Here is a 461,373-nt window from a genome sequence, read left to right as displayed (position 1 = left end):
GCAATTGCGCAAATACAAGCGGATCAATATTAGCTGCTTTTGCTTCATCCTTCAATGTTTCGAAGCGTTCGAAGACTTTATCAACATTCGCACCATAACGGCTCACTACTTTAAGTGCATCTTCAGCAGAAAGACCGATTGCTTTACCTTCATCTACTTTGCGCTCTCTGAAACGTTCGAATCCTTTGGAACCGCCAACTTCACCGCCAGAAATCGGAAGGTTTTTCGTGTCTGCTTTTGAATACAGAATACCTTCTTCTTTCTTGAACTGGTCCGCTACAAGGTTTACTGCTTCGATAGCCATTTTACGGTAACCGGTCAGTTTACCGCCTGCCATGGAGATCAAACCGCTGTCAGAAACGAAAATTTCGTCTTTACGAGAAATCTCACCTGGCTTTTTGCCTTCTTCTTGTACAAGCGGACGAAGACCTGCCCAGCTGGATTCTACATCGTCTTTTGTAATTTCTACAGTTGGGAACATGTAGTTAATGGAATCGATGATATAATCACGATCTTCCACTGTCATTACTGGATGCTTGATGTCGCCTTTGTACGTTGTATCTGTCGTACCAACATACGTTTTACCTTCACGCGGAATTGCGAACACCATACGGCCATCTGGTGTATCGAAGTAAATAGCCTGACGCAATGGGAAGCGCTTATTATCAAATACCAAGTGCACACCTTTTGTCAGATGTAATGTTTTACCTTTTTTAGAGCCATCTTTTTCACGAATTGTATCTACCCAAGGGCCGCCCGCATTGATTACTTTTTTCGCAAAGATACGGTGCTTAGCGCCTGTAATTAAGTCTTCTGCTACAACGCCAGTCACTTTACCACCAGCATCATAAATGAACTCCGTCACTTTTGTATAGTTAATCGCGTTAACGCCTTTTTCAACCGCTTTTTTCAATACTTCCAATGTCAGACGAGCATCATCCGTTTTGTATTCTACATAACGGCCGCCGCCAAGAAGGTCTTCAGATTTAACTAAAGGTTCTCTGGAAGTTACTTCATCACGAGACAGCATCGTACGACGCTCTGCTTTTTTAACACCTGCAAGATAGTCATATACGCGCAAGCCAATGTTTGTTGTGAATGGGCCGAAATTACCGCCTTTATGGAATGGAAGCAGCATCCATTCTGGTGTTGTTACGTGAGGACCGTTTTCATATACGATTTCACGCTCTTTCCCAACTTCTGCTACCATTTTCACTTCGAACTGCTTCAAGTAACGCAATCCGCCGTGTACTAATTTTGTAGAGCGGGAAGATGTACCTGCCGCAAAATCTTGCATCTCTACAAGACCGACATTCATTCCGCGCATTTTTGCATCTAAGGAAATACCAGAACCAGTGATCCCGCCACCAATAACAAGTACGTCCAAAGGTTTATCCGTTAAGTTTGCATAAATTTCATTACGTTTTTTACTAGAGAAAACAGTCATGCATGAACACTCCTTTTTAGATTCGGCGCTCCCTTATATTTCTATACCCCAATATTGTAGAAGTCATGTATAGAAAACAGAAAGAGACCGCAAATAATCCATACAACGTATAGATATTTACGGTCTCTCCAATATCTCGGGCCGAATCATTAACTTGTGAATTCAGTATAACACGTTCGGCCGAAATTGAAAAGGTATATTACTTGAAACTACGTGTCGCTTCCACAGCTTTTTTCCAGCCTGCGTAGAGCTGATCTTTTTCTTCTTTGGAGCGGTTTGGTTTGAACGTGCGATCAATCTGCCATTTGTTGGCGATATCTTCACGGCTCTCCCAGTAGCCGACAGCTAAACCAGCCAAGTAGGCAGCACCTAATGCTGTTGTTTCCTGGATGACTGGACGCTCTACGTCTACATCAAGCATATCACTTTGGAATTGCATGAGGAAATCGTTTTTCACGACGCCGCCATCAACGCGAAGCTGCTTCACGTCAATACCGGAATCCTCAATCATAGCATCCACAACATCTTTCGATTGGAATGCCAAGGATTCGAGTGTTGCACGAGTGATATGTGCATCTGTTGTACCACGCGTGATACCAAACATCGCACCACGTGCATCACTATCCCAATATGGTGTACCAAGTCCTACGAATGCCGGCACCACATAAACACCGCCATTATCGGTAACACTAGTAGCAAGGCGCTCACTTTCAGGAGAAGATTCAATAATCTTCAGGCCATCACGAAGCCATTGAATAGCAGATCCTGCTACGAAGATACTTCCTTCGAGTGCGTATTCCACTTTTCCATCAAGTCCCCAAGCAATTGTTGTTAACAGACCATGATCAGATTTAACAGCTTCCTCACCTGTATGCATAAGAACGAAACAGCCTGTGCCGTACGTATTTTTCACCATACCGGGCTCATAGCAAGCTTGACCAAACAGCGCTGCATGCTGGTCACCAGCAATACCCGCGATTGGCACTTCTTCACCGAAGAAATGATAATCAATTGTGTTTGCGTATACTTCAGAAGAAGGTTTTACTTCTGGAAGCATGGATTTCGGAACACCAAGAATATCAAGAAGCTCATCGTCCCATTTCAATTCATGGATGTTGTACATTAATGTACGTGCTGCATTGGAATAGTCCGTAACATGTGTTTTACCGCCGGAAAGCTTATGCACAAGCCATGTATCGATTGTACCGAATAACAGGTCGCCATTTTCCGCTTTTTCACGAGCACCTTCGACATTATCTAAAATCCATTTTACTTNCAATTCATGGATGTTTTACATTAATGTACGTGCTGCATTGGAATAGTCCGTAACATTTGTTTTACCGCCGGAAAGCTTATGCACAAGCCATGTATCGATTGTACCGAATAACAGGTCGCCATTTTCCGCTTTTTCACGAGCACCTTCGACATTATCTAAAATCCATTTTACTTTTGTACCAGAGAAGTAAGCGTCCAGCAGAAGACCTGTTTTCTCACGGAACAAGTCGTTGTGACCCTGCTCTCTCAATTCATTGACGATGTCAGCTGTCTGACGGGACTGCCATACAATCGCTTTATAAATCGGACGTCCTGTATGTTTATCCCAAACAACTGTTGTTTCGCGCTGGTTTGTAATACCAATAGCAGACACTTGTTTAGCGTCAACATCTGCTTTGCGAAGTACTTCTGCCATACAAGCTGAAACAGAAGTCCAGATTTCATTTGCATCGTGCTCTACCCAGCCAGAATGCGGGAAGAACTGTTCGAATTCTTTCTGTGCTGTTTCGACAATGTCACCATTGTGATTGAATAGAATTGCACGTGAGCTCGTTGTACCTTGGTCAAGTGCCATAATAAATTTTTCCATTATTTAATCCCCCTTGTTTTTGCTCCACTATTATTCACTGCTTCCGCATTTGCTTTTGCAAGTTCCCCTCGGACAGCAACAATAATGATAACTAGCATGACAGCAGACATAATCCAGAAACCTATTTGCATATCGTTCTTGAAAAATGCGAGATAGAAGAATGCACCGTATGCGCCGCCTAGCAATGGACCTACAACTGGAATCCATGCATACTTCCAATTGGATGAGCCTTTACCTGGAATCGGCAGCAAAGCGTGTGCAATACGCGGGCCTAAGTCACGAGCTGGGTTGATGGCATATCCAGTCGGACCGCCAAGCGCCATCCCGATAACAACAACGAGTAAACCAACCAACATTGGATTGAATCCTTCTGCTAAAGAGTTGCCTCCAATAAATAGAATACCAAGCATTAGGGCGAAAGTGCCAATGATTTCTGTCAGCATGTTTGAAATTGGACTGTCGATTGCCGGATCTGTAGAAAAGACGGAAAGCTTTGCCATCGGATCAGACGTTTTCGCCCAATGCGGCAAGTAAACTAAGAATACAAGTATTGCTCCTAGGAACGCTCCAAGCATCTCAGCAGTAAGGTAAGTCGGAACTTGCCCCCATGTAATATCTCCATTGATTGCCAATCCGAGTGTCACAGCCGGATTTAAATGGGCTCCGGAAAAACCGCCAACTGCATATGCTCCCATTGCTACGGCAAGACCCCATGCAATTGTGATGGTAATCCAGCCTGTGCCTTCCCCTTTAGACTTGCTCAAATTACTTACCGCTACTACCCCTCCACCGAAGAGTATTAGTACCATTGTACCGATTGTTTCGGCTGCGAAGATACTCATTGTGATTGTCCCCTTTGTTGATATTTTTTGGAGAGCGCTTTCATAAAGCTCCCAAATTAACTGCACTCCTGTGTATTCTAGAAAATAGCTGCTTTCATCTAAATATATTGTTAGGAAGCGCTGTCTTTTTGGATATGAAAAATCCATTACCAATATAACATAGACAGCCAGTGGCTTTCTAATAAAAAGGTAATGGATTCTCCGCATCTCCGATCATTGATATTAACTTATAAGTAGACTTTACACCTAATTGAAAGCGTTGTCAACAACTTACCATAAACTTTTTTTCGAAGTGGAGACTGCTGTTGCACCCGCTTTCAATGCGGCTTCAATGTGTTCCGAGCTGCGAATTAGGCCTCCAGCAATAACCGGAATACGTGTATTTTCGGCTACTTCTTTTATCATATGAGGAATTAACCCCGGTAGCACTTCGATATAATCAGGCTGTGTCTTCTTAATGAGTGAAAGATTATGATTAAGTGCATGCCCGTCAATTAAAAATAAACGCTGAACTGCAGTTATCTTATATTTTTTAGCTGCGTTGATGACATTCGTACGCGTGGAGATTACGCCATCAGGTTTTAAACGCTGACAGACGAAATCCATTCCTGCATCATCTGTTTTTAAGCCTTGAATTAAGTCCACATGTAAAAATACTTTCTTTCCAGCTTTCTTCGCATATTTAATCTGGGAAGGAAGCTGCGCAATTCTTGTTTCGAGCAGGACCATCATTTTCATATCGTCTCGCTGCAGCAATTCATCAAAATCTCGTTCATTCCGTGCAGCAGGCAAAATCCGCTGTCCTAAATCCATGTTATTCCTCCTTATAAAACAAGCAGACACACTAAGTTGTCTGCTTGTTCTTGCGTTGTTCTGCTGTATAAATCAATTGCATCGGATTGCCGCCGACCAGCGCACCAGGCGGGACATCCCGGTTTACAAGTGTCGCAGCCGATACGACTGCTCCATCACCAATTGTAACCCCCGGCAGGATTGTCGTATTCGCACCAATCATGGCATTATCTCCAATAACGACATCTCCGATCCGGTATTCTGTCGTCAAGTACTCATGCGCAAGAATCGTTGTATTGTAACCGATAATGGTATTTCTGCCGATTGTTATGCGCTCCGGATAAAGAAAATCTGGAACGACCATGACAGCCATAGCTGATTCATTCCCAATCTTCATTTTGAGCGTTGTCCGGTACAGCCAATTTTTCACACCGAGAAAGGGTGTGTAACGGCCAATCTGTATAACGACAAAATTTCTTACTACTTTCCAAAAAGAAATTGTCTTGTATAGCTGCCACAGTGAATTTGGCCCTTTAACGGGATAACTTTCCGTTTTCCGCATCTGCTTCTTCCTTTACAATCTCCAGTAAATCACGCATATCCTCCAGCATATACTCTGGTCTGTATGCCTCTAGGGTTTGTTTGCCTTTAATCGACCAAGCCACTCCCGCTGCCTTCGCACCGGCATTTTGACCAGATTCAATGTCATGGTAATTGTCACCAACCATAATTGCTTCCTCCGGCGTGCTGCCAAGTGCCTCCAGCGCCTTTAAAACTGGTTCAGGATGCGGTTTAGGCTGATTGATATCATCATACCCGATAACCACATCAAATAGTCCATCCAGTCCGCATACCGTGATACCGCGCTCCGCTGTCTCACGAATTTTCGTGGTGACAATCCCCAGCTTAAATCCTGCCTGTTTTAACTGTTGTAACGTTTCCACTACATACGGGTAAGCTTCTACATACTCATCATGATGTTCCAAGTTGTGTTTCCGGTAAGCTGCAATCATGTCATCTGCTCGTGCCGGATCAATATTCATAAAGACATCCTTAAGCGGCGGTCCGATAAACGGAAGCAATTCCTCTTGCTCATATTTCCGCCCTGTAAAATGCTCCAAGGTTGCTGTATAAGAGGCTAGAATAAGTGTATTGGACTCAATTAACGTTCCATCCAAATCAAATAGCAATGTCGTAATGGGCATCATGAGACCGCCTTTCTACTTTTTGTCTTTGTAACGAGGTGTATTCGCCCCCGGGCGACGTCGGATAACACAAATAATCACGGCTAGCACAATACCGATAATCGAAACAACCTGTGCCGCACGTAAACCTTCTGCTACCAAACTATCTGTACGCATTCCTTCTATGAAAAAGCGTCCGAAGCTGTACCAAGCAAGATAGAACAAGAACATTTCCCCGCGCTTCAGATTTACTCTCCGTAAGAGCAGCAAGATGACAAATCCAAGAATATTCCATAATGATTCATAAAGGAACGTAGGGTGATACAAGACCCCATCAATACACATTTGATTATTAATAAAGTCAGGAAGATACTGAATGAAGTTTTGGTAAGCTTCTTGTGAAACAGGTCCGCCATGGGCTTCTTGGTTCATGAAGTTCCCCCAGCGCCCAATCCCTTGTGCAAGAATCAGACTTGGCGCCGCAATATCTGCAAGCTTCCAAAATGAAATCTTCTTCACACGGCAGAAAATAAGGGCCGTAATAACAGAACCAATTAAAGCGCCGTGGATGGCGATACCGCCTTCCCATATCGCAAAAACTTTCCAAAACGGACCATTTGCATAGTTTTCCCACTCGAATGCTACATAGTAGATTCGCGCACAAATAATGGCAGCCGGAATAGCAAAAACCAGAAAATCAACAAATGTATCTTTATGTAATCCTAATCTTTTGGATTCGCGAATTGCCAACCACAATCCTAGGGCAGCTCCTACTGCGATAATGACGCCGTACCAATAGATTGTAATGGAACCGAGTTGCAGAAACACTCGGTCCAATGCTTGTCCTTCACACATTTCCATTTGTAAGGTCGCCTCCATCGTCTTGTCCGTTCTCAATCATTTTCGTAAGCCGCTGTGAAAATTCCTCTGCTGCGTTTACCCCCATCCGTTTCAGCCGGTAGTTCATGGCAGCAACTTCAATGATAACGGCCAAGTTACGTCCAGGACGAACAGGAACTGTCATCTTCGGCACATCCACATCCATGATTTTCATCGTTTCTTCATCGAGACCAACTCGATCATATTGTTTTGATTGATCCCACGTCTCTAAGTTCATGACAATAGAAATCTTCTTATGACTGCGAACAGCTCCAGCACCAAACAATGTCATCACGTTAATAATGCCTAACCCGCGAATCTCCAGCAAATGCTCAATCAAAGAAGGTGAATTACCAATGAGCGTATCATAATCTTCCTGACGAATCTCCACGCTATCATCAGCTACAAGACGGTGCCCACGCTTCACGAGCTCCAATGCTGTTTCACTCTTTCCGACGCCGCTTTGTCCCGTTATGAGAATACCAATTCCATAGATATCAACCAATACCCCATGCACAGCTGTGAAGGGTGCAAACTTCGCTTCAAGGAAGTTGGTAATTCGGCTGATCACTCGCGTCGTCTTATGCGGAGAGCGCAAAATTGGAACACCTGCAGCTTGTGCTGCTTGCATCATTTCTGTTGGCACTTCTTGTCCTCTCGTAATGATAAGAGCTGGTGTTTCCTCTGCACACAGTTTAAAAAAACGGTCTTTCTTTTGTTCTGTTGTCAGTTCCTCCAGAAAAGAGAGCTCTGTTTTACCGAAAAGCTGCAGTCGATCTTTTGGATAATATTTGAAATAGCCTGTCAATTCTATACCAGGACGGGAAATATCACTCATGAAGATTTCTCGCTGAACACCTGCTTCTCCTGTCAATAATTCCAGATTGAAACGATCTAATAAATCCTGAATGACTACTTTTGTCATACGAACCCTCCATCCTAACAATTCTTGTTTATTCTAGCATAATTCCTCAAACGATAGATACCAAGGCATAAAAAAAGCCTTGCAGCTTCATGCTGCAAGGCCGCTCAATCTGTGATACGGTCCCGAATGAGCCAGTTGAGTATAAGATTCAGCAGCGCAAGAATAATGGCTGCAATAATTGCCGTCCCAAAGCCATCAATGACAAAAGCTTCCCCAATCAACCCCTGTGTAATCATTAATGTAATGGCATTAATAACAAACAGAAACAGACCGAAAGTGACAGCTGTCAGCGGCAACGTCAGGACAACAAGAACAGGACGCACAATGAGATTTAATATCGATAAAATAAAACTTGCCAGAATAGCAGTCCAGTAGCCATCCAAATAAAATGCATCAAACAAATGGGCTACAATAATAAGCGATACGCCATTCAACAGAAGCGTCAAAATCCACCTAAGCATAAAACTCCTCCATCCTATGGCAGCACCCAGACAGATCCCGTTTTCGTGTTCGCTTCCAAATGCAATTTTTCATGTGCAGCAGGATGCGTCTCGAATTTAAGTGCCTTCTTGACGACTTCCTTTGCTTCCTCAATCACAATATATTCATCCAAATCACAATGCAGCGAACCAATATTCGTTGTAATTCGCCCATTCAGCGGGATAGCCGCCAATGATTTTAAGCGAATACTGCCATTCGTCGCCTTAAAGAACGCACTGTCCGGATCTTCGTTATGCCAGTCGCAATGTATACTGCCATTGAAAGTCTGCGCATCCAGCTTGCGAAAGCTGCCTTCTAAACGAAGCGAGCCATTGACAGACTCACAAAGCAAATCCCTTGCTGACACTTGCTTCAGCTTAATACTGCCGTTGGATGTCTCGGCACTCACGATGGAGCCGCCGCCACCTTGCAGATCAATATTTCCATTCGTCGTCTTGCAATACATCGTCACGCTGTTGACAGACTCCGAGCGAATCGTGCCATTGAATGTTTTTATCATACATTCATCATACACTGCTTCTGGCACGTATAACGTGATGTCCGGCTTAATTCGTTTATCTTGAAGGGAAAACTGCAGCTTGCCATCTGATACAGCAAAATAAGCCTTGTCGATGAACCGCTTCCGAGCAGCCTGTTCATCTTCCTCTGAATAGACCTTTGCATTTGTTTCCAGCCTAGCCAAGGGTTCATTCCAACTTTTAATCGTCAAAGAACCGTTATAAATTTTCAGCTCCACTTTTCTGAATGGCTCATCTGTCTGAAAAATATGATCCACTGTATAATGATTGCCAAAGTTCAAATCCAAATCAGCATTCTTAATTTTAGTGAATGCTTGCTGCATATATTGCAGCACCTTGGGTCCGACTGGCTTTTTCTTAGCAGTCTTGCCTGTGCGCTGCGATTCAGATTCTTTCCCCGCTGAAATCAGCTCCTGCACGACCGGCTCCTGGTCTTGCTCTTTCTTTTCTTCCTGAACAGCAGCACCAAAGGCACGTTCATCCAGTGCGGCAAGCTGCAATTCTGCTTCTTCTGCAGTCAGATTTCCTTCTTCCAGCTGCTTTAGGATACGCTTTCTCTCTGTTCTCATACACAGCCTCCTTTTCACATATACGAATTATATGCTTTTGAAGTTCCAAGTATAGAAAGTCTCCTCTTTAAAATGCTCCATCGCGATTGCTTCCATGTTCTCTTCCGTTAGCTGTTCACCAGTAACGTTTCCGAGCACCCCTTGTGCTTGAGATGCATGGCATAGAATCGTCTTCACTTTTGTTTTAACGAACGGGCGAATGTCTTGCACGACGTCAGGCTTCCCAAGAATTTCTTGGTAGCCGCGCATGAATGCCTGCGCCCAAACAGTTGGACGAATGCTTTCCTCCATCTTAGAAACTGCATCAATCGCCGCTGCGCCAAGTGCATTATGATCTGGGTGTACAGCATATTCTGGATAATGCGTAATTACTAATGACGGTTGGATTTCATCCAGGAATCCTTTCAAATGATCACTAACTTTTGAAAGATCCTCGAATTCTAGTACTTTATCGCGGTAACCGAGCATTTTCAATTCAACATCCATTACTTTGCAGGCATCCTGCAATTCCTTTTTGCGAATTTCCGGCAGTGACTCACGTGTTGCAAATGTCGGGTTTCCCATATTACGGCCCATTTCACCTAGTGTACCGCACAAGTATGTAACCGGCACACCTGCTTCTCTGAACTTGGCAATCGTACCAGCTGCTCCGAAAGCTTCGTCGTCCGGATGCGGAAAGATGACTACTACGTGTTTTTCCATAATTATTGCTCCTCCTTAGAACGCTGTCTCGCTTATTTCCAATGCAACCATCAAACGGCCTTCTCGATCGTGACCAGCCATCAACAGACGATTTTCATCGTCCATTTCCCAGGCATTGAGTCCTTCTGCATACACCCAGCCATTCTCTGTCTTCAAACCAACACGGTATGCAGTGCCTGCACCTTTAATCTTGCCATGCTCATACGTCACCTGTGCATTGCGGATAAATGCACCTACATTGTACGCTTTTTCATTTACATGATTAGCATATGCACCATTTGTCGTTTCAAGATGTATAAACACTTTTTTACCAGCAAATTCATCTATATGTTGTTGCACTTCATTCATATCAATTGGCTTCAACTTAAGTCGCTCCTTCCAAGCATATCTAAACAAATATTTTACTACAAATTCAAATGGAATGCTCCTATTGTTGATTATAGGTACAAATTATACCCAAGAGAGCTTCTCACTGAGCTGCATTGTCGTATTGCGAACTCATATGTTCTTGTTGTTGTCCGCACTTCTTCCCTCTCTGGCTGCACAAATTATCTAAAGTATAACTTCTCAATCTTATTCTTGTTTATATCCTTTGTTAAATCCACAAAATAAGCCGCTTGCCATTGCTGTGTTTTATATGCGTTCTTATTTAAATCTGCTTCCCAATCGGGATACACTCTTATCGCCATCTTCCCCTTATTGTATTCATCTCTTAAAACTCCCTTTTTGTATAAGATAGATTTGGGAAAGATAAATTGACCTTTAAGATGATGATCCATAATCGTGATGATGACCTTTTCTGGACTTTCCTCGTAAGTAAACGGTTGATTCTGGTTATTGGCGTTTTTCTCCCAAAAAACTACAAAGTATCCTTTCTTATTTGGTGTTAACTTAGCCAGCCGACTCCGATATCCCAAGTGTCTGATTTGGAAAGTTGCACCTTCATATTCCGTGTTCTGTGTTTCATAATGTATGTTATGTAACTTATCTTCTCCAAAATTAGCTAGTAATTCATCTATCACTTTTATTGATTGAAACATCAAGTCCCCTCCCTGTACATTGCAGTTCCGTTATAAATTAAGAAGCTAGGATATAACTGTTTAAGCTATATAAAAATCCAAACAATACTGCAATTAACAGCAGCATTGTTTGGATTTATTTGCATTGGAAATACACTCCGTTGATTTGTGTTATGGGAAACCTTCACTCGTGTAGGGTAGAATACGAAGACTCCTCGAAAATAAAAAGCGATTTTCTTATCGATGTCTTAATTCAAAAGCTATTTTTGTCCAACGTTAACAGCTAGAGTTGGAGAGGCAGCAGCCGTCGGTGGACTGCATTAAAAGAGTATGGATGAATTAATCTTGTTTTGTCCCAAGCTCTTGCTGTATCACTTTATTTTTCCGCTACTTGTGCGGCATATTCGATTTCGCTTGTTGTTCGTTCTCTGTCGCGTTCAAGAATTGGCTTCAAGTATTTGCCGGTGTAAGAAGCAGGCACTTCGGCTACTACTTCTGGAGTGCCGGTGGCTACGATTTCACCGCCGCGGTCGCCGCCTTCTGGACCGAGGTCAATGAGATAATCTGCTGTTTTGATAACATCTAGATTATGTTCAATAACAAGAACTGTATCGCCGTTCTCCACAATCCGTTCAAGTACTTTTAGCAATCGGGCAATGTCATCTACATGCAAACCAGTTGTCGGTTCATCTAAAATATAGAATGTTTTTCCGTTGCTGCGTTTATGCAGTTCACTAGCCAGTTTCACACGCTGTGCTTCCCCGCCGGACAGTGTTGTTGCAGGCTGTCCGAGTTTCACATATCCAAGTCCGACATCTGCAATTGTTTGCAGTTTGCGCTTGATTTTGGGAATGTTCTCAAAGAAATCTACTGCTTCTTCGATTGTCATATCCAATACATCCGCAATGCTCTTGCCTTTATACTTCACTTCAAGTGTCTCACGGTTGTACCGCTTCCCGTGACATACCTCACATGGTACATACACATCAGGCAGAAAGTGCATTTCAATCTTGATAATGCCGTCGCCTCGACATGCTTCACAGCGTCCGCCTTTGACGTTGAAACTGAAGCGGCCTTTCTTATAACCGCGTACTTTCGCTGCATTCGTGCTGGCATACACATCCCGAATATCATCAAATGCACCTGTATACGTAGCCGGGTTCGACCGTGGTGTCCGGCCAATCGGAGACTGGTCAATGTCGATGACTTTATCCAAATGCTCTAACCCTTTGACTTGTTTATGCTTACCTGGCTTCTGCTTGCTTCTGTTGAGCTTTTGCGCCAGTGTTTTGTGCAGAATTTCATTGACGAACGTACTTTTACCCGAGCCAGATACACCCGTCACCGCATTGAACAAACCGAGCGGAATTTTAGCAGATGCTTTTTTCAAGTTATTCTCTTCTGCACCAACAACTTCGATAACACGATCCATATCTGGTTTACGGCGTTCAAATGGAAGCGGCACAAACTTTTTACCTGACAAATACTGTCCTGTAAGCGAGCGCTTATCTTTCATCACTTTTGCAGGTGTGCCCTGACTGGAGATCTGTCCGCCATGCTCGCCGGCTCCCGGTCCTACATCAATCAGCCAATCAGCTTCCATCATTGTATCTTCGTCGTGCTCAACGACAATGAGCGTGTTACCTAAATCACGCATCCGTTTCATCGTTTCAATCAAACGGTCATTATCGCGCTGATGCAATCCGATAGATGGTTCATCCAGTACATATAGAACGCCAGTTAACGCAGAACCTATTTGTGTTGCAAGACGAATACGCTGTGCTTCTCCGCCGGATAAAGTTCCTGCTGCACGAGATAATGTCAGGTAATCTAAGCCAACATTGTTTAGGAATGTAAGTCTGTCTACAATTTCCTTCGTAATCATGAAAGCAATTTGACGTTCTTTTTCATTCAGTTCAAGCTCTTCCATGAATTGTTTTACTTCTAATACAGACTGCTCGGTAACGTTGCTAATATGATTACCATTAATAAGGACTGCTAAAGACTCTTCCCGGAGACGATGTCCTTTACATTTTGGACAAGGGCGTGTGTTCATGTATTTTTCCATTTGTTCACGAATGAAATCAGACGTGGTGTCACGATAACGACGTGCGATATTTGTCAGTACACCTTCGAACTCAATGTTGCTTTCACGTACTCTGCCAAAATCATTTTCATAACGGAAATAGATTTTATCTTTTTTCTTTCCGTTCAGCAAGATATCCAGCTGTGCTTCCGGCAGCTTTCCTACCGGCACATCCATATCAATACCAAAATGACTGCTGGCTGCTTCCAGCAGTTTCGGATAATATTGTGAACTAGTCGGCTCCCAAGCTGCAATTGCTCCTTCGCGCAGTGTTAGTTCTTTATTCGGAATAACTAAATCAGGGTCGACTTCCAGTTTCGTGCCCAAACCATCACATGTTGTGCAGGCACCGAATGGGCTATTGAAAGAAAACATCCGCGGTTCCAATTCGCCGATGGAAAAACCGCAAATTGGACAAGCATGATGCTCACTAAATAGCAATTCTTCCACGTCCATTACGTCTACAATGACTCTGCCGTCTCCTAGTGTAAGAGCTGTTTCCAAACTATCTGTCAAACGGCCAGTGATGCCTTCTTTGATAACAATCCGATCGACAACTACTTCAATGGAGTGCTTCTTCGTTTTCTCCAGCTTGATGTCATCTGAAATCTCCATCATTTCGCCATCTACACGAAGACGGATATACCCTTCAGCACGCAGCTTTTCCAGTACTTTCACATGCTCGCCTTTTTTACCGGACACAACAGGCGCCAATACTTGCAGGCGAGATCGTTCTGGAAATTCAAGAATTCGGTCAGCCATCTGCTCAACGGATTGGGAACTGATCTCAATCCCGTGCCGCGGGCAAGTTGGACGCCCGACTCTTGCAAACAACAGACGCAAATAATCATAAATCTCCGTTACTGTTCCGACAGTGGAACGCGGATTTTTGCTTGTTGTTTTCTGATCGATACTAATTGCTGGTGACAGTCCTTCAATGGAATCAACATCCGGCTTGTCCATTTGACCAAGGAACTGGCGGGCATATGCAGATAGAGATTCCACATAGCGCCGCTGCCCTTCGGCGTAAATTGTGTCAAAAGCGAGCGATGATTTACCTGAGCCAGACAAGCCTGTCAACACGACTAGACTGTCTTTCGGAATATCTACATCAATATTTTTTAAGTTGTTAGCGCGTGCGCCTCGGACTGATATATGTTTCTTCGCCACTTGCTTCACCCTTCCGCTTTAAGTTCCAATACAAGATCACGAAGCTCGGCAGCACGTTCGAAGTTGAGATCGCGCGCAGCCTGTTTCATCTCTTGCTCCATATCAGCAATAACTTTTTCTTTTTCTTTTTTCGTCAGCTTCGTCAAATCCGGCGTATCCTTATTCGGTGCGCCGCTCTCTTCAGAAGTGATGGTCGCTTTAATCACATCCCGCACTTCTTTTCGGATTGTCTGCGGAGTGATGCCATGTTCTTTGTTATACGCTATTTGTATTTCACGACGGCGGGTTGTCTCGTCAATTGCTTTCTGCATGCTGTCCGTAATTCTATTCGCATACATAATGACATGACCGTTTTCGTTACGTGCTGCACGTCCCATTATCTGAATGAGAGAGCGTTCAGAACGCAAGAACCCTTCCTTATCCGCATCTAGGATAGATACTAAGGACACTTCTGGTATATCCAATCCTTCTCGAAGCAAGTTGATCCCAACAAGCACGTCATATTTGCCGACTCGTAAGTCACGAATAACCTCGATACGTTCCAATGTTTTAATTTCCGAATGAAGATAAGCAACTTTAATTCCAATATCTTTTAGATAATCGGTTAAGTCCTCTGACATTTTCTTCGTGAGCGTTGTAATTAAGACACGTTCATTCTTTTCGGTACGTTTATAAATTTCACTGATAAGATCGTCAATCTGGCCTTCAATTGGCCGAATATCTATTTCTGGATCAAGCAGCCCTGTCGGACGGATAATTTGCTCGACCATCTCAGGTGTATGCTCGATTTCATATGGTCCCGGTGTTGCTGATACGTACACAAGCTGTTCGGTCTTCTTCTCAAATTCAGTGAATGTCAGCGGACGGTTGTCCATTGCTGACGGCAGACGGAAGCCATGGTCAACAAGCACTTTTTTTCGGGCTTGGTCACCATTGAACATTCCCCTGATTTGCGGCAGTGTAACATGGGACTCATCAACTACTACAACAAAATCATCTGGGAAGAAGTCCAGCAATGTGTACGGCGTTGCTCCCGCATCACGGAAGGTAAGATGGCGGGAATAGTTCTCGATACCAGAACAAAAGCCCATCTCACGCATCATTTCCAAATCATAGTTTGTACGCTGTTCCAAGCGCTGCGCTTCCAGCAACTTGCCTTGCTCATTAAATACAGCGAGCTGTTCTTTAAGTTCTTCCTCAATATTGCTAATCGCTTTCTTCAAGTTCTCCTCACGAGTTACGAAGTGGGAAGCCGGGAAGATGGCAACATGCTCGCGGTCGCCGATTATCTCACCTGTTAACGCATCTACTTCGCGAATACGATCGATTTCATCGCCAAAGAACTCAAAGCGAATACAATGTTCTTCTTTTGAAGCGGGAATAACTTCAACAGAATCACCGCGTACGCGGAACGTACCACGCTGAAAGTCAATATCGTTTCTTGCATACTGGATATCAACAAGGTTGCGAAGCAGTTCATCCCGGTCTTTCTCCATCCCGACACGGACGGAAAGTACTTGGCTCTTATATTCCTCCGGGGAACCTAAACCATAGATGCAGGATACACTTGCTACAATCAGCACATCATTCCGCTCGAAAAGCGAAGATGTTGCAGAGTGGCGCAGTTTATCAATCTCATCATTGATGCTGGCATCTTTCTCGATGAATGTATCCGTCTGCGGTACATAAGCTTCAGGCTGGTAATAATCATAATAACTAACAAAATACTCTACAGCATTGTTCGGGAAGAATTCCTTAAACTCACTGTACAGCTGGCCTGCTAGCGTCTTGTTATGGGCTATTACAAGCGTCGGACGGTTTATTTCCTTCACCATATTCGAAATGGTGAATGTTTTACCAGTACCTGTCGCTCCAAGCAATGTTTGGTGGCGCTTTTGCTGGTGAATACCATCGACTAAGTGATCAATTGCCCGCGGCTGATCACCTTGCGGACTATATTTGGATACTAACTCAAACGTTTCATTTTCCTTCAACGCCAATTTCCTCCGTTCTCTTGATTACTCATATGATAGCATAAAATATATAAAAATACGAACAAACATTCGTTTAAGATTCTGTATATCTGCTAATATAGATGTTTACCTAATATAAAAAACATAAACACTGCAGATAGCAAAAAGCCGTCAAAAAATGACGGCTTCATCTATTAGTTAGCAGTTTGGTCGTATTGGTTGACCTCAAACAGATCAATCAAATCGATTTTCGGGTTTTTATCCGTGAACCAGCGAAGGGCAAAATCATTCTTGAACAATGCCAAGTATTCTCCTTCACGATCCTGTGCGAGTAAACTGCGCTCGTCAAACAGACGTTCATCCACTTGCTCAGCTTTCAGCCAGCGCGGAATGCGTTCTCCCATTGATTCCAATACTACTTCTACATTATACTCGTTTTTCATTCGATATTCGAATACTTCGTACTGCAGCTCTCCAACTGCGCCAAGGATAAAGCTGTCATCACGTTTACCACGGAACAGCTGAATTGCTCCTTCTTGCACAAGCTGCTCAATCCCTTTTCTAAACTGTTTTGCTTTCATCACGTTTTTCGCTGTTACCTTTTTAAATACTTCCGGCGGGAACTGCGGCAGCTCATCGAATTCGAAGTTCGCTTTTCCTTCTAGCAGTGTATCCCCGATTCGGTAAATATTTGGATCATATATACCGATAATATCTCCAGCAAAAGCCTCTTCAACTGTATCACGGGAAGAAGCAACGAACTGCTGTGACTGCGAAAGTTTAATCGGTTTTGCAGAACGAGCAAGCTGCACGCTCATCCCTCGTTCGAACTTCCCTGAGCAAACGCGTAAGAAAGCAATCCGGTCACGGTGGGCCGGGTTCATGTTTGCTTGAATCTTGAAAATGAAACCGGAGAATTCTTCTTTCTCAGGTGATACGACGCCCTCCGTTGTCCGGCGGCCTCCTGGAGAAGGTGCCATGCTGACAAATGTGTCAAAGAAAGTCTGCACACCAAATGGCGCTAGGGCGCTTCCAAAGAACACTGGCGTCTGCTCACCTGCAAGTACACGATCGAGTGAGAATTGGTCGCCAGCTTCTTCTAGCAATTCCAGCTCTCCTTTTGTGTCTTCAAAGGCAGATTGACCAGTCAAATCAGCATAAGCCGGATCATCCAGCTCGTCATACGGAATATACGTTTCTTCTTCATTTCCGTTAAAACGGACAAATTGCTCGTTATGACGGTCGAAGATACCTAGGAAACGTTTGCCCATGCCTGCTGGCCAGTTCATTGGATATGTCTCAATATCCAATACTTGTTCAATCTCTTCCAAAAGCTCCAATGGCTCTCGGCCCTCTCGGTCAAGTTTATTGATGAAAGTGAAAATCGGGATACCGCGCATACGACAAACTTTAAATAGCTTCAGCGTCTGTGCTTCGATACCTTTTGTTGCATCAATAATCATGACAACACTATCCACTGCTGTTAATGTTCGATATGTGTCTTCACTGAAATCTTCGTGTCCCGGTGTATCCAGGATATTCACTTGATAATCTTTATACGGGAAGTTCATTACAGATGATGTAACGGAAATTCCGCGCTGTTTCTCAATTTCCATCCAGTCGGATGTTGCGAACTTACCAGATTTCTTCCCTTTAACTGTACCCGCCGATCGAATAAGGTTACCAAAGACGAGCAGCTTCTCTGTCAGTGTCGTTTTCCCGGCATCCGGGTGGGATATAATTGCGAAAGTCTTACGTTTTTGTACTTCTTCATTTATTTTCATCGGTTCATTACCTGCCGTTCTGTTAGCATTCGTAGAGCGTGTCTATCAACGTGGGCGTTTTTTATCACACTGCGTTAAACCTTCTTTCCGCTCAAAAATCAGTCTTTCTCTACTATACCTAATGTTAGTTGCTTTAGGCAATATCTTCTCGCAGATGGTTTTTATTGACCTGCACGGAGAAAGCGCTTTACTATAATACTAATAAGATTTTCAACAAAATACGGTTTATTCTGAGGAGAGACAACCATGCTAAAAAAACTATTCGGCAAAAATGTTACGGAAGAAAGTTTTGTAAGCCCTGTCACTGGAAAAGTCGTCCCGTTGGAAGAAGTTCCCGATCCTGTATTTGCTGAAAAAATGATGGGTGACGGTGTAGCGATTGAACCGTCCGATCAAACAATTGTCAGTCCGATTGACGCAGAAGTCGTACAAGTCTTTGAAACAAAGCACGCCATTGGCCTGAAAACCGAAATGGGCTTGGAGCTGCTCGTGCATGTCGGACTTGATACCGTTAATTTAAAAGGAGAAGGCTTCGAAACTTTCGTTAAAGTCGGAGATAAAGTTTCTGCCGGAGACAAACTAGTTGCCTTTGAAAAGCCAGTAATCGAAGCGAAAGCAAAAAGCAGCATCACACCAGTGATTGTCACAAACTTTGAAGAAAGTGATTTCACACTGGAAGCACTCTTCCCCGAGCAAGCCGTCGCAGGTGAAACGCAGATCTTTCAAGTGAAAAAGAAGTAATTTCAGGACGGCAGTTATACACTGCCGTTTTTTATTCTGCCTGGTTGGGGAAGGCTATTGTCATATCTGTTATAATGATAGGATAATGAATTTTTTAGACTGGAGACTGGGCTTTTATGCAATCTTATTTTCTCGATAAACAAGATATCATCAAAGTGACAGGTGATCGTTTCTACCGCAGAGGGTTGGACTATGCCAACAAAGGCCGTGTACAGGGGCTTAGCTTTACACCTTCCATCAATCAATGGAAGGCTGTTGTTCGTGGCACAGAAATCTATCCAGTACGGATCTTTTTCTTTGAGGATGATGACCTAGATGGTGTTTGTTCTTGTCCGGCATATCATACCCACTATACGTGCAAGCATATCGCAGCTGTCTTGATCGCAATTAGTAAGAATCGCTTTGACAGCAATGGCTATACGATAACTGAAGATACATCTGCCCCCGCAACAGCTCGGCAGACGGATTTCACCGATCGGCTCGTACAAACCTTCGCTTCCTCGGATGAACGCCTGCCATCAAAACAGCCGGAAACATTAAAACTGGAGTATAAAGTAGAACAGCGCTTTTTGCAGACAAATGGCAACACAGTGCTGGAGGTCGAACTCAAAGCTGGTACTTCCCGTACATATATTGTCCGTCTGGCAGAGGATTTTCTCCGGAGTGTGGTGCACCATACGCGCTACCAGCTGACACCAAGCTTTGCATTTGATCCGAATGTACATATTGTCTCACCAGAGGACAGAGCCATACTAGGACGATTATTAGAGGCTTGTGAAAATAGCTTTATCCATGACTTCGCAGCGTCTTCGCTTCAGTCGGAAAAACGCGCTGTTAAACTGACGCCTTCTTTGGCGAAAGACTTGCTGCCAGAGCTTGCTGAAGCTGGTGCATCCCTTCATCTTCTTCATACCGATGCGATGAATGCATTCCATGTGAGCAGCCAGCCGGCACGCTTGGATTTTTACTTATCAACAGATGAACAAGAAATGCTGCAATTCGGTGTACAGGACATTGCCGCCTATGAATACATTAAAAACTATCATTATCTCGTAAAGGACGATGTGCTCTACCCGGTTCCGCCTGAACAGCGGGAACTAGTGAAAGAACTGTTCTCGATACTGCCTTATCGGCATGATACGCCACAGACAGTTTCCGATAAGAACGTGAATCAATTTGTATCCCAAGTTGTTGGGAAGCTCGAACAAATTGGTCATGTGCATATAGCCGAAACGGTTCGCAGCAAAGTAGAACTGGCACCTCTCACGGCAAAAGTATACTTGGATGAAACAGATGATGTGCTGCATGCCAGCGTCGCTTTCCATTATGGTGATCATGTGATTCAGCCGGGACAAAAGCAGACAAATCTTCCTGTCATCAAACGTCAATCTGCTCAGGAAGATGCCGTTTTGCAGCAACTGCACACATCCGGCTTCCGCTTTTCTAAAGGACGCTTTCATTTGCTAAACATGGAGTATATTTATCAATTCCTCCATGAACACCTGCCTGCTTTGCAGCATCTAGCAGAAGTGTATATTTCCGACCGGGTACAGGCGATGAAGGCAGACGATCAGCATGAAGTGTCTTCTTCGGTTCGCTTACAGCAGGAAAAAGGCATGCTGGAAATCAGCTTTGATATCAATGGTCTATCCGAGGCTCATATCAGCAATGTCTTGCAAGCAATGATTGAGAAGAAAAAGTATTATCGCATTCCAGACGGCGCCTTGCTCGATCTGGAGCAGGATTCGATGAATAACTTCCAAGACTTTCTGGAGCAGCTCCAAATTCGGAAAAGTCAGCTGGATAAGCAACAGATCTTTGTTCCAGTCGCACAAAGCATGCAAGTCGAGGAAGCACTTCAAGGAGCAGCGATGGAAGCTGCTTTTCAAACACTTATTGAACGGCTTCGTCATCCGGAACAAATCGATTTCGACCTGCCAGCCGGACTGAATGCCGAGTTACGTGACTATCAGCTAACAGGCTTCAAGTGGATGAAAACACTCGCCTATTATGGCCTTGGCGGTATTCTTGCTGATGATATGGGGCTTGGGAAAACATTGCAGACGATTGCTTATCTCACATCTGAGCGCGAAGCCAATCCAACATCCCGCCCTTCGCTTATCATTGTGCCTTCTTCCCTGCTTTATAATTGGCAGAAGGAATTCGAGAAATTCGCACCTAACATGCGGACATTGGTTATTTCCGGATCGGTAACAGAACGGCAAAGTCAGCTCGCATACTTGGCGGATTATGACATTGTCATTACTTCTTATCCATTATTGCGAGTGGATCATCATGTGTATGCAGGGCAGTTATTTGATAGTTTAGTGTTAGATGAAGCGCAAGCAATCAAAAACCACAATACACAGACAGCTAAAGCTGTCGGGCTTATCCAGGCCGGAAATCGGTTTGCTTTGAGCGGAACGCCGATTGAAAACAGATTGGATGAGCTGTGGTCCATTTTCCATACCATATCGCCGGGATTGTTCCGCAGCCGCAAGACGTTCACAGAATTTGAACCGGAAAAAATCGCACAAATTACTCGCCCCTTCATTTTGAGACGGGTGAAAACTGATGTGCTGCATGAACTGCCAGAAAAGATTGAAACAACAACGTATTCTGATCTGACACAAGAACAAAAAGAAATTTACGTTGGCTATCTCGAACGGATTCGTCGTAAAATTGACCAAACAATTGCTGAAAAAGGCTTTGACAGAGGTAAATTGGAGATACTCGCTGGACTGACCAGGTTGCGGCAGATCTGCTGTCACCCGTCACTATTCATTGATAACTATACCGGGCAGTCCGGTAAACTGGAACAGCTGCTGGAAGTGATTCGTGAATTGAAGCAAAATAATAAACGTTTCCTTATCTTCTCGCAATTCGCCAGCATGCTGCAGATTATCCGGCAAGCACTGGATGATACGGACGTCTTTTACCTGGACGGCAGCACACCTTCTAAAGAAAGAATGCAAATGGCAGAAGCTTTCAATGAAGGAGAAAACGATGGCTTCCTGATCAGTTTGAAAGCGGGAGGTACCGGCCTGAATTTAACTGGAGCAGATACTGTTATACTCTTCGACCTGTGGTGGAACCCCGCAGTTGAAGAACAAGCAGCAGGCCGCGCTCACCGAATTGGACAGAAAAATGTCGTGCAAGTTATCCGCCTGCTTACCCGCGGGACAATTGAGGAACGAATTTTCGAACTGCAGCAGCGTAAACGCGCACTAGTAGATCAGATTATTCAGCCAGGGGAAACAATGCTCAACACTCTAACAGAAGAAGAAATTCGCAGCCTGCTATCAATGCAAGAAATATAGAAAAAGGAGCAAGCCCCGTCGGCTTGCTCCTTCTCTTTATGGTTCGCATAAAATCAATCGTATTATTGGATGTCGCAAAGAGCTACTGCCGATTATCGGTGTAAGTGCCATAAAAAAACACTAAACTGGTTATCTGAATTAACAATTAACACTCATTTCCTCGTTATTTTCTTCTCGTTTAATTTACGTCTTTTATAGTTAATTCTTGTTCTGGTGTAAAACTAACGTAATAGTCATAAGTTTCTTCACCATTGATGACGCTGCTATACCCTACTTCAGCTAAATGATAATCGATAGATTTACTATTCAATTGCTTCTGTATTTCCTGGCTCTGTTGCAGCATTTGTTCTTTCGTCAAATCTCCTTTTTCAATTTCCAGTATAATGGTGATCGGCTTTGGTGTTTTCAACTGCGGTGTCCATTCCTCGGCAACTTTGTTGTATACTCCCACATCCGTTACCACTGAATCGACTTGCGGCACTTTTTCCTTGAGGAGCGTTAGAATATACCGCTCTGCCTCAGCATTTAGCTTTTCAGATGCCTCTTTGTCTATGTTGGATTCATGAATCGTATCACTATAAACTTCATACGGTTCGAGAGCGGAGACATAGAACGGATAGGTGGTCTCAACTCCAATAGGGTCCTTTTTCACTACATTAAATTGATAAGTGCCATCGGTCCATCCATACCCTACTGACCGCTTGATCTCATAATCCATGTCGGGATAAGTTTGTTGTAAAAATGCTTCCAGGCTCTCCTTTGCTTTGTGTTTGTCAGTTGTATTTCCGCTCATTTGCATGTAAGCGAACACTATGGCAGCAATTAATGAAAATGCAATCACACTGTATATTATTTTCTTTTTCATAATCAATTTTCCTCTCTTATTTTAACAATGCAGAAGCCGATAATGATTCCGATAAAGGTAATGAAAAGGTGGATAATTAAGGTCGTCAGTGCTATTTGAAGAGCCTCCGAAAAACTTTCAGCATATAACTCGCCGAACCAATCCGTTATATATAGCAAGCAATTCCATATGAAGTTCGGTACGCCCGCTAGCAGGACAGTAACGAGGACCGACCGGTAAAACAGATATGTGACCGCACCTAAAATGGCATAAGTCAGGATAAAGCCACTATTGTCATTCATAATGGTCGTGCTCATCGCCAATATAAAAGCAATTGCTACAAAGAAAATCTGTATTGTCGTTAATTTCACGGTAATTTTACGCATCATTTTTTTAGAAGTACCGCCGGGTTTTACTTCTGCAGGCAGTGGAATTTGTGCTTGCTCTGTGACATGGCCGCATTCATGGCAGCTTTTCAAGTGTTCCTCGATAAATTGCTTTGTCTCCAACTGTAACAAGTCTTCTTCATATAAAGGCAAAAGGTCTTGTACAATCGTACATTCTCTGCTCATAAATCCACCTCCATTAATTTTTGGATCTTTAGTTTCAACCGGTGAAAAGTCACACGCGCATAGTTCTCTGATTTCCCGATCAAGATTCCAATCTCTGAAAAACTCAGTTCTCCGTAGATACGCAGCAATATGATTTCCCTTGAGACATCATCCAATTTCGAGATATGATGTAAAAGTATTTTTGTATCTTCATTGATTTCCGCCAACTCTTCCAATGAATGGATTTCAGTCTGTGGAATCTCTGCAAGTTTTTGCATTAAGCTTTGCTGATACTTGTTTTTTCGGTAATATTTTTTTAGTAAATTTGTCGCAATCTTGAACACCCATGTCGACAAGGTGGAATGTCCATTAAAAGATCCAATGTTTTTACAGGCCTCGTAAAAGGTATCGTGGCAAAGATCCTGAGCAGTCATCCGATTTCCTGTTTTGGAATAAAAAAATGCATAGATTTTCGGATGAATCTTTTCATATTCTTCCTCGAGCTTATTCATAACTGCCCTCACTTTCTTGTTGTTCGTAGTATTAATACCTTGAGCACCTATTTCGTTACAATCATTTTTTAAAAAAATATCTTTTTTCCTCAATTATTGGGCTTCCGCCTAGCTTATGACAGCCATCACTCCGCTGATTCGAAATACAATTGGATTCCCTATCAGGCAGAGAAATGCTAGTATTCCAAACACCTGTAACACGTTCATTTAGGAACTTATCCCCCCATTGTATTTACTATATTCTTTATCATTTCAATGGCTACTTATATCTATCAATCTGTATAAGATATTGTACGTTACTAGTTTCAGATACTTGTAGATAAAGAAAACCACTTATCCTTGATAGAATAAGTGGTTCAACTTAGCTGCTAATCGGTGCAGCTTGCTTATGCTGTTCTTGTACAAATATGATGCCCAGTTCGTGTGGTTCACCTTCGTACATGGCGCGTTGTTTGATTCGTATTTCGCCTTGCTCGTCACGGATTTCCATTTTGCAATATTGGCTGTTTGATTGAATTGCTTCATAAAATGTGCGTTCTGTCGCTACACGGATACCATTGACTTTTTCGATTCGCTCACCAGGAAGCAGGCCGAGTCTGTCAGCCGGACTATCTGGTACAACAGCTAGCACAAACATTCCTTCGCTGCTTTCTGTGTAATAAAAGGCCCGTTTCCGATCTTTGTTCCGGAAGAAGAGTGTAATAGCTTCTCTGCCGATAAGTGCCACAACAAATGCAGCAATAGATAGGTAATACGCATAAGTACTAGCTGCACTTAACGCGAGCGTAAACAGAGCTAATACCAAAATCGCCTTTCCTTGCTGGCGTGCTTCGACAAAAGCTGGACGACCTTTGGCAATACCATTGATGCCTGTGAGCAATGGCACAAGCAGCAAGCCGTAACTTGTTCCGTTTAGGTGGAAGAATGGCCACCAAGGCGCAAACGGTTCAATTGCACCAGCAGGTACGAGCAGAAAGAACGGTATGAACAAGAGCTTACGGAAGCGATGCTGTCCAATCCAGCGGCCGCGCGGACCTTTAACCAGTTCTGGCAATGTATCTTCCCGCTTGGTCTTTAAAAGCAAGATTGCTTCCGCTAGCATGATAATGCTCATAACGAGTGCAAAACTAATCCAATTTAATCCTGCAATATCCTCCGCCCAGCCAGCCTGCAAATAATCACTAGCGTATGGCGCAGCACCTACAGCAAGCAGGAAACTGAATCCGAATATGTAAGCTGCCGACAGCCATGTGAACTGCAGCAGTACTGTCAGCACAATTGTCACAAGACTCAGCAGCAATACAACAGGCGGCGCTATCACAATCCCGGCTCCGATACTCACTGCTGTGAGCAAGATTCCAAATATGACGGAGAGAGGCCATGTGCCTGTCCACTCTTTACGGAATGCAAACACCTTCGTCCCGAAGTTAATACGCTCTTTACGGATTCTGCGACTCGACACAAATAACGTAAGCAGCAGGGTCCAATAGAGCAGCGGATTCAAAAAGAAGTTCCCGACCCCATATAGAAGTTCGGTCAACCAATCATTCACCATTATGTGTCTCTCCCTATAACCATCTCTTATGTATACTGTCTATTTTAACATGCCAAGCGGTGTTTTCCTATGTACAACAGAAAAAGCCTCCCATATTGGAAGGCTTCCTATTATTGAGCGAACAGCTCCTGCAATGCTTTGTCCATTTGGTTATCATGCTTGCCATCGCGTATTTGCTCGATGATCTTCGTCTGTAGCAAGTCAGCTGTTTCCTGATTTACTTCTCCAGTAGCTTGAAGGTTTTGATCCTGCTGGAACTGCTTGACTGCTGTTTCTGTTTTTTCGTTGAAGAAGCCATCTTTCCGGCTTGGATCGTAGCCTAGGCCATCCAGCATAATTTGCAAGTTTTTAATTTTGTCATTATTGTCATTGAATTTCAATGTTTCCTTTTCATCCAACTGAATTGGCGTACTATAAAAGTATTCCGGCTGCTCCACTTTCACTGTCGGCTTGATACCTTTTTCGTGAATCCAATCACCATTTGGTGTCAGCCATTTATACAAGGTAAGCTTCAGCATTGATTCATTCTCCAAAGGCACTGTCTGCTGTACAGTTCCTTTACCGAATGACGTCTTCCCAATCAGTTCGTAGCCGCCAGCCTGATTCATCGCACCAGCAAGAATCTCGGATGCCGACGCACTGCCTTCATCAATAAGCACATTGATTGGGTAGTCCTTCTTCTTATCTAACTCTGTATAAAACTTCTGCTTCTTACCATCTTTATTTTCAATCTGTAAATATGGCTTCTCACTTGGTACAAAGTTTTTCAAGATTTCTTCAACAGTTGTCAGAATCCCACCAGGGTTTCCACGTACATCAATAATCAAACCATCAATTCCATCTGCCTCCAGCTTCTTCAACGCTGTTTCAAATTCACCTGCTGTGTTCTCAGAGAAGGAGGTAATCTCAATAATACCAGCAGTTTGACCATTCAATTCCTTTGTATCCGTGTAAACCGTCTCGACTGGTATTTCATCACGTGTTACATCAATCTTCAATTCTTCGGATACTCCCGGGCGTTTTACAGATAGCGTAACAGTTGTCCCTTTTTCACCGCGAATCTTGCCAACAGCTTCCTGTAAATCAAGTCCTTGCAAAGAATCTCCGTCTACCTCGAGCACTTGATCATTCGGCCGCAAGCCTGCATCTTCTGCCGGTGAATCTTTAATTGGCGCTACGATTGTCACATTGTCCTCGACCATGCTTACCTCAGCACCGATACCTTCAAACGATGACTCCAGCTGCTGATTCAACTGCGTAGAAGATGCTTCATCTAGGAAAGAACTATACGGATCGTTCAGTGTTTCGAGCATTCCTTGAATAGCTCCATTCTGCAGCTGCTGCGCGTCTGGCTTAGCAAGTGCATTATTCTTAATCAGCTCATAAGCATTCCCTACCTCAGAAAGGTTTTCTGAATCCCGTGAGGCAGACTCTAATCCCGCCTCGTCACCTGCATATGATGTATAGGCATAGCTGCCTCCTGCCCCGACAACCAATGCCACAATAATTGCAATGATAAATGTTGCTTTTTTTATCTGCACCTTCGCCTCTCACCCTTTCCTCACTTGTCCCATCCGTTACTCTTACTACTATGCTACTCTCCCTCTATCTTATCACTAAAAGAGAAAGATGATGTGAAAAAGGCACCCCCATATTGGAGAATGCCTTTTTTGATTTTGGTATTAGAAATATTTCATTGGGTCTACTGCGTTACTTTTCGCACCGTTCCAAGAACCATCTACATGAATTTCGAAATGTAGGTGAGAACCTGTAGATACACCCGAGTTACCCATTTTCGCAATTTCCTGTCCGCGTGAAACACTCTCACCAACAGATACTTCACGCTTGCTCAAATGTCCGTAAAGCGTACCATATGCGCGGCCATTGATAGAATGTTCCACGATGATAACATTTCCGTAGCCATTCATTGTACCGCTGTAGGAAACACGGCCGCTTGCAGCTGCGTGAACAGGTGTTCCGATTGCATTAGCAATATCAACACCGTAATGGAACGTTCCCCAGCGAGCTCCGAATCCAGATGATTTAGTTCCAGAGGCTGGCCAAGAGAAGATACCAGCTTCTGCAGACTTCACTGTAGAAGTACTAGCAGAACTGCTTTCTGTTGTTGATTTGGAGGTAGATGCATTAGAGCTTGAAGAGCTTTCTTTGCTCTCGGCAGCTTTTTGTGCTGCTGCTTTTGCTTCTGCTGCCGCTTTTTTCTCTGCTTCTAAATCAGCTTGTTGAGATTGTGCATCTTCTTTTGCTACACGAAGGGCTTCTGCTTGGTTTCTTACAAGCTCCTCTTGCTCTTCCGCAGACAAGATTTGATCTTCAAGCTCTGCATATTCATCCTCAAGCTGCTGTTTCAAGTCTTCTTGTTCTGCTGCTTGGGATTTTAAATCTTCTTTAATCGATACAAGTTTATCTTTTTGATCTTGCAAGTTTTGCTTTTCATCTTCACGCTCTTGTTTCTGGTCTTCAAGTTTCTGCTTTGCTTCTAAGTAACCGTTCAATAGTTCTTTGTCAGAATCCATGATTGTTGTAACAGCATTCAGACGGTTGATCATGTCGCCAAAGTTCTTAGATCCCATTAATACTTGCAAGTACTGTACGTCGCCGCCGTTCTGCTGCAAGCTGACAAGGCGATCGGATAGTTTATCCTCACGCTTATCAATATCTTTTTCAGTATCGACGATTTCACCAGAAATTTTTTCAATCTTTTGGTTTGTCTCGTCAATTTGCGTTTCTTTATCTTCTAATGCATTTTCATTTTTATCAATCTTGTTATTCAAGCTGTCCAATTTAGCTCGTAAGCTGTCTTGCTCAGCCTGATTCTCAGATTGTTTGGATTCTGCATTATCAATTTGGCTTTCCAATTCACTTTGCTTACTGTTATTCTCCTGCTGTTTCTCTTGCAGTTCATTAATCTCACTCTGCAGTTCAGAAGAGGATTTTGCGGACGTTTGAATCGGAGTATGTAGGATTGCTCCTGCAGCTAATACAGCTACAAGAACAGGTTTGATCGTCTTCTTCATTCTTCTCTCATTCCCTTTCCTTCTAAATAAGCTTTGTATACTAGTTGATTTAGACTTTAAGAAATTTACGGACACTCATGACGCTGCCCCAGACTCCAATTACTGCGCCAATTGCCAGCAATAATCCTGAAAGCTGGAAAGCGAATGGTGCGTAAGGGAGAATTTGCACAAATCCTATGTCAATATTTTGTGATACATTGTTTGACAAGTAATAATAACCGCCGAGAACAATCGCAATCGGTATAATCGCACCGAGCACACCTAGCATTAACCCTTCAATAAAGAACGGCCAGCGGATAAAGGAGTTGGTTGCTCCTACCAATTTCATGATGCCGATTTCTCTGCTTCTGGCGATGATTGTAATCTTAATAGTGTTTGAGATTAAGAAGATGGCTGTAAATACCAGACCGATGATTAATACAGCACCGATGATTCGGGAGTACTTACTAACAGTAAAGAGACTATCTACTGTTGATTCGCCGTAGTCCACTTTGTCAACACCATCCAGTTCGCCGACTTCATCAGCTACCGAGGAAATATCTTGCGGCTTCGATGTTTTTACAACATACGTATCACTTAACGGGTTGTCTTGTTCGAACAAGTCCCATTCTGTTTGCCCCATATCTTTCATCAGCTGGTTTAACTGTTCTTCTTTCGAGGAATACTTCACTGAACCAACTTTATCTATTGATTCTAGCTCTCCTTGAATTGCTTCCACTTGATCTTTCTCAAGTGTCGGATCAAGGTAGACACTCATTTCTACATCCGATTCAACGTTGGAAGCGAAATTATTTAAGTTAAATACGAGAGCCAAGAAAACGCCGACTAAGATGAGCGTAACCGTTACTGCTCCAATAGAAGCAATGGTCATCCAGCCGTTACGGAATATATTCTTCGATCCTTCACGCAGATGGCGTTTTGCGGTGTTAAGCTTCATATCCGTAATCACCTCCTGCTTCATCTCGGACAATACGACCGTTTTCCAGGGCGATGACACGTTTCTTAATTGTGTTCACAATCTCTTGGCTGTGTGTTGCCATAATAATAGTTGTTCCAGTTTGATTAATATCTTCCAGAATCTTCATAATCCCCCAAGATGTATCGGGATCCAGGTTTCCGGTCGGTTCATCAGCAATCACAACTTTAGGTTTGTTGGCAATTGCCCGGGCAATTGCCACACGCTGCTGTTCTCCTCCTGATAATTCATCAGGGATTGATCTGGCTTTATGCTTTATTCCGACAAGATCAAGTACTTCCATGACACGGTCACGAATCAGTTTTGGTGACTCTTCTATTACTTCTAATGCAAAAGCAACATTCTCATAGACTGTTAGTTTTGGCAGTAACTTAAAATCTTGGTAGACTACGCCGATCTTTCTTCTGATTTGCGGTATTTGTCGTTCTTTATATGTGCTCAAATCAATATTATCTATTTTTACAGTTCCTGTGTTCGGCTTCTCTCCACGGAAGATCATTTTGACAAATGTGGATTTACCGGCACCGCTTGGGCCAACTAGGTACACAAATTCCCCATTATCGATATGCACGTTGACTCCATTCAGCGCAGATACGCCATTGGCATAATCTTTATGCACATCTTTCATATCTATCATGTTTAACTCACCTTTTTTATTATTTCATAATCTGTTAAGTATCAGTTGTTTTATGTCGAACATTGTTGAAAGCAATCGAACCAGCTCTCAAACCCAAAACTATTATAACATCTTCTTTCTCTTTTTTTAGACATATTAATATTACATTTGTGTTTCAATATATGACAATAGGCTCGCTTTTTGAAACAATTGATGCAGTTTTCTGTCGTTTCCACTTGTTCCCAAAGCTGGATACACAACAAAATACCCATACAGACGTCTGTATGGGTATTTGCTATATTGCTTTTACTGCTGTTTTAGCAGCCAGTCGGCGATTTTCTCCGCCTCTTCCCCTTCAGCTTGCCCGGCAGGCATGCCGCCTTTGCCGTTTTCCATAATATCGACAAGTTCTTCTTGTGTATAATCAGATCCCAGGTTATCCAACGCTGGGCCGCCGTTTCCGCCGCTCAAGTCCTGACCGTGGCACATGGCGCAATTATTCTCATAGGCTCCTGCTGGTGTCTCTGCCTCATTGTTGCCGCCGCAAGCGGTTAAAAGAAGAAGAAACAGGAGGCTGCCGCTGACTATTAACTGTTTTTTCAAGAGAATCGCATCCTTTTTTTGTAAGATGGAATAACGGTTCAGCTTGTTATGTTACAAGAGCGTTACAGAAACGCTTATAATGTGGAACGCAAGTATGCATTAATAAATGGATCCAGATTCCCGTCCATTACAGCTTGTGTATTTCCGGACTCTTCATTCGTTCTGTGGTCTTTTACCATCGAATATGGGTGGAACACATAAGAACGAATTTGACTGCCCCAGCCGATTTCCTTCTGTTCACCCCGGATTTCGTTCAGCTCTTGCTGCTGCTTCTCAATCTCAAGCTGATACAGCTTCGCTTTCAGCATCTTCATTGCGTGTTCCCGGTTTTTAATCTGAGAACGTTCAGATTGGCATGTTACAACTGTGTTTGTCGGAAGGTGCGTAATCCGAACCGCCGAATCAGTTGTATTGACGTGCTGTCCGCCGGCACCGCTGGAACGATACGTATCAATTTTCAGATCTTCTGTACGAATATCTACATCAATATCGTCATCAAATTCAGGCATAACATCACAAGAAACGAAGGATGTATGACGTCGGCCTGAGCTGTCGAACGGTGAAATACGGACAAGACGATGTACGCCTTTTTCCGCTTTCAGATAACCGTATGCATTAAGTCCTTTAATCAATAGCGTTACACTTTTAACACCAGCTTCTTCACCTGGAAGATAATCCAGTGTTTCCACTTTGAAATCACGCTGTTCTGCCCAGCGCGTATACATACGAAGCAACATGCTCGCCCAGTCTTGGGATTCGGTGCCGCCTGCACCTGGATGCAGTTCCAAAATAGCATTGTTTCTGTCATATGGTTCACTCAATAGCATAAGCAACTCGAATTCATCAACTGATGTACGCATTGCAACGATTTCTTCCTCTAATTCCGCGCGAAGATCTTCATCTGCTTCTTCCTTCACCAATTCGAGGGAAACTTCCAAGTCTTCATGACGGGAAACAAGTTTTTCGTAGCCGTCGACTGACTCTTTCAAGCCGTTCGACTCATTGATTACTTTTTGCGCTGTCTCTTGATTATCCCAAAATGTCGGATCCAACATTAGATCTTCAAGCTCAGCAATACGAGCTTTCTTCTGATCTAAGTCAAAGAGACCCCCTAAAGTCTGTTAGTTGTGTTTCCATTCGGTCAATTTCATTTCTAATTTCTGCTAATTCCATATTCTTCACCTCATTAGTTTCTCTGACAAATCCTATTATACGCTATGACCGCGACAGAACCTGTGCAACAACCTGCACAGGTTCGTAGGCGTCACTGCCCGTGGCAGTTTTTGTATTTCTTGCCGCTGCCGCATGGGCACGGATCATTTCTCCCCACCGTATCAGCTTTCACAGCTGGCGTTTTTTTCTTTTTCTTCTCTGCTTGCGTATCGTCTCCGCTGACAGCTTGAACGCCTTTAGCAACTTGCTCACGCTGCAAGTTATCGCGTATTTCTGCTTTCAGCACATAACGTGTTACTTCTTCTTTAATGGATGTTACCATTTCTTCGAACATGTTGTAGCCTTCCATCTGATATTCACGAAGCGGGTCATTTTGACCGTAAGCGCGTAAATGAATACCTTGACGCAGCTGATCCATCTGATCGATATGATCCATCCATTTCGTATCAACTGTACGGAGCAGAATAACCTTCTCAAATTCACGCATTTGATCTGGGGTCATTTCTTCTTCTTTTTGTTTCAGATGCGCATGAATTTTCTCCATGAGCAGTTCTTCGATTTCTTCTTCATCTTTGTTTTTCAGTTCATCAACAGTTAGCTTGTCCTGCGGCAGTAAGTTTGCATGTGCATATTCTACTAAAGCATCTAATGCCCAAGCTTCCTCAGACTCTTCTGCTGTATGCGCACGTACAACCATATGAACTGTATCTCTCACCATTTCATCGATAATCTCATGCAGATCTTGGTTATCGATTACTTCAAAGCGCTGTTTGTAGATAATCTCACGTTGTTCACGAAGCACATCATCATAAGATAGAACCGTTTTACGAGAATCAAAGTTATTTCCTTCTACTCGTTTCTGAGCGGATTCTACCGCACGAGACACCATCTTACTCTCAATTGGTGTATCGTCATCCATACCAAGACGCTCCATCATATTGCGCATATTATCTGAACCAAAACGGCGCATCAGCTCATCTTCCATCGATAAGTAGAACTGCGTAACACCAGGATCACCCTGACGTCCGGAACGTCCGCGCAGCTGGTTATCGATTCGGCGTGATTCGTGACGCTCTGTCCCGATAACAGCAAGACCGCCAAGTTCCAGCACACCATCACCAAGCTTAATATCTGTACCACGTCCGGCCATGTTCGTTGCGATTGTTACCGCACCTTTTTGACCGGCGTCTTCGATAATTTCCGCTTCCCGGTGGTGGTTCTTCGCATTCAAGACGTTGTGCGGAACACGGGCACGAGTCAGCATTTTGCTTATCAGCTCAGATGTTTCTACCGCTACAGTACCGACAAGCACAGGCTGTCCTGTTTCATGACGCGCCTTGATTTCTTCTACTACTGCACGGAATTTGCCTTCCATCGATTTGAAAATGTAGTCCGATTTATCTTGACGTGTAATTTCCTTATTGGTTGGAATAACAAGTACGTCCATATTGTAAATGTTGCGGAATTCTTCTTCCTCTGTCTTCGCCGTACCAGTCATACCTGCAAGCTTTTTGTACATACGGAAGTAGTTTTGGAACGTAATCGATGCGAGTGTCATGCTTTCATTCTGGATTTGCAATCCTTCTTTCGCCTCGATGGACTGGTGCAGACCATCACTATAGCGGCGGCCTTTCATCAGACGTCCAGTAAAGCTATCGACGATCACTACTTCGCCTTCTTCTACCACATAATCCGTATCCCGGTGCATGGTCACATGTGCTTTCAACGCTTGATTAATATGGTGCGTAATGGCAACATTTTTCAGGTCGAATAAGTTTTCAATACCAAAGAACTTCTCTGCTTTGTTGATACCTTCTTCTGTCAGCAGAACAGATTTCGTTTTTATATCGTTCGTATAATCTTCTTCATTCTTTAGCACACGTACAAAAGAATTCGCCTGTGTGTACAAACTAGCTGACTTCGCTGCTGAACCGGAAATTATCAGCGGTGTACGCGCCTCGTCAATTAAGATGGAGTCGACCTCATCGACAATAGCGAAATTAAGCGGTCGCTGTACCATTTGATTTTTATACAGCACCATATTATCACGAAGATAGTCGAATCCTAGCTCATTGTTCGTGCTGTACGTGATATCAGCTGCATACGCTTCTTGTTTCTGTTCCCGCGTCATACCGACACTATTCAGTCCGACAGTCAATCCAAGGAATTCGAATAAAGGACGGTTATTCTCAGCATCACGGCCAGCCAAATAGTCATTGACTGTCACGATGTGTACGCCGTCATTGGATAATGCATTCAAATACGCTGGCAGGGAGCTGGCGAGTGTTTTACCTTCCCCTGTCTTCATCTCTGCGATATTTCCATTATGTATGGCAATACCACCGAGCAGCTGCACATGGAACGGACGCATGCCAAGCACACGTTCGGCTGCTTCTCTTACTGTCGCAAATGCTTCTGGCAGCAAGTCATCCAACGTTTCGCCTTTTTGGTAGCGATTCTTGAATTCTGTCGTTTTTTCTTTTAATTGTTCATCTGTATATGCTCTATATTCATCCGCTAAACTTTCAATTTGTTCGGCTGTTTTCTGGGCACGGCTGACTTGTTTTTGCGTGCCGTCACCAAACACCCGTTTCAGTAGTCCACGCATAATAACGCTCCTCTTTAAATCAAAAAAGTATAGTCCAAAAATAATAATAACACTAGGTTTCGCGGTTTACAAGAAAGGGAAATCGACCCATCTGTAAAATTAAAAAATCAGCGACACCCAGTCCCGGGGGCGTCGCCTTCATTTAAGGAGTTATGACGGATATTCGCAATACTTGTAATCCTTGCAATTGCTACATTCCGCTTGAACGCCACCGGTATTGGAATGCGCAGCCTCAAGAGGGAAAGGCTGCGGCATTCTGGTGGAGTCTTGCGGGGAAAAGGATGACTGCCCCTCAGAAGACACGTGATTTGGAGGACAAATCACGCTGCATTTGTTCGATGCACCAGCGCTCGAGCTGCTGCTGCTTCCATTGAAGTTCCGCGAGTCTTCGATTGGTCGCTGCAATAATCTCAAGCAGCTGTGTGATCGTCTGCTCATGCTGTGTGAGTTGTGGATGAGAGACTCGGTCGACAGCATAATCTGAATTTCTGATGGTCAGTACCTCCTTTGTTGTAGCTAACTTATTTATATCACCTGCGTCTCCAAACGAAAAACAGCCGTTTTACGAAAACGATGAGAGCCTTTCTTCACAAAACAAGCAAATTCGGCACTTTCCGACAGATTTCATCTCATTTTTCTAGTAATTTTGAGATATTCTTTCTTTGTTTTCGTAAAACGAGCTAAATTATGTTCTCGTATGAAAAAAGACAGACGCATATGCGTCTGCCCGTCTCATATGTTTTCATTAATTAGGCTCAATCAGCCCATATCTGCCATCTTTTCGTTTATAGACGACATTTGTATCGTTCGTCGCCGAGTTTGTATAGACGAAGAAGCTATGCCCAAGCATATCCATCTGTAAGATTGCTTCTTCTGAATCCATTGGTTTCAAGTCAAAACGCTTGTTCCGTACAATTTCGAATGAGCTATAATCTGCTTCATCATCCGGCTCCGTCGTCACCACTGCATTTGTTGCAGTCGCAGCACCTTCGTTTTCCATCTCAGCGAATGCATGCTTTGGTGCAGAACCATTCTGACGGGATCGGCGGTTCACTCTCGTCTTATGCTTTCTGATTTGCCGCTCAAGCTTCGTTACAACCAAATCAATCGCAGCATACAGATCAACATGATTATCCTCAGCCCGTAAGAGCAAGTTCTTCATCGGAATTGTCACTTCAATCTTCGACTCATTGTTGTGCACACTCAAGTTCACGTGAACCTCAGAATTTACCGGAGAATCAAAATATCTCTCCAGTTTGCCAACCTTTTTCTCGATGTAGTCTTTGATTGCCTGTGTTGCCTCGACATTCTCGCCACGAATATTGTACTTCATAACAAGTGTCCTCCTTTCATCCTTATGAGGATACTTTCTACATTCCCTTTACAATTCCTTCATAAACCATGAAAGTAATCAGAAAAATAAGAAATATAGTCGAAAAACGTCACAAGTTGGACAAGAAAAATTGACATGAAGAAAACGAGGCTGGGCATAACAGTTTAAGCTATATAAAAATCCAAACAATACTGCAATTAACAACGGAATTGTTTGGATTTTTTGGATTGGAAACTAAGATGAGAGCACCGCTTCGGAAATACACTCCGCTTTCCTGCAGGAGTGTATTTCCTACACTGATTTGTGTGTTCCCTAAGTGTATGCGCAATAGGAAGACTCCTCGAACATAAAAAGCAATTTTCTTGTTCGTGTCTTACTTTAAAAGCTATTCTTAGCCAACAGTAACAGCAGAGTTGGAGAGGCAGCAGCCGTCAGAGAAATTAAGTAAAAGTATGATGTATTATACGTTCGCTTTTATTCTGAATTAATCTCGTTTTATTTGCGTTTATCTAGAAATCTGCCGTCAAGCGTCTGCATGCTCGCGTACGGATTGATATACTTCTTGCCTGATTGTTTCTGTTTCTTGATGATCCGCATGTCCACTTTCAGCTGGTCGAAAATTTGCTGCACATTGGAGCTGATTCGCTCATTCAGAGGTAGCAACGCTCTACCTAGTTTCTCCTCCTCTGGAGAGAAGGGCGGCTGCAGCTCCTCCATCTGTTGGGAGCGTGTTTCCATCAACTCTGTTAAGGATTGCACGACATCTTCCCGATTTTCCGCTGTTACCTGCTGCGAAACGAGCGTATCGAGTTCAAGTGTCGTATCATACAATGCTTGCACACGGTTCATCAGACACTGGCTCCGTTTCCAAATTGCTGCTGACGTGTTTGTTTTACGACTTCTTTCCACGTGTCACGGAAGTCAATTAAGAGTTCCATCGCTGTGTTTAGTGCTTCTTGATCATTCTTTGTGTTTGCTTGGATCAGCTGCTGGTTTATAAAATCATACAAAGGCATGATTTCATCTGTAATCGGCACTTCTGGATCAAGCGTAATCATCAGCTCACGCACGATATTCTGCGCTTTCTGGATATTCTTGTTCTTAGCCGCAATATCCTGCTTCTCGAATGCCTGCTGCGCGAACTTGATGAATTTAATGCAGCCGTTATAGAGCATAAGTGTCAGCTCCCCCGGGGAGGCAGTCTGAACGGAATTCTGCTGGTACGCTTGATAATTTTGTACGGACATTTTTATATTACTCCTTTTTCGCTCTATCCTCCGAAGTTGGACATCATATAAGAGGATTGTGAATTCATTTTGCTGATGGCTTGTTCCATTGCCGAGAATTGGCGCCAATAACGATCTTCAGTTTGGGTTAGGTAATCTTGGAAGTCATCAATACGCGTTTGAATTTCAACCAGACGTCTTCCTAGTGTAAACTGCTGGTTTGTTTGATCTGCCTTACCTGCACGATGGGTTATGTTATCCATCGTCACTTGCAATGTATCTTCAATGCGGTTGATAATTCCACGCCCTTCTCCCTCTGCGTTATTGGAAAAAAGCTTGTATACATCACGGGGGCTTTCACGCAATGCCGCCTTTAACTTATCCTCGTCAATAACAAGTTTCCCATCATCAAGATAGTTATCGGAAGTCGTTATTCCAAGCTCCGCCAGATGCGAATATTTCCCTTCATTGTCAACTTTGTTATACCAAGCGGAGCGAAGGGAATACATACCTGACTGAAGTGCCGTCTCTCCTTTTAGTAAACCACTTTTAGCTTTTTCTTCCCAAAGCTTAATTTCATCTTCAGACATTTCTTTTTTCTGTTCATCCGTTAACGGTGTATAATCGCGATACACTTTTTCGCTAAGCTTTGTGTTAACATTTTCTACAATTTCATTGTAAGAATCGATAAAGTCTTTAATTTTATTAAAAGCAGCGTCCACATCATTATTGACAGATACTTGAACAGCCTGTGTCGTTTCTTGGGCGAACTGGAAGCTTACGCCGCTCACCTCATAGCTATTCTTATGGGAAGTAAGGGTTAGTTGTCCATTGTAAGTGAACGTAGCATCTTGAGCTCCTTTTTCATTCACTTGATCAAGCTTTAAGAATGCAGTGAAAAACTTGTTGTTATCGGTACTAAATTCAATTTCTTTACCATCTTTGTTAAATTTTCCGGTATCTTTCTTTTCCAGCACAACCTGATCAGACTGCTTATCATAAAAAGCTCGCACTCCAGCATCAGAGTCAGTAATCTTTTGAAGTATGCTGTTCAAACTGTCAGTAGTCTTAAAGTCGTTAAACTGATGAGGAACAGCCGTTCCGTCCTCATCATATGTTGTGAAGGAAAATTTCAAATCATCTGCTACCACTCTCGCGGTCCCACCATCAACAACAAAGTCTTGTTCGCCAATAGGCGCATCTGGGTCAAAGGTCCTCTCAGCAGCTACAGCTCCGCTACTTATATTGATTGCTGCCTTTGCAAGATGTTCCACCTGAATGGAATAAGATCCATTAGATGCAGTGGAAGATGCAGTTGCAGTAACTGCAGAACTTGTTGAGGCAGTAGATTTAACATTGTAAGCAGTAGTTTTTCTCATTTCAAATGCTGCAGTGTCGAAACTTTTCAGCGATGTATTCACTTCGCGTAAAGCATCCTGTTTCCAAGTTAATTTCGTTTGGTCTTGTTGCATTTTGTATAATTTCTGCCGTTCGGCATTCATCAATTTCTCCACAATGGAGTCTGTATCAATTCCGGATGCAAGCCCTCCTACTCGCATGGAATTGCTACTTGAAGATACGCTATCTACCATTTGATCACCAGCTCCTTATATTCTCTCATCTACGAGAAGTCCCATGAATTCTGCCATTTTTGCATAAGCATCCAATAACTTCTTTGGTGGGATCTCTTTTATAACTTCTTGTGTTTCAGAATCTACCACTGCCACATAATAACGTTCCAATTCTTCGTGAAGCTCAAACTTCAGATTGGTATGGGCAGATTCAAGAACCTGATTCATCGTTTCAACTTTCTTTTCTATCTCCGATTTATTGAAATCGGTATACTGGTTACTTTTTTGTGGAACAGCATTTTGTTGAAGTAAGATTTCTGCTGCGGGACTTTTTTCGTCCGGCGGGTGTATGACATGTTGTGAATTGGAAGACAATTTTTCTATCATCAAATGCCAACTCCTTGCACATGTGTTTCTTTTTATATCGGCAATATCACTAATATGTGTAGGCATGGGGAATAAAAAAACACAAAAAACGAGCACAGTAACCTGTACTCGCTCTCTCAATATATAATTAGCTATAGACTATCCTGCCATTCTTATCCTGTCATATAATTAGAGTCTTCAGATGATAGATAAGAAACAAATTTTGCTACATCTTCTGGGTCTTGACTGCTGCCCAGCACTATATTACCAATGCATTTATCGAATGCTTCTTCTTGTTCACGCCCCATATAAACGACCATATTTTCCGTCTATTCGTTCCCACATGCTCGTGCCGCAACACCCGGGAAATACGCGATAACTGTGATTTTATCCTGTGCCATTGTTCTGCAACCTGAGTTAACCCGCGTACTGCAAATTTCGTTGCCGAATACAGCCCGAGCAAGCTAACCCCTTTATGCCCGATAGTGCTGACATTAATGATTTTTCCGCCGCCATGTTTATTTCATTTGCTCAGCAGCAGCTTGCATATTAAAGACTGTTCGTTCATATTGATGCTGAAGATTTTATCCAAACTCTCTTCCTTCACTGCTGAAAGCGGAGAAAATCGCGCTTGATTACGTTTGCTGGGATACTTGTTGTTTCGGTACCGTTATCCTTCAATTCTTGCGCTGTTTTAGATGCTTTGTCTTCTAGAAAATCACTGATGACAATGTTAAAACTATCTTTGCCAAGATGCATTGCAATTGCTTTACCAATACCTTGTGCTGAACCAGTAATTACTGCTGTTTTTTCTACTTTCATCAGTTCTTTTACAAGTAGTCACTAGGAGAAAAGGATGGAACAAGAAATAGCATTATTTTCAAATCAATTAATAGAGATCTGGTTGCTTGTGCGGATTGCTTGTGTTAACGTTGCTGTTGTTTTGGCATTAAAACTTACGCCAAGTTGAACCGCTGTCTGGGCTATCTCTGGACGCATGCCCGAAATAACGGTTTCCACTCCCACCAATTTAAGCGCATCGACTAAATAGAAAATCTGTTGCGCTACCATGGTATCAATGATAATGACACCAGACAGATCTATAAATAACAAGTCGACATCCATTTCCGTGCATTCACGAAGTGAATTTTCTAATATAAGCTTTGCACGATTTGTATCAATATCGCCAACTAACGGCAATAGTGCGGTTGTATCATTTAATAAAATGACTGGCGAGCTAAGCTCATTAATCATTTCCTGCTGTGCTTGCAGTTTTTGGTTGGAATAATAGTGCGTTTCCTCCGTAAATTTCAAAATAACATCATCAAATGCTTTGATGATAATGCGATTCCACATTTCAAATATATGATGTTCAATTGTATCTTTATGTAAGTTATAAAATTCTCGAATTAGATCCAAATGCTGTCCACGCGTAATCATAAATTCTCGGATAATCTCATGAATAGGAGTATTTAGATGGTTCTCATCCCGTGCAGTATCCAAAATCCACTCTTGGAAACTCTTTTCAAACGTCTCCTTGTCTTCAATAAAGATGCGGAAAAAATGAAGGTGAAATTCGTAGTTTTGTTGTTTGAGGTGATCTACGGTTTCTGGGTCCGTCGCAGCATATACACCAGAGCTGCTTGTTTTATCCAGCTGTTCATACCATTTCTCATTAAGCTCCTTCGCCTTTTTCTCTAAAAACACATACAAGTCCTTGTTCATATGCATAGTCCTGTTCCTCCCGAGGCAGATTTGACTCCTGTCTATACCCATTAGTATCATGTTTAAAACCATTTTCTCTTAAAAGTAAGAATCTGTTTTATTAAAAGACCTTATCAATTAGTCTTATGTTCTCTACCTATCTTTTGGGACGGATAAAGGAGTTTTATGGTCGAGTTATTCTTACGTTAAGAACTAGAATTTTTTTTGTGATAACATGCTCCAATCTAGATAGAACGACAAGAAAGCTTATGATTTTGTACCTATGAAGAATAAAAGCTGTCGCCCGTAGCGACAGCCAAAATAAAAGAATATGCGTATAATTTAATTAGTTTATTACTTGTTCACTAGTTTTACTTTTCACTGTCTTAAAAATGAATATTAACATCTGCTGAGATGTTGTATCCATACTCGGAAAGAATTGTTTAACTTCCTCCAAAAGCGAGTTGAAACTGTTTATCGTTTTGCGAATATATTCATTCGGTAGCTCTGTAATCCAGTCATTTAGCAAGTTTAAAGTCAGATGTCTTTCCGGTATATTAGTTAGTGTCAGAGCTTGACGGAAAGGACCCCAAATATCACGCAACAAACAAGATTCAAAGTAGAAAAGCTTCAGCATCTCTTTTTGTGTCAAAGAAAAGGAATTAATACGATCCTCCACTATTCCCCAAACACGAATGGAGCTTTTCAGCGCTTTAGAAGTGGACGCTGTTTTCGTTATTGAATCTCTGCGATTCCTATAATGATAAGTGATTTCTGAGATGTTATATATCCTTTTCGCCCATAACATAGCTGTTATTGTAAAAGTTTGATCTTCACCAAAGCTAATATCCTCCGGGAAAGAAATATTTTCTGCCATAGACTTTTTATATAGCTTCCCCCAGCAAAAGATACTGTACAGAATAGAAGGATCCTTGAGAATGTCTATGTGCCCTTCCATGCTTAGCTCAGGAAAAACTCTTGTTAGGCCAGCTTCTTCGAGTTCTCCCTCTGTCAGTTTGTTAAAGGGCGCGGTGACTAAATCAGCTCCCACCCTTACTGCAGCTTGATACAGATTTTCCAGCGCATCATGCGGAAGCACATCATCTGAATCAAGAAAGAAGATATATTCTCCATTTGCATTACTCAAGCCAGTATTCCTGCAAGCCGAAACACCACTGTTGACTGGCTGTCGAATCAGCTTAATATGTGATGGATATACTTTTCTCTGTTGCTCAGCTAGCTGCAAAGACATGTCTGTTGAGCAGTCATCTACAATCAATAATTCTATCTCATCAAATATTGTTTGAGAGGTTACCGAATCGATTGTTTCGTTTATATAAGTCTCCACATTGTACATCGGTACAATTACTGTTACTTTATAATCCATTATTTATTTCGCCTCTGCTTTTTGTTTGTCTCCTTGCATAAGAGAGTTTTACGGATATTGTTTGTTCATTATTTTACGGAAAGAAGCGATATCTTTTTTATCTCCGTTAAGCTGCAAACATTCCAAAGTCATTTGGTACACTTTGAAATTAGCAACCTCATTTTTAATCGCTTTGAATCCGAATATCAAGGCCTGCTCCACATTGTTACTATCAACAGCAAGCTCCATTACATTGACATAGTCTTGTTCATTAAATTTGCTTGCATCTGAACTTGCATAAAATTCAGCACTTAACTCTTTATGCCCATGCTCATACAAGACACGTGCAATGATATGATTACACTTGTACGATTCAATGGCGCTAATGATCCTTTCGAAGGAATCAAATAATTGTAATTTAATCAACCTAGACAGCAAAAGTTCGACAACTGCGGCATATTCATCCAATTTGGATAATGTCATAAGAGCTTCTAATATCCGATAATCCTTCCGACCCAGGGAAGCTTTCACTCTATCCAAAAACGTTTTGTCGTCCAATTCCAATGAAATAATGACAAGGTCGTACAAATCGAAATAACTATCTCCAAATATATGTAGAGTGGAATAATCCTCTATGAGAGATTTAATTGACTCAAAGTCACCTTTGTTTAACAGCAGCTTTAATTCTAAACCACTAGTCTTCATTATTTTCTTTCGTTGCATGAGCAATTCAACCAGTGAAGCAGCTCCCATATCCAAAAGCGCTTTAATATAAACTCTTTGTGAAGTCGAGCTAATCATTAAATTATTTTTTTCAATAAAGTCAGCGACCTCTTCCTCTGTGTGATGGTTTACCAATAATCCAAATAGACGTTTTATTGTATCAACATCATTTTTATTGAAGTTAAGTGCTTTACTGTAGTTTTGTACAGCATTAGCTAAGTCTTTTTCTTCCTCATATATCTTTCCTAAGGTGTGATAAGGCACGTATTCTAGGTAGTTTACGTTGTTAACTACCTTCCACTGTTTTCCCCAGTCTAGGTATGCCAATTCTTGTTTTGTTTCCTCGTATCTGCCTTGTGAATAAAAAATCAAAGCTTTCTGTACACGAAAGTCAATTGCACCTGACCACAACTGAATTGCTTCATCCACAATCTTTAAAGCCTCTTTATACCTTTTAAGAAATCCTAAACAATGGATCAGCCTTTCTACTGCAAGTGGCACCCATAGATAGTGAATAGAGTCTTTCGTTTGGAATGCTTTTTTATACAATTCAGCAGCTTTCGCTATTTTTTGCTGTGAAAGCATTTCATTTCCTAAGTTAAAATAATCGAATCCGGATGCTTGCCCTTTTAATTCTGTATTAATCAAAGGCATATTACGTGAATTTTTATCTTTCTCTTTCATCGTTCTAGCTAAATAACCAGAGTGGTAAATAGATAGGTTCAGCGAATTTACTTTCAATTTACCATTTTCCATTTTCAGCTGTTCATGGACTTTACGGTAGAAGCTAATAGTAGGGAGATTTTTATAGATACGTATTGTAGAAGTGTTTGTAACACCTTCTCCAAATTCACCTAAGAAGTTCACTTGCGTTACCAGGAAGGCATTTGCTTTATCATCATCTATATTTTTAAGTTTCGTTAGGACATCCTTTAAATTCTCTTCATCTACATATTCATCAGCATCCAGATAAATAATCCATTTTCCTGAAGCTTTGGATTGTGCGAAGTTACGAGCAGCAGAAAAGTCGTTCACCCATTCAAAGTCGTATACATGTTCCGTATATGCTGCTGCAATTTCTTTTGTACGGTCAGAAGAACCTGTATCTGCAATAATAATTTCATCTACTAACCCTTTAACAGAGTCTAGACATCTATTTAAAACTGTTTCTTCATCCTTTGTAATCATGCAAAGCGAAATGAAAGGCTTCATGTTAATCCCCCTATATGAAATAAAAATATCGTATCAAATAAATTGATACGATATTTTTATAAAGGAGCAAAATGCTCCTTTATAGTAAGATTACTGTAGCAACTGAAGAACGCCTTGTGGCTGTTGGTTAGCTTGTGCAAGCATAGACTGAGCAGCTTGAGAAAGGATGTTGTTCTTAGTGAACTCCATCATTTCTTTCGCCATGTCAACGTCTCTCACACGAGATTCTGCAGCAGTCAAGTTCTCAGAAGATGTGTTCAAGTTGTTAATTGTATGCTCTAGACGGTTTTGGTTTGCACCAAGGTTAGAACGGAAGCTAGAAACATCGTTGATTGCATCATCAATTGTAGAAATGACATCAGAGATTTCAGATGCAGAAGCAGAGCTAATATCTAAGCTTTCTACTCCAAGAGCTGCAGAATTCATTGATTCTAGTGCAACTGTTAGAAGCTGACCACTGTTAGCGCCAATTTGGAATGTAACTTCTGTTGTAGAACCATTAAGAAGTTTTTTGTTGTTGAACTCTGTATCTGTAGAAATACGATCGATTTCTTTTGACAATTCGTTGAACTCATCTTGTAGAGCAACGCGGTCTTCTGATGCTGTGTTTGTGTCGTTAGAAGACTGAACAGCAAGTTCACGCATACGCTGTAGGATAGAGTGAGTTTCGTTCAATGCACCTTCAGCAGTTTGGATTAAAGAAACGCCATCTTGTGCGTTTTTCGCAGCCATGTCTAGGCCACGGATTTGACCACGCATTTTTTCAGAAATTGCCAAACCTGCAGCATCGTCACCAGCGCGATTGATGCGAAGGCCAGAAGAAAGCTTTTCTAGTGCGCCCTGTGTAGCAGAGTTGTTAGAGCTTAGTTTGTTGTACGTGTTAAGTGCAGAAATGTTATGGTTAATTCTCATTTTAAAATTCCTCCTTGAGTATAGTACAGCCCACATCCTTGTGGTTTCATGGTTTGCATCGGTCGGCCGCCCGTGCTTCCCTTGCTGTATTACTTATATCGGAGGGTTTTATAAAATGTTAAGCTTTTTTACTCATTTATTTTTTAATAAATTTAGCAAGTCAATAGAAGTCTCAGCTGCGGCACTGTTTTCCTGCTCAATTGCTAGATAGATTTCTTTTCTATGGATGGCAATCTCCCTTGGAGCATCAATTCCCAATTTGATTTGTTCACCATCTATACTAAGAATCTTTAATTCAATTTCATCACCAATTTTAACTGACTCGCCAACCTTTCTTGTAAGAACTAACATTATTTCACCCTCGCTTTCTCGGATTGCAAAGGCGCACGGAAAGCGTCTCCCTCAGTCAAGATAAGTTGTTGGCCTCTTAGTGAATCGACATTGATAATAAGCGGCGCTTGTAAATTTATCGTGCTACCCACAAACGGATCTCGTAGTGTCAATATTGATAACACCATCACTTGTTCCTTCTTTGTAATAGATAAGTTATCCTTGGATTGGTTGTCTATCTCAAAAGCAAAGTCTTGATAAAAATGATAGGGATTAGCCACAACAAAAGCTACATGTGATGTATTCGTACTTTGGAGAATTTGAAACACTGGATTATCTGGAAAATCAATCAATACAAATGCTTTCTCTTCCCGAAATCCCGGTAACCCTTTTTCAAATTGGATAATTTTCTCTTCGTCTACTTTCATATTGCCAAAATATTTTGTTTCAATATTCATTATAAAACTCCTTATATATTCATCTCGAATCCATTGACTCCAAAGAATTCCAAGTCTTCAAAATCCACCTGGAGCGATTGATATTGTGCGATACCTGTATCAACTTGACCGCTCTGATAGTTGTATTGTGGTTGATGCGGTTTATTCTGTATTTCAGGACGATGAATTTCCACATTAATATCCACTTCAGATGGCTGATAATCAATCTTGACTGAAAAGTGGGATGGTATCCATCCAAGCCCGAATTCTTTCATCTTTCGTTCATCCATTCGTTTCGCTTGCGATACAATGGGGTCTCCCCCTTTTTCTATCTCCATCATTTCTTTACCTTCCTGGACACGTCGAGCAATACCCTCTAAAAGTGATTTTCCACCCAAATTAGCGAAATCCTCTGTTCGCTTAAAAACAGATTTTAAGTCCATATCTTTCCATGCTTGCGTCTGATCTATCGTCAGTTTTGATGGTGTCGTATGCATTGTGATCTTAGCTTGCGACTGGTGAATAGATTGTTCTGCTTTTGGCTGCTGCATTTCCACTTTTGCATTATTTGTTCGAAGACATATTTTAGCTTGCTGGGATTGTAACCGCACCTGTGGTATTTGCATATATATCGTTCCCCTCTATACAAAAAGCTCCGCCAGCTGGCAGAGCTTTATCTATTTATCGTAAGAAATCCATTAAAGTTGGCTGAATGATACGTGCACCTGCTGACATGGCAGCTCGATGTACTGCTTCTTGAGATGTAAGATTCATGATGACTTCTTCCATCTCAACATCTTCGTTATCAGACATTAATTTCGTTGCAGAAAGCTCTTGATCAGCCAAGCGTGATTCCACTAAATCCATTCGATTCATACGAGCCCCCAAATCAGCACGTTCATTCACAAGGTTATTGATATTCTCATCAAGAGTACCTATGTACTGATCTAAATCTTCATCCGAACCGTCCGATCGTAGCGCAGCCGAGAAGTTTTCCAAGTCATTGAACAGCTTCTCCCCAAACGCCGCTTCTCCGTCAGCGTTCATTTTTACTTCCACGCCTTTGGATAAAGTAAGGCTAATTGCATTGGTATTAAAATCCACTACAGCACTGCCATCATCATTAATAGTCACAGGTGCTGTATCCGTAGCAGATCCATTAAAGATATATTTCTCATTTACTTGCGTATTCGCAATAGAAGCTAGCTGTTCTTTCAGCTGATCAACCTCTTGCGCAATATTTCCTCGTTGTCCTTCTTCATACGTACCGTTGCTTGCTTGAACGGCTAATTCCCGAATACGCTGAAGCGCACTTGTTGCATTTCCCAAGGCAGAATCCGAGTTATCAATCCAAGTCTGGGCTTCGGATAGATTTCGCTTATACTGCTCCACGTCACGAACCTCGGTACGATAGCTCATACCTTTTGTGGCAACAACCGGATCGTCGGAAGGTTTTGTAATCTTCTTACCTGAAGACAACTGTTCAGAGTACTTATTCAAGTCACTATAGCTGTTGCTTAAATTACTAAGCATTCTGTTAGACATCATACTTTGTGTTATGCGCATGTATTACTTACCTCCCTACTAATCCCATGTTGTTGATGATGGTATCAAGCATCTCGTCGACAGCAGTCATGCTGCGGGCTGCAGCGTTGTATGCGTGCTGGAACTTGATCATGTTTGTCATTTCTTCATCCAAGGACACACTGGAGACAGATTGACGCTGCATGTCAGCTTGGTCTACTAAAGAAATAGAGTTGGCTGCTTGTCTGTTTGCTTCCTGTGCTTTAACACCTAGTGTTCCAATCATACCTTCATAGAAACTGCTGACAGAAGTATTACCTAACCCATCCATCGGCGTGCGCATTGCTTCTGAGAGTTTCTTCGCATTTTCACCGTTCCCAGAAGTTCCGTCCGCGCTCGCTGCGATAAGATCAGGGTTGCCATCGATAGCATCAGAAAGACTGATATTCGCTGCTGCTCCGTAGACCTCGTTACCAGCATCGAAGAAATCAATACCAGATAGCTCGCCAGCTTTTGTATAGCCTGCTTGCTGCACTTCATTCAGCGCACTAGCGAAACTAAATGCCATTTTATCAAGATTTTGCATCATCTCTGGATACGTTCCTTTAACAGAACTATCTTCCAAGTAGCCATAAGAATCGATCAGCCCTTTAAGCTCACCCTTGGATGTAAAGTCTTCTACAGCAATTTTTGTATCGCCAAATGTTACGCTCTCTACTGCTTGCATACCGTTTTCGTCTTCCCCATATTGCACGGAGAGTTCCTGGAAAGTTTTCGTTTCTGGATCAACCAAAACTGCTTGTGCGGCACCTTGCTCATCAACCAATGTAATCCTAGCAATTCCCTGCGCCGCTTGAGGTGCTAAGCCCCCTGATTTCTCATAATCCACCTTAATGTTGATCATGGAAGACAGCTCATCAATCAACACATCGCGTTTATCATATAAATCATTCGATACCATGCCGTGCGGTTCCATATCGGCAATTTGCTTGTTCAGTTCATTAATCTGGTTCATGTAAGAATTGATACTCTTTACAGACACATTATCCATCTGATCCTTCAAATCAGTTCGAACGTTACTAAGACTGTTGGAGATATAATTGAACGATTCTGCAACAGCTTGTCCCTTCTGCAAAGCGACAGAGCGAGCTCCAGATTCTTCTGGCGTAGCGGAAAGATCCTGAAGGGAACTCCAGAAATCATCCATGACAGCTGAAAGTCCTGTATCAGAAGGTTCGTTGATAACACCTTCCATGCGGCTTAGTGCGTCGGCCTTTGTACTCCAATAAGATGCTGTACCTGTTTGGGAACGGTACTGGGAATCCAAATATGTATTTCTAATTCTTTCAATTGAACTCGCTTCAACACCTGTGCCTTGCTGGCCAACGACTTGCGGACGATTACGTCCCGCAGCGGGGTAAGGTGAAATCTGTTCAAAATTAACACGCTGTCTTGTGTAACCATCCGTATTAGCATTGGCTATGTTATTGCTTGTCGTATATAGTGCCGTTTGCTGCGCAAATAGCGCAGAACGGGCAATTTCTAATCCTTGGAATGTAGATCCCATCTATTTTTCCCCTTTTACCGATAGCTTTTCCGTATCTGTGTTATGCTTTGGAGTCGAATAATGAGCGATTCTGCGGTCGCTGCTCGTGTTGATTTGGTGTACCGTAATTCAATGATGAGATGGAGGGAGCAAGCATATCCAGAGAAATTTGCACAAATTGCATCGACTGCTCGAGCAGCTGCTGATTGAGCGCTTCCTGCGTCTTGAGCTCTGTTACGGCTTCGGTCAGTCCGATTAGTTCAGCTTCCAATTGTTTTGCAGCTGATTCATCGGTTATCGTTTGCAATAATTCTGTCACCGTAGCAGGCACCGGAATACCGGCAGTAGCAGCCCACATCTCAGTTTGCTTGATGCGCAGCTGTTCTATCTGCGCTGTTGCCTGGACATGCTTCTTTTCTGCCAGCAGCTGCTTTTGCAAGCTGTCCATATCATTCGCTTTCAAATGCTTTGTCTTCAAGCGGCTGATTTCCAGCAGACTGCGGTGCAAGGTATGCAATTTGCTAATCGTTTCTAGTAAAACTTGTAAAGCCATGGTTGCTCCTCCTTGGTCTTATGACCAAAAATCCATCATTTTCTTGGCGGTCTTCTCTGCATCGACTTTGTAATCGCCGTTTTGTACTGCGGCTTTTATCTGTTCCACATAGCTCTGGCGGCTTGCCTGAATTTTGTCGCCTTCCTGAAGCCGTTTTGCTTCCGAGGAAATCTCCAGTTTATCCTGACGCTGACTTGCTTTTTGCAAATCGGCCTGCTGTTTGAGCTGTTTTGTGTACGGATTGAAACCGGATTGGTTCGGACCTTGTATTTTCAAAGATCAGCACCCCTTTCCAACTTCTTAACACTCTTACAGATAGTATCGGTTCATATCGAGGAAATGTTAAGCAATTTAACTGATTTATTTCACTTATCGGTTTCCATTATAATATACGCGCTGTTCATTCGCTTTGGCTGTTTCCCGTTTTTGGTCTAATTCAAGCGCTACATTCAGCTCTTTGCGCATGTCGTCTTTGCAATCTGCACACATTTCGCCTTCGGTAATCTGGTTGCTGCAGTTGCGGCAAGAATAAGACAGCATCGGGAATTGACTCGGCTGCAGTCTCTTTTCACGAACAAATTTAATAATCAACGATTCTGGAACTGTCGTTACTTCCGTAATTTGCTGAATCGTCGCTTGGCGATTCTCTCGTTTTCGCAAGTATTGATGCACCATCTGGAAGGAACGTTCTTCCTCTCGATGACAGTTCGGACAAATATCCCGATAATCTCTTGCAAAAACGCTTCCACAGCGGACACAATTTGCTAGTTCTAACATAAGCTAACGCCCTCCTCCTAGTATAATAGGAACACCAGAAAGTGTCCTGTTTCGTATAATTATAGCACGTAAAGGTACTAAAGCCGCGGTTTCCGCGACATTTGGCATATGGGAAAGTTACCCCCTGATTAAGGTACAGGCAGCTATTTTTCGCGCTCCATTTTCCTTGAGAACCTGCGCTGCATGCCTCAATGTGGTACCTGTCGTATAAATATCGTCGATTAGCACCGCATATCGAGGTACTTCTCCTGACAGATAAAATGGGTTGTTTGCCTTCATCCTGTCCCACTTCCTGCGTTTAGATTGTTTTTCCCCATGCTTTCTTGCCAATGCATCTATTGCAGTGGCTCCCGTAAAATCTGCCAGCTCGGCGGCCTGATTGAATCCCCTCTCTTGCATGCGCTCGTCGCTCAACGGAATCGGCACAGCCACATACGGCTGATTGCTGAAATGCTGCTGAAAAAGCTGCTGGAAAGTGTGTTCAAATACTTTTCCAAGTGCATAATCACCGCGGTATTTCCATTGCGCAACATAGTCACGCATAAAATGATCATAGCCATACAGCGATACATTCCTGTCCAATACAGCTTGGTAATCTGAAGTTTCCCATTGTAAACAATCACTGCATGTATCTGACTCAGCTTGTTTCATACAAGTTGGGCAGCCTTGCTCCGTTAATAGGTGAAAAGAACTTGCGCAGGTTGCACATAAAGACGTGATGCGTTCCGGCCAAAAAAATGTTGCCCACATCGGTTTAGCATTTTTCAGTTCGCCGCAGTACATACAACTGTTCATAATTTACTCGCTCGATGGTTCATGTCCTGAATTGCCTTAACTGCTTGATCCATCGCTCTGCTTCTTCCTTCATGAAAAAAGACTACTTCCCCCGTCGGATCAGCAGGACTGCGGCCAGCGCGACCGGCAATTTGCACAAGTGCAGCTTCATCGAACACGTCATGTGCGGCATCTAAAACGGCCACATCAACAGACGGGAATGTGACGCCGCGCTCCAGGATAGTAGTCGTTAAGATGATAGCAATTTCACGATTCCGGAAGGCCTGAACCTTCTCCTCCCTTTCTTTATCGGCAGCATGTACCGTCCTGATAAGCGTTTCTGCAGGATTTTTTGACTGGATTTTTTTAGCAAAGGGGTATAGTGCTGAGATAGCATCTTTCTGCAGCGAATCAGCAAGTGCAACCGTCGGCAAAAACAGAAGCACCTGGCGTGTGGGATTTGTACGTTTTTGCAGCCACGTTAGTAGTCCTTTCGGCAAGTTTCCCTTCTTCAGTTTCTTGTTTAACCCAAAGCAAATTTTAGAAGATGGCACAGGTAGCGGCTGGCCGTGGAAGCGTAGCGGAACAAACACATGAGGCAGCGTGTTGGCTTTGATGGCTTGTTTTTCTTTTTTTCGTGGTGTTGCAGTGAGGAAAATAGAGGCACACGCTGTTTTCTTTGCTTTATCAGAGGCAAAATGAAGCATGGAATCAGCATGGTAAGGAAAAGCGTCGATTTCATCAATGATAAGGACATCAAAGGCTTGGTAAAAACGGAGCAGCTGGTGGGTCGTAGCTAGAATAAGCTGACCGTCTCCTGTCTTATCCGGGCTGCCGCCATATAAAGCCTGCATCGCGACACTGGGGAAAGCCTCACGAAAACGCGGGAGCAATTCCCGCACAACATCGGCTCGCGGTGTTGCCAGGCAGACGCGTTTGCCTTTCTGGAGGGCACTTGTAATACCTTGAAAAAGCATCTCCGTTTTCCCTGCACCGCAAACTGCATGGATTAATAACCTATCATTCAGCTGTATGGCCCGGTCAATCGCATTGGCTGCAACTTGCTGATGCACAGTAAGTTCCCCGTTCCAAGCACAAGGAGTAGTATGAACGGGCCACGCCGGTTCAGGTCCCGTCCATTCATAAAGCTGCTCACAGGCACTGACTCTGCCCATTTGAATACAGTTTCGGCAATAAAGATGGGTTTGGTCACATTTTTGACAGGCAATACTTTGCAGATGAGCGTCACTAGCATTACAGCGATTGCAGTATGCATGTCCTTTTTCTTTGCGGATACCGGGGATTTTCTTGAAGCAATGCTGCTGCAGCGCCTGTTCAAAGAGGGAAGATGAGAGAGGGATTTCACGACGCAATAGCTGCTTGCCACCATAGCGTTTTGGATCAATTTCCATATAACTGCTCCTTTCCTATTAAAAAAAGGGAAGATAAACTCTCCCCTTTTACACTTTATACCACGTCAGTCCGATGGCACCTTCTCCAAGATGGGTACCGATGACTGGACCAAAATAAGATACATCAATTTCTGAATTTGGATATTCTGCTTGCATCTCCGCTCGAAGTGCTTCCGCTTCTTCGGGGCGATTGGCATGAATAAAGCAAGCTCTCATTTTATCTCCACCTGCTGCTTGTTCAGCGAATAAAGACTTGATTCGGCTAAGTGCTTTTTTCTTGGTCCGAATCTTCTCAAATGGGACAATGACTTTATCTTCAAAATGAAGCACTGGCTTCACTTGAAGCAAGCTGCCGATAAGTGCTTGAGCACCATTCAGACGGCCTCCGCGCTGTAAGTTGGATAAATCATCTACCATAAAGTAAGCAATCATCGTTTGTTTCATTTCATCCAGCCGTTCCAGGATTGCTTCGACGGATGCGCCTGTGTTTACCATTTGAGCCGCTTCCATTGCATAATAGGCTTGCGGCATACAGCTCAATTCGGAATCATAAGCATACACATCAATTCCTTCGACCATATCATCAGCCGCCACCATCGATTGGTACGTACCGCTTATGCCGCTGGAAAGGTGAATGCTAATTACAGCATCGTATGTTTTGCTCAGTTCTTCCAGCTTCTCAATCACTTTCCCCACAACAGGCTGCGACGTTTTCGGCAAGCTTTTCTGCTGCTTGATTTTCTCATAAAATTCCGCAGTGCTAATATCGACTTCTTCCTCATACGTTGCATCGTCAAAGACGACCTGCAATGGAATCATATGTATATCAAAAGCTTCTCGCTGTTCTGGCGTAAGATATGCTGTACTATCTGTCATTACAGCAATTTTCATACTTATCGGTCTCCCTTACATTTTTTCACTCTTTCTGTTTATCTTACCCTATGCGTGTCCTTTTTGCATCCTTCTACTGGACAATTCATTCTCTGCAAGGTGTGTATTTTTTGCGTTTTTCTTCAGGATTACGTGGTTTCAAATTTATTTCTGTTGTAGAAAACAGAAAAAAGCCTAGGACACAACTAGATTAAGTCATCCTTTACGCGAACAATTCATACATCCCTACTATTTTAATGCAGTCCTCCGAGGGATGCTGCCTCTCTAACTCTTGCTGTTACCATTGGAAAAGAATAGCTTTTGAAGTAAAACACCGACAAGAAAATCGCTATCTTTTTCGAGGAGCCTACGTATTCTCCCTTTACTATTGAAGGTGCCTCATAACACAATCAGCGTAGGAAATACACGGAGACTCCCGCGGGAGGAAGGCTAGGCGAGACCCCGCAGTGCGTTTTTTTGCATGAGGAGGCTCACCAGCCGCCCGCAGGAAAGCGGAGTGTATTACCGAAGCAATGCTCTCTCTCTCCAATCAAAAAAATCCAAACAATACTGCAAATAACAGCAGTTGTTTGGATTTTCAAATAGCTTAAACAGTTATGTCCAAGCCTCTTCACTTTTTACAAAACTTCGACCCAGCCGTTGCGGATTGCCGTTACAACTGCCTGCGTGCGGTCGTTTACGTTCATCTTTTGCAGGATATTACTCACATGGTTCTTGACTGTTTTCTCACTAATGTATAAAGCTTCCGCTACGCCGCGGTTGCTCTTGCCGTCTGCAAGCAGCTGCAGCACTTCACATTCCCGGCGTGTCAGTAAGTGCAGCGGACGGCGATGCTCGCCAATTCTACTGGAGATGGACGAGTTGTTTTCCTCTGCTAAGCGACGGTATTCCTTCACAAGATTATGTGTCACTTTCGGGTGCAAGTAGGAACCACCTTCACTTACGACTTTAATCGCATCAATTAAAGAATCTGCATCCATTTCTTTCAGCAAGTAACCTTGTGCTCCTGTTTTCAACGCATGTGTGACATAGTTTTCGTCATCGTGGATGGAAAGGATAATAACATTAATATCCGGACGGTGCTTGATTAGATCAGCTGTTGCTTGTACACCGTTCGTAGTAGGCATGTTGATGTCCATTAGGACGACATCCGGATTGTATTTTTCGACGAGTTCAAGTGCTTCTGAACCGTCATCCCCCTCTGCGACAACCTGGAAAGCTGGTTCAAATTCGAGAATGCGCTTTACTCCCTCTCGAAATAGCTTGTGGTCATCAATCAATAATATCCCAGTACTCATGTGGTTCGCTCCTCCTACAAGTTCATGTCTTTTTTTCTTTTTTAACTGCATGTTAAATTGTTTAAAAGTATTAATCGTTTTAAATAAGTCCGTTAACCAGTCTTACATATCGGATGACGTTAGTGGCATGCTTTTAATTATAAGCATAATTACCTGTCTCCTGCCACTTTTTATCCGTCTGTGAGCGGGACTTTGATTAAAACGCGCGTGCCTTTCCCGATTTCCGAATAAAAATTGATAGATCCATCGAGCATTTCGACTCGCTCCCGCATTCCAATTATACCGAATGAATTCTCTTTCTTCTGGGTAATATCAAAGCCTCTCCCATCATCAATGATACTGATGACGACGAGTTCCTGCATTACTTCTAAACGAACTTTGATTGTTGTTGGTTCCGCATGCTTAACAGCATTTTGGACCGCTTCCTGTGTCAAACGGAACAGCGCTACCTCGTACTTCGGATTCAAGCGCTTTTCTGCTTTCAGAGCGGTAAACTCAATGTGAATATTATTAAATTCCTCAATATTGTTCAAATATTTTTTGATGGTAGGCAAAAGTCCAAGATCATCAAGCGCCATCGGACGAAGATCATAAATGATACGGCGAACCTCATACAGAGAGCTGCGGACCATTTTGCGCATATTCTGGATTTCCAGCAGTGCCTCTTCCGTGCTCCTTTCGCGGAATGTCCGATCAACAAGCTCCGATCGAAGCAAGATATTGGCTAGCATCTGTGCAGGACCATCATGCATTTCTCTGGAGAGGCGGCGCCGTTCTTCCTCTTGTGCTTCAATAATTTTCAATCCAAATTCCTGTTTTTCCTTTGCATCATGAATCAGCTGGGAAACTTGTTTGAAATCATCGTTCAAATAGTTAAGAACAACGCTGATTTTGCCTACAAGTCCCTCTGCGCGCTTCATCTTCAGCTCCAGGCTTTGCAGTCGCCGCTGCGTTTCATCACGCCGCTCACGAAGAATTTTTTCCTTCTCACGAGACATACGAAGTTCACTTTGCAGCTTATGCGTCTGCTCGTACACTTCTCGAATTTCTTCTTCTGAATAGCGGTCGAAATCGCGGCTCACATCAGACAGACGCATCTTGGAATAGCGGACCTTCTGTTCAAGCTGATCACCTTCTTTAATCATGTCAGCCACTTTTTCCTTCGTGAGCTGCAGATCAGCAAGAAGCTGTTCATATTCCATGCGCGATTCTTCTCCTATGTAAAAAATCTCATCCTTGCTATTCTCGACAGCTTCCACCATTTCATTGATGATGGAATCGAGCGCTTTGTCTTCGATTTTTTTTGCCATTTTCATTTTCTCCACCAATCTATTATGCTATATCATTCGAATTACCTAACTGCTTTTGGGGGTGTACGGCATACTTTTCTGTGTAATTCGACACATTTTCTGCTATCTTTATATAATGAGTGCTCAAGGAGGTAAAACGCAAGATGCTTACTACTTATTTTACCGTAAAAACGGAAGGCGCACACGAAATTGTCATCCAAAAATCCCGTTTTATTGGTCATGTAAAGCGTGTCGAGACGGAAGAAGAAGCTATCGCTTTTGTACAAAAGATAAAAAAGGAACATAAAGATGCTACCCACAATTGCTCTGCTTACATGATTGGCGAGCATGATTTGATTCAAAAGGCGAGTGACGACGGTGAACCGAGCGGTACAGCTGGCGTACCGATTTTGGAAGTGCTGAAGAAAAAAGGGCTGAAGGATACTGCAGTTGTGGTAACAAGATATTTCGGCGGCATCAAACTTGGAGCTGGCGGCCTTATCCGTGCTTATTCGGGTTCTGCATCTCAATCAATTGATACAATCGGTGTAGTAGAAAGACAGCTTATGCAGCTAGCCGAAATTCATATCGATTACACATTACTTGGGAAAGTTGAGAATGATTTGCGGCAGTCTGCTTACACATTGCAAAACATTGATTATGCTGACCGCGTTATCCTGCATGCTGCGATGGAATCAGGACAAGAGCAGGAATTTGAAGCATATATAACTGATTTGACCAATGCTCAAGCTGAAATCAAATTCGGCGGACAAGAATATGTAGAAAAAGATGTGTAAACGTCATCGGACGTCTGCACATCTTTTTTCGACAAAATTTATTCCCCGGGAAATTAATTAGTTCCCAGCTTGATAGTCAGCAGCTTTAAGCCCGCTCAAAGCTCCTTGATCCGCTATTATCGTCACATTCGGGTGCTCCTTAATAATCGAGGCCGGGAATGCTTCCGTTACATCCCCATACACAAGTCGTTCCAACACCGCAGCTTTTTGTTCACCAGATACAAGCAGCAGCAATTCTTTGCTTTCCATAATGTTTTGAATTCCCATCGTAATGGCATGTGTCGGCACAGCATCCAAGTTGGGAAAGAACCGGGCATTTGCTTCCCTTGTGGTTTTGTCTAATTCGACGACATGAGTCCGCTGATCGAACGGTGTATATGGTTCGTTAAAACCGATATGCCCGTTCAGTCCAATGCCAATCACCTGCAAATCTATTCCGCCAGCAGAAGCGATCTGCTTCTCATATTGGGCGCAAGCTGCATCTAAATCCGCTGTTTCGCCATTTGGTAGGTGCGCTGCAGCCTCTGGTAAATCAACATGACTAAACAAATGCTTGCCCATATAGCAGGCATAACTATTCTCATCACTCGGATGAATCCCAACGTACTCATCCAAATTAAACGTCGTTGCTTTTGCCAAAGAAAACCGTTTTTCTTTGTAGGCCGCAACCAAAGCTTCGTACAAGCCGACCGGGGTTGAACCAGTGGCAAGCCCCAGAACCGCTTCGGGCTTATGGGAAAGTTTCGTAATAATCTTCTCAGCAGCCATTTGGCTTAAATCTTTATAATCTTGTGCTTTCTCCATTGTAAGCATTGTCATTTCTCCTTCTGATAAGCCAATTTTCCTCTGCAATAGGTTGTCTGTAATGTCAGCTCGTCATCCAGCAGGACAATATCTGCATCTTTCCCTATCTCAAGAGAACCTTTTCGATCATAAATGCCAAATTGCTTTGCCGGATTTTCAGCTGTCATTTTTACAATATCCGCAACCGACGCTCCTGCAAAGTCAGCCATATTGCGAATGGCGTCTTTCATCTGCAGCATACTGCCAGCCAGCGTCCCATCTGGCAAGAGTGCTTTGCCCTCTGTAACGGTTACAGCTTGTCCGCCTAGATCATACATGCCGTCTTCCAAGCCTTTTCCGCGTAGGGAATCCGTAATAAGCAGTAATCTCTCTGCACCGACATTTTGGAAAATCAAACGAAGCATCTCTGGTGCAACGTGAATGCCGTCAGCGATTAGCTCACAAGTTAGCGAAGAAAGCAGAAACCCTGCTCCTACCGCTCCAATATCACGATGATGAATACCATTCATTTGATTACACAAATGCGTCAGCTGGCTAACTCCATGGGCAGAAGCTTCTTTTATTTCTTCAAAAGTACTATCTGTGTGTCCTGCCGTGGCAATGACATTTTCTGAAGCCAGCATTTCTGTCAGCTGATAGTTGTCGTCACATTCCGGCGCTAATGTAACAACCTTGACCTTACCTCCAGCTGTTTCCTGCCATTTAGAAAACAGCGCCCTGTCAGGTTTCTGAATATGCTTTAGCGGCTGTGCTCCCGCTTTTTTTTCGTTCACAAATGGACCTTCTAAGTGCACACCAATCAATTCAGCCTCACCTTGCTTGTTCTCAAACAAGCGCACCTGTTCCAGCGCGGATTCGATAGCTGACTGACTTTGGGTTATTGTCGTAGCTAAGAAAGTCGTTGTACCTTCATTCGGCAGCCATGCTGCTATTTTGTGCAAGCTTTCCTGCGTGGCATCCATTGTATCGGCACCTGCCGCTCCATGAATATGTCCATCAATAAAGCCTGGTAATGCCAAGCGGTGCCCTCCATCCACTTCTTGCGCATATTCTATAGTAGGATTATTTTCACCCATCTCTACTATTACCCCATTTGCCATACCAATATAACCGTCAATCATGCTATCAGGCGTGCAAATACGGATATTCCGAAGCAATATGTCACCCATTCCTGTTTCCCTTCTTTCCTTATTATCACCTACAGCCTAGCATATTGCGAAGGAGAAAGAAATAAGTTTGAAAACGCATTCGTAAACTTTGAGGGATAAACAAAAAAGAGCAGCGCCGATTGTCGGTTCGCTGCTCTTTTAATTATGGCTTGCTGTTCGATATGATTGTAATTCTTGGATTAGCTTTGTCATCATGTCACTTGTGTCATTGATCTGTTTATTCTCCGTTTGAGAGATTAATTTTACAAGGATGTTCTTGTAGATTTCCTGCTCTTTCACTATGTCACCTCGTTTGGTAAATCGATACTATACGATATGTACGCAAACTGTATCGCGTTACACCTAGTGACTATACCACATTTTATGCAAGAACATGTCCAAATTTGTAAAAAATAAGCACATTGACGCAATCAGGAGCGCTTCCAGTAGAGATGGTACAAGTTCCTCCCGATAATGATGACAAGAAGACCTGCACCCGCACCGATTGTATCAATCACAACATCACCGACATAAGGTGTCCGGCCAGGTGTTATGCTTTGGTGAAACTCATCAAAACACGCATACACAATGGAAACCACTAGCGCTAGCTGCAGCGATACACGGTACTTAAAGCCAAACCCTTTATATAGTGCCATACATGCCAAAATGGCAAGAAAGAAATAAACGGTAAAGTGAGCTCCTTTTCGGATGAAGAACTCTACAAAGGAATAAATGCCTACTGCCTCCACACTAACTTCGTTACCATGATAGGTAAACTGAATGGGTGACAAATAAGGCACGAGCGGACTCAGATCAATATGGGAAGCAAGCATCGGTTTAATATCCTGCTCCTGATAGGGAGTGGCGGAAAATAGGAATATAATGATGATGCATGCCAGCGGCAGCAACCCATAAGCCCATTTTTTCATGCTCATTCTTTCCCCTCCCTTTTTCTGGATAAGATTTGATTATAGCATAACGAATCGCATAAGGGCAGTGTATCCTATGCGTTGGTTTACTAAACATTTACATGAAACAGCTTTTCCGCTGGAAATTATTTATATATAATGTAACTAGAAAAGCTAGCCAATAATGCTTGTACACTAAAGGAGAACCTATGAAACAATTCGCTGTCATACTAGTCATTGCTGGACTGCTATTAGTCGGATATGGAGGCTTTGAATGGTATTCGACCTCCCAAGCACAAAAAGATTCCTTGTCAGCTGCTAAATCAATGCTTCATGAAGCACACGCGGCAGAAAAGCGCACTCCCGAGGAAGAGAAAGAGGAAGCACGCAGTTTTGAACCTGGCCAAGGCGATGTTGCCGGTGTCCTGCATGTCCCTAAGATTGATGCGGAATTACCAATTGTGGAAGGAACAGATGCCAACGACCTGGCGAAGGGAGTCGGTCATTATAAAGGAACTGCTTATCCGCTTCAAAATGATCAGATTGTTTTATCCGGTCACCGTGACACGGTATTCCGCAATATGGGCGAAGTGAAAGTAGGCGATACATTCGTCGTTGAAATGCCATATGGTTCTTTTACATATAAAGTCGAAAACACAAAGATTGTCGATAAAGACGATTTGACCGTTATTGTGCCAACAGCTCCTGATGAAGTGTTGACGGTAACAACTTGCTATCCATTTTCATACGTAGGTGATGCACCAGAGCGATTTGTCTGGACCGCAGTACCTGTAGAAACAGAGTAGAGACTGGAACAAAACAAGATTAATTCAACCTAAAAGCGAACGATGACCAGATTCATACTTTTTAATGCAGCTCACAAACGGCTGCCGCTTTCCAACTTTAGCTGTTATCGTCGGATAAGAAGGGCTTTTGAGTAGACACCGACAAGAAAATCGCTATCTTTTTCGAGGAGTCTACGTATCCTGCCTGCACGGGTGAAGGTTCCGATACAAAAATCAGCGTAGGAAAAACACGGAGCCTCCCGCGGGAGGAAGGCTAGGAGAGACATCGCGTGCGTTTTTTGCATGAGGAGGCTCACCAGCCGCCCGCAGGAAAGCGGAGTGTTTTTCCGAAGCGATGCTCTCATCTTCGTTTCCAATGAAAAAATCCAAACAATGCAATATTGTTTGGATTTTTATATAACTTAAACAATTATGTCCCAGCCTCTTCATTTCGTTTAGTTCTTGCTCCCTTGCGATTCAGTTACCAGGATTTAATTTCTTCTCTACATTCCGCAAATGAATCAAACATTGCAGACGTGCCAGCTCTGCTTCTCCAGTATTAATTGCTTCATAGATCTCTTTGTGCTCCATGTAAATCACCTGTTTATTGCGCAGTAGATCTTCTTTATCTTCAAATGACAAAGCCAGTGCTCGCTTATAGACTGTATCCAAATTAGCAAAAGTTTGGACCATGACCGGATTGTGTGTCGCCTTCATCACAGCTAGATGAAAAGCAAAGTCCGCATCCCGCCCTTTATGCATTTCTGTACTATCCGCATCCTGCATCAGCTCCAACGCTGCACGCATCTCAGCAAGTTCCTTTTCTGTACGTCGTTCTGCTGCCAGCATAGCTGCTTCTGGTTCGAGAATTTTACGCATCTCGAATAAGTACCGAAAACTAGCTAAATCCGATTCATCTACCATCACTTGATGAAAATATTCACCGTGAAATGCCTGCTCTACATATGTTCCGCCGCCTTGCTTCGAAGAGACGGCCCCTTGTGCTTTTAATTCGCTTAACGCTTCTCGAATGGAAGCACGACTCACACCATATTTTTCACATAGCTTCTTTTCAGTTGGAAGTTTTTGACCGGGTTCAATTTCCCCTTCTACAATTTGTTCCAAGATTTCGGCTGCAATTCGATGCGCCATTTTCTCCTTCTTCATAATTACGTTCTTTATCTCCTTTTTGTCTGACAAATATTTTTTGCGGGATTTATTAATTACTATCTACTATATCTTTTCATTACTAAACCGTTGATATATCGCTATTTTTTCTACTCATTTTCTATTTTATCATGCCTTTTTCATACATCAAGATTTTTTTGCCTTACAAATTTATCTTGCAAACTATCATTTATACCGTTTACAATCACAATAGCGAGGGGGTACGCGTATGGAAAGCGAATCGAAACAGTTAGCACAAACTGGTCCTATTCCTCCGAAAACCTTCGGACAAAAACTCCGCAACGTCGGGCCGGGCTTCGTCACGGCAGCCACGGGTGTCGGAACTGGTGATCTTATCGCCGCGCTTGTAGCTGGTTCAGGCTTCGGCATGATGCTCGGCTGGGCAATTATATTAGGTTCTATATTCAAATTTTTCCTCACCGAGGGTGTTGGCAGATGGCATCTTGCTACCGGCAAGACCATGCTGCAGGGCTGGCACTCACTTGGTAAATGGGCAACAAGTTATTTTGGCGTCTACAGCATCATCTGGGGTGTGCTTTACGGAGCAGCAGCAGGTTCCACAAGTGCGCTGATGATGCGCTCCATGTTCCCGATTATGCCGCTTTGGGCGTGGGCAATCGTACATCTTTTGGCTGCGTTCGCATTAATCTGGACTGGAAAATACCTGCTCTTTGAACGATTAATGCTCGTTTTTATCGGTATTATGTTTATTACAGTAGTCGGGACAGCTGTCATCCTGCTTCCCGATATCGGCAACATCATCCAAGGAATTGTAATTCCAAGAATGGATGCTGGTAGTCTCTTGCTTGTTATGGGATTGATTGGAGGCGTCGGCGGTACAATTACGATGGCTTCTTATGGCTATTGGCTGCAAGAAAAGAAATGGAAAGGGAAAGCTTGGATTTCCATGATGCGCGTTGATAATAGCGTTGCTTACATGGTAACCGCCATCTTCACCCTGTCGCTTATGGTAATCGGTGCAGAGTTCCTGCACAGCTCTAGTATCAAAATCGAAGGTGAAGAAGGCTTAATCATCCTGTCAGGAATGCTCGGAGAATCTTTTAATGGAGTGGTATCCTGGATGTTTATGCTCGGTGCTTGGTGTGCCGCCTTCTCCTCTTTGCTTGGCGTATGGAATGGCGTACCGTATCTGTTTGCAGATTTCATTCGTACAATCCGGAAAAAGGGACAGTCTGAGAATCAGCCAATCTCTGAAAAAGATCCCGCTTATCGTTTCTATCTTTTCTGGCTTACATTCCCGCCAATGCTGCTGCTATTCTTCGATAAACCAGTCGGTCTCGTACTGCTTCAAGGGGCACTTGGCGCATTCTTGATGCCATTCTTAGCCATCACACTTATGTGGCTCCTTAACTCGAAGCGGGTGGAACTAGATTATCGAAACGGTTGGGTTACAAACGGCATATTAGGCATTAGCGTCGCATTGTTCTGCGGTTTAATGATCAACGAGTTGATCAATATGTTCTAATATGTCGAGGGAAGGCACAATGTGTGCCTTCCCTTTCTGTCAGCTTTCAAAATTGACAAAAAGTCAAAATAGTAATTATCATTACTATTGGCACTCTTATACTTACATCACGGAGGACACAACATGAAGCGTTTTAAAATTGGACTAGCATACCAGATTTTAATCGGACTAGTGCTAGGTATTATTGTTGGTGCAATATTCTATGGCAGTGACACTGCCGTTAATGTATTACAGCCTTTCGGAGACTTATTCCTGCGAGCAATTAAGATGATCGTTGTACCGATCGTTATTTCTTCAATCATTGTAGGAGTTGCTGGTGTCGGTGACATCAAGCAAGTTGGTAAACTAGGTTTTAAAACGATTCTTTATTTTGAAATCGTTACAACGATCGCTTTAATTGTTGGACTAGCTTTCGGTAACGTCTTTCAGCCAGGTGCCGGCATTGACCGTTCTGCCTTAGAGACGACAAATATTTCACAATATGAAGAAACAGCAGAATCTCAGGAAGATCATTCTGTTGTAGATACATTCTTAGAAATCATCCCGACAAATGTGTTTCAGTCTATTGGAGAAGGTGATATGCTCGCAATCGTATTCTTCTCTGTTTTATTCGGTGTTGGGGTAGCCGCGATTGGAGAGCGAGGAAAGCCTGTACTTTCCTTCTTCCAAGGCGTTAGTGAAGCAATGTTCTGGGTAACAAACCTTGTAATGAAGTTAGCGCCAATTGGTGTATTCGGCCTCATCGGTGTAACTGTTGCAAAGTTTGGCGTTGAATCTTTAATTCCGCTTGGTAAGTTGGCAATTGTCACGTATGGCAGCATGATTTTCTTTGTAATTGTCGTATTCTCCATCATCGCTAAAATTTGTGGAGTGAATCTTTTCAAAGTACTTCGTATGCTGAAAGATGAATTATTATTAGCATATTCTACGGCTAGCTCTGAAACGGTTCTTCCGAAGATTATGGAGAAAATGGAACGCCTCGGTGCTCCGAAAGCCATCACATCCTTTGTTGTACCGACTGGCTATACATTTAACCTGGACGGCTCCACGCTTTACCAGGCTTTAGCAACACTCTTTATTGCACAAATGTATGGAATTGATATGTCAATTTGGGATCAGCTGCTTGTGCTTGGTGTCCTAATTGTTACGTCAAAAGGAATTGCCGCTGTGCCCGGCGCAAGCTTCGTTGTTTTGCTTGCAACACTGAGCGCAGTTGGACTTCCGGCAGAGGGCCTTGCCTTTATTGCTGGTATTGACCGTATTCTCGATATGGGACGCACTGCAGTAAACGTTATCGGTAACTCTTTAGCTGTTATTGTTATCTCCAAATGGGAAGGCAAATTCAAATTAAATGAAAAAGCACTAGAAAAAGCAAGCTGAGCCTAATCAGCTTGCTTTTTTCATACCCACAAAATCCGAAAATGTGTGCCGCCTTTTATATAGTACAAAAGCGGTAAATCCTCAGCGACTACTTGACCGATTACATTGACTTTATTATCCTGCGGCAACGTGCGTCTGGCGATTTGGATCTCACCTTTGTAGCGCAAATACAAATCATTGTCGATTGTAACAGCACCCTTACTCCGCTCAATGCAATTGGATGGCTCTATCTTTACATTCTTGAACATCCCACTCATACGAGATTCTTCAGAACGAATAACATCACGCGCATTATCAGGGCGATTGTGTGTCCCTTCAGCGAGCAGTTGATACGCATCACTTCTAGCGCCGAGAGCTTGGGCGCGAAGTGTGAGGGTCCTATTAGCCAGTTGCTCTAGCACCTCCCCCGAGACATTCGGATCACCAATCAAAATTTTATCTACTCCATATGCTTTCAATTCCGTATAAGCAGCAAACGTACCATAGGTGCGGTGCTGCTCTAGTGTCGTCAGACCTTGATACAGCGGACCGCGCCGGTCACGATCGCCTGGAATGAAAGCTTGCACCTTTAGTCCGTGCGCCTGAAACATACGGTTCTTATCTAAAAAGTCACCAAGAGCCAATCCCGTTTCTGGTCGAGGATAAAAGTTATGCCACACCTCTGTATGTGCTGTAGATAAACCTTTCTCTATCAATCGAACTAATTGTGCTTCCGTCAACGTACTTGCGTTCAGTGCAATTGTCATCCACTGCGATAACCGGACAATCACCTCTTCTTCGATCCCATAATCAATTCGCAAACCCGTCAAACCCCAGTCCAAGACTGTTTCAGCAGATTGCCAATCCAAACCGAGCTTCTCCATGCTGGCAGTGGAGATATCAGCAATAAACTCCATACCTAATGACGAAGCGATTGATCCGATGAACTGCAATTTCGTTCGATACACAGATGCGTCTTCTTCCGGAATGTGCAAGGAAGTGAACAGGCTCCGGAACCCTGCAGCATCGTACTTTTTAATGTTTTCTTCCTCAACTGAATCATTTAAGTAGACAGCTATCCCTAACATGGTCTTCCTCCTATGTAGAAAGGGCGCCAGCTGACGCCCTTCTTCTTAAATATCTTTCGCCATCTCTTCTTTGAAACCGAAGAAATAAGTGAAAAGAAATCCAGCAATATACGCGACAACGATACCGATAATATATTGCAAGTATTTCTCTTCTGCAATAAGCGGGATTAACGAGAGTCCTGATACGCCAATGGCTTTTGCACCAGTTGCAAACAATGCTTGTACGGCACCGCCAGCAGCAGCTCCTAAACAAGCTGTTACGAACGGACGGCCAAGTGGCAAGGTGACACCGTAAAGAAGCGGTTCTCCAATCCCAAGAAAACCAGCAGGCAGCGCTCCTTTGATAATGTTTCGCAGACGTTTGTTGCGCGTTTTAACGAAGATGGCAATCGATGCACCGACCTGGCCGCCGCCAGCCATCGCCAATATAGGAAGTAATGCTGTAAACGTAAATGTCTGGATCAGCTCTACATGAATCGGAGTCAAACCATGATGCAATCCGACCATAACGAGCGGCAGGAAGAACCCAGCCAGCAAAGCACCAGCGACAACGCCGCCTACATCCAGGACAGCATTAATTCCGGAAGTGATACCATCGGACAGCACACCAGCAACCGGCATAATCACAATCAAAGAAGCTACTCCGACGAACAGTACAGTTAAAATAGGTGTAAAAATAATATCAATACTATTTGGCATAAACTTGCGCACGCGTTTTTCGATAAAAGTCATCAGCCAAGCAGCGAATATGACACCAAATAGCCCGCCTCGACCTGGTACAAGTGCCTCTCCGAAAAGGGTAATATTTGCGAGCGCAGGGTTGAAGAGAATCATCCCGGCAATGGCACCAAGCACTGGCGAACCGCCAAACTCCTTCGCTGTATTCCATCCGACCAGGATTGCGAGAAAGCTGAATAAACTGCCGCCAATCAGCTGAAGAATCTGTACAATAGCAAGTGTCGGATCAGCACCAGCGTTGACCGCAAAGCTCACCCCACCATTTATGATACCGGAAGCAATCAGCCCAGGAATAAGCGGAATAAAGATATTCCCGATACGCCGCAGCAGGAATTTAAGCGGTGTTTTATTCTTTTCTTTCATCTTTTCCCGTTTGATTTGCGCCTTTTCCTCAAATGTCAGATTATCTATTTCAGCAGCTTCTTCTCCAACACCAAGTCCGGTCATACGGCTAATCTCATCTGTCACTTTATTAACTGTTCCGGGACCAACAACTATTTGAAGCGTATCATCTACGACAACACCCATGACGCCATCAATCTGTTTTAATGCATCAAAGTTAACCGATGCATCATTTTTCACTCGCATGCGAACTCGCGTCATACAGTGCGTTAAAGAAACGACATTCTCCGAACCGCCAACCTCGCGAAGGATTTGCTCCGCCAATTGATTCATCTTCGCCATCCTGATTCCTCCTCTTTACGCTTTTATCGCTGATCGAACAAACCCTCCTGCTTCTTGCAGCTTCTCTGCGGCATCCTCCTTTTGCAGATCAAGCAGCAGCATGACAATAGCTGTCTTCACATGACCATCTGCTTTGTTAAACGCATCTTCTGCAAGACTGTAAGAAGCACCTGTCGCTTCCATAATAATACGCTTGGAACGCTCCTGCAGCTTATCGTTGGTTGGTTTTACATCCACCATCAAATTTTCATATACCTTCCCAATGCCAACCATACTGGCAGTAGAAATCATATTCAGCACCAGCTTTTGTGCTGTCCCAGCTTTTAATCGTGTCGATCCAGCCAGCACCTCAGGACCAGTTTCTACTTCAATTGCAATACGAGCATGCTTTGATACAGCCGCGTTCCGGTTACAAGCTATGCTGACTGTAGCAGCACCCACAGCTGCTGCGTAATCAAGTGCGCCGATTACATAAGGCGTCCTGCCGCTTGCCGCAATGCCAATGACCGTATCTTTGGCACATAATTCTATTTCCTCCAGCTCCCGTGCTCCAAGACTCGGATTATCCTCTGCTCCTTCTTTAGCTTTCCGAAAGGCCGACATTCCGCCTGCCAGCAAACCTTGCACCATATGATCCGGTGTGCTGAAGGTTGGCGGACATTCAACTGCATCCAAAATTCCAAGTCGGCCGCTCGTTCCCGCACCTGTGTAAATCAGTCTGCCGCCTGCTTGGAAGGTGGCGATCACTTGTTCCACTGCTGCTGTGATTTCTGGCAAAGCTGCTTCTACCGCTAGCGGGACAGTTTGATCTTCTTTGTTCATAAGCTGCAGCACTTCTTTTACAGAAATCTGATCCAGCTGCATCGTGCTTGGATTACGTTTTTCAGTCATCAATTTTTCTAGCATTTTCTTCCCTCACTTTTGCTCTGTTTGGAATGTTTGCTGTATTGCCTGACGTGATCTTTCGAGCGCTTCGATAGTATGATTGTAATTTCTTCCAGCTACAGCAGTATACATAATATCCATTACGTACATTTGCACAATTCGCGAGCTTGTAGCTGCACTGCGTATTTGAGCTTCTCTTGCAACAGTAAACAGCTTGATATTAGCTAGCTCCTGGAGCCGATTTTGTCCTACTTTCGTCATTGCAATTGTTGTAGCACCTGATTTCTTCGCCTGCTGCAGAACAGGAAGCAGCTGTTCCGTTTCCCCGGAATAACTAATCGCAAAGGCTACATCATCTGCTGTTAAATTTGCAGCAGAAGCCAGCTGCTGATGCGCGTCACTATATGCCGTACACCACTTGCCAATCCGGCCAAATTTCTGTTCTCCATCTTCTGCCACTAAATAAGAAGCGCCTACACCATAAAAATCAATTTTACGAGCATGAGCGATTGCTGATACTGCAGTTTCCATTGCCGCTGCATCATTAACCAGCAGTGTCTTTCTGATAGACTGTGTATGCTTCTCTGCAATCGCCTCCATCAAATGTGCAACCGTATCATTCGGCTTGATTTCATGAAATGCACCTATGTCAGCGCTTACATTTTGCAAATCACCAACAATCTTCAGCTTCAGATTTCTGTATCCTGTCACACCAATCGATTTGCACAGACGGATAACCGCCGCTTCACTTGACCCACTCCTATCTGCCAGCTCTTTCACTGTAAGCTGGACCACTTCAGCAGGGTGCGCAAGTATGTAATTGGCTGCATGCTTTTCAGAAGGTTTAATTTGCTGTAGATTTTCTCGAAGCAGTGTTAAACCGCCCTTCATATAGATCACCCGCTTTCTTTTTAAAATTTAGATTCATAGTTAGAGTATATTACTAAAACAAAATTTCATGAAGGGGTTTGGGAAGATTGTTTACGGAGTTTTTTCATTGATGGTGGAGATGCAGTAGTTTGATGTGGATTAAACTTAAAAGGATTGAACAAAGTGGCACAGTGGTACGTACAGAAAAAGCGCAGCAGTTTAAAGTTCCGTTGCAGTCTGTCGCACTGCCACCCTTACCTTTCTTCTTTATCTATTTTCCTGCTGACTAAAGCAATCATTGCTACTAGCACAAAAACGGATACAGATATTATGTCTTTTAGAGCTGTATTATCTGATGCAAAACCTGTAACGGCTGATATAGCCAGTAAAATCAATATAAGTCTATAACTATGTTTGGCTACTAACTTCAAAAAATCTCCTCCAAACCAAAGAGTATGCATATGGTATAATTTCCTCTCATAGATAGGTGCGTTTGTCCTTTCTATTGCTAAGCATCTTCGTATATAGATTACTTCTCAATCCTTAAAACACACCCTTTCTCTTCAATAAATTCTTTGTACTCTTCTTTGCTCTCGTTAACTACAGAAAGTTCTCCTTTAATTTCGTCAATGCCAATCATTATATAAGCATTTTCTTCTTTCACTTTTTCGGTTTTCTCTTCTACTGATATTGTTGTTTTATCATTAGATATCTCCGATTCCGAAAAACTGAGAACCTGTTCACTTGAACCAGTTGAAACAACTACCATCTTGGATCCTTCTGATATTGTGAAAACCTTATACCCTTTAAAATCTGGATAATCACTTTGAAGCTTATCTATATAATGCTCTATATCTGGAGCTTCACCTAATCTATCTTTCTCTAGCACCCAAGTATTATTACAAGCACTTAAAGAAGTTATTGCTAAAGCAATTAATATAAGAGGAATTTTCTTCATTATAACTATTCCTTTCAGAAATGATTAGAAATTCAATGAACTGTCATTTCATATACCTTTCAACTAGCTCACAGCATCTCTCTTTGGTTATAGTTGTTTTCGTCGCCACTAATTCTAGTGCCTCCATCGTACCGCCTTCATATTTTAGAGAAGCCTCTTTTGCTTCTTTGTCGCGTTCTTTGATCCAAGTTCGTTGTTTTTCTTTTAACTCACTCATTTCGGTTGCGGACAATTGTTCATTAAGTACACCGTATATCTCATTCAGTTTGTTATCCCATCTTTTATATTTTTCATTTTCTTGATCAATCATATCTTTTGTTGTTGATTTAGTCTCTGCATTCTTATCTGCTTCTTCCATTGCGTTCAGTTCTTCTATGTATTCGTCTTTCCCTGAAGCATCATTATTTTCTGTAGCAGCGGAAGCCTGCCAATCTTCATAAGTCCCGTTTTGATAAACTTTATAGTACCCTAGGTTACCAGTTTTATCAGAAACTCGTATAGATACATCAACTAGTTGTATTACATAATACGAACCTTTCTGATCGGTCAAAAGCTTTCCATCTGTACCAAAAGATATATCTTCATCTTTTCCCTCTGCCATTTTTTCCTTCAAGAATGCTACAGCTTCATCTCCGCTAGAGATTTGAACGTTGTCTTCAGCTGAAGTTGAAGTTTTCTTTTCAGTCTCGTTTGTACCCGCTTCATCATTTGCTGAACTTGTATCTGTTAAATCATTTGATTTATCTTTTACAGAAACATTGTTTATTTCAGCTTCCCCACTATCTGATGTGGTCTGTTCACCTGTCGAACCACAAGCAGCCGATATAAGCATAGCTATAGCAGACATCAATACAAAAATCATTTTTTCATTTTTCATTTTACTTCTCCCTCCATTGAAAATATTACCATAATTACTAGTAATATTTCACAAAGAAGTCCGTCTGCTTAACTTAAATCAGTTTGTCATCACAAAAACAGCACTTGCCATTACGGCAAGTGCTGTTTTATCACGACCACCACATCGTAGTAGCAGGCTCTGTAATCACTACATTCTTCAAATTATCTACAGCTCGCTGGAAGCCTTCTTCAATAGACATGAGGGAATCTTCATGCTCGATGCTTACGACATAATCGTAGTCGTAGGTGCGGAGTGCGCTGATCATGTTATTCCACTCTTCTATGCTGTGGCCGAGTCCGACGGTGCGGAAGTTCCATGCGCGTGTTTTGATGCTGCTGTATGGCTGCATATCGGTTAGACCGTACATGTTTACATTATCGGGATCAATGAATGTGTCTTTGGCATGGAAGTGATGAATGGCGCCGGCTTTGCCGAGAATTTTAATGGCAGCGGTTGGGTCAATGCCTTGCCACCACATATGACTTGGATCAAAATTGGCTCCGATTGCTTCACTTGTGCGTTCGCGCAGCTTGAGCATGGTGTATGGTGTGTGCACGAGGAATCCGCCATGTAATTCTAAGGCAATCTTCACTTGATGTTCTTCGGCAAAGGTACCGAGTTCCTTCCAATAAGGAACAAGCTTTTGCTCCCACTGCCAGTTTAAGATATCGCCATATTCAGTCGGCCACGCTGTTACTGGCCAGTTTGGCTTTGTGGCACTTTCCTCTGAACCAGCTACACCTGAGAAACAGTTTACAACAGGAACATCCATTTTTGCGGCAAGCTTAATCGTTTTGCGCAAAAGCCAATCCGATTCCTCCGCAAACGCTTTGTCTGGAGAGATGGGATTAGCATGACAGCTGAACGCGCCAATTGTTACGCCGTACTTTTCAAAAGTATTTTGGTATTGCTGGAGTGCTTCCTCACTTTCCAGCAGCTCATCAATTGGACAATGCGCATTGCCAGGATATCCGCCGGTACCGATTTCCACGGTATCTAATCCAGCTTGTGTTACACGTGTCAGCATATCTTCTAATGACAATTCTTGAAACAAAACGGTAAAGACACCTAGCTTCATGCTTGTTCCCCCTTTTCTACTGCTTCGTCCGTCAGAGAGATAATCTTTTTCGTACTATTAGAGTCCAATGCTGCAAGGATGACCGCTAGTGCAGAGCGTCCTTTTTCCGCGGTAATTGGACAATTCGTACTGTTCTCAAGTACACAGCTAGCAAACGCGTCTACCACGCCCGAATTTGTCTGTGCGTCTGCGTCATTTGTCTGAATTGCACCAAGTGAATGGTAGCTTCTATCGCCATTCTGATACTCGACTACCATGGAATAATCCGGGCTGTCCTCTAGTCGGATTACACCTTTTTCGCCATAGATAATCGTAGCGTTATCTTCCTCTGCAACATACGACCAGCTTGCAGTGAGTGTGCCGATAATACCCGATTTTGTACGCAGCACAGCTACCGCATTATCATCTACGTTGGCGTAAGGTTTTGCCAGCGTGTCGACAAACGCCGCCACCTCTTGAATAGGTTCATCCAGCAGGAATTCAATTAAGTGGGATTTATGCACGCCTAAATCCCCGAGTGCTCCAATGTATGCTTTCTCTTTTTCAAAGAACCAGCTGTTTTTTCCATCAATACTCCATTGTTCGGGACCGCCATGACCGAATGTTGTTCGGAAGCTGTAAATCTTGCCAAGTTCGCCAGCTCGAATCAGCTCACGTGCTTTTTTATGGGAAGGAACAAAGCTTTGATTATGCCCAATCAACAGCAGCTTCCCGCTTTCCTTTTGCGCAGCAATCATGTCATCAGCTTCCGCAAGCGTTGTTGCCATTGGCTTCTCACAAAGTACATGCTTTCCTGCCTGCAAAGCTGCGATGCTAATAGGGGCATGCAGATGGTTTGCTGCACAAACGATGACAGCATCGAGACGGGGATCTTCAATTAATTCTTCGTATTCCGTATAAGCTGTTGCTTGATACTCTTTGGCAATTTCTTCTGAACGACTTGGCACGACGTCACAGACGGCAGTGATTTCAGTATGCGGATTTTGTTCCAATTCCGGCAAGTGGCGATTGCGTGCGATACTTCCTAGTCCGACAACTCCTACGCGTAATGTTTTCATAAGTTAAACAGTACCTCCAAGTCTATTATTCTTTAACAGATCCGCTTGTCAGTCCAGCAACAATTCGGCGCTGGAACAAGAGGACGAGAACGACGATCGGGATGGTCACAATAACGGTAGCGGCTGTAATATCTCCCCAAGGAACACTAAATTGACTTTGATAGAAAGAGATACCGACCGGAATCGTACGCCAGCTATCTTCGGTATTAATTGTCAGCGCAAATAGGTATTCATTCCACGCTGCGATAAATACAAGAATAGCGGTTGTAAATACGCCTGGTGCAGCCAGCGGGAAGATGATTTTCCGGAAAGTCTGGAATGGGGTTGCTCCGTCCAGCTTTGCCGATTCTTCCAGCGAAAGCGGAATTTTAATAAAGAATGTCGACAATATCCAAATAGCTAGCGGCAGACTAATCGTAATATACGGAATGACTAAGCCAAGATAGCTGTTGCGCAAACCAGCATCCGTTACAAAGTTGAAGATTGGTGAAAGTACGGCGATCTGCGGAAACATGGACGCTGCCAGGACGAGTCCGAGGATCAATCCTTTAAACTTTATTGGCAGCCGGGTAACCGCGTAAGCTGTAAAAGATGCAACAATAATAGAGATGATCGTGGTGAGTGTTGCTACAACAAAACTATTCAGCATGTACAGCAGCAGTGGTCGTGTTTCCAAAGCAGATACATAGTTTTCGAATGTCATGTTACTTGAAAACCATTGGAAGGAAGAAAAGATTTCTCCTTGTGGTTTAATTGATGTCAGAAACACCCATATGAACGGAAACATGACTAAGAATACGAAAATAATCAAGAAAATGTAGAAACCGATACCGGCACGTTTTGCCATTTTATTTTCCTCCCCTGTCTTATTGTTTTAACCTTCCGCTGAACAAATCAGAACCGATTAGCTTGATGAATATCGTACTGAGCAAAGCAACACTCAAGAATACGATCACACTCAATGCGGAGCCGGCACCGAAATTCTGCTGTTCGAACAAAAGCTTATACGCGTAGACGCTAATGGATTCCGTTGAGTTTGCTGGTCCGCCCCCTGTAAGAACGTAGATCAAGTCAAACACACGGAATGCGTCCAATGCGCGGAATAAGACAGCCACCAAAATTGCCGAGCGAATCATCGGCAATGTAATCGAGAAAAATTGCTGGAACTTATTAGCTCCATCAACCGCCGCTGCTTCATACATCGAACGCGGGATTGTCTGCAAGCCAGCCAGCAGCAAAAGTGCCATATACGGCGTTGTTTTCCAGATATCAGCAAACATGACCGAAAACATACCGCCCGCTCCCGTAGAAAGCAAGACGCCCGGATCATCAATGATACCAAGCTGCGCCATATAGTGGGCCATGATGCCGGATTGTCCGTCAAAGAGGAACGTCCACATCATCGCCGCAACTGCTGTCGGTATTGCCCAAGGCACTAATACAGCAGCCCGAACAAGTCCGCGTCCGATAAACACGCGGTTTATCAGCAAGGCGACTAGCATACCGACGGCAAGCTCAACACCAACTGTTACGACGGTGAACAACAGCGTGTTCAACATTGCTGTCCATGTTCGGCCATTAGCAAGATACTGGGTATAGTTGTTGACTCCGACAAAGTTTGGTTCCAAGACGGCATTTTTCGTATTTGACAGCTGGGACTCTAAATCTGTCAACGGCTGAATGGCACCCTCCGGCGCATCTTCCCGCAACGTTTGAACTGCTGCGGTTTGCTCATCCAGCGTAGCAGTGAAGCCATCTGTCCATGCTTCCGGAATTTCTGTCAGCCGGAGATCATCATCATTGACAGGCTGATAATTTTCCAGCATAGTGTTGACTTCTTCATAGCGATCGGCAAGTCCTTCATCTGTTTTTAACAAAGTTTCGTGCTGTTCATCTAATGCGGAGGTAATGTTAGCTAATGTACTTTCTGCTTGTGGCATTGTGTCTCTGACATCTTCCATCGTGTCATAAACAAGATAGCGATTATCGGCATATGTTTCGAGATTGATACTCAAAGAGGTAATTCTCTCCGCTTTGGAAGGGTCATTGAGTCGGTAATCGAATAAGCTGTTCCAGGCGGATAATAGGATAGGCCAAATGATGATAACTGCAATAAGAATAATAGACGGCGCGACCATCGCATAACCAAGCTGCCGTTCATTCAGCTGGAACCGTCTCTTTTTCGGTTGCTTCATACGCTCAGCTCCTTTATTGGTTTACGGATTCCAACGCAGCTTGCATTTTCGTCTCCATACGTTCAACCGCTTCCTCCGCCGTAATCTCGCCAGTTAGCGCACGGGAAATTTCAATTTGCATAATGTCAGATATTTCTGGGTAAATAGGTGTGATTGGGCGGGGTATGGCGTTTTGTAAAGAGTTATAAAAGTCATCGCTCGCAAGAACTGCACTCACATCGGTAATCTCTTTATCCTCGTATAAAGCTTCAATTGTCGGAGCCTTTCCGCCTTCAAGCGCGCTGATTTTTTGACCTTTTTCTCCGCTCATCCATTTAACAAAAGTCCAAGAAGCTTCTACTTCATCTGAATAGCGGTTAATCATTCGCATCCAGCCACCTAGAGCAGAAGCATTTCCGTCGCTGCCGGCTGGGATTGTGGCAATACCAACGTTGCCGGCTACTTTTGATACTTTTTCGTCATTTGCTGTATCATTCATGTAAGGCCAGTTCCTCGCGTAAACGGCATTACCTTCATTAAATGAAGACTCTGTGTCAATCTCTTTAAAGTTAAGTACGTTGTTCGGGACAAAGTCACTATTTGCTATGTCGATCATTTTATTCAGACCTTCAATCGCTTCTGGACTATTGATTACCACATTCCCATTCGCATCCAGCACTTGTCCGCCATAGGAATAAATATACTCAATCGCATTTGTCACGATTCCTTCATACTGTGCAGCCTGCATTAAGTAACCAAATTTCGCTCCTTCTTTACCCATATTTTCCTGAGCCAGCTTCTCGAGTTCATCCCATGTTTTGGGTACTTGATCAGTTATGTCTGTTCGGTAATAAAGAAGTCCAGCATCTGCATAACCAGGCATCGCGTATTGTCTGCCGTTATAACGGCCAGCTTCAACTGTAGCCGGGAAATACGCGTCCATATTGATTTGATCTCTTTCAATCAGACGATCAAGCGGCAGCACATAGTTTGCCTGACCGAATTCCGCCGACCAGACAATATCGGCATCAAATACATCTACTTCCGGGCTTCTGCCGCTGAACATTGTCACATACTGATTATGTGATTGCCCCGAATCAGATGGCATTTCTCGTACAACGACGTCAATATCTGGATGATCCTTTTCAAACTCTTTCACTAATACGTCTGTGGCGCCAGTCGTATCTGTCCCCCTCGCATATGTAATCTGTACTTTGTCATCACTCGTACTATCTCCGCCCGTCACAGCCGAGCAGCCTGCCAACCCTAGACCGGCCAGTAAGGCAACCATCAGAAAGCTTCGCTTCATCACAGCTCCTCCTCACAATTTAGTAAACGCTTTCATAAGTCTTTATTCCAGTACCCTAATCCTGGAAAACTTAATCACAATCATTTTGTATGTCCTTTTAATTCCGGATTACTAACAATGCAAAACCACTTATAAACACTATTCATATGCTGCTTAAAAAGAATTATCCCTTACCGCACGGGTGAGCAAACTGTGTATTTGAAATAGGTAAAGTAACGCATCTCCTAAGAAAATCGTTTGTAGAGCTAGTTGCAGCTAGCGCTTGAATAGTGAGCTATAAGGATTCTTATTCATCCCCCTCCTTGTTTAGTTATATAAGTTAAAATAAAAAGATGGGGAAAGGAGCTCTTATGCGGAATTACTGTAGGTTATGATCAATATTCATCATCACTTAGCTGGTTGGATTAGCCTTGCGAGAGATTCACTATAATTCAAGAATTTTCGGGAACACAAAAAGAAGACTTAGGCAAAAATAGTTTAGCTCAGAAGTCTTCTATCATTTACATAATTATTTCATACCATTTTTCAAACAAGGGCTGCTGACTTCTTTACCTTATTTTATATCTTGGATTAACGTGACATGAAATTCCCCATCGTAAGAGACCCAATTAACCGATTCAATATGTAGATTGCTATTTATTTCAGGTAAGTCTCTTATGATAGCATTTGCTGTTTTATCCAGCTTATCTGTTCTCTCATCTTCGTAAAGACCTATATTACTATGAAATACTTCGTTTAATTCATTACTATATTCTTTCGTATCAGGAAGGATGTTAACAATGCATTCCACTTTACCTGTTTCTTTATTTTCCCAAGTATCTGTAACATAATGAACACCTTCTATCGCATAGTTAGCATCTAAATAGTTCTTTATATCAAAGGTATTTTCACTATTAGAATCCGTCACAATCTGCTTATCTTCATTCCCAGCGCTTGATTCGCTGGCATCAGTAGGTGACTCCTCCTCTGATGCTGCGTGACTTGCATCCGATTTGTCTTCCGCGCTATTTTTATCACTTTCTGTATTTTTATTTGTATCCAAGTTTTCAGAAGTCCTTTCCTCCTTGTCGCTATCTACTTGATTATGCTTTTCCGCATCAGGGTTGCTTGAAGATACGGTCTCACTCATCTCTTTCTTTTCTGTGTCTGCAGCAGATGAATTATCTTCGCTTGAATTGGAGCATGCTCCTAATACACTAACAATTAATGAAAGCAAAACAGCAAAGAAAAATTTATTTCTTCTTTTCAAGAAATGTCACCCTTCCCTTTTATGGTAAATATAGCATACCATAACCAATTACTAGGGAATATGTAAATCAGCCTAGCCTCCGCCTATTCGACTACAGTATTACCTCCCTATAAAAAACGAAGAGAAGAATCCTAGTTCAGATTCATCCGCTTCGTTTTTGTTGATTTCTATTACTTATGATTAAACAGTAACATCATATCCCTGGTCTTCAATAGCTTCTACCATTGTATCAATTGTAACGTTTACTTCGTCATAAGATACAACGACTGTACCAGCTTCTAGATTTACATCTGCTGCTGATACGCCATCAAGTTTCTGCAATGCTCCTTCAACGGATGCTTTGCAGTGACCACAAGACATGCCTTGTACGTTTAGTGTCTTTTCCATGCTATTTCACCTCCTTTAAAGTTGCGGCTTATAGATTTGCTCGTTTTAATCGCAGGGCATTAGCGACAACACTTACAGAACTCAATGCCATTGCGGCTCCGGCAATCCAAGGTGCAAGCAGTCCAATTGCTGCGACTGGAATTCCCGCTGTATTGTAGCCGAAAGCCCAAAAAAGGTTTTGACGGATATTGCGAATCGTGCTATGACTGATTTTTATCGCTTTTGGCAGAAGCAGCAGTTCACCGCCGAGTATCGTGACGTCAGCTGCTTCGATGGCTACTTCTGTTCCTGTCCCGATGGCAATCCCAATGTCAGCTGTTACGAGTGCGGGTGCGTCGTTGACACCGTCTCCAACCATGGCGACCTTTTTGCCTTGTAATTGAATTTCTTTTACTTTTTCCGCTTTTTGTTCTGGCAGCACTCCAGCAATAACTTGGGTAATGCCAACCTGCTTGGCAATCGCCTGCGCTGTTCTTTCGTTATCTCCTGTCAGCATGATTACTTCCATGCCGAGCTCTTGTAATTGTTTGATTGCTTCAGGTGCCGATTCTTTGATCGTGTCTGCCACCGCTACGATACCGCGATAATTCCCATCAATAGCAAGTAACATAGCTGTTTTTCCGCTTGTTTCGTACCCAGCTAACGCTTCTTCAGCGCCTTCTATGTCAATGTGACGGTCATGCATCAATTTTCGGTTTCCAACAAATATTTGTTTTCCGGCGATTTTTGCTTCAATACCATGCCCGGGTATCGCATAAAAGTCATCTACATCCAAGAAAGCGAGGTCGTTTTCTGTCGCATGTGCGACAATTGCTTCTGCCAATGGATGTTCAGAGCCTTTTTCCGCACTGGCTAATAACTGCAATGCTTCTTTATCACCAGTGAAATCTGTTACTTCTGGTTTTCCTTTTGTGATTGTCCCTGTTTTATCGAGCACGATTGCTTCTAATTGATGCGTTCTTTCTAAATGCTCTCCGCCTTTAAATAGAATGCCGCTTTCTGCCGCCAGGCCTGTTCCGACCATGATAGATGTAGGCGTTGCAAGGCCTAATGCACATGGACAAGCAATAACAAGCACAGCAATAGCCGCTACTAAAGCAGGTTCAAATTGACCCCGTTCGACGAAGGCAATCCAAATCACAAACGTCACAAGCGCAATACCAATCACAATCGGCACAAAATAACCGGAGATAATATCAGCGAGCCGCTGAATTGGCGCTTTCGAGCCTTGTGCTTCTTCAACCACTTTGATAATCGATGCAAGAGCCGTATCTTTTCCGACTTTTGTTGCTTCCATTTCAATGGACCCATTTTTATTAATGGTGGAACCAATGAGTCCTGCTCCGGTGTCTTTTTCAATCGGGATTGATTCTCCTGTGAGCATCGATTCATCTACTGACGTTCTGCCTTTCACAACGATACCGTCTACCGGTATTTTTTCGCTCGGCTTTACAAGTAAATGATCTCCCGCTTCCACTTCTTCTACAGGAATCATCGTCTCTTTGCCATCTCTTATAACCCGTGCTTCTTTTGCTTGCAGATGCAGCAATTTGGATAAAGCATTTGTTGTTTGGCTTTTTGCTCTAGCCTCTAAGTACTTTCCAAATAAAATTAACGTAATTAAAATAGCGCTTGTTTCAAAATACAAATGCGGCATATAGCCAGGGTTTCCAATGGTTTTCCCTGCTTCATACAAACTGTAAAAATAAGCAGCACTTGTGCCGAGTGCAACAAGCACATCCATGTTAGCTCCGCCATTTTTCAGGTTTTTATAAGCGCCCACGTAAAATTGCCAGCCGATAATAAACTGAACAGGCGTCGCTAACGCAAATTGAAACCATGGATTCATCAATATACTTGGCAAGCTGATGCCAAACAAATGGATAAGCATTGTAAGCAATAACGGCGCAGATAGAACAGCTGAAATGATTAATTTTGTTTTCTTCCGTTTTAATTCTTTTTCTTTCTGCGACCGGCTTTCTTCCGCTTCTGCTTTTGGCTTGGCATCATAACCAATATTGCGGATTTTCTCAATCAATGCTTGCTGTTCGATTAAGCCTGTATTGTATTCGATAACGGCACTTTCTGTCGTTAAGTTAACGGAGGCATTCTTTACGCCATCTTGCTTGTTCAGTACTTTTTCAATTCGGCTGGAGCAGGCGGCACAAGTCATGCCAGTGATATCGAACTCGGCTTTTTCGGTCATAACGCCATAACCAATCGCTTCGATTTTTTTGGTTATGTCCTCTATCGATGCTTTGTCTGCATCATAATCAACGGTGGCTTTTTCTGTTGTTAAATTGACTTGGGCATCAACACCATCCATTTTATTCAGCACTTTTTCCACTCGATTCGAACATGCAGCACACGTCATGCCTGTAATACCAAGCGTTGTATGATTCGTTTCGCTCACGTTACTCCCTCCCTACTTAGAAAATTGCTTCATCACGCTCATCAATTCTTCAATCGCTTCTTTTCCTTCACCTTTTGAAATGGCATCACTAACACAATGATTCATATGGCGCTCTGTCACCGAGAACCCGACATTCTTCAGTGCAGACTGAATTGCACTAAGCTGCACTAAAATATCCATACAATAGCGGTCTTCCTCCACCATCTTCTGAATACCGCGCACTTGTCCTTCTATTCGTTTTAAACGATTTATCACGTTTTGCTTTTCATCTTTTGTTCTAGGTGTACTAGGGTGATCATGCAGAAACTTATCCACAGTCATTCCTCCATTTCGTTTATACATATACCATACCCCCCTATGGTATAAATGTCAATTAAAAGCGTCCCAGTTATCAGCCTTACTAGTTATGCTCCGTCTTCATCTATTTTAATAGCAAATTCATTAAACGAAAAAGGCCACAAAAAATAGACTGCCTTTAGGCAGCCTATCTTGTAAGCGATTACGTTGTATGCAACAGCAATTCCAGTAAATCATAACTTGGCTGCTTGTCGGTTTTTTCGTCCAGCATCGTTTTCAAATCTTTTTGAATGAGCTGATTAGACTTAATCCCGATGGCATAGCCAGATTCACCTTCCATTAACATCTGCACAGCTTTGACACCCATTTTGTTCGCAAGGATCCGGTCAAATGCGGAAGGTTCGCCGCCGCGCTGGATAAATCCTAATACAGTTGTTCGTACCTCTATATTCATATTCTCCTCGATATACTGCTGCAGTTCATCCAAATTGTACATCCGCTCTGTCACGACAATGACATTATCATTCCTGCCTTTACCTATTCTATCCTGCAGTTTCTCACAAATTTGTTCGAGGCTTAACTTATATTCTGGTGTGGAAATGATATCACCTTCACCAGCTATTGCAGTAAACAGCGCCAAATCGCCGCAATGTCTGCCCATTACTTCGACAATGGTCGTTTTGTTATGCGATAAGCCCGTATCTTTGATTCTGCCAATCGAACTTAATACAGTATTAAGTGTTGTATCAAAGCCGATGGAATAATCGGTGTAATCCAAATCGTTATCAATTGTTCCTGGAATTCCAACAACTCTAACGCCTAATTCATGCAGCTTTTGTGCACCTTGAAGGGATCCTTCCCCGCCGATAACAATAACATCTGCGATACCATAATTGCGCAGCACGTCTACTGCCTGTTTTCTTCCCGGTTCATCCATGAAAGCCAGAGAACGTGATGTCTTTAGTATCGTACCGCCTTTGTTGGCGATTGTCTCGACATCTGGTGTGCGCAAAATGGATAGTTTATCTTCAATCAACCCTTGGTATCCGCCTTCTACACCGTAAACTTCAATATCGTGGTAGTTTGCACTTTTCACAATAGCACGTATGGCCGCATTCATTCCTGGTGAATCTCCTCCGCTAGTAATGACTGCTATCTTATGTATCATTTTCTTCACCTCTCCACTATATGTCTTATACTTATTATACAATAGTACAAGTAAAAAGAAGTACAAAAGACAGGCAATGTGCCTGCCTTTTGTTTATACAGAAATAACCAGCTTCCCGATCATACTGCCTTCTTCCAGCCGCTTATGCGCTTCTTGAAGGTTTTCTACTGTAAGACCTTCCAATTCTTCCGCCTTTGTTGTACGCAGACGCCCTTCTTCGAGAAGCTGCGCTACTTTAGTCAAAATCTCGCCTTGCTTATATTTACTGTCGGTCTGATGCAATGTACGAGTAAACATGTACTCCCAAACAAGTGTCAAACTTTTCGAAGTCAAATCGGTCAGTTTGATTCCTTCCACCGGTCCTGTAATCGCCGCGATAATGCCTTCTGGTTTGATGACCTCGATAATGTCATCCCATGCCTTGTCCAGCTGGTGCATACAAAATACATAATCGACAGTTTCAATACTTAATGCTTCTAGCTGCTGGTGAAGCGGTTTATGGTGATTAATTGTCTGTTCTGTTCCATGCTGATTGGCCCATTTTTCCGTTTCTTCACGTGAAGCAGTGCCGACAACATGCAATCCATGCAGTTTTGCAAGCTGTGATGCAATGGAGCCTACACCGCCAGCTGCATTAATCAACAAAATCGTTTTCCCTTTGTTTGCTTCGATATCAAGTGGGATATGCATTTTCTCAAACATTGCTTCCCATGCAGTGAGCGCCGTTAAAGGAAGAGCAGCCGCATCTGAAAAGCTAAGGTTGGATGGTTTCTTCGCAATCACTTGATGATCGACGAGCTGGTATTCGCTATTCGATCCTTGACGTGCAACAGATCCAGCATAAAAGACCTCATCGCCAGGCTTGAATCCTTGTACATCCTCGCCTACTTCTTCAACGATACCAGCAGCATCGAAGCCAAGAATGCGGAAATTCCCATCATCTTCTTTCATTTTTCGCTGCTTCGTATCAACTGGGTTCACACTCACTGCTTTTACTTGCACCAAAACGTCTCCGCCTTTTGCAACAGGCTTGTCCAACTGTTCTTCGCTAAAACAATTCGCCTCATCCACAGATGTGTTCTTATAAATACCAATAGCTTTCATACTTATCTCCTCCTTTTTTTCTCTCTGTTTATGTAAAAGCCGTCATCTCAACAGACGGCTTTGTACGCTCATTTCTTTGCTAAGCGTAAGATTGGCTCCAGGGCTTCTGTTTTTCCGTAATTAGGGACCACAGCTGATGGTGCCGCTGCCCATTCCACTGCATTACAGATAACGGTTTGCACATTTTTATCGTAGTAAGTCGGGTACGTTTCATGACCAGGCCGGAAATAAAATATCTTTCCTTTTCCTCGATTATACGTGCATCCGCTGCGGAATACTTCACCGCCTTCAAACCAGCTGATAAATAAGGTGTGATCCGGTTCAGGTATATCAAAATGCTCGCCGTACATCTCCTCTTCCGGAAGCTCGAAATACTCATCCAGCCCTCGTGTAATTGGATGACTCGGCTGCACAACCCAAATCCGTTCTTTCTCCCCATCCTGTCGCCATTTCAAATCACAAGTTGTTCCCATTAAGTTCCGGAATATCTTACTGAAGTGACCGGAATGCAATACGATTAATCCCATGCCTGCCAAAACACGCTGTTTCACACGCTCGACCGCATGATCATTCACTTCTGAATGGGCTTTGTGCGCCCACCAAATCAATACATCTGTTTGCTGCAATGTTTCTTGATCCAATCCTTGCTCTGGATCGTCAAGTGTGCGAGTTTGTACAGTATATCCTGCTTGATCCAAAAATTCGGCAATTGCTCCATGAATACCTCGGGGATAGATGCTTCTCACTGTGTCGTTTTCCTTCTCATGACGACATTCGTTCCATATGGTAACGCGCATAAGATGCTCCTTCTTCCTTTTTTTATCCTATTTCCCCATGCTAATTAGCTACCCTGTTCTTTACTAGATTATGCAGTGCATCTCATTTTACTAATTACATTAGCCCTTTTACCGCTAACTCCTGCCTAGAGAAAAAAATCCTGCTAAAATTTCAGCAGGATCTAACCAATTAAAACGGCACCGTATACGAGTGCTCCCAAAATAACAAAAGCCGGATGCACTTTCCATCTTTCCATAAGTAAGTAGCTTGCTGCCACAAGGATAATAGTATGAATCCAGCCCGCACTTTCATAAGACGTGTGGAAAAAACTGATTGCCATACCCGCCAGCAATACGGCAATCGTTGGGCGAATATAAGCTGTCATTCTTTTTACCCGAGGAGAGTCTTTGAATTTTGCTAACAGACTAAGCAGTCCGATCATTAAAATAAGCGACGGCGCTACAGTGGCAAACAAACCAATTGCTGCCCCAAGTACGCCTGCCTGCTGGTAGCCGATCACACCAGCGAGCTTGGTGGCTATTGGTCCTGGCAGCGCATTTGCCAGTGCTAATGTCTGGCTGTAATCTGCTGTAGACATCCAGCCATATCTGTCTACCACTTCATTCTCGATGAGCGGAATTGTAGCAGGCCCGCCGCCATATCCGATAATCCCCGGAATAAAGAAAGCCAAAAATACCTGCCAATAAATCATGCGCCTTCCTCCTTCTGTTTCTCCGGTTTGAGCAGCGCAAACAGAAGAAGTGCAAGAATAAGAAAGGCTGGATGAATATGCAGCAGTTCAATTAACACAACGGACGCTAGCAATAACGCGACAATTTGCCAGCTTTTTAGTCCATTACGTGATTTCTTTAAAAAATCAATAGTCATAACTGCCAGCATCACCCCAACAACCGGAATAACGGCAGTCGTCATCCCGTTAATCCACGGCTGATTGCTCAATGCCTCCACAAAAGAAAATAAGATAATTAAGAGCACAACAGTGGGAATAACTGTTGCCACGAGCGCACAAATCATGCCAATCCAGCCGCCGACTTTGTAGCCGATATACCCGGCCAGCTTCGTTGCAATCGGTCCTGGTAAGCTGTTGCCGAGTGCTAGCGTATTGCCGAATTCTTCATCATCCATCCATTTATACTGTTTGACGACCTCTTTTTCCACGAGAGGAATCGACGCTGGTCCTCCTCCGTACCCAAGAATGCCGACACGGAAAAATGCTAAAAATAAGTTCCAGTAAATCATGTTGCTCAACCTTTCTAATACGAAGCAATACTGCCGTCTGCTCGTGCTTCGGTTCCTCCATATAATGTACCCGTATCGGGATCGCGCCATATGACTTGGCCGCGACCGAATGTGGAACGATCTGCTTTGACCTCGATATTATGTCCTTTCCGTATGAGCGCTTCGGCGATATGTTTCGGAAAGTCCGCTTCCACATGAAACGTTTTGCCTTGAATCCACTGCCAGCGCGGTGCGTCTAGTGCAGTTTGCGGATTAAGACCAAAATCCAGCATATTCATCACCACTTGAGCATGTCCTTGCGGCTGCATAAAGCCACCCATTACGCCGAAAGGACCAATTGCTTGCTTATCCTTCGTCAAAAAGCCTGGAATAATCGTATGGAATGTCTTTTTCCCGCCTTGCAGACTGTTCGGATGGGCTGGATTCAAACTGAAGTTGTGTCCGCGATTTTGCAGCGCAATACCTGTTCCCGGTACAACAAGCCCAGAACCAAAGCCATGGTAATTACTTTGGATGAAGGAAACCATATTGCCTTCGTTATCAGCAGCGGCCAGATAAACCGTTCCACCTTGCTTTGGCTCTCCCGCTTCCGGCTCTTTTGCGAACTCCTCGATTTGCGCCCGTCTTTGCGCAGCATATGTATCAGACAGCAGTTCCTCTACGGTCACAGTCATATGCTGTTCTTCCGTCAAATAAGCATGACCATCAGCAAACGCAAGCTTCATCGCTTCCATTTGCTTATGGTATGTATCAATTGATTCTTTTTCATGGAATGTAAAGCCCTTCAGAATATTCAGCGCAGACAGCGCCACTAGGCCTTGTCCGTTCGGAGGAATTTCCCATACATCATACCCTCGATAGTTCACCGAAATCGGTTCTACCCATTCTGGTTCATAAGCAGCCAAATCATCAGCCGTTAGGAATCCGTCATTATCCGCAGAAAATTCCGCCAATTTAGCTGCTAGTTCACCTGTATAAAAGTCCTTCGCATCTGTGCGGGCAATTTGACGCAGCGTTTCTGCATGATCGGGTGATTTCCATACATCTCCGATTTTCGGATAATCACCATTGGGGGCGAACGTGTCAAACCAAGCATTGTACATGCCATCCGTACAAGTGGTACTGAACTTCTTGTATGCACGTTCCCATAGCTTGGCAACTGTTGGTGTTACAGCAAACCCATTTTCCGCATAGTAGATAGCCGGCTGCAATACGTCCACTAAGGAAAGCTTGCCGAAACGCTTGCTGAGAGCAGCCCATCCTCCTGGTGCACCTGGAACGGTTACCGGGATAAAACCATGCAGCGGCATTTCTTTATGTCCCAGCTGCTTTACTTTTTCAATGCTAATAGATGTTGGTGCAGGTCCGCTGGCATTTAATCCATACAGCTTGTCCTTTATCCATACAAGCGCGAATGCATCACCGCCAATTCCATTAGAAGTTGGCTCTACAACCGTAAGCATGGCGGCTGCTGCAATAGCTGCATCAACTGCATTGCCGCCCTTTTTCAGCATATCCAATCCTGCCTGTGCAGCAAGCGGCTGCGAGGTGGCAACCATGCCTTGCCGGGCTATAGTTGTGGTGCGCTGTGAATGATACGGGTAATACAAATGATCTGTCTTCATTCTGTTTCCCCCTTATGTAGGAAACCCGGAAAACCGGGCTTATGACCATCCTAGCAAATGATGGATCGCTTTTGCTACCCCATCTGCTTCATTTGTATCTGTCTGGTAGTTTGCCACTTCTTTTACTGCATCTTGCGCATTTCCCATTGCTACACCGCAGCCAACTGCTTGAATCATTTTAATATCATTCAAGCTATCGCCCATAGCGATGACTTGCTCCATGTTGATGCCAATACGGTCGCATAACTTTTGTACTGCTTCTGCTTTGTTGATACCGACAGCATTGACTTCAATATTTGTCAGACTAGAGTTAGAAAGTTCTAGTTCATCTTTATCGGAAAGCGCCTTAACGATAGCGTCACGCTTGCTATCATCTGGTGTGTCAAAGCCAAACTTGAGCCAATCATATTCCTCCATATTTGCTGGGAAATTCCCGCGGAATACATGCTCTGTGCTAACTGCCCAAAAATGTGTCTCATACTTGTCTGACAGCCGCTTCATCTTTTTGATCAAGTCATCCTCAATTAAGACGCGCTCCAGCAATTCTCCATCCGCTGTCCAGATTTCACTGCCGTTAACTGTTACAAGATACGACTGTAAACCAAGCTCATCTGCATAAGGCTTACAAGTCCGAATACCGCGGCCTGTGCTAAGAATAACGTGTATACCTTCTTCCTGCGCACGCTGAATCGCTTGTTTGTTTGCTTCCGATATTTCATCCTGCGGGGTAAGCATCGTGCCGTCCATATCAAGTGCGATCATTTTATATTGGTTCTGATTCTCCGACACCGTATCCACTCCTTATGTATTTGCTTCGTCCTTGTCTAATATTGTATTGCTGTCTTCGCTTTGTTTCTCAGATGGTTGCCAGTTTCCAGCAAGCGCCGGTAATACACGCCAATTGCTGAAGCTTGGCACACCCTCTAGTTTACCGCCAAACAAGACCGGCTGCAGGCCAGCGTTCCTGCTCCCGATGATATCATTTTCGATATGATCTCCGACGAAAAAGGTTTCCGATGCACGAGCTTCTACCTCCAGCAATGCCATTTCAAAAACAGCCGGATCTGGTTTTCGTAATCCAACAGCTTCTGAAATAAGGAGGCTTTGACAATGCCAATACAATCCAAGCTGCTCAATGACCTGCTGCTGCAGCAAAGTTGGTCCATTCGTAACGATGCCCAATGTATACGACATACTTAGTTCCTGCAGCGTCTCCAACGCATCTGGATAAGCGACCGCAAACTGTGCCAACCGCTCAAAATAATCCGTTGTAAGTACTGGCTCTAAATTCGCATCCAAAGAGAATTGCGTTAGCAGCTCCTTATAAACAATCGGCTTTTCAACATACCCATGCTGATCCAGTTCAAGAAATGCCTCTTTGAATGCAGGCAGATCAACTCCAGCCAAGTCCGCTTGAAATCGGTTGTATTGATCTTCCAGAAATCGATGTAATGTCGACTGCCGATCATGAATAGTTCCATCCAAATCAAAAAGAATTGCTTTCATTCTGTTGCTCCATTCCTTTTTCTCCATCATACGCTTTTCAGAAAGGAATGTCAGCAATTTGGTATACTGGCAGCAGAAGATAAGAAGATGAAAATAACGATTTATTACGTGTGCCAGCCTAAGATCACCGATACACGCGGCTTTCCTTTAGCTCACCCTCTATTAATCAAATGGTTGCCGCGACCAAACTAATCTCCAATCTTTCCTAACGCAACTTTATACAAAAAAAATCGCCAATGCTCATGACATTGGCGATAACTTAATTGAGCTCTTACAGAGATGCGTGTTGTTATGGAAATACACGCTCTTTTCCTTTGTTATTTTACTTACTTACAACATACTTCAGTTATACAGCACAATTCAGTTACGTACAGCAGTAATCTCAACCCCATTTACTATCCCTGTCGTACCTCCAAACGCAAAGTTTAGTTGACCATCCTCAACAAGAACCTCTGGTACAACTCTTGTAGTATAATTGTTCTTGGAGGCTGAAATCTGACCATAGTCTTGCCCCTCAATAACTAAATTGGTTCTGGCTGAACCGGACATGTCTCCAACATATACCTTTACCGCGTATATTCCATCGGGCACATCGACGTTGAATTCCCAACCTTTTGCAAAATAACCTATCCAATCGCGAACTATATCGTCCCCTGCATTGCGATCGCGTCCAATCATGTTTTCAGCATCAACAATTCCGTATCCGCGTTCAGCTGTATATATCGTGCTTAGATTAACTTCCTCGAACCCCTCTTTTACCGGGCTCCCGGCTAAACCAAAATCAAATTTTTTCATCGCTTTACTTGTCGTAAATTGTTTCACCTTCGATACTGCAGATTCTCCTTTCCCATTAACTGCTGTCACATAAACATCGTAGCTCGTTTCCTCATCCAAGCCTGTCAAGAAAAGCTGAGGAACTGTTGAAGTGCCGACTAATTTATATGCATTGCTGGTTGAAGGCTTGCTGTAAATCCGATATATATCTGCCTTCTTTACTGTTTTCCAGGAAATCATAGCACCTGCATTACTAATTTTACTTATCGTTAATTTTGAAGGTTTGGAGGGAACCTTTTTAGGAGGTTCTATCTGTTTTACATGCTCCGATAATGGAATTTCCAGGTTGCTTATTTCATCTGCTACCAAACGCGCCAGCTGAATAGCACCGTATTCCTGAAAATGTGTGTTATCTTTTGACCCATTTGGAAAAGCAGGATAAACACCAGGATCTGTATACAAGAATACAGAAAGTGTTCCTTCTGGACCAATGCTGTTGTAATAGGCAACACTGCGTGCACTTAGGTCAACAACTTTCACATCTAATTCATCAGCCACTTCTTTCATACCCTGCACATATTCTGAGAAGCTGACACGGAACTCGCCCGTCTCTTCGTTAAAATCTCTCCTGCCCATTGGCGTGACTAAGATAGGAATAGCACCCCTCTGACGGGCTCCTAACACATAAGATTTTAAGTAATTCTTATAATCCAGTACAGAAGCATAGCGTTCGGGCACACTGATTGTGGCATCATTATGTCCAAATTGAATCAGAAAGTAGTCATTCGGTTTTATCGACCTTAAAATGTTATCTAAGCGCCCTTCCTTGATAAAAGTCTTAGAGCTTCTTCCGCCAATGGCGTGGTTTTCAAATTCGATATCGGAAGTAAAAAATTGCGGAATCATCTGACCCCAACCAGCTTCTGGTCTCCAGTACTCATCATACGTTTGCACTGTGGAGTCTCCTGCCATATAGACAGTCGGATTAGCACCTTCCGTTCTTTCTGGAATCTTCTCAATAATTATCGCGTTAATTTTGGAATTTGCTTCTGTGAATTTAAAGTTTAGCTGTCCATCTATAAGTGAAATTTCAAATTCATGTTCCTCATATTCACCACTTGCCAGATGCAAACTTTGCACCTTTTGAATACCCTCTACTTGAATTCCGATGTCTGTTTCTTCTTCCTCGTCACCAGAGAGAATTGTAACAGAATAATCACCATACGCTAAATCTACGTTAAAAGAAGTATCAGTGGCGGAAACAAAATCTGATTTTAAAGGATCTGACGTATTTCTGTCTGTTGCGCTCACTTTCGATACATCTTCAAAGCCATAGCCAGCTGTCTTTGAGTATGCCATTTCAGAAGTGACAGCCGTATACCCATCTTGCACAGAACTTGCAGCAGTTCCAAAGTCAAATTTGGTAGGTGAATCTACTGCAGCCTCCGTTTGTAAAGGGAAGGTACAAAACGAAGTAAAAATAATTAGAAAGCTAAGTAAGAGCGCCCATAATTTCTTTTCCTTACATTTTCTCATCAATCTCTCCCTCTCTTTTTTGATAACGCTTACATTTTATCTTACCTTCTACGCTACATTACATATAGATGATAATCAGACTATCCTGTTTAGTAATCAGTGAAATTTTTAAAAAAACGAACACAAGCAAATTCTTATAGTTGAATTCGCATGTGTTCGTTTTTTTTGAACCTTTTACCCTTATATTTTCTGCAGCTTTCCGAAGGATTCATTTGTGGCGTGATATCCACTCCCTTTGCCGGTAAACCTCCCCAGCTCTTCTTCTTCCTCTTCGGTTGCTTCTCCGCGGATAGATAGGAAGTAAAGTATGCTAACGTCTACATCTTTATCTTCTCCAGCTCCCTCTGTCTCGCTTTGATGCGTACGAAGTTCTTCTGCATCTGCTTCCATGCCCCATTTAATATGGTGATACAAGTTTTCGAACGTTCTTTCTGCTGCCGGGGCAATATTTTCAGCCATGTATTCTTGTTTTATATGATCAAGGTCATGCTTGCTGATAAACTCAACAAAGTCCTTTCCATCACCATACTGGAAGAATTCTCCCCATATCTGAGGTGTGCGTTCACCTAATTGGAAAAGCATCAAATACTTAACTTCAAACCGCTCTCTTTCTTCGGCATGGCGCTCTCCGCGTTCTGATGCATCCTCTGTTATTTCACCATCAAAGAAACGAAAACAAAAATCCTGGTATTCTTCATCAAATCGACGCATTACTTCCCATAGACGGTGAACGTCCTTGTCAAACAGTTCTTTGCTGCGAAAAATGGATGCCAGCAAAAAGAAGCGGAACATGCCGCGGAATTGGGTGTTAATTTTAGATTGGCTCCAATCATAATTTTCCTGCCGAAAAGCGTCATTGATCTTTTCCAAGTATGATTGATCCAATGCATCTTTGAGATGTCCAACATGTTCTTCGTCCACTAAAGCAGTAGGTCTTACTTTCAATGTATCCCACTCCAGCTTCAGCTGTTCCCGGTGCCGATCGGCATTTTGCATCGGCCGTTTTCGCGCCCCCGTATTATAAAATATAGCGACACCAATCAGTATGACAGCAACGCTAATCCCGATTATAGTCAATACACTATTCAACTTTTTTCCTCCTGCCTACTACAAATAGAGCTGACGTAACCTGTCAGCTCTATTATCTTCCTTTAATCTTGCAATACTCGTAATAACTCTGAATTGAATTTTTCTTTTTCATCGAACAACAGTCCATGACCACTATGCTCAAATGGAATAACAGTTGAGTTCACAATTCCGCCTGTTATTTCATTGGCAAAATCAAATGGGCAAATTTCATCTTTCTGTCCATGGAAGATATAAGTCGGTGCACTAATATGCACTAATTCGTCGCGTAGATCTTCATCGCGCAATGCTTCCATTGCTTGAATCGTCCCGTGTCCGCTTGCCACAAGACCGAGATGGAAGAACCACTTCATAAATGACTCGGAATGTTCCTGGGCGAAGAACATTTCTCCAAAATTATGCAGCGTTTTAGGTCGGTCTGTTTGCAGCTGGGCAATCATATCATCTGCTTCTTCTTTCTTCATGCCAAACGGATAAGCATCACGCTGTGTAAATACAGGAGCTGCTGCGGACAGTAATAGAAGTTTATCTACTTTTGCAGCACCGTATTTATTTGTATAACGGATAGCAATCGGTCCGCCCATAGAAAAACCGACTAAGACGAAATGGTCTAACCCGAGGTGCTCGACTACTTCATGAACAGCCTCCGCTTGTGCATCATATGTGTACGTATTCCACGGTTTATCTGATTGTCCGAAACCAAGCAAGTCAATTCCGATAAAGCGATATCCTTGCTTTGGCAGTTCATTCATTTGATATTCAAACATCTTATGATTTACCGGCCAACCATGCAGAAATACAACTGGTATGCCTGTTCCGATGTCTTCTGCGAAAATAGTATGTCCTGTTCTTGTTTTAATGTGATGACCCATGATTAGCTCTCCTCACTATTATAATCTCGTTCTCTTGGTTCTTTCTTTTCTCTTGCTCTTAACTCACGGAATAAAAAGAATGCTCCTGTAACACCGGATAGTACAGTGAGTATCAGAAACACTGTATAGGCGGTGAAGGCAAAGAGCAGTAAAAAGCCAAGCGCCAGGATAAAGAATCCAAAGTAGCCAGCCAGCTTCATATAGCCTCACCCTTTCCTGCAGTCTAGTAGGTATATACCCGCTAGACGCCTTTTTTAAGCAAAAGAAAAAAGCATGCCTCTTTTTCGCATGCTCAATGCGTATGCATTAACACGCCTTCTGAATTCATGAATGCAATCTCCAGCTCAATCTCCCGATTGATATCATCTTCTAAATCATGCGCTTTCAGTACATCCACTGCCTCTTCTTTTACTTCTTCCCAAACAGGCAGCATCGTATGATCAACTGTTTCCACTTCTATTTGGATACGCAGGCTGATAATGCCCTCTGGCTCAAATCCAGCACCTAATACTTCATACGTATCATAAACAGCAAGTTCCTCAACCGCTGTATCATTCACTTCTTTTAATGCATGACGAATCATGTCTTTATGCACCTCATTATACGGAACAGGATGAGTAGAGCGATCAGTGAAGAAAAAAAGCAGCCCAGCCATCACCATCGTCCCAGCTAGAACAAGACGCAATCCAAAGCTTCGTTTCATCCGCATACCTCCATTCCCTGCTACTATATGCTAGCAGACACAGAAACTTGTCCATAAAATAGAATAGGAAAAGTAACAACAGTATACAGAGAAGATTATTTTTTTATTGGAGAAGGTGCTGTGTTTCTTCTTACGCTCGGGTAGGTTTCACGTAACGTAAATTAGCGCAGGAAATACACGGAGACTCCCGCGGGAGGAAGGCTAGGGGAGACCCCGCAGTGCGTTTTTTGCATGAGGAGGCTCACCAGCCGCCCGCAGGAAAGCGGAGTGTATTTCCGAAGCGGTGCTCTCATCTTAGTTTCTTTCTAATGCAAAAAGATCCAAACCATACTGCTATAAACCGCAGTATCATTTGGATCTTTAACTAGCTAAAAACATTCTGCTCTCAGCCTCTTAGTTCTTTTATTCGTCATCCCGCTTCCGTTTAAACGGCCACCAATTCAGCTCACCAAGTGTGACAGCGATAGCTGGGATAAGCAATGGCAGAATAACCAGTCCGTACAGAAGCAGACCGATAATAATAACAGTAGCAACTTCTAGCAGTGTTAATACACCAGATGGCATCATAGCAGCGAATGTACCTGCCAAAATGATTGATGCGGTAATGATAACCGATCCCATCTTCTTCATCGAGTGAATCATACCTCCGTTCAAGTCGTCACGCGCTTCTTCCGTGAAACGATCGAGCAGGAAGATTGAATAATCCACCCCGAGAGAAATAAGAATAACAAAGCTAAAGAATGGTACCGCCCAGCTTACACCTGCGTAATCCAAGCCGTTCACAAAGATTAATTCTGTAATGGATATTGCAGTGTAGTAAGTAAGCAGCAAGGATCCAATCATGTACGCCGGAATAATCATAGAACGGAATAGCAAGGTTAAAATGAGGAACAAGCCAACCATCATAATCACCATTGTCCGAGAAAGGTCCGTAGTGGACAGCTCCTCTAGATCAGCGTTCGTACTTGTAACGCCCACATAAACAATTTCTGCATTTTCATACGGTGTACCTTCCACTTCTGCACTTACACGTTCTTTAATCGTATCCAATGTACGGATTGCTTCCTCCGAGTACGGATCTGCATCCAAGACGACATCAATGGTGACACCTTCCCCATCATTGAACGCATACGTATCAATGCTTTCTTGGAAATCACCTTCTAGCGCATCTTCCGGAATATACATCCCTGTATCACGCACAGACTCACTGTCACTAATCGCTTGCAGTGTATCCGCAGCTGTTGTTAGTCCGTCGGAAACTTGCGTCAAACCTTCATTTGCAGAACCAACACCATCAGCCAGCTGCTGCAAGGAATCTGTTAGTGTGCCAACTTGTTCTTGCTGTCCTTGCAGTTGCGTATTCGCCTGTTCAAGACCAGCTTGAATTTCTCCTAGTTGTTGACTGATTCCTGTCAGCTGAGCAGATGCCTGCTGCACATTACCTGTTTGCTGCAGCTGCGTTGAAACTTGCTGTAATGCTGTATTGACTTGCCCCAGACCTTCTGTTGCTTGAGAAAGCCCACCGCCTGAAGAGCCGCCAGCATTACCTGCTTGCCCAGTTATTTGGTTCAATCCATCTTGAACCTGTGTCAAACCATCTTGTACATCGCCAATTCCAGTAACAGCATCATTGATACCGTCAGCAATTTGGCCGTTCTGAGCGTCTACATACAAGTCGTCAATTTTATCACCTGTCGGCTGTGTTGCTGTCCGCACTTTTTCAACATGATCAATTTTGTTGATTGCATCACTCAACGGATCAAGATAAGGCAATGTATTGCTTGTAGTGAGATTTTCATCATCTTTGATGACGATTTGAATCGGCATTGCTTCGCCTTTACCGATTGCATCACCAATCGCATTTAGCCCTTTAATTGACTTGTAATCACTGCTAATTTCCTCTGTTGAGTTAAAGGAAACTTGTTCGTCATAAGTCAATACAAACGGAACCGTAATCACAGCTGTTATGGCCAAGAACAACACCGGTCTGGCAACTGAGTGGCGACCAAGGAAATGCCAAAGCTTATTGTCTCCATGAGAAGCTGCTTTTTTCGAAGGCCAGAATAACTTCTCTCCTAGCGTTACCATAAATAGCGGCAGCACCGTTACAAGAACGATCAGCAGAACAGCGACCCCGACTGCCACACCTACAGCAGACTGGAAGATCGCAAATTTAGCAAAGAAGATGGACGCAAATCCTACAAACACTGCTATTGCACTAATGAGCAGTGTACGTCCAGCAGTCCGGTAAGCTGTAACAGTTGCCTCGACCTTACCATGCCCGTTCGCCAGCTCTTCTCGGAAACGGCTCAGCAGCAGGATACAATAATCGGTACCAATACCGAACAATATCGCGACTAGGAAGGTCTGTGTAAAGGTAGAAATCGGGAAGTCCAGTGTATCCACTAAGATTGCCAGAATGCCCTGACTAATCAAATACGTTATTCCGACCGTAATTAATGGTACAAACGGCGTTACAATGGAACGGAATACGACTAACAGAAGCCCTACAATGATGAAGACTGTAATCAGCTCTGTTTTCTTCAAGCCATCTTCAGATGTATTAGCGAAGTCTTGGTTGATTAACGACGCGCCAGTTACATATGCAGTTGTGTCTTCTGGAACAGCTTCATAAATTTCATCTGCAATTTTTTCTATTTCTTCATCTGAACCTTCTACCGTTATCGGCATCATGACAGTCTTTTTATCTTCAGATGTCATTTGATCCTGAATGTCTTGGTTATCAGTCAGCGGTGTTGTAATCTCGTTTACACCGTCAATTTTTTCAACCTTATCAATAACTCCCTGTATCATTTTCTCGCTGTCTTCATTTAATGCTTCATCAAGCACAAACACAGCACTTAACGAGTTGCTGTTCTCTCCGGCATTTTCGAGAATCTCGCTTGCCCGGATTGAAACAGCATCCTCTGGCAGCTGCGTTTGCCCTTTTTCAGAGGCAAGCTGCGTCAAATTCGGCGAGAATATAGTTAATCCTATCGCAAGCAAGAGGACTACAACTGCAATGAGCCACTTAAAACGAATAATTGTTCTCAAGTTTCCTTCTCTCCTTTTTTAAGCTGTTCTTTTACATCGGTGAAAATGCGAATAAATGCTTCGACATCCTCGCTGCTAATATTCTGGAAGAGCGTGCAAAATTCATCATAGATTGCTTCTTCTGCTTGTTGCAGCATGCTCTCCCCTTCTGCAGTAATTTCAACAAGCTTTGTTCGTTTATCTCTCTCTGAATCAATCCATTTTACAAACCCCTTTTCATGCAGCTTTTTCAAACGATTGGAAATTGCACTTTTATGTACTTGCTGCACAATTGCCAGATGACCAGGAGAAGCAGGGCTGGATAGGCTTAGGAATTTTAGCAGCTCTACCTGCTGTGGTGAAATATGCTGGAAGATATCATGTGAGGTGCGTTTATGAAAAACCTCTGTGGCCATGAAGGATACCTCATGGAACAAATCAATTGCATCCTTTAATCTGTTCAAAATCGTTCACCCCCTATACCAATGTAGTTTATACCCTAAACTACTTACGGTCAATCCTATTTACCTAAAAAAAATTACAAATTCCCGGGATATCAATTAGAAGATCATGATAAACAATTTTTAAGGACGTAAGGTGCAGGTAAAACAACGTACGCACCAAGAATCAGTCCACTTTTATCCAAAAGGTAGGCTATTATGCCGGAAAGAATATATTGCCATTACAGGGAGATTACAAACATCCGCAGCACGTACTGTATTTATACAAGAATTCTCCTTTTGATAGTGTATAAGTCGCTCAAATTACTAAAAGTGAAACAAATAGTTTCGCTTATTTCCTTATGATTCCCGATTCCGTAGCATTAAACAAGGAACAGACGCCGCCACGTCTGTCAGCCATTATATTTTAAGGAGTGGGTATTATTTTGCATAAGCTTAGACGCTTACCTATTATCGGATTTATTGCTGTACTACTAGCGGGTCTGCTTGTTCTTCCATTCCAAGCATTCGCAGCTGACACGTCAGCTAAACCTTGGATGGATGAGAACGCATCCCCAACAAAACGAACAAATCTGTTATTAGATGCCATGTCATTGAAGGACAAGGTAGATCTTATTACAGGAAACGTAAACAATTATTATGGCTTTTATAACAAAGCTATGGAGAAATACGCTATTCCTGCATTGAAAATGGCAGACGGTCCTGCCGGTGTCAGAATTGCCAATCCAGATATTCACAACAAACAATCTACTGCAATGCCAGCGCCAATCGCACTGGCTGCATCATGGGATACAGAGGCAGCAGAAGCTTACGGAGATGTGCTCGGCAGCGAAGCCTTCAACACAACACATAATGTCTTGCTTGGACCTGGCTTGGATATTGCGCGTAACGCATTTGGCTCCCGCAACTTCGAATCACTAGGTGAAGATCCATTGCTGCAATCTCGTATAGCCGTTCCTTACATAAATGGAATACAAGATAATCATGTCATGGCAACAGCCAAACATTATTTGCTGAACAACCAAGAAACACTTCGATTCACCAACGACTCACAAGCAAGCGAAAGAGCCATCAACGAAATTTATGCTCGCCCGTTCGGAGCTGCAATTGAGGATGGAGAGCTAAGCAGTGTGATGTGTGCTTTCAATAAAGTAAATACAGTAACAGCTTGTGACAGCAAAGAGCTAATGACAGACTTGCTTCGCGACCAGCTTGACTTCGACGGCTTCGTCATGAGTGATTACGGCGCCAACTTGAGCACTGTAGAATCCATCCAAGCTGGACTGGATCTTGAAACACCAGGAGAGCCATATGGCAAATGGGGAGAGCAGCTTCTTCAAGCTGTAAACGATGGCCGCGTTAGTGAAGATACAATTAATACAAGTGCTTTCCGTTTGTTGTATCAAATGTTCGATAAAGGACTGTTTGATAACCAAACAAAGAACAAGCAAATCGACACAGCAGCTCATGGCCAAATTGCCCGTGAAATTGCAGCTGACAGTATGGTCCTGCTGAAAAATGATAAGAATGCATTACCTATTGAAAAAAACACTGATTCTATTGCTGTTATCGGTCCAGATGCAGATAACGCCTCTGCTGCAGGCGGCGGTAGCTCTCTTGTTAACCCAACGTATACAGTAAGCCCGCTTGAAGGGATTAAGAATCATGCAGGAGATGATACAAAGATCAGCTACACAGCTGGTACCGATCCTATTAGTGCTGGAGATGTCATGCCAGGACCAGACGCTGTTCCATCTTCCCTGCTTCATCCATCTTCAGAGACGGAACAAAATGGACTAAAAGCGGAATATTGGACAAATACGAACTTCGACGGAAACCCGTCGCATGAACGGACCGACCGTCAAGTGAATATGAATCTTGGTTTCTATAACTACGAAGGCTTTAATGCACAGTCAACGAAACTGGAAAAACTGCCGACCGACTTGAACGGGATGATGTCTGCCCGCTGGACAGGTGTGATCGAGGCACCAGCTGATGGCACGTATAAACTGTCCACAACAAGCTTTGGGACAAGCGAGCTTTACCTTGATGGCGAGCTGCTCGTTCAAAATGCCGGTGAAACGCTTGGTACAAAATCTGTTGAAGTCGAGTTGAAAAAAGGTGAGCAACACGACATAAAAATCGAGTACAAAACAGATTATCCGAAAGAAGGCGGCCGCGATTACGGCGGTCAGATACGATTTGGCTGGGAACCTGCCAATGGCGCTGTAGATAGCCAAATTCAAGAAGCAGTAAAAGCGGCGAAAAAAGCCGATAAAGCTGTCATCGTAACTCGTACGTATGATAGTGAAGGATATACAGACCGTTCTGATATGGAACTAGCAAACAATCAGCAGCAGCTTATTAAAGAAGTGGCAAAAGTAAATCCAAACACAATCGTTGTAAACGAAAGCGGCATTGCCATTGAAATGGGCGATTGGGAGAAAAATGTAAAAGCAATTGTCCAAGCATGGTATCCTGGTCAAGAACAAGGGAATGCTATTGCGGATGTACTATTCGGACAAGTTAATCCTTCTGGTAAACTCCCAGTGACATTCCCAGTAGATGAAGATACAACACCTACAAGTGCTGCAAGCCAGTTCCCTGGAACAGACGGTGTAAATAGCTATTCAGAGGGTGTATTCGTCGGCTATCGCGGTTATGATAAACAAAATCTGAAAGTCGCATATCCATTTGGATACGGACTGTCTTATACAGACTTTAGTTATAAAAACCTTCATAGCAAAGTAAAACAGAAAAAAGGCGACACATCGATTGAAGTAAAACTTCATCTTCGTAACACAGGAGATGTAAAAGGCGCTGAAGTTGTCCAAGTGTACGCTGGACAATTACCAACAAACGCTGTCGAAACGCCAGAAAAACAACTGGCTGGTTTCGAAAAAGTAGAACTGAAAGCTGGTAAACAGCAGCCTGTAAAAATCAAGCTTGATCCAAAAGCCTTCTCTTATTATGATGAGGAAAAGAATGAATGGGTAATGCCTTCTGGTGAGGTGCCAATTTATGTTGGCAGCTCGTCCCAAGACACCCGTCTCGAAGGTACAATCACTCTGCCATAACAAAACACTGAAAACATCCTGCAGATTTCCTGCAGGATGTTTTTGTAAAGGAGATACAGATGAATAAACTTCTATTCTTTATCTTGCTTGCACTCTGTCTATTCCTGCTGTTACTCCGTTTAGAAAATACACCTCCTGTCGCGCACAGCTGGCTGACAACTGGGGATGAACGGCATCTTCTTGAAAAACAGTCGGACAGGCTCTTACAAGACAAAAAGCAGCACATACAGACAATAACCATTGATAAGCACAAAACTTATCAGCAGATGGATGGCTTCGGTGCCGCAATGTCCGGCTCGAGCGCTTACCTGCTTTCAAACAAACTTTCCAGTCAAGCACGTGACACGCTTTTCGCTGATTTGTTCTCAGAAAAAGGCATTCATTTATCTTTTCTTCGTCATACAATTGGTTCCTCAGATTACAGTGTCGATGCTAATGGAAATCCAGCAACCTATACATACGCAGATCAGCAAGGTCCGCCAGAAGAACCGCTGCGTTATTTCTCTATCGCGCGTGATCAAACTGTTATAACTATGCTGCAAAAAGCAAAACAGCATAATCCCAGCCTGCAAATCATGGGCACACCGTGGACTGCCCCGCCATGGCTGAAATACGGCGAGCAGACATGGAATGGCTTCTATCTGGATTATACGAACCAAAACACCTATCAAATTTATGCGGACTATTTCGTTCAGTATCTGAAAGCTTATCAGCAGAAAGGACTGCCAATTAACTTTTTATCTGTCCAGAATGAGCCTTTATTTTCTACAGATGCTTATCCAAGTATGACAATGAATGCAGCCGAGCAGCAGCACTTTATCCAAAACTATCTTGGACCGGCCTTGCAGAAAGCTGACTTAGACCCATCGATCCTGGCTTATGACCATAATTGGGACAAAGGTAAACCCTATGCAGAGACAGTGTTAGACGGCGCTTCCGCATACACAGCAGGAACTGCCTTTCACTGCTATGCGGGAGATCCTGAAACCGGCAGCGACGTGCATGAGCTTCATCCGAAAAAAGGGATTTACTTTACCGAATGCAGCGGCGGTGCGTGGAGTAAGGATTTTGGCAACAACTTAAGCTGGCTTATGGACAAGGTCATAATTGGAGCAACGAGGAATTGGTCGAAAACGGTACTAATGTGGAATTTAGCGTTAGATGAAAAAAACGGTCCTACAAACGGCGGCTGTTCCAATTGTCGCGGTGTTATTACCGTTAACAGTCAAACGGGAGCTATAAAGAAAAATGTGGAGTATTACGCACTCGGTCATCTCAGTAAGTTTGTTCAACCTGGCGCAATACGCATTAGCAGCACCCAGCTGCCAAACATAAATACAGTTGCTTTTTATGATAAAGAAACAGAAGAAATCATATTGCTAGCAGCGAACACCAGCAGCAAAAAGGAGAAATTCCAACTAGCCGAAGGGGAGCATTATTTAACATACACGCTGCCCCCTCAATCAGCAGTTACATTAACTTGGGAAGCGTCTGGGACAAAATAATAGTAAACAATTTTAAAAACGAACGATTACTTTTAGTATGCGGTGCTCAGGCGGCCGCTTCGGCAGAATACTTCGCTTTCCGCGGGCACGGCCTCAGCCTCCTCGCGGAAATTTCACCGCTGTGGGGTCTTCGACTCGTGCTGTTCCCGTTGGAGTCTACGTATTCTGCCTACGCTAATGTAGTTTTCTAGACGACTCTGATCACCTTGAAAATAATTGTATGCTGACATGCCATTGGAGCGATTCTTGTCCACTGTGTGGAAAGAAGCTGCCGAAGAAAGGCGTCCTCTTTCTTCATAACTTGACTATTTTCATCATTCCATCAACGCTAAACTCCGCTCCAGCCATTGTATATAACCTTTCTCTCGTTCAATGGCTCTGGTAAGTACTAAATAATGGCCAAATTCGGGAGAAGAAAAATGCATGGGGGCTTTTTGTTCTGCTTCTAGTTCTGTTAGGATTTGCTCCAGTTCTTCTAGCTTACGCTGCCGGCTATTTAATTGGTTCGAAAATAACTGCTGTGCTTCTTGCTTGTCCATTGCTGCGATGAAGTAAGTCTTTAACATAAATTCATCTTTGTGAGAAACGTTAACTGCTTCTACCTGTTGGATCCATTCCGTTAACTCTGCTATTCCTTTGGCTGTTAAACTGTACAGTTTCTTTTCCAGCTTTTCCCCTTGAATTACTGTTTCAAATTCAATTAATTCTTCCAGCACTAGTTTCTTGAGTTCCGGATAAATCTGGCTGTGTTTGGCGCTCCAAAATTGTCCGAGTGCTCCTTTAAAAGCTGCTGTAATATCGTAGCCAGTCATTTTCTCTTGTTCCAGCAATCCTAGAATCGCAAATTTTAATACACGCATACACGGTCTCCTTCTTGATGATTTGACAGTAGCATAACATCTATAAAGGGATGTACAAGATGAAGCCTGATTTAGAGAAGATTGCTACACTCACAATCGATGTAGCACAACCAGTCAGCGCTGGCCAAACAGGACTTGGTTTACGACGGTTGATTCCCATTGAATCCGGAACCATTACAGGCAAAATTGAAGGACGTATTTTGCCTGGCGGTGCCGACTCGCAAATCATTCGCCCGAACGGACGTACAGATTTGTCTGCTCGTTATCTGATTGAAACAGAAGATGGGGACATTATTTATTTAGAGAATAACGGCATACGCCAAGTCGATACTGCCTATCGCAAACGCGCTGCCCAAGGAGAAATCATCCCGCCGGAGCATGTGTATTTTCGGACAGTCCCGGTTTTTGAAACCGGCAGCGAAACGTACAACTGGCTGATGGACAAGATATTTATCGGGGCAGCAACACGACTGGAAAATCAAGTATTGGTGGAAGTTTATCAAGTAAATTGAGGAGGAATAAAACATGCAAGAATTTATTGGAAGTCATATGATTTATACGTATGAAAACGGCTGGGAATATGAAATGTATATCAAAAATGAAGATACAATCGATTATCGGATTCATAGCGGTATGGTTGGCGGACGCTGGGTGAAAGATCAGAAAGTCGATCTGGTTAAACTAACCCAAGGTGTCTACAAAGTTTCTTGGACTGAACCTACTGGCACTGATGTATCATTAAATTTCATGCCAAACGAGAAAAGAATGCATGGTATCATCTTCTTTCCTAAATGGGTGCATGAACATCCAGAAATTACAGTCTGCTATCAAAATGACCATATTGACCTTATGCATGAATCCCGTGAGAAATATGATACGTATCCGAAACATGTAGTACCGGAATTCGCGGATATCACATACCATCACCAAGCTGGTGTGAACAATGAGAAAATTGTGGCTGAGGCACCTTATCCCGGCATGACAGACGACATTCGAGCAGGGAAATTGCAATAAACTATAGAAAAGGCGGTCTGCTAAAACGCAGCCGCCTTTTATGTTTCCGCTGGTGTTCCTTGGTGGAAAAGCATCCGCCAGCCTCCTGGCTGATAACGCCAAATGGAGCTGCGCAGGTGTTCATGACCAGAAGTTGTGTCGTACGTCCGAAATGTGGCTAGAACGGTATCCTCAGACAAAACGCGCACATTAAAATCTTTTATATCGAGCTGAACAGAACCCAAACCGTCTGCTACGAGGTCTTTCTTTGTGACACTGCGGCCTGACGAGCCGTGCTCGAGGAAATCATCTGTTAATAGATTACTAAACGCGTCAGTAGATAATCTTGTTTCATCTGCCAACAGCAATCTTTCCATTTTAAGAATTGTTTCTTTTACTTGCAGCTGTTCATCCATGTTTCTCCCCCTTCCTTTCCTACAATAATACGCTTACGTCTAATCTATGAAAAGGGTTTCAAAATAATTAAAAAAAGACACAGGAATCGCATTTGTATACAATTGCGAAAACTGGTACAGTATTAAAAAGATGAGGTGACCAAATGGAATTCAAAAGAACGCCGCTCATAGCGGCTGTGTTGAGCTTTCTATTTACTGGTCTGGGCCAGTTTTATAATCAGCAGCATCTGAAAGGTACAATCTTTGTCTTAGTCAATCTGCTGAATCTGTTCTTAATGTGGTTTGTCGTCGGGTTGTTTACCTTTTTCATTTTTTGGATTTACAATATTTATGACGCTTATAAGATGGCGAAACGGGCGAATATGAAGCTCGCACGCCAAAAAGGGCAAGTAGAACCTTCCCCTAACTAAGACAGCTGTCCTATTTGGAAGCTGTCTTTTTAGATGGAAACAAGTGTGTGATGAAAGGCTTCATAAGAACTTGCCTCCAGCAAACGTTGTACATGATCAGGATGTTCAATAATTCGGACAAGCTGCTGATACATACTCGTAAAATCTTCTTCGCTATCTTTCTGAATACATAACAAACAGACAAATCGCACCGGCTTGCCGGACCAGTCGATTGGCTTTTTTAAGGTGCAAACAACCCACAGCGTTTCCTCCACTTGCGCTTCAATCGGATGCGGGACAGCTACTAAATTGCCAAAACTGGTCGGCGCCATCTTCTCTCTTTCATACACCGCATGAAGAAAACCTTCTCCAACCTTCCCATCCTTACCCAACATCTCCGCCATATGCGCGAGCACATCTTCCTTGCACGTATATTCCTGCTGAAGATATACATAAGCCGGCTGAATGTAGCGTATCTCCTGACCGGATTTTAAAAAAGCTTTCAATTTAGCAATTGCTTGCGTATCCAAGATAACTGGCACTTGGATGACTGGCAATGGTGATACATCTGCCTCAATCGGCACGGTGCTGATTACCACATCCGCGTCCCACGTTTTAGTAGAGATCAAACGGTAGTATTCAATCGTATCAACAATGTCTAATTTATCCGGAAAAAGAGATTGCAATTTATAGCGCAGCAACTGGGCACTGCCATGTCCCGATGCACAAACAAGTAAACATTTTGTCTTCTGCTCTTTTTGCTGCACCCTCTCCAAAGCAGCGCCAATGTGCAGCGCCAGATAGCCGATCTCCTCCACCGCCAGCTGAATTCCCATTTCCTCTTCTACTGCACATGCACCGATTACCGCTGCTTCAAATGCAAGGGGATAATGCTGCTTAATGTCTTCCAATAAGGGGTTCCGAACATTCATGTCGTACAAATGCCGATGAATAGCTGGCTTGAGATGTACCGCCATGCCATGAAGCAAGTCCAAATCATGACGAAGATCCAGTCCCGTTTTGTCATGTATCCTGACTACAATTGCTTCTGCTAAGTCCGACATCCCCATGTACGTTTGCATATTCCCTTGTGCGCCATACTCTGTACCCATTAAATGAATCGTCATATACGCCACTTCTACTTGCGGAAAGAACAGATGCAGTTCTGCCTCCAGTGCAGCAGTGAGTTGGGCCGCTTCCCGAAACGCTGGCTGCTGGATCATATCCTGCAAAGCATCGGGAGCAATTTCTACATATTGTTTATCTCTGATTCTTCTGCAGGCAATCGCAATATGGGTCACCAAATTTTGCACCGCTACATCAGATAATGCGAATTGCTTATCCGTCACAAAACGGTGCACGATGTTATGGACAGCTTGAATGTCACTTTCTGATATAATCGCATCGGGTAAATTATATCCTTTCTGCCAACCCGATTGAGTTGAAAAGAATGCCGATAAGAAATACCGCTTCTCCGTCTCTGTTCCTTTAATTCGAATACCATATTTCGGTCTTTTCTCTAAATCCAACCCTGCCTTCTGCAGCATTTCTCTCACTTGTTTGAGATCATTTTGCACCGTTGGAAAACTGACAAACACTGCTTGCGCCAAGTCCTCCATCTTCTGATAGCTGTCAGACAAAAGCAGAAGTTGGAGCAGATGATTTACTCTTTCAGCTGGTGTCTCCACTCTTGTATACAGACAATTTTGCCTTTCTTGAATTTCTTTCTGTAAATACTGCTGAAATAACTTCTCATTCGCAACAATCAATCGATAACCTTGTCCTCTAATCGAGGCGATGACAGCAAGTTCCTCGGCAAGCTCCTGCTGCAGCACCTTCATATCGGAGCGAATTGTCCGCTCCGAGACCGCTAGTTTTTTTGCCAGTTCTTCCGCTGTTTTTATACTTGATTCAGAAGCTAAGAAAGTTAATATTTCTAAAAGCCTTGGCTGCAGCATAAAGCCACACCTCCATATCCCTATGCTATGCAAAAAAGGCGATCTGTTGACCGCCCTTAAAAATTCCTCAGACCGAATCGCGAGCTGCAGCTTGTTTTGCTAATGCATCATGCAGATAAATGATTTCTTCTGCCATTTCTCTGACCGTCATGGCATTCATCAGATGATCCTGCGCATGCACCATCAAAAGACTTAACTGTGATTGCTGTCCGCCTGCTTCTGCTGTGATAAGTTCTGTTTGAATATGATGTGCCTCATTAATAGCCTCTTTGCTTAACTGGATTTTTTGCTTCGCTTCTTCAAACTTCTGCTGCCTTGCAAGTGTCATAGCTTCCATTGCGTAACTGCGGCCATCGCCGCCATGCAGTATTAACTGAAATGCTTTCTCCTCTATATTCATCGCTGCCTCCTTTGGATGCTAAATGAATTTCTTATTCGTCTGTTTTCGTTGCAGCCAGTTCACGTTGTCTCGCTTCCTCTTCTTTCTGCTGGTTTTTCTCTAATATGCGGAAGAAAGGATAATAGATCGCCATTGCCATTGCTAAATTGATCAGCTGCATCACAGCGCCAGAGAGTTTCCCGCCGGTTGCCAAGTAACCGGAGATGATCGGCGGCATTGTCCAAGGAACTACGATACCAGCAGGTTTTGCCACTAATCCTAAACTCATCCCGACATAGGTTGTAATAACCATTAAAATCGGAATCGTGACAAATGGAATAATCATTAATGGATTCAATACGATTGGTAAACCGAAGATAATCGGCTCGTTGATATTAAATAACGCTGGACCAGTTGCTAGCTTACTAAGCTGTTTATTTTGCTGCAGCTTCGCTCGCCAGACCATCATCAGCACCAAGCCTAACGTGGCACCAGAACCACCAACATTAATAAATACTTCAAAGAACTGCGCGGTGAAAATATGCGGCAGCTCCTGGCCAGCTGCAAAAGCAGTTGCGTTTTCAGCAGTTGCTTTCAGCCAAATTGGAGACATGATTCCGCCAACAATGTTGGCACCATGAAGTCCGCAAACCCATAGTAAAACGACCATTAGTTCTGCAATGATACTGCCGATTAAAGAAGTACCAACGAGCGTTAGCGGCGAGCCTATAACTGTCGAAATCAAATTATGAATATCACCAAATGGCGTTGCTTCGACAGCTAATCGAATAAGCCAAACAAGGATGATAACAGCAAAACCAGGAATAAGTGCTATGAATGACCGAGATACCGCTGGCGGCACACCGTCTGGCATCCGGATAACGATATTCCGTTTCACAATGAAACGATATACTTCTGTAGCAAGCATAGCTACAAGCATTCCGACAAACAAACCGCCGCTTCCGAGTAAGGAAACTGGCACGAAATTAGCTGCAGCACCTTCTACTTCAAACGGGCTGAATGGTGTTGCCAGCAAGAAGGCCGCCAAAGCGATGGCACCTGAAGATAAGGGATCTACACCATCTGATTCATAAGCTTGCGCCAATCTGTACGCGATACCAAAACAAGCAAAAATCGCCATCACATCAAACGTGACATTTACCGGGTACTGCAGCTTCGTGTTCCACGACTCACCGAAAATATTCGCCATAAAATCGGCATACCCCGGTATTGGCAGGTTTCCGAGAATAAGGAATAAGGAGCCGACGATAATCAATGGCATTGTCAGGATAATACCATCCCGCAGTGCCACGAGATGCCGCTGTGCAGCCAGTCGGCCAGCAAACGGCATCACTTTCATTTCAAGAAAGTCATTGAATTTGCTCATGCTCTTCACCCCTTCTTCGCAACGAGCGATTCAGCATGATGCAGCACATTTTTTCCATTACCAGTTCCATAATCCACACTGTTGATTACTTCCACTGGAATCCCACGCTCTGCGCCTACCTTTTTCATTTGTGGCAGCATATAGCGAATTTGCGGTCCAAGCAGCAGTACATCTGCTTGTTCAATATGTTTTTTCGCCTGATCAGCGGATACAGCTTGAATTTGATAACCCTTTGCTTCAGCTTCTGCAGCTTTCTGCATTTTAGAGACAAGCAGACTAGTAGACATGCCAGCGGCGCAAACAAGTAAGATATTCATTTCGTTATCCCCCTTTTTGTTCTTGCTTTTACTATACGATGAAAGCGTTTACATTTCCTGCTAGTCTTTTGCCGTTTCGCAACGGAAACGTATTTAAATTAAAAAACCAGCATGCAATTCTGCAGCCGGTTTTCTCCTACAATACTTTTATTTCCAGTAATTGCGCTAATTCAGTACGCAAGCTTTCTAATTCACTAATTCCTTTAAAATTGGCGAGTAACCCTTGGATAAGCAGCTTTTTGGGTTCCTTTCCTCGCATCTCTTCTTGAATTAGCTCCACTACTCCTTGCAGTTCTTCCATTTCAATGTGTGCCGAATCGAGCTTCAAGATGACAGCTTGCATCCGGTGCAGCACTTGCATGACTTCTTTATCTCTTAACTCGTTCTCAAAAACAGACGATGCAACAGGTGTATCTTCCGTCACTAGCGGTTCTGTCTTCCGCTTCAGCAAACCAGCCACCATATCATCCATCCGTTCCAGGATGTACGCTGCCGTCCGATCCAAATCAAGCAGCAGTCCGTAAAGCAGCATATCGCCAATAAACTGATAGAGCATGCCTTCCAAAAGAATGCGCAAATCCTTTAAATACGGCTTACTTGCATCTCCATAAACATCCAATAAATCTAATTCTGTCTTCCGTCTGCCTGTTTCCCTCACTTCAAGGAAAAACAGCTCCATTTCTTTTCCTATATCCGAATCAATTTCATGCCGCTGCATGACAATAAAATTTCCCCGTTTAACCATTTCTCGCATAATTGTCGCCAGCTTCAATTTTGCTTTATCACGGCTATTGTGCATGACTTGCTCATCAACTTTTTCAATTTCCTCGGAAATTAAACGAAAATGATACCGTACAATCTCTGCCAGCAATTCATCCTTTGATTTAAAGTAAGAATAAAAAGCGCCTTTTGAAAGTTTGCTTGCCTCTGCAATTTCTTGAATACTGGCAGCATGATACCCTTTCTTGGCAATAATCTCGGTTGCACGCTCGATGATGATTAATTTTTTCTCCTGCATATTGCCGTCCCTTTCGACTGACCGGTCGGTCATAATGTATTAAAAGTTCATAAACATTTCGTTAATTCTATGATAATTACATGAAATCAGCTATTAATCTTTCCAATAACCCTGTTATAATTGTTGCATTAACTGGGTGATACTACTATAGTATAGAGGAAGAATGACCAGTCGGTCAAATAGGGAATAGAGGAGCTGGACCGTGAGAAAGTTTATCAACTTTTCGTTAAAAAACAAAGTTGCCGTATGGTTGCTGACCATTATGGTTGTCGTGACGGGAATCTATGCCGGCACAAATATGAAATTGGAAACACTGCCTGATATCAGTGTTCCGGTACTTTCTGTAACCACTACATATCCTGGCGCACCGCCAGAAGAAGTATTGGAAAATGTAACAGAGCCGCTTGAACAGGCGGTACAAAGCTTGGATGGTGTAGAGAACTTAAGCTCCACATCCATGCAAAACGCTTCCACTATTCAATTAGAGTACGCGTACTCGAAAGACTTGGATGAAGCAGAAACAGAACTTAAGGACGCACTGGAAAAAGTGCAGCTTCCAGATGATGCAGAAGAACCAGCAGCATCACAAATGAGCTTCGACGCTTTCCCAATTATTACGTTAAGTGCTTCAAACAGCAATCAAAGCATTGAAGAATTGACACAAACAGTTGAAAGAGACTTACAGCCTGCACTAGAAGGCATTGAAGGCGTCGGTTCTGTAGGTATTTCCGGACAGCAGGTTCAGGAAGTACAGATTACGTACGATGAAGATGCACTAGCTGAGAACGGTTTGACACAGGATACAGTCGGTCAGATCATTCAAAACAGCAGCGACTCTTATCCGCTTGGACTCTACCAATTTGGAGACAGTGAAAAGAACGTCGCTGTTGATGGAAACATTATTAATCTTGATGACTTGCGTAATCTAGAAATCCCGTTAACTGGCGCGGCAAGCGCACAGCAAGCAGCAGGTGCACAAGGCGGGCAAGCAGCGGCACAAGCTGCACAAGCACCGACTGAGCTTCCAACTGTTCAGCTGCAAGACATTGCAGAAGTGGAAGTAGTTGGCGAAGTTGAATCCATTTCCCGTACTAACGGAGAAGATTCCATCGGGATTGATATTACAAAAGATCCTAACGCAAATACAGTAGAAGTTGTAAATGCTGTAAAAGATCAAATGAAGCAATTTGAAGAAGATCATGATGGTATGAACATCGTATCAACGATGGACCAAGGAAAACCGATTGAGGATTCCGTCCATACGATGGTAAACAAAGCCCTCTTTGGAGCTATCTTTGCCGTCATTATCATTCTCTTGTTCTTGCGAAATATCCGTTCTACGATTATTTCCGTTATTTCGATTCCTTTATCGATTTTAATCGGATTAATCTTCCTCTATGCAATGGACATCAGCTTGAATATCATGACATTAGGTGCCATTACGGTGGCGATTGGACGGGTAATTGATGACTCCATTGTTGTAGTGGAGAATATTTACCGACGTATGTCCTTAGCAGATGAAAAACTGCGCGGAAAGGAATTAATTATTGATGCAACACGCGAGATGTTCATCCCGATTCTTTCCTCTACTGTTGTTACAGTAGCCGTATTCCTGCCGCTTGGATTGGTAGAAGGACAAATCGGAGAATTGTTCCTGCCGTTTGCATTGGCAGTTGTATTTTCTCTATTGGCATCCTTACTCGTTGCTATAACCGTTGTCCCAATGGTCGCTCATACGCTGTTCCGTAAGCGATTGGATCGCGGCACTACAGCTGAAGAAGCAAATACGTATAAACATAAAGAAGAAAAACCTAGTAAACTGGCGAACTTCTACAAGCGAGTCCTCAACTGGACGTTAACACACAAAATTATTACTTTCGCCATCGCGATTGTTTTACTAGTCGGAAGCTTGTTCTTAGTCCCTGCCATTGGTGTCAGCTTTATTCCAAGTTCAGGTGAGAAGATGGTTGTCGCATCGTATTCTCCAGAACCTGGTCAAACTCGTGAGGACATTCAGGCAATTACAGAAGATGCAGAAGAAATGCTGCTTGATCGCGAAGGAGTAGAAACACTGCAGTATACAATCAGCAGCGGCGGTAATCCAATGGCATTGTCAGCTGGTGACTCCGCACTCTTCTACTTGGGTTATGAAGATGACTTCGAGGATATCCAAGCAGAGACAGAGGCGGTTGTTGAAGAGCTGCAAGGAATGACGGATCAGGGCGAGTGGGGATCAATCGACATGACAGGTACTGGCGGCAGCAGTGCGCAGTACTACGTGTATGGTGATAGTGTCGAAGATATCCAAACTGCATCGCAGCAGATCATGGACGTCATGGAGAACAATGACGACTTAACGAATATCGACTCGGACGCTTCCGAACAATATGATAAATATACTATTGTAGCCAATCAGGAAGAACTGGCAGCACTTGGTCTGACAGCAGCTCAAGTTACCGGCCAGCTTACCAATATTGGCAGTCAGCCATCACTTGCAACAATTCAAAACGAAGATGGCGAATCATTGGATGTTTACGTCCAAGTAGCAAATGAATCGTTTGAAAATAGAGAAGACCTGGAGAATACAACCATCCAGACTTCCCTAGGAACTGAAGTTGCTTTGAACGAGATTGCAGAAATCGAAGACGGCCAGTCTCCAAATACATTGCAGCGCCGTGATGAAAAACTTTATGGTACTGTATCTGCCGATATTAAGAGCAGCGATGTTGCATCCGCTACTGCAGCGCTGCAAGCAGACATTGATGAACTGGAACTGCCAGATGGTGTAAGCATTGATCAAGGCGGAACTTCCGAACAAATCACTGAATCGTTCACACAGCTTGGCCTTGCTATTCTAGCAGCCATTGCGATTGTGTACTTTGTCCTTGTGCTGACCTTCGGCGGAGCACTTGCACCATTTGCTATCCTATTCTCCCTGCCGTTTACGGTTATTGGAGCATTAGTAGGATTGCTTATCGGCGGTGAAACAATCAGCGTATCTTCTCTAATCGGAGTACTGATGCTGATCGGTATCGTTGTTACAAACGCTATCGTGCTCGTTGACCGAATTATTCATAAGGAAAAAGAAGGCGTCACAACTCGGGAAGCAATTCTCGAAGCCGGAGTGACACGTCTTCGCCCAATCCTGATGACAGCCATCGCAACTATCGGTGCCCTTGCACCACTTGCCTTCGGATTTGAAGGCGGCGGATCGGTACTTATTTCCAAAGGACTAGGTATTACCGTTATCGGCGGTCTCATCAGTTCTACCTTGCTAACACTTGTTATCGTGCCAATCGTGTACGAAATGACAACACGCTTCAGCCTGCAAGAGCATCATAAAGCAGAAAGACAGCGCCGCAAGGAAAGAAAACAGGCAAAAAAAGCAGCAAAAAGAGATAAATAATAAATAAACAGAAAAGCCTGCAGCACTTGACTGCAGGCTTTTCCTTTATATGGAGGTAAGATGATGAAAAGGAAGAAAGATCGTATTTTATATACAGATGCACCTGACACCCTCAATTTCCTGCAATTTGTTCATAATTACGCCAAGCAGGATGCACACGTATTTCCAAGCATCCCAAATAATCCATGGGAAGTACAAGAACCAAAATTGCTGAAGCCCATGCTAAAACAGCTATGGAACGAAACATTATTGTCACCTAATCCTTCTATTCACATGAAGAACCATAAAAAAGATTTTCAAGCACTCTTTAAAGATGATGAAAGCTTTACTAGCTGCTTAGAAACTTTCCAATCATGGTGGGGAAACATGGCTGGTCAAATGGCCGTTGAACGTTTTATCGGTGATCAAGAACAAACTTCTTTATACACCTTTTTCCTGTTAACAGATAAGGATGAACTTACGATACATCTGACTTATGACAATGAAATTCTAGACAAGCCCTCAGTTGAAGGGCGTATCGTACTGACTTTAAGAGAAACATTCATACAAAAGGAGATGCTGCAGACTGTGCGCGCACGTCTAAAATAATCATCACCACTTAAAAAATTGCATATATTCGTATGCAGTTATTCCATAGCTGTGCTTAAAATGTCTATTCATATGAGCTAAATCAACAAATCCGCATGCAGCCACAGCCATATAGACATCACGACTTTTCTCAAGAATGTGTTTAGCTAGCTCTACCTTTCCATTTAAAAAGTATTGATAAGGAGAAATACCAGTATGTTGTTTGAATAATCTAATAAACTTGAATTTGGAAAGCTGAAGTTCCTTACATATCTCATCAAGCTTTAGAACGCTATGTAAGCTAGCGTGCATCATCTCCTTAGCTTTTGAAACGAAGGGATCGGCTTTTCGGTAACTTGTTTTCATTTCGATTAAGGTAAGACTATCTATCAGAGAGACAAGCAGTTCGTAGCAAAGTGCTTCATCTCTTTGGTTTAACACTGCGGTCGACAAATTAACAATCTTTCGCTCCAGCTCTCCATTGTAAACAATCGGGTTGGAAAATAAGAAAACTTCTTTTTGCTCTGTCATTTCTAACATTAACTCCGGCTCTATATACAGCATGACATAGTCAAGACCGTCGTCATCATAAGCCATTCCGTCATGTGGCTGTTCCGGATTAAAAAGCATCACACCATTTGGGTAGGATAATTGGTTATGACCGTCCAAGTTATATTGTTGAATACCTCTTAGCGTAACTCCTAATGCGTACTCTCTGTGCGCATGTTTCTTATATGTGAAATCTTTCATACTTACTGACAAAGCTGTGACACCTGCTGACTTTCTATAGATGAACTTTTCCATTTCTTCACCTCTGAATTTTGGCTAAACCCACATCATACAAGTCGCATATAGCAGAAATACTGCTAATACAATATTCACTATTCTTGTATGCTTTTGCAAGAATCTTTTAAACACCGTTCCGAAAAGTACCCAAGCAGCAAATGCGCAGAATCCAATGGTTGTGATCACCACGACATATAACAGTATGACGGAGCTTTCCTTGTATGCTTGCATAACGAAGGACGGAATTACTGTCATCGTGAAAAGAATTACTTTAGGATTCAGAAATTGCATAAGAAAGCCTGATAGAAAGCTGCTGTTCTGATGTTCAGAAGTTTTAGAAGCATTTGATTTATAAATTTGATAGGCTAGAAAAATCATATACAAGCTGCCGATTGCTTGCATGAATAATAATACTCTCGGCAAGACCGTTACAAGCAATGCATTCAACACAGCCGATATACATAATAACAAACCAAAAGCAATAGTGGCTCCGTATGTATACTGCATAGCTCTTTTCGCCCCGAGTCGATGAACAATCGATAGAATAACAATATTAGTAGGCCCTGGCGTAAAGGTGACAATAAAGCAGTAAATGAGAAAAGAAGTGATATTCATGTTGACTCTCCTTTCAAGTAGTCTTACATGAATATAAACGAAAGCAGCTTTTTCTAGATAGTACATTATTGCAAGTGTTGGAATAGTGTGAACGCACAACCATTCACCCAAGCAAAAAAACCACCATAAAGCTGGTGGCTTTCCAATGATTTAAGAAGGTATATTTGTATTTTTAGATTCTACGTAACGGGCTGCTGATATACCTGCCGTTTTGCCAAATACCGCCCCAGACATTAAGCCTGAGCCTCCAGGATAATTTTCGTAAAAGATACCGCCAACCATTTCTCCAGCAGCGAACAATCCTGCGATTGGTTCTCTATTTTTATTTAACACTTCACCATCTGTGTTTACTGACACTCCTCCAAACGAAAAGGTAATCCCGCATGTAACAGGAAAGGCATAGAAAGGTCCTTCTTCTATTGGTAGTGCCCAGTTTGTTTTCGGCGGCGTAATGCCTTTTGTAGATTTGCCATCTTTTACAGTTGGGTTGTAGTAGCCTTCTTCCAGTGCATCGTTATATGCTGAGATAGTGTTTAAGAATGCCTTCTTGTTCACCGGCAGTTTTTCAACTAGTTCTTCTAGCGTATCAGCTTGATAATAAGTAGCTTCTTTCAGGTTATATTCTTTGCGTAACATGGGACGGACTTGCTGGTCATAAATTTGATAAGCAACATGACCAGGCTGCTTTAGGATTTCTCGGCCATATTTAGCGTAAGTATAGTTTCTGAAGTCAGCACCTTCATCGACAAATCGTTCTCCTTCTTTATTAAGCATGATACTTAATGGGTAGGAATGTTTTTTGAAAATATCGCCAGGTTTCGTGAAGTCTCCTACTTTTGGAGCGTTATAATCTGTGCCGATTGAGTGGCAGCCAGACCATTCCCCATTTTTTTGGGCTCCGAGAGCTAATGCCATCGTTAGTCCATCACCTGTATTATATTCCGTGCCGCGGACAATTGCTGCTTCCCATTCTTCACCAATCTCCTCAGCGCGCATTTGTTTATTGCCTTCAAAGCTTCCGCATGCTAGGACACAACTTGAGACAGAGACTTCAATCGTTTGGTCGTTTTGCTCAACTAAAACAGAAGAAATCCTGCCGTTCTCCGTTTTTAATTCAATTGCGCGGGATTCGTACCAAATATCAACTCCAAGCTCTTTTGCTCTGGAAAACAGCGTCGTCATTAACCCCATTCCAATGTTTTTTGTTTTTACGGGGAGACCGCCCCAGAAATGGAATTGCCCGTCTTTTTCATAGGATTGGTTATTATAGTTCAATTCAAATTCCACACCGTGCTCTTTCATCCAGGAAATCGTATTATAGGATTCGCTGACTACATGGTTCGCTAATGCTGGCGTGCTTTTCCCACCAGTTACGCGCATGATATCTTCATAATAATCTCTTGTACTATATTCTGGCATGACAATCTTGTCAGCTTCTTCATCTGATAAGAGAGGAATGAGTTTTCTTATGTCACGGATATCGTTGTACGCAAAACGGATTGCACCATCTGTAAAGTACGAATTCCCACCGCGTTTCTGTTCGGGCCCTCTTTCAAGAACTAGTACAGTTATTCCTGCTTCACGTGCTGAGATAGCCGCGCATAAAGCAGCATTACCAGCACCCACAACGACTAGATCATAGCTTGATTGGTTCGAGATAACGATCGCCTCCCTATTTTCTTAGTATTAAGATGATTTAGAAGCCTGATCTGGATTATTGACTCGACTTCTTTTTTTGAAGAACTTGAAAATTAACGGGTAAAGTAAAGACACTATAGTTAGTATGACTAGAGCAATACTAACTCCAGATGAGAAGAAAATGTCGAAACTGCCATTTGATGATAATAAAGCTTTTCTGAAGTTTTGCTCCATTTCCGCTCCCACAATCAAAGCAAGAACAAGTGGAGCTAGTGGGAAGTCCATGACTTTCAGGAGCAAACCAAAGAATCCAAAAATGAGTAATAAGAAAAAGTCGATTGTAGAGTAGCTTAACGTATACGTCCCAATAAAAGCTAAAATTACAATGATTGGATACAGCACTTTGGATGGGGTATCAAGAATTTTCACGAGTAATCCAACCAGCATAATGTTAATAATGATTAGAACAATATTCCCGATAAACATACTATTGATCAAAGCCCAAGCTGTTTCGGGTTGTTGCTCAAATAACAGTGGACCAGGTCTAAGACCAAGCATGACAAGAGCTCCAAGCATAACAGCGGTTGTCCCGGACCCTGGGATACCCATGGTTAGGAGCGGAATCATAGCCCCAACAGACGCTGCGTTGTTAGCAGATTCTGGCGCAGCTAGTCCTTCGGGTGCACCTTTCCCGAATTCTTCTGGTTTCTTAGAAATCTGTTTTTCTGTCGTATAACCAATCATCGATGCAATCGATCCCCCGGCACCTGGTAGTACTCCAATAAGAAAACCAATAGGCCCGCTCCGTAAGATCGGCCATTTCGATCTTTTCCATTGTTCCTTTGTAAACCAAACCCTTCCAACCTTCTTCTTTTCCTTTTTCTCTCGATCAATTGTTAATAAGTTATAAAGCACCTCACCAATTGCATACACACCAATGATGACAATTAGGAAATCAATACCTTCACTTAAATGTGGGATATCCATGGTAAAACGGTAAACGCCTGTTTGCGTATCGATTCCCACCGTACTTAAGGTAAGCCCCATCATCATGGCGAGAAAACCTTTGACCATTTTACCGATTGATAGAGCGACAATAGCTGAAAGAGTCAGCAGCATTAATAAGAAATATTCAGCTGGCCCAAACTTTAAGGCAAAGGTAGCTAAGGGTTCTGCCAGAAATATAAATCCCACAACAGCTATCAAACCACCTATGAAAGAGGCGACCGCTGATATGGCTAGCGCTTCACCCGCCTGCCCTTTTTTCGCCATTGGATAGCCATCAAAAGTCGCAGCAATAGCGGAACCATCTCCTGGCGTGTTTAAAAGGATTGAGCTTCGTGATCCGCCATACATCGCCCCATAATAGATCGCAGCCATCAATATGATTGCACTGACAGGATCCATTCCGAATGTAACGGGTATTAAAACGGCAACAGCAGTCGCTGGACCTAGACCAGGAAGCATTCCTACAACTGTTCCTAAAAATCCACCTATGATAATCCAGAATATGTTTATTGGCTGCAAGGAAAGCATAAGACCATCTACAAAACTGCCTCCATCCATCTGACCACCTCCTAAGGTAAACTCACTCCAAGTAACACGCTAAATGCGTACCACGATATAAAGGAAAAGACAATTGTTACAATGATATTAACCATCCATTTCTTCACCCCGTTGATATAAAATAGGAGGGCACCCAAGTAAATGATGGTAGAGGAAAGAAATCCGATACGTTCGAATATAAAGCTGTAAATTATCCCTAACAAGAGTGTAAATCCTATCAGCTTCGGCGTTCTTCCAGAAAGCATCTCCTTAATATATTTGTTTTCTTTATGAAGTTTTTTTAGTTCTTGGAACAGATAGATGACACTAAAAAGGAGCATGATTATGCTTAATCCAGCCGGAAAGTAAATGGGTGCATTTGGATTTCCTAAATTCGCCTTGGGCAAGTTAAAGGACGCAATTAAGAAAACCGTGCTAAAAAGTATAAAAAATATAGGAACGCTTAGTTTAATTGCTTTCATCTTACATTCACCTCTTTTGTTCCTATTTAACTAATCCGGAGTCTTCTATTAAACCCTTATACAACTTGTGCTGCTCTTCCATAAACGCTTTGGTCTCTCCACTATTTTTATAGAACCCTTCCCAGTCATTGTTTTCCAACACTTTTTTCCACTCGTCGGTCTCGACCATTTCGCCTAATTTTTCATCCCAATAAGCAATTTCTTCTTCTGTCATATCTGGCGGACCCATGATTCCTCTCCAGTGAGGGAATACCAAGTCAATTCCCTGATCTTTCCAAGTGGGCACATCTTCAATTTCTTCCACTGGTTTATCAGATGAAACCGCTAGAATATTGAGTTTGTCCGCTAGATACTGATCTTTAACTTCAGATAGTGATGTTGTAACTGCATCAACATGACCACCAAGCAAAGCAGTTACAACATCGCCGCCACCTTCATATACAAGGAAGTTTAACTGGGAAGGGTCAATACCAAATTCACTAGCTGCTTGCACAATAGATAAATGATCATCATTCCCTAATCCTGGTCCAACACCAATTTTGATAGAGTCTGGATCTTTTTTAATGGCTTCCAATAATTCGCTAGCAGATTCAAATTTAGAATCAGGAGGAACAGCAAGGGATTGCCATTCCGTTGCCAGTGTCGCGATAGGAGTGAAACCCTTATAAGTCAGTTCACTTTGACCGAGAAGATTATTCGTCAGTACTAGACTGGAATTGATTGCTAGAGAATGGGCATCTTGGGATTCTAGGTGTTTCCAACCCACTTCTCCGCCACCGCCTGGCTTGTTAACGACAGACATATTCTCTTCGACCAGATTTTGGCTTGATAACACATTTTCAACTGAACGTGCTGTCAAATCCCAACCACCACCTGGTGAAGCTGGCGCTATGATTTCTAGATTTTTAGAAGGATATTCAGCACTTGAGGAAGTGCTGCTTGAACAGGCCGTGACAAAAAGAAGAAGAAACAACATAACTATCATTCCGAACTTTTTCATATAAACACTCCTTTTCATTGTTGTCATCTCATCTTTATCACAAGATGTAATGACTTCGTGCATTTATCTTAGCTTTTCAAATAATTAATGTAAACGTTTTCAAAATTAAACACTTTATATACTTAAAGAACGTTTTGTTCATTAAGTTCACAAGATGTATCTCAAGTACGCTACTTATTTTTCACCTGATTATCTAGATAATATCGCCGTTCAGGACGACCAACAATTCCGTATACTTGTTCAACTTTCACTTCATCAATGCCGACCAAATATTCAAGGTATCTTCGTGCTGTTGTTCTTGACGCTCCTATTTTTTCTCCTGCTTTCTCAGAAGTAATGCCATCACTTTCCTTCTCTAAAATATTTTTAATTTTCTCCAGTGTCCTAAAGTCGATTCCAGTTGGAAGAGGGGCTTCGGATTGATCGGGCTGGTGTGACCCAAATACCTGCTCTAGAATTCCTTTGTTAACCTCAGAAGCAGATTGTAACAGCTGCCTTTTTTTAAGATATCGAGATATCGAGTCTTTGAATTGGTCAATCATAACTGGCTTTATTAAATAATCTTGGACACCATAGCTCATTGCTTTTTTTAAGAAAATCTTATCGGTGGCCGCTGTAATCATGATGATATCTACGTGCGGGTGTAACTCCCTGATTTTAGGCAATAATTCTGTGCCAAGCTGGTCAGGCATATAAACATCAAGCAGCACTAAATCGACAGTGTGTTTCTCAAGCAGTTGAAAGGTCTCTTTCGCACTCCCTGCTTTTCCTACTAATTTGAGATTCGGCATTTTAGCTAAGAACTCTTCATGAATTTGTGCTACACGAAAATCATCTTCGGCAATGATAACCCTATACATGAGTGATACCTCCCAAATATTTCATTCCATTTCCTTTGGCAGAATAATGGTGAAAATTGTACCTTCTTGCTCATAGCTCCCAATCTCTATCGTTCCTTGCAATAATTCTATTTCTTCTCTGACATGGGCTAAGCCGTATCCTCGATTTTCCCCTTTAAGAGAAAAGCCTTTTTGAAAGATTTTCTGCTCGGTACCTTTTTCAAGACCCTTACCATTATCAGCTATCTCGAACACAATATCCCTTCCTAAGTCGGTGACGAAAAAGGAGACAATCTTTTCTTCGTTATCCATAACTGCATCGAATGCATTATTTATGACGTTACCTAAAATAATAATAAGTTTTGACAGTGGGATATGGTCAGGCAATGGCTCGAGAGAACTGCCTTCTTCAATCTTAAAGTTGACTTTCTTCTCAGAGGCTTTAGCCAATTTACCCAGTATGATAGCCTGAATCTTCTCATCCCGAATATCTCTGAAAAACATTTCTGTTACTTGTTTTTGAGATTGCGTTTCTTCCTGAATCAGCTCAATCGCTTCTTGAAGTTTATCTAATTGAATTAGTCCTAAAATAACATATAATTTGCTTGTAAATTCATGAGCCTGCGCTCTTAAATCTTCCGTATACTGTTTGACTTCTGAAAGCGCATCAACCATTTTCTTTATCTCGGTTTTATCTCTAAAACTAATAACTGTCCCGACTATGTCACTTCTCCTGCGTATCGGTCTCGTATTAACAATCAGATTTTTGTCTTTATAGTGGAGCTCTTTATTTGTAATTCCTTCTATAGAAGCGACCATTTCCAGGAATTGCGGAGAAGTTATGACGTCATATACAGTCTGACCTTCTGCATGATTAGGAAGGTGCAGCAGCTCTTGTGCTGAAACATTGACCATTGTTATGATGCCTTTTTGATCAATAGCGACAATACCTTCTTTAACAGATTGGAGAATAGCCTCTCTCTCTTGGTATAGGGTTGAAATTTCATATGGTTCCAGTCCAAATGTATCCTTGCGAATGCTTCGAGCTAACAGGAAGCTGCCTGCAATCCCCAAGATAAATACAGCACTAGATGCTGTGATAATCCTCTTAATATCCGTTTTCGTTTCGTTATGTATGTCTTGCATTTTGAATTCCGCTATAACGGCACCTTCCATTTTTTTGTAGTCACCATAGTCAACAATGATCGGTGCAATCCCTTTGAGAATCTCCTTATCACCTTTCCCCGTATAAAGAATGTAATTACTGCCATACACTACAGCTCGATAATAATCCCTGCCTGTTGTTTCTACAGTCGATTCTGTTTCGGTTGCCCCTACTGTTTCTCCTGACCGGGATACTACTCTAATAGCTGAAGCGTCGACTTCTTCTTGAATTTGTTCCGAAATTGCATCAATGCTTTCCATACGTCGATTCTGGATAATTGTTTCTTGGACTATTGGCATGTAAGAAACCGTTTTGGCCGTCTGCAATGCTAAATACTCAGCATTTTCTACATCTTCATTTGATTCCATATAGACAACCATGCAAGTGACTAGGCTTAAAACGAGAAGCAAGAGAAAAATGACCAAGCCTAAAATTTTTATTTGTAACGATACGCGAAAGAATTTCTTCATACTTACCTCCTTTGGTTTGAATCGCGTGTTTTCGAATCTCGATGAAGCGAGGACCTCCATTTGTATTTTAGCAATCTTACAAAAGCTCAACAATTCAAAATGATTACGCTTACATAATGAAGCTTATTTAAAGAGTACGCGTTTTAGCAGTGATTATAGTAGTTCACCTTGTCGTTCTATGGATAAAGTGACTACCCAGGTTCCTCCTTTCGAGTTGCCTTAGACTCTATTGATTATCCACTATAACACTACCGTATACAAAAAACTGGCTGACATGAGTCCGGTACAGTACCGTTTTCATGCCAGCCAACACGCATTTTAACTTATATCATTTAGGGTACAAATTAACCCTGTTTTCTTTTCGTCGCCAAACTCACAACAATCATAACTACAACATTCACAACCAATGCAATAATCCCCGTATTCACATCATTCCATGCCGATGGTAAGAACGGGAATAAATCCACTAGGGTAGTGTGTGTCGTCGTAATATAAGCGACAACAGTTAATCCAGCAATAATCCCTGCACCTGCACCATACTTGTTAACGAAATTCCCTTTCCAGAGACTAAAGAACAACGATGGAGCCAACTGGGTCATTAAGCTGTAGCCCATCAAAATGATATTAGACAATGTTGCTCCGCCATGCAGTGTGAAAAGAACAGCGACTAAGCTGACAACAGGAACAAGCAGCCGTGCTAGTTTCCCGATTGTTTGTTGTGATGATTTCGGAGCAAATACGTTATAGATGTTCTTTGCTAATAACGTGGCTGTGCTCATTATCAGCAAGGAACCAGGTACTAGTGCTGTCAGTAAGCCTGCTCCTCCTATAATGCCGATAACCCAAGGATCAAAGGTTTCCATTGAAATCCGAATTAAGGCCAGATCCACGTCTTCTCCTTCCAATCCAGGCACCGTCAAAATGGCGGCGGTTCCTACTAAAAAGACAAACAGAAGCATGAGTGTATACAACGGACTGATGATCGCGTTTTTTCGGAATACGCGTGCATTTTTCGCTGTATAAGTAGAGCTGAAGACTTGCGGCCACATGTAGAATCCCAATACAAGCAGCAAGACGGTCGAAATAACCCAAGTGACGCTATTGCCATCGTCCGGAAACCTTAAGAAGTCCGGATTAGCTGTATGGACAGCTTCGAACATTGGCTGAAAACCGCCAAAATAATGTAACGGCAAATAGATACCTAGAAAACAAATAACAACGACCATTACGATATCTTTAATTAAAGCAGTCCAAGCTGATCCGTGCACGCCAGAGAGCATCACGTATATCGTTAAACTGATTGCGCCAATCCATACAGCTGTTTCCATGGAAATAGCGCCGTACGAAGCTTGGGACACGATAATTCCTAATCCCTTTAGCTGTACGACGATAACAGGTATCATGCCGATAACCCCGACTAATGCAACAAGTACGCCGAGATACGGACTGTTGTATTTTTTCACAAAGAAGTCAGACTGTGACACAAGCTTATGTTCTTTTGCATATCGCCAAATGACCGGTAACAGCCAGTACGAGACAACATAAGATAAACAGATGTACATCAGTACATATAGTGCTGGTGCTCCTTTTCCGTACGCCCAGCCGCTGCCGCCAAGGAAAGAGAACGTTGTATATATCTCCCCTGCCATGAGCAAGAAGACGAAGATGGCACTAAAACCTCTCCCCCCGACTGTCCATTGCTCGAGGTCCATTTGTTTTCCTTTGGTAGACCGAATGCCTAAGAAAACAGCTAACAGCAGAAATCCTAATATGATAATAAGTGCACTATTCATTGTTCTTCATCCTCTTTATTTCGTGGGTCCAGCTTGTAGATAACAGCCAGAATAATACTAGTAAGTACAGTCCATAAAACAATCCAAAACATAACAAACGGCATGGACAGCACAAATGGCTCCACTCTGTTCACGAGAGGAAGAAATCCTAACATCCCGACAAAAGGCAGGATCGTCAGAAAATATAATCGTTTCATGATGTGATCACCTTCCAAGATAATTAGAACCTATAAAGTTCATGAAGCTATCATATGCTTTCTTTCGACAATTAGCAAAGACCTTACTTCATGATGACATAAAGAAACGAGCCTGGGACAAAACAAGATTAATTCATCCTAAATGCGAACGATGACTGGATCCATACTTTTTAATGCAGCCCTCTGACGGCTGCTGCCTCTCCAACTTTAGCTGTTATTGTCGAACAGGAATGGCTTTTGAAGTAGACACCGACAAGAAAGTCGCTATCTTTTTCGAGGAGTCTACACATTCTCCCTACACTAGTGAAGGTTTCTCATAACAAAAATTAGCGTAGGAAATACACGGAGGCTCCCCAGCCGCCCGCAGGAAAGCGGAGTGTATTTCCGAAGCGATGCGCTCATCTAAATTTCCAATGCAAATAATCCAAACAACGCTGCAGGTAATTGCAGTATTGTTTGGATCATTATATAGCTTAAACAGTTATGTCTCAGCCTCGTATCGTTTACTAGATATGCATCAAACAAAGAGATCCATAATCAATACGCCGCCAAAAGCAACAAATGCAAGAATGGTCTCCAGCACTGTCCATGTTCGGAATGTCTCTTTCACTGTTAAGCCCAGATATTCTTTGACCATCCAGAAACCGGCGTCATTGACATGAGATAACATAAGCGAACCCGCTCCTGTTGCGATGACAAGCAACTCCAAATTCACACCACTCATGTGGGTAATGATTGGCGATACAATACCTGCCGCTGTGGTCAGCGCCACAGTCGCAGATCCAGTCGCAACCCGGATCAGACCAGCAACAAGAAATGCCAGCACAATTGGAGAAAGAGATAAATTCGTCGACATTTGTGCAATTGTGTCACCAACACCGCTGTCGATAAGCACTTGTTTGAATCCGCCGCCGGCACCAATGATTAAGATGATAGAACCGACAGGCAAAATGCATTCTTCTGTCATTTTCTTTAATCGATCACGGTCCATCCCCTGACGGAACCCAAGGAAGTAATAAGCTACAAAGACCGCAACCAATAATGCTACTAATGGACTTCCGATGAAAGCGAGCAGTTCTTCTGCCAAATTAGGAAGTTTCATGTAAGGTCCAACTGCTGACAAAATCATTAACAACACCGGCAGCAAAATGACAAAGAAACTAATGCCTGTTCCCGGTGTGCTTTCCGGCTGCGTCACTTTAATGAGATTCGGCTCGCCTTGCGGAATGACCCGCTTATGCACCCATTTCGCAAATACCGGACCGCCAAGAATTCCAGCTGGTATCGCAATAACGAGGGAGTACAGTAATACCATACCAAGATCTGCTTCATAAATGCTAATAGCTGCAAGAGCTCCTGGATGCGGGGGAACAAGTCCGTGCACGATGGAAAGACCAGCTATGACTGGCAAAGCAATCAACAAAATGTTTTGCTTTGTCGTTTTATAAATACTGATTACAAGCGGTAGTACGATTAATATACCTACTTCAAAAAAGACCGGGATACCAATAATAAAACCGGCTAAGAACATGGCCCATGGCAATCTTTTTGGTCCGAACTTGTCTACAAAGAAATTCGCCACTTGATTACCCGCACCAGAATCAGCCATCATTTTACCAAGTATCGTTCCTAATGCCAGAATACCGACAAGGTGGCCAAGCACGCCGCCGACGCCTGTTTCATAAGCTTTTACAATTTCATCGAATGAAAGACCTGCCGTGATGGCCAGGAAAAGACTTGCGACAGTTAAGCTGATAAAAGCATGCCATTTGAAAACTGTAACACCGATAATAACAATAACGATAGCTAATAAGGTCATAGATAAAAGATAGATCTCCATCTCGATTTCCCCTCTTCTTTGTTGTTTAAGCGCTTTCACAGACTAAGGCAGAGAAAGCCGCATTATTGCAGCATTCTCCGCTGGAAATCAGCAATTCGTGCATATTCTGTTTCAAAAGTCCGAGACAACTGAATATAAATGCTCATCAGTTCTTGATAAACATCCACACACTCCGGATTTGGTGTATGGTGGTGCGTACGTCCAATCATGTCATTGACAACATCAAATGACTCAATATCGCCGAGACTATACAAACCGAGAACAGCTGCTCCAAGACAAGAACTTTCGTAGCTTTCCGGGATATGCACTTCTTGATCAAAGATATCTGCCATCATTTGTCTCCATAAGCTTGATCGTGCGAAACCGCCTGTAGCTTGAATCTTTTTCGGGCTGCCTGTCAATTCTGTCAACGCTAACAGTACCGAGTAAAGATTGAATAAGACACCTTCCAGAACCGCACGAATCATGTGCTCTTTCTTATGATGCAGCCCAAGCCCGAAGAAGGAACCGCGAGCATTGGCATCCCAAAGCGGTGCGCGCTCTCCTGCTAAATAAGGGTGGAATAACAGACCATCTGATCCTGGTTTTACGAGTGAAGCAATCTTGGTAAGCACTTCATACGGATCAATACCGAGCCGTGCTGCCGTTTCCGTTTCGGCTGCACCTAGCTCATCACGCACCCAGCGAAGTACAACCCCGCCATTATTCACCGGTCCGCCAACGACCCAATGATTTTCCGTCAGCGCATAACAGAAGATACGCCCCTTTGGATCTGTTGTAGGCTTGTCCGTTACAGCACGAATTGCTCCGCTCGTTCCGATAGTGACGGCTACAACGCCTTCTTCTACTGCACCTACCCCAAGATTGGACAGAACCCCGTCACTTGCACCGACGATGAACGGTGTTTGCCGCATCACACCTAGTTCTTCTGCCATCTGTTCTGTCAGACCGATAAATTGATACGTCGTTGATACCGGTTCGGATAGCTGATTGGCAGTAACACCAGCAACCTCTAGCGCTTCCTCATCCCAATCGAGCTTCTCCAAGTTGAACATGCCTGTTGCAGAAGCGATCGAATAATCAACTTTATAGCTGCCGAATAGCTTAAAGAAAACATATTCTTTTATGGAAATGAATTTAGCAGTCTGCTGGAAAATAGCTGGATGTTCTTCTTTCAGCCAGCGCAGCTTCGACAACGGCGCCATTGGATGAATCGGCGTGCCAGTACGCTCATAAATGCCATGGCTGTCTGTTTCTTCTTTGATTTTCTCCGTCCATTTTGTTGCTCGGTTATCAGCCCAAGTGATGCATGCCGTGAGCGGTTTGTTGTCAGCATCGACAGCAATAACGCTATGCATGGCAGAACTAAAGGAAATACAGCGTATCGCTGCTGGGTCCACACCGCTAATGCGAATCGTATCTTTAATGGTTGAAACTACAGCTTGGTATATCACTTCCGGATCTTGCTCAGCTGTTTCCGCTGTTGGCGAATGCAACGGATATTCAATACCTTCCTTTGCAATTACTTCGCCAGTTGTTGTGAACAGGACGGCCTTCGTACTTGTCGTCCCCATATCTACGCCGATCATATAGGAAGCTTGCAACTTCTTCCCCTCCCTTTTGTTAGCGTTTCACCACTGCGTGACCGCCGAATTCATTTCGCAATGCTGCGACTACTTTTCCAGAGAACGTATCTTCATCTAATGAGCGATAGCGCATCATGAGTGACATCGCGATAACAGGTGTTGCTGCTTGCAGCTCAAGTGCTGTTTCAACTGTCCATTTGCCTTCACCAGAAGAATGCATCACACCGCGAATGGCATCCAGTTGCGGATCTTTGCTAAATGCGGATTCAACAAGTTCCATCAGCCAAGAGCGGATAACTGAACCGTTGTTCCATACTTTCGCAACATGCTCATAATCAAAGTCAAAATCACTTTTCTCTAATACTTCAAAGCCTTCTGCAATCGACTGCATCATACCATATTCCACGCCGTTATGGACCATTTTCAAGAAGTGACCGCTTCCGCTTTTGCCCGCGTAATGATAGCCATTTTCTACACTGATTGCTTGGAAGATTGGTTCAATTGTTTTGAACACTTCTGCGTCTCCGCCAATCATTGTGCACACGCCGTGACGCGCTCCATCCGTTCCGCCGCTCGTACCTACATCAAAGAAATGAATGCCATGTTCAGCAAAAGCCTTTGCACGTTCCACTGATTCCTTGTAGTTGGAGTTTCCGCCGTCCATCAGAATATCTCCTTCAGATAGATAGCTCTTCAGCTCATCCAGCACTTTTTCCGTGATTTCTCCAGCAGGAACCATTGACCAGATAATCTTAGGGCTTGGCAGTTTTTCTGCTAATTCTTTCAAAGAAGACGCAGCCTCACCATTCGTCTCAGCAAATTTCGTGCGCGCTTCTTCACTTACATCAAAAGCAACAACCTCAAAATTATTGTCCAACAAGTTCAAACCAAGATTGAATCCCATTTTTCCAAGACCGATTAATCCAATATGCATGATATATATTCTCCTTCAAAATAATTTTCAGTTTATGATACCATAATAAGAAAATAATTTTCATATTGCAAGCGATTACAGTAAATTTATGCTATACTACTGCTAACAATTAGGACGAAAGCGAGCTGATTTTCTTGGCACAGCAAGGTTTAGCGGGCATTCGCTCTCACTATCCGAGATTAAGTGATAAAGAAAAAAAGATAGCCGATTTCATATTGAAACAGCCCGAAACGATCGTACACCAGACAATTAGCCAAGTAGCCGACCACTTAGATGTGGCTGATGCTACGGTATCCCGTTTTTGTAAGCGAATTGGTTATAAAGGCTACCAAGCATTAAAAATTGCATTAGCTCCTGAGATTATTGCACCGAACGAAATGCTGCACGAAGACATCACAGACAGCGATGATGCAAAAATGGTCGCCGAAAAAATTTTTCAATCAAATATACGAACGTTGGAAAACACTTTGCAAGTACTCGGTGAAAATGAGCTTGAACAGGCAGCCGACCTGCTTCTTCGTGCCAATAGAGTTGAATTTTATGGTTTTGGCGGGTCCAATGCGGTCGCAATGGATGCGTATCATAAATTTGTCCGCTCAGGCGTACCTGCCTTCGCCTTTCCTGATGCTCATTTGCAGCTGATGTCTGCTTCGCAGCTGTCTAATAAAGATGTCGCATTTATCTTTTCTCATTCAGGTGCCAGCAAAGATGCTTACCAGCTGCTTCAAACGGTCAAAAAGTCCGGAGCCAAAACAATCGCCATTACTGGGTTTCCAAAATCGCCTATTGGCCAGCAAGTAGATGTCGCCTTACATACAAGCTCCGAAGAAACAGCTTACCGATCGGAAGCACTTGCTTCCCGAATTGCGCAGCTGAGTATTATTGATGCATTGTATGTCACTGTTATTATGCGCCAAAAAGACAAAGCGCAAGCATCCGTGGAAAAAGTTCGGAATGCAATTGCTGCAACAAAAATGTGACCCGTCAGAAAACTGACGGGTCACTTGCCATTAATATTCACTGTTGTAATTTCGAACTTATCGAATCGATGCCTTGCAAAAGAATACTCGAACGCAATGCCAGTATTGAGATAAGCAACCTGCTCGATGACAAGGACAGGCTCTTCTTTCGATAACCCCAATTCTTTCTGATCAAGTTCAGTTGCCTGCTCTGCTCTGATACGGCGGCGGGAACCAGCTACTTTCAATCCTAGTTCCTCCTTCATATAAGCATATACAGATTGATTCAATACTGAAGGTGTAATACCTGGCACCAATGTTATTGGCATATATGTTTCTTCAATAACATGTGGATTATTGTCCACACAGCGCACCCGTATATGGTGATAGACTGAAGTTTCCTCTGAAATAGCTAAATAGGAAGCCACTTCCGGTGTAGGTGCTATTATTTCAAACAAAAGCAGCTTTGATGTGACCTTTTTTTCCTGCATCAGGCTTGTAAAACCAAGCGTTTCATTGGTACCAACATGAATATAGTCAGACTGGAAAGAAGACTGTACAATGAAAGTCCCATGCCCTCGTTTTCGGTAGACAATCCCTTCTGCTGCAAGTACGTCAAGCGCGCGCTTCACTGTCATTCTGCTGCAAGAAAACTCTTCGACAAGGCTATGCTCATCTGGTAACGGCTGATCGAGAGGATAGAACCCTGATTCAATACGATGTCTGATTTCTTCTGATATCGCCTGGTATTTCATATGCATTCCTCCTCTGCTGGTGCCGATCTATTTATGTTAGCTTATCAAAATACTGGTAATACAGCAATTAAGCATAAAATGGCGGCCATATCGGCCGCCATCATCAGAAACCATTTTGCTGCACCACTTTTTTTATCCATTCTCCGCTCTTTTTAACCGTACGTTCTCCGCCTTTTTCAAGATTTACAGATACGAATCCATAACGGTTTTTATAGGCGTTCATCCATGACCAATTATCCATAAATGTCCATAGATGATATCCTCGTACATTCACTCCTTCCTCTAAAGCTTGATGTGTCCAGCGCAAATGATCTTGGATGAATTTAATTCGATAATCGTCTTGGATAATTCCTGAATCGTCACGGAATTTTTCCTCTCCTTCGACCCCCATGCCATTTTCAGAAATAAAACAAGGAATGTTTCCATAATTATCTCGCAAATTAATTAAGATATCATAGATTCCTTTTTCATATATTTCCCATCCACGATGAACATTCATTTTCCGTCCAGGCATCTCATAGGAATCAAAGAATCTATCCGGCATAAATGGTGCATCTGGATGAACAGCATTCTCTTTTGCTTTAACTCGCCGGGGCTGATAGTAATTCACCCCTAGTAAATCAACAGTGTTTGTACGTATAATTGCTACATCTGTTTCTGTATAGGACGGCATATACCCCTCTTCCCGAAGAATGTCCAATAGATCTTTTGGAAACTCCCCTTTCACAGAAGGATCCAAGAATGAACGATTAAAGAACGCGTCTGCAATCCGTGAAGCTTCCAAATCTGCTGGATTGTTGCTCCGGGGATAGGACGGTGTCAAGTTCAGGATAATACCAATTTGACCGTTTTGTTGTTGTTCTCGGTATTTTTGAATTGCAAGGGCACTAGAAAGTTGCGTATGATAGCCAACTTGTACAGCGCGCCTAAAGTCAATTACATTTGGATAATGGAAATCATATAAATATCCACCTTCCACCGGTACAATTGGTTCATTATGCGTGAACCATTTTTTTACCTTATCTCCAAATAGTTCAAAACAGATAGAGGCGTACTCACTATATGCATCAACAACCTCCCTGCTTTCCCAGCCGCCTTTCTCCTGCAAACTCATCGGCATATCAAAGTGGAACAAGTTAACAAACGGCTCGATATCATGATGTAACAGTTCATCAATTACATTCTGATAAAAAGCTACCGCCTTTTTATTTACCGCTCCAGTGCCATTCGGGATTAGTCTCGACCAGGAGATTGAGAAACGAAAAGAATTATGGCCGATTTGCTTCATGAGGCGAATATCCTCTTTATAACGGTAATAGAACCCAGAAGTCTCAGCAGGACCAATCCCATTGTGAAAACGGTTTGGCTCCTGTTCATACCAGTAATCCCATATATTTTGGCCTTTCCCATCCATAGCGGCTGCACCTTCCATTTGTGTAGCTGAGGACGAAGATCCCCACCAGAAATCCTTCGGAAATTCGTAATCTACTTGTTTTTGTTTCTGTTCTGTTACTTCCATATCAAATCTTCTCCTTTGGTGCTTGCATATCAGCTGCACGATTCTTCTGTTCTGCTTCCCGTTCTTGTTTCATATTCATGCGGTCTATAAACTTAAGGAATGGGAACCAAATGGCGAATACAATCAAAACGTTCACGAGTTGCAGTAGGGAACCTGCGATTGAATTCGTTGCGAGGAAACCACTTATAAAAATAGGCACTGTCCAAGGAATCGTAACTCCAGTTGGCGGTGGAACCAAGCCAATTGCCATTGCTGTGTAGCTTACAACCGTCACAATCAATGGTGCGATAATCCATGGCAGAAGAATTAATGGATTCATTACAATCGGCAGCCCGAAGATCACCGGCTCGTTCACATTAAAAATCCCAGGTCCGATTCCCAGCTTGCCGACCTGCTTCATCTGCTTACTTTTCATAAATAAGAGAATTGCGACCAGTACGGCCAGCGTCATCCCTGTTCCTCCTGCTCCAACGAGATAGACTTCGATGAATTGTTTATTAATAATATGCGGTAGTTCTCCATTGCTGGTATAAGCTTGCAAGTTTTCAAGTGACAATGTATTCCAGATTGGGTCCATCACCGAATTGATAATAATCTGTCCATGCAGCCCGAAGAACCAGAGAATTTGAATAAAGAAGACAGCAATCAAAGTAGCTGGCAGCCCTCCGCCAAGTCCCACAAGCGGTGCCTGCACCGTCTTAAAGATGACATCATGCAAGTTTGTATGAAAACCTTGTGTGACAATAATATTGAGTATTAAAAATACTGATAACGTCACAACCGCTGGGATTAAAGCAGCAAATGATTGCGATACAGCTGGCGGTACACCGGCCGGCATATTAATTACGATTTTCTTCTGTGTGATAAGACGATAAATTTCTCCAGAAAGAAACGCGACGATCATACCAAGGAACATGCCTTTAGCTCCCAGCCGATCAACAGCAAGCACATTACTGACTACTTCCCCGCTCTCTGTTGAAACAAAGAATGGGGTCAGTAAAAGAAATGCAGTCAAAGCTACTGCTCCTCCAAAAACAGCTTCAACCTGGTAGCTTTTTGCTAAATAATATCCGATACCAAAGACAACAAATACAGATGCAATATTCATTGTCGCATTTGGCGCAGATCCTAATGACTCCTGAACACCGGCTAGCATTGTTTCACTTAGCACATTATCCAAGAAGGGCAAATTAGCCAGCACGACCATAATAGAACCGAAAATTGTCAGCGGGAATGCCAGCATGAAAGCATCACGCAGGACTCCAAGATAACGATTGTTATTCAATTTACCGGCAATAGGAATTAAGAATTTACTCAATTTATCGAACATGACTGTTTCCTCCCTTATCCCTTCATTTGTTGAAAGATTGGTATCAACTCTTTAATCATTTCTTTCATGGTTAATGTCGACATGAAATGATCTTCTGCATGCAGGAATAAAAGAGACAACTGCTGCTGTTCTCCAGCAGCTTCTTGTTGGACCATTTGAAAATGTACTTTATGCACAAGCGCCAAGTCATCTTCCGCATCGACAAGCATTTTATCAACTTCCTCCATTGAGCCCTCTCGGTAAAGTCGTAAAGCCTGCAAAATTTTGCTTCTAGCATTGCCGCTATGCAAAATCATCTGAAAGCAAATTTGTTCGTTAGTCAGTTCCTCTATCTTCAACTCATTCATGATGTTGCTCCTATCAGACTGATTGCCTGTTTGTATGCTTTCTCCCCATCTGCCATTCCATAAGCCATCATATCGATTACTTCGACTTTGATGCCATATTGCTGGGCTTCTGCAGCAAGCTCTCCTTTTAAGAAACTCATTTGTGGGCCAATTAATACAACATCAGCATTTTCCATCTCTTTCTTCGCTTGTTCCTGTCCAACTGCCCAAATTTCAGCGTCCTCATCAATCGACTTTGCAAACGCTTGCATTTTTGTAACCAAAAGACTTGTGGACATACCGGAACTGCAGGCTAATAAGATTCTATTCATAATAGATAACACTCCTTAAATTTTATTAAAGCGCTTTCAAATGTATTATACCTCTAAAAATTTAAATGTCTAGACATTTAAATAAAAATGTCTAATCTTTTATTACGAACACCTTCACTAACTATTCACTTTAATAATCGGTAAAAGAATATGATATGGTAAACTAACTGTATTCTATCGGGACGGTCACAAAGCTGTTTAACTCCAACAGTAGCTTTGTTCTTCTCTGCCTTGACTCACTAAATGAGCCGTCCAGCATATTAAACTACTAGGAGTAACTACATATGGCTGTTATGGAAAGTACGGAACAATTGATTAGCCTCATGCGGAATTGGCATAAGACAATAAAATCACGTAATCGGAGTAAATCAGCCAATCTTCGTGAAGAAGTGTATGCTGCTTTACAAGCTGGTGATTTTAAAGATGTCGCATGGAACGGCTATTTGCTGCTGGATGCAAGGTATGATTTATTGATGGGCCATGTAGTGCTTGCTGAAGAAAAACTTTTGCAGCTTCAGCCTGATAAGTTGTTTGATCTTCAAGCCTTTTTCTATTATTGTTTCCTGGCCCTTGTAAAGTTTCATAGAAAAGAATACCTTGCTGCAGTCGACCTTTTTGAAAAAGCGGAAAGTTATATGCACGCAGTTAACGACGAGGACGAACATGCCGGACTGCATTATAATAAAGCGATGCAATTCTATTACTTGGATATCAATGCGTTATCCAGTTTTCATTTGGAAAAAGCAATCGCTATATATGAGAAGAATCCAACGTATAAACTGAAGGTGGCGAACTGCAAGTCCCTGCAAGGTTTAAATCAAATTGACTTGCGGGAATTTGAAAAGGCAGAAACCAATCTTGTAGAAGCATTGTCTATTGCTGCAAGCGAAGGTCAAGAAGATTTGGCTGTTGTATGCCAATTCAATCTTGGACTTATGTATCATAAACAGCAAGCAGATGCGAAAGGTATCTCTTATTTGCAGCAGGCCATCGAATACCCTGACCATCCGTTATACATCCAGGCACTGTACACATTAACACGTTCGCTTTATATTCTGGAACGAACAGAAGAAGCGGAGAGTTATTACCGAACAGGGATAGAAGTGTGTGAGGAGAGGAACAACCAGGAGTATTACTGGCAATTCGCCATATTATGGTCGAAATATATCGATCATAACAGCATGAATGACGTATATGGTGCAGCCATCCCCTACTTTAAAGAACACGGCTTATTTCACCTAATGCGCACACACGCACGTGATTATTCGCAACATCTTTGGGATACACAGCAAAGTGACACATTCCCTTACTATCATAAATTATCCTTATCAAACGAATTTCAGTGAAAAGGACGTAATAGAACCTGATATAGATTTGCAGGATGGTATTGAGCCAAGAAAAAATCCAAACGACTCTGTATTTTAATAACAGTATCGTTTGGATTTATTCCATTATAGAGTATAGGAAACTGCTTCGGGAAATATCACGCCGCTAATTTGTGCTAATTGCTTTGATGTAGGAAAACGAAAATAGCGTAGGCAGAATACGTAGACTCCAGCGGGAACAGCGCGGGTCGAAGACCCCGCAGCGGCGAAATTTCCGCGAGGAGGCTGAGGCCGTGCCCGCGGAAAGCGAAGTATTCTGCCGGAGCTGGGCCGGAGCACCGTACAAAAAAACCTAATAACGATTGTGTGTTATTAGCAATCCTTCCTTCTCGTCATCAAATCCAGAAGCAGTTGAAATTTTTGCATGACGTCTGTCATATCCAGCTGTAATGCTTCGTTGATTTGATTAATTCGGTAATTGACTGTATTCGGATGAACAAAAAGAGCTGCGGCAGTCGGCTTGATCTTACAGTTATGCAGCAAGTACAGTTCCAGCGTTTTTAGTAACTCTTTTTTATCATTTGGGTCCAGCTTCTGTATCTTTTTTAGATCTTCACTTTCATAGTCAAGTTCCTTATTTTTATCGGATATTGCTTGCAGATAACGGTAAATATGCAGATCCTTATAATACAACGGTACTGGCCGATGGGTTAATTTCATTGCTTGAATAACTTCTCTTGCCTGCGCCGCGCTTGTTAACATCGCAATCGAGTCGCTGTACACACTTCCAACACCGCTAAGGATACAAGCTCCTTTATCCTTCGCATAATCGCGGATCCTTTGAATGACTTCCCTAGCTAATGCTTCAATCGGTGCATCAGCTTTCTTACCGCCATGGACGATTAATAACGTATCATCCTTGATGAGCACGTGGTGTAATTTATCCTCGAGCTGAAGTGTCGTTTGAGCTACTTGCTGCAAATCATACAGCAGCTGCTCATCCTGCTGCGGCAGTTCAACAGCTGCAACAGCAAAATAATTTGGCAGTACAACACCAAATTCCTTTGCCCCCCACTCTAAATCAGAAGAGCGTTTATACAAATTATTGAAAATATTTTGATAAAAACGATCTTCCTTTTCTTCCTGTTTTAACTTCGACTTCTGGATATCATAAATCAGCCGACCAATATGGAAAGAAATCTCATAAAGAAAATTAACATCTGATGCTGACAGCGGCTGCTCCATTTCCTGTATCCAGACATAACCCATAACACGTTCTTTATGCTTGGCACTCACAACAATACGTGTATTCAACCCAATCTCCGGCATTGCCAAAACGGTGAATGGGCGTTCGTATGTTTTCAGCTTATTCACAATCCCTGCCTCAATAAATCTTTCGTAAATTGGCAGCGTCCATTTCTTTGTGAATATTGTCTGCTGGTTCGCGTCATCAAAATGGTGTATATAGTGCGAATTGTACGCTAGCAAGGTATAATCGGCACTTTCAACGATCACCGGTCTTTCCAGCTCAAAGCTTAGCAAATCGATGACAGCATCCAAATCGTTAATGGATAAAACACGATCGAATAACTCCATAGCTCATGTCCCCTAAGCATTTTCTTCTATCATAACGGACTCTATACGTTTTGCCTAGTCTCTTCCAATTTTTCCAAAAGAAATAAAGAATTTAATATAAATCTCATTAGAAAGCGTTATCTTCTTTTTTAAATGAATTTTATAGCTAAAATGTACTACATATTCCTTTCTTCCTACCGATAATAATGTGTAGCCAGTAATACAGCACAGAGAGGAATAAAAGATATATATGGAAGAAACAAAAAAGAGAGGTAATTTCTTTACCCGAAAAATTTTACGCAAGATCATTTATCCGATTGTTGCGATGTTTATTTTATCAGGACTCGCAACTGCCTATTTCGGTTACCAATTCAGCCGCACGACGATGCTGGAATCTCAGACAGAACAAATGAAAGATCAAACTGTTGTGCAGTTAAACAGTATTTACGACTTATTCCTTGAGAATATTGAATCTAGTCTGGACAGCATTAGTAAGATGCAATCACTACGAAATAACAATATGGACAGATTGGCTGCAACATTAGAAAGTTATGCAAAAGATAATGACAATATCGAGTCACTTTTCTATCAGCCAATTGATGGAGAAATGCTATCTTATCCAGAAACTGCTCTTCCGGAGGACTTTGACCCAACAACACGACCGTGGTACAAACTTGGTTTAGAGCTACAAGAAAAACCCGGCTACACGGACCCATATGTATCAAAAACCACAGGCGAACAAGTCGTCGATGCGGTTCAGCCTATCTTTGACAATAACAACCAGTTAAAAGGAATGCTGATTGTTGAATTTAAACTTTCTTCATTGAGAAAGCTTACCGAGCAAGTGCAGGTAGCAGAGACAGGCTATGCTGTTGCTTTTGATTCCTCAGGTCATTTCCTTTCTCATCCGAATGAAGAGTATCTAGGAACAGATGCGACGGAAAATGACTTCTGGGAAAAAATGATGGCTTCAGGTCGCTCTGGAATTGTCCATTATGAATTCGAAGGCGAAAATCGCGCACTAGCCTTTACAACAAATGACCGCACTGGCTGGACAATTGCAGCAATTGTACCGACAAAAGAATTCAGCGACTTAGCAAGCGGGATCATCCTACCCCTTGTAATCACCGTACTTGTCGTTCTTGCAATAGCAATTCTTGTTACATTCTTCGTCGTCAATTCTGTCGTACGACCTATTCGGGCACTTCGCGATAAGATGAAGCATGTAGAAGATGGTGACCTGACTGTTCGAATGGATACAAAATCCAATGACGAGATTGGCGACCTATCAAACAGCTTCAATACAATGATTGGCAACATACACGGCATGATGCAGCACAATACTGAGATTTCTGCTAATGTGCAATCTGCATCCCAAGCTTTGTCTGCTAATGCGGAAGAAAACGCTGCAACGTCTAGTGAAGTAGCAGCAACAATGGAAGAGATTTCGGCTGGGACGCAAAGCTTGGCAGAAATCATGGAACGCAATGCCGTTGCAACAGAGGCTCTCTCTCAGAATATAAAATTAGTAGAAGCACACAATCAGCAAGTGTACGAAGAAGCGCTTGTTATGACCGAGTCTGCTAAAGTCGGTGGCTCACAAATGCAAGACTTAATCGTGCAATCGAAGGATGCTATTGAAGCTACTGGTAAGATCGAAGCAGCTGTTAAAAGTCTGCAGCAGAAATCCAGCAATATTGGCGGTATTGTGAATACGATCACCGACATCGCTGGGCAAACGAACTTGCTCGCTCTTAATGCAGCAATTGAAGCAGCACGTGCTGGTGAAAGCGGAAAAGGCTTCGCTGTCGTAGCAGATGAAGTTCGCAAGCTAGCAGAACAAACGGAAACAGCATTACGTGATATAGCATCTATCGTACAAGAGATTCAATCGGAAACAGCTGAAACAGCAGCTTTCGCTTCCAAAACTGGTGACGTAGTAAGAGGCCAGGAAACGGCTGTAAATAGTACGAAAGAAATCTTCATTCAGATCCAAGAGGCAATCGCCCACAATATGGAGCTGACTGCACAAACGAAGGAAGAAATGAAGTCCATGATGGAACGGGAAGCAACGCTCGCAACAAATACTGGTGAAATTTCAGCAATCAGCCAGGAAACGGCTGCCGGCACAGAAGAGATCACGGCTTCCGTAGCGGACCAAAGCCAATCAATGGAACAATTGAAAGAACTCGCTGAAAAACTAGAAGCAGATTCCAATACGCTTCAAGAACAGCTGCAGCAATTTAAATTGTCATAACAAAATTATGATTTAAAACAAAGAAGGAGGCTGGGACATAACTGTTTAAGCTATTTAAAAATCCAAACAATACTGCACTTAACAGCAGCATTGTTTGGATTTTTTGCATTGAAAAGGAGGACGAGAGCATCGCTTCGGAAATACACTCCGCTTTCCTGCGGGCGGCTGGTGAGCCTCCTCGTGCAAAAAGCGCACTGCGGGGTCTAACCTAGCCTTCCTCCCGCGGGAGTCTCCGTGTATTTCCTACGCTGATTTTTTCATGGGAAACATTCACTAGTGTAGACAGAATACGTAGACTCCTCGAAAAAGTATAGCGATTTACTTCTCGGTGTCAAATTCAAAAGCCACTCTTGGCCGACGATAACAGCTATAGTAAGAAAGCAGCAGGTCAGAGGGCTGCAAAGTATGAATCTAGTCATCGTTCGCTTTTAGGATGAATTAATCTTGTTTTGTTCCAAGGACTTTTTCTATCATTTGCACCCAAACATTATCTCTCTAATCTGTTCCACCGGCATATCTTCTCCTGTGAATAACTTATATGCTAATGCTCCCTGCCAAAGAACCATGCCTAAGCCATTTATTGCTGTAGCCCCAGCGGCTTCTGCTTGTGCGAGCAATTTGGTTTTCATCGGGTTGTAGACTACATCACTCACAGTCAAATCAGCCCGCAGTACATCTAGCATACCATCCAAAATACTAGATTCATCATGTGGCTTCATTCCTAAACTTGTTGCATTTGTTAGAATAGCACTCTCGGAGATTTCTTTTCGAAGCGCAGTTTTATCTTCGAATGGAAAAACAGTTGCCGTTACACCGAACGCTTTCATCTCCCTGTTAATAAACGATACATTGTCTTCGGCATTTGCAAAGAGACTGTCTTGTCTGGCAAATACACTGAGTTCTTTTATTCCTGATTGTGCTAACTGAATGGCGATTGGAGCGGCCACCCCGCCCGATCCGACAAGTGTTACCTTGATTCCTTCCAGAGGTACGGCCTGTTCTTTTAAATTCATCACATATCCCAAACCATCCGTATTATAGCCGATTAGTTTTCCATCTTGATGGACAACTGTATTGCTTGCACGAGCCAGTCTAGCCGAATCATCCAGCTCGTCCAAGTACTGCAGAATTGCTATTTTGTTCGGCATGGATACATTAAACCCTGCTGCACCTAATGCTTTCATTCCTTCCACAGACGCACACAAATCTTTCCTTCCAACATCAAAAGCCAAATAAGCATAATTCAGACCACTGATTGTGTAGCCTAAATTATGCATAGCAGGTGTCATACTATGACCGATCGGTGACGCAAGCAACCCTATTAACGTCGTTTTACCATTAATTTGAGCAAGGTTTTTATCTTTTATGACCAATTAGGAACCTCCAATATAAGATAATATTTTCCCTGGCTTACTAATACCCTATTGTTTGGAGGTTTCTCTCATGCCTTTATCTTATTAAGAGAACAGTAGCTGCTAAACAAAAGCAGGCAGCGGATCTTCGAATGCAGGGAAATCTTGCTCCATTTCCTTATCCGTTAACAAACACAGATCCAGCTCATGCGTGATTTTCTCTTTATTCATCCTAATGCCGATAAACACGATCTCCGTCATTTTGTCGCCATAAACAGGATGCCATCTGCTATTCAAATCGGGATCCTCTGCACGCAGCTGTTTTTGTTCTTTTTCCGAGTACGTCACCACCCAAGGACCAGCAGCTTCCAGCGTCAGTGATTGCCCAGCTTGTGATAGTAAACCACTCGTGTCCGGACGTGAAGCCAGCCAGAAAAATCCTTTTGATCGTACCACTTCCGTTGGCCACTGCTCCAGCCAATTCTTCCAACGCACGGGATGAAACGGACGTCTGCTTCGATAAACAAAAGATGCAATACCATACTCTTCTGTCTCCGGGATATGTTCTTTGTTCAGTTCTTTAATCCAGCCGGCAGACTGACTTGCTTTTTCAAAGGAGAACATGTTTGTACCAAGCACCAGGTCTGGATTGATTTCGCCATAAGTTGTCTGATGTATTGCTGCGTCTGGATTCAATGTTTGCAGCAAGCTGTACAGCTGGTTAACTGCCTCCTGTTCCAGCTGATCCATTTTATTGAGCAGAATTACATCGGCAAATTCAATCTGATCAAGCAGCAAATCGGAAATTTCCCGTTCGTCTTCTTCGACTGCTTCTTGCTGTCGATCTAACAGTGTTTCTCCTGATTGATAGTCGTGCCAGAAGCTGCCCCCGTCCACAACCGTCACCATCGTATCCAAACGGGTTTTGGCAGACAAATCAATGCCCAGCACATCCTCTTGCAGCGTAAAGCTTTGCGCTACAGGAATTGGTTCAGAGATTCCCGTGGATTCTACAATAATATAATCTATATCCAAATCAGCGAGCTTATCAATCTCGACAATTAAATCTTCTCTTAACGTACAGCAGATGCAGCCATTCTCCAGCTGAATCAGTTTTTCATCTGTACGTTTCAGCCCGCCTTGTTCTACTAACTGGGCATCGATATTAATTTCACTCATATCATTCACGAGCACACCTATTTTTACATGCTGCTTGTTGGAAAGCAGATGATTTAACAGTGTTGTCTTACCTGCCCCTAAATAACCACTGAGCACGGTTACAGGTATTTGTCGTGTCATGCTTTACCAGCTCGCCTTCTTCACTCCCGGAATTTGCCCTTTATGTGCATACTCACGAAATTTAATACGGCTCATGCCAAATTTACGCATATAACCGCGCGGTCGTCCGGAGATTTCACAGCGGCTCTTTAATCTGGTTGGAGATGAATCACGCGGAAGTTTTCGCAATGCTTCATAGTCTCCCTTTTCTTTTAACTCTCTGCGCAGCTCTGCATATTTTGCTACCATTTCTTGTCGTTGCTTCTCTTTCGCTACTTTTGATTTCTTAGCCATTTTCTATTCCTCCTAATTTAATTTGCAGTTTGAATATTCCATTGAAATGGATCTGGCAGTTGTGACCAATCACCTGCAAGTTCTGTTTCGGTCAATAAACAGCGATCTAATTCTTCTGTGATCTCTTTTTGATCCAAATCGGTTCCTATGAAAACAAGCTGTGTCATCCGGTCGCCATACGTTGGATGCCAGACTTTATCCAGTGATGGATTCTCCCGGCGTAAAAATGCTTGCCGATCTTCATCCAGCGTGGCAACCCAGTAAGAAACCGGCTCCATATTTGCTGCTGGTCCTGCCTGAGAGAGCAGCAAAGCAAATTGATTACGCGTCGCACACCAAGTAATACCTTTAGAACGGACAATATTCTCCGGCATCGTCTCGACAAACTGCATAAAACGCTGAGAATGGAACGGATGCTGGCGGACGTAAGTAAATGATCCAATTCCATATTCTTCGGTTTCTGGTGTGTGCTGCTCTGGTCCATTTTCTAATTCTTTCAGCCAGCCTGCGGAAGCACTGACTTTGTCAAAATCAAAGGATGCTGTGAACAAAATCTCTTTGGGGTCAATTTTCCCATGTGTTGTTTCAATGATTTTTGCTTCTGGCTGTAATAGACGAAGTACGTGTTTCAATTCTTTGAGCTGTTCTGCCTCTACAAGGTCGCATTTGTTTAAAATTAATACATTGCAAAATTCAATTTGATCGAGCAGCAAATCAGCAATTTCTCGTTCATCGTTTTCCGCAACTTCCTGCTGCCGATCCAGCAGGCTCTCTCCAGAACCAAAATCATGCCAAAAACGATTTGCGTCCACTACTGTTACCATCGTATCCAGTGTTGTAAAATCGGAAAGGTTGATGTTCGACTGTTCATCAATGTACGAAAACGTCTGTGCAACAGGCACTGGCTCACTTATCCCACTAGATTCAATCAAGATATAGTCGAACTTGCCTTCTTTCGCCAGCTTTTCTACCTCAACGAGTAAATCATCACGTAACGTGCAGCAAATGCAGCCATTGGACATCTCAACTAGCTGTTCATCGACACGTGACAGCGTGCCTTCATTCTCCACTAGACCAGCATCAATATTGATTTCGCTCATGTCGTTTACGATAACCGCTACTTTCAACCCATCTCGGTTATGCAAAACATGATTCAGTAATGTTGTTTTGCCAGCACCTAAATATCCGCTCAGCACGGTCACGGGGATTTTCTTTTCCATACCTTCACCTCAATGTGTAATTATTACGATTTAAAATCAACTAAATTTTTTTTACTCATTTAAGCACCTTTAGATTGGAGCTCGTCCAAATCACCTAGACAAAATGCAAATCCCATCTGTAATTCTTCTTCATTCAAATCCTTGCCGATAAAAACAAGCTCACTTTGTTTTGCTTCTCCCTGCTTCCACTCTCGGTCCATATTGCTGGCAAAAAGCATATGTACACCTTGAAACAGAACACGACGCTTCTCCCCTGCCACATGAAGTATACCTTTATACCGGAAGAGACTTTCACCCTTCACTTGGACTAAATACGAAAACCATATATCCAGACGCTTGGAATCAATTGGACGGTCGTCTCTTAACACAATCGCCTGAATATCATCATGATGGTGATGATGGTGCTGCTTGAGGAAATTTGGACGAATGTGGAGTGTGTGATCGAGCGAAAAACTGTACACATGCAACAGTTTATCTAGCGGTACATCACTGTTTTGTACGTCATATATTTCTGCCTCTGGGTTCATGTGCTGCATTCGCAAGATTAATGCATCTCGTTTGTCTTGTGAAACCAGATCTTGCTTATTCATAATGATTCGATCGGCAAACGCAATTTGCTCGCGCGCAATCTCATGTTCTGTAAGCTGCTTCTCTATGTGCAAGCTATCCACTACTGTACTCACGCAATCTAATTCGAACCAATAGCGCATCACATCATCCATTAAGAATGTTTGAATCACAGGAGCTGGATTGGCTAATCCTGTTGTTTCAACAATTACCCTTTGCAGCTTTGTTCCTTCTTGATGCGCACGTACAAGCAGATCTTTGAGTATTCTGATTAAGTCACCACGCACATTACAACAAATACAGCCATTGTTGATTTCAATAATCTCTTCTTTTGTTTCTTCTACAAATTTACCATCAATACCGGTTTTGCCGAACTCATTGATAATGACAGCTGTATTGCTGCTGCGCACATCGAGCAGTATTCGATTTAATAACGTTGTCTTTCCAGAACCAAGAAACCCAGTAATTATGGTTACTGGAATTTTCTTTTGCTCGTCCGCCATGTTACACCTCACCTTTTCAATTCGTAACGGTTACGATTTATATCGTACAACAAGCATTCCCCGTTTGTAAAGTCAAAGTCAAAAAAATAATGCGTAAGATAAGTTTACAAAGTGTTTGTTAGATTAATGAAGAGTCTGTAAAATTGGTTTTAATATATCCTAGCTCGGGTATAATCAAGGGTGACTACGAAAAGGAGAGAATAGAAATGAAAAGCAAATTAGACGAAACACCGAAAGTAATTCACTGCAAGGATGACGCAGAATTCAGAGACTGGCTCACAAGATTGAGTGACGATCCAGAGAACGAAGAAGAGTTAGACGGTTAACCCCCTTCTCCTCTATCTTCCTTCTTTTTTTATATCTTCTAAAAAAAGCGTGCCCACTGGGCACGCTTTCCTCATTTTTGGACAGGTTATTTTTCGATGGAGTGCTGTCTAGCTGCAAAAGCCAGGAACTACGCTGTAAGCGGTCTTTTCCGCTTTTCTTTGATGTCTAGCTACAAAGACCAGAAACTGCGCTGTAAGCAATGAATCCCTATGTGGGAAATTCGCCCACTCCGGGCTCCCTTGCTTATTCCTCCGTTTCTAATCGGTTTTCTACGCTTTTCTTTGATGTCTAGCTCCGAAAACCAGAAACTGCGGTATAAGTGATGAATCCCTATGTGGGGAAAATCACCCACTCCGGGCTCCCTTGCTTACCGCTCCGTTCCTAAGCGGTCTTTTCCGCTTTTCTTAATACATTTCACTTACTGTCTTTGCTAGCATATGCAGTTGCAGATAGTCTGGGCCGCCGGCTTTGGAGTCGGTGCCGGACATCTTGAAGCCGCCGAATGGGTGGTAGCCTACGATGGCGCCGGTGCAGTTGCGGTTGAAGTATAGGTTGCCGACGTGGAATCGCTGTTTGGCGTATTCGATGTGGTCGCGGTTATTCGTGATGACCGCACCAGTCAAGCCGTACTCTGTGTTATTTGCTACATCAATGGCTTCTTCAAAGCTGGATACTTTCGAGAACCCTAGTACTGGTCCGAAGATCTCTTCTTGCATCAATCGGGATGTTGGTGACAAGTCAGCGAAGATGGTCGGCTGGATAAAGAAGCCTTTACTGTCGTCACTGGACCCGCCGCTAACGAGTTTTCCTTCTTCTTTGCCGACTTCGATATAATCAGTAATTTTATCAAATGAAGCTTGATCGATGACTGGCCCCATGTACACATCGGCACTTTCCGGAGCTGCGGTAATGCGAGACTCCGTGATTTCGATGACACGCTGCAGTACAGCGTCATACACTTTTTCATGCACAACAGCTCGAGAGCCAGCCGAGCATTTTTGACCGGCGAATCCGAATGCTGATACAGCAATCGCATCTGCAGCAAGTTCGATGTCTCCATCTTCGTCCACAACAACCGTATCTTTTCCGCCCATCTCTGCGATAACTTGTTTTAGATGCTGCTGTCCAGGCTGTACTTTAGCTGCTTTTTCGATAATACGTGTACCAACATCGCGCGATCCAGTGAAAGTAATGATACTCGTTTTTGGATGCTCTACTAGATAATCGCCAACTTCGGAGCCGCTTCCTGGCACGAAATTGATTACGCCCTTCGGCACACCCGCTTGCTCAAGCACGTCGACAAACTGTGCTGCGATAACTGGTGTTGCACTTGCCGGCTTCAAAACGACGGTATTACCTGTGACGAGCGGTGCGACGGTTGTTCCTGCCATGATTGCAAACAAGAAGTTCCACGGTGAAATAACGACAGTAACACCAGTCGGCGTATAAACATAACGGTTCGATTCTCCTTCACGAGATAAAATTTCTTTACCTGGTGCAAGCTCCATCATCTGACGGGCGTAATATTCCATAAAGTCAATCGCTTCTGCTGTGTCGGCATCTGCTTCTTTCCAAGGCTTACCGGCTTCCTTTACAAGCAAAGCAGAGAAATAATGTTTTTTACGCCGAACGATTGCTGCCGCTCGCATGAGAATGTGCGCGCGCTCTTCTGTCGTTGTGTAGCGCCATGTTTCAAACGCTGTCGCTGCTGCTTCAATGGCACGTTCTGCATGTTCTTGAGAAGCCTTTGAAACCTCTCCGACTACTTCTTCTTTATTTGCTGGATTAATGGAGACGATTTTTTCATCAGTCGTTACCTTTTCGCCGTCGATGACAAGGGGGTACTTGTTTCCCATCACATGTTGTACCTGTTTCAGCGCCACTTGGAAAGCCTGCTGCTCTTGTTCCTGTGTAAAATCAGTGAACGGTTCGTGTTTATAAGGTGTTGTCATGATAGATCGCTCCTTTGTTTATTTTTTGGTCATACCTTTCAGTGCAAATGCAATGTTTGCTGGTCGCTCTGCCAGCCTGCGCATGAAGTAGCCGTACCAGTCATCCCCATAAGGCAAGTAAATTCGTACCTTATAGCCTTGCTTTACGAGCTCTTCCTGCAGCTGCTGCCGCATACCATACAGCATCTGAAATTCAAATTTTTCTTTCCCTATTCCTTTTTCCAGTGCATAATGTTTAGCAAAGGACACCATGCGCTCATCATGCGTAGCAATAGCTGTATAGCTACCGCTGTCCAGCTGCTTGGCGATTAATTTACGATAGTTGGCATCAACGTCCCGCTTGTCTTGGAAAGCAACGGAAAGCCGTTCTTTGTAGGCACCTTTCACCAAGCGGACGAATGGCTGCAAATGCTGCATCCTATCCAAGTCTTCACCACTTCGGTAAAGATAAGCTTGAATGACAGTGCTCACATTTTGGTAATCAGCCTTCAGCTCTTGAAACAGATTCAATGTTTGCGCACATCGCGTTGAATCTTCCATGTCAATCGTCACCATGACATCGAGACGATCCGCAGCTGTCAAAATCCGGCGTAAGTTCAGGCGGACAAGCTCTTCACTAATATCCAGCCCAAGCGCGGTCAGTTTCAACGAAACATGCGCATCCAGATTTTCTTTCTTAATCATCTCTAGCGCTGCGACGATTCCGCTTGTACGCTCTAGAGTCGTTAGGGGATCATCCACATATTCACCTAGATGATCAACTGTTACACTCATGCCAGCTTTGTTTTGTTCCTGGATGAATGGAATGGCTTGATCGAAGGATACACCACCTACGATTTTCCCTCTCACCATTTTAATGCCATATTGACTAGCCAATTTGTTCAACTGCTGGTTCTTTGATAGATACAAGAAAAAATTGCGAGATAAAGCTTCCAACTGTAACACCTCCCAATTCACTTGCACATGTGCTATACGTTCATTGTAGTCGGATAGGAAAAGGCTTACAATATGCAGGAAAGACAAACATTTCACCTGTTTTTGTGTATTTCACACAAAAATTAGACAGTTGCAGAATTATCTCCGTTTGAATGGTTTACTTGTCTGTTCTTACGGTTACATGTACCTATTAACCGTTCGATTCATCTCGAACAAACGTGGAGGGCTTTTCGATGAAAAAGCGTAAATGGATCTGGATGGGAGGAGTTATCCTTCTTATCGGGATTGCACTAGGAGGGTATATGATGGAAAGACAAACTTTGCGGAAGCTCGCAGACGATGAAGATTTACGCATTGGCTCTTCCATTCAGTATGATGCACTCATGGAAGATACGAACTACCAAGAACTTGCAACGACTGAGTTTTCCAGCTGGACGATTGAAAATGAAATGAAAATGGATGCCATGCAGCCTGAAGAAGGTGCTTTCAATTATGTCAAAGTGGATAAAATGATTGAGATGGCCCAGGAGCATGACATTGAAATCCGCGGTCATGTACTCGTTTGGGGAGAAGCACTGCCAGCTTGGGTGCAGGATCAAGCCGTCGACCGGGCATCAGCTGAACGAATTCTAAAATCACATGTCCAAAATATCGTAAAACAGTATAAAGGCAGAATTGACACATTTGACGTTGTAAATGAAGCTTGGCATGATAATGGCACGCTTCGGGATACCATTTGGCTGCGTACAATTGGTCCTGATTATATTCCGCTTGCTTTCCAATGGGCGCACGAAGCCAACCCCGATGCCAAACTTTATTACAATGACTTTGGCACGGAAATGTCAAACGAAAAATCAGAAGCGATGCTGGAAGCACTAAGCGCTTGGAAAGAAGAAGGCGTACCGATTGATGGCATCGGCACACAGATGCACCTAGACGCTGCCGATCCTCGCTTCTCCAAAGACCGTATCGCAGAATGGTTCAAGCGAATCGAGGATGCTGGATTCCAAATAGCTGTCACAGAGATGGATGTGAAATTACAGAACTTGAATAATGGAGACGCTAAAAATATACAAGCAGAACGGTACGGGGATGTAATGGAAATCTGCCTGGATACAGCAGCCTGCGAAGAATTTACTGTTTGGGGTATTTCCGATAACTATAGCTGGGTTACCGAACAAGAATCCGCTGCTGGCAAGCCATTGTTGTTTAATGAGAATAGCCAGCCCAAAAAGGCTTATCATACAATAAAACGAAAGCTATTATTCTGATCAGCTTCTAAGATAGACTATTGCGGTAACTGCATAGTCTATTTTTTATTCTCATTTTCCTCTTCCTCTCCCTCTTCCAATAAAATTATACAACTTATGACATAAGAAGAAAGAATGAAGGGAAGAAGAAAACAAGCTTGAATCCAAGCGATGCTCGATAAAAATACTAGAAGCAAAGGAAGTGATGCATGTTGCAAACGTCAGAAATCATTTGGCTGGCTGCTTCTACAGCAGTATTACTTGTATTATATCTGTTTGCCCGGAAACACATAGCTGCCAAATATGTATTGCTTGCAGCCTTCTTAGGTTTGAACCTTGTTTACCTTATCTGGCGGACGGCCTTTACGCTCCCGACCGTCGGTATTATAAGCTTAATTGTCGGCATTTTGCTGTTAGTTACCGAATGGGCTGGCTACCTCCAGTCTATTGTTTTTACAGTTCTGTCTTGGAAGCCGTTCCAGCGGAAAACGATTCCGCTGTCTGCCTTTGAAGAACTGCCAACAGTGGATGTGTATATTGCTACTTATAATGAGCCCGGCGATCTTTTAAAGCGAACGATTGTGGCGAGCCAGATGATGCACTATCCGAAGGAAAAGCTGAAAGTCTACGTGTGTGATGATGGCAGACGAGCAGCTATTCGAGAGCTAACGGAATCACTGGGTGCTTATTATTTGGACCGCCCGGATAACATGCATCAAAAAGCCGGCAACTTGAACGCTGCTATGACAAAAACGGATGGTGAGATTATTGTCACAATGGATGCTGATATGGTTCCGCGTGCTAATTTTCTGGAGCGAACAATCGGTCATTTTACAGATGAGAAAGTCTCCTTTGTGCAAGCACCGCAAGTGTTTTATAATTCCGACGCATTTCAGTACAACCTATTCTTTGAGGAAAACATCACGAATGAACAGGATTTCTTTATGCGTCGGCTGGAAGAAGGTAAAGACCGATTTAATGCGACGATGTATGTTGGCAGCAACGCTCTATTCCGCCGTTCTGCTTTAGAAGCTATTGGCGGTTTCGCAACAGGTGTCATTACCGAAGACATGGCAACCGGCATGCTGCTCCAAACAAAGGGCCAAAAGACTGTCTTCGTCAATGAAACGCTGGCTGTCGGACTATCACCAGAAACATATGCAGACTTGCTGAAGCAGCGTGACCGTTGGTGCCGGGGAAATATCCAAGTTATCCGAAAATGGAACCCGCTTACGATTAAGGGGTTGAGCTTTATGCAGCGTCTGTTGTATATGGACGGCATTCATTATTGGCTTTTCGGCATTTATAAGATGGTCTATTTGCTGGCTCCGCTGTTATTCCTGCTGTTCGGTATTTATAGTTTGCAAACAGATTTCTCCACCTTGGTGCTATACTGGCTGCCGGCATTTTTGTCATCCCAGCTGGCATTCCGCCGGATGGCAGACAACAAACGAACAACATTGTGGAGCCATGTTTATGAAGTAGCACTTGCTCCTTACATGGCTTTATCGGTTCTGACAGAGCTCTTCTTACGAAAAACGATCAAATTTAATGTCACCCGAAAAGGAATCCTCAATAACCGGCGTCATTTTCTATGGCGAACGAGTACGCCGTATGTCATTTTGCTCGCAATGAGTCTTGCCAGCCTAATTATGATTGGGATTGATTTATGTACACCAATTCAGCTGTACCATAATGTCGAGATGCTATATATCAATATTTTCTGGGTACTCTATAATGCTGTTGCACTTGTGATGGCGCTAATTATCGCAGTGGAACGTCCGCGCTTCCGAGAGGCAGAGCGTATCGATATCACAATAGAAGCACAGATGGAAAATTCACTTGACGGCGCTGCGTATCCAGCAAGAATTATCGACTTGAGCGAATATGGCGCTCGTTTAGAATTGCTTGATGTAAAGTCTGCCCACATGCTATCAGCTGGTGCTGCTCTCACACTGTGTGCCGGGCCGCTTCAAGACGTACAACTGCGAAAACATTGGGTTTCCCAGCAAGGGACAAGCTATTATGCCGGCGTCTCGTTTCAGGATGTCACTCAAGCGCAATACCGCTCACTCGTCCAAATGTTGTTCGTTGATGCAGCAGATATTTATTCTAACCGGGAATATGTGAATTCCACACTCTGGCGTGCAGCAACTCGTTTCTTCCGCCAAACAAAAGCAATACCGAAACAAGCAGAGCGGCAAAGCATTCGAGAAACGATCGCTGTCCCGGGCATCTTGCATACAGAAAGAAATCACAAAATGGAAACGACATTACTGGATTACAGTTTAAGCGGCTGCCAAGTAGAACTGAGAAAATCATTAAAACCAGGACAGATTTTGCGTTTGTACACGAATCATAATAATTTCTATGAAAGTGACGTTCGCGTCCAATGGGTTCAGAAACGCGGACGTAAATATTTAGCTGGGTTGCGATTCCTGACCGAGACTGCTGATTCAGATTCGGCTTAAACATATAGATCTGGTATACGGTTAGGATAGCGTGTTTCCGAGCACCTTTTTTATTAATATTTTTAACTGAAAAACAACCCTGCCTAATTGGAAGGGTTGTTTTGATGAAGAAAAATGATTTAGCGTGTTTTTAGGTAAAAATCCTCAATCTGGTGTTTCTCTTTTAAGTGACTTCTTACGTAACCACATTTACACGAATCTGTAATTGTATCAATCTTATGCCGTCCTCGCATTTTACAGGCGAGCTTATAGAAAATCTTCATGATGACACCCACTTTCTAAAATACGGTAAAAATATCAGCTATTCATCCCAATTTCCAAGCGTAAAAATCAAACCTTTGTAATAGGTGTTTATGCTCACGTATGTTGTAAGTAATCCAGCATATAATCTAGCCCTGCAAACAACAACAAACATTCGCACATAATAGTATGTTTTTAGACCGTTATATAGAAGTGAAATTAGCATGAATATTTAATCTTCACATTTAAATAGGAGCTTATTAATTTCTTTATATTCAATATGAACACAACTTGTGATAGTGAAGGTAGATGTATATAAATAATGAGACAGCAGATGAATCTGAACAAAATAAAAAAAGCAGAAGGACCTTATCCTTCTGCTTTTGCTTTATCCCTTAATATATTCATACAGTTCTTGCGTCTCGGTCTCTGCACCAAATGCCCGTGTTGCATCCCATATCTTGTCCACATTCGCCCCATTGATTTCTGCGTCTAAGTCATGGAAGATACGGTGCACATAACGTAAGCTGTTCACATCTGCACTGTCGGTTGCAATGCGCATAAATGCTTCTGCGTTCCACATATCGTTTACCGCTTCAGAAGCTGCAAAGCCTTCTGTGCGCAGACGTTCTACATCCTCCTTCAGCTGTTTCCATTCTTCGGATTGAGCCAAATAATCAATGTCTACGGTTTTAATATGGCCCCATCCGGTAAGATCGTTCAAATAGGCATGCTGTTCGCTGATAAGTTGTTTGGCGAGCTCTTCATTCTTATATGCCACTGACGTATCGTATTGTTTATATGTTAGTGTGGAAAGAAAATCTTTCGTATCACCAGAGAGATCGGTGAGCTGTGAGGCGCCATCTTCTTTTTCTTCCACAGGCTCGATCTCAACTACTTCTTGTTCTTCTTCCGCTGCTGCTTGCTCAGCAGCTGTCTGTTCCTTCTGCTTTGAATCCGCACTGCTTTCTCCATCTTCTGATAAGTAAAAGTAAGCTCCTGTACCTATGATGGCTACTAACACAATACTTAATAATGTAATAAAAAATGCCTTCAACGTACTGCCTCCTTGTTGGAACTATAAAATTAGAATAAAAAATTGCTAGATTCCATTATAACAATAGTTACCAGTAAATTCTGTCGAAACATAGAAGAGATTGAAAAACTAGCTGTGCAATTTTCCTAAGCAAGATCGTGCAACGCATTGATATATTAAAAGAATCCAAACGATTTTGCAGTATCGTTTGGATTCTATATAATCTGAATACTTTTGCCTCAGCTGCAGTTCCTTCCTATTCTTCATCCTCCATCACGTGATGATATGCTTCAGCAAACAAGGTCATCTGGCTATCAATCAGCTCTTCGTTGTCTCCTCGTATCACATAATGATAGACACCGAATTCATCCTGCTCTCTCGCTTTGCTGTTATCTTGAAGCATCAAATCAAGAATATTGCGAATACGACGTTTGATCGGTCCGTCATAAATCGGGAATAAGATCTCCACTCGCTTCTCCATATTTCGTGTCATCATATCCGCTGAAGACAACTGCATTTTCTCTTCGCCGCTATGATGGAAATAATAAATGCGTGTATGCTCTAAGTATCTTCCGACAATACTTCTGACCCGAATATTTTCACTGATTCCTTTTATTCCCGGCCGTAAACAACAGATTCCTCGGATGATCAAATCTATTTGTATGCCAGCAATGGATGCTTCGTACAGCTTCTGAATGATCGGCTTATCCGTAAGCGAATTCATTTTCATGATAATACGTCCATTGTTATATCGCTTATGCATCTGGATTTCATCATCAATCATCTTAATAATATCGACTCGGATATCAAATGGCGCTACCGACAAATGATGGAAGGTTGGCTTCTCGGTATATCCACTCAAATAATTAAAGAAATTCGTCGCATCAATACCCATCTTCCGTTTCGAAGTGAACAGCCCCATATCTGTGTATAGCTTGGCCGTCTGATCATTGTAGTTGCCCGTACCAAGATGAACAAAGCGCTCAATTCGGTTATGTTTTCTCCGTACGACTAGTGTAATCTTACTGTGGGTTTTCAAGTGTGTCATCCCATAGATGACATGACAGCCGGATTTCTCCAGCTCCTTCGCCCATTGCACATTATTCTCTTCATCAAAACGCGCTTTCAATTCGAACAAAACAGTCACTTGTTTGCCTTTCTCGGCTGCTCGTTTTAACGCATCAATTATTGGCGAATCGCCGCTTACACGGTAAAGCGTCTGCTTAATGGCCAGAACGTCAGGATCATCTGCTGCTTTTGAGACTAACTCGACAACGGGCTCAAAAGACTCGTAAGGATGGTGCAGGAAAATATCCCGGTCGTTAATAGCATCAAATAAATTTTCATCCGTCTCAATCTCTGCCGGCGGCTGCGGAATAAGGGTTTCGTAAACGAGATGTTCTCGTTTTGGTGCTACTAATTTATAGAATTGCATCATTTTTGTCAGGTCAATTGGTCCATCAATTTCATATACATCTTTGCGGTGTATATCTAATGTTTCTGTTAAGAAGGTAACCATGCTAAGGTCATATTCCTGCTTCGGGATTTCCAGCCGGACGGCTGCGCCCCATTTACGCTTCTTTAGTTCTTTCTCGATGACCTTTAATAGGTCACGAGCTCCTTCTTCATGGATTGTCAGGTCTGCATTCCTGGTAATTCGGAATACAGTGGATGATTTAATCTGATAACCACGGAAGAGCTTGTGGATATAATGGCTGATTACATCTTCCAGCAGAACGAAATGCAGCGCATCTTCAGCTGTATCTGCTAGTGGAATAAACCGATCCAGCACGGCAGGTACTTGTACAATCGCTCGCTTATGCTGGTTCGTCTCGTCAAGCTCCCTTTCATCTAGTAAGGAAACCGCTAAGTTTAAGCTTTTGTTGAGCAGCATTGGAAACGGCCGGTAAGCATCAACTGCCATCGGTGTGAGGACAGGAAAAATCTCTTCTTCGAAAAATGTTTCCATACGTTGCAACTGCACACTGGAAAGCTGCTCCATTTTCAGCAGTTCTACATTTTCTTCTCGCAGTTCTGGAATGACACTCTCTTGGAAAACACTATTTTGCACTTCTACAAGACGGTGCGCCTTGGCGCCTATTTTCTGAAGCTGCTGCTTCGGCGTCATGCCAGCCTTATTCTCCGGCCGATTGAAACCAGCTTTTACTTGATCTTTCAGACCAGCTACTCGCACCATAATGAACTCGTCCAAATTGGAACTGAAAATTGACAGAAACTTTAGCCTCTCCAACAAAGGGTTGCGCTTATCAAGCGCTTCCTCCAGCACTCGTTCATTAAAAGCAAGCCAACTCAATTCCCGGTTATTATAATAATTCGGGTTATTCAATTCTACCCGCAGCTGTTCCTCTGTTCTCAATCCCACGCACCACTTTTCGACAATATTCTTCCCATTTATTATAACAGCTGCGCCTCTTTCAGCAGTCAAAACAAATGTAAAATTTGTGTAAAGATTAACTTATATAGGAAGTTGCGTCCTCCTGAAATGCGAGCTGGATATTACGGCGCAGCTGCTTTTCGAGGTGTTTCTTTTGTTTTTCCACCTGGTAGCTTTCTGCACGCCAATCTTCTTTACATGTAACTGTCAGAACAAGCTCCTCGCCTTCTTGCTGCATATCAATAGCTGATATAATATTGCGCTTTGTCGCATGCAGACTGCTGGCTAACTTAATTACGGCTCCAAGCAACCGGTAATGCGCAAGCTCCTCCTCTTGGAACCAAGTTTGGAACACTTCTGCATTTCGGTTGTAGAAGGATTTATTTTTGAAGGATGCAAGCAGTGCTAAAATAATTCGATCTTTATGCAGCAGGCCATCAATTGTACGATTGGCCAATAAATAAAACGAATGCTGATTGCCCGATTCTGTATCAATGTACGCGCCAATGTTGTACACATACGCTGCATATCTCACTAAAAAGATATCATGGTCCGTTAAAGTTACCAATCCTTGCTTCTCTACAAGCTTCGCCAGCTGCAGTGCTGTTTCCTGCCGATTTTTTGCCTTGTTGACATCAATTTCAAAATCCTTCGCCAGCTCATCAAAACTGCGATCGAGAACGTCGGTAAACAGCGTCATCTCTTCTCGACGATGCAGTACTTCAAACAGCAGTCCATCACGAAGCCCTTTTCGGCTTAGTACAAAATCACTTGTGCCGACGTAATCAAGCAGGCAGCGGAATACTTGCATCGCTGGCAAAATAATATCCGCCCGATCTTTGGACAGTCCGTCGACTTTCTGCAACTCAGCAAAACTGAGCGGCGTAATCTCATCTTCTATTTTCTCGATATCCTGCTTCGTCATCTTATATTGATGCAAGCCTGCTAACGGATAGCCGACTTCTTCTTGGTGTATTTGGACGACATTACGCGCGCTGCCTCCGATAGCAATAATCGGCTGCTGTTTGTCTTCCAACCATTCCAAAGTTCGAAGCTGCTCACAAACATAGGTATGAATTTGCTTCAGTTCTTCTTCTGTCGGTTTTTCTCCAGCTACAAACTGCCGTTTTAATGATAAAGCACCGAATGGAAAACTATAATAGAAGCGCAATTCTTTACTTTCAAAATACGTTACTTCCGTACTGCCGCCACCGATGTCAATTGTGATTCCATCGCGAAATGGCGTACTGTTCGTTACTGCCAAATAGCCAAGATACGCTTCTTCATAATCAGACAGCACCTTGATACGGAAATCCGTCTTTTGCTCTACCAAATCTAAGATTTCTTGCTGGTTCTTCGCGTGACGCACGGTCGCTGTCGCTACACATGTTGTCGTCTCCAATTCATAAAAACGCGTCACTTCTTGGAAACTCTGCAGTGTTTTGATTAGCGTCTTGATTCCGTTCTCGTCCAGTACACCATCTGTACCAAGATAGTTGCGCAGACGTGCGACAACCTTTACATTTTCTCTTTCTTTAATACGACCGCTTTTATCTCGCACATACACTACAAGTCGCATGGTATTTGAACCAATATCAATAATGGCATAATACTTGGTTTTCATTCTACATCCCCTCACATCTTCAGCCTTTGTCTCCATATTACCCAAAGTAAGTGCAACGTAACATTTTGCCTAAAAGAAAAGCCGCACATTTGTACTTGTGCGACTGGCGGGCATTACCCTACTGCCTTAATTTCCTCTTTTTCTTCCTCTTTATCTTGATTTGGTTCAGATTCCGGTTCCTCAGGTTCTGGTTCTACCTCAGGTTCGGGCTCCTCTTCCTTCACCGGTTTCTCTTCCTTCACTGGTTCTTCAGGCTTCGAATCGGCTTTAGGTGTCTTTACTGGTTTTTCTTCCCGTTCAGGATTTTTTTGCTTTGGCTTCTCTTCGGACTCATCCGCTTCATCCTTACTGCTGGATGAAGATCCGCTGCTTGAAGACCCGCCACTCGTGCTGCCTCCGCTATAATTCGATGAACGGCCACCGTTATAGCTGGAGGAGCTGCTGCCAGAGGAACTGCTCGCCGGAGCTGTGTAATAGTATGCTGGCGTTTCATATTCAGAATCAGAGCTGTATGTATCGTCTTCTGTTTCTGCTGCTTCTTCTGTCTCGGCCACCTCTTCCGTTGTCAAAACTTCTTCGGTGTCAGCCTCTTCTTCAAGCGATTCAAGTTCTTCTTCTACTGCAATCATTTCTTTTTGAAGGGCAAATTCTCCTTCGATATGTTCGACCTTCACTTCTTTTGGTGTTGCTGATAGTTTCGCTTTCGCCGCAAGCGTCTGCTCTTTCTGTTCATTCGCTTTTAAGGAGCTGCTTGTAACAGATTTGTTTTGTATATAAAAGAAAGCGGAGACAGCAACAGCAAGAAAGAGAATAAACGTACCGATTAACAGTGTTTCTTTCTTCACTTCGCTTCTCCTCCCTCTTCATACAATTCTATCGGCAGTCCATCTGGATCCTGGAAAAAAGTAAAAGCTCTCTCCGTGAAAGGATCAATGCGTACCGGCTCTGTTTTTACACCCATTGCTTCTAAACGTGCCGCTTCTTGCTCGACATCATGAACGGTAAAAGCTAGATGCCTAAGACCGGCAGCTTCCGGATAGCTTGGACGGACAGGCGGATTCGGGAAGGAGAATAACTCAATCACATATGCATCTCCTAGTGCTAAATCCAATTTATAAGAATCTCTTTCTTTTCGATAGACTTCTCTTATACTCTCTAACCCTAATATCTCTGTATAAAATCGTTTGGATTCTGCATAATCCGAACAAATAATTGCAATATGATGCACAGCTTGCAGCACAGCGCTGCCTCCTTCCGACATTACCATTTCTTCCATTCTACTACAAAAACTTCCTCTAATCAGCATATTCTGCAAAAGATATGCGCAACTTTACAGTATCTCGGAATAATCTAAGCCTGCTGCAATTTCCTTTGCTTGTTTGCGATTTTTAACGCCGAGTTTCTCATAAATACGATGGAAGTAAACTTTCACTGTACCAAGTGATAATGCCAACTCTTGCGCTATCTCATTATTGCGTTTGCCTAACTGCAACTGATAAACAAGCTGCAATTCTCGTTTTGTCAGCTTGCTCTGCAATTGTTCATCTTGCGTGCCTTCCGTCCAATAGGAAAGAAGTTGTTCGATATATTTTATTTGCTTTTTTGGCACTTCTTCTCTTCGGCTCAGCTCTTCGAACATGGTTCGGGCTGTTTCCCCGCCTAGCCAGTACGTACGCAGGTATTTCGAATCTGCACTAAGTCGTAAAGCTTGTTTGAGTGATGCAAAGGCTGCTTCTGTATCTTCCGTATACAACAACACGGCCTGTGTAACAAGAAGGTCAATCTCCGCACTTATCCGCCCTCCGAATTTGACGAAGGGTATTAATTTCTTGATATAACGGAGCGCAGTTTGCCTTTCATCCAATGCTGCATAAGCATGAACGAGTGTAATGTATTCATATAAGCTCTTTTGCTGGATTGGCAGTTCCTGAAGTACAAATAGTGAGAGCCAATTCCTTATGCGATCTGTATCGTTTTGCTGGATAGCTATATGGACGCGAGCGGCTTCTGCTTTTTTAAACCAATCGGATGGCGCATTGCTTGTTGTTAGCATATCTTTCAATGCATGCAGCGTTGCTTTCGCAGCTTGTGCATTTCCTTGTTGCTCAACCTCCAGGCGAGCCTTTAGTAGATAGACAGGAACGAGCAAACCTGGAAGGCCGAACAAATCTGCAATCATGAGTGCTACATCTAAGTGGCGTTTTGCTTTCCCAGACATGCCCCATTCATAAGCAATCTCTGCTAAGCAGATGTGATAGTAACCACTGAACACAGATTCTTTGGTTATCTTTGGCGCTAAGCATTCATATAAACGATGAACAGAACGCAAATCACCGCCACCGCCAATTGTGGAATGTAAAATCGTCGCGTCGTGACGATTGTAATCAAATGAATGAGAAAAATATCTGCTCGTAATGGGGCTGTACACAAGTGCCTTATTGGCATTGTTAAGTGTACTTTTCACATCATCCTGTAATATCGAAATAAATGTCTTCAGCGTATACACATCGGTAAAATATCGCTTTTCTTCCGCTTCGGTCAGCTGCAGTTCGCGACGGAGCAGCTGCTCCTCCATCATATGTGCTTGCCGCTCGGCAAGCTCCGGCTGAAAGCGGAAGCAGACGACCCATCCGTAAATGGTACCAAGATCCGGCTGATATATATATTTGCGGGGCAGCATGCTCAGCCATTCTTGCAGCTGTGCTACACGCCCTTCTTGCAGGAGAGCAGGCGCGGCTTTGATAATTAGCCGTTTCATTCGTTCCTGATCACCAGCTTTTGCGGCATAATGAATAGCCATGACGACTGTCTCCTGCGTTTCATACCAGTCACTTGCCCGTTTATACAGTTCCTTGACGTCGATTTTCTCTTGCATATCAAGCATTTCTCTTAAATAGCTGCGAAGATGTCTATTTAAGGTAAACCATCCCGATTCTCCTTCTTCCTCAACGAGAAGACCTTGTGTTTTCAACCGTCTAATGATGACTCGCCCGCGCCGTGTCCCGGCAAGATGGTCACATAATCGAATATGCATCGTGTTCAGAACGGCCGAACACAGCAAATAACGCTGCTCATTTTCCGATAAACTATAGACGATTTCCTGAATAAGCTGACGTGCAACCGTCACATTGGAAAATTGTAAATCAGCGTAGTCTTCACGAAGATGCTCATACATGTGAACTAACTGCAACCCTGCAGGCCAGCCTTTTGTCTGCTGCATGATGTTCGCTATTGCCTCTTCAGATGGCTCTCGATGAAGATACGTTACAATATACTGCTGCAATTCTTCTGCTGAGAAAATAAGATCTTGCTTGGTAATCTGCAGCACTTGCTGATGACGCAGCAGTCGCTTGAGTGATACACCTGCAAAAGACTGTCCCGAAACAATGATATGGTATGTATCTGGCATCTCTTCAATAAAGGTTATCAATTCACCCAGCTCTGGCGAATCCGCCATCATATGAAAGTCATCAATGACTAACGCACCGCTCAATTGATATGTTCGAAGACATGCACAAAGCGTAGCAATAAAATGGGTTGGCGAAAAAGAAGTGCTCTGGAGAATATCCAGCAGATTAATCCGTTCCTGTTCCGGCAAACCCGGCATATGTACAATTACTTTCTTCCAAAAGGCGACACGCTGAATATCTTCTTCTCCTAAACTGATCCAACCGACTTCCAGACTGGTTTTACCCGCCCATTCTCTTAAGATTGTGGTCTTCCCATATCCGGAAGGAGCCGTCACTGTTGTCAGCTTACAAGTTTCGAGATTGGCCCATACACTGCCAGGCTTAATACGCTCAATTTCCATCCGTCCGATAGTGCCTGTATGTGCCAATTGATTCAAAGTAAGTTTTCGTTCCCTCATCGCCATCAACCTTCTTCATCATAGTTACCTTAAGTATAGCAAAAATTGTAGAATTTTGTGGTACAATCTAGCACTTTTGTATCTATAATGACAAATATTAATAGTATATTGGATACACTTCCAGTAAAATCAAAAAACACCTTACCGCTAAAGCAGCAAGGTGTAATTTTTATGATAAATCTTGTCCATTCGTCTTAATAACACGCTGATACCAATCAAAACTCTTCTTTTTCTTTCTTTCCAGCGTGCCACTTCCATCATTATCTCGATCCACATAGATAAAACCATAACGCTTACTGAGCTCTGCCTTAGAGGCACTGACTAGGTCAATTGGTCCCCAAGTGGTATAACCAATTAAATCGACACCATCTGCCACGGCTTCGCGCATTTGTTCAATATGTGCCCGCAAGTAATCGATACGATAATCATCCTGAATACTGCCATCATCTTCTACTTCATCAAAAGCACCTAGGCCGTTTTCGACAATGAATAATGGCTTCTGATAACGGTCATACAGCACATTCAGCGTCGTGCGCAACCCTTTTGGATCAATCTGCCAACCCCAGTCGGAAGCTTTCAAATAAGGATTTCTAATACCAGTCATCAAGTTCCCTTCGGCTGCTTCTTTTAGCTTCGCTTCATCTGTTGTAGCAATAAACGTCATATAATAACTAAAGCCAATATAATCAACGGTATGCTCCTTCATCAATTCCTCATCGCCTTTTGCAATGTGGAAATTGATATCATGCTCTTTAAAGTAGCGCTTCATATATCCTGGGTAGAAGCCACGCACTTGCACATCCGAAAACTGCAACGTCTTGCGGTCCTGCTCTAATGCTGCAAACACATCATCCGGATTTGGCGTTAGCGGGTAAGTTGTCATTGTTGCAATCATACAGCCAATTTGTGCTTCTGGATTGATTTCATGAGATGCTTTTACCGCTAGTGCGCTAGCAACAAATTGGTGATGCGCGGCTTGGTACATGACGTTCAGCTTGTTTTCGCCTTCTTCAAACTGTAAGCCGCCGCCAGTAAACGGTGCGTGCAAGACGACATTGATTTCATTAAATGTCATCCAATACTTTACTTTGCCTTTGTAACGTTCCAGCACCGTGCGCGCGAACTTCTCATAAAAACCAATAACTTTCCGATCGCGCCAGCCACCGTACTGCTTTACGAGATGCAGCGGCATTTCATAGTGCGAGATTGTAACTACTGGCTCGATGCCATGTTTGAGCATTTCATCAAACAAATTATCATAAAACTGTAAGCCTGCTTCATTTGGTTCCGCATCATCGCCATTCGGGAAGATACGTGTCCATGCGATTGATGTACGAAAGCATTTGAAACCGAGTTCGGCGAATAAAGCCAAATCTTCTTTATAGCGATGATAAAAATCGATTCCTTTATGATAGAGATTCAGTTCACCAGGATCTTCAGATGGCGGGTACATGATACCGTTTGGTGAAACATCGGCAGTAGACAAACCTTTGCCGTAATCTTGATAAGCCCCTTCCAGCTGGTTGGCCGCTACGGCGCCGCCCCATAAGAATTTCTCAGGAAATACTTTCTTCATTTCTGCCATGTTTCGTTTCCTCCCGTTTTTTCGTATTGTAGTAAGTAGTGGTAAAGTGCCCCATATAAATTGGCATCGCTTTGGTAATGACAACAGACAATATGGGGTTTTGCTACATGCATCGGATTAACTTTCTTCAGCTCTTCTACAGCCTGCTGGATACGTTCTGTGACAATGGGCTGCGCACTAATACCGCCGCCGATGCTAATGACTTCTGGATCAAGTATGTACTGCAAATTGATAATCTGTGCAGCAATATGGAAACAAAACGTATCAAATACCGTATTCGCATCTTCATCACCTGCCAGAATAAACGCAAATGCCTTTTTCCCATCCGAGATGTCTGACCATTCTTTTTGCTTATTGATTGCATGAATCATCTGTACAGCAGAACCGCTTGCTCCAAAAAAGTCGGCTTTGTTCGATTCGGACTCCACTGCTTGCATGACATAACTCATTTCTCCCGCTAACAGGTTTTTGCCATGACGCAACTTGCCATCCAAAATGATACCGCCGCCTACTCCGCTTCCTAAGACAAGAACAACAGCATCCTGTTTCCCTTTTATGCTGCCAAGCCATAACTCCGCCAGTGCCGCACAGCGACCATCATTCTCCACCGCCACGGTGACGCCGTATTTGTCAGCAAGCTTTTTCTGCAAGTTCACGCGATGCTGAAACGGGAAAGAGCCGCCGTTATAAATGATGCCGGTCTCCACATCGACCGCCCCTGGCGTACTTACTGCAATGCCGCGAATGTCATCGCTGTAAAAGCTATCTATGGCTGCATATAAAATAGTGTCAAATGCCTCGATATTTTCCCTGGAAGCAGGACGGGTGTCTTTTTTGATGATTTTCCCGCCTCTGTCCATTAAAGCAGTCTTCACTAACGTACCGCCTATATCTACGACTAAGTACATCTAGCTCACCTCCCAGCTCTGTTCTGTTAAAAACTGTGCATCTTCATGGTATAATGATACCGATTACATTTCTGGTATTTTCTTTTGTTTTTTGGTAGTTACTTTTCATTTTCTATCATGGAGGTTATTCCAATGGTAAACGATTATGCCGCCGTGATGCGGCTGCTTCAAGAAACGTACCCGATACATATTGCTTATGAGCAAACACAAATATTCTCTGATCCATGCTTGATTAAGGAGAAGTCTGGTTATGCTTTATTGCTCCCACTTCTGCAAGATGGGGAAGTAACAGGCACTTTGCAGCTCACAACAGCCAAAGGTCAGGATGTTACAAGTGACACATTAATGGCTATCGGCTCTGTGGCGTATTACATGTTGTATCAACAGGAACTGGATCGCAGCAAGTTACATGCGCAACCGGACCAGCAGCCATTTGTCCAAGCAGCAGAAAACCGACAGAATGTGATGTATCACCATTATCCTTATATGGAGGAAAAAGTCTTCGACTGCATTCGAGCGGGCCGGCTGGATTTAGTGCGAGAGCAGCTTGAAAACTTTCCAGATGGATTAGAGGGAAAGCTGGCGCGACAAAATGAATTGCGCAGCCGAAAGAATTTAGCTATCACTGCGATCACGTTAGCAACAAGGGCTGCCATTGATTCTGGACTGCCGTCCGAACTCGCTTTTACAATGAGTGATATGTATATTCAGCAAATCGAGGACCAAAAAGTGAGTGCCTCTATTAGAAATCTGGAAATAGAAGCGATGTGTGCGTTTGCGGCAAGAGTAAGTGAACGGAAAGCAGGCGCTTATTCCCGCAAAATTGCCCATTGTACCCACTATATTTATCAAAATATTTACGAAGCGCTTAACCTGCAGCAGCTTGCGGATATGCTGCAGATGAATGCGGCGTACTTATCATCCTGCTTCAAACGAGAAGTTGGCATGCCAATTCGTACTTATATCCAGCAGCTGCGAATTGAAGAAGCCAAGCTGCTCGTCCGATTAACAGATCAACCATTACTCCACATCGGAACACTGCTGCATTTTCATGACCAAAGCTACTTCACTAAGATATTCAAAAAACATACCGGACTTACACCGCGTCAATACAGAGAGCAAACATAAAACAGAGTTTGGAACAAAACAAAATTTAATTCATCCTAAAAGCAAACGATTCATACATGCCTACTTTTTTAATGCAGTCCTCCGACGGCTGCTGTCTCTCCAACTCTTGCTGTTGCCGTTGGCCAAATTTTGAAGTAAGACACCGACAAGAAAATCGCTATCTTTTTCGAGGAGTCGACGTATTCTACCCTACATGAGTGAAGGTTTCCCATAACACAAATCAGCGTAGGAAATACACGGAGACTCCCGCGGGAAAAAGGCCTAGGTGAGGCCCCGCAGTGCGTTAGCACGAGGAGACTCACCAGCCGCCCGCAGGAAAGCGGAGTGTATTTCCGAAGCGATGCTCTCATCTAAGTTTCCCATGCAAAAAATCCAAACAACGCTGCTGTTAATTGCAGTATTGTTTGGATTTTATATAGCTTAAACAGTTATGCCCCAGTCTCTACAAATTAGTTAGCTGGCTGATTGGATTTACCTGCCCGAATGACAGACGGACGTCCAATGGAATAATAATCAATATTTGCTGTTTCTACATAGCTGAGCGGGTAGCAGTTACGGCCGTCAATGACGATCGGCTGCTTCATTTTTTGTTCGAAAACTGTTAGCGGAAGATCTTTAAATTCATCCCACTCTGTTACGATGAAAGCTACATCTGCATCTTGCAGTGCTTCTTCTGTTGATGCTACATAATGAACAGATTCTGGGAGCAGACGTTTTGCATTGTCCATGGCGATCGGATCAAATGCCGTAATGTTTGCACCAAGGTCTGCCAATTTGTGTGCCAGAACGATACTCGCTGATTCGCGCATATCATCTGTGTTCGGTTTAAATGCTAAACCGAGCATCGCCACTTTCTTGCCTTCCAAACCGCCACGTACGACCATGTGTGCGATATCAAGCGGAAGCTGCTGCTGCTTGTTGTTTACATTGATCACAGACTCAAGTAAATCAAATTTGTGATTCACGCCGCCGGCAATCTGGATAAGTGCTTTTGTATCTTTCGGGAAACAAGAACCGCCGTAACCAATTCCGGCATTTAGGAACTTATCGCCAATCCGTTTGTCCATGCCCATTCCTGCCGCAACGTCTTCAATATTCGCCCCGAGCTTGCCGCAAATGGTACCAATTTCATTAATAAAGCTGATCTTCGCTGCCAAGAAAGCATTGGACGCATATTTGATCATCTCCGCACTCTCGATATCAGTACGGAAAACTGGTACACCAAATGGTTTATTAATTGCTTCAATCAATTCAGCTGCTTCTTCTGATTCCGCTCCAATTACGATACGGTCTCCATTATATGTATCATAGACAGCAGAACCTTCGCGAAGGAATTCTGGATTTGAAACGACTTCGATGGTTATATCACGGTCAAGTGCTTCGGTAATCCAATGTTTCACAAGTTTATTTGTTCCAACAGGCACTGTACTCTTCGTAACAACAACTGCTCCTTGATTCGATACATTGGCAGCAATATCTCTTGCTACTTGCTGTACGAAGTCAAGATTTGCAGAACCGTCTGCTCGTTCTGGCGTGCCTACCGCAATATAAATCGCAGCTGCATTTTGGAAAGCGATGCTGTGGTCAGTTGTAAAATGAAGATTGCCTTTTTCGATATTTTTCGTCATGAGTTCCGATAGGCCAGGCTCATAAATAGGAGATTTACCCTGGTTCATTTTAGCTACCTTCGTCTCATCGATATCTACACATGTCACATCATGACCGATATCTGATAGCGCCACTCCTGTAACTAAACCTACATATCCTGTTCCAACAATTGCAATTTTCTTCATTTATACGATCCTTTCTTATTTCCAAAGTGAATAAACACTTCTACTAAGCTATATTTTACAGCTAATTATTCGAAATGATAATGTTAATAGTTTACTATAAATTATCCAGTTTGCGGTCATAATTCACGAGATTTTTTCATTAAATTTACAATTTTAACATTAAGTAAAGGGTGCAACAGATGCACCCTTTACTTATTATTTATTATTCTTATATTCCAATATAAACGGCTGCTCCTTGAGTTTGCGATTCACTTCACGTCCCCAATTCTTTACTGCATCGACTGTCGTATTCTCGATACGAGCAATCTCTTTTATTGGTAGCTTGTTTTTGATGCGCCAGTACACATATTTATACTGCTTATCAGTTAATGTACGTTTAACGTTTTGCCAAAATTCCTCTTTCTCCAGAAAATCCAGTTCTTGCTGAATAGCTGCTTGTGTGTGGGCTTCATTGATAATGAGGTCTGTCTTTTCTTGTTCGCGGATGATTTTTCTGAGGTAGTCGATCAATCGATAGCGGATCATTCTGCTTACATAAGAATCAAAGCTGCCTTTCGTCTCATCATATCCTTTACAGGCGAGGAATAAAGCCATAATACCTTCTGACAGAAACTCATCATGCGGATCACGAACTCGCATTCGGTGGATGTGGTAGTGAATCATGTTTTTGTACTGTTCCAGAATTACATCAAAGTCTTTACTACGAATATCCATTATTTCATCCACTCCTTATATTTTCATTGGGTAAAACAGCTTATGAATGACGCTCCTCCTTTTCCTTAATTTAGGACTTTTTGTTCATCCACAGCTATTCTGTCTTATAATCGATTTTTTTGCAATAAAAGGGCGGATTTACCAGTTTCGACATCATGAAGCAAAAACAGGGTGTTTTTACAGTTTCTTAACTGCAATATTTGTCGCCTGAAAGCGAAACAAAAAGAAAACACGCGTTTTCCATTAAGAAAGGCGTGTTTAAGAGGGCATATTAATATTTTGTAAAACAAAAATTTGGACTAGCCTTCTTGGTCGCTGAATAGGCTGTATTAGTCAGCCAAAAGGAGGCCAAGCATGGGAAGTATCTTTAATTATATCTTGTTAGGAATCAGTCTTTCGGCACCAGTCGGTCCAGTTAACGCCGCTCAAATGGAAAAAGGCATTCGAGGTGGTTTTCTCCAAAGTCTGTCTGTCGGCGTTGGGGCAATGCTGGCAGATATCCTTTATATGCTGCTTGTGTATCTGGGGTTTTATCATGTTATTATGATCCCCGTTGTGCAGTCCTTCCTCTATTTCTTCGGAAGCTTTGTCTTCCTTTATTTAGGTGTGGAAAGTGTGCTGAAGACCCGAACATTGACACGTGCCAGCATGACAACTGTCGCACCGCTTCAAGGGCTTCGCTATGGATTCTTGCTTGCACTCGTCAATCCAATCAGCATTATGTTCTGGGTCGGGGTATACGGCTCTGTATTGGCCAAGATCGTCGAGCAAGGCGAAGGAAACCATTTATTATTGTATACGATCAGCATCTTCGTCGGTGTATTTCTTTGGGATAATATCATCGCTTTGCTTTCCAGCAGTTTACGCCGATTCCTAAGTGATAAACTGCTACGAGGGATTACGCTCGTATCCGGTTTGTCATTACTTGGCTTTGGAGCTTATTTTGGCTATTTAGGCGTGCTTAGCGTTTTGTGATTTCTTGCGTTTCACCCAAATACCAATAATTAAAATCAAAACGATAGCTCCGCCGCTTGCATATAAGCCGGGTCGCACTTCTGCTTCAACAGCCGTTCCGCTAATACCAGCAAGCAGCAAAAGAGCTCCGATAACTGACAACACTTTGTTGCCTATTTTATACTTTTCATTCTTCCAGGCAGACGCTAGGATGAACAGCCAGTTATACAGCAGCAGCAAACCAGCTGCTGTGGTAATGTACTCATATATTTTCCCGGGCAATAGTAAAGCGGTAATAATACTGGCAAGAAGCCCGACAGCAGCGAGCAGCATACTCGCCAGGGGCAAGTCTTTAAACTTCAATTTCTTTGCAAAGAGTTGTGGTGCGTCTTTGTCTTTCGCTAACGTCACTAATAAATTGGTAACAGCGAATAGAGCTGCACAAAGTGTAGAGAATCCCGCAATAATAACCGCAGCATTAAACACATGCGGGAAAAATTCGAGCGGCGTTTTTTCCAGTGCCGTAACAAACGGACTTTCATTCGTATGAAAACCATGTGTGCCTACCAAACTGCACGCCAGGAGCAGGGAAATAATATATACAATTGCAAGACCTATCAGCATGACAGTTCCTGCCTTGGCTGCTTCTTCTTTTTTCTTCAGCTGCATCGCCATCAGTCCGATAACCTCGATCCCCCCAAACGCATAAAACGCGTAGATTAAGGAAGCCCATAAGCCTTTGAATCCATCATGAAGAAACGATTCCTGAAACGGTTTATACGTTGATTCTGTTGAAATACCGCCGAATAGGACAAGCAGCGCCAAAATAATAAACATCGTGATTGCAGCTGTCTTTACGACTGCAAACACATTCTCCATTTTATTAAAGCCTTTTGCACCAGCAAGGACAACAACGATAGCCAGCGCAGCGTAAATAGCGGAAAACACCCACAATGGGACATTTTCAAACCAGAACTTACTCAGAAGGGAAATCGCCGTCAGCTGGCTGCCCATAATGAGGATATTGGAGCACCAATAGCTCCAGCCGCAGCTTAAGGCTGCCCATCCGCCAAAGGCTTTGCCCGCGTAATAACAAAAGGAGCCTTCCTGCGGATCGCTAGCTGTCATTTTTGCTAGGGATAGAAAGACAATAAGCGTACCGGCAGCTGCCAATGCAAACGAAATAACAATCGATGACCCCGTCAAATGAATACCAATTACTGAACCAAGAAAGTATCCCGTTCCGATGGTACAGCCAATCCCAATCAATGATAGCTGCCACCATTTCATATTGCCTGAATTAGATGTTTTACCTTGTCCTTTATTACCTGGATGCTTTTTCAAACCGTTCCCTCCTCGTTTCGTTAGTATGAGGAGTAATGATGGAATTATGTAAGACAAGCGTGGTAAGATAAGATTATTCTATCTATGCAAAAGGAGCATCAGGATGCCGTCTAAAGGAAAAAAAGCCTTTTTCTATACTATGCTATTTTTACTCGCTGTAATGATGATTGGAACGATTTATATCGTATTTAACGGATACAAAAATCTGCTTTGATTGGAAAGAGCTGCCACAAAAGGACAGCTCTTTTTTCTTGTATTTCTCCAATCTTTTCCTATTAATTGGTCACTTTCTTATAGAAAGCCCTACTTTTGTAAAGCTTTTGTAAATACTATCAAAATTACCTTTACATAACTTTCACAATTAGACATAATAGGCGTGTTTGCGACAGATTATAAACCTTAGGGGTGACGATAGTGGAAATTAACGTACAAGAACTGATCTTCTCGTTTATCGGGGGATTGGGTATATTCCTATTTGGGATAAAATCAATGGGAGACGGACTGCAAAGGTCAGCAGGAGACAAATTACGTGACATTTTGGATAAATTAACGACTAACCCAATTATGGGCGTACTTGCTGGTATTCTTGTTACTGTATTGATTCAAAGCAGCTCAGGTACTACCGTTATTACTGTTAGTTTGGTTAGTGCCGGATTTATGACACTTCGCCAAGCAATTGGCGTTATTATGGGTGCCAATATTGGTACAACCGTTACAGCCTTCATTATTGGTCTTGACGTTGGCGCTTATGCACTGCCAATCCTAGCAGTTGGGGCCTTCTTGCTATTCTTCTTTAAAAATAAGAAAATCAACAACTTAGGACAAATCTTCTTTGGCTTTGGTGCTTTATTTTACGGACTAGAGCTAATGAGCGGAGCAATGAAACCACTCCGCAGCTTAGATGCTTTTCATGATTTCACCTTACAAATGAGCGATAACCCAATCTTAGCAACATTAGCAGGTACATTGTTCACTCTTGTCGTACAAAGCTCTAGTGCAACGATCGGAATTCTGCAGGGACTTTACTCAGAAGGACTTGTTGACTTGCAGGCAGCATTGCCGATTCTTTTTGGAGATAACTTAGGAACAACGATTACCGCTGTTCTAGCCTCTATTGGTGCATCCATTGCAGCGAGAAGAGCTGCTTTCACACATGTGTTGTTCAACGTTATTGGGGCAGCAATTTTCTTGATTTTACTTCTTCCCTATACGGCTGTCGTTCAGTGGATGCAATCAACATGGGATTTAAATGAAAGCATGACCATCGCATTTGCACACGGAACGTTTAATATTACAAACACACTCATTCAGCTGCCATTTGTTGCAGTACTTGCTTGGGTGGTTACCAAACTAATCCCTGGAAAAGACAAACTAGCTGAATTAAACGCCAACACATTAGATCCGGTTATGATTCAGCAATCACCATCCGTAGCATTAGGAAATGCGAAACAAGAAGTCATCCGCATGGGTGATGTCGCTGTCCAAGGTTTGGAAGCAACCAATCAATACTTGCAAACCAAGTCAGTCAAACATGCTGACAACGCGTATCAGCTCGAACAAGCGATTAACAACTTTGACCGTAAGATTGTAGACTATCTCGTACAAATCTCCGCTGAGTCGCTGTCTGTACAGGAATCAGCGGAACATGGTGCCCTGCTTGACGCTGTGAGCGATATCGAACGTATCGGGGATCACTTCGAAAACATGATAGAACTTGTCGAGTACCAGCAGTCAAACAAAGTGAAAATCTCTAGCTCTGCAATGGAAGATTTAACGGAGATGTTCCTGCTTACAACAGACACCGTAAGAGATGCCATGCTCTCCCTGCAAAACAGTGATAAAGAGCAAGCAAAACTCGTTATCCAGCAAGAACATAAAATTGACGCAATGGAACGCAAACTCCGCAAGCAACACATCCAGCGCCTCACAGAAGGCTCCTGCAGCGGCCAATCCGGTATTATCTTTATCGATATGATCAGTAACCTAGAACGTATTGGAGACCATGCTGTGAATATTGCTGAGGCAGTGCTTGGGGAATCGAAGCATATGCATACAGTGAATAACTAAAACAAATAGAGCTCCTGGCAAATTGCCAGGAGCTCTATTTGTAATTAGGAAATCATATCATGCACTTTATCTTGTTCATTCTGCGGAATCTCATAATAATAAACGCCATCAATTTTTGTACCAGTACCTTGCATCTGGTAATTCTCCGCATTTTGACGAACATTACGATAGTTCTTAAACAAATCTGTCATGGTTGAGAAATCCATGTTTGTTTTCACGTTATTACCTAGCGCACCCAAGATATTATCAACTTTGTTAACTGATTTGATGCTTGCACCTTTATCGATAACAGCTTGAATAACCTGACGCTGACGAGCATTACGACCGAAGTCGCCATCTGGATCTAAGTGGCGCATACGAACATAGCCCATTGCTTTTGGTCCATCTAACTGAATTTCACCTTGCGCATAGTGATAGCCTTTTTGGTAATAACCTTCATCAATCCAGTCAAGCTGGTTATTAACTGTAATGCCGCCAACAGCATCAACGAAATCAGACAAGCCCTCCATGTTCATTTCAGCGAAATAATCCACTTCCATATCCAAGAAGTTCTCTACCGTAGCAACTGACATATCAATACCGCCGAATGCATACGCATGGTTGATTTTATCTGTTGTACCGTGGCCGACAATTTCTGTACGTGTATCACGTGGGATACTTATAATTTTCATCGCATCATTTGCCGGATCAAGTGACATGACCATTAAGGCGTCCGAACGACCTGCATCACCATCACGCTGATCGACACCAAGCAGCAAGATATTTATTTTCTCTTTTTCTTTTACTTTCGTTGTTGATTGTTTTTTATCAATCGTATCTGTATTTTTCTGCATTGTATTAACCGTTGTTTTTGCTTTATTGGTAGCATAGAAACCTGTAGCTACTACGGCAATTACTAAAATTGCAACTATACTTAATAGCACTTTCAGCCAAGTCCGTTTCTTCTTACGCTTCTCTTTCCTGCCCAAAACCATATCCCCCTTATTCTGTTACCACTGGAAATCTGATTATATCATAAAAACCTCTTCTTTTTGTTAAATCTTTCAAAAAAGAAGAGGTTTCTATTACTTTTTACTCACTTATTGATTCAGGAAAGTCTGGGCTTCTTGGGCGTTTTGTTCCAAGCCGCCAACATTAAACTCCAGCACAGCACCGACATCATAACGGGCATCATGATAGCTGCCATCCACTGGAATACGCATCGTTTGCATATCTTCTGTTTTACCGCGCAGTACGTCTGTCCCCATCGATAGCAGCAAGCCATTCCTTACATTCGTGCTCACATAACCATTTGCTATACCAATCAGCTTCGGCAGCTTAGAAAGCGTTGTAACACTCGCTACTTCCTCTTTTAGCTTCGTTAACACTTCCTGCTGGCGCTGCACTCGTCCATAGTCACCATTTGCATCATGACGAAAACGACTATACGCTAAAATCTCCTTACCTTGCAGCTTTTGCGTACCTTCTGTTAACTGTACACCTAAAGCTTTCTGGTCGGTTGTCATCTCAGGGGTTACCGTCACTTCAATCCCATCTGGTGCTACAGCATCGACTAGTTTCTCAAAGCCTTTAAAGTCTATTTCAGCGTAATAGCTAATATCTATACCAAAGTTTTCTGTAACTGTTTTTCGCATCAGCTCTGGTCCACCTAGGGAATAAGCAGCATTGATCTTGTTATATCCATAACCAGGAATATTCACATAGGTGTCTCGCATGATTGAGATGAGCTTCGGCTGTTTTGTATCAGAGCTATAATTAGCAATCATAATGGTATCAGAACGAGCGCTATCTTCTCCACGAGAATCACTTCCAAGTACAAGCACATTGACGTTATCAACGTTTTCATCTGAACCATTGAATTCCACGTCATCACTTAAATTGTTATCTGCATTTGCAGCATTAAAATATTGAAATGCCGCATAGCTTCCGATTGCTATAAAAGCGACGAGAAATACAACCATAAACACTCTAAATTTGCGCACTTTTTTCTTCTTGCGCGTCTGACGTTGTAAGGTCACGTTGATCCGCCTTTCTTAGAAATACCTATTAAAGATAATAGCATGAAATGTGTTGGCAGAATATAGTTTTATTCATAATGTAAATAGTATCCATTCCAATAAATTTCAGCTTTTTATAGTTTTGTTAACAACGTTTTAAAATTCCCTGATTTCAACGAATCAAATTCCCAATTATCTACGAATTTTGCCTGGCTGAATGCCAGCCTTTTTCTTTTCCCACAGACGATTAGAGTCTCCTCTAAATATTAAAGGTCGTGGAATGAGGGATTAGAAGATCCAGAATAGCCGTTGCTAAAACTTCATCATTAAAGTCTTTCCCCTTTGAATAATTGTTGCGCCGTGTTCGTACCTTCTTGATATGATTTTGAAAAGTGTGTTGCGTTTAGTTCATCAAAGGTAAAGTAACCTAATTCATCAATAATTAATAATTCCGGACGCTATATTGTTTTTATATTCCGTTGGATTTATCACTGTTTGTCTGCCTTTTGGGATTCAGTTATAAAATCATTGGCTGTAAGAAAAAGTACTTGGTGTCAAATTTGTGATAGCCTCAAAAGACATGGAAATGGCTATATGTGTCTTTCCTACCCCGGGTGGACCAAGGAGTAGGATATTATCTCCATTATGGATGTATCTACCCGTTAGCACTTCTTTAACTCTTCGTTCATCTATACTAAGTTGAGAACTAGAGTCGAAGTCATGAATGCTCTTAACATAGGGAAGCTTCTCTTTCTTTAGACATTTATCTAACGCTGCCTTTTCCTTCTGTTCGATTTCTTGTAATAATAGAGTGATTAAGAAGTCCAAATATGGTTTATTTTAGATGCGATTTCAAGCAGACCATCTATTTGATCGGCGGTGTTATACCAACCGATTTCTTTTAAGAGTTCAATTAAAGGTTTGTGGTTATGAGTGATAGCCTCCTGCTAGTTGTTCATAAATTTGAAGGGAACATTGTTCTACTTCAATATCAAGGGACTGTAAACAGTTGGGATCGGCAAACCATCAGTAGTCGTTTGCAGTCCTTTATAATGTTCTAGTTTTGTATAATCTCGTACCTTGCCGATCATAAATTTAATAGTCTAACGTTTTCTTTTATTTTTAACTCTTGTCCAACGTACCGAAAAGGTGCGGAATACCTCTTGCCATGGTAGGACCAAAACAATTCTTACTCACCTTCCTAATTTCCATTAGTGGATAGGGAATAATGGTTTCGTATTTGATTTCATTAAATGCTTTTGTTCATGTTGGAAACTAGTATAAAGTGATTCAAGCGTTGTCTGATGAACCTTAGGTGACGCTATCTGACCTACCCACACTCTTACATCTTCATTTAATGCCAAGGTAGGTTGATGTGCGCTGCAAAAAGTTCTTATTTAAATTTCCAACCACATTTTCTATCTTCCCCTTCGATTGTAGTCGGTGTGGTTTACATGCCTTTGGAACAATTCCATAGTAAGCTGAAAACTCTTTGAACTTCCGGTTTAATCTAATTTCCACTGGATTATGCCTGAGGAAATCAGATTTCATGTTGACATATATAATCATCAGTTACTCCATTGAAATAAGCAAAAGCGTTCATTTGGCACTTCATTAACGTTTCTAGATGCATACTGTCTGTAAACTCAACATATTTAAGGCTCGAATAACTTAATAAAATAACCAAAGCATAACTTTATTTCATCATCAACGGTTGAATTTGCCAATGTGACCCTAATGATTTGAGCTTGTTTACCAGAAGGGTCAAATCCAGTCTCTTTGAGATAGCTGTGATTGATCCCCGCTTTTGAAATAGTTCTCTAATCATTAAAAACTCCCCAATCTTGATTATCATTTCTACACTCCATATCTTTATCTAGTATAGAAATAATTATCTGTTATTATTGGGGATTTTGAAACCGTTGTTCACAAACTTATCTCAATGAGCTAAATTTATGCCTACAAGGCTAGATAATTATATTGAGATCCTTGTTCTTTCATTTTGTTGTTTTAAATCCTGGAATTTTAAAGAGGACCTTATATTATATATATTATTAAATAGTACTGTTAATTCAGCCACTAATAGTGACAAAGCCATTCCCACCTCTACCAGAAAATTCGTCATTATTATAGTAGAAATTAAGAATGTTACAGCAGCTATAGAATATCCTCTATTAACTCTTGATTTCATATTCATAGAATATGAAATTCTTGCAAAAATTGTATTCATCATTGCCAAGAAGACTATTACTGAAAAGATTTTGACTAGAATTATAATTTTGGGGTTGCTTTCATCGGTAACAAATTTTGTTATAAAATCAGCGCCAAAGAAAAGTAGTCCAGCTGATAATAACGATAAGATTAAAAATAAAAATACTATACTTTTCAGTTTTTTTCTAAACGCAACTTTATTATTTTCGAACAAATTACATAGATAAGGGTATATGGCCTGACTAAACGGTAAAGAAAGACCATAAAATGCGCCCATCAATTTTTGTCCTATTCCAAAGTATCCTGTAGCTGTTGCCGTAGCGAAAAAACCTAAGATAATTAAAGGACCTTGACTATAGAAATTTATCCATAAATTAGTTAAGAATATGTGTTTTCCTCTGTTTATTTCTCTTCTAATAGAACTCCAGCTAAAGTTAATCTTTAGTTTAAATTTCATCTTTAGATGGACAAAAAATAATGCTACTACTCCCGGTAACAAGTATGAAAAAGATTGGAAAAGGATTGCTAAATAAATATCATTTTCTTCTCTAATGAATATAAATATTAGCCCTGTTACCACTAATTTAATTAGGATATTAAAATAAGTTATATACTTCATTTCTTCTAGCCCCTGGAATAGCCAAATAGGAAATAGAAGGTTACCTATTAAGATTAAGAGACTTATGATAAAAACTACTTTATAATCTTTAAAATTAGAAAATAGATTAAATATAACTAACAATATAGATATTACTAACAAACTAAGAGCAATTTTAGTACTCATCACGTTATTATAAATTTCATTTATCTTACTAAAGTTGTTTTTATGAATAGATATATCCTTCGTAGCAGTGATATTATAACCATAATCCACAAATACACAACAAAATTGCATTAATGCAATTGCAAATACAATTACACCATATCCCCCTTCTGATAAATTTTGTACTAAGAATGGGAATGTTAATAATGGAAAGATATAATTACTGCCTTGTAGTACAATTAACGACATGATATTTTTGAAAAGCTTATTCTTTAAAAAGTTCATGGTTATCCCCTTGTTTCCTTTATTAACAATCATAAAAGTAGAATTTTTTTAAATACAAAGGTAAACATAAGACAGTATACAAGAGGCAAAAACAAACCCGCAAACATGAACATATTTTCGAATAAGCTTAATATTAATATTGTACAAATAACCGCATTACCAATTATGAACATAAAAGGGTTGCTTTGTCTCAGAAGTATGAGTACTGCTAACAAGGAAAGAATTAATATTGCAGCAGTTATTATAACTCCTACCCAGCCATAATAAACATAACTACCTATATATTGTGTTCCCACAGTTAACTCTGGTGTTATTAATGCAGAATTTGCTAAAGATGGATCAATATTATACAAGTTTACAAGTCTATCTGACACAAAATCTGGTGTTAACTGCGTAATAAAAAAGTCTCCAAATGAATCTCCAGGTTTCACTAAATCAATAGCATTTTGTAGATTCGCTATAGGTGATGTTGCGTACAGATATGTCCAAAAGTAAAGATTAGTGAAATCATTGTTCCACATTTCCCCATTAGCTCCACCAATCATTAAAATCAATTTACTGTCCATCACAGTAGTTTCATAGTTATAATCAGAGTTAAGTCTAGCATTACCCATCAAACCAAATAAAAAACCTGCAATTATTATTGTTATGCTTCCCCACAAACACTTCTTGAAATCAATCTTTATGAATGATAATAAAATAAAGAAAGATATAGTAATAGTAATAACTAATAATCCTCTACTTACAATAAGTATAAAAGGTAACAAAGATATTATATATAACAAGGTGCTTTTATTAAATAATCTTTTTCTATTTTTTGATTGGGTCAATTGACCAGTTAAAATTATAAAATTTGAAATGAAAACATTAAATGTAACTAGGAAAACATGAAAAGTAGGTATTCCAAACTCTTTATAATTTGTTCCGAGATCTAAGAATGTATTCAATAGTGGGATTTGTCTTGAATAGATAAACTCCATAATATATCCCACAATCAGAAATATCATACTTTTTTTAAGATTCCCTTTATTTATTCTAATTGGTTCTATTTCCATTTTTGATTTAAAGATAATGCTGTAAACTAAACTGTATATTAATAAAGTTATAAGTAAGCCACCTAAGAATATGAACATACTTAAACTTAACGCTGGATAAAATCTAGAAAGGTTGAAGTTGTAGAATACGATTACTATAAGAGTTAAAGAAAACAACATAAAAAAGGGGTTGATATTTTTAACTTTTCTTTTCATGGTTATCACTCACTATGTAAGAAGTTAGGTTAACATAGCAGTAGATAGTCACTATCTACTGCTAATAACAATTGACTTAAAATTGATATTGTTTAGCAAAATATTCTCTATATTTACCTTGAATTATATTGTTCCACCAATTTTCATTATTGAGATACCAATTAACAGTTTGTTCAATTCCAGTCTCAAAATTATATGTTGGTTGCCAACCCAGTTTTTCAAGTTTTGTTGGATCTATAGCGTAGCGTTTATCATGACCTAAACGATCCTCAACGAATTCAATCAAATCATTAGATTTTGATAGTGCGTTTATAATCGTTTTAACAACTTCTAGATTTGTTCTTTCATTATGGCCGCCTACATTATAAACTTCACCTAATTCTCCCTCATGTAGTACTAGGTCTATTGCAGAACAATGATCCTCAACATGTAACCAATCACGTATGTTCTTCCCATCTCCATATACAGGTACCTTTTCATCATTAAGTACTCTTGAAATAGTTAAAGGAATAAGTTTTTCTGGAAAATGATACGGGCCATAATTATTAGAGCATCTAGTAATATTTATGGGCATATTATACGTTTCATAATATGCACGTACAATCATATCTGAAGATGCTTTACTAGCGCTATAAGGACTATTAGGTTGAAGTGGCGTATTTTCAGTAAAGAAAGTATCCGGATCGAAATCCAATTCTCCATATACTTCATCAGTTGAGACATGCACAAATTTCTTCACGTTTATAGATTTAGCTGCATCAAGTAATACCTGTGTTCCCAAAACATTTGTTTTTATAAAAATCTCTGGTTCTTTTATTGAACGATCCACATGACTTTCTGCTGCAAAATGGATTACATAATCGAATTTCTCATTGTTGAATATTTCACTAATGACTTCCCTATCTGCAATGTCTGCTTTTATGAAAGAATAATTCTCTCTCTCCTCTATATCGCTGTGCTTAGTCAAATCACCAGCATATGTTAGTGTATCTAAATTAAATACATGATACTTCGGGTACTTATTCACCATGTATTTAACAAAGTTCCCACCAATAAATCCTGCCCCACCAGTAACTAGTATTTTCTTCATACCTTCGTCTCCTCTTTTCTCATTGCCTCCAGATAGTGATTCAATGCAGACTTCCAATCTGGCAGTCTGTTAAAACCATTAAGCACTAGTTTATCTTTAGACATTCTGGAATTTTTTGGCCGAACAGCTGCGGTAGGATACTCTTCAGAATTAATCCGCTTGATTTCCATTTTCTTATCAGCAAGTTTAAATATCTCTTCAGCGAAATCAGCCCAGCTACAATAGCCTTCATTAGATGCATGATATATACCATATTTATCGGTTTCTATCATATCTAATATTAATTTTGAGAGGTCATATGTATAAGTTGGTGATCCTATTTGATCATCAACAATATTTAGCTCACTTCTATTATCAGCTAGTTTAAGCATTGACTTAATAAAATTATTCCCATTGATTCCAAAAACCCAAGATATTCTACAAATAAACCACTTAGACAAGTTCTCTTGAATTATCTTTTCGGCTTCTAATTTTGTATAGCCATAGTACCCAACTGGAGAAGGCAAGTCTTCCTCCCTAAATGGCTCTTGGCCTTTGCCATTAAATACATAGTCTGTGCTTATTAAAAGAAACTTTGCACTTAATTTCTCTGCAACATTTGCAAGATACTGCGTGCCATTAACATTAACGTTCCAACATGCCTCTTTGTCCTCTTCGGCTTTATCAACTGCCGTATAAGCAGCACAATGAATAATTGCGTCAGGCTTATAATTAGATAAAACACGCTCAACATCTGATTTAATAGTAATATCTAGATCTCTTGAACCTAAGCCGAGCATTTGATATCCGCGACTCTTACCCACACGAACAACATCGTAACCTAGTTGACCAGTAAATCCAGTCACAAGAATTTTCATTATTAAATTTCCACCTTAAAGTTGTTATCAACGTCTTTTAAGAGAGGGGCATTTTTATCTTTTTCTGATAAAATCACATCAAGCAGCGGCCATTCAATTCCGATCTCAGGATCATTCCACAAAATATTGCGGTCATGTTCAGGTGAATATACTTCATCTACTTTATACTGAACTTCTACGTCATCCGTAAGTGTTATAAAACCATGAGCAAACCCTCTAGGCACCAACAATTGCTTCTTATTTTCTGCATTTAGTTCTATCCCATACCACTGTTTAAATGTCGGACTATCAACTCTAAGATCAACAGCCACATCATAAATACTGCCTTTTGTACATCTTACAAGTTTAGTTTGAGCCTTTGGTGATAGTTGATAATGTAAGCCTCTTAGAGTCCCTTTTTCACTTGAGAATGAGTGATTATCCTGTACAAAATTTAGTTTTATGCTATTCTCACTTAATTTCTTTGAACTGTGAGTTTCCATAAACCATCCACGATTGTCTCCATGTACAGTTGGGGAGATAACAACTACGCCTGATAGTTTGGTTTTTTTAATTTCCATTGTAACACTCCTTTAATATCTAATTTCTCCGTTGGCAACTTTAAGTAAGTATTGCCCGTATCCTGTCTTAGCAAACTTTTCTCCGGATTGTATTAGTTGCTCTTTTGAAATCCAACCATTTAAGTAAGCAATCTCTTCAGGTGCAGAAATCTTTATTCCTTGGTGTTCTTCGACAGTTTGTACAAAGTTAGTTGCTGAAGTAAGGCTATCATGAGTACCCGTATCTAACCATGTATAACCTCTACCAAGTAATTCCACATCTAAATCACCCATATTTAGGTAGGCCTCATTAATGGATGTGATTTCCAACTCTCCTCTTTCTGAAGGTTTGATGTTCTTAGCAATATCTACTACTCTGTTGTCATAAAAGTATAGACCTGTGACAGCATAATTTGATTTTGGTTCGGAAGGCTTCTCTTCTACACTTAATACTTTTCCATTCTCAGAAAATTCTACAACACCAAACCTTTCAGGATCAGGAACATGATAGCCAAACACAGTTGCTCTATTTTCTTTTTGACTTGCTCTTAGCAAGCTATTACGTAATCCACTTCCATAATATATGTTGTCTCCAAGTATCATAGCTACCGAATCATCACCTATAAATTCTTTGCCAATAATGAAAGCTTGAGCTAAACCATCTGGACTATCTTGTATCTTATACTGCAAGTTCAAACCAAATTGAGATCCATTGCCAAGCAATTCACTAAAACGTGGTGTATCTTCAGGTGTAGATATAATTAATATGTCTTTTATCCCCGCTAACATTAATGTAGATAGAGGGTAATAAATCATGGGTTTATCGTAAATTGGTAAGAGTTGCTTGCTAGTCACCATCGTAAGCGGATAGAGTCTTGTACCACTCCCACCTGCTAATATAATTCCTTTCATTTTATAACCTCCTAGGTTTTTAGTTTAATCAATAGCATTGATAAGACTCATCATTCTATCAGATATTTGCTCCCAAGAATTCTTTATTAATAATTTATTTCTACTTCTTTCTTTATTATAATTAACTTGTTTAAGTCTTCTAATTATATTTATAGACTCATTCCACTTTTGGATGTTATTCGCAATATATACCCCTGGTATATCTATTACTTCATCCGCAGGGGGGACAGGTGTTAAAATTATTGGCTTATTTGATGCCAGATACTCGTAAAACTTTAAAGGACTCATAGACTGAGTAAATTTATTTATTTTATGAGGGATAATACAAACATCATATGATGATAATACCTTTGGGATGGAGTTGTAGCTTACAGGTCCATCAAAAGATACGTTATCTAGCATATTTAAATCCTCGACTATTTCCTTGCATGACTCTATAACTATGCCTGTAAACTTAAATTTTACGTCTTTGTTCACTCTGGCTAACTCTTTAATTAGATCAAAATCAATTCGACCCTCAATAACACCTATGTAGCCACAAACAATAGTGTCTTCTTCAAATAAATTATGTCCTGGCTTGTTGTTAAATCGAGTTAAATCTACACCATTAGATATATAGTATTTGTTTCGAACCCTATCAAATAAGCTCTCTAAGTTATCACGAGAAACCGAAAAAACAGTATCAGCATAGTTATTTATTACTTTATAGTCATCTTTTATTTTGTTATATTTTTTAACATAAGCACTATGTTCCAATAAATTATCAATTGAATCAAAAATCATATGACTATCAAAGTTATTTTTCTTAATTTCTTCGAATATATAAGCTCTTGAGACATCGCTCGACCAGAGATATGTACTTGTAGAATCTAAATCTATTTCTAAATATGCACTAGCTTTTAGTATAGTTCTAAACACAAGTTTCTGTATAAGTCTAAATGATTCTAGCTCGTTATCACCCTTATTATAAAGGAAGCCAGGTAACTCTAACGAGAACATCTTATCGGTAATCTTATATAACTTTGACCCTAAGAATGTATTACATAATCCACCATTTGCCCATATTTCTTCTTCTATCTCCATTCCAGATTTATTAGATAGAAGTTTTTGCTTAAAATTAGGAGCTTTATTTACGAGAAGTACCTTTCTAATGTTATCCTTTTTTAACAAGGCCTTAAGAATGTTACTTTCTCGAACTCTAAATCCTTCTTTTCTAATCTGGTGGATATCTCTCCATGGAATATATACTATATCTTTCATGTTATCATCCCTGAATATAATGCTTTTCTCTTCCGTAATATTGCCTTTCTTAATTTTATTGTTCTAATCCAGCTTTTTATATAAACCTTCGGTTCAACAAGTATTGAGAACCCTGCTTCTAGCACCATTCTTATAGCTATACTAAACCAATTTTCATAAAGGTGCTTTGATTTAATGTTCTTCATAATCATTAGCCTCTGATTAGAAAGTGAAAGTTCTCTCAAAAAAGCCGATTGTCTCTTCCTTCTTTTGATCATGTTATAAATACCATGACCACTAATCTTTTCCATTCCCCTACCGTGAAAACCAATTGCTTCTGGAACATAAATGAAACTATAGTCTAGATTAGTTAATCTCCAACTAAGATCCACGTCTTCTTTATATGCAAGAAAATCTTCGTCAAAATACTCATTTTCATATGCTGCTATTTTGAGAATTTCTTTTTTATAAATTGCTATTGCCCCACATATACCAAATATCTCTTTTTCTTCATCATATTGACCTTGATCAATCTCTCCTTGACCTCTGTCAAACGCTTTAAAGTTCTTCTCTAAGTGAATACCTGTAGTATCTATTAATCTCGTTTGGCAATCATTCTCAAAATCGTATTTCAATATTTTCCCTGTTGCTCCAACTCTATTTTCACTCTTATTCAACTCAGACAAGATTCTGTATGAATATGAACTTGTTAAATATATATCTGCATTCAAAATGCACACATTTTCATGTTGAGCAGCATTGATTCCGTAGTTTGCTCCCCCGCTATAACCTAGATTGTGTTCTTGAGGAAAATAAAGGATTGTCCCCTCAGTATATGTTCTAATTAATCTGTGTATAATTTTTTGTGATTCTAGAGAAGGCGCATTATCAACTATTATTATTTCACTTTCAACATCTTCTTGTTTTAATACCGAGGGGAGTGATTTCTCTAACAACTTATAATCATTATAGATTACAAATATGTAACTAATATTATGGCTCATTGTATTCTTCCCTTTTTATCAGTAATCATTTCATATATGCTGACAACGCACGCTTTAATTTTTGAGGGAATAGATAATGTTTTTTTCCCATGTAATATCCTGAGAATTTAGCTAAATTTTCGAATACCGCTATTATAATATACCCAATCTTTTTATCTTTCCATAAAGATCCAAATTGACTTTTTATCATCTTGAATCCCTCTTTTTCATTCGAAGCATATTTCAGAAGGAATTCCGTATCATGAAATGCCATACCAATGTCGAAATACCGTTTGAATTGTTGTTTTAATTTATAATTATGCGAGTGAAAAACCTTTGCATCTGAAGCGTACATAACTGAATAGCCTTGTAAAATAACATTCGAAGATAATATCATATCTTCATTCAAAATAATTTTTTCTGGAAACCCATCAAATTTTTCAAAAACTTCTCTTTTATACATACTACAAACATTTGAATTGAAGAAAGTCTTAATACCTAGTTTTGGTAGGAGTTCCTTCTTTTTCTCTATTGACTGAGGAGGATAATTATAACTCCTGGCAAATTGTTCTAAAGGGGAGGCATCCTCTTTAGGGATTTGCCTAGCGAAACTTATTAAACACATTTCATCCTTTAAGGGGAATGAAAGATTCTTTAATAAATAATCATCAACTGGAATTGCGTCTTGAGTCATAAATAACAAGTAATCACCTTGAGCTACACTTGCTAGTAAGTTACGGGTCCCTCCATGATCAAAGTCATCATTTCTTATAGATATAAAATTGACACTTGGATAATTATCTGCTATAAGATTAGGTGTGTTGTCTGTAGATGAAGAATCCACAATTATTATTTCTAATTCAATACCTTTTAAAACTTGACTTAGAAGTCTGTCTAAAAGTTTTTTGATTTCTGAACCAGGGTTATATGTTGGTATTAAGACTGAAATTTTTTTCATACGAATCCCTTTCTCTATGATGCCTTTTAAAAAGCATCTTTTGATCCAAAGAGTACTTTAAATGTTAAAACAATTAATTTTATATCCAGTACAAAACTCCTTTGCTTTATATATTTGAGGTCTAATTCAACTTGTTCTTCAAATCCTATATTACTCCGACCTTGCACCTGCCAATAACACGTTAAACCTGGTAATACTGTTAATCTTTGTCGCTGATATGTATTATATTTATTCACTTCTCTCGGTAAAGCCGGACGAGGACCTACAAGAGACATTTCTCCTTTAATAACGTTTAATAATTGCGGTAGTTCATCTAAACTTGTTTTACGCAAGAACTTACCTACTTTAGTTATTCTTGGATCATCTTTCATTTTAAATAAAGGACCCGTAGCTTCATTTTTGTCTAACAACTCCGTTAATAAGTCTTCAGCATTAGATACCATAGTTCTGAATTTGAAGATTTGAAATGTCTGGCCTTCTTTTCCAACTCTCACTTGTTTAAATAGAATTGGCCCATCTTTATCTTCTAACTTAATAAGTAAAGCTACTAATATAAATATAGGTGATAGAATAATTATGCCGATAAAAGATAGTGTTATATCAGTAATTCGCTTTAATATTGTATAAAATCTACTTCCTTTTTTTAACTCAGTATTAGCTTCTAAGACATTGAGTACATTCTCTTTTAATTTTCCCATTCATTGACCTCCTTTTACTAGTTAAATAATCCAAAAAACTTCTTTTTTTGAATCTTTGACGGAACATCTCCAACTACTGTATCTCCAGCAATAATTCTTTCTGCATTTTCCTTTAAAATAGAAACCAACTCGAAACCATAGATGTTCTCAAGCTCTTTAAAAGCATCTTGCATCATAAATCCTCGACTCTTTACATTGTGAGCATCAGAGGCAATAACATGGGTTAAATTAGCCTGTAGTATATCATGGCTAAAACTCCTGATTTTCTTTCCAAACTTACCCACTAAACTAGCAGCTGTAACTTGAGTTAGTACACCACTTTTAACTAATTCATAAAGCTTATCTGGTTTAGATAATAATTCACTGTTTCTCTCTGGATGTACGATAACTGGGGTATAACCTTCTACCTGTAAATCATAAAGCAGTTTATTTGTATACTTAGGAACAGAAGAAGTTGGCAATTCAACAAGTATATAAGGAGTATCTGAGTTTACAGCCAGAATCTCTCTAGTTTCCAAACCTCCAGATAAATCACCATAGATTCTCGTCTCTTGACCTGGAAGAATATTAACTGGTATATTCTTTTCTTGTAAAATTGCATTTAACTTGTCAACATGCTCCAAAATATTAACTCTCAAATTATCAAATTGATTGTTTCTGTGATGAGGGGTTGCAACAATTGTATGTATACCTTGTGCCACAGCTGCTTTTGCCATTTCAATACTATCTTCTAAATTACGGGCCCCATCATCAACTCCGGGTAGTATGTGACAGTGAATATCAATCATATTATCCGCCCCTTTCTACTGACATTAATATAGAAATAACCGATGACCTTTTTCCTAGATAGAATCCGAAAATATATCCTCGATATTCGAGGATAAATAGAGACATTGTTAACTTCCGTAATAGTAGTATGTGTTTGATTTTTTCTGCGCAACATCGTTTAGCACAATACCGAGCAGCTTTGCATGTGCTGGCTCCATAAGCTCCTTTGCCTTCTGGATAGCTTCATACTCTGTTTGTTCACTTCTTGCGACTATTATAGAACCATCGCATATATTTGCTAAAATTTGGGCATCAGTAACAGCTAATACAGGCGGTGTATCAAAAACTATTACATCGTACGTTTCTTGTGCTAGATGCAGCATTTGCTTCATCGATTTAGACCCTAAGAGTTCAGATGGGTTAGGCGGAATAGGACCGCATGTTAAAATGTCTAAATTAGGAATATCTGTTTCTTTTACTGCTTCTTCTAAGGTTTTCTCACCTACAAGTACAGTACTAAGACCAATTCTATTATCAAGCTTGAATGTATAGTGCACTGTCGGCTTTCTCAGATCTGCATCAACTAAAAGTACTCTTTTTCCTTGCTGTGCAAAAACAACACCTAAATTAGCAGTAGTAGAAGACTTACCTTCCGATGGACCAGAAGAAGTAACAAGTAAAATACTCAATTCTTGATCGACAGATGCAAATTCGATGTTTGTTCTAATGGTACGATACTGCTCAGAAATTGGAGACTTCGGATTGAACTTTGTAATGAGAGACCGGACATTTGTTTTAAACTGTTTTTTTCTTTTGGCCATTATAACCTCTCCTAACTTGACTGCGTTCGTTATTCGGTGATCGTTTGTTTGTTTGCATATCTTCTTCGGTCATGTGATTAATAATCCCAATGACTGGTACACCAATACGCTTTTCAATATCCGCTTCAGTTTTAACGGTATTATCCAGATATTCCAAAAGGAATGCTAGCCCAATACCTACCATAGCACCTAAAACAAGTGCAATTACTGTATTTAGAATGACATTCGGACTTGCCGGGGATGGATCGTTTACAGTCTCGGCTAAGGACAAGGGCTTCACATTCTCTAAATTCATCAAATCTGGAATTTGATTTTGAAAAACATCTACTGTTGTGTTAGCAAGTTTAGCTGCTGCTTCCTGACTAGTATCAGTTGCTGTAACGGTAATAATTTGGGTATTTGCTTCAGAAGCAACTTCTAGCTTCTCCGCTATTGCGTTAGATGAGAGAGAAAGATTCATTTCTTTTGCTACTTTATCTAGTATTACTGGACTTGTCATTACAATTTTATATGTATTTATCAAGCTAATATTGGATTGAATCGCATTATTTAAGCTGGAAACATCCACGTTTTCTTCCTGATTGACAACTACAGAGGCACTTGCCTTATAGGTCGGGGTAATCAAAAAATAACTAACTAACAGTGCAATTGCTGTAAAAGCTATAATCAGTGATAAGATCATTAGAAATCGTTTTCTTAACACTGCAAATATTTCCTTTATAGAGATTGTCTCTTCCATTCATGTCCCTCCGATGAGTATGCTTAATAATTATAAGTCCAAAGACAAAGGACTATACTAACTTTTGAAGTATAAGTACCTATTTATTATATCTAGTTTAAAACGTCATGCAATGTCTGATTTTGTCGAATAAAGTTAAGAGACAAAATCAGAGCTTACATTCTACTAAAACAAGATATAATATATAGTACAATTTTCTTAGTTAGCTCTTAAAAACAAAGTAGAGTATACCACATAATTCCCAGACAGAACATAGATTTACCAAAATATAATAAAAAACGAGTCTAACAAAGTAGACTCGTTTTTAAAGTGAAATTATTTACTCTCTGCTGCTACAAACTGATTTAGATAATTCTGCAGTTGGTCTTTCAAATCCGGGCGATCTAATGCAAATTCAATTGTTGCCTTGATAAATCCGAATTTATCTCCAACATCATAACGATCTCCACTGAACTCACATGCATAAACAGCTTGTTTCTTATTCAATTCCTTAATCGCATCTGTCAATTGAATTTCTCCACCAGCACCAGCAGGGAGCGTTTCTAGAATATCAAAGATTTCAGGAGTTAACACATAACGACCCATGATTGCATAATTAGAAGGTGCTTCTTCTCTCTTCGGCTTCTCTACTAAGTCACTTACCTGTAATAGGTTAGGTTCACTAGTTGATCCCTGAGGAGCAACCACACCGTATTTTGATACTTCAGATTCAGGTACTTGTTGTACACCTACAATTGAACCGCGGTATTTTTCAAAAGCATCTGTCAATTGTTTTAGTGCCGGTGTGCCTTCTGTTTTCACAATGTCATCACCAAGCAATACTGCGAATGGCTCGTCTCCGATAAATTTCTTCGCAACAGAGATGGCATGGCCAAGCCCTTTTGCTTCTTTTTGGCGGATGTAGTGGATATCAGCAAGGTTTGAAATGCCTTGAATTTCTTCAAGCATCTTCATTTTATCTTTTTTAATTAACTGGTCTTCTAGTTCGTAAGACTTGTCGAAATGATCCTCAATTGCACGTTTACCGCGACCGCTGACAATAATAATGTCCTCAATACCAGATTTAACTGCTTCTTCGACAATGTACTGAATGGTTGGTTTGTCCACAATCGGAAGCATTTCTTTCGGTTGTGCTTTCGTTGCTGGCAGGAAACGTGTACCTAGACCTGCAGCGGGGATGATGGCCTTTTTGATTTTCATACGTTCTGCACCTCTTTATGTAGTGTATGTAGTTGGAGTGTAGAGTGTTTCGTACTTATGATATTTCCCGATATAAATACAGTAAAACGTAAATAAAGAACGTCTCGTACGAAAGTCCTTACCCACTTACTGAAACTGTAAAAATAGTAACATACTAAACTAGTTCACTCAATAACTTCCTTTCTACATTTCCCTCCATTATATGCGTTTAATATTACAGTTAGATTACAATGACGTAAATTCTGGTAAATTAGGTGACAAAATATGCTATAGTATGATTAATTTCTTGGAATATGAAAATAAAGGAGCACATTACTAGAATGAAAAAGACGATTGTTACACTTGCTGCCTCTGCGGTTATCGCTAGTTCTTATGCCACAACAGTTGACGCTGCATCCTATAAAGTTCAGAGTGGTGACTCGCTTTGGAAGATTGCTAGCAAATACGACACGTCCGTTTCCGAATTGAAGAAGATTAACAACTTAAAAAGTAATATAATATTCCCGAACCAAGTGCTACAGACTTCTGGTTCTTCTAAATCAACAAGTAACTCTACTACGAAGACTTCTACATCATCTTCTAGCAGTGCATCTACTTATACTGTTAAATCTGGTGATACGTTAAGTGGTATTGCACATAAACATAATATTTCTTTAAACAACTTAAAGAAATGGAATAATATTAACGGATATTTAATCTATCCTGGTGACAAGCTAAAAGTTTCTGCAGGAGGTTCTTCTTCATCGTCGAACAGTTCTTCCTCTAATTCTAGCAGCTCGTCCAACACCAGCACTAGTTCCAGCTCTTCTTCTTACAAAGTGAAGTCTGGTGACTCTCTATGGAAGATTGCTAATAATAACGGTGTTTCTGTTTCAAACCTGAAATCATGGAACAACCTATCATCTGATATTATCTATGTTGGCCAAACATTGAAGATTAACGGCAAAGCAAGCAGCGGTTCCTCTTCTTCTACGAAGCCTGCAACAAATACAAAAGTAGACTCTGCGCAAACGTCATCGTCTTCTAAGAGTGTGAGCAAGCTAATCAGCGTTGCGAAATCCCAGTTGGGTGATCCATACGCTTGGGGAGGTTCTACACCAGGAGGATTTGATTGCAGCGGATTTATCTATTATGCATTCAAAAACGCTGGCTATGATATTTCTCGTACATCTGCGGAAGGTTACTTCAACCGTTCTCATTATGTAAGTTCCCCGCAGCCAGGAGATTTAATCTTCTTTAAAGGAACTTATAAAGCTGGTATCTCTCATATGGGTATCTACCTTGGCGGCGGTCAGTTTATCCACGCGGATAACGACGGCGTACGCATTACAAGTACAAGCAACTCTTATTATGCGAAACACTTCGATAGCTACAAGCGTTTCTATTGATTCCAAGAGCTTGGGACAGATCTTTCTGTCTCAGGCTTTTTTTGTTTGCTTTGAGAAGTGATAAGCTGAAGCAAATCGGTAAGCTGGCGAGATGCGGCAACGACTAGAAACAGCATGACGAGAACACCTAGAATATAGAAAACCATCTGAAACATTTGTTTCGCCTCTTTTTTGTGTTGTTATGTAGTAAGACGAATGAGCAGACAGTTTAGTTTCATTTTCATATCTTATTCTTATGCCTATTTTATCGGTATACATAGTTCACAATAATGCCTGCTTAACAATTCTTCCTTATACCGTTCGACAATTGGGCGATTGTCTGCTTCTAGCCCATGCCTTATCAACTCCTCAGCAGCTGTTGCCCATGCTTCTTCAATAGCAGCTACTGTATGCTCTACTATAACACAAGCATACTTCCCTCCTGCTGTTTCTCCTATAGCAACCGAAGTGTCCGTTTCTAGATTATCGGCAATGACAATAGCGGCATCGTATCTGCATTTTTCTGCTAAAGTCGATGTTGGGTCATCGTGTGAAATACCGAGTATAATAGATGTCTCTGTTAATAAATCCTTTTCTGCTGACCATTGCTTCAATTGTTCCATCGTTTGGTAATTAGCAGCTCCATAAGCACCTATTCGGCGTATGTAAGCGACTAGATAATTTGGCAAGACTTCAATTTGCATTTGCATGCATTTCATCTCCACTCTATTTATTTTCCTTACTTTTCCAATCTATATCATTATAAAAAAGAATGCACCTAATTTTTTATAAGTAGTTATTTCTCCCCATACAAAAAGAACGTATCCCTATATTTGGAATACGCTTGTTGATTTTACGATTCGGTATTTTGCCACTTGTACACATGTTCCTTCTTGTGGAGAAGATGTGATGTCGAAGTTGTCCATGAGCCGTTTGACACCTGGTAGCCCTCTTCCTAATCCGCCGCCTGTTGTGTAGCCATCTTGCAGTGCGTCCTGTAGGTTCTCGATGCCAGGACCGTTGTCTTTTGCGGTGATGAAAATGCCGATCCTTCTCAAATCTTGTTCACTGTTTATGCAAATCGTTCCACTGCCGGCGTATTTGTAAATATTACGGGCCAGCTCAGAGATAGCTGCTGTGATACGAGCCTGTTCTACGGCACTGAATCCGAGTTCTGCTGCTAGCTTCCTGCCTTGCGATCTGCTGGTGACAATATCCTTTTCGCTTCCTATCTGCATTTCAGACACCTTCCCAGGAGCTGACGCTGCTTGTAGCTTACTAATATGAATATACAGGTCCCCTTTATTTGGTTAAACCATTAAAAAAAGCCAAAGCAAGGACAGGTAGTGCTGTCCTGCTTTGGCTTATCGCTAGTTCTATGCCCAGCTAATGTTGACCAAGATATTTTTATTCTGTTCTATTTGGATCGATAATAACGACGATCATACTTCGATCCGCTTCGAATGCCCAATCTACAAAAACTTCTTGCGCAGCACCTTGCAGCAATTGACTTTCTTTATCAAACGCCTCACGCAATGCTCGCCTCTCTAAACTTCTCTTTGCCCGACGCAATACCTTCGTTTCTCCGACGCGGATAATTTCCTTCTCGATGTTGACAAGTATTCCCTGACGATAGATGACTAAGGTTCTATTATTAAGTCTAACAGATTTCACCTTGTCCGGCAATCTCTCTGTTTTCTTTGTAACATTTGCAACGATTTCATCAACTTCTAGCAAGTCTGGATCTTTTGGCAGACTGCCGAATTCTTCTGTGGCAGCTACGATGACACCACCATTGGTCTCCATATTCCAATCGTAATAAAAATAGGGAAAATGCTGACCCGTTTCTTCTTGAAATTGCTCTTTTAATTCGGGTAAGCATTTTGCCATCAAGCTGTCTCGTGTTTCATAGAGCAAGCTGTACTGGTCATTCTCGATCAGCACCTTCTCAACAGGAGTCTGCAAATCTCGTAAATAAATACAGATGATGCCATCTCCTACGGAAACGAAGACACTTTCTGGCCCCTTGCCAAAATGTTTACGTAATAATCTTGCTGTGAAACTTGATAAAACTCTCTGTTGATCTCTTATCTCCATTTTCCTGTACCTTTTTCCGTTTTATTTTCTTTTATATTGTACTGTATAAATGTCGCGATTTGAATAAAAAAAAAGCCTACACTAACGGATTTTAATCGTCATGGTGTAGGCTTCGTCATTTTGTTCCATCGACATCGACAACTCTTCTCCTTCAAGAATGATACGCGACATATCATCTAGTGTTCGTTTCTCTTTTGGGTTTTCGTAAATGAATGATTGCGGCATAAAGAACAGACTGTTTTTACCATCCTTTCCTTTCTCCAAAACAACATCATGGAGATCAGGTATTTCAATATGATGATTTCCTATATATATCTTTGCCACAATTGGCTTGTGATTAAAAACGAAAAAGTAATTATCGTTGATGGACGAACCTCTCTTTGTTTTTGTGACAAAATCCTGCACACTTATTGTCAATGAAGGGCAAGCCATTTCTTACCACTCCTTCCCTGCTTGAGCAGATGCAGTGCTCCTCTAAGTTGTGCTTGCTACTTACTATTTACCCTGCAAACGGAAAAATAAACCACTTATCCACAGGTTTATGAAGCTTTTGTACCGGGGCAAATGTGCTTTAAATCAGGGGTTTGTGGTACACTAAGGTTTATGATTTCACATTTTTCGACATTGGAGGAAGACCATGTATCCGACGAACACACTACGAGAAAAAGCTAGCCTTTTCTTTCATATATTATGGCCGATTCTAATTACACAGATCAGCTACAATCTCATGACCGTTATCGATACGATGATGTCCGGCCGCGCTGGCACGGATGATTTAGCCGGCGTTGCCGTTGGCTCCAGTCTTTGGATGCCTGTGTATACAGGGCTAACTGGAATCATGCTTGCGATAACACCGATTGTCGGACAGCTGATTGGCAATAACAAACGCAGCGACGTCGGCCGCACCGTAACGCAAGGCTTTTATCTAGCAATTTTAATTTCTCTTATTGTGCTGGCTGTTGGTTTCTTTGCATTGCAGCCTGTGTTAGGCATTATGGATTTAAGCACTGACGTACATACCGTTGCTACTGATTATTTACACGGACTCAGCATCGGGATTATTCCGTTATTCGCTAGTGCCGTGCTGCGTAACTTTTTTGATGCGCAAGGCTACACACGTGTGACGATGATCATCTTGCTTCTGGCATTGCCTGTTAATGCATTGCTTAACTATCTGCTCATCTTCGGGAATTTTGGCTTCCCAGAACTTGGCGGTGCTGGTGCTGGTTATGCAACAGCAATTACATATTGGTTCATTTTTGGTGTCAGTGTGTTTCTGACATTCCAAGTGAAGGAAATGCGCACTCATTATTTATTTGTGCGCTGGTATAAAGTCTCGTTTCAAGCTTGGAAGGAGCAGTTAAAAATTGGTGTACCCATGGGTCTCAGCACCTTCTTCGAGGCAAGTATATTTAGTGTTGTCACGTTATTGATGGGTTCTTTGTTCGATACGAACATCATTGCCGCCCATCAAACTGCCTTAAACTTTACAACACTTATGTTCATGGTGCCGCTCAGCATCTCAATTGGCATGACCATTGTGGTCTCGTATGAAGTTGGCGCCCGCCGTATGGAGCACGCTAAGCAATATGCCATTCTTGGTGTTAGCTCTGCATTGGTCATCATTGGTATATTGAGCTTGTTCCTATTCCTCTTCCGGGAGCAAATCAGTTACTTGTATACATCTGATCGTGCTGTTGTGCTGCTCGCCATGCAATTCATGCTGTTTGCGATTATGTATCAATTCTCTGACGCAGCCCAAGCTTCGTTGCAAGGCGTCTTGCGTGGCTACAAAGATGTGACAGTTCCATTTATCATCGCATTTATCTCGTATTGGATTGTTGGTTTGCCGAGCGGCTATATGCTGGCCCGTTATACGACGCTTGAGCCATATGGTTTCTGGGTCGGTATCACATTAGGGCTCACATGTGCTGCAATTGGGTTCTTTTTGCGGCTGCGGTTTATTCAGCGGAAGGAAAAGCAAGCGGCTGTTTAACGTTTTTCTGTAATGGAACATCTTTTAACGTTTTGTACTGTATATTTCTCTTATAGCTTTTAACTAGGAGAAATGACTATGACACGCAAACGATGGATAGATATAGCGAAAGGGTTAAGCATTATCTTAGTCGTTATTGGGCATTCGGGCCACTTGGAAATCAATCATTTTCTAGCTTGGTTCCGCATGCCCTTTTTCTTTTTTGTAAGCGGACTTATTTTTAAAGGGATTAAAAAGGCGGATTACTGGAGTTGGAGCAAGCTGCAAATCAGACAACTGATGGTTCCATACATGTCTTACGGTATCCTGTTTATTCTCCTATTCTATGCTTTTGATCCGACGAATGGCTATTTGATTAATACGGCTTCCAATTTTCTTTATGGCGGAATGGTTCTGGAAGGTGCCCATACTGTATTCTGGTTTATTACTTGTCTTTTATTAACAAGGCTGCTTTTTGGCTTTCTGCTTCGTTATGCATTATCTGTCCAGTTAAGCCTTATCGGCAGCGGCTATATACTTTCTCATGTTTTAGCTAGTTACTACCCAAGTCTATCTTTCCCTCTGAATGCAGATGTGACACTTGTTACAGTTGGCTATTTTGCAATTGGCTATTACATGAAGGGCATTATTACCCAATGGATTACGAGTAAAAGATTGATTGTAACCAGCCTCTTGATTTGTTTTGCTTTTATCGTGTTAGATGTTAGCGGCACACTTCGCTATACACTTGATTTGAAATACAGAATCTTTGAGCACATGCTGCTTGATATCCTTATTCCGATCTCTATTGTTCTTCTCGTTCTTTCTCTTTGCTATTATCTAGCAAAAATTGCGTTCTTTGATTGGATAACCAAACTCGGAGAAAGCACTGCAACCATTATGTATATGCATGTACCGCTTAATACGCTCGTTGCTTTGCTAATCGGTTATCAACCTGGAGTCGTGCTTTACACTATAATTGGTATGAGTATCCCTTTGCTGCTAGGATATCTATTCAAATTATCTTCTTTGCTTTCTTTCTTATTTTTAGGAAGCGGTCCAGTGCGCCATCAGAACGAGAAAGATAAACAACATATCTCATGAGCATTATGTCAGCTTCCGCTATTTTAACGGGAGCTTTTTTTAATTAACTTGAATAACTTTCCTAATGGAGTGGATTTATGGCGAAAAACAGTAAATAAAGTCATAAAATTCGAGCTACTTTCCCAATAAAAAACAAACTTGAGTCATGCTATGCTAGAGACAGGCAAAAACTTACAGACTAAGGAGTGTAACAGATGCGTTCTGACGTCACGTTCAACTCAGAAGAACTAAAGGAACTGCTCAATTTGTGGTACATGAACATCAAATTGAAAAAGGTCCGAGCAGCGGACAAGCTGAAGTCGGAAGTATCCGAACAGCTCGCGAAAGGAGAAGCGACTGACGACGTCGTCAAGCTTGCACTTCTGATTCATAGCCGCCACCACATCCTCTGCAAAAACTATCCAGACGCGGACAAGCTCATTCGCCAAGTGGAAGGCTTCTCTCCTTACCTCAAGGAAGAACATCTCTACTACCTGCACCTATTCAAAGGCATGTACCTTTATTCGACAAAAGACTATTACAACGCCATCGAGGAATACGGCCAAGTTGAGCCCTACCTGACTTACATACAAGATGAAATCGAAAAAGCGGAATTCTTCGACCTGTTTGCATCCGCTCTCTACTACTTGGACTACACCAATCGATCAGCCATCTATGCGGAGAAAGCCATTTATATTTATCAGCTGTATCCGACATATGAGAAAAAACTGACGAGAATGAAGAATCTAATAGCACTTAATTATATTGATATGGGTGAGTATGATTTGGCGGAAGAGTATTTGCATTCCGCTTTACAAGATACTAATACAAAACAAAATGTGGCGGTACAGATGAGTATCTATCATAATCTTGGATTGTTATATGAGAACAAAGGTCTTTATTCTGCGGCCAAGCGATATCTGGAAAAGACATTGCCATATGAAGAATTTGACGACTATATACCTTCTCTTTACCTTTTAGCTAAAATCTCGTTTGCAGAGCAGCGTATAGAAGAAGGACAACAACTATGCGAATTAGGCTTGGAAAAATCAAATACGGAGAGAAACTGTGACTACTACTGGCATTTCCAAATACTTCATACAGCTAATATAAACCCTAGCACTTATGCAGCCACACTTAAGAATGCCATCAATTATTTCAAAGAACATAACCGGATTTATGAGCTGCAAAAGTACGCGGATGAGATGGCAACGTTCTACAATAAGGAAAAGAACTTCGAAAGAGCAAATCATTATTACAGATTGGCTTTGGGTTACCAGAATAACGTGGTTATGTTCCATTCAAGGAGGTGATAATAATGACAAAGAAACGCATCGCAGCATTTCTAGTACTTGCAGCTATAGTTAGTTCTGTAGCAGGTTATTCATTCTCTGATCAAGCAGTAAAAGGATCTCTGCCGAACGCACCTGTACTTACAGATTTCTAATACTTAAGCGGCAAAAAACCGGCGCAGTTGAACTGCACCGGTTTTTCTTATTTCCCGAATTTATAGCTCGGCGCTCCTACTACATCTGTTTCATATACAAAAATGCCACCAGAAAGCGGTTCTTTCTTTAGTTCTTCTTCTGTCAGATTCTGTCTCGCTGTTGTGATATATAGTGTCTTTCGTTCCGGACCGCCGAATGTACAGCTCGTTACGGAACTGACTGGCAAGTGAACTTCTTGCAGCCGCTCTCCTGTTTCCGGATTCCAGCGTGATACTTTAGATCCGCCATAGTGGGCGATCCATAACTTGCCTTCTTCATCAATAGTCATTCCATCCGGTCTTCCGTCCTTGATTGAAATAATTTTCTGCGGATTCGTTATTTCGCCTTTCTCTCCATCATAATCAAATCGTTGTACTTCCCCTGTAGGTGTATCAATATAGTAAAAATACTTGTGGTCAGGACTCCAAGCAAGTCCATTTGAGTTTCCAATACCATCAATGACCCGTGTTAATGTACGATCTACTTCCATACGATAGAATGCACCTTTGTAATCGCTGCCTTTTTTAGGCATTGTTCCCGCCCATAATCTGCCGTAAGGGTCAGCCTTTCCATCATTAAAACGGTTGGAAGGCCTGTCTTGCTCCGGACTGTGAAGAAGCACTTTCGCTTTGACATCACTGTCTGTCTCGTAAATGCCTTCTTCCATTGCCATAATCAATCCGCCGTCTTTCTTTAAAACAACTGCACCGATTTTTTGGTCAACTGGAATTTCTCGCTTCTCTTCTGTTTTGGTATTGTAGATGTGGATGGATTGCCCGTTAATATCAACCCAATACAGCTCTTCCGTCTCTTCCCGCCAAAACGGACCTTCAGCAAGACTATGCTTTGTATCTAGGAATAATTTCGCTTCTGCCATCTTCCCCACTCCTCTGTGTATGTATGAACTGTTATAGTAATAATAACACTATATGACTAACTATTACCTGAATTACCACGAACAAAGCGTCAATTACTAAAAAGGAGGAATTAATTTCTATTATGGAAACAGACCGTCTGTTCATCAGGCCCTACACAAATGATGACCTGCCGTTCTTGGAAAGCTTAGTCTCAGACCCTCGCGTTGTCCGTTATATTGGAAACGGACAACCCCGAACGAAAGAAGGCGCCCAATTATTTTTCAATTGGAACTTAACACTCCGAAAAGAAAATGAGCAGCTCGGGCTGCAAGTATTAATCGAAAAGGAAACAGGAGAGAAAATCGGGCATGCAGGTCTTGTGCCGCAAGAAGTAGACGCTGCGACAGAGATGGAAGTCGGCTATTGGATCGCACCAGCGTTTTGGGGACAAGGCTATGCAACCGAGGCTGCATTAGCTTTCAATGACTTTGCTTTTAATCAATTAAATATGGCTCGTATCATCGCTTTGATTTACCCTGATAACCTCGCTTCTTGCCGTGTTGCAGATAAATTAGGGATGCGTGTTTGGAAGCGAATTGAACGCTATGATAAGGAAGTACTTGTTTATGCAAAAGAAAAAACCCCTCCTAATTAGGAAGGGGGTAAGAACTTATGCCTCATACCCATTCGGACGGTTCTGATGCCATCTCCACGCATCGCCAATGATGTCTTTCATATCCGTGCGTGTCGGGTTCCAGCCGAGTACGTCCCTTTCTATATCTATAACAAATAAAAGAGATATAGACATTACTCACTTACTTACCGAAACTCAGTTTATTATCAATTTCATAGTAAGAAGCCGCTTTCTAGTAGTAAGATACTATATAATAGACTTACAATCTACTAATATTTGTTAGAAAATAGATGTAAGGAAGGAAGGTTTGAATTGATCCAATTTAACGAAGAAGAATTTGATAATGCATATGAGACCGAAATTAAACTAGTAAATGATCAGTTAGGAAAAGAAATAGTCTTTGCAATGATTGGAGATGTTAATTCCGGGAAATCATCCACAATAAATAAATTAGTAGGCGCTGAGGTTGCAAAAGTAGGAGCCAAACCTGGGGAAACTGTAGAGATTGACCGTTATTCATATAAAGGAATAATCTTTGCAGACACTCCTGGATTAGATGACATAAATAAAAAAAATTCAGAGGAAACGTATAAATTTTACAAAGAAGCTGACATTATACTATTCTTTTTGAATGCTGCAGGTACGGTCTTCTCTGCTGGAGAGAAAAAGTCATTCGATGAAATTAAAAAAGTAAACAAAAACATAATAATTGTCTTGAATAAGATTGACGCTGCGGATGACATAGCTGATCTTGTCAGCTATATAAGGAAACATTCTAAGAACAAATTCGATATTGTCCCTATATCCTCCAGAACAGGTGAAAACATTGATGAGCTAAGAGGCGCAATCTTGGATATATTAAAACGCAAAAAAAAAGATATTCTCTTCACAAAAAAGATAAAAGAAAAGTCCGCTATAGCCAATAAATGGATAGTGGCCGCAGCGACCTCTGCTGGTGCAGTAGGAGCTACACCTATCCCTGGCTCCGATATAGTGCCCATTACAGGTATACAAGTTGGCTTAATGGTAAAGTTAGCTACATTATATGAAAAACCAATAAGTAAAGAACGAGCAAAGGAATTAACGATCACTTCATTGACAGGAAACGTTGGGAAAAGTCTATTTCGTCAAGTAGTCAAATTAATTCCAGGAGCAGGATCTGTAGCCGGGGCAGGCGTAGCTGGTGGTATGACTCTGACACTGGGTTACGCTTTAAAGTATGCTTATGAGAATGATATAAATTTAGATGCTGAAACTTTGGGATATTTATATAAAGCATATAAAAAAGCAGATTGACTTATGTGGACCTACACTAACTTATATTTAATCACTCAAAATAAAGGCTGCCCAACATGTGGCAGCCTTTATTATACTGCTATTAGATTTAGAAATACTTACGCATCATACCCATTCGGACGGTTTTGATGCCATCTCCAAGCATCGCCGATGATGTCTTTCATATCGGTACGAGTCGGGTTCCAGCCGAGTACGTCCTTCGCTTTGGCGGAGCTTGCGATAAGCACTGCTGGGTCACCTGCGCGACGCGGGCCGACTTGTGCTGGAATCTCTTTACCGGTCACTTCACGCGCCACGTCAATCATCTCTTTTACAGAGAAGCCTTGGCTGGAGCCGAGGTTGAAGATATCACTCTGACCGCCTTTTTCCAAGTACTCGAGCGCCAATACATGCGCATCAATTAAGTCTATAACGTGAATATAGTCGCGGATGCATGTGCCATCTTCCGTTGGATAATCCTCACCAAAGATGCTGATGTGATCACGCTGACCAAGTGCTGTTTGCAAAATGATTGGTATTAAATGTGTTTCTGGCTGATGGTCCTCACCGATCTGACCATCTGGATGCGCACCGCCAACATTGAAGTAACGAAGCGATACGAACTTAATGCCATATGCCTGGTCACACCATTTCATCATTTTTTCCATCATCAACTTGGATTCGCCATACGGGCTTTCTGGGTTTGTATCCAGATCTTCTGTTAGCGGCACAACATTTGTATCGCCGTATGTAGCTGCAGTAGAAGAGAAAACGATACGTTTCACTTCGTGCTTGTGCATCGTCTCAAGCAGCACCTGCATGCCGTAGACATTATTGCCAAAGTACTTTAATGGATCCTCAACAGATTCTCCAACGAGGGAGCTTGCCGCAAAGTGGACAACTGCATCTACTTTCTCTTTCCCAAATACGTCATCCAAGAAAGCTGCATCTCGCAAATCCCCTTCATAAAATACCGCTTTTTTATTAACAGCATCTAAGTGGCCGGTTAGTATACTATCAACAATAACAGCTTGATGCCCTTTTTCCAGCAGCATGGCTACTGCATGAGAGCCGATATAACCGGCACCGCCTGTAACTAGTACTTTCATCGATTGTACCTCGATTCTCTTATATTATTGTCACCTATTATATCATGCTTACTTCTATAAAAATGGTAATTTTATACCTTATTCCATTCGTGCAAGTGTAAGCTGCGTACACCATTTACGACATAAGGATCCTGCTCCGCCAACGTTCTCGCTTCTGTCTCATTTTCCGCCTGATAGATTACCAGACCACCTACTTCATTCGCTAACGCACCTCTGGCAAAGATAAATCCTTTTTCTTCTAAATCAGCTAAATAATCTAAATGCGCTTGGCGATAAAGCTGATTCAGCTCCGGCTTCTCCATTTTGATAAATGCCGCATAATAATTCATCTTGGTTTTCCTCCTCTTTTAACGTGCATCTTTCGCAAGCATAAGCGCACCAACGATACCTGCATTGTCTGCTAAGCCTGGTGCTGCTAAGTAATTGTCTGGCAGCGGGACATATCGCTGCATAAGATTTTCCAACTCTTGCTGCACCATGTTATGCAGGCCTTCTTTTTTCATGACGCCTCCGCCCATGATGATTTTCTCGGGACTTAGCACCAAGGTGTAACTCATGATTGCTTGCGCCAAATATTGCGCTTCTAATTGCCACACTTCTTCTTGATGATACAGCTTTTGTGCTTGCTCGCCCCAGCGCGCTTCAATGGCAGGACCAGCAGCAAGTCCTTCTAAACAATCGCTGTGATACGGGCATTTCCCTGGATAGGCATCGTGCGGCTGACGTCTGATGAGTAAATGCCCCATTTCTGGATGGGAAAAGCCTTGCACTGTTTCTCCGTTTACAATGGCGCCAGCTCCGATACCCGTACCGACCGTAATATACAAGCAGCTTCCTGCATCTTTTGCAGCGCCGTGCATATACTCCCCTAAAGCAGCTGCATTCACATCGGTATCGAGTTTGACAGGTACACCGAGCTTTTCTTTTAGTACAGCTAGCAGCGGATAGTCCTTCCACTGCAATTTCGGTGTGTTGCCGATGGTACCGTAAGTCGGACTGTCCGCTTTTACATCAACTGGTCCAAATGCACCGACACCAAGTGCTTCTATTCCTTTGTCTTGGAAAAAGCTGAGCACGAGCTGCACTGTTTCTTCCGGTTTGGTCGTTGGGAAGGAAACTCTTTCTTCTACATGGCCATGCTCGTTACCAACAGCACAGACAAATTTTGTTCCGCCTGCTTCAATTGCTCCTAGTTGCATGTTTCTCACCTCATTTGTCTCTCTTATTTCTACTATGTAAGTTTTCCTTTTCTTCGTCAATAAAAAGCGCACCCTATACAAGCACTAATTTTGTTATAATATAGAAATATAATAATCTTGTAAACACGATTCGTTTAGCAGAAAAGGGGGATGCATGATGACTGCTCTGCAGGCAGTGACTGCATTTGCACACAAACAAGATTTACGTAAGAGTTTTAACAAATTAGCAAAAAAGACGTTCGGCTTTGACTTTGAAGCCTTATATAAGAGTGGCTTATGGAATGAGCGCTATCACACGCACGCTTTTGCTGATGATACACAAATTGTCGCAAACGTCTCTGTAAGCGCCATCACCGTACATATTCAAAAGGTAAAAAGACGGGCAATACAAATCGGTACTGTCATGACGGACCCCGCTTATCAGCATCGAGGATTAGCTACACAGCTCTTGCAGCGTGTGATCAAGCAATATGAAGCCGAAACAGATCTGATTTACTTATTCGCTCGCCCTGGAACAGAAAGTTTCTACGATAAACTCGGACTGACAGCAGTAAAAGAAAAGTTATTTTCTACTCCAGTTTCGCAACGACAGCGCCCTGTTCCAGACTTTCGCAAGCTAACACCAACAGCCAACCCACAAGACATGGTCGTATTGCTGGATCGGTACGGAAAACGCTATCCGCAGTCTCATTTGCTTGATGTGTCCGACGGGCAGCATATACTCGGCTTTCATACGCTATATGACCCAGACCTGGAAATCATTGAGCTGTTGGAGCCCGATGCATTGCTCCTTTATAAAAAGATCGGCCAAACGATGCATCTCTACGAGGTAATCAGCCAGAGCCGGATTTCCTGGCAGCAAATTGAAAGCTATGTCACACAGCCAGGCATCACAGAAGTCATTTTCCATTTTACACCGACTTTTCCGGATCTCGAACCATTCGTTCATCAGCACACCGAGCGTGATGCACTGTTTGTGAACAAACCAGAGCTTCTGCCCGCTGACTTTCAGTTCCCAGAATTGTCTCATGCGTAATATAATAGACAAGAAGCTGTGACAGAAAGGAACGAAAGCTTATGTTAGATTTAGAAATGCTAAAGGACAAAGTCGAATTCTTTGAAGCAAACGACTTGTCCACACTGGAGAAAAAAATCAATGAACAAATCCAGCACAACAAAGCGATTTTGCTGGAACTGCATCATGTCTCACATAATATGCATGTAGATGAAAACGGTCGCCGTTTTTATAGTGCTGTTGCGCATTTTAAAGCAAAATAAATGATTTAGGCGTATCTATTCCTGAAGTGAACTCTCCCAGGAGATTCTTCAATTCCTGAGTTAAACGTACGAAATAAGAAATACCGCCCAGCTACAGCCGGACGGTATTTCTTATTTTTTATTATTGTAGGAATTATTCACTTTGCTTCTTTTTCTATACCCATTTCTTTGCCATTAAATATAGCTGTAAACTGATCAGGAGCTGACTTCGCCTTTATCTTCATAGCTATATAATAAACAATCCCCGTCATGATTAACGATTGAACTGCTGGTATACCGAATGGTGCCAGATATTGAGTAACATAACCTACTGCCGCACCTACAACCATTGCCAGTGTCGCCATCCAATTCCATCCCTCATTATTTTGCCATGTCTGTTTACGGATGAAAAAGAAGTCTACCATCATAACTCCTGCTATAGCGGGATAAACAATCGCTGTCATATTTAAGAAATCAGTGAAATAATCCAAGATGCCTGATAGCGCCACGATTATCGCTATAATTGTTCCAGCAAGGGTTAGCCACGCCCTTCCTTTACTAGAATTAATATTTAACATATTTGCCAAAGCTAGACCCATGCTATAGTTGTTTACAAGCTGACTAGTCCAGGTTGCTATCCAGAGAATTAAAAATCCCCATACAGGAAATCCAAGATTCATCATAACATTAACAATATCTGCCTCACCTACACCTACCGACATTACATAACCAACAATAAACAAAGGTAACCCTACCAGGATAATTCCACTAGGGATAAGCAGGTTATCTTTTACTTTGGGTTTTGCGTAGCGCGTATAATCAGACGCGATTACCCACTGTGACACATTCGCACCAATTACAATACTTATTCCTGTAAGAAATGTCATGGATGGCTCTGGATTCCATGTTGAAATTGTTTCCCAGCCAGTGTTTCTGAGCGCATAGTAGATGCCTCCGATTACTAATAGTATTCCTGCTGGCACAGCTATATAATCTGTCCACTTCATGGAGTTATATCCAATAATAGAAGGGATAGCAAATAGCAGACCAGCTATTACAGTAATCATCGCCCATATTCCCCAGTCTGTTGTGTAGTCAACCTGAAACATAGCCGCTATCGCATTACCTGCAACAGCGGTTTGAACTGCCCACCATCCTAGTGAAACGATAAAGATTGTTAATCCTACGATAAATCTGGCTTGTAGAGAACCAAAGCTTGACTTTGCAATAACCGAACTGGTTCTACCTGTTTTTGCACCTATATAGCCTTGCAGCGCATTTCCAGCCCATTGAATACCGAATAGAGAGATAATTAAAATGATAAACGTTTCTGTGAGTCCAAAAGCAGCTGCTAGTGTCGCTCCAATCATTAACACTGGTATGGTAAACTCCAAACCGCCAAAAATCATTGCTGGTGTCAACCAGTGCTGCCGTTTATCCTCCGGAATTTGAAGAAGTGCTTGATCCTTTTCAGAGGTATTTGGGGTCATATCACTCATACTCCTCACTCCTATCTAGTTTATGGTAGAAACGCCACTATTCAATTACCTGAAAAGGACCAATCTGTTAGAGTCACATTGTATTCTCGTCCTCTACCACCAAATAAAATTACACCACTCTTCTCTCTCTACTGTCGTATGTCTAGTTCCATATAATTAAATGTTGCAGAATCAATATCAACCCCAAACAATTCTCTTGCTTCAGCAACGGTATAATACCCATTCCGTACATCTTTTGCTACTTTATCAGCTGGTCGCTTTAAAGGATTTCCATAACCTCCACCTGTACCTGTTACCAGTTTTAAGACATCATTCTTCTGCAGTGGATAGCGGGCGTAGAATCCAAATGGCCCTTCTACTTCACCATTAGCTTTTTCTACAAAAAATTGATTCGGTGATCCTTCTCGTCCGCCATTCGTACCCCATGGATTAAACTTATTACGTCCGAAGGTTATTGTAGCAGCCTGGTTATCGGTGAGCGCTCGGTATGACCTAATAACACCTCTTCCACCAATAAATTCTCCCGCTCCAGCTCCATCGTTTGTTCGGAGACTGTATTCGTCTACAAGAACTCCATACTTCGTCTCTGCAACTTCGACCGGTACATTATAGGTTTCTCCGTCTGAGATACAAAATTGTCCGCTAGCACCATCCTGTCCGCTAGCACCACCCCAGCCACCAACTGAGGGTTCTACAATTAGAAACGGCTCGTTTGTATCGTGATGAAGTCCGGATAACGTTACAGAACAAATCGACATAAGATGACCGGCTGCCAGGCGATCTGGTAAATGAGGAGCTAGCGCTTTCCATACCAAATCAAGACTGCCTACAAGTGTCTCAAAATAATTAGAAACTGGTGCTGGCCGTTCTGCAGACATAATTGATTTTTCATCAACAATTATCTTCAATGGTCGAAAAACACCATCATTTACATCCTGCTCCGGATTTGTTACAGCGAGAAAGATAGCTCTGACTGCAGATACGAGACCTGTATACGAACAGTTCATAGGACCTGGCACCTGCGGGCTGCTCCCCCGGAAATCACAAATAAATTCACTATCGGTAATGGTTACCGCTACTTTAATAGGAAATGGCCCATTTCCTAAGCCGTCTGTATCTACAAAACTGTCTGCATAAAATGTTCCTTTTGGCAGTTTGTTGAGCTCTTTTCGTGAAATCGATTCTCCATGATCTAATAAATTTGTGATAGAAGAGAGAATGGTACTCTGCCCATATTTATCACATATTTCCATCACTCTTTTTTCACCCGTTTTCAGTGCGGCAACTTGTGCCCACATGTCACCTAGCGAAAGATCCGGGAATCTCACATTATATTTAATCATATCCACAATACCTTCATTTAATTTTCCGCCGTCATACAATTTGACGCATGGGAACTGTAAACCCTCTTGAAAGATATCTGTAGAATCATTGGTAAAAGAGCCTGCATCTTTACCTCCCACCTCGGTCCAGTGCGCTTTGTTTGCCGAAAAAGCTATTAGTTCTCCTTCATGAAAGATAGGCATAACCAATCCAACATCAGATAAATGAGAACCGCCGCCCCCATATGGGTCATTAATAATAAGTACATCTCCCGGCTTGAGGTTCCCATTTGCACCATATTTACTGAGTGTCTCTTTAACCATAAAACTCAGCATTCCAATAAAACCTGTTACGCCATTCCCTTGTGTTAGTAATTGTCCCTTGGCATCAGTTAAGCCGCTAGCGTAATCTAGCACTTCGTAAATGATAGGACTCATAGACGTTTTAGCTAAAGCTATAAACATTTCGTCTCCGATCGACAACAAAGAATCTTTCACTATCTCCAATGTAAACGGATCAAGTTTTGTATCTCTTATCATTACATAACCTCCGATTCTATAATCAGGTTGCCAAAATCGTCTACTTGTAATGACTGACCTTGATATATGACGGTTGCAGCTGCTTTCTCTTCAATAATTGCTGGTCCGCTAATTACTTCTCCCAGGGGCAATAGTTCTCTCTGATAAACATTCGTTGCAAGCCAGCCTCTAGGATCTTCATAATAAACTTCTCTGGTTTCTATTTTGGCTTGTTTTAGAGTAGTGTCTCTTTTAATTCTATTTAGCTTTGGCTTCTCAACTAGACCGAAGGCCGTTACATGCAGACTTACAATCTCTGCTTCCGTACCATCTAAACTAAATGTATAATTTTGCTCATGTAATGCATGGAATTCATCCATAATTAGTTTTGTAGTCGTATATTTCCAGTCACCGTTTGGTACAGGAACTTTAACGGTGTGCTCCTGACCAACATAACGTATATCTGCGAAACGTCGGAAAGTTATGTTTTCACGCTCTATCCCCTCGTCTCTAAATTGTCGACATGCTTCCTCTTCAATAGTATTCCATTCTTGGTTGATTAGATTTATATCCAAGTGTCCTAACCGCTTTATATACGTTTTAATATAGTCATGACGGATATCACTCATTAACATTCCCCAAGCAGAAAATACGGGTGAAGCAATGGGTATAATAATTTTGTTTATGCCTAATTCCTTTGCAAGAGCAGGGGCATGCATGGATCCGCCGCCACCAAAAGCTACTAACGTAAAATCTTTAGGATTATGTCCTTTCCTAATTGAAATCAATTTTAGAGCATTCAACATATTAGAGTTTGCTATTCTGATAATTCCAAGAGCTGCCTCTTCCGCACTCATACCAAATCTATCTCCAATTTCTTTTCTGATGACATCTCGAACCATTTCTAAATCAACGTCATAATCAAAATTGTTTGCAGATAACCTTCCAGTCAATAAATTAGCATCCGTTGTTGTAGGTTTGACACCGCCTTGACCATATGCAACAGGACCAGGTATTGCGCCTGCCGATTCAGGACCTACTTTTAAAGAACCTGCATCATCAATCCAAGCAATTGATCCACCACCATTACCTATTTCAACTATATCTACAACTGGTGTTTTAATTGGATATCCCGCACTCCTATTATTTTTTTCGATATAATAATCAGTCGATACTTTTACTTCCCCATTTTCGATAAGAGAACATTTTGCGGTGGTTCCTCCTATATCAAAGGCGATAATGTTTTTATCTCCTATCATCTCTCCAATTACTGCTGCCCCAAATATACCGGCAACAGGGCCAGATTCCACCATGCTTATCGGTGTCTTTTTGGCTTCTTCAAATGTGGTTGTTCCGCCATTTGACTGCATAATAAAATCCTGGCTTGATCCTCCACCAAACTTGTCTAACTCATCATTCAAATTATTCACGTATGTGGTAGCAATTGGCTGCACGTAAGCATTGAGAACAGCTGTGTTCGTTCTTTCATATTCCCTCCATTCTTTGGTAACCTCGTGTGAAGCAGTAATATATACTTCAGGCCATAAATCTTTAATTAACTTAACTGTTTCTATTTCATTCACTGGATTTGCATAGCTGTGTAAGTAGGATACAGCTATTGCTTCAATACCTTCCTTTTTGAAAAATGCTACTGCCTCTCTCACTTGGTCAATTCTTAATGGGGACAGTATTTCTCCTTTATAATTCAGCCTTTCTTCTACCTCAACACGATAATATCGGTCAATAAAAGGTTTTGGTTTCTTATATCGTATATTAAATAAATCAGGCCGATTCCCCCTAGCAATCTCTAAAATATCTCTAAAACCTTTGGTAGTAATAAGACCAGTTTTAACTCCTTTTCGTTCTGTTAATGTGTTTATCACGACTGTAGTACCATGTATAAAGGTATTAATAGCATCTTTTTCAAGCTTACTTTTCTCAATAACATCCATCACCCCATGCTCAAAATTTGGGGGAGTTGTATGACTCTTTGCAACTTGAACATCGCCGTTAGCATCGATGTATACCAAATCTGTAAACGTTCCGCCTATATCTGTAGCTACTTTCATCATCTAATCATCCTTCCATTGGTATAATGTTTTTTCAAAATATCTTAGGCGTGACTATACTAATAAGGATTACTTCGTCTTGAGTAGGATTTTTCCATTGGTGAATCTGGTTAGACGGAAAATGAATAGTATCTCCTTCTTTTAATTCATATTCATTTCCTTCTATCTTAAAAACTACAATTCCTGATAAAAGGTAGTAAAATTCTTCTCCGTAGTGCTGAACTTTTTCACGATAATCTTCTGTTGGCGGTAAGCTTACTAGCATTGGTTCAATAACTCTTTGCGGAAATTTACCAGCCATCCTTATATAGCTGACATCAGATCCGTTTACAGTAAAGCTTTTTCGTTCAATTTTTCTAGTTGTATACTCTCCGTTTTCAAAATCTGAAAAGAAGTAAGACATAGTAACATGAAAGGCATCAGCGATTTTCTTTAATGATGTGATCGCTAAAGAGCTAGTTCCTCTCTCTATTTGTGATAAAAAACTCACCGATAACCCCGTGACTGCACTCAAATCTTTTAAGGTCATTCCATTCTTCATACGAAGTTCTTTAATTTTGAGATGTAATTGGTCCATTGATCAAACCCTTTTCTTATAATTACAGTGAAAGTGTATTTTTTATAACCGTATCACAAATCAGAAAATTTAAAATATTATTGTTACATTCTCTTCCAAATGAATTTTTAGGGATATGACGAAGTCCTGTGCAACCCATCTGAGCTGAATATACCCCTTTTGCTTATTAGCTGTAGTCCTTTGAAACAATACCGCCCCATACGAAGAATACTGATAAAGCTCTGCTTGCATTCCAAAGACCCAGAAACATTACAATTGATGGAACTACTGGTCTAGCAACATATACAGAAATATTTAAAGCAGCATAATAATACCCCTCCAATTTAGGAGGGGCTTTTCATATATAAGAGTTTTTTAATATTTTAATCTAGTCAATGTAGTCCTTTTAGTCTATAATACTAAAGGTTCAATTAACCATTAATATCCAAGACAGGAGATTGGAATCAAATGAAGAAATTATTTTCTATTTTATTCTTAGCATTTATTCTTATTCTAAGTGCATGCGGTAAAGATGAAAGTGCAACAGAAAGCAATACAACTGACGCAGCAAGTGCTGAATTCACATCTGATGAAGCAGCTGGTGTAGAAGAAGCTCCGCCTCAAGTATTAGAATTACAAGAAAAAATTGACCGAGTTGGCGACAAGGTATTAACAGATGGCAAAGAATTTTATATAGTGAAAAAAGATGAATATACATATTTGATACAAGAGGGTCAGCGTGGAGAATTAGTAGTCTCAGTCGAAAAGGATAATGAATGGGTAGCCTTTGAAGTAACTTCATCTATTTTTGAAAAAGATAAAACTATGGCTCAAAGAGGAATTCCTTATTTTCCTAGATTTATGAGTTCAAGTGATTCTCTTTTAATGTCAATGGAGACCTCGGAAGGTCTAACTCACTACAATTCTGTATATAACGTGACCTTCTCACCTGATGGAAGTGCCGATTTTAAACTAGTAAAAGACACAAAGCTTACAGAAGGTACTGATGCTGATCACCATATAGCGCTTTTACATGGAACTAGTGGAAAAGCATTTATATCTCAAGGACTATCGGATACTACAAGCGAGCTTTATGATGATAACGGTGAGAGATTATATAGTTTATCAAATGTAGGCGTTACACATACTCTTACTATGGGAGAACAGCCTCCGTTACTTTTTGATGAAGATCGTAAGATTTTACATGTGGATAATAGCATGTACGATCTTGAAGAAGATAACTGGGTATGGGATGATATGGGTGCTGAAAAAGAATATGATTCAATTTTAACTAAGAATGTCTATAAGCCGAATGAAAATGGTATATATTTGTTTGGAACAAACGAGGGTGGCTATGATTATACTTTAAGTTACTCTCTACTCGGAGAAGATACATTAATTGAATCAAGCTCTTATGAAATACCGTGGGATTTATATCCTAAGGATGCAGCTATGATAGTCAATAAAGATACAATCGATATATATGAAATTGCAGAGTTTCAAGGTGAAAATTCCCTTCAGAAATATACATTTAATAGAATTGACTAACAATGTATAAAATTACCTCTCCTTAATTGGAGGCCACTGAAAAAGTCCAAATTCTAATTAACGAGGGTTTTCTCGATGAAATCGAGAAAACCCTCGTTTTTATTTTCATGTATAATGGAGACAACAATTAGCCCCTTTATGGAAAATGCAGGGAGCAATGGTCATATTTACAGTAAACATAAAAAGGATAATGAAGCTGATAAATGAACAAAAAGAATAAAACCAAGGGAAAAGGGGCTCTGTCCGTTCAATTCTGAACGGACAGAGCCCCTTTTCTTTATTATTTCTTACGTTTGAAAGACGAAAGAAATAGTTTTTCAGTGGCCTCCTTATGCGGACGGTATTTTTTGTTGCTTAGAATATGATACCCGTAACAATCGCTACTGCGATGACGGCAAATGCGGTTCCTGTCGCCCACAAAATGGTGAAGCGCTGGAATTCTCCGAAGTCGACTTTCGACATTCCGACCAGCAAGTATGTAGCCGGAACAAGCGGGCTCAGCAAGTGGACAGGCTGACCAAGCAAGGAAGCACGTGCTATCTCTGCAGCTGAGAAACCGTAGTTAGCAGCAGCTTCTGCTAGAATTGGCAGAACACCAAAGTAATAGGCATCATTAGACATGAAGAATGTAAAAGGAATACTTGTAACAGCTATAATGATACTAAAAGCAGGACCCCATGCATCCGGGATAATGGAGATGAGACTAGATGCCATCGCATCGACCATTTTTGTACCAGACAAGATTCCTGTGAAGATACCTGCGGCGAATACTAGGGAAACAACAGCAAGTACGTTACCTGCGTGATCCGCAATCCGTTCTTTTTGCTGCTTCAAATTCGGATAGTTGATTGTAATCGCAACAGCGAAAGCGAGCATGAACAATACCGGAAGCGGCATAATTCCTTCAATTAATCCGAACATTAGCAAAATTGTGAGCGCAAAGTTGACCCATAATAGTTTCGGGCGCTTTAACGACGCATCCACTGTTGCTGCTTGCTGCTGCAGCGTGCGCTGCTCGGCATCATTAAATGTTACAACACCAAGACGTTTCTTTTCTCTGCGCCCCATAATGAAGGCCGTGAAGAAAATCCAGATTGCTCCGCCAATCATCGTTGGAATAAGCGGCACAAATACATCGCCAACATCTACATTAAGTGCTGCTGCAGCTCGTGCTGTCGGCCCGCCCCACGGCACCATGTTCGTCAAACTTACACACATAACGGCGATAGCCGGTAAAATGAGCGGATTCATCTTTAACCGCTGATACAGTGGAAAGAAAGCAGACACAGTGATCATGTAGCTTGTTGTTCCATCTCCATCGAGTGAAACAACAAGTGCCAATGCAGCCGTACCCATAACAATCTTGGTCGGGTCTCCTTTAACCGCTTTCAAAATACGACCAACTACTGGATCGAATAAACCAGCGTCAATCATAATTCCAAAATAAAGGATTGCAAATAACAACATAATACCTGTTGGTGCCAAACTTGTGATTCCTTCCAGTGACATCTCCCCTAAGTCACTGGCATGCCCGGTCAGAACAGCAAAAATTGCCGGAATGATCATCAACGCAATAAGCGCAGAAAGCTTTTTGGACATAATTAAGTACATGAATAGAAAGATCATCAAGAAACCCATTATTGCTAACATGCTCAAATCCCCCTCATCGTCTCCTGTAACAATTCCCCCAAATCCTAAGCAGCATTGTATAATATGTTACATCTATTGTATGCGCTTCCAAATATATTTTCAATAGTTTTGTTACTTTTTTAAGTAAGAAAAGGAACCAACAAGACATAATGGCTTCATATCAACAATTCTCTTAAGAAAATAGGTGAAATAACCTATGTATAGCTGTTTTTAGTTTCTTGTTAAGCTCGTATAGTATAACTCATTTTCAATAAATAAGTTATACTATTTAACCTTTGTTCATTTCGTGTTTTAATAAAACCTATTAGTTATTACCTTACGAATATTTTATGTCGATAATAAAATATTTGTCACCCAAACAAAATCCCCGCCAGGTATACAACGAAGGTTACCGTGATACTGCTTATGATCGTTGTAACGAGAACTGTCTGTGCTGCTAAGTCAGGATTATTATTATACTCCAGCGCAAAAATCGAACTATTTCGGGAAGTAGGGAATGAACTGGCGATAAACAGTGACTGCGCGACTGTCCCATCAAGTCCAAGCAGAAAAATGATTCCCAATGCGGCAGACGGCCCGATAAGAAGACGGGAAGCTGTACTTAAATAAAGCACCATATGCGGCCTTTCCAGCTTAATCTGCGCAACTTGAGCACCAAGCGTAATCAAAGCAACCGCCAGGAAAGCATCCGCGATTGATTGAATCGGATTCCAAATAAGATTTGGAATCTCAACATGTAATGTCGCACAAAGTACACCCAAAATAATTGCATAGATCATCGGCAGGCGAATGAGTTCCTTTAAAATGGCATTGCCCTGACTTTTGACGCTCACCATATTGTAAAGCCCGTATGTAAAAGTGAGCAGATTCTGAAATACCATAACAATGAGCTGGATAGATACGCCGAGCGGATTCGATTGGAATACAAGCTGACTAACCGGGATACCGTAGTTGCCAGAGTTCATCAGTACTACGCTATTTTTATAGGTAGCAGCGATTCCGCGATCCAGTTTCAGCAGCCTGCTCGTAATCTCTGTGAAGCTGATGGAAAACATCGTAAAGATAAGTAGAAATAAAATGATTTGTCCAAACACTGCTATCGGCATACTGCTTTGATACATATTGATAAAACCGTTTACCGGCAGAAAGCAATATGTCAGCAGCTTGGACAAGGTCCCAAGATGTAATGAAAATTTTCGCTGCAAAATGACACCAACGCCAAGCAGCAGCAATAAAGGCGCAATTACTTCCAAGAAAATAAGCGATAATACAGCCATAAGTCCCCTCCTCATTTGAAAGCGGATACACCTGTATTATACTGCTACCTTTTTTAAATCTCTATAAGATTATTAAAAAAAGCAGCCACCAATTGGCGGCTGCTTACATTAAGCACGTTTGCGAAGCTTGTTGATTACAAAGAATATAACACCTGCAGCAATTACGCCAGCTCCCGCTAGCATCCAGTTGAACACGTTTGTACTAGTATTCGGCAAGTGCTGTCCTTTCGGTTTTTCACCTGCGTCGGTGGCAGCCAGGGCAGTTGGCACAGTCTCTTGCTCAGTCGCTTCTGTTTCGTCAGTTGTTGTTTCCGTGTTTGTCTCTGTTTTTACTTCTTTTGTTTGTTCTGGCTTTGGTTCCGTCTCTCCAGCTAGTTGTTCTTCGTTCGCTGTCTCTTCTTCCTCTGCCTGTGCAGGTGTTTGTGCTGTTTCTTCCTCTTTTTTGTCTTCTGGTTTAGGCTCTTGTTGTGCAGGGTCCTTCGGCTCTGTTACTGGCTGCTCTGTCTCTTCTTCTGGTTCCGGCTGTACTTCGGACTCTTCGCCAAGTGCATAAGCAGCAATTGTACCAGACACCTCATGTGCTGCTAGAAGGATTGGCTGACCTGTCGGGCTTTCATCAGCTGCGATATATGTCAGCCCTTCTGGTGCGACATCACCACTTGCGCTATCGACTGCCGCTTCATCTCCTTGGTAATTCCGGCTCGTGAAATAAGTAGAAAATGTTGGACTAGTCGGGTTTGACACATCATAAGCCATAATACCACCTGTACGCTCTAAGCCGATAAATGCATACTTTTTGCCGTCTACGTCACCGGTAATCACGGTCTCCGGCTCTGGTCCTTTATCGTCACTGCGGTTATCCAGCTTATCTTCATCATTTGTCGTATTAAAGTAGTGTGGGATTGCTCCTGCTGTGATCTTCTCAAAGTCTGAACCGCTATCGTACACCTGCTCTAAGGAATCCGCATCCCAGACCGAGAACCCGCGACCGCCGTACGCGTATACTGCTTCGTATTTGCCTTCCTCATTTTTCGGAGCCACAATGCTTGTCTTTAGACGGCCTAACTGCTCGTCTTCGAACAAGCCGTTTTGGACAAGCTCATCCAGCTGCTCTTGCGTATATCCTTGATAAAGATCTGCATTCAAACGATAAGCATCTTCTGCTGCCAAATCAGCTGCACGCGTTTCTTCTGAGAAGCCATCCCAATCCTGGCTGTCTCCTTCGTTCGCAGTTAGAATGTAAGTCTTCCCACCAGAAGCGAAGCTTGTCATTCCATCCGGCATGTACATGCTCAGTACCGGCCAATTGCCAATTGCAATTCCATCATCTTTATTCGATGGATCAAGTTCTACCCCCTCTTGAGAGAAGTCTTTATACCCTAAGCTTTTTACCGTCGTAAAACTGTTTGTCTGCAGATCCAGCTTGGCAATCGCATTGCTTTCCTGAATCGCTACATATGCAAAACGATTGTCTTTATCAACCGTAATGTATTCTGGCTCCAAGTTCTCTGCATAAGAGGAATTTTCCGGATCTGGATTTACTTTTCGTACAGTAGAATCCACGATCTCATCGGTAAATGCTGCTGTTTCGGCTGACAAATTATCCGTGCCACTTGCAACATTGATAATACTGACAGAGCCTTCTGGATTTACCGTGTAGTCACTGGAAGGTTCTCCTTCATTGGCAACGAGTAGCTTAGACCCATCCGGCGTAAAGGTTACCATATCGGGTAAAGCACCTACTTCTACACTTGCCAATGTGTTCCCGTCTGTATCAAGCAGCACCACATGTCCCGGGTCGGTTTTCACTTGACTCGGCACCGCGACTGCGATGTAGCTGCCATCAGGATGAATCGCTACGCTCGTGACATCCGAGGCACTGACGTTAAAGGATTCCAATGATACACGCTTTAGTAGCGGTATCTCTGTCTTTCCATCCTTTAATCCATTCAAATCAAGAATGTCCAATGATTCAGCAGCACCATTAACAGAAAAAGCACGTTTTGTGTTTGCATCATACGCTACAATCTCTGTACCACCTTCACCTACTGCTGCACCACTCGTATAACGTCCGATTTGTTCGATTTGAAGTGCTTGTCCTGGATCTTGGCTGTAAACTTTCAAATCATCTGCTGCATGCCCAACAGCCGGTATAGCCAAAGTCACTGCCGCCAGCGACATGGCTGTGATTTTCTTCCACTTGTTCATTTTCATTAACGCCACCTTTATGAACTATGTATAGAAGTCATCATAGCGGACTGCCGTGAAGTTACTGTTAACTTTGTCTAAATTTCTTGTAATGTCGCAGAGAAAGCAAAAAGAGATGCCGGTTAATGGCATCCCTTGTCACTATTTCTGTTAATCTCGCACTCTGTCCGCTCATTTCCCCATCCCACTGAAGGAAAAGCGGAAGGAACTGCTTTTGGTTGGTGCAAATAAGGCCAGCACCTTTTTTTAGTGCAGAAACACTGTCCAATACATAAACAGTACTCCTGCATATACCAAAATGCTAACGAAGAATGCATTCCATAAACCAACAAAAAAGTCGCCTTCCTTGTAAATCATTGGTTCGTCCTTTCTTCGCCATATGAAGCTTCGAATCAGCGCGATTGTTTAGGATTTTATTCAGCATAAGAACATTCCGGATTTAGCTGTTTTGGACAACCTCGGTTAGTTTCCCTGTTACTGCTACCCGCTGCTGGCCAGATAGTGTACAAGTAACTAACGTAATCTCTGGTTTATCTTTATTATTCAGAATGTCGACTGCTTCTGGGTTGACGATTTCTACGCTGGCCACCTCGTAAACATAAGTTGCATCTTTATCCTGCAGTTTAATTTCTGCTCCTGGCTTCACTTCAGGAAGCTGCCGGAAAAATCGACCGTCGCGGTATCCTCTATGACCGGCGATGGTGAAATTATCCTTTGCAGGGTCTTGGTCTGTTTTGATTTGTGTTAAGGCGACAGCTAAATTGTCTTCTGTTGTTTCATTGAGCACATATTGCTCCAAATCAATAGAAGGAATTTCTAGCTTCATTGTTTCTTTTAGTTCTTCTTGTGACCATTTCTTACTAGACTCTCCCTCTGCTTGCGGAGCATCACCGGCCTCGATACTTGCAAAAGCTTTCTCCAATTCCGTCACTTCTTTGGCATGCATCTTTTCCATAGTGAGGGGAGTGGCAACGAGTGCCACTCCAATCAGCAGAAAGACAATTCCTGTGATCAGTTTTCCTTTTTTCATCTTACTTCCTCTTTCTGGCTGTCTGCGTACGGAAAGCATTCCAAATGAATGTTCCGCCTATGCCGACAGAAAGGATACCAGCCATCCAAAGCATGGAAAGCAGCTGTTCTCCAGTTTGCGGCAAGCTAGCAGGCAATCCTTGCTGGTTAGTCGCTGCCGGTCGAGCATTTGTTCCATTGCTCGGTGTTATAGCTGCAGCAGGTGTTACAGACGATCCTGACTTTGGATTCTCTGTTACTGTACCAGTATTAGTAGGTGTTTCTGGTTCTGTTGGTGTTTCACCATTTGTTGGTTTTTCTGGTTCTGACGGTGTTTCACCATCTGTTGGCTGTTCTGGCTGTTCTGGCTGTTCTGTTGGTTCTTCCGGTTTCTCTGGAGTCGGCTCTATCGTGTTTACTGCTGTGACGATAACTGGCGTTTGCTGTGCTATTTCGATTGTGAACACAATCGGCGTGTTATCCAGCTGATAGCCAGCTGGCGCTTTCGTTTCAACGAACTGATAATCGCCTGGCTGCAATCCTTCCACTGTAATCCGACCTTCTTTGTCTGTAACAAGGTCTTCTTTTACAGCGTTACCTTTTTCATCAAACAAGCTGAACACTGCACCTTCTAAGTGCTTGGTGTTAACTTCTGCGTCTACTTTTTCCAACATGACGGTTCCTGGTGTTTGTTCATTCACTGCTGTTACCACAACAGGTTCTGTTTGCCCTTTTTCCACTGTTACGTCAATTGGCGTGCTATCCAACTCATATCCTGTTGGTGCTTTTGTTTCGATGAACTGATACGTTCCTGGTTTCAAATCTTCCACTATTATCTGGCCGTTTGCATCTGTCACAAGCTCTTCTTTCACTATATTCCCAGCTGTATCTACCAAGTTAAATTCCGCACCTTCCAACAAGTTGCTGCTATCCGCTGCATCTGCTTTCTCCAAGACGATACTTCCTCGGGTTAATTCGTTTACGGCTGTTACAGCAACAGCATCCTGCTGACCTTTCTCTACGGTTACGTTAATTGGTGTTGCATCCAAATTGTAACCTGCTGGTGCTTTTGTTTCGATAAGCTGGTACGTTCCTGGTTTCAGGTCATCGATGAGAATCTGACCAGCGTCGTTTGTCACAAGCTCTTCTTTTACCGTGTCGCCTTGGTCATTCACTAGCTTGAAGACCGCACCTTCCAATAGAAGACTGCTATTATCTGCATCTGCTTTAGTCAAGACAATGCTGCCACGAGTTAGTTCATTTTCTGCTGTAACAACAGCTGTTTCTTGCTGGCCTTTTTCCACCGTTACCTGGATTGGGGCCGCATTCAGCTCATAACCCACTGGTGCTTTCGTCTCGATAAACTGGTACGTTCCTGGTTTCAATCCATCGACAGTTATACGTCCATTTCTATCGGTCGTGAGTGCTTCTTTTACTGTGTCACCTTGTGCATTAACCAGTTTGAAAGCTGCACCTTCTAAAAGAATAGAACGATCCTCTGCATCTACTTTTTCAAGTACGACACTTCCTGGAGTCAATTCATTTACAGCAGTTACGACTGCTGCTTCTTGCTGGTCTTTTTCTACCGTTACGTCGATTGGCGTGTCATTCAACTCGTAGCCAGCCGGTGCTTTCGTTTCGATGAATTGATAACTGCCTGGCTTCAAGTCTTTGACTGTAATCCGACCATTCGCATCGGTCACAAGCTCTTCTTTTACTGCATTACCTTTGCTGTCTACCAGCTTGAATGCTGCGCCTGCCAAGACAATAGAAGCATCATCTGTATCCACTTTTTCCAATACAATACTGCCTGGTGTTAGCTCATTTACAGCTGTAACGACAGCTGCTGCTTGCTGGCCTTTTTCGATTGTTACGTCGATTGGTGTTTCATTCAGGTTGTAACCTGTTGGTGCTTTTGTCTCGACGAACTGATAGTTTCCTGGTTTCAATCCCTCAACTGTAATGCGGCCATTCGCTTCTGTAGTGATTTTTTCTTTTACTGTATCGCCTTGCTCATTTACTAGTTTGAACACAGCGCCTGCCAATTTAATCGCGTCATTGTCTGCGTCCACTTTTTCCAGCACTGCTGTTCCAGTAGTTAATTCGTTTCCTGCTGTCACAACAGCTGCTTCCTTCTGGGCTTTTTCAACGGTTACGTCGATTGGCGTTTCATTCAAATCATAACCGGCTGGTGCTTTTGTTTCGATAAACTGATAGTTTCCAGGCTTCAGATCTTCGACAATAATACGACCATTTGCTTCTGTCACAAGATTTTCGTGTATTGTATTGCCTTTACTATCTACCAGTTTAAATACCGCGCCTTCCAGCGTTACCTTATTGTTCGCTGCATCAACTTTTTCAAGGATGACCGCACCTGGTGTTAGTTCATTTACAGCTGTCACTACAGCGGCTTCTTGCTGGTTTTTCTCCACAGTCACATCAATTGGTGCCTCATTAAGCTGATAGCCTGCTGGTGCTTTTGTTTCAATGAATTGATAGTTTCCTGGCTTCAAGTCATCAACCGTAACGCGGCCTGTTTCGTCCGTTGTAAGGTTTTCTCTAACCATGTCACCTTTTTCATTGACCAGTTTGAACACTGCACCTTCCAAAAGAATAGAAGCATCATCTGCATCGACTTTCTCTAACACAGCTGTTCCTGGTGTGAGTTTGTTCTTTGCTGTCACAACCGCTGTTTCCTGCTGACCCTTCGCAACGGTTACGTTAATCGGTGTTTCATCTAAGTCATAACCTGCTGGTGCTTTTGTTTCGATAAATTGGTAGTTTCCTGGCTTCAATCCATCAACTGTGATCTGTCCGTTCTTATCAGTAACGAGCTTTTCTTTTACTGCGTCACCTTTATCGTTCACAAGTTTAAAGACTGCGCCAGCTAATTTTACTGTGTTGTCATCTGCATCGACTTTCTCAAGTGCGACGCTCCCTGGTGTTAGTTGGTTCTCTGCTGTAACAATTGCCGTTTCTTGCTGGCCTTTCGCAACTGTTACATTAATTGGTGTTTCATCTAAATCGTAACCTGCCGGTGCTTTTGTTTCGATAAACTGGTAGTTTCCTGGCTTCAAACCTTCAACTGTGATTTCACCGTTCTCATCAGTGACGAGCTGTTCTTTTACTGCGTCACCTTTATCGTTCACTAGTTGGAAGACTGCGCCAGCTAATTTCTCTGTGTTGTTGTCGGCATCGACTTTTTCAAGCTTAACGCTTCCTGGTGTTAGTAGGTTCTCTGCTGTAACAACTGCTGTTTCTTGCTGCCCTTTATCAACTGTTACGTTGATTGGTGATGCATCCAAGTCGTAACCTGCTGGTGCTTTTGTTTCGATAAACTGATAGTTACCCGGCTTTAGATCTTCCACTGTGATTTGCCCGTTCTCATCAGTAACGAGCTGTTCTTTTACTGCGTCACCTTCTGCGTTCACAAGTTTGAAGACCGCGCCTTCCAACTTCACTTCATTGTTGTCTGCATCGATTTTCTCAAGCGCGACACTTCCTGTTGTTAGTTCATTGACAGCCGTCACAACTGCTGCTTCTTTTTGACCTTTTTCTACCGTGACGCTGATAGCTGTGTCATCCAACTCATACCCTGCTGGTGCTTTTGTTTCCACAAATGTGTAGGAACCTGGCGCTAAATCTTCCACGATAATACGCCCTTCTCCATCTGTGTGCAGCTGCTCTTTTACTGTGTTTCCTTTTTCATCTAACAATTTAAATTGTGCGTTCTCCAGATGAGTTTCTGGATTGTCTTTGTCTACCTTAATTAGTGATACGATACCTGGCTGCAGTGTATTTTCTGCAGTGACAGGAAGGGCTGTTTGCTGTCCTTTTTCAATCGTGATAGCAATTGGTGTGTTATCCAGCACATAATTCTCTGGTGCGCTTGTTTCAATCAACTGGTAGTTACCTGGTTTCAAATCGGTAATTGTCAGTAAACCATCACCGTTCGTTGTTAACCCTTCCTGCAATGTGTCACCGTTGCTGTCCTGTAAACGGAACACTGCATTGGAAAGCATTATATTGTTATCTGCGCTGTCGACTTTCTTCAGCTGAACTGCTCCCGTGGAGAGTTCGTTTTGAAGCTGGACGACTGCTGTTTCTTGCTGGCTGCGCTCAATTGTTACCGGTTTAGCTGCCGGATCTAGATCGTATCCAAATGGAGCTTTCGTTTCTTTAATGAAATAGCTGCCTGGAACGAGATCTTTGAAAACAAGCTTTCCTTCTTTATCTGTTGTACCAGACGCAACCTTATCTCCTTCAGCTGTCAGTAGGTCGAATGAAGCTCCTTCCAGACCTAGCTTCTCATCGACGCTGTCGAGCTTCACAATTTCCAACGATCCTTTTTTCAGATCATTTTCCGCTGTAAGTGTCACTTTTTCCTGCTGACTTCTTTCAATTACAAAACGGATTGGTGTTTGATCTGTTACAAAGTCTGTCGGTGCTGCGGTCTCAACAAATTGGTAGTTTCCTGGTGCCAAATTATCGACGGTCATGCTGCCTGATTCGTCTGTCTTCAAGTCTGCTTGCATTACCTTGCCATCTTGATCTTGCAGTTCGAAAACAGCTCCTGCCAGTTTCTCTGCACGATCGTGTGTATTGATTTTCGTTAATTCCACACTGCCTGGAATTAGTTTGTTTGCTGCAGACACAACAAGTTTCTCTTGCTGATTCTTGCTAATTTCAAAGTCGATTGGCTTTTCGTTGAGCGCATAATCCGCGGGTGCTTTTGTTTCAATAAACTGATAAGCACCTGGTTTCAAATCTTCTACAACAATTCTGCCGTTCTCGTCTGTTGATAGTTTTTCTTCAATCGTATTACCTTTGCTGTCTACAAGTTTGAATGCAGCGCCTGCTAGTGTGATGGATTCATCCACACTGTCTTTCTTCTCTAAGGCGACGCTTCCCGGAATCAGCTCATTCTCGGCACGCACAATAGCTGCTTCCTCTTGACTGCGCGTTACTTCCACGTCAATTGGTGTTTCATCTAGCACATAGTTTTCTGGTGCTTTTGTTTCGATAAATTGATACTTTCCTGGTGCCAGGTTCGAAACGATAATGCGGCCATCCAAATCGGTAACCAGCTTTTCTTGTATCGTTGTACCTGCTGCATCGACTAATTTGTATTCCGCTCCTTGAAGCGGCACACCTTCATTGTCTTTATCTACTTTAATCAAGGATACAGCACCTGGTGTAAGTGTATTTTCCACTTCCACTGTCGAAATCACTTGCTGTCCTTTCTCAATTGTAAAGATGATTGGTGTGTCATTCAGCACATAATCTGCTGGTGCTTTTGTTTCCACTAACTGATAATCGCCCGGCTTCAAGTGTGTGATCGCCAGTTCACCAGCTTCGTTTGTTGTTAGACCGGTTTGAAGAACTTTTTCGTTGTCATCTTGCAGCGTAAATTCTGCTCCTGTTAAGCCAATTGTGTTTTCTTCACTGTCGACTTTCTTCAATACAATAGATCCTGTTGAGAGTTTGTCGACTTGCTGTTTTGTTACTGTTTCTTTTTGGCTGCGTTCTACTGTAACTGGAATCGGTGTGCTATCCACGTCATAGCCAAAAGGTGCTTTCGTTTCCACGATCACATACTCACCTGGAAGCAGATTATTAAAACGAAGTGTTCCTGTTTCATCTGTCTTGCCAGACTCAACGGTTACCCCGTCAGTTGTACGAAGCTCGTATTCTGCTCCTTCCAAGCCTTTTGCTGTATCATCTTCTCCAACCTTCTTAATTTCTGCTGCGCCTCGTTTTAACTCATTCGTCGCTGTTACAGCAACTGTCTTTTCTTGACTGCGCGCCACTTCGACTGTAATTGGTGTGCTATCCAAAACAAAGTGTTTTGGCGCTTTTACTTCTTCAAATTGATACGTACCTGGTGCCAAATCTTTTACAGCTATTTTGCCATCTTCATCTGTAATCAGATTGTCTCTTACGATAGTGCCTGCTGCATCCTTCAGCACGTACACTGCACCCGCTAAAGCTTCTTCTGAATTGTGTTTGTTCACTTTCTTCAGTTCCGCTGAACCTGGCGTTAACGTGTTTGTCTGCTGGATGACAAGTGCTTCTTTCTGACTCTTGTCTACCGTAAAGTTAATTGGTTCTTTGTCTAATTCGTAATCTTTTGGAGCTGTTACTTCAATAAATTGATAGTTGCCTGGCTTCAGATTTTCTACTACAATGCGTCCGTCATTGCCAGTTTTCAATTCTTTCTCGATAACATCGCCTTTGCTGTTTACAAGCTGGAAGACTGCTCCTTCCAGTTTGATGTTGTGATCAGCGCTGTCCACTTTCTCTAAAACAACACTTCCTGGGATGAGCACATTTGTCGCTGTCACGACAGCTGCTGCCTTCTGTCCTTTTTCCACTGTTACTTCTATTGGCGTGTCGTCAAGCTGATAATGTTCAGATGCTTTTGTTTCTACGAAGGTATACGTTCCTGGTGCCAAATCTTCCACTACAATTTGCCCTGCTTCATTTGTAATCAGTTTCTCTTTTACTACGTCACCTTTCGCATCCAGCAGCTTAAACTCTGCTCCAGCCAGCTTCACGCTGTCATCATTTTCGTCCGTCTTAACCAACGACACTGCTCCTGGCGTCAATGTGTTCGTTGCTGTTACTTCTTCAGCAGCGAGTTGTCCGCGTTCGATCGTGAATGGAAGTTTTTCTTCATTCAGCTCATAATTTGCTGGTGCTTTTGTTTCTTGGAAATAATACTTACCTGGATGCAAATCAGCAACAGTCAGTTTGCCGTCTGCATCTGTTTTAAGACCTTCTTTAACTAGGTCACCATTCTCATGATAAAGCGCAAATTCTGCTTCAGCCAAGACTGTGCCGTCCTTGTCATCGACTTTTGTCAGGATTACTTCTCCTGGTGTTAGCTTATTGCTGATTTCACGTTCTACTTGAATTTTTTCTTCATTGCTTTTTTCAATCGTAAACTGTATTGGTGCAGCATCTACTTGGTAACCGTTTGGTGCCGCTGTTTCAACGAGTTGGTAGTTGCCCGGTGCTAGCTGGTCAACTAGCAATACACCTGCAGCATTGGTTGTCAGGCCTTCTCGTAGTGTCTCTCCGTCTGCTGTTCGCAGTTCAAAGACTGCGCCTTCCAGTAGGCTCTCTTTCTGATCAGCATCCACTTTGGTTAGTTTAATGCTGCCCGTTATTAATTTATTTTCAATGGTACCTAAATCGACTTGCGCTTCCTTATTTGGATCAATTGTAAACTTATGCTCTGTTTGATCTAGCTGGTAAAATTCTGGTGCTTTTGTTTCGACGATTGTATAGGTGCCTGGACGAAGGTCTTTCACTTCTACCAAACCATTCTCGTCGCTTGTGATGCCTTCTCTTACTGGATTTCCATCAGCATCTTTTACTGCGAAAACAGCACCTTGCAGCGGATCGCCCGCTTGGTCCATCTTTTGCAGTTTTACACTACCTCTTTTAATTGCGTTATCCTTGGTAACTTCAGTCACCCACGTTTGATTGTCCTGGATATTGAAATACACAGGATCTGCATTCAATTCGTACAATTCTGGTGCCTCTGTTTCGACCCAGCGGTAGTTACCAGCATCCAAATCTTTGACAGAAATAATCCCATCTTCATTTGTTGTTAGATCTTTTTGGCTTTGTTTCCATTCTCCATCGATTTGCTGCTGAAGTTCAAATACAGCACCTGCGATAGGTTTGCCTGTTTCTGCATCTTTTTTCGTTATTTGTGCATATCGCGTAATTTCTTTATTTTCAATCGTAACTTTTGATTCGCCTTCTACCGTTACTTTCTTCGTATCCTGGATACCTACTACATAACCTTCTGGCGCTTTAACTTCTTTTAACAGATAGTTATCGTATAGAAGGTTTTTGAAAACGGCTTTCCCATCTTCGCCTGTAGTCACACTGCGGATAGCAATCTCACCTGCGCTATCGTACAACGTGAAGGTTGCACCCGCTAGCGGATCACCTGTAGCTGCATCCACTTTGGAAACTTCCAAACTGCCGTATTCGCCGGATCCAGAACCACTGCCCCCGCTTCGTTTAACAATGATTGTTTTACTTGATTCTACAGTTTCTGTCGTAATATTCTTTCCTGAGAATACTGCTTTATTGCTAACCTCCTGCCCATTGGCTGCATTGATATAGGATTGATACTCCAAGATGTAAGCACGATCGATATCTTCCAAGAAAGATAGTACGAACGTTTGGCTTCCATCATCAGCTGTCTGGATATCTAGCTTGTAGTCACCCTTTGGAACTTCTTCCCCTTTTGAAAGATTGCCTCTTCCATCAACATTTGTTGCGTAAAGCTTGAAGCTATCTTCTAAAAGGATTTGATCCGCTCTTAGTTCATCCGTCACCTTAGCTTCCGTAACATGGGATTGCCCTTTATTAATATCGATTCTCCAATTAATTGCATTCCCATTTTGAGATCCATTCTTTACGTTATAGCTGCCTCCATTGTTGACAGATACATGCGCATCTAGATTAATAGATTCCAGATCATCACTATCCAGCGTTGCGGTATTATTGTATCGATTGACAATCAATTCTCCAGCAAGGCTGGTTTTGTATTCAATCCAGTAAGGCTTGCTGTTATCTTTCAATATTTTCACTTTAAAGCCTGGTTCACCTTTAGCATTGGTTACCTTTTCAACTGTATAGTCTTTTCCTTCTGCTAAAAGCTCACCTTTATTTACACCATTCCACCAACCCATAAGCTGTGTGTCATATACCTTAATTGAATCTTCTACTAACTGTTGCTGACCTTGGATATAGTCAGTTACCGTGATATTCTTCAAATCTTTTAGATCATAGTTAACTCCGACGTTCCAAGTAATTTCTTTCGTTACAGCATTATAGGAACCATTCTTAAAACCGTTGTTCTTTGTATATTCATCTGGATAGAACTCTGCTGAAGCTTCTTTGGTTTGCTCTTTCTCCCATTCATCCGTCCAGTCCAGCTGTACATTGTTTTTAAATACTTTATGTTCCGTTAAGCTGTCATAATTAAAATCAGTAGAATACGTAATTTTATGCGGTGTGTTGATTTGATTTTTGAATTCTACTGTAAATCCGTCTGGTGTAACGGTTAGTTCATACTCGTCTCTGGATACCTCTTTATTGCCATCGATATTAATAATCTTGAATGTATCCTCTTTCATCGTAAGACCCTTATTTGGGTACGTATCCGTAATAACGACATTCTTCATTTCATGGGAATCTTTATTGAAGTCAATGGTCCAATCGCTCGTTTTCTTTTGGTAATTGACATTAGAACTGAACTTGGAAAGCACTTGCTGTTTGATATCTCCGCCAGCACCCTTCTCATACTCTCCAGTTGTCACCGTATTATTAATTCGGCCATCCTCTAATACGCGTCCTTCTGCTTTTGTTTGATATGTGATTTTATAGGCATTTTGAATGTTCTCATCAAATTGCAACTGGAAGCCGCGTTTTCCATCTTTGGCTGTCAATTCGTCTATATGATAGTTCTTAACTTCTGCTGCTGATACTTCTTCTCCGTTCTCTCCAATCGTAATTCTTTCCACAATAATATTGTCAAGCAGCACATGACTGTCATCAAACAAATCTGTTAGTACTGCATCCTGCTGCTTAATTGCTTTTTCATTATAGTTGTATTCTATTTCCCAAGTGATGATTTGCTTTTTCTCATCATAATGAGCGTTGGTCTTCTTCAACGGTTCTCCACGCCTTACATTAACAGAGGCTTTAGCAGATAAGTCCTTCTCAAGATTAGAACCCGTTAATGTAGCAGTGTTTGAATAATTTCTGCCGTCAGCGTCAGTAATATCTGTTGTAAACTCAACCCGATACGCATCCTTCAGCTGGCCAAAACTAATGCTAAACGGTTCTTCCTGCACCTGGTAATTAGAAGGATCCACAAGTTCTCCTTGCTTGACCGTTCCATCCAACTGAACATCGAGTTTATATACGTTAATGGAACCCGGCTGCAGCTGCAGGTTTTCTTGAAGCGGATCATGCAGCACAGCATCTTCAATCGTCGCCAGCTTTTTGTTGAAATCTACCGTCCATGTAATTTCTTTAGCATTATAGCCACGGTCGGTTTTGCCGGCTTTATCGATTGCAATTTCTGTTTTTGGTGTGAATCTTATCGGAATAATGTCTATCGCTTCTTCTTTAATGGTGAAAACAATTTCCTGCTCAACACTTCCCACAATCTCTTCCTTGAATTCTGTCCACAAATGCAATGTCCCTTTTACGTTGGACAGCTTGCTGATGTTGTCATTGAACGTCATCACGACCGTGCCATCCATTTTCATGACGTAAGATCCGACACTATCATTGCCAAATGCAAGCTCACCTTTCACATCATTGTAAAGCTTGAAATAATCCGGCAGGTTGAAGGTAAAGGTAGATCCTTCCCCATACGGATGCCCATTTTGCAATGCCCACTCCATATCAATCGTGACTGCTTCTCCTAATGTTGGCTGGTTCTCAGGGTTTTCATCGGCATCAATGATATCCCCTTTTTCGTCTTTCATAACAATACTTGTGATGATGTTTTCTTCGATTTCACCAGTTTGGCGTTCTGCTACTTCTGGTGCTGCTTCCTCTTCTGTTTTCTTTTCTTCTGTATCTTCCTTTTCTGCTTCCGTTATCTCGTCAGTTTTCTCTTCTCCTGCTTTGTCTTTTGCAGGATCTTTTACTTCCTGTTCTTGGTCAGCTGGCTGCTCTTCAGCTGCTTTATCCTCTGCTGCAAGCTCTCCATCTATCGGTTCGTCTGGTGCTTTCTCTTCACTTGCTTGCTCTTGTTCAGCAGGCTTTTCTGCCGATGCATCGTCTGCAGGTGCTTCTTCTGTTTGTTCTTCGTCTGCTGCTGGTTCCGCTGGCGTTTGCTCTGTCTCAGCTGGTACCGTTAAATAGAACGGCACAAGCTGCACGTTGCTTCCGACAGCGAAAGTTAGTTCCACTTGTTCTTCTTTGCTTTCTTGTACCGCTTGATTGCTGCTAAATGGAACTTCTATCGTCCCTTTAGCAGGTTCTTGCTCTTCGTTCGTAAATTGGAAAGATAAAAAGCCATCTTTTAGGCTATACTTTCCTACCTCTTTATTCTCTTCATTTACTAGAACGGCAGATTCTACTGCCTCAAAATCCAACTGTTCTGGCAGTATGATCTGGTATGTATCTTCATCTGATGTGTGCTGGGTTTTGTTCCAATTCACTTTCAGTTTCAGTTTCGCGTCTCTTTCTGCACGGTGTTCTTGACTGATTGGATTATCTTCTTGGTCAGTCAACTCGATTTCTGCTTGAAATGGCTCTGCATCTGTTCCTTCTGCAAAAACCTGTGCTGTCCCGAGCGAACCGGATAACACCGTTTGCATAAGCAGAATCATAATCAGCATCATTACAGGAATTTTTCTCTTCACTGCATCTTTCTCCTTTGCGCTTTTCTAGTCTTTGAAATACTGAACTCCAAAGCTTTCCTCACATTAGCAAAGCTTTCTGAACAAAAAACTGTACATTTTATCCAGAAATGCACGGAAATAGACCTGCAAAGATTGTCGAATGGCAAAAAATCTTCCAAAATTAGGACGTACATATTGTAAAAATTGTTATAATACAGATAGGAAAACTACATGCGGGAGGCTTGATTATGAAAGTTATGTTAGTTGATGATGAGCCGCTGGCACTGCAATTTTTAGAATCACAGTTACATAGCATTGGGGACTTTATAATCGTGGGAGCTTATGACTCTGCGCGGGGACTAACGGAAAAAATTATAGAACAGCAGCCAGAGCTGCTTTTTTTAGATATAAAGATTGGTGCGGTCAATGGTGTTGAGCTGGCATCAACGATACAAGAAGTGAAACCGGATCTCCCGATTGTCTTTGTAACGGGGTTTCATGAATACGCAGTCCAAGCGTTTGAGGTAAATGCGCTGGATTATATTATGAAACCGATACAAAGAGATAGATTGATCAAGACAATTCAACGTCTGCAACAGGATGAAATTACCGAAAGTGCATCAAAGGCACCTATTCAAATTATGTGCATGCCTACTTTACAGTTCATTCAGAATAACGTATCGATACCTGTCCAATGGCGGACGTCGAAGGCAAAAGAAGTGTTCTGTTATTTGCTTCATCATGCAGGAAAGCCTGTGCGTAAGGATGTTCTTATCGAAGAATTTTGGGGAGAGACGGAACTAGCCAAATCAACTACACAGCTGTATTCCACCATCTATGTTATCCGGAAAACATTAGCCGCTTCACTGCCTTCTATATCATTAAGCAGTAAGGATCAGTGCTACCAACTTCATGTAGGAGATACCAAGATTGACGTGGAAGAATGGCAGAAGCAATTACATCAATTGCTGCCATTACAGCAAGATACATTGCCTAGCTATCAAGCACTTCTGCGACAATACAACGGAGATTATTTTGCTACAGAAGGCTATGGATGGGCGGAGACGAAACAAAGATATGTGCAGGAGCTTTGGTATAAGACCGCTGCTCAGGTAGGAAAATGTCTTGAAGAACTGCAGATGATGGAAGAGGCGCTCTCTCTATACTTCACTATGCAAGCAAAATTCCCGTATATTACACATAGTTATCACCGTATTTTGCATCTTTGTGATGCATTAGGGGAGTCTGGTGAAGTAGTGAATCAATATGAACGTTTAGAAATTATGCTGGCGGAAGAATACGGCGTCAATCCCGATTCAGAAGTAACAGAATGGTATGAGTCATGGAGATTGCAGCATATGTAGAAGCGTACAGGAGGAACATGATGAGAGGTAGAACAAAGCTGCTCCTTATTTTAGCATTTGCCATACTGCTGACTTTGGGCAGATTCGTCTGGTATCACTTTCAGACACCGGCTATACAGCCGACGGCAGCCGACGGACAATTGGATGCACAAGAAATTGATTTCTCCAGCAGTCATTCGATTGAATTGAGTGGCGATTGGAAGATGACAGATGCTGCAGATTCCGGCACATCTGCCCAGCTGCCAGCATACATGGAAGCCGATGCAATCGGCGCTTATGAATTAGACATACATACAGGAGACAGTACAGCGCAATACGCGCTCTCTTTGCGTGCGCTCTATGCAGATGTTACCGTGTTTGCTAATGACAAGCTCGTCTACCGAACACCCGATTTCCATCAAGGCCCAGGAACACCTATTGCTATAACTAATTTAAAAACAGATAAGGACGGATATATACGGCTGCATGTGCGGTTCCATGCATTTCATGGAAATGACCATGCGAAAGCAATGATTGAGACAAAATTTGGCTCCAGCAAGCAAATCCAACAAGAAACGTTTTTAGCCGCAGGCGTTCAATTTTTTGTTGGAGCTATTCTGTTTATCCATGCTGTTTATGCCTTTGTCCTTTATGTGATGAGGCCAAAGAAAATAGGCACGTTCTATTTCTCTATCGCTGTCCTGCTGACCAGCATAGCTGTTGTTACTTCGGATTACAATGCCTTAGGGTATGTAATTAATCTGTCTTACGACTGGCACGTGCGAATCGTCTATTTTAGTTATGTTGGGTTGAGCTTCTTCTTTTTGCTATTTGCCGTAGTCACGTTCACGAACGCGGCAAACAAGTGGCCATTTCGCTTTCTTTCTTTGTTGTTTGCCGCTTACCTAATCTATCTCCTTTTAGCGCCAATTGATTTTGTGCGTTACGTGCTTGGTATCGGCATTTCTTTAATGATTGCTTTCTCCATCGTATGCTGGATCCTATTCCGGACCGTTATTACTACTGGGGAGAGAGCACTGCCGCTGTTTCTAGCCGGAGCGGCAGCTGTCTCACATGTTGCTTGGACTGTTTTGATCGGAAATCTTCCCTTCATTGATAAAGCGTTGCAAGCAGCAATTAAAAGCGGCTTTTATCCATTCGATATTACCGTCGCCTTCGTTTGTTTCTGCAGCTTTTGGTTCATCCGTTTTTTTCAGACAGAAACAGAAAACGAACGGTATATTGAACAACTGGAATTGGAACAAAAGCGGAAAGACCAGTTCCTGGCTAACACGTCACATGAGTTGCATACACCACTTCATGGGATGATGAACATGGCTCAAAGTGTAATTGAACAGGAAAGTAAGCTGAACAATCAAAGCAAATATAAGCTGCAGCTGATTCAAACGATTAGCCGGAAGATGTCTTATCTTCTGAATGATCTAATTGATGTGACCCAGATGAAGCAAAATCGACTGCGACTGGAGCCTGCAGCTATGCAAATCGAGCCTCTTCTTATTGGAACTGTAGACATGCTTCGTTTCATGGCTGAGGAAAAACACGTGGACATTCATGTAGACATGCCAGATTCACTTCCTTGTGTGTATGCTGACGAACACCGCGTTACACAAATTGTGACCAATATGCTCCACAATGCCTTGAAATTCACACATGAAGGCAGCATTCACTTGGTTGTCTCAGCGGATGAGACACAACTTTATGTAAAAGTGATTGATACGGGGATTGGGATAGATGAGCATACGCAAGCACGGATTTTTCTTCCTTATGAAAAGGGAGATAATACAATTTCTGAGAGTGAAGGCATCGGCCTTGGTCTCGGTATTAGTAAACAGCTGGCGGAAATGCATGGCGGAACGTTAACTGTCGATTCCGAGTTAGCTAAAGGTTCTGCCTTTACATTATCCTTGCCATTAGCTGCTGATCAGCAAGTCAGCTCTCCCCCCAAGACAGCAACCTATACAGAAGTTGCCTCTGCTGTTGCAGAAAAAATAGAACCAGATCTAGCAACGACTTCTGACCGTCGCATTTTAGCAATAGATGATGATGCGGTTAACTTGATGGTTTTGAAACAAACATTTGAATCAAATGGATACCACATCCATACGGTTTCCACAGCCACTGCATTCCTAAAGTGCTTAACAAAAGAAAGGTATGACCTGCTCATCATTGATGTGATGATGCCGAAAATATCTGGTTTCCAATTAACAGAAATAGTCCGACAAACATACAGCCTGAGCGAATTACCTATTTTACTACTTACAGCCCGTTCTCAAGTTACGGATGTGTATGCAGGTTTTCGGGCAGGCGCTAATGAATATGTCATGAAACCAATCGACATTGTAGAACTGAAAACTCGAGTCAACTCCATGCTAGAACTCAAAGAATCGATAGAGGAACGCTTGCGCATGGAAGCGGCGTGGCTGCAAGCCCAGATTCATCCACACTTCCTATTTAATACGTTAAATACAATCGCGTCATTAAGCACAATTGATACAGATCGCATGATGCGGTTGCTTCAGGAATTCGGCAATTATTTGCAGTCCAGCTTTAATGGAAAGAATATATCCAGCTGTATTCCGATTGAAGAAGAACTGGATTTGGTCCGCTCCTATCTGTACATCCAGCAAGAACGGTTTGGCAGACGCCTTCAAGTGAAGTGGCATATCGATCGGCATGTGCAATTCCGCATTCCTCCACTCACCCTTCAGCCATTAGTGGAAAATGCCGTACTTCATGGACTGCAATCAAAAGAGGACGGCGGCACCATTTTTATTGAGATTCTTAAAGAGGAGTCAACAGCAGTTATTTTCATTAAAGACGACGGCATTGGCATACCTGTTGCTAAACTGCAGAATTTATCTGTATCCAGTGAACAGAAAGATAGTATTGGCTTGCTTAATACACATACACGCCTGCAAAAAATTAATGGTTCCGGATTACTTGTATGCAGTGAGGAAGGTGCAGGCACCACGATTCAAATTCGCCTTCCGTTAACTGAAAGAAACGAAGAAGACAACAATCAATAAATCTTAGTGCTTTTGCCAGATAACCTAACCACTAAAAAGGCAGATGAAATCTACAATTTGTAGATTTCATCTGCCTTAATCGATTACATAATATCATTCAACCGTATCCGCTATAACAGCTGGCAATGTAATTTCCCAGCCCGCTTGGGACGTATAGCTGTAGCTACCATACACTTCACCATAAACAGTTACGATATCCTCGTCAACAAAGTCGGTGTACCCTTCATACTCTACGTACACGATATCATCTGAATTGTATCCATAAGAATCTTGCGTAACTGCCAAACGGATATTCGTAATGTTGTCTCCTTCTTGAATTTGGACAACTTGCCCCTGGTACTTAACATATTCTCCTGTGTATCTGTCAGGATTCTTTTCCAGTTGTGCATATTCTATTGGTTGCGCGTTTTCTTTCTTTTCTTTAGCTTCTTGTTCTGCTTTAGCTTTCGCTTCTTCAGCTTCTTTGGCTTCTTTTTCAGCTTGCGCTTTTGCTTCTGCTTCTTCCTTAGCTGCCTTCTCCTCTTCTGCTTTCGATTCTTCAGGAGTTTTCTCTGCTTGATCATCAGAAGATTCTTCTGTGCTAGCATTCGCATTTTCAACCGACGGAGAGGAAACTCCAACAATAATAATACCTATTATTAGTAGAGCAAATGCGCCGCCAGTGATTCCAAGATGTAATTTTCCTTTTCCATTCTTCTTAAAAATAGAAATGATTCCCAAAACAATAAACAATAAAAGTGAAATAAAACCGACAATCATAAATAATGCTCCTACAGCAATCACGATATGATTCTTCCTCTCGTTTCTTTTTTTGAATGTATTAGTTAACTTGGAATAAATCCCCTAACTAACCAACTGATATAATACCAAATTACTAGGAAAAAAGCATTATTTATTTGAATTGTTTTTGATATTATTCAAAATAAGTGTTTCTATAAAAGTTAAAAGTGTAAACCTTAAAAACCAAGACAAGAAAAAAAGATGCCCAAAGGCACCTTCATTTCAATTTCTCCGGCAAACTGTGAATGGAAGCAATCAGTGTGTTTAATTTGTTTTCGATCCGGTGCATCAGGTAAAAGGTGACTGCCGCCGGAAACCCAAATTCTTTTATGATTGCAAGCCATGGTTCCATCAGAACCGCCTCCTCTCCTTATTGGAAAAGGGGTGCAGCTTCGAAAGCTGCACCCCTTGGTATCAGAATATCTCCTGGACAGTGCGATCAACGATGCGGGCGCTTTTTTTTGAGACCAATTCCCCGCCGCTTGAGGCGATGACATTTTGAGCTATAATGGTATCCATTGCCTCATTAATAAGTGCTTCATCAGCAGGTTCTACCGGCTGCTCTAAACTAATCGTTACCGTTTTGCCAGTTTCATTCAAAAATTGCAAGTCTAGTTTCTTCATATTTTCCTGCCTCCTTCATTTGTCGAATTATGTGTTACGCAAAGTGGATTGATCGTTTTTCTCTACTGTATACAATTCACGCTGTTGAAGTGGCACTAATGCACTAGTGAATGCGTACAGCTCTTCCGGTGTTGCATCCAGACGTACGTTGTTAAATGATTTCGTTTTGTATTTGTCTTTGCCTGTTTCCGCATCTACTCCATCGTTTAGCACGATGCTGAGTCGCGTTTTGATATGGGATGATGTAACTGCCATGTCTCTCGCCTCCTTTCACCCCTATAATCGGTGCTCCCGATAAAAAAGTGTGGAAAAAGTTTAGAAAAATGACTGAAATCACTGCAGACCCCGTACAGGAGCAGGCTCTGCTTGTAATCTAATAGTAATTTTACGTCGATCGGCTTTCATAGTACAATAAGGGGTAGCGTATATGACTTTAGGCACCATTTTCTAATAACAGACAACGAATAAATATACAGATACATTCACATAAAGGAGCTTAATTATGTCAAGAAGGTCACCCTATCAATCTCAGCCTCCTAGGCGAAAAGTAAAGAAGAAACTCAAAAAAAAGCGAATTCTAATGCTCATACTCCTCCCGATTTTAATTCTGGGAGCTGGCGGTGCAGCCTATGCGGCGCACTTGTACACTTCTGCTGCCAACGCCATTGAAAAATCACATGTCGCAGATGCTCGGGAAAAATCCGAGTTACGCGAAGCAGCAGTCGACCCCGTTGAAGACAATGTTTCGATTTTATTTATGGGAGTAGACGATAGCGATACAAGAGATCAATCAAATTCCCGTTCGGACGCCATGATTCTGGCTACTTTCAATAAAGATGAGCATAGTGTGGACTTGTTAAGCATTCCGCGTGACTCGTACGTGTACGTCCCAGAAGTGGACAGAAAGACGAAAATCACGCATGCACATGCTTACGGCGGCGCACAAGCCAGCGTTGAAACAGTTGAAAACTTCCTTAATGTTCCGGTCGATTATTACGCGGAAATCAACTTCAACGCCTTTATGGACATCATTGATACGCTTGGCGGAATTGAAGTAGAAGTACCTTATGAACTGTACGAACAAAACTCAAAAGACCAGAAAGATGCCATCCACTTAGAGGAAGGCTTACAAGAACTCAATGGAGAAGAAGCACTGGCACTTGCACGCACCCGCCACTACGATAATGATATCGAACGCGGGAAACGTCAGCAGGAGATCATTAAAGCAATGATCAGCAAAGCCTCTTCTGCAAGTTCTATCTTTAAATATGATGATTTAATTCAAGACGTTGGGGACAACCTAACTACGAGCCTGACATTTGATCAAATTAAGAGCTTTGTATCGTATGGTACAAGCAACAAATTGACAATTAATACGCTGAATCTTGACGGTACCGGCGGCAAGCTGTCCGATGGTATTTGGTATTACCAAGTCGATCCGGCATCCCTAGCTGATACACAGAAAGAGCTGCGTGAGCACCTTGGTTTATCATTGGAAGTAGACACTGATAGCGTCGAAACTGGCAGTAGCGGTGTTTATGACAGTACGGGGCCGACTGGTGAGACAGGCAGCACTGGTACTACTGATTCTACTGGAAACACTGGGTCTGCAGGATACACGGAAAGCAGCACTGAAACTGACTCAGCTTATGACAGTACAGGTACTACCGACTCTACTGGGAGCAACGGTTCTGCTGGTACATCCAGCTACGATACCGGTACTAGCGGCTCTTCCAGTTCATATGACGACACGAGTCAAACATATGGCACGTCAGGAAGCACGACAACCCCATAAACTAATAAAACTGCCACCTCATTTCGGGTGGCAGTTCCTTTTGTCCATTGCTTTCAAATGTAAAGGCAATGTAAAATAAAATTGTTTTCTAGCATTGTTGCTAGTATAATTTAAGAGGTCTGAACAAAAAGAACATCCTAGCAGGAAGGACGCTTTTATGAAATCAGCATTTACTGTTCTAAAAGAACAATTCAAGCATTTTAATCTCATTCGACGCATTTCACTTTATGAATTAAGGAATAACAATAGTGCTAACTATCTTGGTTTGGCTTGGGAGATCTTGAGCCCTCTCATTCAGATTGCAATTTACTGGCTCGTGTTCGGCTACCTAATCAACGGAGGCGACAAGAAAGTAATAGATAACCCATCAGGCGGAGAACCCATTCAATTCTTACCGTGGTTAATCACCGGGCTCATTCTTTGGATGTTCTTCCAACCTGCTGCTACCCAGGGGGCCAAATCAATCTATACAAGGCTGCGCTTGTTGTCTAAAATGAACTTCCCAATGAGCGTCATCCCTAATATCACGATTTTTTCTAAGTTCTATCCGCATATAATTTTAATCGTGATAGCACTGATTATCGCGCAAATAACTGGTTATACACTTAGCATCTATATCCTCCAGTTACCTTATTTTGTATTCGCGGCATTTGCATTTACGTATGCATTTGCTTTACTAATGACGACTTTGACTACACTAATACGTGATATACAGTTATTGTTACAAGCAGTACTACGTATGGTATTATATTTAACACCAATATTGTGGACATCCCAAAATCTTCCCGGTTTTCTGGATACATTAATGAAGCTAAATCCGCTTTATTACTTAGTGGAAGGCTACCGAGCAGGTTTGCTTGGACAGCATGGTTGGTATTTGATCAACTCCTGGCAATACTCCATCTATTTCTGGGTAGTAACGATCATCCTGTTTACAATAGGTTCAATATTACATGTCAGATTCAGAAGACACTTTATAGACTTTCTTTAAACGAAAGGGTTTATTATGGAAAAATCAATTATTGTGGAGAACGTGAGCAAAAAGTATAAATTATATAGCAAGAGTTCAGACCGCATTAAGGATATTATCTTGCCTAAAAGTTATGGTGAAGATTTCTATGCACTGCGCAATGTTAACTTTACAGCTGAAAAAGGAGATGTAGTAGGGTTTATCGGAATAAATGGTTCTGGTAAGTCTACCTTATCCAATATCATTTCAGGCATTGTTCCAGAAACAACTGGAACTGTTACACTGAACGGTGAAGCAGCTTTAATTGCTGTAGCAGCTGGATTAAAGGGCGATTTGACCGGTAGGCAGAACATTGAATTAAAATGCCTGATGCTCGGTTTAAATCAAAAAGAAATACGCAAATTAGAACCGGAAATAATCGAATTTGCAGAGCTCGAGAAATTTATCGACCAGCCTGTTAAAAATTACTCCAGTGGGATGAAGTCTCGTCTCGGTTTTTCAATTTCGGTCAATATAGATCCGGAAATACTAATTATTGACGAAGCTCTCTCTGTAGGAGATAAAGCTTTTGCTGAAAAGAGCTTGGCTAAGATGCAGGAATTCAAAGATAGAGGTAAGACAATGATTTTTGTAAGTCACTCTATCGGCCAGATGAAACAATTCTGCGATAAGATACTTTGGCTCGAGTTTGGACGCGTACGTGAATACGGTACAATTGAGGAAGTAATTCCTAAATACGAAGCCTTCTTGAATGATTACAAGAAGAAAACAAAAGCAGAAAAAGACGCATATCGACAAAGCGTCTTAGAAAGCAAATAAGGCAGGAAGCTTCAGCTTCCTGCCTTATTTTTGTTTCGGCCGAGAACAATCCGGAACATAAATTCAAATGCTTTCAATATTCTTTTCCAGCGGAATGGCTGTTTTATTAAGCGATACGCCCACTCCAAATTCAACTTGATCCAAATACGCGGTGCACGGCTAACCTGTCCAGCTAATATATCGAAAACACCGCCAACTCCCATAAAAACGCCTTTTTCAAATATATGCTGATGCGCAGCAATCCACTTTTCCTGCTTCGGAAATCCGAGTGCAGCAAAAACGAAATCAGGTTTAGTTGCAGCTACATGCTTGGCAACTTCATCATCATTTGTAAAGTAGCCGTTGTGCCTTCCAGCAATAACGATTCCTGGATATTGAGAAATCACATGGTTAACAGCACTCTCATTTACCTCTTCAGTAGCTCCTAAAAAGTAACAGCTCAAGTTATGCTTGTCTGCATAACTAAGCAGTCTGAACATCAAGTCAAAGCCTGTCACACGTTCTTCGATTGGATTCCCTAGTATTTTCGATGCAACTACGATACCAGCACCGTCAGGGATAATGTAATCTGCGCTTTGTACGCTCTCTTTATATATATGATCAATGCGTGTCTGCATCACAATTTCAGGATTTGCTGTTACAATAAATGTCCTTTGTTCCTTCTCTATACGCTTATACAAATGCTTCTGTAACAATTCCTTCTGGGTTAGTTTATCAAAAGGAATTTGCATTATTTCAACTTTTTCATTCTCCAAGTCCTAACAACCTTTCAAGACTATAACAGACTTTTTTTAGTCTCTAGAATAGACTTTCCCATTATGCCACGAAAACAAAAACTTTACAATTATACACAATAACTTTACATTTCTATTCCTTAAGATCCAAATGAAAAGAACACAACGAGCACGATTAGCTGCTCGAATGTGTTCTTCTTTTTTGCTGGTGTTTACTTTAGTAAGTACCTTCTTACTTCGTGATATCCCAGCTGCTTATTTCGGTTACTTTACGATTTGTGATCCATATATAAATAAGAACTTATTTACAAAGTAAAATAGCTGTACTATGTCCATCATTATCTGACATAAGATGAGTGAATAAATACATTCTTACCATGCAGTATTCCTCGGTACCATGTATTGGTTCCGACTTTTTCTGTCAGGTTAACTTCAAACTTTTCTCCCTTTAAAGAAGACAGTGAATAAACTTTGTTTTTTGAACCGCCCCATGCTTTTGTAAAAGCTTCGCCAGTTCCTTTTACATACAATGTTTTTCTGTTTTTACTAATTGACTTATGTGTTCGATGATTAAATTCAGACGCTTTTACCCAGCCGACTACCCCTGAGATACTGCTTGGCTTTGTGCTTATTTTATAATACATTTCTCCATTTAGCTTCGCTTGTCTTTTTGCGTAGTAAACAGCATTTGTAAAGCCCTCTCTCCTCGCAATTTTGTACGAAGAGAGATTGCTTAGATTTGTATAAATACGTGTATTGTTCCCAAGATGACCCAGCATGCTTGTCGTGCTCTCGATAGTATCGCTGACAAATGCAGAATGTATAAATACATTCTTACCATTGAGCATCCCACGATACCATGTATTGTTTCCAACTTTTTCTGTCAGATTCACTTCAAACTTTTCTCCTTTTAGAGATGAAAGATTATAGACTTTGTTTTTTGAACCACCCCATGCTTTTGTAAAAGCTTCGCCAGTTCCTTTCACATACATCGTTTTTCTGTTGTTACTGATTGATTTATGTGATCGGTGGTTAAAGTCAGAAGCTTTTACCCAGCCGACAACACCTGCTGTGCTGCTTGGCTTGGTGCTTATTTTGTAATACAATTCACCATTCAGCTTCGCTTGTCTTTTTGCGTAGTAGACGGCATTTGTAAAGCCATCTTTCTCTGCAACTTTGTAGGAAGAGGGATTAGACAGGTTTGTATAAATACGTGCATTATTCCCCAGATGTCCTAACTGGCTCGTCTTAACTTCCATACTTGTAGTAACGAATGCGGAGTGTATAAATACATTCTTACCATTCAGCTTTCCTCGGTACCATGTATTGCTGCCGACTTTTTCTGTAAGGTTTACTTCAAACTTCTCTCCTTTCAGAGAAGAGAGCGTGTAGATTTTGTTTTTTGATCCGCCCCAAGCTTTACTATAAGCGGTACCTGTTCCTTTGACGTAGAGTGTTTTAGGTGCTTTGGATACTCCCTTATGCTCGTGTACCGACATATCTGTTGATTTTACCCAGCCTAATGTACCTTTAGTGCTGCTCGGTGAATAGCTGATTAAATAGTACTTTTCACCGTTCGAGTCTATTTGCTTTTTGATATAGTAAACTTGATTAAGATCCTTATTTCCGGCAATTCGTACAGTACTAGGCTTTAAAGGGTCTTTGTATATCTTAGCATTGCTCTTCAAGTGCCCTAGCTTACTTGTATAAGATGTTTTCCCCTTTGCTGATACATAGCTAGAGTGTACCCATACCTGCTTGCCATTCAATGTTCCTCGAAGCCATAAATTACTGCCTACTGCTTCTGATAAATTCACGTGAAGTGTGCTTCCCTTGTAAGAAGAAAGATTATATACAAAGTTCTTAGAACCGCCCCAAGCTTTTGTATAAGCTTTTCCATTTCCATTAATTATATAGTCTTTCTTTGATTTATCGATGGATTTGTGGTTGTAAACCACTATGTCACTAGCGCGAATCCATCCGATTGTACCCGAAGTACTGCTTGGCTTCGTACTAAGAAGATAGTAAAGCTGTCCATTACGCTTTGCTTCTTTCTTAATATAATATACTTGATTTGTGTATGTGCTGCCCGCTTTCTTACTAGGTTGCAGCGTTGCAAGATCGGTATATATTTTGGATTGACTGGATCGGATGTGACCTAGCTTGCTAGTAGATGATTCTTTTATCGATTTAGCCGCATATTTTAGTTTTACTAATTCCACAAACTCATCCCAACTATAACCCCATCTTCCGAAGTAGCTAATTGGATCCGTGTGATTTGTTCCTCCTAAGAACTTAGAAACTGCATTATGAGACCAGAGTGTACCAGTGCCATTTCTTTCTGCATCTGTTACACCAAGATTATATTTATATAAGACCGATGCTAGATAATCAGAGTAGTTATTAATAGACTTAGCAAAGTCTACAAATCTATCTTCTTCTACTAGTTCCACATGCACAAAGCGTTGATTAGCAAAGAATCCTGCTCCCCATGCTGCACGATTTGTCGGATGAATCTCAATAATGTTACCGTGATCAACAAAGGCATGTACAAAAGCATTGTTATGATTTCTTGACATAAAGTCTATTTCCGAACGGATAGTAGAGTGTGGATTTGCTGTTTCATGTGCTACAACACCTTCTACCTTGCCATAACCATATCTATAGTTGAATTGTGCAAAGAAATTTTTATACTCATACTTTACATTTGCAGTTGACGGCGTATTCTTTAAGATCCAGTCATTCACATCTGGATATGCACTTTTCGAATAGAATTTTGGCTCCTCAGAAGATTCAGCTTCTTTTTCCTCTATACCATCCCGCCAATCTTTTGGTATGTATTGAAGCTCTTCTTCTGTTAATTTACTAATATCCATTCCGTAAACCATTGTTCCTTCTTTTATTCCAAATTCATTAACCTTTGCTTCACTATCTGTTGTATCTGTGCTCTCAGGTTCAGAGACTCTCAGTTCTTCTGTTTCAACCTCGGTATCTTCCTTCTCTGTACTCTCTTTACTCTTTTTTACAGCTTCTGTTTCACTTGCTGTATCTTCTGTCTTATTTTCATTTTCAGCTTCAACATTATTTGTTTTTTCTTGATTTAGACTTTCTGTGTCCTCTGATTGCTTTGTGACATTGTCTGAAATTAGCTCTTCAGCACTTTCATCATTTGTGTCATTGTTTTCTGTTGTATTCTTTTCGGCAGGTACCTCTGCCTCTACTATGTTACCCTCTTCTTCTCCTACATTTTGATTGTTGGTTTCTTGTGAACCCTCTAATATATCTGCAGGTTTTTCTGTGTCTTTTGGTATGGACTGCCCTTTTACATCTATTGGAATAGAACTAACTACTAATATGGCAACCAAGATGATACTTAATACTTTTCTCATAAACAAACCCCTTATGTTAGATTAAGTCTAAGATAGTTATAAAACTATTTCCTTCTTTAGGCCTACAGAGGGCATATCGCTCATTTCCTCACCCCTCCATACCTATTTATCGGTATTTCGCTTTCAATTTAAAGTTATAAATGCAAAAAAAATACATTGCCCTGTTTAGGACAATGTACTTTTTATTAATTATAGTGTGGTATGTCTAAGTAAAGTGTGTAAACACCAATTTCTTGGTAAAGGTTAAACATAGTTGAAACTTGTTTGGATGCCCATCCAATATCTGTTGCATATTGGTGACTAGCTTTGCCTAAATTAGCCATTGCATTAGGATTCCAGCGCATCTTGTACAATGTATTTTGACCATTTTTTATATAGTCATTTCCAATGTATTGTGCTCCCCCTACTATTGCATCATAAGGTGTAAACCAACCTTCCTCATATGCTCGCTTCACACCACATTCAAGAGGACACTCATCAAAAGCACCGATACCATACATATTGTATACCGTCTTACCTTTGTAGGTATTCCCTTTAGCCAATGACGATGTTCCATTTCCTGTTTCTAATAAAGCATGAGAAACTAGGTAAATATCATTAATTCCATACAGCTTGCTAGCCTCAATGAAAGCTTCTGCTTGTCCACGCAACGTACTGTCTTTCGGGGCTTTTTTCTCAATGTAAGCATTTAGTGTTTCTTTATCAATCCCACTTGAGCGTGTTAAGTCCAGAAATTGAAACTTTTGTTTCTCATTATCCAGAAAATTATTTGGATTTAAGTAGTAAGCAATATCGCTAGGGCTGGCATTCACCCATTGACGATCGCCGGTAAATTCGATCTTATACCAGCTGCCTGATTTACCAATAATATTTACTTTGGAATCTTTGCTTAGAGTCCCTAGAATCCAATAGTCTTTACTTGGACCTCCTCTTACATTAAGTAAGTCAGCGGTCACTTTACTATTATCGATATATTCCATTGATACATAAGCACTATACTCATTATCTGTTTGAGCGCCTGCTTCTTTCTGAATATCGATCGCTTCTTGGAGAGTCAAATCATATTGCGTGCTTCTTTGGTAACTTTCGGTAACAAAAGACTCGTGAAGCCACATTGTTTTGTTATTCATCACACCTCGGTACCAAACATTACTTCCTACTCTCTCCGTGAGTGTCACAGAGAATGTTTCGCCCGCATAATCGGATAAATCAGTTTTAACAATATCTTTTGATCCGCCCCAAGCCTTGGTATAGGATGTGCCTTTCCCATTTACATAAAAAGTTTTATGTTCTTTATCAATTCCTTTATGAGAACGGCTGTTTAAATCACCGCTTCGCACCCAGCCTACAACTCCGTTTTTCGCACTCGGTTCTAAACTGATCAAATAAAACACTTCGTCAGCTGCCTGCACTTGACGTTTAACGTAGTAGACAGTATCCGTAAGGTTTGCCTCAGAGGCAACTCTTCCTTCTGACTGATCATACCAATGCTTATAAACAACTGCATCTTTTTTCAAATGTCCTAATCGGCTTGTAGAACTTTCAACACCAATGTCTTTATATGATTCTACATAGGAAGAATGGATAAATACATTCTTGCCATTAAGCATTCCGCGGTACCATGTGTTCGTACCAACAGTTTCAGTCAGATTAACTTCGAACTTTTCTCCTTTTAATGAAGACAGCGTATAAACTTTGTTTTTAGAACCGCCCCATGCTTTTGTAAAAGCTTCGCCACTTCCTTTTACATATAAAGTCTTTCTATCATTGCTGATAGATTTATGCGTGCGCTCATTAAATTCTGATGCCTTCACCCAACCTACTACACCATGTGTGCTGCTTGGCTGCGTGCTAATCTTGTAATATAATTCTCCATTTAGATCTGCTTTCAGCTTTGCATAATACACTGCATTTGTAAGTCCAGCTTCTTTAGCAACTTTGTATGAAGACAGATTAGATAGATCCGCATATATACGTGAATCGTTGCCAAGATGTCCTAACTTACTCGTAGAACTTTCTTTTGCCACAATTTCTTTAACATAAGAAGAATGGATAAATACATTCTTACCGTTTAGCATTCCACGGTACCATGTATTGGTGCCTACAGTTTCAGTCAAATTAACCTCAAACTTTTCTCCTTTTAGTGAAGAAAGCGTATAAACTTTGTCTTTAGAACCGCCCCATGCTTTTGTAAAAGCTTCGCCAGTGCCTTTTACATACAAAGTCTTTTTATCATTACTGATAGATTTATGAGTGCGTTCATTAAACTGAGACGCTTTTACCCAGCCCACTACACCATGTGTACTGCTTGGCTGTGTACTAATTTTGTAAAATAACTCACCATTTAAATCTGCTTGCTGCTTTGCATAATATACTGCATTTGTAAGTCCAGTATCTTTGGCAACTTTGTATGAAGACAGATTAGATAAATCCGTGTATATACGGGAACTGTTACCAAGATGCCCCAACTTACTTGTTGCACTCACTGTAGCACCCTTGGGACTAGTTGTAAGGTAAGCAGAATGGATAAATACATTCTTGCCATTGAGCATTCCGCGATACCATGTATTGGTACCAACAGTTTCAGTCAAATTAACCTCAAACTTTTCTCCTTTTAATGAAGACAACGTATAAACTTTGTCTTTAGAACCGCCCCATGCTTTTGTATAAGCTTCACCAGTTCCTTTTACATACAAAGTCTTTCTATCATTGCTGATAGATTTGTGAGTGCGTTCATTAAACTCAGATGCTTTCACCCAGCCTACTACACCACTATGCGGCTGCGTACTAATTCGATAAAATAACTCACCGTTTCTTTTTGCTTGTTGTTTTGCATAATATACCGCATTTGTAAGTCCAGCTTCTTTGGCAACTTTGTATGAAGATAGACTAGCTAAGTCTGCGTATATACGCGAGTTGTTTCCAAGGTGTCCTAGCTTGCTTGTAGAACCCCACTCTAGTACGTTCTCAGCTTCTGATATGCTGGATGAAGAAACCGATTTCTTCTCCGGAACTTCCTCAGTTGCCTGTGTGTCTTTGTCTTCTGATGTTGATGCTTCTTGTGCATTTTTTTCATCTTCGGACTTCTTCTCTTCAGGAGCAGAATTTACTTCTTCATCATTTTCAGTCGCACTATTGTTCTCTTCTGATAATGATTCGGGCGTAACTTGTTTAGTGGATGCCTCTTCAGTTGATTTTTCCATCTCTGTTTCAACTGGTTTTTCAGCTTCTGTTTTCTCCGCCTCAACAGCTTTTGTATCTTGCGTTTCCACTTCGGCTTCTAAATTTACATCATCTTGACTAGTTACAGGGACAGCCTTATCCTGATCAATGACTTCTGATGTTTGGGATGATGTTTTTTCAGTGTTTTCTGCAGCTGAACTATAAACAGGTGCAGCTAAGTTTAATAATAGCAGCAGTACAATAAGACTTGCGACTTTTCTCATAATTCTCCCCCAACGGCTTATTTGATTTTCAATGTGCAAAGAATAGAGACTAGTATGTATGTCTATCTATAAAACTGAGACTATAAGAGCACCACCTTCGGAAAATTCATAGGTATAAAGTCTATACGCATATAAACTTACCAATGTTAATTATATTACAAACTTAAACAAATTTTAACAATAATCATCAAATATTTACTTGTTCGACCAACTTATTGACGAAAATATATATACAAAGACATAAAAAAGGTTGTTTATGTATGCTATTAAGCGTTCTTTCCTAAAAAAATATATGGTACAGCTTAAAAAACAAGGATAGTTATTTTACATAGAACACTGTAGAACGTGTTAACAAAATAATTCTTTTGCGTTATCTCGGTAAGATTCCGCTTTCCAGGCTCCGCTAACCGTACGAAAGCAAAGCAGCATCTTACACCTAGATCAAATATAAAAAATCCAAACAAGCTGCAATTAAAGGCAGTATTGTTTGGATTTTCAGTGTAGCTGAAGTACTAATGTACCAGCGTCTTTTTATATCATTAATTTATCTTAAAGCTTAAATTACCATGTTTCTCAGTGAAATAAGGTTTGACTTTACGGTTTGATATCTTACTTAAGTCCCCTTTTACATCTCTTTTATTTCCTACTCTTATATTATGATAAGTAGTTCCATCTTGAACTTCAATACTAAAATCGTATGTTTCATTTTTTTGCATAGATTTTGCATCAAAAGTCACAGAATATATCTTCTTTCCTTCTCTGCTGTCTGTAAGTTCTGCATTTAAAGCAACGTACTCTCGTTTTTCTTTATTTTCCAAAGTTGATCGTAAATAAAACAGACCTTTAATTGTCGGATGCACATCGCGTTCCGTCTTACACGCTATTTCTACTAGAACCTTGTATACATACTTATTACTTTCTTTAATATCTAATAATTTAATGCTTACATCATATGGGCTAACCTTCTTTTCATTATCTCTGAATAACTGCAGCCACTTCTCAGCAAACTTTTCATGGGTGAAATCCTTAATATATTGCAGTGCTTTTTCTTGGAACATTGCTTTTTCATCGTGGCTCAAATTTAAATAATGTGTAATCTTCTCTGCTAATCTTTCCACATTCTTATCTTCCACCAGAAAACCATTCTCTCCATTATGAATCATATCAGATGGACCATATTTTATATCATAAGCTATAACGGGCGTCCCATTTGCAAGACTTTCCTGTACCACGAGCCCAAATCCCTCATAGTTAGATGTAAGTATTGAACAATCTGCTTTTTGCAGTACCTCATCAACGTTACTGGAATATCCTTTTAAAATTACATTATCTTTCACTTTTAAGTCTGTAATTAACTTGTCTAAAATAGTTCGATGCGGGCCATCACCGTAGATAAGAAGTTTCGCATCATGCACCTTCTTACTAACTATGCTGAAAGCTTTGATTGCATCTTCTATATTTTTTTCTTCATGTAATCTTGAAATAAGTACAACTTCGTTATTACTTTTCTTTTGCTTTATTTCTTTCTCTTCAATAGAATGCGGTATAACATAATAATTGCTTCGATTTCCAAATCTATTAATTACATCTTTTTTTTGTTTTTCCGTGAGCAGTACAAGGGAATCAATATCATTTAAGTTATTTAGTACGGGTCTATTACCCGCTCGGATAATATCTGTGCCCGGGCGAATATGTATACTGTGGGTCATAAATACTTTTCTTACACTTTCATTGTCTATACTAAGTATAACCGAATCCAAACCTCTGGCTTCTCCTACTAAATAGGTTAACGGAGTTTCTACAAATTCCATAACAAAATATTTTTTAAAAGCATCAAAATCAGTAAACCTTTGATAACTTCCATTCGAAAAGAATAATATAATACTCTTGATTGTATCTTTACCGTTTGCTGCATCGAACTCTCTGGTCAAGTAAACAGACTGATCTTTCCTATATAAAACCTCTCTTGATATGTAACCATTCAAATAAAAGCTTCTGGAATATAGGTAACTATCTGGATCCAGAGTTTCTTTTTTATACATTTCGTTATTGGGATTGAAATATAATAACTCTGTTATGTTTCCATTTTTATATACTTTTTCCATTACTTTAATACCATCTTTGTAGAGCTCACATTTGGTATTTGAAATGTTAACTTCTAAAAAGTCATCTTCCAGAATACTGAATTTAGTATTGTCATGGAGTTGGTTCCTGTTTCTGTAAAAATCATTTATATTCTCTATACGAATATTATTTGATAGATGATAACGTGCTGCAATTTCTTTTTTAACTTCTGTGAATTTTTGATCCAAATGAAAAGTAAGTATAGTTGATCCTAAGTTCTTCAATTCATCCAATATCCTGGCTTTATTAAGTAATGAAGCCGTTAGCCCACCATGATCCTTGTCCAACCTGCTCGTAATGTATACTACATTCATACTAAGACCTCCATGTTATGTGTAAAATGAACGAACGCAATTATTAATTATACTATTTCCTCTAACTAATAAGGGAAGAACTTATACTATAAAGCTTACACACAAAAGCGTAAACTTAAAAGTAGTTTCATTTTGTTAAGTGTTTGCATTACCGCCTCTGCTTTAGGTACGTCCGCATTTTCTAAATTTTTTCTATGTATTATATTACAAAGAAACCGACCAACGAATATATTCGATGATCGGCTTTTCTAGTATCACTCTTCTTCTTCTTCATTCTTCTGCATTGATCGCTCAAATAACTCTATGCGTGAAACTGGAGGAGGTAAAATTACCTTCTCTTTATCAATTACTTCGGGTTTATTCTCAAGGCCCGGCAGTATTAGCTGATCGACAACATTTCGTGAAGCTTTACCGAGTGTATCATCGAAGAAGTAATCGACGAAAGGTTTAATTTTATGCATTTCGAATTCCTCATTCTTAATTGCATAGATCATCTCATCTGTTGTTTTTAAGAGAGGCCCAGGGATAAACTCAAAGAAGTTATAATAAAAATCTCTGTCCTGTATATATTTCTCTACGTCGAAACCAAAGAATAACATAGGACGATTTAGCAAGGCAAATTCAAAGCAAACGGAAGAATAATCAGTAATCAAAATATCCGTTACAAGTAACAAGTCGTTAATTTCCCGATACTCACTAAAGTCATAAAAGAAATCAGCGTACTCATATGGTATTGTGAGGTTATTCTTTACGAATGGATGAATCTTGAATAAAAATACATACTCTTCATGCAGCTGCTCATAAAGCTGCTTTAAATTCAACGTTTCAAAAGGATAGTGAGCAGATGCCTGTCCGTTTCCTCTAAAGGTAGGGGCAAACAATATCACTTTCTTCTCTTTTAAATGAGGATACTTATCAAAAAGTCGATTTCTCACATAGGCTTTATATTCCTCATCACTAAAGATGTCTGCACGCGGAACACCTGTTGGAACTACTTTATCTAAAGAAATGCCAAATCCTTCTGAATAGTTCTTTCGTACACCTTCACTGCTGACTACAGCCTTTGTATAGTTGCGATGATTCTTTGAGTGCGGAGATGGTCCGCCTGGACGTCCTATTCTGCTATAACCAAACGTTTTGAACGCCCCTGCCGCATGCCATATTTGAATTAATTCTGCATTCGGTCTAATCTTCAATGGATATATTAACGGATAAAAATCATCTAGTAAAATAATCTTCGAAGTAGCGAAATGATAAGCCATCTTCAACAAATCCGTAATCGTTTTTTTGTTATTTATTCGTTCATTGAATAAAAACAAGATATCCAAATCCATATTTCTTCGATGTAGTTCTTCATAAACAAAATAAAAATTACCATCTAATTCCGATCTACTGTCAGAAGCAAATACAACTTTCTTTGATTTAATTGGAAACAGGCAAAACAGCATATAAAATAGTCTGAAAAATCGTCTCTTAAATGCTTTGACAAGTCTATGCTCTTTTGTTTCTTCGTTATCCGGCATGTTTCTTGGGTCATACGATTGTAAGAGGGAATTCTTTAGATTTAATGTCTTCGTATATGTGTTAAAAGAAATAAGTAGGTTATACTTCTGGACCTTTTTTGCTGAAAAGTACTCCAATTTTGTTGTCAGGAGGTCACTTTTAAAGAATGTCTTCACATTTGACAAAGGAATAATTTTTTCGTACTTTGTTGTATCCTCTTCAGCTGCCATCTGCTCCAATTTAATAAAGCAATCGTACTCCCCTGCCTGAAGTGGTTTTCCGTTATGCATTGCCGATAGGTTAATAACGCCCTTAAAACCATCCAATAAGTCCATATCCTCTGTAATAAAAGGATCAACGTTCTTAAGCTCCCCATACTTACAGTTATCTAATGCGATAGTGATTGTATGCATTTCAAGTATTTCCATTGGATCTGTGTCTTGTAGATTTTCGTTATCTTTTTGGAGCTTCTCAATATCAAGATTCGGAACAAGTAATAAAGATTTTCGTGTACGGTCTTCTGCATACGTTTTAATATCTTTTACAGATGCATACCCTTCTATCTCTAGATAAGGTCCATTTATACTTAGATCTGTAATATCACTCTCGACGATAGCATTCCTATCAACCGGTATATTTTTATTATCAATAGAGGAAATAAACAAAGGTAACGCCTCTCTCTTTTACTTAAAGTCACGGACTATTAATTCTGAAACTCGACTTGTGTTATCGAAATTCAGTGATACCATCCGTGAAGAATCAAAGTACTCATTTTTACTTCTTGCGTTAATCCATTCGACCAGCTGCTCACTTGTTTCCAACATAGCACCATCCGAGATGACTTCTAATTGCTGATATAATCCCCGATTTGTTTCGTATTCATGCAAATCTGGAATAAAATGAGCGAATGGTTTCTTTAACAAGGCAAATTCGAAAACGGAAGAAGAATAATCTGTCATAAATGCATCAGCTATCAGCATCCATTCATTAATGGAACCAGACGAAGCGACTAGTACATTACTGAATTCTGCAAGCTTATCCAGTTCTTCAACAGGTGTATACGGATGTGCTTTGTAAATAATTTGAACGTTGGGGTTAATTACTTTAGCAATATCTTTGATTACCTTCTCCATGTTCAAATTTGATTCTCGCTGCGCTCCTCCTGCTCGGTAAGTAGGAGCAATTAACACACGAACCGTATCGGCATTGTCCCAAATTGGAAAGCTGCTGAAAAGTTTCTTTTCAACAGCTTCAACGTCCTCAACGGAAGTAAATAGATCTGTTCGCGGAACTCCAATAGGAATAACACGTTCTTGCGGCAGATTAAAAGCTTCTGCATAAAAAGGTACAACGCTTGTAGAAGAAACATACACATGTGTATACGTGGCATGAATCGGTACAAGCTTTAAATAAGCTGGATTAGGGCCGAAATTGGTTCCTATTGTGCTGTATCCAAACTTTTTAAATGCTCCTGCAGCATGCCATAATTGGACTATCTTAAGGTTTTGGTCTTCCTTAATCAAGTACACTGGCAAGTAGTAATCATCTAAGATCACACATTTAGCTTCAGCAAGATAGGGAATCTCTTTCAGCATGGAGAGATTCCATTTATTTGCCCCTCTTATAAAGCGAACCTTTGCATTCGGCACCTGGCGCAATAGTTCATCATATACATAACCCAGATTGCCTTCTGGTTTATCGGTTCTATATAGAGCAAATAAATAGTACTCTCTCTTCCCTTTGTTCTTAAAACTATAAAGTTTATAAGCAAAACGGAATAAACTTCTATACAGCCAGATAAAAATTCTCTTCCATGGTGACAGAGAATCCATTTAAATAAGCCACCTCATAACAGTCTTACCCCATGAATTGGACAAATCGCTCTCAAAAGCATCTGTCGCATCTTCAATTTTTTTAACTTCGTGAACATCCCCTATGATTGTACTAAGGTATTCCACAATTTCTGGATAATCTCTGTATATATCGACCGTTCTTTGGAAATCAGCTGCTCCGCTGCGGCTGCTTCCAAGCAAAGTCAATCCTTTTTCCAGTACCATTCTTGTGTTCACTTCAATAGGATATTCACTAACTCCCAGTAAGCAAACAGTACCTTCAGGCTTGATATGATCGATAATCTGATCTAGCGCATACTGACTGCCTTTCCCGCCTGCACATTCAATTGCATGGTCAATGGAAACTTCATCCGGAATCTCGTCAATCTTGTACGCATTATCTACGAAGGAGAACCTTGCCAGCTTGTAGTCCGTCTTGCCAAAAATAGAAACCGTGCTTTCAGGGTACAATTTTTTTAGAAGAAGGCATGTAATGAATCCTAGATTTCCATCACCCCATACACCAAACGAATCCTTCTGTATGTGTGATTTCTTCTCAAACCTGCTAATTGCATGTACTGCAATTGTAACCAATTCGGTAAAGGCAGCAACGTTCATATTAATATCTTCAGGAAGTTCTACGATACGATCATCATCAAGAAACACGTAGTCTTGCATGAATCCATCATATCCACTGGAGCGAAATTTACTTGATCGTAAATAATTTTCTGCAATTACTTCATTTTTTTCTGTCGGAGTGTTTGGTACCAATACGACTTTCGTTCCTACTTTGCGTTTTCCGGTAGGATCATAAACAACTTCTCCAACGCCTTCATGAATTAAAGCCATTGGCAGTTTCTTTTTCATCGCTTCTTTTCCTCTGGTGCCTGTATAGTATCTTTGATCAGCAGCACAGATAGAGAGATGCGTAGGTCGAACCACAACTTGATTACCCATTACGGTTTTATCTCGGTAGGTTACTTCAAATTGTCTTGGAGAGACAAGACGGTATACTTGATTAATCATTGGTTCAAGCTCCCTTTAATAATAGCATTCGAAACATTCAAATCATAAGGTGTTGTTACTTTTATGTTAAAGATCTCACCTTGTACAAGTTTTACTTGTTCGCCTTTTAAAGAGAAAATCTTACAAGCATCGGTAAGAATTGTTTTCTCTTCTTGTGATAACTTGCTGTATAGATCTTTAAATACACCTATTTTAAATGTTTGAGGAGTCTGTCCCTGATACATGTGATCTCTTCTAGGGATTGAAGTAATATAATCCTTATCCTCCGACTCTACAATCGTATCTATTGCAGGAATCACTGTATCAACGGCACTATTCTCAAGACCATTTTCGATGTTCTCTTGAATGATACGATGTGTCAAAAATGGACGAACAGCATCATGTGTTACTAGGATATCATCATCCGTAAGTTCATTCTCTTTTTCAATATAATTCACAATACTCATAATCGTTTCGTTTCGATCACTGCCGCCGGTAATTACTTCTACCACAGGAAGGTTAAGTTTGTACTTCTTTAAAATATCTAACGTATGATTAACCCACTCTTTGGGCGTTGCGATGATAATTTTGTCAAACTGACTATTTAAAATAAACTTTTCTACTGTATGCACTATAATCGGTTTCTCGTTTAATAACAAAAACTGCTTGGGCATTGGTACATTTCCCATTCTTGTACCTTTTCCACCTGCCAATATTCCAGCGTAAATCATATAGTCACCTCTTCGGTAAATTTTCTCAAGACTTTAACTTAAATAATGATTCAACCACTAAGCTAATCATTTACGTTTGCTTCACAATTAAAATGGATTTTGTTCATTTTTTGTAAAATAAAATATCCAGATAAATGATATATGATTTCAAAACGTTTGGCAACGACAACACTGTAACATTCTAGCATTACCTGTAACATAGATGTAGTATTTGTCGACAAACAGACACTTATTCTCATATATATAAACAGCTTTTCTTCCAGTATCAGCCCCCTCTTAAAGAACTTTATTAAGATGGTGAGATGAGGTTGTCTAATTACTATAGAAAAAAGAAATCTGCAATTTGCTTATCTGATTAGTATTTTGAGGCTTCTCAACGAAGCACGGTAAGAAAAGAAGACCTTTTAATCTGCATAACTTGAAGATTCTTATCAAGTTGGATTAAAAAGCAAAAAAAAGTTGTACTGACAAATTAAGCGTATTCTATAAAAAAATCCAACAAGTTTTAATTTTACCATTGTAAGGGTTGTATCTTCACATGAAATTAATGTAAAGTAAAGAGTTTACTTGATATTTAAGCCAAACGTTAATATAATGTTAAGGAGGTGTAAATCGCTCATATATGATTTACGCCTTTTTATTTAACTTAATAATATTCCATATATATTTCTATAAATCTGGAAGGAGCTTCTCAATGAAAAAGGTGTTAACGTATGGAACGTTTGACTTGTTGCATTGGGGCCACGTGAATTTACTTCATCGCGCGAAAGAAATGGGCGACTATTTGATTGTCGGTATTTCTTCTGACGCTTTTAATAAAGAAAAAAACAAGAAATCTTATCATAGTTTTGATAATAGAAAAATGATCTTAGAGTCTATTCGCTACGTTGATAAAGTGATTGCTGAAGATAGCTGGGAACAAAAAATTGAGGATATTAAGAAGTATGAAATTGACACTTTTGTCATGGGAGATGACTGGGAAGGAAAATTTGATTATCTAAAGGATTACTGTAATGTCATTTATCTTCCTAGAACGATTGGAATATCTACTACTAAAATAAAGGGTGATTTGTTGGACGTGGATAATGGTTAGAGAGCTTGCCATTTCTCTTTATCTACTTTTCTTCAAAATAATTTTCATAGTATGTAAGTTATTTCCTCAAAAGAACAAAACCACTCTGGTTTCTTCTTTTGGGGATAATATCTTATATACGGCAAAATCGTTGGAGAAGTGGAATGCAGGAGAAGTAGTTATATTAAAAACCCCTTCTTGTCGTGAAGATTTTAGTAGTATTCAATCAAAAATTATTCCTTTTTCCTTAGTAAATTTCTCAGCATATGTAAAAGGCATCTATCATCTAGCAACTTCTCGTATTGTAATGGTAGATAACTATTTTGGATTTTTAGCCGTAACCGATTTTAAAGAGAATGTGGAGTGCATACAATTATGGCACGCAGCTGGTGCACTTAAAAAATTTGGATTAATGGATCCTTCTGTCGAAATGAGAACTATCAGAGCGCAGGAAAGATTCAAAAAAGTGTATAGCAAGTTCTCTTATGTCACAGTAGGCTCTGAAAAGATGGCCGCTATTTTTAAAGAAAGTTTTGGGCTATCTAATACGAACATATTGCGTACTGGTATGCCTAGAACGGACTTCTTTTTCAATCAGGACAATATAGCAGCTTGTGAAGCGAGCTTATTAGAACAGTATCCTGTGCTAAAGAAGCGCAAGGTCATTATGTACGCGCCAACTTACCGTGATGACGAATTGGACAAACCGAAGATAGCACTGGATATTGAACGCCTATACCGGGAACTAGGTCAAGAGTATGTCTTATTCCTGCGTCTTCATCCTGCAGTATCTTGGGATTTGGCTAATGTTTACCCAAACTTTGTTATTGATGTAACACACCATAAAAATATCAATCCGCTTTTATTAGTGACCGACATTTTAATTACCGATTATTCCTCTATTCCATTTGAATATTCTCTGCTAAATCGGCCGATCATCTTCTTTACCTATGACTTGGAAGATTACCAGAGGAAACGTGGAGTACCGGATGAATATCTCGAATCTTTACCTGGTCCAATGGTAAGAGATACAAAAGCAATAATTAAGGCGATTAAAAAGAATGATTTCCAATTAGAAAAAGTGCAAGCTTTCGCTAAACAATGGAACCAGTATTCCAATGGCCATGCGAGCGACCAGCTCGTCCAAGCTATGTATTCGTCCCATACGGCTGTTGCTGCAACAGTAAAGCCGTCTGCACAGACAACACGCTAACACGCTGATTTTATATCAGCGTGTTTTTTTGCATAAAAAGACCCCTTCTCCGATTGGAGAAGGGGTCTTCCTATTATTGATGCTGTCGTTTACGTTTTTCTTCTTCTGTTTGTTTATGAAAACCAACCATGTTGAGTAACGGACGATAGCGTTCGCTGATGAGTCCTGTAATTTCAACGATTAGTTCAATGAGTATTGCCAGAGAAATAATTAGGATAGCCGATCCCCACATCGTTGCTTCTGTATACAGCACACCTGTAATACTGAAGATACCGCTAATTGCATAAATGACGATAACGGTTTGACGATGAGAGAATCCTAGATTCAACAGACAGTGATGCAGGTGAAACTTATCCGGCGCTGATAATGGTTTCCTTTGCACGATCCGTCGAATGATTGCGAAAGTCGTATCCAAGATGGGAACTCCCAGAATGATAATCGGTACAATCAAAGAGAACAATGCGACGTTCTTGAACAGCCCGCTGACAGATAGTACGGCTATCATGTAGCCAAGAAACAATGCTCCTGTATCTCCCATGAATATCTTCGCTGGGTGGAAGTTAAAGACTAGGAAACCAAGCGTGCTTCCCAATAGGAGCACACCCATCATTGCAGAAAGCGGGTTCCCCATGCTGATTGCGATCATAGAAATCGTGAACAAAGCGATGGCGGAAACGCCTGCTGCCAATCCATCCAATCCATCGATTAAGTTGATTGCGTTTGTAATACCGACAATCCAAAGGATCGTAATAGGGATTGCCCACGCTCCAAATTCAATTCGGTCAACAAATGGCAGTGTTACAAAATCAATCCGAATGCCGCCAAGGACTGTTATCGTCGCTGCTGCAATCTGACCGATAAGCTTTACTTTTGCTGATAAGATGAATTTATCATCCAACATTCCAATTAGTGTAATCATTGTTGCACCAATCAAGATAGGTGCAGTATTCGAATCATTTGGCATGAAAATCAGATAACCAAGGATGAAACTGATGTAAATGGCCAGTCCGCCAAGCCGCGGCATAATTTTCTGGTGTACTTTTCTAGCGTTTGGTTTATCTGTTGCTCCGATTGCCAATGCCAGCTTTTTCACCATAGGTGTCAGCACTAGCGATAAAACGAAGCATGCTGCCAACGCTATGATTAAAGGCGTTATGTGTACCATTCGTATCCTCCTAAATAGCTTGCTTGCAAACGTATTTGAGTATTCTTTTATTTTTCGAGTATTATAAGCTACTAGATTTCGACAGTATTCTATTCATGCTCTGTACTATTATAATGTTTCTGCTAGCAAAACTCAATTACATCCAATGTAAAGTTTGTATGACGGCGGTGTGACGGCTATTTACATTTTCTTAACATTCATTATGCTTCTTTAATAAAATTGGTTAGAATGGAGAACATTTTCTCTTTACCAGATTTGAACGGGACTGGCTCAAAGCTTACTGTCTGTTTCATTACCTTACTAAGATCTTCGCCTTCTCCCCAGCTCAGAATATGCTTTTGCTCCAGAAAAATAGATAAAAGCTGAAGCTGGTGATCATCATTATGTTCGCCATACTTTTTCAGCCGTGCTGCTGCAATTACCTTCTTCCCCTTTTTTAAAGCAGAAATAACAGATCCTGTGCCTGCATGTGTAATTATAACGCTAGCATCTTCCATTAGCTGATCCATTACTTCGTAGTTAACGAATGGCTTGATGTTCAGCACATCACTTTCGTACTTCGTATGGCCGGCTTGGACGATGACTTCTTCCGTTATAAAGCCTTCCTTCTTCAGCCGCTCTACTTCTTCCAGGAGACGTGTGAAGGGAAGTTCATGGGTTCCTAAGACAACGAGTATCAATAGATGGACCCCCCATAGACGGCTTTCGGATAAATCTGCTTCATCGTTTCCCATTGCACGATAAATAAGTCAGCAATTGGATAAATCATCTTCCCTGAAATAGTGGGTGACGTAGACTTTGCAAAGCTTTCAATAAAGATAACTCTTTTCCCAAAAAGTTTAGCGATATAGCACATCGGAACGGATGTATGCGCACCTGTGGAGATAACGACATCCGGACGATGTTTCAAGAATAGAAAGATTGACTTGATGATGTTATAACTGAACTTGAAAATATAGCGAAAAGGATAATTACGTGCCCCGTAGACAAGAAAGCTCATCGGGTGCTTCCCTTTCATCTGTTCCGTAATTTCGGATTTCTCCGTCACGATATGATAGTCATATTCCTTAAACAATGGCTCCAGCTGCAAAAGCTGCGTTAAATGTCCGCCGATGGATGAGATCAGAAGCAGTTTTTTCTTTTTCATCAACAATTCGCTCCATTCCATTATGGTTAGATGCTATTGAAAGAACTTCTCCGGTTTCTGTCTGAGTAATCCATATAGGAACCCGAGGAGCAGTGCCAAATAAAATCCGGATGCCGGAGATGACAGAATATGACCAGCTATAAACGCTGCTCCGAGCCCTATACAAGCACCGGCACCTGTAAATAATGCCGTGGCATTTAAAGTCCGGAAACGCTGCTTGAAAATAAATACAAGAATACTGCCGATAACAAACAGTAAAGGAAGTATGAGAATGATTGTGCCTAGATAACCGAAGCCAAAGAACCAATCAAGAATATCCATCTCGATAATACGCGGTTTCTCTCCTGTGTAGTTCCCGCCAATACCCATTCCAAAGACTTTTTGGATGACTGGTGCATGCTCAAAGTAGTATAGAACTGTACCGAAATACTCCTCCCGGCCGTTTAAGGCCATGAGCTGCCAGGAACTCCACTGTCTGACACTGCCCGGAGGCGGGACCTCACCTTCTTCCACTTCTTCTGGAAGCGGTGTTGTTGCTAGTGCTTCTTCCTGCTTCTGTGCTTTTTCATTGGCCATTTCAACGGATAAACCAAGGTTATTGCCGATCGGCATTTCTGGTGTGACAAATACGGTGATAGCCAATAATACGAGTACAACACCTGCCTGAATGAAGTTATTTCGCTTTACAATGGCTTGTATGAGCAGCAGAACGAACGCAAACCCTAAAACAACGAAAGCAGCTCCAAATGCAACCTTTGTACCGATTGTCAGCATTGCCCATATCATGACAGCTACAAGTGCTGTGCAGATAACTTGTGCGAGCATCCCTTTTTTAACGAACAGGTAGTAGATGATTGCTCCGCAGAAACCCATTCCTAAAATGGCACTGATTTCATTCCCTGAAAAGAACCAGCCAGAATGACCTTGCTTGGCCAAGTAGTCGTAGCTGCGCTTGCCTGTTCCCGTTAACTCGGCAATCAGCATAACGACGCTGACAACGCTTGTATTGATGAACAGATACTTTGGTATCGTGACCTTCCAATCACGATTCTCACCAAGATGACGGAATATCATGACATAAACGAGCAGAGCTGTGATGAAGAAGAAAGTCTTAAGAATGAACGTCAGCTCTTCCACAGCCGATACAGGATCTTTCCATATCATATTGATAGCAAAATTGGCTGCAAAATAAACGGCAAGAACAGCCATGTAAATGCATGTATTTCTGCTCCACCGTTTATCCGGGTAACTAAGCATGTACAGCATGCCTATTGGAATAACGAGAAGTCGTATCGGATTCGAAACCGGTATGGAGAAATACGCCAGCAAATCAAGAAAAGGCTGGGCTAGTATAAAGAAAATGAATAATTTTTCTAATATATGATGATTAGCTTTAAGTCTTTGCATCAACGCTTGCAACTGAATGTCCTCCTTCGTGCCACTCTTGCCAATTTACTTAGCAGCGGAGCCGCCTCTTCCCAATAGGATGTAAAATGATTGTATTTTCATCAGGAATACGCAGAGCAGAAATACGATGACTCCACTAACTGAACAAAGCAGGATCGTGAAAATCGGCTGCAGCTGATCAACTGCGTCTTTTAGCAGATAAACAGCAATCCCCATGATAAGTACACTGATTGTCGTTTTCGCAACATCTAGAAGCATCTCCCTAAGTGGAATGCCCCCCATAAGTTTGCGGAACAAAAGGAAACAAGTCAGCGCATAGATAAAGCCTGTTACCGATGACGACAACGGAATGCCGATAAAACCGAAACTTTCTGTGAATATGTAGTTAAGGACGAGCTTCAAAGCGATGGACAGAAATCCGAGGCGCATCATGTAATGCCCTTTTTCCATTGTATAAAAGCCATTGTTAACGATGATAACCAAGCTGTAGAAAAGTATCGTTCCGAAATAATAATAAGCTGCAATGCTCGTCTCTTCTGTATGCAGTGCCGTGAATTTACCATTTTCAAATAATATAGAAACAATCTCGGGCATCAGCAGCATCATTCCTGTCAGTACTGGCAGCAGTGTGAAGTACATAATTTGCAAGCCTCGTGTAATATTCGCCTTGAACCCCGGCATATCTCCTTTTGTGTATGCAGCTGCCAGAAGCGGAAATACAATCGTCCCTATCGTAACCCCCACAATATTCTGCGGAAATTGCGTTAAATTCTTGGCGATATTCAGATATGTAACAAAGCTGTCTCCAAGCCTATTAGCAAACGATGTATCAATGGTTAATGTAATCTGTCCAATCATGGCAGTGAGTGCTACAGGTATGAAAATGCGGAAAAACCGCTTGTTCTCTGCCCAATTAATCTTGCCTTCCAATCGAAGGGTGCGTTTGGGCAGCAGCAGTAGTAATTTAAAGAGCAAGCTCAAAATAACACCTGCTAAATTACCGAAAGCAAAAGCATAAGCTCCGATTTTATCAGCAAAGAGTAAAGCACTCCCGATTGTTCCTAACAAGACAATCGCTTGGGCTAGAACGGATAAGTAATATTTGTTCTCTGCATCAAAATACGCCTCAAGCACAGCATTGACTCCGACAAATAAAAACGAAGAAAGAAATATAATTGTCATGATTGTTGCCATCTGTGCTGTATCACCTGTCAAGTTGGGAAACAGAAGCTGGATATAAACAGGTGCAATGACAATGAACAGAATGGATAGGAGCAAACTGAACAGCAGCGTGCCTTTCCATACATTTTGAAGATGAGACAACCCTTTATTCTTCTCTTCATATTTAATGAAACTAGGTACAAATGCGCTCTTCATTCCTGTTGTCAGGAACAGAATGAACATATTTGGTAATGCAAATGCCGCATAGTAAGCATCTGCTTCACTGGATGCTCCGAAGTAAAAGGTAATCAGCTGATCACGAATCAAACCGGATACCTTCAGTAAGAGCGTCACCAATAACAGCAGCAAACTGGCGATGCGAAGTTTCGACTTCATGATAGGACCTCTCTCTATATGCCCATACAGCGTGCAGCTGATGAGATGCGTATTGCTTGCTAAATTATAAGACTGAATCGAAAGCTGTTTCAAGGCAATTTACAGTAACTTAACGTTTGCTGTTGTGCTCAAAATGCCCGAACCCTTCACTCTATTGATCTCGGGGATTTCTTTACAATACATTCGCAAAAATAAACTATTTACAATTACTTCACCATTTATTAACAGTTGCATAATAATCCTTTGCTAGACTTGGTTCGACATATCCTAGAAAAGGAATGGAGTGTACGTATTGAAAATAGCTGTATTGATTCCATGCTACAACGAGGAACAGACTATCGGTGACGTTATTGAAGCTTTCAGGAAACAGCTGCCGAATGCAGATATATACGTGTTCGACAATAATTCAAAGGACAAAACAAGTGAAGTGGCACGAAAGCATGGTGCGATTGTCCGCCAAGAATTCCAGCAAGGAAAAGGACACGTTGTTCGTACTATGTTCCGCAATATTGATGCTGACTGCTATGTAATGGTGGATGGAGACAACACGTATCCCGCTGAATTTGTACATGATCTAATTGCGCCAATTCAAGAAGGACGAGCAAATATGGTCATTGGTGACCGACTGTCAAATGGTACGTATGTGAAAGAAAATAAACGTAAGTTCCATAACCTTGGCAATACGATGGTAAAGAACTGTATCAACTTTCTTTATAAAAAGAAACTTAACGACATTATGACCGGATACCGCGCTTTTGACCGCTTGTTTGTTAAAACAATGCCGATTATGAGTCCTGGTTTCGAGATAGAAACAGAAATGACAATCCATGCGTTAGACAAGCGGCTTTCGATTGTCGAAGTGCCGATTTTGTATCGGGACCGTCCAGAAGGAAGTTATTCAAAACTGAATACATTAGCAGATGGGCGCAAAGTTTTGTATAAGATTTTCACGCTATTCAAGGAGTATAAACCGATGCTATTCTTCACAGCATGGTCCATGCTGTTTCTTGTGCTCGGTTTAGTTGTTGGAATACCAGTTATCGTTGAATACTTTAATACGCAATTCATCACTCGTGTACCTTCTGCTATTCTGGCTGTCGGGTTGGTTGTACTATCGGTGCTGAGCTTCGGCTGCGGTGCCATACTGGATACTGTGGCTTCCAATCAGCGAAAGCAGTACGAATTGGAATTGAATCGAATCCAAGCTGAAACGAAACCAATACCTGTCCAAGGTATGACTAGAACTGGAGGCTCTATGTAATGCTGCAATTCCGAAACCTTTTGATAAGTGTGGCTGCAGGTTTTGCAGCCACTATTTCTGTATTAGCTGTTATGCAGGAAAGACAGGATACATCACTTTTGAAGTATGCTGTTCTTACTGGGATTAGCATCTGTTTCTTTTTTGCTTTCTTGACGTTTCGCAGGGGGATAACCCATGCGATTCTGGAACGTCGTTACATATTAGCTGGTATTACGCTGCTGTCTGTATTCACATTAATCAGCTTAATTGACTGGCCGCTGTTTCTTAATCGTCCTTGGTATGAGACGGTTATTATTGATTTCCTTTCACTGGCAACTATTTTCTGTTTCTTTTCCTTTATTGCCTTTCTCCTATTGAGAGGGGGATATGTTTGGCAGCGTTCTGAAGTAAGCAAGTGGACGATCGTATGGTATATGCTGCCGATGCTCTTTGTCTGGATGTTTTATTTGCTGGCCTTCTTCCCAGGGAATATGAGTCCGGATTCTTTGAACCATTGGCGGCAAGTGGAGAACATGGAATTTAACAACTGGCATCCATTTGCTTATACAATGGTCATTCTAGCATTAACGCAAATTTGGGATTCACCAGCTGTCATTGTTGTTTTCCAAATGCTGCTTCTGTCTTTTGTTTATGCATATGGACTTTATTCCTTCCGCCAATATGGCCTTGGAAAGAAAATTGCGTGGGTAGCGGCTATACTTTGGGCGGTACTGCCAATCAACGGTATCTTCTCCACCATTCTCTGGAAGGATGTTGTTTATAGTACTTTTATCGTTTTCCTGACAATCTTTGTTATGAAGACTGTATTACAAGAAGGGAAAAATCTGCGCACATGGAGCGGAATTGCTACCTTTACAGTCGTGTTATTAGGAATTGCATTTTTCCGAAATAACGGATTGCCGATTGCCATTCTGACTGCAATTGGCATGCTTATCGCCTACCGCCGCATTTGGAAGCAGCTGCTGACACCGCTTGTGCTCGTCTCTGCTCTTTATGTGATTGTTACTGGACCAGTGTTTACAGCATATAACATTCAATCAGCCAATCCGAATGAATCCTTGAGTATCCCAACACAACAAATAGCTGCTGTTGTCTCTCAGGACGGAAATCTGTCAGAGAAACAGCTTACTTACTTGGATACTATTCTGCCGATAACTGACTGGGATGCTTATAATCCGTATTTAACAGATCGAATCAAATTCCACGACAATTTTGATGATGAAGTTATCGTAGAAGATATGGGTAAATATCTATCCGTGTGGTTCGATATTGTGAAGCAAAATCCCGCCTTGGTGATAGAGGCTTATTTAAAACAAACCTCATTAGTATGGCAAATCAATAAACCAGTTGATGGATATACGAATCCTTACACAATTGATGTGGACCCTAATGACATGGGACTTGAAACAAAGCCGGTCAGCCAAGCATTGTACGATTCTGCAGACTATTTACTAGAGACATCTCGCTATCATACAGAAGAACTTTTCTGGCGCCCTGCTGTATTCAGTATTCTCATTATCTTTTTCAGCTTGATTGCTTCTCGTAAGTTAGGAGCAGTAGCTTGGCTGCCGATCTTACCAGTTCTTTTTAATACAGCGACAATCTTTGTCGGCTTGCCAGCACAGGATTACCGTTACCTTGTAAGCAATGCAATGGTAAGTATCTTCTTCCTGCTCTTTGCTTGTCTGTATAAGAAAGGAAAGGAGCCAGCTTATGGCGTACACGCAGCCCGAAATTAATCCGCAGCATAAGCCCAAGCTTGGCCTTGCGTTGATTCTGCTGTCTGCAGCTTTCACAAGTGTTGGGCAGTTACTATGGAAGATTGCGGATGGAGAGATTAATCTTCCTCTCCTGATTGGCTGCATTTGTTACGGTGCAGGAGCGGTAACAATGATAACGGCGTTTCGATTTGGTAAGCTAAGCGTGCTGCACCCGATGCTAAGCCTTGGTTATGTGTTTGCATTATTCATGGGGGCGTTTTTCTTAGAAGAACATATTTCACCAATGCACGTCTTTGGCACTGCATTAATTATTGTCGGTGCCATTTTGATTGGAGGCGGAGACAATTAGCTGGATATTATTAATCTCTTGCACACTGCTCGGAGCATTTGGCGGATTCTTCTTCAAACGAGCCAGCGACCCGCTGGTAAACACTTACCGTGCTTTGTTCATCGGGCTTGCCTGCTATGGTTCAGCAGCTATAATCAATATCTATGTGCTGACGCTGCTTCCCTACTCGGTCGTCTTCCCGCTGACGGCGATTACGTATGTGTGGACGCTCTTACTTTCGTATTATTTTCTCAAAGAACATATTAAATTGCGGCAAACTGTCGGTGTCGGACTGCTTGTTGCTGGCGCCGCATGTCTTGTCCTTTAAAAAAAGACTCCCATTTCATACATCATAAATGGGAGTCTTTTTCTTCTGCTATATTCGTATTAATTAACCTGTAAGGACGAACTCTCACCAGCTCGGTGAATTGCTGTGATACATGTAAGGTGGAAAACTTAAAGTCTGTATCTGCCCACCTCATGATGAAACCAACAGTAGCTGCCATTTGAAAATGAATCATCAAATCATAATCCACTGGGATACTCGGTTCCTCCGTTTTCATATAGAAATCTCCAGATAAGCATGCAACAAAAACGTTCAGCATCTTGTCATGTATATCTGAATACAAGATTCGCAGTGCCTGTAAAACGCGTCTCTCCTCATAGATATGTGTGAAAATCCGCATCGTTGACGGAGCCTGCTCTTGTAAATTAACATAAGCACTATTTTTATAAGGCTCTAGCAATGCTATTGCAATGCCATCCAAAAAATCCTGCAAAATTCTTTCTTTCAAGCTCTCCTTATCGGCAAAGTGCTTGTAAAAAGTACCGCGATTATAATCTGCTTTATCAGCAATTTGCTGAATACTGATTCGTTTCTCTTCTTCAGCTAAAACCAAGTCAACATATGCTCGCTTAAGCGCGTTTATGCTCCTCTTGCTACGACGATCTGTCTTCCCATTCATCAACAAAACAGTCCTTTTTGTTTGTTTATTATCATTCTGCTGTATTATTTTTATACAAGTGTTGATTAGGTTACATTACCCAGATTATTGCGTATTGTTACTTCCCTGTCAATGCGCTAAGATTACTGTAACAAGGTATACATTGATTTTTCTGTTCGAAATTTAGGAGGCTAAGCACAGTGAAGGAATTTCATAATAAGGTCGTATTGATCACTGGTGCTGCCGGTAGTATCGGGTCAGCTGCAGCCCTAGCTTTTGCTGATGCAGGTGCAAAGCTTGCTTTAGTTGATCTATCACAAACAGCTTTAGAAGAAGCTGCTGCTTCTATTGACACTGAAAAGCTTCTGCTGCCGGCTGATGTGACGAGTGAACAAGATACAGAACGTTACGTCCAAGAAACAATTGATCATTTTGGACGTATTGATGTGTTTATTAATCACGCTGGAGTAAGTGGTGATTTTCTTCCAATAACGGAACAAACAGCTGAAAGTCTTCAAGAAGTGCTCCAAGTAAATGTTGTTGGTGCTTTTCTTGGATTAAAGCATGTGCTGCGCGCGATGATTCAACAAAAAGGCGGTGCCGTCGTCAATACTGCTTGCGCTGGGAGCTTGCTAGGCGGTCCTGGTATGAGTACGTATGTAGCTTCCAAGCATGCTTTGCTCGGCTTGAACAAAACTGCCGCTTTAGAGGTAGCGGAGTATGGAATACGCATAAACGCGGTATGTCCTTCGGCGGCTGATACAGAGTGGATGGATGCGATTGAAACAAAAGCCGCCAGCGGGCACGAGGAAGCCGCTCGCCGCGGTTTTGAAGCAAGTGTACCTATGAATCGTTATGGAAAAGTGAAAGAGATAACCGACGTCATGCTCTTTCTCGCTTCTAATAAGGCGAGCTTTATTACCGGTTCTTATTTCCGCATTGACGGCGGTCAAGGAACAACTTCCGTATAAAAAAAGAAAGACGAGCGACATAGATTGTCAGTCTCGTCTTTTTTATTTGGTCTCCAATTCATCTTTTAATTTATCGTAAAGAATACGCGCACCTTCCGGACTAAGGTATAAATTATCTGCATACTGCTTATTCTCTGATGTAATCTCTCCGGTTATCGCACAAGTAAAACCAGGCTGATATTTTCGGAAGATGATCTTATCACCTTCAACGAAAATTTCCACTGGATCTTTCTCCTCAATGCCGAACTCTCTTCTAATTTCTTTCGGCACAACAACACGGCCAAGATGGTCAACACGTCTCGTTATTCCAGTGCTTTTCATGAAAACGCCTCCTTTACTGTGATAGATTTACTATACTATATTTTTCTAATTATTGAAAATCTTATGGTTGAGGAAGGAGCACAAACATCGCTATGTTCGTGCTCCTTCCTAATTACTGCAGAATATGTTGAAGCTCACTGCGTGTACGTTCAGCTATTGCTGCTTCTGATCCGAGATAAAATATCTCTGGCTGCTTGCCAATCTTGCTTAGGAGTTCTCTTGTTGGTTTCGTTACTGCATTTGGCCTTGTTAAAACGATAGGAGCATCGTACTTTGCTCCCAGTGGCGCACCGGACAGGCTATCTACTGTCGTCTGACCATTAGCAAAGAAGACTTTATCCGGATTAGATTCGTAGTACTTCTTAATAACAGCCGCATTGGTTGCATAGCGGTCAGGCCCATAAACACGTTCGACAGAAGCACCAAGTAGCTGAATCTGGTTTACTACACGTTTTGAGACGACTGTTTCACTACCGATGATTGTTACTTTTCTAATGCCATTGTTTGTTATATACTTCTTCACTTCCTCATGCAGTGTGCCCGTTCTTGTCAGCAAGATTGGGATACCTTCTTTACCAGCATGCGGTCCAATTGTCAGCGCATCTGGTGATTTTTCATCTCCGACAGCCAAGAAAATCTCTGAAGGCTTACTAGCCACCTCCGTCACTTCTTTCGCTACCTCAACAGCTGTTGCATACCGGTGCGAGCCAGCAATACGTTTTATGCTGCTCTCCGGGAAATGTTTACGCAGCTCGCTCTCCACGTTACTCGAAATAGCCGGTTCCGCGCCGATAATATAAATTATGGATGGATTTAGTCTATCAATTTCCGTAATTGTCACTTGTTCTAGTTCATCTTGATCCGTCAGTAAAAGTGGTGAATCTAGCTGTGCTGCCAAGACGCTTCCGGTAAATGCATCAATCGGCAAATCACTGCGCCCCAGCACTACTGCTTTCGGAGACTCTAAGTGCCAGCCGTAATTGGAGATACTGGCACTTGTCGCATTACGTCGGGCACCTTCTAAGTTGTGCACGACAACAGGCGCTTTGGTTAAGTAGCCGCTGGCAACATAACCGTTTTTCCCGCTGCTTGTTCGAACAGGGTACCAAACGTAGTGATTCACATTAGAATCATTTGTTTGGTAGTTTCCTGTTATTGTTAGTTTCTCTCCTCTAGGCAGTGATCCGATTTTAGAGCCGTTGGGGCTGCTGCGAAATGTCAGACTATTAGCCGTAACATAAGCTGTACTGCCTTTCTGGAAGTTCTGCGTGCTTTCGTGCAAGGGGCCTGGAGTAGTTATGTGATCTGTTTGGAACGAGAAGTACGATCCAAGCTTCCCTGTGATTCTTCCAGGAGTGAGTAAGTGCGTCGGGAATGGTGTCGTAGAAATCAACGACTGATTCTCCATCTCCTTATAAACAAGCTCCTGATACGCTGTCTGCGGGTTAGCAATCGGATCATTGCGCTCTAATCTGCCGTTATAAGCTAGAATAGCAAAATACCAGTTTTCCAGTTTATCAGGGTTTCCATCGTTTACTATCGGAATTAAATGATAAGGTAAGCTGGATTCAGCTTTTGCATTGGCTTCGTTCCACTTATCCTTCAGAATCTTCATTCCACGCTCAATGTTGTAATCAATGTCATACATCAGACGTTCTATCTCGGCCTTATCATCGCGATTATAATCGGAGACCTGCATAATACCGATTCCGATACAATCATAGCCTATCACGACATTCGAACCATCTGCGATCGAGCATGACTGCTGATAGGAAGGCGTGCTGCCAGTCCAGTACTGCTTCCAGCCGCTTTCGCGAAAGGCGATCGACTTCACAATCTCCGGCGGCACATTGTACGCATTGGCGGCATCCGTCAGCTTTTTGCTAATTTCAGCGTAGCTTGGATTCGCATGATCCGCAGAACTTGCACGGAACATACTCCTTTTTACACCTTTATCTGCCGCTTCGGTACGCTTTCCTTCTTGCTGTACTTGCTGCGGTGTAACTGTAAATGCTTCGATATACACTTCCGTTGGGGCTGCCAACGGTACATTCTGCTCTATCTTTGGATAGCTGACTTCAACTGTTGCTTTTGCTTCATCTACTGTCAGTCGAGCTCCTTCAAATAATTCAGATTGATAAATGCGTTCCAGGTTTTCTGCTGTGACATGTAAAATGTCGAACTGCAGCGCTTGTGCCGTACCGTGCTTTCGATACTCCACAATCAAATAAGAGTCATTCTTAATGGTCGTTTCTTTAATGGAAGCTACATCTGTATCCGGGATAGTTGATGTATAAAGTTCCTCTGCATCTCCAGTAATTTGCAGCGAGCTATTCTCTGCGTTTATCACCTTAGCTACTTTTCCATCCGACAATTGCACGGTGTCTGTACCCGCTGCAAAAGCATAGAAGCTTTCCTCGGCTTGTACATCTAACGGCCGAAGCACTGCTAAGCAAGCAAGAAATAGACCTGCAAAAAGGACACTCGCCAACGTCGATCTGTTCTTTTCCACCTGTTACCCTCTTTCTGTTCCTAGATTCGCAGTTCAATGGTTTCTGTCGAATTATGTAACTGCTTCTTTTTCACTATAGAAAGAGCAGGTGGATTTTACTAGGCACAAAGACAAATCTTAACATTCTATCATACGTTTTTACATTTAGTTAACAAAATAAAGCCCAACTGATTGTTGGACTTTTTTGTTATTAAACGGAAAATATCTTTGTTAGACGGGGCTTGATTGCATCCACCTCATAAGCGGCTGCAGTTTTTTGGGCACCCGCTTTTATCACCTGTTTGGCTTCTTCCGGAAGATCCATATAGGTAATGATACTGGCAGCCAGTTCTTCCGCCGAACCAGGTTCAAAGAAAAAGCCATTTCTGCCATTTTCCATGTAATCAAGCAATCCAGCCATGCGGCTGCCAATTACAGGTGTGCCGCAGGCCATCGCTTCCAACCCAACGAGACCAAGGCTTTCCCCTTCGCGCATGGTGGGAAAACAGAAGATCTCCATACTATTGTAGACACTGTTCAGCTTTTGCTGGGACAGCAGTGGGAAATGAACGAGCACTTCCCGAAGACCGTAGCTGTCTACCATCTTCTCAAATGCTTCCTTTTCTAAACCATCTCCGATGAACAATAGTTTGTAGTTGTCCAATCTGCCTTGCTTCTTCAAAATTTTTGCGGCTTTCAAATACACGTCCCAGCCTTTTCCTCGATCGATGCGGCCAACAAATCCGATATATTTGCAGGAAGTATCCAACTCTAATTCTTGGTAAGCATGCAGCGGATTCTTTTCATAGAACGTTTCCTTATTAATACCGCCTGAAGGAAAGATCTCAATTCGATTGGTCAACCCGTATTTTTGCAGCACAAGCTGCTTGTAATACCCGCTTGGCGTAATAACAGTGTCGGATACCTCTAATAGCCGCTTTACATAGGGCTGATATTTCTCTCGTTTTTTGAATTCCGGTACTACATCACTGCCATGCACATTTGTATAAATAACCATATTTTTATTGAGCTTTTTCGCTATTAACACAGGAATAGAGTTATGCGTGGCATAGTGCACATAGGTGACGTCATATTTCCGAAAGATAGTTTTGCCGATTATGCGGAAAAAGTGACTTCCGTATGCCAGCAGCTTTCCCATGGAGCTAGATTGTTTCGTGACGACAGTACGGTCAAATGTCACACCTGCTTGGGCAAGTATCTTTTCTGTATTTTCGACAAACACACCATAGTTGGGATGTTCTTTGCTTGGATACATATTAGCGATTAAATGAACTTTCATGAATGAGCCCCTTACGTACGTGATTGTAAACAAATTGTACGCTTATTCACCAATTGTTGCAGTATGATTGGAGATAACTTTAAAAACAATTTACAATCAATGATCCAATAATCTAATCTAACCATCTAATCCAACAATCAATAATCCAACAACCCTAGCAGAAATTCATAACTTGTAAACGACTCCCGGAAGTCTGACCAATTGATCTGCTGCGGTTTCCACGGTGTCACAAACGGCTCGTTTTCATAATAATCATCTGGCTGAGCCGGTATCATTGTACCCGGTTCAATTCCTGAAGTTATAGCTGCTTGCTTGTCATTCTTAGCTCCGACTTTGACTTGAGTCGTGAAGGCCTGTCCGTTAGCCATTGTCCAGACCTTTCCATTTTTTATTTGATCAGGTTTTACTGCAGGAGCTTGACTTGCATAAGCAAGCAAAATATCCGTCTTGAGATGATAACCCGCCACTAACTTATCAGCTTGTTCTTCATCCGATTGATACGATGCCTCGAAGGTATATAAGCTTGTCTTATCCTTGATGGATTTAGGCTGATCCGCCAACTCGGTAATTTCGCCTTCTAAAACAGGACCATCATCTGCTACTGCTGCTTTTACTGTCATACCGCTTTGCACCAATTTCCGTTCTGTTTCTTCCAGCTCACCAGAGATAATCAAGTCACTGCTATCAATCGTCATGACCTTCGCTTCTCCAGGCTCGGCAATGTCGTTGATTGTGCCAGAAGCCGGACTTGTGACCGTAACATATTCTCCTGTAGCTTCTAACTCTGCCAGCTGGTCTTCCGTTGCTGAAAGTGTCGCCTGTTTCTCAGCAAGCTCTTTTTCCAGACTGATGCGATAATGTTCCTGTATTTGAGCTGTCTGTTCTTCTGTGGCCTGCTGTAATGCTTCACTTATTGCTTCGGCACCAGCATTCTCTTCATTTTCCACATCTACATTCTCAAAGGATTCCGGAATAGTTATATCTTCTGGTAACGCTCCTACAGCTGCATCTGTCTCATCTATCTGGTTCATTGCCTGTTCCACTGCTGCAGCCTGCTCTTCTAGCGTTGTAATGGATGTGGAGAGTTCTTGATGTGTTTTTGGATAATTATTAACCTGATATGTAAAGAGTTCATCTCCCTCTTCGACTGCATCCCCTTTATCCACAAGCATTTCCGATAACGAACCCGAACCTGCTTGGAGGTATACTGGAATTTTATCTGCGGAAGCAAGCACAGCAGGAGCGGATAACGTTTGTTCCACATCCTGGGCCATCACCTGCTCCCAGTCCTGAATAAAATTCGTTCGTCCAATACGGCCTTCATCATCCCAGAACAGAAGACCGATGTTAAGTAATACAAGGACGACTGCTGCTGGCAGAAAAATTTTCTTGATCATCCTTTTAGCCCTCCTATGCAAAGATGAATGCGACAAGTTTATTTCCAATACCGCCAAGCAAGGTAAGTAACAACACATAACAAAGATACATCATGCTTACGACAATCCATACATGCCACCGTTTTGCTGGAAACAAGACAAGCAGGCATCGAGTCTGAAAATATAAAACGAACAACTGGAATATAGACACAGCACCAAATAAACTAATCAGCCATTGTTTATCTGTAAACAGGTCTGCAAGCACACCGAGCGAAAATGGCGACCGATTCCATTCCAATCCGGCAGCTGGTAATAAAAGCAGCCAGGTTAATGCTTCAAATAAGAAGACGATACCGACACTTAGCTGCACCACCACAAGCTTTTGATACGGAATTTCATAAAATAAATAGAATACAAGTGATACGACGAAAAAGACTAGGAGACCTGCTGCCAAACCAAACACTAGCCGTCCAATTACAAACCAAAGTTTGGCGTATTCATAGTCAGCTCCAGCATAGTCACCTCTTAATTGATTTAATGTTTCTGTCCCCGCTCCGATCCATCCAAGTGCCGCATAGACGATGCAAAAAGCAATCAGGAGCAAAGTCGTCCATAGCCAATGTCCCCGCAGAGTTTCCGCTTCCCGCAGCTTGAATAATGTCTCTTTCGGACTAGTCAGGAGGCGGAAAGGATTTGTATGATATGTCATGTTCGGTCATCCTTTTTCTATGTATATAGTAAAAGATTAACTTAATTTCTTAAAATTTGCACATTATTTTACAATAAAAAAATAGACTGGCGAAATACCAGCCTATTTGGCGAATGTGTTGCTCGGTCTGAGTGCTCTGTTTGTTTTTGCCTGACGGGGTACAACCGGACTGCGTAGTTTTGCTTTTACATACTGCAGCAATATATACGTAACAAGCGATAGTCCGTATAAGATTGGTGCATATAGGAGCCCCCAAGCAAATGTATGAATAAATGGTGACTGATCCAATGCTTGATCAAAGATGCTGCGCCATAATGTGTGGATCAAATAGATTCCTACTACATTTTTGGCGACAATACCTACATAACGATGCTTTCCGATATTCCGTGTTTTCAAGGTGAACAACAGCAGGAACACAGTTAACGGTATCGTACTAATGAGGTACTCTCCTTGCGGTAAATCCATTTTGTAATGAAGAATGAACCGCTCAATTAGATGCAGTGCAAAGCCAGATACTGCAAGCATCCCAACCGTTCTTGCCTGCACGTTGCGCATTGCTTGCACAAGCTGCTTTTCATATAAGCCGAAACAAGCTCCAAGCGCCGTATAAAACAATCCGAAGTAAATCCCATTCCGCGTTGTCTCCTCCATCGTAACATGGAAAAGCGGGCCATATGATTGCCCCATCAATCCAATTAGATTGAGTAAAAGACCAGCCAATAATGTCAGTTTAAGCAGGTGCAGACGGTACGCTGCGTAAATGATGATTATGGAAAAGATTAAAGCGAACATAAACCACAGCTGGTATTGCGTATAAGAAATGCCGTCCAATAATGTACGCCATTGGAACGTATCTTGGAAATAAGCTGTGAGTGCTGCTTTTTGTTCACTCATCGTTCCAGTTGAAGTGGTGATAATCTTAATAAAGTCATATATCCAATAAAAAGCGAACCATGCTGCCAAAAGTCCAATTAGCTTGCCGGTATAGCGCTTGAAATAAGCAAATGTATCTTCCGTGCGTTCCAGTTTCATAGCAAATAAATAGCCGGATGCAGCAAAGAAAAATGGTACAGAGAAGCGTGCGAGTGTGTCTATGATGAATGCCCAAGTTTCCCCGTTTCCAAATGGAACAGCCGTATCACGAAACGTGTGTGTATGGATACAAACCACGCCGAAAATGGCTAGGCATTTAAAGAAGTCGATGGAGTAATTTCTCGTCATGTGCATCTACCTGCTTTCTTTGTTCTACAAAATACTATCCGTCCTTCCTCCTTTATATACCCCCTGCTCCCCTGCCCACAAGGCTTTTAACAGAACTGTAATGACAATACAATCTAGATGCAATATGATTACAAACTCTATCCACTGGACCTTATTTTTTCCACAAAAAAAGCACTTACTCTCGTAAGCACTTAATTGGCAGTCACTAATGCCTTCAAATACAGATCCAATTTCTTAGCACGGCTCGGTGTTTCACAGCCTGACTGCGTGACATGTTCATCAAATAAATCAGACAGTTCATCGAAGCGGCTGTCCTGTAAAATAGCTTGGTTCCACTCGAATAGCTGGCTGTATTGTTCAATATACCGCTTCATCTTCTTCTCAAATCCGGCCAAATGGTTTGCTGATGGCATACCGAAAAACGTAGCTCGCGCCGGATCGAATATTGGGTAATGTACATTCAGCAAATGCAAAAGATGTGTTACTTGCGGAAACTGCATAGAAGGATTGCCACGGCGGTTTTTCACTTCATACAGCGCTCCTGTTAAATCGATAATACGCCGCTTGTCCGGGTTCCTGGCAGCCTCTTGAAACAACTGGTAAAAGGTCTGTTCGAATTCCTCGGTCAAATTCGGATTTACTAAACCTATGTAATGCTTTAATACGTACCGGAATACCGAGTGGTGTTCGCTTTTTCCAGCTTCCCGGCGTAAATACGCATCAAGCGCGATGTCGTCTTGGCTGATAAATGTCAGAAGCTGTCCTTTATGCAGCAGCAGCTGCTCTAAAAGGCCCACTTCCGTGTATGTGTCGCGCATAAGACAGTTGTCCTCCTCCACTTCTAAGCTACTATTGATAGTTTACATGATAACATATCCAGCTTAGGAAGAAGAAACAATGCGATAGCATTAAGACAAGCTTTGTCCAGCAAAAAAATGTTCGTTATTCAGTAAAGCAATAACAGTGCCAGTCCGTTTGTACTGCTGATCAAAAGAACGCTCAGACGTTTCGACAAACAAAGCCGTGCCATTATAAAACCCTACTTGGGTGCGGCTTTTTGTTTCTTTATAAGATTGAATGTGATAGAAGGATAGCCAGACGCAGTGTGAATTCGTAGGTGAGGAAGTTGGGAGCATAAAAACGCCATGTGCTGGATGTACTGGAATCGGCACCTTCTTATCTGTCCGCAGCAGTCTGCCAATCGCATGTACCCTGCCTTCATAGGAGGAACCATACTGCATGCAGCTATGGTCGATAATGGAGAGAGGTGATTGTTCGACTAGAATTTCCCTGTCTGCTTCCAAGACGCGGGATTGATAAATTGGATCATACAGACGAAGAATTGCTACGGTATTTCGTGTGATTGTATACTGGTCCCTTTTTTCTGTGTGCATGGTTTCCTCCTTCAATAATCGCTTGTACAAGACTATATTACTATAAAGGAGGTTTTTAAAACGTAAATTGAATGTAAAAAATAGTAAAAAAGGACGAAGCATGTCGCTTCGTCCTTTTATTTAATGGCAAATGTAATTTCTGCTTCACAAGCTAGCTCGCCGTCCACTGTAGCAGTTGCTTTTCCTTTGCCGATAGGCCCTTTCAGACGGATGATCTCCACCTCGAGCTTCAATGTATCGCCAGGCACTACTTGGCGTTTAAAGCGGCATTTATCGACACCTGCAAGGAAACCAATCTTTCCTTTGTTTTCTTCTTTCATCAGCATCGCAAACGCACCAGTCTGCGCTAGCGCTTCAATAATCAGTACGCCTGGCATTACAGGATAATCTGGGAAATGGCCTTGGAAGAATGGTTCATTGATGGTCACGTTCTTCTTCGCAACAGCGCGTTTGCCTTCTTCAATCTCCGTTATTTGATCCACGAGTAAAAATGGATAGCGATGCGGGATTATTTCTTTGATTTGTTGTACATCATACATAATATGGTGAGCCTCCTGAATGGTTGTCTTTCCTAAGGTATTATAACAAAAACAAAGCCTGTATGTTTAGCTTGTCTCTCTTGCAGGGTATGTTTTTGTAAAACAGTTGTAAGGAGGTAGCCAAATGCTTAATTTATTATTATGGATTGGCATCATCGTCGTTGCTTTCTGGCTTCTTGGTGTCATTTTTAATATTCTTGGAGGAATAATTCATATTCTTCTTGTCATTGCGGTTATTATGTTTGTTATTTATGCGATTAAGAAGAGCAGGGGTAAGCGATAGAAATAGACATCTCTAGGATGCGAGATATTGCACAAGCCTGAGAAGACTAATTCATTAAGAACTTAAAGAAAATAGCTTAACTTCGTCTAACTAAAAAATCCGAACTCAACTAAATTCTTCTTAATTAAGAATTTACAGTAGAGTTCGGATTTTTTTGAGGACAAACGAATCATTCAATTTATTGATTTATGATTTCTCATTAACTAAGTTATAAATATGTGTCCATGTATCTCTTTTCAGAACATCAAAGGCATTGCCGTCGCCTAGTACGCCATATCCGAAGAGCATACCAAGCAGAAGGAAAATGACCAGAACGACCGGCACGACAAGTAACCGAAGCCAAATTGGAAAGACTCTTCTGCGCCGTTTTTTTGGTGCTTTCTCCCCTTCAGCCTGCTTCTTTTTGTCGTACTCTTCTTTTGTTTGAAGTTTGGATGCATTATCCGGCATAACGTACTGGCTCCTTACTATTATCTAATCTGGTTGATAAGGCCGCTCATCTGATCACTCATGGAGATGGAACGAGCGTTAAACTGATAAGCTCGCTGCGTATTTATCATCGCTGTCATCTGTTGACTGAGATCAACGTTTGATCCTTCCAAGCTTCCTGCCTGCAATTCCACTTCATCTTGTGCTATTGCTTGGGCAAGTGCTGGATCAGCCAATGTAAAGTTATTGTCTCCTGTGCGTGTCAAAACGCGGGGATTATCAATGGCTGTTATTGCTAAATTTGCTTCAACAGCATTTACCCCATTACGACCTACCACAATCTCTCCGCGGTCATTGATTGTAATACTATCAAAATCAGCTTGCAATGCAATAGGACCTTCGGCACTGTTCACAAAATCTCCATCAGCAGTCGTTAAGGCAACTGTTCCATCATTTTGCGGCTGCAGATAGAAATTTCCAGCTCGTGTATATTGTTCCTTCCCATCTTCTGCTGTAATCGTGAAAAATTGGTTGTCATTCACAAGTGCCGCATCCAAGTTACGGTCTGTTGTCTTGATTGTACCCATTGTCATGAGTGGGTTGGTACTGCTTAGATAAGATCCAGTTCCTATATGAATTCCGTCACTTGTGGCCCGATTTTGCTCATTCGCTTCATCAGCGGGCGGATTGTTCATCTGCTGAAAAAGCAAGGAAGAGAAATTCGCGTTTTGTGTCTTGTAGCCAGTTGTATTCGTATTCGCCATATTATTGGAAATAAGGTCCAATCGATTCTGCAGCTGCCCCATCGTGACCGCTGCTTGTGTCATCATTCTGCTCATGTTACTCTCCCTCCTTTACAGCTTCCCAACTTCATTTACTGCTTTTCCTAAACTCTCATCGTATGCTGTCATTACTTTTTGGTTCATTTCAAATGTCCGGTAAGCCTGCATCATGTCGGCCATCGTCTGCTGCAAGTTTACGTTCGATCCTTCTACTGCACCTTGGACAATATTGTAAGTAACCCCGTCCGTCGCTCGAGCATCTGCCACTTGCGCTTCCTCGCTCGCACTATATACATTTTCTCCTTGCTTATCCAGCAGATTCGCATCTTGCACGTACGATATACCAAGCTGTATGTTACGGCCGTCAACAAACTGCATTGTACCATCTGCTGTCAGCGTATACGTTTGATTGTTTGTCTGGATTGCATTACCTTCTGTATCCAGAATATAGCTGCCTTGGTCATTCGTCAGAAAACCTTCTGCATCAATCGTGAAATTACCATTTCGTGTATAAGCTTGTCCTTCAGCTGTTTGTACTGCGAAGAAGAGAGAGCCATTTTCATCTGGGACATTACCGTCTACAAGCGCGGCATCTGTACTAATACCAGTCTCTCGCAAATCTCCCTGAATGAAATTCGGAATAGTTTCTTGTACGTATACACCTGAATTGATGCTGCCAATTTCTTTAGACGTGGTTGTATAACGTGATCCGTCCATAGCGGTCGGCTTACTTTCCATGGATTTCAAAAGCATCTCAGGAAAAGCACGCAGCTGTCCTTGGTCTGCTTTGTATCCATTCGTATTCACATTGGCTAAGTTGTTGGACAGAACTTCTTGTCGGCGCTGCTGGGCAAGCATACCGGATGCTGCTGTATATAATCCTTTTAGCAAAGTGTAAATCCTCCTAGGTTTATCAATTACAATGTTATCTGTTTCTCTCCCCTATATATCGGCAGAATGCTAAAAAAATGAAACCCCTTCTGCAAACAGAAGAGGTCATTTTTTAAACTACTTTGCGTTTTTCCAACTTATCAATATTCTCCAGCATGATACCAGTGCCTTTTGCTACGCAGTCCATCGGTTCTTCAGCAATGAAGACAGGAACCTTCAACTGCTCCGCAAGCAGCTGATCAATACCGTGCAGCATAGCTCCGCCGCCAGTCAAGATAATACCGCGGTCAATAATATCAGCCGACAGCTCAGGAGGCGTCTGTTCCAACACTATTCGTGCCGCTTGTACAATCAATGCTACTGATTCACGAAGTGCTTCTTCGATCTCTTCTGAATATACTGTAATAGTACGCGGAAGACCGCTTACCATGTCACGTCCTCTAATCTCAATTGATTCTTGGCGTGAGCCTTGGAATACAGTTGCAATCTCAATCTTAATATTTTCTGCTGTACGTTCCCCAATCAGCAGTTTGTATTTACGTTTGATATACTGCAGGATTTCTGCATCAAACTTATCTCCGGCCATTCGGATTGATTGCGCTGTGACAATATCGCCCATTGATAGGACAGCTACGTCTGTTGTACCGCCGCCAATGTCAACGACCATATTACCGCTCGGCTGAAAGATATCCATTCCAGCGCCGATTGCAGCTATTTTCGGCTCTTCTTCCAAGTAAACTTTCTTACCGCCTGATTTCTCCGCTGCTTCCTTGATTGCTTTTTGCTCGACTTTCGTGATGTTTGTCGGGCAGCAGATCAGCATGCGCGGTTTGGAAAGAAAACCTTTTACATTGATCTTGTTGATGAAATAGCGAAGCATTGCTTCTGTTACATCAAAATCAGCGATTACGCCGTCTTTCAACGGACGAATCGCCTCAATATTGCCAGGTGTTCTGCCTACCATGCGTCGTGCTTCTTCCCCAACTTCTAATACATTCCCTGTATTCCTGTCCATCGCGACAACGGATGGTTCATTGAGAACGATTCCTTTTCCTTTTACATGTATGAGTACGTTTGCCGTACCGAGGTCAATTCCTATATCTCTTGCCAATATCCTCAGATCCTCCCTGTAAGATAGAAATTTTGTCGCATCCGTTCGAGAACATAATGCTACTTAGTATATATTCTAGCATAAAACATGGAGAATAGTAGCAAATTATGAAAGAAAATAAGGATAAAAGTAGCAATGCCAGGAAGAGAATCGTTGTTCGTTTACAGGATAAAAGTTGTGTTTCAAGCAGGAGATTCGGTATTCGTTTCGACACTATATTTCAACTTGGTAGCTTCTCCGCCGCGTAAATGGCGAATCGCTTTATGATAATCTAGGATTTCCTTTACTTCGTTTGCAAGATCCGGATTGATTTCAGGCAGCCTTTCTGTCAAATCCTTGTGCACCGTACTCTTAGATACACCAAATTCTTTTGCAATTACACGTACCGTTTTCTTCGTCTCCACAATGTGCTTGCCTATGCGCACCGTGCGCTCTTTAATATAATCATGCACAGCTCATGCCTCCTTAAGTTGACGGTTCTTGATGTTCGTGAGACAAGATGAGAAGCAGACGTGAATCATATATGTACAATTTTATGAGGAGTCTAAGATGATGGCGTGTCCGCGGCGTTGAGCGCTTCACACTCGTTCCCTTCAATCATTTGCATTGGTTTGTAACATCTTATTAGCTGCTTCTTTCTTTTATGCCACAAAAAAGACCTTCTCAGCGTGGAGAAGGTCTGCGGTTATCCATATCTTGAATGGCATACATCGGCAAGCGAGAAAAATAGAAGTCTTTATGTCGTCGGATGAATTGATGATAGGAGTCAACAAGAAAATCTTTCTTTTGATAAATGAGGCCATAGAAGTATTTATAAAACGCAGTCTGCTTTTCAGGCTTCCAGACAGGATAGCGCTTTCTTGCGCTGTCGGTCTGCCCGAGCTGGAACTCGATATAAGCGAGTGCATACGGGTCGTCTGTCACGAACCTATGCGGCAAATCAAAGTGAGCAGCTACAATCGGCAGCACTTGTCTCTCAAGCAGCGGGGCTAGAAAAGTGATCTGGTACTGTTTGGCTAGCTTACTTCCTTCAGACAGATGTGAAAAGCTCGCAATCTTATCATCAAAGAGGAAGGTGAGTCCCATCTTATAATGCTGCATCGCTCGCTGGCCTGGCAAATATGTATGTTCCAGAATATTGTTGCTGTGCTTTCGAGCAATAATCAGTTCGTTTCGCTTCCAATGATATTGAAATAGCAGCTTTTCCAGCCGAACCTTCATCATTTGCTGCAGCATGTAATCTTTAATATGCAGGATGGTCTCCTGAAGATCATCGAGATAATAACCGAAAATATGGTAGTCAGAGTAATAGAAGTGCTGATAAATCTTGCCTATTAGAATAAGTGCCTTCGCTTCTGGAAAGTCAGCATTAACTCGGCTCGTTTGTCTTTCATACTCATCCCCTGGCAGTTTGTATATTTGGTACTGAATAATCAATTCGTATAATTGCGCATACGATTTATTACGCGCATGTAAGGAATGCTTATTTTTGTCAATCAGCAGCTGCAGTTCTTTCTCATAGAAATTCATCCCTAGGAAGTCTATTCCCGCCAGCTGAACGTCAGCGGAAGCGGATTGTAAACAAAATCTGGCGGCTAAGTCAGCAGTCTGCTTCACCTCATGGCTCGGTTCTACTAGCTGGATAAACGACCACAGGTCTGTCATCCGGCCAGATGCCGCAGATAACTTGCCCAAGTCAATCGCTTCTTTACGTACACTAGATTGATTCAACTTACTTTTCTCCTCTCACATTCCCAATATTACCCCCATAAAGTCACTTGACTTCGACTTTCTATTTATGCATGGCACCTTTACATTATTCCATCTTTTCAGATAATTACAACCTCTTTCAAGTTTGATTCGTTCGACAAATTACTGCTTTTCCTATTCATTTTGTAGGGCGGCTTTTTGCCTAAAAATGCCGTACAGAATAAATGTTTCACTTCCTCGTAACCACTACAAAAAATACTTCGCTAGTGTTGTAACTTGCTGTTAGAGAACTGTAAAATTTAAATAGAATCGCAAATACACGGAGACTCTTAGACAGTAACAAAACAATCTATCGTTTACTAAGAGAAACATCTTCACTTTCTAAACAACAAAAAACCGAACTACTGTAAATCCTTTTGAGGATTCAGCTAGTAGTTCGGCATTTTCTATACAGTCTATGCTTGCTTCAAATCAAGTCTGAGCGGAAGAGCGAGAAGAAGTTGCATCTTCTTCTGGCTGTTTCTCGTCATCTTGTTTAGGAGCTTCTTCTTCACCAGCATCAGGCTTTGGCTCTTCTTCTTCTTCAGAAGGTGTTGCCTCTGCATCTGTGTTTTCATCTGCCGGAGCTTCTGCATCTGCTTGCTGTTGTTCCGTCTGACCAGCTGTATCCGCTGCATCTTCTTGTACTGCTTCTGATTCAGCTTTTGCTTCTTGAAGCTTGCTTACAGGCTGATTTAGGAATGTTTCTGGGTTCACGGCTGTATCACCGTTACGAACTTCAAAGTGTACGTGCGTTGCTTTATCTTTAGCAAACAAGCTTTGTCCAGCTGCTGCCAATACATCGCCTTGCTTCACTTCTTGGCCTACTTCAACTTTTACATCTTCCAAGCTAGCATAATACGTTGTAACACCATTCTTATGCTCTAGCTGAACAACATTACCGTGCAGAGCGTCTTCTTTCACTTCTGTGACAGTCCCGCTTAATGCTGCGAGGACTTCAAAAGAACCGCCATCTGCTGCAGCGTAATCCACTCCGGTGCTTTGATAGTATTTGTTGTCGTAGAGTACGAGTGCATTCTCTTGGGATTCGCTGTCTGCTTTGTTGTCATAGAACTTCGTTACGACTGTTGCTTCTGCATCTTCTGCTACAGGCGACTTCACAACTTCATCCTGTTCTGCTACAGGAGTTGCTTCCTCATCACCATCAAAAGATAGAGAGTCGAAGATACCTTTGTCTTCTTCTGCTTGATCGGCGTCATTCGTGCCGCTTTGATACCACAATACCGCGGTTAGAAGCAAAGCGGAAATACCAAGATACAATGCTGGGAAAAACCATTTTTTACGGAAAAGACGTTTCCATTTGGATTTTGAAACGTTATTTTTTTCCTTCATAGATCATCACCTCTGCAACCATTGTGGTCACAAAGCTAGATTCCTATACCTTGTATACAGAAAAAAATTCCAATACTTATTTAGATACTAATTTCGCACCATTTGCCGGCAGTTTACTAATCTCCGTATCCGTATAGTAGTGTGTCAGAATATCTTGATAAGACTTACCCTCGCCCGCCATGCCGTTCGCCCCATATTGACTCATCCCAACTCCATGGCCGTATCCTTTTGTCTTAAAAATAAGATGACCATCTTTCATTGATATAGTGAAATCTGTCGATTTGAGTCCTAACTTTTGCCGTATGTCTCGGCCAGTGAACTGTTTGCCACCGATTTCCACTTCCGCAACGCGCTGGCTGTCTGTAAGCTTCACGTTACCTGGCGGCTCATTTGGATTGATTTTAACGCCTAGCAGTTTTTCTGCTTCTGCTATCTCAAAAATCTTTTGATCAGCAAATTTAGGAGATTGCTTATCCCATGGGCTTTCGACTGATTTTAAATAAGGCAGGGCATTTTCCCAATAGTCTTCTGCATTTTCGGTGTAGCCATTACTCGTCGAGAAAAAAGACGGGGTGATTGGTTCTCCTTGATAGGTAAGTATCTCTCCGCTTGTTGCTTCCACTGCTTTGGACAGCTTTTCCATTTTCTTATCGTATTCCTTGCCCCAAGTCTGCCTGAGCTCTTCTTCATTCTTATATACTTGATGACTGACTGTGTCAGATACTTCAATTGCTTCCGGTTTTTCTGCCTGATGATCTTCCATATAGCGTACCACATAGGTTCGTGCTGCAACTGCTTGTGCTTTAAGTGCTTCTAGTTCGAAATCAGCCGGCATTTCAGATGCCACAACGCGCGTCACATATGTCTCCAAAGGTACGGTTTCAACGGTATTGCTCGCTGTCCGGCTCACCTCAACTGCCACATTGGCTGTTTCTTTCACTTGCTTTTCTTGTTCCATTGCTGTCGCCGTCCTCTCACTGCCGCCAGGGTCTATAAATGGTACTACAATTAACGTAGGGAGTGCCACAATGACAGCAAACAAACAGGCTATGAGCATGCTGATGAGAATGTGTGACTTCAGGCGGCGTTTTGATCTGCTTTTTTTGGACATAGAGGACCTCCTTATCTGACTGGTCTACTCTTTACTCTATGTAACTGACAGGGATTGCTAGAACATTTGCGCCTAAAAAAATAGAGCGCACGATGCACTCTATCAGCTCCAATATCTTCTAACCGCACAAAGCTCGGTTTCATACACCGTACCTGCCATGTTCAGAACTTCAATTCGCCTGCCTGTCTTCGGTGCATGCAGCATCTGTCCATTACCATAATAAAAGCCAACATGGTGCACGCGACCTTTCCCCTTGTCATAAGCAAAAAATAATAAGTCGCCAGGCTCTGCTTGATTCAGCTGAATGGAGCTGCCTTGTAAACATTGCGCACTTGCATCACGCGGAATGGTATAGCCGCCAGCAAGATGCATGTTATAGCTGAACCCTGAGCAATCGTAACCCCAGCTGCTCATACCGCCCCATAAGTAATCCAAACCTAGAAATTGCTCTCCGTATTTGAGCAATTCCTTTCCACTGGCTGCTCGCGTTGTCCAAAGGCTGCTCGCTGATTTCGAGATTATCCCGGTGCCGTATGGTGTCAAAACTTTATATGCAAATGGTGTATCTTCTATATAAGGCAATTTGGTCAAAAAGCTAACCGGTACGATTTCACGCTTCTTTTCCAGGATTAAATCAGTCTGCTTCGCCCGCACCTCAATCAGCCGTTCCGTTTTCGGAAGCGGTGAAGCGAGCTGATGTGCTGGTATCCAGCCAGGATAGCCGCTTGCATCTTTTGGTGTTGATTGAGTCGGAGCAACCACTTTTACCCAGTCTTCTCTTCGATCCACTTGCCATACCGACGTACCGAAAAGAAGCTGCGATTGAACCAGATTGTTCTCATGGAGTTCTAAACGGTCTGTATGCGAGAGCTGATGCACCCAGGCGGATGGATCAGCAGGATTAGAAATAATGCAGGCATCTACTTGTCGGGGAGCGGCCGGATTTGTCCACAGATTCGCGACAGCTACTGCAACAGTATATTCTTTCATGTTACATTCTCCGCTTGCCCATCTACCGTTACAATACCAAGTCCTGGCGTATCATTGAGTATCAGCTTGCTTCCTTCATATCGCACACCACCTGTTACGATATCGTTTTGCAGCATGAGCGGCGCATCAAAGTCCACTCGCGTTACCTGCACCTGACTGGCAGCCAGATGTGCTGCCGCGCTAATACCGATGCGAGATTCAATCATACAGCCAACCATACATTCCACTCCGTATGTTCGCGCGATTCGAGCGATGTCTAAGCTCGGCTGCAGGCCACCTGCTTTCATCAACTTGATATTAAGCAAATCAACTGCACGCATTTCCAACAATGTGCATGCATCTTGGGGTGAAAACAGACTTTCATCTGCCATAATTGGCGTTTGCACATGCTGGGTGACATATTGTAACCCTCGCAGGTCAGTCGCTTGGACAGGTTGTTCTACTAATTCGATATCCAATCCGATATCTTCCATCCGGCTGATGGCGCGGACAGCAGTTTTGCTGTCCCAGCCTTGATTGGCATCGAGCCGCAGTACGACACTTTTTCCTACCGCTTGCCGTATTGCCTGGAGCCGCTCGATATCCGTATCTATATCGTCTTTGCCAACCTTGACCTTTAATGTCTGGAATCCCTCTTTCACATAAGACGCTGCATCTCTCGCCATTTCTGCCGGGTCGTTTACACTCACTGTATAATCTGTCTCCAGTGTCTGATGTGCCCCGCCAAGCAGCTGAAAAAGCGGCAGACCGCTGTATTGGGCAATGCAATCATGCAAGGCAATATCGACTGCTGCTTTTGCACTTGTATTGCCGACGATGCAAGACTGCAGTTTTCCAAACAGTGCATCGCGCTCCAACAGCGGCATCCCAATTAAGATAGGCTTAATAACCGCTTCGATGCTATAACGGATACTCGCCAAGCTGTCACCGGTAATAACATGTGTCGGCGGAGCCTCTCCCCAACCGACAATTCCATCATCTGTTGTGACTTTTACCACAATTGCTTCCGCTTCCGTCACAGTGCGGAGTGCTGTCTTAAAAGGTTTCTTTAGAGGAACGCGCGTCTGAAATAAATCAATTCGTTCGACTTTCACGCAGATACTCCTGCCTTTACACGCAATACCTTTGCTTCGGTATCCATTGTTGCTTCTGTCCCAAGCGGAACCGTAATATTCGGGTTGCAATGGCCGATTCGAAACCCTTTCATAACCGGCTTTTGCAATTCGGTCAGATAATCAACAAAAACTTGATCATAAGATAGTAAATTCTCCGGATCTTCCGGGATGCTAGTTCTAAAATCACCAATGATAATACCGTTCGCCTTCTCCAGCTTGCCTGCCTGCTTCAATTGATTCAGCATGCTGTCAACCCGGTAAGGCGGCTCCTCGATATCTTCTAACAGAAGCAGCTTGCCTGCTGTATCAATTTCATCGGGCGTACCAAGTGTACTCACCAGCAAAGACAAATTGCCGCCTACTAGCGGCCCACAAGCTTTGCCATGTACAATCGCTTCTAGCGGAGAGATAGCTGACGTATACACCACATCTGTTGGGGTGAAAAACTGCTGCAGCAGATCATAACTCAATTTAGCGAAATCAGATTCGCCCATGTCGGAAGCAACCATTGGACCATGGAAAGTAACCAACCCTGTCCGCTGCCGTATGCTCGTATGTAGATAAGTGATATCGCTGTATCCGAGCAGCACTTTCGGCTTTTGTTTAATTAGTTGATAGTCTAGCAATTCCACTATTCTTCCGCTCCCGTATCCACCGCGAGCGCAGATGATACCTTTTACCTCATCATCTTGGAACATCTGATTCAGGTCAGCTGCACGATCAGCATCGCTGCCGGCCAGATAACCATATTTGTCATACACATGCTTTCCGAGCTTAACGGAAAGACCAAGTGATTGAATTATCTCTATTCCTCGCTGCAGTTCCTCTTGTTTAATAGGACCTGCTGGGGCAACAATCCCGATTGTATCTCCTTTTTTCCATGCTGACGGCTTCATACGCACATCTCCTCCTTCACTTATATGTATGGGGGTAAAGACGGAAAAGAAGTGGTTTTCACCACTTCTTCCGAGTCTGCCCTATTCGATATCAGCCCACTTCAACTCTAAATAACCGACCGGGTGCATCACGACATTTTTGACATTTGGTTTTTGCAGGTACACATGCTGGTAGAAATGCAATGGCATAATCGGCATTTCTACCAGCAAAATCTTTTCGGCTTCCATCATCATCTCATAGCGCTTCGCTTCATCACTCTCTGACTTGGAATCTGCAATTAGCTTATCATACTGTTCATTGGACCAGCCTGTGCGGTTCGAAGAAGATTCGGTTGTGAAGCTTTCCAGGAAATTGACAGGGTCTCCGTAATCCGCCAAGAAAGAACCGCGGAAGAGCTGATACACGAGCTTGGTCTGCTCTTCGCTGAACACGCTCGATTCAACAGTTTGCAGCTCCACGTCGACACCCAAGTTTTCTGAAAGCATACTCTGAATTCCTTCTGCCAAGCGTTCGTTGGCTGTATTTGTTCCGTACGTCAATGTTACGTCCGGCAGCTCATCCCAGCCTTCTTCTTCCATTCCTTCTGCAAGCAGCTTTTTCGCTTCTTCCGGATCATCTTGAACTAAGTCTCCATTTTCTTCACGGAAATCACCGCCGCTTGGTGTCTCGAAGCCATACGGTACGAACCCGCGAGCCGGCTGTTCCCCAATACCGCGAATATACTCCGCAATATCATCACGGTTCATTGCCATCGCAAAAGCTTTGCGGATCTTTTCATTGGTGAATGGTTCCTTTTGAACGTTGAAACGAAGGAATTGATCGCCCGCCTGTACCTCGGTCACCAACTCCTCACTATTCATCAAATCCTTGGCATTGTCAGCTGGAATAGACGAACGATCCAAGTCCCCGCTTTGATACATTTGATATTCGGTATTCATATCTGCTACCATTGCCCAATTCACTTGATCGAGTTTTACCGTGTCAGCATCCCAATATTCTGGATTTTTAGCCATGATAAGCTCTTTGTCATGCGACCAGCTATCAATTTTAAAAGGTCCATTGCTCACATAGCTGTCCGCTTCAGCAAACCATTCTGGATTTTCCTGTGCCACCTTTTCATTCACCGGGAAGAACGCCGGATTGGTGAGCAAGTTCAGGAAATAGCCAGTCGGTGCTGTCAGTGTTACTTCAAACGTCTTGTCATCCACCGCCTTGATTGCGACGTCATCAGCACTAGCTTCCCCGCTGTTATATGCTTCTGCTCCTTCAATGACATATGCCAAAAATGCGGGCTGATAAGCCTGCTCTGGATCGAGCATATGCTTCCATGCATAAACGAAGTCATTTGCTGTTACATTGTCGCCATTGGACCATTTTGCATCGTCACGCAAATGAAAAGTATATACTTTGCCATCTTCACTAACATCCCAATTTTCCGCCATTGCCGCCTGCGGCTGATGGTTTTCATCCAGACGTGTTAGTCCTTCCATTAAGTTGTTCACCATTACCCAAGAAGCACTATCGAAACCTTCTGGAGGATCAAGGGAGGTAGGTTCCTGCCCGTTGTTGAGACGTAATACCTTCTTATCTTCTCCATCTCCTTCTCCGCCGTTTCCGCTTCCGCCAGCACTGTTATTTGCGGTACAAGCAGCTAGCAAAAGAACACATGCAGCCAAACAAGCAAACATAGATACTTTCCAGTTTCTTTTCATCTCTTTTCCCCCTTTAGCGTTTCATCAGACTGGCTGCCCTATTGGCGCGTGCATCCTGCAGCCAGCATTCCACTTGGTGTGACGCAGACAAATTGGTCGCAGGTGGATACACGTTCGCACATACTTGCATCGCATGCGCGCATCGTGCGGTAAATGGACAGCCTTGTGGCGGTGCAAACAAATCTGGCGGTGTTCCATCAATCGGCTGCAGCACCGCTTCTTGCATATCAAGACGCGGAACAGAATGCAGTAAGCCAACTGTGTATGGGTGCTGCGGATTATAAAAGATAGCATCTTTGTCGCCGGTTTCTACAATCTTGCCGCCATACATCACAGCAACCCGGTCCGCTACTCGGGCCACAACCCCTAAATCATGTGTGACCAGAATAATTGATACACCTGTTTTCTCCTGAATCTCACTGAACAGCTCCATGATTTGTGCTTGGATAGTAACATCAAGTGCCGTCGTTGGTTCATCTGCAATTAGAAGATCTGGTTCACATATAAGTGCCATCGCGATAACAATACGCTGCCGCATCCCACCACTGAATTGATGCGGATACTGCTTGAATCTGCTTTCCGGGTCAGTTATCCCTACAAGCCTGAGCATATCTATCGCTTTTTGCTTTGCGCTATCGGTGCTAATCGATGTATGCTGTTTTAGCCCTTCTGTCAGCTGATCACCAACAGTTAATGTCGGGTTAAGTGCTGTCATCGGGTCTTGGAAAATCATCGAAATATCTACACCGCGAATCGCACGCATCTCCTTCTTTGACGTTCGAACTAAGTCTCTGCCTTTAAATCGGATTGAGCCTTTCACAATTTTCCCAGGCGGCGACGGTATCAGCTGCATGATGCTATTGCTCGTCACGCTTTTACCGCTGCCAGATTCTCCGACGATAGCAAGTGTCTCTCCTTTGTTTAAATACAGACTTACACCTCGGACAGCCTGCACGGTTCCGCCATATGTCGTGAAATGTACATGCAGATCATCAATTTCAAGTATCTTTTCCATTTTGTCACCTCCTCAGCTTTGGATCGAATGCATCCCGTAAGCCATCGCCAAGCACGTTGAAGGCGAACATCGTCAAACTGATGAATAGCGCCGGGAAAAACAACAGCCACCAATCTCCAGAAAGAATAGCGGACAATCCATCATTGGCCATTGACCCCCAACTGGCATTCGGCGCTTGGATTCCAAGGCCTAAGAAGCTGAGGAAGGCTTCCGCAAAAATGGCGGACGGAACAGTCAATGTAATTTGTACGATAATTGGCCCCATCGTATTCGGTAAAAGATTTCTTCGGATGATTCGAGCCGTACTCGCTCCGAGTGTCTTGGAAGCAAGGACGTATTCATAGTTTCGCAGCTGCATTACTTGTCCGCGCACGATTCTGGCCATTCCGATCCAGCCGGTAATTGTTAGTGCAATAATAATTGTAAACAAACTCGGTCCCATCACGACAAGTAATAAAATGACAACGAGCAAATGCGGAAGTCCGTAAAGCACCTCAATAATGCGCATCATCGCACTGTCGGTACGACCGCCTTTGTAGCCTGCAATGCCGCCATAGATAATACCAATAAAGAAATCGATTAATGCGGCCGCTATACCCACAAACAACGACACACGGGCTCCATACCATAAGCGGGTAAACACATCACGCCCTAAACTGTCTGTACCGAACCAATGTGATGCAGTTGGTGCCAGGTTTTGATTTCGCAAAGCTCCTTCTGAAATGGAATATGGCGAAAGGATCGGCGCCAATATTGCGGCAAGGATTAGTACGATTAAGAAGAATAAACCTGTTACAGCCAGCCGATTTTTCTTCAGACGAATCCACGCATCTTTATAAAAAGACAGGCTGGGACGTGCAACTTCTTCCGCTTTGTTTAAATCCTTCTCGATTGGCTGAAACCAGTCATCTGGTATTTGCTGTACTGCTGTCTCCGTTGGCCGATTCGGATATTCCATCGTTAGCTGCCCCCTTTCTTGTGCAGCTTAATCCGCGGATCAAGGATACTGTAAACGACATCAACCAAAAACAGCATAAAGATAAGAAAGGCACTGTAAAATACGGTCGTACCCATAATCACCGGGTAATCGCGATTATTAATACTTTCAACGAAATACTTGCCCATCCCCGGTATCGCAAAGATGCGCTCAATCACAAATGTACCTGTTAAAATAGCCGCTACAAGTGTTCCCAATATCGTCACAACAGGCATTAGTGCGTTGCGCAGTGCATGCTTAATAACAATCTTTGCTGGTGACAGTCCTTTAGCACGTGCCGTCTTGATATAGTCTTGTGTCAAAACCTCCAGCATACTGGACCTTGTCAGTCTGGCAATGATGGCTGTAGGACCAGTAGCCAGCGCAATGATGGGCATAATCATATGCATCGGCGAAGACCAGGTGGCAGCAGGCAAAAGCTGCAAGTTAACAGCAAGCTGCTGAATTAATAAGGTAGCCAGAATAAAGTTCGGTACCGAGATACCAAGCACTGCTAGTGTCATAGCTATATAATCAATAATGCCATTATGCTTTAGTGCTGCCAGCACACCTAACGTGATGCCAGATAAAAGGGCAATCGTAATTGTCCACATACCAAGCTCAGCTGAAATTGGAAAACCTCTGCTAAGCAGATCATTTACCGTTTCGGTCGGCTGTTTAATTGACGGTCCAAAATCAAACGTCATCAGGGATTTGAGCCAAATACCATATTGAATGAGCATCGGTTCATCCAGATGGTAATGTGCATTCAAGTTTTCCTGGACAGCTTCGCTTGTACTTCGATCCTGGGTCGTGAATGGATTACCAGGTATACTGTGCATCAAGATGAAGGTTAAGGTCGCAATTACGAAAATAGTTGCAATCATAATCAGAAATCGGCGAATCAGATAAATCGCCATGAGTCCTCACTCCTAACGGAAGATCTTTTGCAGCGAGCGACAATATGGTAAAAGCATACATGCCGCTTCGTTGATTTCTTTCTCAATTTAAATCTGTAAGTTACATGCAGAAGTAACGATAATTCATAGATAAGTGGCGGTCGCTTCCATGTCTTGAATTGGTTTCGGTGTTTGAAGCATGAAAGACTTGTGTCTTTCAGCTCTGATTGGAAGCGTTTTCACTTATCTTTACTATTAAATAAGCCTCTTCATGTAACTTTTCCATCAACAGATAATTCGATTTTAAGACTGTGTATCTGGTTTTCGGCTGTTAATCACGCAGCCACCGTGAATCTCTCGGTCTGTATGCTTGAAGCTGCAGTCATATGTATCGTCTAATAATGCTGGGATGCTTGGCATGTTTTGCCGAATATTTTGTCCTCTCTTCCAATTTTCAGCATTTGGTGAATTTTCTAATTATTATAGCACAGCCTATCTACGTTCGGAAGGAAGATTCCTATATTGTGCGGAAGGTTATCTTACAAAGCCCAAAAAAATAAGCCTCTTTTTCAAGAGGCTTATTCCTATTTCACTTTAATATGTTGTTTCTTCTACAGCTGCTGCCGCTTCTTCAAAAACTTCGTCGTTAACGCGTTCAATTTCCGCACCCAGCTTAGCAAGTTTACCGTGGAAATCGACGTATCCGCGATCCAAATGCTTCAGTTCGGTTACACGTGTATAACCATCGGAAATCAATCCTGCTAAAATTAGAGCTGCTCCAGCGCGAAGATCCGTTGCGGCAACTTCAGCACCTTGCAAATCTGTTGGGCCTTCCATGATGACGCTGCGGCCTTCAATCTTAATATTTGCATTCATACGGCGGAATTCTTCCACGTGCATGAAACGATTCTCAAAAACAGTTTCTGTAATTATGCTAGTGCCTTCTGCACATAGCATCAATGCCATCATCTGCGATTGCATATCGGTTGGGAATCCTGGGTGTGGTAATGTTTTAACATCTGTTGCTGTTAACTTTTCAGGACCGATGACATGTATACCATTCGCTTTCTCTTTAATGGAAACACCCATCTCTTCCATTTTGGCAGCAAGCGCACTTACATGCTCCATCTCCACGCCTTCGATTAGGACATCACCTTTGGTAATAGCTGCTGCAACCATGAATGTTCCCGCTTCAATGCGGTCGCCAATCATTGTATGCTCAGCACCAACTAATTCTTCGACACCCTCGATGCGGATTGTTTCCGTACCGGCACCGACGATTTTGGCACCCATCTTATTCAAGTAGTTAGCCAAATCGACAATCTCCGGTTCTTTCGCGCAGTTCTCCAGAATCGTCGTTCCTTCAGCCAATGCGGCAGCCGTAATGATGTTCTCTGTCGCACCAACACTTGGTACATCCAAATAGACTTTAGCACCCTGCAGGCGGCCTTCTGTACGTAATTCTACATAACCATTCCCTACTTGCACTTTTGCTCCCATCGCTTCGAACCCTTTCAGGTGCTGATCGATAGGTCTGGATCCAATTGCACATCCGCCTGGCAATGCCACTTTCGCATGACCGAAACGAGCTAGCAATGGTCCAAGTACCAAAACAGATGCACGCATCTTCCGAACATATTCGAAAGGCGCTTCTGTCGTCATTGGCTTGGCTGCATCAACAGTGATTGTTCCATCGCTGAAATTAACCTCTGCATTCATGCTGCGCAGTACTTCATTAATCGTATAAACATCGGCTAAAGCCGGAACATTGTGAATAACACTTTTCCCTCTACTTGCAACTATACTTGCTGCGATGACAGGCAGTACGGCATTTTTCGCACCTTCGACCTTGACAGATCCCTTCAGCTGCCTTCCACCACGGACGATGATTTTTTCCAAGTTTCATTCTCCTCCGCGTCCAATTTCACTATATTAATATTCAGTCGTTATGATAGGCGTTCCTACAGTTATTGTTGATTGCCCATTCCCTTCATGTAATGCAAGCTGAACATTCATGTTGTCAGCTAAGGAATGGCTGGCTTTCAATTGTGTTGTATACCCTGTTGTAGTCGTGTAAACGTTATCTTCCGTATTCGTGAGTTGTTGAACATCTAATTTTTCCATGACATTCTGAAACAAAATATCCTCGCTTATTTTATCACCGAAACCCGCTTTCAGACAAGCGAATTTTTTTGCACTAGTCGTGAAATATCGAGATTCTGCCTCATCTGTCAAGTCTTGGACAAATGCTTGCGTCTTGTCCGTCCATTCTGAACCGGAAACACTATAAACGATTTCCGCTTGATACGCCTTATCAGTCGGTACTACTAGCAATATACGTTCGACAGCAGCAAATGGTTTATGGGGGGTATGTACCACAAATTTTGCGGCATTTTCCGAAATTTCCTTGGAAATATGTCCATGCTTCTCCATTAATGTCAAAACTTCTTGTGTTTCTGCCTGCGAAACTGCTTCTCGCAGCGTAACCTCAAAATTAAGCAGGTCTGCCCCTTCGCTTTTCAAAATAGTGTGCATCCGATCCACATCTTCTGTTACTTGAACTGCTTCTGCTGCATATGACTCTATACCATAACCGATAAGCATACATATAATTACGATTAATGCGAGATAATGTTTCATTTTTGTTTCTCCCCTGTCCCTGTATTGTTAGGAACAGTATGAACACAAAACCAATCATATATACAGAGCCTGCTAGATTACTAGAATGAATACCTTCTTGACCCAACTTACTAGTATCAGTACTGGAGTTGCTTGATCCATCCTCCTAGAACAAGTACTGAAGTTGCTTCGTCCAACTTACTAGCTGAAGAAATACATTGCTGACTGTTGTCCCAATAACAATAGTCAAGAAGATGATTAGCATTCTCGCTTCAAATACTTTTCCTTTTTTTATTAATGCGTCTACATTGACCCCCATCAAAATACGCCACGTAAGTGCCATAAAAGCAATGTGGGAAGCAATCCCTAGCATCGCATCTTGGCCTAATACAGCAAACATATGCTACACTCCTTAGCGGATAAGCAGATATATGCTGACTTTCTTATCACATAATACCTAGTTATCCTTATTTCCGTTCTATTAAACACGTTTCATCAAATTATACTGGTAATCTTCCTGCTTCGCTATGTTTATTGCCCAGGAAATAGACCTTCTTATAAAAAAAACAGCATTCCTTGTCGGAATGCTGTTTTCATTATCGGGAATGTGATGCGACATCAAGTCGGTTGATTGCCCGATTAAGCGCCTGTTCAGCGCGGATTTGATCTAAGTTAGCCTGCTTGTCCTGCAGACGTTTCTCAGCGCGATTCTTCGCCTGTTCTGCACGGTCCACATCAATATCAGCTGCGCTTTCGGCAGTCTGAGCAAGAATTGTGATCCTGTCTGGACGGACTTCAAGGAATCCGCCGCTGACAGCAACATAATCCGTGCGGCCTTGGATCTGTAGACGAACCGAACTAACCTTCAATGGCGCTACAAGCGGAATGTGTCCTGGCAAAATACCAAGTTCCCCATTCTCCGCTGTACAGCTAACCATTTCATAGTCTGCTTCCAGAACAGGGCCATCAGGAGTAACAATACTGGTTGTTACGGTACTCATCCGGAGCCCCTCCTATCCTACTATTACATGATTGCTGCTTATTTGTTAACGCCAGCTTTTTCAAGCACTTCTTCAATACGGCCAACAAGACGGAAAGCATCTTCCGGCACATTGTCGTATTTGCCTTCAAGAATTCCTTTGAAGCCTGCAACTGTTTCTTTAACAGGTACATAAGAACCTTTTTGGCCAGTGAACTGCTCGGCAACGTGGAAGTTCTGAGAAAGGAAGAACTGCACACGACGTGCACGAGAAACGACAAGTTTATCTTCTTCACTTAGCTCATCCATACCGAGGATGGCAATGATATCTTGCAGTTCACGATAGCGCTGCAAAGTCTGCTGCACTTGACGTGCTATTTGATAGTGCTCTTCTCCAACAATCGCCGGATCTAATGCACGAGAAGTGGAAGCAAGTGGATCCACCGCAGGGTAAATACCTTGCTCGGAAAGCTTACGATCCAAGTTTGTCGTCGCATCAAGGTGTGCGAATGTTGTTGCCGGAGCCGGGTCTGTATAGTCATCCGCTGGTACATATACCGCTTGGATAGATGTTACAGAACCTACGTTTGTTGATGTAATACGCTCTTGCAGCATACCCATCTCTGTTGCAAGTGTCGGCTGGTAACCTACTGCAGACGGCATACGACCAAGCAATGCAGAAACCTCAGAACCTGCTTGCGTGAAACGGAAGATGTTATCGATGAACAGAAGTACATCCTGACCTTCTTGGTCACGGAAGTGCTCTGCCATTGTCAAACCAGTCAAAGCAACACGCATACGCGCTCCTGGCGGCTCGTTCATCTGACCGAATACCATTGCTGTTTTTGTGATAACGCCAGAGTCCTTCATCTCGAAGTACAAGTCGTTACCTTCACGTGTACGCTCTCCAACACCAGCAAATACGGAAATACCGCCGTGCTCTTGTGCGATGTTGTTGATCAATTCCTGAATTAGTACCGTTTTACCTACTCCGGCACCACCAAAGAGTCCAATCTTACCACCCTTAATGTAAGGAGCAAGCAAGTCGACAACTTTAATACCTGTTTCAAGAATTTGCGTTTCTGTTGCAAGGTTCTCAAATTCTGGTGCTTCACGGTGAATTGGATCTTTTTTGATTTCGCCTTGCATAGGCTCATCCAAATCGATTGTTTCACCTAATACGTTGAAAATACGTCCTAGTGTAGCTTCGCCTACAGGTACACTAATTGCTGCTCCTGTATCAACTACTTCTTTTCCACGCTGTAAGCCTTCTGTTGAAGACATCGCGATTGTACGAACACTGTCATCACCAAGATGAAGTGCTACCTCCAATGTGAGGGTAGTCGTTTCATTTATTTGGACAACAAGTGCATTATAGATGGCAGGCAGGTGGCCGCTTGGGAAACGTACGTCCACAACCGGTCCCGTAACCTGTGTAATGATACCATTGCTCATCTGGAACCCTCCTATCTTAATCCTTATGATTGCAGCGCTGCCGCTCCGCCGACAATCTCACTAATCTCTTGTGTAATAGCTGCTTGTCGTGCACGGTTAAAGGTTAGCGTCAGACCATCAATTCGTTCGTTTGCATTATCTGTCGCTGCTCTCATTGCTGTCATACGTGCTGCGTGCTCACTTGCTTTCGCATCAAGCAGGGCGCCGTAGATCAAGCTCTCCGCGTACTGAGGCAGCAATACTTTTAGAATACCTTCTGCATCCGGTTCGAACTCGTACATGCTTTGTACAGAACGTCCGCTTTCCGGCGTAATATCTGTTAATGGAAGCAGCTTCTGAGAAGTAACTTCCTGAGAAATAGCGCTGTTGAAATGGTTGTAAAACAGAACCAATTCATCGATCTCTTCTTCTAAGAACATTTCTACAGCTTCGGATGCAATCTGCTTGATATCAGCAAAATCTGGCTGATCAGGCAGTCCGATGATTTCTTTAGCAATCGGCAGGTTGTTCTTTTTGAAGAAGTCCCGACCGAAACGACCTGCAGCAATCACCGTATATTCATCCGTTGAAGCGTGCTGGTGCTGAATTGTGCGGTAAACTTCTCGAATGACGTTGTTATTGTATCCGCCAGCCAATCCGCGATCGGCAGTGATCACAAGGTAACCCGTCTTCTTGACAGCCCGCGTTTGCAGCATGGGATGTGTCGCATCACCTGAAGCGGCGATTTGTGACACAACCTCCTGCATCTTTTCACTATATGGAACGAAAGCTTTCGCATTCTGCTCCGCTCGTGTCAACTTAGAAGCGGATACCATCTGCATTGCTTTCGTAATCTGTTTAGTCTTTTTGGTAGAGTTAATTTTACTCTGAATATCTCTTAAGGATGCCAAGGCGCATGCAGCCTCCCTTCGCTAAGGAATACGTGCAGCATTCCGTTATTTATAAAGCATTATTTTACGACGAAAGTTTTCTTGAATTCCTCGATTGCACTGTTAAGCTTGTCAGAATCAGCTGGCTTACCAGTTTCACGGATGCCTTTTAGCAATTCAGCTTGATTTGCAGCGAACCATGTATGGAATTCATTTTCGAAGCTCACGACTTGTTCTACAGGAATGTCATCTAAGAATCCATTAACCAATGCATAAATGATTGTAACCTGCTTCTCTACTGAAAGCGGCTGGTGCAAACCTTGCTTCAGAACTTCTACTGTACGAGCACCGCGGTTTAAGCGAGCTTGTGTAGAAGCATCCAAGTCAGATCCGAATTGTGCAAAGGATTCCAGCTCACGGAATGCAGCCAAATCAAGACGCAATGTTCCGGCAACCTTCTTCATTGCTTTAATTTGTGCAGAACCACCTACACGGGATACCGATAGACCCGGGTTAATCGCAGGACGTACTCCGGAGAAGAACAGGTCGGACTGCAAGAAGATCTGTCCGTCTGTAATTGAGATAACGTTTGTTGGGATATAAGCAGAAATATCGCCTGCTTGTGTTTCAACGAATGGCAATGCAGTAATAGAACCGCCGCCTTTTGCATCACTTAGCTTCGCTGCACGCTCCAATAGACGGGAGTGCAAGTAGAAGACATCCCCTGGGAATGCTTCACGACCTGGAGGACGACGAAGAAGCAAGGAAAGCTCACGGTATGCTGCTGCCTGTTTAGAAAGATCATCGTACACGATTAGGACGTGCTTGCCGTTGTACATGAATTCCTCACCCATTGCAACACCAGAATATGGTGACAAGTAAAGCAATGGAGCTGGATCAGATGCACCCGCAGCCACGACGATTGTATAATCAAGGGCGCCATGCTTACGAAGTGTTTCTACTGTACCGCGGATTGTTGATTCTTTCTGACCAATGGCAACGTAGATACAAATCATATCTTGATCGTGCTGGTTTAAGATTGCATCGATTGCAACAGATGTTTTACCAGTCTGACGGTCACCGATGATTAACTCACGCTGTCCGCGGCCGATTGGTACAAGTGCATCGATTGCTTTAATACCAGTCTGAAGCGGTTCATCTACTGATTTACGGTCCATTACACCAGGAGCTGGTGCTTCAATTGGACGAGTTTTGCTTGATTCGATTGGACCTTTGCCATCGATTGGCTGTCCTAGCGGGTTAACAACACGGCCGATTAGTTCGTCACCTACAGGAACCTGCATGATGCGACCTGTACGACGTACTTCGTCACCTTCACGGATGCCTCTGTATTCACCTAGAATAACAACACCGACGTTTGATTCTTCCAAGTTTTGTGCAAGTCCCATGACACCATTTGAGAACTCGATAAGTTCTCCGGACATAACATTATCCAGGCCATGGACACGTGCGATACCGTCACCAACTTGAATAACAGTACCTACATCACTTACTTCTATTTCAGTGTCATAATTCTCGATTTGCTGTTTAATCAATGCACTGATTTCTTCAGCTTTCATGCTCATGCGGTCTCACCTCTATCCTTATTTGCTCACATTTACTAAATTACGTTCGATACGTGTCAGCTTGTTTTTAATCGTGCTGTCGTAGATTGTATTGCCAATCCGTACTTTTAAACCGCCAAGCAGTGTCGGATCAACTTTGTTATCTATAGAAACAGCTTTTTTGCCGAGTTTTTGGGCGAATGTCTCAGCTACTGTCTGTTTCTCCATCTCAGATAGTTCACGTACAGAATAAACTGTTGCCTGGGCAGTGCCTTGGCTTTCGTCATACAAAGCTTGAAAGCTGTCTGCTACTTGGGGAATACTGTCGATTCGTCCAGCATCCAATAACAGCTTTAATGTATTACGAACTTCGATGCTTCCAGCAGCGAAGCTTGTTTCTATCAATTCCTTCTTCTTATCCAAGCCAATCTTCGGCTCTGAAAGGAAACGGACAAAAGCAGCATCGTTCTGTGCCACTTGCTTCGCTGTGTGCAATTCGGATCGCACGCTCTCGACGATATCACGATTTACTGCCACTTCGAACAGTGCTTCTGCATATCGTTTTACAATTGTCACATCACGCATGGCTTATCGCCCCAATTCTTTCACATATTCACTGATAAGCTTGTCTTGATCTTCGGAAGAGATCTCCTTCTCGATGATCTTGCTTGCAATCTGAACGGAAAGGCTTGCCACTTGTGCTTGCAACGCTTGCATTGCTTTTTCCTTCTCGTGTGCGATATCTTCCACAGCGGCCTCTTTCAGGCGCTCTGATTCACGGCGTGCTGCAGCAATAATATTTTCTTCCTGCTGCTGCCCGGCTTTTCTTGCTTCTTCTATAATAGCTTGTGCTTCTGCACGTGTTTGTTTCAATTCTTCTGCAGCTGTCTTTGCTGCTGTTTCAGCTTCCTTGCGGCTTGCTTCTGCCATATCGATTTCATTCGATATATATTCCTGACGGTCCTGCATGACTTTCAATAATGGTTTCCATGCGAACTTTTTCAAAAGCAAGAGCAGGATGATAAAGCTGATTAGTTGGACTAACATGCTACCGATAGGTAATCCACCTACTGCAGCACCAATCGTAAGTGTTTGCAACTGTGCCACTCCTTTCGAGCTGAACTGTCATTTTCCCAATCATTCGGGCTTTACAAAAAGAATGGCGAAGATTCAAGATATAGAATTTCGCCATTCATTCAAATTATAGAGTACTTGCGATAGGTGAATTACATTACCATGAACGCGATAACTAGGGCGAAGATAGGGATAACCTCTACTAGTGCAACCCCGATGTACATTGTCGTTTGAAGTCTTCCAGCAAGTTCTGGCTGTCTAGCGATCCCTTCTACTGTGCGGCTAACGATTAGACCGTTACCAATACCTGCGCCTAGTGCGGCTAAACCAATTGCAATTGCAGCTGCTAATGAACTCATGTTAAATTTCCTCCTTGTATTTAAAAACTGATTAATGTGCTTTTGAAACTTTGTGTGACATGTAAACCATTGTCAGCACTAGGAATATATAAGACTGAATTGTCCCGATGAATAAACTGAAGCCCTGCCATGCGATCATTGGCACGAATGCCGCAATCGTTGTGAATGGCGGATTGACGCCAGCTAGAGACTCCCCAATCAGAGATAACAATACTTCTCCTGCGAAAATGTTACCGAAAAGACGAAGTCCGAGTGTAAGTGTATTCGCAGCTTCTTCAATTAAATTCAAAGGAAGCAGGAACGGCACCGGCCGGATATAGCCCTTCAGATATTCTTTTCCGCCAAGTATCTTGACACCATAGAAGTTGGTGAGCAAGATGACCATCACTGATAATGTGAGTGTGGATGCTGCATCGGATGTCGGTGATTTCCACCAAAGATCGTGACCTACAACAACCATGATCATGACACCAAGCATGTTACTGATAAAGATGTACATAAAGAGCGTCAAACCCAATGGCAGGAATTGCTTTCCTGTCTTCCAGTCCATTGCGTCGCCTATTACTTTCTTTACGAAGTCAACTAGCATCTCCATCACGTTCTGGAAAGCACGAGGTCTGCGCTGCAGATTCCTGCTGCCCAATACACAAATGATAAAGACGATAATAGAGGAGATGATGGTCATCAAAGATGTCGACAAGTTAAAGTCGAGCCATTCGATACCGAATGCATTATTCCACATTGGTGATCCGTGATTCAATTAATTTCACCTCTTTCATTACTAGTCTTTTAAACTCGTGAAGAAACTATCTATAAAGATAATGATGTAGCCAGCAGCCAATCCAATAACTACTGCGATAAGATGGAAATAAGCGTCAAAACGCAGTGCGAGCATTACTGCAAGCACAGACGCTGCCATGCGGGAAAAGGTGCCTAAGGCAGGCATTCTGCCATGTGTTGCAACAGCTTCAGTGAACTGTCTGACTTTCCGTTGGAGAAGCCACATGGAGAAAAAACTGACTGAAGCTCCAAGAAACAAGCCGAGGAAAATGCGCTGGTACGGGGTAAAACCCGCTCCAAGCATCAAAAGTGCCAGTAAATATAGCATCCATTTGCTTTGTCGTGCATGTATCATCTTATTGACCTGCTGCATTTTCATTACTCCCATGCGTGTAAGACGTACATTTACTGCTTATACTTATGTATGGAAAGCGGTAAATTCGTGAAGCTCTTGGATCGACCTGCAAACCACAAAGTACATATAATTGCTTGTCCACCATTATAGTCTTCTGCACTGGTACATAGATTGCTCTGTCTGGGCGCTGCGCGCAAACCACGCCACACACTTGAAGCAGATTACCCACCATGTGCAAGTTATAGAATACAATAGGGTTAATCGCAGTGTCAATACAAGATTGTGAAATAACTTACAAAGTTAACAAAAACCTACACGACAACGTTGGATGCGCTTCCACAGAAGTGGTTAAGGAAAGGTCTACTCGTATTAAACGTATAGGCCTTTCCATATCATTATATCTGATATTGCACATTTTATATATGACAATTTTGTGACACATGTTTCACTTGGCTGTACTATTTCACCCGCATCTGCTCTGACAAATAAAACGGCAGTTCAGCACTTACCAATTCGCCATCTAATGTACGAAGCTGGATTAATGCCAGGTACTCACCTTCACTGCCTGCTTTCTGTCTCGTCATCGTTCCCTTCAGCAGTCCAGGCTCTACTTGTTTTGCTGCTAACAGCCGTCTCTGGTAGATTAACGTATTCGGATCATACAAGTCGATTTGCAGAAAAGCTGCCCCTTCTGGAAGATAAATCTGATAACGGTATTCTCCCCGTCTTGACAATGGCTTCCATTCCATCTCTAAGCCCATTGCCTTTGGATTATCCGCTTGCTTGACAACAAACAAATATGGAAGTTTTATATCTTGCTCTCCAATCCGAGCGGATACATATCCTTGGTGAACACCTGATGTCTGAATATCAGGATTGACAGAAATGCCTACTTTTATTCGTTTTGTCTCACGCGGAGCTAATTCGATTGTCATAGGCAGCTCCCAGCGAACCCCGGCAGACGCTTTCGGCTGATCAAAACGAATGAGCTGTCTTTTGCTGCTTGTGTTATAAACTGTCAGCTCATATTCAGACTTTTGCTTTGTATCAATCTTCCCAAAGCGAAGCAGTGGATTCTCGATGATTACAGGAGCTGCGATGGCTTTCGCTGGCTGCATTTTTCCCATTCCTTGTTCTACCGGTGCATAAGTGCTGCCATCTGGTTGCAGCAAAGGCTGTGCTGTTGTAAGCAATGCGCCTATTTGCTGCTCGTTCGTCCATTCTGGATGGGCTTCTTTTACAAGCGCAAGGGCTCCCGCCACATATGGCGCTGCCATACTAGTTCCTTGCAGTGCCTGGTAACTGGAATCGGGCACCGTGCTCCAAACCGGCGCACCAGGAGCAGAAATCTCTGGCTTGATTGCCCAGTTGCGTGTAACAGGACCTCTGGAGCTGAATGCAGCCATTTGATTTTGCAGCTGTATTTGCTTTGCGGCTAACTGCACTGTTTTTTGTTTTTCCAAAAGCCACTGTCCATCCTGTTTGGTAACTGCAGCTACAGGAATAGTAATCGGCTCTCCCCCATCCTCAAGTGAGGCATTTAATGCTCCTGGCTGGTCGTTGTAGATTAGAACAGCTGCCGCATTCGCACGCTCAGCCATCCGGGCTTTTTGGGCGAAAGGTATCTTTCCGCGTCTGAATAACACAATGCTCCCAGAAGCATCCTTCAGCGTTTTTTCTCCCGTTCCGGCATCTATTACGGGCAATGTGGGACGCTGTTTCCAAGGGACAGTTCCTTGAAGAGGCTGAATCGGAATCATTTTTTTGTAAAAGCGCTCATATAATACAGCTGTCGTTTGTGGTGTGGTGACTGCCCCTACCGATAAAGCCTTTGTAGCGGTAGCGGGGGACCCAACTGTCCAATTTGCTGGTCCTTCATTGCCATTAGCGGTTACAACACTGACGCCTAGCTCCACTGCTTTATTTACGGCTAAACTTGTTGGCCAATCAGGACCATTTACGGAACTCCCCAGCGAAAGGTTAATGATATCCATCTTATCTTCAACTGCTTTTTCAATTGCCGCGATGACTTGGACAGATGTACCTGTCCCTCCTGGCCCTAGAGCTCGGTAACTATATATGTCAGCATCAGGTGCAATTCCCTTCATCTTCCCGTTTGCTCCAATAATACCAGCTACATGCGTACCGTGAATGGTAGCTCCTTCTTCTTCTGACGGTGTTTCCATCGGATCCTCATCCCAGTCCACCACATCAAAACCGCCTTTAAAGTTGGGTTTCAAATCTGGATGATTGTAATCGATTCCAGTGTCAATAATGCCAACTTTAACTCCCTTACCAGTCACACCTGCAGTTTTTGTGCCAAGAAAATCTTTTGTCACAAAAGGTATATCGACTTTCTTAGCTGTCGCTTTGTACGTATGTACCTGATGTATGTTCAGCAAATGGCTATGCTCGGACAATGCATGTAATTGGTCTTCGGTTGCACGAAGCGCCAGCCCATGAAACAGCGTATCAAATTCATCGACAACTTCAATAAAGGGGTAGTGCATTTCTACATATTGACGGTAATCGGCAGCATTGCCATCCAATTCTACAATGACTGTCTGCTGATCTGCTGCCTGTGCCGGCATTTGAAAACTGATTATAAAAAATGATGACAAAAATAAAATGAACAAACGTTTCACAGACTCTCCCCCTCCGTGCCATTAGCATGCACGAGAAAGAATCCCCTATACAAAAAACCAGCTGACATTAATCAGCTGGTTTAAAAAAAGCAGGTGGTTCCGTCTGGAAACCGAAATAATATTGAAGATACGCAGCAATACGAACGGAAGCATGTCCATCTCCGTATGGATTTGATGCTTTTGCCATCGCTTCGTGTGCTTCACCATCGCGAAGCAGGTGATCTGCCATTTTAAAGATGTTATCTTCATCGGTTCCGGCAAGTTTTAATGTCCCTGCCTGGATACCTTCCGGTCGCTCCGTTGTATCACGGAGCACCAAAACAGGTACTCCTAAAGAAGGAGCTTCTTCTTGGACGCCACCAGAGTCCGTTAAAATCAAGTAAGAACGCGAAGCAAAGTTATGAAAATCAATTAATCCAAGCGGCTCAATCAGCTGGATTCGTTCATGATTACCTAAGATCCGATTCGCTATATCACGAACCGCCGGATTTAAGTGCATAGGATAAACAATTATTGTATCAGGATATGCATCTGCAATTCGTCTGATGGCAGCAAACATATGCTCCATGTTATCGCCAAGATTTTCCCGCCGGTGTGCCGTTACAAGCACTAAACGCTTTCCGGCAGCTTGTTCTAATATCGGATGCTCGTAATGAGCATCTACAGTTGTCGACATAGCGTCAATCGCTGTATTTCCTGTCACAATTATTGCTTCCGTGTTCTTATTTTCATCAAGCAGATTCTGACGCGCCTGGTCAGTCGGTGAAAAATGTAAATCCGCAATGACACCTGTGAGCTGCCGATTGAGCTCTTCAGGGAAAGGAGAATACTTATTCCAAGTACGCAACCCTGCTTCCACATGTCCAACCGGAATCTGGTTATAGTATGCGGCAAGCGAGGCTGCAAAACTTGTCGTGGTATCACCATGGACTAGCACGATATCCGGCTTAACCTCCTGATACAGCTCATCCAAGCCTGCCATCACCTTTGTCGTGATATGCGTCAGGCTCTGACGTGCTTTCATGATATTTAAATCATAATCAGGGGTGATGCCGAATATAGTGAGTACTTGGTCAAGCATCTCTCGCTGCTGCGCCGTCACCGTGACAATTGTTTCGAATTGCTCCGTCCGTTTTTGCAGCTCAAGTACAAGTGGCGCCATCTTGACCGCTTCAGGACGTGTCCCAAAGACAAGCATCACTTTCTTTTTATTTCGTACCATACAAACGGTCCCCAGCATCTCCTAGACCTGGAACGATATAGCCATGATCATCAAGCTTCTCATCCATAGCTGCCAAATAAATATCGACATCTGGATGTTCTTTCTGAATTACTTCTACACCCTCAGGTGCAGCAATCAGGCACATCAGGCGAATTTGTTTCGCACCGCGCTTTTTCAAAGAATGAATTGCATCATTCGCAGATCCGCCTGTCGCAAGCATTGGATCAATGACAATCAATTCACGTTCTTCAATATCAGAAGGGAGCTTGATATAGTACTCCACCGGCTGCATCGTCTCTGGATCACGGTACATGCCGACATGTCCAACACGTGCAGCAGGAATCAGACGCAGGATACCTTCTGTCATACCAAGACCAGCACGCAAGATCGGCACAAGTCCAATCTTTTTACCTGCAAGTACTTTCGTTTTCGTTTCTACGACAGGTGTCTGGATTGTCGTCTCTTCCATCGGCAGATCCCTCGTAATCTCAAACGCCATTAGCGCCGCGACCTCATCAACCAATTCACGGAATTCCTTCGTACCTGTATTCTTATCACGTATGTACGTAAGCTTATGCTGAATTAATGGATGATCTAAAACAAAAACATTACTCATTTCCGAACACTCCCTCTAAAAATATTCAAATCTTTACTAGTATACAGAAGATAAAAGCAAAAGAAAAGAGGGACAAGGGAAAGGAAAAAGGAGAGCAGAAATTACCGCTTCGGCAGAATACTCCGCTTTCCGCGGGCACGGCCTCAGTCTCCTCGCGATTGGCTAGCTCCAAAGCACAGAAACTGTGGTATAAGCAATAGCCCTGCAGGGTAACAAGCACCCTCTCAGCCTCTTCTTGCTTATTCCTTCGTTTCTGAACGGTCTTTTCCGCTCTCCGTTTTATACGAATTAAGATATTTTCAAACTCCAAGAAGTTTACAAACAAAACACCCAAAAAGTTAGTTGTTAAGCTAACTTTTTGGGTGTTCTTAAAAACTTATTAATTAGTGCAGCTGTGAAATGGCTGAAAGACTGCTGCTTCAGCCTATTCTTCCCTTACTTATAAAGTGGGAAACGATCGGCCAATGTTTTGACACGGACTTTTACTTCTTCTAGTTTCGCTGCATCTTCATGATGCTTTAATGTATCTGCGATAATGCTCGCGAGCTCATCCATTTCTTCAAGCTTGAAACCGCGCGTTGTAACGGCTGCTGTTCCGATACGGACACCACTTGTGATGAATGGACCTTCTTGATCAAATGGAATTGTGTTTTTGTTGGTTGTGACGCCAACTTCATCCAAGGCATGCTCTGCATCTTTGCCAGTAAGACCAAGTTTGCTAACATCCAAAAGAAGCAAGTGATTGTCTGTCCCGCCAGAAACAAGACGTACGCCTTCTTTTGTTAAGCCTTCCGCAAGACGCTGCGCATTTGCAACGATTTGCTGTGCATATGCTTCGAAATCATTGTCGAGGATTTCTTTAAAGCTCATCGCTTTTGCTGCAATAACGTGCATCAATGGACCGCCCTGCATAGCTGGGAAGACAGCTTTGTCGATTTGTTTCGCGTATTTCTCTTTTGTAAGAATCATACCACCGCGAGGTCCGCGCAATGTTTTATGTGTTGTTGTTGTTACAACATCTGCATAAGGAACTGGCGTTGCGTGCACACCGGCAGCAATTAGACCTGCGATATGCGCCATATCAACCATAAGGTAGGCACCAACTTCATCTGCAATCTCACGGAATTTCGCGAAATCAATTGCACGCGGGTAAGCACTTGCGCCAGCTACAATCATTTTTGGCTTTACTTCAAGCGCTTTAGCGCGAACTGCTTCATAGTCCAGCTGCTCTGTTTCCTGATCCACACCGTACTCGGTGAAGTTATACAGCTTACCGCTGAAGTTCACCGGGCTGCCGTGTGTCAGATGACCGCCGTGACTGAGGTTCATGCCAAGTACTGTATCGCCTGGTTCCAAAAAGGCGAAATAAACAGCCATGTTTGCTTGTGCACCAGAGTGCGGCTGTACGTTAACATGCTCCGCTCCGAAAATTTCCTTTGCTCGGTTGATTGCTAGATTCTCTGCTACATCAACATATTCACAACCGCCATAGTATCGGCGGCCCGGATAGCCTTCCGCGTATTTGTTTGTTAGTACGGAGCCTTGCGCTTCCATCACAGCCTGTGATACGAAGTTCTCAGATGCAATCAGCTCGATTTTATCGTGCTGGCGCCCTCTTTCGTCTTCCATAGCTTTGAATAGTTCTGGATCATTCGCTTGAATATGTTTCATCGAAACATGCCTCCTCGAGTATGGTTGATGTATGTCGTAGCCGGTGTTAGTCAGGGTACACAGCTCTTACGCCGCCAATCAGTTTAGGTCTTGTATAAGCTGTATTGACCCGGGCACCGCCAATGAATCGCTGCTGTAATCGAAAAGGCACTGCAACTGACTTCAAATGCATTCCAATCATCGTCTCTCCGATATCAATTCCGGCATGCGCCTGGATGTCTTCAACCAACACCGGATCCTGAAACTGCTTATAGGCGTACGCAGCCATAGAACCTCCGGCTTTTGCAACAGGTATCGCGGAAACTTCGGTCAAACCGTATTGCCGACTGATTTGCTTCTCTACTACAATAGCACGATTTAAGTGTTCACAGCACTGAAATACGAGATTTATATTCGTTTCTTTTCGAAGCCATTCCAGCTGTTGGAAAAGCAGATTGGCAATTTCCATATTTCCGGAGGTGCCGATTCTTTCTCCAGCTACTTCACTTGTTGAACAGCCAATCAGAAACAAATCCCCTGCGTGCAAGTGTCCACAAGAGACAAGCTCTTGAACAACGGATTTCATATGATCTGCGATTGCTTTCATGTACACCCTTCTTTTCTTACTTGTTTTCGTAATCTGTAATTTTGTTTACACGATTTTGATGACGCCCAGCTGTAAATTCTGTTCCAATCCACGTTTGAACAATTTCACGAGCCAAACCAGCTCCAATAACACGCTCTCCCATTGCCAGGATATTGGAGTCATTGTGCTCCCGCGTTGCTTTTGCACTGAATACGTCATGTACAAGCGCTGCACGAACACCAGGTACTTTATTTGCCGAAATACTCATACCGATACCTGTACCGCAAATAAGAATACCGCGATCGAATTCTCCATTTGCTACTCTCTCTGCTGCGGGAATGCCATAATCCGGATAATCAACGGAACCTTCACAATCACATCCTGTATCTACAAACGCAACACCTAATTCCGTCAAAAGATCTGCTATTTCTTTACGAAGATTTACTCCACCATGGTCCGATGTTAGAATTACTTTCATTTTCTTCATCCTTCCTTCCGAATTCCGCATGATGCACGGATGTTTGTTGTGTAAATTGGAATTGCTTTAATTGTTCCCTCAGCGTGCCCGCTTGTTTTTCGAGTGATGCGGCCAAGTTCTCGAGGTTATGCATGACAGACGCTTGATCCTGCACAGAGGCACTTACTTCTTGTGCTCCGGCTGACGCCTGTTCTGCCAGCTCTGCTACATCTTTAGACTGACCTGTTACCGAAGCGATTTCTTCTTTCTGCTGCTGTGTGAGCTTGCCAATCTCCTCTATTGAAGAAACGACTTGTCCAATAGCAGCCGTCATCTCTTCCATGACAACACTGCTCTCAGAACCCTTTTCTGCTTCGTTCCGCGCCAGTGCCAACTGTTCGTCAATTTCCGTTACAACTTGTCCAATGTTTGACTGAATTTCCTTGATGTTCACTGTAATGTCTTGGGCAGCTTGTCTGCTTTCATCAGCAAGCTTCCGTACTTCGTCGGCTACTACTGCGAAACCTTTTCCCTGTTCTCCAGCTCGTGCTGCTTCAATGGAAGCATTAAGCGCTAACAGATTCGTTTGTTCCGCTATGTCGCTAACGAGACGGATGATTTGTTCAATTTCTGAAGCATTCTTTTCGAGCTGCTTTACATTCCCGATTGAATGCTCCTGTTTCTCTGAAATACGCTGAATACCTTCTACCAGTTCCATCACCACAGATTGGGAACTGTGCAATTTGCCAACCATGCCATTGGAAAGATCCTGGGATTGATCTGTCTTCCTGCGAACTTCCTCTGACATAGCTGTCGCGTTATCGAGCGACCTGACGATTTTGCCAACAGCGCCTGAGGTTGATTGAGCTCCTTCAGCCATTGTCTGCATAATCCCGTCAATCTCAATCACTTTTTCCGATGCCGTCATTGTCTCGGCCTGGATTTGTTTGGCATACTGGTCATTTGCTTTTGCATTTGCATCGATATCACTGATCATTGATTTGAGGTTGTGCATCATTTTTTGAAAAGCGCGTGAAAGTGCTCCAATCTCATCATTGGAAGGAACGGCTTCCCATTCGCCTTCCAAGCTGCCGTCAGCTGCTTTCGTCGCCACTGCTTCTAAATCCTTTAACGGTTTCGTAATGAAACGGGCTGCAGAAAACGCTAAAATCCCTGTCCATAATACACCTAAAAATAGCGTAAGAAGCACAAGTACGGCTGCATCAATATTCCAATACCGCTGCACAAAGGGATGTACAATATAAATGAATACAGCACTCACGCTATACGTGACCAATGCGAGAACTGTGGCGAAAATCGCCAGTTTAAAACGCAAGCTAAAGCTTTTCATGACATAATCCAGCCTCCATGCTGATATTTTGGTACGAGAGTCTTTTTACCTACTTCTCATTGTGAATCTTTTCTGCCAATTTATCAACATAGAATTCCAATTCCTTCAAGGTTTCTCGATACACGTCAACTGAGCGGCCAAACGGATCCATGATATCTGCAGCTGGCATTGCAGCCTCTAGCTCCTGGATATGTGTCACTTCTCGCTCATGTGCTTGCATAAATTCGCTTTGGAATCGGTTCGGGTCACCTTGATAGCCGCTTGCAAAATGGACACGTTTTGTTTCCAAGTCTGCATACGCTTCTTGCAACAGCTTCCAGGATGCACCTGCATCCTCTGAAGCGAATTCAGGAAAAGTATAAAGCTTGCCGGCAGCGTGTGGATATTGTTCCAGCAGCAGCTGTTTATGTTGTTCTGTCATTGTCAGAATCAAATCAGCCCACTCCACTCGCTCTCTTGTTACAGGCTTGGATTGGTGACCGAACAGCACGCCGGTTTCTTCCATAACAGTTACCGCCTGGTGAGAAGCAGGTGAACCGTCGCTGGCAAAAATACCAGCAGACTGTACTTTCACCTGCGGAAGCCGCTTCCGCACAAGTGCTTCTGCCATTGGACTTCTGCACGTGTTGCCGGTACAAACGAATAATAATTTCATCGAGAATTCTCCTTGCTTTTAAAATAGTGCTAGCATTAGTATACAACAGGACAGACAATCTTACATGCTTCGATTTATGCAACTTGTCTAACAAGGAAAGCTGCCTGAAGCTATACATGGTGAAATAAAAAAAAGACGCACCAAATTGATACGTCTCCCTGCTTACATACTGCCTGTCGCTGCCTTCTCAAGACGGTTCATGATAGCAGCTCCAACATCTTGTTTTGGAAAACTTTCACATAAAATGACGGATACATCTGATTTCTTGAAATGACGCAATGCATCATACAAATGCTCTGCTACGGTAGCTAGATCCTTTCTTGTTCCACAAATCTGAATCCGCTCACCGTCCAGGGTCTCTGCCAGTTCTTCTGTCGCAATGATGCCGACATTTTCCCCGGCTTTCGTAAGTTTGTCCGCTTGCTGCTGCATATTATCTTCCACTAAATACAGTGGAGCTTCCGGTGCATAATGCGTATATTTCATACCTGGCGCTTTTGGTTTTTCTTTCTGCTCCACAGCTAGGCCTGGATCAATCATTACTGTCCCAATCACTTTTTGAATCGCTTCTGCCGTCACTCCGCCTGGCCGCAAGATGACTGGTACAGCTTCCGTACAATCCAAAACGGTGGACTCCAAGCCAATGCCTGTTGGCCCGCCATCCATAATGCCGGCAATCCGCCCATCCAAGTCATGCACAACATGCTCTGCTTTGGTTGGACTCGGCCGCCCGGATATGTTCGCACTTGGTGCCGCAATCGGAATAGCTGCTTCCTCCAACAGTCGCAATCCTACTGGATGGCTCGGTATGCGAATACCAATTGAATCAAGACCGGCACTGACATTTGGTGCCACAGCACCCTTGCTTTTCAAAATTAGCGTAAGCGGACCAGGACTGAATGCCTCCAAAAGTTTCTGTGCAACATCTGGAACCTCTTCAACAAGATCTTCCAGCTGATTTGTATTCGCCACATGAACGATAAGCGGATTATCGGAAGGCCGTCCTTTGGCTTCGAATATCTTCCGGACAGCTTGTACGTTTGTTGCGTCTGCGCCAAGACCATACACAGTCTCCGTTGGAAAAGCGACAGCTTCCCCTTGCTTAAGGAGAGCTGCGGCTTCCTTCATTGCTTGTTTATCGAAAGACTGCTCTGACACAGTCCAATGCTTTGTTTCCATCATGGATCAGATACTCCTTCTCATGTATATCACTATGAGCTATGATACCACAGAGAAAGCGATTCCCCAATGTCAGAGCGCCTTCTCCCACCAGCCTTGCTTCGCTTCAAAACCATACAGCGAGATGAGCTGATCCAACGCCTCATGATGGCTGATCAGCCGCAGATGGCTTGCTTCTCGGCGTCTCGCTTCCATGCTGGCAAGTTCCATACACGTTAATATGATGGTGCCGTTTGCCGGCGGCTTCACATACATGGAATGGACACGCAATGCCAGTTCGTCTTGTTCCAGACAGAAAAACGCACGCCACCCGTCATTTGTTTCCAACACATAGCCTTCTTCATATAATTTCTGCTGCTCTTGTTCCCAGCGGGGCAAACTGTCCCCCAAAAAAGCTTTCAATTGCGTCAGCTCGAATGCTTGAGCTGGTATCAACTGCATGATAATTCCTCCTGTCTAATTCTAGTTAATAGATTATATGAACAGGAGGAACAAGATATGATGCTAGCTGAACCATTCTAATAGAAAGAACTTCACTTTTGGTTTTTCCTCTTTTGGCGGTTCTTCTGCTGCGATATCCATTGGTTCTGCATCTGCATTTGTCTCCGCTTCTGCTACACTCGTTCCGCTAGAAAAATCCAAGAAACACAACGGCGGAAACAGTACACACCACCAGTTCTCGCCTTCACCTTCTCCAAGTGTGATCAAGACTGCTTCATACTGCCCTGCCGGGTACAAGTAAGTTCCATAAAGCTTCGCCGGAAATGAAATGTTTTCACTGTACTTCACGTTAAACTTCTGGCTCTTTCCTTCCTCATTCAACACGCGTGCTACGGTTTTCTTAATCTCCGGCAGTTGTTCTTCAATGATCTTCCTTGCTTCTTCAATATCCGAAATATCCTGTACCCACTCGTTAATTTGTTTATTCACTTCATCCCGGATCAAACGCTTCAGCTGCTGATCCGCTTCTGAATCACTATTCGCCAAGATACGAAGCCGAATTGCTTCATCAGGAATTTGCTTTACTGCCTGCGAATTATTGCTCACTTGCGCTTCTGTATTAGTTCCTGGATAAAAGATATATACAAATAAAAGACCGATTGCGAATAGGAATAATAAAAGCTTCTTCATACGGTAACCTCTTTTCTTTTGGTTGTTGGTAACAGTATGAACAAGCTGAATGGATTTAAACCTATGAATCTAGTTTTACGGCAAAAAAGGAACTGCGCCTTTGCACAATTCCTTCTTTATTGCTCTATCCAAGCAAACACCATCCGGTCTTTGCCATTCATATCTTTCCGCACTTCCACTTCTGCAGCGTGGAACCTCTTCTGCAATAGCATTCGGACTGCTTCTCCTTGCTGCCAGCCTATTTCAAAGCCGACAACAGCTGGTAAGGCAAGCACATCTGGCAAAGCCTGAATAATCTCTTTATAGGCAGCCAGTCCATTATCTTCAGCAAATAAAGCGATTGTAGGGTCAAAATCCTTCACTGTATCTGCCATCTGTTCTTTATCCGCTTCATCAATATAAGGAGGGTTGGAAACGAGCACATTCACCTTTTGCTCCAATTGGTGAATTGGTTCCAAATAACTTCCCTGCTTCACAGTGATGGAGGCACCGAGTGTCTTGCTATTGCTCTTTGCGACAAGTAAAGCGCGCTCGGATATATCGGTTGCGATAACGTTAGCTGCAGGAAACGCTAACTTTAACGAAGTTGCTATAATACCGCTGCCCGTGCCGATATCTGCAATTGTCAGCTGCTTTCCGGGAAGTCGCTCTTGTATCATTTTTTCCATTCCTAAAACGAGTTCCTCTGTTTCGGGTCTTGGAATCAGCACATCATGATTCACATAATAACGCCGTCCGAGAAATTCTTCTTCTCCAGTAAGATGCTGCAGCGGAATTCCCGTTTTCGCGTGCTCTTCCAAGTCCTTTCGAAAAGCAGCATAAAGAATAGGATCCACTGATTCTCGCAGTTTCATCAAAAGCTCCGTCTTTTTAAGACCTAAGTGATACAGAAGTAAAAGCTCTGCTACTCGCTCTTCACGCTGATGTGATTGCAAGAAGGCTGCCGCTTCCTTCAACGTCTCCATGATAGTAGGTGTTTGGTTGTTATTCTCCAATTTGCTCAAGCTTCTTCGCCTGCTCTTCCATAATTAAAGCATCGATGACTTCATGGAGCTTTCCTTCTAGAATCTGATCCAGCTTTTGGATTGTAAGACCGATACGGTGATCAGTAACACGGTTTTGCGGGAAGTTGTACGTTCGGATACGTTCAGAACGGTCCCCTGAACCGACGGCAGACTTTCGTGCATCATCGTATTCAGCTTGTGCTTCCTGCTGGAACTTATCATAAATTCGAGCACGCAGAATTTTCATCGCTTTCTCTTTGTTCTTGATTTGGGATTTTTCATCCTGCATAGACACAACGATACCAGTCGGCATATGTGTTAATCGAACAGCAGACATCGTCGTGTTAACGCTCTGTCCTCCAGGTCCGCTGGAAGTGAATGTATCAACGCGGATATCTTTTTCCTGGATATCTACTTCCACTTCTTCTGCTTCTGGCATAACAACCACCGTTGCTGTCGATGTATGAATTCGGCCGCCAGACTCTGTTTCTGGTACACGCTGCACGCGATGGGCACCGTTTTCATATTTTAAGTTGGAATAAGCATTTGCACCGTTGATCATGAAAATGATCTCTTTATAACCGCCTACCCCAGTAGATGTTGCTTCCATCATTTCTGTCTTCCAGCCTTGTGCTTCTGCATATCGGCTGTACATACGATATAAATCGCCGGCGAACAGCGCTGCTTCATCTCCGCCTGCTGCTCCGCGAATTTCCATGATAACGTTTTTATCATCATTCGGATCCTTCGGCAGCATTAGAATGCGCATTTGCTCTTCTAATTCCGGAAGACGAGGAGATAACTCGGAAATTTCAGCTTTGGCCATTTCCAAGATGTCTGGATCTTTCTCTTCGGCAAGCATTGTTTTCGCGTCCTCAACTTGTTCACTAATATCTTTGTACTCGCGATAAGCTTGCACAACATCCGTCAAGCTTGCTTGCTCTTTGGAAAACTCACGTAATTTATTTGTATCACTGATCACATCTGGATCGCTTAACAATTCGTTCAGTTTATCGTAACGGTCTACTAATGCCTGTAAACGGTCTAGCATATCGACACCTCTTTCTTTGCTTTATTATAGCTTCTCTCCCGGAGCCTAGCAATCGCCGAGAGAATCGCATTGTCATAGCGGCGGATTGCTGTGGCATTTGCGGCAGACAGGATAATACGAATCGTTGCCGCCAATTTGGATTTGATCACCTGTATAAACGGGTTTGCCATTATCATCCACCCGCAAATTCATTGTTGCTTTACGAGCACAGAACCAGCAGATCGTCTTCATTTCTTCAATCTTATCCGCATAAATCAGCATATAGCGGCTGCCTTCGAACAATTCATTCTGAAAATCATTTTTCAATCCAAAGCCCATGACAGGAATTCCGAATGTATCTACAATTTCTGCGAGCTGAAGCACATGCTCTTTACTCAGAAATTGTACCTCATCGATCAATACACAATGCGGCGTCGGCTCCTGTTCTTTGACGTATTGCAGGATATCTGTCTCTTCAAAAATCGGAATTGCTTTGCGGCGCAATCCGATGCGGCTGGAAACATAGCCGACTTCATCTCTTGTATCGATACCCGAAGTGAAGATAAGCACAGACTTATTCTGCTCTTCGTAATTGTTGGCTACTTTTAATATTTCAATCGATTTTCCGCTGTTCATCGCGCCATATTTGAAAAATAGTTGTGCCATGTCATTTCTCCTTGTCAAATAAAAAAGATAGTGCAGCTGTACACTATCTTGATCTATACTATATCAAAACCATTTATGTAAATCTGGATGGTCAGTGTACATATAAGGCTATTTAAACTGGTTATAAAGCAGAAAAAACAGGCAAAGGGTGTTTGCCTGTTTTCGTCATATCTTAAGCTATTAGCCCAAGTTGTATTTCTTCTTGAAGCGATCTACGCGGCCGCCAGCTTTGTCAGCTTTTTGTTTACCAGTATAGAACGGGTGAGAAGCTGAGCTGATTTCCACACGAATCAATGGGTAAGTGTTGCCATCTTCCCATTCAATTGTTTCGTCGGAAGACTGAGTAGAACCTGTCAAGAATTTGTAGTCAGAACTAGTATCTAGAAATACAACTTTGTTATATTTCGGATGGATTTGTTCTTTCATACGTTAAGCACTCCTTTTTGCCCTGAATCCTTTGGAAACAGAGTTTATTGTGAGAGACCGATAACTGTCGTGAAAGCTCACATAACGTGATTATAACAGTCCGATAATCCCATTGCAAGAGGAAATCACTGTAATCAGGAGCGCTTGTTCGTGCCTTTACGCTTCATCTCTTCTTCCATATTGGCGAGAAATTCCTCGTTATTTTTCGATTGCTTCAGACGGCGCAGGAAGCGGTCGGCAAAGTCATGGGAATCCTGCATTGTTTTGCGAATTGCCCACATCTTATCCAGCTGTCCTTTTGACACGAGCAGCTCCTCTTTTCTCGTACCAGAGCGTACCATGTCGATTGCCGGGAAGATACGTCGCTCTGCCAAAGAACGGTCCAGATGCAGCTCCATATTCCCTGTGCCTTTAAACTCCTCATAAATAACATCATCCATACGTGAGCCTGTATCAACAAGTGCTGTCGCCAAGATGGTAAAGCTTCCGCCTTCTTCAATGTTACGAGCCGCTCCGAAGAATCGTTTCGGACGGTGGAATGCAGCAGGATCGATACCACCGGACAGCGTACGTCCGCTTGGCGGAATAACTAGGTTATAAGCACGTGCTAATCGTGTAATACTGTCCATAAGTACGATGACATCTTTTTTATGCTCTACAAGACGCATCGCTCGTTCAAGTACAAGCTCTGATACTTTGATATGATTTTCCGGTACTTCGTCGAAAGTAGAACTAACTACATCAACATCCGGATGTACGGAACGTTCGATATCTGTTACTTCCTCCGGGCGCTCATCTACGAGCAGGATGATTAATTTAGCATCTGGGTGATTTGTTGTGATACTGTTGGCAATCTGTTTCAAAAGCATCGTTTTACCTGCTTTTGGCGGCGCAACAATCAAACCACGCTGTCCAAAACCTACTGGTGTCATCAAATCAATAATCCGTGTGGAAACTTTGCGTGTTTCCGTTTCCAGGTTCATATGCTTATCCGGATATAGTGCCGTCAGTGCTGGAAAATGCACACGTTCCTTCGCTACTTCCGGGTCTTCATTGTTTACTGCATCTACATGGAGAAGGCCATAGTAACGTTCATTTTCCTTCGGCGGACGAACCTTACCGGAAACCTTATCTCCGTTACGTAAATCGAAACGTCGGATTTGCGATGCACTAATATAAATATCTTCTGCGCTTGGCGCATAATTAATCGGTCTTAGGAATCCGAAGCCCTCGGAAGGGATGATTTCTAAAATACCGTCCATGAAAAGGAATCCGTCCTTTTCTGCCTGCGCTTTCAAAATTGCAAAAATCAGTTCACGTTTCGTTAATTTTGCATAATAGGAAACGCGGTATTCGCGAGCCATCGCGTATAAATCTTTTAATGTTAATGTTTCTAGATGAGAAATCGATAGTTCAGCCACAAAATCACCACACCTATTGTATTTAAGGACTTGTCCTTATCTGTTTGGCTGTTGGATGTAATATCCTAACATTCTTACTCTAAACTGTTGGAATCTAATTAAGCTGCTGGCCATCAGTCTTGGCCGAAGAGGTGCAAGAGAAGCTATTGGCATCTATGCATGTCTCTAGAAGAAAAGGAAGGATGGTAGTGTATAACTAGAATAGAAGATTATAACTATCATTTTTTACCACAATACAGCTTTTTTAAACCACTTTATCATTGCTGCGTATTTTTAGCATAACTAATCATACATTTTCAGTCTGTAATATTCAACTGTATTTTTGGCGGAAAATCGGTTTTTTTTAAGCTGTTAGAGGCTGATAGTAAGTAACGGAGAGTGATTTTACGTTATTGCTATGGGTTTAATATACGCTGCTTTCATTGAAGAGTCTCCGTATATTATGCACCAAAGACGTGCTTTGTCTATAAGACTCAAATGAAGTTTTAACTCTGCTTGAGATGAAACGGTTATCCCATAAGAACACGCTGCTAGCATACAACAGATGACGAGAAACTCCGAACTTACGGCAATTCAGTCTTTAGAATTCCACCGCAGTTCGGAGTTCTCTCTCAAAACACTTATTTAGTATCAAGAATTCTGGAATTGCTCGACTTCTTGTTCGCTCATTTCTTCTCGCCAGATGTTGGCTCCGAGTGCAAGCAGTTTTTCTGTGATGCGTTCGTATCCTCTGTCGATATGTTCTACTCCAGTTATCTCTGTAATACCGTCAGCCATCAATGCTGCGATAATCAATGCTGCACCTGCTCGGAGATCGCTTGCTTTTACTTTTGCTCCCTCCAGCTGGACAGCTCCAGTGACAATGGAAGCACCGCCTTCCACCTTGACCTGTGCATTCATACGGCGAAGCTCGTCAATATGCTTGAAGCGAGCCTGATAAATTGTGTCCGTCACAACGCCAGTACCTTGTGCTTTTGTCAAAAGTGCTGTGAAAGGCTGCTGCAGATCGGTCGGAAATCCAGGATAGACAAGTGTTTTGACATCCACACTTTTCAGTTTCTCCCGCGTCCTTACCGTGAGCTGCTCTTCCCCCTCAATGATTTCTACTCCCATTTCACGCAGTTTAGCTAATAACGATTCCAAATGCTGCGGAATGACGTTATCAATAACTACTTCTTCTCCTTGGGAAGCTGCTAAAATCGTGTACGTACCAGCTTCAATCCGATCCGGTATGATCGTATGCTGACAGCCGTGCAGCTGATCAACACCTTCGATACGAATGACATCCGTACCTGCTCCCTTAATTTTCGCACCCATGCTCGTCAGCAGTGTGGCCACATCAATTATTTCTGGTTCTTTAGCTGCGTTTTCGATGACCGTCTTGCCTTTGGCACGTACTGCCGCAAGCATGATATTGATCGTAGCACCAACACTCACAACATCCAGATAAATTCGGGCACCGCGGAGCTCATCAGCTCGCAAGTAAATCGCACCTTGCTCATTCGTCACTTGTGCTCCTAACGCTTCAAAGCCCTTAATATGCTGATCAATAGGTCGAGGGCCTAGATAACAGCCGCCTGGCAAACCGATAACTGCCTGTTTGAATCGTCCGAGCATTGCACCCATAAAATAATAAGATGCCCGGAGTTTCTTCACTTTTCCGTTCGGCAGAGGCATGGATGTCATATTGGCAGGATCGATTGTTAGACCTTGATCTTCTTCCTTCGTTACTACACCGCCAATCTCTTCAAGCAAATGACTCAATGTCTCAACGTCTGATATATCGGGCAGCCCTTCTATCGTTACAGGAGATTCAGCTAGAATTGCAGCTGGCAACAGTGCTACTGCACTGTTCTTCGCTCCGCTGATTTTCACTCGTCCTTTTAAAAGGTTTCCGCCCTCTACTAATATTTTCTGCATAAGGAACTCCTCACATTTAGGATAACAGCAACGTTAGTTTTCGCTATTTTACCATTATTATACTATATACGACTGTTCCAGTCTGCAAGAAATCGTTTGATTCCAGCATCAGTCAGAGGATGCTCTGTCAATTTTCTCAGAATATCGAAAGGAACTGTGGCAATATGCGCTCCTTGCTGTGCAGCTTCGGTGATATGCATCGGATGGCGGATGGAAGCAGCAATGATCTCTGTCTCAATTGCATGCTGATCAAAAATCGCTGCAATCGTACCAATCCGATCCATCCCGCTATGGCCGATGTCTTCAAGCCGCCCAATAAATGGCGAGACATATGTAGCTCCTGCACGCGCCGCAAGTAATGCTTGATTGGCATTAAAAATCAAGGTCACATTTGTTTTAATGTTCAACTCGGAAAGAGACTTGACTGCCTTAAGACCTTCGAGTGTCATCGGAATTTTCACCGTTATATTCGACGCTATTCTAGCGAGCTCTTTTCCTTCTTCTACCATATCATTGGCTTGCTCTGAAATGACTTCTGCACTGACAGATCCAGGAACTATTTCTGTTATTTCACGGAGCCTATCATGAAATGATGCGCCTTCTTTTGCCACCAGCGTGGGGTTGGTTGTTACCCCTTCCAATACGCCAAGTGCGTTAGCAAGCTTAATTTCCTCCAAGTTCGCAGTATCCACAAAGAATTTCATTTTCCCTCTCCTTAAGCGCTCCGATATAGTTTATGCAACTTTTCCTTATATGGCATAGGATTGCACAACTTTCCCGGAATATCAATTAATTCGGGCTTAGACAGAGAAAGCTGAAGCCTAAGATCGGATGCAGAGCTCCACTTCGGAAATACACTCCGCTTTCCTGCGGGCGGCTGGTTAGCCTCCTCGTGCTAAAGCACTGCGGGGTCTAACCGAGGCCTTTATCCCGCGGGAGTCTCCGTGTATTTCCTTCGCTGAATCGCGTTAGGAGAAACATACACTAACGTAAGAGGAATATCGAGACTCCAAAGTGCTAAATCCAACAAGGAGGCATTGAACTCAACAATCTTACAGTTACTTTTGAAATGAAAAAGAAAAATCCGAACTGATGTTATTCTGCAAGAAGAATTTTCATCATAGTTCGGATTTTCTTTGGACTAAAACATGTATGTTCTAGTTAAATGAGCTTACGCTTTACCTGAAGAACCAAATTCACGCATTTTGCCGATTACTGTTTCTTTAATCGCTTCACGAGCTGGTCCTAGGTATTTACGTGGATCATATTCGTTAGGTTTTTCTGCTAGTACTTCGCGAACGCGTGCAGCAGAGGCAATTTGATTCTCTGTGTTTACGTTTATTTTAGAAGTACCAAGGGTAATAGCTTTTTGGATATCTTTTGTTGGGATTCCAGTACCGCCATGCAATACTAATGGAAGATCTGTTGTGTTGAAGATTTCTTCCATACGGTCGAAACCAAGGTTTGGTTCACCTTTGTAAGGGCCGTGAACAGAACCTAGTGCTGGTGCAAAGCAATCAACGCCAGTTTCTTCAACAAGCTGTTTACATTCGGAAGGAATTGCATATGCAGCTTCTGCATCACTTACTACAAGATCGTCTTCCTGTCCGCCGATACGGCCAAGCTCAGCTTCAACGGATACACCATGCAAGTGAGCTAGCTCAACAACTTTCTTCGTAAGTGCGATGTTTTCTTCCAATGGATGATGGGAACCATCGATCATAACAGATGTGAAACCAGCATGAATTGCTTTCGCACATGTATCAAAGCTTGAACCGTGATCAAGGTGAATCGCAACAGGTACAGTAATGCTGTAGTCCTCTAACAAACCTTCTACCATCAAGACAACTGTTTTGAAGCCGCCAATATATTTAGCTGCACCCTCGGATACACCAAGGATGACAGGAGAGTTTTCTTCCTGCGCTGCTTGCAGAATTGCTTGTGTGAACTCAAGGTTGTTGATGTTAAATTGTCCTACCGCGTAGTTATCTTTTTTCGCTACTTCTAGCATTTCTTTCATTGAGACTAAAGGCATAACAAAGTTCCTCCTTCAAAGTTTGCACGACGGTCAGCTACTATGTATATCTAGTCGTGTTAAATCGCTTCCATACTAGAATACCAAGTCACCGGTCATGGTGCAACATTTCTCGACGTTTATACTTGATTTGTACCTTGATTTACTGCTTGATTAACCATATTCCGCACTTTTAGAATATCGAAAGGCTTGGGAAGCACATCGATTAAGAAGTCATACCTTTGGCGAAATGTTTCTATCTCCTCTGCCAATCCGCTCATCATGATTGTCGGAATTACCAGACCTTGTTCCTGCAATCTATCCAATACTGCTGGTCCATCTAATACGGGAAGCTTATAGTCAATAAGCAAAAGATCTGGAACCTGTTTTTTAATCTGATCAAGCGCTTTTGCTCCTGTACAGACAGAAACGGCCTCGTATCCTTCATCCCGAATGACTTCCTCCAGTAAAATTCGTATGCCTGGCTGGTCATCCACTATCAGAACGCGTTTATCCATCAGTAATCCCCCTAGAAAACGAAGCAAGCATTTGCTTGCTTCGACATAATGTTCACTGCTTTGACGCAATGACACTTTTTTCTAGTAAAAAGCTTTAAATTCCTGCTTTTGCCGCGAAATATTGTATCCGCTTCTATCATTTGCCTTCTTTGTTCTGTAAAGAAGCACCAACAAAGCCATGGAATAGAGCATGCGGACGATTTGGACGGCTCTTGAACTCTGGGTGGTACTGAGAAGCGATGAACCAAGGATGATCCTCTAATTCAATCGTTTCGATTAAACGTCCATCTGGGCTTGTACCAGAGAACACAAATCCTTTTTCCTCCATTTGCGCACGATACTGATTATTAAATTCGAAACGATGGCGATGACGCTCGTAAATCACGTCTTCATTTCCATAAGCTTCTTTCGTCTTCGTTCCATCTTGCAGACGGCAAGGATAAACGCCTAGACGCAACGTGCCTCCAAGGTCAGATATATCCTTTTGTTCTGGCAGCAAATCGATAACTGGATGCGGCGTTAGCGGGTCAATCTCGCTGGAATGAGCTCCTTCAAGCTGCAAAACATTCCGAGCAAATTCGATCGTAGCCAGCTGCATACCAAGGCAAATACCAAGGAATGGAATCTTTCTAGTTCGCGCATAATGAATAGCTTCCAGTTTTCCGTGGATACCGCGGTCACCAAAGCCTCCTGGTACTAGAATACCATCTGCATTACCAAGTAGTTCTTCTACATTATCAGCTGTAACTTCTTCTGAATTAATCCACTTCACTTCAATATCCGTATCATATGGATAACCTGCATGCTTGAGCGATTCCACTACAGAAATATAAGCATCCTGGAGCTCCACATACTTCCCAACTAGGGCAATACGAACTGTCTTCTGCAAATTAGTTACTTTCGCAGCCATAGCAGACCATTCTGTCATATCAGCAGCAGAACTTTCCAATTGGAAATGATCACATACGTACTGATCGAGATTTTGACGCTGTAATGCAAGCGGTACGTCATAAAGAGTTTCTTCGTCTTTCGCTTCCACAACTGCATTTATGTTCAAATCACAAGATGCTGCAATTTTTTCTTTCATGTCCTGGCTGATTGGCATTTCAGCACGCAGAACGATGACATCTGGCTGAATACCAAGCGAGCGCAGCTCTTTTACGCTATGCTGTGTTGGTTTCGTTTTAAGTTCGCCTGCCGCTTTGATGAATGGAACGAGTGTACAATGTAAATACATCACGTTTTCACGACCGATATCGGATTTAATTTGACGAATCGCCTCTAAGAATGGCAGAGATTCAATGTCTCCAACAGTTCCGCCGATTTCTGTAATAACGATATCTGCATTTGTCTGTTTGCCGGCACGGAATACTTTATCTTTAATTTCATTCGTAATATGCGGAATAACCTGCACTGTTCCACCCAAATAATCACCGCGACGTTCCTTTTTCAATACAGTAGAATAAATCTTCCCTGTTGTTACGTTGCTGTATTTATTCAAATCGATATCGATGAAACGTTCATAATGACCAAGGTCTAAGTCAGTCTCAGCGCCATCTTCTGTAACGAAAACTTCACCATGCTGATAAGGACTCATTGTCCCTGGATCAACATTAATGTATGGATCAAATTTCTGGATTGTCACTTGAAAACCTCTATTTTTAAGTAAACGGCCCAGAGAAGCCGCTGTGATTCCTTTCCCTAGAGAAGATACAACTCCTCCTGTAACAAAGATGTACTTTGTCATCGTAATCCCTCATTTCTAGCATTTATTTATAGAATACCCATGTCCGTCAAAAAAGTTATATAAAAAATAAAAAGCGCTCCCTTTTGTAAGGGAACGCGTCTTTGGACAATTAAAGAGCCCAAATAAAATATTACTGATTCTTTGCGTCAAAGTCAATAACAATCAGCGATTATTAGCTTAGCGGTTTTCCTCGTCATTGTCTTCGTCTTCGTCACCAGTCAGCTGCATATCTTCGTCGACAACTTCGCGAGTTCCTTCGTCGGTATCGTCACTTTGATAATCACCTTCGTAATCATCCTCTGCGACTTCATCACCGTCAACATCATCTTCTTCGTCACCAAAATCTTCATCGAAGCCTTCTTCATCCAATGTGAAGTCTTCTTCCAAATCATCAAGATCTTCTTCTTCGTCTGCTGCACGTTTCTTTCTTTTCTTCGTTGGTTCGACTGTAACGTCTTCGTCAAACTGATCTACTGAATACCAGCTTTTCAGTCCCCAAAGATTGGATCCTCCAGTCATGAAGCGTCCATCTACGTTTAGATCTGTATAAAACCGCAGCAATTCGTCATCACGTTGATCTGCACTGAATTGCTTAATCTCTGCAATCTTGTTGAATATATCTCTATAATCGGTTGCTTTGTTTTCGTCCTCAAGAATTAAGTTCGTCAATTCCACGAGGGAAAAGTCAGCAAGCTCTTCTTGGCTGTATTCTTTCAAACCCACTGTCACAGCACTCCCTTTGTCAATAAGTTGGTTATGTTCACGTCTTCCGTTTTTGAACCATACCTTACATTATATTGCCAGGCCTATCAAAATGCAATATTTCTTAAAATCAGCGGCTTTTTCTGCTCTGTTTGACATGTTTAGACAGCTGCTTAAATTGCTTGCGCTGCTCCAGCTGTGCTTTTACAGACGACTTCCCATCAAGATACTTCAGTTCGCGCTGCAGTTTAAAATAGCTTTGCAGACGCGCTGCATCTAGCTCTCCGGCTTGTATTGCATGTTGTACTTGGCAGCCTGGCTCATTCTTGTGGGTACAGTCCCGAAAGCGACAACGTTCTCCGAGCTGTTCAATATCCGCAAATGCAGCTGACACGCCATCCTGCTGCTGGTCCCATAACTGCAGTTCGCGCATGCCAGGGGTGTCAATAATCATTCCGCCGCTCGGAAGCTGTACAAGCTCCCGGTGCGTTGTTGTATGCTTACCTTTGCCGTCATCTTCCCGAATATCGCCGGCAAGCTGCACTTCTTTTCCGTACAGCATATTGACGAGTGTCGATTTACCCGCTCCTGAGGAACCGAGAAAAGCTGCCGTCACACCCGGTTGAAGCTGTTCCAGGATAGTATCGATACCTTGCCTATCAACAGCGCTTGTAATATGAATTGCCACACCTGGAGCAATCGCTTCTACTTCCAGCACTTTCTCTGAGATGTCTTCGCATAAGTCTCCCTTGCTTAATATAATAGCAGGCAATGCGCCGCTATCATAAGCAGCGAGTAAATAGCGCTCAAGCCGGCGAACATTGTAATCCTGATTCAGCGCCATGACGAGAAACACATAATCCACATTTGCGGCCACAATCTGCTCCCTCGTCACATTGCCTGCTTCCTTTCTGGAGAACTTGCTCTTCCGCGGCAGTAAACGATGAATCGTCGCCTTCCCTTCATCATGCCGAGCGTCGACTAATACCCAATCACCGACCGCTGGATATTCTCCGTTCTGCCGGAACTTTCCTGACGGTGTTGCCAGCAGTTCGCCGTGATGATCTACTACTCTGTACATGTGCTTATGCTCTAATACAATACGCGCAGGGGTCCAGTCGTTCGCATACTCCTGCCTTGCTGCTTCTAATTGATCATTCCATCCTAATAGATTCCATACTTTGTTCATGTTTTCCTCCTAGTGATAGCTTTTTTGGCCATAATAAAAAGGACTGTTTGCACAGCCCTTCCACTAGAAGCTAGAAAAGTACAGGAATACCCTGTTAATTCAGCCAGACAGAAGGGATGTGCATTGCGACGGACAACTTTAATTCAATCGTACGTGTCAACATAAACATCATCCCTTTCTGCATCCGGCATTGCCGAATTGCGTTGATTTGTTCTTATCATACATGAGATTGGCTATATTTGTAAAGCCTATTATCACCTAAAGAAAGGAGTACGGTATATGTCGATTTTCTTCCTTGTGCTGGCGCTTTTGTTCCTTTTAGCCGTGCTAGTATGGGTGGATTTATTACTTGGCAAAAAGCAGAGCAAAAGAATGGCTGTCAATCGGCTGATTGGCCATAAGCAAGCATTCATTTCCCTATTTGGTGACGGTATCAGCTTTTATAATGCACTACTACGTGATATAAAAGCTGCCAAGCATTCTGTAGACATTCAATTCTTTCTTGTAAAATGGGATGAACCAACACAGCAGCTGACGGAACTATTAAAACAGCGAGCACAGGAAGGGATTGAAATCCGTTTCTTACTGGACAGAATAGGCGGTTATCGGCTGCCGCGCAAAGAGCGCAGACTTCTGCGTCAGGCCGGTGTTATGCTGCGGTTCGCCAATATACCGCGTTTTCCTTATCTGCTGTATAACCTTAACTTCCGCAATCACCGAAAAGTGACAATTATCGACCAACAGACCGTTTATGTCGGGGGATTCAATATCGGGAAAGAGTATTTGAGCAAGGAGCCGCGCTTTGGTTTTTGGCGAGATGCCGTCATCAAACTGGAAGGAGAAGCTGTTTACACCTTCGTCCAAGTATTCGCCTCCGACTGGGGCCAGCGCTTTCCTACGTTTCCAAAAGAAGCTCCTGCACTTGACGGGGCTCAAGTGGAAATTGTCATAACCGAAGCAGATGGTTATGAAGATTGGCTGCTGCATCAAATTCATCAAGCGAAAAGGTATCTTTATATCGGGACACCTTACTGCGTTCCTACGAAGCGTGTAGAAGCAGCCCTCAAGCGGGCTTCCGACCGTGGTGTGGATGTTCGGCTGCTTTTACCTTACAAAGTTGACCACTACATCGTTAACCAAGTATCCTTTCACTTCGCACGGCGGCTCCTCCGTTATGGAATACGTGTCAATTTGTATCAAAACGGTTTTTATCACGCTAAAATCTTGCTTAGTGACGGGGAAAGATGTGCGGTTGGTTCTGCTAATCTAGATGGTCGGAGTCTGTTAATTAATAAGGAACTCACGCTCACAATCCGCCAAAATGACCTCTTTTATGCCCAGATGCTGGCACTTTGGAAGAAAGATGAGCAGGCCAGTATTTCGGCATCAATCGCTGTCTTTCAAAAACGCCGATTACTCGCCAAGCTGACTGGCATCCTTTTCCGGCCACTGCGTCATTATCTGTAAAAAAACGACCCTGGACAAAACTAGATTAATTCACCCTAAAAGCAAACGATTAACTTTTTTAATGCAGTCCTCCGACGGCAGCAGCCTCTCTAACTCTTGCTGTTCCTGTTGGACAAGAAAGCTCTTGAAGTAAGATACCGACAAGAAAATCGCTTCTTATTTTCGAGGAGTCTTCGTATTCTCCCTACACTAGTGAAGGTTTCCCATACACAAATCAGCGTGGGAAAGCGGAGTGTATTTCCGAAGCGGTGCTCTCATCTCCAATGCAAAAAATCCAAACGAAGCTGCTGTTAATAGGGGACTGACCCCATACGCTGAGACAAATAAAAAACACCTTCAAGGTTGAAAACGGACGATTGTTATCCGAAATAATACTTGGAGGTGTTTTTTCTATGGGAACTAGAGTCAGTTATCCAGTGGAGATAAAAATGAAGGCAGTTGAAATGCGCTTGGCAGGCGTACCTGTAAAAGAGATTTTGAACGAACTAAATATTAAGAGTAGATCGCAAGTGAAGACATGGGTCAGATGGTATAAATCTGAAGAGACGCATCGTTTTGAACAGCCAGTTGGCAAGCAGTACACCTACGGGAAAGGGCCAGCCTATTCTTCAGAAGTAGAGGAATTACAAGCTGAGAACCGATTTTTAAGGCAACAAAATGAAGTTTTAAAAAAGTACAAGGAATTGGAAAGGAAGTTGATAGAGAAACGGCAGTCGAACTTGTAGAATCACTGCATAACACAATGACAATACAGGATATTTGTGTACATTTAGGTATCTCGAGAGCATCTTATTATCGCTGGAAGAACAAAGAGAAAGACGATTCGAAAGAACTACTTAAAAAGCAAATTGGCATATTGTGCCGAGAACACAAGTATCGGTACGGTTACAGAAAGATTACTGCCTTACTGAGACAGGAGCAATGCATTAACCACAAAGTCGTGCAGCGAGTAATGCAGGAGAATCAATGGCAGTGCCGGGTTAAAGTGAAGAAACGTAAGAAAACTGGACAGCCATATGCCGTCGCAGAAAATTTATTGGATCGGAACTTTCAGTCTGATCGTCCTCTTGAGAAGCTCGTAACCGACATTACATACCTGCCTTATGGTCAGAAACTAATGTATCTTTCCAGTATAATAGATTTGTGCAATGGCGAAGTAGTGGCGTCCTCTATTGGAGATAAACAAGATACAGCTTTCGTGTTGGAGACACTCGATCAGCTGCCACCATTGCCTGAGAACTGCATATTACACAGTGATCAGGGGTCGGTGTACACATCTTATAAGTACCAAGAAGCTGTAAAAGCAAAAGGCATTACCATGAGTATGTCCCGAAAAGGAACGCCCGCTGATAATGCCTCTATCGAATCGTTTCATTCCATACTAAAGTCTGAAACATTCTATCTTAACAGCATAAATCGAACTTCGACTGCCATCGTAGAACGTACTGTTGAAGAATATATTTATTATTATAACAATATTCGTATCCAAACGAAACTAAACAACCAATCACCGATACAATATCGGCAATCGGCTGTTTGAAGGTTTTTTGATCCCTGTCTCAGAAACGGGGGTCAGTCCCTAGCAGCCTCGTTTGGATTTTTAATTTAGCTCAGGCACTAATGTCCAAGCCTCGTTTTTCGTCTTACATTTTCTCCGGTGCTTCTACACTGATCAGTTTCAATGTATTTTTAATAGTAATTCGAACTGCTTTCATTAACGCGATACGCGCTTTTGTTAAAGCTTCATTTTCCGGGTTCAATACTTTCTCGGCGTTGTAGAAGCTATGAAGTGCGCCGGCAAGGTCAAACGCATATTGTGTCATTCGGTGCGGCATCCGTTTTTCCGCTGCATCTGCGACAACTTGCGGGAATTCACCAAGGCGTTTCAAGAGATCTAGTTCTTTTTCTGCAGTCAGAAGACTAGCATCAAAAGAACCATCTGTTTGGAAGCCTTTCTCCGCAGCTTGCGCAAGCATCGTGCTAATTCGCGCGTAAGCATATTGTACATAATATACCGGGTTTTCATTTGATTGCGATTTAGCCAAATCCATGTCGAAGTCCAAGTGCGTATCACTAGAACGCATAACGAAGAAATAACGCATTGCGTCAATGCCTACTTCGTCCATCAATTCACGCAGCGTTACGGCTTTACCAGTACGCTTACTCATCTTCACTTTTTCGCCGTTCTCGAATAAGTTTACCATCTGAATAATCGTTACTTCCAGCGTATCCGCATTGTTACCTAGTGCTTGAATTGCTGCACGCATACGCGGGATATAGCCGTGGTGATCAGCACCCCAAACGTTAATTAGTTTGGAGAATCCGCGATCAAGTTTTGATTTATGGTACGCAATATCTGGCGTTAAGTATGTGTAGCTGCCATCTTGTTTGATTAGTACACGATCTTTATCATCACCAAAATCGGTCGAGCGGAACCAAACAGCTCCGTCTTTTTCAAAGACATAACCATTTTCGCGAAGCGTCGCTAACGCTGTATCAATTTTTCCATCTTGATATAAAGAAGTCTCTGAATACCATACATCAAATGGCACGCGGAAATCGGCAAGATCTTTTTCAAGCTTTTTCAATTCATATGTCAGGCCGTATTCACGGAAGAACGCAAGACGCTCTTCTTCCGGTTTTTCAGTCAAGCTATCTCCGTGTTCGTTAGCAAGCTCTTGTCCAATGCCAATTATGTCTTTACCGTGGTAGCCATCGTCCGGCATTTCAGCATCTTGTCCTAATGCTTGCAAGTAACGTGCTTGTACACTGCGTGCAAGATTATCGATCTGATTCCCTGCATCGTTAATATAATATTCGCGGCCAACCTCATACCCGGCTGCATCAAGAATATTACTAAGCGCATCTCCTACAGCTGCGCCGCGGGCATGTCCAAGGTGTAGGTCACCTGTCGGGTTTGCAGAAACAAACTCAACTTGTACTTTTTCGCCTTGTCCTGTATTCGTGCGGCCAAAATCGTCGCCTGCATCTAAGATTGTTGATACAAGCTCCCCAAGATAATCATTTCTCATAAAGAAGTTGATAAATCCTGGACCAGCAATTTCAATTTTCTCAACTGGTGCATTTTCATAATTGAAGTGCTTTTGCAGGTCTTCTGCAATGGCGCGTGGTGCTTTTTTTGCTACACGTGCAAGCTGCATCGCAATATTTGTCGCATAATCGCCATGCGCTTTATCCTTAGGCTGCTCCAAAATGATTGCTGGAATGGACTGTTCATCAGCCAGACCTGCTGTATAAACGGCGTCTTGAATTGCCGCTTTTAATTTTTGTTCCGTTTGTTGTACGATGTTCATCCGTTACTCTCCTCCTGCACACGCAACGTCAATGCATGCTTCCGTGTCTGCACTTGATTGAGTGTTACCGTATAGCTTATTGTAAGCTCTGCCGGGCTGTCAGCAGCCAACGGCGAGAACTGCATCGCGTGTGTGCTTGTTTCCATATGCATTGTACCATAAGGATGCCGGTACACGTTCTCTGTCGGCTGATTTCTTACAAAAACTTGTTTCATTTCAAAGCCGCCAGTACGTTTGATACTCACCTTATCTGCAGTGATAGTTATCATCGTGTTTGTATCTTCGACTTCTTCCGATTTCTCTGTAAAACGCACAACTGTCAGTCCGCCATTTGCGGAATACGTACCGGCTGTTTGCAAAGTTGTGTTCTCAGTATCTTCTTCATCTGTTATTGCCGTATCCATCTCGATCCATACTGGAATCTTCGTCTGACTCATGCAGCTTCCCCCTTGCAGCAAGAAAAACGCTCCCTTAGGAAGCGCCTCTCTTTTTTATTTTAATAGATCTTGTACAAATTTCGGCAGTACGAAAGCAGCGTGGTGCAGCTCTGGCGTGTAGTATTTCGTCTCTACGTGCTGAAGACGTGATGCATCCACTTCTTTTGGATGGTGTACCTTACTTCCCATTGTAAATGTCCACAAACCGCTTGGATAAGTTGGAATATTCGCCGTATAAAGCTCTGTAACAGGGAAAATTTCTTTTACATCTTTGTTTACTTGTGCAATCAAATCCGCCTTGAACCACGGATTATCTGTCTGCGCTACAAACAAGCCGTCTTCCTTGAGCGCTTTCGCAATACCAGCATAGAATCCTTTGCTGAAAAGATTCACTGCAGGTCCTACCGGTTCGGTTGAGTCGACCATAATTACATCATACACATTCTCACTCTCCGCAATGTGCATGAAACCGTCTCCTACACGCACATCCGCTCGCGGGTCATCCATCATGCCAGCGATAGTAGGTAAGAATTTCTTGGAGTATTCGATTACCTTGCCGTCGATATCTACAAGTATTACTTTTTTTACTTTGTCATGCTTTAGCACTTCCCGAATAACACCGCCATCTCCACCACCCACGATAAGTACGTTTTCCGGGTTCGGATGTGTGAACAAAGGTACATGGGCCAGCATCTCGTGGTAAACAAACTCATCACGCTCTGTCGTCATAACCATGCCGTCCAATGTCAGCATATTGCCCCATTCTTCTGTTTCCAGCATGTCCAGCTTTTGAAATTCAGTCTGTTCGCTATGCAAAGAGCGCTTCACTTTAGCTGTAATACCAAAGCTGTCTGTCTGTTTTTCTGTATACCAAAGTTCCATTAGCTACTCAAAACCCCTCTGTGTATATAATCCTATATCATCTCGCAACTAGTGTTGGTCATTTTTATAGCTTTAAACAATCAAATTATAGTGAAAATCCGAAAAAAAGCAACCCTTTGGAAGGTTTATTATCCCGCATGATGCCGATACTGTTCTAGACACCATGAAGGAAGCAGGCGATAGACATGATTCGGATTCCCATACGACGTTGGCATAAATGGCTCCGGCCGAAACGACTGCTCTTAATCGGCTTCGGAAGTATCGCTGCGGCAATCACCGGACTGCTTCTCATCTGCTATTTGATGGGACCGCCGCCAATGACAAGCAAGTGGAGTACGACATTTTATGCAAATGACGACACCATCCTTGGAGAGCACTATGGCAATACACCAAAACGCTGGAAGTCGTTGGAGGAAGTATCTCCTCATTTAATTCATGCTACCATTTTGGCAGAAGACAAGGATTTCTACAACCATCACGGTTTTGCTTGGAAACGTATCTTTGCTGCCGCCTTAAAGGATCTCCAGGCCGGTGCCAAAGTAGAAGGTGCCAGTACCATTACGCAGCAATACGCGAAGAACTTGTATCTTACCAATGATAAAACGTGGACTCGAAAACTTAAAGAAGCGATTTACACAATACGCTTGGAAATGTTTTATTCCAAGGATGAGATTTTGGAAGGTTATTTAAACAGCATCTATTATGGGCATGGCATGTATGGCATCAAAGCTGCCAGTGACTATTATGTAGACAAAGATCCAGCTTCTCTGACAGCTGCAGAAGCTGCGCTGCTTGCCGGCATACCGAAAGGACCTTCCTATTACTCTCCGTTTCAGAACAAAGAGCTTGCTAACGAACGCCAAGCTTATATTTATGGTCTGCTGCAAAAGGAAGGTTATATTACTGAACCTGAAACACTGCCTGCTGTATCTTTATCGACTGAACAAGATCGCGAAACTATTAAACGCGCAGGTTACTTTCAAGATCATATAACAGATGAACTTGCTGACGTTTTAAAGATGAACGAAGACGAGATTTCCGATGCTGGTTACCGCGTCTATACAACGATGGATCCATTGCTTCAGCAGCAGCTTGAACATCAAGTGGCAAATACAATACCATCTACCACGGATCTTCAAACGGGGGCTGTAGCCATGAATCCAAAGACCGGCGCCATCGCTGCTATGGTTGGAGGAACGGATTATAAGGCAAGTACATATAACCGGGCCATTTCTTCCAAGCGTATGCCTGGTTCCGCCTTTAAGCCTTTCGTCTATTACACAGCGTTAAAACACGGATTTACACCTACAACAAAACTGCAAAGCGAGGAAACAACTTTCGATCTGCCAAATGGCGAAGTGTACGCTCCTGGCAATTATCATGGCTACTATGCCAACGAAGAAATCACAATGGAAGAAGCAATTGCGATGTCGGATAATATCTATGCTGTGAAAACCAATATGATGGTTGGCGCAGCGAATGTGGCAGCTGATGCGAAAAAGCTTGGGATAATGAGTGACTTGCAAGCTGTTCCTTCACTCGCGCTCGGGACCTCGCCGGTGACTGTCGAGGAAATGAGCGTCGCCTACAGTCGGATTGCCAATGGTGGTAAACCAGTAGAAAGCTATACAATTGAAAAAGTCGTTGACCAGCAAGGAAAAACGGTTTATACGCATAAACAGCCCAAGCAGAAAAACCGTCTTGATACGAAGAGACTGTTTGTTCTCACCAACTTAATGACTGGCATATTTGACGACACGCTGAGCAGTTATATGCGTGTAACAGGAGCTACCATTAAAGACCAGCTGAGCCGTCCTTATGCAGGGAAATCCGGCACAACAAGCTCTGATAGCTGGATGGTTGGGTTTAGTCCTAACTTAGTGACAGCTGTCTGGACTGGCTATGATGATAACCGCTCTATGGATAAAGTGAAAGAGCTTACCTATAGCAAACAAATTTGGGCTGGTTTTATGGAGGATGCACATAAAGGACAGCCGGTTGAAGCATTTCAGCCGCCAGCCGGCGTACGCGGTGTCTTTATCGATCCCGATTCAGGTCTCTTGTCCACACCTTCTTGCGAGAAGCGACGTTTCACCTATTTTGTGAAAGGAACAGAACCGAAGCAGCATTGTCACGCTGATATAGACAGGGACCCGCTGCATCCGGATGAGGATGCTCCTGCCAGACGGAAGCGCTGGTTTGACTGGTTGTTCTAAGAAAAAAGCCGCTGTCCATAGCAGACAGCGGCTTTTTAGATTATTGAAGTTGGTTTTCCAGGTCTTTCGATGTTCTTTCCCAGAATTCCGGTTTGTATGTCTTGAAGAATTCAAGCAGCAATTCTTTCGACAAATCATCCATATGTTCCAGTACGTACATTCCTTTCATCGATTGCTCCATATGTTTAACATGTTCTGGCATAGACTTATACGCAATTCGATTTGGACGGTCAACGATAATTTCACTGGCAGCTGCACCAAGATAGTAAGGGCCTTCTTTACTATTTTGTACCGTTACCCAAACAATCCAATACCGTTTGCCGTCATGCACTTTTTCTTTGTCGTTCTGGAAGCGCACGCGTCTTTCCACCTGGCTGCGCGCATGCATGGCTGCCATATCTACGTAAGCCGTCTTCTCGTGCGGGTCCACAATAACTGGGCTCATGTTCTCCAGACTAATCGCACCGACGCCGTAACCGCCATGCCCATCTGTTGAGTCATCTTTCATGATCGTGAAAGCATTATTTTTCTTCTTTTCCACATCTACCGCTCCCTCGACTTTTGCTTCTATAGTAGCATGCGACAGATTATTACTTCAATTCAATTGTTTTATCATGGAAGTGAAAGCCCGAAGCAGTGCTCTCTATCCAAGAAAAAATCCAAACGACCTCTTCTTAACGGAGCATCATTTGGATTATTTTATAGCTAAACATTATTGTCCTAGCTTTTTCATCGAAGCGATGAATTCCCATGCTTGGGTCATCTCTTCGTCTGTATAGTTTTGTTTCTTCTTAACTGTCCGTACCTTCTCTTCTACTTCCTCTTGCTGAAGCTCTTCGAAATATAACATCGTCGAAACAAGTTCCAAGAAGCGGGAGCTTTTTTCTTTTAAAAGGTGAACTGCCTCTTGGTAATCAGGAAAGTGGTTATCATAGTGGGTGAGGAACTGCTGCCCCTCTTCTGTCATCGTATAACGGTATTGAATATAACTGCTTTTATCTTCTTTTGTCTCCTGGAGTAATCCAAGATTGCTCAATTCATCTACACGCAAAGATAATTCTTCTGAATACGGTCCGAATAAATGGAATTCATATTTCTCACCGAACGGAACTCCATTCTTCTTCAGTATGTAGATCATCTTTTGCAATTTCTTCCTGCCTACTACTTCTTCCGCGGAAGAAAAGAACTGCAGGAGATTCGCATGATTGGCTAGCATAGCTGCTCCTCCTTATTGAAATAAAATCTCAAAAATCCGCTGCTTTTGTCTGCTGTCATCTGGCAAGGCTTCTAATATATCTTGTGGAAAATATAATTTATGGTCTGTTCGTTTCTTACCCGAAATCGCTTCTACTATATCCGATTGACGAGATAATTCCTTCAATTTCCCATTTGGAAGCTGCAAGTGAATTGGAAGCCGTTCCTCTTCTTCTCCTGGTCTGTAGAAGTCATACGGCAAGTCCGAAGATGAATCATCAATCAAGTAATATTCAGGATCAATGCCGACTTCATAGAAAAGCTTAGACAACTCTACCATTTCTTTCATATGCAAGAGCGGGTTGAACTCCACATACTTGAAAAGCCTGCGGTTAAGGAATCTTTCACATAAGTCCCTTAGTATATCATCATCTTCCTCCAGCCAAGCTTGGAAATAAAATCCTGTGACGTTCTCATCAAGACGAATATAATCTTCCAGCGTTATATCTCCGTCGAATAAAGAAATAAAATGCTCTGGACGCAATTTAAACGTATAATCACTTAAATAGAGCGCTTTGGCACGGTGCAAGATTTTCGTCAGAATAACCTCCGCGCTGCGCGTAACAGGATGGAAATAAACTTGCCAATACATTTGATACCGGCTCATTATATAATCTTCGACTGCGTGCATCCCGGACTCTTTAATAACAACTTGATCTTCACGCGGCCGCATGACCCGGAGAATACGCTCCATATCAAAATGACCGTAGCTTACGCCAGTGAAATAGGCATCACGCTGCAAATAATCCATTCTGTCTGCATCAATTTGGCTTGAAATAATGCTGACAATCAATTTGTCGTCATACGTTTTATTGATAACTTCGGCTACCTTTTTCGGGAAGCTGGCGCTCACTTTTCGCAGTACATGATTCACACCCGTATTACCAAGAATAATCTTACGGGTGAATTCCTCATGATCCAAGCCGAATACCTTCTCAAAAGAATGAGAGTAAGGTCCGTGCCCTAAATCGTGAAGCAAAGCAGCACAAAGCACCAGCAGGCGCTGTTCCTTTTTCCAATTCAGGCGGTTCTCGAAATTGCCGACAATCCGTCTGACAATCTCATAAACGCCCAGAGAGTGGTTAAAACGGCTGTGTTCAGCACCATGAAACGTCATATAAGAGGTGCCAAGCTGCTTAATCCGGCGCAGGCGCTGGAACTCAGGTGTTGCGATTAAATCCCATACCACCCGGTCGCGGACATGCACATAACGATGCACAGGATCTTTGAAAACTTTCTCTTCCTCTAGCTTTTCATCTCGATACGCCATTTCCTCTGCCTCACTTTATGTCATTGAATCTCGATTATTTTTGTCCAATAGACTTAGTTTATAGAATATCGCTTGTTACGTAAATAACTTAAAGTAATTTTTACTCGTTTCTTGTCTACCCAGTTTTTTGCTATACTATGTATTGGCGTTTTCATGCCATATTGTTGAAAAGGAGCGCGTATGACGTGTTGCATACATTATTTGAATCACCTGAATTCCGCATCATTGACCATTCCAAGGAAGACGGTCCCGATCAGGCAATGGCTTCTTTTGCCATTGATGATGCACTCGCAATATCTGTTGGGGAAGAATTAGCTGTACCAACAGCAAGATTATGGATCCATGACCGGACTATTATGCTCGGTATTCCCGATTCCCAGCTGCCACATATAGAAGAAGGCGTAGCTTATTTAGAGGAACAAGGTTATAAAGCAGTCGTTCGAAATTCAGGAGGACTAGCTGTTCTTTTAGATAAAGGCGTCGTCAATTTATCTTTCATCTTCCCAGATGCAAAGCATATCGGTATACATGATGGCTATCAGGCAATGGTATCCTTCATTCAATACATTTTCCTGGATTTAACAAAGAAAATCGAAGCCTTTGAAGTAGAAGGTTCCTACTGTCCGGGCACCTATGATTTAAGTATAGATGGCCGCAAGTTTGCCGGTATCTCACAGCGCCGTGTCAAGGATGGTTCAGCCGTACAAATCTACCTATGTGTAAACGGCAGCGGTGCTGCGCGTGCCGAAATAGTTCGAGCATTTTACGAGCGAGCAAAACAAACTGCTGAAACCCGCTTCACGTTCCCAGAAGTAGTGCCTGAAACGATGGCATCTTTAGAAGAACTGCTGCATGTCCCGATAACAAGCGAGCAAGTATGTAAACGAATCGTTGAGGGGCTTGCCTCGATCACACGCATTGAACCTTCCGGCAAGATGACCGAGCAAGAAATCCAGTGGCAGCAAGAACGAATGAAGCTCATGCTAAAACGAAATGAAAATTTCCAGCAAAAAAACCGCTAAACCGTTCCCCGGTCAGCGGTTTTTCTCTTTTTCAAGGAAGCTTAATGCATGCTTTACTGTTGAATAGAACGGGATGTCCTGTTCATGGAAATCTACTCGTTGCACACTTTCCATCGCCATCTTCGGATGAAAACCTGTCACAATCAAGCGAGTCCCCATTAACTCAAGTAGCTGATGCAGGCGAAGCACACCATCATGTACACCGCTGTGAAATCGGATGATCCCTTGCAGGTCAATAATGAAGTTTTGCTCTCCGGTCTGCTGCACATGCTCCCCGACTCTCTCCAGTATCTGATTGAGTCTGCGGTCATCAACATCACCAATCAATGGCAAAATCGATGTTGTATCCGTAATTGGTACGATGGGCGTTGACAGCCTTGATACTTCCTCTAAATAATGCGCAACAAGCTCTTCATTGAGCTTTCGTTCAGTTACATCCTTTTGCACCCCGACGAAAAATGTCTTTTTCTTATCATCTAGATAAATTGGATAAATCTCCAGCTCATTCCAAAACATCTCGCCATCTTTGCGGTAATTTTTTAATTCGACAACAACGGGATCTTCTTGCTCTATAGCATTGCGAATGATTGTGACATCATTCTTACTTGTATCTTCACCTTGCAGAAAACGGCAGTTATGGCCAATAATCTCCTCGGATGTATAACCAGTCAGCTCTTCAAAGCCTCTATTCGTATAAATAATCGGATTATCAGGTAGTGAAGGGTCCGTGATTACCACTCCTGCACCTACGTAATCGATAGCATGTTTTACAAATTGATCAGTTACTTCGGATGAATAGCGGAAATCTTTAACCAAAAACACTCACTCCTTTAACCATGTAAACAAAGCCATTTTACTATAGCTAGGTAGAAAATACAAAAGATAGCATTTTGTGTCGATTGATAGATAAACACATTAAAAAAATCCAAACTTATGTGAACTCTTGTTGAGATTCACCATCGTTTGGATTTTTTGAGCACTTCCTAGCAAGCAGTGCTTATTGTACAGATTGTGCAGCAGTGATTAGTGTAAGCTTGTACACGTCTTCTGCGTTACATCCGCGAGATAGGTCGTTTACCGGGGCGTTAAGGCCTTGCAGAATCGGACCTACTGCGTCAAAGTTACCAAGGCGCTGTGCGATTTTGTAACCTATGTTTCCTGCTTCCAGGCTAGGGAATACGAATACATTCGCATCACCTTTAAGTACAGCATCTGGAGCTTTTTTCGCTGCTACAGATGGGACGAAGGCAGCATCGAATTGGAATTCTCCATCTACAACAAGATCAGGATTTTTCTCCTTAGCGATTGCTAGTGCATCGGATACTTTCTCTGTTTCCGGAGATTTCGCGGAACCTTTTGTAGAGAAACTTAGAAGCGCAACTTTAGGATCGATGTCAAACATAGCTGCTGTTTCAGCGCTAGCTACAGCGATTTCTGCAAGATCTTGGCTGTCTGGCGCAATGTTGATTGCACAATCTCCAAATACATAGCGCTCATCGTCTCTTACCATGACGAATGCACCAGATGTTTTTTTGTAACCTGGCTTCGTTTTAATAATTTGAAGCGCTGGGCGAACTGTATCAGCTGTAGAATGAGCCGCTCCGCTAACAAGACCATCTGCTTCGCCAGTGTAAACAAGCATTGTACCGAAGTAGTTTTCATCTTTTAGCATTTTCTTTGCATCTTCTTCCGTTGCTTTGCCTTTGCGGCGTTCTACAAACGCTGCGACTAGTTCATCGAATTTCTCGTAAGTATCTGGGTCGATGATTGTTGCATCATGCAGGTTGATAGACAATTCTTTTGCCTTGCTCTCCACTTGTTCTTTATTACCAATAAGAATCGGTGCAATAATGCCCTCTTCTGCAAGCTTTGCAGCTGCTTCCAAAATACGTTCGTCCAAGCCCTCTGGCAAGACGATCTTTTTATTTTGGCCTGTCACTTTTTCCCGCAATGTTTGAAATAAATCACTCATCTAAAAACCCTCCTAGAATATGTCTGCTTTTCTATAGTAAATCTTTTTGTTTTACTTTTAAAGTCATATAGACCGCCGTTGATTTTTTTAATTAAAATAACCACCTCTATAGATGTTCCCTTTTTTGTCAAAGTATACGCGTTTTACTGTGTTCACTCTTGGTATAATAGAGATAGAACAAGTGAGCACAGACAGGGATGCAGCAAGGCTGTTTGTGTTACACTATATTGAAAATGTGTACGAAAAAAGGAGTGTTTAGGCATGGCAGAAGCAGTAGAAACCATGGACGGCTGGTATTGCCTGCATGATTTCCGTGTAATGGATTGGACAAGCTGGAAACTAGCATCTAATGAAGATCGCCAAGCGGCAATCGAGGAATTTCAGAATTGGATGTCTGATATGGAACAAGTAGAGGAAGCAAATAACGGCAGCCAATTAGTCTACAAGATTATCGGTCACAAAGCTGATATCATGTTTATGATTTTGCGTCCGACAATGGATGAGCTGCAAGAGATTGAAACAGCTTTCGATAAGACGAAGATCGCCTCTTTCATGACAAAGAGCTTCTCTTACTTATCTGTTGTGGAACTTTCTAAATATATGAGCAAACCAGGCGTTGATATTGAACACAAACCAGAAGTACAAGCACGATTGAAACCAATCTTGCCTCGCTGGGATTACATGTGCTTCTACCCGATGGATAAACGTCGGATGAACGATGATAACTGGTATTCTCTAGAAAAAGATGCGCGTTCAAAACTCATGTACGAACATAGTAAAACTGGACGCAAATATGCTGGTCAAATTAAGCAAATTATAACTGGCTCATTCGGATTCGATGATTGGGAATGGGGCGTTACGCTGTTCGCACACGATCCGCTGCCAATAAAAAAACTTGTATATGAAATGCGTTTTGATGAAGTGAGTGCGCGTTACGGCGAGTTCGGTGATTTCTATTTCGGTAATATCATGGAAAAAGATGCCGCTGCAACTTACTTTCATATTTAATGACAAGCTGGACCAATAGGTCTGGCTTTTTTATTTGCACATGTTCTACTCCCCGCTTTGCCTACATACCTTGTAAGAGAACAGGCATGAGTTTATCTGACAAAAGAGGCAAACGGCTGACCTGCCGCATCAGTCGTCTGAGCGCCTTTGAATGAAGAGGATATGGAAAGGGGATTTAAAAAATGAGTAAGAACCAAAACCAAGAGAACCAAACTCCGAGCACTCCGCAATTCCAGGAACAAAACCAGGCTTATTCGTACCCGCAAGTTCCTAACTTCAGCTATCCGTATCGACAGCAGAACCAGCCGTATTATCCACAGCAGCAGCAACAGCCAATACCGCCTACAACAGCAGGCGGCAATATGGGATTCCCGCAAGGCGTTGGAGGAACCGGACTTCCAGTAGAACAGTCTTACATCGAAAACATTTTACGTCTTAACCGTAACAAACTAGCTACTGTTTATATGACTTTTGAAAATAATGACCGCTGGAATGCGAAAATTTTTAAAGGCGTTATTGAAGCTGCTGGACGTGATCACCTTATTCTGCGTGACCCAGAAAATAACCGCCGCTACTTACTATTAATGATTTATCTTGATTATGTAACTTTCGACGAGCCGCTAAATTACGAGTATCCATACGCCAATCAAGGCAATATCGCGACATATCCTCCAAGATGAGAAAAACCCTCTGCCAGCGGCAGAGGGTTTTCTTTATAAGTGTTTCATTGCGGTATAACCGAGCAGAATCCAGCCGATTAAGAACGCGACACCGCCAACTGGTGTAATTAAAGCGAACAACGTAATCCCGCTGACAGCGTATATGTACAGTGTTCCTGAAAACAGCAGAATACCCGCTATGAAGAAACCGCCCGCAGTTGTCAGTGTGCCTGCTTGGATTTTTTGCAGCAATAATGCAACACCAATTATCGCTATCGTGTGAAACATTTGATATTGGACTGCTTTTTCCCACGTAGCAATGGCTTTCTCAGACAATCTGCCCTCCAAACCATGCGCACCAAATGCGCCCAATGCAACAGTAATAAATCCACTGATAGCTCCTATTAGCAATAAAGCCTTCATCATCCTGCTCCTTTATTAAAAATCAAACAATGACTTGCCGTTTGATTCCTCATCATCGTCTTCGAATGTCTTTTTCGGCTGCTGAACCGGCCATTCACCTGTCATCGCTGCCCACTCTGCTGCTGAGGGCTCTGCAGATGGTTCCGACCGTTTAGGTTCAGGCGTCTGTACTTTAGCCGGCGAATCACCTTGCATAAATAGATCACACATAGAACGGACAGCACGTACATGCTCTCGCTGCTTCTGAACATCATCCATATGCAGCGCCCGCTCCAGCTCCTCTTTCATCTGCCGCAGCACTGCCTTTTCACTTAACAAACCGAACACCTCCATCATGTACTTCATTATGCATTATAACAGATTCGCTCGTGAAAAATTAAATGACGAAATCCGCACAATTAACCAGCGTTTTTCACCCAACTAACTTGTAACAAAAAAAGCCCGCCATAGTGGCGAGATTTCTTGTCATTAAAGCGCTTGTTTCAGTATATCTGACCGTTCGGCAACGTATTGTTCATGCATCCATTTGAGAAAGTCGTATTCTGTGGCTGTGGAGGGGCGCTTAAGTTCCTCTTCCACTTGGTCGACAAAGGATAAAAAGCTAATCATTGCTAATTACCTCCTCTGGTTATAGCCTCTGTATTCCATTTTAATGGACAAAGCTGTGCTTGACAATAAGTTTTCGAAATATTCACTACAAATTAACATTCGCCAAATATCTTGTTATTCTTCTGTATTTTGCAAACGAAGCTCCAAATGGCTGATTCGCTGCTTTAATTCATCAACATCCGCTTTTGTCGCCAAACCTAGTTCATTCACTTTCTTTTGCATATTCTCCTGATTCTTTTCGTTCCACTCACTAGATTTCGCTTCTCCTTTTTCGACAAAACGCTGGATCAGATCCTTCGCCTGCTGAGGTGATATCTCTCCTTTTGACACAAGCTCCTTCAATTTAGAATCCAGAACTTCTTTCCCAGTTAAAGCCGCACCAACACCTAAAAGAAACCCTTTGCGTAATAAATCTGCCATATTTATAACCTCCTAGTCTTATTTATGGAACGAAGCATCAGAACATGCTTGATAAATAAAATCAACCACAATCCAAAGAAAACGAATGTAAGGATAAATCCAACGAGTATCAGCCATAGCATATGATGGATAATACCTTGAATGCCTGTGTATACAGATCCAGCAGTCAAAATTAGAAGCAGTATCGTATAGAAGAAATAGAATTGATGCAGTAATTGATTCTTCTGTTTATCCCGCTCCCACCCACGCTGCTTTTCTCCGTCCGTCAGCCAGTCGACAACTGCTCTTGGCAGCGATAAAAATGGACGAAGAGAATTGGTGAGAATACCAGTATAAATTGAACGATGCCGCTTTGATCCCCGCATCCAGCGCAGAATAACGGGCTTTCCCCATTCAACAAGGTCTGCTTGAGGGTATACAGCGGCGACAAGACCAATTGCTAAGGAGACCGCTCTGCCTAAGAACGCAAAGTCTGCTGGCAATTGAATTGGCTGTTCTTTCACAATCGCTTGCAGTTCTTCCATCAGCTGCAGAAAAGAATCTGTGTCTCCAACATCAAGCTGTCCGCCTTTGTACAAATCCACTGTCTTCCGAATGATTCGCTTTACTTTGTCTGTATCAGCGGATGGAAGCAAAAACTCCATCTTGTAAAGTGCTTGAATGACTGCATCATAGTCATCGAGAACAACTCCCTGAATTGCTTCTCGTAAATAGTCTGTATCGGAGGACTTGATTTCTCCTACCATACCAAAATCAAGCAGCACAATCATACCGTCAGGCTGTATCATAATGTTACCGGCATGCGGGTCAGCATGAAACGTGCCACTGTTCAAGAATTGATCTGAAAAGAAATGGAATAGCTTTTGTGCAACTTGCTCACGTGAAATTTTTTGTGCATCCAGATAATCCGTATCCGTCACTTTCCGTCCTTCCACCCAATCCATCACCAGTACTCTTCCTGTACAAAACTCTGGATAGTACGTAGGCACTTTGATATCCGGATTATCTTGCAGTCTTTTCTTAAAATAATTGGCATGCTCTAATTCTTTCCGAAAATCCAGTTCTCGGCTGATAATTGTAACCACTTCCGCGTAGAGCGCCTTCATATCTGACTTCTTCCCGATACTTGTTAACTTCCGAAGCAGAAAGAAAACAATTCGCAGTGCCTTAAAGTCTTGGTGAAAGATCTCTCTAACATTGTGACGTTGTACTTTAACAGCTATTTTTTTGCCATTCTTTAAATAAGCTTCGTATACTTCCCCGATAGAAGCAGATGCTACAGCATGCGGATTAAGATGCTGGATTTCTAATTCATAACGGCTGCCCAGTTCCTTTCGCAATATAGCTTCCGAGTATGTAAATGGTGTTGCTTTCACTCGGTCGACAAGTCCTTCCATCTCCCGAATAAAAACCTTGGGCAGCAAGTCGGCACGCGAGCTGAGGAACTGACCTAGCTTAATCAGTAATCCGCCCATTCTTTCTGCGTTCTTTCGATATTCTTTTGCCTGTTTGGTGAGCAATGCTTCCCATTCCTGTTTATCTTGTTCATCCCACACCCGGCTGTGCAGCAGGTAAAATTTATAAATCTGAAACATAAAACGGATGACCATCCATACGATAGTCAAAATACGGCGGGTGGATCTGACACGCATGGTACACCTCTTTTTCTGACAATTGCCTTCTTTCTTACTATTATAGCGAGTCTTTTCCTTCGTTGTCTATTATTCTGTCAAGGTGTCATAAAACCTAATAATTAAAGATTTATAAATATTTTTTAATAAAACAGTTTATTTTTCCGCGGAAAACGCTTACAATGTTGATATATACGACTGATGATAAATCCAATAAACCTTAACGGAGGTATAGTATGTCTAGCATATCTAAAAATGCTGTTCTGCCCGAAAGACGTCCCGCGGAAGAAGTAAAGTCAACAAAGCAATATCTGTACCCTTCTTACCTGCTTGAAAATCAACTGATGGAGGCGGTCTCCAACGGTAATCTTTCGGAGGCATTGTCCATAATTGAGAGCCTATCCACTTCAGAACGCCCGAAGTATGCCTTTCAGCCGTTACGTTCCGCTAAAAATCAATTAATCAGCATTTGCACGTTGTACACACGAGCTATCCTTAGAGGTGGCGCGTCCCAAGAAGTTGCCTCTAATTTAAACATGACGTACATGCTGGAAATCGAAAACTGTCAGACCGAAGAGGAACTCACAGAGCTAGAGTATGATATGCTCGTCCGTTTTATTGAAGGGCTGAACAGAAGCAGAGCCACGCAGTATTCGAATATCATCAATGAAGCGATTGCATATATCCAGTCTCATATTCTCGAGGACCTTAGTTTGCAGGCAATCAGCTCTCATTGCAATGTGAATCCAAGTTATCTTTCTCATCTGTTTAAGAAAGAAGTTGGTGTATCCACTGTCCAGTTTATTAATCAGAAAAAGATTGAGGAAGCAAAATACTTCCTTCTCCATACAAGTCAGTCCATTGCGGACTTGGCGAAAAAATTCAACTTTTGCAATCAAAGCTATTTCACTGCACAATTTAAGTTTTACACATCAATGACGCCAAAACAATTCAGGGATGCACGCCCAAGCTGAATAAAAAAGTCCGAACTAAGTCAAATTCTGCTTTAGAGTTTGAACATAGTTCGGGCTTTTTTTGATTTCTATATTTTTCTCAGCTCTTATGGACTTTTCAGTTCTATTAACGGCTTCCAAATACGGAGCATCCAGCGCTGCGATAGGATCCACACGATGCTAAAGGTGACAAATAGAAGTCCTAGGACATCGAGTGTATTGCTGACTTCGAACAAGTCTTCCACACGGATATATTGAATAGCGAAGCCATGCAATAGATAGACATATAAGGTACGCTGCCCGTATTTTGTAAATACTGTTTTCTTTGCTGGTATAAGGGACAGCACACTTGCCATCATCGCTGCCGATAGTACATAGACAAGCATTCGAATCAATCCTCCAGATTCGCCAGCACCTATTTCTGTAAAGGATTTTGAGCCTAACAGCCAGCCAGTCGATAGATCAGGAAAGTGATACAATACGACACCTGCAGAAATAAGTACCACACCAGCTCCTATCCGAATCGGCATGCGCCTGAGGACGGCGAGCTGCTCTTTTGTTGCCCAATAGCCAATTAAGAAAAACGGAAAGAAAACGAAAGTGCGGGAAAGACTTAATTCTGACCCGATTGTATCAAGATAACCTGCCAGCACACCGATTAAAACGGCAAGCGGGATGCCAAGGAGCGGTCTTACATACTTGAAGGGAATTAACAGCATGTGCCAGCAAAATAAGCTGAGCAGGAACCATAGTGCCCATTGCGGTATCAATACGGACTGCAGCCAGTCTTCTTTACCAATTGCATAATAGAAGATTGTGTAAATAACCTGGAAAAATAGATACGGAAGCAGCAGCTTTTTCACAAGCTTCTCAATCCCTGCTTTGTGCCCCATTCCTCTGGCAAAGAACCCAGCCAGAAAAATGAAAACAGGCATATGAAAGGTGTAAATCCATGTATAGCTTGTTTGCAGGATTAACATGTCCTGATATGGCTGAATCAAATGTCCAAATACGACGAAGGCAATCATAAGCCATCTTGCATTATCAAAATATACATCACGTTCCATACTTATCGCTTCCTTTTTCCTGCTTGTATGATCTCATCATACGGAGCAAAAGGCAGGAATGCTAGCACTTGCGCTGATTCTTCATCCACTTGTAAGTATGCTGTTAAACCGCTGTTATACCTGCAATCTGTGTGTAATGAAAGGTGCAGAATTATCCAGCTTCCGGCTTCTTTTTTGCTCTCGTTGTCGTTTTTCTCTTGGTCGGCTTTTTCGTTGTCGCCGGTTTATCTTTTTTCGCCTTATCCAATGAAGCTTGTAAAGCATCCATCAAATTCGTTACATTGCTTGGCTGCTTTTTCGCTGTCGGAATATGGACTTCTTCATGATCTCGCTTAGATTGGATCAAATCGAGTAAAGCTTCGCGATAATCATCGTTGTATTTTTCAGGATCAAAGGTTGCTGTCAGTTGTTCAATAAGCAGCTTGGCCGTTTTTAGCTCTTTGTCGGCAACGGAATCTTCGGCCGGAATGTTCGGTACATCTGCTACATCTCGCACCTCATCCGGATAGTGAATTGTTTCTACAACTAGTACATTTTTGTATACGCGAATAACAGCCAGCTGTTGTTTGGAACGTATAACCATAGAGGCAACACCAATTCTCCCCGTCTCCTCCAGCGCTTTACGGAGTAAGCTGTACGCTTTCGTGCCACCTTCATTTGGAGATAAATAATAGCAGCGCTCAAAATAAATTGGGTCGATTTCCTCCAGACTGACAAAATCAACTATTTCCACTGCCTTATCTTCCTGCTCTTTCTGCAAAGCCTGGAGTTCCTCTTCATCCAGCACAACAAATTTATTTTTCGTGTATTCGTAGGCTTTCACAATATCGTCTGTTCCCAGTTCTTTCTCGCAATGCGGACAGACTTTTTCATATTTGACCGGCGTCTTACACGCTTTATGCAGCTGCCGCAATTTCACATCTTTATTCTCCGTAGCAGCATGCATTTTGACGGGAATATTCACAAGCCCAAAGCTGATGGTTCCTTTCCACATCGTGTGCATGTTCTGTTTCCTCCTTTTTTGGCTAGTTTGTGCGATTGCAGCATGTTTAATTCTGTGACAATGTTCTCAAACTAGAACAAGAAAAGGAGCGCGATACTATGCAGGTTATGAAGCCGATTTACCGGGACACCTATCCTGTTGGCGAGGAATGGATTTATGAAGTGAAATATGATGGGTTTCGAGCTGTGTTAACAGTCACAGATGATCACATCTGTCTGACAAGTAAAAATGGTGTTGACTTAACTGCCCAGTTCCCAGAGGTGATTTCGTACTGTAAGCAGCAAAAACAGCTAGTTCAGAAACATATTCCCTTCTCCATTGATGGGGAACTTATTATACCGAAAAACAAACTTAGTGGTGATTTCGGCTTACTGCAGACACGCGGAAGAATGAAAGCGGCGGATCGTATTCAGCAAACCGCATCCAAACGCCCTGCCGTTTACATGGCATTTGATTTACTTACCGACAGCGGAAAGAGACAGGAGAAGCGCCGACTATCATCGCGGAAACAAGCACTTCAGGAACTAATCGAGCTTTTTAATGCGTACCCAGCGGCTATCCGCTATGTTGACTATTCACAAAATCCAGAAACGTTATTACATGATGTTGTGCTGCATCAAGGAGAAGGAATTATAGCAAAGCGATCTGCCAGTACGTACAAAACAGGAAAACAACATCATGACTGGTACAAAATCAAGAATTGGCGGACCATTTCAGCGGTACTGACAGCCTACGATACAGTAAATGACTATTTCCATGCACAGCTGGCTGATGATGAAGGCAGGTTTGTACCAGTCGGAAAATGTAAACATGGGCTTGAAGATAAAGAGCGGAACACACTGACCGCATTTTTTAAAGAAAACGGAAAAGCAGTGAACAATCTCCTCACCCTCCCGCCAGCGATTTGTGCAAAAATTCATTGTTTAGGACAGTCAGATGAAGAATTACGTGAGCCTCGTTTTCAAGGCTTGTCCCCGCAAACTACTGCTTCTGACTGTACTGTTCAGCAAGCCTTTCTAGACTTGGCGCAGTTCCCGGAATCGGTGGAATTGAGCAAACTGGATAAGCTATATTGGGAGCAAGCTAGCATAGAGAAGCTGCGTTACCTTTTGTATATCCGGACGGTTGCTCCTTTTATGCTTCCCCATATGGTGAATCGAGAGCTGACCGTTATCCGCTGCCCAGATGGCGTAGAAGCAGATTTTTTTTATCAAAAGCACAGGCCGGAGTACGCTCCAGACTTCATTCCTAATTCAAAAACACTGCAGTGTCCTGATTTGCAGAGCTTAATTTGGTTCGCCAACCACGGCAGTATTGAGTTTCATGCACCTTTTCATTATATCGAGGCGGACTATCCGTGCGAGATTGCGATTGACTTAGATCCACCTACGGATGATGCACTTCCTTTGGCTATTAAAGCTGCTAATTTGCTGAAAGAGTGGCTCGATCAAATGGAACTGTATACGTTTATTAAAACGTCAGGAAGCAGCGGCCTGCAGCTGTTTATCCCGCTGCCTGAAAAACAGCTCTCCTATGAAGAGGCTGGCACTTTTACAGAAGCACTGGCCAGATTGCTCGTACAGCAGCATCCAGATCTTTTCACCATCGAAAGAATGAAAAAGAACCGCCATGAGCGATTGTATATTGACTATGTTCAATTCGGAAAAGGTAAAACACTTCCTGTCCCATACACTGCTAGAAAACGCAGCGGCGGAACCGTTAGCGCCCCTTTATTTTGGGAAGAAGTGAAAGAAGGTTTAACACTGAAAGACTTTACTATATATACTGTTCCGGAGCGGATACGGCAAAAAGGCTGTCCCTTCACCTCCTATGAAGAAGTGCGGAACAGCCAAAAGCTTGATTCTATCTTGCAGTTGGTATGATTATTTAAATTCGAATGCCCAGGCACCTTTGCGGAATACTGCTACAACTGTGCCGTCTTCTTTCACGCCGTCAATGTCCAAATCGGCAGACCCAATCATAAAGTCTTCATGCATGATGCTGTCATTCACTCCCGCAGCGTCCAGCTCAGCTGCTGTCATGTCATTGCCACCTTCGATACAAGTTGGATAAGCTTTTCCTAAAGCAAGGTGGCAGGACGCATTCTCATCAAACAGTGTATTGTAGAAGATTAAGCCAGATTGTGAAACTGGTGATTTATGCGGTACTAATGCTACTTCACCAAGACGTTTCGCACCAGCGTCCGCTTCGAGAAGGTTTTTCAGTGCAACTTGGCCTTTTTTCGCTTTGTAATCCACAACTTCACCATCTTTAAAAGTCAGTTCGAAGTCTTCAATCAGCTGGCCATTAAAGTTGTATGGAAGTGTACTGGATACGGTACCATTAACACCATTTTTATGCGGCATCGTAAAGACTTCCTCTGTAGGGATGTTGGCATTAAAATCAACACCTGCTTCTGTTGGACCCGAACCACCGCTCCAAATATGGCCTTTCGGAAGCTCAATTGACAGATCCGTTCCTTTTGCTTTATAAATTAGTTTTGAAAACTGCTGTTTATTTAAATAATTCGCTGCTATATGAAGCTGTGCGTTGTGTGCCTTCCAAGCAGCATTGGGATCTTCATTTCCAGTCACACGGCTGATGCGCAAGATTTCTTCCATCATGGCTTCCTGTGCTTCTTCAACAGGTTTATCCGGAAATACTTTTTTGGACCAAGCTACAGTTGGGTACGCAACAATGGACCATTGCATTTTATCTTTCATCATAAATTCACGATATGGCGTCAGGCCTTTACCAGCTGATTTCATGTAGGCAGAAACCTTTTCACCATCCACTTTTTCCAAAAGATCTGGATTCTCTCCTATGATGTTCAAAACAGCGTAATTATCTTTTACCATTTCATTTCGTCCGTGGAATTTCCAAGCTGGCACATTCTCTAGCGCTTCTAGTGGGGCATGCGTATAGCGCTGCACGACTAGCTCTTCATCAATCCACTCTGTATGTACATCTTTAGCTCCTGCTTTGTATGCTTCTTCGGATACCATCCGGACAAATCGAACAGCTTCTATCGGTGCAACAAGCAGCAAACCTTGTCCTTCTTGCAGATTGACTCCTGTCTGGATAGCCAGTTCAGCAAATTGCTGCAATTGTTCTTCGAATTTCTTCATGTTTATCCCTCCAATAACATTTATATCAGTTCATTATACCTTTAAATTAGAATATTCACGAAACATAACATTGGAGAAATATACTTCTGCAAGGATATGAGGTTCTTTTCGATGATAGCAACTCAAATAAAAAAATCTGAACTTGAGAGAATTCCTGATTCTCATCACCGTTCAGATTTTTGTTAGCTGAGGACTAGCATCCCAGTTTATTTATTTGTCAGTGCTTGCTCCAGCGTTTCGATATTGTTATTCATAAGACTAAAATAATCTTCCCCTTCATTAGCTTCTTCTTCAGTAATTGTCTCCAGATTATGAATACGCAACACATCTGCATCAATTTCATCTTGTACAATCGATGCTACTTTCGGGGATACATTTTGCTCAAATAAAACATAATTTAGCTTGTTATCTTCTGCTGTATGAATGATATTCTCTAGTTTTTGCTGAGAAGGTTCATTGGTAGGAGACAATCCAGTAATGGCGATCTGTTCAATACCATAACTGTCTTCCCAATACCCGTAAGCAGCATGAGAAACAATGATTTTCTTATTTTTCTTGCCTTCGACAGCTTGCTGGAACTTCTGATCAAGTTCGTCCAGTTTTTGTGCTACTTCTGTATAGTTTTCTTCGTAAGCCGCTTTGTTGTCTGAATCCAGCTCGACAAGTGTATTTTTTATATTTTCGGCCATTTGTTTTGTGCGCTCTGGATCAAGCCAGTAATGCGGGTCGATGCTGCCATGATCATGATCGTGTTCTTCTTCTGTTGCTTCATCCTCATGGCTGTGGTCATGCTCTTCTTCCGCTGCTTCATCTTCATGGCTATGATCGTGTTCTTCTTCTGCTGCTTCATCCTCATGGCTATGATCGTGTTCTTCACCAAATGGCAATAAGTTAATATCTCCCGCCAACTGCTTAATTGTTACATCTTCATCGCCAATTGCATCAGCTATTGTTCCAGCATACGTTTCCAGCTCGTCACTGGAATAAAGAAATGCATTAGCTTTCGCGATGTCAACAATCTGATTGGATGTTGGTTCAAAGCTGTGTGCATCACTTCCCGGTGGAAGCACAGACTCAACTTCTACTTGGTCGCCGCCGATTTGCTCCGTGAAATATTGAATTGGATAAATAGTTGTGTAAATTTTCATCTTACCATCTTCCGTGCTGTCTTGACTGCCGCCGTTCGAGCAAGCTGCAAGTAAAACAAGCAGGAGAGTGGTACTAATAGCAAATAATGATTTCTTTAACATAATAATCCTCCCGTTGGATGATAAACTCTATTGGGATTATATCGTAACCATTACTATTTGTAAACAGTAATGGTTACGTTTCTTCATAAAAAAACTGCCCATCAATAGATTATTGACAGGCAGGACAAACGCCATACACTTCAAAATTATGATTTTCTATCGTATAACCACCCGGCAGCACGGTCTGCACATCAGCTATCGGACAGACATCAATTGCTTTTGTTATGCCGCACTGCTTACAGATAAAGTGGTGATGGTGCCCCTCCACATTGCAGTGGTAACGGAAATGCTTATCTCCGTCAATTGTTGTCATCTCTAGAATACCGAGCTCAGCCATTGTATATAAATTGCGGTATACAGTATCGTAACTGGCACTTGGAAAATCTTCTCGAAAGTCCTTCCAAAGATCATTTACCGCGGAATACTGGGACCGTTTCTGAAAAATATCCAACAGTTTTTCGCGCTGCTTTGTCTGTTTAAAGCCATTCTCTTTCAGAATATGCATCGCACGTTCACTATTCATACGCTTTCCGTCCTTTATTATAAAGTAAAGCTTTGTCAGGAAGTTTATTCGATGTTTAAATCAGCTTCCAGACTCACTTCCACATTTCCTTTTATTGCTCTTGTAATCATACAACTTTCTTCTGCTTTCACGGCCAGTCTTTCCAGCATCTGAAATTGCTTATCTGTAGCTTCTGCTTTTAAATAGACAGTCGGCCGGTGAATGATCCGTTTATAGGTTATAACTCCATTCGTTTCGTCAACAATGCCCTCTGACTCCAATTTCATTGAAGAAAGCGGCAAGTCAGCTCGTTCTATCATCGCCGCCAAGGTAATGACATAGCAAGTGGCTGCTGCACCAAGCAGCATTTCGTCCGGGTTTGTACCAATGCCAGGTCCACCCATTTCAGGCGGAATACTAATTTCCGTCTTTAGATTTCCTGCTTCTATTGTACCAGAGCTGTTTCTTCCTCCTGGCCAAGCTGCTGCTAAGTGAAAATGATGTTCTGACATGGTCTGCATCCCTTTCTTTATCTTCTCTTTCTTTTATTTTAACGCTTCTATGGTAGAAAAACAAAATGTCTGATTAAAAAACCCTTCTGCAAAAATTAGCAGAAGGGTTTGCTGTTTCATTATTCTGTTCCCTCAGTTGAATCCTCGTGCTTGCGCTCCACTTTGTTTTTACCGGAGACAATCCAGCCGATAACTGCAATCGCAACAAGCACACCATAGAAGATGAGCTTCCATATAGTCGAGTGTGCGAAGTCATGCGGCAAGACCCCTAGGGAATCGTGGGAAAGCGTACTAACAACTAACTTCACACCTACCCAGCCGACGATGATAAATGCGGCAACTTCCAAAGCTGGTCGCGTATGAAGCAGGTCCACAAATACATTTGCTGCAAAACGCATGATAATGATACCAATCATACCGCCAGCTAAAACAACTGCGAACTGCCCAGTATCCAAGCTGCCAACGTTCCCCCATCCTGTTGGAGGAAGAGCTACTGCAAGTGCTACAGCGGCAAGAATGGAATCGACCGCGAACGCTAAATCAGCAAGCTCTACTTTGAGAACAGTCATCCAGAAGCCACTTTCCTTTTTTGGCTTCTTATTAGCGACATCATCGTTCTTCGCGCTGAATTTATCATACAAGTTCTTGATAGAAATAAATAACAGATACGCTGCACCAATCGCCTGTACCTGCCATACATCAACAAGGAAGGAAATGACGAATAGAGAGGCAAAGCGAAGTACAAATGCTCCTACTAGTCCGTAAAATAGTGCCTTCTTTCGTTGTTCTTCAGGCAAATGTCTTACCATGATTGCAAGTACTAATGCGTTATCTGCGGCTAGAATTCCTTCAAGCCCGACAAGGACAATCAGCACCCATCCGTACTCAAATAGTAATTGTGCATCCATGTGGTTACGCTCCTTTTAAGTTTAGTATGCGATTCTTTTTGCAATCGTACCCCTTCTCGGCTAAGGCGTAACACTTTTTTCATAAAAAAAGCGAGACCTTTACCAAGAAGGTAAAGGTCTCGCTAACAACGTCTGAGTTGCCAATAAAGCCGGAGATTTCTCTCGGAATGACGACTTTATTGTGTAGCTACTCCCCTTTAAAAGCAAATTGCACTTATCACAAATTTAGTGTAGTCGAAATTCCCATTAAAGTCAACTATTACTGCAAGTACTTCGAAAGGTCCGCTTTGAGCTGTTTCAATAGTTCTAAGCTGCTATCATAGCTTGCGCTGCTGACGCCATAATAGCTCTTAATTTTCGGTTCCGTTCCTGATGGACGCAGACATACCCAGCTGTCTTTTTCGAGGAACAGCTTGATAACATTTTCTTTTGGCAGTGTCAGCTTCTCGTCGCTGCCGGAGTCAAAATTATGTCTTGTTTGTGTTGCATAGTCTTCTACAGCAAGCACTTTCAAGCCGCCTAGCTCTTTTGGTGTATCAGCACGGACAGCATCCATCATGCTGGCAATCTTAGCCGCTCCGTCTTTTCCTTTTAATGTAATCGAATGCAGATCTTCTAAGAAGAAACCGTGCTTCTCATACAATACATGCAGTGCTTCTAGAAGCGTCTTGCCTTGGGCGCGCCAATGAGCAGCCATTTCACAAGCGATCATTGCTGCTTGTACGGCATCTTTGTCACGTACAAAGTCACCAATTAAATAGCCGTAGCTTTCTTCATAACCGAATAGGAATTTTTCGGATGTCGATTCAAACTGCTTGATCTTTTCTCCGATGTATTTGAAACCAGTAAGCGTGTCTATTGTATCAACACCGTAAGATGCAGCTACAGCGCGGCCCATTTCAGTTGTTACAATTGTCTTTACTAGCTTCCCATTACGCAAGTCCTCTTCTGGCGCATTTGTAAGCACGTAATCAAGCATTAGCGTACCGAGCTGATTACCTGTCAGCACCTGATAGGCACCTTTTCCATCTTGAACTGCCACACCTAGACGATCCGCATCAGGATCTGTTCCGATGAGCACATCGGCACCGATTTCTTTACCTTGTTCCATCGCAAGAGCAAATGCTTGGTGTTCCTCCGGATTTGGCGATTCAACAGTTGAGAACTCAGGATCCGGCTGTGCTTGCTCTTTGACCACGTGAACATGCTGGAACCCTAGCTGATCTAAGCCGCGAAGGACAGAATCATGTGCTGTACCATGTAATGGCGTGAAAACAATTTGCAGCTTGTCCAGCTGCTCTTTCGCAGAATCAGACATGTTGGAGATTGTTTTTAATTCTTTTAGATAAGCACTGTCCACATCTTCTCCAATTACATGAAGCAGCCCATTATTGCGGATTGTCTCTAAATCAGCCGCTTCCACTGCTAGTTCATCTTCCACTTTCGCTATTTCACCAATGATTGCTTCGGCTTGTTCAGGAGGAATTTGACCTCCATCTTCGTTATATACTTTAAATCCGTTATATTCCGGCGGATTATGACTTGCTGTAATCATAATACCTGCAGCTGCCTTCAGATGGCGGACAGCGAAAGATAATAGCGGTGTCGGACGCAAAGATTCGAACACATGAGCACGAATTCCGTGCGCACCGAGCACACGAGCAGTTTCGTCTGCAAATTCTGGTGACATATAACGAGAATCATAGGCAACTGCTACGCCTCGCTCTTTATAATCTGCGGCATTGGTCTCCAAATACATAGCTAAACCTTCCACAGCTTTCCGAACAGTATAGATGTTCATGCGATTTGTACCTGCTCCAAGCACACCGCGCATACCGCCGGTACCAAATGTAAGCTCTTTATAAAAAGCATCTTCTAAAGCTGTTTCATCGTTTGCGAGGTTTGCTAACTCCTCTTTATATTTTGGATCAAGTGATTCAAAGGTACTCCACTTCTTATATGTATCTTGCCATACCATATATGCTTCCTCCTGAAAATAAGTATAGTCATATCCTACCACATTCAGCCCGAAAATGGCGCACAATTCCACCTTACTGGAAATTTAATAAATCCTTTTTATAAAAGGTTACGACATCGTCCCGCTATGCTATGCTAGGCTATATCATTAAACGCGGAAAGGTACTGATTTACATTGACACAGAAAAAATGGTTTCAAGGCTTAGTCGCCGCTGTACTGACTTTCACACTGATTCTCTTAATCGCGAAAGTCGATTTTATTTTCCAGCCGCTATTTACTTACATAAGTGCAATAGCATTTCCTATGATTGCAGCCGGCCTGCTCTTTTACATTACAAAGCCGCTTGTGCTGCTGCTAGAGAAAATCCGCTTTCCTAAGTGGGTGGCCATCCTGACAATATTCCTGCTGCTCATCGGCTTGGGTTATCTTGTCTACAAATTTGCGGCCCCAATCGTTCAGAATCAATACCAGTCACTTGTAAGCAACATCCCTGCGATAACAAACCAGCTTACAGGTCTTGTTGATTTTTGGCAGAACAATCACTCCTCTTTGCCAGATCAAGTGGAAAATTCTATTGAGAACTATGCCAGTGATTTACAATCAAAATTACAGGATATTCCTGGTTATCTGATTGGCTTTATTTCTAGCTTGGTCAGCTTCTTGTTCACCCTAGTTCTAGTACCCTTTTTCTTATTCTTTATGCTTAAAGACGGAGATAAATTGATTCCATTTATAACAAAATTCTTTGATAAGAAAAAAGGAACTAGTGTAAAACAGCTGTTAGAAGATGTCAATCACACACTGGCATCATTCATCCAAGGACAACTATTTGTAAGTTTTTGTGTGGGAACCATGCTCTTCATTGGCTATTGGATTATCGGTTTAGACTATGCGTTAACACTAGCCGTTATCGGTCTCGTATTCAATGTCATTCCGTTTCTCGGACCTTATTTAGCAGCTGTACCAGCAATTCTTATCGGTTTCTTCCAGGAACCAAAACTGGCGATACTAGCAGCTGTTGTTATGCTGATTGCGCAGCAAATTGAATCAAACTTGATTTCTCCAAATGTCATGGGTAAGGCGCTCAGCATTCACCCATTGACAGTCATCACGCTAATATTGGCTGCAGGAAATGTGGCCGGTTTCCTTGGGCTATTGTTTGTTATTCCGTTTTACGCAGTTTGCAAGACGATTATCACCCACTTTTATAATGAATGGGTCAATTCTAGATTGAACAAAAAATCTGCTCAAGCAGAATAGGAGGACACCACATGCCAACGCAGCCTCCTTTATGGACGAAGGCTTTCATTTTCCTCTTACTTGGCAACCTGTTCACTTTTATGAGTTTTCAAATGCTGCTGCCTAATTTGCCGCCTTATATTGCTTCGATTGGCGGCAGCAGCTTGCAGGTCGGGCTGGTAACAACGACATTTTCTATTGCCGCCATACTGATTCGTCCTTTTATCGGGCATGTCTTACTAACGAAGAAAAGGAAGATGCTGATCCTATTCGGCTCCTTCCTGCTCCTCGTTTGTACGATTCTTTATCCTTTCACTCAAATTGTCACACTACTATTAATTTTTCGTTTTCTGCACGGCGCAGCTTGGGGATGGAGCACAACGACAAACGGAACAGCTGCTGTCGACTTAATCCCAAGAAAGCGAGTCGGTGAAGGAATGGGATACTTTGGTCTCAGCATCACGATTGGAATGATTATGGCGCCAAGTATCGGCATTTACCTTTACCAAAATTACAGCTTTCGTACACTTATCACTGTATCCATCTTGCTTGGCATTGTTGCTTTTTTGTTTCTGGCGCTTACCCGTTACGCAGAACCTGAATCTCTAGCTCGCAACCAAGCCCAGCCACCAACATTTTCTTTTTTTCATTCTCTCATCGAGAAAAAAAGCGCTTATCCTGTACTCATCACTTTCTTCACATCTTTCGGATACGGATCTATCGTTACTTATCTTGTCTTATTCGGAGAAGAACAGCAGCTTACCGGAACATTTCTCTTTTATTTGACCAATGCATTGTGTGCGACAATCAGCAGACCGTTTACAGGACGTTTATTCGATGCAAAAGGACCTTGGCTGTTAATCATGGGATGCGCCATCGTTGCCTTTATCGCGATGTGGATTCTTAGTATGGCAACAGCCAATTGGTACTTCATTATATCTGGGGCTTTATTCGGAATTGGCTACGGGTCGATGATCCCCGCTCTGCAGGCTTGGACGATTTCCAAGACGGATGTGGAAAGAAGCGGTATTGCAAATGGCATGTACTATTCGTCTATTGATTTTGGTATCGGTCTAAGTGCTGTTATTCTCGGTATCTTCCATCAGTACGTTTCGACAGCTATTTTGTTCCAACTGTCGAGTTTCCTGTTTTTATTGGTATTCCTGTTTACGCTGTTGGATTATCTCGCCAAACAGCGTAAGGATAAACAGAAACTTCATGTAAAAAAAATATAAATATTATGCTGTAACCTTCTATAAGTATTGATAAAAGGGAATCTGGTATTATCGTCCTTTTTTCTGCATACTTTTGGGCTTTCATTTGTATTTATTTATAAAAGCATGTAGTATAGGGATAATATTTTCAACATTGCTTTAATTCCAGCTAACAATGTTGATGCTGAAGTTTTTCATTAACCTGTATCAGTACGAAAGCAGTTTGCAACAATTTCTTCGGGAACTTGGAATACATGCAGGTATGATAACTGGTTCCGTCTGGATGGGCTAATGAAGGCAAGTTAAAGCTATTTTATACTTATAAGGAGGATCTATTTATGCAGACAACAAATGTTTTGGAGCTGAAAAAGCAGTATGAACAAACACATTTTGAGCTGTTGAAATTGTTGAACGACCAAGCAAGCTTGAGGCAGCAGCTGAAGGATCTTCCCGAGAGTGAGCGCAGCGAAACAGAAAAACTGCTGCTTGCAGAACTAAAAGCACAGAATGAATCTGGCGTGCTTGGAGATGCCGCGATGGACGCCATTTTTAAAGCAGTTATGCAGGCCAAAACAAAAGAAGAAGAAGCGGAAAGCAAGCGACCAATGCTCGTTTCTCGCGCTTATAAGAATGAAGATACCGTTATCGATTTGAAAGGCGAAAAAATTGGTACTGGTAAAGCCAGTTTTGTTTTCGGCCCTTGTTCTGTCGAAAGCTACGACCAGGTAGCCACTGTAGCAGAATCCTTGAAAAACAAAGGACTGAAATTGCTTCGCGGCGGGGCATTCAAGCCGCGCACATCTCCATACGACTTCCAAGGACTGGGCGTGGAAGGATTGGAGATTCTGAAGCGTGCAGCAAATGAATACGACCTGGCTGTTATTAGTGAGATTGTGACACCGCATGATATCGAAAAAGCACTTGATTATGTCGATGTCATTCAAATTGGCGCACGCAACGCCCAAAACTTTGAATTGCTCAAAGAAGCGGGGCGTACCAACAAACCAGTTCTGCTCAAACGTGCTTTATCTGGAACAGTCGCAGAATTTATCGCTGCTGCTGAATATGTACATTCAGAAGGAAACGGACAAATCATCCTCTGCGAACGCGGTATCCGCACATATGAGACAGCAACACGCAATACGCTTGATATCTCTGCTGTACCGATTCTGAAGCAAGAGACACATCTTCCTGTCATGGTCGATGTAACGCACTCTACTGGCAGAAAAGACATCATGCTTCCTTGTGCGAAAGCAGCTTTAGCTGTTGGAGCAGATGGTGTCATGGCAGAGGTACATCCGAACCCAGCTGCTGCCCTATCTGATGCAGGTCAGCAAATGGATCTTCCAACATTCGATACATTCTATAATGAGCTTGCCAGCTTCCAAGGCAAGATCTAATACTACAAGGACCGTCATAAATGCATGACGGTCCTTGTTTATGTGAAATTAATCGCACAGCTTTCTGCCACCCGCTTATATCCGATTCTTTGGTAGAGCTTGTTTGGACCATCATTATTGGCATCCGTAAACAAACAGCAGAAATGCTTCCCATCTTGGAGCAATTTAGCTGATAATTGTCCAACTAGCGCTTGTGCGTACCCTTGCTGCCGATGTTCTTGCGGCGTAAAAACAGCATTGATTACAATACCGTTCCTGCTTTCTCTCGAACATCCCGCCATACTGACAGTTTGGCCATCTACCTTCCAAATGTACATTCTCTGCTGTGAAATCAGTCTGCCAATCGTTGCATCTGCTTGCTCTTCTGTTCTCTTTTCTCCCAACTCTTTCCCAAATCGTATAAGCCAATCTCGCAACAGGATGAAGTCAGCAGAACGCGCCACTTGTATTTCTCCTTTTGCTTTTCCTGTATTCTCTACGTAATTAAGCTGATAAATAAACTGGTTCATATGCAGTTCTGACTGTTTACCGCTCAGCTGCTGCCAAGCATGTGCAAATTGCTTTGCTTGCACTATTGGACCAATCACACCTGGAAGATCTGGCGTTAATGTCTGAACAAATTCCACCAGTCGCACTGCATCTGCCTCTTGCCACAATAATCCGTGAGATAAAATAAGACGCTCACCCTTTGTATGCAGAAAAACTGTTCGTATTTCTCCGTCTTTTTCGCCGTATCCAAAGGAAGCTTCCATATCCTCTCCATCTGCTATTCTGCTTAAAAGACCGAGGAGTAAATTATTCTCTGCCTCATGCTGTACTAACAGCGGTTCAACTGCCGCTAATAGTCTGCTTGCATCGTGTTCTTGAATAAAACGCATTGCCTTCCCTCCCGCTTGACGCATTGGATTATTATTCCTATTCTTAGTGTAGAGGTGATGACATGAACAAACAAGATTTGGAAGCAAGATTAGCCGAATTAAAAATGACATATAGCAGCGTTTCAGCTGATGCTGATAAGCTGGCAGCAAGCGGAGCCGGTGCATCACACATGGAAAAGCAGTTAGAGCTAATTGAAATGGAAATAAAAACGCTTCGGCAGCAGCTGCGAAGCTTGGAATAATTCCCAATTTGAAGGATATACTACAATACATGCAAAGGCTTTGGATTGTTAGAAGAAAAAGCGTATAATCTATATTATAGATACGCATTTTTTGCGTTTATTAAAGGGAGAGATTTTATACATGAATAGTCCGGATGATCCTGGGAGTCCAGTTATACTCCAGCTCGTATTGATTGGTATCTTAACTGCACTGAATGCTTTTTTTGCTGCAGCAGAAATTGCATTGGTATCACTAAATAAAAACCGCATCTCACAGCAAGCAGATGATGGCGACAACAAAGCAGCAATGCTAGAGAAGCTAATCGCGGATCCAAGTAAGTTCATTGCGACGATTCAGGTTGGTATTACACTGGCAGGATTCTTCTCCAGTGCCTCTGCCGCTACTGGTCTTGCCGACCGGTTTGCTGGCGTGCTGGGAGATATCCCTTATGCGCAGCAAATTAGTGTTGTAGTCATTACAATATTGCTGTCTTATGTGACACTTGTGTTTGGTGAGTTATTCCCTAAAAGGGTTGCCCTTCAAAACGCGGAGAAGATAGCTAGATTCTCTGTTACACCGATACTATTTATTAGCAAGGTCGCAATGCCGTTTGTAAAATTCCTATCCTTCTCCACGAATATGCTCGTTAAAATTACACGAGTAGGAAACAATGCGGAAGCTGAGAAAGTCTCCCGTGAAGAGATTAAGCTTCTAGCGCAGACGGGTCAGGAGGAAGGAATTCTGAATGCGGATGAGTTTGGGATGATTAAAGGTGTATTTGACCTTGATGACAAGATTGCCCGTGAAATTATGACTCCGCGTACAGATACGTTTACACTCAGCATTGATACCCCGCCAGACGAATTGGCGGATATCCTGCTTGAACAAAAATACTCCAGGATACCTGTTTATCAGACAGACAGCGATACGATCGTTGGTATATTGAATATTAAGGATTATTTCAAAGCAGTCAGGGAGCACGGGTTTGACGGCGTCCGGCTTGAATCGATATTACGCGAAGCACATTTTGTTCCTGAGACGAAGTACATTGATGATCTGCTGAAGGAATTGCAGCAAACACATAATCACCTAGCAATTTTAATCGATGAGTACGGCGGCTTCTCCGGAATTGTAACAATGGAAGATATGATTGAAGAGATTGTCGGAGATATCGACGATGAATATGATGAGATTGAAGGAGAGTTAACACGTATTGATGATAATACGTATTTAGCGAATGGCTCTCTCCAGATTGATGAATTTAACGATTTCTTCGATACAGACATCGACGTACCAAACTTTGATACGATTGCAGGTTTCATTCTCGATCGTGTAGGATCTATACCAGATGAAGATGCGGATACAGTAGTAGAATATGAAAATATGCTTTTCACCGTAGAATCAGTGCGTGATAATCGCTTGGAGAAAATTAAAATAGAATTAAAGCGCCCAACAACAGAGGCGACAGTATAAAACAAGAAACTGCCTGTTCCATTCGGGCAGTTTTTTGATTTTTCGACTAAGAAGCGAACTTGCCTGTAATCATGTTATGCTATACATAATGAGGATCGAAGAAAGGATTTTGAACGTGGAAGCTACAGCCCAGCAAATACTGAAAGATTATTATGGCTATGACACCTTTCGGACCGGACAAGCTGATGTGATTGGACATGTTATGAAGCATCATAATACGTTAGCAATTATGCCAACAGGCGGCGGTAAATCAATCTGCTATCAAGTGCCGGCTTTATTGAATCAAGGGACCGCCTTAATCATCTCCCCCCTTATTTCCTTGATGAAGGATCAAGTTGATGCACTAACAGCAATGAATATACCCGCTGCTTATGTTAACAGCACATTAGAAGCTGCTGAAATGGAATGGACGATGCAGCAAGCGGAGCACGGTGCATTCACATTTCTATACGTAGCGCCGGAGCGTTTAGAAAATCCGCGCTTTCTGCAAACGATACGCCACCTCTCGATTAGCTTAGTTGCATTCGATGAAGCCCACTGTATTTCTCAGTGGGGACATGATTTTCGCCCAAGCTATCGGTCTGCTGTTGCCATTCTGGATAAACTGCCAGAAAGGCCACCGGTCATGGCACTCACTGCAACAGCAACACCCCAAGTTGCAGATGATATCCAAAGACTGCTGCAAATAGACGAAAATCATACTGTGCGTACCGGATTCGCGCGGGAGAATTTGCGGTTTCAAGTAGTAAAAGGAGCAGATAAAGAACGGTATATCTTTGACTTCATTCAAAAACGAAAGCACGAAACGGGAATTATTTATGCACCGACTAGAAAGCTGGTCGATCAGCTTTTCCAATTCCTCAACCGTCAAGGAGTAAAAACAGCTAAATACCATGCTGGCATGAGCGAAGCAGATCGTCAGGCAGCACAATCCTCCTTCATTCGGGATGAGGTAAGCGTGATGGTCGCTACAAATGCTTTTGGTATGGGAATTGACAAAAGTAATGTGCGCTATGTGCTGCACTATGCGCTGCCGATGAACATGGAAGCTTATTATCAAGAAGCCGGACGTGCTGGCCGTGATGGTGAGCCAAGTGATTGTGTGCTTCTCTTCTCCGGCCAAGATGTTCATTTACTGAAATTTTTAATAGAGAATTCAGCATCCGATACGCAAGCCGAATACCAAAAACTCCAGCAAATGATGAATTACTGTCATACACAGTCCTGTCTGCAAACGTATATGCTGAATTACTTTCAAGATCCCCACATTCCAGAGGATTGCGGCCGTTGCAGCAACTGCCTTAATGAATTCGAGAAAACAGATATGACGAAGGAAGCACAAATGGTCCTATCATGCGTGAAACGAATGAACGAGCGCTTTGGTGCCGTACTCGTAGCTAAGGTGCTGAAAGGATCGAAAGACAAACGCATCAAGCAATTTGGTCTCGAAACCCTTTCTACGTACGGGATTATGAAAAATCGTACCGAAAAGGATATTACGCAATTCATTCATTATCTTTCGGCTGAAATGATTCTTGCTCCTACAGATGATAAATATCCGGTGCTGACTCTAACAGATGAGGCGGTACGCATTCTGAAAGGTGAAAAGAAAGTGATGATGCAAATCGTCAAAGCCACGGATACAGCAGAAGCAGATTACGATGAAACATTGTTCCAGGAGCTACGTCAATTACGAAAGGAACTGGCCCTAGCAGAAGGCCTGCCGCCATACGTCATTTTCTCGGATGCCACGTTAAAGGAGCTATGCCGGTTTGTACCGCATAGCGAGCAGGAAATGCTGAAGGTGAAGGGAATTGGAGAAAGACGGATGGAACAGTACGGTGAGCAATTCCTCAAGATATTGGCACAATATGAACAATCACAAGCTATTCCGGTTCAAACGAAAAAGCCATTGCTGCAAGAAAAGCAAGATACACCTAGTCATCTGATAAGCTATGAGGCATTTGAACAAGGAAGCTCTTTGAATGACATTGCAAAAGACAGAGATCTAACTCCACTGACAGTCAGCAATCATTTGTTTAAAGCATATGCTGACGGAAAAGCACTTGATTTGGAGCAGTTCTTCTCAGAAGAACAAGAGACAGCGGTGTTGGATGTACTGAAGCTGCATGAAGAACTTCCAAGGCTGCGGGAAATCAAGGAGCAAATGGACGTGCCTTGTGACTACCATGCTATCCGTGCTGTACTAGTGCATAACAGCATATTAGAATAAAAAAAGGGATTACTGGCTGCAAAGCCGTAATCCCTTTTTTTAGTTAATCAAATTTGATTGCCCAGCTTCCATTACGGAAGACAGGTTCAGATGATCCATCTGCGAAAACACCATCGATTGCGAGATCTGCTGATCCGATCATAAAGTCCGTATGCGTTAAGCTGTCGTTGACACCATGCTTATCCAATTCTTCTTCATTCATAGATGAGCCGCCTTCCAATGTTGTTGGATAGGCTTTTCCTAAAGCAACATGACAGGATGCATTCTCATCATATAATGTGTTATAGAAAATCAGACCAGATTGGGAAATTGGTGATTCATGCGGCACCAACGCCACTTCACCAAGATGCAATGCACCCTCATCTGTTTCCAGCAAGTGCTTCAGTGTTTCTTGGCCTGTTTCTGCTTTATAATCGACAACCTTGCCACCTTTAAAAGTAAGCGTGAAGTTATCAATCGTATTGCCATCATAAATCAGCGGCTTCTTGCTCGTAACGGTTCCTTCCACCTCATATTTGTGCGGCAGTGTGAACACTTCTTCTGTCGGCATGTTCGGATTAAATTCTGTACCGCCTTCTGTAGTCGAAGAGCCACCTTTCCAAATATGTCCTTCCGGCAAGCCGATTGTTAAATCTGTTCCTTCTGATTGGAAATGAAGTTTTTTATAGCGCTTTTTGTTTAGCACATCACGGGCATGATGCAGCGTTGCATTATGTTCCTTCCATGCTTGAACAGGATCCTCTTGATCGACACGGACAATTTTAAAGATAGAATCCCACAGGAGCTGCGTTGCATCTTCTGCAGATTTCCCTGGGAAGATTTTCTGTGCCCAGGCATCAGTTGGAATTGTAATAATTGTCCAAGGAATAATGTCATTCATTGTGTATTTGCGCAGGTGCTGCAACGCTTGCGCTGTTGCTCTCGTTGCCTGTGCAACCTTATTCCCATCCACATTTTTTAAAAGATCCGGATCAGTGGAACGAATTTGCAGCAAGGCAGCTCCTTTTTTCATGTAATAAGCGCGCTGCTCAATCACCCAATCTGGAATATCTGTCAGTTCTTCCTCTGATTGATGCGTATATTTTAAAAGCGTGAGTGTATCATCTGTCCAGTTGATATGTACATCACTGGCACCGAGTTCATAAGCGCGTTTGGCGATCAAACGGACAAAATCCGCTCCGCTGATTGGCGCCATGATGAACAGCGGCTGGTCTTTTTGAATATTAACACCTGTACGCAAGGCAACATCTGCATATTTTTCTAACATTTCTTTCTCTGGCATTGGAATCAATCCTTCCCGTTACTGAATTCAGACTATTCTTCCATTCTAGTAAAGTATGAGCATTATGGCACGAAATATGCCTTAGCTCTTCTGATTTTCAATTTCTTCCACAACGAGAGATAATGCTTCCCATCGTTCCATTTTCTTCTCTAACTGCTGTTCTAGCTCCTGCTGTTCTGTAAAGAGCTGCTGGACGCGCTCGCTGTCGCTGCCCGCATCTGTTATCCCTGTCGCGCAAGCTTCTATCCGTTCTTCCAGCTCGGCGATTTCATCTTCAATCGAATTCCACTCTTGCTGTTCCTTGTACGACAGTTTTTGCTTTTTCTTTTCTTTACGATCCGGTACAGCTGCTGCTTTTTGCTGCTGCACTTTGGGCTGCTCCAATATCTTTTCTCTATGCTCACTATAATTGCCATAAAATGTGGAAACAGATCCTGCACCTTCAAAAACAATAAGCTGGTCTACGACACGATCTAAAAAGTATCGGTCGTGGGAAACAGTTATGACAACGCCTGGATAGCCATCCAGGTAATCCTCCAGAATGCCTAGTGTCTCTGTGTCTAAGTCATTCGTCGGTTCATCAAGAAAGAGAACATTTGGCTCTTCCATCAAGACACGCAGCAAGTACAATCGTTTCCGCTCTCCGCCAGAAAGCCGGTGAATATACGTATATTGATGACTTCGCGGGAAGAGGAATTGCTCGAGCATCTGCTCTGCCGTTATTACATCTCCATCTGCAGTTGTTATTACCTCTGCAACTTCCTTAATATAGTCAATAATACGGAGCTGCTGGTCCATATCCTGCTGCAGCTGTGTATAATATCCGAGCTTAACCGTTTCTCCCGTCTCAACTTCTCCTGCAGTTGGCTGGATTTTGCGGGCAAGTGTATTCAAAAGCGATGTCTTTCCGCTCCCATTCGGTCCGATAATGCCAATTCGATCACCTGGTTTGAACAGAAAATCAAAATGGCTGAACAAAGGTTTTTCACCAAATTGAACCGTCAGATCTTTTGCTTCTAATACTTTCTTACCTAACCGCGCTGCCCCCACTTGAAGATTTAATTCATTGTCTTGGGTCTGGAACTTGGTTTCCTTCATCTCTTCCACACGCTGAATTCTTGCTTTTTGTTTCGTCGTCCGTGCTTTAGCACCACGGCGGAGCCAGGCAAGCTCCCGGCGCATCGTGTTTTGATGTTTCTCCTGATCCAGTAAGGTTTGTGCTTTCCGCTCCGCTTTCTTCGTCAAGTATGTTTCATAGTTTCCTTCATATCGATAAAGGCTGCCCAGCTCCAACTCGAATATATGACTGGTAATCCGATTTAAGAAATACCGATCGTGCGTCACTAACAGAAGCGCTCCAGGATAGTTTGGCAAATAACTTTCCAGCCATTCAATCGTTTCATTATCCAGATGGTTGGTTGGCTCATCCAGAAGCAATAAATCAGCTGGCTGTATGAGTGCTTTCGCTAAAGCTACCCGTTTTCGCTGTCCGCCAGACAATGTATCGACAGAGGCACTATAATAATCGACACCCAGTTTAGTCAAGATCGTCTTCGCCTGCGTGCTCGCATCCCACGCATCTTCTGCGTCCATCTTTGCTTGCAGTTGGAATAAACGGTTCTGCGTCTTGGTGTCTTCTGGGTTTTGCTCCAATGCAGCAATGGCTTCTTCATAAGTGCGAATCGTCTGCAGAAGAGGGCTTGTTCCACTGAATACCTCTTCCAGTACTGTCTTTCCTGCTGTAAGCTCAGGTTCCTGCGCTAAATAAGCAAGCTGGAACGTTTTGCTATGGTCAATATCCCCGCTATCTGCACCCTCTATACCAGCTAATACTTTTAACAGCGTCGACTTTCCGGTTCCATTTACACCGACAAGTCCGATTCGCTCCCGGCTTTCTATATGAAAAGCAATGCGTTCGAATAACTGTTTGTCTCCATACGTCTTCGTCAGGTTCTCCACACTAAAAATTCGCATACAATCTATCTCCTTCCCGAACAAAGAAAAACCGCCCGTTCCAGGCGGCTTTTCCTTATCCAGACCTGCTTATTGCTGTGGCATGGACTTTCTGGCACCGTGATTGACAGGGCCAACATATTCATTCAGTTTGAAGCCTCCGCGAATCGCTTCTGTGATGAACGTCTTCGATTCATAGATAGCTTCCTTCACACTGCTGCCATTGGCGAGCAATGCACAGATTGCTGCAGAGCTCGTACAGCCTGCACCGTGCGTATACGTTGTATCCACGTTTTCATTTTCGAGGATTTCGAATGTTTCTCCGTCATAAAGCACGTCAATTGCTTTATCTGTTTCCAGCTTGCTGCCGCCTTTAACAAGTACATACTTCGCACCAAGTTCATGAATTTTCTTTGCTGCTTCTTTCATTTCTTCCACCGAGTGAATCAACGGCATCTGCGCAAGCTTGGCTGCTTCAAATAAATTAGGCGTAATCACTGTTGCCAGCGGAACAAGCTTTTCACGCAAACTCACAGTATTCTCTGGCTGCAGTTCTTCGTCTGCACCTTTACATACCATAACTGGATCAATAACGACATTTGGAATATTGTTTTCACTGATCATGTTTGCGGCCAATTCAATGATTTCAGGAGAACCGAGCATTCCAGTCTTCACTGCATCAACACCTGCACCTACCACAATTGTGTTCAACTGTTCTTTCACTGTATTTACATCAACCGGAAATACATTATGGTGCCAATTATTATAAGGGTCCATCGCAACGATTGTCGTTACAGCTGACATACCGTATACGCCGAACTCCTGCATTGTTTTTAGGTCTGCTTGAATACCCGCTCCGCCAGAGGAATCTGAACCTGCGATTGTTAATGCTTTTTTCATGTGTTGCAACCCCTTTGCATCTGCTGTCATTTTTAATAGCTAATTGTATTATACTCCTATTCCTTCCTGTCTATCAACCAACGCGGATGCATGCCAGCAGAAAGAGTTAATTTTCTAAACTTTCGGCTTTATTGTTGATTTTTCGCGAAATACACCTCCTTTTACTGGAAAACTATGTTGATTTTGTAATACAATAAATCTAGTTGTTTTTTCCTATTTTTCTTAATGGAGGTGTGCCTGTGGAAGAACATAGATTAGAAGAATCGTATTTAAATACAAGTTCCGCACTCCATCGTCGGCACTATGGCCAATATTTCACCCCAGATGCAATAGCAGACATGATGAAACAATGGGTGCTTCACAACCTGGAGGGCGAGCGTCTGCTCGATCCAGCTGTCGGCCTTGGAAAATTAATAAAAAATATACCAAGCACTTATAAAATTGATGCATATGAAGAGGATTCAGAGATCCTGGACGCAAATCGTAATTTCTTCAATTCACAATCAGCCGTCCAGCTGCATGAACGGGATTTTCTTTCAGAAGGATGGGATACAAAGTATGATGCTATCCTTTGCAACCCTCCGTATATCCCATTTCGTAATGAAGATGAGAGAGAAATCTACTTAAATCTATTCCGGCAGAGAATGGACATTACGCTTTCTACATACACGAATTTTTACGGTTTATTCCTGCTGAAGGCATTGCACCAGTTAAACGAAAATGGACGAGCTGCCTTTATCGTTCCTTCAGACTTCTTAAATGCCCGATATGGTACAAAGATAAAAGAATACCTTCTGCTGGACTGCAGCTTGTCGATGATTATCAATACTGATATCCAAATGGGATGGTTTAAAGGAGCAGCAACAACAAGTTCCCTGCTTTTATTCGACAAGTCGAAAAAGACAGATACGATTGAATTCATCCGGACACAGTCCGATATAGAGCTAGAGCAGGCTGCAGCGTATATAACATCCAGCCGGGAAAAACCAATTGGGATTGTACGACGGCTTCAGGATCTTAATCCTGCTAGTAAGTGGCGTCTGCATTTTTATCAAGAAAATCAGAAACGTTATACAAATGTACAGCCACTAAATCATTTCGCTGCTGCAAAGCATGGCATGAAGACCGGTTCGAATCAGTACTTCTGCTTTAATAACAGTAAAATGAAGCAGTGGCAAATTGGGTCGCAGCACTTTCTGCCTTGTCTTTCGAAGTCAAGTCAGCTGAAGGATCCATTCTTCACTTACATTGACTACAAGCGACTCGTGCAGCAGGATGAGCAAATGCTTTTGCTTTGCGTTGATGATAAACAGGAGCTGGAACATGCTGTGATGCAGTATTTAGCGGACGGGAAGGCGCATCGGGTCGACCAGCGCCATACAATCCGTTCCAGAACACCTTGGTATCGATTCTCAGTTTTAGATCCTGCACCAATTTTAGTAAGTGTTTTTAACCGAAAGAGCATACAGATTGTCCGTAATAAAACAAATGTACGTCACCTTGACCAGTTAATCGGTATTTACCTTTATGAAGAGTACGAGCAAGATGTCGATCTTTTTATGGCTTACTTCCTCAGTGACATAGCACAAGAGTTGATGGCCAATCCACATAAAGAATACGGGAAAGATCTGAAGAAATTAGAAGCAAAAGATGTGAATACATCGCTTGTACTGGATGTCCAGGCACTAACTGACGAACAAAAGCATGAAATTCTGGACATCTACACACGACTTGAATACCTGATGATACATGATGGAGATGAGCGCGAGAAGACCTATCATTTTCAAATGCTGAATGATGTATTCAATGCGTTGATTCGACCTTGTGAGGATGAAGAGGAATTGGGACAAACGCAGAAGGGTTAGAATACGAAGAACTTTGGGGACACCTAAATCGTCGCTTCGAAAATACACTCTACTTTCCGAGAGCGGCTGGTGACCCTTCTCGTGCTAACGCATTGCACGGTCTAAATAGACCTTCCTCCCTCAGGAGTCAACGTTTATTTCTAGCTAGATTGTCGTATTTTTTATAAACCATTTTTAAAGAATTCATAAATCTATATAAAAAAGCGAATTTAGAAAATTGAGCTGAAGTAATTTTCTAAATTCGCTTTTTAAAATTAACAAAAAGCCATATATGCTTGTCCAACTATTGTTCTTTTTTTGTACGCACTCTTCCTTTTCTATCAACATAGGTATCAACTAACCCTAAACCCGCCGCTCTCTCAAGTAATTGATTGGTTCTAGTCCTAGACGATGCTAATCTCTTGTCCCTATTCTGGACAATTCTCAAACCAGTATTTTTATTTTTTAGAGTTGTCATAAAAGCACTCCTTATACTAATTCATTCTATCATAAAAGTGAGCCAACCCACACATTTCTGCATAGAAGACCACCGTTCTTTCATCATCTTCAGCAAAGTCCTCTGCTTTCTCACTTTGAATACAAAGAACTCCTACTACCTCTTTCCCTATCTTTATTGGGACACCGAGTATAGATCCGTACTCATGTACAGGTGCAAATTCTCCTTGAAAGTGTTCATTGTCCAATGATACGTCATTTATTAATAATGTTTCGCCAGTTTCCCAAATATGTCCTGCAAAACCATCTCCTTTTTTAAATACTCTTTCCCTCGATGAACTAAATTCTATTCTATTATATGCGAACATTTCAAGTTTACTTTCATCGTTTATAAAGTAAATAGTTGAAGATTTATCAGCTCGATCTTCAAGAAGAATAGTGACACATTCATCTAATACATTATTACAAAACTCATACTTCCAATTTTGTTTCCCTTCTTCCATGAGTTGCGTTAGCGACCTAACCAGCCTACTTGTATTTTTATGATGTCTGATAAAAATATCACTGATATACGTAATCTCATCCATCTCTAGGCCCTTTGTTTCAAGCTCTGCAATCAGATCTATGTTGTAATCCTCCAACGCATTAATTTTCTCGTGTAATTCCGTATTTTTTTTAATCAACCTCTTGTCTTTATAATCCTTAGCTTTTTCAAATTGTTCATCGTAAACAATATTAGGAATGTTGGTAAACCCAATTGAAACGGCGTTGTCATTCGTTCTAAGATATTTTGCTATTCCAGCAGATATTACAATAAGAGCTATTACAAAGCTCAACCACCTTACCATAGAGAATGTAGTATATTTTTCGTCGTTCCAGTGACTGAAAATTTTCACCAAAGCCTCTCCGACACCTATAAATATTAGGGTCGTTAAGGAAAAACCAATAATCCAACTGACCAAAATCTTCACTTTTTTATTCATTAAACCAGTCCCCATCGAACAATTTTCTACCTCTTTTCGACATTTATAGGCAAAATTCCTTCTCCAAATAAAACATATGATAATTAGTACGAATTGAATTGTCATTATTTAAAAAATATACAATGTCCTGGAGACAAATAGCTTAACATAAAGAAAGACGAGCCTTGCATGACAGCAAGCTCGTCTTTCTTCTTATTCGTCAAAGTTACGGCCATCATTGCGGAACCAAGGATAATCTGTTCCGAATGCTACTGCCATCTCTTTGGATCTTTTCAAGCGTTCTTTCCGATACGCAGCACGCTGCGGAGCACCATCATATAGCCACTTCTCTTCTGGGCTTTCTGGAAATACTTCCGGCACCTCAATTGGCTGTTTGTTATCATCGAGTGCAACCATGGTAACGAATGCTGTTGCTGATACTTTTCTGTCTCCTGTGCGCAAATCTTCTGTTACTGCTTTGACGAACACTTCCATGGAAGTGTTGCTCGTCCAGGTTACAAATGCCTCCACGCAAATGGTATCTCCTACTTTTACAGGAGCAAGAAAATCGACGCTATCGGTAGAAGCTGTTACAACAAGCTGTCTGGCATGACGGTAGGCAGCAATTGCAGCAACATCATCAATATGAGCCATCAGCGTTCCTCCGAACAAGGTACCGTGTGTATTTGTATCAGGAGGAAGTACATGGGATGTTTTCACTGTTAAAGACGCGATACATGGTTTTGATTTCACTTGATTTTCCTTCTTTCTGCCAGACTTCGGCTACAAGATCGGGGAGATCAAACGCGAGATAGATTCTTTAAATCGAATCCAATTTGATCTCTGCAGATATAGATTATGTGAAAGCTGTGTTGATAATAGGATATCCTCTTCAAATTTTTCTTTCAATACCCCTGCTGTATTTTGATCATATAAAAATGCATTTACTTCAAAATTCAGCCGGAAGCTGCGGACATCAATATTGGCTGTACCGACAGAAGCAATCTTGTCATCGACAACAATCGTCTTGGCATGCAGGAAGCCATTTTGGTAAATATAAACTTGCGCACCCGCTTTAATCAGCTCACCAACATTCGAATATGTTGCCCAATAAACGAATGGATGATCGGGCTTATTCGGAATCATTATCCGCACATCGACACCCGACAGTACCGCAACCTTCAGGGCGTCTGCCAAACTTTCATCCGGAATGAAATACGGCGTTTGGATATACACGTATTTTTTGGCTGAAAGAATCATCTTGATATAGCCATGTTTTATCTGTTCCCATTCCGAATCAGGTCCGCTGGAGACAATTTGCATCCCGACATTGCCAACTGGCTCTGACAGATAATAGCGATCTTCGTATTCAATATCATGCCGGGAAGCTTGGTTCCAATCCAAAATGAAGCGTGTCTGCATGGCTCGCACTGCTTCACCAGTGATCCGCAGATGTGTATCACGCCAGTAACCGAATTTCTGATCTTCACCTAAGTACTCATCGCCGATATTAAACCCGCCAATGTACCCTACCTGGCCATCAATAATCGCCAGCTTCCGGTGATTTCGATGATTGAGCTTCAAGTTAATTTTAGGAATGAAGGATGGAAAGAAGGCTTCAATTTCAACGCCAGCTTCTATCAGCTTGCGTACATAGCTCTTCTTAATACTTCTTGAACCCATATCATCGTACAGGAACCGTACTTTAACGCCTTCATGCGCTTTCCTTATAAGTACATCTGCCAGCCGTTCCCCTAGTTTGTCACTACGCACAATGTAATACAAGAGATGAATATGATTCTTCGCTTGTTCTAAATCTTGTAGAAGTGCATCGAATTTCTTGTTCCCATCCGTGAAGACTTCTACTTCATTGCCTTGGGTCAATATTGCATCATCATTACGCAGATGCATGTAGGCAAGGCCTTTGTACTCCTCAACAGCAGGTTGCCTATAAGAAAATGTATTTTCCTCAATAGCCCGCAATTGGGCTTGCACTTGCTTCTTAACACCAAGCCTCGATTTTGTATCCCAGGTGAATATTTTTCCTGAGAGTTTGCGGCCGAATAGTAGATAAACGATAAATCCCGCTACTGGTATAAAAACGAGCACAAGCAGCCAAGCCCATGTAACACTAGCATCCCGCCTTTCCAAGAAAACGATTGCCAATGCGAGGAGGATATTTATAATAGTTAATAATCCTAATAAATACGCAAATATATGCACATGTGCTACTCCCTTCATCTGTAGCATATTTCCAATTGCCCATACTAATATATAGTATCATAATTGTCATTGGCAACTTGTCAGAATCTTAAAAAGATGCAAAAGTATTGAAAAGCGTCAAAGCCAGCCGTACACTTAACTCATACAGAGATAGAAAGAGAGGGGCATGCCAACATGCAATCGCAATCATCTAAGTCCGGTGTCATTTATGCAGCACTTGCATATGTGATGTGGGGTGTACTGCCTTTGTTCTGGAATTTATTAGAGGAAGTCGATGCCGGCCATTTATTGGCACATCGTATCGTATGGTCCTTTGTTACAATGATTCTTATTGTTCTTGTTTTAGGAAAAATTCGTCCTTTCATCCAGCAAGTAAAGGACCTTTTCTTGAATAAGCGCGCGTTTTGGGGATTATTCGCAGCTTCTCTGACAGTGAGTGTCAATTGGCTCGTTTTCATCTGGGCCGTGAACGCAGGACATGTCTTGCAATCCAGCTTAGGTTATTATATTAACCCGCTGATCAGCATACTGCTGGCTATGATTTTTCTGAAAGAAAAAAGCACACGTCTACAGATTGCAAGTTTTATTCTGGCCGCGTTTGGAGTCATTTATCTAACCGTAAGCTACGGGGTATTCCCTTGGGTATCGTTACTGCTAGCAATCAGCTTTGCTGTTTATGGGCTGCTGAAGAAAGTAGTTACAATCCCACCGATGTTCGGGCTTACAATTGAAACCATGTTTGTTACACCGCTTGCCGTTCTTTATCTCCTATTCGCGCCAGTTGCAGAAGGCACCACCATGTCGACTGGTACAGCTGTTATTTTATTCTTGTCTGGTGCTGCCACCGCTACACCGCTTTTGCTCTTTGCACATGGCGCACGCCGGCTTACGTTAACGCAGATCGGCCTGCTCCAATATATAGCTCCAACACTAATGCTGCTCTTAGGTGTCACTTTATTCGGAGAAGCATTCACACATGCGCACCTGATTGCCTTTTCGTGTATTTGGGGAGCTTTGGTACTTTACACCATTTCCGGAATTCGGTTGAAACGCCTAACAGCCCGGCAGCTAAACGCAGCTGAATCGGCAAAATAAGCCACCTTTACTTACGAAAAGGTGGCAAAAAAAGCAATAATACAAATAATCCACATAAGATAGTAGCAAAGATATATAACGTCCCTTTAATCAGCTCTTCCTGAAACAGGAAGGAAAAGAAACTGGTGACAAGCAAAAGCAATGCCGTTACAGCAGCTGGGATGAATAAAACGAATGGATCCTTCGTGAAATGACGGAGCACACCAATGCTAATCAATGCGATTCCTGAAAAAGCTAACAGCAGTAAGGAAAAATCCATGCCTGCACCTCCTCTGTTCAGCTTATTCAGGAACTGCCCAAAAGGTTAAAAATTACCGGCATAAATTGCCGGTAATTTTAAAACTGCCGCTGTTCTTCTACCTCTTGATGCGCGTCATAGATAATTACTTTACTAGGCGCATTGTCCTTGGCCATACTTTCTGCTTCCAAAACTGCGTCATCTCTTGTGCTGTGATATTCTGTCGGTGCTACGTCTTCAATTTTCACATACCAGCCAGTGACATCTTTATTTGGAACTACACTGTATTCTTTCATCTTGCATCCTCCTCATCCTTTTGTCTTACTCGTTTTTTTCCCAACTGTATCTATCTTAAAACATACAGAACCATCTCTTCCCACTATCCAACCTTCTCGAAATCTAGTAAAATATAATTTTACATCAAATTTATAATGTATCTTTTCCGTATCCGCTAGTTTCAAGTTTCAACGTATAACAAGCCGGATACGAAACTATATTTTTTAGAACGAGGTTGATGATGCTTGCAAAAAAGAAAAGTTTATTTGATTATTGCATCGTTTCTGCTCGCCATCGTCATCGGAGCTGTGATTCTATTTGCTGTCTCCGATCAGAAAGCGACCGTCACTAACGCCCCATTAGAAGTTGTTCCAATTGAATATCCATCCCCTGAAGATACGGAAGATATTTTAGCTGAATCAGAGGATACCGATACTTCTTCTGAAATTAAAGATGCCTTTCAGCGTTTGTTTAAAGACACGATTGGACTCTTTATTAAGGAAGATCTTCATATCACAGCGATTGGTGATTCTTTGACACAGGGTGTGGGTGATAGGACTGATAAGGGCGGCTATGTCGGTATTCTTCAGCAGACTTTTGAACAGACAGAAGACCGCGTGAAAATCGACAACTTCGGTAAACGAGGCAATCGAACCGATCAGATGCTGAAGCGAATGGAGGATCCCGTCATCTCTGCTTCCATTGAAAATGCCGATGTCGTTCTAATTACAATCGGTGCTAATGATATTATGAAAGTAACGAAAGATCACTTCACTAACTTGGACTACGAGGATTATAGTGAGGCCATGCCAGCCTATGAAGAGCGGATGAAGGAAATCTTCCAAAAAATTGACACGCTAAATCCAGATGCTGAAATATATCTGATTGGATTTTATAATCCATTTGAAGAAAACTTCCCAGAACTCAAAGATCAGCTTGGTACAATTATCAAGGAGTATAACAGCATTGGAGAGCAGATTGCACTGGATGAAGACCAGCACTATATCGAAACAGCCGACTTATTCCAAAATGAAACAGCAACCTTGTTGTCTGATGACTACTTCCATCCGAACGAAATTGGGTATGGAAAAGTAGCTGAACGGGTATTGGAAAGTATGAAACCCGTGATACAGGAAGAAGAGGAAGACGTAGAATAGGCAGGTGACAGAAATGGAGAACAGAAATAACCAACCGCCCGAACAGAAGACGCGTAATTGGAAGAAATATTTCAAAGTATTAGCTATTGCTAATGGTATTATTTTGCTGCTGCTCTTGCTGCTCATTTTTCTGCCGGCTTTCAGTCCGGCGCCAGAGCCGCCAAAAGAAGCGCAATTCGACAGCTCTGATTCCTCAGAGTTTACAATCAGCTCCACAAAAGCAAATGTAAACGAATTGATCAATGCTTATATTGATAAAGAACTGAACGATAACTCCGATAACTATGCTGTTGTACTTGGAGATGATGCCGTAGAACTAAGCGGCGGCATTACAGCATTTGGTATCCGAATTCCACTAAAAATGACGCTAGAGCCTCATGTCCAGGAGAATGGGGACTTATTACTTGAGAACAAGGAAATTTCACTCGGCAGTCTTTCCTTACCTAATGACAAGGTTCTCAAGTACATTGACAAATACTACAATATGCCAGAATGGGTTTCGATCAATCCGGATGAAGAATCCATCTATGTAGCTGTCACGCAAATGGAATTACAAAACGATCTCCATGTGGAAGTAGAGCAATTTGACTTACCGAACGACAATCTCAGCTTTAAGCTGTATGTGCCGAATGACACGATTGGTTTATAAGCAAGATGCTGGGACTAACTTGAGTAGTCTATGGATGAAATGTGCGCTCTGACTGCCGCTCCGGCAGAATACTTCGCTTGCTGGATTTTTCTTAATTTGATGTATTGTTAACGCAACTATCGCAGTTCGATGCGGCAGTCTAATTCACATATAATCAGAAAAGAAACCGAGCAATTCTGTCTAATGCCAGACAGAATTGCTCGGTTTTTTAAAGGCTATTTTTTTGTACCCGCCTGTTAATCTCACTTAAGCATTCCATTTTCATGGACGTAAATGGCTGCTTGCGTGCGATCTTGTACTTCGAGTTTGCTTAGGATATTACTTACGTGCACTTTTACTGTTTTTAAAGCGATGAACAGTTCGGAGGCGATCTCTTGATTTGATTTTCCTTTTGCGATTAAATGAAGCACTTCCTGCTCACGGACTGTCAATGTCTCATGCAGTGCTGGTGCCTGATTCTTTCGCATTCGCTTCATAACTTTATTCGTCACTTCTGGTTCAAAGACAGCAGAACCGTTATATGTAGCTCTGATGGCTTTTGCAATCTCAGATGCTTTAGATGTTTTCAGCAGGTAGCTGGCTGCTCCTGCTTCCAAGGCTGGATATACTTTATCATCATCCAAGAAACTAGTCACAACGATCACTTTCGCCTCAGGCCAAGCACTGACAATTAGCCTAGTCGCCTCAATACCATCCATTTTATCCATAACTAAATCCATCAGAATAATATCCGGCCGCAAATCGAGCGCAAGTTTCACTGCGTCTTCCCCGTTATCAGCTTCTCCTATTACTTCAATATCTGCTTGGGTGGCCAGATATGCAGACACACCAATTCGGACCATTTCATGATCGTCTACAAAAAGTACTCTGATCATGCTTCTTCTTCCTCTCTGTCAAGCATTGGAACGCGTACCTCTAACCGTGTACCTTGTTTCGGTACACTGACCACCCGCAAATGGGCGCCGATTTCCGCGGCCCTCTCCTTCATATTTTGCAAACCGTATGCTCCTAGTTGTTCGGTGTCCATCTCAAATCCAATTCCATCGTCTGTGACGAGCAGAATGATGAAGCCATCGCGCTGAAGCAGCTTGATTGCCAAGCTTTCTGCTTTTGCATGACGAAGGGTGTTGGACACGGATTCTTGTACAATACGAAACAGTTGATCCTCAATGCCCTTTTCTACTGGAAATTCATCTAGCTCCCAGGTAATGGAGAGTGGTACTTTTGCCTGAAGATCAACAAGAAGCAGATCCATTCCTTCTTGCAGTGTTTTTCCTTTTAATGCCGCTGGTCTGAGATGGAGCAGCAGTGCCCGCATCTCAAGCTGTGATTGCTGCACCATTGACTCCAGCTGTTTTAGCGCAATAAGCATAGGTGCATTTTCTTCTTCTGATTCTGTGAGAGCAGAAATCAGCATGGACGCCGCAAATAACTCCTGGCTGACCGAGTCATGCAGTTCCCGCGCCAAACGATTTCTTTCTTCGGAAACGATTCGCTGCACCTCTTCCTCACGATCAATTACCCGTTCATTAGTCAGCTTTTGTGCTATCTTCGCTTGTTCATTCATATACAGCTGCAACCGCTCTAGCGCAGTCCACGTGTGCTGCAGTTCGGATATGCTAAAGCTGCGTTTCTTCATTGGCTGCTGTCCTTCACGGATACCTTCTAATTCTTGCGCGGCTTGATGCCAGCGCTTGCGCCAATACAGACCCGAAAGCAGACCAAGCAACGCACCAGAAAACAACACAAATATCGGCGCTGCAATTATAAAAGGTACCGTACTGTCATGTAAGGTTAAAACTACCCGCCAGTTATCAATGGGATAATTAAATATATACAGTACGACTAAACCCGCTAGCATCAAGACACTATACAGCATTCCAAAGGCGACGTGCCGTTTGACGATATTACTCATACGCGCACCACCTCCAGCTTGCCTGCAACTACACTCGTTACAATCTTGATTCGCTGGCTGGATTGCTGATAACCTTTTGTGCGCAGATGGATCACTTTATTCCAGCTGTTCTTCTCTCTATGATCAAAGATGGCGACGGAGCCATATACCACCGAATGATGCACATCCACCTCAATATCATACGGAACAACAATTCGGACATTTCCCAGCACTTTTCGTACCATCAGCACCGCTTCTTCCTTTGGCAGCACTGTATAATTTAAATCAATGTTCGTATCACCGAGGAAAGATTGAATGTTCGTATCCTTCCATTCGTACACATTGCTTCCAGCAGACTGTGCTCCAAACAAACTATTTTGAAACAGTGATTTTTGTTCGAATACTTGCTCCTCTGCCGATTCTGTCTGATCAAAGGATGGGTGATAAACTTGCGGCTCACCTGCTGTACTATCATGAATTCTAGAAAAGTAATAGATAATACCAGCAGTCAAAACAAGATAAAAAGCGAATGATTGCAATAAACTTAAAGCCACAACAGCTATCCCTATCCAAAGCAGTATCGGCCTCTTACCGGCGGAGAGCCTCCGTTTTCCTAGATAAATAATAAAGATGCCAATTCCAATGCCAATCAGTACACCTGTGCCGGAAATTAAAATTTCAGCCAGGAAAACGACTGCAGCAGTAATTAACAGCCAGCGAACCATATCACTTGGTTTCACCTTCAGGCACCCCTTTCATGCAGCAAGTGTAAACAAGGAAGGCACACAGCCACCTGTGTCCTTCCTAGATTACCATGTCTCCCCTATTTTAACTAGATTTCCTTTCCAGATCCGCAAGCTTTGCATCAAGCGTCTGTTTGCGATAGTCATCATTGACCTTTCGTTCGAGACGGTCGATATATCCTTCTAAATCATTGAACTTGCTGGAGACAAATTCGAATTCCGGCTTGTTCTTCAATACTTCATTCATACCGCGATGTGCTTTCGCAACATTTTCCCGCTCTGAAAACTCCATTTTCTTTACATAAAGGTCTTTCAGCTTATGCTTCATCTGAACATATTTTTTCTCTAGCTCTTGCAAGTCCGCGTTCGCTTTTTCCATCATCGCTTTGATTTTATCTGCTCGCTCTTGATATTGCATACGTTCGTCTTGTGCTTGCTCTGCAAGTTCTGCTTCTTCTTGTTCTGCAGCTAACTTTGCCTGACGTTCTCTTTTATCTGCCATTGCCTGTGCAGCATGATACTCCTTTGTGAAATCATGTTTTAGCTGGTACTGCTTCTCAATCAATTCACGGATTTTCTTTGCCTGCTGCTCACATTGGCGGATATACTGACTCAGCTGCACCGTCGGATTCTTTTCTTCCTTCTTATCCAAAATTTCATGAAAATCTGCTGCAACCGCCTGTTTGATTCGTGTAAAGATATTTTCCATGTGTACCTCTCCTTTTTGGGTTAAAATATGTCTCGGATAAGGGCCATCACTGGGATAAGCAAAGCCATTATCGGAATGACTGCCCAAATCCATGCGTTATCCTTCCAGCCTTGGTTCTGCTGTTTTTTTAATTCTTCAACTTCTAATTCCAACACCCGTACCCGTTGTTCCAAGTAATCGTCCACTATACTCCTCCTTGTGATTAGAGAGTGAAGTCAAACTTCTCTGCTTCCTTATCTTTTTTCCATGCTTTGTACATGTAATAAAGGGCAGCAAGCGCAGCCAAACCAATCAGCGCTGGCAGATTGGAAAGCGAGATACAAACCCCAATCCCAATCACGACACCCCAGCCAATCTTGGCACCAACAGAATCAGTCATAACGAACTTTCTCAATCCGTAATAACCAACAGCCACACTAATCGCTAAAACAAGCAGCGACCCAAGATTCGCCAACAGCACAGCCACCGCAACAACCGCACCAATAATCAACAACACCTTCTTCATCAACCAACAACTCCTTTCATACCCTTAGTCTACCTTTATCCTCAACACCCCATAACGACCTGGAGAGGTAAGTTAGATAAGACTTTGGTCTTACGAAAAGCGTAAAAGACCGGTTAGAAACGAAACGGTAAGTAAGGAAGCACGGAGTAAGGCGCCCTTTCCTTACGCAGGGATTCATTGCTTACAGCGCAGTTTCTGGTCTTTGGAGCTAGACACCACCGAAAAGCGGAAAAAGCCGTTCAGGAACGGAGAAGGAAGCGAGAAAGCCCGGAGGAAGGCGCCCTTCCCTTCCGCAGGGATTTATCACTTCCGGCGCAGTTCCTGGCTTTTGGAGCTAGACACCACCGAAAAGCGGAAAAAGCCGTTCAGGAACGGAGAAGGAAGCGAGAAAGCCCGGAGGAAGGCGCCCTTCCCTTCCGCAGGGATTTATCACTTCCGGCGCAGTTTCTGGCTTTTGAAGCTAGACATCACGAAAAGCGGAAGAAACCGGTCAGGAACGGAGAAGGAAGCGAGAAAGCCCGGAGGAAGGTTCCTTTCCTTCCGCAGGGATTTATCACTTCCGGCGCAGTTCCTGGCTTTTGGAGCTAGACACCACCGAAAAGCGGAAAAAGCCGTTCAGGAACGGAGAAGGAAGCGAGAAAGCCCGGAGGAAGGCGCCCTTCCCTTCCGCAGGGATTTATCACTTCCGGCGCAGTTCCTGGCTTTTGGAGCTAGACATCACCGAAAAGCGGAAGAAACCGTTCAGGAACGAAGCGGTAAGCGAGAAAGCCCAGTTTTTTGCACAAAAAAACATCCATTGCTTAAAAATAAACGAATGAATGTTTCGCACGAAAAACGACACTAAATATGAAATTTACGCTTCATCTTTTCTTTCCATTTATCTGGAACTGTATAAGATGCAATCAGCAAGACTGCTCCTGCAATAATGGCTAGGATTACATCTCCGGCAGATTGAATAAATACAGCTTCTGCATTCAAATATATCCGTAATATAAACTCTATTCCTATACAAAGAATGAGCAAGGAAAAAATAATATAACCACTTTGGCGCAGCCAGCTTACATTTACTCTGTAAATAGCTATATTTGCTAAAAACAAGAGTACAGTCAGCACCACTATGGGGATGGCTATTTCGACGGACCAGCCCGCATATCCATAGATACCATCGAATCCGATAAGCCCTATGCTAGCTGCAGCAATCAAGACTGTAAGTTTGTTCCGCATTCGCTTTACATAGCCGAAGAATACATGGAGATAACACCAACTCATCAATACAGATAAACTGCTGTATAAAGACCACGTTAACTCGCCGTTCAAAGAAAGGTCAACAATTGTTGGGACTAGAAATCCGAGGATCATTAGTATACAGAGCACACGATATACACTGCGTATAAAGAAATGCAGCAAATTCTCATACAAACTGTAATAAGTAGGAAAACCATTTGCATCTGACAGTTCTTCATCACTGAGCACTTTTGGTATATATGTATAACATAGCGGACAAGGTATCTGATCCTTTTCAACACTTACGCCGCATTTTGGACAGTAGGCCATTAATATGCACTCCTGTTCGTCTCTATTTTCACATGAATGCCTTCTTTTACTAATTTTCGGAAGAACATTCTTTCTACAAGGCTGTCATTTGATAGACTGCCAAATGTAATATACATGTTCGCTTTGTGACTGATTAATCCTACTTTAACCTTATTTCCGATACTAGGTGGCGGGTAGAATTCAAATCGCTCAATGTGCTCCTCTATTTTTTGCTCAAGCGCTATGAGACCTAAATTGGAAATAGAACTTGTATAATAATTTTCTCCAAATCTGGCATGCACCATTGGTGAAATCCAGTCTTTCACAAATAAAGGCAGGGAACGAAGCAGCAGATTACGTTCTCCTCTTACACTGCGAGCAATTAACGTTTTTAATTGTTTTTCATTTACATATCTTTTTAGATCGATACTAATTGCTCCTATTATATCTTGAAAGCTGTACGTACCTAATCGAGGATCAATCGTGATTGGCACACTAACAAAGAAATTTTGCAGCGTGGCACTGTTAAAGAAACTGCGCAAATTAACAGGAACATTGATTGAGATCGGTCTCTTCTTTTCAGAATTCATCCGTTGAATTTCGATTAAAGTTTCCGCATATAAAGCGAGCAAGTAAGTTGTAATAGATGTCTGATGCTGTTTCGCAAGGTCCTTAATTGCTTGTGTTTTTACATTTCCGGTTGTTACATGATACACGCCTCGTTTGTCCAGGCGGATAGGTATCTTATACGCTTTGTCTAACGTTTCCTGATAACTTGGTACAACTTTCTCGTAATGCTGGAAAAAAGCATTATCAAAATTGTAGTCTTTCTTGTCTTTTTTTACAGACGCAGCTACCAGCCCTTCTTTTCTCAGATAATTTTTGACAAGAAGCTTTAAAAATTCAATTCCGCCAGTGCCGTCTGTCAGCATATGAGATAGTTCCAACGAAATCTTTTTATTGTAATAGAGCACCCTGTACGGAAATGTATTTCGACCTCTAAAAAATAGATTCGAACAAGGGTAATAATATTCTTTTGTCACAACAGGAATAGATTTTGTCTTTTCAAAGTAGTACCAAAACACACCTCTTTTTACAACGACTTTGAATGAAGCAACTTCATCTAACGTTTCTTCCAATGCTTCTTGAAGCAATTCTCCATTAATACTTATATACAGATTGACTGAAAGACGAAAAACGGTAGATACTCTGGATGTAACAGTTGATGCATACAGTTTCCCAGCACTATCTAGTTTGTACCAATCTGTTTTCATACACGAATCATCCTTTGATACTTGCTATTTTTATATCTGCTAAGCTTATGTTTGCCGGTTTCTACTTACAGAGCAGCTTTATGTATCCTATACCCTATACGATTTATAACCGTTGTAAGGGCTGATAAACACGCTTCTATATCATTGTTGTTAAATTGTACTACAATGCATCCTATTTACGGTAACATATGTACAGTTTAACCAAAGAATTTCTTCGTCTCTCCCAAGAGAAGAACAAAACAAAAAAATTAGCACCTTGTGTTCTGGTGCTAATGCTGTTCTATCTAAAATTTAAGCGGTCTAAGTTGTCTATGTATTCTTTACGGATAATTAACAGATTCACTTTTTTTAGCTGCGTTGATTTTTTCTAAAGATACGTTCACCCAAAGCAAATAACAACAGAATAAGCGAGATAAGCAAGATGCCTGCCCCAACTGTTGCTATCACTATTTCCAAAATACGCAATTCTGCAGATTGGAAGATATGCACAATGGCCGAGCTTCCGGACGGGATAAGCAGAAGAACTCCGGTAACAAGACCTGGTGAATATCTTCTTTCGACAGCGGTCGCAACAGCATGAGGCATAATCACATTTACTAGTACCGCACCTATCAAACCAGTCTGAAGATATTGCATCCACAAACTCGCCGGCCAAAGGAGGTACAGTATTCCAGTCATATAGGCTGTTAGCGTTACGATTGTTACAGCGAAAAGAAACACATTAGTCTCCACTGTCTTCTGAAACTTGCTTTCCTTAGACCAAGCAGGCAAATACAAAGCTTCTTCTACATTATGTAAGGTAAAAGCGATAAGAAAGAACCCGATTTCCATTATAACCAACCTCCTCTACCTCAATAATATAATACATCTTAACTTACATTTCCTGTATATCTGTTAGGAAATGCATTTTAAGTGAAATTCAGCAGTTGCTAGACATAAATTTCCCATAGTCCTTTAAATCAACTTGCATGTAATGTCAGTATCTTTATGAATGCAAAAAGAGCAGGATTCCCATGATCTCCTGCTCTCTCTTATAAAGCATATTCTGTTAGCGTCAGCTAGTTACTTTCTGTATATCTGTCAGTATCATTTGGCTTTTCGGCATGGTCGGCATAGAGGTATGGCTGTAGCTTAAATCTTGATTTGGGACTGTATACTGCAAACGATTCACGAGAAAGTTAACGCTCACTTCCATTACTTGAACTGTCACCCATTCTCCTGCACATCTGTGTCCCATATGAAAATCACCGCCCCCTTGGGGGATAAAGTCAAATGGACTCGCATCCCAGTTCAGAAATCGGTCTGGGCGGAACAGGTCTGGCTGCTCCCAAAGATGTGGGTCATGGTTATTGCCATACAGGTCTAGCAGTGTCAAGGTGCCTTTTTCAAAATGATAGCCCTCCCACTCAAAGTCCTGCTTCACTTTTGCCATCGTAGCTGGGAAAAATGGATAAAAGCGGCGGACTTCCTGAACGAAGCGCTGGATACTGCCATCTCCTGTTTTCAGTTTGCTTTTTTCTTCTGGAAATTGATGCAAAGCCAGGGCTGAGAAAACAATAAAGATACTAATGGCAACGATTGGACGGATAATATTCAGCACTTCTACAGCGGCCACTTTTTCGGGAAGAAGTTCTCCATCTATGTCGCGATGCCAAGAGAAGACGTACAATGCACCTTCACGGATTGGATGCAACTCACCATTTCTGACTTTCTGAACGAGTTCTGTAACCCATTGATCTGCTCCAGAGCGGGAAGTTCGGCCTTGCCAGTAGTCTGGACCGAGTGCAGCTGGCGATTCAAACAGATGACGCATTTGCTCCGTACGTTTCTCTTCATCATCCAGCGGCACACCTGCCCATGCACAAGCTGCTTTCATTAGAATCCTCTGCGATGCTTCGTAGAGCTTTATCTGATCTGCTTGTTCCCATTGTTCACTTGCCTTCTCCCATTCTCTTTCAATCAGCATGTCCAGTCTTTGCAGCTGCGTTTTTGTCATAATCGACATGAACATAGCTTTACGGTTTCGGTGCTGTTCACCATCCACGGTCTGGACACCGCCTTCGCCAAAGAGTGTTTTGACAAGACGGTTTGGCGCAGCGCCAGCGCGAATGAATTTATCGGGATCATAAAACAGCTCTGCCCCTTTTTCTCCACCTAAGCAAATTGCCTTTTTACCAAGCAGTGTTGTTTCAAATATATTAGATTGAAAGCTTTTTCTGCGATGCAAAATAAATTCATAGCCTTCCCGGAGAAATGCCAGACTGTGATCCAGCCCTTCTTCCTTCGGCATGGAAGTTTCACTCATATGACCTCTTCCTTCCTTTTTTTACTAATCTCTTCCCTTACGAAGAAGAATGAAAACAAACGTACCTTGCTTATTTTGCTAAACAAGGTGCTTCCTATGTATTAGAAGGCAACATAGAATGGATGTGATGCTTCATTTAAGCAATGCTCAATTCGTTTCAAATAATTTCCCCATGTGACCATCTCTCGGACCTGCTCAATAGGAAAATACCCAACTTCCAAACTTTCTTCTGAAGGTGTACAAACACCCGCAATTGGTTTACCGAGGAAAAGCGTATTACAGATACTCATCTCTGTATTTTGGTAGATCCCACAGAACTTGGTCACTTTAATTTCGATGCCGCTTTCTTCTTTTACTTCCCGAACAGCTGCATCATCCGCTAGTCTTCATTATCTGTTTCCTGCTGGGAAACAGCAGTTGGTATATAGGTACATTACTGCTAGTCGGTATGAAACGTATACGTAGATTCGTTGTTCGATTTCAAGCTTACTTGGATGTTGTGTTTGGATTTGTCTTTCTTTGCTACGGCGGTAAAATCATTTGGGAGGACGCGATACAGAAGCTTTCTTTCCAATTAGAAACAGTGTGTTTACACTAAAAAGGGAGCGGGACAAAACAAGATTAATTCATCCTAAAAGCGAACGATAACTAGATCCGTACTTTTTAATGCAGCTCTCTGACGGCTGCTACTTTCCAACTTTAGCTGTTATCGTCGGACAAGAATGGCTTTTGAAGTAGACACCGACAAGAAAATCGCTATCTTTTTCGAGGAGTCTACGTATTCTACCCTACACGAGTGAAGGTTTCCCATCACACAAATCAGCGTAGGAAATACACGGAGACTCCCGCGGGAAAAAGGCCTAGGTGAGGCCCCGCAGTGCGTTAGCACGAGGAGACTCACCAGCCGCCCGCAGGAAAGCGGAGTGTATTTCCGAAGCGATGCTCTCATCTTCGTTTCCAATGCAAAAAATCCAAACAATACTGCTTTTAATTGCAGTATTGTTTGGATTTTTATATAGCTTAAACAGTTATGTCCCAGCCTCTTTCTCGTTTACTTTTTCTTCAGTTTCGCTAGCGCATCTGCTAAAGCAGTATTAGCAAAGCCATCATCTTCATTATTTTTCTTCAGATACTTTTGTACATCACGCTTGCTTACTTTATTGTTCTTCTCTTTCTTGCGGCGCTCGTTAAATGTACTTAGCTTTTCACGATGTCCGCACTTACAGAAGAACATCTGGCCTTCTCCCTCACCGCGCAATTCCAAACGCTTATGACAGTTTGGACAGCGGGCATTGGTTGTTTTAGCAATATTCTTCTTATGTCCGCATTCCCGGTCCTGGCAGACGAGCATACGACCGCGTTTACCATTCACTTCAAGCATCAGTTTGCCGCAATCCGGACAGTTTGTGCCCGTTATATTATCGTGTTTATATTTGTGCTCACTGTTCTTGATTTCGTTCACAACTTTTTTAGCATATTGCTTCATTTCAGAAATGTACTGCTGCTGCTTCAGCTTTCCTTCTGCAATTGCACTTAGCTTCATTTCCCACTCCGCTGTCAGTGCAGGAGACTTCAATTCTTCCGGAACAAGCTCCAGCAGCTGTCTTCCTTTAGAAGTCATCTTCAAATACTTGCCTTGCTTCTCGATATAGAAGGTGTTGAACAACTTATCAATAATATCAGCACGTGTTGCTACGGTACCAAGACCGCCTGTCTGTCCGATTGTTTTAATAAGGTCCTTATTCTCGCCAGCCATAAAACGGACTGGGTTCTCCATTGCATGCAGCAATGTACCTTCTGTAAATCGCTCCGGCGGTTTCGTTTCGCCTGTTGTCATTCGATACGAAAGCGTCCATTCCTCGCCTTTTTCCACATTAGGCAAGGTTTGGTCATCGTCTGATTCTTCGTCATCGTATCGGTTGGCATACACTTCTTTCCAACCCTGTTTCTTCACGATTTTTCCTTTAGCAGTGAAATTTTCGCCAGCAGCTTCTACTGTTAACGTTGTCTGTTCATACTCAAATGCTGGGAATAGCACCGCAAAGAAGCGCTTGATAACCAAGTCATAAATTTTACGTTCTTTATCAGAAAGGTCCGCGCCATATGCGTTTTGATCTGTTGGAATGATGGCATGGTGATCGGACACCTTGTTGTCATCCACAAATGCTTTTGTTGCTTTGATAGGCGCGTTCGCAATTTTCGTAGCAATACGTCCATAGCTGCCTACACCTGCTGCTTTCACACGATCCTTCAACGTTGGCACAATATCAGATGACAAATAACGAGAATCTGTCCGCGGATATGTTAATAGCTTATGCCGTTCGTATAAATGCTGCATGATGTTCAGCGTTTCTTTACCACCGAAACCAAACAATCGGTTGGCATCACGCTGCAGTTCCGTTAAGTCATACAACTGCGGTGCATAGCTTTTCTTAAGCTTTTTCTCCACATTGGTGACTTTCCCTTTTGCCTGCTTCAGTTTTTGCAGCACTTGTTCCGCTTTGTCTTTAGCGAAAGTACGTGTGCTGTTATGTTTTTGATCCTTCCACACGAGGCGCAAGCCTTTTTGTGTCTTTGCTTCGATACCGTAGAAGGCTTCTGGTTTAAAGTTTTTGATTTCTTCTTCGCGATGATGAACCATCGCCAGTGTTGGCGTCTGCACGCGTCCGCTGGACAGCTGCGCATTAAATTTCGTTGTTAACGCGCGTGTTGCATTCAGCCCGACATACCAGTCTGCTTCCGACCTAGCTACAGCAGATTTATATAGATTCTCAAACTCTTTGCCGCTTCTCAGGTTCTTAAAGCCATCTTTAATGGCCTTATCTGTTACCGAGGAAATCCACAAACGTTTTACCGGCTTGTTTACACGAGCTTTTTCTAAAATCCAACGTGCAACAAGCTCCCCTTCACGACCAGCATCTGTTGCGATAACAATATCGCTCACATCACTTCGGTTCAGCTGCGTTTTCACCGTGCTGAATTGTCTGCCAGTCTGCTTGATTACGACAAGCTTCAGCTTCTCAGGCAGCATTGGCAGATCTTCTATTTTCCACGTTTTATATTTATCGTCATATGTCTCTGGATCCGCTAGTGTCACCAAATGACCAAGCGCCCACGTCACAATATAATCTTTTCCTTCCATATAGCTGTTCGTCTTCTTCGTACATCCAAGAACACGCGCTATATCGCGGCCGACAGAAGGTTTCTCTGCCAGTACAACCGTTTTACCCATGAAAACATCCTTTCTCGAATCACACTCCCTATATTTTAGCACATGGCAGCTTGAAGCGGGAGTTAACGACTTCAAGGTAGAAGTCGGTTCTATGTTTTAATCACTAGTATCTTCACGTAAACAATGGTGATTTATAACGGTATGGAATAGGAAGTAAAGGCGCTAAGTTGAACTATTGGAAACCTGCTCCTTTTCCCATTCCATATGATCTACTTTCCACTTGCCTTCTTCCAAAACCATGCTAAGTTTTAGAAACCGCATCGATTCACTGATTTCGTCTCCCGTATCAATGACATTCCGAAAAGCTGCAAACAACTGCTGTTTGTCCTTGCTTGATGAACCGTAATAGATTTCTAAATCTTTGACGTCTGACTTATTCACTCCATCGTGTCCCTCCACAGGTAGCTTTTTGTTTGGATTATCAGACAAAGCCAGCTGATCTGCCACATTCTTTGTAACACGTTCGACTATCCTGTTTTTTTCTTGAATTCCTTCATAATCTAAGTAACTCCAAATAAATTGGACAGCTGTATCAAAAGCAGGCTCATGGACCTCCACCGGCTCTTGTGTAAAACGAATCAGATTTTCCAGTTGAAATTCCACCGCTTCAAGTTCTTGCTTAGAATGGATGTTATCCATGATAAGATAGACAAGCAACATGACAACTGCAAAAGCGAGCGCTATCGATGCTTTTCTCACTCTATCCCCCCTTACATTTGAATTGATGTTACATGAACAGCTGCCGTTTGTTACAGAGACATACCGCCTCATTCACTTTGAACCTAAAACTATTTTACTTCCCAAAGTATAACAAATCCTTTTTGTGCTGTTTCCATTCTTCTACTAGTAAGAACATTGACTTACACACCCAAATCCCTTAAGCTTAAGGCATGCGTGACATTTTTGATCATGGAGGAAAAGGTATACATGATAACGGTAAATAATGTAGGACTACAATATGGCGATAAAAAGCTATTCGAAGAAGTTAATATAAAGTTTACTCCTGGAAACTGCTATGGAGTAATTGGTGCAAACGGAGCCGGGAAATCAACTTTCTTAAAGGTTCTTTCTGGTGAAGTTGAGCCGCAAACAGGAAACGTGTCTATCTCTGATGGCGAACGCCTCGCTATCTTGAAGCAGAACCACTTCGGCTATGAAGAGCACGAAGTATTGCAAACTGTCATGATGGGACACGAACGTCTTTTCAAGATTATCGAAGAAAAAGACGCACTTTACGCAAAAGCCGATTTTTCAGAAGCAGACGGTATGCGTGCAGCTGAGCTTGAAGGCGAATTTGCTGAATTGAACGGTTGGGAAGCAGAATCTGATGCTGCTGTATTATTGAAAGGTATCGGAATCTCTGAGAACTTACACGATAAAAAAATGGCGGAGCTGACAGGTTCTGAAAAAGTGAAAGTTCTTTTAGCACAAGCATTATTCGGCAACCCGGATATTCTTTTGCTGGATGAGCCTACCAACGGACTAGACTTGCAGGCTATTCAATGGCTAGAAGAATTCTTGATTAACTTCGAGAACACGGTCATTGTTGTATCGCATGACCGTCACTTCTTAAACAAAATTTGTACTCATATTGCGGATGTTGATTTTGGAAAAATCCAGCTATACATTGGTAACTATGATTTCTGGTATGAGTCCAGCCAGTTGGCAACACAAATGGCACAGGATGAAAACAAGAAAAAAGAAGAGAAAATTAAAGAGCTTCAAGCCTTTGTTGCACGATTCAGTGCCAATGCTTCTAAATCGAAACAAGCAACATCCCGTAAGAAAATGCTCGACAATATCACATTGGAAGATATCAAACCTTCTTCCCGCCGCTACCCTTATGTTGGCTTCCAAATGGAGCGTGAAATTGGTAACGACGTGCTTACGGTTAAAGATATTTCCAAAACAATTGATGGCGTAAAAGTTCTTGATAACGTCAGCTTCACAATGAACCGCGAAGATAAACTTGCGCTAGTCGGCCGTGATGAAATTGCCAAAACAACATTGCTTAAAATCATCATGGGTGAAATGGAGCCAGATTCTGGTGAATACAAATGGGGCGTCACGACTTCTCAGTCTTACTTCCCGAAAGATAACTCCAAGTACTTCGACGGTGTGAAACTGACATTGGTAGAATGGCTTCGCCAGTATTCTCCGGAAGATCAGACAGAAACGTTCTTGCGCGGCTTCCTTGGCCGTATGCTATTCAGCGGAGAAGATGCTTTGAAAGAAGCAGATGTACTTTCCGGTGGTGAAAAAGTTCGTTGTATGCTTTCGAAGATGATGCTAAGCAAGTCCAATGTCTTGGTTATGGATGAACCAACAAACCACTTGGATCTTGAGTCCATTCAATCTTTGAACGAAGGCTTGATTAAATTCAAAGGCGCACTGCTGTTCACATCTCATGACCAACAGTTCGTTAACAGTATCGCAAACCGTCTGATTGAGATTACACCGACTGGTATTATTGATAAAGAAATGACATATGATGAATATGTTTCTGACAAGAAATTGCAAAAAGAAATCGCAGCAATGTACAGCTAATGTACCTAAGAGCTCCAAGGCTTTCCGCTTTGGAGCTTGTTTTATAGGAGGAAATGATGATGTCTTATACCGATAATATCCTTACCCCTATCGGCAATGTACAAATCACTGCCACCGATCAAGCTATTACGAGTATTGCTTTCGGAGAGAAACTGCCTGTCTATAAAAACGAACTGACACAGTTAGCTCACGAGCAGCTATATGCTTATTTTTCCGGTAACAGCACCTCTTTTCGCCTTCCGCTAGCTGTAAGCGGCACCTTATTTCAGCAGCGCATTTGGGACCAGGTGAATCAAATTCCATACGGCAGTGCCAGCAATTATAGTGCTGTTGCTGAAAGTGTTGGAAATAAACGGGCTGTTCGAGCTGCAGCGAATGCAATTGGACGGAACACCTTCGCCATTGTTGTCCCCTGTCATCGTGTTATCGGCAGGAACGGCAGTCTCACAGGTTACCGCTGGGAACCGTGGCGGAAAGAATGGCTATTGAAATTTGAACAGCAAGGGAGCAGATAACGTGATGAAAGTACTCGTAACAGGAGCTGCCGGACATATCGGCAAAAACTTTGTGAAAGCTACCCACCAGAAATACAAGCTCGTTTTGACAGATATCAAGCAGGATGAAGAACTTAAGCAATTTGGTCACTTCCTGCAAGCAGACTTGGCTGTACCCGAACAAGTAGATGAGCTGGTAAAGAACGTGGATGCCATCGTACATTTAGGCGGTATTGCAACAGAAAGTACGTATGAGTTGATTAATAGAAATAATTTCAACAGCACTTATCATATATACGAAGCAGCACGTAAACACGGCATCAAGCGAATTGTTTTCGCTAGCAGCAACCATGCTGTCGGCTTCCAACCTATCAATCAATCGATCGGAGCCGATGCGCTGCATATGCCAGATACCTTTTATGGTGCGAGCAAAGCTTTCGGGGAGAACCTAGCGAACATGTATTATCAGAAACACGGCATTGAAACAGCTAGTCTGCGCATCGGCAGTTATCTGGAAAAACCAGCCGAGCACCGCAACCTGAATACGTGGATTAGTGTCCGTGACATGAACCAACTAATTGTCTGCTGCCTCGAAGCAGATCAAATCAGTACGAATGTTTATTATGGTGTGTCTTCGTTGTACAATGATTACTTTGACAATCGTGATGCAGCACTAATCGGGTATGGTCCACAAGACAACCCTGAGGACTTTCGTGACGAAATAGAAAATGTAAAACTCGAAAATGTGACAGATTATATCGGCGGTGTATTTACAAACTTCGGAAGATAATAGAGTTATCCTGGCAGTCGAAACTGCCAGAATAACTCTATTTTATTTGTGAAAGGGATTTTGCAGCAGACAGCGAAAAAGTATATAAAACAAATTAACGATAGAGAAGGATGAGGCTCCATGGTGCAAGGTATTAATGCTTATATCGTAACGAATGGTAATGGACAAGAAGCAGTAAAATTCTACGAGGAAGCGCTGGATGCACAGGTTATAAGTCTGCAAACATTCGGTGACTTGCCAGAAAATCCGGATTATCCTATCCCTGCCGAAGCAAAAGATTATGTTTTGCATGCGCATATGAAAATCGGAGCGAACGAGCTTATGTTATCGGATAACTTTCCAGGAACTCCCTATACGCTTGGCGATCAAGTAGGAATTGCCGTCACAATCAGCACACCTGAAAAAGCAAAAACAGTATTTGACAGTCTATCAGCAGATGGCCATATAACAATGGAACTGCAGCAAACCTTTTGGAGTCCGCTTTATGGCCAGGTGAAAGATAAGTTTGGTGTCACTTGGCAAGTTTCTACAATAAGTGAAGCACCGTAAGTATACGCATCATATAATGGAGCTTTCGCCACCACGAAAGCTCCTCTTTCTTTCAAATAAAAAAAAGCGCACAGAAAACATTCCGTTTCCTGCGCACTTCTTATCTCGTTTATTATTTCTTATTTTTAATATTACCAGAGAGCTTCAGCGCTTGCTTTAGCTGCTTAAATGCACCGCCTTTTCCGTACATCAGCACACCGCCGCGATACACTTTAGCGGATATCCAAGCGATAACTAAGATTGTAGCTATTAGAATTGCAATGCCAAGAGCTGCCTCCCACGCTGGCACACCTAGCACACCAATCCGTAAGAACATAATCATCGGTGTGAAGAATGGAATATAAGAAGTTACAACAATTACCGGTGAATCAGGGGAACCTAGTCCGTACATGGAAAGAAGGAAAGCAGCGACCACTAAAAAGATAACTGGACTTACAAGCTGCTGTACATCTTCCATTCTGCTTACAACCGACCCAAGACCTGCACAAATTGTTGCATACAAGAAGTACCCAAGTATAAAGAAGATTAATGCAAACCACAGTGTAACCGGTGATGCATCCGCAAGACCTGTGAATTCCAATACACCGCCGTCAAGCTCACTTCCCCGCACTTGAATCATCGTATAAATAACAGCAACTATTAATGCTACTTGTGTAAGGCCAACCAATCCAATCGCTAAAATCTTGGCGAACATCTGACTAACTGGAGAGGAGCTGGAGATTAATATTTCCATCACTCTGGATGTTTTCTCATTACTAATATCCGTAGCAATCATCATGCCATAGATGATAACACTCATATAAAGCCCAAATACAAGAATGTATACAAGACCTTGTGAGCCTGCCAGCTCTTCTTCCGTTTTGGCCTCTTTATCCAGTGCTTCGCGTTCGAAAGAAACGGGTGTATAAATTTCTTGGATTGTCGCTTCATCGATACCAGCCTGTGAAGCCGCCTGTGCGACTTTAACTTGCTGCAGCTGGGACTCGATATCATCACTCACATTGTTGGTCAGCTGCATGCTATAAAAGGTAGCTTCTGGCAGATTTTGCTCTGACTGACGCAACACTAGCAAGCCTTCATATTCTTCCTCCTCAACTGCCTGCCGTGCTGCTTCTTCTGTTCCTTCGAACAATTCCGGCTTATAGCCATCGGCAGAAGCACTCAGAGCTTCGTAAACCTGTTGATTCTCCGTATCATCTATAACAGCAACGACAGGATCTTCACTGTTACCGGAAAAACGTTCAATAATATCTGGCAAATAAAAGAGTCCGCAGATTAATAATAGAAAAATTGCACTCGAAATAATAAAGCCTTTTGCTTTAACCCTAGATAGATAGGTGTGGGAAAATACAATCCAAAACTTACGCATAGGACTCCCCTGCCTTTTCAATAAAGATATCATTCAATGTAGGTTCTTCTACTTCAAACTTGCTGACAAACCCCTTTTCAGCAAGCTGTTTCCACACAGTCGGCGCATCTTCTGCTGACGCAATTTGAAGGCGGCATCCTTGCTGTGTTTCCTGGTATTTGATAACGCCAGCAGTATCTTTTAAGAAACTTACATCATAATCTGCCGCAATGGTAATATTCTTTTTACGGAAAGAACGCTTTATCTCTACCAAATCACCTTCTACAACCGGCTTTCCTTGTTTCATGATACAGAGAAAACGGCATAATTCCTCGACATGCTCCATTCGGTGTGAAGAGAATATAATCGAAGTTCCTGCATTCTTTAAGTCAATAACCGCTTGTTTAAGCATTTCCACATTCACTGGGTCCAAGCCGGAGAATGGCTCATCCAATATAAGCAGCCGCGGGTTATGTAATACAGCGGATATAAATTGGATTTTCTGCTGATTTCCTTTGGACAGCTCTTCTACCTTTTTGTTTTCGTATTCGGTTATGTTAAATCGCTCCAGCCATGTTTTTAGCGCTTTGACACTGTCTGCTTTCGCCATGCCTCTCAGCTTAGCTAAGTAAACGAGCTGCTCTTTCACACTTAGCTTCGGATACAATCCGCGCTCCTCGGGAAGATAGCCGATCTCATCACTGTCTCCATATGTAATCTTCTTGCCTTGCCAAGTTATTTCCCCTTCTGTATTTTCCATTAAGTTCAGAATCATTCGGAAGGTAGTCGTTTTACCAGCACCGTTAGCCCCTAGGAAACCAAACATTTCTCCTTCTGGTATCGACAGCGTCAGCTGATCAACAGCAGTAAAACTTCCAAATCTTTTTGTTACTTTTTTTAGTTGAAGCACTAACTTCACCCTTTCCTGCTTCTCTCATTAGATATACGGATAGGCACTGGAAATGTTTCACTTTCACACTAAAAATGACCTATATTTTTTCCAAAGTAAACAGCTGGGCATTCGTATTTAAAGTATTTCATAAGTATCTTGGCATAAAGTTATCTCATTGTGCTAAAATTCATATAATTGGTAAAACGTGCCATAAACCAGGATAAATCTAATCCCCCAGATTTATCCTCCAAACGAAAGGAGCCAATGAATAGTGAACAGTCCGATTTAAAAATTCCCCTAATCAACACAACCACATTCAATTCAACAATTGGGGGATAAAAAATGAAATTGAATAAGAATTTCACTTTATTACTATGGGGCCAATCCATTGCCAATATTGGTGATGTATTATATATGGTTAGCGTAATAAGTTTGATCTATAGTTTAACTGGTTCTGCAGCTGCATCAGCATTTGTTCCATTTACCATTACTACTTCTATGTTTGCAGCCAGTCTGTTAACACCTCTTTTGATTGGAAGAGTGAATCTGAAGTGGCTGCTGACAGGATCACAGATCGGAAAAACTATTTTGCTTTTAATACTAGGGTTTCTGTTAATGGTGGTTACCGTATCTAATTATTATGTCATCTTTATACTAATAGGGTTGATTGCGTTTCTTGACGGTTGTGCAAATCCAATAAGACAGACGTTGATTCCAGATTATGTGAAAGCAGATCAGTTAATTCAAGCAAATGGAGTTGCTGAAACTGTTACGCAGGTCATACAGGCAGCGATGTGGTTTGCAGGAAGTGTGTTTCTGCTCGTTATGAGCGCTCAACAGCTGATTTGGTTCGTTGGGGCTTTGTTCATCATTGCTAGTTTCTTGCTTTGTCAGTTAGAAAGTGTCAAACATATATCAACAGAGTCTAAAGGGAAATTAGAACAAATAAAAGCAGGCTGGGTAACCTTATCTGCTACTCCAGTGCTAAGAAGAATTGCTTGGATTGATATTTTCGAAACGATTGCAGGAACAGTTTGGATAGCCGCCATTTTATATGCATTTGTTAGCGAGGCGCTGCATGTTGATGAAAAGTGGTGGGGTTTTATCAATGGAGCATTCTTTTTAGGGTTAATTGCAGGAAGTGTGTATTGTATTAAATATGCTGCTGTGGTGGAAAAAAGATTAGGAACCTTTATTTTTATAGGTGCATTATTAAGTGCCTTCGTTACCTTACTGTTTAGCCTAAATAGTTCCCCAGTCATATCCTTGCTTTTATCACTTTGTGTTGGACTGTTTGGGCAAATAAAAAACATCCCGCAGCAATCCATTATACAAACTAGCGTTTCAAAAGAGCAGCTGTCCACTGTCTATACGTCGTTAGGCGCTATTGGAACAGGAATTTTTGGGATTGGTTCCCTCGTTATGGGGTTATTAGCAGATTTACTTGGGATTCGGGTTGTCTTCATGATTTCTGGGATACTGCTAGCTGCAGTTAGTATTGTCGTTTTCAAAAGTAGACATTTATTTATTAAAAACATAAGCAAGTAAACAAAAAAGAGTGCAGAGGATTCTATAATTCTTCTGCACTCTCTATTTAGTTAGTGTTTACGCTTCCTTCCTCGAGGCAATTAAATCAGCTACTTGCTGTTTGTCCCCTCGATTGAGCGCATCAACAATCTTACTTCCCACCACTACACCATCACAATACTGGCTAAGTTCTTTCACATGTTCGGGTGTAGAGACTCCAAATCCGGCAAGTACCGGTGCTTTGCTAATTTCTTTCAATGCTTGCAGGTGTGCACCAATTTGATTAACGAAGCTAGCCCGCTCTCCTGTCGTACCTGCAACTGTTACAGCATAAAGGAAACCTTCTGAACGTTCGGCAAGCGCCTGGATTCTTTCTTGTGTACTCGTCAAAGCGACCAAACGAATGAGCGCGATATTATGCTTCTTCAGTGCCTTCACAACGAGCCCTTCTTCTTCAAGCGGCAAATCCGGCAAGATGAGGCCGGAAATTCCTGCTGCTTCGCAGGATTGCGCAAAAGCTTCTACACCATAAGCAAAAATCGGATTCAAATATGTCATAATCACAAGTGGTATCATGCGGTTATCTTTCTCTTTTGCCACTTCATCCAAAACAGCTTGTACCGTTGTTCCAGCTTCCAAGGCACGGATTCCTGCAGCTTGAATGGTCGGACCGTCTGCGACAGGATCTGAAAATGGCAAACCGAGTTCAATCGCTGTTGCTCCGCTTTCCGCAAGAAAACGAATACTTTCGTTTAGGTTTTCCAAGCCGCCGTCACCAGCCATGATGTACGGTACAAAAGCTTTCTCTCCGACCTTTTCCACCGTTTGAAATGCAGTATCCAGCTTCGCTTTAGTCATGCAGGTCACCTCCTGTTTCATGCGCTTCTCTAATTGTGTTCACATCTTTATCTCCACGCCCGGACAGGCATACAACCAAGACATCCTCTTTGTTCATCACCGGGGCTAGTTTCTTACAGTAAGCAACGGCATGTGCACTTTCCAAAGCTGGGATAATCCCTTCTGTTCTGGAAAGCATACGCACTGCCTCTAGTGCTTCTTCATCTGTGATAGCATCATAGGTAACACGTCCAGCATCTTTCAAATAACTATGTTCTGGGCCGACACCTGGATAGTCCAAACCAGCAGAAATGGAATGTGGCTCCTGCACTTGACCATCTTCATTTTGCAGCAAATAAGATAATGATCCGTGCAAAATACCAGCTTTACCTTCTGTAAGCGATGCTGCGTGCATCCCGGATAATAATCCTTTACCGCCAGCTTCCACACCGTACATTTTCACATCCAGGTCGTCTACAAACGGATAAAACATACCGATGGCATTACTTCCGCCGCCAACACAGGCAACGACTGCTTCTGGCAGCTTGCCTTCTGCTTCAATAACTTGTTTGCGTGTTTCGTCTCCAATAATACGCTGGAAGTCTCGCACAATTTGAGGGAATGGATGTGGACCAGCCGCAGTACCAAAGATATAATGGGTATCTTCAACGTTCGCAGTCCAGTAGCGCATCGCTTCATTTACTGCATCTTTCAGTGTCCCGTTACCTTGGTCGACGGATACAACTTGCGCGCCAAGCAGCTCCATCCGGTAAACATTTAACGCTTGGCGTCTGACGTCTTCTTTTCCCATAAAAATAATGCACTCTAATCCAAGCAAAGCACTAACTGTTGCTGTAGCTACCCCATGCTGGCCAGCTCCTGTTTCCGCTACGACCTTTTTCTTTCCCATTCGCTGTGTCAGTAATGCTTGCCCAATTGTATTGTTAATTTTATGAGCACCAGTATGGTTTAAATCTTCTCGTTTTAGATAAATTCTCGGACCGTCAAGATGCTTGGAGAGACGTTCTGCATAATAAAGTGGTGTCTCCCGCCCGACATATTGCTTTAAATAATAGCGCATTTCTTCCTGAAAACCTTCGTCCTCTTTCGCTTCTTTAAACGCTTTTTCTAGTTCCAGAATGGCTGGCATTAATGTTTCAGGTACAAATCGGCCGCCAAAGTCTCCATAGTGCCCCGTTTCTGTCGGATATGTTGCCATGTTTTCATCCTTTCTTTGCCGCTGCAATAAATTGCTGTATTTTAAGAGGATCTTTTTGTTTGTCTGTCTCCACACCGCTGCTTACATCAACACCTGCAGGGCTTACTTCGCGGATAGCTTGCTGCACATTATCCGCATGCAGCCCGCCAGCCAGGAACAATTTCTCCCTTGGCAGGGATTCCGAGCTTGCTAGTGACCAGTCAAATGGTCTGCCATTGCCACCGCGATAGGCTTCAGCCGGACTATCGAGCAAATAGTAATCGCAAGCATAATTGGTGAGCAGCTTTAAGTCAGCCTCTGACGAAACAGAGAAAGCTTTCATAACTGGCTTATTCAAGCTACTTAAATAAACTGGTGTTTCATCGCCATGCAGCTGGATGTAGTCCAACGCAGCTGTTTCCACAATGTTTATGAGACTATCAATCGGCTCGTTCACGAATACTCCAACTTTTTTGACATGTGACGGCAGCTTCTTACCAATCTGTGCTGCCTGCTCCGCCGTTACTTGTCTGCTGCTGTCGGCGAAAACAAACCCAATCATGTCAGCGCCTGCTTCTGCAGCTGCCAGGCCAGCCTCAACGGACTGGATACCGCATATCTTAACAATCATGACTGCTCTGCTCCTACAGGCACTTGAAGCGACTGCAATGCGGATGCAATATCAGAAGCGCGCATGAGTGTCTCGCCGACTAAAATCCCTCTTGCTCCCACTTTCGCTACACGCTCTGCATTAGCTGGTACAGCCATGCCGCTTTCACTAATCACCAATGTGTCTGTTATATTTATTTTCTTGATTAATCGTTCCGTTACACCAAGATCTACCTCAAAAGTCTTAAGATTCCGATTATTGATGCCGATAATGTTCGCACCAAGCGCTTGTGCTTGCTCCAGTTCTTCTTCGTTATGCACTTCTACAAGTACATCCAATTCTTTTGCTATTGCATGTTGATAGAGAGCATGCAGTCGTTCCTGCTCAAGTGCTGCGACAATTAGCAGAATCACATCAGCACCGTAATCAGCCGCCCTATCAATCTGAATTTCGTCTAAGATAAAGTCTTTATTTAATACAGGCAGATCTACCGCTTCCCTCACAGCAGCCAAGTCATCCATTGTACCTTTAAAGAACGGTGTATCCGTCAATACAGATACAGCTCCTGCACCTGCAGTTTCATAAATTCTGGCTTGCTCTGCTGGCACAACATCTGGGTTAATAATCCCTTTTGATGGAGAAGCACGCTTGATCTCCGCTATAATCTGCAGCTGTTCTTTCTGCTGGAAACGCTCGTATAAAGAAATCGGTTTACGCTGTGCAGCTGTTGGTTGGTACGTTTGCTTTAGTGTTGCAATTTCTGTTCGTTTTTCATCTAGTATTCTTTCCAAAAATGTCATGAGGTCACTTCCTTTTGCTTGTAATCAATCAAATATTGCAGCTTCGCTTTGGCTGCTCCGCTATCAATGCTTTCCTGTGCCATTTTAATGCCTTCCTGAATGGAATTTGTCTTTCCATTTGCAAAGATACCAAGACCGGCGTTCAATACGACAGTATCTCGATAGACACCCGTTTCTCCGTTCAATACACGCAGCAATATCTGCGCATTATCTGCTGCATCGCCGCCCTTAATTGCCTCCAGTGGATAAACTGACAGTCCAACTTCTTCTGGATGAAGTGTGAAAGCTGTTTGCTTGCCTTCTTCTAACAACACCAGATGATTGTCGCCTGCTAAGGAAGCTTCATCCATGTGCCCTGCCCCATTTACAACGATTGCTCGTTTGCGCCCCAGCTTTTGCAAGGCTTCGGCCATCATACCAAGCATATCACGACGGTAAATTCCAAGCAGCTGTGAATCAAGCGGCACTGGATTTGTTAATGGACCGATTAGATTGAAAATAGTTGGAATCCTCAGTACTTTCCGAAGCTGCATTACCTGTTTTAATCCAGGATGAACATGCGGTGCGAACAGAAATGCAATATTATTCTCCTTTAGCAAGTGTGTTGTCTCTGCTGCTGGCAAGGACAATGGCACACCGAGCTTTTCAAGAACATCGGCACTGCCGGTTCTGCTGGAGACGCTGCGGTTGCCATGCTTAGCGACCGTTATGCCGGCTCCTGCGATGACAAATGCTGCTGTGGTGCTGATATTAAAACTTTGTGATCCGTCGCCGCCGGTGCCGCAGTTATCCATTACGTCGGCTGCTTGAAACGGAATAATCTGGGCTTTCTCCCGAATGGCCGCTACCATTCCTGCTACTTCATCAGCTGTTTCTCCGCGGGTTTGCAGCATAGATAGGAATGCTCCTGCTACGGCATCTGGCATACTGCCGTCCAACAAGTCTCTTGATGCCTGCAATGCTTCTGCATAATTCAAGGATGCTGTATTTGTAAGCTTAGCCAATAATGGTTCCATAACTTTTCCCTTCTTTCATAAGTTCAATGTAATATTTCACAATCTCCTTACCAGCTTCAGTTCCAATCGATTCCGGATGGAACTGCAGGCCATAGACTGGGTATTGGCGATGCTGGACAGCCATGATTTCCTCATCATCTTCTGCATACGCCGTCACTTCTAATTCTGCCGGAACAGTCTGCTTATTGATGACGAGTGAATGATAACGCATGATTGGCAAGTCCTTGATAATTAAAGCTATATCCGGTTCGCCTTCATAGCACAGCGTGGATGTCTTACCATGCTTAATCTGACCTGCTCGACTGACTTTTGCTCCGAATGCTGTACCGATTGCCTGATGACCGAGACAAATGCCAAGTATAGGCGTCTTACCAGCAAAGTGCTGAATAGCCTCCACGCAAATGCCTGCGTCCTCCGGTCTTCCTGGTCCCGGTGATACGATAATCGCCGCTGGCTGCATTCTTTCAATGTCTTGAATTGTTAATTCATCATTGCGGGCAACTGTTACTTCTTCTCCAAGCTCAGCTGTGTATTGAAATAAGTTATACGTAAAAGAATCGTAATTATCGATTAGCAGAATCATGCAAACCTACCTCCGTTAGTGATTTCGCTTTATGAAGCGTCTCGTGGTACTCTGTCTCAGGATCCGAATCATAAACAAGTCCGGCGCCTGCCTGGACATAAGCTTTTTTGTCTTTGACAACCATTGTCCGGATTGCCAACGCTAAATCAAGATCGCCATTCATGTTAATGTAGCCTATCGCTCCCGCGTAGAGGCCTCGTTTTTTCTTCTCAAATTGATTGATTAATTGCATTGCCCGTATTTTCGGCGCCCCAGATACGGTCCCTGCCGGAAGTGCTGCTATGAGTGCATCCAATCCGGTCATTCCTTCTGCCAAGTCTCCTTGCACCTCAGATACGATGTGCATCACGTGCTGGTATTTTTCCACCGTCATATACTTTGTAAGTTCAACTGTGCCAACCTTACATACACGCCCCAGGTCATTCCGACTCAAGTCAACGAGCATTCGATGCTCCGCCAACTCTTTTTCGTCTGCCAACAGCTCTGTTGTCAATTGCTCATCTTGTTCCGTTGTTTTGCCCCGTGGTCGCGATCCAGCAATAGGATTTGCTGTTATTTTGCCATCGCTTGCTTTGATTAAGCTCTCCGGTGAAGCTCCCAGTACGGTATAGTCTTCAAAATCAAGGTAAAACATATATGGAGAAGGGTTGCTCGCTCGTAACTTTCGATAAAAACTAAATGCATCTCCATTAAAATCTGCTGTCAGCCGCTGCGAAAGCACAATTTGAAAAACATCCCCTGCTTTGATATACGCTTTGGCCTCTTCTACCATATTCATAAAGGATTCTTGATCAATCTCTGGATGAAAATGGACAGCAGCTAAGCTTGCATCCGGTATTTCTTGATGTGTGGTAAGCTCTTCCTCCATCTCTGCCAGGCGCTCTCGCAGTGCTTCTGCTGACCGATTACCAGACCCATCAACCGCCAGCAATGTAACTTGCTCGTGCTTATGGTCGTAAACGATAATGTCTTGATAGAACATGAAATGAACTTCCGGCATGCCGATTGGGTCTGCTGGTACCTCGCCAATTACTTCATACTGCCGAATGGTATCATAAGCCATGTAGCCGACTGCCCCGCCATAGAAAGGAAAATCAAACGGCAGCTGCACGCCGCTTATATGCTGTTTTAACATCTCAAGCGGCTTCACCTCTAGCTTTTCTTCTTTGCCCTTTTCGGCAACTACTGTCTGCTGCCCTGTTCCTGTCAGCTCCTTGTACGGATTCGCACCAATGATGGAATAGCGCCCTTTTCCTGTATGATGTACCGAACTTTCCAGCAAGAACTTTTTTTGCCCACGTAATCGTTTATATATGATGATTGGTGTCAGTGTATCTCCGTTCAGCTGCTTCTTTTCATAATTCATCGTCTGCGTAACGTTCATTTTCTCGCTCCTCTTCTTTTGGTAATAAAAAAACCGTCCCCTATGCACATGGTTTGGTCATGTGCATAGGGGACGGTTCTTCACCGCGGTGCCACCTCTATTGAAAGCTTTCACTTTCCGCTCATTCGGATACGCAGCGCTTGCTTAATATCCTATCCCGGTAACGGGGGAAACCGGATTCCCCTACTTGCATTCAAGGAATCTCTCTGAAGCCCATTCCATGCTGCTGATTTGACCGGAATCCCACCATCACCGGCTCTCTGTACAAATCCTGCAGCATGTACTCCTCTTCATCAACGATTTTCGTGTATAAAAAAAAGGCAATCTCTCCAATAAAGGACGAGATTACCCGTGGTACCACCTTTGTTAGCTAGCGAACTAGCTCACTTTACTCCTTTTATCGGGGGAGATGCCGCCACAGCCTACTATCCATTTCAGCCATAGTGCTCAGAAGTCCATTCACTAATGCATCACACCGGTTTCCACCAACCACCGGCTCTCTAAAAGTGATCACATTAGCTACTACTCTTCGTCATCGCTACCGTATCTGTTTTGCTTGGATTCATTGTAGCCCCCTTGTAAACACATGTCAAGAGGTTTCTTTTCCAGCATCCTGTAAATCTGGTTTACCATTGTCTCCAAAGACCAGCTGTTTGCGCGGCAAGCGCTGTTTTGTTTCTTTTTCAATTTGCTTAATTTGGTGACGGTCACGCGGTGTTACAAACGCAACAGTTAAGCCTGTACTACCCGCTCTGCCGGTACGTCCGATGCGATGGATATAACTTTCTGTATCCTCTGGCAAGTCATAGTTAAATACATGTGTGACACCTTCTACATCTAATCCGCGAGCTGCTACGTCTGTCGCGACAAGGAACTGGGTTTTGTATTCACGGAAATTTTTCATCGCTCGTTCCCGTTTTGCTTGTGAAAGATCGCCATGCAACTCGTCCGATTCGAGACCTAATCCACGTAAATAGCCATGCAGCTCAGAAGCGCGTCTTCTTGTACGACAGAAAATAATCGCTGCGAACGGGCGATACATTTGCAGGAGAGTCTTAAGTGTATTGCGCTTTTCTCTATCGGACATTTCCAATACAATCTGTTTGATTTCCTGCAGCGTTACATTGTTTGTCTCGATGGTGATTTCTTTCGGACGCTGCATTTGCGTACCTGCCAGCTGACGGATTTCTTTCGGCATTGTAGCGGAGAACAATAACGTCTGCTTTGTATTAGGCAAAGTATTCGCGACATCTTTCACATCATGCCAAAATCCCATGTGAAGCATCTGATCTGCTTCATCCAACACGAAAGTACGAACGTGCGCCAAATCAACCGTGCCGCGTCGCATGTGATCAAGAAGTCGTCCTGGAGTCGCAACGACGATATCTATTCTTCCTTCCAAACGCTTCAGCTGCTTCACAATATCTTGTCCCCCGTAAACAGCGAGGATGCCTACTTCTTCTTCTGGATGAACCAACTTGGCAAGCTCATCGTAAATCTGAATCGCCAATTCCCTAGTCGGACTAAGAATAAGCGCTTGAATCCCTTCACTTTCCGCATTGAGCATTTCAAGTATTGGCAGCAAGAAAGCAAGCGTCTTGCCTGTACCTGTTTGTGCTTTCGCAATCACATCTTTTCCCGCCATAATCTCCGGAATAGCTTGCTGCTGGACAGGAGTAGGTTCTGATAACCCTAATTTATGTAATAGTTCTAATCTGCTATTTTGTAAATTTAAATCGCTAAAGTGCTTCATTTTATTCCTTCTTTCATACATTTTCCAGTATTATTATGTGAAGTTATTCTAGATGTACCCGTAAAAAGTTTGTAAGATATCAGTATACACATAAAAAGGGGGAAATTATATGCATAAAGTGCTGATCGGCATTTTCGTTCTGCTGATCATTCGTTTCAGCATCATCGGTTTGCTTCAAGGTGAAGGACAAATGAAGCAAATAAGCTAGATGGGCAAATCGTCAGTAAATTTAAAATAATAATCGTTTATCCTGCACACATACGGGTAAAATATAATATATAAATAAAAAACAGGCAGAGCAAACCGCCATTTGCTCTACCTGCTGCATCTATTCGTATTAGTCTAGAACTTTTACAGTTACAGATTTACGTCCCCAGTTAAGCGCTGAGCCTTTGTCAGGTACGTGTACATCAATCTTGTTGCCTTTAATTGCACCGCCAGTATCGCCAGCGACTGCTTCTCCATAGCCCTCAACCCATACGCGAGATCCTAGAGGAATAACATTTGGATCTACAGCAATGACTTTAGCATTCGGATTTGCATTCAAATCGATACCTGTAGCTGTTACACCAGAACAACCATTACATTGTCCAGTATAAGCTGTTGCTGATACTGTCAATTCTTTTGTAGCTTCCTGGTTTGTGCTTGTAGCTGCCTTTTCTTCTTTAGCAGGAGCTGCTGCTTCTTGTTTAGCAGGTTCTGCTTCTTGTTTAGACTCCTGTTGTGCTGGAGCTTCTTGCTTAGGCGCTGTTTCTTGTTTTGGTGCTTCTTGTTTTGGAGCTTCCTGTTTCGAAGCTTCCGCTTTAGCCGCTTCTTGTTTCACTGGTACTGCTGCTGCTTCGCTGCCAGTCACTGCAAGTTGCTGACCTATTACAATCAAATCGGAATTTAAGCTGTTCCATGCTTTTAACTCGCTTACCGAAATATTGAACTTCCCTGCGATTTTAGAAAGACTATCGCCTTTTACTACTGTATATGAATCTGATGTATTTGTTGTTTCTTTATCTATAGTTAACTTTTGATTAGGAAAGATTAGGTCAGAATCAAGTTGGTTAAACTCTTTAAGCTGATTAACACTTACTTCGTATTTGTGTGCGATATCCCAAAGGGTATCCCCTGTTTGAACGTTATATTCAGCAGCTGATGCTGTTGTACTGAATGCCCCCGCGACCACTAGTCCTGTAGCTAAAGATACGACTGTTTTTTTCATACGTCGTCTACCTCCTTAAATTTCTAACAAGACTTATGCTATCACATGGGCTTAACCCAGTGGGTTACAAGAAGTTTAAGGTTATATTACAGCATTTCTCCACAGCAATATTTTTGTTACATTGTAATGTTCTCGTAATAAACATGTTCATAACTAAGCTTTATCGAGCATTTTTGTAATAAAAACCCTCGTTTTTAGCCTAAAAACTGGAATATGTAAAAATTCATTTTTTTATTGACTTCGTTTAATTTTGTATATTTCGCTTCATTTTCTGTCGTTTTTCCAGTGATTTTAGGACAAATGTTACAGAAGACAACTTATAAATACCTTTATTTACCATTATGAAAGAAAAAACAGAAGCTATTGCCCTTGTTTCTCACTTCCGAACTTGCCAATTATGGTTGCAAGTTGCTTCAATTACTTCGCGATGGTTAATGTAATCCGCAATCAATTCCGTCATGTCCGTTGTAATCTCACGGACCACAGGCTTCCCTTTAAACATGACATAATCTCCCCCGCCAGCTGCCCGGTAATTATTCATCACTACTTGATATGTCTCATCCGCCAAAACGGGATTGCCTTTAATCGATAATGCTTGAACTCTGTCTCCGACCTCACGGCTGATATCTAATGTGTAATTAATACCTTCCCACATATCGTAGTTATAATGCTGCGGTTTTGGTTCCAGGAAGGACTGGCTAACCTCGAGCTCTAAATCCTCATTTATAGAAAAATAAGTCGCCGATAGTTCGAGTGCCTGCTTCATATCAGTACCCGTAATCTCTATAACCTTTAATGTATTAGGATAAATATAGTTAGAAACAATATCCCGCATCGTAATGTTTTCCGGGAATCCTGGAGATGCATTATGGAACAAAGCAGTACTGGATATATCTACAGCAGCTGCATCCATTTGTACTTTATTAATAAATTCAATGAAGGGCGTCTCTTCGATTCTCGTTTCAAAAGCGTTATGAATGATCATATCGCCGTCAATTTTTCCGATTGGCTGATCAAGCCATTCCTGTGTTTCCTTTTCATAGGAAGAAACTAGGTTCAAAATCTGTTCATTCGGGTCAATTTCGTTTGTAATAGGATGTAGTTTTGATTCCGTCTTCATGCATTTCTTACTATTATTTAACTGCTCAACATCAATGGTAACTTCACCAAGAAAAGCACCCGTGGAACCAGGCTGGATAACTGTTACTCCATTTACCTTCTCCGCTAGTGTCCGATGCTGATGCCCTGTTACCAAAACATCAATTCCTTCTATAGAATGGCACATCTCATAGCCCACATTTTCCCCAGTAAGTGATTCAGTTGGATCACCTGTCTCCAAATCACGTTCGAAACCGCCGTGATAAGCAACGACCAGAACATCCGGCTGTTCTTCTTCTCGCACTTTCTTTACCCATCTTCTTGTTGATTCCAACACATGCTCAAATGCTAAACCTTCAATATGATTGGGGTCTTCCCAGTTTGGAATGAAATGGGTGGTAACACCGATGATCGCCAGTTTAACTCCATCTATCATTTTGATTTTGTATGGCGTTCCAAAGACAGGCTCCTTCTTCGTCTCATCCAATATGTTACCGCAAAGATATGGAAAATCAGCTGATTGGACAGCAGCCTGCAAGTAAGGCATACCGTAATTGAACTCATGATTTCCGATTACAGCAGCATCATATTGCAGTTCATTCATGCAGCGAATCATCGGATTATCTTTGGCTGCACCGTATTTTGCATGATGATATGTCAGCGGTGTTCCTTGAATCATATCGCCATTATCGAGAAGCAGAACGTGTTCTTTATTCTGCCTTATCTGTTTGATTAAAGTTGCCACACGTGCAAGTCCAAGCGGTGCCGGTTCTCTATCACGGTAGGTAGTCGGAAAGATATTACCATGCACATCACTCGTTACAAGCAAGGTGATATTTGTCGTTTTTTCGCTCATTCAGGCCATTCCTCCTGCATTGTTTTCTGAATTAAAACAGTATTTGCTATTATCTATCATAACACGCTAAAACTATCTTTACATTCTTATTACAGTAAGTTAACATAAACTGGAACAAGACGTGATATAGTTGTTCATGCAGTGCAAATTAAACAAAACTTTGGGGGTATATCATGTTTAAGAAAATTGCAGGTGTCGGCGCAACTTTATTTCTAGCAGCAGGCTTGCTTAGTGCATGTGGATCGGATGATTCTAGCGCAGAAGGCAGCGGAAGCGACAGCAAGAACGAACTAGAGGAGCTTCGCGTACAATTTGTTCCTTCTCAGAACGCAGAGACACTAGAAGCAAAAGCAGAGCCGCTTGAAGGACTTCTTAAGGAAGAGCTGGGCATTCCAGTTGATGTAAGTGTTTCTACTAACTACAACACAATTGTTGAAGCAATGGCTTCTGATCAAGTAGACGTTGGTTTCCTTCCGCCTACAGCATACGCATTGGCACATGAAAAAGGCGCAGCTGATGTAATCTTGCAATCTCAGCGTTATGGCGTTAATCCGGAAGACGGTTCTCCAACTGATGAGCTAGTAGACTATTATCTAGCACAGTTTGTCGTGAAGAAGGATTCCGATATTGAATCTCTTGAGGACCTTGAAGGTAAGAGCATTGCTGTACAGGATGTAACTTCATCTGCAGGTTATGTATGGCCAGCTGGAGCACTTGATGGTGCTGGTTTGGACATCCAGTCTGACTTAACTCCTACTATCGTTAAAGGCCACGATGCTGGTATCGTCAGCGTATTGAATGGCGACACAGATGCAGCTGTTACTTTCCAGGATGCACGTAACGTTGTTAAAGGTGACTACCCGAGCGTATTCGAAGATACAAAAGTAATTGCAACTACAGAAAAGATTCCAAATGATACAATCGCTGTTACTCCTGATATGAGTGACGAGTGGAAAGAAAAAATCACAGATGCTTTCATCAACATCGGTAAAGATCCGGAAGGTTTGGAAATCATCCGCGAAGTTTACTCTCACGAAGGCTATGTAGAGTCTGAAGACAGCAACTTTGATATCGTACGTGAATATCAAAAATTTGCAGAACAATAATTAAGTTTTTTTCATAGTTTACCTATCAATCCAGCCAGCCTGAGATTTCCTTAGACTGGCTGGGCTTTTGTCTGTATGTATATTTTTCCGAACAGTATTCTTTATTATCTTTAACTATTAAACTACATAAAAAGGTTGGTATAGAGAGTGATAGAATTTCGCAATGTTTCGAAAACATATCCTAATGGCGTCAAAGGTTTAAAGAACATCAACTTAACTATCGAAAAAGGCGAGTTTATTGTCATTGTTGGTCTTTCCGGTGCTGGTAAGTCCACTTTGCTGCGCTCGATTAATAGATTGCACGAAATCTCTGAAGGGGAAATTATGATTGATAATGCCTCTATCACCGCAGCGAAAGGAAAAAAACTGCGCATGATCCGGCGAGATATCGGCATGATTTTCCAAAGCTTCAACCTTGTTAAGCGGTCCTCTGTACTGCGGAATGTACTTTCAGGACGTGTTGCCTACCATTCCACCCTGCGAACTATTTTCGGATTATTCCCGAAACAAGATGTAAATCTAGCTCTTAATGCGTTAGATCGAGTTAATATAGTAGACAAGGCTTATACACGTTCTGACCAGCTTTCAGGTGGGCAGCAGCAGCGTGTTTCCATTGCCCGTGCGTTAGCGCAAGAAGCAAAAATCATTCTTGCCGATGAGCCTGTAGCCTCTCTTGATCCATTGACTACCAAACAAGTAATGGATGACTTGCAAAAAATTAATCAGGAGCTTGGCATCACAACGGTAGTTAACCTCCACTTCATTGATATTGCACGTCAGTATGCAACACGCATTATTGGATTGAATGCCGGAGAAGTCGTGTTTGATGGCCCTGTAGAAGAAGCTACTGATGAGAAGTTCAGAGAGATCTACGGACAGCAGCTGGAAGAAGAACAGCAGCGCGGGATTGGAGCTGGAGCGGAATGAGCCAGAGCCAGACTCCGAAAAAAACGGTTCCGAGACCACCCTCTAAGCTGAAGCATTACCTAACGGCAGCAATTATTCTCATTCTGCTGGGACTCAGTTATTGGCGAACAGGCTCAAGTATCATGGATTTATTCAACAACCGCGATCAAATGGCGAGCCTCGTTGTTGACATGTTCCCACCGGATTGGGCTTATTTCAAAGAAATTATAGAGCCAATGCTGGAAACAATTCGTATGGCAGTCATCGGCACGACGTTCGGTGCGATTATATCCATTCCTGTTATTCTGCTATGTGCGAATAATGTCAACCGTGTCCCGTGGATTTCGTATCCAGCTCGTTTTGTGCTGAACTTAATTCGTACGATTCCCGAATTGCTTCTAGCGGCAATCTTTGTAGCAATTTTCGGTTTAGGTATGATTCCAGGTATTTTTGCTTTAACCATTTTCTCTGTCGGAATTATTGCCAAACTAACTTACGAATCAGTAGAAGGTATTGATAAAGGTCCATTAGAAGCTATGACTGCAGTTGGTGCTAACAAGTTTCAATGGATTGCCTTTTCTATCATTCCACAGGCTGCGGCTTATTTTGTCTCCTATGTGCTTTATACATTTGAGGTAAATATTCGAGCTGCTGCTATACTAGGACTTGTAGGAGCCGGCGGTATTGGGCTGTACTACGACAGCAACCTTGGCTTCTTTAATTATCCACGAGTTAATACATTAATTATCGCTACACTTGTCGTTGTGTTAATCATTGACTTTGTGAGTAATAAACTTCGGGAGAAATTACTATGAGCCAACTTTCCACACAATTTGTCGCTAAACCAACAGGTCGCGGTAAACGCCTGTTCAACCGTGTGTTAATTTTAGTCATTCTAGCTGCAATCTATGTTTGGGCTTTTGCTGGTGTAGAAACATTCGAAATCAAGGAAACTGCCGGCCAGATATCAAAAGCAATTTTAAACGGAATTATCCAGCCTGATTGGGATTTCGTTCCTGGAGCTGAGGGACTGATTTACGGCTTAATAGATACACTGGCCATCTCTATTCTTGGAACGTTTATTTCAGCAATTCTTACCATCCCATTTGGCTTCTGGGCTGCAACTCGCCGCGATAAATCAGGATTCTTTGTTACCGGTATTGGTCGGTTTGTTCTTAGTTTCATTCGTGTCTTCCCAGAAGTTGTCCTGGCAATCATCTTCATTAAAGCTGTCGGACCAGGTTCTTTTGCTGGAGTGCTAGCTTTAGGACTTCATTCTATTGGAATGCTTGGTAAGTTATTTGCTGAAGAAGTAGAAGCAATCGACCATGGACCAAAAGAGGCATTGATTGCTACCGGGGCTAACCGTCTTCAAGTGCTTGTCTACTCTGTTTTGCCGCAAGTACTACCTGGGTTCATTTCTTATACGCTTTACCGATTTGAATTGAACGTCAGGGGAGCATCCATTTTAGGTATCATTGGTGCCGGTGGTATCGGTGCACCGCTTATCTTTGCGCTACAATCTCGAAACTGGCCGCGAGTCGGTGTTATCTTACTCGGTATCATTGTACTCGTATCCTTAATTGACCTCATCTCCGGTTACTTCCGGAAGAAAATCGTCTAAAATGAAAACAGCGATCCTGCTCTCTCGCAGAATCGCTGTTTTTCATTTTAAGATAGTAGTCCGTTCACTAGCGGCAATTCTCCGCTTCGCTTTCGGCTCTTTCCCAATATACCCAACTTGCAGAAGCGCAATATTGCGTTCCCCTGGCTGAATTTGCAATAGCTCTCTCGCTTCCGGATTTTCAAGCAAAGCATTTGTCTTCCAAATTGTTCCGATCCCTTTTTCCCAAGCAAGCAAACTGAAGTTTTGTATTAGCATGCTGGCAGAAGCATAATCTTCTTCCCGGAATTTCATTTGCGGATGCTCTTCTACCACCACTGCAATCCAAAGCGGGACCTCTGTAATCTTGTTCTTCAGCGCTTCCGCTTTCTTCTCCTTCTCTTCCGGCGTGGCAGCAGCCTTTGCCCCTGTTTTTCCATGAAGCTCTCCAAGCTGCTGTTTCGTTTCTCCATCGATCAGGATAAAGCGCCACGGCTGCGTCATCTTATGATTCGGAACCCATACCGCAATATCTAGTAATGCTTGTATTTCTTCATATGAAATCTCTTTACTAGTCTCATAATTTGTAATCGACCTTCTGTTTTTGATTAACTGCTCTAATTGCATTCGATGTCCTCCCCTTTTTCATACCGACCATTTTAATTGAAAATCATTATCATTATCATAGCTGACTATTCAGCACTATGTCAACGCAGGGACAACTTGGAAATAATCTTACTTTTTTATGAAATTTCCTTAATAACGCTTGAATAGCTTTCTGTTTTGTGACAATATAGTTAATAACGATTCTCATTCTCACATAAAAGAGAAGATGAAAGGGGTACACTAGTAATGGGACGTTTGCAAACGGAATTACTCGAAGTAGCCTATGGAGATAAATCAATCGTAAAAGATTTGACAATAGAAATACCAAAAGGAAAAATCACAGCTTTAGTCGGAGCGAACGGTTCTGGCAAGTCTACTATACTTAAAACAATGGCACGTGTTATGAAGCCGAAAAATGGCATGGTGTTATTAGACGGAAAAAGCATTCATAAGCAGTCAACGAAGGCTGTCGCGAAACAGCTTGCGATTCTGCCGCAAAATCCTGTAGCACCGGAAGGATTGACAGTCTCTGAGCTGGTCGCTTATGGCCGCTATCCGCACCAAAAGGGCTTCGGCACACTTACTCCTTATGATAAGGAAGTAATTGCATGGTCAATTGAAGTAACTGGTATGGCCGATTTTGAACAGCGTGCGGTAGATCAGCTTTCTGGCGGACAGCGTCAGCGTGCTTGGATTGCTATGGCATTGGCTCAGGAAACAGAGACACTCTTCCTTGATGAGCCGACAACTTTCCTAGATATGGCACATCAACTGGAAGTACTTATGCTGCTTCATAAACTGAATCGTGAAGAAAATCGCACCATTGTAATGGTCGTGCACGATCTGAATCATGCTACTCGTTATGCAGACCATATGATTGCTATTAAAAATGGCCGTGTCGTTTGTGAGGGCTCCCCAGCTGATACCGTTACTGCGGACAACTTACGTGAAGTGTTTAATATCGAAGCAGATGTTATTCTTGACCCTCGCACAGGTGTCCCGCTTTGCTTGCCATATAATATTCTTGGAAGTGCTTCTCTACCAGAAGAACATATAATGGAGAAAACACTCGCATAAGAAAACGCTTTGCAGACTGTCTGCAAAGCGTTTTTTTATTGCAATTCTCTAGTTGTTCGAATAAAGGCGATTGCCCCTATCCTCTCCTGGTCTGTCAATTCCCTTTGATCAATAGATAGCTGCGCATCCCCTGCTTTTGTCAGTTCTATGGTCGTGTTGAAAGAACGGCCAAGCAAGTCATCGCATGTCGTTTCAAACAAATCTGCCAGCATAAGCAATGCTTCGAAGGATGGACGCCGATATCCAGATTCGTAGCCTGCATACGTGCTTTTAGCAATACCAAGACGATCAGCGGTATCCTGCAGTGACCAATTTTTCTTCTTCCTCAATTCTGATAGCCTATCAAGATTCATCTTACACGTCCTCCGCTCTTTGTACTGACTATCATTATAGCATAAATAAAATGAGGTGTACGCGAAGTGAATAATACTACATTGATTATCGCTTACATTTTCTCTATAATAAGAATGATGGTACGCAATATGCGAATAATAACTTAACAATAGATCGATAGAAGAGGTGCAGGGAATGAAAAAGCTATTAATGATAACTACCGGGGGCACCATTGCATCAGTTGAGGGCGAAAACGGTTTGGCACCAGCTGTTGATGCAAATGAACTGTTAGATTATGTTTCTGATATGAACAATGACTATACAATGGAAACACTCTCACTCATGAATCTGGACAGTACCAATATGCAGCCTGAAGATTGGATTACGATGGCGGAAGCAATTAAGCATCATTATGAAGCGTACGATGGATTTGTCATCACCCACGGAACCGACACTATGGCTTATACAGCTGCAGCACTGTCTTATATGCTGCAGAATGCCAGTAAGCCAATTGTTATTACCGGCTCGCAAATTCCAATCACCTTTCAGAAAACAGATGCCAAACGAAATATTACCGATGCTATTCGTTTTGCTTGTGAGGAGATTGGCGGCGTTTATGTTGTATTTGATGGTCGTGTCATGCAAGGTACAAGAGCGATTAAACTGCGTACAAAGAGCTATGATGCATTTGAAAGTATCAATTATCCATACATTGCTTTCATTCATGAAGACCAGATTGAATATAACAAAAAAATTCAATCACAAAATGCACCGTTTATCGTTGATACTTCCCTATGTACTGATGTACTCTTATTAAGGTTGTATCCGGGGCTCAAGCCCGAAGTATTTGATGTGTTAGCAAGCATGTACAAAGGTGTCTTAATCGAGAGCTATGGCAGCGGCGGTATTCCATTTGAAAGACGGGACCTTCTGCAGAAAATCAATGAACTGGTGGAAAAAGGTGTTGTCGTCGTTATCACGACACAGTGCTTAGAAGAAGGCGAAGACATGACGATTTACGAGGTCGGTCGCCGCATTAATCAAGAACTGATTACCCGTTCAAGCAATATGAACACAGAAGCAATCGTTCCCAAGCTCATGTGGGCGCTAGGCAGATCCGCTGAGCCAAAGGAAGTCAAACGTATGATGGAAACACCAATAGCTGATGATATCACCATATGGCCCTCTTAAATAAGTGAAAAGGAAGGTTCAGGTCATGGCAGACTTACAAGCAAATTACCGGACAGAGAAAGACTTTCTAGGAGAGAAACAAATTCAAAAAGATGCTTACTACGGCATCCAGACGCTGCGTGCGTCAGAAAACTTCCCGATTACGGGGTATCGTATCCATGAAGAAATGATCAAGGCACTTGGTATTGTAAAAAAATCAGCTGCACTTGCTAATATGGATGTAAAACGATTGTATGAAGGATTAGGAAACGCCATTGTGCAAGCAGCAGATGAATTAATCGATGGGCAGTGGCATGACCAATTTATCGTCGATCCAATCCAAGGCGGCGCTGGGACTTCAATTAATATGAATGCGAATGAAGTAATTACAAACCGCGCACTCGAAATTCTCGGACATGAGAAAGGCAATTACCAGCAGTTAAGCCCGAATACACATGTGAATATGTCGCAATCGACAAATGATGTATTTCCAACAGCAATTCATATCTCTACATTGAACATGCTGGAGAAATTGCTGGACACAATGGAGTACATGCACGGTGAGTTCAAGAAAAAAGCTATAGCGTTTGATTCTGTCATCAAAATGGGACGTACACATTTACAAGATGCTGTACCAATTCGATTGGGACAAGAATTCGAAGCGTACAGCCGTGTACTGGAAAGAGATATAAAGCGTATCAAACAATCCCGCCAGCACTTATATGAAGTAAATATGGGCGCAACTGCAGTGGGAACGGGTTTGAATGCAAATCCGAAATACATTGAGTATGTTACAGCGCACTTAGCTGAAATTAGCGGACTTCCACTCGTATCGGCCGTTCATCTTGTTGATGCTACGCAAAACACAGACGCTTATACGGAAGTTTCCGCCACGCTGAAAGTTTGTATGATGAATATGTCCAAGATTGCCAATGACCTGCGTTTAATGGCTTCCGGTCCAAGAGCAGGTTTGAATGAAATTAACTTGCCAGCAAGACAGCCTGGCTCCTCCATTATGCCAGGTAAAGTAAATCCAGTTATGGCAGAGATGATTAATCAGATCGCCTTCCAAGTCATCGGGAATGACAATACGATCTGCTTAGCTTCTGAAGCAGGACAGCTGGAATTGAATGTTATGGAGCCAGTTCTTGTCTTCAACTTGTTGCAGTCAATCAGCATCATGAATAACGGCTTCCGTTCGTTCACAGATAACTGTTTAATTGGAATCGAAGCAAATGAGGATTTGATGAAAGAATATGTGGATAAAAGTGTTGGCTTGCTAACTGCAGTGAACCCGCATTTAGGTTATGAAGTTGCAGCACGCATCGCTCGCGAGGCAATTCTTACTGGAAAATCAATCCGTGAACTTTGCTTGCAATACGACGTGTTAACCGAAGAAGAGCTTGATGTTATTCTAAATCCGTACGAAATGACCAAACCAGGTATTGCGGGCGAGGAACTTTTTGATAGATAATAGACAAATGCGCGTGTATTCCTGTTTTTAAAATCGGGAGCACTCGCGCATTTCTTTTCCGCTTCTGATTGTAAGCGGTTAACATATCTTAGAGGAGGACTGGAAGTGAAAGAAGCAAGGTTACCAACAATAACAGAGATTATCATCATACTAGGAATCTTTCTAGCGCTCGTATTGTCATTTACAGTCTATCTTGACTTGCCGATTCAACTAGCACTTTTCATATCCTGGTTTGTCGTCATTATACTTGGCTTACGGCTTGGACACGCATTCCAAGATTTGCAGAAGTCCATTATTAGTGGTATATCGAATGGTCTGGAGGCTGTGCTGATTCTCGTATCAGTTGGAACACTGATTGGTACCTGGATTGCAGGCGGTGTAGTTCCTACTATCATCTATTACGGACTGGAGTTTATTCATCCGAGCATCTTCTTGCTTGCCACGTTGATTATCTGTTCTGTTATGTCCATTGCTACCGGAACTTCATGGGGTACAGCTGGTACAGCAGGTATCGCCATGATGGCAATCGGAGAAGGATTAGGCATGCCTCTGCCGCTTGTTGCAGGTGCTGTTCTTTCCGGAGCGTACTTTGGGGATAAACTGTCTCCATTATCTGATAGTACGGTGCTGTCTTCCTCGCTTTCTAAAGTTGACGTACTCGAGCACGTTCGAGCGATGCTGTTCCTTTCTGTACCAGCTTTCGTCATTTCGGCCATCTTATTTACTGTTGCCGGGTTCTTATATGGAGGCGACGATATTGACCAAGCGCGCGTTGAGTCTTTAAAAGGAGCATTACAAGACAACTTTGATATCGGGATCATCATGCTGATTCCCGCACTGTTTGTCCTCGTACTGCTTGCGCTAAAGAAACCGTCCATGCCTGTTATCGTAGCAGGCGCACTTCTTGGTGCTATTTGGGCTTCTGTATTCCAAGGTATGGACTTTCCTGCAGCCCTTCAGACAGCCTACAGTGGCTTCTCTATCGAAACAGGTGTCAACTTCATTGATGGCATTCTGAATCGTGGCGGCGTAATGGGTATGCTCGATACATTAATGGTCATTGTTTTTGGTCTTGGTTTTGGCGGTTTACTTGAAAAGCTTGGCGTTCTGCAAGTGATTGTTTCTACATTTGAAAACAAGCTTGTATCTGCGGGTAACACGACTGTAGCAACCTTGATTGTTGCTTTCCTTGGGAACGTCCTTGGCTGTGCCATGTATGTTGCCTTGATTCTGACACCGAAAATGATGGAAAAAACATATGACCGGCAGCACCTTGATCGCCGTGTCTTATCTCGTAATACGGAAGTTGGCGGTACGCTTACTTCTGGTATGGTGCCGTGGACGGATAACGGTATTTATATGGCCGGCATCCTGGGCGTTTCCACGTTCTCTTATTTGCCTTTCATGTGGTTAAGCTTTGTCGCAATCGCGTTAGCCATTATCTACGGCTATACAGGTAAGTTCATTTGGTATACAAACGGAGATAGTGCACAGAAAAGCTAAAAAAACACCTTCAAGCAATGATTGCTTGAAGGTGTTTTTCATTACCAGCGCCAAAATAGTTTCTTTACCCAATTCCATACTGTATCAACAATCCCTTTGACAAGATCCACAATTGGATGATTTGACTGCTCATCCGGCTCCGTTGGAGGGTCTTCTGGATTTGTTGGCGGGTCTTCCGGATCTACCGGCGGATTTTCAGGTTCTGTCGGTGGATCAGTTGGTGTATCACCGCTCACTTCCGAAATGCGTCCTTCTGCTTCATAAGCAATCGGCTCCATATTAAAGCTCCTTACAAATGACACAGTCGCTTCCAGATCCTCTGGTCCCATTATCGGATTACGGCCAAGCTCGCTGATTGGGCGGTATTTATCACCTAGTGACGTGCCCATGAAGTTGTTGACTGTTAGTGTATACACTTCTTCCTCATTGATAGGCGAACCATCAGGCAGCTTAATATCCACAACCTGATTTGTTTCTCCATCCCATGTATAAGTGAAGCCACTGATACTGTAATCTGGACCATACGACGTAATTTGTGCATTTAGAATCGTTTCTAGATCTGCTCCATCAATCTCAAATGTCATAAGCGTATTATTGAAAGGTTGGATATTAAACAGTTCGCCCCAAGTAACTTCCCCTTCGAGCAAATTATCTCTTATTCCGCCGCCATTCATCATAGCAAAATCACTGTTCATTGCTTTGTTCATGCCGTCAGCAATCAAGTTCCCAAGTGCATTATCGCCTACTTCACCTTTGACTGCATAACCGCCAGTCATGGTGTGGTCAGCAACACCTACAACTTCATTCATGATTGGTGCTACTTCTTCGGCATATTTAGCCAAGATAGATCCTACGGTCGGATCAGGTGTAAGTTCAGCTTGGTTTACCCAAACGATCTCTGCTCTCTTCGAAACAATATCTCCTGTTGCACGGTCGATTTCCAAATCAACATCAGAGAATGCTTTTCCGTATTCGGAAGCTTGGACAATCAGTTTATTATCAACTGTTGCATTAACGATTGCATGGTTATGGGCAGCAAAGATAACATCCACTTCATCATCCACTGCATTTGCCATGTCAGCAGCATCACCTGTTGCACTGTCTCCGCTTTGTGTTGCCGGCATATGCGCCAGTACAACAATCGCTTTCACGCCTTGTGATTTAAGCTCAGCAGCCGCTTTGTTCACTGCTTCTGTTTCATCCGTTATCGTAATATCCTGAATTCCTTCTGGCATTACCATACCGAGTGAAGCTGTCGTGTTAACACCGATAAAGCCTATCTTCTCCCCATCTACTTCTTGGATGCTGTAAGGAGGCAGAATCGTTTCTCCACTGTCTTTATCCACACAGTTTGCGCATAGTGTTGCAAAATTCGTTCCATCATAGCTCGGTGTCCCATTTGGGTGCTCCCCGCCTTCAATGATTCGAAACAATTCATCTGTTCCTTCATCCAGCTCATGATTGCCAATCGTTCCAACATCAAAGCCCACCGCTTCCATGATCTCAATTGTTGGTTCATCTTGTAACAATGCTGATACAGGTGAGCTGCCGCCGATCATATCGCCTGCATGAACGAGCAAACTATTTGGACTTTCTGCTTCTCGTGCTTTTATAGCGGAAGCTGTATAATCCATTCGTCCAAATGTTCCGTCTGTCACTTCATCTTCATTTATATCCAATTCATATTGCTGATCAATTTTACCGTGCAAGTCATTCATGCCAAGCAGCTGAACAGCTAGATTGTCACTTTCAGCTGGCGGTTCTGTTCCATCCGCTGCTGTGAACCCTGCCTCTATGGCATCTTGCTCTGTCCAGAAAAATATGCGTTTTTCTACCGGAATCGATTCCCATTGTTCTGGGGTTACATATTCATTCGTATCAGAATTACCAACGTATTTATCAAGTCCGCCGCCATCATATCGTGCGCGGAACTCAAACGGCAGCTCTTCTAGCGGCGATTCTGGATTCCAAATGCCTTTTTCTTGTGCTTTTGCTTGTGCGACAGCTTGCTGGAAGCTGGCATATTCATCCGGACTGCCGATTGGTGAGATGAAGTACGTAACTGCAAAGCCTTCTTTCACCAATTCCAGATTCATATTTTCGTCATTAGCGGTAATAACTTGTGCTAGCAGGCGCCCATAGTTATCAGTTGGCTCTTTACCTACTTTAAGTGTGATTTCTTCCCCTGCTGAAAGCTTCGATTTCAGGAAATTAGAAGCTTCTTTTCCATGATCCAGCTGATTCTGATCCAATTCATTTTTGACTGAATGGAATGTTTCTGGTGTATCCGCATTTACGAAACGGACACGGTCAGATCCCAACACAGGCTCCTGCAAACGAATCGTATCCCCATCTGTTACTGATTCTACTACAGCTTGGTAAGTACCAGCTGTTTCGGGTGCTTCTGGCTGTTCGGCAGCAGCCTGCATATCTTCAGCCTTGCGCGGCAATAGTTGATAGCTGTCATATTGGCTTAGGATACCAGTAACGGTATACCACTTTCCTTCTTCCACTGCACTAGTATCTAACGCAGATTCCATTACGCGAACTGTAATAGATTCATAGTTTTCATTCAGGAACTGGATATTGTATCCGCCGTCAGCTGGACTTTCAGGAATATCTTTGATATATCCTGTTACATGGACAAGCTTGCCCTCAGCTGGTTCAGCCGTCTCTTCAGCTTGGAGCTGACTGATTGTCATTTCTTCAGCTGCTGGTATTTCATTATGAGCAGAAACGACTGTTACACCATCTGCTGCCGGGCTTATCTCTGTCAGCCCTTTATAGCTAGTAATTTCTCCAGTAACTTGGATGCGGTCACCTTCTTTTATATCAGGGAAAGCCGCGGCATCGCTATGATAAACATTAATACCAGCTGATTTATCCTGCACAAAAGCAGATAATTTACCGCCGCCGATACTAGCATTATCAGCTGTTGCGATTCCTTCCACCGTTACTGTTTCACCTGTTTTATTTTTCACATCGGCAATTGGCTGAACAGTGCCCGCCGCTGGTTCTTCTTCCGGCTCTTCTCCTGGCTGCTCTTGCCCGTGCGAACCGATTTTTTCAAATGCGTCTTTAGCAGTTATCTCCCACTGTTCTGACACAAAGACTGTGCTGCCTTCCGTCACATCAGCGGAACGAATAAGCCCTGTATCTTTAGCTATATCTTGGTCATTGCCAATTTCGCCGACCACATCTATTACCGCATCATTCTGCTGCAGTGCAACAGCATCATTACCATTGAAGTTAATAACACTGCCATTGGTCGTGTCTGCTTTTGCAAGCAATGCCTCACTCGCACGCGGATTAGCAATTACATATGTATCTCCCGGTGCTAATGTACCCGATAGCGCCATCTCAGCTGACGCCTCTGTATTCCCATTAAAATAACCAGCGAGTTTGAATACGCTCAAATCAATCGCTTCATTCGTCGGGTTATAAAGCTCTATTGCCTTGTTATACGAGCTTCCTTCGACATACTCCGATAAAACCGGCGACTTCTGAAGCTCCGCCGCCTGCACACCAGTAGCAAAACTTGGTAAAACTCCGAAAAAAATTAGTGCAGCTACTGCAAAAATGGATACTGCCTTTTTGCCCATCTACATGATTCCCCCAAAATAGTAGTAAGTTCAGCAAAAGCTCCCAAACTCCGTCAATTACCATATTAGCGGGAAATCGGGCTGTCTGATATAGGAGGAAAGTTTTGATTCTAGTAAAGATTCTGTAAATAGAGTTCCTCATTATAGACAAAAAGAAAAAGCAGCCGAAGCTGCTTTTTAAATTAGTGGATAGGCATCCATATAGGCTTGTGCTGCGCGCAGGACACGAGCATCCTGAAATCTGTTTGCGGCAATCTGCATGCCGATAGGCAAACCATTCTGGGACAAGCCAGCTGGAAGCGAAGCGGATGGAAGGCCTGTTACATTATACGCATGGGTCATCATCCAATCTGCATCTTCCTTCACAACTTGACCGTCAATTACAGATGGTCCGAGTAAGTGATAATCAAAAGCCGGTACTGCTAGGGTTGGCGAAAGCACCAAGTCATAGTCTTGAAGCACAGTTTGGATTCGATTCCAGACGGTAGTCCGATTGCGTTCATAAGCGCGGTATTCAGAAGCCATTAACGGTTTCCCTTTCTCGATCATATCTCGATAGGAATCGGACACCCATTCGGGATGTTCTTCAAGCAGCTTCGCACTGCCTGCTGCTGAGGCTGCATACCACATGCTTGTAAAGAATCCGTTAAACTGATGGCGATCCATATCGAAGTTAAGGTCAACAACCTCAACTGACATTCCAAGTGCCCGCCAGTGATCAAGGGTTGCCTCGACTACCTTTCGTACTTCCGGGTCAACTGCATACATGCCGAAATCCGGTGTGTACGCAATTCGAAGACCTTGTGCTTGTTCCTCCAAATAAGAAGAACCAATATGCTTGTCCAATAATGGCAGGCTGAACGGATCTGTTGCAGAAGGTCCTTGTACCGCTTCTAAGAACATAGCACTGTCATCTGGTTTTTTGGAGAGCGGTCCATGATTGACGAAAGGAGCACTGGATCCGAAAACGTTGTTCAGATTATTATCCATTGGGATACGGCCGTATGTTGGCTTAAAGCCGAAAATACCGCAAAGACTAGCAGGTATGCGAATGGAGCCCCCGCCATCGCTCCCTTCTGCCAGCGGTACCATGCCTGCAGCTACAGCAGCAGCAGATCCGCCGCTGGAACCTCCGGCTGTTTTTGTGTGATCCCAAGGATTTACCGTAGCACCAAACACTAGGTTATCTGTCGTGCCTTTATGACCGAATTCAGGTGTATTCGTTTTGCCCATGATGAGTGCACCTGCCCGGCGAAGTCGCTTCACGATTGTTGCGTCTCGGTCAGCGATAAAGTCTTTGGCAGCTGGTGACCCAAAAGTAGTTCGCATCCCTTTTACAGGTGTCAAATCTTTAATGCCGACTGGTATGCCGTGCAGCAAACCCGTACGATCACCACGCATCACAGCTGCTTCCGCTTCTTTTGCATCAGCAAGCAAATTTTCGTTCATTGTAACGAAAGCATTGATGTCTCCGTTCAATTTTTCCGTCTGCTCCATGTAATAAGAAGCAACCTCAACAGGAGAAATCTCTTTATTTTTGATTTCTGTCACTAGTTCTCGTACTGATTTGCCTTCCACTTCTATCGCCCCTTCATTATCTCTGCATCTACATGTATCATAACGCTAGCTTGTCTCTCGTTCAACCTCAAAGAACCATTGCAGCAATCCAGCCAAGGGCGATGACTGGCAAGTTATAATGCAAGAAGGTTGGAACAACACTGTCCCAAATATGATTGTGCTGACCGTCTGCGTTTAAGCCTGCAGTTGGTCCAAGTGTGGAATCTGATGCTGGAGATCCTGCATCTCCAAGTGCTCCAGCTGTTCCAACTAAAGCAATCACCGCGAGAGGACTAAAGCCCAATTCGGTTGCTAATGGAACGAAAATAGTTGCGATAACCGGAATCGTCGAGAATGAGGATCCGATACCCATTGTTACAAGGAGCCCAACTATCAACATTAATAATGCTCCTAGTGCCTGGCTGCCGTTAATGGCTTTTGCTGCGCTCTCTACTAAGCCCTCAACATCGCCCGTTTCTCCAATAACATTTGCAAACCCTGAAGCAGCAATCATGACGAAACCGATAAATGCCATAAGCCGCATCCCATTCGTCAGGATGCTATCCGCTTCTTTCCACTTCACTGTACCTGTTGCATACAAGACAACAATACCTGCAAGTGCACCGAAAATCATCGAATCCGTCCAAATTTGAACAGACAATGCCGCAATGATAGCAAGTATGGAAAAGATCAACGTACGCGTTTTAAATTGACTATTTTCCTTCTTCACTTCTTCCGGAACAGGCAACTCTCTGTCTTCGTAAACACGGGGTTTCCGATAAGTAAAGAGTGCAATTAACAATCCAATTATCATACCGCATGCTGGAAAGATCATTGCTTTGGTAACTTGATTAGACGTCACATCCAAACCATTTGACGTGATGTTGTTTGCCACAAGACCTTGGAATATTTCGCCGTAACCGACTGGCAGGGACATGTAAGGAGTCACAAGACCGAATGTGAGAATTGTTGCTGTTAATCGTCGGTCTATCTGCAGCTCATTCAAGATAGATAACAATGGCGGAATGAGCAATGGAATAAATGCAATATGCACGGGAATCGCATTTTGGGATAAACATGCCATGATTAAGATTAAAATTAGCACGAGTGCCCGGGAGCGCTTCTTGGAATATGCTGTCTCTTTTTTTCCGCTAATAGAAATGATGCCGCGGACCATTGCTTCTGGTAAACCAGTACTGGCGATTGCAACAGCAAACCCGCCCAGCATCGCATAGCTGAGAGCTACTTCAGCCCCCCCGCCAACTCCGTTAGTAAAGGCAGTTAATGTGCCATCTGTGCCAAGACCGCCAACCAAACCGCCAGCAAGCGCACCGCATATGAGAGAAAAAACTACATTAACTCGTAATAAACTTAGAATAAGTACTAAAATAACGCCAACCACTACTGCGTTCACTTCAAATTCCTCCATCGCTTTATTATGGTAAAGTATTAAAGTACAATAACAGATAATCCAGCTTTTTGTCAATAAGATCTCTTGTAGTTAGCGAAGACATATCGAATCATTGCACTGCGCATATTATCGCTCCGGCAGAATTCTTCACTTTCCGCGGGCACGGCCTCAGCCTCCTCGCGGAACAGTACCGCTCCGGTGTCTTCGGACTCGTGCTGTTCCCGCTGGAGTCTTCGCATTCTGCCTACGCTTGTTATATCTTTTACATGATGTTAAGTGCTAAACCATCTAGCTTTTGGAACACATTAAGACTCTTAAAACCTCAATACATTGTAATTATGTAAAGCAGAAGCGCGGCTTTTCAAAAAAAAATCCGAACTGATATAAGTTCTTAAAAAAGAACCTACATCAGTCCGGATTATTCTGCGGCTAGCAACTGTTTTCTCTAACTACCTTCTGCTATTCGGAAATAATCACATCAATCAGCTGGAATGTTGTAACGTCGGCTAGGCCACGGTTTGTGATTCGGATTTCTGGGATTACCGGCAGAGCAATTAGGGAGAATGTCATGATTGGGTCTGTCATGCTGCAGCCGAGTTTGTCCCACGCCTTGACTAGGTCACTTACTTGGCTGACGACTGTTTCTAACGGCTGATCTGACATTAAGCCTGCAATCGGCATTGGGAGTTCAGCTAGAATCTCTCCGTTCAGCACAGCAACTAAACCGCCGCCAATTTCAGCGAGTCTGTTGGCAGCAATGGCCATATCATCTCGATCAACCCCCATTACAAGCAGGTTATGGCTGTCGTGCGCAACCGTGGATGCTACTGCACCTTGCTGGAACTGGAAGCCATGTACGAACACATTCGAGATTTGACCGGTGCCTTTATGCCGTTCAATACAAGACAAATGAATAATGTCTTGTTTTTTATCAATCTGTACTGCACCATCTTCCACTTGCAGTGTCGCTGTCATTTTCTCCGTACGCGCACTTCCTTCAATTGCTTTGACAACATGCACATGCACGTCACCGTCTGGGCGCTCTGTCACATGAAGAAAATCATCTGCTTTCATTTCACGAGCTAGGTGCACAGAGCTTCTTACTGTTTCTGGATACGTATAAGTTGGGAAGTTTTGCTGCAGTTCTCCATTTTCAAACTGCATACGGCCATCCGCTATGACAACAGATGCTTCCATGCTGTTCAAATCTTCCACAACGAGCAAATCCGCAAATTTTCCGGCACTGATACTTCCAATATCGTTTTCCATATGGAAATAACGAGCCGAATTAATTGTTGCTAATTGAATTGCAGTTACTGGGTTGAGACCTTCTTCAATCGCACGGCGGACAACGTGATTCATATGTCCTTTTGTAATCAGTGTCTCAGGATAAACGTCATCTGTCACTAACGAAACATTGCGTGTATCCACATTATATTCCGTAATTACTTTGATTACTTCCTTCACATCGCGCCATGCGGACCCTTCTCGAATTTGCACATGCAAACCTGCTCGAAGCTTATGTAATGCATCTTCCTTCGCGATCGTTTCGTGATCTGAGGTAACGCCCGCTGCAATGTAGGCTTCCAATGCATACGGATCTTCTGAAGGAAAATGACCGGTAACTGTTTTGTTTGCTTTCATTGTTTCAGCAATTTCACCAAGCATCTTCGCATCGCCATGCACAACACCTGGGAAGTTCATTACTTCACCGAGCCCTTGCACATTTTCCCAGCTGAGCCCTTCTTGTATATCGGCAACAGTCAAGCTAGCGCCTGCATCTTCTAAGTCATCCGTTGCTGGCACACAGGATGGGAACGTCGTATATACTTTCAACGGCAGCTGCTGCCCTTCTTCATGCATATAACGAACACCTTCCACACCAAATACATTCGCAATTTCATGCGGATCCATGAATACAGTTGTCGTACCCTTCGCAAGTGCAGCTTTGGAAAATTCCGTAACTGATAGCATCGTGCTCTCCACATGCATGTGACCATCAATCAGACCGGGCACAAGATAACGTCCGTTTGCTTCGACAATCTTCGTATCCGATCCTTCATGCTCCGCAATTGCTTTTCCGACTAGTGCAATGCGGTCGTCTGAAATGACCACGTCTGTATGCTCCAGCAGTTCTCCTGTAAATACATTAACTAGAATGCCATCTCGGATAATCAAATCAGCGGGACGCTTTCCTAATGCAACCTCACCTAACTGTTTTGCTGCTTCGTATTGTTTCGTTCTTTTTCCCACTGTGCCTCAGCTCCCTATTATCCTTATACGTTATTCCCATAACACTGCAAAAAAATCCTGTGCATGGAAACACTGCCCGAGTATGCCTCTTTTACGCATATATTTCTATCTATAAAATCATAGTATTACGGTTTGCGTCAACCCTGCAAACCGTAAAGAGCTTGGGACAAAACAAGATTTAATTCATCCTAAAGCGAACGATTCATACATCCCTACTTTTTAATACAGTCCTCCGACGTCTGCTGACTCTCCAACACTTGCCGTTACCGTTGGACAAGAATAAAAGTAAGACACCGACAAGAAAATCGCTATCTTTTTCGAGGAGTCTACGTATTCTTCCTACACAAGTGAAGGTTTCCCATAACACAAATCAGCGTAGGAAATACACGGAGACTCACCAGCCGCCCGCAGGAAAGCGGAGTGTATTTCCGGAGCGGTGCTCTCATCTTAGTTTCCTATGCAAAAAATCCAAACAATGCTGCTGTTAATTGCAGTATTCTTTGGATTTTATATAGCTTAAACAGTTATGCTCCAGCCTCGTCGTTGTTACTTTCTTTTTGTATCAAGCGGTGTTAGTTTTGCTTCTATTGCTTCTCGTTCGTCTTCAAGAAACGGCGGTAATGCCAATCTTTCTCCTAAGCTGTCCGGCTCTTCGTCCGTAGCAAAACCAGGTCCGTCTGTTGCAAGTTCGAAAAGAATACCATTTGGCTCTCTGAAATAGAGCGATTGGAAGTAATAGCGATCGACCAACCCGGAATTTGGCAGATGGGCTGCATAAAGAATCTTTTTCGCGCGTTCCAGCGCTTCTTTGTCTTTCACACGAAAAGCAACATGGTGCACACTTCCGCGTCCCGGACGCTCTTTCTGCAATTCTGGCATCACTTCCAGCATGACTTCGGCTCCTGTTCCGCCTTCCCCTACTTCGTAAATGTGTAAATCAGTTCCATCAGCTAGCTGGGCATTCGCTTTTTGCCGAAATCCCATCAAGTCCAGCAGTACACGCTCTGTCGGTGCCAGCTCTGGAACCGTCAGTTTTACTGGTCCTAAACCAATAATGGCAAACGCAGCTGGTACATCGGTTTCTTCCCACGGACTACCTGCACGCACACCTTTGTTCTGTTCATCAGACACGAGCATAAGCCGCTGCTTTTCTGGGTCCTCAAAGAAAAGCACCTGCCGGCCTTGCAATTCAACTTGCTGTGATATTATGTCGAACGATTCTAAACGTTCTTTCCAATATACAATTGCTTTATCAGAGGCAACACGCAAAGAAGTCAGCGAAATGCTGTTGTTTCCTGTATACGTTCGACCTGCCCGATGAATTTCAAAGAACGTTAAATCTGTTCCCGGGCTGCCGTGCTTGTCTGCATAAAACAAGTGATACATAGATGTGTCATCTTGATTGACTGTCTTTTTAACAAGACGCATCCCTAATACATTTGTGTAAAATTCATAGTTATTCGCTGCATTGGCTGTAATGGCGGAAACGTGGTGAATACCGTGAAGCTCCATCATCTGCTTCGCCTCCTTAACGTACTTTTTATTAGTTACTTACAAAATGTAATCTATAATTTCCTAAATTGCAAATACTTCACCTACAATTGGTAGAATAGAGGAAAGGAGGGAAAATAATATTGCTGACAACACTTTATGTTGTGCGTCACGCACATAGTCTTTATACGCCCGATGAACGGAACAGGTCTTTATCTGAAAAAGGCTATCAGGATGCAAAGCTTGTCCAACAGTTATTAGCTGCTGAACAAGTTGAAGTTAGGATCTCAAGTCCTTATCGACGAGCATGGGAGACTATCGCAGCGGATACTAACCTAGTGATACTGGATGAACGGCTGCGCGAACGACAAATTGCCGACAGCCCAGCGGATAACTTTGAAGATAGTATTCATCAATTATGGATGCAGGAAGAATTTCAATTTCCAGGCGGTGAATCAAACGAGACCGCGAGAGCTAGGGGCGTATCAGCTTTTCAAGACATACTTACTTCCTATTCCGGTAAGCGTGTCGCTATTGGAACACACGGCAATTTGATGACGCTGACAATGGGGCATTATGATACCCAATTCCATTATGCTTTTTGGAAGCAGCTGGCTATGCCTGCTATCTGGAAGCTAACGTTCGACAGGCTGCAATACATAGGAGCAGAGCAGCTTCGTATCCAAAAATAGCGGACATCATCTGTCCGCTATTTTCCATCCATATGCTATTTCGGGATAAGCAATCCCTTCAATGTTGAATTGATCCTCACCGATCTTCTGGCCGCCAAGTCCTTCATAAAAGTACTTCGCCTCATTACCTTTAAGCATCCAGGCGACAATTCCTGTCATCCCTTCAGCCGCGAGATGTTCTTCTAATGAGCGCATTAGTTTTGTACCAACACCTTGTTTGACAGTCGCTGGATCAACGTAAATGGCATATACTTCTCCATCGTAATCCGGATGCAGCTTATCACGGCATTTGCCGCCGCTGATAAATCCGACAATGGTTCCTTCTGACTCGGCCACCAGCAGGAGCGATCCTGATGATAGTACTTTTTCAAACCGTTCTGCCCTGTCTTCAGGTCGAATAGCTGCCAAGTAAGCAGCCGGCAAAATATCTTTATATGCATACTGCCAGCTCCATGCGCTGATTTCACCAATGCGGCGGCAATCAGCTAGACATGCTTCTCGAATAGATACTGTCATCATTTTAGCTCCTTTTTATGCTAGTACAGTTGGCTGGAAATCAATCAAAAGAATAGAACGTACGCCCGGTCGGTCTGCCTCGCCTTTTTTGATGGGACTGACGTAATGGCTTACCGCTTCATCATTGACACCATACGATTCTAATGGCTGGTGAATCTCGAAGCTTTCATGGAACTGATTTTCATCCGCATCCTTCGGCAGTTTGCCTGCACAAGCAGGTGTTGCGATGATGTTCAGACCGCCAACAACATTATCCCGCTTCATCAGATGTGCAAATGTAAACGGCTCACCATCCTGGTGAATAAGGTTAGGTGATGATACACCTTCCTGCCCGTCTTCTGTCACTTCCAGCTTCACAAAATGAATCCCTGCATGAACTGGCAATATTAAGTCTTCCTGACGCCAAAATGTTTCTTTGTAATCATGCATGATGATTTTCTGCAATAATTTGTTTTCCAGAATATGATCCGGAAGTGATGGAAATTCTCTGTAAGAATCCACATATTCAGGATTGAATCGGCCTTGGAAATACTGCGCCATACTGCCATTCTCCCGCTCAATACCTGGCAGCCATTCCATACGCTCATCCTTATCAAAGATGATTGCTCGTGAATAGCGGCGGTACCGGTTCAATTCGGGAGCATAGCTATCTGTCGGCAATGTGTCAAAGACAGCCTGCAGCTCAGCTAAGTCTTTCTCCAATCCGTCATAAGCAAGCTCTTTCTGTAAATCATATCGGCTGTAGCCTTGTTCTTTTAACGCGTGCATGCATAAACCTCCACAAATCTAGAATCTTTCTCTATCATAATACATGCAAAGGGAAAGAAACATGTTTTCGTTTGCGATTTTATGACATTTACGTCAGGAGTGGTGTTCCATGCAAAAGAAATCCAAAGCAGAATTTGAGAAACTATACCAAACTGCAGCCGTCATGCATGCACGGCTGCGCACCGGGGATGTGTTGTATAGCTCCATTGGTCCTTCTACCTTCTTTTTCAGCCACGCTGGTATAGTCGGAGAGGATGGAAAAATTTACCACGCGCATCCATTAGGTGGTATTACAGAATCTTTGCCTGCTTATTTGTCGCGGCACCGTTACGGCGGGTCCATTACACTTCTCCGGCCAAAAGCTGGCCCAGCAGAAGCAGCTGCATGGGCAGTTCAACATATCGGTTCCATGAAAGGTTATCGATTTAACCGGACATTAGCGGATACAAATTGGAACTATTGCACAAAGTTCGTTTGGCAGGCTTTCTCTTCCGGCTGCGGTATTGATTTGATCCCTGCCACAGGAAGACAATCTAAACGCTGGATATTTCCTCGCCATATTAAGCGGTCTGCTCACTTTGACCCCATCGCTAAATTCTCTCTCGAGTACCGACTCTAGTCGCAATTTTCTGGTAAAATGAGAAGGATTGTATATAAGGGGGAATGAATATGCATTTTGAACAGAAATTAGAAAAATACGCCGAATTACTTCTGCATATTGGCTTACGTGTGAAGACAGGACAAGACCTAATGATTTCAGCAGACTTGTCCGCTGCACCGTTTACGAAAGTTGTAGCACAGAAAGCATATGAAGCTGGTATGCGAGATGTTGTTGTCGATTATCAGGATGACTTTATTACGAAAGCAAAAATCAGCTATGCGAAAGAGGAAGATCTTGATTTCTACACCCCTTTCCGCGGCCGAGTTTATGAAGAACTTGCAGCAGCTGATACAGCTTTTTTGGAAATCAAAACACCGAACCCTTCTCTATTTGATGGTATTGACCCTGCTAGAGTTGCTCGTTATACAAAAGCTGTAGGTGCTGCCAGACAAGGGTACCAAGCTTACAAAACAAATGGACGTATTAACTGGCTGATTGCTTCTGTTCCGACAATTGAATGGGCGGAATCTGTTTTTCCTGACTTAACTGGACAAGCAGCTGTTGATAAGCTATGGGACAGCATTTTCTTCACTACTCGCTCTGATCAGGAGAATACAGTAGAGCTTTGGGAACAGCATGTAGCAGCAATGAAAAAGAATGCTGATCACCTTAATGCACGCGATTATCGAAAGCTGCACTATACAGGACCAGGAACGGACTTAACAATCGAGCTGCACCCGGAAGCGATGTGGACATGTGCAGAATTCAAGAAGGAAGATGGTAGTACGTACATCCCGAATCTTCCTACTGAAGAAGTATTTACTATTCCTGTAAAGAACGGCGTAAACGGGACTGTCAGCAGTACAAAGCCTTTGAATTATGGAGGTACGTTGTTGGAAAACTTCTCTCTTACCTTCGAAAAAGGGAAAGTAGTAGATTTCACTGCCGAGAAAGGCTATGAAACATTAAAGAACTTACTGGACACAGATGACGGGGCAAGATTCCTGGGTGAGGTAGCACTCGTGCCGCATGAATCCCCTATTTCCCAGTCTGGCATTGTCTTTAACAACACTTTATTTGATGAAAATGCTTCCTGTCACTTAGCGCTTGGACAGGCTATCGGATTTTGTGTGAAAGATGCACAGAACAAGTCAAAAGAAGAACTGACGGCAATGGGCTTTAACTACAGCTTAACGCATGTCGATTTCATGGTTGGCTCTGGCGAACTCTCGATTACAGGCGAAACACCAGACGGTAAAGTGGAACCAATCTTTGATAACGGAAACTGGGCTTTCTAACATAAAGAAAAGGAGCAGCAAAATCGCTGCTCCTTTTCTTTATGTACGGCATATCGCAATTACTTCTTGATAGTAAGCGAGCTGGTGCGGACATAACGCATCGCGCGATATATCAATCCGCTGTCGTGGTGCTCCAGCTACGATTTCCGCTTCCTTGGTTGTATTTTCACCCTCAATCAGGCTTTCCAGATCATCCACTCGCATCCGAATAATTTGGACAACTTCATCATTAAGCAGAATATTCGGCAGTTCCTCCAGATAGTAGAAGAATTGGTGACAAAATTCCCTATCAATCAAGCTTGCAGCGAATAATTCTTCTTGGATAACACCCTTATAAAACAGATCACTTTCTTGAAGTGTGACTCCTAATTCTTCTTGTACTTCGCGCAGGCCGCCGATTACAGGCGTTTCGCCACTTTCCAAATGACCCGCTGCGGTAATGTCGTATTTCCCGGGAAATTCCCTTTTATTGAAGGCGCGCTGCTGTAGATAAATGTATAGATCTGTCCCATCGTGCTCGACGAACCAGCAATGAAACGTTTCATGCCAGTCCCCGTCCCGATGTACTTCTTGTCTTTCCTTCACGCCTATCTCTCGGTGCTGGTCATCAAAAATCGTCAATAGCTCCATGTTAGGCCCCCATACTATATCTTTACACTTCACCCTTTAATGTAAGCGATTGCCTACTCAATGTCTACACACATTCCCAATTAAATGGAGTTTTCGCGCATTTCCTCGACCAGCGGTATCACGTCGTTTGCAAAGCGTTCCATTTCCCGAAGCTGAGGTGAAAATTGAAGCAAAAGCAAACTAACACCTGCATGCTCATAAGCAAGAATCCGCTGCGCAATCTGCATTGGGGTTCCAACTAGATTCGGACGCAATCCCCTTGCAGCAACAGCGTCATCACTAATGATGCTTTTTTGCGCTAATTCTTCCTCTGTTACATATGCTTCGTAGTCGACTCCGGTAATGCGTTCCCATTCTTGATATGCCTCTTCCTCTGTCTCGCGGCAAATGACATATGCAGTCATACCAAACTCGGTAAAAGGCTGCTTGCCAGCAGCTTCGCGCCGAATTTGCATGTCAGCGACCATACTGGCTGTTTCTTGTACTGTGCCGCCTTTCATTACGTAAGCATCACATGTTTCCGCAATTGTCTGCCGCAAATAGTCGCTCTCTCCGCCAGCGTACAAAGGTGATATCTCTTTTTTATTCGCAGCTGGAAGATAATCGATATGCTGTACTTGATAATATAATCCATCATATGTGTAACTGCCCGCTGCCCAAACACCGCGCAACACTTCAAAGAATTCCTCTGTCTGCAGATAGAATTCCTCTGTTCCGGCTATATCGCCAGCTTCCCGCTTTTGTTCTTCTTCGCGAAGGAAAGAAACAACTGCGAGTGAAAAGCGGCTGTTGCTAATCTGATCAATGGTCATCGCCTGCTTGGCAGCTTCCACTGGCTGATCAATACTCGGACGGACTGCTGCCATAATATGCAGTTTATTTGTTGCCTCTGCTACAGCACTAGCTGTTTCCCAAAAATCCAGCTTCTGATCTGCATTCTTCCCTTGGTATAGGTAGGTGTCAGGAAGAAATACAGCATCGAATCCGTTGCGCTCTGCCATGTGTGCTGTTTCCTTTACACATAATAAGCTAAGAGATGCCTCATCTTCTACATGCCGCAGCCAGCTGTTTGTTACTGGCTGCCAATACGCATATTTCATATCTATTACTCCTTTTGCACATAGGAAATCCTACCGAACGACACATCGATTCTACTAAAAAAGCTTCTTCGATAAGAAGAAGCTCGTTACTTGCAGCCGTCGTTATCTTATCACGCAGCTTAAATAAAGCTGCAGGTCGTAGCACCTTCCTGCAGGACTGCCCTCCTACAGTGGGTTGCCGGGCTTCATCGGGCCTTTCCCTCCGCCTCTCGTTATAAGATTTCTTATGAATTGTCTCTACTACTATACCAGAATTACAGCGACGGATTCAAACAGAATAGCCCCGCTGCTGGTAAGCCTCCATTAAAAGTTTGAATCCTTCCTGCCGGGCTTGCTCCTCATAAACAGGACTCGTCAGCATAAATTCCACATCGGCGCCATAATAATTCTGCAGCTCCTCCAGTTGTTGGAGCACCTCAGCTGGTGTGCCTATCACCATGGTCGCTCTGTTGTCTTGCAGACGTTCCTTTTCATATGGAGATAATTTGTACGCTGCAGCTGTGTCTGGACGCAGCATTCCGTTTACAGGTCTTCCCTGTTCTTGCAGCAGCGATGCCACTTCATGGCTTTTCGCTAATGCTTCTGCTTGAGCATGCGTCGCAGCACAGAACAAAAACAAGCTGATTAACGCTTGCGGCTTTCCCGCCTCATGCTGGAAAGCTTGTCGGTATATATCCAGCACAGCTGCATCTTTTTCACCGCGGATAAACTGTGCGTAAGCAAACCCCATACCATAATAAGCAGCAAGACCAGCACTGCCAGCACTGCCGCCCAACAGCCAAACAGCAGGTACCGTCTTAACGTCTGGCATTGCTTTTATTTCTCCAAAGCGATGCTTCTCCTCTTTCTTTATATCCAAGTAATGAAGCAAGTCACGTATCTGACGATCATACCAATCCTCCGGCACGATTTTATGCTCCTGCAGTGCCCGTTTAGCTGCTGGCATGCCACCTGGAGCACGCCCAATTCCGATGTCAATTCTTCCTGGATGAAGTGCTTCAAGCAGTCTCGCGTTTTCTGCCACTTTATAAGCGCTATAGTGAGACAGCATGACACCGCCGGATCCGATTCTTATTCGTGATGTTCTGCTTGCCAGATGAGCCATCATTAATTCAGGACTGCTATGTCCCAAGCTTGCGCCATGATGTTCTGATACCCAGAAGCGCTCGTATCCAAGCTGATCGGCTAGCTCTGCTAAACGAACTGTCTCCTGAAGTGCTTCAGCCGCATTGCCATCTTCTTTAAGACGAGATTGATCCAATATACTAAGCTTCATATCTTTCACTCCTTGTCTCTATCATAGCCGGTGCGAAAGACTTTTAAAAACATTCCGTTTTTCTGTATGCTAGTACTGTCAGAACAAAAGGAGGCTGGTTACGTGATTGGGTTTATTGGATTAGGAATTATGGGAGAAAACATGGCAGCGAATCTGCTCAAAAAAGGAGAGCAATTGGTTGTTTATAACCGAACGAAAGCAAAAGCACAACATTTGCTAGATAATGGAGCTATCTGGGCCGAATCACCTCAAAAAGTTGGCGAACAGGCAGATATCGTATTCACAATGCTCACTGATCCAAAGGCTGTGAAAGCCGTTGTCCTCGGAGAAAAGGGACTGTTCAGCGGAATGAAGAGAGATAGTTTATGGGTTGATATTAGTACGGTAAAACCAGCATTCACGAAGGAAATGGCTGCAGCAGCTAAGAAACATCAAATCCGTTTCGTTGATGCACCTGTTTCCGGTTCAAAAGCACCTGCACAGCAAGGAAAACTGCACTTTCTTGTTGGAGGAGATGCACAAGATGTAAATAAGATTACGCCTTTGCTTGAGAAAATGGGACAAAGCATTCAGTACATGGGGGAAAATGGGAACGGTTCCGCGACAAAACTAGCAGTGAATATGCTGCTTGTACAGTCTCTTACTGGTTTATCTGAAGCCATAAGTTTTGGTGAAGCAGTCGGTCTCGATGCCGAACACTTGATGGACGTACTGCTGGCTCTTCCTGTAACAAGTGATATTCAAGCTGGAAAGCGAGATACCATTCTGCAGCAGAACTTTGACCCGCAATTTCCGTTAGAGCATGCTTACAAGGATTTGCAGCAAATCTCTGAAACAGCTTATGAAGCAGGAGCTCCTCTGCCGATGACAAATACCGTCAAAGAGCTTTATGCACTAGCGAAAAAGAATGGCTACGGCAAAAAAGATGTTGCGGCTGTTTACGCGTTGTTGGCACGTGACTAACATAAAATTTTGCATAAAAAAGTTAAAGGATCCGATTTTTTCGGATTCTTTTTTTATTCTCAATTATTTTTTGTAATTAACATTGGCATACTAACGGAAATATGTGGGTATGAAAAGCAGAGATACTTATTTCATGTGAAGTATTTTTTTGCATATTTTCACTACATTAGAATCGTTATAAATCTTTTGATTTAATAAATTTTTTAAATCAATTAAATATATCACTCAAAATAGAGCAATCCTTTCATATCAATATTTTTATGCTAATATAATGTTGTATTCAATAATTTATTTACTTTACTAAAGGGGTTTTCGTTATGGCTGATTCATCTAATAAACCGAAACGGGAAGTCAAATGGATTCCGCTCCTTATTACGGTTTTAATAGGAGTAATTCTTTGGTTCATTCCCTCACCTGATGGTGTAAAAGAAGAAGCTTGGCATTTATTTGCCATTTTTGTAGCAACCATCATTGGATTGATTATCAAGCCCATGCCAATGGGAAGTGTCGCCATCTTATCTTTAACAGCTATCGTATTAACACGCACACTAGGATTAGAGGAAGCACTTAGCGGATTTCAAAACAGCACAATTTGGCTGATTGTTATCGCATTTTTCATCTCGAGAGGTTTTATCAAGACTGGTCTTGGTTCTAGGATTGCCTACCTATTTGTCCGCTTATTCGGTAAAAAGACATTAGGATTGTCTTATTCCTTAATCGGTAGTGATTTAATTCTTTCGCCAGCGATGCCATCGAACACAGCACGTGCCGGCGGGATTATTTTTCCGATCATTCAATCTCTGTCGAATTCTTACGGCTCCAGAAGCGGAGACGGTACGGAACGCAAAATCGGCGCTTTCCTGACTACAGCATCTTATCAGGGTAATGGAATTACTTCCGCAATGTTCCTAACAGCAATGGCAGCCAACCCACTGGCAGCGAGTGCTGCAGAGAGTGTTACTGGACAATCTATCTCGTGGGGCAGCTGGATTCTTGCTTCCATTGTTCCTGGTATCATCAGTTTAATTGTTATCCCATTTGTTGTTTTCAAGCTTTATCCGCCTGAAATCAAAGAAACACCAAAGGCAACTGAAATGGCTACAGAGAAACTGCAAAGCATGGGAAAATTGAAACGTTCGGAATGGTTTATGATTGCCGTATTCTTTTTACTGCTTGTCCTATGGATTTTCGGCGGAAGCTTTGGCATCGGCTCAACGACTGCAGCATTTATCGGTCTGGTAGTACTCTTGCTGACAGAAGTGCTGACTTGGTCTGACATCAAGCAGGAACAAGGCGCTTGGGACACACTTGTCTGGTTCGCTGTCCTCGTTATGATGGCAAATTACTTAAATGAACTCGGTCTTGTACCATGGTTCAGTGATATTATGAGTGATGTCGTAAGTACGCTGTCCTGGCCGGTAGCATTGCTATTGCTTGCAATTGTGTATTTCTATTCGCACTACTTCTTTGCTAGTAACACAGCGCATGTGAGCGCGATGTACGCTGCCTTCCTGTCCGTTGTTGTAGCAGCTGGTGCCCCTCCGTTAATGTCAGCTCTCTTGTTAGCATTCTTCAGTAACTTGTTCGGATGTTTGACGCATTACGGCAGCGGTCCTGCTCCAGTATTCTTCGGTGCAGGCTTTGTCTCCCAGCAAAAATGGTGGGGACTCGGTTTCATCATCTCCATTATCCATCTGATTGTCTGGATCGGTATTGGCGGCATTTGGTGGAAGATCATCGGCTTATGGTAAAAAAGAAAACAGGAATCCTGCGCGGATTCCTGTTTTTTTATAGGCTTTTATACGTTGTTTCTGCTGCTGTCTCAATGAATGGACTTAGGTTGCCACTGCTGTACATATGCAATTCGTGCATCGCACGTGTGCATGCTGTATACAGCAGTGTGCGCTCTGATTCATGACCGTACGCCATATCTGATACATCATATAAAATAACGGCGTCAAACTCAATTCCTTTAGCTAAATAAGCAGGAATGACAGAGAGGCCTTTTTTGTATTGCGACGTCGTTTCTGTTATTAGATCTGCTTCCATTTCTTCTTTAATCCAATCATACGCTGCTCTGCTTTCTTTGCTCGTCTTAGCGATTACTGCAATCGTTTCGTAACCAGCTGTTTGTAAAGCTCGGATTCTCTCTGAAATCATGCTGCGTCGTTCGGATTCATCTTTCACTTTCGCTACTGTCGGCAAGTCGCCATCACGGTTGAACGGCTGGATATGCTTTGCATGTTCCAAGAGCTCTTTCGTAAAGTCGACAATCTGTCTTGTGGACCGGTAGCTTCTCCATAGCTCAATCCGATGACTGTCAGCAGTATTACCAGACAGCACATTTTCGCCCGTAAGCGAATGCGCTTGAATTGCTTGGTTGATATCTCCGAGCAACGTCATCCGTGCATTAGGAAATGCCTGCTGCAAGTAAGCAAACTGAAAAGCAGAATAATCCTGCGCCTCATCGATCAATACATAACGAATGGTTTTATCAGAACGATCGCCCAGCACCTTGTCACGGAAGTAAACAAAAGGTGTTACATCCTCCCAGCTCATGTACTTCTGCATCAAATTCTGTTTGGTCGCTTCGGTTAATGCAGGCCATGAAGCCGGCATTTCCGGACGTCTTTCTGCAGTAAGCATTCGCAAGTATGATTTTTTCACATTAATAAAGGCATGCTTCAGAACTTTTTCAATCAGCGGACGAAGCTTCCGTTCGACAACCCACTTTCTGAGAATCTCTTCTTCTTGCTTGTTCTCTTCAAAGTCACTTGTTTCTGAACGGTCTTTCTTCTGCAATTCTGAGAAAGCCTCCACATAGTCTTCTTTCTCCATCAGCTCGACTTCTTCTCGAACCCATTCTTTCCGTGTTTCCCAATCGCCCCATGCTCGAAGCTTTTCAACAATCCATGCTGCTGTCAGTTCCGCTCGATTAGCCAGCGGCAGTGTATTGGAAAGCCCGTAAAAATGCGACTGAATTTCTTGCTTGCTCACAATGCGCTGTTTTCGGAAGCTGACATCCTTGAAAATAAGGCCTGCACGCTTGAACTCTTCCAGCTTCTCGTCAATATAGTTCTTAAAATCAAGACTCGCCTTATATTGAATTCCTGCCAGCCGCTTCTCTTTTTCTTCACCAGAAGCAAGCAGCATGTATTCCATCTGTTCAAATGGTGTCTCAATCGTTTCTTTTCCTTGTAGCTGTCCATGCATATGCGCATAGAAAGTCGCTTGCTTCATATTTTCCTCGCCAAGCTCTGGCAGGACATTGGACACATAACTATTGAATAGCGGGTTAGGGGAAAGTAAAACAATATTCTCTGCCGTAATACGATCACGATAATGATACAGCAAATAAGCAACCCGCTGAAGCGCAGCGGAGGTCTTTCCGCTTCCAGCTGCTCCTTGCACAATCAAATTAGCTGCTGATTCGTTCCGGATAATTTGATTTTGCTCTTTCTGGATAGTCGCAACGATGCTTTTCATTTCCGTGCTGGCATTGCCGCCTAGTACGTACTGTAACAGGCTGTCACCAATTGTTACGCCCGTATCAAACAGCGCCACAAGCTTGCCATTCCGGATAATGAATTGACGCTTTAGCGTTACTTCTCCTTCAATCGCGCCTTCAATTGTTTCATAGGAAGCATCTCCTGGTGAAAAATCATAATACATACTGGAAATCGGTGCACGCCAATCATAAATGAGAAAATCTTCTTCTTTCTCATCCATTAAACTAGCCAACCCTACGTAGATTTCCTCATCATGATCTGCACCGTTCTCCCGGAAGTCAATTCGACCAAAATAAGGGTTACGCTGCAGTCGGTCAAGTGTCTTTACTTCATTATGAATTTGCTGATGCGTTCGTTCTCGTTCTCCTAATAGCTCCGCTTGCTGCTTTAAGCTGGCCTGCGTCTCATTCACATCATCCGGCTCATCTAGGTTGACCGTTACGTCTTCCCAGAAATTCTTCCGAAGATCAATTACCTTTTCCCGCAATCCTTGAATAAGTCCTGCCGTTTTTTCTCTTTTTGCTTCTATTGTCTTTTGGACACGGGCAACACGGGCTTGTTCACCCTGCAAATCTTTTTCCTCTTCTGACATACCAACGTCCCTCCAAAACAATTGACATTTATATATAATTAATGTATAATTTTATATGGTTTGCTAAATTATGTTATATAGCAGAACATCCTTTATTTTACCATGTTCATTGTTCCCCTGCAATTCTTCCCTATCCTGCCTGTTTCCAAGCTATCGCATTGCATATCCCTTCTATTCTTGTATATAATTAGTTAGGGTATCGAAATATTAACGCGAAAGAAGTGTTATCCATCTAATGACTGACGAACAGCTCGCAAAACGCAACCTGTTTATCATGTGGTTCGCTAACTTTTTTATTTCAGCGAGCCTAAGTATGATCATGCCATTCTTATCTTTATATATTTCATCTTTCGGCACTTTATCAGAACGTGAAGTGCAAAGCTGGTCTGGTATCATTTTTGGAGTAACTTTTGTTACAGCCTTTATCTGCTCTCCTTTTTGGGGAAAGCTAGGTGACCGTTACGGCCGGAAATTGATCTTAATTATAACTTCCTTCGGCATGGGGATCTCTATTCTCCTGCTTGGTTTTACCGAAAATGTATGGCAGTTGTTTATGCTTCGTTTGTTTATGGGGATTTTCACTGGTTTTATCGGAATTTCCCAAGCCTTTATCTCGACACAGACACCAAGCCATATCGCCGGACGTGTGCTCGGCACCTTACAGACAGGAAGCATTACTGGTATGCTATTCGGACCCTTGATTGGCGGTATTCTTGCAGACAGCATTGGGTTCCACGGTACATTCTTCCTTGTTTCTTTAAGTGTTTTCACTTCTGCACTTTTAGTAACATTCGGGACAAAAGAATATCCGGTTAAGATTCAAAAAGGCGAAAAGTCACACTATACTTCCAAAGAAGTGCTGGCGCATATTTTACGTGATCCAATTTTGTTAGTCGTTCTGATTTTAAGTTCCTTAATTCAGATTGCTAATTTCAGTGTGCAGCCAATCTTGTCTCTTTATGTACAAGAACTGCACGGACCGGCAAACATCGCCTTTTATTCTGGAATTGCATTTTCTGCTGCCGGGCTTGGCAACTTGCTGATGACGAGAACATGGGGCAAGCTGGGCGACCGAATTGGTTATGTTAAAATACTGATTGGTCTCATCTTCGCTGCCGGAATTGTCTATATTCCAGGCGCCATGGTGGATTCTGTATGGGAGCTCGCTGTTATACGGCTATTCCTAGGCATGGCGATTGGCGGGATTATACCGCTGCGAGTGGCTTACATCCGCCAAGCGGCGCCAATCAGCATGCAAGGGGAAGTGCTCGGATATAATAATAGCTTACGCTTCCTTGGGAATTTCATCGGTCCCATCATGGGCGGGATAATGGCTGGTTATTTCGGCTTCTCTGCTGTCTTCTATATGACAAGTGCCTTGCTTATTATATGTGGCGTCACATTGCTCACGGCTCATATCAAGAACAGCCGCAGCAATACACGGGCTCACTCGATTTAAAAAGGATTGCCGATTTATTTCGGCAATCCTTTTTTATAACATATTAAAGCTGCGAACAGCTACTGCTTCAATCTCTACGTTGGCACCTTTCGGCAACTTAGAGATTTCTACCGTTGCACGTGCTGGATAAGGCTCGGATAAATGACGTCCGTATACTTCATTTACAGCAGCAAAGTCATCCAGTGACGTCAGGAAGATTGTCGTTTTGACAACTTGGTCAAATGATAAACCAGCTTCATCCAAAATGGCAGTCAAGTTCTTCATTACCTGCTCTGTCTGCTCCGTAATTGATTCCGCCATCTCTCCTGTTTCCGGGTTCAGAGGAATTTGTCCGGAAATATAAACCGTACCAGCAGTTTCAATTGCCTGTGAATATGGTCCGATTGCTTGTGGTGCTTTATCTGTTTGAATGATATTACGCATATGTCTCTCTCCTAATTAAAATAGATTTTTAAAGAAATCACCAATAGACTTGAAGAAATCCTTCACGCCCTGCCAGAAACCATCATTGTTGGCAACTTCGTCAATCTTATCTTGAATCGTGCTGGCGATATCTTCTAATTGGTTTTTAACGCCATCAAAGTTAATATCCAGCTGACGCATCTTATCAAACAAATCGATCAACAGCTGTCTGTCTTCTTCACTTAAACTAACCTCCAGCTTACTCAGCTGGTCAGATACGATTTGCTCCACTTCTTCCCGTGTAGCGGGGTTTTGTTCGGCAATTTCCTGTTTAATATCTGTCATGAGCTGGGTTACTTTTTCATTATCCAGCCCTTCTTGCTGTGCAAGATCTGTCGTGAGATCCAATTCATCATTGGCAACCTCTGTCCGCTCCGGATCCAAGTTGCCATCTGCTGTATCATACGCTTTGTATATACCTGTCAGCGCCGAATGGCCGCTCACTTTCACTGGGGATGCAACTTCTACCGCTGCATTCTCAATCCCTGCAGTAAGCAGAGCATTTTTGTACATATCGACAGTTACTTGCGTGATATTTTCAGGTGTCACAATCTGAATCTCCAGACCATGTCCTTCTTCTTCTCTCGTAATCATCGCGGAAGAATACATTCTGGAATTGGCATCTCCATTTATGTACTTCACGATATCATCTGCTGTAACTGGGATTTCCTCTACATTATTTGTATTTGTTACGCCAAGATCTTCTCTAACTTGCTGTTTTTGTGCATCTGACAGCGAATCTCCAACAACGACAATCGGTAAGCCGAATTTTTCATTAATACTATCCGTGTTCTTTCCAGTATTTGCGGATACAACATCGGAAAAGGCAAAGCTAAGCACTAGGGCAAATGCAACACAAGCCGACATGCATTTCGTTAACCAACTCATGGAAAATGTTCCACCTTTTCTTCAAAATGGTCTTGCTTTCTCATTATAAACTTTTCAAAAAATAAATAAAGCTATATCTTAGTTAGCCAAACTGCCAATATAAAAAAGCTGCACCATCTTGATGCAGCTTTTCATTAAGAATGTTTCTGAACAGATCCGTCTTTTTTATGAATAATTGTCTCTGTTTCTTTATTAGCAGCAATCTCTTTCGCTCGGTTGATTGCATCCTGTTTGTTATCAAATACCTGGGAAGGTCGTTTCGCATCTTTCGCCTGCACTGCCCAGCCATCATCATGCGGTACGACTTCTTCCGCCTCGTCCATTAAATCGGGGTTACTGTGAGAAGCATCGGCATCTCGTTCCGTTGGATCATCATTTTTCATAAAGTCTTTCACTTCTTTTTCCGAAGCATTATCATGCCACTCTTTCGCCTGACTAGTAGCAATAGGAATTGCTCTGCCTTCCTCATAGCCTTCGTCCAGCATCGCATTCGCAATTTCAATTGCTTTCTTTTTAACTGGCTTGTCCAAGTTTTTCAGTGAAGCAGGATAGTCGTCCATTGTCCAAGGCATGCTAAAAACTCCTTTGTTTGTTTTCGTACATGTAGTATTCCCTTTCACCCTCTGGTGAAACGCAGGAAGCAAAAGAGTTGTATATAGGAATATCCCGCTTTACAATTGCTCTATTACCAAAAAGGAGATGATGCCCCATGGCAAAAAACGAAGAAATACAATTAGCCAAACGACCGGAAGGCATGCCAACAGAGGAGAATTTCCGCTTTGTCGACACAGAAGTACCGGAACTTGAAGAAGGACAGGTGCTGGTTAAGAGTATCTATATTAGTGTAGATCCTTATATGCGCGGCAGAATGAGTGATGCAAAATCTTATGTTGCTCCTTATGAAGTAGATGCCCCGATTTCCGGAGGCGTTGTCGGACAAGTGACAGAATCACAATCTGATAAATTCCAAAAAGGCGACTATGTGCTAGGCAATCTGCCTTGGGCGCGTTACAATGCAGCAAATCCAGACAACCTGCAAAAGGTCGATCCTGAGCTCGGACCAGTTTCTACAGCATTAGGCGTGCTCGGTATGCCTGGCCTTACCGCTTATTTCGGCTTAACAGATATCGGTGAACCGAAGTCTGGTGAGACGGTTGTTGTTTCCGGCGCTGCCGGCGCAGTCGGATCCACTGTTGTACAAATCGCTAAAATTCTCGGCGCACGCGTTGTCGGCATTGCCGGGTCACCGAAGAAACTTGATTACGTAAAAAACACATTAGGTGCTGATGAAGTAATCAACTACAAAGAAGAAGATGTAGCAAAAGCATTAGAGAAAGCCTGCCCAGATGGCATAGACGTCTACTTCGATAACGTCGGTGGCCCTGTATCTGACGCAGTTTATCCATTATTGAATGCACATGCCCGCATCCCGCTCTGCGGCAGCATCTCTTCTTACAATAAAAAAGAAGACCAAGGACCTCGTATTCAAGGGTACCTTGTCAAAGCTAAAGCCAAAATTCAAGGCTTTATCGTTGCAGACTACGGTGAACACTTCGCTGAAGGTAAAAAACAGCTGTCTGAATGGTTCAAACAAGACAAGCTAACCTTCGAAGAAAACGTTGTGGATGGTTTTGAGAACGTACCAGATGCATTTCTTGGATTGTTCAAAGGTGAGAATTTAGGGAAGCAATTGGTGAAAGTAGCGGAAACGGAATAAAAACAAAAAAGCTAGTGATGCCGGTTGGCTCACTAGCTTTTTTTAAAACTAATTATCTATTATCCACTTTCTCCGGATACATATCATGGTTCATCATGCGGTGATCAGCCATTTGCTCATACTTCGTGCCTGGACGGCCGTAGTTGACGTATGGATCGATAGAGATTCCACCGCGTGGTGTGAACTTGCCCCATACTTCGATGTAACGCGGGTTCATCAGTTCTTTCAGGTCATTTAGAATGATGTTGATGCAGTCTTCGTGGAAATCACCGTGGTTGCGGAAGCTGAATAGATACAGCTTAAGTGATTTACTTTCGACCATCTTTTCATCTGGAATGTAGCTAATATACACGGTACCAAAATCGGGCTGGTTCGTGATTGGGCATAATGTTGTGAATTCCGGACAATTAAATTTCACGAAATAGTCGCGGTATACATGTTTATTATCAAAGGTTTCAAGAACCTCAGGTTTATAATCGAAATCGTAGACATTGTTTTGGTTGCCTAGCAATGTTACGTCTTCCATTTCTTCTGGATTTCTTCCTGCCATTTGTAATTCCTCCTTGCTGTTGCTATTTTGCACAAGCGTTTTTTATTATAAAGGATTTTCTCCATTTTGTCTCATGAAGGTCGTCACGTCTTGATGTGTCGGCATGCCAGCCTGCGCACCGGATGATCCGATTTGCAAGGCAGCTGCGGCATTTGCATAGCAGCAAGCTTCGGCAAGCTTACCGCCAGACGCCAGTCTCACAGCAAGCGCCGCATTAAATGTATCGCCAGCTCCTGTTGTATCAACTGCTTCGGCAGGATATGCAGCTATGGTACCTCCGTTATAGACGACGCCTTTTTCTCCCTTGGTAATCACAAGCTTGTCGGCAAATTCCTGCAGCGCCTTGTTTGTATCTTCAAACAAAATGGAAGCTTCTGATTCATTTGGTGTGATGTAGCTTGCTTGCTGAATAATTGCAGCGGGCAGCGCTTGAGCTGGTGCTGGGTTCAGTATGTAAGGGACATTGGCTTCTTGACAATATGCAGAGACGGCGGCAACTGTCTCTATTGGAATCTCTAGCTGGATAAGGACCATCTCACTCGCTTCGATAACATCCTTTTTTTTCTTAATAAAAGCTGGCGTTAGCTGAAAGTTTGCTCCTGGAATCACAGTAATGCTGTTGTCTCCGTCCACTACTTGAATAACTGCAACGCCAGAAGATGTATCTGCTCTTCCGATGTGGTCTGTACGCACGCCTTCTTGTTTTAAAACCTGTACCAATTCATCGCCGAAAGCATCTTTTCCGACCATGCCAATCAGGCTGACATCTGCACCAAGCCGTGCGGCTGCAACAGCTTGATTGGCTCCCTTGCCTCCTGGAAAGGTATCAAAACGCTCGCCGAGGATCGTTTCACCAGCTGCCGGCCGCTTCGCGGAGGTTGCCGTCAAATCCATATTCAAACTGCCGATTACTGTAAGTTTGGGCTTATTCAGCATAGCTAGTCCTCCTTTAGAAGATGATCGTTTTATTGCCGAATACAATCACACGGTCATCTACATGCCATTTCAATGCTCGCATCAGCACACTGCGCTCCACTAGACGGCCTACGCGTTTTAAGTCTGCTGCTTTATCTTTATGATTGACCCGGTGAATATCTTGTTCAATAATCGGCCCTTCGTCCAAGTCAGACGTAACATAATGACTTGTCGCTCCAATCAGCTTAACACCTCGCTCAAATGCGCGTTCATATGGTTTGGCACCGATAAAGGCAGGCAGGAAGCTATGGTGAATGTTAATAATTTTATTTTTGTAGTTTTCCAGAAAAGCTGGCGTTAATATTTGCATATATCTAGCTAAGATTACTGTATCAATTTGATATTGTTTCAACACAGAAAGCTGCTGGCGCTCTGCTTCTTGGCGAATGTCTTTATTAGCCGGAATATGGTGAAACGGTATACCGTATGCTTCCGCTAATTCACGGGCATCTTCATGATTGCTGACAATTACAGCAAGATCAGCCATCAGATTGCCGCTTTGGTATTCCCAAAGAATCTCCTGCAAGCAATGCAGTTCTTTCGAAACGAAAATTGCCAGTTTCTTTAAATCGCGAACACGTACAAGCTGCCAATCCATTCGGAAATGTGCGGCAATAGATTGAAAGTCTTCCTCCAGCTGTTGGATATCACTTTCTCGCTGACACTCAAATTCGATGCGTAAGAAAAAGCTTCCGCCATCTGGATCAGTTGTATATTGGTTGGACTCCATAATATTTGCTTTTTGTTTATAAAGAAATTCCGATACTGCAGCCACGATACCCGGCTGATCGGGACAAGAAATTACAATTCGATATCTATTTTCATTTTGCTGCTGGAATGCTTTGATTTTATCAAGAAAATGTACGGCCATGATTAACCTCCTAATATACTTTCCTATACCTTAATTCTTTTATCTTAACGATTGTACCCTATTTCCACAACAAGGAAGGGAAACAAAAAAATACGATTCCAGCTGACCGGAATCGTATGTATTGTGTGAGCGGCTAGCTCTTTTATACACGAGTAATTTGCTTGAGTGTCTCCAAACAGAAATCAACTTCTGCTTTGCTTGTATTAAGCGGAGGGAGAATGCGCAACACATGCTCGCCAGCTACAAGTACGAGTAAACCGAGTTCTCGAGCTTGATGAACAAGTTCAATTGCCTTTCCACTTGTTCCAAGACCGAGCAGCGCACCTTTTCCGCGCACATCCGTAAAAGTAGAAGACTGTGTAACAATTGCTTGCAGCTCTTCTCGGAAATAGTCAGCCATCTCCTGCACTTCTGCCAGAAATTCCGTATTCGCAATTACTTCAAGCGTTGCTTTTCCGGCGGCGGCTGCTACTGGATTGCCGCCGAAGGTACTGCCGTGACTGCCTGCCTCAAAAGCTGCCGCTGCCTTTTCTGTTGCCAGCATAGCGCCAATTGGAATACCAGAACCAAGCCCCTTTGCTGTTGTCAGCACATCAGGCTGCACCTCATACTGCTCGTATGCGTAAAGTGTGCCTGTACGGCCAACACCTGTTTGCACTTCATCCAGCATAAACAAGACATCATGTTCCTTACAAAGACGCGCTACTTCTTTGACCCAGGCAGGATCCGCTGGAATCACACCGCCTTCTCCTTGCACAATCTCCAGCAGCACGCCACATGTATCGGGGCCAATCAGATCTTCCAGTGCTTGGTTATCATTATACGGAAGATAGCGAAATCCTTTTGCAAGGGGCGCGAAATGCTTTTGAATTTTTTCCTGTCCAGTTGCAGCGAGTGTCGCTAATGTGCGGCCGTGGAAAGATTGGCTGAAAGTGACGACTTCATAAGCTGCTGTTCCTTTCACTTTTTGCGCATAGCTTCGTGCTAATTTAATTGCCGCTTCGTTTGCTTCTGCTCCGCTATTCGCGAAAAATACTTGATCAGCGAACGTGTTCGCGGTGAGCAGATCTGCCAGCTGTTCTTGAATTGGAATATGATATAAATTAGAACAATGCCATAACGTATCGAGCTGTTCCTTTACAGCTTCTTTAACAGAAGCAGGAGCATGACCTAGATTACATGTAGCAATCCCAGCTGTGTAGTCCAAATATTGCTTTCCGTTCTCGTCCCAAACATAACTGCCTTCCCCTTTTGTAATGGAAATAGGAAATCGGCTATATGTTGGTATGACCGATGACAATGCTGCATTCGTTTCAGACATGGTAAGCCTCCTCGGATAAAGTAATAGTCGTTCCTGCGACATTTCCATTCACGAGCTGAAGCAAGCTATTTTCAGCTAGTCCATTGACAATCGTAACTTTTTCCGCACCTTGTTCAAGTGCTTCTAAAGCGGCTTGAACTTTCGGAATCATGCCGTCCTTAATCAAACCTTGCTGTATCATGTACTTTAATTCATCATCGGTGACATTTGTCAGCATTTGTTTTTGACCATCAACGTGACGGTAAATACCTGGTATATCACTGATAAAGCATAATTCCGCTTGAAGTGCTTGCGCAATAGCCGATGCAGCCAGGTCGGCGTTAATATTGAACCGCGCGTCGCCTTTTCCGCCAGCAAGCGGGGAGATGACGGGTATATTATCTTGTTCGACAATCTGCTCGATGAGCGCGGTGTTCACTTTTGTTACCGTTCCGACAAGTCCAAGCTTCGCTGCATTGGCTACTGGCTCTGCATAAAGCAGCTTCCCGTCCAATCCGCTGATTCCGTACGCACCTGTTCTGGACATCAGCTTCCGGACTAGAAATTTATTCATCGCTCCGCTTAATGCCATCTCCACAACATCCAGCACTTCTTCTGTTGTCACACGGAGTCCATCAACGAATTCTGCTTTTACTCCCGTTTGCTGCAGCAGTTCATTAATCAGCTTCCCGCCTCCATGCACAATGATCGGTTTCCAGTCGCCTTGTTTTTGAATCGCAGCGATATTGTCATAAAAATTGGCCGGCAGTTTATCAATGATGCTGCCGCCGCATTTGATAATTAAGAAATTCATCGGACAGCCTCCTCACGTACGGTAAGACGCATTGATTTTGACGTAATCATAAGATAAATCACAGCCCCAAGCAGTTGCTTCTCCAGATCCTTCCTGCAGATCAATCGTGATTACTACCGTTTGCTGTTTCAATTGTTCACTAGCCGTTTGCTCATCAAATACAGCTGGCTTTCCTGCTTGGACAACCTGCACATCACCTAGCCATACGGAAATATTACTCGGATTAAAGGTCGCGCCGCTGTTTCCTGCAGCCATGATGATTCTGCCCCAGTTTGGATCCGCTCCATAGATGGCTGTTTTAACAAGACTAGAAGCAACAACTGTCTTCCCGATTGCACCAGCTTCCTCTGCCGATGCTGCATGCTGTACTCGAACTTCCACAAGCTTTGTTGCACCTTCTCCATCACGGGCAATCTTTTTCGCTAACTCCTGTGACACATAGTGGAAAGCTGCATAGAACTTCTCCCAATCTGGATGGCCTGCATGCAGCTCCTTATTACCAGCTTTTCCGTTTGCAAGCACAAGTACCATATCATTGGTGCTCGTATCTCCATCAACCGTGATCATATTGTAAGACTGATCCGTCGTTTGCTTGAGCAGCTGCTCCAGTACATCAGCGGGGATGACAGCATCTGTCGTAACAAAGGCAAGCATTGTTGCCATGTTTGGATGAATCATACCAGAACCTTTCGCAGCACCGCCTATCGTAACTGGAACACCATCAATGGAGACGGTGACAGCAACCTGCTTTGTGCATGTATCTGTTGTCAAAATGGCGTGAGCAAAATCATCCGCCTGACCTTGTGTCTCTATCGAGTGAATGCCATCAATCACTTTATCCATCGGCAGCTGGACACCAATTAAACCAGTTGATGCTACCGCTGCATACGTTGCCGGAATCCCAAGCTGGTCAGCAAATGTCTGCCGCATTGTATAAGCGTTTATCAGTCCTTCTTCTCCTGTACAGGCATTCGCGTTCGCACTGTTGACGATAATCCCTTGCAGTTTTCCTTCTTTCCGAATGCTTTCTTCCGTTACAACAAGCGGTGCAGCACGAAAGCTATTTAAGGTATAAACGCCAGCAGCAGATGCCGGAATATCTGAGTAAATCCAGCCAAGATCCAGCTTATTTCCTTTTCGCAACCCGATAGCAGCTCCGCCAGCCTGGAAGCCGCCGGGACTGCTGACATTTCCATCTTCTATGATTGTATATGCCGCCTGTTTTGTCTTTATCATTTCATTTCTCTCCTTTATGGATAAACCGGCAGCGTCCATAACCCTGCTGTCTGCTCCCAGCCCTGCATAATATTCATATTTTGAATGGCTTGCCCTGCTGCTCCCTTAACCAAATTATCGATGACAGAAACGATTGTCAGTCTATTCGTTCGTTCGTCCAAATGAAGCCCAATATCACAGAAATTACTAGCCGCTACTTCCTTCGTTGCCGGCCACTCACCCAAAGACCTAAGGCGCACAAATGGATGACTTGCATAATAATTTTCATATGATTCCAATAATTCAGATGCTGTTTTATCTGTTGTAAGGTCCGCATACATCGTTGCCATAATACCGCGCGTCATAGGAACTAGCTGTGTGGTAAAGCTCACCAGATGCTGAGAACCCGATACGCCTGCTAACGCTTGTTCAATCTCAGGAATATGCTTATGGGAGCCTAGCTTATAAGCTTTTATATTTTCATTTATCTCGCTGTAATGTGAAATAGCTGTTGGTGTCTTGCCAGCTCCGGATAGTCCTGATTTGGCATCAATAATAATGGAGGCTGGGTTGATGAGCCCATTATGTACTGCTGGCAGCAGCCCAAGAAGCGTCGCCGTCGGATAACAGCCGGGGTTTGCAACGACATCGGCCTCGCTTATCTGCTTCGCGTTCAGCTCTGGAAGTCCATATACGGCTTTCTCTAATAGTTCTTCTGGAGCTGCATCCTGCTGATACCATTCTTTATAAACAGCGGCATCCCTTAATCGAAAATCACCTGCCAGATCGACACAGCGAATTCCTGCTTCTGCAAGTCTCGGGAGCAAATCTCTGCTCACACCCGGCGGAGCCGCAAAAAATGCAAAATCCACCTGCTGACTTAACGCTTTCACATCAAAAGTCTCTAAACTTCCGGTTATAAACCCATCTGTATGCGGATAAAAGTCCGTCAATGATTTCCCCGCACTGGAATGGGAGATAATTGTTTTTACTTCTGCATATGGATGTATATGCAAAAAACGCAGCAACTCTACCGCTCCATAACCTGTACCGCCAATTATTGCTACTTTCAAGACTGCACCCCCCTCTAAACAAGTTCGAATTGATTAGTAATTATACTTTAGTATGTATTTTTATTCAATAGTTCTGGATAAAGAAATTGCAGTTCTGCATGATTTCGCACTTCTTGACTCTACTTATAATACTATGTACAATTAGTGTATTGTTTTCATCACGGACTAACACAATTAAATGATGTAACAACGGTTGAAGTTAAGAGAAGTGTCCCTATTGTCTAAAAAACTATGGAGGAGGATCTTGCATGACACCGCTTATTTGGTTCTTATATGTCATCGTCCCAGTACTAGGAATGCTAGCCGCATTCATTCAAGCTAGCCGCATGAAAGAGGAAGGGGAAGGTAACGAATGATTGCCACGTTTATCATTTACTTGGCTGCGGTATTCATTATTGGATACACCGCGGAAAAATTTATATCAAAAGGCGAGGAAGGATTTTATCTCGGAGACAGGAATTTCGGAGCCTTTTCTACCGCCATTAGTGCAGGAGCAACAGACTCCAGCGGGTGGATCTTCATTGGAGCTGCCGGTCAAGCATATCTTGCAGGTATCTCGACCATGTGGATGCTGCCCGGATTCCTGATTGGTTATTTTGTGAACTGGTTTGTCGTTGCTCCTAGATTACGTAAGTTTTCCGAGAAATCGGAGGCATTGAGTATGTCTGACTTCTTCGAAAAACGCTTCAATGATAAATCGCACTTATTAAAAATCACCTCTAGCGTCATCATCATCATTTTCTTTGTTGCCTATATGGGGTCTCAGCTATCTGCTGCAGGTAAAACGTTAGATGCTGTCATTGATTTCGATTTCAATACAGGCCTTGTACTTAGTGGTATCTTCGTATTAGGCTATTCCATTCTGGGCGGATATCGTTCGGTTATGGTAACCGACGTTACCCAAGGGGTTATGATGTTACTTGTACTAGCTGGTTTTCCGCTCTATATGATTTTGTTCCAGCTTGGCGGTTTCGGTACTTTCTTTGACACGGTGAGAAGTATTGACCCATTGCTTGCTTCTCCAGCAGCAGGAAATATTGGTTCACTCGCAGTCGGTGTAATTATCGGGCACATCGCATTTGGTTTTGGTGTACCAGGTCAGCCGCATATATCACAGCGCTTTTTGTCTGCTAAAGACAATAGCACTATTAAGCAAGGATCGATTATTGCGATGGCATGGATTATTATCTCTATGACAGGAGCTAACCTGCTTGGATTAATCGGCCGTGTCTTGCTTCCTAACTTAGAAGATCCGGAATATGTATTCCCTACTGTTGCGATGGAAGTATCGCACCCGATTATTGCCGGTGTTATCGTTGGTGCTATCTTTGCCGCCATTCAATCGACATTTTCTTCGCAGCTGATGGTGACAACGCAAGCAATTGCAAGTGATATTTGGAAATCCGTTTCGAAGAAAGAATACTCAAGCAAACAGTCTCTTATTATCAGCCGGACGGCTATGGTAGTTCTGACGCTGCTTGCTATTGGTATAGCGCTACTCAATTTACAATCAGTCTTTGCACTTGTTCAATATGCATGGGCTGGATTAGCAGCAAGCTTTGCTCCGGTTCTTCTATTCAGTCTTTACTCGAATATCGTTACAAAATGGGGCGCCTTCTCCAGTATGATTACTGGTTCTCTGGTTACAGTTATCTGGAAAGGTTTAGGCTTGGATACGTATTTATACGAGATTATCCCAGGCTTAGCCATTTCCATACTTGTCCTCCTTATTGTCAGCAAGCTTACAAAAGGGCGTGGCAATGCTCCATTGAAAGAAGAAAGCATGAATCTGTAAAACGGAAGACAGGTTTGCCAGGATTATAGCGGCAAACCTGTTTTTTACCATGATAACGTTGACTTTCCTAGTGAACCTTCCTATCATTAGGTTCAGCTATTCTATTTAAAAGGATGAGACGATGTGAAAATTAAGTCTTTGTATAAGACCATCTATGATGATCTTGTCAGTAAGATCATGAGCGGATACTATAAAGAAGGCCAAAAGCTTCCATCTGAAAAAGAACTGGATCAGCTTTATCATGCAAGCAGAACACCTGTGAGACAGGCCTTATCCAAACTGGAAAGTGACGGTTTTATCTACAGGCTTCAAGGGCGCGGATCCTTTGTATCTGACAATCGCCCCAAACAGCTTTGGACAAGAATGACTGGGTTCACCAATTACTACTTAAGTGAGTGGGAAAAGATTACTTCACGCACAATTGATGTCGAGAAAGTACCAGCACCGGCCGCGATTTCGCCGCTGCTGAAGTTAACGGATAGTGACAGTGCACAGCTGACCAAAATGACGCGCATCCGTTTTTATGAAGGCGATCCTATCATCTATTTGCAGCATTATCTGCATCCGCGTTTTCCCGTGGAATCGCTGCAATCAAACGAAAATTTTTTCTCTATTGCAGAGATATTAAATGAAGAATTCCAGGTGAAGGTAGCGCGAGCGGATGAAGAAATCGAGGCTATTATGGCTGATGATTATTTAAAAGATGTCCTTCAGCTGGATGATGCACATACGCCATTAATTAAGGTAACCAGAACATCTTATACGGCAGCAGATGAACCCGTGGATGTAAATGTTTACTACGTTAATTCAAAGAAATGGAAATTCGAAGTAAGCTTTCGTCAGAGTGAGAAAAATTTCGAGTTTTTCTGAATACAGAGGCTGGGACATAACAGTTTAAGCTATATAAAGATCCAAACAATACTGCACTTAACAGCAGCATAGTTTGGATCTTTTGCATTGAGAACGAAGATAAGAGCATTGCTTCGGAAATACACTCCGCTTTCCTGCGGGCGGCTGGTGAGCCTCCTCGTGCAAAAAGCGCACTGCGGGGTCTAACCTAGCCTTCCTCCCGCGGGAGTCTCCGTGTATTTCCTACGCTGATTTTTTATGGGAGAGCTTCACTAGTGTAGATAGAATACGTAGACTCCTCGAAAAAGATGCGATTTTCTTGTCGGTGTCAACTTCAAAAGCCACTCTTGGTCCAACGATAACAGCTAAAGTTAGAAAGCAGCAGGTCAGAGGCCTGCATTAAAAAGTATGAATCTAGTCATCGTTCGCTTTTAGGATAAATTAATCTTGTTTTGTCCCTAGCTCTTGTATTGCTTTATTAAAATCGTTGCACGAACAAAGAAATATGTTATACTGCAATCAAACAGAGTGTAAGCGCTAACAAAATGTATACTTGCACTTTTCCGCTGCTGCTGTAAAATTTGATGTGGCAAAATGCTAGTAGGAGGAGAATGATGATGCGATCAAAGAAGACGCTTATTCATGTTGCTGTAGATATCAATCAGACTGCGAATCAATTTAAATCAAGCATTGTACTAGTAATGGATAATAAAGTGGTAGATGCGAAAAGCATGCTCGGCCTGTCTAATTCGGTGCTTACTTCCCACTTTTTCCGCTTGGAAATATACGGCGAGGATGCGGAAGAAGCTAAAAAAGCGATGCGGGATGTGTTCTTAAGTAATGGACTGCCTGTAGAAATCAGTGACAAATAAACATGAGAAAAGACAGCTCAGCCGAAGCGGTGAGCTGTCTTTTTTATTAGAATCGTGATGGTTTCGGAATGATAGGATTCCGAAGCTGACCGAGACCCTCTATTTCAATCTCGACTACGTCCCCTTCTTTCAAAAACTGCGGCGGATCCATCGCAAAACCTACACCATTTGGAGTTCCGGTCATAATTATATCCCCCGGCTCTAACGTCATAATCCCCGAGATAAATGAAACAAGATGCGGAACAGAGAAAATAAGCTGTCCTGTATTAGAGTCCTGGCGCTTCTCCCCGTTTACAAATGTTCGGATAGAAAGATTGGAAACATCTTCAATCTCGTCACTAGTAACAAGATACGGGCCCATTGGCGCGCTTCGGTCCAGCGTTTTCCCTTGCAGGAATTGCGGTGTACGTCGCTGCAGGTCACGTGCTGTCACGTCATTAGCAATTGTGTAGCCAGCTATGTATTCCATTGCCTCCCTCTCCGAAACTTCTTGTGCTCTTCTTCCAATGATAACCGCAAGCTCCCCTTCATAGTCCAGCTTTTCGGTCTGCTTCGAGTGGTATACACCTTGGTCATGGGCACAAACAGCATTGGCGAATTTACCGAACAACACTGGATACTCCGGCAGTTCTCTGCCCATCTCTTCTATATGATCTTTATAATTCAATCCTACACAAATAATCTTCCCTGGTTTTGGTACTGGCGGTCCTAATTTCACTTCTTCTGATCTGTATTGTACAGTCTCAAGACCCTCTGTGAGCGCAAATGCCTCCGCTCGGTAGGCCCGTTTCAGCGCTTGGGGACCCATTTGGTAAAACTCATGCGGATTAGCGGGCAGCAGACTCGCTACCGACATGGCCAAATCCTCTTCTCCCTCTGACAGAAGAAAATGCCGATACGCTTCCTGCAGATCAATGATACGCCCCTCGACACTGCTTCCAATCCGATATGGATGCAGCTCTTTTCCAGCTTTATAGGTTACTAGCTTCATTATGCTGTTCCCCTTCCATTATTCGAATACTCAAAATTAACTCTCTCTTCTATGATATAGTAAGAAAGTCAGACAGCATAGAAGAAAGGGAGTCTTAGAATGAAAAATGTTTACTTGAATCACGATGGCGGTGTGGATGATTTAATCTCGCTGTATTTGCTACTAAAAATGGAGAACGTAAACCTAATTGGCTGTTCCGTTATTCCAGCTGATTGCTATTTGGAGCCAGCATTATCAGCCAGTCGTAAAATTAACGATATATTCGGTAATACGGAAACACTAGAAATAGCTGCATCGACTTCACGAGGCAAAAATCCTTTTCCGAAAGATTGGAGAATGCACGCTTTCTTCGTTGATGCGCTGCCGATTCTAAATGAACAGCTTCCTGTGCAAACAAAGGTTGCTGAAAAACCAGCACACTTAGATTTAATTGATAAGCTGAAAGCACAAGAGGAGAAAACGACACTCATCTTCATTGGACCACTAACAGATTTGGCTCGTGCATTAGAAGTAGATGCTTCTATCCAACAGCATATTGAGAAGCTTGTTTGGATGGGCGGCACCTTGCTGTCCAATGGCAACGTCGAAGAACCCGAGCATGATGGAACTGCAGAATGGAATGCTTTCTGGGATCCGGAAGCCATGGACGTTGTTTGGAAAAGTGACATACTAATTGATATGGTCGCTTTGGAAAGTACCAATCAAGTACCTTTAACTGTGGATATCCGCAACAATTGGGCGAAAAACCGCAAGTATGAAGGTGTAGACTTTGTCGGACAAAGCTATGCTGCCGTGCCTCCGCTCGTTCACTTTGAGACAAATTCTACTTACTATTTGTGGGATGTGCTGACAACTGCTTCCGTTGGAAAAGAAGCATTAGTCAAGAAGAAATCTGTTTCTGTCAGTGTGGAAGCAGACGGACCATCACAAGGTCGTACATATGAGAATCAAAACGGAAAAAGAATTCAATTGGTTTATGATGTGGATCACGATGCATTCTTCTCTTACATTCTAGAATTAATGAAGGCTTAAACTCTTAATTGGTATCGCACATATACAATAAATTTGTTATACTATTCCGTGGCTGTTATCCACAAGTGGATAACTTAATTCGAACAAAACGGAAAGAAGGCAGATTAGCGACATGTATATGGATTACCATCATCACACGAACAATTCGATTGATTCTAAAGCAGTCATGCAAGATGTCTGTCAGGAAGCAATCGGCAAAGGTATCAAAGAGATTTGTTTCACTGAACATTATTCTGTTAATCCATTGGCGCCCACCTATGGTCATATGGATTTTACTAAATACCAAGCGGACATTGCCGCATCACGGGAACAATTTGGCGATCAGCTAACTATAAAAATGGGGATCGAGCTATGCGAGCCGCATTTGATGATGGATGTTTATACAAAAGCGCTTCAGCACATTCCTTTTGATTTCATCATGGGTTCTGTGCATAATATAGGCAACCAAAAGCTGCGCCTGCATTTGCGCGCTAATCCAGAGACATTTTATCATGACTATTTTGCAGAGATGTACAAGCTTGTATCTGATGCAGATATCGATGTTTTGGCACATATAGATCTGATGAAGCGGTATGCTGTCCAAGAAGGTCATGGAATCTATTCTTTTGAGCAGCACAAAGATCAAATCGCAGCCGTTCTGGAAAAAGCGATACAGCGCGGAATTGGAATAGAAATTAATACATCCGGTATGCGCAGCTCACTCGGTGAAGCGATGCCGACTCCGCAAATCGTATCGCTTTATCATGACTTAGGCGGCAGAATTTTGACACTTGGATCGGATTCCCATAAAGCAGAAACAGTCGGTGCTGGAATTAAAGAAGCCGCGCAAATTGCGCGGCAATGTGGTTTTACTCATATTCACCAATTTGAAAACCGCGAGCCGAAAGCTGTACCTTTAAGCTAAGATTTTCTTTCATTTCGCAGTTTATGTTTAATAAAAGCATCAAACTGATCATCCTGACTTTCCGGCAGCAATGCTGGACTGTCAGGATTTTTCATAAATGCCTCGTCTTCACTCCAAAGTTCTTTTCTTAAGTAGCGAAGTCGAACATAATACGTCATCAGCTTCAAATCAAGCCACATTTCTTCTTTAAAGAACTCAAATACTTCGGCTTGACTGTCCATCGTCTCCTGTTTTTTCTGCGCGATTGTATACTGTGCTTGAATGACTTGATTCACATGTCTCTCCATCAATTCTTGCTCTGCTATTGTAAATGTACCTTTTTCAATGGTATCGTTCATTAGCTTCTCTGCTTCGTCTGTATGCTTCAATATGATTAGTTGCTGTTCACGAATCGTATCCAATAGATCAGAGAACTGGGAAAAAGACTGTTGGATCATATCTGTCGCTAGATGCATAACATTCTTTTCGACATTCTCCAATAGTTCACGAAATGTATGGTAACGTTTATCCGTCAGCTTGACTCCATTATCAGAAGTCAAACGCTGAATCGTCTGTACGCTCGTCATATAACGATAGTACCTACCTGCCAATTCCTCCACTTCATGCTCTGCTGGGACTCTGCCGTCCTCTGCGACAAGCAATCGTTCATTGCTGGGCATATACACAAAATAATAATGCACCGGTATCTTGTTATCCTTACAAATTGCGGGACATAAGTCTACACGTTCATCCTGCTGCTGCCGATTACGTTTAGACGCCTCTGTCACCGGCTGTGGTAAAGATTCTTTCGTAACCATCTGATTTCCTCCGTTCTTTCCTGCTCATTACCTATTATTTCACAAATTACCCTAACTCAATCCTACCTTATTCCACTATTCTAGTGTAAGCATTTTCATGTGTATAAATAAAAAAATAACAGCCCGTTAGGACTGTTATTCTGTCTTTGCTGTTCGCGGAAGGATTAATACTTCTACTCTGCGGTTTTTCTCTTTGCCCTCAGCTGTATCATTTGAAGCAATTGGCTTGAACTCGCCATACCCCTTGGCACTAAACCAACGTGGATCAAGCTTGTCATTTTCTAATACAAGCTTCATGAAATTAACAGAACGCATCACACTAAGCTCCCAGTTAGAGTGATAAGAGGATGTACTGATAGGCACATTATCTGTGTGTCCGCTAATGATCACTTCTCGAGGCGGGTCCATCACGAGCAGCTCGGAAATCTCTCTGGCAATTTCTTCATCTTTTACACTGACTTCACTGCTGCCGGAATTGAATAACACGTTATCGTTAATCGTTAACAGCAATCCCTCATCCGTAAGATCTGTGGAAAACTTATTACTCAAATCCTTATCATTTATATATGTTTCAATCTTTTCTTGAATCTGCTGCAATTCTTCCCGCTCTGCCGCTTCGAGATCAGCTTCATTCACTTCTTTATCGTCGGCTTCTTGTGTTACGGCAGCCTCTTGTGTTTCTTCTTCTTTCTTTTCTTCTTCGTTATTCTGGTCAATAACAGTAGAACTTGTCTCATTTCCAGGCGTCATGCTCGTATTTGATTCCAACAAACCCTCTCCGCCATGCAACACACTGCTGAAGCTATCAGATATCTTATTGAATTTCTGCGCATCGATGGAACTGGTTGCAAACAAAACGATAAAAAGCGCCAGCAGCAGGGTCAGAAGATCTGCATAAGGGAGAAGCCAGGATTCGTCGACATGTTCTTCGTGTTTTTTGTGCTTGCGCTTCCTGCTCATACCGCTACTTCCTCTTCTGCATCGCTAAATTCAGCTTTTTCTTTGCTCGGCAGATAAGCGAGCAGCTTCTGCTCAAGCATTCGCGGCGTTTCACCTTCCAAAATGGAAAGAATACCTTCTACCATCAATAGCTTGTGCTGTACTTCTTGCTGTGTTTTTCGTTTCAGCTTGTTGGCAATCGGGTGACAAATAACATACCCCATGAAAATCCCCATTAAAGTAGCAACGAAGGCTGCTGCAATAGCGTGGCTTAACTTATCAATATCTGATATATCACCAAGTGCTGCTATTAGTCCAATAACAGCGCCTAGTACACCTAGCGAAGGTGCATAAGTACCTGCCTGCGTGAAGATAGCAGCTCCAATTGCATGACGGTCTTCCAAGGCATCTACTTCTTCATTCAGCACATTACGGATATATTCTGGTGATTCTCCATCGACTGCCATGCTTAAGCCGTTACGAAGGAAGTCATCCTCTACATCACGCGTACTGTTTTCCAATGCCAGCAATCCTTCTTTTCGGCTTATTTGGGACCATTCAGAGAACATAGTGACAAGTTGTTTCGTATCAAATTGTTGCTTACTTTTAAATACAACACCGAGCAGCTTCGGAAATCGTTTTAATTCGTTTCCTGGGAAGGCTAGTGTTACGGAAGCAGCCGTACCGACTAGAATGATCAGTATGGCAGCAGGATTAATAAGCGCAGCAGGACTGACACCCTTTAATACCATTCCGACACCAACCGCAACCAGGCCTAATATGACACCAATTAGTGAAGATTTATCCATATTTCCATTCTCCTAGATTAGTTTTGATTACTCCTTATATCGGATACATCTCAGAAATCTGTATCTTTTTTAGTAAACTTTACGTTTCTTTTCCAATAGAGAAGGCTATTAGTAACAAAAGTGTCATATTTCTATTCGACAGTATAAGATGCGTCCTTCTACCTAAGCTAATACATAGCATTAGACACCATTGGCAGGAATACGCGTGACAAAGGTGGTGTTTGTTTCTGTTGTGAAATCGCATACACAGGACGTAAGATGGAAGTAAGCACTTACAAATTACTTTGTTTTTATAAAAGGAGGAAACAGCATGGCACAGGAAAAAACCAGTGTCCGCGCTCGCGTTCAAAAGTTCGGTTCCTATCTGAGCAGCATGGTTATGCCGAACATCGGCGCATTTATTGCTTGGGGTCTTATTACAGCTTTATTTATTCCTGATGGATATTTTCCTAATGAAACAATTGCAGCTATCGTAAGTCCCTCTATTACTTATCTTTTACCATTGTTAATCGGTTTCACTGGCGGACGTCTTGTACATGATATTCGAGGCGGGGTCGTCGGGGCAATTGTCACCATGGGAGCCATCGTCGGTTCTCCAGATACACCGATGTTCTTAGGAGCAATGGCAATGGGTCCGCTTGGCGGGTATGCCATCAAGTTATTTGACCAATATATTGGTTCTAAAGTACGTTCTGGATTTGAAATGCTCGTTAACAACTTCTCTGCCGGTATTATCGGTGGTGCTTTAGCAATTGGTGCTATCTACTTTGTTGGTCCGCTTATTGAGGGCTTAACAGATGCTTTAGCTTCTGGGGTAGACTGGCTTGTTGGACTTGGCCTTCTGCCGCTTGTTAACATCTTGATTGAACCAGCAAAGGTATTGTTCCTAAACAATGCAATCAACCATAGTATTTTTACACCTATAGGATCAGAACAAGCAATTGAGACAGGTAAATCAATCCTGTTCCTATTGGAAACAAACCCTGGACCAGGTCTTGGAATATTGCTCGCATATATGCTATTCGGCAGAGGAAGCGCCAGAGCTTCTGCACCAGGCGCAGCAATTATTCATTTCTTCGGGGGTATTCACGAAATTTACTTCCCGTATATTTTAATGAAGCCGGCTTTAATTGTGGCAGCAATTGGCGGAGGTGTATCGGGTACACTTACTTTCAGCTTAATGAATGCTGGTCTAGGTTCACCGGCTTCTCCAGGAAGTGTCATTGCTATCTTCCTAATTGGTAAGCCAGGTGATTATCTCGGATTGGCATTAGGTATTCTTGTTGCAACAGCAGTTTCTTTCGCAATTTCTTCTATTATCCTAAAAAGCAGTAAAAACGCAGAAACGGATATCGAAGAAGCAACTGCGAAATCAAAAGAAATGAAAGGCACGAAACCTGCTGCAGCAGCTGGTATTAACCAATCCGGCGGTGCAACAGATGAAGCTGCTGAGAATTTGGATACAGCACCAGAACATGCAGACACTAGCAGTGAGGCTTTCGATTACAGCAATGTAAACAAGATTACATTTGCTTGTGACGCTGGAATGGGCTCTAGTGCAATGGGTGCTTCCCTTCTGCGTAAGAAAATGAAAGATGCTGGTTTGGATATTAATGTAGACAATGCTGCTATCTCCAACATCCAAGACGATGCAGACATTGTTATTACACAAAAGAATTTAACAGACCGTGCTCGTAATAAACGACCAGATGCGGAGCACATTTCCGTAGAAAACTTCTTGAACAGTCCGAAGTACGGTGAACTGATCGAGAATTTAAAGAAACACCAATAAGCAGGGAGTGATTTGATTTGGAATTGGTTAGCAGCAGAGAGAGAAGAATCATCCTGCAATTGCTGCGTTCCAGACACCAATTCATCTCCATTCGAGAGCTGGCAGAGTTATTACATGTCAGCTCTCGAACTATTCACCGTGAATTGAAACAGGTGGAACGGACACTTGGCGAGTATGAACTTTCCTTACTCCGTGTCACTGGTTCTGGTATTCGTGTTGAAGGAGACCCTGCTCAGATGGAAGCATTACAGGAGCAGTTACATGATGCGGTTGAAGTAGACACAACCCAGGAGGAACGGCTGCTCCATCTACTCTTTCTCCTAGTAGGAGCTTCTGAGCCTGTCAAAGTCGCTTACCTGGCAAACGAGGTACAGCTGTCAAAAACGGCCGTTTCCGTTTATTTGGATGCTTTGGAGACAAAGCTGGCGGAGTACTTGCTGACCATCTCCAGGCGCCGCGGTGTCGGCGTAGAATTGGAAGGCGAAGAAAATGAAAAACGAAAAGCACTTGTGCAGCTCACGATGGAACAGCTCGATCAGGCATCCATCTATACATTTACAAATGATTACGAGGAAAATTTACATCAATTCCTGCAGCAGTTTATCAAAAAACAGCAGATGACATTAGTCGAGAAATATGTCATGGATCATTTGGCAAAACTGTCTTATTCGATTGCTGATAACGCCTATGTCGCTCTAATTACGTATATCAGTATTAGCATTCAGCGAATCAAACAGGGAAGGTTCGTCAGCCTCTCCCCTCCGCTGATGAAATCTTTACAAAAAACGGAAGAATATATGATTGCCGCTGCACTTAGCAGGGAATTGGAAACTACCTTGTCCCTTACTTTTTCCACATCGGAAATCGGTTACATTGCTATTCAGATTCAAGGTGCAAAACGGAATGAGACCATGCATCGTTCAGATCCGTTATTCGAACTGCAAGTACAAGCATTCATTCAGCTCGTTGCCGCTGCCATAAAACTGCCGCAGCTGGAAAAGGATGAAGCATTTACCGATAGTCTGCTCACGCATATCGAACCAGCCATAAGCCGAGCTCGAGAAGGTATTCAGACTTACAATCCGCTTACGGATAAAATTGAACAAGATTACAAGGAAGTTGTTGCAGCAGTTCGTGAGGCTTTGGAAACTGTCTTTCCTGCATTTCGTTTTGGACAAGGAGAAGTTGCTTTCCTGGCGCTGCATTTTGCTTCTGCAAAAGAGCGACAGCGCAGCAGACAACGACTTCACGCTTTAGTCGTTTGCGCAAGCGGCATTGGCACCTCGAAGATGCTCGCTAGCAGACTGCAAAATGAATTTCCCGAGATCACTCAGG

415 protein-coding genes, 3 pseudogenes, 1 riboswitch and 2 other annotated features (2 of these 421 cut by a window edge) are annotated in these 461,373 nt (G+C 42.5%); of the genes and pseudogenes, 90 read left to right on the top strand and 328 right to left on the bottom strand.

Annotated elements, in window-relative coordinates; all coding sequences use genetic code 11:
* The 17 genes and pseudogenes from B1K52_RS09435 to B1K52_RS09355 form a co-directional block, all read right to left on the bottom strand.
* Positions 1-1,447: the 5' portion of a glycerol-3-phosphate dehydrogenase/oxidase gene (locus B1K52_RS09435; protein ID WP_077307597.1), read on the bottom strand. The gene continues 236 nt to the left of window position 1, outside the view; the window shows 1,447 of its 1,683 coding nt (coding positions 1-1,447); the start codon lies at positions 1,445-1,447; the stop codon falls past the left edge of the window.
* Between the two features lie 199 nt (positions 1,448-1,646).
* Positions 1,647-2,720 (bottom strand): annotated as a pseudogene (gene glpK, locus B1K52_RS09430) (glycerol kinase GlpK); the annotation flags it as partial.
* An 18-nt stretch (positions 2,721-2,738) separates the two neighbouring features.
* On the bottom strand, positions 2,739-3,311 hold the full coding sequence (locus B1K52_RS09425) for an FGGY family carbohydrate kinase (RefSeq protein ID WP_256855885.1): 573 nt from the start codon (positions 3,309-3,311) through the stop codon (positions 2,739-2,741).
* Complete coding sequence (locus B1K52_RS09420; RefSeq protein WP_077307591.1) at positions 3,311-4,153, bottom strand: MIP/aquaporin family protein; 843 nt, start codon at positions 4,151-4,153, stop codon at positions 3,311-3,313. Before B1K52_RS09420 ends, B1K52_RS09425 begins: the two co-directional genes overlap by 1 nt.
* Positions 4,154-4,423: 270 nt before the next feature.
* Positions 4,424-4,966: a glycerol-3-phosphate responsive antiterminator gene (locus B1K52_RS09415; protein ID WP_077307589.1), complete on the bottom strand. Its 543-nt coding sequence runs from the start codon at positions 4,964-4,966 to the stop codon at positions 4,424-4,426.
* Positions 4,967-4,997: 31 nt separating this feature from the next.
* Entirely contained in the window at positions 4,998-5,507 is a 510-nt protein-coding gene (locus B1K52_RS09410; RefSeq protein ID WP_077307587.1) for an acyltransferase, read from the bottom strand.
* Positions 5,479-6,150 carry a pyrophosphatase PpaX gene (gene ppaX / locus B1K52_RS09405; RefSeq protein WP_077307585.1) on the bottom strand — a complete coding sequence of 224 codons (672 nt, stop codon included), beginning with the start codon at positions 6,148-6,150 and terminating at the stop codon, positions 5,479-5,481. Before ppaX ends, B1K52_RS09410 begins: the two co-directional genes overlap by 29 nt.
* A gap of 15 nt (positions 6,151-6,165) precedes the next feature.
* A complete protein-coding gene (gene lgt, locus B1K52_RS09400; protein WP_077307583.1) occupies positions 6,166-6,990 on the bottom strand; it encodes a prolipoprotein diacylglyceryl transferase in 825 nt (274 codons plus the stop codon).
* On the bottom strand, positions 6,977-7,933 hold the full coding sequence (gene hprK, locus B1K52_RS09395; RefSeq protein ID WP_077307581.1) for an HPr(Ser) kinase/phosphatase: 957 nt from the start codon (positions 7,931-7,933) through the stop codon (positions 6,977-6,979). The genes lgt and hprK overlap by 14 nt, the downstream gene beginning before the upstream one ends.
* A 104-nt stretch (positions 7,934-8,037) precedes the next feature.
* Complete coding sequence (locus B1K52_RS09390; protein ID WP_077307579.1) at positions 8,038-8,394, bottom strand: phage holin family protein; 357 nt, start codon at positions 8,392-8,394, stop codon at positions 8,038-8,040.
* A gap of 14 nt (positions 8,395-8,408) precedes the next feature.
* Positions 8,409-9,521 carry a DUF4097 family beta strand repeat-containing protein gene (locus tag B1K52_RS09385; protein ID WP_077307577.1) on the bottom strand — a complete coding sequence of 371 codons (1,113 nt, stop codon included), beginning with the start codon at positions 9,519-9,521 and terminating at the stop codon, positions 8,409-8,411.
* Positions 9,522-9,548: 27 nt separating this feature from the next.
* Positions 9,549-10,223: a bacillithiol biosynthesis deacetylase BshB2 gene (bshB2, locus tag B1K52_RS09380; protein WP_077307575.1), complete on the bottom strand. Its 675-nt coding sequence runs from the start codon at positions 10,221-10,223 to the stop codon at positions 9,549-9,551.
* 15 nt (positions 10,224-10,238) lie between these two features.
* Positions 10,239-10,586: a YojF family protein gene (locus B1K52_RS09375; RefSeq protein ID WP_077307573.1), complete on the bottom strand. Its 348-nt coding sequence runs from the start codon at positions 10,584-10,586 to the stop codon at positions 10,239-10,241.
* Positions 10,587-10,771: 185 nt separating this feature from the next.
* Positions 10,772-11,263 (bottom strand): MepB family protein, encoded by a 492-nt coding sequence (locus B1K52_RS09370; RefSeq protein WP_143588864.1) that lies wholly within the window; start codon positions 11,261-11,263, stop codon positions 10,772-10,774.
* Positions 11,264-11,618: 355 nt separating this feature from the next.
* Positions 11,619-14,498: an excinuclease ABC subunit UvrA gene (uvrA, locus tag B1K52_RS09365; RefSeq protein WP_077307569.1), complete on the bottom strand. Its 2,880-nt coding sequence runs from the start codon at positions 14,496-14,498 to the stop codon at positions 11,619-11,621.
* Between the two features lie 5 nt (positions 14,499-14,503).
* Complete coding sequence (uvrB, locus tag B1K52_RS09360; RefSeq protein WP_077307567.1) at positions 14,504-16,492, bottom strand: excinuclease ABC subunit UvrB; 1,989 nt, start codon at positions 16,490-16,492, stop codon at positions 14,504-14,506.
* A gap of 173 nt (positions 16,493-16,665) precedes the next feature.
* Entirely contained in the window at positions 16,666-18,255 is a 1,590-nt protein-coding gene (locus B1K52_RS09355) for a peptide chain release factor 3 (RefSeq protein ID WP_077307565.1), read from the bottom strand.
* A 246-nt stretch (positions 18,256-18,501) separates the two neighbouring features.
* On the opposite strand from B1K52_RS09355, the gene B1K52_RS09350 reads away from it, so the two are divergent.
* Entirely contained in the window at positions 18,502-18,996 is a 495-nt protein-coding gene (locus B1K52_RS09350; protein ID WP_077307563.1) for a PTS sugar transporter subunit IIA, read from the top strand.
* A gap of 116 nt (positions 18,997-19,112) precedes the next feature.
* Positions 19,113-22,316 carry a DEAD/DEAH box helicase gene (locus B1K52_RS09345; RefSeq protein WP_077307561.1) on the top strand — a complete coding sequence of 1,068 codons (3,204 nt, stop codon included), beginning with the start codon at positions 19,113-19,115 and terminating at the stop codon, positions 22,314-22,316.
* A gap of 178 nt (positions 22,317-22,494) precedes the next feature.
* On the opposite strand, the gene B1K52_RS09340 is transcribed toward B1K52_RS09345, so the two are convergent.
* From B1K52_RS09340 to B1K52_RS09170, 36 genes are all read right to left on the bottom strand, one after another.
* Positions 22,495-23,181 (bottom strand): YfjL-like protein, encoded by a 687-nt coding sequence (locus tag B1K52_RS09340; RefSeq protein ID WP_077307559.1) that lies wholly within the window; start codon positions 23,179-23,181, stop codon positions 22,495-22,497.
* Positions 23,182-23,183: 2 nt separating this feature from the next.
* Positions 23,184-23,732, bottom strand: coding sequence for a zf-HC2 domain-containing protein (locus B1K52_RS09335; protein ID WP_077307557.1), 549 nt, complete (start codon positions 23,730-23,732; stop codon positions 23,184-23,186).
* Complete coding sequence (locus B1K52_RS09330) at positions 23,729-24,316, bottom strand: RNA polymerase sigma factor (protein ID WP_256855884.1); 588 nt, start codon at positions 24,314-24,316, stop codon at positions 23,729-23,731. Before B1K52_RS09330 ends, B1K52_RS09335 begins: the two co-directional genes overlap by 4 nt.
* A gap of 268 nt (positions 24,317-24,584) precedes the next feature.
* A complete protein-coding gene (locus B1K52_RS09325; protein WP_077307555.1) occupies positions 24,585-25,778 on the bottom strand; it encodes a PDZ domain-containing protein in 1,194 nt (397 codons plus the stop codon).
* 110 nt (positions 25,779-25,888) lie between these two features.
* Positions 25,889-27,313 (bottom strand): S41 family peptidase, encoded by a 1,425-nt coding sequence (locus B1K52_RS09320; RefSeq protein ID WP_077310560.1) that lies wholly within the window; start codon positions 27,311-27,313, stop codon positions 25,889-25,891.
* Positions 27,314-27,460: 147 nt separating this feature from the next.
* Positions 27,461-28,813, bottom strand: a complete 1,353-nt coding sequence (locus tag B1K52_RS09315) for a murein hydrolase activator EnvC family protein (protein ID WP_077307553.1) — start codon at positions 28,811-28,813, stop codon at positions 27,461-27,463.
* A gap of 49 nt (positions 28,814-28,862) precedes the next feature.
* A complete protein-coding gene (gene ftsX, locus B1K52_RS09310; protein ID WP_077307551.1) occupies positions 28,863-29,750 on the bottom strand; it encodes a permease-like cell division protein FtsX in 888 nt (295 codons plus the stop codon).
* On the bottom strand, positions 29,740-30,426 hold the full coding sequence (gene ftsE, locus B1K52_RS09305) for a cell division ATP-binding protein FtsE (RefSeq protein WP_077307549.1): 687 nt from the start codon (positions 30,424-30,426) through the stop codon (positions 29,740-29,742). Before ftsE ends, ftsX begins: the two co-directional genes overlap by 11 nt.
* 285 nt (positions 30,427-30,711) lie before the next feature.
* The gene (locus B1K52_RS18260) at positions 30,712-31,008 is read right to left on the bottom strand and encodes a c-type cytochrome (protein ID WP_077307547.1); all 297 of its coding nucleotides are present in this window, start codon (positions 31,006-31,008) and stop codon (positions 30,712-30,714) included.
* Positions 31,009-31,082: 74 nt separating this feature from the next.
* Positions 31,083-32,181, bottom strand: a protein-coding gene (gene prfB / locus B1K52_RS09295; RefSeq protein WP_373022372.1) for a peptide chain release factor 2 whose coding sequence is annotated in 2 segments (ribosomal slippage) — positions 31,083-32,108 and positions 32,110-32,181 — 1,098 coding nt in all. Because the reading frame shifts where the segments join, the coding sequence is not laid out codon by codon here.
* Between the two features lie 91 nt (positions 32,182-32,272).
* Positions 32,273-34,789 carry a preprotein translocase subunit SecA gene (gene secA, locus B1K52_RS09290; protein WP_077307545.1) on the bottom strand — a complete coding sequence of 839 codons (2,517 nt, stop codon included), beginning with the start codon at positions 34,787-34,789 and terminating at the stop codon, positions 32,273-32,275.
* A 745-nt stretch (positions 34,790-35,534) separates the two neighbouring features.
* Positions 35,535-36,122: a ribosome hibernation-promoting factor, HPF/YfiA family gene (hpf, locus tag B1K52_RS09285; RefSeq protein WP_077307543.1), complete on the bottom strand. Its 588-nt coding sequence runs from the start codon at positions 36,120-36,122 to the stop codon at positions 35,535-35,537.
* 495 nt (positions 36,123-36,617) lie between these two features.
* Positions 36,618-36,971: a flagellar protein FliT gene (locus B1K52_RS09280; RefSeq protein ID WP_077307541.1), complete on the bottom strand. Its 354-nt coding sequence runs from the start codon at positions 36,969-36,971 to the stop codon at positions 36,618-36,620.
* Positions 36,971-37,369, bottom strand: coding sequence for a flagellar export chaperone FliS (fliS, locus tag B1K52_RS09275; RefSeq protein WP_077307539.1), 399 nt, complete (start codon positions 37,367-37,369; stop codon positions 36,971-36,973). The genes B1K52_RS09280 and fliS overlap by 1 nt, the downstream gene beginning before the upstream one ends.
* Positions 37,370-37,392: 23 nt before the next feature.
* Positions 37,393-38,940 (bottom strand): flagellar hook-associated protein 2, encoded by a 1,548-nt coding sequence (locus B1K52_RS09270; RefSeq protein ID WP_256855883.1) that lies wholly within the window; start codon positions 38,938-38,940, stop codon positions 37,393-37,395.
* Between the two features lie 15 nt (positions 38,941-38,955).
* Complete coding sequence (gene flaG / locus B1K52_RS09265) at positions 38,956-39,306, bottom strand: flagellar protein FlaG (protein ID WP_077307537.1); 351 nt, start codon at positions 39,304-39,306, stop codon at positions 38,956-38,958.
* 152 nt (positions 39,307-39,458) lie between these two features.
* Positions 39,459-39,593 carry a hypothetical protein gene (locus B1K52_RS18255; RefSeq protein ID WP_256855882.1) on the bottom strand — a complete coding sequence of 45 codons (135 nt, stop codon included), beginning with the start codon at positions 39,591-39,593 and terminating at the stop codon, positions 39,459-39,461.
* Positions 39,545-39,748 carry a hypothetical protein gene (locus tag B1K52_RS18470; RefSeq protein WP_373022368.1) on the bottom strand — a complete coding sequence of 68 codons (204 nt, stop codon included), beginning with the start codon at positions 39,746-39,748 and terminating at the stop codon, positions 39,545-39,547. Before B1K52_RS18470 ends, B1K52_RS18255 begins: the two co-directional genes overlap by 49 nt.
* Positions 39,749-39,888: 140 nt before the next feature.
* Complete coding sequence (locus tag B1K52_RS09255; protein WP_077307533.1) at positions 39,889-40,107, bottom strand: SDR family NAD(P)-dependent oxidoreductase; 219 nt, start codon at positions 40,105-40,107, stop codon at positions 39,889-39,891.
* Between the two features lie 63 nt (positions 40,108-40,170).
* On the bottom strand, positions 40,171-41,016 hold the full coding sequence (locus B1K52_RS09250; protein WP_179106517.1) for an STAS domain-containing protein: 846 nt from the start codon (positions 41,014-41,016) through the stop codon (positions 40,171-40,173).
* A 319-nt stretch (positions 41,017-41,335) separates the two neighbouring features.
* Positions 41,336-42,376 (bottom strand): glycosyltransferase family 2 protein, encoded by a 1,041-nt coding sequence (locus B1K52_RS09245; RefSeq protein WP_077307531.1) that lies wholly within the window; start codon positions 42,374-42,376, stop codon positions 41,336-41,338.
* Between the two features lie 48 nt (positions 42,377-42,424).
* A complete protein-coding gene (locus tag B1K52_RS09240) occupies positions 42,425-44,290 on the bottom strand; it encodes a tetratricopeptide repeat-containing glycosyltransferase family 2 protein (RefSeq protein WP_077307529.1) in 1,866 nt (621 codons plus the stop codon).
* 90 nt (positions 44,291-44,380) lie between these two features.
* Positions 44,381-45,202: a flagellin N-terminal helical domain-containing protein gene (locus B1K52_RS09235; protein WP_077307527.1), complete on the bottom strand. Its 822-nt coding sequence runs from the start codon at positions 45,200-45,202 to the stop codon at positions 44,381-44,383.
* A gap of 132 nt (positions 45,203-45,334) precedes the next feature.
* A complete protein-coding gene (gene csrA, locus B1K52_RS09230) occupies positions 45,335-45,553 on the bottom strand; it encodes a carbon storage regulator CsrA (protein WP_077307525.1) in 219 nt (72 codons plus the stop codon).
* Positions 45,553-45,990 (bottom strand): flagellar assembly protein FliW, encoded by a 438-nt coding sequence (gene fliW / locus B1K52_RS09225; RefSeq protein WP_077307523.1) that lies wholly within the window; start codon positions 45,988-45,990, stop codon positions 45,553-45,555. Before fliW ends, csrA begins: the two co-directional genes overlap by 1 nt.
* 11 nt (positions 45,991-46,001) lie before the next feature.
* The gene (locus B1K52_RS09220) at positions 46,002-46,595 is read right to left on the bottom strand and encodes a DUF6470 family protein (protein WP_077307520.1); all 594 of its coding nucleotides are present in this window, start codon (positions 46,593-46,595) and stop codon (positions 46,002-46,004) included.
* Positions 46,596-46,650: 55 nt separating this feature from the next.
* Positions 46,651-47,535, bottom strand: coding sequence for a flagellar hook-associated protein FlgL (gene flgL / locus B1K52_RS09215; protein ID WP_077307518.1), 885 nt, complete (start codon positions 47,533-47,535; stop codon positions 46,651-46,653).
* Positions 47,536-47,542: 7 nt separating this feature from the next.
* Positions 47,543-49,060 carry a flagellar hook-associated protein FlgK gene (gene flgK / locus B1K52_RS09210; RefSeq protein WP_077307516.1) on the bottom strand — a complete coding sequence of 506 codons (1,518 nt, stop codon included), beginning with the start codon at positions 49,058-49,060 and terminating at the stop codon, positions 47,543-47,545.
* A 40-nt stretch (positions 49,061-49,100) separates the two neighbouring features.
* Positions 49,101-49,592 carry a flagellar protein FlgN gene (locus B1K52_RS09205; RefSeq protein WP_077307514.1) on the bottom strand — a complete coding sequence of 164 codons (492 nt, stop codon included), beginning with the start codon at positions 49,590-49,592 and terminating at the stop codon, positions 49,101-49,103.
* A gap of 18 nt (positions 49,593-49,610) precedes the next feature.
* Positions 49,611-49,868, bottom strand: coding sequence for a flagellar biosynthesis anti-sigma factor FlgM (gene flgM / locus B1K52_RS09200; RefSeq protein ID WP_077307512.1), 258 nt, complete (start codon positions 49,866-49,868; stop codon positions 49,611-49,613).
* A 93-nt stretch (positions 49,869-49,961) separates the two neighbouring features.
* Complete coding sequence (locus B1K52_RS09195) at positions 49,962-50,369, bottom strand: TIGR03826 family flagellar region protein (protein ID WP_077307510.1); 408 nt, start codon at positions 50,367-50,369, stop codon at positions 49,962-49,964.
* A gap of 117 nt (positions 50,370-50,486) precedes the next feature.
* Complete coding sequence (locus B1K52_RS09190; protein WP_077307508.1) at positions 50,487-51,164, bottom strand: ComF family protein; 678 nt, start codon at positions 51,162-51,164, stop codon at positions 50,487-50,489.
* On the bottom strand, positions 51,161-52,555 hold the full coding sequence (locus B1K52_RS09185; RefSeq protein ID WP_077307506.1) for an ATP-dependent helicase ComFA: 1,395 nt from the start codon (positions 52,553-52,555) through the stop codon (positions 51,161-51,163). Before B1K52_RS09185 ends, B1K52_RS09190 begins: the two co-directional genes overlap by 4 nt.
* A 48-nt stretch (positions 52,556-52,603) precedes the next feature.
* Positions 52,604-53,446 (bottom strand): DegV family protein, encoded by an 843-nt coding sequence (locus B1K52_RS09180; protein ID WP_077307504.1) that lies wholly within the window; start codon positions 53,444-53,446, stop codon positions 52,604-52,606.
* Positions 53,447-54,063: 617 nt separating this feature from the next.
* The gene (locus B1K52_RS09175; protein ID WP_077307502.1) at positions 54,064-54,744 is read right to left on the bottom strand and encodes a response regulator; all 681 of its coding nucleotides are present in this window, start codon (positions 54,742-54,744) and stop codon (positions 54,064-54,066) included.
* A 170-nt stretch (positions 54,745-54,914) separates the two neighbouring features.
* Positions 54,915-56,054 (bottom strand): sensor histidine kinase, encoded by a 1,140-nt coding sequence (locus B1K52_RS09170; protein WP_077307500.1) that lies wholly within the window; start codon positions 56,052-56,054, stop codon positions 54,915-54,917.
* A gap of 143 nt (positions 56,055-56,197) precedes the next feature.
* Between B1K52_RS09170 and B1K52_RS09165 the strand changes: the two genes are divergently transcribed.
* Positions 56,198-56,830, top strand: coding sequence for a YigZ family protein (locus B1K52_RS09165; RefSeq protein WP_077307498.1), 633 nt, complete (start codon positions 56,198-56,200; stop codon positions 56,828-56,830).
* A gap of 57 nt (positions 56,831-56,887) precedes the next feature.
* On the opposite strand, the gene nagB is transcribed toward B1K52_RS09165, so the two are convergent.
* The 4 genes from nagB to B1K52_RS09150 form a co-directional block, all read right to left on the bottom strand.
* Entirely contained in the window at positions 56,888-57,643 is a 756-nt protein-coding gene (gene nagB / locus B1K52_RS09160; RefSeq protein ID WP_077307496.1) for a glucosamine-6-phosphate deaminase, read from the bottom strand.
* A 2-nt stretch (positions 57,644-57,645) separates the two neighbouring features.
* A complete protein-coding gene (nagA, locus tag B1K52_RS09155) occupies positions 57,646-58,803 on the bottom strand; it encodes an N-acetylglucosamine-6-phosphate deacetylase (RefSeq protein ID WP_077307494.1) in 1,158 nt (385 codons plus the stop codon).
* Between the two features lie 138 nt (positions 58,804-58,941).
* Positions 58,942-59,082: a hypothetical protein gene (locus B1K52_RS17940; protein ID WP_179106516.1), complete on the bottom strand. Its 141-nt coding sequence runs from the start codon at positions 59,080-59,082 to the stop codon at positions 58,942-58,944.
* A 131-nt stretch (positions 59,083-59,213) separates the two neighbouring features.
* On the bottom strand, positions 59,214-59,717 hold the full coding sequence (locus B1K52_RS09150; RefSeq protein WP_256855881.1) for a VanZ family protein: 504 nt from the start codon (positions 59,715-59,717) through the stop codon (positions 59,214-59,216).
* A 182-nt stretch (positions 59,718-59,899) separates the two neighbouring features.
* Here B1K52_RS09150 and B1K52_RS09145 point away from each other — a divergent pair, with 182 nt between their 5' ends.
* Positions 59,900-60,496 (top strand): class D sortase, encoded by a 597-nt coding sequence (locus tag B1K52_RS09145; RefSeq protein WP_077307492.1) that lies wholly within the window; start codon positions 59,900-59,902, stop codon positions 60,494-60,496.
* 456 nt (positions 60,497-60,952) lie between these two features.
* Here B1K52_RS09145 and B1K52_RS09140 read toward each other — a convergent pair whose 3' ends face one another.
* The gene (locus tag B1K52_RS09140) at positions 60,953-61,642 is read right to left on the bottom strand and encodes a FadR/GntR family transcriptional regulator (RefSeq protein ID WP_077307490.1); all 690 of its coding nucleotides are present in this window, start codon (positions 61,640-61,642) and stop codon (positions 60,953-60,955) included.
* Between the two features lie 229 nt (positions 61,643-61,871).
* Between B1K52_RS09140 and B1K52_RS09135 the strand changes: the two genes are divergently transcribed.
* Both B1K52_RS09135 and B1K52_RS09130 read left to right on the top strand, forming a co-directional pair.
* Positions 61,872-63,149 carry an Nramp family divalent metal transporter gene (locus tag B1K52_RS09135; RefSeq protein ID WP_077307488.1) on the top strand — a complete coding sequence of 426 codons (1,278 nt, stop codon included), beginning with the start codon at positions 61,872-61,874 and terminating at the stop codon, positions 63,147-63,149.
* 123 nt (positions 63,150-63,272) lie between these two features.
* The gene (locus B1K52_RS09130; RefSeq protein WP_077307486.1) at positions 63,273-64,529 is read left to right on the top strand and encodes a cation:dicarboxylate symporter family transporter; all 1,257 of its coding nucleotides are present in this window, start codon (positions 63,273-63,275) and stop codon (positions 64,527-64,529) included.
* Between the two features lie 20 nt (positions 64,530-64,549).
* On the opposite strand, the gene B1K52_RS09125 is transcribed toward B1K52_RS09130, so the two are convergent.
* The 31 genes from B1K52_RS09125 to B1K52_RS08975 form a co-directional block, all read right to left on the bottom strand.
* Complete coding sequence (locus B1K52_RS09125) at positions 64,550-65,596, bottom strand: DUF871 domain-containing protein (protein WP_077307484.1); 1,047 nt, start codon at positions 65,594-65,596, stop codon at positions 64,550-64,552.
* Between the two features lie 45 nt (positions 65,597-65,641).
* Entirely contained in the window at positions 65,642-67,018 is a 1,377-nt protein-coding gene (locus tag B1K52_RS09120) for a PTS transporter subunit EIIC (RefSeq protein ID WP_077307482.1), read from the bottom strand.
* A 15-nt stretch (positions 67,019-67,033) separates the two neighbouring features.
* Positions 67,034-67,924, bottom strand: coding sequence for an N-acetylmuramic acid 6-phosphate etherase (gene murQ / locus B1K52_RS09115; protein ID WP_077307480.1), 891 nt, complete (start codon positions 67,922-67,924; stop codon positions 67,034-67,036).
* Positions 67,925-67,933: 9 nt separating this feature from the next.
* The gene (locus tag B1K52_RS09110; protein ID WP_077307478.1) at positions 67,934-68,794 is read right to left on the bottom strand and encodes a MurR/RpiR family transcriptional regulator; all 861 of its coding nucleotides are present in this window, start codon (positions 68,792-68,794) and stop codon (positions 67,934-67,936) included.
* 233 nt (positions 68,795-69,027) lie between these two features.
* The gene (locus B1K52_RS17935) at positions 69,028-69,204 is read right to left on the bottom strand and encodes a hypothetical protein (protein ID WP_179106515.1); all 177 of its coding nucleotides are present in this window, start codon (positions 69,202-69,204) and stop codon (positions 69,028-69,030) included.
* 98 nt (positions 69,205-69,302) lie between these two features.
* A complete protein-coding gene (locus tag B1K52_RS09100) occupies positions 69,303-69,731 on the bottom strand; it encodes a hypothetical protein (protein WP_077307474.1) in 429 nt (142 codons plus the stop codon).
* A 43-nt stretch (positions 69,732-69,774) separates the two neighbouring features.
* Entirely contained in the window at positions 69,775-70,608 is an 834-nt protein-coding gene (locus tag B1K52_RS09095) for a lysozyme inhibitor LprI family protein (RefSeq protein WP_256855880.1), read from the bottom strand.
* A 130-nt stretch (positions 70,609-70,738) separates the two neighbouring features.
* On the bottom strand, positions 70,739-71,707 hold the full coding sequence (locus tag B1K52_RS09090; RefSeq protein ID WP_077307472.1) for a sugar phosphate isomerase/epimerase family protein: 969 nt from the start codon (positions 71,705-71,707) through the stop codon (positions 70,739-70,741).
* On the bottom strand, positions 71,704-72,765 hold the full coding sequence (locus tag B1K52_RS09085; protein WP_077307470.1) for a Gfo/Idh/MocA family protein: 1,062 nt from the start codon (positions 72,763-72,765) through the stop codon (positions 71,704-71,706). The genes B1K52_RS09090 and B1K52_RS09085 overlap by 4 nt, the downstream gene beginning before the upstream one ends.
* A gap of 25 nt (positions 72,766-72,790) precedes the next feature.
* On the bottom strand, positions 72,791-73,612 hold the full coding sequence (locus tag B1K52_RS09080; RefSeq protein WP_077307468.1) for a carbohydrate ABC transporter permease: 822 nt from the start codon (positions 73,610-73,612) through the stop codon (positions 72,791-72,793).
* A gap of 19 nt (positions 73,613-73,631) precedes the next feature.
* Entirely contained in the window at positions 73,632-74,960 is a 1,329-nt protein-coding gene (locus tag B1K52_RS09075) for a carbohydrate ABC transporter permease (protein ID WP_077307466.1), read from the bottom strand.
* 13 nt (positions 74,961-74,973) lie between these two features.
* On the bottom strand, positions 74,974-76,248 hold the full coding sequence (locus B1K52_RS09070) for an ABC transporter substrate-binding protein (RefSeq protein WP_077307464.1): 1,275 nt from the start codon (positions 76,246-76,248) through the stop codon (positions 74,974-74,976).
* Positions 76,249-76,801: 553 nt separating this feature from the next.
* Entirely contained in the window at positions 76,802-77,497 is a 696-nt protein-coding gene (locus tag B1K52_RS09065; RefSeq protein WP_077307462.1) for a hypothetical protein, read from the bottom strand.
* Between the two features lie 180 nt (positions 77,498-77,677).
* On the bottom strand, positions 77,678-77,884 hold the full coding sequence (gene copZ, locus B1K52_RS09060; protein ID WP_077307460.1) for a copper chaperone CopZ: 207 nt from the start codon (positions 77,882-77,884) through the stop codon (positions 77,678-77,680).
* Positions 77,885-77,912: 28 nt separating this feature from the next.
* Complete coding sequence (locus B1K52_RS09055) at positions 77,913-80,297, bottom strand: heavy metal translocating P-type ATPase (protein WP_077307458.1); 2,385 nt, start codon at positions 80,295-80,297, stop codon at positions 77,913-77,915.
* 12 nt (positions 80,298-80,309) lie between these two features.
* Positions 80,310-80,639, bottom strand: a complete 330-nt coding sequence (locus B1K52_RS09050) for a metal-sensing transcriptional repressor (RefSeq protein WP_373022361.1) — start codon at positions 80,637-80,639, stop codon at positions 80,310-80,312.
* A gap of 157 nt (positions 80,640-80,796) precedes the next feature.
* Positions 80,797-81,762, bottom strand: coding sequence for a 6-phosphofructokinase (gene pfkA, locus B1K52_RS09045; protein ID WP_077307456.1), 966 nt, complete (start codon positions 81,760-81,762; stop codon positions 80,797-80,799).
* A gap of 93 nt (positions 81,763-81,855) precedes the next feature.
* Complete coding sequence (locus B1K52_RS09040) at positions 81,856-82,866, bottom strand: zinc-binding alcohol dehydrogenase family protein (protein WP_077307454.1); 1,011 nt, start codon at positions 82,864-82,866, stop codon at positions 81,856-81,858.
* A 68-nt stretch (positions 82,867-82,934) separates the two neighbouring features.
* Entirely contained in the window at positions 82,935-83,663 is a 729-nt protein-coding gene (locus B1K52_RS09035) for a ThuA domain-containing protein (RefSeq protein ID WP_077307452.1), read from the bottom strand.
* Between the two features lie 161 nt (positions 83,664-83,824).
* Positions 83,825-84,355, bottom strand: coding sequence for a chromate transporter (locus B1K52_RS09030; protein WP_077307450.1), 531 nt, complete (start codon positions 84,353-84,355; stop codon positions 83,825-83,827).
* A complete protein-coding gene (locus B1K52_RS09025; RefSeq protein WP_077307448.1) occupies positions 84,352-84,903 on the bottom strand; it encodes a chromate transporter in 552 nt (183 codons plus the stop codon). The genes B1K52_RS09030 and B1K52_RS09025 overlap by 4 nt, the downstream gene beginning before the upstream one ends.
* Before the next feature lie 14 nt (positions 84,904-84,917).
* Complete coding sequence (locus B1K52_RS09020) at positions 84,918-86,528, bottom strand: gamma-glutamyltransferase family protein (protein ID WP_077307446.1); 1,611 nt, start codon at positions 86,526-86,528, stop codon at positions 84,918-84,920.
* A 39-nt stretch (positions 86,529-86,567) separates the two neighbouring features.
* Positions 86,568-87,290: a Cof-type HAD-IIB family hydrolase gene (locus tag B1K52_RS09015; RefSeq protein WP_077310554.1), complete on the bottom strand. Its 723-nt coding sequence runs from the start codon at positions 87,288-87,290 to the stop codon at positions 86,568-86,570.
* Positions 87,291-87,329: 39 nt separating this feature from the next.
* Complete coding sequence (locus tag B1K52_RS09010; protein ID WP_179106514.1) at positions 87,330-88,034, bottom strand: HAD family hydrolase; 705 nt, start codon at positions 88,032-88,034, stop codon at positions 87,330-87,332.
* A gap of 360 nt (positions 88,035-88,394) precedes the next feature.
* On the bottom strand, positions 88,395-90,344 hold the full coding sequence (locus B1K52_RS17705) for an SGNH/GDSL hydrolase family protein (RefSeq protein ID WP_143588861.1): 1,950 nt from the start codon (positions 90,342-90,344) through the stop codon (positions 88,395-88,397).
* Positions 90,345-90,524: 180 nt separating this feature from the next.
* A complete protein-coding gene (locus tag B1K52_RS09000; protein ID WP_077307441.1) occupies positions 90,525-91,433 on the bottom strand; it encodes a hypothetical protein in 909 nt (302 codons plus the stop codon).
* Between the two features lie 62 nt (positions 91,434-91,495).
* Positions 91,496-92,302, bottom strand: coding sequence for an alpha/beta fold hydrolase (locus B1K52_RS08995; protein WP_077307439.1), 807 nt, complete (start codon positions 92,300-92,302; stop codon positions 91,496-91,498).
* 2 nt (positions 92,303-92,304) lie between these two features.
* Positions 92,305-92,502 carry a hypothetical protein gene (locus B1K52_RS08990; protein WP_077307437.1) on the bottom strand — a complete coding sequence of 66 codons (198 nt, stop codon included), beginning with the start codon at positions 92,500-92,502 and terminating at the stop codon, positions 92,305-92,307.
* 92 nt (positions 92,503-92,594) lie between these two features.
* Positions 92,595-93,005, bottom strand: a complete 411-nt coding sequence (locus B1K52_RS08985) for a hypothetical protein (protein WP_077307435.1) — start codon at positions 93,003-93,005, stop codon at positions 92,595-92,597.
* A 402-nt stretch (positions 93,006-93,407) separates the two neighbouring features.
* Positions 93,408-96,059, bottom strand: a complete 2,652-nt coding sequence (locus B1K52_RS08980) for an MMPL family transporter (protein WP_077307433.1) — start codon at positions 96,057-96,059, stop codon at positions 93,408-93,410.
* On the bottom strand, positions 96,056-96,502 hold the full coding sequence (locus B1K52_RS08975) for a MarR family winged helix-turn-helix transcriptional regulator (protein ID WP_256855879.1): 447 nt from the start codon (positions 96,500-96,502) through the stop codon (positions 96,056-96,058). Before B1K52_RS08975 ends, B1K52_RS08980 begins: the two co-directional genes overlap by 4 nt.
* A 422-nt stretch (positions 96,503-96,924) precedes the next feature.
* Here B1K52_RS08975 and B1K52_RS08970 point away from each other — a divergent pair, with 422 nt between their 5' ends.
* Positions 96,925-99,576 (top strand): beta-glucosidase, encoded by a 2,652-nt coding sequence (locus tag B1K52_RS08970; RefSeq protein ID WP_077307431.1) that lies wholly within the window; start codon positions 96,925-96,927, stop codon positions 99,574-99,576.
* A gap of 59 nt (positions 99,577-99,635) precedes the next feature.
* Complete coding sequence (locus tag B1K52_RS08965) at positions 99,636-101,081, top strand: glycoside hydrolase family 30 protein (RefSeq protein ID WP_077307429.1); 1,446 nt, start codon at positions 99,636-99,638, stop codon at positions 101,079-101,081.
* 314 nt (positions 101,082-101,395) lie between these two features.
* Here B1K52_RS08965 and B1K52_RS08960 read toward each other — a convergent pair whose 3' ends face one another.
* Complete coding sequence (locus B1K52_RS08960) at positions 101,396-101,941, bottom strand: PadR family transcriptional regulator (RefSeq protein WP_077307427.1); 546 nt, start codon at positions 101,939-101,941, stop codon at positions 101,396-101,398.
* A gap of 50 nt (positions 101,942-101,991) precedes the next feature.
* Between B1K52_RS08960 and B1K52_RS08955 the strand changes: the two genes are divergently transcribed.
* Positions 101,992-102,453 (top strand): DUF3237 domain-containing protein, encoded by a 462-nt coding sequence (locus tag B1K52_RS08955; protein ID WP_077307425.1) that lies wholly within the window; start codon positions 101,992-101,994, stop codon positions 102,451-102,453.
* 13 nt (positions 102,454-102,466) lie between these two features.
* Positions 102,467-102,955 (top strand): phenolic acid decarboxylase, encoded by a 489-nt coding sequence (locus B1K52_RS08950; RefSeq protein ID WP_077307423.1) that lies wholly within the window; start codon positions 102,467-102,469, stop codon positions 102,953-102,955.
* A gap of 38 nt (positions 102,956-102,993) precedes the next feature.
* On the opposite strand, the gene B1K52_RS08945 is transcribed toward B1K52_RS08950, so the two are convergent.
* Complete coding sequence (locus tag B1K52_RS08945) at positions 102,994-103,350, bottom strand: nuclear transport factor 2 family protein (RefSeq protein WP_077307421.1); 357 nt, start codon at positions 103,348-103,350, stop codon at positions 102,994-102,996.
* Between the two features lie 143 nt (positions 103,351-103,493).
* Between B1K52_RS08945 and B1K52_RS08940 the strand changes: the two genes are divergently transcribed.
* Entirely contained in the window at positions 103,494-103,760 is a 267-nt protein-coding gene (locus tag B1K52_RS08940) for a hypothetical protein (RefSeq protein ID WP_077307419.1), read from the top strand.
* A 29-nt stretch (positions 103,761-103,789) separates the two neighbouring features.
* Here B1K52_RS08940 and B1K52_RS08935 read toward each other — a convergent pair whose 3' ends face one another.
* From B1K52_RS08935 to B1K52_RS08915, 5 genes and pseudogenes are all read right to left on the bottom strand, one after another.
* On the bottom strand, positions 103,790-105,697 hold the full coding sequence (locus tag B1K52_RS08935) for a BglG family transcription antiterminator (RefSeq protein WP_077307417.1): 1,908 nt from the start codon (positions 105,695-105,697) through the stop codon (positions 103,790-103,792).
* A gap of 67 nt (positions 105,698-105,764) precedes the next feature.
* Positions 105,765-106,097, bottom strand: a complete 333-nt coding sequence (locus B1K52_RS08930) for a PTS lactose/cellobiose transporter subunit IIA (RefSeq protein ID WP_077307415.1) — start codon at positions 106,095-106,097, stop codon at positions 105,765-105,767.
* A gap of 31 nt (positions 106,098-106,128) precedes the next feature.
* The gene (gene celB / locus B1K52_RS08925) at positions 106,129-107,463 is read right to left on the bottom strand and encodes a PTS cellobiose transporter subunit IIC (protein ID WP_077307413.1); all 1,335 of its coding nucleotides are present in this window, start codon (positions 107,461-107,463) and stop codon (positions 106,129-106,131) included.
* A gap of 5 nt (positions 107,464-107,468) precedes the next feature.
* Positions 107,469-107,795: pseudogene (locus B1K52_RS08920) on the bottom strand (PTS sugar transporter subunit IIB); the annotation flags it as partial.
* A gap of 121 nt (positions 107,796-107,916) precedes the next feature.
* Entirely contained in the window at positions 107,917-108,798 is an 882-nt protein-coding gene (locus B1K52_RS08915; protein ID WP_179106513.1) for a TetR/AcrR family transcriptional regulator, read from the bottom strand.
* A 202-nt stretch (positions 108,799-109,000) separates the two neighbouring features.
* On the opposite strand from B1K52_RS08915, the gene B1K52_RS08910 reads away from it, so the two are divergent.
* The gene (locus tag B1K52_RS08910) at positions 109,001-112,204 is read left to right on the top strand and encodes an efflux RND transporter permease subunit (RefSeq protein WP_077307407.1); all 3,204 of its coding nucleotides are present in this window, start codon (positions 109,001-109,003) and stop codon (positions 112,202-112,204) included.
* A gap of 63 nt (positions 112,205-112,267) precedes the next feature.
* Entirely contained in the window at positions 112,268-112,792 is a 525-nt protein-coding gene (locus tag B1K52_RS08905; protein WP_077307405.1) for a hypothetical protein, read from the top strand.
* Between the two features lie 3 nt (positions 112,793-112,795).
* Here the strand turns inward: B1K52_RS08905 and B1K52_RS08900 are convergent, their stop codons facing one another.
* From B1K52_RS08900 to gnd, 13 genes are all read right to left on the bottom strand, one after another.
* Complete coding sequence (locus B1K52_RS08900) at positions 112,796-113,575, bottom strand: AraC family transcriptional regulator (RefSeq protein WP_077307403.1); 780 nt, start codon at positions 113,573-113,575, stop codon at positions 112,796-112,798.
* A 21-nt stretch (positions 113,576-113,596) separates the two neighbouring features.
* Positions 113,597-114,172 carry a LysE family translocator gene (locus B1K52_RS08895; RefSeq protein ID WP_077307401.1) on the bottom strand — a complete coding sequence of 192 codons (576 nt, stop codon included), beginning with the start codon at positions 114,170-114,172 and terminating at the stop codon, positions 113,597-113,599.
* Between the two features lie 150 nt (positions 114,173-114,322).
* Positions 114,323-115,831 carry an FAD-dependent tricarballylate dehydrogenase TcuA gene (tcuA, locus tag B1K52_RS08890; protein WP_077307399.1) on the bottom strand — a complete coding sequence of 503 codons (1,509 nt, stop codon included), beginning with the start codon at positions 115,829-115,831 and terminating at the stop codon, positions 114,323-114,325.
* Positions 115,832-115,858: 27 nt separating this feature from the next.
* On the bottom strand, positions 115,859-117,376 hold the full coding sequence (locus tag B1K52_RS08885) for a tripartite tricarboxylate transporter permease (RefSeq protein ID WP_077307397.1): 1,518 nt from the start codon (positions 117,374-117,376) through the stop codon (positions 115,859-115,861).
* A gap of 11 nt (positions 117,377-117,387) precedes the next feature.
* A complete protein-coding gene (locus B1K52_RS08880) occupies positions 117,388-117,837 on the bottom strand; it encodes a tripartite tricarboxylate transporter TctB family protein (RefSeq protein WP_077307395.1) in 450 nt (149 codons plus the stop codon).
* A 22-nt stretch (positions 117,838-117,859) separates the two neighbouring features.
* Complete coding sequence (locus B1K52_RS08875; RefSeq protein WP_077307393.1) at positions 117,860-118,837, bottom strand: tripartite tricarboxylate transporter substrate binding protein; 978 nt, start codon at positions 118,835-118,837, stop codon at positions 117,860-117,862.
* Positions 118,838-119,007: 170 nt separating this feature from the next.
* Positions 119,008-119,697, bottom strand: a complete 690-nt coding sequence (locus B1K52_RS08870) for a response regulator (protein ID WP_077307391.1) — start codon at positions 119,695-119,697, stop codon at positions 119,008-119,010.
* Between the two features lie 21 nt (positions 119,698-119,718).
* Positions 119,719-121,311, bottom strand: a complete 1,593-nt coding sequence (locus tag B1K52_RS08865) for a sensor histidine kinase (protein WP_077307389.1) — start codon at positions 121,309-121,311, stop codon at positions 119,719-119,721.
* Between the two features lie 344 nt (positions 121,312-121,655).
* Complete coding sequence (locus B1K52_RS08860) at positions 121,656-123,104, bottom strand: sodium:solute symporter family protein (RefSeq protein ID WP_077307387.1); 1,449 nt, start codon at positions 123,102-123,104, stop codon at positions 121,656-121,658.
* Complete coding sequence (locus B1K52_RS08855; RefSeq protein WP_077307385.1) at positions 123,101-123,301, bottom strand: DUF3311 domain-containing protein; 201 nt, start codon at positions 123,299-123,301, stop codon at positions 123,101-123,103. The genes B1K52_RS08860 and B1K52_RS08855 overlap by 4 nt, the downstream gene beginning before the upstream one ends.
* Positions 123,302-123,818: 517 nt before the next feature.
* Complete coding sequence (locus tag B1K52_RS08850) at positions 123,819-125,141, bottom strand: GntT/GntP/DsdX family permease (RefSeq protein ID WP_077307383.1); 1,323 nt, start codon at positions 125,139-125,141, stop codon at positions 123,819-123,821.
* A gap of 62 nt (positions 125,142-125,203) precedes the next feature.
* Positions 125,204-126,730, bottom strand: coding sequence for a gluconokinase (gene gntK / locus B1K52_RS08845; protein WP_077310552.1), 1,527 nt, complete (start codon positions 126,728-126,730; stop codon positions 125,204-125,206).
* A 34-nt stretch (positions 126,731-126,764) separates the two neighbouring features.
* The gene (gene gnd / locus B1K52_RS08840; protein WP_077307381.1) at positions 126,765-127,661 is read right to left on the bottom strand and encodes a phosphogluconate dehydrogenase (NAD(+)-dependent, decarboxylating); all 897 of its coding nucleotides are present in this window, start codon (positions 127,659-127,661) and stop codon (positions 126,765-126,767) included.
* A gap of 134 nt (positions 127,662-127,795) precedes the next feature.
* Between gnd and B1K52_RS08835 the strand changes: the two genes are divergently transcribed.
* On the top strand, positions 127,796-128,641 hold the full coding sequence (locus B1K52_RS08835) for a MurR/RpiR family transcriptional regulator (RefSeq protein WP_077307379.1): 846 nt from the start codon (positions 127,796-127,798) through the stop codon (positions 128,639-128,641).
* Between the two features lie 20 nt (positions 128,642-128,661).
* Here the strand turns inward: B1K52_RS08835 and B1K52_RS08830 are convergent, their stop codons facing one another.
* From B1K52_RS08830 to B1K52_RS08810, 5 genes are all read right to left on the bottom strand, one after another.
* Positions 128,662-129,381 carry a GntR family transcriptional regulator gene (locus B1K52_RS08830; protein ID WP_077307377.1) on the bottom strand — a complete coding sequence of 240 codons (720 nt, stop codon included), beginning with the start codon at positions 129,379-129,381 and terminating at the stop codon, positions 128,662-128,664.
* A gap of 97 nt (positions 129,382-129,478) precedes the next feature.
* Complete coding sequence (locus B1K52_RS08825) at positions 129,479-130,894, bottom strand: glycoside hydrolase family 1 protein (RefSeq protein WP_077307375.1); 1,416 nt, start codon at positions 130,892-130,894, stop codon at positions 129,479-129,481.
* Position 130,895: 1 nt separating this feature from the next.
* Positions 130,896-132,224, bottom strand: a complete 1,329-nt coding sequence (gene celB / locus B1K52_RS08820; protein WP_077307373.1) for a PTS cellobiose transporter subunit IIC — start codon at positions 132,222-132,224, stop codon at positions 130,896-130,898.
* Between the two features lie 14 nt (positions 132,225-132,238).
* Entirely contained in the window at positions 132,239-132,571 is a 333-nt protein-coding gene (locus B1K52_RS08815) for a PTS lactose/cellobiose transporter subunit IIA (protein ID WP_077307371.1), read from the bottom strand.
* On the bottom strand, positions 132,568-132,882 hold the full coding sequence (locus B1K52_RS08810) for a PTS sugar transporter subunit IIB (RefSeq protein ID WP_077307369.1): 315 nt from the start codon (positions 132,880-132,882) through the stop codon (positions 132,568-132,570). The genes B1K52_RS08815 and B1K52_RS08810 overlap by 4 nt, the downstream gene beginning before the upstream one ends.
* Positions 132,883-133,166: 284 nt before the next feature.
* On the opposite strand from B1K52_RS08810, the gene B1K52_RS08805 reads away from it, so the two are divergent.
* Positions 133,167-134,228, top strand: a complete 1,062-nt coding sequence (locus tag B1K52_RS08805; RefSeq protein WP_077307367.1) for a tetratricopeptide repeat protein — start codon at positions 133,167-133,169, stop codon at positions 134,226-134,228.
* Between the two features lie 351 nt (positions 134,229-134,579).
* On the opposite strand, the gene B1K52_RS08800 is transcribed toward B1K52_RS08805, so the two are convergent.
* Positions 134,580-135,803: a PucR family transcriptional regulator gene (locus tag B1K52_RS08800; protein WP_077307365.1), complete on the bottom strand. Its 1,224-nt coding sequence runs from the start codon at positions 135,801-135,803 to the stop codon at positions 134,580-134,582.
* A gap of 229 nt (positions 135,804-136,032) precedes the next feature.
* On the opposite strand from B1K52_RS08800, the gene B1K52_RS08795 reads away from it, so the two are divergent.
* Positions 136,033-138,039, top strand: coding sequence for a methyl-accepting chemotaxis protein (locus tag B1K52_RS08795; protein ID WP_077307363.1), 2,007 nt, complete (start codon positions 136,033-136,035; stop codon positions 138,037-138,039).
* A gap of 470 nt (positions 138,040-138,509) precedes the next feature.
* Here B1K52_RS08795 and B1K52_RS08790 read toward each other — a convergent pair whose 3' ends face one another.
* The 7 genes from B1K52_RS08790 to B1K52_RS08760 form a co-directional block, all read right to left on the bottom strand.
* Positions 138,510-139,406: a quinate/shikimate dehydrogenase gene (locus B1K52_RS08790; protein WP_077310551.1), complete on the bottom strand. Its 897-nt coding sequence runs from the start codon at positions 139,404-139,406 to the stop codon at positions 138,510-138,512.
* Between the two features lie 108 nt (positions 139,407-139,514).
* On the bottom strand, positions 139,515-140,690 hold the full coding sequence (locus B1K52_RS08785) for a GTP-binding protein (RefSeq protein WP_077307361.1): 1,176 nt from the start codon (positions 140,688-140,690) through the stop codon (positions 139,515-139,517).
* Between the two features lie 3 nt (positions 140,691-140,693).
* On the bottom strand, positions 140,694-140,963 hold the full coding sequence (gene rpsN / locus B1K52_RS08780; protein WP_077307359.1) for a 30S ribosomal protein S14: 270 nt from the start codon (positions 140,961-140,963) through the stop codon (positions 140,694-140,696).
* A 17-nt stretch (positions 140,964-140,980) separates the two neighbouring features.
* Positions 140,981-142,183, bottom strand: coding sequence for a GTP-binding protein (locus B1K52_RS08775; protein WP_077307358.1), 1,203 nt, complete (start codon positions 142,181-142,183; stop codon positions 140,981-140,983).
* 59 nt (positions 142,184-142,242) lie between these two features.
* Positions 142,243-143,253, bottom strand: a complete 1,011-nt coding sequence (locus B1K52_RS08770) for a CobW family GTP-binding protein (protein ID WP_077307356.1) — start codon at positions 143,251-143,253, stop codon at positions 142,243-142,245.
* 731 nt (positions 143,254-143,984) lie between these two features.
* Positions 143,985-145,532, bottom strand: a complete 1,548-nt coding sequence (gene pruA, locus B1K52_RS08765) for an L-glutamate gamma-semialdehyde dehydrogenase (RefSeq protein ID WP_077307354.1) — start codon at positions 145,530-145,532, stop codon at positions 143,985-143,987.
* An 18-nt stretch (positions 145,533-145,550) separates the two neighbouring features.
* Positions 145,551-146,468: a proline dehydrogenase family protein gene (locus B1K52_RS08760; RefSeq protein WP_077307352.1), complete on the bottom strand. Its 918-nt coding sequence runs from the start codon at positions 146,466-146,468 to the stop codon at positions 145,551-145,553.
* Positions 146,469-146,701: 233 nt separating this feature from the next.
* On the opposite strand from B1K52_RS08760, the gene B1K52_RS08755 reads away from it, so the two are divergent.
* Positions 146,702-147,739, top strand: a complete 1,038-nt coding sequence (locus B1K52_RS08755; protein WP_077307350.1) for an endo-1,4-beta-xylanase — start codon at positions 146,702-146,704, stop codon at positions 147,737-147,739.
* 188 nt (positions 147,740-147,927) lie between these two features.
* A complete protein-coding gene (locus B1K52_RS08750; RefSeq protein ID WP_077307348.1) occupies positions 147,928-150,189 on the top strand; it encodes a glycosyltransferase family 2 protein in 2,262 nt (753 codons plus the stop codon).
* A gap of 628 nt (positions 150,190-150,817) precedes the next feature.
* Here B1K52_RS08750 and B1K52_RS08745 read toward each other — a convergent pair.
* The 8 genes from B1K52_RS08745 to B1K52_RS08710 form a co-directional block, all read right to left on the bottom strand.
* Positions 150,818-151,486 carry a hypothetical protein gene (locus B1K52_RS08745; protein WP_077307346.1) on the bottom strand — a complete coding sequence of 223 codons (669 nt, stop codon included), beginning with the start codon at positions 151,484-151,486 and terminating at the stop codon, positions 150,818-150,820.
* A 235-nt stretch (positions 151,487-151,721) separates the two neighbouring features.
* Positions 151,722-153,842 (bottom strand): RNA degradosome polyphosphate kinase, encoded by a 2,121-nt coding sequence (locus B1K52_RS08740; RefSeq protein WP_256855878.1) that lies wholly within the window; start codon positions 153,840-153,842, stop codon positions 151,722-151,724.
* Between the two features lie 94 nt (positions 153,843-153,936).
* Positions 153,937-155,484: an exopolyphosphatase gene (gene ppx, locus B1K52_RS08735; protein ID WP_077307344.1), complete on the bottom strand. Its 1,548-nt coding sequence runs from the start codon at positions 155,482-155,484 to the stop codon at positions 153,937-153,939.
* Between the two features lie 113 nt (positions 155,485-155,597).
* On the bottom strand, positions 155,598-156,329 hold the full coding sequence (locus tag B1K52_RS08730; protein ID WP_077307342.1) for a hypothetical protein: 732 nt from the start codon (positions 156,327-156,329) through the stop codon (positions 155,598-155,600).
* The gene (gloA2, locus tag B1K52_RS08725; protein ID WP_444851940.1) at positions 156,326-156,751 is read right to left on the bottom strand and encodes an SMU1112c/YaeR family gloxylase I-like metalloprotein; all 426 of its coding nucleotides are present in this window, start codon (positions 156,749-156,751) and stop codon (positions 156,326-156,328) included. Before gloA2 ends, B1K52_RS08730 begins: the two co-directional genes overlap by 4 nt.
* A 63-nt stretch (positions 156,752-156,814) precedes the next feature.
* Positions 156,815-159,352: a LuxR C-terminal-related transcriptional regulator gene (locus B1K52_RS08720; protein WP_179106512.1), complete on the bottom strand. Its 2,538-nt coding sequence runs from the start codon at positions 159,350-159,352 to the stop codon at positions 156,815-156,817.
* A gap of 169 nt (positions 159,353-159,521) precedes the next feature.
* Positions 159,522-160,937, bottom strand: coding sequence for an aryl-phospho-beta-d-glucosidase (locus B1K52_RS08715; RefSeq protein ID WP_077307338.1), 1,416 nt, complete (start codon positions 160,935-160,937; stop codon positions 159,522-159,524).
* The gene (locus tag B1K52_RS08710) at positions 160,925-161,845 is read right to left on the bottom strand and encodes an ROK family protein (protein ID WP_077307336.1); all 921 of its coding nucleotides are present in this window, start codon (positions 161,843-161,845) and stop codon (positions 160,925-160,927) included. Before B1K52_RS08710 ends, B1K52_RS08715 begins: the two co-directional genes overlap by 13 nt.
* Positions 161,846-161,977: 132 nt before the next feature.
* Between B1K52_RS08710 and B1K52_RS08705 the strand changes: the two genes are divergently transcribed.
* Positions 161,978-162,973, top strand: a complete 996-nt coding sequence (locus B1K52_RS08705; protein ID WP_179106511.1) for a helix-turn-helix domain-containing protein — start codon at positions 161,978-161,980, stop codon at positions 162,971-162,973.
* A gap of 449 nt (positions 162,974-163,422) precedes the next feature.
* Here B1K52_RS08705 and B1K52_RS08700 read toward each other — a convergent pair whose 3' ends face one another.
* Positions 163,423-164,766, bottom strand: a complete 1,344-nt coding sequence (locus B1K52_RS08700; RefSeq protein ID WP_077307332.1) for a UDP-glucose dehydrogenase family protein — start codon at positions 164,764-164,766, stop codon at positions 163,423-163,425.
* A gap of 195 nt (positions 164,767-164,961) precedes the next feature.
* Positions 164,962-165,480, bottom strand: coding sequence for an RNA polymerase sigma factor (locus B1K52_RS08695; RefSeq protein WP_077307330.1), 519 nt, complete (start codon positions 165,478-165,480; stop codon positions 164,962-164,964).
* 354 nt (positions 165,481-165,834) lie between these two features.
* On the opposite strand from B1K52_RS08695, the gene B1K52_RS08690 reads away from it, so the two are divergent.
* Entirely contained in the window at positions 165,835-166,455 is a 621-nt protein-coding gene (locus B1K52_RS08690; RefSeq protein ID WP_077307328.1) for a LysE family translocator, read from the top strand.
* Here B1K52_RS08690 and B1K52_RS08685 read toward each other — a convergent pair.
* The gene (locus B1K52_RS08685) at positions 166,432-167,724 is read right to left on the bottom strand and encodes an amino acid permease (RefSeq protein WP_077310548.1); all 1,293 of its coding nucleotides are present in this window, start codon (positions 167,722-167,724) and stop codon (positions 166,432-166,434) included. The two genes, B1K52_RS08690 and B1K52_RS08685, sit on opposite strands and share 24 nt — an antisense overlap.
* A 468-nt stretch (positions 167,725-168,192) precedes the next feature.
* Here B1K52_RS08685 and B1K52_RS08680 point away from each other — a divergent pair, with 468 nt between their 5' ends.
* Positions 168,193-169,845, top strand: coding sequence for a Na/Pi cotransporter family protein (locus B1K52_RS08680; protein ID WP_179106510.1), 1,653 nt, complete (start codon positions 168,193-168,195; stop codon positions 169,843-169,845).
* Between the two features lie 44 nt (positions 169,846-169,889).
* Here the strand turns inward: B1K52_RS08680 and B1K52_RS08675 are convergent, their stop codons facing one another.
* The 17 genes from B1K52_RS08675 to galU form a co-directional block, all read right to left on the bottom strand.
* The gene (locus B1K52_RS08675) at positions 169,890-170,813 is read right to left on the bottom strand and encodes an LCP family glycopolymer transferase (RefSeq protein WP_373022347.1); all 924 of its coding nucleotides are present in this window, start codon (positions 170,811-170,813) and stop codon (positions 169,890-169,892) included.
* 111 nt (positions 170,814-170,924) lie between these two features.
* Positions 170,925-171,863, bottom strand: coding sequence for an LCP family protein (locus B1K52_RS08670; protein ID WP_256855877.1), 939 nt, complete (start codon positions 171,861-171,863; stop codon positions 170,925-170,927).
* A 504-nt stretch (positions 171,864-172,367) separates the two neighbouring features.
* Positions 172,368-172,670, bottom strand: a complete 303-nt coding sequence (locus tag B1K52_RS18250; RefSeq protein WP_256855876.1) for an ATP-binding protein — start codon at positions 172,668-172,670, stop codon at positions 172,368-172,370.
* Positions 172,671-173,817: 1,147 nt separating this feature from the next.
* Positions 173,818-175,101, bottom strand: a complete 1,284-nt coding sequence (locus B1K52_RS08655; RefSeq protein WP_179106509.1) for an oligosaccharide flippase family protein — start codon at positions 175,099-175,101, stop codon at positions 173,818-173,820.
* 29 nt (positions 175,102-175,130) lie between these two features.
* Entirely contained in the window at positions 175,131-176,351 is a 1,221-nt protein-coding gene (locus B1K52_RS08650) for an O-antigen polymerase (RefSeq protein ID WP_077307319.1), read from the bottom strand.
* Positions 176,352-176,427: 76 nt separating this feature from the next.
* Entirely contained in the window at positions 176,428-177,441 is a 1,014-nt protein-coding gene (rfbB, locus tag B1K52_RS08645) for a dTDP-glucose 4,6-dehydratase (protein ID WP_077307317.1), read from the bottom strand.
* Positions 177,438-178,298, bottom strand: coding sequence for a dTDP-4-dehydrorhamnose reductase (gene rfbD, locus B1K52_RS08640; RefSeq protein WP_077307315.1), 861 nt, complete (start codon positions 178,296-178,298; stop codon positions 177,438-177,440). The genes rfbB and rfbD overlap by 4 nt, the downstream gene beginning before the upstream one ends.
* Before the next feature lie 2 nt (positions 178,299-178,300).
* Entirely contained in the window at positions 178,301-178,858 is a 558-nt protein-coding gene (gene rfbC, locus B1K52_RS08635; protein WP_077307313.1) for a dTDP-4-dehydrorhamnose 3,5-epimerase, read from the bottom strand.
* A 12-nt stretch (positions 178,859-178,870) separates the two neighbouring features.
* Positions 178,871-179,749: a glucose-1-phosphate thymidylyltransferase RfbA gene (rfbA, locus tag B1K52_RS08630; protein WP_077307311.1), complete on the bottom strand. Its 879-nt coding sequence runs from the start codon at positions 179,747-179,749 to the stop codon at positions 178,871-178,873.
* A gap of 24 nt (positions 179,750-179,773) precedes the next feature.
* Positions 179,774-181,009: a glycosyltransferase gene (locus tag B1K52_RS08625; protein WP_077307309.1), complete on the bottom strand. Its 1,236-nt coding sequence runs from the start codon at positions 181,007-181,009 to the stop codon at positions 179,774-179,776.
* Complete coding sequence (locus B1K52_RS08620; protein WP_077307307.1) at positions 181,006-181,992, bottom strand: glycosyltransferase family 2 protein; 987 nt, start codon at positions 181,990-181,992, stop codon at positions 181,006-181,008. The genes B1K52_RS08625 and B1K52_RS08620 overlap by 4 nt, the downstream gene beginning before the upstream one ends.
* A gap of 25 nt (positions 181,993-182,017) precedes the next feature.
* Positions 182,018-182,929 (bottom strand): glycosyltransferase family 2 protein, encoded by a 912-nt coding sequence (locus B1K52_RS08615; protein ID WP_077307305.1) that lies wholly within the window; start codon positions 182,927-182,929, stop codon positions 182,018-182,020.
* A gap of 26 nt (positions 182,930-182,955) precedes the next feature.
* Positions 182,956-183,627 (bottom strand): sugar transferase, encoded by a 672-nt coding sequence (locus tag B1K52_RS08610; protein WP_077307303.1) that lies wholly within the window; start codon positions 183,625-183,627, stop codon positions 182,956-182,958.
* A gap of 17 nt (positions 183,628-183,644) precedes the next feature.
* Positions 183,645-184,415 carry a tyrosine-protein phosphatase gene (locus B1K52_RS08605; protein WP_077307301.1) on the bottom strand — a complete coding sequence of 257 codons (771 nt, stop codon included), beginning with the start codon at positions 184,413-184,415 and terminating at the stop codon, positions 183,645-183,647.
* Positions 184,416-184,523: 108 nt separating this feature from the next.
* Positions 184,524-185,216, bottom strand: coding sequence for a CpsD/CapB family tyrosine-protein kinase (locus B1K52_RS08600; RefSeq protein ID WP_077307299.1), 693 nt, complete (start codon positions 185,214-185,216; stop codon positions 184,524-184,526).
* Positions 185,191-185,955, bottom strand: coding sequence for a YveK family protein (locus tag B1K52_RS08595; RefSeq protein WP_077307297.1), 765 nt, complete (start codon positions 185,953-185,955; stop codon positions 185,191-185,193). The genes B1K52_RS08600 and B1K52_RS08595 overlap by 26 nt, the downstream gene beginning before the upstream one ends.
* Before the next feature lie 315 nt (positions 185,956-186,270).
* Positions 186,271-187,155, bottom strand: a complete 885-nt coding sequence (gene galU, locus B1K52_RS08590) for a UTP--glucose-1-phosphate uridylyltransferase GalU (RefSeq protein WP_077307295.1) — start codon at positions 187,153-187,155, stop codon at positions 186,271-186,273.
* Positions 187,156-187,475: 320 nt separating this feature from the next.
* On the opposite strand from galU, the gene B1K52_RS08585 reads away from it, so the two are divergent.
* Complete coding sequence (locus B1K52_RS08585) at positions 187,476-188,543, top strand: C40 family peptidase (RefSeq protein WP_077307294.1); 1,068 nt, start codon at positions 187,476-187,478, stop codon at positions 188,541-188,543.
* Here the strand turns inward: B1K52_RS08585 and B1K52_RS17930 are convergent.
* From B1K52_RS17930 to B1K52_RS08565, 5 genes are all read right to left on the bottom strand, one after another.
* Complete coding sequence (locus B1K52_RS17930) at positions 188,537-188,698, bottom strand: hypothetical protein (protein ID WP_179106508.1); 162 nt, start codon at positions 188,696-188,698, stop codon at positions 188,537-188,539. The genes B1K52_RS08585 and B1K52_RS17930 overlap by 7 nt on opposite strands.
* 84 nt (positions 188,699-188,782) lie before the next feature.
* Positions 188,783-189,232 carry an AraC family transcriptional regulator gene (locus B1K52_RS08580; RefSeq protein ID WP_077307291.1) on the bottom strand — a complete coding sequence of 150 codons (450 nt, stop codon included), beginning with the start codon at positions 189,230-189,232 and terminating at the stop codon, positions 188,783-188,785.
* A gap of 117 nt (positions 189,233-189,349) precedes the next feature.
* Entirely contained in the window at positions 189,350-189,760 is a 411-nt protein-coding gene (locus tag B1K52_RS08575) for an ATP-binding protein (RefSeq protein WP_077307290.1), read from the bottom strand.
* Positions 189,761-189,929: 169 nt separating this feature from the next.
* A complete protein-coding gene (locus B1K52_RS08570) occupies positions 189,930-190,619 on the bottom strand; it encodes a Na-translocating system protein MpsC family protein (RefSeq protein ID WP_077307288.1) in 690 nt (229 codons plus the stop codon).
* 81 nt (positions 190,620-190,700) lie between these two features.
* Positions 190,701-191,051 carry a hypothetical protein gene (locus B1K52_RS08565; RefSeq protein ID WP_077307286.1) on the bottom strand — a complete coding sequence of 117 codons (351 nt, stop codon included), beginning with the start codon at positions 191,049-191,051 and terminating at the stop codon, positions 190,701-190,703.
* Between the two features lie 205 nt (positions 191,052-191,256).
* On the opposite strand from B1K52_RS08565, the gene B1K52_RS08560 reads away from it, so the two are divergent.
* From B1K52_RS08560 to B1K52_RS18245, 4 genes are all read left to right on the top strand, one after another.
* Positions 191,257-192,615 carry an MATE family efflux transporter gene (locus B1K52_RS08560; RefSeq protein WP_077307284.1) on the top strand — a complete coding sequence of 453 codons (1,359 nt, stop codon included), beginning with the start codon at positions 191,257-191,259 and terminating at the stop codon, positions 192,613-192,615.
* Positions 192,616-192,693: 78 nt separating this feature from the next.
* Entirely contained in the window at positions 192,694-193,698 is a 1,005-nt protein-coding gene (locus B1K52_RS08555; protein ID WP_179106507.1) for an acyltransferase family protein, read from the top strand.
* A 194-nt stretch (positions 193,699-193,892) separates the two neighbouring features.
* Complete coding sequence (locus tag B1K52_RS08550; RefSeq protein ID WP_077307280.1) at positions 193,893-194,990, top strand: response regulator aspartate phosphatase; 1,098 nt, start codon at positions 193,893-193,895, stop codon at positions 194,988-194,990.
* A 5-nt stretch (positions 194,991-194,995) separates the two neighbouring features.
* A complete protein-coding gene (locus B1K52_RS18245) occupies positions 194,996-195,124 on the top strand; it encodes a hypothetical protein (protein ID WP_256855875.1) in 129 nt (42 codons plus the stop codon).
* Between the two features lie 47 nt (positions 195,125-195,171).
* Here the strand turns inward: B1K52_RS18245 and B1K52_RS08545 are convergent, their stop codons facing one another.
* The gene (locus tag B1K52_RS08545) at positions 195,172-196,041 is read right to left on the bottom strand and encodes an SMP-30/gluconolactonase/LRE family protein (RefSeq protein ID WP_077307278.1); all 870 of its coding nucleotides are present in this window, start codon (positions 196,039-196,041) and stop codon (positions 195,172-195,174) included.
* A 122-nt stretch (positions 196,042-196,163) separates the two neighbouring features.
* Between B1K52_RS08545 and B1K52_RS08540 the strand changes: the two genes are divergently transcribed.
* Positions 196,164-196,676, top strand: a complete 513-nt coding sequence (locus B1K52_RS08540) for a GNAT family N-acetyltransferase (RefSeq protein WP_077307276.1) — start codon at positions 196,164-196,166, stop codon at positions 196,674-196,676.
* Positions 196,677-196,967: 291 nt separating this feature from the next.
* The gene (locus B1K52_RS08535) at positions 196,968-197,951 is read left to right on the top strand and encodes a GTPase (RefSeq protein WP_077307274.1); all 984 of its coding nucleotides are present in this window, start codon (positions 196,968-196,970) and stop codon (positions 197,949-197,951) included.
* Positions 197,952-198,049: 98 nt separating this feature from the next.
* Here the strand turns inward: B1K52_RS08535 and galE are convergent, their stop codons facing one another.
* The 3 genes from galE to B1K52_RS08520 all read right to left on the bottom strand — a co-directional run bounded on the left by galE (position 198,050) and on the right by B1K52_RS08520 (position 200,238).
* On the bottom strand, positions 198,050-199,039 hold the full coding sequence (galE, locus tag B1K52_RS08530) for a UDP-glucose 4-epimerase GalE (RefSeq protein WP_077307271.1): 990 nt from the start codon (positions 199,037-199,039) through the stop codon (positions 198,050-198,052).
* Between the two features lie 71 nt (positions 199,040-199,110).
* The gene (locus B1K52_RS08525) at positions 199,111-199,368 is read right to left on the bottom strand and encodes a YciI family protein (protein ID WP_077307269.1); all 258 of its coding nucleotides are present in this window, start codon (positions 199,366-199,368) and stop codon (positions 199,111-199,113) included.
* Between the two features lie 18 nt (positions 199,369-199,386).
* Positions 199,387-200,238 carry an ROK family protein gene (locus B1K52_RS08520; protein ID WP_077307267.1) on the bottom strand — a complete coding sequence of 284 codons (852 nt, stop codon included), beginning with the start codon at positions 200,236-200,238 and terminating at the stop codon, positions 199,387-199,389.
* Positions 200,239-200,395: 157 nt separating this feature from the next.
* On the opposite strand from B1K52_RS08520, the gene B1K52_RS08515 reads away from it, so the two are divergent.
* Both B1K52_RS08515 and B1K52_RS08510 read left to right on the top strand, forming a co-directional pair.
* A complete protein-coding gene (locus B1K52_RS08515) occupies positions 200,396-201,274 on the top strand; it encodes a GNAT family N-acetyltransferase (RefSeq protein ID WP_179106506.1) in 879 nt (292 codons plus the stop codon).
* A 41-nt stretch (positions 201,275-201,315) separates the two neighbouring features.
* Positions 201,316-201,516 (top strand): DUF2536 family protein, encoded by a 201-nt coding sequence (locus tag B1K52_RS08510; protein ID WP_077307263.1) that lies wholly within the window; start codon positions 201,316-201,318, stop codon positions 201,514-201,516.
* 137 nt (positions 201,517-201,653) lie between these two features.
* Here the strand turns inward: B1K52_RS08510 and B1K52_RS08505 are convergent, their stop codons facing one another.
* The 4 genes from B1K52_RS08505 to B1K52_RS08490 all read right to left on the bottom strand — a co-directional run bounded on the left by B1K52_RS08505 (position 201,654) and on the right by B1K52_RS08490 (position 207,481).
* Positions 201,654-202,994: a cytosine permease gene (locus B1K52_RS08505; protein ID WP_077307261.1), complete on the bottom strand. Its 1,341-nt coding sequence runs from the start codon at positions 202,992-202,994 to the stop codon at positions 201,654-201,656.
* A gap of 128 nt (positions 202,995-203,122) precedes the next feature.
* Positions 203,123-204,856 (bottom strand): hydantoinase B/oxoprolinase family protein, encoded by a 1,734-nt coding sequence (locus B1K52_RS08500; RefSeq protein WP_077307259.1) that lies wholly within the window; start codon positions 204,854-204,856, stop codon positions 203,123-203,125.
* On the bottom strand, positions 204,856-206,904 hold the full coding sequence (locus B1K52_RS08495; RefSeq protein ID WP_077307256.1) for a hydantoinase/oxoprolinase family protein: 2,049 nt from the start codon (positions 206,902-206,904) through the stop codon (positions 204,856-204,858). Before B1K52_RS08495 ends, B1K52_RS08500 begins: the two co-directional genes overlap by 1 nt.
* A 34-nt stretch (positions 206,905-206,938) precedes the next feature.
* Positions 206,939-207,481 carry a helix-turn-helix domain-containing protein gene (locus B1K52_RS08490; protein ID WP_077307254.1) on the bottom strand — a complete coding sequence of 181 codons (543 nt, stop codon included), beginning with the start codon at positions 207,479-207,481 and terminating at the stop codon, positions 206,939-206,941.
* A gap of 447 nt (positions 207,482-207,928) precedes the next feature.
* On the opposite strand from B1K52_RS08490, the gene B1K52_RS08485 reads away from it, so the two are divergent.
* Positions 207,929-209,008, top strand: a complete 1,080-nt coding sequence (locus tag B1K52_RS08485) for a hypothetical protein (RefSeq protein WP_077307252.1) — start codon at positions 207,929-207,931, stop codon at positions 209,006-209,008.
* A 354-nt stretch (positions 209,009-209,362) separates the two neighbouring features.
* Here the strand turns inward: B1K52_RS08485 and B1K52_RS08480 are convergent, their stop codons facing one another.
* The 5 genes from B1K52_RS08480 to B1K52_RS08455 all read right to left on the bottom strand — a co-directional run bounded on the left by B1K52_RS08480 (position 209,363) and on the right by B1K52_RS08455 (position 226,562).
* Positions 209,363-210,658: a CitMHS family transporter gene (locus tag B1K52_RS08480; protein ID WP_077307250.1), complete on the bottom strand. Its 1,296-nt coding sequence runs from the start codon at positions 210,656-210,658 to the stop codon at positions 209,363-209,365.
* Between the two features lie 350 nt (positions 210,659-211,008).
* Positions 211,009-211,935: an AEC family transporter gene (locus B1K52_RS08475; RefSeq protein ID WP_077307248.1), complete on the bottom strand. Its 927-nt coding sequence runs from the start codon at positions 211,933-211,935 to the stop codon at positions 211,009-211,011.
* A 108-nt stretch (positions 211,936-212,043) separates the two neighbouring features.
* The gene (locus tag B1K52_RS08470; protein ID WP_077307246.1) at positions 212,044-214,149 is read right to left on the bottom strand and encodes a choice-of-anchor I family protein; all 2,106 of its coding nucleotides are present in this window, start codon (positions 214,147-214,149) and stop codon (positions 212,044-212,046) included.
* Between the two features lie 433 nt (positions 214,150-214,582).
* Positions 214,583-215,173, bottom strand: a complete 591-nt coding sequence (locus B1K52_RS08460; RefSeq protein ID WP_077307242.1) for a class D sortase — start codon at positions 215,171-215,173, stop codon at positions 214,583-214,585.
* A gap of 1 nt (position 215,174) precedes the next feature.
* The gene (locus B1K52_RS08455; RefSeq protein ID WP_077307240.1) at positions 215,175-226,562 is read right to left on the bottom strand and encodes a SpaA isopeptide-forming pilin-related protein; all 11,388 of its coding nucleotides are present in this window, start codon (positions 226,560-226,562) and stop codon (positions 215,175-215,177) included.
* A 227-nt stretch (positions 226,563-226,789) separates the two neighbouring features.
* Between B1K52_RS08455 and B1K52_RS08450 the strand changes: the two genes are divergently transcribed.
* Complete coding sequence (locus B1K52_RS08450; RefSeq protein ID WP_077307238.1) at positions 226,790-227,905, top strand: response regulator; 1,116 nt, start codon at positions 226,790-226,792, stop codon at positions 227,903-227,905.
* Between the two features lie 20 nt (positions 227,906-227,925).
* On the top strand, positions 227,926-230,931 hold the full coding sequence (locus B1K52_RS08445) for a sensor histidine kinase (protein WP_179106505.1): 3,006 nt from the start codon (positions 227,926-227,928) through the stop codon (positions 230,929-230,931).
* Positions 230,932-231,024: 93 nt separating this feature from the next.
* On the opposite strand, the gene B1K52_RS08440 is transcribed toward B1K52_RS08445, so the two are convergent.
* The 4 genes from B1K52_RS08440 to B1K52_RS08425 all read right to left on the bottom strand — a co-directional run bounded on the left by B1K52_RS08440 (position 231,025) and on the right by B1K52_RS08425 (position 232,590).
* On the bottom strand, positions 231,025-231,714 hold the full coding sequence (locus B1K52_RS08440) for an O-antigen ligase family protein (RefSeq protein ID WP_077307234.1): 690 nt from the start codon (positions 231,712-231,714) through the stop codon (positions 231,025-231,027).
* 214 nt (positions 231,715-231,928) lie between these two features.
* Entirely contained in the window at positions 231,929-232,063 is a 135-nt protein-coding gene (locus B1K52_RS08435; RefSeq protein WP_077307232.1) for a YvrJ family protein, read from the bottom strand.
* 62 nt (positions 232,064-232,125) lie between these two features.
* On the bottom strand, positions 232,126-232,335 hold the full coding sequence (locus B1K52_RS08430; protein WP_077307230.1) for a DUF2922 domain-containing protein: 210 nt from the start codon (positions 232,333-232,335) through the stop codon (positions 232,126-232,128).
* Between the two features lie 27 nt (positions 232,336-232,362).
* Positions 232,363-232,590, bottom strand: coding sequence for a DUF1659 domain-containing protein (locus B1K52_RS08425; protein WP_077307228.1), 228 nt, complete (start codon positions 232,588-232,590; stop codon positions 232,363-232,365).
* Positions 232,591-232,837: 247 nt separating this feature from the next.
* Here B1K52_RS08425 and B1K52_RS08420 point away from each other — a divergent pair, with 247 nt between their 5' ends.
* The 3 genes from B1K52_RS08420 to tagH all read left to right on the top strand — a co-directional run bounded on the left by B1K52_RS08420 (position 232,838) and on the right by tagH (position 235,919).
* Positions 232,838-234,130, top strand: coding sequence for an LCP family protein (locus tag B1K52_RS08420; RefSeq protein WP_077307226.1), 1,293 nt, complete (start codon positions 232,838-232,840; stop codon positions 234,128-234,130).
* Positions 234,131-234,287: 157 nt separating this feature from the next.
* Positions 234,288-235,121, top strand: coding sequence for an ABC transporter permease (locus B1K52_RS08415; RefSeq protein ID WP_077307224.1), 834 nt, complete (start codon positions 234,288-234,290; stop codon positions 235,119-235,121).
* 15 nt (positions 235,122-235,136) lie between these two features.
* Entirely contained in the window at positions 235,137-235,919 is a 783-nt protein-coding gene (gene tagH / locus B1K52_RS08410) for a teichoic acids export ABC transporter ATP-binding subunit TagH (protein ID WP_077307222.1), read from the top strand.
* Between the two features lie 11 nt (positions 235,920-235,930).
* On the opposite strand, the gene B1K52_RS08405 is transcribed toward tagH, so the two are convergent.
* The 8 genes from B1K52_RS08405 to B1K52_RS08370 all read right to left on the bottom strand — a co-directional run bounded on the left by B1K52_RS08405 (position 235,931) and on the right by B1K52_RS08370 (position 250,997).
* Positions 235,931-236,674 carry a WecB/TagA/CpsF family glycosyltransferase gene (locus tag B1K52_RS08405; protein WP_256855874.1) on the bottom strand — a complete coding sequence of 248 codons (744 nt, stop codon included), beginning with the start codon at positions 236,672-236,674 and terminating at the stop codon, positions 235,931-235,933.
* A 317-nt stretch (positions 236,675-236,991) separates the two neighbouring features.
* Positions 236,992-240,042: a peptidoglycan recognition protein family protein gene (locus B1K52_RS08400; RefSeq protein ID WP_077307220.1), complete on the bottom strand. Its 3,051-nt coding sequence runs from the start codon at positions 240,040-240,042 to the stop codon at positions 236,992-236,994.
* 185 nt (positions 240,043-240,227) lie between these two features.
* Positions 240,228-243,488, bottom strand: coding sequence for an N-acetylglucosaminidase (locus B1K52_RS08395; RefSeq protein WP_143588858.1), 3,261 nt, complete (start codon positions 243,486-243,488; stop codon positions 240,228-240,230).
* Between the two features lie 539 nt (positions 243,489-244,027).
* Positions 244,028-245,926 (bottom strand): glycosyltransferase, encoded by a 1,899-nt coding sequence (locus B1K52_RS08390; protein WP_077307218.1) that lies wholly within the window; start codon positions 245,924-245,926, stop codon positions 244,028-244,030.
* 254 nt (positions 245,927-246,180) lie between these two features.
* On the bottom strand, positions 246,181-248,094 hold the full coding sequence (locus tag B1K52_RS08385) for a CDP-glycerol glycerophosphotransferase family protein (protein WP_143588857.1): 1,914 nt from the start codon (positions 248,092-248,094) through the stop codon (positions 246,181-246,183).
* A gap of 18 nt (positions 248,095-248,112) precedes the next feature.
* Positions 248,113-249,261, bottom strand: a complete 1,149-nt coding sequence (locus tag B1K52_RS08380; RefSeq protein ID WP_077307216.1) for a CDP-glycerol glycerophosphotransferase family protein — start codon at positions 249,259-249,261, stop codon at positions 248,113-248,115.
* Entirely contained in the window at positions 249,262-250,287 is a 1,026-nt protein-coding gene (locus B1K52_RS08375; RefSeq protein ID WP_077307214.1) for a ribitol-5-phosphate dehydrogenase, read from the bottom strand.
* Positions 250,284-250,997, bottom strand: a complete 714-nt coding sequence (locus tag B1K52_RS08370; protein ID WP_077307212.1) for an IspD/TarI family cytidylyltransferase — start codon at positions 250,995-250,997, stop codon at positions 250,284-250,286. The genes B1K52_RS08375 and B1K52_RS08370 overlap by 4 nt, the downstream gene beginning before the upstream one ends.
* Positions 250,998-251,691: 694 nt before the next feature.
* Between B1K52_RS08370 and tagD the strand changes: the two genes are divergently transcribed.
* Both tagD and B1K52_RS08360 read left to right on the top strand, forming a co-directional pair.
* Positions 251,692-252,090, top strand: a complete 399-nt coding sequence (gene tagD / locus B1K52_RS08365) for a glycerol-3-phosphate cytidylyltransferase (RefSeq protein ID WP_077307210.1) — start codon at positions 251,692-251,694, stop codon at positions 252,088-252,090.
* Entirely contained in the window at positions 252,083-253,282 is a 1,200-nt protein-coding gene (locus B1K52_RS08360; RefSeq protein ID WP_077307208.1) for a CDP-glycerol glycerophosphotransferase family protein, read from the top strand. The genes tagD and B1K52_RS08360 overlap by 8 nt, the downstream gene beginning before the upstream one ends.
* A gap of 73 nt (positions 253,283-253,355) precedes the next feature.
* On the opposite strand, the gene B1K52_RS08355 is transcribed toward B1K52_RS08360, so the two are convergent.
* From B1K52_RS08355 to murJ, 5 genes are all read right to left on the bottom strand, one after another.
* Entirely contained in the window at positions 253,356-254,447 is a 1,092-nt protein-coding gene (locus tag B1K52_RS08355; protein WP_077307206.1) for a glycosyltransferase family 4 protein, read from the bottom strand.
* A 200-nt stretch (positions 254,448-254,647) separates the two neighbouring features.
* Positions 254,648-255,127 (bottom strand): PssE/Cps14G family polysaccharide biosynthesis glycosyltransferase, encoded by a 480-nt coding sequence (gene pssE, locus B1K52_RS08350; protein ID WP_077307204.1) that lies wholly within the window; start codon positions 255,125-255,127, stop codon positions 254,648-254,650.
* The gene (pssD, locus tag B1K52_RS08345) at positions 255,124-255,594 is read right to left on the bottom strand and encodes a PssD/Cps14F family polysaccharide biosynthesis glycosyltransferase (protein WP_077307202.1); all 471 of its coding nucleotides are present in this window, start codon (positions 255,592-255,594) and stop codon (positions 255,124-255,126) included. The genes pssE and pssD overlap by 4 nt, the downstream gene beginning before the upstream one ends.
* Positions 255,595-255,627: 33 nt before the next feature.
* Entirely contained in the window at positions 255,628-257,013 is a 1,386-nt protein-coding gene (locus B1K52_RS08340) for an O-antigen ligase family protein (protein ID WP_077307200.1), read from the bottom strand.
* Positions 257,014-257,046: 33 nt separating this feature from the next.
* Positions 257,047-258,558, bottom strand: coding sequence for a murein biosynthesis integral membrane protein MurJ (murJ, locus tag B1K52_RS08335; RefSeq protein WP_077307198.1), 1,512 nt, complete (start codon positions 258,556-258,558; stop codon positions 257,047-257,049).
* A gap of 292 nt (positions 258,559-258,850) precedes the next feature.
* On the opposite strand from murJ, the gene B1K52_RS08330 reads away from it, so the two are divergent.
* Genes B1K52_RS08330 through B1K52_RS08315 form a run of 4 tightly spaced genes read left to right on the top strand, consistent with a single transcriptional unit; the run spans position 258,851 to position 262,196 of the window.
* A complete protein-coding gene (locus B1K52_RS08330) occupies positions 258,851-259,819 on the top strand; it encodes a glycosyltransferase family 2 protein (protein ID WP_077307196.1) in 969 nt (322 codons plus the stop codon).
* On the top strand, positions 259,819-261,558 hold the full coding sequence (locus tag B1K52_RS08325) for a DUF6020 family protein (RefSeq protein WP_077307194.1): 1,740 nt from the start codon (positions 259,819-259,821) through the stop codon (positions 261,556-261,558). The genes B1K52_RS08330 and B1K52_RS08325 overlap by 1 nt, the downstream gene beginning before the upstream one ends.
* On the top strand, positions 261,533-261,889 hold the full coding sequence (locus B1K52_RS08320) for an EamA family transporter (protein ID WP_077307192.1): 357 nt from the start codon (positions 261,533-261,535) through the stop codon (positions 261,887-261,889). The genes B1K52_RS08325 and B1K52_RS08320 overlap by 26 nt, the downstream gene beginning before the upstream one ends.
* Positions 261,870-262,196, top strand: a complete 327-nt coding sequence (locus B1K52_RS08315) for an EamA family transporter (protein ID WP_143588856.1) — start codon at positions 261,870-261,872, stop codon at positions 262,194-262,196. Before B1K52_RS08320 ends, B1K52_RS08315 begins: the two co-directional genes overlap by 20 nt.
* A gap of 22 nt (positions 262,197-262,218) precedes the next feature.
* Here B1K52_RS08315 and B1K52_RS08310 read toward each other — a convergent pair whose 3' ends face one another.
* The gene (locus B1K52_RS08310; protein WP_077307190.1) at positions 262,219-262,833 is read right to left on the bottom strand and encodes a TetR/AcrR family transcriptional regulator; all 615 of its coding nucleotides are present in this window, start codon (positions 262,831-262,833) and stop codon (positions 262,219-262,221) included.
* A 179-nt stretch (positions 262,834-263,012) separates the two neighbouring features.
* On the opposite strand from B1K52_RS08310, the gene B1K52_RS08305 reads away from it, so the two are divergent.
* Positions 263,013-263,783, top strand: a complete 771-nt coding sequence (locus B1K52_RS08305) for an SDR family NAD(P)-dependent oxidoreductase (protein ID WP_077307188.1) — start codon at positions 263,013-263,015, stop codon at positions 263,781-263,783.
* 42 nt (positions 263,784-263,825) lie between these two features.
* Here B1K52_RS08305 and B1K52_RS08300 read toward each other — a convergent pair whose 3' ends face one another.
* From B1K52_RS08300 to fabZ, 9 genes are all read right to left on the bottom strand, one after another.
* Positions 263,826-264,104: an AbrB/MazE/SpoVT family DNA-binding domain-containing protein gene (locus B1K52_RS08300; protein WP_077307186.1), complete on the bottom strand. Its 279-nt coding sequence runs from the start codon at positions 264,102-264,104 to the stop codon at positions 263,826-263,828.
* A 112-nt stretch (positions 264,105-264,216) separates the two neighbouring features.
* Complete coding sequence (locus B1K52_RS08295) at positions 264,217-266,616, bottom strand: cell wall-binding repeat-containing protein (RefSeq protein WP_077307184.1); 2,400 nt, start codon at positions 266,614-266,616, stop codon at positions 264,217-264,219.
* A 190-nt stretch (positions 266,617-266,806) separates the two neighbouring features.
* Entirely contained in the window at positions 266,807-267,895 is a 1,089-nt protein-coding gene (locus B1K52_RS08290) for a glycosyltransferase family 4 protein (protein ID WP_077307182.1), read from the bottom strand.
* A gap of 137 nt (positions 267,896-268,032) precedes the next feature.
* On the bottom strand, positions 268,033-269,292 hold the full coding sequence (locus B1K52_RS08285) for an efflux RND transporter periplasmic adaptor subunit (RefSeq protein ID WP_179106504.1): 1,260 nt from the start codon (positions 269,290-269,292) through the stop codon (positions 268,033-268,035).
* Positions 269,293-269,305: 13 nt separating this feature from the next.
* Positions 269,306-269,980 (bottom strand): hypothetical protein, encoded by a 675-nt coding sequence (locus B1K52_RS17700; RefSeq protein WP_143588855.1) that lies wholly within the window; start codon positions 269,978-269,980, stop codon positions 269,306-269,308.
* 102 nt (positions 269,981-270,082) lie between these two features.
* Positions 270,083-271,201 (bottom strand): acyltransferase, encoded by a 1,119-nt coding sequence (locus B1K52_RS08280; RefSeq protein ID WP_179106503.1) that lies wholly within the window; start codon positions 271,199-271,201, stop codon positions 270,083-270,085.
* A gap of 191 nt (positions 271,202-271,392) precedes the next feature.
* Complete coding sequence (locus B1K52_RS08275; RefSeq protein ID WP_077307176.1) at positions 271,393-272,019, bottom strand: hypothetical protein; 627 nt, start codon at positions 272,017-272,019, stop codon at positions 271,393-271,395.
* Positions 272,020-272,109: 90 nt separating this feature from the next.
* A complete protein-coding gene (locus tag B1K52_RS08270; RefSeq protein ID WP_179106502.1) occupies positions 272,110-272,595 on the bottom strand; it encodes a competence protein ComK in 486 nt (161 codons plus the stop codon).
* Between the two features lie 116 nt (positions 272,596-272,711).
* Entirely contained in the window at positions 272,712-273,134 is a 423-nt protein-coding gene (gene fabZ, locus B1K52_RS08265; protein WP_077307172.1) for a 3-hydroxyacyl-ACP dehydratase FabZ, read from the bottom strand.
* Positions 273,135-273,258: 124 nt separating this feature from the next.
* Here fabZ and B1K52_RS17695 point away from each other — a divergent pair, with 124 nt between their 5' ends.
* Positions 273,259-273,417: a lmo0937 family membrane protein gene (locus B1K52_RS17695; protein WP_143588854.1), complete on the top strand. Its 159-nt coding sequence runs from the start codon at positions 273,259-273,261 to the stop codon at positions 273,415-273,417.
* 186 nt (positions 273,418-273,603) lie between these two features.
* On the opposite strand, the gene B1K52_RS08260 is transcribed toward B1K52_RS17695, so the two are convergent.
* The 50 genes from B1K52_RS08260 to rsgA form a co-directional block, all read right to left on the bottom strand.
* The gene (locus tag B1K52_RS08260; protein ID WP_077307170.1) at positions 273,604-273,867 is read right to left on the bottom strand and encodes a DNA-directed RNA polymerase subunit beta; all 264 of its coding nucleotides are present in this window, start codon (positions 273,865-273,867) and stop codon (positions 273,604-273,606) included.
* A gap of 20 nt (positions 273,868-273,887) precedes the next feature.
* A complete protein-coding gene (locus tag B1K52_RS08255) occupies positions 273,888-274,685 on the bottom strand; it encodes a flagellar hook-basal body protein (protein WP_077307168.1) in 798 nt (265 codons plus the stop codon).
* A 15-nt stretch (positions 274,686-274,700) separates the two neighbouring features.
* Entirely contained in the window at positions 274,701-275,519 is an 819-nt protein-coding gene (locus B1K52_RS08250) for a flagellar hook-basal body protein (protein WP_077307166.1), read from the bottom strand.
* Between the two features lie 112 nt (positions 275,520-275,631).
* Positions 275,632-276,633, bottom strand: a complete 1,002-nt coding sequence (locus tag B1K52_RS08245; RefSeq protein WP_077307164.1) for a rod shape-determining protein — start codon at positions 276,631-276,633, stop codon at positions 275,632-275,634.
* 179 nt (positions 276,634-276,812) lie between these two features.
* Positions 276,813-277,082, bottom strand: coding sequence for a sporulation transcriptional regulator SpoIIID (gene spoIIID / locus B1K52_RS08240; protein ID WP_077307162.1), 270 nt, complete (start codon positions 277,080-277,082; stop codon positions 276,813-276,815).
* Positions 277,083-277,293: 211 nt separating this feature from the next.
* A complete protein-coding gene (locus tag B1K52_RS08235; protein ID WP_077307160.1) occupies positions 277,294-278,361 on the bottom strand; it encodes an AimR family lysis-lysogeny pheromone receptor in 1,068 nt (355 codons plus the stop codon).
* A 450-nt stretch (positions 278,362-278,811) separates the two neighbouring features.
* Positions 278,812-279,732 carry a stage II sporulation protein SpoIIQ gene (locus tag B1K52_RS08230; protein WP_077307158.1) on the bottom strand — a complete coding sequence of 307 codons (921 nt, stop codon included), beginning with the start codon at positions 279,730-279,732 and terminating at the stop codon, positions 278,812-278,814.
* 76 nt (positions 279,733-279,808) lie between these two features.
* Positions 279,809-280,843: a stage II sporulation protein D gene (gene spoIID / locus B1K52_RS08225; RefSeq protein ID WP_077307156.1), complete on the bottom strand. Its 1,035-nt coding sequence runs from the start codon at positions 280,841-280,843 to the stop codon at positions 279,809-279,811.
* Between the two features lie 102 nt (positions 280,844-280,945).
* Positions 280,946-281,833, bottom strand: a complete 888-nt coding sequence (locus B1K52_RS08220; RefSeq protein WP_077307154.1) for a C40 family peptidase — start codon at positions 281,831-281,833, stop codon at positions 280,946-280,948.
* Complete coding sequence (locus B1K52_RS08215; protein ID WP_077307152.1) at positions 281,830-282,927, bottom strand: mandelate racemase/muconate lactonizing enzyme family protein; 1,098 nt, start codon at positions 282,925-282,927, stop codon at positions 281,830-281,832. The genes B1K52_RS08220 and B1K52_RS08215 overlap by 4 nt, the downstream gene beginning before the upstream one ends.
* Complete coding sequence (locus B1K52_RS08210) at positions 282,924-283,844, bottom strand: S66 peptidase family protein (protein WP_179106501.1); 921 nt, start codon at positions 283,842-283,844, stop codon at positions 282,924-282,926. Before B1K52_RS08210 ends, B1K52_RS08215 begins: the two co-directional genes overlap by 4 nt.
* Positions 283,845-283,925: 81 nt before the next feature.
* Positions 283,926-285,557: a peptide ABC transporter substrate-binding protein gene (locus B1K52_RS08205; protein WP_077307148.1), complete on the bottom strand. Its 1,632-nt coding sequence runs from the start codon at positions 285,555-285,557 to the stop codon at positions 283,926-283,928.
* 13 nt (positions 285,558-285,570) lie between these two features.
* Positions 285,571-286,572: an ABC transporter ATP-binding protein gene (locus B1K52_RS08200; protein ID WP_077307146.1), complete on the bottom strand. Its 1,002-nt coding sequence runs from the start codon at positions 286,570-286,572 to the stop codon at positions 285,571-285,573.
* Positions 286,573-286,576: 4 nt separating this feature from the next.
* Complete coding sequence (locus B1K52_RS08195; protein WP_077307144.1) at positions 286,577-287,530, bottom strand: ABC transporter permease; 954 nt, start codon at positions 287,528-287,530, stop codon at positions 286,577-286,579.
* A 2-nt stretch (positions 287,531-287,532) separates the two neighbouring features.
* The gene (locus tag B1K52_RS08190; RefSeq protein ID WP_077307142.1) at positions 287,533-288,468 is read right to left on the bottom strand and encodes an ABC transporter permease; all 936 of its coding nucleotides are present in this window, start codon (positions 288,466-288,468) and stop codon (positions 287,533-287,535) included.
* A 573-nt stretch (positions 288,469-289,041) separates the two neighbouring features.
* Complete coding sequence (murA, locus tag B1K52_RS08185) at positions 289,042-290,346, bottom strand: UDP-N-acetylglucosamine 1-carboxyvinyltransferase (protein WP_077307140.1); 1,305 nt, start codon at positions 290,344-290,346, stop codon at positions 289,042-289,044.
* Positions 290,347-290,379: 33 nt separating this feature from the next.
* Positions 290,380-291,087 carry a YwmB family TATA-box binding protein gene (locus tag B1K52_RS08180; protein ID WP_077307138.1) on the bottom strand — a complete coding sequence of 236 codons (708 nt, stop codon included), beginning with the start codon at positions 291,085-291,087 and terminating at the stop codon, positions 290,380-290,382.
* 145 nt (positions 291,088-291,232) lie between these two features.
* Complete coding sequence (locus B1K52_RS08175) at positions 291,233-291,466, bottom strand: DUF1146 family protein (RefSeq protein ID WP_077307136.1); 234 nt, start codon at positions 291,464-291,466, stop codon at positions 291,233-291,235.
* 196 nt (positions 291,467-291,662) lie between these two features.
* Positions 291,663-292,067 (bottom strand): F0F1 ATP synthase subunit epsilon, encoded by a 405-nt coding sequence (locus tag B1K52_RS08170; protein WP_077307134.1) that lies wholly within the window; start codon positions 292,065-292,067, stop codon positions 291,663-291,665.
* Positions 292,068-292,105: 38 nt separating this feature from the next.
* On the bottom strand, positions 292,106-293,500 hold the full coding sequence (atpD, locus tag B1K52_RS08165; protein ID WP_077307132.1) for a F0F1 ATP synthase subunit beta: 1,395 nt from the start codon (positions 293,498-293,500) through the stop codon (positions 292,106-292,108).
* 23 nt (positions 293,501-293,523) lie between these two features.
* Positions 293,524-294,390 (bottom strand): ATP synthase F1 subunit gamma, encoded by an 867-nt coding sequence (gene atpG, locus B1K52_RS08160; RefSeq protein ID WP_077307130.1) that lies wholly within the window; start codon positions 294,388-294,390, stop codon positions 293,524-293,526.
* A gap of 59 nt (positions 294,391-294,449) precedes the next feature.
* Positions 294,450-295,955 carry a F0F1 ATP synthase subunit alpha gene (atpA, locus tag B1K52_RS08155; protein ID WP_077307128.1) on the bottom strand — a complete coding sequence of 502 codons (1,506 nt, stop codon included), beginning with the start codon at positions 295,953-295,955 and terminating at the stop codon, positions 294,450-294,452.
* An 18-nt stretch (positions 295,956-295,973) separates the two neighbouring features.
* Entirely contained in the window at positions 295,974-296,519 is a 546-nt protein-coding gene (locus B1K52_RS08150; RefSeq protein WP_077307125.1) for a F0F1 ATP synthase subunit delta, read from the bottom strand.
* 3 nt (positions 296,520-296,522) lie between these two features.
* Positions 296,523-297,032 carry a F0F1 ATP synthase subunit B gene (atpF, locus tag B1K52_RS08145; RefSeq protein WP_256855873.1) on the bottom strand — a complete coding sequence of 170 codons (510 nt, stop codon included), beginning with the start codon at positions 297,030-297,032 and terminating at the stop codon, positions 296,523-296,525.
* 128 nt (positions 297,033-297,160) lie between these two features.
* Entirely contained in the window at positions 297,161-297,367 is a 207-nt protein-coding gene (gene atpE, locus B1K52_RS08140) for a F0F1 ATP synthase subunit C (RefSeq protein ID WP_077307123.1), read from the bottom strand.
* A 31-nt stretch (positions 297,368-297,398) separates the two neighbouring features.
* Complete coding sequence (atpB, locus tag B1K52_RS08135) at positions 297,399-298,127, bottom strand: F0F1 ATP synthase subunit A (protein ID WP_077307121.1); 729 nt, start codon at positions 298,125-298,127, stop codon at positions 297,399-297,401.
* A 21-nt stretch (positions 298,128-298,148) separates the two neighbouring features.
* Positions 298,149-298,502: an ATP synthase subunit I gene (locus tag B1K52_RS08130; RefSeq protein ID WP_256855872.1), complete on the bottom strand. Its 354-nt coding sequence runs from the start codon at positions 298,500-298,502 to the stop codon at positions 298,149-298,151.
* 458 nt (positions 298,503-298,960) lie between these two features.
* Complete coding sequence (locus tag B1K52_RS08125) at positions 298,961-301,147, bottom strand: S8 family serine peptidase (RefSeq protein WP_077307117.1); 2,187 nt, start codon at positions 301,145-301,147, stop codon at positions 298,961-298,963.
* Positions 301,148-301,214: 67 nt separating this feature from the next.
* Positions 301,215-302,369 (bottom strand): non-hydrolyzing UDP-N-acetylglucosamine 2-epimerase, encoded by a 1,155-nt coding sequence (gene wecB / locus B1K52_RS08120; protein WP_077307116.1) that lies wholly within the window; start codon positions 302,367-302,369, stop codon positions 301,215-301,217.
* Entirely contained in the window at positions 302,356-302,985 is a 630-nt protein-coding gene (upp, locus tag B1K52_RS08115; protein ID WP_077307114.1) for a uracil phosphoribosyltransferase, read from the bottom strand. The genes wecB and upp overlap by 14 nt, the downstream gene beginning before the upstream one ends.
* A gap of 435 nt (positions 302,986-303,420) precedes the next feature.
* Positions 303,421-304,656 (bottom strand): serine hydroxymethyltransferase, encoded by a 1,236-nt coding sequence (glyA, locus tag B1K52_RS08110; RefSeq protein ID WP_077307112.1) that lies wholly within the window; start codon positions 304,654-304,656, stop codon positions 303,421-303,423.
* 46 nt (positions 304,657-304,702) lie between these two features.
* On the bottom strand, positions 304,703-305,242 hold the full coding sequence (locus tag B1K52_RS08105; RefSeq protein ID WP_077307110.1) for a TIGR01440 family protein: 540 nt from the start codon (positions 305,240-305,242) through the stop codon (positions 304,703-304,705).
* A 16-nt stretch (positions 305,243-305,258) separates the two neighbouring features.
* The gene (gene rpiB, locus B1K52_RS08100) at positions 305,259-305,699 is read right to left on the bottom strand and encodes a ribose 5-phosphate isomerase B (protein WP_077307108.1); all 441 of its coding nucleotides are present in this window, start codon (positions 305,697-305,699) and stop codon (positions 305,259-305,261) included.
* Positions 305,653-307,029 (bottom strand): methyl-accepting chemotaxis protein, encoded by a 1,377-nt coding sequence (locus tag B1K52_RS08095; protein WP_077307105.1) that lies wholly within the window; start codon positions 307,027-307,029, stop codon positions 305,653-305,655. The genes rpiB and B1K52_RS08095 overlap by 47 nt, the downstream gene beginning before the upstream one ends.
* Before the next feature lie 49 nt (positions 307,030-307,078).
* Positions 307,079-307,684 carry a low molecular weight protein arginine phosphatase gene (locus tag B1K52_RS08090; protein ID WP_077307103.1) on the bottom strand — a complete coding sequence of 202 codons (606 nt, stop codon included), beginning with the start codon at positions 307,682-307,684 and terminating at the stop codon, positions 307,079-307,081.
* 162 nt (positions 307,685-307,846) lie between these two features.
* On the bottom strand, positions 307,847-308,863 hold the full coding sequence (locus B1K52_RS08085) for an L-threonylcarbamoyladenylate synthase (RefSeq protein WP_077310540.1): 1,017 nt from the start codon (positions 308,861-308,863) through the stop codon (positions 307,847-307,849).
* A 72-nt stretch (positions 308,864-308,935) separates the two neighbouring features.
* Positions 308,936-309,304: a hypothetical protein gene (locus B1K52_RS08080; protein ID WP_077307100.1), complete on the bottom strand. Its 369-nt coding sequence runs from the start codon at positions 309,302-309,304 to the stop codon at positions 308,936-308,938.
* A 63-nt stretch (positions 309,305-309,367) separates the two neighbouring features.
* Complete coding sequence (gene spoIIR, locus B1K52_RS08075) at positions 309,368-309,994, bottom strand: stage II sporulation protein R (RefSeq protein WP_077307098.1); 627 nt, start codon at positions 309,992-309,994, stop codon at positions 309,368-309,370.
* A 116-nt stretch (positions 309,995-310,110) separates the two neighbouring features.
* Complete coding sequence (prmC, locus tag B1K52_RS08070; protein WP_077307096.1) at positions 310,111-310,998, bottom strand: peptide chain release factor N(5)-glutamine methyltransferase; 888 nt, start codon at positions 310,996-310,998, stop codon at positions 310,111-310,113.
* Positions 310,979-312,049, bottom strand: coding sequence for a peptide chain release factor 1 (gene prfA / locus B1K52_RS08065; RefSeq protein ID WP_077307094.1), 1,071 nt, complete (start codon positions 312,047-312,049; stop codon positions 310,979-310,981). Before prfA ends, prmC begins: the two co-directional genes overlap by 20 nt.
* A gap of 72 nt (positions 312,050-312,121) precedes the next feature.
* Positions 312,122-312,694: a thymidine kinase gene (locus tag B1K52_RS08060; protein WP_077307092.1), complete on the bottom strand. Its 573-nt coding sequence runs from the start codon at positions 312,692-312,694 to the stop codon at positions 312,122-312,124.
* A gap of 180 nt (positions 312,695-312,874) precedes the next feature.
* Positions 312,875-313,120 (bottom strand): type B 50S ribosomal protein L31, encoded by a 246-nt coding sequence (locus tag B1K52_RS08055; protein WP_077307090.1) that lies wholly within the window; start codon positions 313,118-313,120, stop codon positions 312,875-312,877.
* 134 nt (positions 313,121-313,254) lie between these two features.
* Complete coding sequence (rho, locus tag B1K52_RS08050; RefSeq protein WP_077307088.1) at positions 313,255-314,541, bottom strand: transcription termination factor Rho; 1,287 nt, start codon at positions 314,539-314,541, stop codon at positions 313,255-313,257.
* Between the two features lie 630 nt (positions 314,542-315,171).
* A complete protein-coding gene (locus tag B1K52_RS08045; protein ID WP_077307086.1) occupies positions 315,172-316,461 on the bottom strand; it encodes a UDP-N-acetylglucosamine 1-carboxyvinyltransferase in 1,290 nt (429 codons plus the stop codon).
* Between the two features lie 62 nt (positions 316,462-316,523).
* Entirely contained in the window at positions 316,524-317,165 is a 642-nt protein-coding gene (gene fsa, locus B1K52_RS08040; protein ID WP_077307084.1) for a fructose-6-phosphate aldolase, read from the bottom strand.
* 467 nt (positions 317,166-317,632) lie between these two features.
* On the bottom strand, positions 317,633-318,496 hold the full coding sequence (locus tag B1K52_RS08035; RefSeq protein WP_077307082.1) for a class II fructose-bisphosphate aldolase: 864 nt from the start codon (positions 318,494-318,496) through the stop codon (positions 317,633-317,635).
* 119 nt (positions 318,497-318,615) lie between these two features.
* Positions 318,616-318,993 carry a response regulator gene (locus tag B1K52_RS08030; RefSeq protein ID WP_077307080.1) on the bottom strand — a complete coding sequence of 126 codons (378 nt, stop codon included), beginning with the start codon at positions 318,991-318,993 and terminating at the stop codon, positions 318,616-318,618.
* 136 nt (positions 318,994-319,129) lie between these two features.
* A complete protein-coding gene (locus B1K52_RS08025) occupies positions 319,130-320,740 on the bottom strand; it encodes a CTP synthase (RefSeq protein ID WP_077307078.1) in 1,611 nt (536 codons plus the stop codon).
* Between the two features lie 177 nt (positions 320,741-320,917).
* On the bottom strand, positions 320,918-321,463 hold the full coding sequence (rpoE, locus tag B1K52_RS08020) for a DNA-directed RNA polymerase subunit delta (RefSeq protein WP_077307076.1): 546 nt from the start codon (positions 321,461-321,463) through the stop codon (positions 320,918-320,920).
* A 109-nt stretch (positions 321,464-321,572) separates the two neighbouring features.
* Positions 321,573-322,631 carry a ribosome small subunit-dependent GTPase A gene (rsgA, locus tag B1K52_RS08015; protein WP_077307074.1) on the bottom strand — a complete coding sequence of 353 codons (1,059 nt, stop codon included), beginning with the start codon at positions 322,629-322,631 and terminating at the stop codon, positions 321,573-321,575.
* Positions 322,632-322,910: 279 nt separating this feature from the next.
* Between rsgA and B1K52_RS08010 the strand changes: the two genes are divergently transcribed.
* Together B1K52_RS08010 and B1K52_RS08000 are read left to right on the top strand one after the other, a co-directional pair.
* On the top strand, positions 322,911-324,098 hold the full coding sequence (locus B1K52_RS08010) for a phospholipase D-like domain-containing protein (protein WP_077307072.1): 1,188 nt from the start codon (positions 322,911-322,913) through the stop codon (positions 324,096-324,098).
* A gap of 392 nt (positions 324,099-324,490) precedes the next feature.
* A protein-coding gene (locus B1K52_RS08000; RefSeq protein WP_143588795.1) for an IS3 family transposase occupies positions 324,491-325,638 on the top strand; the annotation gives its coding sequence in 2 pieces (ribosomal slippage) (positions 324,491-324,764 and positions 324,764-325,638; 1,149 coding nt in all).
* A 103-nt stretch (positions 325,639-325,741) separates the two neighbouring features.
* Here the strand turns inward: B1K52_RS08000 and argS are convergent.
* Genes argS through speE form a run of 3 tightly spaced genes read right to left on the bottom strand, consistent with a single transcriptional unit; the run spans position 325,742 to position 328,731 of the window.
* Complete coding sequence (gene argS / locus B1K52_RS07995) at positions 325,742-327,412, bottom strand: arginine--tRNA ligase (protein ID WP_077307070.1); 1,671 nt, start codon at positions 327,410-327,412, stop codon at positions 325,742-325,744.
* Entirely contained in the window at positions 327,409-327,849 is a 441-nt protein-coding gene (locus B1K52_RS07990) for a YwiB family protein (RefSeq protein ID WP_077307068.1), read from the bottom strand. The genes argS and B1K52_RS07990 overlap by 4 nt, the downstream gene beginning before the upstream one ends.
* A gap of 54 nt (positions 327,850-327,903) precedes the next feature.
* Positions 327,904-328,731, bottom strand: a complete 828-nt coding sequence (gene speE, locus B1K52_RS07985) for a polyamine aminopropyltransferase (RefSeq protein WP_077307066.1) — start codon at positions 328,729-328,731, stop codon at positions 327,904-327,906.
* Positions 328,732-328,916: 185 nt separating this feature from the next.
* Here speE and B1K52_RS07980 point away from each other — a divergent pair, with 185 nt between their 5' ends.
* The gene (locus tag B1K52_RS07980; RefSeq protein WP_143588853.1) at positions 328,917-330,947 is read left to right on the top strand and encodes a transglycosylase domain-containing protein; all 2,031 of its coding nucleotides are present in this window, start codon (positions 328,917-328,919) and stop codon (positions 330,945-330,947) included.
* Positions 330,948-330,987: 40 nt separating this feature from the next.
* On the opposite strand, the gene B1K52_RS07975 is transcribed toward B1K52_RS07980, so the two are convergent.
* From B1K52_RS07975 to B1K52_RS07965, 3 genes are all read right to left on the bottom strand, one after another.
* On the bottom strand, positions 330,988-331,455 hold the full coding sequence (locus B1K52_RS07975; RefSeq protein WP_373022633.1) for a YwhD family protein: 468 nt from the start codon (positions 331,453-331,455) through the stop codon (positions 330,988-330,990).
* Positions 331,456-331,659: 204 nt separating this feature from the next.
* Positions 331,660-332,163: a YwgA family protein gene (locus tag B1K52_RS07970; protein ID WP_077307062.1), complete on the bottom strand. Its 504-nt coding sequence runs from the start codon at positions 332,161-332,163 to the stop codon at positions 331,660-331,662.
* 12 nt (positions 332,164-332,175) lie between these two features.
* Positions 332,176-333,471, bottom strand: coding sequence for an HD domain-containing protein (locus B1K52_RS07965; protein ID WP_077307060.1), 1,296 nt, complete (start codon positions 333,469-333,471; stop codon positions 332,176-332,178).
* Between the two features lie 185 nt (positions 333,472-333,656).
* On the opposite strand from B1K52_RS07965, the gene B1K52_RS07960 reads away from it, so the two are divergent.
* Entirely contained in the window at positions 333,657-334,493 is an 837-nt protein-coding gene (locus B1K52_RS07960; RefSeq protein ID WP_256855871.1) for a lipoate--protein ligase family protein, read from the top strand.
* A gap of 12 nt (positions 334,494-334,505) precedes the next feature.
* On the opposite strand, the gene B1K52_RS07955 is transcribed toward B1K52_RS07960, so the two are convergent.
* Together B1K52_RS07955 and pta are read right to left on the bottom strand one after the other, a co-directional pair.
* The gene (locus tag B1K52_RS07955; protein WP_077307056.1) at positions 334,506-335,309 is read right to left on the bottom strand and encodes a YtvA family blue-light photoreceptor; all 804 of its coding nucleotides are present in this window, start codon (positions 335,307-335,309) and stop codon (positions 334,506-334,508) included.
* Positions 335,310-335,490: 181 nt separating this feature from the next.
* On the bottom strand, positions 335,491-336,465 hold the full coding sequence (gene pta, locus B1K52_RS07950) for a phosphate acetyltransferase (protein WP_077307054.1): 975 nt from the start codon (positions 336,463-336,465) through the stop codon (positions 335,491-335,493).
* 261 nt (positions 336,466-336,726) lie between these two features.
* Between pta and hemQ the strand changes: the two genes are divergently transcribed.
* Positions 336,727-337,473, top strand: a complete 747-nt coding sequence (hemQ, locus tag B1K52_RS07945; RefSeq protein ID WP_077307052.1) for a hydrogen peroxide-dependent heme synthase — start codon at positions 336,727-336,729, stop codon at positions 337,471-337,473.
* 182 nt (positions 337,474-337,655) lie between these two features.
* Positions 337,656-338,153, top strand: a complete 498-nt coding sequence (gene gerQ, locus B1K52_RS07940; protein WP_077307050.1) for a spore coat protein GerQ — start codon at positions 337,656-337,658, stop codon at positions 338,151-338,153.
* 33 nt (positions 338,154-338,186) lie between these two features.
* Here the strand turns inward: gerQ and B1K52_RS07935 are convergent, their stop codons facing one another.
* The 5 genes from B1K52_RS07935 to B1K52_RS07920 all read right to left on the bottom strand — a co-directional run bounded on the left by B1K52_RS07935 (position 338,187) and on the right by B1K52_RS07920 (position 341,236).
* Positions 338,187-338,555 (bottom strand): DUF423 domain-containing protein, encoded by a 369-nt coding sequence (locus B1K52_RS07935; RefSeq protein WP_077307048.1) that lies wholly within the window; start codon positions 338,553-338,555, stop codon positions 338,187-338,189.
* A 15-nt stretch (positions 338,556-338,570) separates the two neighbouring features.
* Positions 338,571-338,873 carry a YwdI family protein gene (locus tag B1K52_RS07930; RefSeq protein WP_077307046.1) on the bottom strand — a complete coding sequence of 101 codons (303 nt, stop codon included), beginning with the start codon at positions 338,871-338,873 and terminating at the stop codon, positions 338,571-338,573.
* Positions 338,874-339,023: 150 nt separating this feature from the next.
* Positions 339,024-339,164, bottom strand: coding sequence for a hypothetical protein (locus B1K52_RS17925; RefSeq protein WP_179106500.1), 141 nt, complete (start codon positions 339,162-339,164; stop codon positions 339,024-339,026).
* 114 nt (positions 339,165-339,278) lie between these two features.
* Positions 339,279-339,584: a phasin family protein gene (locus B1K52_RS07925; RefSeq protein WP_077307044.1), complete on the bottom strand. Its 306-nt coding sequence runs from the start codon at positions 339,582-339,584 to the stop codon at positions 339,279-339,281.
* Positions 339,585-339,586: 2 nt separating this feature from the next.
* Positions 339,587-341,236 (bottom strand): ABC1 kinase family protein, encoded by a 1,650-nt coding sequence (locus B1K52_RS07920; RefSeq protein ID WP_077307042.1) that lies wholly within the window; start codon positions 341,234-341,236, stop codon positions 339,587-339,589.
* A gap of 215 nt (positions 341,237-341,451) precedes the next feature.
* Here B1K52_RS07920 and B1K52_RS07915 point away from each other — a divergent pair, with 215 nt between their 5' ends.
* Complete coding sequence (locus tag B1K52_RS07915; protein ID WP_077307040.1) at positions 341,452-342,189, top strand: AraC family transcriptional regulator; 738 nt, start codon at positions 341,452-341,454, stop codon at positions 342,187-342,189.
* An 86-nt stretch (positions 342,190-342,275) separates the two neighbouring features.
* Here B1K52_RS07915 and B1K52_RS07910 read toward each other — a convergent pair whose 3' ends face one another.
* Complete coding sequence (locus B1K52_RS07910) at positions 342,276-343,235, bottom strand: acyltransferase family protein (protein WP_077307037.1); 960 nt, start codon at positions 343,233-343,235, stop codon at positions 342,276-342,278.
* A 151-nt stretch (positions 343,236-343,386) separates the two neighbouring features.
* Complete coding sequence (gene ku, locus B1K52_RS07905) at positions 343,387-344,238, bottom strand: non-homologous end joining protein Ku (protein ID WP_077307035.1); 852 nt, start codon at positions 344,236-344,238, stop codon at positions 343,387-343,389.
* 98 nt (positions 344,239-344,336) lie between these two features.
* On the opposite strand from ku, the gene ligD reads away from it, so the two are divergent.
* A complete protein-coding gene (ligD, locus tag B1K52_RS07900) occupies positions 344,337-346,121 on the top strand; it encodes a DNA ligase D (RefSeq protein WP_077307033.1) in 1,785 nt (594 codons plus the stop codon).
* Here ligD and B1K52_RS07895 read toward each other — a convergent pair whose 3' ends face one another.
* The 6 genes from B1K52_RS07895 to B1K52_RS07870 all read right to left on the bottom strand — a co-directional run bounded on the left by B1K52_RS07895 (position 346,122) and on the right by B1K52_RS07870 (position 352,516).
* Positions 346,122-347,366 (bottom strand): aminopeptidase, encoded by a 1,245-nt coding sequence (locus tag B1K52_RS07895; protein WP_077307031.1) that lies wholly within the window; start codon positions 347,364-347,366, stop codon positions 346,122-346,124.
* Between the two features lie 206 nt (positions 347,367-347,572).
* Complete coding sequence (locus B1K52_RS07890) at positions 347,573-348,616, bottom strand: metal ABC transporter solute-binding protein, Zn/Mn family (protein WP_077307029.1); 1,044 nt, start codon at positions 348,614-348,616, stop codon at positions 347,573-347,575.
* Positions 348,617-348,725: 109 nt separating this feature from the next.
* A complete protein-coding gene (locus B1K52_RS07885) occupies positions 348,726-349,139 on the bottom strand; it encodes a Fur family transcriptional regulator (RefSeq protein ID WP_077307027.1) in 414 nt (137 codons plus the stop codon).
* A 44-nt stretch (positions 349,140-349,183) separates the two neighbouring features.
* Positions 349,184-349,630: an OsmC family protein gene (locus B1K52_RS07880; protein WP_077307025.1), complete on the bottom strand. Its 447-nt coding sequence runs from the start codon at positions 349,628-349,630 to the stop codon at positions 349,184-349,186.
* Positions 349,631-349,749: 119 nt separating this feature from the next.
* On the bottom strand, positions 349,750-350,538 hold the full coding sequence (locus B1K52_RS07875; protein ID WP_077307023.1) for a TerC family protein: 789 nt from the start codon (positions 350,536-350,538) through the stop codon (positions 349,750-349,752).
* A gap of 259 nt (positions 350,539-350,797) precedes the next feature.
* Positions 350,798-352,516: a phospho-sugar mutase gene (locus tag B1K52_RS07870; RefSeq protein ID WP_077307021.1), complete on the bottom strand. Its 1,719-nt coding sequence runs from the start codon at positions 352,514-352,516 to the stop codon at positions 350,798-350,800.
* 174 nt (positions 352,517-352,690) lie between these two features.
* On the opposite strand from B1K52_RS07870, the gene B1K52_RS07865 reads away from it, so the two are divergent.
* The 3 genes from B1K52_RS07865 to B1K52_RS07855 all read left to right on the top strand — a co-directional run bounded on the left by B1K52_RS07865 (position 352,691) and on the right by B1K52_RS07855 (position 356,369).
* The gene (locus tag B1K52_RS07865) at positions 352,691-353,776 is read left to right on the top strand and encodes an AI-2E family transporter (RefSeq protein ID WP_077307019.1); all 1,086 of its coding nucleotides are present in this window, start codon (positions 352,691-352,693) and stop codon (positions 353,774-353,776) included.
* Positions 353,777-353,787: 11 nt separating this feature from the next.
* Positions 353,788-354,990, top strand: coding sequence for an MFS transporter (locus B1K52_RS07860; protein ID WP_077307017.1), 1,203 nt, complete (start codon positions 353,788-353,790; stop codon positions 354,988-354,990).
* A gap of 317 nt (positions 354,991-355,307) precedes the next feature.
* Positions 355,308-356,369, top strand: a complete 1,062-nt coding sequence (locus B1K52_RS07855) for a bifunctional 3-deoxy-7-phosphoheptulonate synthase/chorismate mutase (protein WP_077307015.1) — start codon at positions 355,308-355,310, stop codon at positions 356,367-356,369.
* A gap of 38 nt (positions 356,370-356,407) precedes the next feature.
* Here the strand turns inward: B1K52_RS07855 and B1K52_RS07850 are convergent, their stop codons facing one another.
* Positions 356,408-357,247 carry a GNAT family N-acetyltransferase gene (locus tag B1K52_RS07850; RefSeq protein WP_179106499.1) on the bottom strand — a complete coding sequence of 280 codons (840 nt, stop codon included), beginning with the start codon at positions 357,245-357,247 and terminating at the stop codon, positions 356,408-356,410.
* A gap of 62 nt (positions 357,248-357,309) precedes the next feature.
* Here B1K52_RS07850 and B1K52_RS17920 point away from each other — a divergent pair, with 62 nt between their 5' ends.
* The 3 genes from B1K52_RS17920 (at position 357,310) to recQ (ending at position 361,175) form a co-directional block, all read left to right on the top strand.
* The gene (locus B1K52_RS17920) at positions 357,310-357,489 is read left to right on the top strand and encodes an SE1832 family protein (protein ID WP_179106498.1); all 180 of its coding nucleotides are present in this window, start codon (positions 357,310-357,312) and stop codon (positions 357,487-357,489) included.
* 121 nt (positions 357,490-357,610) lie between these two features.
* On the top strand, positions 357,611-358,942 hold the full coding sequence (locus B1K52_RS07845) for a hemolysin family protein (protein ID WP_077307011.1): 1,332 nt from the start codon (positions 357,611-357,613) through the stop codon (positions 358,940-358,942).
* A 115-nt stretch (positions 358,943-359,057) separates the two neighbouring features.
* Positions 359,058-361,175 carry a DNA helicase RecQ gene (gene recQ / locus B1K52_RS07840; protein ID WP_256855870.1) on the top strand — a complete coding sequence of 706 codons (2,118 nt, stop codon included), beginning with the start codon at positions 359,058-359,060 and terminating at the stop codon, positions 361,173-361,175.
* 43 nt (positions 361,176-361,218) lie between these two features.
* On the opposite strand, the gene B1K52_RS07835 is transcribed toward recQ, so the two are convergent.
* The 3 genes from B1K52_RS07835 to pdxK form a co-directional block, all read right to left on the bottom strand.
* Complete coding sequence (locus B1K52_RS07835; RefSeq protein ID WP_077307007.1) at positions 361,219-362,457, bottom strand: aminopeptidase; 1,239 nt, start codon at positions 362,455-362,457, stop codon at positions 361,219-361,221.
* Between the two features lie 81 nt (positions 362,458-362,538).
* Entirely contained in the window at positions 362,539-364,431 is a 1,893-nt protein-coding gene (locus tag B1K52_RS07830; protein ID WP_077307005.1) for an ABC-F family ATP-binding cassette domain-containing protein, read from the bottom strand.
* A gap of 69 nt (positions 364,432-364,500) precedes the next feature.
* Positions 364,501-365,310 (bottom strand): pyridoxine/pyridoxal/pyridoxamine kinase, encoded by an 810-nt coding sequence (pdxK, locus tag B1K52_RS07825; protein ID WP_077310538.1) that lies wholly within the window; start codon positions 365,308-365,310, stop codon positions 364,501-364,503.
* A 239-nt stretch (positions 365,311-365,549) separates the two neighbouring features.
* On the opposite strand from pdxK, the gene B1K52_RS07820 reads away from it, so the two are divergent.
* Positions 365,550-367,175: an HsdM family class I SAM-dependent methyltransferase gene (locus B1K52_RS07820; RefSeq protein ID WP_179106497.1), complete on the top strand. Its 1,626-nt coding sequence runs from the start codon at positions 365,550-365,552 to the stop codon at positions 367,173-367,175.
* Positions 367,176-367,458: 283 nt separating this feature from the next.
* Here B1K52_RS07820 and B1K52_RS17915 read toward each other — a convergent pair whose 3' ends face one another.
* From B1K52_RS17915 to cls, 4 genes are all read right to left on the bottom strand, one after another.
* Positions 367,459-367,632, bottom strand: a complete 174-nt coding sequence (locus tag B1K52_RS17915) for a hypothetical protein (RefSeq protein WP_179106496.1) — start codon at positions 367,630-367,632, stop codon at positions 367,459-367,461.
* 16 nt (positions 367,633-367,648) lie between these two features.
* Positions 367,649-368,593: a GAF domain-containing protein gene (locus B1K52_RS07815; RefSeq protein ID WP_179106495.1), complete on the bottom strand. Its 945-nt coding sequence runs from the start codon at positions 368,591-368,593 to the stop codon at positions 367,649-367,651.
* A gap of 192 nt (positions 368,594-368,785) precedes the next feature.
* A complete protein-coding gene (locus B1K52_RS07810; protein ID WP_077306999.1) occupies positions 368,786-369,325 on the bottom strand; it encodes an acyl-CoA thioesterase in 540 nt (179 codons plus the stop codon).
* A gap of 30 nt (positions 369,326-369,355) precedes the next feature.
* Complete coding sequence (cls, locus tag B1K52_RS07805; protein WP_077306997.1) at positions 369,356-370,795, bottom strand: cardiolipin synthase; 1,440 nt, start codon at positions 370,793-370,795, stop codon at positions 369,356-369,358.
* A gap of 174 nt (positions 370,796-370,969) precedes the next feature.
* Between cls and rarD the strand changes: the two genes are divergently transcribed.
* Positions 370,970-371,890, top strand: a complete 921-nt coding sequence (rarD, locus tag B1K52_RS07800) for an EamA family transporter RarD (protein WP_077306994.1) — start codon at positions 370,970-370,972, stop codon at positions 371,888-371,890.
* A 7-nt stretch (positions 371,891-371,897) separates the two neighbouring features.
* Here the strand turns inward: rarD and B1K52_RS07795 are convergent, their stop codons facing one another.
* Together B1K52_RS07795 and B1K52_RS07790 are read right to left on the bottom strand one after the other, a co-directional pair.
* Positions 371,898-372,149 (bottom strand): hypothetical protein, encoded by a 252-nt coding sequence (locus B1K52_RS07795; RefSeq protein ID WP_077306992.1) that lies wholly within the window; start codon positions 372,147-372,149, stop codon positions 371,898-371,900.
* A 77-nt stretch (positions 372,150-372,226) separates the two neighbouring features.
* The gene (locus B1K52_RS07790; protein ID WP_077306990.1) at positions 372,227-372,424 is read right to left on the bottom strand and encodes a DUF2188 domain-containing protein; all 198 of its coding nucleotides are present in this window, start codon (positions 372,422-372,424) and stop codon (positions 372,227-372,229) included.
* Between the two features lie 225 nt (positions 372,425-372,649).
* Between B1K52_RS07790 and B1K52_RS07785 the strand changes: the two genes are divergently transcribed.
* Both B1K52_RS07785 and B1K52_RS07780 read left to right on the top strand, forming a co-directional pair.
* Complete coding sequence (locus tag B1K52_RS07785) at positions 372,650-373,561, top strand: DUF459 domain-containing protein (RefSeq protein WP_077306988.1); 912 nt, start codon at positions 372,650-372,652, stop codon at positions 373,559-373,561.
* A gap of 13 nt (positions 373,562-373,574) precedes the next feature.
* Positions 373,575-374,210, top strand: coding sequence for a YpmS family protein (locus tag B1K52_RS07780; protein ID WP_077306986.1), 636 nt, complete (start codon positions 373,575-373,577; stop codon positions 374,208-374,210).
* A gap of 242 nt (positions 374,211-374,452) precedes the next feature.
* Here B1K52_RS07780 and B1K52_RS07775 read toward each other — a convergent pair whose 3' ends face one another.
* The 6 genes from B1K52_RS07775 to B1K52_RS07755 form a co-directional block, all read right to left on the bottom strand.
* Entirely contained in the window at positions 374,453-375,085 is a 633-nt protein-coding gene (locus B1K52_RS07775) for a response regulator (protein ID WP_077306984.1), read from the bottom strand.
* Positions 375,082-376,125 (bottom strand): sensor histidine kinase, encoded by a 1,044-nt coding sequence (locus tag B1K52_RS07770; protein WP_077306982.1) that lies wholly within the window; start codon positions 376,123-376,125, stop codon positions 375,082-375,084. The genes B1K52_RS07775 and B1K52_RS07770 overlap by 4 nt, the downstream gene beginning before the upstream one ends.
* Positions 376,122-376,844 (bottom strand): cell wall-active antibiotics response protein LiaF, encoded by a 723-nt coding sequence (gene liaF, locus B1K52_RS07765; RefSeq protein WP_077306980.1) that lies wholly within the window; start codon positions 376,842-376,844, stop codon positions 376,122-376,124. Before liaF ends, B1K52_RS07770 begins: the two co-directional genes overlap by 4 nt.
* 88 nt (positions 376,845-376,932) lie before the next feature.
* Positions 376,933-377,556: a PspA/IM30 family protein gene (locus B1K52_RS07760; protein WP_077306978.1), complete on the bottom strand. Its 624-nt coding sequence runs from the start codon at positions 377,554-377,556 to the stop codon at positions 376,933-376,935.
* Positions 377,557-377,576: 20 nt separating this feature from the next.
* A complete protein-coding gene (locus B1K52_RS17910) occupies positions 377,577-377,741 on the bottom strand; it encodes a hypothetical protein (protein ID WP_179106494.1) in 165 nt (54 codons plus the stop codon).
* A gap of 17 nt (positions 377,742-377,758) precedes the next feature.
* Positions 377,759-378,061 carry a lmo0954 family membrane protein gene (locus B1K52_RS07755; RefSeq protein WP_077306976.1) on the bottom strand — a complete coding sequence of 101 codons (303 nt, stop codon included), beginning with the start codon at positions 378,059-378,061 and terminating at the stop codon, positions 377,759-377,761.
* A 202-nt stretch (positions 378,062-378,263) separates the two neighbouring features.
* Here B1K52_RS07755 and B1K52_RS07750 point away from each other — a divergent pair, with 202 nt between their 5' ends.
* A complete protein-coding gene (locus B1K52_RS07750; protein WP_077306974.1) occupies positions 378,264-378,905 on the top strand; it encodes a hypothetical protein in 642 nt (213 codons plus the stop codon).
* Here the strand turns inward: B1K52_RS07750 and B1K52_RS07745 are convergent.
* The 7 genes and pseudogenes from B1K52_RS07745 to B1K52_RS07720 all read right to left on the bottom strand — a co-directional run bounded on the left by B1K52_RS07745 (position 378,902) and on the right by B1K52_RS07720 (position 387,104).
* On the bottom strand, positions 378,902-379,615 hold the full coding sequence (locus tag B1K52_RS07745) for a DUF6320 domain-containing protein (protein ID WP_077306972.1): 714 nt from the start codon (positions 379,613-379,615) through the stop codon (positions 378,902-378,904). The genes B1K52_RS07750 and B1K52_RS07745 overlap by 4 nt on opposite strands.
* Entirely contained in the window at positions 379,615-380,868 is a 1,254-nt protein-coding gene (locus B1K52_RS07740; RefSeq protein ID WP_077306970.1) for an alcohol acetyltransferase, read from the bottom strand. Before B1K52_RS07740 ends, B1K52_RS07745 begins: the two co-directional genes overlap by 1 nt.
* Before the next feature lie 348 nt (positions 380,869-381,216).
* On the bottom strand, positions 381,217-381,699 hold the full coding sequence (locus tag B1K52_RS07735) for an HXXEE domain-containing protein (RefSeq protein WP_077306968.1): 483 nt from the start codon (positions 381,697-381,699) through the stop codon (positions 381,217-381,219).
* A 223-nt stretch (positions 381,700-381,922) separates the two neighbouring features.
* The gene (locus B1K52_RS07730) at positions 381,923-383,173 is read right to left on the bottom strand and encodes a CYP152 family fatty-acid peroxygenase CypC (RefSeq protein ID WP_077306966.1); all 1,251 of its coding nucleotides are present in this window, start codon (positions 383,171-383,173) and stop codon (positions 381,923-381,925) included.
* A gap of 101 nt (positions 383,174-383,274) precedes the next feature.
* Positions 383,275-383,547, bottom strand: a pseudogene (locus tag B1K52_RS17905) (NUDIX hydrolase); the annotation flags it as partial.
* A 677-nt stretch (positions 383,548-384,224) separates the two neighbouring features.
* Positions 384,225-386,405, bottom strand: coding sequence for a DNA topoisomerase III (locus B1K52_RS07725; RefSeq protein ID WP_077306964.1), 2,181 nt, complete (start codon positions 386,403-386,405; stop codon positions 384,225-384,227).
* Positions 386,406-386,567: 162 nt separating this feature from the next.
* Positions 386,568-387,104, bottom strand: a complete 537-nt coding sequence (locus B1K52_RS07720) for a hypothetical protein (RefSeq protein WP_077306962.1) — start codon at positions 387,102-387,104, stop codon at positions 386,568-386,570.
* Between the two features lie 228 nt (positions 387,105-387,332).
* On the opposite strand from B1K52_RS07720, the gene B1K52_RS07715 reads away from it, so the two are divergent.
* The 4 genes from B1K52_RS07715 (at position 387,333) to B1K52_RS07700 (ending at position 390,785) form a co-directional block, all read left to right on the top strand.
* A complete protein-coding gene (locus tag B1K52_RS07715) occupies positions 387,333-388,952 on the top strand; it encodes an ABC-F family ATP-binding cassette domain-containing protein (protein ID WP_077306960.1) in 1,620 nt (539 codons plus the stop codon).
* A 59-nt stretch (positions 388,953-389,011) separates the two neighbouring features.
* Entirely contained in the window at positions 389,012-389,467 is a 456-nt protein-coding gene (locus B1K52_RS07710) for a methylated-DNA--[protein]-cysteine S-methyltransferase (RefSeq protein WP_218668039.1), read from the top strand.
* 4 nt (positions 389,468-389,471) lie between these two features.
* A complete protein-coding gene (locus B1K52_RS07705) occupies positions 389,472-390,236 on the top strand; it encodes an NAD-dependent epimerase/dehydratase family protein (protein WP_256855963.1) in 765 nt (254 codons plus the stop codon).
* Positions 390,237-390,356: 120 nt separating this feature from the next.
* On the top strand, positions 390,357-390,785 hold the full coding sequence (locus B1K52_RS07700) for a VOC family protein (protein WP_077306954.1): 429 nt from the start codon (positions 390,357-390,359) through the stop codon (positions 390,783-390,785).
* 112 nt (positions 390,786-390,897) lie between these two features.
* Here the strand turns inward: B1K52_RS07700 and B1K52_RS07695 are convergent, their stop codons facing one another.
* Together B1K52_RS07695 and B1K52_RS07690 are read right to left on the bottom strand one after the other, a co-directional pair.
* Complete coding sequence (locus B1K52_RS07695; protein ID WP_077306952.1) at positions 390,898-392,154, bottom strand: ABC transporter permease; 1,257 nt, start codon at positions 392,152-392,154, stop codon at positions 390,898-390,900.
* Positions 392,147-393,043, bottom strand: a complete 897-nt coding sequence (locus B1K52_RS07690) for an ABC transporter ATP-binding protein (protein WP_077310537.1) — start codon at positions 393,041-393,043, stop codon at positions 392,147-392,149. Before B1K52_RS07690 ends, B1K52_RS07695 begins: the two co-directional genes overlap by 8 nt.
* 324 nt (positions 393,044-393,367) lie before the next feature.
* Between B1K52_RS07690 and B1K52_RS07685 the strand changes: the two genes are divergently transcribed.
* Positions 393,368-394,573, top strand: coding sequence for an MFS transporter (locus tag B1K52_RS07685; RefSeq protein ID WP_077306950.1), 1,206 nt, complete (start codon positions 393,368-393,370; stop codon positions 394,571-394,573).
* Positions 394,574-394,630: 57 nt separating this feature from the next.
* Here the strand turns inward: B1K52_RS07685 and trpA are convergent, their stop codons facing one another.
* The 10 genes from trpA to B1K52_RS07640 form a co-directional block, all read right to left on the bottom strand.
* On the bottom strand, positions 394,631-395,410 hold the full coding sequence (gene trpA / locus B1K52_RS07680; protein ID WP_077306948.1) for a tryptophan synthase subunit alpha: 780 nt from the start codon (positions 395,408-395,410) through the stop codon (positions 394,631-394,633).
* A complete protein-coding gene (trpB, locus tag B1K52_RS07675; RefSeq protein ID WP_077306946.1) occupies positions 395,403-396,608 on the bottom strand; it encodes a tryptophan synthase subunit beta in 1,206 nt (401 codons plus the stop codon). The genes trpA and trpB overlap by 8 nt, the downstream gene beginning before the upstream one ends.
* 4 nt (positions 396,609-396,612) lie before the next feature.
* Positions 396,613-397,218: a phosphoribosylanthranilate isomerase gene (locus B1K52_RS17900; protein WP_179106493.1), complete on the bottom strand. Its 606-nt coding sequence runs from the start codon at positions 397,216-397,218 to the stop codon at positions 396,613-396,615.
* Positions 397,215-397,997 (bottom strand): indole-3-glycerol phosphate synthase TrpC, encoded by a 783-nt coding sequence (trpC, locus tag B1K52_RS17895; protein ID WP_179106492.1) that lies wholly within the window; start codon positions 397,995-397,997, stop codon positions 397,215-397,217. Before trpC ends, B1K52_RS17900 begins: the two co-directional genes overlap by 4 nt.
* Complete coding sequence (gene trpD, locus B1K52_RS07665) at positions 397,994-399,013, bottom strand: anthranilate phosphoribosyltransferase (RefSeq protein WP_077306944.1); 1,020 nt, start codon at positions 399,011-399,013, stop codon at positions 397,994-397,996. Before trpD ends, trpC begins: the two co-directional genes overlap by 4 nt.
* On the bottom strand, positions 398,994-399,596 hold the full coding sequence (locus B1K52_RS07660; protein WP_077306942.1) for an anthranilate synthase component II: 603 nt from the start codon (positions 399,594-399,596) through the stop codon (positions 398,994-398,996). Before B1K52_RS07660 ends, trpD begins: the two co-directional genes overlap by 20 nt.
* Positions 399,577-400,980, bottom strand: a complete 1,404-nt coding sequence (trpE, locus tag B1K52_RS07655; protein WP_256855869.1) for an anthranilate synthase component I — start codon at positions 400,978-400,980, stop codon at positions 399,577-399,579. Before trpE ends, B1K52_RS07660 begins: the two co-directional genes overlap by 20 nt.
* Before the next feature lie 65 nt (positions 400,981-401,045).
* Positions 401,046-401,286: a binding site (T-box leader), on the bottom strand.
* 26 nt (positions 401,287-401,312) lie between these two features.
* Positions 401,313-401,525 (bottom strand) — a binding site (T-box leader).
* A 44-nt stretch (positions 401,526-401,569) separates the two neighbouring features.
* On the bottom strand, positions 401,570-402,733 hold the full coding sequence (locus tag B1K52_RS07650; RefSeq protein WP_143588852.1) for a DEAD/DEAH box helicase: 1,164 nt from the start codon (positions 402,731-402,733) through the stop codon (positions 401,570-401,572).
* Positions 402,734-403,070: 337 nt separating this feature from the next.
* Positions 403,071-403,943 carry a LysM peptidoglycan-binding and 3D domain-containing protein gene (locus B1K52_RS07645; RefSeq protein WP_077306938.1) on the bottom strand — a complete coding sequence of 291 codons (873 nt, stop codon included), beginning with the start codon at positions 403,941-403,943 and terminating at the stop codon, positions 403,071-403,073.
* Between the two features lie 376 nt (positions 403,944-404,319).
* Positions 404,320-405,897 (bottom strand): bifunctional metallophosphatase/5'-nucleotidase, encoded by a 1,578-nt coding sequence (locus B1K52_RS07640; protein ID WP_077306936.1) that lies wholly within the window; start codon positions 405,895-405,897, stop codon positions 404,320-404,322.
* A gap of 173 nt (positions 405,898-406,070) precedes the next feature.
* On the opposite strand from B1K52_RS07640, the gene B1K52_RS07635 reads away from it, so the two are divergent.
* The 4 genes from B1K52_RS07635 to phnE (B1K52_RS07620) all read left to right on the top strand — a co-directional run bounded on the left by B1K52_RS07635 (position 406,071) and on the right by phnE (B1K52_RS07620) (position 409,533).
* A complete protein-coding gene (locus B1K52_RS07635) occupies positions 406,071-407,003 on the top strand; it encodes a phosphate/phosphite/phosphonate ABC transporter substrate-binding protein (RefSeq protein WP_077306934.1) in 933 nt (310 codons plus the stop codon).
* A 147-nt stretch (positions 407,004-407,150) separates the two neighbouring features.
* Entirely contained in the window at positions 407,151-407,930 is a 780-nt protein-coding gene (phnC, locus tag B1K52_RS07630; RefSeq protein WP_077306932.1) for a phosphonate ABC transporter ATP-binding protein, read from the top strand.
* The gene (gene phnE, locus B1K52_RS07625; protein ID WP_077306930.1) at positions 407,927-408,724 is read left to right on the top strand and encodes a phosphonate ABC transporter, permease protein PhnE; all 798 of its coding nucleotides are present in this window, start codon (positions 407,927-407,929) and stop codon (positions 408,722-408,724) included. The genes phnC and phnE (B1K52_RS07625) overlap by 4 nt, the downstream gene beginning before the upstream one ends.
* The gene (gene phnE / locus B1K52_RS07620) at positions 408,721-409,533 is read left to right on the top strand and encodes a phosphonate ABC transporter, permease protein PhnE (protein ID WP_077306929.1); all 813 of its coding nucleotides are present in this window, start codon (positions 408,721-408,723) and stop codon (positions 409,531-409,533) included. Before phnE (B1K52_RS07625) ends, phnE (B1K52_RS07620) begins: the two co-directional genes overlap by 4 nt.
* Before the next feature lie 42 nt (positions 409,534-409,575).
* Here the strand turns inward: phnE (B1K52_RS07620) and B1K52_RS07615 are convergent, their stop codons facing one another.
* A complete protein-coding gene (locus B1K52_RS07615; RefSeq protein WP_077306927.1) occupies positions 409,576-410,139 on the bottom strand; it encodes a nitroreductase family protein in 564 nt (187 codons plus the stop codon).
* A gap of 225 nt (positions 410,140-410,364) precedes the next feature.
* On the opposite strand from B1K52_RS07615, the gene B1K52_RS07610 reads away from it, so the two are divergent.
* Positions 410,365-411,195, top strand: a complete 831-nt coding sequence (locus tag B1K52_RS07610) for an ABC transporter ATP-binding protein (RefSeq protein WP_077306925.1) — start codon at positions 410,365-410,367, stop codon at positions 411,193-411,195.
* A gap of 35 nt (positions 411,196-411,230) precedes the next feature.
* Here B1K52_RS07610 and B1K52_RS07605 read toward each other — a convergent pair whose 3' ends face one another.
* Complete coding sequence (locus B1K52_RS07605; protein ID WP_077306923.1) at positions 411,231-411,548, bottom strand: helix-turn-helix domain-containing protein; 318 nt, start codon at positions 411,546-411,548, stop codon at positions 411,231-411,233.
* Positions 411,549-411,723: 175 nt separating this feature from the next.
* On the opposite strand from B1K52_RS07605, the gene B1K52_RS07600 reads away from it, so the two are divergent.
* From B1K52_RS07600 to nhaC, 3 genes are all read left to right on the top strand, one after another.
* Complete coding sequence (locus B1K52_RS07600; RefSeq protein ID WP_077306921.1) at positions 411,724-412,719, top strand: asparaginase; 996 nt, start codon at positions 411,724-411,726, stop codon at positions 412,717-412,719.
* Positions 412,720-412,744: 25 nt separating this feature from the next.
* Entirely contained in the window at positions 412,745-414,172 is a 1,428-nt protein-coding gene (gene aspA / locus B1K52_RS07595) for an aspartate ammonia-lyase (protein ID WP_077306919.1), read from the top strand.
* Positions 414,173-414,277: 105 nt separating this feature from the next.
* Positions 414,278-415,675: a Na+/H+ antiporter NhaC gene (nhaC, locus tag B1K52_RS07590; protein WP_077306917.1), complete on the top strand. Its 1,398-nt coding sequence runs from the start codon at positions 414,278-414,280 to the stop codon at positions 415,673-415,675.
* Positions 415,676-415,716: 41 nt separating this feature from the next.
* On the opposite strand, the gene B1K52_RS07585 is transcribed toward nhaC, so the two are convergent.
* From B1K52_RS07585 to B1K52_RS07565, 5 genes are all read right to left on the bottom strand, one after another.
* Complete coding sequence (locus B1K52_RS07585; RefSeq protein ID WP_077306915.1) at positions 415,717-419,277, bottom strand: 5'-nucleotidase C-terminal domain-containing protein; 3,561 nt, start codon at positions 419,275-419,277, stop codon at positions 415,717-415,719.
* A 177-nt stretch (positions 419,278-419,454) separates the two neighbouring features.
* Positions 419,455-420,855 carry an amidase gene (locus B1K52_RS07580; RefSeq protein ID WP_077306913.1) on the bottom strand — a complete coding sequence of 467 codons (1,401 nt, stop codon included), beginning with the start codon at positions 420,853-420,855 and terminating at the stop codon, positions 419,455-419,457.
* Between the two features lie 67 nt (positions 420,856-420,922).
* The gene (locus B1K52_RS07575) at positions 420,923-422,248 is read right to left on the bottom strand and encodes a Na+/H+ antiporter family protein (RefSeq protein WP_077306911.1); all 1,326 of its coding nucleotides are present in this window, start codon (positions 422,246-422,248) and stop codon (positions 420,923-420,925) included.
* A gap of 456 nt (positions 422,249-422,704) precedes the next feature.
* The gene (gene ade / locus B1K52_RS07570; RefSeq protein ID WP_077306909.1) at positions 422,705-424,498 is read right to left on the bottom strand and encodes an adenine deaminase; all 1,794 of its coding nucleotides are present in this window, start codon (positions 424,496-424,498) and stop codon (positions 422,705-422,707) included.
* A 546-nt stretch (positions 424,499-425,044) separates the two neighbouring features.
* A complete protein-coding gene (locus tag B1K52_RS07565; RefSeq protein ID WP_077310535.1) occupies positions 425,045-426,010 on the bottom strand; it encodes a ring-cleaving dioxygenase in 966 nt (321 codons plus the stop codon).
* 122 nt (positions 426,011-426,132) lie between these two features.
* Here B1K52_RS07565 and B1K52_RS07560 point away from each other — a divergent pair, with 122 nt between their 5' ends.
* Positions 426,133-426,681 carry a histidine phosphatase family protein gene (locus tag B1K52_RS07560; protein WP_077306907.1) on the top strand — a complete coding sequence of 183 codons (549 nt, stop codon included), beginning with the start codon at positions 426,133-426,135 and terminating at the stop codon, positions 426,679-426,681.
* A 6-nt stretch (positions 426,682-426,687) separates the two neighbouring features.
* Here the strand turns inward: B1K52_RS07560 and B1K52_RS07555 are convergent, their stop codons facing one another.
* Positions 426,688-427,197, bottom strand: a complete 510-nt coding sequence (locus B1K52_RS07555; RefSeq protein WP_179106491.1) for a GNAT family N-acetyltransferase — start codon at positions 427,195-427,197, stop codon at positions 426,688-426,690.
* Between the two features lie 15 nt (positions 427,198-427,212).
* Positions 427,213-427,965, bottom strand: coding sequence for a 2OG-Fe dioxygenase family protein (locus tag B1K52_RS07550; RefSeq protein ID WP_077306903.1), 753 nt, complete (start codon positions 427,963-427,965; stop codon positions 427,213-427,215).
* 109 nt (positions 427,966-428,074) lie between these two features.
* Here B1K52_RS07550 and B1K52_RS07545 point away from each other — a divergent pair, with 109 nt between their 5' ends.
* Entirely contained in the window at positions 428,075-428,584 is a 510-nt protein-coding gene (locus B1K52_RS07545; RefSeq protein ID WP_077306901.1) for a C40 family peptidase, read from the top strand.
* A gap of 50 nt (positions 428,585-428,634) precedes the next feature.
* On the top strand, positions 428,635-429,864 hold the full coding sequence (locus B1K52_RS07540; protein ID WP_256855868.1) for an aminopeptidase: 1,230 nt from the start codon (positions 428,635-428,637) through the stop codon (positions 429,862-429,864).
* A gap of 39 nt (positions 429,865-429,903) precedes the next feature.
* Here B1K52_RS07540 and B1K52_RS07535 read toward each other — a convergent pair whose 3' ends face one another.
* The 3 genes from B1K52_RS07535 to B1K52_RS07525 all read right to left on the bottom strand — a co-directional run bounded on the left by B1K52_RS07535 (position 429,904) and on the right by B1K52_RS07525 (position 432,870).
* Positions 429,904-430,494, bottom strand: a complete 591-nt coding sequence (locus B1K52_RS07535) for an NUDIX hydrolase (protein WP_077306897.1) — start codon at positions 430,492-430,494, stop codon at positions 429,904-429,906.
* 80 nt (positions 430,495-430,574) lie between these two features.
* Entirely contained in the window at positions 430,575-431,594 is a 1,020-nt protein-coding gene (locus B1K52_RS07530) for an LLM class flavin-dependent oxidoreductase (protein WP_077306895.1), read from the bottom strand.
* Between the two features lie 104 nt (positions 431,595-431,698).
* Positions 431,699-431,815, bottom strand: a riboswitch (SAM riboswitch).
* Positions 431,816-431,862: 47 nt separating this feature from the next.
* Positions 431,863-432,870, bottom strand: coding sequence for an LLM class flavin-dependent oxidoreductase (locus B1K52_RS07525; RefSeq protein ID WP_077306893.1), 1,008 nt, complete (start codon positions 432,868-432,870; stop codon positions 431,863-431,865).
* A 102-nt stretch (positions 432,871-432,972) separates the two neighbouring features.
* Here B1K52_RS07525 and B1K52_RS07520 point away from each other — a divergent pair, with 102 nt between their 5' ends.
* Positions 432,973-433,833 carry an NAD(P)-dependent oxidoreductase gene (locus tag B1K52_RS07520; protein WP_179106490.1) on the top strand — a complete coding sequence of 287 codons (861 nt, stop codon included), beginning with the start codon at positions 432,973-432,975 and terminating at the stop codon, positions 433,831-433,833.
* Between the two features lie 317 nt (positions 433,834-434,150).
* Entirely contained in the window at positions 434,151-435,584 is a 1,434-nt protein-coding gene (locus B1K52_RS07515) for an anion permease (RefSeq protein WP_077306888.1), read from the top strand.
* A gap of 37 nt (positions 435,585-435,621) precedes the next feature.
* Here B1K52_RS07515 and helD read toward each other — a convergent pair whose 3' ends face one another.
* Positions 435,622-437,934, bottom strand: coding sequence for an RNA polymerase recycling motor HelD (gene helD, locus B1K52_RS07510; RefSeq protein WP_077306886.1), 2,313 nt, complete (start codon positions 437,932-437,934; stop codon positions 435,622-435,624).
* A gap of 235 nt (positions 437,935-438,169) precedes the next feature.
* Here helD and B1K52_RS07505 point away from each other — a divergent pair, with 235 nt between their 5' ends.
* On the top strand, positions 438,170-439,393 hold the full coding sequence (locus B1K52_RS07505; RefSeq protein ID WP_077306884.1) for an MFS transporter: 1,224 nt from the start codon (positions 438,170-438,172) through the stop codon (positions 439,391-439,393).
* Between the two features lie 33 nt (positions 439,394-439,426).
* Here B1K52_RS07505 and B1K52_RS07500 read toward each other — a convergent pair whose 3' ends face one another.
* The 3 genes from B1K52_RS07500 to B1K52_RS07490 form a co-directional block, all read right to left on the bottom strand.
* Entirely contained in the window at positions 439,427-439,816 is a 390-nt protein-coding gene (locus B1K52_RS07500; RefSeq protein ID WP_077306882.1) for a RidA family protein, read from the bottom strand.
* 15 nt (positions 439,817-439,831) lie between these two features.
* Positions 439,832-440,743, bottom strand: a complete 912-nt coding sequence (locus tag B1K52_RS07495; RefSeq protein WP_077306880.1) for a DUF1002 domain-containing protein — start codon at positions 440,741-440,743, stop codon at positions 439,832-439,834.
* A 134-nt stretch (positions 440,744-440,877) separates the two neighbouring features.
* Complete coding sequence (locus B1K52_RS07490; RefSeq protein WP_077306878.1) at positions 440,878-441,315, bottom strand: DUF2188 domain-containing protein; 438 nt, start codon at positions 441,313-441,315, stop codon at positions 440,878-440,880.
* Positions 441,316-441,452: 137 nt separating this feature from the next.
* Here B1K52_RS07490 and B1K52_RS07485 point away from each other — a divergent pair, with 137 nt between their 5' ends.
* Positions 441,453-442,460 (top strand): NADP-dependent oxidoreductase, encoded by a 1,008-nt coding sequence (locus B1K52_RS07485; protein ID WP_077306876.1) that lies wholly within the window; start codon positions 441,453-441,455, stop codon positions 442,458-442,460.
* Between the two features lie 52 nt (positions 442,461-442,512).
* Here the strand turns inward: B1K52_RS07485 and queF are convergent, their stop codons facing one another.
* The 7 genes from queF to argC form a co-directional block, all read right to left on the bottom strand.
* Entirely contained in the window at positions 442,513-443,010 is a 498-nt protein-coding gene (queF, locus tag B1K52_RS07480) for a preQ(1) synthase (RefSeq protein WP_077306874.1), read from the bottom strand.
* A gap of 45 nt (positions 443,011-443,055) precedes the next feature.
* The gene (gene rbsK, locus B1K52_RS07475) at positions 443,056-443,946 is read right to left on the bottom strand and encodes a ribokinase (protein WP_077306872.1); all 891 of its coding nucleotides are present in this window, start codon (positions 443,944-443,946) and stop codon (positions 443,056-443,058) included.
* Positions 443,947-443,959: 13 nt separating this feature from the next.
* On the bottom strand, positions 443,960-444,856 hold the full coding sequence (purU, locus tag B1K52_RS07470) for a formyltetrahydrofolate deformylase (protein WP_077306870.1): 897 nt from the start codon (positions 444,854-444,856) through the stop codon (positions 443,960-443,962).
* A gap of 142 nt (positions 444,857-444,998) precedes the next feature.
* Positions 444,999-446,177 carry an acetylornithine transaminase gene (locus B1K52_RS07465; RefSeq protein WP_077306868.1) on the bottom strand — a complete coding sequence of 393 codons (1,179 nt, stop codon included), beginning with the start codon at positions 446,175-446,177 and terminating at the stop codon, positions 444,999-445,001.
* Positions 446,170-446,970: an acetylglutamate kinase gene (argB, locus tag B1K52_RS07460; RefSeq protein WP_077306866.1), complete on the bottom strand. Its 801-nt coding sequence runs from the start codon at positions 446,968-446,970 to the stop codon at positions 446,170-446,172. Before argB ends, B1K52_RS07465 begins: the two co-directional genes overlap by 8 nt.
* Before the next feature lie 12 nt (positions 446,971-446,982).
* Positions 446,983-448,206, bottom strand: coding sequence for a bifunctional glutamate N-acetyltransferase/amino-acid acetyltransferase ArgJ (gene argJ / locus B1K52_RS07455; protein ID WP_077306865.1), 1,224 nt, complete (start codon positions 448,204-448,206; stop codon positions 446,983-446,985).
* Positions 448,207-448,220: 14 nt separating this feature from the next.
* Positions 448,221-449,258, bottom strand: coding sequence for an N-acetyl-gamma-glutamyl-phosphate reductase (argC, locus tag B1K52_RS07450; protein ID WP_077306863.1), 1,038 nt, complete (start codon positions 449,256-449,258; stop codon positions 448,221-448,223).
* A 352-nt stretch (positions 449,259-449,610) separates the two neighbouring features.
* Between argC and B1K52_RS07445 the strand changes: the two genes are divergently transcribed.
* From B1K52_RS07445 to B1K52_RS07435, 3 genes are all read left to right on the top strand, one after another.
* Positions 449,611-451,053, top strand: coding sequence for a sodium/proline symporter (locus B1K52_RS07445; protein WP_077306861.1), 1,443 nt, complete (start codon positions 449,611-449,613; stop codon positions 451,051-451,053).
* 123 nt (positions 451,054-451,176) lie between these two features.
* The gene (locus B1K52_RS07440) at positions 451,177-451,923 is read left to right on the top strand and encodes a GntR family transcriptional regulator (RefSeq protein ID WP_077306859.1); all 747 of its coding nucleotides are present in this window, start codon (positions 451,177-451,179) and stop codon (positions 451,921-451,923) included.
* Between the two features lie 593 nt (positions 451,924-452,516).
* Positions 452,517-452,774, top strand: a complete 258-nt coding sequence (locus tag B1K52_RS07435) for an HPr family phosphocarrier protein (protein ID WP_306278119.1) — start codon at positions 452,517-452,519, stop codon at positions 452,772-452,774.
* Positions 452,775-452,820: 46 nt separating this feature from the next.
* Here B1K52_RS07435 and B1K52_RS07430 read toward each other — a convergent pair whose 3' ends face one another.
* The gene (locus B1K52_RS07430; protein ID WP_077306857.1) at positions 452,821-453,765 is read right to left on the bottom strand and encodes a fumarylacetoacetate hydrolase family protein; all 945 of its coding nucleotides are present in this window, start codon (positions 453,763-453,765) and stop codon (positions 452,821-452,823) included.
* Positions 453,766-453,864: 99 nt separating this feature from the next.
* Here B1K52_RS07430 and B1K52_RS07425 point away from each other — a divergent pair, with 99 nt between their 5' ends.
* Together B1K52_RS07425 and B1K52_RS07420 are read left to right on the top strand one after the other, a co-directional pair.
* Positions 453,865-454,797: a nucleoside hydrolase gene (locus B1K52_RS07425; RefSeq protein ID WP_077306855.1), complete on the top strand. Its 933-nt coding sequence runs from the start codon at positions 453,865-453,867 to the stop codon at positions 454,795-454,797.
* 112 nt (positions 454,798-454,909) lie between these two features.
* Positions 454,910-455,701: a histidinol-phosphatase HisJ family protein gene (locus B1K52_RS07420; RefSeq protein WP_077306853.1), complete on the top strand. Its 792-nt coding sequence runs from the start codon at positions 454,910-454,912 to the stop codon at positions 455,699-455,701.
* Here B1K52_RS07420 and B1K52_RS07415 read toward each other — a convergent pair.
* From B1K52_RS07415 to motA, 3 genes are all read right to left on the bottom strand, one after another.
* The gene (locus B1K52_RS07415; RefSeq protein ID WP_077306851.1) at positions 455,698-456,498 is read right to left on the bottom strand and encodes a hypothetical protein; all 801 of its coding nucleotides are present in this window, start codon (positions 456,496-456,498) and stop codon (positions 455,698-455,700) included. The two genes, B1K52_RS07420 and B1K52_RS07415, sit on opposite strands and share 4 nt — an antisense overlap.
* 135 nt (positions 456,499-456,633) lie before the next feature.
* Positions 456,634-457,458: a flagellar motor protein MotB gene (gene motB, locus B1K52_RS07410; protein ID WP_077306849.1), complete on the bottom strand. Its 825-nt coding sequence runs from the start codon at positions 457,456-457,458 to the stop codon at positions 456,634-456,636.
* The gene (gene motA / locus B1K52_RS07405; protein WP_077306847.1) at positions 457,455-458,246 is read right to left on the bottom strand and encodes a flagellar motor stator protein MotA; all 792 of its coding nucleotides are present in this window, start codon (positions 458,244-458,246) and stop codon (positions 457,455-457,457) included. The genes motB and motA overlap by 4 nt, the downstream gene beginning before the upstream one ends.
* Positions 458,247-458,556: 310 nt before the next feature.
* Between motA and B1K52_RS07400 the strand changes: the two genes are divergently transcribed.
* Positions 458,557-460,038, top strand: a complete 1,482-nt coding sequence (locus B1K52_RS07400) for a PTS mannitol transporter subunit IIBC (protein WP_077306846.1) — start codon at positions 458,557-458,559, stop codon at positions 460,036-460,038.
* A 17-nt stretch (positions 460,039-460,055) separates the two neighbouring features.
* Positions 460,056-461,373, top strand: partial view of a BglG family transcription antiterminator gene (locus B1K52_RS07395; protein WP_077306844.1) — the 5' portion only. It continues 770 nt past the right edge of the window; the window shows 1,318 of its 2,088 coding nt (coding positions 1-1,318); it begins with the start codon at positions 460,056-460,058; its stop codon lies off the right edge, out of view.

It is taken from the genome of Terribacillus halophilus, assembly GCF_900162685.1.
GTDB classification, from domain to species: domain Bacteria; phylum Bacillota; class Bacilli; order Bacillales; family Amphibacillaceae; genus Terribacillus; species Terribacillus halophilus_A.
Note: the sequence above shows the minus strand (reverse complement) of the source record. Positions and strands in the feature narration are given on the sequence as shown.

Coding starts and splice junctions, on each gene's coding strand:
- B1K52_RS09425 (WP_256855885.1), bottom strand. CDS start 3,311: ATGGAAAAATTTATTATGGCACTTGACCAAGGTACAACGAGCTCACGT.
- B1K52_RS09420 (WP_077307591.1), bottom strand. CDS start 4,153: ATGAGTATCTTCGCAGCCGAAACAATCGGTACAATGGTACTAATACTC.
- B1K52_RS09415 (WP_077307589.1), bottom strand. CDS start 4,966: ATGGATTTAGGACAGCGGATTTTGCCTGCTGCACGGAATGAACGAGAT.
- B1K52_RS09410 (WP_077307587.1), bottom strand. CDS start 5,507: ATGCGGAAAACGGAAAGTTATCCCGTTAAAGGGCCAAATTCACTGTGG.
- ppaX (WP_077307585.1), bottom strand. CDS start 6,150: ATGCCCATTACGACATTGCTATTTGATTTGGATGGAACGTTAATTGAG.
- lgt (WP_077307583.1), bottom strand. CDS start 6,990: ATGGAAATGTGTGAAGGACAAGCATTGGACCGAGTGTTTCTGCAACTC.
- hprK (WP_077307581.1), bottom strand. CDS start 7,933: ATGACAAAAGTAGTCATTCAGGATTTATTAGATCGTTTCAATCTGGAA.
- B1K52_RS09390 (WP_077307579.1), bottom strand. CDS start 8,394: ATGCTTAGGTGGATTTTGACGCTTCTGTTGAATGGCGTATCGCTTATT.
- B1K52_RS09385 (WP_077307577.1), bottom strand. CDS start 9,521: ATGAGAACAGAGAGAAAGCGTATCCTAAAGCAGCTGGAAGAAGGAAAT.
- bshB2 (WP_077307575.1), bottom strand. CDS start 10,223: ATGGAAAAACACGTAGTAGTCATCTTTCCGCATCCGGACGACGAAGCT.
- B1K52_RS09370 (WP_143588864.1), bottom strand. CDS start 11,263: ATGTTTCAATCAATAAAAGTGATAGATGAATTACTAGCTAATTTTGGA.
- B1K52_RS09355 (WP_077307565.1), bottom strand. CDS start 18,255: ATGAAAATAAATGAAGAAGTACAAAAACGTAAGACTTTCGCAATTATA.
- B1K52_RS09350 (WP_077307563.1), top strand. CDS start 18,502: ATGCTAAAAAAACTATTCGGCAAAAATGTTACGGAAGAAAGTTTTGTA.
- B1K52_RS09345 (WP_077307561.1), top strand. CDS start 19,113: ATGCAATCTTATTTTCTCGATAAACAAGATATCATCAAAGTGACAGGT.
- B1K52_RS09340 (WP_077307559.1), bottom strand. CDS start 23,181: ATGAAAAAGAAAATAATATACAGTGTGATTGCATTTTCATTAATTGCT.
- B1K52_RS09335 (WP_077307557.1), bottom strand. CDS start 23,732: ATGAGCAGAGAATGTACGATTGTACAAGACCTTTTGCCTTTATATGAA.
- B1K52_RS09325 (WP_077307555.1), bottom strand. CDS start 25,778: ATGGTGAATGATTGGTTGACCGAACTTCTATATGGGGTCGGGAACTTC.
- B1K52_RS09315 (WP_077307553.1), bottom strand. CDS start 28,813: ATGAAGAAGACGATCAAACCTGTTCTTGTAGCTGTATTAGCTGCAGGA.
- ftsX (WP_077307551.1), bottom strand. CDS start 29,750: ATGAAGCTTAACACCGCAAAACGCCATCTGCGTGAAGGATCGAAGAAT.
- ftsE (WP_077307549.1), bottom strand. CDS start 30,426: ATGATAGATATGAAAGATGTGCATAAAGATTATGCCAATGGCGTATCT.
- secA (WP_077307545.1), bottom strand. CDS start 34,789: ATGCGTGGACTACTGAAACGGGTGTTTGGTGACGGCACGCAAAAACAA.
- hpf (WP_077307543.1), bottom strand. CDS start 36,122: ATGAAGTACAATATTCGTGGCGAGAATGTCGAGGCAACACAGGCAATC.
- B1K52_RS09280 (WP_077307541.1), bottom strand. CDS start 36,971: ATGAACCGTGTGCAAGCATTGTATGATACGACACTTGAACTCGATACG.
- fliS (WP_077307539.1), bottom strand. CDS start 37,369: ATGTCCGTACAAAATTATCAAGCGTACCAGCAGAATTCCGTTCAGACT.
- B1K52_RS09270 (WP_256855883.1), bottom strand. CDS start 38,940: ATGGTAGATAGCGTATCTTCAAGTAGCAATTCCATGCGAGTAGGAGGG.
- flaG (WP_077307537.1), bottom strand. CDS start 39,306: ATGATAGAAAAATTGTCTTCCAATTCACAACATGTCATACACCCGCCG.
- B1K52_RS18255 (WP_256855882.1), bottom strand. CDS start 39,593: ATGGGGCGTGAACAAGAAGAAGCATTCGATAAATGCATTGGTAATATA.
- B1K52_RS09255 (WP_077307533.1), bottom strand. CDS start 40,107: ATGAAAGTAGAAAAAACAGCAGTAATTACTGGTTCAGCACAAGGTATT.
- B1K52_RS09250 (WP_179106517.1), bottom strand. CDS start 41,016: ATGCATATGAACAAGGACTTGTATGTGTTTTTAGAGAAAAAGGCGAAG.
- B1K52_RS09245 (WP_077307531.1), bottom strand. CDS start 42,376: ATGGATTATAAAGTAACAGTAATTGTACCGATGTACAATGTGGAGACT.
- B1K52_RS09240 (WP_077307529.1), bottom strand. CDS start 44,290: ATGAAGCCTTTCATTTCGCTTTGCATGATTACAAAGGATGAAGAAACA.
- B1K52_RS09235 (WP_077307527.1), bottom strand. CDS start 45,202: ATGAGAATTAACCATAACATTTCTGCACTTAACACGTACAACAAACTA.
- csrA (WP_077307525.1), bottom strand. CDS start 45,553: ATGTTAGTTCTTACAAGAAAGGTTGGCGAGTCAGTTAAAATTGGTGAT.
- fliW (WP_077307523.1), bottom strand. CDS start 45,990: ATGAATATTGAAACAAAATATTTTGGCAATATGAAAGTAGACGAAGAG.
- B1K52_RS09220 (WP_077307520.1), bottom strand. CDS start 46,595: ATGCAAATACCACAGGTGCGGTTACAATCCCAGCAAGCTAAAATATGT.
- flgL (WP_077307518.1), bottom strand. CDS start 47,535: ATGCGCATAACACAAAGTATGATGTCTAACAGAATGCTTAGTAATTTA.
- flgK (WP_077307516.1), bottom strand. CDS start 49,060: ATGGGATCTACATTCCAAGGATTAGAAATTGCCCGTTCTGCGCTATTT.
- B1K52_RS09205 (WP_077307514.1), bottom strand. CDS start 49,592: ATGGCTTTACAAGTTTTACTAGAAACGATTAGCAAATTGCATACCTTG.
- B1K52_RS09195 (WP_077307510.1), bottom strand. CDS start 50,369: ATGTTAGAACTAGCAAATTGTGTCCGCTGTGGAAGCGTTTTTGCAAGA.
- B1K52_RS09190 (WP_077307508.1), bottom strand. CDS start 51,164: ATGAACAGTTGTATGTACTGCGGCGAACTGAAAAATGCTAAACCGATG.
- B1K52_RS09185 (WP_077307506.1), bottom strand. CDS start 52,555: ATGGAAATTGATCCAAAACGCTATGGTGGCAAGCAGCTATTGCGTCGT.
- B1K52_RS09180 (WP_077307504.1), bottom strand. CDS start 53,446: ATGAAAATTGCTGTAATGACAGATAGTACAGCATATCTTACGCCAGAA.
- B1K52_RS09175 (WP_077307502.1), bottom strand. CDS start 54,744: ATGAGTACTGGGATATTATTGATTGATGACCACAAGCTATTTCGAGAG.
- B1K52_RS09170 (WP_077307500.1), bottom strand. CDS start 56,054: ATGGCAAAAAAAATCGAAGACAAAGCGCTCGATTCCATCATCAATGAA.
- B1K52_RS09165 (WP_077307498.1), top strand. CDS start 56,198: ATGCTTACTACTTATTTTACCGTAAAAACGGAAGGCGCACACGAAATT.
- nagB (WP_077307496.1), bottom strand. CDS start 57,643: ATGCTTACAATGGAGAAAGCACAAGATTATAAAGATTTAAGCCAAATG.
- nagA (WP_077307494.1), bottom strand. CDS start 58,803: ATGGGTGACATATTGCTTCGGAATATCCGTATTTGCACGCCTGATAGC.
- B1K52_RS09150 (WP_256855881.1), bottom strand. CDS start 59,717: ATGAGCATGAAAAAATGGGCTTATGGGTTGCTGCCGCTGGCATGCATC.
- B1K52_RS09145 (WP_077307492.1), top strand. CDS start 59,900: ATGAAACAATTCGCTGTCATACTAGTCATTGCTGGACTGCTATTAGTC.
- B1K52_RS09140 (WP_077307490.1), bottom strand. CDS start 61,642: ATGAAGAAGGAGAAAATGGCGCATCGAATTGCAGCCGAAATCTTGGAA.
- B1K52_RS09135 (WP_077307488.1), top strand. CDS start 61,872: ATGGAAAGCGAATCGAAACAGTTAGCACAAACTGGTCCTATTCCTCCG.
- B1K52_RS09130 (WP_077307486.1), top strand. CDS start 63,273: ATGAAGCGTTTTAAAATTGGACTAGCATACCAGATTTTAATCGGACTA.
- B1K52_RS09125 (WP_077307484.1), bottom strand. CDS start 65,596: ATGTTAGGGATAGCTGTCTACTTAAATGATTCAGTTGAGGAAGAAAAC.
- B1K52_RS09120 (WP_077307482.1), bottom strand. CDS start 67,018: ATGGCGAAGATGAATCAATTGGCGGAGCAAATCCTTCGCGAGGTTGGC.
- murQ (WP_077307480.1), bottom strand. CDS start 67,924: ATGCTAGAAAAATTGATGACTGAAAAACGTAATCCAAGCACGATGCAG.
- B1K52_RS09110 (WP_077307478.1), bottom strand. CDS start 68,794: ATGAAGGGCGGTTTAACACTGCTTCGAGAAAATCTACAGCAAATTAAA.
- B1K52_RS09100 (WP_077307474.1), bottom strand. CDS start 69,731: ATGAAGAAAATTCCTCTTATATTAATTGCTTTAGCAATAACTTCTTTA.
- B1K52_RS09095 (WP_256855880.1), bottom strand. CDS start 70,608: ATGAAAAATGAAAAAATGATTTTTGTATTGATGTCTGCTATAGCTATG.
- B1K52_RS09090 (WP_077307472.1), bottom strand. CDS start 71,707: ATGAAGCTAGGTGTCTTTACCGTTTTGTTTCAAGAATTGTCATTAGAA.
- B1K52_RS09085 (WP_077307470.1), bottom strand. CDS start 72,765: ATGAAAACATTACGCGTAGGAGTTGTCGGACTAGGAAGTATCGCACGC.
- B1K52_RS09080 (WP_077307468.1), bottom strand. CDS start 73,612: ATGGCAAAACGTGCCGGTATCGGTTTCTACATTTTCTTGATTATTTTC.
- B1K52_RS09075 (WP_077307466.1), bottom strand. CDS start 74,960: ATGAAGCAACCGAAAAAGAGACGGTTCCAGCTGAATGAACGGCAGCTT.
- B1K52_RS09070 (WP_077307464.1), bottom strand. CDS start 76,248: ATGAAGCGAAGCTTTCTGATGGTTGCCTTACTGGCCGGTCTAGGGTTG.
- copZ (WP_077307460.1), bottom strand. CDS start 77,884: ATGGAAAAGACACTAAACGTACAAGGCATGTCTTGTGGTCACTGCAAA.
- B1K52_RS09050 (WP_373022361.1), bottom strand. CDS start 80,639: ATGTATAAACGAAATGGAGGAATGACTGTGGATAAGTTTCTGCATGAT.
- pfkA (WP_077307456.1), bottom strand. CDS start 81,762: ATGATACATAAGATAGCAGTCATTACTAGCGGAGGAGATTCACCAGGA.
- B1K52_RS09040 (WP_077307454.1), bottom strand. CDS start 82,866: ATGAAAGCTATTGGTATTTATAAGAACACATCTGTGGATGAGGCGAAT.
- B1K52_RS09035 (WP_077307452.1), bottom strand. CDS start 83,663: ATGCGCGTTACCATATGGAACGAATGTCGTCATGAGAAGGAAAACGAC.
- B1K52_RS09030 (WP_077307450.1), bottom strand. CDS start 84,355: ATGATTTATTGGCAGGTATTTTTGGCTTTCTTTATTCCGGGGATTATC.
- B1K52_RS09025 (WP_077307448.1), bottom strand. CDS start 84,903: ATGATTTACTGGAACTTATTTTTAGCATTTTTCCGTGTCGGCATTCTT.
- B1K52_RS09020 (WP_077307446.1), bottom strand. CDS start 86,528: ATGAAGACAGATCATTTGTATTACCCGTATCATTCACAGCGCACCACA.
- B1K52_RS09015 (WP_077310554.1), bottom strand. CDS start 87,290: ATGATCGCACTTGATATGGACGGCACGATGCTTACCCCGCAGGATGAA.
- B1K52_RS09010 (WP_179106514.1), bottom strand. CDS start 88,034: ATGAAAGCAATTCTTTTTGATTTGGATGGAACTATTCATGATCGGCAG.
- B1K52_RS17705 (WP_143588861.1), bottom strand. CDS start 90,344: ATGAGAAAATGTAAGGAAAAGAAATTATGGGCGCTCTTACTTAGCTTT.
- B1K52_RS08995 (WP_077307439.1), bottom strand. CDS start 92,302: ATGGGTCATCACATTAAAACAAGAACAGGACATACTATTTTCGCAGAA.
- B1K52_RS08990 (WP_077307437.1), bottom strand. CDS start 92,502: ATGAAGCTGGCTGGCTACTTTGGATTCTTTATCCTGGCGCTTGGCTTT.
- B1K52_RS08985 (WP_077307435.1), bottom strand. CDS start 93,005: ATGAAACGAAGCTTTGGATTGCGTCTTGTTCTAGCTGGGACGATGGTG.
- B1K52_RS08965 (WP_077307429.1), top strand. CDS start 99,636: ATGAATAAACTTCTATTCTTTATCTTGCTTGCACTCTGTCTATTCCTG.
- B1K52_RS08960 (WP_077307427.1), bottom strand. CDS start 101,941: ATGCGTGTATTAAAATTTGCGATTCTAGGATTGCTGGAACAAGAGAAA.
- B1K52_RS08955 (WP_077307425.1), top strand. CDS start 101,992: ATGTACAAGATGAAGCCTGATTTAGAGAAGATTGCTACACTCACAATC.
- B1K52_RS08950 (WP_077307423.1), top strand. CDS start 102,467: ATGCAAGAATTTATTGGAAGTCATATGATTTATACGTATGAAAACGGC.
- B1K52_RS08945 (WP_077307421.1), bottom strand. CDS start 103,350: ATGGATGAACAGCTGCAAGTAAAAGAAACAATTCTTAAAATGGAAAGA.
- B1K52_RS08940 (WP_077307419.1), top strand. CDS start 103,494: ATGGAATTCAAAAGAACGCCGCTCATAGCGGCTGTGTTGAGCTTTCTA.
- B1K52_RS08935 (WP_077307417.1), bottom strand. CDS start 105,697: ATGCTGCAGCCAAGGCTTTTAGAAATATTAACTTTCTTAGCTTCTGAA.
- B1K52_RS08930 (WP_077307415.1), bottom strand. CDS start 106,097: ATGAATATAGAGGAGAAAGCATTTCAGTTAATACTGCATGGCGGCGAT.
- celB (WP_077307413.1), bottom strand. CDS start 107,463: ATGAGCAAATTCAATGACTTTCTTGAAATGAAAGTGATGCCGTTTGCT.
- B1K52_RS08915 (WP_179106513.1), bottom strand. CDS start 108,798: ATGCAGGAGAAAAAATTAATCATCATCGAGCGTGCAACCGAGATTATT.
- B1K52_RS08905 (WP_077307405.1), top strand. CDS start 112,268: ATGAAAAGGAAGAAAGATCGTATTTTATATACAGATGCACCTGACACC.
- B1K52_RS08900 (WP_077307403.1), bottom strand. CDS start 113,575: ATGGAAAAGTTCATCTATAGAAAGTCAGCAGGTGTCACAGCTTTGTCA.
- B1K52_RS08895 (WP_077307401.1), bottom strand. CDS start 114,172: ATGAATATCACTTCTTTTCTCATTTACTGCTTTATTGTCACCTTTACG.
- B1K52_RS08885 (WP_077307397.1), bottom strand. CDS start 117,376: ATGGATGGAGGCAGTTTTGTAGATGGTCTTATGCTTTCCTTGCAGCCA.
- B1K52_RS08880 (WP_077307395.1), bottom strand. CDS start 117,837: ATGAAAGCAATTAAACTAAGCGTTCCTATATTTTTTATACTTTTTAGC.
- B1K52_RS08875 (WP_077307393.1), bottom strand. CDS start 118,837: ATGAAAAAGTTCGGAATGATAGTTATGTTGTTTCTTCTTCTTTTTGTC.
- B1K52_RS08870 (WP_077307391.1), bottom strand. CDS start 119,697: ATGTATAGGGTTATCATTGCCGAAGATGATTTTCGTGTAGCACAAATT.
- B1K52_RS08865 (WP_077307389.1), bottom strand. CDS start 121,311: ATGAAGAAATTCTTTCGCGTATCGTTACAAATAAAAATTTTAGGCTTG.
- B1K52_RS08860 (WP_077307387.1), bottom strand. CDS start 123,104: ATGAATAGTGCACTTATTATCATATTAGGATTTCTGCTGTTAGCTGTT.
- B1K52_RS08855 (WP_077307385.1), bottom strand. CDS start 123,301: ATGAAACGATTATATTTTCTGACGATCCTGCCTTTTGTCGGGATGTTA.
- B1K52_RS08850 (WP_077307383.1), bottom strand. CDS start 125,141: ATGGAGATCTATCTTTTATCTATGACCTTATTAGCTATCGTTATTGTT.
- gntK (WP_077310552.1), bottom strand. CDS start 126,730: ATGATCGGCGTAGATATGGGGACGACAAGTACGAAGGCCGTCCTGTTC.
- gnd (WP_077307381.1), bottom strand. CDS start 127,661: ATGCATATTGGATTAATCGGTCTTGGAAAAATGGGATTCAATCTTGGT.
- B1K52_RS08830 (WP_077307377.1), bottom strand. CDS start 129,381: ATGCATATGAAATACCAGGCGATATCAGAAGAAATCAGACATCGTATT.
- B1K52_RS08825 (WP_077307375.1), bottom strand. CDS start 130,894: ATGGAAGTAACAGAACAGAAACAAAAACAAGTAGATTACGAATTTCCG.
- celB (WP_077307373.1), bottom strand. CDS start 132,224: ATGTTCGATAAATTGAGTAAATTCTTAATTCCTATTGCCGGTAAATTG.
- B1K52_RS08815 (WP_077307371.1), bottom strand. CDS start 132,571: ATGAATGAGTTGAAGATAGAGGAACTGACTAACGAACAAATTTGCTTT.
- B1K52_RS08810 (WP_077307369.1), bottom strand. CDS start 132,882: ATGAATAGAATCTTATTAGCCTGCAGTTCCGGTATGTCCACAAGTCTT.
- B1K52_RS08805 (WP_077307367.1), top strand. CDS start 133,167: ATGGCTGTTATGGAAAGTACGGAACAATTGATTAGCCTCATGCGGAAT.
- B1K52_RS08800 (WP_077307365.1), bottom strand. CDS start 135,803: ATGGAGTTATTCGATCGTGTTTTATCCATTAACGATTTGGATGCTGTC.
- B1K52_RS08795 (WP_077307363.1), top strand. CDS start 136,033: ATGGAAGAAACAAAAAAGAGAGGTAATTTCTTTACCCGAAAAATTTTA.
- B1K52_RS08785 (WP_077307361.1), bottom strand. CDS start 140,690: ATGACACGACAAATACCTGTAACCGTGCTCAGTGGTTATTTAGGGGCA.
- rpsN (WP_077307359.1), bottom strand. CDS start 140,963: ATGGCTAAGAAATCAAAAGTAGCGAAAGAGAAGCAACGACAAGAAATG.
- B1K52_RS08775 (WP_077307358.1), bottom strand. CDS start 142,183: ATGGAAAAGAAAATCCCCGTGACCGTGCTGAGCGGATATTTAGGTGCT.
- B1K52_RS08770 (WP_077307356.1), bottom strand. CDS start 143,253: ATGGCGGACGAGCAAAAGAAAATTCCAGTAACCATAATTACTGGGTTT.
- pruA (WP_077307354.1), bottom strand. CDS start 145,532: ATGACAACACCTTATAAACACGAACCGTTCACTGATTTTACACAGGAA.
- B1K52_RS08755 (WP_077307350.1), top strand. CDS start 146,702: ATGAAAAAGCGTAAATGGATCTGGATGGGAGGAGTTATCCTTCTTATC.
- B1K52_RS08750 (WP_077307348.1), top strand. CDS start 147,928: ATGTTGCAAACGTCAGAAATCATTTGGCTGGCTGCTTCTACAGCAGTA.
- ppx (WP_077307344.1), bottom strand. CDS start 155,484: ATGAAAACCAAGTATTATGCCATTATTGATATTGGTTCAAATACCATG.
- gloA2 (WP_444851940.1), bottom strand. CDS start 156,751: ATGGTAATGTCGGAAGGAGGCAGCGCTGTGCTGCAAGCTGTGCATCAT.
- B1K52_RS08720 (WP_179106512.1), bottom strand. CDS start 159,352: ATGAGGGAACGAAAACTTACTTTGAATCAATTGGCACATACAGGCACT.
- B1K52_RS08715 (WP_077307338.1), bottom strand. CDS start 160,937: ATGGCAGAAATGAAGAAAGTATTTCCTGAGAAATTCTTATGGGGCGGC.
- B1K52_RS08710 (WP_077307336.1), bottom strand. CDS start 161,845: ATGTACTTAGTCGTAGATATAGGCGGTACGTTAGTGAAGACTGCTTTA.
- B1K52_RS08705 (WP_179106511.1), top strand. CDS start 161,978: ATGGTAAACGATTATGCCGCCGTGATGCGGCTGCTTCAAGAAACGTAC.
- B1K52_RS08700 (WP_077307332.1), bottom strand. CDS start 164,766: ATGAAGAAAATTGCAATTGTTGGAACAGGATATGTAGGTTTAGTTACA.
- B1K52_RS08695 (WP_077307330.1), bottom strand. CDS start 165,480: ATGGATATTCGTAGTAAAGACTTTGATGTAATTCTGGAACAGTACAAA.
- B1K52_RS08690 (WP_077307328.1), top strand. CDS start 165,835: ATGGGAAGTATCTTTAATTATATCTTGTTAGGAATCAGTCTTTCGGCA.
- B1K52_RS08685 (WP_077310548.1), bottom strand. CDS start 167,724: ATGAAATGGTGGCAGCTATCATTGATTGGGATTGGCTGTACCATCGGA.
- B1K52_RS08655 (WP_179106509.1), bottom strand. CDS start 175,101: ATGAACTTTTTAAAGAATAAGCTTTTCAAAAATATCATGTCGTTAATT.
- B1K52_RS08650 (WP_077307319.1), bottom strand. CDS start 176,351: ATGAAAAGAAAAGTTAAAAATATCAACCCCTTTTTTATGTTGTTTTCT.
- rfbB (WP_077307317.1), bottom strand. CDS start 177,441: ATGAAGAAAATACTAGTTACTGGTGGGGCAGGATTTATTGGTGGGAAC.
- rfbD (WP_077307315.1), bottom strand. CDS start 178,298: ATGAAAATTCTTGTGACTGGATTTACTGGTCAACTAGGTTACGATGTT.
- rfbC (WP_077307313.1), bottom strand. CDS start 178,858: ATGGAAATTAAAAAAACCAAACTATCAGGCGTAGTTGTTATCTCCCCA.
- rfbA (WP_077307311.1), bottom strand. CDS start 179,749: ATGAAAGGAATTATATTAGCAGGTGGGAGTGGTACAAGACTCTATCCG.
- B1K52_RS08625 (WP_077307309.1), bottom strand. CDS start 181,009: ATGAAAGATATAGTATATATTCCATGGAGAGATATCCACCAGATTAGA.
- B1K52_RS08620 (WP_077307307.1), bottom strand. CDS start 181,992: ATGAGCCATAATATTAGTTACATATTTGTAATCTATAATGATTATAAG.
- B1K52_RS08615 (WP_077307305.1), bottom strand. CDS start 182,929: ATGAAAAAAATTTCAGTCTTAATACCAACATATAACCCTGGTTCAGAA.
- B1K52_RS08610 (WP_077307303.1), bottom strand. CDS start 183,627: ATGGGAAAATTAAAAGAGAATGTACTCAATGTCTTAGAAGCTAATACT.
- B1K52_RS08605 (WP_077307301.1), bottom strand. CDS start 184,415: ATGATTGATATTCACTGTCACATACTACCCGGAGTTGATGATGGGGCC.
- B1K52_RS08600 (WP_077307299.1), bottom strand. CDS start 185,216: ATGGCCAAAAGAAAAAAACAGTTTAAAACAAATGTCCGGTCTCTCATT.
- B1K52_RS08595 (WP_077307297.1), bottom strand. CDS start 185,955: ATGGAAGAGACAATCTCTATAAAGGAAATATTTGCAGTGTTAAGAAAA.
- galU (WP_077307295.1), bottom strand. CDS start 187,155: ATGAAAATCAAAAAGGCCATCATCCCCGCTGCAGGTCTAGGTACACGT.
- B1K52_RS08585 (WP_077307294.1), top strand. CDS start 187,476: ATGAAAAAGACGATTGTTACACTTGCTGCCTCTGCGGTTATCGCTAGT.
- B1K52_RS17930 (WP_179106508.1), bottom strand. CDS start 188,698: ATGTTTCAGATGGTTTTCTATATTCTAGGTGTTCTCGTCATGCTGTTT.
- B1K52_RS08580 (WP_077307291.1), bottom strand. CDS start 189,232: ATGCAAATGCAAATTGAAGTCTTGCCAAATTATCTAGTCGCTTACATA.
- B1K52_RS08575 (WP_077307290.1), bottom strand. CDS start 189,760: ATGCAGATAGGAAGCGAAAAGGATATTGTCACCAGCAGATCGCAAGGC.
- B1K52_RS08570 (WP_077307288.1), bottom strand. CDS start 190,619: ATGGAGATAAGAGATCAACAGAGAGTTTTATCAAGTTTCACAGCAAGA.
- B1K52_RS08565 (WP_077307286.1), bottom strand. CDS start 191,051: ATGGCTTGCCCTTCATTGACAATAAGTGTGCAGGATTTTGTCACAAAA.
- B1K52_RS08560 (WP_077307284.1), top strand. CDS start 191,257: ATGTATCCGACGAACACACTACGAGAAAAAGCTAGCCTTTTCTTTCAT.
- B1K52_RS08555 (WP_179106507.1), top strand. CDS start 192,694: ATGACACGCAAACGATGGATAGATATAGCGAAAGGGTTAAGCATTATC.
- B1K52_RS08550 (WP_077307280.1), top strand. CDS start 193,893: ATGCGTTCTGACGTCACGTTCAACTCAGAAGAACTAAAGGAACTGCTC.
- B1K52_RS18245 (WP_256855875.1), top strand. CDS start 194,996: ATGACAAAGAAACGCATCGCAGCATTTCTAGTACTTGCAGCTATAGTT.
- B1K52_RS08545 (WP_077307278.1), bottom strand. CDS start 196,041: ATGGCAGAAGCGAAATTATTCCTAGATACAAAGCATAGTCTTGCTGAA.
- B1K52_RS08540 (WP_077307276.1), top strand. CDS start 196,164: ATGGAAACAGACCGTCTGTTCATCAGGCCCTACACAAATGATGACCTG.
- galE (WP_077307271.1), bottom strand. CDS start 199,039: ATGAAAGTACTAGTTACAGGCGGTGCCGGTTATATCGGCTCTCATGCA.
- B1K52_RS08525 (WP_077307269.1), bottom strand. CDS start 199,368: ATGAATTATTATGCGGCATTTATCAAAATGGAGAAGCCGGAGCTGAAT.
- B1K52_RS08520 (WP_077307267.1), bottom strand. CDS start 200,238: ATGCAACTAGGAGCAATTGAAGCAGGCGGAACAAAATTTGTCTGTGCT.
- B1K52_RS08515 (WP_179106506.1), top strand. CDS start 200,396: ATGACTGCTCTGCAGGCAGTGACTGCATTTGCACACAAACAAGATTTA.
- B1K52_RS08510 (WP_077307263.1), top strand. CDS start 201,316: ATGTTAGATTTAGAAATGCTAAAGGACAAAGTCGAATTCTTTGAAGCA.
- B1K52_RS08505 (WP_077307261.1), bottom strand. CDS start 202,994: ATGAGTGATATGACCCCAAATACCTCTGAAAAGGATCAAGCACTTCTT.
- B1K52_RS08500 (WP_077307259.1), bottom strand. CDS start 204,856: ATGATAAGAGATACAAAACTTGATCCGTTTACATTGGAGATAGTGAAA.
- B1K52_RS08495 (WP_077307256.1), bottom strand. CDS start 206,904: ATGAAAGTAGCTACAGATATAGGCGGAACGTTTACAGATTTGGTATAC.
- B1K52_RS08490 (WP_077307254.1), bottom strand. CDS start 207,481: ATGGACCAATTACATCTCAAAATTAAAGAACTTCGTATGAAGAATGGA.
- B1K52_RS08485 (WP_077307252.1), top strand. CDS start 207,929: ATGAAGAAATTATTTTCTATTTTATTCTTAGCATTTATTCTTATTCTA.
- B1K52_RS08480 (WP_077307250.1), bottom strand. CDS start 210,658: ATGTTAGCAATAATGGGTTTCTTGATGATCTTTCTATTCATGTACTTA.
- B1K52_RS08475 (WP_077307248.1), bottom strand. CDS start 211,935: ATGGCTGTATTATCGCTTATTTTCTTGGAAGTAATTGCGCCTTTATTG.
- B1K52_RS08470 (WP_077307246.1), bottom strand. CDS start 214,149: ATGAAAATGAACAAGTGGAAGAAAATCACAGCCATGTCGCTGGCGGCA.
- B1K52_RS08460 (WP_077307242.1), bottom strand. CDS start 215,173: ATGAAAAAAGGAAAACTGATCACAGGAATTGTCTTTCTGCTGATTGGA.
- B1K52_RS08450 (WP_077307238.1), top strand. CDS start 226,790: ATGAAAGTTATGTTAGTTGATGATGAGCCGCTGGCACTGCAATTTTTA.
- B1K52_RS08445 (WP_179106505.1), top strand. CDS start 227,926: ATGAGAGGTAGAACAAAGCTGCTCCTTATTTTAGCATTTGCCATACTG.
- B1K52_RS08435 (WP_077307232.1), bottom strand. CDS start 232,063: ATGGAACCATGGCTTGCAATCATAAAAGAATTTGGGTTTCCGGCGGCA.
- B1K52_RS08430 (WP_077307230.1), bottom strand. CDS start 232,335: ATGAAGAAACTAGACTTGCAATTTTTGAATGAAACTGGCAAAACGGTA.
- B1K52_RS08425 (WP_077307228.1), bottom strand. CDS start 232,590: ATGGCAGTTACATCATCCCATATCAAAACGCGACTCAGCATCGTGCTA.
- B1K52_RS08420 (WP_077307226.1), top strand. CDS start 232,838: ATGTCAAGAAGGTCACCCTATCAATCTCAGCCTCCTAGGCGAAAAGTA.
- B1K52_RS08415 (WP_077307224.1), top strand. CDS start 234,288: ATGAAATCAGCATTTACTGTTCTAAAAGAACAATTCAAGCATTTTAAT.
- tagH (WP_077307222.1), top strand. CDS start 235,137: ATGGAAAAATCAATTATTGTGGAGAACGTGAGCAAAAAGTATAAATTA.
- B1K52_RS08400 (WP_077307220.1), bottom strand. CDS start 240,042: ATGAGAAAAGTATTAAGTATCATCTTGGTTGCCATATTAGTAGTTAGT.
- B1K52_RS08395 (WP_143588858.1), bottom strand. CDS start 243,488: ATGAGAAAAGTCGCAAGTCTTATTGTACTGCTGCTATTATTAAACTTA.
- B1K52_RS08390 (WP_077307218.1), bottom strand. CDS start 245,926: ATGAATGTAGTATACATTACGAGCAGGTTGGACAAGGATCATGGTGGG.
- B1K52_RS08380 (WP_077307216.1), bottom strand. CDS start 249,261: ATGGATTCTCTGTCACCATGGAAGAGAATTTTTATCTGGCTGTATAGA.
- B1K52_RS08375 (WP_077307214.1), bottom strand. CDS start 250,287: ATGATTAATCAAGTATACCGTCTTGTCTCTCCAAGACAATTTGAAGTA.
- B1K52_RS08370 (WP_077307212.1), bottom strand. CDS start 250,997: ATGATTTACGCTGGAATATTGGCAGGTGGAAAAGGTACAAGAATGGGA.
- tagD (WP_077307210.1), top strand. CDS start 251,692: ATGAAAAAGGTGTTAACGTATGGAACGTTTGACTTGTTGCATTGGGGC.
- B1K52_RS08360 (WP_077307208.1), top strand. CDS start 252,083: ATGGTTAGAGAGCTTGCCATTTCTCTTTATCTACTTTTCTTCAAAATA.
- B1K52_RS08355 (WP_077307206.1), bottom strand. CDS start 254,447: ATGGTACACATAACGCCTTTAATCATAGCGTTGGCAGCATGCTTCGTT.
- pssD (WP_077307202.1), bottom strand. CDS start 255,594: ATGAAAAAGAAAAAACTGCTTCTGATCTCATCCATCGGCGGACATTTA.
- murJ (WP_077307198.1), bottom strand. CDS start 258,558: ATGAAGTCGAAACTTCGCATCGCCAGTTTGCTGCTGTTATTGGTGACG.
- B1K52_RS08325 (WP_077307194.1), top strand. CDS start 259,819: ATGCTGCAATTCCGAAACCTTTTGATAAGTGTGGCTGCAGGTTTTGCA.
- B1K52_RS08320 (WP_077307192.1), top strand. CDS start 261,533: ATGGCGTACACGCAGCCCGAAATTAATCCGCAGCATAAGCCCAAGCTT.
- B1K52_RS08310 (WP_077307190.1), bottom strand. CDS start 262,833: ATGAATGGGAAGACAGATCGTCGTAGCAAGAGGAGCATAAACGCGCTT.
- B1K52_RS08300 (WP_077307186.1), bottom strand. CDS start 264,104: ATGAAAAGCACTGGAATAACGAGACGTGTTGACCATCTTGGCCGTGTT.
- B1K52_RS08290 (WP_077307182.1), bottom strand. CDS start 267,895: ATGAAAGTTCATTTAATCGCTAATATGTATCCAAGCAAAGAACATCCC.
- B1K52_RS08285 (WP_179106504.1), bottom strand. CDS start 269,292: ATGATCAAGAAAATTTTTCTGCCAGCAGCAGTCGTCCTTGTATTACTT.
- B1K52_RS17700 (WP_143588855.1), bottom strand. CDS start 269,980: ATGACATATCATACAAATCCTTTCCGCCTCCTGACTAGTCCGAAAGAG.
- B1K52_RS08280 (WP_179106503.1), bottom strand. CDS start 271,201: ATGACGAGAAATTACTCCATCGACTTCTTTAAATGCCTAGCCATTTTC.
- B1K52_RS08275 (WP_077307176.1), bottom strand. CDS start 272,019: ATGCGCGACACATACACGGAAGTGGGCCTTTTAGAGCAGCTGCTGCTG.
- B1K52_RS08270 (WP_179106502.1), bottom strand. CDS start 272,595: ATGCACACAGAAAAAAGGGACCAGTATACAATCACACGAAATACCGTA.
- fabZ (WP_077307172.1), bottom strand. CDS start 273,134: ATGTATGATGTACAACAAATCAAAGAAATAATCCCGCATCGCTATCCA.
- B1K52_RS17695 (WP_143588854.1), top strand. CDS start 273,259: ATGCTTAATTTATTATTATGGATTGGCATCATCGTCGTTGCTTTCTGG.
- B1K52_RS08260 (WP_077307170.1), bottom strand. CDS start 273,867: ATGCCGGATAATGCATCCAAACTTCAAACAAAAGAAGAGTACGACAAA.
- B1K52_RS08255 (WP_077307168.1), bottom strand. CDS start 274,685: ATGAGCAGAATGATGACACAAGCAGCGGTCACGATGGGGCAGCTGCAG.
- B1K52_RS08230 (WP_077307158.1), bottom strand. CDS start 279,732: ATGAAGGAAAAAAATAACGTTTCAAAATCCAAATGGAAACGTCTTTTC.
- spoIID (WP_077307156.1), bottom strand. CDS start 280,843: ATGTCCAAAAAAAGCAGATCAAAACGCCGCCTGAAGTCACACATTCTC.
- B1K52_RS08220 (WP_077307154.1), bottom strand. CDS start 281,833: ATGAAAGAATATACTGTTGCAGTAGCTGTCGCGAATCTGTGGACAAAT.
- B1K52_RS08210 (WP_179106501.1), bottom strand. CDS start 283,844: ATGAAGCCGTCAGCATGGAAAAAAGGAGATACAATCGGGATTGTTGCC.
- B1K52_RS08205 (WP_077307148.1), bottom strand. CDS start 285,557: ATGAAAAGAAACTGGAAAGTATCTATGTTTGCTTGTTTGGCTGCATGT.
- B1K52_RS08200 (WP_077307146.1), bottom strand. CDS start 286,572: ATGGAAAAGATACTTGAAATTGATGATCTGCATGTACATTTCACGACA.
- B1K52_RS08195 (WP_077307144.1), bottom strand. CDS start 287,530: ATGGAATATCCGAATCGGCCAACGGAGACAGCAGTACAGCAAATACCA.
- B1K52_RS08190 (WP_077307142.1), bottom strand. CDS start 288,468: ATGGCGATTTATCTGATTCGCCGATTTCTGATTATGATTGCAACTATT.
- B1K52_RS08180 (WP_077307138.1), bottom strand. CDS start 291,087: ATGAAACATTATCTCGCATTAATCGTAATTATATGTATGCTTATCGGT.
- B1K52_RS08175 (WP_077307136.1), bottom strand. CDS start 291,466: ATGTTTGCTGTATTAGGCCAAGATGCGATGCTAGGGATTGCTTCCCAC.
- B1K52_RS08170 (WP_077307134.1), bottom strand. CDS start 292,067: ATGAGTACCGTAACAACCAGTATTGTTACTCCTGATGGCCCTGTTCTG.
- atpD (WP_077307132.1), bottom strand. CDS start 293,500: ATGAGCAATGGTATCATTACACAGGTTACGGGACCGGTTGTGGACGTA.
- atpA (WP_077307128.1), bottom strand. CDS start 295,955: ATGAGCATGAAAGCTGAAGAAATCAGTGCATTGATTAAACAGCAAATC.
- B1K52_RS08150 (WP_077307125.1), bottom strand. CDS start 296,519: ATGCGTGATGTGACAATTGTAAAACGATATGCAGAAGCACTGTTCGAA.
- atpE (WP_077307123.1), bottom strand. CDS start 297,367: ATGAGTTCATTAGCAGCTGCAATTGCAATTGGTTTAGCCGCACTAGGC.
- B1K52_RS08130 (WP_256855872.1), bottom strand. CDS start 298,502: ATGATACATGCACGACAAAGCAAATGGATGCTATATTTACTGGCACTT.
- wecB (WP_077307116.1), bottom strand. CDS start 302,369: ATGGTACGAAATAAAAAGAAAGTGATGCTTGTCTTTGGGACACGTCCT.
- upp (WP_077307114.1), bottom strand. CDS start 302,985: ATGAGTAATGTTTTTGTTTTAGATCATCCATTAATTCAGCATAAGCTT.
- glyA (WP_077307112.1), bottom strand. CDS start 304,656: ATGAAACATATTCAAGCGAATGATCCAGAACTATTCAAAGCTATGGAA.
- B1K52_RS08105 (WP_077307110.1), bottom strand. CDS start 305,242: ATGAAAGCAATCGCAGATCATATGAAATCCGTTGTTCAAGAGCTTGTC.
- rpiB (WP_077307108.1), bottom strand. CDS start 305,699: ATGAAAGTAATTCTAACATCGGACCATGGTGGAGTAAATCTTCGTAAA.
- B1K52_RS08095 (WP_077307105.1), bottom strand. CDS start 307,029: ATGAAAAGCTTTAGCTTGCGTTTTAAACTGGCGATTTTCGCCACAGTT.
- B1K52_RS08090 (WP_077307103.1), bottom strand. CDS start 307,684: ATGAAATTATTATTCGTTTGTACCGGCAACACGTGCAGAAGTCCAATG.
- B1K52_RS08085 (WP_077310540.1), bottom strand. CDS start 308,863: ATGGAAACAAAGCATTGGACTGTGTCAGAGCAGTCTTTCGATAAACAA.
- B1K52_RS08080 (WP_077307100.1), bottom strand. CDS start 309,304: ATGCAGTTGATACCAGCTCAAGCATTCGAGCTGACGCAATTGAAAGCT.
- spoIIR (WP_077307098.1), bottom strand. CDS start 309,994: ATGAAGAAGCTTTTATTATTCCTATTCGCAATCGGTCTTTTATTTGTA.
- prfA (WP_077307094.1), bottom strand. CDS start 312,049: ATGCTAGACCGTTTACAGGCATTAGTAGACCGTTACGATAAACTGAAC.
- B1K52_RS08060 (WP_077307092.1), bottom strand. CDS start 312,694: ATGGCACAACTATTTTTCAAATATGGCGCGATGAACAGCGGAAAATCG.
- B1K52_RS08055 (WP_077307090.1), bottom strand. CDS start 313,120: ATGAAAGAACAAATCCATCCGAAATATAACAAAGTTGTATTTCTAGAT.
- B1K52_RS08045 (WP_077307086.1), bottom strand. CDS start 316,461: ATGCAGAAAATATTAGTAGAGGGCGGAAACCTTTTAAAAGGACGAGTG.
- fsa (WP_077307084.1), bottom strand. CDS start 317,165: ATGAAATTCTTTGTGGATACTGCGAACTTGGAGGAAATTAAGCTTGCT.
- B1K52_RS08035 (WP_077307082.1), bottom strand. CDS start 318,496: ATGCCTTTAGTCTCAATGAAAGAAATGCTAGAAGTAGCGAAAAAAGAT.
- B1K52_RS08030 (WP_077307080.1), bottom strand. CDS start 318,993: ATGGATAAACGCGTTCTGATAGTGGATGACCAGCCAGGCATACGAATT.
- B1K52_RS08025 (WP_077307078.1), bottom strand. CDS start 320,740: ATGACAAAGTACATCTTTGTTACAGGAGGAGTTGTATCTTCTCTAGGG.
- rsgA (WP_077307074.1), bottom strand. CDS start 322,631: ATGAACAAAGTATGGAATCTATTAGGATGGAATGATCAATTAGAAGCA.
- B1K52_RS08010 (WP_077307072.1), top strand. CDS start 322,911: ATGTCGATTTTCTTCCTTGTGCTGGCGCTTTTGTTCCTTTTAGCCGTG.
- argS (WP_077307070.1), bottom strand. CDS start 327,412: ATGAACATCGTACAACAAACGGAACAAAAATTAAAAGCGGCAATTCAA.
- B1K52_RS07990 (WP_077307068.1), bottom strand. CDS start 327,849: ATGAGTCAGACGAAGATTCCAGTATGGATCGAGATGGATACGGCAATA.
- speE (WP_077307066.1), bottom strand. CDS start 328,731: ATGGAACTTTGGTATACAGAAAAACAGACAGACAGCTTTGGTATTACA.
- B1K52_RS07980 (WP_143588853.1), top strand. CDS start 328,917: ATGATTCGGATTCCCATACGACGTTGGCATAAATGGCTCCGGCCGAAA.
- B1K52_RS07975 (WP_373022633.1), bottom strand. CDS start 331,455: ATGAAAGATGACTCAACAGATGGGCATGGCGGTTACGGCGTCGGTGCG.
- B1K52_RS07970 (WP_077307062.1), bottom strand. CDS start 332,163: ATGCTAGCCAATCATGCGAATCTCCTGCAGTTCTTTTCTTCCGCGGAA.
- B1K52_RS07965 (WP_077307060.1), bottom strand. CDS start 333,471: ATGGCGTATCGAGATGAAAAGCTAGAGGAAGAGAAAGTTTTCAAAGAT.
- pta (WP_077307054.1), bottom strand. CDS start 336,465: ATGAGTGATTTATTTCAAACATTGCGGGAAAAAGTGACAGGCCAAAAT.
- hemQ (WP_077307052.1), top strand. CDS start 336,727: ATGGCAGAAGCAGTAGAAACCATGGACGGCTGGTATTGCCTGCATGAT.
- gerQ (WP_077307050.1), top strand. CDS start 337,656: ATGAGTAAGAACCAAAACCAAGAGAACCAAACTCCGAGCACTCCGCAA.
- B1K52_RS07935 (WP_077307048.1), bottom strand. CDS start 338,555: ATGAAGGCTTTATTGCTAATAGGAGCTATCAGTGGATTTATTACTGTT.
- B1K52_RS17925 (WP_179106500.1), bottom strand. CDS start 339,164: ATGATTAGCTTTTTATCCTTTGTCGACCAAGTGGAAGAGGAACTTAAG.
- B1K52_RS07925 (WP_077307044.1), bottom strand. CDS start 339,584: ATGGCAGATTTATTACGCAAAGGGTTTCTTTTAGGTGTTGGTGCGGCT.
- B1K52_RS07920 (WP_077307042.1), bottom strand. CDS start 341,236: ATGCGTGTCAGATCCACCCGCCGTATTTTGACTATCGTATGGATGGTC.
- B1K52_RS07915 (WP_077307040.1), top strand. CDS start 341,452: ATGTCTAGCATATCTAAAAATGCTGTTCTGCCCGAAAGACGTCCCGCG.
- B1K52_RS07910 (WP_077307037.1), bottom strand. CDS start 343,235: ATGGAACGTGATGTATATTTTGATAATGCAAGATGGCTTATGATTGCC.
- ku (WP_077307035.1), bottom strand. CDS start 344,238: ATGCACACGATGTGGAAAGGAACCATCAGCTTTGGGCTTGTGAATATT.
- ligD (WP_077307033.1), top strand. CDS start 344,337: ATGCAGGTTATGAAGCCGATTTACCGGGACACCTATCCTGTTGGCGAG.
- B1K52_RS07895 (WP_077307031.1), bottom strand. CDS start 347,366: ATGAAGAAATTCGAAGAACAATTGCAGCAATTTGCTGAACTGGCTATC.
- B1K52_RS07890 (WP_077307029.1), bottom strand. CDS start 348,616: ATGTTAAAGAAATCATTATTTGCTATTAGTACCACTCTCCTGCTTGTT.
- B1K52_RS07885 (WP_077307027.1), bottom strand. CDS start 349,139: ATGAATAGTGAACGTGCGATGCATATTCTGAAAGAGAATGGCTTTAAA.
- B1K52_RS07880 (WP_077307025.1), bottom strand. CDS start 349,630: ATGTCAGAACATCATTTTCACTTAGCAGCAGCTTGGCCAGGAGGAAGA.
- B1K52_RS07875 (WP_077307023.1), bottom strand. CDS start 350,538: ATGGATGCACAATTACTATTTGAGTACGGATGGGTGCTGATTGTCCTT.
- B1K52_RS07870 (WP_077307021.1), bottom strand. CDS start 352,516: ATGGTATGGCAAGATACATATAAGAAGTGGAGTACCTTTGAATCACTT.
- B1K52_RS07860 (WP_077307017.1), top strand. CDS start 353,788: ATGCCAACGCAGCCTCCTTTATGGACGAAGGCTTTCATTTTCCTCTTA.
- B1K52_RS07855 (WP_077307015.1), top strand. CDS start 355,308: ATGCAGACAACAAATGTTTTGGAGCTGAAAAAGCAGTATGAACAAACA.
- B1K52_RS07850 (WP_179106499.1), bottom strand. CDS start 357,247: ATGCGTTTTATTCAAGAACACGATGCAAGCAGACTATTAGCGGCAGTT.
- B1K52_RS17920 (WP_179106498.1), top strand. CDS start 357,310: ATGAACAAACAAGATTTGGAAGCAAGATTAGCCGAATTAAAAATGACA.
- B1K52_RS07845 (WP_077307011.1), top strand. CDS start 357,611: ATGAATAGTCCGGATGATCCTGGGAGTCCAGTTATACTCCAGCTCGTA.
- B1K52_RS07835 (WP_077307007.1), bottom strand. CDS start 362,457: ATGCCAGAGAAAGAAATGTTAGAAAAATATGCAGATGTTGCCTTGCGT.
- B1K52_RS07830 (WP_077307005.1), bottom strand. CDS start 364,431: ATGCGAATTTTTAGTGTGGAGAACCTGACGAAGACGTATGGAGACAAA.
- pdxK (WP_077310538.1), bottom strand. CDS start 365,310: ATGAAAAAAGCATTAACAATCGCAGGTTCAGATTCCTCTGGCGGAGCG.
- B1K52_RS17915 (WP_179106496.1), bottom strand. CDS start 367,632: ATGACAACTCTAAAAAATAAAAATACTGGTTTGAGAATTGTCCAGAAT.
- B1K52_RS07815 (WP_179106495.1), bottom strand. CDS start 368,593: ATGAATAAAAAAGTGAAGATTTTGGTCAGTTGGATTATTGGTTTTTCC.
- rarD (WP_077306994.1), top strand. CDS start 370,970: ATGCAATCGCAATCATCTAAGTCCGGTGTCATTTATGCAGCACTTGCA.
- B1K52_RS07795 (WP_077306992.1), bottom strand. CDS start 372,149: ATGGATTTTTCCTTACTGCTGTTAGCTTTTTCAGGAATCGCATTGATT.
- B1K52_RS07790 (WP_077306990.1), bottom strand. CDS start 372,424: ATGAAAGAATACAGTGTAGTTCCAAATAAAGATGTCACTGGCTGGTAT.
- B1K52_RS07780 (WP_077306986.1), top strand. CDS start 373,575: ATGGAGAACAGAAATAACCAACCGCCCGAACAGAAGACGCGTAATTGG.
- B1K52_RS07775 (WP_077306984.1), bottom strand. CDS start 375,085: ATGATCAGAGTACTTTTTGTAGACGATCATGAAATGGTCCGAATTGGT.
- B1K52_RS07770 (WP_077306982.1), bottom strand. CDS start 376,125: ATGAGTAATATCGTCAAACGGCACGTCGCCTTTGGAATGCTGTATAGT.
- B1K52_RS07760 (WP_077306978.1), bottom strand. CDS start 377,556: ATGGAAAATATCTTTACACGAATCAAACAGGCGGTTGCAGCAGATTTT.
- B1K52_RS07755 (WP_077306976.1), bottom strand. CDS start 378,061: ATGAAGAAGGTGTTGTTGATTATTGGTGCGGTTGTTGCGGTGGCTGTG.
- B1K52_RS07745 (WP_077306972.1), bottom strand. CDS start 379,615: ATGGCCTACTGTCCAAAATGCGGCGTAAGTGTTGAAAAGGATCAGATA.
- B1K52_RS07740 (WP_077306970.1), bottom strand. CDS start 380,868: ATGAAAACAGATTGGTACAAACTAGATAGTGCTGGGAAACTGTATGCA.
- B1K52_RS07735 (WP_077306968.1), bottom strand. CDS start 381,699: ATGGAAATCGGGTTCTTTCTTATCGCTTTTACCTTACATAATGTAGAA.
- B1K52_RS07730 (WP_077306966.1), bottom strand. CDS start 383,173: ATGAGTGAAACTTCCATGCCGAAGGAAGAAGGGCTGGATCACAGTCTG.
- B1K52_RS07725 (WP_077306964.1), bottom strand. CDS start 386,405: ATGGGTAAAACGGTTGTACTGGCAGAGAAACCTTCTGTCGGCCGCGAT.
- B1K52_RS07715 (WP_077306960.1), top strand. CDS start 387,333: ATGATAACGGTAAATAATGTAGGACTACAATATGGCGATAAAAAGCTA.
- B1K52_RS07710 (WP_218668039.1), top strand. CDS start 389,012: ATGTCTTATACCGATAATATCCTTACCCCTATCGGCAATGTACAAATC.
- B1K52_RS07705 (WP_256855963.1), top strand. CDS start 389,472: ATGAAAGTACTCGTAACAGGAGCTGCCGGACATATCGGCAAAAACTTT.
- B1K52_RS07700 (WP_077306954.1), top strand. CDS start 390,357: ATGGTGCAAGGTATTAATGCTTATATCGTAACGAATGGTAATGGACAA.
- B1K52_RS07695 (WP_077306952.1), bottom strand. CDS start 392,154: ATGCGTAAGTTTTGGATTGTATTTTCCCACACCTATCTATCTAGGGTT.
- B1K52_RS07685 (WP_077306950.1), top strand. CDS start 393,368: ATGAAATTGAATAAGAATTTCACTTTATTACTATGGGGCCAATCCATT.
- trpA (WP_077306948.1), bottom strand. CDS start 395,410: ATGACTAAAGCGAAGCTGGATACTGCATTTCAAACGGTGGAAAAGGTC.
- trpB (WP_077306946.1), bottom strand. CDS start 396,608: ATGGCAACATATCCGACAGAAACGGGGCACTATGGAGACTTTGGCGGC.
- B1K52_RS17900 (WP_179106493.1), bottom strand. CDS start 397,218: ATGATTGTTAAGATATGCGGTATCCAGTCCGTTGAGGCTGGCCTGGCA.
- trpC (WP_179106492.1), bottom strand. CDS start 397,997: ATGACATTTTTGGAAAGAATACTAGATGAAAAACGAACAGAAATTGCA.
- trpD (WP_077306944.1), bottom strand. CDS start 399,013: ATGGAACCATTATTGGCTAAGCTTACAAATACAGCATCCTTGAATTAT.
- B1K52_RS07660 (WP_077306942.1), bottom strand. CDS start 399,596: ATGATTCTGCTAATCGATAATTACGATTCTTTTACGTATAACTTATTT.
- trpE (WP_256855869.1), bottom strand. CDS start 400,980: ATGAACGTTACGCAGACGATGAATTATGAAAAGAAGCAGCTGAACGGA.
- B1K52_RS07650 (WP_143588852.1), bottom strand. CDS start 402,733: ATGAAGCACTTTAGCGATTTAAATTTACAAAATAGCAGATTAGAACTA.
- B1K52_RS07645 (WP_077306938.1), bottom strand. CDS start 403,943: ATGAAAAAAACAGTCGTATCTTTAGCTACAGGACTAGTGGTCGCGGGG.
- B1K52_RS07640 (WP_077306936.1), bottom strand. CDS start 405,897: ATGAGCGAAAAAACGACAAATATCACCTTGCTTGTAACGAGTGATGTG.
- B1K52_RS07635 (WP_077306934.1), top strand. CDS start 406,071: ATGTTTAAGAAAATTGCAGGTGTCGGCGCAACTTTATTTCTAGCAGCA.
- phnE (WP_077306930.1), top strand. CDS start 407,927: ATGAGCCAGAGCCAGACTCCGAAAAAAACGGTTCCGAGACCACCCTCT.
- phnE (WP_077306929.1), top strand. CDS start 408,721: ATGAGCCAACTTTCCACACAATTTGTCGCTAAACCAACAGGTCGCGGT.
- B1K52_RS07615 (WP_077306927.1), bottom strand. CDS start 410,139: ATGCAATTAGAGCAGTTAATCAAAAACAGAAGGTCGATTACAAATTAT.
- B1K52_RS07610 (WP_077306925.1), top strand. CDS start 410,365: ATGGGACGTTTGCAAACGGAATTACTCGAAGTAGCCTATGGAGATAAA.
- B1K52_RS07605 (WP_077306923.1), bottom strand. CDS start 411,548: ATGAATCTTGATAGGCTATCAGAATTGAGGAAGAAGAAAAATTGGTCA.
- B1K52_RS07600 (WP_077306921.1), top strand. CDS start 411,724: ATGAAAAAGCTATTAATGATAACTACCGGGGGCACCATTGCATCAGTT.
- aspA (WP_077306919.1), top strand. CDS start 412,745: ATGGCAGACTTACAAGCAAATTACCGGACAGAGAAAGACTTTCTAGGA.
- B1K52_RS07585 (WP_077306915.1), bottom strand. CDS start 419,277: ATGGGCAAAAAGGCAGTATCCATTTTTGCAGTAGCTGCACTAATTTTT.
- B1K52_RS07565 (WP_077310535.1), bottom strand. CDS start 426,010: ATGGAGCTTCACGGTATTCACCACGTTTCCGCCATTACAGCCAATGCA.
- B1K52_RS07555 (WP_179106491.1), bottom strand. CDS start 427,197: ATGACAGTATCTATTCGAGAAGCATGTCTAGCTGATTGCCGCCGCATT.
- B1K52_RS07550 (WP_077306903.1), bottom strand. CDS start 427,965: ATGCACGCGTTAAAAGAACAAGGCTACAGCCGATATGATTTACAGAAA.
- B1K52_RS07545 (WP_077306901.1), top strand. CDS start 428,075: ATGCAAAAGAAATCCAAAGCAGAATTTGAGAAACTATACCAAACTGCA.
- B1K52_RS07540 (WP_256855868.1), top strand. CDS start 428,635: ATGCATTTTGAACAGAAATTAGAAAAATACGCCGAATTACTTCTGCAT.
- B1K52_RS07535 (WP_077306897.1), bottom strand. CDS start 430,494: ATGGAGCTATTGACGATTTTTGATGACCAGCACCGAGAGATAGGCGTG.
- B1K52_RS07530 (WP_077306895.1), bottom strand. CDS start 431,594: ATGAAATATGCGTATTGGCAGCCAGTAACAAACAGCTGGCTGCGGCAT.
- B1K52_RS07525 (WP_077306893.1), bottom strand. CDS start 432,870: ATGAAGCTTAGTATATTGGATCAATCTCGTCTTAAAGAAGATGGCAAT.
- B1K52_RS07515 (WP_077306888.1), top strand. CDS start 434,151: ATGGCTGATTCATCTAATAAACCGAAACGGGAAGTCAAATGGATTCCG.
- helD (WP_077306886.1), bottom strand. CDS start 437,934: ATGTCAGAAGAGGAAAAAGATTTGCAGGGTGAACAAGCCCGTGTTGCC.
- B1K52_RS07505 (WP_077306884.1), top strand. CDS start 438,170: ATGACTGACGAACAGCTCGCAAAACGCAACCTGTTTATCATGTGGTTC.
- B1K52_RS07500 (WP_077306882.1), bottom strand. CDS start 439,816: ATGCGTAATATCATTCAAACAGATAAAGCACCACAAGCAATCGGACCA.
- B1K52_RS07495 (WP_077306880.1), bottom strand. CDS start 440,743: ATGAGTTGGTTAACGAAATGCATGTCGGCTTGTGTTGCATTTGCCCTA.
- B1K52_RS07490 (WP_077306878.1), bottom strand. CDS start 441,315: ATGCCTTGGACAATGGACGACTATCCTGCTTCACTGAAAAACTTGGAC.
- B1K52_RS07485 (WP_077306876.1), top strand. CDS start 441,453: ATGGCAAAAAACGAAGAAATACAATTAGCCAAACGACCGGAAGGCATG.
- queF (WP_077306874.1), bottom strand. CDS start 443,010: ATGGCAGGAAGAAATCCAGAAGAAATGGAAGACGTAACATTGCTAGGC.
- rbsK (WP_077306872.1), bottom strand. CDS start 443,946: ATGCTGAATAAGCCCAAACTTACAGTAATCGGCAGTTTGAATATGGAT.
- purU (WP_077306870.1), bottom strand. CDS start 444,856: ATGGCCGTACATTTTCTTGATAAAATCAAAGCATTCCAGCAGCAAAAT.
- B1K52_RS07465 (WP_077306868.1), bottom strand. CDS start 446,177: ATGTCTGAAACGAATGCAGCATTGTCATCGGTCATACCAACATATAGC.
- argB (WP_077306866.1), bottom strand. CDS start 446,970: ATGAATTTCTTAATTATCAAATGCGGCGGCAGCATCATTGATAAACTG.
- argJ (WP_077306865.1), bottom strand. CDS start 448,206: ATGATAAAGACAAAACAGGCGGCATATACAATCATAGAAGATGGAAAT.
- B1K52_RS07445 (WP_077306861.1), top strand. CDS start 449,611: ATGATTGCCACGTTTATCATTTACTTGGCTGCGGTATTCATTATTGGA.
- B1K52_RS07435 (WP_306278119.1), top strand. CDS start 452,517: ATGATGCGATCAAAGAAGACGCTTATTCATGTTGCTGTAGATATCAAT.
- B1K52_RS07430 (WP_077306857.1), bottom strand. CDS start 453,765: ATGAAGCTAGTAACCTATAAAGCTGGAAAAGAGCTGCATCCATATCGG.
- B1K52_RS07425 (WP_077306855.1), top strand. CDS start 453,865: ATGAAAAATGTTTACTTGAATCACGATGGCGGTGTGGATGATTTAATC.
- B1K52_RS07420 (WP_077306853.1), top strand. CDS start 454,910: ATGTATATGGATTACCATCATCACACGAACAATTCGATTGATTCTAAA.
- B1K52_RS07415 (WP_077306851.1), bottom strand. CDS start 456,498: ATGGTTACGAAAGAATCTTTACCACAGCCGGTGACAGAGGCGTCTAAA.
- motB (WP_077306849.1), bottom strand. CDS start 457,458: ATGAGCAGGAAGCGCAAGCACAAAAAACACGAAGAACATGTCGACGAA.
- motA (WP_077306847.1), bottom strand. CDS start 458,246: ATGGATAAATCTTCACTAATTGGTGTCATATTAGGCCTGGTTGCGGTT.
- B1K52_RS07400 (WP_077306846.1), top strand. CDS start 458,557: ATGGCACAGGAAAAAACCAGTGTCCGCGCTCGCGTTCAAAAGTTCGGT.